The organism is Scandinavium manionii, assembly GCF_024764775.1.
Lineage (GTDB): Bacteria > Pseudomonadota > Gammaproteobacteria > Enterobacterales > Enterobacteriaceae > Scandinavium > Scandinavium manionii.
Map to the genome: position 1 here is coordinate 461,374 of NZ_JALIGC010000040.1, position 445,694 is coordinate 907,067.

Below are 445,694 nucleotides of genomic sequence, written 5' to 3' on the forward strand. Positions count from 1 at the left end.
CCGCCGGGTTGCACACCAGCCAGAGTCAGGGCAAACGTCATGACATCATTCAGCTTGGAGGGGAAAACCTGGCGGAAGGCCTGAACGGCCAGTCGCTGTTCGTGTTTGCCGGGGATCAGAAAGATACCGACGCCATCGAAGCGAATCCGCTGTTGTCGCACCTCTCCGCCGTGCAAAACAAACGGGTGTATGCGCTCGGCACCGAAACGTTCCGCCTCGATTACTACAGCGCGATGCGGGTATTGCAGCGCCTGGAAACGTTGTTTGGCTGATGACCGTGCCCGGTGGCGCTACGCTTACACGGGCCTATAAGACACATTCCGTAGGCCCGGCAAGCTTGCGCCGCCGGGCATATTCCACCGCACTAAACCGTGGCCGTTTCCTGGCGGAAGCGACGCAACTCACCGAGTAACAGCACCAATATCACGCCGACAATCGCTAACGCCCATCCGCTGGCGGATGCCGCTGCTACCGGCGTGAGCATTGCGCCAAACCCGCCTAAAATCGCCGCACCAATGGCATCGCCGGTAACGTTCTGCGCCGTCCACAGGCCGTTAATTCGGCCGAGCATCGCTTCCGGGGTTTGCGTCTGAATCAGGGTGTATTGCAGCAGTGAACTGATGGCGCTCAACCAGCCAAAAAGCGCCAGACACAGCGCGCCCAACGCCCACACTGGCATCAGGCTGAACATCCCAATCGCGACAAACGAGCCCACCGTGGTGAGCAACATGATTTGCCCCGGCTTTTCGCTACGCGCAAGATTGCCGCTGGTTAAGGCGCCAAACGCCGCGCCGAGCGGGATCGCTGCATACAGCAAACCAATCTGTGCCGCCGACATCTGCCAGCTCATCGCCAGCGCCGGATACAGCACGCGCACCGCACTGGCCATGGTCAGAAGAGCGCCGAGCAGCGCGATGCCGCCAATCAGCGGGCTGTTAAACAGGAAACGCAGCCCGGCCATCAGGGATTTCAGCGGATGCTCTCGCGGCTGTGGCGGCGGTGGTAACGGCGGCAAGCGCAGCAATGTCAGGGTAGTGATAAAGGTCCCGAGTGCAGCCAGCAGGTAGTTCCAGGAAAAACCGCCGCTCGCCAGCAGTAGGCCGCCGACCATCGGCGAAATTACCGAGCCCAGACGCACGGTGAGCATCGTAATCGCCCCCGCCTGCATCAGGTTTTCGCGCCCGACAAGCGCAGGTGTCGCCGCCAGCAGCGCGGTCACGCCAATGGAGGCAAACAGGCCGTCCCAGATCCCGAGCAGATAAATCGCCAGCAGCGAAGGCTCCGGCAGTAGCGCGTTCAGCCATAAGCCAACAAAGCCGATGCCGCAGGTGCCACGCGCCAGCAGAATCAGCTTTTTACGTTCGTAACGGTCGGCCAGCACGCCGCCGAGCATCAGGCCGATAAACATCGCCGCGCCGGTGAGCGTCACCGCCAGCCCGACGTGCCAGGTGGAATGGGTCAGCGACTGGATTTGTACCGGCACAGCAACGCCGAGCAGGCCAAGAGAAAGAATGGAGATAAAACGGGCGATAAAGACGGCGCGAAACGCCGGATGAGTCTTGAGCAGGCTGAGATTCAACAGCCAGGATTGTCTTTGCATGACGGGGCCTTCAACGAACTTTCGGTACCATTTCCGGGGCTGCACATGCTAACATAGGCAAATAAGATCGAGAACGATAATTACTATCATTATCACATCATGGACGTTGCTATGTCGTTTTCTCCCGCCGCGCTGCGCACCGTCGCCGTGCCCGGATTACTCATTCTGCTTATCGCCGCCGCCGCGTTCAGCCTACTGATTGGCGCAAAACCGCTGCCGCTGAATGTGGTTTTCGACGCCCTGTCCGGCAGCTGTCACAGCGCCGACTGCACCATTGTTCTCGATGCCCGATTACCGCGCACCCTCGCCGGTCTGTTAGCGGGCGGCGCACTCGGCCTCGCGGGCGCGCTGATGCAAACCCTTACCCGTAACCCCCTGGCCGACCCCGGCATTCTCGGCGTTAACGCCGGAGCCAGCTTTGCGATTGTGCTGGGTGCCGCACTGTTTGGTTTCACGCTGCCGCAGGAACAGCTGCTACTCGCCTTTTGCGGCGCGCTGATTGCCTCACTACTGGTGGCGTTTACCGGCAGCCAGGGCGGCGGCCAGCTTAGCCCGGTGCGTCTGACGCTGGCGGGCGTTGCGCTGGGCGCGGTGCTGGAAGGCCTGTCGAACGGCATCGCGCTGCTCAATCCCGATGTCTACGATCAGCTGCGTTTCTGGCAGGCCGGGTCGCTGGATATTCGCTCCCTCGAAACGTTGAAAGTGGTACTGCTGCCGGTGGGTATCGCCGCCGCCGTGGCGCTCGGTTTAAGCCGTTCACTGAATAGCCTGAGCCTCGGGGCAGACACCGCCACCGCGCTCGGCAATAAAGTGGCGCGCACCCAAATTCTTGGCCTGCTGGTGATAACCGTCCTGAGCGGCAGCGCCACCGCGCTGGTGGGGCCGATTGCCTTTATCGGGTTGATGGTGCCGCATATTTCGCGCTGGCTGGTCGGGGGCGATCATCGCTGGTCGCTGCCGGTCACGCTGCTCGCTACGCCAGCCCTGCTGTTGTTTGCCGATATTATTGGCCGCCTGCTGGTGCCGGGTGAACTGCGCGTGTCGGTGGTCAGCGCCTTTATCGGCGCACCGATGCTTATCTGGCTGGTGCGTCGCCAGCCGTCGCGCGGAGGTGTCGTATGATAGCCCCTGCCCGTCGTCTGGTCGTGAGCGTCGTGTTCCTGACCGTGGCGAGTCTGGCGATTAGCCTCTGGAGCCTGCGCAGCGGCGTGGTCACGCTGGATTTCAGTCAGGTTATCGCCGCCCTGTTCGGCGACGCGCCGCGCAACGTGACGATGGTGGTCACCGAATGGCGTTTGCCACGGGTGCTGATGGCGCTACTGGTCGGCGCAGCGCTGGGCGTCAGCGGCGCAATTTTCCAGTCGCTGATGCGCAACCCGCTTGGCAGCCCGGACGTAATGGGCTTTAACACCGGGGCCTGGAGCGGCGTGCTGGTGGCGATGGTGCTGTTTGGTCAGCATCAGACGGCGATTGTTTTCGCGGCGATGGCGGGCGGGATTGTCACGTCGTTGCTGGTCTGGCTGCTGGCGTGGCGCAACGGCATTGATACTTTCCGGCTGATCATTATCGGCATTGGCATCCGCGCGATGCTGATGGCGTTCAACACCTGGCTGCTGTTGAAGGCCTCTCTGGAAACCGCGCAGTCTGCCGGACTGTGGTTTGCCGGGTCGCTCAACGGCCTGACGTGGGCCAAAATTTTTCCCGCGTCACCTATTCTGCTGGTGATGCTGGTGTTTGCCGCCCTGCTGGTACGCCGGATGCGGCTGCTGGAAATGGGCGACGACAGCGCCTGCGCGCTGGGCGTGCGGGTCGAACGGTCGCGCTTATTGATGATGCTGGTCGCGGTGGTGCTGACCGCGGCCGCCACCGCGCTGGCGGGGCCGATTTCCTTTATTGCGCTGGTGGCCCCGCACATTGCGCGGCGCATCAGCGGCACCGCGCGCTGGGGTTTGACCCAATCGGCGTTGTGCGGCGCGCTGCTGCTAACGCTTGCTGATTTCGGCGCCCAGCGGCTGTTTATGCCTTACCAGCTACCGGTGGGCGTGGTGACCGTCAGCCTCGGCGGCCTGTATCTCATCGCCTTGCTTATTCAGGAGTCTCGTAAAAAATGACAGCTTCCACCGCCCGCCTGCGCGGCGAAGAACTGACGCTGAGCTACGGCAAAAAAGTGATCGCCGAGGGGCTGAACGTCGCCATTCCCGACGGTCATTTCACCGCGATCATTGGCCCCAACGGCTGCGGAAAATCGACCTTGCTGCGCACCCTAAGCCGCCTGATGACCCCGCAGCACGGCCAGGTATTTCTCGACGGCGAACAGATCCAGCGTTTCGCCAGCAAAGAAGTGGCACGGCGCATCGGCCTGCTGGCGCAAAACGCCACCACGCCGGGAGACATTACGGTGCAGGAACTGGTGGCGCGCGGGCGTTATCCGCATCAGCCGCTGTTCACTCGCTGGCGCAAGGAAGATGACGACGCGGTGAACCGTGCGATGCAGGCCACCGGCATGGTTGAGCTGGCGAATCAAAGCGTGGATACGCTGTCGGGCGGCCAGCGTCAGCGGGCATGGATTGCGATGGTGCTGGCGCAGGAAACGGCAATTATGCTACTCGACGAGCCGACGACCTGGCTGGACATCAGTCACCAGATTGATTTACTGGAACTGCTGAGCGAGCTTAACCGTGAGCGCGGATATACCCTGGCGGCAGTGCTGCATGACCTCAATCAGGCGTGTCGCTATGCCACGCATTTGATTGCCCTGCGCGACGGGCAGATTGTCGCCGAGGGCGCGCCGAAAGAGATTGTGACCGCGGAGCTGATTGAGCGGATTTACGGGCTGCGGAGTCTGATTATTGAAGACCCGGTGGCGGGTACGCCGCTGGTGGTGCCATTGGGAAAACGGTAGTCCTTCAACAGGACGCCTCACCCCGGCACTCTCCCCAAAAGGGACAGGGTGGCTGAGCGGCCAGGTGGTGAGATTCAGCTGAATAATATCGCGGTCCGTCATGCATCAAGTCTGTCGGCAAGATCCGGCCAGAGGTTTCATTTTCATCCCTTAAAATAAATGCCGAACTCAAAAACATTATTTCCCTGCCAGACACTCTGAAAATGAATTTGGCGTCAGCATTTGGTTTTTTAATCCATTGAGAAAATGCAGTAACTCGCAGTCAGAATAAAGATTAAACTTGGTCATGATCATGCGCTTATGCGCGCACACAGTTTTCACGTTGAGCTGTAAATCGCTGGCGATCTTTTCCGTATTAAAGCCACGATAAAAATGCGCAGCGACTTTAACTTGCTGGGGCGACAGGGTCCGGTGCAAACAACTCTGACAGTTGCGCCGGATATTTTTATAGGCTGTCTTCGTACTGTTTTCCCAGCCGCGAACGATTAACGCTCTGGTTTTACTGAGGCTTTCTGTTCGATTAATAAACACCATATTATTGACGCATAGCGGCATTTCGCCAATATGTGGCTTGTTTGTCCCTTGGTAAATGCCGATCAATAAACTGGTCGCCTTGCGGTTGCGTAATATCGGATTACAGAGATAGCTCTCTCCCGGCTCAAAATATTTTACGATAATATCCGCGATGGCCACATTCGCTTCGGTCAGTGTCAGAAACTCAACTAACTTGCCTTCTTCGTGCAAAAAAATATTTTCCAGTAAAATCTCCATGCCTTTTTGGTAGGTGGTGTTTTTATCACTCATTACGATTTGCAACATCGCCCCTCTCCCGTTAAATCAAGCGTTATTGATAGGCAAAGGTGATTGTTGCTGTCGCATTGGCGATACCAGGCGTAACAGGCGAGGCAGCCTGATAATAGCGGGCAACAAAAGGAATATTTAACGTCCCGCCAGCACTGATAATGCTGCCTACATTAAAGTAGCTATCAAACGCCACCGGGCTACCATTGTACAGAACCTGAATGCCGACCCCTCCTGCATTCCCTGTACCGCTGGTCAACGCCAGCACGCCATTCGGTTTTGAGAGATAGCCTGCGGAGCTCATGTACGCACTGACATTGGCCGGAGAATCACAGGTGACAGGCACCGTGAAATTCTTATCCCCTGAGGTTGAGCCGATACCGTTAAAGTCAGAGCGCGGCACTTTCGGGAGTGGCACGGGAATAAGGGTACTGACTGCGCAGGAAATAGCCCGATAATTGATGCTCCCGGCATAGGAAACTGAGCTGTCTGGGTCGGTTCCCAGCCCCCAGCCGGTAGCATACATCCCGATACCGAATTTCGTTTGTGCCTGAACCAGTGTTCCCGAGCCAACCGTATTAGAGGTTTTCACCAAGGCTAGCGTCATGTTGATAGAATACGTTTTTGCACTGGTGTTTGAGATATACCCCAGAGGTGTATTTCGAGTGTCGCAAGCCGCCCCTGCTCCCGTAACACGCTGGCCCGCAGAGTTTATCAAGGTGATACCGATGCCGCTTACACCGGTATTATATACCCCTGGCATCCCCACCACCTCAGTCCCCGTCCCATAGTAACAAGTGATGATGGTGCTCCCCTGCGGTACGCCACTGATGTTGGCGCAGTTCCCGGCAAAGCTGAAGTATCGCTCAGTGCCAGGAATAATGTTGCCCACCGGAACGGAGGCATCAACGGCAGTGGAACCTAAGTTTGCGACCCCGGGAACACTCGGGGAACTCACGCACCCTGTGTTCGCCGCGAAGACTGCGGGTGATACCATGCCCAGCCCCGCCAGCAAACCACACAGCAGCAGGAACTTTTTTATTAAAGAGAATATAGACATCACTTTCCTCACTGACATTGACCGCTGAGCGTCTGTACGCCCGCATTATCTGCTGTCTGTTTGTTCAGGGAATAATGCACGGAACACTGTTCTCCGGCCTCATTACCCCACTTCACATGTAACGCCCCACTGTCTGCCAAACCGGTCAGGTAAACCTGTCCGCCATCGCCGACAATAAAGCCTTGCGCGCCTTTCTGCGCCGGGTCAGTCACCATTGCCCCAAATGGAACAGGCGCACCGCCCGCCCGCAGAATCGTCATCAGCGCACGCTGACCGACGCTAGCGCTAAAGCTCGCCCGCACTACCGCGCCGCGCGTAGGGACGACGTTCTGGTTATTAAGTGCGAGATCCACATCGTCAGGAAGCGTTTCGGGGTCGAGCTGCACATGGTTCCGGCGATACGGCGTGGTGTAAGGCACAATGGCATAGCCGCGCCAGTCTGTTTTCACCCCGGTCTGATTGTTCACCCCCACGCCATCGGCACCCGGCGCCTGGACCAGCGCGACGGTTTCGCCCATTGGCTGACCAAACGTCACTCCGTTTTCATGCACCACCACTCCGCCCTGCACGCCATAGTTAATGCGTTGGGTGTTTCTGTCGTAGGCATAGCCGCCAGTCACTTCACCATAGGTGCCACGATAATCGGCGTTCAGATTGCCACTGTTGCCCGTGCCCTGACTGCCATATCCTTCCTGCACGTTCCAGCTGAGATTATTGTCTTCCAGCGCGGTTCCGTTGAGGCCGACGGTCTGGGTCGTATTGCCGTGCTTGCTGGTGTTCAACGTGTAGCTCGCCCAGGTATTGGGCAGGAACAGGCTAAACGGAACGTTAACGTTGAGACTAAAGACCTGATCCCGGTCGTAAACGCGCCCGGTTGTTGAGTTGCTGCCGATCGCTGAGCCATTGCGGGTCATGCCGTTTTCGTTATAGCTGTAGTTCAGGCCGTAACTGATACCGTTCCATGAGTTGTTATATCCGGCGCCAATCGAGCGCAGAGTGCGATCGCTGTTCCAGTAGTCTTCGCTTATCCAGCTCAGGGAGAGCGAGCCCGCGTTTTCGCCAAGAATCTGACTGATAGTGACTTCGCTGCGATTACGGCGACGCTCGGGTATCAGTTGATAGTTGTCATTACCGTCATGATACGTATCCATGACTTCCTGAAGGCTGTAATAGCCACTTGTCGAGTAGCGATAACCCGCGATGGCGAAGTTTGTTCCGGTCTGCACGATGTTTTTGCTGTAACGAACCCGCCACGACTGACCACTTTCTTTTAACTGATCCTGCGCCGTGGACCAGGCCTGGGTAACATCTGTCGATACTGCACCGAAATCCCCCAGGTTCTTGCCCAATCCCAACGCAAGTGATTGATATTTGCTGGCAAACTGTCCGCCGCCATAAGCCGTGAAGCCTGCCGGCAGGCCGTAAATAGCCGTGCCCTGGCTGAAAGGCGTGTTATCCACACTGTGGCTATAGGAACGATATTGCCCGGCGGTGACGCTGTATTTCAGGCGACCTTCACGTTGCAATACCGGCAGTGACGCAAACGGCACGACCATTAATTGTTCGCTGCCATCCGCTTCCTTTATGGTCACGTACAGATCGCCAGAACCGCCTGTCGGGTACATGTCGTTGATTTCAAACGCGCCCGGCGAGACATAACTCTGGTAAATGATGTAGCCGTTCTGGCGGATGATGACCTGGGCGTTGGTTCGGGCGATGCCGCGTACCACTGGCGCGTAACCTTTCTGGCTGTCTGGCAACATGTCATCATCAGAGGCGAGCTGCGCCCCGCGAAACGGCACGCTGTCAAACACGTCTGACGGAGAACTACTGTCACCCATCACCAACTGGCTTTTCAGTGAAATAATGCTGCGCGCGGCATAGGTATAAACCGTATCCCACTTGTCCTGACCATTGCTGTCGCGGCTCCAGGTGGTGTAGTTTCGCAACCGCCATGGACCGAGGTTGATCCCTGGGCGCAGGTTGGCATACTGGCTGTCGTTATCCCGCCCGTTACCGCTTCGGGCATAGTTATTCGCCCCGTTAAAGCTGTAATTGAGCAGAAAAGCCGGGATACCGTTGTCCCATTGCGTTTCGGGTACGACGCCACGCGCACTCTGCGACACCGCCATCTGCGGAATGCTCAGCAACAGTTGCTGGCCACTGAAGCGGAACTCGGCTTTAGCCTGGGGGATCGCCCCGAGCTGAGCGCATTTGGCGTTTTTATCTCCCAGCGCCGGGAATAACGCGGTTTTGACTCCCATCTCATTCAGCTCAGCCACGCTCAGGCATGGCTGCAGGATGTTGTTACCCGAAGCGTCTTTTTGCAGACTGAATTCAACGTCACGCGTATCCTGCAAATCGTTGTTGAGATAGATATCGATGTGATAAATACCCGGCGGCTGGCCCGCTCCGTCTTCAAAAACGGAGAGGTCAGTCATCCCCTGGTGAGGCGCATCCACTTCCAGCAGCGCCGGGTTAAAGACATCACGGGCCAGGGCGCTGAGCGGAAAACTGCCCAGCAGGACAAACTGCCCGGCAATCAGATAGGCCAGCTTGTTTACCCTGAGATCGGGCATGTGCCTGCCCTGTTTTATTGTGCTATTCATCCTTTAACTCCTGCCCGCAGAGCGGTTTCCTGATAAAACATCTATTGCTTTCAGCTGTGTTTTTCTGGAGTCGTTACCTGTTACATTGCGCCTTTGTGTTCCGGGCCGATGGCCCCGTAATCACTGATAATTTTCCAGCTGACGCTGCCGCCACTGACGCCAGCGGGCAGCGCAAACTTCGCCGTGCTTTGCGGCGCGACATAGGTCACGTTTTTCAGCGCTTTGCCCGCCACGCTGATTTGCATAAAGTTCATGTAAAACGGCGTTGGGTTGGTCACCTGTACGCTGTCACCGCTGCGCTGCCAGGTGAGCTGGCTGGCTACGTCTTCAGGGGTCCCTTTCAGACCGGTGGGGCGGAAGATGAGCTTGATACGGTTTTTGACGGCTATTTGCAGCGTGTTCTGGTTGCTGCTGACTTCAGCCGCAGGAATCGCTTTGATATTCATCCAGTACAGCGATTCACGATCGTTGGGCAGATTGCCGCCTGCGCGGACCACTCGCAGCACGTTCTGCTGCCCGCCGTCGAGACGAAACAGCGGCGGGGTCACCATAAAGGGGGCTTTCTCAGCGCCACCAGTGGTGGTATCGACCCAGGACTGCACCAGATAGGGCACTTTGTCCGGGTTAGTGACGCTCAGTGAAGACTCCTTCTTACTTCCGTCATAAATAAGGCGTGTGCCGCCCACGATCACACCCGCCTGAGCCAACGTTGAAATGGCCAACAGTGCAGCCAGTAACGAGCCAGTAAACATTTTCATATCAATATCCTGTCGAGGAGATAAAAAATGGCCGGCACTGTTGCCGCCGGCCTGTTCGCTAATCTCCGGCCCTTGCGGGCAGAGTCTTAGTTGTAAATAACGCTGAAGTTCGCCACACTGTTCGCAGGACCCGCGGTAACGTCAGAAGTCACTGATTTGTAGCGAGCAACGAACGGCAGATTGTTCATAGAGGCGCCAGACTGCAGTGTGTATGCCGCAGATGGCTGAAACAGTGGCAGAACACCATTGGTGTCAGAGAGCTGGATACCGACACCCGTTGCAACACCTGCTTCCTGAGTCAGTTGCAGAAGGCTGTTGTCGCCGTTCAGGGCAGTACCATCAAACTTAATGCTGGCGGTAGAAACGGTGACCGGGCAGTTGGTCAGCTGAATGTCGAAACTGGTAGCAGCAGCGGTGTCGCCGGGGTTCGCAAACTCAGATTTAGCGACCTGACCCAGATTCACCTGCAGTGGGTTTGAGACAGTGTTAATAACATCGCAACCTGCATCGATAATTTCACCGGTGAAATTAACCTGGCCCGCAGCCGCGAATGCGTTAGCCGTAGACAGAACAGCAGTAGCCGCGATAGCCATAGCGATTACATTCTTTTTCATAACGATTTCCTTTTATTTATATGAGTCATGCCAACGAACTCAGGCAATAAGACGCCCATCAAACACCCGAGGGTAATTGAACTTTCCGTTAAACATTTCCTTGCTTCATCAATTGAATTGCACAGTGACCGTTTTATTGACAACAATTAAATCAATCTACAACTGAATACTCTCAGCCAGTCAGGCTTGAACGCCCGGGGAAAACTGACTTACATTCAAAATCAATCTATCTAATCAACTACCAATTCACTGCATGAATCAATTTTCATTAGATCACCTACTAAACGCAAGGTGTTTTTGGGTGTAATTTTACACCGCGACTTTCATTCACTTAATAAAAGTTCTTTACCATAATGCAGCCACTTATTAACGCAGTAAGAATAATCTTAGGCGCGAGCAAGGTGACATAAGTGACTATTAATGAAGGACAAAAAAAACTTTCTTTAGAAAACACAAATATCAGGAATAAAAAACCGACCACTGAAATAGAAAAATTGCTTTATCATCTCACGCCATTTTCTAACAAGATTGAAACAAAAAATCGTCAAACAATTAACTACATGGATGACGAAAAACGAAAGTGTTTTTTGTTGCATAAAGGTAGCGTTTCGCTGTACCGCAGCGTTGATGGGATGGTGCTAAACACAGAGTCCGCGCCTTTTATTTTTGGCGTGAGCACGCAACTAATGGATCCTGAGTATCTTTTTATCCGCACACATGACGTGTCAGAGGTGAGCTGGATGTCGCTGGAAGTTGCTAATCAGGTGATTGCCGATAATAACCTCTGGCGGTCGCTGTCTCAGATGCTGATATATACCGTGACGCGGGTTTACGATCACTGCACCAAAATATCGTCTCTGTCGTCATACGATATTATTCGTTACCAACTCTATGAATTAATGAGCGAACCAGACGCCATTCGCCAGAGCGTAACTATCGCCAACTATGTGCAGAGTCGCTCGTTTTTATCGCGCAGTAGCATCATGAAAATCCTGGCACAGCTCAAAACCGGGGGCTACATCACTACCGACAGAGGGCTGTTGCTGGCAATCCATAACATCCCGTTAAAGTATTAATGTACGCTCAGGCGCTCTGTTGCTAGATTTAAAGCATGAGCGGGCCACTATAAACGTACAGTTATGAAAGAATCTTTCCTGCATGGCATGACAACACCGGCTATGTCTCAGTCCACGCGTGATCTCATCGATGTGCTCACGCCGTATGTCACGTTTGAGGATGTTCCGGCCAATACGCAACTGCCCTTTTCCGTGGAGGGCGTGAACCAGTGTTACATCCTGTTATCTGGCCTCGTAAAAGCGGGCAGAAGCACCGATGACTTCGTTATCTCGTCCATCACCACACCCAATATTTTGGGCATCACCAATAGAATTCCAAATGAATCGGGCCTCTATATTGAAACGGTCACCGAGGCGAGGATAGCCACGTTACCCACCACACGAGCCAATGAAATTATTGCGCAAAATAATGCCTGGGAACTGTTGGCGGGCCACATGACAGTCATCGCCAGCAACCTCTATAAAAAGAGTGTGCTGATAAGCGCCCCCACCACCTACGATGTGATGAAATTTCAGCTCATCGCGCTGATGCAGGAGCCAGCAGACCTGCGAGAATCCCACTCTGCGGCGAAATATATCCTTGAGCGCACACGCCTGTCGCGCAGCACGGTAATGAAAATGCTCTCTCAGCTGAAACTGGGGGGATATATCGAAATGGAAGACGGCGTGCTAAAAGCGGTGCATCGTTTGCCGGAGAAGTATTGAATCCTCTTTCCCTCTCCCCAAAAGGGCGAGGGTCTGAGCGGCTCCGTTCCCACTACTGCGCCACATGGATGCGCTTTTTAATGTCCTTCAAAAACAGCGTGATGGTAAACGTCATCATCACCAGTAGCGACCACGACCCCCATTTCCCGATATGCACTGTTGCCCATGCGCCAAGCTGATTCGGATAGCGCCAGACGCCGAAGAAGGTGCCCATATTCTCCGCCAGCCAGATAAAGAAGCCGATCAGCGCGAAAGCCAGCAGCAGCGGCATTTTATACGGCCGGTCGTAAGGGGTGAAAATCACGGTCGAACGCGCGTACATTCCCAACGCCACGGCGGCGATATACCCACGGTAATCGCCGATAAAATGATGGGTAAAGAAGTTGGCATACAGCGCAAGCGACAACAAAACAGCATGCAGAATGGGCGGATGATGGCGAATTTTCAAATCCAGCAAACGCCAGCACTGAATGAGGTAGCTACCAACCGCCGCGTACATAAATCCACTGAACAACGGCACGCCGACAATTTTGCTCCAGCCCGCCTGAGGGTAACTCCACGATCCAATCGCCGACGAGGTTTTGAAGAGTTCGAGGGCAAAACCCAGTAGGTGAAACAGGGTGATGGCTTTGATTTCATCCAGGCTTTCAAGCCGGGTGAAAAACATGGTGAACTGGATGGCTAAGGCGATGAGCAGTAGCACATCGTAGCGCGAAATCCCCAGCCACCCGTCGCGCGGCACGCAGAATATCGCCACAAAGAATAAGCCCGCGAACAAACAGGCACGCAGTTCCTTGATGCCGAACCACAGAAACTCCAGCCCATAACGCTTCACGCCAGTCAACGACGTGGCGGGTGGTTTCATTAAATAGTGATCGAGTCGATTGAGCACTTCCCTTCACTCCATTACAGAAAGCGCTCATTGTGCCATAAGTGCGACAGAAGCATAGCGGGTAGCGTTATGGCCACCCGCCCTTAAATTACCTCAATACTTCCTTCAGCACCGGGCCGATGGCCTCAAACGCCTGTGGGGAAATGATGTCGACGTGAGCGCAGTTCTGGCGATACACCTCAAGCTCTTTCACCCACGGCCCCCAGGCACGATGCGGGTCCTGGCCCGGCGTCAGCGTTTTTTCGGCGACGAACAGCGTGGCTTTGCCGTCGAACGAAACGCTGTGCGCGGTGGTTAACAGGCGCACCGCATCGGCGTAGTTCCCTTCAATCGCATTGAACAATTCGCCGGACGCCTGCCCCTGTTGCGCCGCCAGAAACGCTTCACGCTCGCGGTTAATTTCCGCCAGCACGGCCGGGTCCAGCCCATTGGCTTCTTTTTCCGACCAGTTCTGCGTTTCCGGCGGCCAGGTATCCAGCAGCCCGAGGAACGCCACCGCTTCGCCGCGCTGACGCAAACGCGCCGCGATGCCGTGCGCCAGCGTGCCGCCGAGCGAGTAGCCGAACAGATAATACGGGCCGTGCGGCTGCTGTTGCAGTAGCGTCGACAGATGGTGCTCGCACAGCGCATCCAGATTTTCCGCGCTGGCCATTGGCCCTTCCGGACGCGGCGATTGAATGCCGGTTATCGACCAGCGCGGGCTCAGCCAGCGGGCCAGCACGCTGAACTGCCAGGCAAAACCGGACGCCGGATGGAAGCACCACAGCGTTGGCCCATGGCTTTCACGCAGCGGTAGAATCGCCTCGTAACCCAGCCGCTGAGCCTGCGCGTCGTTCACCGAATCCAGCAGATGACTGAGTTTACCGACGCTCGAGGCTACCATCACCTGTCCCGGCGTGACCTGACGCACAAAGGTTCGGCTGAGCTGCGCCGCCAGACGCATCGCCAGCAACGAATGGCCGCCAAGCGCGAAGAAATCAGCATCGACGTCGCCAATCTCACAGCACAGCAGCGCGGAAAACGCTTCTGCCACCGCGTGCTCGGTGGCGCTTTCCAGCGCACGCCCTGGCGCTTTTTGCGTCAGTTCCGGCAGCGGCAAGGCTTTGCGGTCGAGTTTGCCGTTAGCGCTCAGTGGTAGCGAGGACAACGGAATAATCGTGATCGGCACCATGTGCGGCGGCAGCGTGTCGCGCAGGCTTTCCAGCAGCACGTCGCACGCCAGCGGCAGCCCGGAATCGGACACCACGTAGCCCACCAGTTGACGCGCATCGCCGCCCACCGCCGCGGCCTGATTCAGCACGCAGGCATGTGCCACAGCCTGTGCCACGCCGGGCAAACTCAGCATCATGCGCTCGATTTCACCGAGCTCTATACGCTGCCCGCGAATTTTGAGCTGATCGTCGCTGCGGCCCAAATATTCCACCGCGCCGTTATCGAGCCAACGCGCCACGTCGCCGGTGCGATACATGCGCTCACCCGGCGCAAACGGGGAGGCGATAAAGCGGCTGGCGGTCAGGTCCGGACGGCCCATGTAGCCCTGCGCCAGCTGAATGCCAGTGAGGTATAAATCCCCCGCCACGCCGAACGGCACCGGGCGCATCTGCGCGTCGAGAATATGCAAACCGGTATTCCACACCGGGAAACCAATCGGCACGCTATTGCCGCTGACCGCCGCCAGTTCAGGGCCAAATGCCGGATACCAGCTGACATCCACCGCCGCTTCCGTCGGGCCGTATAAATTGTGCAGTGGCGCGTGAGTGAGCTGTTCCCATTCGCGGCACAGCGCGGTCGGCAGTGCTTCGCCGCTACAGAAAACCTGTTTCAACGTGCGGCACGACGCCACGTTTTCGTCCGTTAATGAGGCCACGAATGCTGCCAGCATCGACGGGACAAAGTGGGTGGTGGTCACACCGAAATCGGCGAAGAACCGTTGCAGCGCCTGCGGGTCGCGATGCGCGTCCGGCTCGGCCATCACCAGTTTCGCGCCGGTGATAAACGGCCACCAAAATTCCCACACCGAGACGTCAAAACTGCACGGCGTTTTCTGCGCCACTACGTCGGCCGCGGTCAGCGGATAGTTTTCCTGCATCCACAGCAAGCGGTTGACGATCGCCGTTTGCCCGACCATCACTCCTTTCGGGCGGCCGGTCGACCCGGAGGTGAAGATGATATAGGCAGTGTGATCGGGCTGCGACAGCGCCAGCGGTGTCTCGTCCCCCGGTGCCAGCGGCGCGTTGTAGCACAGCGTGTCGATCCCGGAAAAACGGCTGAGCTGATCGTCAGACGTAATCAGCAAAGACGGTTTCGCGTCTTCGAGCATCATGTGCAGACGATCGTCCGGATAGCCGGTGTCGAGCGGCAGCCAGGCCGCGCCCGCTTCGACGATCCCGTGCAGCGCCAGGGTCAAAAAGACCGAACGGGGCAGCGCCACCGCCACGCTGTCGCCGGGTTTCACGCCGCGCTCACGCAGCAGATTCGCCAGGGCGACCACCTGCTGGCGCATTTCGCGATAGCTGAACTGTAATCGCGCATCGGCCAGCGCGGGTGCGTCAGGCGTTTTCGCCGCCTGGACCGCCACCAGCGCGCTGAGCGTGCTTTCCGGCAGCATCATGCCAGTTTCATTAATCTGTTCGAGGCGCTGATATTCGGTGTCCGACACCAAATCCACATCGCCGCAGCGAAGCGCAGGGTTGGCGGAAAACTGCTCCAGCATCGCCAGTAAACGCGCGGTGTGCTGTTGCAGCGTGGCTTCGTCGTAACGTTGCTGATTCGCCAGGACTTCAATCGACAGTCCGCCCTCTTCGTCCGGGAACAACGCCAGTTCAAGATCATTCACCGGTCCGGTGGCGAGCGTGTGCGTGGTGGCGCGAACGCCGTCAATTTCGAGTTGATAATCGAATACTTTGACGTTAAATACCGGGCCAAACAGCGGTTCGTCACCCGCAGCCTTTCCTGCATCACGCACGATTTGTTCGGCATCATAGCGCTGATGGCGACGCATTTTTTTCAGCTGTGCGCCCAGACGATTGGCCAACTCTGACAGGGTTTCTTCCGGTTTGAGGGTGACCGCCAGCGGCAGCACATTCAGCACCGGTCCGGTGGCGGTGAGCGCCGCCGAGCCTAACCGGCGCATGAAAATGTAGCCCGCTGCGTAGTCGTTCCGACCACACAGGCGACCCAACCACAGCGCCGTCAGCGCGAGGGCTAAATCGGTGCGTGGGCTGGTGGTGGCCGCAGATAAACGGCTAAACGCCTGTTTGTCGGCGCTGAGTTTTAAGCGCCAGATGGCGGTGGTCGAGGCGCGACCCGGCAGCGGTGCGGCAGACAGCGAGGCCGGAGACGGTAGCTGCTGGCGCTGTTCAGCCCAGAACGCACCGTCGCGGCTCCAGGCGTCGCTGTCGCGATAGCGCTGATATTCATCGACCACGTCCGCAAAGGGGGTAAACGGTGATTCCGGCGGCGCTTCGCCTTTCAGCAACGCGCGATAAATATGTACGACCTGGCGGGTAATGGCCGGGAAACTGAAGCCATCAACCAGTAAATGGTGATATCGCTGATACCAGTACCAGCGGTTATCGGCCACACGGAATAGCTGGTGACACACCAGCGGGTTGCCGCTGTCGACCCGGGTGTTTTGCGCCAAATCAACCTGCATGTGTGCGAGTGCGGCGGCGTGCGCGTCGGCTTCATGACGTAAATCCTGCACCGCTGAAACACCCGGCGTGAGCGCGTCATCAACCCATTGCCACGGTTCGCCGTTTTCGTCGGTGAAGCGCATACGCAGGGTGTCGGCCTGCGCCAGCCCCAACGTTATGGCCTGCTGTAACAGCGACGCGTCAATCGCGCCGTCGAGTTCAACGTAATGGGCAACGCTCCAGGCATTTGGCAGCGTGGAGAGCTGTTCCGCCATCCAGATCCCCGGCTGGGCCGCAACCAGCGGTAAACGCTCAGTCATGGCGGCCTCCGGCAAAATGGGCAGGGTTCAGCGTGGTCCAGCGCGCTGCCAGCCAGGCGTTACAGACTTCGGCGCTTTGCGGTTCGCAGACGATTTCCCAGCCCGCCGGGAGGGCGCACTGCTGCGGCCAAAGGCTGTACTGCTGGCGGGAATTTTGCAGGATATAAAACTGCCCTTGCGCATCATCGAAAGGGTTACTGATTTGCATACCAAACTCCTGTCGTAAAGCGCGCTTTATGCATCGGCCAGCGGCTGCCAGAGCGCGATCAGCCCTGCAGTAAGCCCGCCACGCCAACACAGCGCATCGTGTCCGCCGTCAACCTGACGCCAGAAAACCGGCTGCTGTTGTAGTTGTTGTAAGAGGGCCTGATTGGCCTCAAAGATGACCGGCTCGCGACGTCCGGCTTCAAGCCAGATCCGCAGGCCCTGCGGTGAAAATTCACCGCGAGAAAGTTTTTCGAGAATGACGCCGCCGTGGCGATCGCCACGTTTCGGCCACCAGTAGGAGCCGGACTGACTCAGCACACAGCCAAAACGCTGCGGCCAGCTGAGCCCGGCGAACATCGCCGCCAGCCCGCCGAAGCTTTGCCCGGCGACCAACGTGCGTTCCGGCTGCTCGCTGAACGGCGCGATGCGCTGAACCTGCGGGAGCAGCTCGGCCTGTAACGCCTGCCAGAAATCGGTGTTGCACGGCAATTCCGCGCTGCGATGGGCGGTGTCGATGGCATCCACCAGCACATACACCGCCGCCGGAAGCTGCCCTTCGCGGGTCAGTCGGGCGAGCGGCGACCACACCGGCATACTTTCAGCCCAGAATTGACCATCAAGCAAAATCGCCAGCGGCCGCGCATGCTGTGACGGTTTTCCGGTGGTGAAAATCCACACCCGGCGGACATTCCCGAGACGCTGGCTGTGCCATTGAATACACACCGGCGGCGTGTACGGTTCGTCGGGGCTGTCCCAGCCTGGCTGTTCAGGGGCGTCGGGCAGTGACAGCGCAGACACCGCATGCCCGCGTCCACCGCGCCAGCTGTGCTTATTACGCGGATCGGCCATCGCCTGCGGCAGCAGTTTTCGCCAGCCTTCGCGCAGCAAAATGCGATCCGGTGCGTTGCCGTTAAACAGCGCTGCATCGAAATCATCGTCGCGTTCAGAAGGAATGAAACAGTAGCTGCCGCGCCAGCTGGCAGGCAGCCGCGTCTGCCACTGCCAGACGTCAGTGCCCGGCAGACGGGACAGCGTCTGCGGCACCGAATTCTGGTGGTGATCGGTCACGCCGGTGATGTAAAGCCACACCCGCTTGAGATTCGAATGCCGCTCGCTACCCGCCGGATCGCGCCAGTAAAACGTGACGTGGCAAAACGCCCCTTCCCGCCGCCATTGTGGCCCGTCAATGCGTTTCCACCAGGCTGCACTCCCTGTCGTTACCGTCTCCGCCACGTTAACCCCGCGCTGTCTGTGGATTATTTTGTTACAGGCTAAAAATTATTGATAATATTATTGATAACTATTTGCATTTGCAATAGCGTATTGACGCGCGTTTTACTTTCCTTCCCCTGCGCTCTGACAGGGGGTTTATTTGATACAGCAGGACGTTGGCTCACAATGAATAACAAACTCAAATCCTTGGCCTTACTGGTCAATCTGGGTATTTACGGGGTGGCATTACCCGTATTCGCAGAAGAGACCGCAAAGGCAAAAACTGCAGACGCTGAAGAAACCATGGTCGTTACCGCGGCGCAGCAGAACCTTCAGGCGCCGGGTGTTTCAACCATTACCGCCGATGAAATCCGTAAACGCCCGCCCGCTCGTGACATTTCCGAAATCATCCGCACCATGCCTGGCGTTAACCTGACCGGTAACTCCACCAGCGGCCAGCGCGGCAACAACCGCCAGATTGATATTCGCGGCATGGGCCCGGAAAACACCCTGATCCTGATTGACGGTAAACCGGTCACCAGCCGGAACTCGATTCGTTTAGGCTGGCGCGGCGAGCGTGATACCCGTGGCGACACCAGTTGGGTTCCACCAGAGATGATTGAGCGTATCGACGTTATTCGTGGCCCGGCTGCGGCGCGCTACGGCAACGGCGCGGCAGGCGGCGTGGTGAACATCATCACCAAAAAAGTGAACAATGAGTGGCACGGCAGCTGGGACACGTTCATGAATCTGCCGGAGCATAAAGATGAAGGCTCCACCAAACGCACTAACTTCAGCCTGACCGGCCCGATGGGCGGCGATTTCAGCTTCCGCCTGAACGGTAACCTGGATAAAACTCAGGCCGACGCCTGGGACATCAACGAAGGCCATCAGTCTGAGCGTACCGAAATTTACCAGAATACCCTGCCCGCCGGGCGTGAAGGGGTGGAAAACAAAGACATCAATGGCGTGCTGCGTTGGGATTTTGCGCCGATGCAGTCGCTGGAACTGCAGGCAGGCTATAGCCGTCAGAACAACCTGTACGCAGGCGATACGCAGAACACCAACACCAATAATTTCGTCAAAGAAAACTACGGTAAAGAGACCAACCGTCTGTACCGTCAAAACTACTCTCTGACCTGGAACGGCGGCTGGGATAACGGCATCACCACCAGCACCTGGGCGCAGTACGAACACACCCGTAACTCACGCAAAGGCGAAGGCCTGGCGGGCGGCACCGAAGGTATCTTCAACTCCGATAAGTTTGTCGATATCGATTTGGACGATGTGCTGCTGCACAGTGAAATCAACCTGCCTGTCGACTTCGTGTTCAACCAGACGCTGACCCTGGGCACCGAATGGAACCAGCAGCGGATGAAGGATATGGCGTCGAATACCCAGACCTTTATGGGCGGCACCATTCCGGGTTACAGCAGCACCAACCGCAGCCCGTATTCACAAGCGGAAATCTTTTCGCTGTTCGCGGAAGACAATATTGAAGTGACCGACACTACGATGTTGACCCCGGCGCTGCGTTTCGATCACCACAGCATTGTCGGCGATAACTGGAGCCCGTCCCTGAACCTGTCGCAAGGACTGTGGGATGATTTCACCCTGAAAATGGGGATCGCCCGCGCCTATAAAGCGCCGAGCCTGTACCAGACCAACCCGAACTACATTCTCTTCAGTAAAGGCCAGGGCTGCTACGCCAGCGCCAGCGGCTGCTACCTGCAAGGGAATGAAGACCTGAAAGCCGAAACCAGTATCAACAAAGAAATTGGTCTGGAATTCAAGCGTGACGGCTGGCTGGCGGGTGCCACCTGGTTCCGCAACGACTATCGCGACAAGATTGAAGCGGGCTATGCGCCGGTGTACACCAACGGTTCCGGAACCGATCTTTACAAGTGGGAGAACGTCCCGAAAGCGGTGGTTGAAGGCCTGGAAGGCACCTTGAACGTCCCGGTGAGCGAGACCGTTAACTGGACCAACAACATCACCTACATGCTGCAAAGTAAAAACAAAGAGACCGGCGATCGTCTGTCTATCATACCGGAATACACCCTCAATTCGACCCTGAGCTGGCAGGTGTATCAGGACTTCTCCGTGCAGTCGACCTTCACCTGGTACGGCAAGCAGCAGCCGAAGAAGTACAACTACAAAGGCCAACCGGCGACCGGTAGCGAGCTGAACGAAGTTAGCCCGTACAGCATTCTTGGCCTGAGCGGCACCTGGGATGCGACCAAATACGTCAGCTTCACCGCGGGTATCGATAACCTGTTCGACAAACGCCACTGGCGCGCGGGCAACGCCCAAACAACCGGCGGCGCGACGGGCTATATGTACGGCGCGGGTGCAGAGACCTATAACGAGTCTGGCCGCACTTACTACATGAGCGTGAATACGCACTTCTGATAACGAGGCCGCCCCTCTCCTGCGGGAGAGGGGTATCACCATGAAAACAGAGCACAGCCCCCTTTCCCTCGACGGTCATACGCTTCATCAGATTGAATTCGACCCCGCGACCTACACCGACGCCGATTTACTGTGGCTGCCCCATCACGCTCAGCTTTTGCCTGCTGGCAAAAAGCGCAAAGCGGAACATCTCGCTGGCAGGCTTGCTGCGCTTTATGCCTTACAGCAACATGGCCTTCGATACATCCCGGCTATCGGCGATAACCGACAACCGCTGTGGCCTAACGGCTGGTACGGGAGCATCAGCCATAGTGGTACGACCGCGCTGGCGGTGGTGTCACGGGAGCCGGTGGGTGTGGATTTAGAAACGGTGTTTAGCGCGGAGGTGTGTGACGAGATTGCTGACAGTATTATTTCGCCCAAAGAACATGCGTTGCTGAAAAATTCTGGGCTTCCTTTCCCGTTGGCGCTGACGCTGGCGTTTAGCACCAAAGAGAGCGTGTATAAGGCGTTAAGTTTCGCGACCAACGACATGCCCGGTTTTACGGCCGCCCACCTTGTGGCAATTAATCGACAACACATCACGGTGCAGTTAACCGCCGCCTTTGCCCCCACGCTGGCGGGGCGAATTTGTCGGGTGGCATGGCTGCAAATCAATAATCAGCTCGTGACCCTACTGGCGAAAACTCTCCAGTCGGCGTAGCTGTTGGCCTTTATCATCAAAATTGCTTTCATCAAGCCAGGCCTGAAGCGCGGTATTAATCGCGGGCCATTCGCCGTCGATGATTGATAGCCAGTCGCTGTCACGGTTTCGGCCTTTGCGCACCATCCGCTGACGAAAACGGCCTTCGAAGGTGAAACCGATGCGTTCTGCCGCCTGGCGTGAGGCGGTGTTCAGGGAATCGCATTTCCATTCCACACGGCGATAACCACAGGCGAAGGCTTCGCGCAGCAGTAGCCAGACCACTTCGGTGCTGATGACGCTGCGCTTCATGCGCAGTGACCAACTAACATGCCCGATTTCCACCGTGCCGTTGGCGCGATCGATTGCCATCAGGCACACCACGCCTGCTGCGCGTTCGCTGCGTAAATCAATGACCGCGAAGGGCACTATCGCGGCGTCATCTACTTTGTCCTGCAGCCAGGCATTTGCCGCCTCAACGGAATCAGGCCGCTCGCTGCCGAGCCACGTCCAGTCGCGGTCATCCGGCGCCAGAGCGAAAGCATCGAACAGATCCGCAGCATGATGCGCGGCATTCAGCGGTTCCAGTCGACAGGTTCGGCCCGTTAACGGTTTACGTTCCAGCAATCCCGCGCCCTGCCAGTCCGGAAGTGGGTCACCCACTAATTGCTCATATTTGTTGATTTCCGCCACGTCGCCTCCCGATGATTATTCATCACGGTTATATCACATGGCATTACGGCTTCGCTGCAAACCCGCCAGCCCCAATCGCCGTTAGTTTCGTCAAACAATACATTTTCCGACGTTATCACCAATAAACACCGAATAATACGGAATCATATTCTACAAATGCGATCAAAATCGGCTTTAGTGGCGTAAAAAAGCGTGTTTCAGTCCGACATTGCCTCTATTATCGCTTAGACACATTCAGCAATGAAATGAAACATCCAGTCGGTCGAGAGAGGATCTATGAATACACTGACAAGGACAAAAAAGGACGGTCAGGAAAGCCGCCTGATGAGCGGGTTTCTCAACGCGATTGAGAAAGCGGGCAACCGCCTGCCGGAACCGGCGCTTATTTTTTTCTACTTTTTACTCGCGGTGATGGGCCTGTCAGCGGTGTTATCGATGGTCGAATTCGATATCGTTAACCCGGTGACGCAGCAAACCGTGCAGATCAACAATCTGCTGTCGGCCGAAGCGCTGACCAGCACGCTCGCCAATATGGTCGCCACGTTCACCGGTTTCGCGCCGCTCGGTATTGTGCTGGTGGCGATGCTGGGGGTTGGCGTGGCGGAAAGCTCTGGCTTTATCAACGTGGCGCTGAAAAAGATGCTGCGCGTGACGCCGAAAAAACTGCTGACGCCGATGCTAATTTTCGTGGCGATGTTCAGCCACGTAGCGGCTGATGCAGGTTACGTGCTGGTGATCCCACTCGGTGCCATTATTTTTATGTCCGCAGGCCGTCACCCGCTGGTGGGTATTGCCGCTGCGTTTTCCGGGGTGTCCGGCGGATTCGCCGCCAATATGGTACCGACCGGCAACGATGCGCTGTTGCAGGGCTTTACCCAGGCCGCCGCCCAGCTGCTCGACAACACTTATACCGTTAATACGTTGTGTAACCTGTTCTTCGGTATCGCTTCGTCGATTGTAATCACGCTGGTTGGCTGGTGGGTCACCGAACGCATCGTCGAACCGCGGGTGAGCAAAATGCCCCTCGACGGCGATTTTAAGCACGACGAAGATATGTCTCACGTCTCCCCCCAGGAAAGCCGGGCGTTTAACATTGCCGGCGTGGTGATGATCCTCGGCCTGGTGGCCCTGGCCGCCGCCGCGTGGCCGCAAAGCTCGATGCTGCGCAGCCCGGATGGCTCGCTGACCGCCTACAGCGCGCCGATCATGAAATCTATCGTGCCGCTGATTTTCCTGATCTTCATTATTCCCGGCATCGTCTTCGGCTTTGCGTCACGCCGCTTTAAAACCGGGAAAGATGTGATTAACTCCATGAATGATTCGATGAGTAAAATGGGCTCATACATGGTGATGGCCTTCTTCTGCGCCATGTTCATCAAAGCCTTTAGCGATTCGAACATCGGCACGCTGGTGGCTCTGGCGGGTGCGGACGGCCTGAAAGCGATGGCGCTGCCGGGCGAAGCAACCATTATCGGCATGATTGTACTGACGGCGGTGGTTAACCTGCTGATTGGTTCCGCGTCGGCAAAATGGGGGCTGCTGTCGCCCATTATGGTGCCAATGCTGATGGCGGTCGGGATTTCCCCGGAGCTGACCCAAGCGGCGTTCCGTATTGGGGATTCCAGCACCAATATCATTACCCCGCTGATGGTGTTCTTCCCGCTGGTGGTGGTGTATTGCCAGCGCTATGTGAAGGGCGCGGGCGTCGGGACGCTGGTGTCGATGATGATGCCGTATTCCATCGCCTTCCTCGTGACCTGGAGCCTGTTCCTGCTGGCGTGGTGGAGCCTCGGTATGCCGCTTGGCGTGGCCGCACCGTACACCTGGTCTGCGGGCTAACGCATATCTCCCCTGCCCGGCGGCGTCCTGCTGTCGGGCAGGTTTTTTGTCATTCCGAATGAGCGTCTCGCTGAACTGATTTTTTGTCGCCTATACTGACAAAAAAACTGCCGGACGTTGCCATGTCATTACCTGACTTTCATGTTTCCGATCCCTACACCCTCGGCATTGAGCTGGAGATGCAGATTGTTAACCCGCCGGGCTTCGACCTGAGCCAGGACTCTTCGGCGCTGATCGCGGAGATTGGCGAGACAGGTTCGGCGGGCGAGGTCAAACACGACATCACCGAGAGCATGCTGGAGATTGCCACTGGCGTGTGCCACGACATTCATCAGGCCAGCAGCCAGTTTTCCACACTTCGCCAGGCGGTGCTGACCGCCGCGTCGGATCAGCATCTGCACATTTGCGGCGGCGGGACCCATCCGTTCCAGAAATGGCAGCGCCAGGAGGTGTGCGATAACGAGCGCTATCTACGCAACCTTGAGCAGTTTGGTTATCTCATTCAGCAGGCGACGGTGTTTGGCCAGCATGTTCACGTCGGCTGTCCCAACGGCGATGACGCCATTTATCTGCTGCATGGTCTGTCGCGTTTCGTGCCGCACCTGATTGCCCTCAGCGCCGCATCGCCCTATTTACAGGGCGCAGACAGCAGATTCGCCTCGTCGCGTCTCAATGTTTTTTCGGCTTTTCCGGACATGGGCCCGATGCCGTGGGTCGCCAACTGGCAGGAGTTTAGAGGATTATTTCGCCGCCTGAGCTATACCAGCCTCATCGACAGCATCAAAGATTTGCACTGGGATATTCGCCCCAGCCCGCATTTTGGCACGGTTGAAGTACGGGTGATGGACACGCCGCTGACCCTGGCGCATGCAGTGAACATCGCGGGGCTGATTCAGGCAATTTCCAGCTGGCTGCTGGAAACGCGGCCGTTCAAACACACGCCGCAGGATTATCTGCTGTATAAATTTAACCGCTTCCAGGCCTGTCGTTACGGGTTGGCGGGCGTGCTAACCGACGTGCATTCGGGGGAGCAGTCGACGATTTCCGATGACCTTCAGCGCCTGCTCGAGAAAGTCGCCCCGTGGGCCGATACGCTACAGGCCAGCAGCGCGATTGACGACCTTGCGCGGAGGGTCCAGCAAGGCTACAGCGAGGCAGACCGGATGCGTGAATTTATCGCCGACGGCGGCTCGTTGATAGCGCTGGTGGAAAAGCACTGCGAAATCTGGGCGGCGTAAGTCAGAAGCGGGCCTGGAGGGTTGCCGTCAGCGGGCGTTTCCCGGACAATGCCCCTTTTAACTGCTGATTAACAACACCATGAAGCATCCGCTTGAATCTCTGGTCACCGCTGGCGGCATTTTGCTGATGGCCTTTTTGTCCTGTTTGCTGCTGCCCGCCCCTTCCCTGGGGCTGACAGTGGCGCAAAAATTAGTGTCCGTTTTCCATCTGATGGACCTCAGCCAGCTGTACACCATTCTGTTCTGCATCTGGTTTTTGGTGCTCGGCGCGCTGGAGTTTTTCCTGCTGCGCTTCGTCTGGCGTCGCTGGTTCTCACTGGCGGACTAACCCGGTAAAATCGCGCATCCCTTCCACCAGCGCTTCGCACCACGCGGCATAATCATGGCCGCTGGACGATGGGTGGAAGCTGACGCGATACCCTTTGTCACGCAGCACCTGCTCAAACTCCCGCGTGTTCGGGTAATTTCCTCCGCCGGGACCGCGGGTTTCAAACCTGCCAGCCTGGAGCCAGAAGCGAATTGAGTAGCGCGGCGCCTGCTGATATTGGCGCGTTAACCAGTCAGTGGCTTCGCCTTTCGGCGCCCACCAGTAGGAACCGGACAGACTCAGCACGTTACCAAACAGGTTCGGATATCGCAGCGCCACCCACGCCGATGCCAGCCCGCCGTAGCTCGACCCCGCCAGCACCGTTTTATCCCGATGCAGACTCAAGCCTTTACGATGCAGCCACGGCAGCAATTCGTGCGCCATAAAATCGGCAAAACGCGGATTCGGCGGCAGCTCTGCCCCGCGGCGGGCGTTATCCAGGGTATCAATAAACACCACGTTGACCGGCGGCAGCACGTGGCGCGCAATCAGGTCGTCGAGCACGTTGGCAAAATGGTAATCGTCCTGATACTGCTTACCGTCAAACAGCAAAAGCGTCCAGCGCGCGGGCTGCGATACGCGTGGGCGATAAATGTTGATCTCGCGCGTGTTGCCGAGAAAGTCGCTGTCAATCTGATGGCGCGTCAACTGCCCGTACTGAATCGGCTTTTTCATGCGCTGTAAGGTGCAATAACGCGTCGGATCCAGCGCCAGCAGCGAATAACGGTTCCAGCGATCGCTGGCAGGATTGAGGCTGTCAGGATTGAACGGATCGGCCTGCGCACTGACCAGGATCGCCCGCTGCTGTTCGTGCGGATTACCCTCTATTTTCGGCACGTCCGGAGCCAGCTGGTATTGCATCAGCGTGTCAGTGGGGACGACATAGCTGCGAAACCAGACGTCAGAATTGCCGAGCCGGAAAAGCGGATCGTGCTCGCCCGCAGGCGATCCGAGCAAGAACACATTCTTATGCGCCCCACGCCATAGAAACGTCACCCGTTTATGCCGCGAATCGACCGGCTCCACCAGCGGCGTGCCCTCAAGCTGGCGCGCCTGCCAGAAGGCTTCGGTCGTTGCGCCGCTTTCAAGCTGTTTCGCCAGGGTTTGCAGTAGCGGGCTGGCAGGGTCCGGTTTGTCGGCGCTGGAAATCGCCGAGGTTTCTTTCATGCGCCACTGGAAATGCCAGCGGTCGCCTTCATTACCCTGCAGCACAAGCGTGGTGGTTTGGTGTGGCGGGAGTGAGAAAAGCAGCGTTTGCGTGCCGTCCGCCGGGCCGCCTTCAATCAACGCACGGATTCGGCGGTTATCGCGGTCGAGTAAACGGGCATCCGTTACGCCGGAAAGCGTCGCCTGCACATAGTTTTCGCCCAGCTCCGGCAACTCAAAACAGACCTCCCCGCTGGCATCAAATTTTCCTTTTTGCTCTCCCTGAACGGAAGGAGACTCGCAGGCCACCGCCGCGGCGGGCATCGTGCTCAGCCCAATCAACAGACCACTCCATGCCATCTTCATTACGTGCTTATTCCTGTAGAAACGGGAAAACAACGTTAATGCAAATGGGAATGGTTTTCAATATCACATAAAGAAAGGGTAATATCCCGCCCGGAAAGCGCATCGTCGCCGGGCAAAAAAAAACCGCGCACTAATGCGCGCGGCTTTGGTTTTCTTTACGCCACGCACCAGGCGGCTGTTTGAAGGTGCGTGTAAACACGCGGGTAAACGTCTGCTGCGAGTCAAAACCGTACTTCAGGCAAATGTCGTACACCCTCTGATCGGTATCGCGTAATTCCTGGGCCGCTAACCGTAGTTTGCGCTCGCGAATATAGCGGCCAAGGCTTTCCCCTTTTTGCTGCATAAACAGGCGCTGCAAATGCCATTTCGAATATCCCGCATGGCGGGCGATATCGTCAATACGCAGCGGCTGATGCAGGTTGTCGTCAATCCACTCGACGATGGTGTCAATAACCTGAGCGGAAATCGTCATACCTTCCTCCCCTTTCTGAACTGTAAGGTGGTTATTCCCACCAGGCACGGAACTGCTGGTCACGGTTGGCAACCCACACCGGCTCACCCTGAACCGGCGTTAGCAGGCGATAATCTTTCCCTTCGCTGGCGATGCTCAGCTGTTTGTACGGGTCATCCCAGGTATGTTTAGCCAGAACAAATCGCCCTGCATGGCCCGGTAATACCGCGCGAGCGTTCAGGTCAATCGCCGCCTGCGCGGTTTCTTCCGGTAGCATGTGAATGTATTTCCAGTCCTGGTCGTACTGGCCATTTTCCATAATGGCTAAATCAACGTGACCAAACTGCTCGCCAATGGCCTTGAAGTGCGGGCCATAGCCGCTGTCACCGCTGTAATAAATATTCTGCTCTGGCGTCACGAACATAAAACTGCCCCATAACGTCTGATTGCGTTTCAGGCCACGGCCGGAGAAATGGCGAGCGGGAAGCACATGCACGGTCAGTTCATCGCTGATGTCGACCTTTTGCTGCCAGTCCGCTTCGGTAATGATCGCGCTGTCCATCCCCCAGTAACGCAAATGCGATCCGACGCCCAGTGGGGTGACGACGCGTTTAATCTTCGGCCTCAGCGCCTTGATGGTGGCGTAATCCAGATGATCGTAATGGTCGTGAGAGATGATAAGCAGATCGATGTCCGGCATCGCGGCGGCGGTCCACGGGTACTCCCCTTCAAACGCTTTATTGAGGAATGAGAACGGCGCGGCGTAGCTGCTGAACACCGGGTCAATCAGGATCCGCTTCCCGGCGAGCTGCAAATACCAGGACGAATGGCCGAGCCAAATCATCACATCCTGCTGCACGGGTAGGCTCGCGAGGGAGGTTTTGACCATTGGCAGCGGCTGCGCGGGCCGAGCGTTCGGACGTTTAGTGGTCAGAAATTCCCAAATTGCACGCGGCATACTTTTCTGCCCGGACCAGCTGGGCGTCGGCTGCTGGTTATGAAACTGACCGTCGTAATAGTGCGCGGAGCTTTCCACAGCATTCAACTGTGCGCCCTGCGGCGCCTTGCCGAAACCGGCATTCAACACGAACGGTAAACTCGCTGCACTGGCAATTAACATAATGACAACCACACTTAAAAGAGGACGCTGCATATCCTGGCCCGAAGACTCGCTCCATCCGGCTGGAGACGATTAGGAGAAAACTTGATCATGAGTGAGTAAGCACTCATTATAGGAAGGTCGCGAAAGTCGTCAAGCCGATTTTCAATTTTTGACATTCAACATTGAAGTGCTGCAAGGGGCATGTTTCAATCGGTGTTTTTTCCAGCCTGAGAGGTAAAGTGTAGTGGCTCGTCCTAAGAGTGAAGACAAAAAACAAGCGTTACTGGAAGCCGCAACGGCCGCCATTGCTCAGCAAGGTATCGCGGCCTCAACGGCCCTGATCGCCCGCAATGCGGGGGTTGCCGAGGGAACGCTGTTTCGTTATTTCGCCACCAAAGACGACCTGCTCAACACCCTTTACCTGCACCTGAAAAGCTCGCTGTGTGAGACGATGCTGACGGGCATTACCGATGCCGTCACGCCGAAAGATTTCACCCGCTGCATCTGGAACAGCTATATTTCCTGGGGCGTACGTAATCCTGTCGGTCATAAAGCGATTCGCCGTATGGCGGTCAGCGAAAAAATCACCGCTGAAACCAAACAGCAGGTCACCGATATGTTCCCGGACCTGCACAAACTGTGTCAGCGTTCAGTGCGCAATATTTTTCTCACCACCGCATATCAGGCCTTTGGCGACGCGCTGTTTTTGTCGCTCGCCGAAACCACCATCGAATTTGCCAGCCATGAACCCGAGCGCGCGAACGATTTAACCGCCCTCGGATTTGAAGCCATGTGGCTGGCGCTGGCCGAAGAAACCACCGCATGAATGGCGACGCGTTAGTCAAACACGCGCACCAGTTTGCGCTGGAACTGCCCTTCACCGAACAAACCTGGCCGTTTGGCCCGGAATACGATGTGTATCGCGTCGGCGGTAAAATATTCATGATTGCCATGACCCTGCGCGGCAAACCGCTTATCAACCTGAAAGCAGACCCGCAGAAAGCCCTACTGCATCAGGAAATTTATAAAAGTATCGAGCCGGGTTATCACATGAACAAAAAGCACTGGATAACCGTTTACGGCGGCGATGACATCAGCCCTGAACTGGTGGAAGACTTAATCACCAACTCCTGGCACAAAGTGGTCGATAAACTGCCGAAGCGCGACCAGAAACGCCTGCGCCCGCAGTGATTTTATGGCGAAAACGATAAGTGTTATCGCATTTTTGACACTTATCATTTGCCGACACTCCCTGTACTCTGCTCCCACTGAATGCGCTTAAGGCGCTGTAATCCTTGAAGGGGAGTCATCATGGACATTATTTCTGTTGCGTTAAAACGCCATTCAACCAAAGCCTTCGACGCAAGCATGAAGCTGAGCGATGAACAAGCCGAAAACCTGAAAACCCTGTTGCAGTACAGCCCTTCCAGCACCAACTCCCAGCCGTGGCACTTTATCGTTGCCAGCACCGAAGAAGGCAAAGCGCGCGTCGCAAAATCTGCCGCCGGTGGTTTCGTGTTCAACGAACGCAAAATGCTGGATGCATCCCACGTGGTGGTGTTCTGCGCCAAAACGGCGATGGACGATGCATGGCTGGAAAAAGTGGTCGATCAGGAAGAAATTGATGGCCGTTTTGCGACCCCGGAAGCAAAAGCAGGCAACCAAAAAGGCCGCCTGTTCTTTGCCGATTTGCACCGCAAAGAGCTAAAAGATGATGCGCACTGGATGCAGAAACAGGTTTACCTGAACGTCGGTAACTTCTTGCTCGGCGTCGCTGCGATGGGCCTCGATGCCGTGCCAATTGAAGGTTTTGATGCGGCGGTGATGGACAAAGAGTTTGGCCTGACCGAAAAAGGCTTCACCAGCGTGGTGGTGGTGCCGGTTGGCCGTCACAGCGTGGAAGATTTCAACGCCGCGCTGCCAAAATCTCGCCTGCCGCAGAGCACGACGTTGACTGAGATTTAAGGCTTCTGCCCGGCCAGCGTGCTGCGACCGGGCGCTTTCAGTAAAGCTGGATTAGCGGTGATTCAACGCCGCAGGCCAACGCGTACCGCGTCAGGGTATCGAGACTGGCGCGGGTGACATTGGCTTCCATTCTCGAGACCGTCGGCGCGCTAACGCCCATGCGCTGCGCGACCTGTGAACGGGTTAAGCCCGCGTGCTCCCGCCATTGGGCCAGCATTTCACGCAATCTTTCCTGACGCATTTCGGCGTCAAATGCCGCCTGAAATCCAGGCTGCGCCAGCATTTCTGCCCGCACGTCATCCCAGTTAATGATTTTCTTGCTCATCCTGCATCTCCTTTAATCGTTTTATCGCCAGCGCCAGTTCCGTCACAGGTGTTTTTTGCGTCTTTTTCACCAATACCCGAAGCAACCAGATCGATTTCCCGTTTCGATAAACGTAGATCCCTCGCGAATGAAAGAATCCCACGGTACGGATTTCAAAAAACCCATGACCCAAAGGTTTTGAGTCAGGTTCTCGCAGTGCGGTTGGGTTTGCCCTCAGCTTGTCCAGTTGACGAAAAAACTGTGCCTGAACGGCCAAAGGAAACGACAAAATTTCTTCACGAACTTCACCGTACATAACTAATGTGAACATCCTGTTCGTTCTCCCGAAGAGATTAGCATATAAGGCAAATTGCATTAAAGGCTAAATGCAACCCATTGCCAGAAACGTAGCGTATCGGACAAAAGTAGTCACAACGGGTGAACAGAACGTGAAACACGCTCGAGAAAAATCGTTAAGACGAGGATTTTTGGGCAGGAAATAAGGTGTTAGTTTTCCCACGACATCTCTTTCCAGAGATTGTCATGGGATTAATGTGACTCAGCCCTGCTGTGCAAACCACGCCAGCGCCCGCTCACCTTCTTCGTCTACCGGTAAATAGACCAGCAAACGCGAACCGTTGCGGGGGGCAGAGTACCAGTACATCTGTTGCAGGCTAAACGCACCGAGTTCAGGGTGGTTAAACCGTTTGATTTGATTCTCGACGCCGCGCACTTCATAGCGCTGATGCCACAGAGCTTCGAATTCCGCCGAGGCCGCGAAGAACCGCGCCAGCTTGTTTTCCCACTCCGCCTCCCCACGATGTTCAGCCATTGCGGCACGAAAATAGGACACAAACATCGGCAGCACATCCGGGTTCGCCAGGCGACTGCGCCAGTTTTCATTGGTGAGATAAAGATAGATGCAGTTGCGGTCTTCTTCCGGGATCGTCGCGTAATCGACGCCCATCATCCGGCAAAAGCTGTCGTTCCACGCCACGATATCAAAACCGGGTGTCTGGATGCTGGCGGGCTGTGGCATCAGACTGTCGAGCATTCGGCGCGTACCGGGGCTGATGCCTTCACATTTCGGCACCTGCAACGATTCCAGCGGAGCCAGTCCGGCCAGCACGAACAGATGGCGCGTTTCCAGCGCGCTGCACTGCAACGCCTGTGCCACCGCCTGCATCACAACCACTGACGGATTCACTTCCCTGCCCTGTTCCAGCCACGTGTACCAGGTCACGCCGACGTCTGCCAGCATCGCCACTTCTTCCCGTCGCAGACCTGGCGTGCGGCGTCTTCCACTGCGCGGCAATCCGAGCCGCTGTGGATCCAGACTTTCTCGCCGTGAACGTAAGAATGCGCCGAGCTGTTTACGGTTGTCGTCATAGCGCGTAGCAACACGTTCAGGCTGTGTAATAAGTGACATGTCACCTCCAGCAGGGTAGTTCCAGTACCAGTATAAGCAAGAACTGGTACCCGTTTATTCATTCAGCGATGCTACGTCTGATCCCTGAATGACGCAATGGAGAATCCCATGAAAACGTCTGCTGTTTCACCCGGTCGCGCCGGTCTGTTGTTGCTCTTAACCGGGCAGATGTTACCGCTGATTGATACGTCCATCACCAACGTGGCGCTGGATTCCATCACCCGTTCGCTGCAAACCAGTCCGACTCAGCTGGAGCTGATTGTCGCGCTGTATGGCGTGGCCTTCGCCGTGTGCCTGGCGATGGGCAGCAAGCTTGGCGATAACTACGGTCGTCGACGTCTGTTTATGTGGGGCGTGGCGCTGTTTGGCCTGGCGTCCCTGCTGTGCGGTATGGCGAATTCGATTCATTCGCTGCTGGCGGCTCGCGTGTTGCAGGGCGCGGGGGCGGCGCTGATCGTGCCGCAAATCCTCGCTACCTTGCATGTCACGCTGAAAGGCTCCGCCCATGCACGGGCGATTAGCCTGTACGGCGGCATCGGCGGAATTGCGTTTATCGTCGGGCAAATGGGCGGCGGCTGGCTGGTGTCGGCGGATTTCTCCGGGCTGGGCTGGCGGAACGCCTTCTTCATTAACGTGCCGATTTGCCTGCTGGTACTGGCCTTTAGTCATCGTTATGTGCCCGAAACCCGCAGCGAAACGCCATCGGGCATCGACTGGCCAGGCACGCTGTATCTGGCGGCGATCCTGTGTTGTCTGCTGTTCCCGATGGCGCTCGGCATGGAGCTACACTGGCCGTGGGCGCTGAAGCTGATGCTGCTGGCTTTGGTACCACTGGTCTGGTTAATGCGCGTCAGCGCGCGGGCAAAAGAGCAGCGCGGGCAAACGTCTCTTCTGCCGCCGCGACTGTTGAAACTGCCGAGCATTCGCTTTGGTGTGCTTATCGCCCTGCTGTTTTTCAGCGCCTGGTCCGGCTTTATGTTTTGTATGGCGCTGACCATGCAGTCGGGTCTCGGCATGGCGCCGTGGCAGTCGGGGAACAGTTTTATCGCGCTCGGTATCGCCTATTTTATTTCTGCACTGTACGCCCCGAAAATGATTGCTCGCTACAGCATGGGACGCATTCTGCTCACCGGGCTGACGGTGCAAATTAGCGGCCTGCTGTTGCTGATGGTTACCTTCTGGTATTTCGGCATGCGCACCCACGCGCTAACGCTGGCCCCGGCGACTGCGCTGGTCGGCTACGGTCAGGCGTTGATTGTGAATAGCTTTTACCGAATTGGTATGCGTGATATCGACGCCCGCGATGCGGGAGCCGGCAGCGCCATTCTCAGCACCTTGCAGCAATCGACGCTGGGCCTCGGGCCTGCGGTGTTGGGCAGCGTATTTCTGGCACTGGCGTCACAGGGCGATTACACCGCCGCCATCGTCGGTTTCCTGGCGCTGGAAGTGGTGATGATGCTGGTCCTCGCCGCGCTGGTGCTGAGCTACCGTCGTCATTTGAATCGCAGCCCGCTACCGTCAATATAATCCCGGCTGATTTGCATCTCATTCTGTCAGCGGTCATTATGCCTTTTCAGATGCCCTAAATAATTCGAGTTGCAGAAAGGCGGCAAACGAATGAATCCCCAGGAGCTTACTTAAGTAAGTGACTGGGGGCGTGAGTGCAGCTAACGCATCTGCAGCTTGAAGTATGACGGGCATAATAGAAAGGAGATGTTATGCAGGAAATTATATTAGCCCTCAAACAGTGGGGCCTTGAGATAAACCACACCACATCACTGATTATTGTATTCGCCATTATTATTCTGACGGCAATAATCCTCCACGTTATATTGCACCGTATCGTTCTGCGCGCCTTTGAAAAACGCGCTCAGGCCAGCCAGCATTTCTGGCTGCAAATTATCACCCAGAATAAACTATTTCACCGGGTGGCGTTTACCCTGCAAGGGATCGTGGTCCAGGTTCAGGCCGCGCTGTGGCTGCAAAAAGGCAGCGACGCGTCCAGCATTCTGATTAACTGCGCCCAGCTGTGGGTGATGCTGTATACGCTGCTGGCCTTTTTCTCGCTGCTCGACGTGCTGCTGAATCTGTCGCAGAAATTCACCTTTTCCTCACAGCTGCCGCTGAAGGGCATTTTCCAGGGTGTCAAACTGGTCAGCGCCATTCTGGTCGGTATTCTGATTATTTCGCTGCTGTTAGGGCAATCGCCAGCCATTCTGATCAGTGGCCTGGGCGCCATGGCCGCGGTGTTAATGCTGGTGTTTAAAGATCCGATCCTCGGATTGGTGGCCGGCATTCAGCTTTCTGCCAACGATATGTTGCGTCTCGGCGACTGGCTGGAGATGCCGAAATACGGCGCGGACGGCGCGGTGACCGATATTGGCCTGACCACGGTGAAAGTGCAGAACTGGGATAACACCATCACCACGATTCCGACCTGGTCGCTGGTGTCTGATTCGTTTAAAAACTGGAGCGGAATGTCAGCGTCTGGCGGGCGTCGAATTAAGCGCAGCATTAATCTCGACACCACCAGCATTCATTTTCTCGATGAGCAGGAACAGCAGCGCCTGATTCAGGCTAAGCTGCTGAAGCCGTATATGGATAGCCGTCACCAGGAAATTAACCAGTGGAATGAACAGCAAGGCGGCGATGAGTCGATCCTCAATCGACGTAAAATGACTAACGTCGGCACCTTCCGTGTTTACCTGAATGAATATCTGCGTAGTCACCCGAGAATACGTAAAGATATGACACTGATGGTGCGCCAGTTAGCACCGGACGCCAACGGTTTACCGCTGGAAATATATGCGTTCACCAACACGGTAGTATGGGCAGAATATGAAGGGATTCAGGCCGATATATTCGACCATATTTTTGCCGTAGTGGAAGAATTTGGTTTGCGCATTCATCAGGCACCGACCGGAAATGATATTCGCGCATTGTCAGCGGCACGCACCTGACAATAAAACACCCGGCGGCGCTGCGCCGCCGGGCAATCTATCAGGCACGTTTTCTCAGCGTTTTAAACGCGATAAACAGGAACACCACCCACACCGGCAACAAAATGGCCGACAGTCGCATACTTTCCATCGTCAGCATCAGGCCGAGGATCATCAGCAAAAACGCGATGCAGATGTAGTTGCTGGCCGGAGCCCACAGTGCGCGGAATTTTGGCTCGCGCCCAATTCGACGCTGGGCGGCACGGAATTTCAGGTGCGCCAGGCAAATCATCACCCAGTTCAGCAGCAACGTCGCCACCACCAGCGCCATCAGCAGGCCGAACGCTTTATGCGGCAGGACGTAGTTCACCAGCACTACCAGCGAGGTTATCGCCCCGGAAAGCAGCAGCGAATTAACCGGCACGCCGCGACGATTCACCCGGGTGAGAAACTTCGGCGCGTTGCCCTGCACCGACAGGCCAAACAGCATTCGGCTATTAGAATAAACGCCGCTGTTATAGACCGATAACGACGCCACCAGAATGACGAAATTCAGCGCCGAGGCCACGATAGTGCTGTCGAGATTATGGAAAATCATCACGAACGGGCTGCTGTCGGAGGTGACATTCACCCAGGGATACAGCGCCAGAAGCACCACCAGCGAACCGATATAGAACAGCAGAATGCGATACACCACCTGGTTCACCGCCTTCGGAATGGTGGTTTCCGGATCGCGCGCTTCGGCGGCGGTTATGCCAATCAGTTCAAGTCCGCCAAAGGAGAACATAATCACCGCCAGCGACATCACCAGGCCATGCCAGCCGGTGGCAAAGAAACCGCCATGTTGCCACAGATTGTCGAAGCTCGCGTGTTCGCCGCCGTGGCCGGTAAACAGCATCCACAGCCCGAAACCAATCATGCCGAGAATGGCGAGCACTTTAATCAGCGCGAACCAGAACTCCGTTTCGCCATACAGGCGCACGTTCACCATGTTTACGGCGTTGATAATAATGAAGAACGCAGCGGCCCAGATCCACGTAGGCACTTCGGGTAGCCAGTACTGCATGTAAATTCCGGCGGCGGTCAGTTCTGCCATGCCAACCAGCACGAACATCACCCAGTAATTCCAGCCGGAGAGGAAGCCGGCGAAGGGTCCCCAGTATTTATACGCGAAGTGGGCAAAGGAGCCTGAAACCGGTTCTTCGACGACCATTTCGCCGAGCTGGCGCATGATCAGAAAAGCGATGATCCCGGCGATAGCGTAGCCGAGGATGACGGCGGGGCCAGCCATTTGAATGGCGGGGCCGATGCCGAGAAACAGACCGGTGCCGATAGCACCGCCGAGGGCGATTAACTGGATATGGCGGTTTTGCAGGCCGCGGTGAAGCGTCGGTTGAGTTTCCGAAGCAGCATCCGTTGGCAATTGGTCGGATGCCGATGACGCGTTTTTCACGTCTTTCCCCTGTAGCGTTTTTTAGAAGGGGCACCTTTTAACACTTCGACAGACGTGTCGCAAGTTTCGTCCCGGCGAGTAGCCCTGCCGGAACGAGGGTCACACTTAGAAATCGTAGCTCATAGAGACCTTCACGGTGCGCGGTTCGCCCTGGAAAACGTACGTGCCGTAGCTCTCCACACCGGACCAGTATTTCTCGTTGGTAACGTTATCTACGCCGACGCGCCAGACCATGTCGTTCTGGTCTGCATTGACGCGCATACGATAGCGCACGCCGAGATCAAGCGTGGTGTAGCTGTCGAGTTTCTTGGTGTTGGCCGCATCCGCGTACTGCGAACCGGTGTGGTTCACTTTCGCCGTCGCGGTCAGGCCATCAACCGGTTTGATGTCATATTCGGCGCCAACCACCGCGTAGAAGCGCGATACGCCAATCGCATCATGGCCGTCGTTGGTGCCGCCTGCGGTTTTGGTCATCTCCGGATCAAGCCAGGTGGTGCTGGCGTTCAGGCGCAGGCCGAGAACCGGCTCGCCAAAGACATTCAGCTCCAGGCCACGGTTACGCTGCTCGCCGTCGAGCACGTATTTGTTATCGCTATTAAGCAATGCCGATGGCTTTTTAATTTCGAACAGCGCCAGTGAACCGCCCACACGCGCGTAATCGATTTTCACGCCGACTTCGTTCTGCTTCGAATGCAGAATGCCCATGCTTTGACCGTAGTTCGACGCGCCTTTCGGGGCGTTGTCGCCCGGCTGCAACGCTTCGGTGTGGTTGGCGTACAGCGAGACCTCTTTCCACGGTTTGTAGACGATGCCGTACGTCGGCGTCCAGCGGCTTTCGGTGTAGCGCGACGTCGGGTCTTCATGGCCGGTAGCGTTACTGTAGTTGCGTACCACCACTTTCTGGTGCCGCGCAGCGGCGGTGAACAGCACCTGGTCGTCGAAGAAGCCGAGAGTGTCACTCAGCAGCCAGCCCTGCGTACGGCTGCGCGAGGTGGTCAGTGGGTCATAATAGTTGCCGCCGAAATACGCATTGTCCGGCTTCGCCACGTCGTGATTGTCATAGATGTTGGTGGTCGGATTGTTGGCCGACATGCGCCAGGCGGTGGCGTCAGAGCGAATCTGCGCCGAGTAGCCGACGTTGACTTTGTGAGAGATTGGACCGGTATCGAAATTACCACGCAGGCCGCCCATGCCGCTCCAGGCGTCGATGATGCGGTTGGTATCGAGACGACCGACGCTGGCCTCGCCGCTTTCGTCAATCAGATTCGGCGCAGAATAGGTGCCGATTTCATGAGAGTGCTGGCCGCCGAATGCGGCGTAGGTCGTCCAGTTACTGGTCAGGTCGTATTCGGCTTTCGCCATACCGAATTCGCTTTCGATATTGCTGTAGCCCCATTTCTGGCTGTAGTTATCGCCGTTGTCCGGTACATCAGGAATGAAATCCACGCCGCTGATGTTGACGCCCATCTCACCACCATGGAAGGTTTTCTTCTGGTAGCCAAGGTCGAGTGAGGTACGCAGACGCTCGCCGCGATAGTCGAGTCCGACGGACGCCAGGGTGGTGCGGCGTTTATCCGCATCGATGGCGGTTTCCCCTTCCCTGTCGACGAGGTTCACGCGCACGCCGAACTGGTTGTCATCGCCAAAGCGACGGCCCAGATCCAGCGTACCGCCGACCTGAGAATCCGAGGTGTAATCCACGCCCACGCTGGCGGTCGGGGTATCTTCCGCACGTTTCGGTTCGAGGTTGATCATCCCGCCGACGCCGGTGCTCGACGCGCCGTTCAGCAGGCCGTTTGCCCCTTTGAAGATTTCTACGCGCTCAAGCATCTGGGTGTCCATCACCTGACGCGGTACCACGCCCGATAAACCGCCCATGGTCATATCGTCGCCGTCCAGCTCAAAGCCGCGGATTTTGTAGGTTTCGGCAAAGTTACCGTAGCCCTGCACCGGCTGCACGCTGGCGTCGTTGCTGACCACATCGGCGATGGTTTTGGCCTGCTGGTCTTTTACCAGTTTTGAGGTGTAGCCGATGACGTTGAACGGTACGTCCATGGCGTTCTGTTCGCCGAGCATCCCCATGCGCCCGCCGTGGGCGATTTGCCCGTCGAGGAACGCCGGAACCAGATCGTCACCCCCGGATTTAAAATCGCTCCCTTCGATGGCCTGCACCACCATAGTTTCTTCTGTTTTTTTGCTGGTGTTGCCTGAAGCGTCCGCCGCAAAGGCGGAGTGTGAAACCGCGCTGATGGCGATAGCCAGCAGCGTTTTACGAAACGCAGTTGTGTTGGTGTTTTGCATAGTTTTTATTAACGAGGCTTAAGTGAAACAAAATGACCCGTTACCGGGCCGGTCTTTTTTATTTGTTCAAAGCAATGCGTACGACGCTGTCGGGTCCAGTGGTTGAATGATCTTTATTGAAGGCTTGCTTGACGGTGACGTACAGCGTCTGACCATCGGCGGAGAGCAGCAGGCTGTTCGGGTTCGGCTTCAAATCCCAGCGTTTTTTCACCGCGTAGGTGGTGGCATCGAGGCTCAGCACTTTGCCGGATTCACGCTGCGAGACATAGATTTCATGGCGTTTCGGGTTGAACACCACGCCGAGTGAATCGCCGATTTCCAGCGTCTTAATCACTTTTCCGCTGTGAATATCCAGCACCAGAGTGGTTTTGGCTTCGGAATTGTCGGTGACAAACAGACGGCCGATGGCGTTATCTTCAGCGATATTCAGCAGCAGCGCCGGTTTGTCTCCCAGAGGCTTCCAGCGCTGTTCGATGCGATTGTTGCGTGGATTGATCACCAGAATTTCACCGCCGCCGTTGGCTGCATAAATGCGCCCGGTATTCGTGGAATAGTGCAGGCCGGTCATCCATTTTCCGGTGTTTTTGATGCGGGTTTTCAGCTTCAGCGTTTTTGCATCAACCACCCAAATCACCGCCGGGTCCGCCACCGCCCCGATGTACAGCGTGTCGTTGTGCAACAGAATCTGGCGCGCGCCGTACGGCAGGCCTTTTTCGTTACGCTCCGGGAACAGCAGACGGGCTTTCACCTTGCCGTCGGCGGTGTTCAGGGCGCTGATACCGCCATCAAGGGAGTTGGTGACGTAGACGGTTTGACCATCGTCAGAAATGGCCATGCCAAAGTTTTTCAAATCGGTGTGGCTGGCGCCAACGGTTTGCAGCGTTTGTGAGTCGAGTTTGTATACCACCCCGCCCTGCACGTCTTTAAACCCTTCCGCACTGGCAACATACAGCGCATCCCCTTTCGGGTTCAGAGCCATTTCATACAGGCCGTCGGCCAGTTCACGTTGAGTCAGATTTTCAGCCGCCTCAGATGCGGTCACTTTTGGGGGGATTGGGGCTACGGGAGCGCTCTGCGAAGCACATCCCGCCAGCGAGAAAGCCAGCGCCATTGCGGTGAGTTGACGTTTCATGAAAAGTTCCCTGCAAAATTAAATAAAAACGAAAATGAGAACTATACGCATTATCTTCATTGTTTCAAGCATAAACATGCAGGGTTTTTGAAGGCAAAAGAAAAGGCCCCAGAAAGGGGCCTTGAGGTAATTCAAGCCATTTCGCCCGACATGCAAGCGCCGCCGGGCAACGTTCATCAGAACTGATAGCTGTAGTTGACGCTCGCAAACCAGAAATACGGATTGTCGATATGGCCAGAGAAGACCTCCGGCGAAGAGACTTTGCCCGACTGCATATGCAGATATTCCACCGCGAGGCCAATATTGCTCGCCGGGGTAATTTGATACTGCGCCCCGCTGGCAAAACGCCATTCGTCGCCGGTTGGCATACTGAGGGACATATTGCCCTGGTCGTGATATGGCGTGCTGTCAAAGGCGACACCACCATTCAGACGCCATTGCTCCGTTGGACGATACTGCACACCAAGCGCGGTATGCCAGGTGTCTTTCAGGCGGCTGTTGTTGTTGACTGTCTGTCCTTCAACGGTGATTTGCGGCGCACCGAACTCACTCCAGTCCTGCCACCCCAAATCGCCCATCACAGACCACTGCTTATTAATATCATGCACCAGGCTCAGCATGATTTGCTGCGGCGCGCGAACCTGCGCGGTCAACGGCAGTTCAAAGTTACCCTGCGGCAGACGCACCTTGCCATCGATATCAAAATCGTAATCCGTTTTGCTGTTCCAGGTAATACCGGCGCGGGTCTGGTCGGTCAACTGCATTAACAGACCGAGACGGTAGCTGGCGGCCCAGTCGTGATCTTTCTGCGTTTTATCATCGCCGTCTACGTTACGCGTCAGGCTGAAAAAACCGTAGTTCGCATTCACCGACGCGCCGACGGAAACACGATCGCTGAGCTTATACGCCAGTGACGGGCTGATGGTCAGCGCCATCATGGTACTCTTTTTGACCAGGCCATCTCCCGCCCAGTCACCGTAATCAATGCCGAGACCAAAGTTGCCATACATGCCTATCCCGGCGTACAGGTTATCGGTCACCTTTTGGCTATAGAATGCGTTGCCGTTAGGCATCACATCCAGCACGTTGCCAGGGCTTTGTCTGTCGTTATCAAGCTGATAATCGATATTCCCGCCCAGCGCCTGTAAACCACCGGTAAACATATGGTCTGGCAAGCGGGTCATCCCCGCCGGGTTGCTGGCGATTGTCGACGCGTCCTGCGCACGCGCGGCCTGCCCGGCACCAGCCAGAGCAGTATCTTCAGTCCCGATTTCATAGAAATAGAGAGCACTAGCATGTGCAAGAGATGTGCAAAGCAATCCAGAGCACACGAGGGCGAGTTTTTTCATTTGCTACCTGCCAAAAAATAAACGTTCTATACCCAGAGGAGGGTATGCATTGTTATTGGTAAAAAAAGCATAGTTACCCACCACGAATTTGCCAGTAACAAACCGACGGTTAACCCCTTCATTTAGAAGGGGCAAAAGAATAGCAAAGGGGGACTTGCTTCTTCAGTAAAAGAACTATTTATAATTAAACGCCGTGACTATTTCAGCATACGATCAAGCTGAGTTTTATCGGCGGCCTGCGCTTTTTCAGCCAGCGGCGGGAACTGAGCCGGCGTGTAGTAGTCGGCCGGCGATGGCAGACGTTCCATACCACGCCCTTTATAGATTTGCAGCTCGCCTAGCGTGGAGAGCTTAATACCGTCAATCACTGCGGGCATGTGCAGCTGATACGGATCTGCATTTTCAAATGGCACCGGGGTCGGGAAGCGATTTTCACTGAGTGAATAATTGCGCTTGAGCACCAGGAATTTGTCCGGCACCCGGCGCTTGCTGTTCCACCAGTCGCCGTCCACTTCCCGGAACATTCTTTCGGTTTGCTCGCGCGTCACCACACCAAGCCCAACCAACGCCTGATGGATTTGCTTGTCCATCGCCTTGTTATAGGCATCAATTGAACCGGCGTTGCCTTGCAGAATCACGTTAATGGCAAGCCGTGCGCCGAGCAGATTGGAGTAGAGGTCTTCCGGCGAAAACGCAGAAATTTCCTCAGAGAAACCGGGCACCGACTGGAAGCCGTACCATTGGGCAATCTCATGCCATTGCGCCAGTTCAAAGGCTATTTTCCCCGCCAGCCACGCCGCCAGGGTGTAGCGCTGCGGCATCGATGCCGGAGGTGTAAAGGCGTTGAGCTGAACACGACGCAGGCCGAGTTCTTCGCTGTAGAAGAATCGCCACTGGCTACCCAGCTTCGGGTAAATCCGCGAGAAAATATAGAAGGTGTTATCGGCGGTATCACGCACGTGGGCGATGTCGATAAACCCGCCGCGATGGGTATATATCAGCCCGCTTTTTTCATCGTTCAGGCCGATCAAATCTTTTACCGCCGCTAGCGCGCTGTCGTTGTAATGATGATGCCCGAGCGTGTCGATGGTCAGCACGTTACCAATCTGATACACCGGGATAGGTACGCCAATTGCGCGCACATTAAGGTCATAGCCAAACGCACAGCACGGGCGCAGCGACTCCGGCGCGACCAGATGGCCGACGACCGGCGATACGCGCCGGGCCTGTTCTACCGGCAGCAGCGTGTCGCTTGCCATCACCGTGCTCGTTACCAACAGAAAACTCAACAACCAGCCCCGCATCAAAACGCCTCCGCAACCTGGAAATAGAAACCGGCACTTTCCCGGCCAAAACCTAAATCAAGCCGGATATTCATCGCAGGCTTCACTTCAAAACGGTACCCCACGCCAACCGATGGCAGCAGCGGGTTATCACCTAAATCTGACGGCGAACTGCCCAGCGCGCCGACACCGGCCCACAGCACATAGCCGTGACGCCAGTTGAGTTTTTGCCGGTACTCGACCTGGCCGCTGACCACGTCGTTATCGCGGTAGCGTCCCTGATAGTAGCCGCGCAGACGGTTATCGTCACCCGCTTCTGACAGCCGGTCCCAGGGCACATCGCCGTGGGTGAAACGTCCCCACAGGTCAAACGCCAGCACGCGTTTATCATCGATCGGATGATAGTAATTGTATTGCAGCTTAGTGGCGGTGAAGTGCGTGTCAGACCCTAAAGACGGGTCGAAATAGCTGTACTCCACGCTGATGTACTGCCCGTGATGCGGCTGGGTGATGGCATCGCGCGAATCGTAGTTCACGCTGACGGTCGCGCCAGAGCTAAGCGGATTGGTCGAGTCGGTGTACTGCGAGAATTTATCGCCTGGCTTGCGATCATCGACGTTGGCGTTCATCGACGAGAAGTCCCAGCCGACGCCGAGATAGAGATTATCCACAATTTGGCGCATCAGCTGTGGATGCACCTGGATTGAGTTATCGTCATATTTCTGCGAACTGCCCTGCGCCGCATCGTAGCCTACGCCCCAGAATTTAGTCGGCACTTTGGCGATACCGCCGTCAACAAACAGACGCCAGCGGTCATCGGTAAAGAAAGTGTAGTTATGCAGCCCAAGGCCCAGCGCACCGCTGGTACTGACGAACCCGGTGAAGGAAATGGATGAGTTTTGAGTCTTTTTGTCGTTGGGATCCATACGATAAATCCCCGCCACTGCCGTGCCGAGTCCGAGCTTCAGTTCCGGGGTATAAAACGGCCCCGGCAGCACGCTCCAGTCGATGCCTTTGCTGGGATCATACTGGTTATCGGCCCCGAGCTTTCCCAGAAAATCATCAATCGACTGCTGACTGATTTCGGCCATGGCCGGTGTCGCCATTCCTGCGCTCACCAGCCCTGCCAGCACTGCTAACCATTTGTTCATCAGAAGCGATATTCACCCGCGACAAAGAAGCTATTACGATCGTTAAAGCCGAACTCGGTCAGGACGTTGAAATTCTGAGTGATTTCGTACTGCGCGCCCAACAGCATATTCCACGGTGACGTCAGGTGCTGTTTCACGTCAAAGCGCCCGTCTTCCACCACGCTATTCAGCTGAGAAGGCAGATTCAGGTCAGAGAGGTTGCCCTTAAATTCCTGCTGAACGTCCTGATACATGCTTCCGACCCACAAACTGAGATGCGACGGCCCGTCCAGGCCCTGAAATTCAAAGCGATAGCCTACACGAGGCGACACGGTAAGCGCAGAAATTTTTCCGTCGAGAATATCAAAACTGGTCTGGGTATAGTTGGTATCGAGGATAGTAAACCAGTTGCCATAGCCACCCGCCAGGGTCACCCCCGCCCCGTAAGTCGTGCCTTCGAAGTTCAGCTTGAAGTCGAGATCCTGCAATGCCCCGCTCTCATAACCGGCGTGTACCGCCTGGGCGATAATGTGATCCCGATTAGGATGGAGGATCGTACCGGGCGCATAGTTGGAGGGATCGGCATCCACGGAGATGTTCGACACCGACGAGCCTTTGGTATGGCCGAGAATGCCGTAGACGTTGAGGAACGGGAACACCCACATGTCCAGGCGCAAGTTTTCAGTTTCGCTGCGCTGACGGGTGTCGCCGATGCCGATGTTGAACATGTCATCCGGGATCGGCATCCCACCCACTTTCAGCCCGGTCAGCGAGATGCTGTCGACGTTGATGTTCTGGCGCATGTTCATATAGCTGACGTTGACCCCGAACGGCAGCGGAATGGAGTACCCGCGCGCACGCGCCTCGTCGCCCCAGATAGGGAACATGCTGTCGCTGGAGGATGAATCCTCGGTGCTGAGCGAACTGTCGCTGCTGCCGCTCGCATCCGTCTGAGGGGGGGTAGCACCACAGGCTGCGCCGGAAATCAGCAGCAGAGGGACCAGAGTTTGACTCCATTTCATCATCATTTTTCTCATTTACGCGTTGCTCCGCCTATAGCCCGGAGCCGACATTAAAATAGACCGCCTGATCTCCCCCGCTAAAGGCGATATCTGCACCGGTATACAGCCCGTATTTTCGGGCAATCAGATAGCGAAAACCTGTTCCCCAGGCCACTTCGCTGGTACTGAACAGATCATTATTATCATTGGCAGCACTGCCCGCGCCGACAAATCCTTGCAGGATCCAGCGCGGCGTAACCTGCCATGCAAGCTGAGTTTGCGCGGTCGCCACGTAATCGCCCTGATAGCGATAACGCGAAATACCCCGCAGATTAATATCCGGTCGCGTCATTGGCGGCAGATGCTGATCGCTGTTGGTCAGCGCCTGATAGTCACCGGCCAGTGCCAGCGTGAGCGTTGGGCTTAACGGCAGAAAATATTTACCATCGAGAGTCAACTGATTGTAGCGATAGTCGCCTCCCAGAAAAGAACTGTAAAATCGGTACTCCGCGCTTAATGACAGCCCTTTGTGAGGATAGAAAAAATTATCTGTGGTGTCATATTCCGCCATCAATCCGACGGCAGACGAGGTACTTTCACTGCCGAACACACGCTGCCAGGCCGCATTGATCAGCTTGTTGTTATCCGCAGAAATTTCGGTGCGAGCATAAATTTGCGTTACCCCGAGAAAGACCGGGGAATCTCCCACGCGAAACTGCAGCCTTTGCAACGCACCGTAGCCTTTAGTATTGGTGTTAATCGCGCGATTTTTGCCAAATCCCAGTACATCACCGCTGTAAATATCGAGGTTGATATTGGCATAACCCGCACCGACCAGATAGCGGATGTGATCGTTATTCCAGGTGTGTCGATGCCCACCGCCCGCAAACCAGGTGCCATTTTCCGTTGCACCGCCGCCAAACGCCGACATGTTTGGCGGAATAAAGCGATCGCCATCCATCGACCCTTTACCGTGTAAAAACAGGCCAAACAGACCGCCGCCGTAGCCAATCGCCGGTTCGGTTATCATCATCGGAATCGGTAAAAAGCCGTAACGGTTATCGCGCAGGTAGTCGCTCATGTCGAACATACCGTCCTGCGGGTCGAACATACTCGCAGCAAAGCTGTGGATGCTGGTGAACAGCAGCCCCAGTGCTGCCAGTCTGCGCCGCATCATGCCTCCGGCCTGCCCGGCGGCGTCGCAGGGGCCGCATACCAGTTCTCTTTCGCCACCATCACCGCGTCTTCCGGCTGCAGCACGAAGTTCGGCGACATAATCTGCACACCAAATTCGTTAAACACGTCCTGAATATTGCTGTGCAGCGCGTTACGCGCCACCGCCAGTGAAGTACCCGGCAGCAGTCGCACCTGAAGTTCGTATGAAATGTACCAGTCCATCAGGCTGAGCTGACGCACCAGCGGCGCCTCGGCATGATCGACGATACCGTCGGTACGACGGGCCGCCAGCTCCAGCATCGCGTGCACCTGCCGCCACGGCGTGTCATAGCCGATGGTTACGCCGGTCGTGAGGTTCACACCGCCGCCAGGGTTTTGCGCGCTGAGGTTGGTAATTTTGCCGCTGACCACTACCGCGTTGGGCACCGTCACAACGTAGTTTTCGCGAGTAATTATTTTGGTGGCCAGCAACCCGATTTCGCTGACCTGGCCTTCATTGTCTGCAATTCGGATAATGTCACCTTTGTGCAATGCGCGGGAGTAGATAAGCACCAGTCCGCTCATGGCATGGTTCATCACCCCCGCAGAGCCGAGCGTCAGCATCAGTCCGAAGAAGACGCTGATCCCTTTGAACGCCAGCGAGTTTGCACCAGGCAGGAAGGGATAGGCGGCTGAGAGAGCGAATAACCAGACCATCACCGAAATCAGTTTGCGCGTGGTGCCAACCGTTTCCGGATGTAAACCAGGGAGCTGCACTTTACCCGCCGCCACCTGGTTAAGTAAAACCTTCAATAATTTAATAATAAACGATGTAATCAGGAAGATAATCAAAACGATAAGCAAGCCGGGCAGCGCTGAGGCAATCGACACCGTGATTTTTTGCAGCGCCCGGTAAGTCCAGTCGCCGAGCGATTCTCCCCAGACACGCGTCCAGGGAAACAGGCTGAATGCCCAGCCGAGCCACAGGTACACCGCCAGCAGCGACACCAGGATCATTAGCAGGCCGTACAGCTTAGATTCAATCGCCCCTAAAAAACGCCGCCAGCTAATGGGAATAATGCCGCGCTTTTCCAGCAACATCATCAGGTTATAGCGCCTTACCCAGCGCCAGGTGCGGTACGCGCCGTAGCATAAAAGTGCTACCGCCAAAGCGCCTGCCACGGTTTTCAGCACCGCCAGCACCAGATATCCGGTGTTGTACTGGTCGCTTAACGCCGAGCGCTGCAGCTCCATACGCGCCAACACCCGCTGGGCAGCCTGATCGAGGGTTAAGTCATCCCCTTCATCCAGATCGGCCTGGCTCAGTAACATTATCGGTTTGCCGTTCATCAGGAACAGGCGCGCGGGCTGGTTATAACGGGTTATGGGTTCGACGGTCAGCGGTTTGCTAACGTCGTCATGGGTGAATGCACGAAGCGTATTGCGAATGCGCAGAACACGCTCTTCCGGCGTGCTGAGGCCAAACTTTGCCTGAAGCATGACAATCGGTTGGTGGAAAATATAGACCGTCCGCGCCCGCTCCTGATCAGTGGGTTGCAGCCGGGGTTCGGCGGCGAATAACGGAAACGCAAGCAACAGCGAAAGCCACGCCAGTAAAACATGCCGCATCCTGTTCATAATCAACACCCGCAGAAGTAAAAATTATCGTTATTATTCAGAGCACAAAAGCAAAAGGCTGGCCTGCTCTGATTTGAGCATAGACCAGCCTTAGGCTAATTCAAGACACCTTAGAAGCGGATTTTCATCCCCACCGAGGCAGACAAGTCTGCATCCACGTTGGTGTTGTCGCCGTTATCCCAGGTTTTGCCTACTTCGGTATATGCCTGTACATCATTGGTGACCGTCCACGTCACACCCACTGCGGCTTCCGTCGCGCTGAACTGCTGGTTAGCCTTGAGGGTGGTCTTGCCGTGACTGTTGGCACCATTGCTGTAGGTCACCGCATCTTCGCCATCAGTCAGCTCTTTCCAGAAGTTCACCCGCACGTACGGTTTCACTTTACCCATGTTGGTATCGTAATCCGCGGTCAGACGTGCACCGAGACGCCCAATCACCGCGCTATCGGCGTCAGTGCTGACATGGGTATCGACGCCATCGTTAAGGGTCACATCATCGAAGTTGCTCCACTGCCACACCAGCTGCGCCTGCGGTTCAAAGGCCCAGTTACTGTCGCCAAGTTGCCATGGTTTGCCCACTTCTACAGAGGCGGTCACGGTGTTGCCATTTGGATGGTAAGTATCGGAACTGCCTTCGCTTTTCAGATCGACTGAATGGTAACCGTACTGCAACACATTATCAACATAGAAACCATTGGTATCGGTCCAGGTGGCATAGCCGCCAATGTAGGAGGAGAACGTTGAGTTGTACGCTGAACCGCCGCCCATACCGGTGTTACCGCTGACCGAACTGTCGAGATCCATAAAGGTGGTGTAGATCCCGGTACGCCATTTGTCGTTCTGCCACAGATCGAGGCCAATTTGCATCCCGTCATACTGCGAATGGCTCTTACTGCTGGTGGCATCATCCAGATGCTGATCGACAGTTTTGGTCAGATAGCGCGCCCAGAAGCGCCCTTCCTGATCTTCCGGCACATCCGCACGCCACGGCTGCTCATCACCCACGCGCTGATGCAGCGTGCCGAGCACGAACAAATCCGCCTGACGAACGATCGATGGCAAGGTATCGAAGCCCGGCACTATCGGGCTGTAACCCGCGCGCAGGAACCAGTCTTCCCCGGCACCGCTCGCATTTCCGGCATACAGCTGATACTGCCACGCTCCGGCGATCAGTTTATCGCGGCCGATGTTAAAGGCGTCTTTGGTCGTTTGTGCGGTGGTGGTCGCCCCATTTTTGGCCTCCACCACCATAATGCCGTCACCGGTGGTCGGTTCACCGAGTTGACTGACATCGATGTCCAGTCGGGTGGTACCGGTCGCGGTACCGCCGTTGATCACCAGTTTGTCCGCCACGCCCGGGCTGTGCTGCTGGGCGGCGATTTTGATCGTGCCGTCCATCCCCACATAGTCGCCGTTGACGGTCAGCGTTGAGCCAACATTACCGCCGCGCAGATTAACGGTCCCCTGGTTCACCAGGTTCGCTACCGTCTGGTTGCGTCCGCCGGTATCCAGGGTCGCGTTCTGGCTGACGATATGCGAGGACTTCGCGCTGAAGCGTGAAGCGCCACCCGCCATCAGGGTGCCGTTTTCCACCAGCGTGTAGCCGCTCCAGTTATTCAGACCGTTCAGATAAGTGGTGCCGCTACCGCGCTGGATGAAGTCACCCGTCCCGGAGATCACACCGTCGAGATCAACCGTGTTATTGCGATTCACCACCAGCGTATCCAGGTTGAGAATATTACCGGCCACGCTGCCTGCACCGCCGCCGTTACCGAGCTGGAGGGTGCCGTTGCGGATGGTGGTCAACCCGCTGTAGCTGCTGTCTTTGGTCAGCGTCAGCGTACCGTCGCCCGCTTTGGTTAAGCCGCCACTGCCACTGACAGCGGAGAGCAGAGAGACATCATTGCCGTTGGTATCAATGGTGCCGCTGTTGTCGCCGACGGTCCACGCACGCGCGGTATCAAACGCCGCGCCGTAGCGGAAGATCCCGCCATTCAGCGTGATACCGGTGTCTGCGGCCCCGAGGTTCTGGTCGCCGCTGACCTGTAACACGCCGCCACTGACGGTGGTACCGCCGCGATAGCTGTTGTTGCCGTTCAGCACCAGGGTGCCGACGTCGGTTTTGTCGATGCCGCCGCTGCCGGTGATTTGCGAATTGATGGTCGCGGTGTAGAGTCTGCCAAGCGCGGTACCGTCGCCGACGCGGATCACCGTATCGGCAGTATTGGTGGTGATCACCCCATCGTTAATCACGTAGCCGTTAGTGGTGAACTGCGCGCCGCTAATGAGTACTTCACCGAGGCTGTTATCGACGGTGACGTTGCCTTTTCTACCGCTGAACACCGCAAACGCGCCATCGCTGAACGGGGCGTTAATCGCACCCGCGGGATCGGTCTGATCGGTAGTCCAGTTATCGTTGCCGCCGCTGTTTTGCCAGACGCCGTCGCCACCGTCAATTTTGCCGTTGTTTTTCAGCCCGCCATTAGGCCCCCCCGTACCATCCCAGAAGTTGAGCACCAGCCCCGAGGTGTTAACGAGGTTGACCTGATTCGCTACGGAGGTTTGTACGTACAGCTGGTTTGCCGCGTCCGGTACGGTACCGAATTGCAGACCGTTGTTGGTGAGATTGCCGCTGTAGTTGATGACGCGATACACGCCGACGTCGAACTTGCCGCCAGGGGTCTGGGCAATGTTGAGTTTGCCGTCGAGAGTCAGATCACCGTTAACCACCAGCAGATCGTTGAGCGGATCGTTGGCATCCGGGACATTCGATTTACCGAACTGGAAATCGAGCTGCGCATTGTTGGCAAGCGTCAGATTGTTCATGGTTAGCACGCCGACGCTGCTCAGGTCTTTGCCCGGCGTCAGGTGGCCGTTATCCGCCACGGTGACATTGGCCCCGAGGGTCCCTTCCCCGCCGAGCGTCGCGTTGCTGGCCACGCTGGTGGCGCCAGTGGCCGCGCTCTGGTCACCGTTAATCAGCAGCGCGCCGTTCATCACCGACGTCGCACCGGTATAGGTGTTGTCAGCGGTGAGCGTCAGAATACCGGTGCCGACTTTTTCCAGCCCGCCACCGACGCCGGAAATCAGGCCGCTGATGGTGTCGTTAAGGTTGAGATTCCCCTCGCTGAGGGTCTTGCTGCCCAGGTTAACGCTACCCTCGCCGGAGAGTGAGCCGATGGAGGTTTTACTATCCGCATCCGCCAGCGTCACATTCGCGCCGCTCTGGTTGGCAATTCGCGCGTTAGCCGCCTGGGCATTGCCGGAAAACGCCACGGTACCGGCGTTGGTGGTGACGCTGGTGCCGCCGTCGGCGCTGCCTGACATCAACAACCGTGAAGTGTTATCGACATTAATGGTCGCGCTGCCTGCATTACTGCTGCCGGTAAAGCTGGCAGTGCCGGCGGTCAGGCCGATGGTGCTCGATTCGGCAGTAGCGCCGCTGTTAAACGCCAGGGTCGAATTATTGACATCAAAGGTGTGTGACTGCGCGCTGGCGTCGTTGTTGAAATTAACCACGGCCTCATCGGTCAACGACACGGTGCTGTCCTGTTTACCGAATGCGCCCGTGGTGTTGGCGTTAACCGTCAGCGTACCGATGCCGTTTTTGCCGGTAATGGTAGTATCACCTTTGTAGGTGTTGGCGGTGTTGAGCACCAACTGGCCCGCGCCGTTTCCGGTGGAGCTATCCACCACTGCCAGCGAACCATCGCCCCCGATCACGCCGGTTGGGGTGAAAGTATGACCGTAGGTGTCGAAGGTGCCGCCCTCATTTTCCCCCAGGAAAATTTTTCGCTGGGTAGTAAAATCATCACCTGACTGGAACGTGGCCCCATTGTTCAGCGTGATGGATGTTCCGGCTAGCCCGAGATTTTCATCACGACTGGCCTGCAGCGTGCCTCCCCATACCTCAACCCCACCCGCAAAGGTATTATCACCGTTGAGGATCAAGCGACCGGCATCGGTTTTAAGCAACCGTAGTGCAGGTTTATCTGGAAGACTCAGGGTATTAGCGACCAGATTGGCATTAATGGTCGTCGTGATATCTGCACCGGAAATTGTGCCCGTATCACTGACATCCCCGACACGGATCACGAAGAAACGACCCGCATCCGTTTCCCCTTCACTGGTGTAGGCGTTGTCCGGTACTAATCCCCCTGCAACCTGGGTCTCGATCATCTCCAATGGGGTAGTCGAATCACCATTAAGAATGTAGTCATCAGCCGTAAACTGCATCCCTGAAGCACGCACAGGACCATTCTCATTCGATAATGTGACGGTCCCGCCTTTGGTCTGGAAGATCGCAAAGGCACCTTCATTCCACGGTTCATTCCCGTTACCATCCTGCTGTGTCCAGTTATTGCTGGTACTTCCTTCATTGGCAAACCAGGTACCGTTCCCCCCATCAACAACTCCATTACCGCTTGTCTCATCACCTGTACCAGTACCGTGATTGTTTCCATCCGGGTCCCCATCCCAGAACTGTAATTTACCCAGAGGCAGGGTATAGCTGAGTACCAGGTTGACTTGATTGCCAATAGAGGTCTGAATGGAATAAAGCTGTTGGGTTGGCGTGGGCAGTGAACCAATCTCCATGGTGTTATTGGTTAATGCCCCGGTGTAATTAAACAAACGATATACGCCAGGCAAGAAGCGACCATCGCTGGTCTGATCAACATTTAAAGTACCGTCCAGCGTCAGGTTACCGTTGACCTGAACCAGGTCATTAAGCGTTCCTCCGGGAGTAAAGGACTCCCCAAGCTGGAAATGGCTGTTGGTATCACTGGCAAGCGTCAGGTTGCCATTAACCGTCAAGACTCCGGTTCCGTTACCCCGGTTATCATCACCTGGTTTCAGGGTCGTACCACCCTGGAAGAGCACATTGCCACCAATCGTGCCGTAGCCGCCAAGCGTGCTGCCCGTGTAAACCGTGGTTAACCCGGCGCCACTCTGCGCACCGTTAATCAGCAACGTACCCTGTTCTACGTCGGTGGTACCTGCGTAGCTGTTGTTTCCGTTCAGACGTGTCAAACCTGTGCCAATCTGGCGGAAATCACCGCTGCCGGAAATCACGCCGCCCAGGGTGACCACGTCAGAATGGTTAACCGTCAGGATGCCGTTGTCGGTGATGTTGGTTTGTTCTGACAGGCTACCCACATCGCCGCCATTACCGAGGCTCAGTTCTGAATCGCCACCAATCAGCGTGTCGCCGGTGTAGGTGTTATCGCCAAGCAGAATGGTGTTGCCGCCGTTGATGCGCTCCATACCACCAGTGCCGGAAATCACACCACTGTAGGTCTGATCGTCGCTACCGTCGAAGGAGATCTTCGCGCCGCTGCCCGCCGTGGCGATATTGTAATTGTGGATAGTCGCCTCACCGTCCACTGTCGCGCTGTCGCCGGTTCGCAGTATTGCACCGTCATTGACGTTGATAACAGGTGCGCCTGACAGCGTGAGATCTTTCGCGACACGCATGTCGGCCCCGGCACCAGTAAGGGTCAGGGTGCTCCAGCCAGTGCCAATATTGGTGCCGGTCGCGAGATCATCCGCCGTCAGTGAGCCAATACTGCCTTTGGTACCTTCAAAGGTCAGCGTGCTGCCGGTGCCGCCTTCACTGAGGATATGGGTGGTATCGGCGATATCCACACTACCGACAGTGGCGCTGTCCAGCCCGCCGTTTCCTTCAAAGGTGACGCCCCCCGTCAGGCTGCCGCCGCTCCAGTTAAACTGGTCGTTACCAGCGCCCATCAGGATTTCACCCTGCGTTTGCTGCCCGGTATCGCTTAAGGTCACGCTGTCGTTACCACTGCCGAGCGCAATCACTTTCGCCGTACTGCTGGCCGCTTTCAGGATGCCGCTGTTGGTCAGGGTGTTATTGGCGCTACCCGTGGCATCAATCACGGTCGCATTCTGGCTCAGGCTGGTGATGGTGCCGCTGTTGGTGATATTACGTGAATCGACGTCACCGCTAAGATCGATAAGCGACTGGCTGTTGCTGGTACTGCTGGAGGTGATGGAACTGGTGTTGGTAAACGCCCCGGTATTTTGCGCCAGGATCGTGCTGCCGGTATCGCTGCTGGTCGCAATGATACCGTTGTTGGTCAGGCTGGCGGCATCAGTCGCTTCAATCGCCGCACCAGCGCCGCTCGCCATGGTGATACTGGTGCCGGAGATAACATTACCGTTAGTCCGCGCGAGGATCCCCCGGCTGCCGTCGCCGTTGCCATTGATGGTGTAGCCGGTGCCGATTGTCAGGTCGCCGGTGGTGTCTGAACCGTCGGCATTCATAAAGGCAAAACCGCCGCCGCTGCCGCTGACATTCAGCACGTTGCCGCTGCCTTCCGCATCAAAGGTCACTGCGGTACGAATCGCCGGGCCGTCGTCGGCATTGATTGTGACATTGGTCAGGTTAATGCTACTGGCGTTGGCATTGTTATTTATCCCCGCACCGCTGTCGGTGATATCAATGGTGGTGTTGCTGGCATTAAAAGAGGATGCGCCGGTGCTGTCGATAAGCACCCCATCAGCTCCCCTGCTGGCGCTGATATGGTTATCTGTCCCGTTGACCGTCAGGGCTGCGCTATCCCCGGTAAGTTGTACCGCCGCCAGGCCTCCATTCGCCGAGACATCCCCCAACTGGTGGACGATAGCGCCAGCCCCCTGGACCCGTACCCCGACATTTTCGCTGCCCTCTAAACCGGAGACGGTAATGGCACCGTTGTTGGTCAGTTCACCGGCGTTCTGAATATCCACCCCGATGTTACCTGTACCTGGCGTAACTGACGTCCCTGCCACACTGACGTCGGAATTGACGATTGCAATACCGCCATCATGCAACAGCACCCCGGTACTGGTGTTGCCATTCAGCGTGAGATCCGCCCCGCTATTGAGGGTCAAATCCCCTTTATGCGAGACGTTGTAGCCAACAATGCCGGTTTGTCCCGCCGCTGACCCGATTTTCGCGGAAGAACTCACTTTGGTGTCAAGCGCATCACCATCTGTGTCAACGCCTGTGAGAGTGTAATTACGCCCATCCACCAGTACGGCAGTGGTGTTATCACCATTCAGATTTATCGCGCCATCGCTGATGGTGCCCACTGCGCCGCCGGTGACTTTCACCCCAACGGCATCCGTGCCGCTGACGTTAATCTGCGCGTTACCGGTAGTCACTTCAGTCACCACCGAGCCGTCCTGCGAGAGGCCATTCGCAAAAACCCCGGTGGAGCCGGTGCCGGCAACGGTCAGATTGTAGTCACCCCCGGTGGTCTCCCCCGTGAACTTCGCCCCGCTATCAACCGCAAACAGAATCGAACGGGCTTGCCCATCATCCGTAATGGTCGGGTTGGCGATATTGATACTTGCCCCCTGTCCCCAGGCGTAGTAGCCAATCTGATCAGTATTTTCAAAGGTTAAGGAGGCAGGTGCGCCGACGTTAATGGTCGAGTTACCACGCGCATGGGCACCAATCGCACCGGTTGCAAGCAGACGCACGGTCGAATCCAGCTGCACCGTCGCCGCTTTGCCATTCAACCCTTCGGCATACACCGCATAGTTACGGTAGGCATACGGATTATCATCGGTGCCCCCCAACTCCCCTTCCGCCCCGACGATAATGGTGCTGTCCTGGGTGGACGTCATTTTGGCATTCGCGCCCTGTGCCAGTACGCGCAGCGCGATATTGTTGTCGCCATCGACCTGAATATTGCCGTTATTGGTGACGACACCGGTATTATCTTTAACGTACATCCCATAGTTGGCGGCAGCTGAGTCGTTGACCAGCTTACCTAACACATTAATCTCACCATTGTTGGTGACCGTCGCACCACCGCCATTGACCAGGATCCCTGCCGCATTGCGGGTATTGTCCATCAGGGTAATTTCCCCGGTGGTATCATTGAGGATAGTGCCGGTGCCCGTGGAGGCAATCGCTGCCGTAAAATCACCACTTCCCACCAGGTTAACCGCGGTGGGAGCTGTCCCATCAATAACCGGGGTGCTGCCCACATACATGGCTCCCTGGTTGGTGAAGTTGGCGGCGTCACCAGTGAGCACGCCATATGCGCCAGCTTTACCATCGGTATTATGACTGTTGCCGACAATCGCTATAGTGCCACCTTCAGCATTAGTCACATTGGCGGTATTCCCGGCGATAATACCGTAGGCGTTATGGGTTGCCGTATCAGTAATGGCAACGTTGATATGGCCGTTGTTGGTGTTAGTGACGGTACTGCTGCCATCGGCAGCGATAGCCGCCGACCCGGCATTATTCACATTCTGATTACTGCCGTCTTTTTCGAGGAACAGCCCGGCGTTCAGTACGCCGTTGTTGGTCGCCGTCGCATCGGTCGCCCGCATCCCTACGGTTGTCGGGCTGCTACCACTGCTGCTCCAGGCGTTAATCGCGCCATTGTTAGTGATAACGGCACCGTTGTCGGCTTGCATCACGGCCGTCGCACCGTCGACCGCCAGGCTCCCAATATCCGTCACCGTGCCTGTGGCATCTTTTCCTGTGGCGTAAATGACCCGCAGGTTACCGGTGCCTATCGTGGCGTTATTGGTATGTGAATCCAGGTCATCCCAGACGTTGTATTCCACATTAATGGTCGTGCTTTCCGCCTGACCCAGCAGATCGGTAATAATGCCGTTGTAGGTCGTTTGCGCCTGTGTGGATGAGGTGATCGGATCGCTACCGTCTACTGACGCCCCGGCCAGCAGCCAGTACTGCACCTGTGATTTACCGGCATACGCCCCCTGACCCACCAGGAAATTGTTGACATCAGCAATATCTGCGGACGAAGTGATATCGAATTCTTTGTTGCCGACCAGCCGAACTTTGCCCAACGGACCGATTTCATACTCCGGCAGAGTCAGTGTGTAGTTATATTGCGTACTTTGTACATTGGTTTGGCTTGACTGGTTGGCGATAACCGCCGCCGGACTGAAGTGGATGTAATTATCCGATTGCCAGTTCGCCGCCCCCGCGTTTCCACTTTCAGCCGCTACAAACGCCAGCGTCGAATTTTTCGCCAGCAGATCAATGGTATTTACGGGGGCTGAAATAAGCGTCGTGCCCGCAGTATCCGCACCGACGTTGATATTGGCCGTGCCACCACCTTCGCTGACGTAGGCAATGCCAAAATCATTGAGGATCCGCACCGAATCGGGATCGTAGACCGGTATCTGCATCTCAGCGACCGGCACATCTGCGGCCGATGTAAATGTAGAAGAGTCATAGACGCTGACCACCTCATAGCTACCGTCCAGGCCCGGCACTTCAACATTCAGTTCCTGATTTTGCTGCGGAACTGCGGGGCTGGGGGAGTAGGTAAAATCGGCGATATTATCGGCCGTAATCGGTGTGGTGACGTTGTTCGAGTCGGTCGCATTTATGGTAATAATGCGGTTACCGGCCCCCGCGGGCAGCGCATCCACCACCGATACGGGATTATTTGTCACGCCATTGTTGGTATAGGTCGGGAAGGTCGGGATACTGCCGCCGATGTTCAGCGTGGTACCTGCAGCAAAATTGGAATCCGCCGTAGTGATGTCAATGCCGTACGCCGTCCCGGTATCTATCACTCGGTCAAAGTTGTAATCCGGTTCCTCTGAAAACGCATAAGTGGGATGATCAGTTGCCCAGTTCACATCATCTGCGAGGGCGGCTACGGGCATCAACCCGGCAACCAGCGCCCCGGAGATCAGAAGTTTTCGCCGTCCAGCGCGTGATGCTTTTCCTCGATGTCCGGCAGTAAATTCTGCAACCGGGATAAATGCGGAGGCAACGTGACTCCAGACAAGACGATAAATTCTGTTCATACGCATTCCATTAAAATCAAGACGTTGAAAAAAAACGAACGAGTGACGGGCTAAAAAGGCAGATCTTACTTTTTGTAAAAGTAGTACAACTTTGGTTATTCAACCTTGTAAGTTATGAAAAAATATATCATTTGGTTACATTTAAGTTAAGTCTTGGTTTTCTAACTGAATCGTCTGGAAAAGGGAAAATGCAGGCCGGGGTTTGAGCAGCAAAGTGTGATCCACTATCATCAAGGATAAGAAAATCGGGAGTCAGGTCATGGATATCAAGCACAGCACCGGAGAAATGGCGATCGCCAGCGTGAAGGGGTATATCTGGTTTTTGTGCCTGAATATAATTTGTTGCCTGTGGCTGGTGCTGAGGGTGTTTGGCGGGGCGTCGATTCCGCTGGATGCGGAGAATTACACCCTGCCGCTGTACGGCATCATCGGCTTTTCGCTGTTCAATGCGCTGGTTACCTGGCGGCTACACGATCGTATCAATGAAGGGCTGTATCAGAAATGCCTGCCCGCCATCGTACTTATCTTCAGTGCCTTCTGGTCGGTTATTTTCTTTCACATGCTGAATGACTTTCAGCAACCGACCATCGCGATGGTCGCACTGGTTATCGTGCTGCTTCCGGCGACCATCACTTTCTACATCTCAGCCAAACTGCTGACCCTGTTTATCGTGCCGATTATCGCCACCGTGATTTTCGGCGGGTTTATCTCGCCGATGGTGTTCACCTTGTTGCAGAGCATTGCAGCGGTGATCATCCTGATTGTGGTGCTTTCGGCGCGCTACATTCTGATCGAATCCTATCAGCGGACTCAGCGCAGCGAGTATGAAAAGAACTTGCTGATCAAGAAGTTGCTCAGACTCGCCAACTACGATACCCTCACCGGCCTGTATAACCGACACAGCCTGGGCGAGTATTTTGCCCGAAGCACCCGTTCGCTTGTGCAGGGCAAAAAATCGCTATTTCTGATTGTGCTGGATATCGATTTTTTCAAGCAATACAACGATCTTTACGGTCACGTTGAAGGTGATAAATGCCTGATTCGGGTCTCGCGCTGCATTGAACAGTCGCTGCGCAAAGACACCGATGCCGCCTTCCGTTTTGGTGGAGAAGAGTTTGTGGTAATGGCGACTTGCGACGGACCGGGCAGCGCACTCAGCATCGCCAAGCGTATCCAGCATGCGCTGGCTGAAGCGCGTATTCCGCACAAAGGCTCGACGGTTTCGCCGCGCGTGACGATGAGTCTGGGTGTAGCGCGATGGCACCCCGGCATGACGATGGAAGCCCTGCTGGAATTTGCCGATAAGCAGCTTTATCAAGCCAAGCGTGACGGGCGAAACCGGATCTGCTGGGAGCGTCAGAAGCGAGAATAACGCTAACATCACTTCATCGCCAAAAATAGGTCGCCGCCATTAATCCCGGTATCTGCAGTTGCCGCGACCTCTTATATCAGTCCTTTTTTATGCATAAAAGCGCGTTAAAATCCCGTTCTATCTGGCGGATTTTGTACATAAAAGTACATAATCGTAATCATTTATTTTTGCATCAAACACAAGTATGCAATTCGTTAACCTTAACTATACTCACATAGACCTTAATGAACGGAGCTCTTCCACATGTTAAAAAATGTCCCTTTCAAGAGGACGATGCTGGCCAGCATGCTGACGCTGGCTTCTGGCGCTGTAACGTCTGCTTACGCAGCGCCTGCGACAGCCTCTCCAAAACAAGATTCTTCTAAACCGAACATCGTTGTCATCTTTGGTGACGATATCGGTTACTGGAACCTGAGTACCTACAACCAGGGTACGATGGGTTATGACACCCCGAACATCGACAGCATTGCTGCTCAGGGTGCAAAATTCACCTCTTACTACGCTGAACAAAGTTCCACCGCGGGTCGTTCTGCGTTCATCACCGGCCAGATGCCATTCCGTACCGGGATGAGTAAAGTCGGTATGCCAGGTGCACCACAGGGTCTGCAAAAAGAAGACCCGACCATTGCTAACATCCTGAAACAGCTGGGCTACGCGACCGGTCAGTTTGGTAAAAACCACCTCGGCGACCGCGATGAGTTCCTGCCTACCGCACACGGTTTCGATGAGTTCCTCGGTAACCTGTACCACCTGAATGCGGAAGAAGAGCCAGAGAACCCGGATTATCCGAAAGACCCGGCCTTCCGTAAAGAATTCGGCCCGCGCGGCGTGATTAAGAGCAGCGCTGATGGCAAAATTGAAGATACCGGTCCACTGACCATTAAGCGTATGGGCACCGTTGACGAAGAAACGTTAGCGGCGAACAACGACTTCATGGAACGTCAGGTTAAGGCTAAAAAGCCATTCTTTACCTGGTTCAACACCACCCGTATGCACAACAAAACCCACCTGAAAGATAAGAGCATTGGGGCCACCGGCCTCGGTACTTATGCTGACGGTATGGTTGAGCATGACAAGATGGTTGGTGAAGTGCTGCAGAAGATTAAAGATCTCGGCATTGAAGATAACACCATCGTTGTTTACACCACCGATAACGGTCCGATGACAGCAACCTGGCCTGACGCAGGCGAAACGCCATTCCGCGGTGAGAAAAACACCGGTTGGGAAGGCGGCTTCCGCGTTCCAGCGATGATCAAATGGCCTGGCCACATCAAACCTGGCACCATCGTAAAAGACATGTTTGCAAGCTACGACTGGTTCCCGACGCTGGTTGCTGCTGCGGGCGATGCCAACATCAAAGATCAGCTGCTGAAGGGTTACAAAACCCCGTCCATCACCTACAAAGTTCATCTGGATGGCTACAACCAGCTCGACTTCCTGCAGGGCAAAGGCGAAGACCAGCGTAAAGAGTTCTTCTACTGGAGTGATGACGGCGATCTGCTGGCGATGCGTTACGGTCGTTGGAAAGCGCACTTCATGATTCAGGAGCACGAAGGTCTGGATCTGTGGCGTTATCCGTTCACCAAGCTGCGTGCACCTCTGATCTTCGATCTGGAAGTGGATCCGCTTGAGAAAGGCGACAAAGGTATGGGCTACCAGAGCTGGTTCTACGACCGCATGTTCCTGATGGGCGGCGCTCAGAAGTACGCGAAACAAATGCTCGCAACCTTCAAAGAGTTCCCACCACGCCAGAAACCAGGCTCATTCACCATCTCTGATGCGTCAGCGATGCTTGAGCAAGGTTCAAACATCAACAAATAATGTTGATATAGTGAGGCATTGAACCTCATGCTCAGAGCGGGTTGCGATTGCAATCCGCTCTGCATTTTGAACTACGATCATTGTGCGCTTTGTCAGTCATTACACCTTAGGGGTTTGCTATGAAGTACAGCACCACACTACCCGTAAAAGCATTACCGTCTGCGGAAAAATATGACGGCAAAGGTCCAGAGTACAAACGCCGTTTCCACGTGATGGCCAAACCCTCCGGCTCCACCTGTAACCTCGACTGCACCTACTGTTTCTACCTGTCTAAAGAACAATTACTCCATCAGGACAGACACACCGGGATGAGCGATGAGGTGCTGGAAAACTTCATTCGTCAGTACATCGACGGACAGGATGGCGAGCAGGTGGTCTTCTCCTGGCAGGGCGGCGAACCGACCCTGATGGGACTCGAATTTTTCGAAAAAGTGGTCGCATTCCAGAAGCAGTACAAAAAACCGGGCCAGCAAATTGAAAACGATTTGCAGACCAACGGCGTACTGATCAACGACAAATGGGCTGCGTTCCTCAAAGAACATAAGTTTCTGGTGGGTATCTCGATTGATGGCCCACGAGAATTGCACGACCGCTATCGCGTCACGCGCAGCGGCAAACCGACCTTCGATAAAGTGATGGAAGGCGTCGATGCGCTCAAGCGCCACGGCGTACCGTTCAACGCGCTGGTGACCGTCAACCGCACCAACGCCCGCTTCCCGCTAGAAGTGTATCGCTTCATGACCCGCGAACTGGGCGCGACCTACGTGCAGTTCAACCCGTGCGTCGAACCCGTCGATTTCAAAAGCACCGCGCCACAATTCTGGCAGGACGATTCCATTCCGATTACCGGCAGCCGTCGCGCCCGCCCGGGTGATTTAGACTCCATCGTCACCGACTGGTCGGTTGATCCCGAAGACTGGGGCACCTTCCTGATTGCGGTGTTCGAAGAGTGGGTCAACAACGACTTAGGCCGCGTGCAGGTGAACCTGTTCGAAACCGCCGTGGCGCAGACCATGGGGATGCCGGCGCAGATTTGCACCGCCTCCGAGTTCTGCGGCAAGGGCCTCGCTATCGAAAAAAATGGCGACATTTTCTCCTGCGACCACTACGTCTACCCGGAATATCAGATAGGCAATATCGAGAACAGCAAACTGGCGCACCTCGCGTTCTCCGAACGCCAGCAGGCTTTTGGCATGGGCAAAAAAGATACCCTGCCGAAATACTGTAAAGAGTGCCCTTACCTCAAACTGTGCTGGGGCGAATGCCCGAAAAACCGTCTGGTGCGGACTCCCGATGGCGAGCTGGGTCTGAACTACCTTTGCCCTGGCATCAAAGCCTTCTTTAACTATGCTGAGCCAATTCTGGTTGGGATCGCCACGCTACTGAAACGTGATTTTGCAGGAGTGAAAAAATGAATAGCAGGGAAAAACTGCTTCAGTTAGAACAACGAATGAACACCCAGGTTCTGGGCCAGGAAGAACTGGTTCGGATGCTGATTATCGCCCTGCTTTGCGACGGGCACGTGCTGCTCGAAGGCCTGCCTGGCCTGGCGAAAACCCGTGCGGTGCGCGAACTGGCGCGCCACGTTGAAGGCGAATTCCGCCGTATTCAGTTCACCCCTGACCTGCTGCCGTCAGACATTACCGGCAGCGAAATTTATCAGCAGAACGCAACCCGCGAAGAGGACCAGTTCCGCTTCCGTCCAGGGCCGGTGTTCGGCAACGTTATTCTTGCCGATGAAATCAACCGTGCGTCTGCCCGCGTGCAGTCGGCGCTGCTCGAAGCGATGGAAGAACGCCACGTGACCGTCGCCGGGAAAACCTGGCCGCTGCCGGGCGTCTTCATGGTGCTCGCCACGCAGAACCCGGTGGATCAGGAAGGGACCTGGCCGCTGCCGGAAGCACAGCTCGACCGCTTCCTGATGAAAGTTCTCGTCGATTACCCGTCGAAAGAGAACGAGCAGAAAGTGATGCAGATGGTTCGCGCCGAACAGCAGGCCAAATATCAGGCCCTGGCAAAAAGCGAAACCGCCCCGCAGGATGAAAATCTGACCCTTTCGCAGCAGGAAATTGCCGCCAGCTGGCAGGAGATTTCTGCCGTGTACGTGGCGCCTGCGATTGAGGAGTACATCGTCAATCTGATTGAAGCGACGCGTTATCCGCAGAACGTTAGTGACACGCTGGCAAGCTACATCCACATCGGCGTCAGCCCACGTGGCTCACTGGCGCTTGACCGCTGTGCCCGCGCGCAGGCGTGGCTCGAAGGCCGCGACGCAGTGCTGCCGGAAGACGTGCGCCGCATCGCGCCGGCGGTTATCCGTCATCGCCTGATGCTGAGCTACCAGGCCAGCGCCGATAACTGCACCGCTGATGACGTGGTGAAAATGCTCCTCGACGCCGTGGTGGCGTAATGGACAGCCGCCTCAGTGTCGACCGTGAGACGCTGCTTGCGCTGGTCAACGACGCACGTCTAATTGCCAACCCGCCGGGGCAAATTCCGCCGGGCGCGCTGGCAGGTGAACGCACCTCAAAACAGCAGGGTCGCGGGCTGAATTTTGACAGTCTGCGCCGCTATCAGCCAGGCGACGACGTGCGTCTGATTGACTGGCAGGCAACGGCCCGCCTTCGTCAGCCGTGGATCAGACTCTACAACGAAGAGCGCGAGCGCCCGGTGTTTTTGCTGGTCGATCAGCGCCTCGATATGTTCTTCGCCACCCGTGGACAAACCAAATCCGTCGCCGCAGCAAAAACCGCCGCACTGCTGGCCTGGCGGAGCTGGCACGATGGCGATCGGGTCGGCAGCCTGGTATTTAACGATACCGACATGGCGCTGCAAAAATGCCGCCCGCCGCGCACCAGTCTGAATACCATCCTTGATACGTTGCAGCACTACAACCAGCTGCTGCCGGAACAGTATCCGACTGAACCCGTCGCCACCGTGACGCTGTCCGATGCGCTTCTGCGCGCCAGCGGAGCTATCCCCAACGGCGCATGGGTGGCGGTGCTCAGCGATTTCCACGATCTGGACCACAACTGCGACGCCCTGCTTGCCGGGCTGCGCCGCCGCTGCGAAGTCAGCGCCTTTGTGGTACTGGATGATTTGCACAAGCGCCTGCCCTCTTCGGGCTCCCTGGCGGCCACCTGGCAAGGTCACGAAGCAGCATTTACGCTCAACTCCGGGTTAAAAGCGGATATTGAGCAAAGCACCACGGCGCGTCTTGCCCGCCAGCAAAGCCGCCTGACGCGGCTCGGCATTCGTGTGAATCATCTGGTGGTCACTCAGGATCTGATTAAGCAGTTACAAAAAGGTATCTGAATGCTCGAGAAAGGATTTTCCGTGCCCGCGCTCTCGCAGCCGGCGCTACCTCCCTCTCCTTCCTGGTTCCCTCTGCCGCCGGGCTGGCTGGCACTGGGTGCCCTGCTGCTCGCGGTTCTCATCGTTTATCTGTTTTTCTACTGTGCCCGCTACCGCCGCAATCGCTGGCGTCGCGAAGCGCTGTCCGTTTTGCCCGCGTCACACAGCGTCGACAGCTGGCTGAATCTGATTAAACAGGTGCTACTGGTTCACCAGCCGCGCGCGACGGTCAGCAACTGGCTGACCGCAGAGGCATTGTTACAGCAGGTTCCCCTTGAAAACGGACTGCGCCTGCAAATGTGTGCCAAATATTGCCAACGAGATAACCGACTTGCGGACGATGATGAATCACGGCTGCGCCATCAATTGGCACAATGGCTGAAGGAGCTGCCTGATGTCTGAGCTATTTTCACGGATTGATTTTGCCTGGCCATGGGCATGGCTGTTAATGCTGTTACCGCTGCTGGGGCGCTATCTGCTATCGCAGGACAACCAGCAAAAAGAGCACGTTCGCGTGCCGTTCTTGCCCAATCTCATCGATGAACTGAAACTCGACAGCCAGCCGGTACGTGACGGTTGGCTACGCGGGGCGATGTTCTGGCTGGTGTGGGCGCTGCTGGTTTGCGCCCTGACCCGTCCGGAATACCTCACGCCGCCGCAGCACATTCAGAAGCCGATGCGCGATATGGTGCTTATCCTCGACGTCTCTGGCTCAATGCAAAAGAACGATGTCGAAGGCGGCATCACGCGTTTGCAGGCGGTTCAGGCGTCGGTGCGTAAATTCGTGGCGGGGCGTAAATCTGACCGCATCGGGATGGTGATTTTTGCCAGCAGCGCCTGGCCGTTCGCACCGGTGAGTGAAGATAAGCAGGCGCTGAATATGCGCATTGATCAGCTCGCCCCGGGGATGATCGGCCAACAAACAGCGATCGGCGATGCCCTCGGCGTGGCGGTGAAAGTGCTCGATTCCGGCACCGATAAAGAGGCCAGCAAACTCGCCATTCTGCTGACCGATGGCAACGATACCGCGTCGCAGCTTTCGCCAGATCTTGCCGCGCAACTGGCGGCCTCGCACCACGTTCAGGTGCATACCATCGCCTTCGGCGACACGCACAGCGTCGGGGAAGATAAAGTCGACCTTCCGCTGTTACAGCAAATCGCCCAAACGACTGGCGGAAAATCGTGGACCGCCGCGAACTCCGGCGCGGCGCTCGACAGCGTCTGGAAAGAGATTGACGCCATCACGCCGGTACAGGTGAAAAGCATCGGCTGGTCGTGGCATCTGCCGCTGTTTGCCTGGCCACTCGGGGCCGCCATGCTGCTGTTGCTGCTGCTGGCTCTGGCGCGATTTATCAGGGAGAAACGGTCATGAGTGACTTCCACTTTATCTACCCGTGGCGTTTGCTGGGGCTGATTGTTGCCGCCCTGCTGGCATTTCTGCCCTTCGCCGGGGCCAGCGCCTGGCAGCGCATCATGGACAAACCGTTCGCGAAAGCGCTGATTATCGGGCGCTCAAAACGCCTGACCCAGGTGCTGCCATGGCTGTTCGCCCTCGGGGTGATTGCCCTCGCTGGGCCGACCTGGCAGCGTGAGTTTCCCGCGGCCCTGACCCCAGAAAGTAACGTGATGGTGGTCATGCAGCAGGACCTGGCGATGTACGCTCAGGACCTGGCGCCGAGCCGCAACGAACGCATGCAAAGCAAAATCAGCAGCCTGATGGATAACGCCCCCGGCGCACGATACGGTCTGGTGGTGTACAGCAATCAGGCATTTGTTACCACACCGTTGACTCAGGACCCGCAGTTCTTCTCGCTGTTCCTGCATGCGCAAAACCCGTCGCTGATGCCGGAAGGTTCGGGTTCTGGCCTGAAGGCCGCCGTTGAGCTGGCGATCAAAAACAGCCCGGCCTCGCCGCGCAGTCTGATTCTGGTGGCGGATACGCTAACGGACGCCGACGTGTCCTACCTCGAAAAGCTCAACGCACCGATTCAGATTTGGGTCCCGGGTACCGCCACGGGTGGCACGCTGCCGGAAAAATACGCCAGCCGCGGTATCGACACCCGACTCAACGTTGAGCGTTTCAGTACGGTGCGCGAGGCCGGTATTCCGGTCACGCTGGTCACCGCCGATGACAGCGATTTGCAGGTGGTACAGAGCCATATTCAGCAGTCCGTCACCCAACAAAACAACGCCCGCAGTGACCTGCACTGGAAAAACAGCGGCTGGTTGCTGGCGATCCCGATGCTGGTGCTGCTGTTCTTCTGGCGTCGCCAGCTGATTTGCATCGCACTGGTGATGCCGATGATGTTCTGGTCTTCCCATAGCGATGCTGCCTGGCTCGACGCGTGGGTCAGCCCGGACGTTCAGGGTCAGCACGCGTTTGAGAAAGGCGACTACCAAAAAGCCGCCGAACACTTCCGCGATCCGCTGTGGCAAGGCATCGCCTGGTACAATGCCGGAAACTTTACTGCCGCTGTGAGCGCATTCCGCCGCGCGCCGCAAACGCCGGAAACGCTGTTATGGACCGGCAACAGCCTTGCACAACAAAAACAGTGGCAGCAGGCGCTCGACACCTACGATCAGGCGCTGAGCCTGCGCCCGGACTGGAAAATGGCGCTGGAAAACCGCGAAAAAGTGTCGCACATCGTCATGCAACTGCGGCTCAAACAGCGCGAGGCTGAGCAGGAGCAAGGGAGCAACCAGGATGATGAAGGGCCGGACAAAGTGCTAAAAGATTTGAAAAAAGGCCAGGGCGTGAAGCAAAAAGACATTGGTGCAATCAAAGGCACTTCGCCGCAGCTTAATCAGTGGTTTGAGAATTTACAGGTGTCACCGTCTGGCCTGCTGGAAAGTCTGTACCGCAACGGAGCCCAGGAGACGACGCCATGAAACGCCTGTTAGCACTGCTGATGGTGGCGATGCTCCCGGCCCATGCGGCAATGGACATCACGCGTGAAATCGTGGCCCCGAAAAGCATTGTGCCGGGCCAGCCGGTGACCGTGGCCGTCACATACTGGACCGACAGCTGGTTTAATCCGCCGCCAGAATGGCCTGAGTTTAAGGTTCAGGAAGGGGTATTACTCAATACGCCGCTGCCAAACCAGTTACTGACTCGCCAACAAAACGGCATCTCCTGGAGCGGCATTCGTCTTGAACGCCAGTTGATGGCATGGGATCAAGGCACACTGCGTCTGCCTGCGGTCGACCTGACCATCACCTCTTCGGGTCAGCCACCGGCGACAGTGCATCTGGAGGCGCTTGAATTGCCAGTCAACTGGCCGAAAGGTGTTGAGCAACCAGACCGCTTTTTACCCGCACGCGGCCTTTCACTGACGCAGACCATCACCCAGTACCATGCCGGAAAAGATAAAACCCTGCGCGCGGGCGATGCGGTCGAACGCGTGGTCACCGTCAAGGCTCAGGACATTTTACCCGCGCAAATTCCGCAGATTCTGTACGCCATTCCTGGCGATGAGAGCCAGCGTCTGACGCCGGTAAATAGTTTTATCAAAAGTGGACGCGGTGATATCGAGGGCGCAATGCGCGTGGAAAAACTGCGCTATATGCCAACCGACTCCGGCACCCTGACGCTGCCGCCGGTAAGACTACGCTGGTGGGATACCGAACACCATCAGTGGCAACTGGCGGAGCTGAAAGGCGAAACGTTGAAGGTCGAAAGCGCCCGCGCCGCAGGCAAAGAATCTGCTCTACGTGGCAGTACCGGCGATACGCCGTGGCATGTCGCCATCGGCCTGCTGGTTCTGCTGATTATCGGCGCAAGCGGCTGGTTTGCACGCCGTCAGCTGCGCCAAAGCGCGAACTGGTTACATCACCGCTGGCTGCGCTTCTGGCAGCCAGTCTCATTGCCTGAACTCGCTCCCGTTGAAAGGAAAAAACGATGAAAAAAACACTTCTGGCCTGCACACTGATGCTGGGTTGCAGCACGCTGGCCCACGCCGACCCGCTTTCCACCTGGAATGACACCGCGGCCAAACAGTCTATCGAACAGTGGGTAGAAAACTCGACGAAACAGGGCAGTGACGCGTTTATTCCTGAAGATCAGCGCTATGTGGTGTTCGACAACGACGGCACGCTGTGGCCGGAAGCGCCGCTGACATTCCAGATCCAGTTTATTATTGACGAAATCAAGCGCCAGGCACCGGAGCATCCGGAATGGAAACAGGATCCGCTCATTAATGCCGTTCTGACCAATGACCTGAAAACCGTGGTCAAAGCGGGAAATAAAGGGCTACTGAAACTGCTGGCGATGACCCACAGCGGCATGACCACTGACGATTTCGACAAACGTGTTTCCAGCTGGCTTGAAACCCATAAAGATGCGCGTTTTGGCTGCCGCTACGACCAGATGGGCTACCAGCCGATGCGCCAGCTGCTCGATTATCTGCGTGAAAATGGCTTCAAAACCTGGATTATCTCCGGCGGTGGTACCGACTTTATGCGCGTGATGTCGCAGAAAATGTATGGCATTCCACCGGAGCAGGTGGTCGGTTCCTTTGCGTTGGGTGAATTCTCTCTGACCGACAACGGCACGCAAATCCGCAAAACCATGAACGGCGCGTTTAACGACGACCAAGCCAATAAGCCAGTGGCTATTCATCTGTTTATGGGGCATCGCCCGGTGGCGGCCTTTGGCAATAGCGATGGTGATTTGCAGATGCTGCAATACACCGCCGCGAACCCGAATTACAAAACGTTCGGTCTACTGGTGCATCACACCGATGCGGCACGTGAGTATGCCTATGACAGCCATCCACCAGCCAGCGGTAAACTGGAAGCCGCTCTGCCCGTCGCGAAAGCCAAAGGCTGGACGGTGGTGGATATGAAGCAGGACTGGAAAACGGTATTTGATCCGGCGATGTGTCCGGCGAAGTGAATCTCTGCGCGCTGATGCCCTCTTTAGACCGGAGGGTTGTTGCGCTCCTTCAGGTTTATCACCTTCCTGATGCCACTAAAACCCGCAGACCTTCAGCAGGGGTGTTCACGTTCCGCGGAAGAAATAGAATCTGCCGAACAAAAGGTGAACGGAACAAACCTCAGCTCCCAAGAGCACCGGGAGCTGAACAACCCGCCGCACTGGAACAAACCTCCGATCCAGCGTATTAACGCACCACTCCTACTCCAGAATCGTCTCACCCACCTTCGTTGGCTTCGAAAACAGCAGCACCAGCGGCAACAGCAGGAAGCATAAAAACATCATCAGGCGGAAATCCTGATAGTACGCCATCACCGTCGCCTGACGGGTGACTTCGTTGTTGATAGCCACCAGCCCGGACATGTTATGCAGGCCATACATACCGTGATGAATATCATGCTGCAGCGCTTTGTTAAACGGATTGATAAACCCGGAGAACACGCTGTGATTACGCTGGCTCTGTTGAGCGAGGTAAGTGGTCACTACCGAAATACCAATACTGCTACCGATATTACGAATCAGTGAGTACAGCGACGTCCCTTCCGTGCGGTATGAAGGTGCCAGCGTTGAAAAGGTGAGCGTCGAGAGCGGCACAAACGTCAGCCCCATGCCGATCCCCTGCACCACGCCGGAACTGATGATTTCCCACTGGCTCATCCACATACTGAACTGCGTCATCTGCCACAGTGAAATCGCCATCACCACCACGCCAAGCGCGATAACGTAACGCAGGTCGACTTTACCAGCGATGCGCCCGACTACCATCATGCTGAACATGGTGCCGAAGCCGCGCGGGGTCATCAGCAGGCCCACGTCGATAACCGGATAGTTCATGAAGTTTTGCAGCAGCGGCGGCATCAGCGCCATGGTGGCCAGCAGGATGGTGCCCATCATAAAGCTGAACAGCAGCCCCACGACAAAGTTCTTATCGCGGAAAATCCCCGGCTCGATAAACGGCTTTTTGGCAGTGAAAATATGCGAGACAAAAAGATAAAACGCCACGCCCGCCAGCACCGCTTCGATGATGATTTCGCCACTCGAGAACCACTCTTTCGACTGGCCCCGATCGAGGAAAAGCTGCAGGCTGCCGATCGCCACGCTCAGTAAGAAGAAGCCCAGCAGGTCAAATTTACGTTTTACATCGAGCGCCGTTTCGCTGACAAAGGTCGAGATCCCAAGCCAGGCCAGCGCGCCAAACGGGATATTGATATAGAACACCCAGCGCCAGCTGTAATATTCAGTGAGCCAGCCGCCGAGCGCCGGGCCAAGAATTGGGCCGACCATCACGCCCATCCCCCACATCGCCATTGCCGAACCGTGCTTCTCTTTCGGCCAGGCATCCAGCATGACCGACTGTGACAGCGGCACCAGGCTTGCGCCAAAAATCCCCTGTAGTAGGCGGAATATCACGATTTGATCGAGAGACTGTGCGGCCCCGCACAGCATTGAGGCCACGGTAAAACCGACTACTGACCACGTGAACAGGCGTTTACGCCCGATTCGTGCGGCAACAAAACCGGTCATCGGCATCGCAATCGCAGCGGCGACGATGTAGGACGTGAGCACCCACGACGTCTGGTCCTGAGTCGCACCCATCGCGCCCTGCATATGCGGCAGGGCCACGTTGGCGATGGTGGTATCCAGCGCCTGCATGATGGTTGCCAGCATCACCGAGAAGGTGATCAACAATCGTCTGTCGGCAGTACGCTTCAGTGGCTGCGGAGCAGCTATCACATCAGACATAACGGACCTCCTCAGGACACGCTGTGGGTACTGGCCTGGGTATCAATTTTGATGGTGGCGCTTAAGCCCGCACGCAGTTGTGGCTGGCTGGCGTCGGTTTCCAGACGGATACGAACCGGCACACGTTGGGTCACTTTTACCCAGTTCCCGGTGGCGTTTTCCGCCGGGATAACCGAATACTCAGCGCCCGTCGCCGGGCTGATGCTGCTCACTTTGCCGTGCCAGGTCACGCCCGGGGCATAGTCGACGCTGATTTCAGCCGTTTCGTTATCACGGATATGGGTTAAATCTTTCTCGGTGAAGTTCGCTTCGACATAGAGATTCTGATCGGAGACCAGCAGCATGGCGGTGGTCCCGCCCTGTACGTATTCCCCGGTCTGCAATACTTTGGTGATATTCCCGGACGACGGCGCATATTCGTTGACGTGAGTCAGGTCATTCTTAGCCGTATTCAGATGCGCCAGCGCTTCTTTATAACGCGGGTGTTTTTCCACCGGCAGAGAAATATCGCCACCGAAACTGTCGACCACTTCCTGCAATTGCTTTTGCAACATGTTCACTTCCAGCGCCATCAACAGGGTTTTCTGGTGCGCAGCGTCAAGTTCCGACGCGGACACGTAACCCGGGCCGCTCAGGCGATGCAAACGCCCTTCTTCACGTTGCGCATAGGCATACTGACTTTTGGATACCGCGATGTTGGCGAGCTTGCTCTGATATTGCGATTTAATGGTATTTAAATCGATAACGGTATTATTCAATTCAGACTTCGCCTGCGCCACCGCTAATTCATAGGGCTTAGGATCGATGCTAAATAATAAGTCGCCTTTATTCACATGCTGATTTTCTTTTACCGCCACGTGTAATACGCGACCGGATACCTCTGCGCCGATAGCGGTTTTATCCGCTTTCACATAAGCATTATCGGTTTCCACATAGCGACCGCCGGTTAAATAAAACCAGCCGCCCGCCGCAACGCCCAAAGTCGGAACGACAAGTAATAAGATAAAACGTAATTTTTTAATATTCATGTGCAGGTCTCATTATTTGAGCGATACCCACGTCGGAAGAGAAACAAAAAGAAACGCAAATGCCCTGCGCGACGGACAGGTTGCATTTAAGTTGAAGTGTTCAGGTATCAGCAGAGTTATTGATGAGATGAATAATACTTAGCTTGCTTATAATGTACTAAGCAAGCTGTGCTATTGGCGGTTTAATTATAAATTTGTGGCGCTTGAGCGCCTTATTTTCAGGCGTCCGGCAAGCGTTAAATGGGTGGCGGCATCTTCCGCATTACAGAGATATTCCACCGCCAGTCTGCCGAGTTCACCATAAGGCAGCTGAATACTTGTGAGTGGAGGGGTCATCTGTTCAGAGATTTTCTGATCGTCGTATCCCGCCACCAGCATCTCCTCCGGTACTTGCACGCCGTGCGTGGAAAGCGCCTGATAACAGCCAATCGCCAGCCAGTCGCTGGCGCAGAAAATGGCGTCCGGACGCACCTCCAGCGCCAGCAGCGCTGCCGTCGCCTGATATGATTCATTGAACTGCCAGTTGGTCTGTTGTACCCATTCCGGCTGCGGCGCGATCCCCGCCTGCGCCAGTGCCGCCTGGTAACCGCCCAGACGCTGGCGTGTGGCCTCCATCCAGCTCTCGCCGGTGATATGCGCGATACGTTTTGCGCCCTGCTGAATCAAGTGACGCGTCATCTGAAACGCATTGGCGTAATCGTCCGGCACGAACGACGGCAGCAACGGGGAATCCGGATCGCGCTGGTTGAGCAGCACAATCGGCAAGCGGGTGCAGTCCTGGAAAGTGGTCATATCAACGATAGTGGTCACCGGCGAGGCAATGATCACGCCTAAGCAGTTGCGCTTTTCGAGCTGGCGAATGATGTTCAGGGCCAGCTCGTTATCGTCGCCATAGTCGTAGACGGTAAGCAGCACTTCGTTACGCCACGCCGCTTCCCGCGCCTGACTGATGGCATCAACAAACGGATCGTAACTTTGCAGCGAACTTATCAGCAGCGCGATCTCTTCCTGATTACGCGGTGAGTGTATAGCGGGCAGGCGGTCGTAGCCGAGCTCACTCGCTACCGCAATCACACGCTGACGTGTGTCATCACTGAGTTTGATATTCCGCGACTGGTTAAGCACCAGTGACACCGTCGCCTGAGATACCCCGGCGGCGCGCGCGATATCGATCATGGTGACTTTATTTTTCCGTTTCATTATCCCTGCCCCACGGCGAAAACAGCTTACATCATACCTGCCCTCGCCTCGATTCGGCAGCTCTGTGTGGGGTGGCTCACGTTTCTTCATCGCAGACAGATCAACTTTGTGACAGCCATCGCTTTTTTATGCGCCGCCAATTGCTCATTCATGCTGCGACTAATATTTATTAGCTAAACATTATCAACTGATGAGGTTCGACATGAAACAGCAATGGACTCCGGCACAAGCGCAGGAATGGTATCAGCAGCAGGGCTGGCTGTGCGGCTTTAACTATCTGCCGTCGAGCGCGGTGAACTGGACCGATATCTGGCAGAAAGAGACCTTTGACGCGCCGACCATTGAGCGAGAACTGGGTTGGGCCGCCGAAGCGGGTTACAACAGCCTGCGCATCAATTTGCCGTTTATCGTCTGGGAGCATGATCGCGACGGGCTGATAGCGCGTATCCATCACTTCCTGGAGATTGCCGACGGTCACGGATTCAGCACCATGCTGACGCTGATGGACGACTGCGGCTTCTCTGGCGATGAACCGTATCTGGGCCAACAAAAAGCCCCGGAGCCAGGTAAGCACAACAGCCAGGCGGCGGCGAGTCCGGGCCGGGCGAAAGTCTGCGATCGCGATGAGTGGCCGAACATTGAACGCTATGTGCGCGATATCGTACGCGAATTCAAGCGCGATAAACGCGTGCTGTTATGGGATCTCTATAACGAGCCGGGCAACCGCGGGATTTTCGCCACCGGCACAGTAGAAGTGCAGTACGACGAGAAGCTGGAAAGCTACGCCCACGAACTGATGCAACGCGCGTTCGAGTGGGCTCGCGATGAAGACCCTCAACAACCGCTGACCGTGTGCGCCTGGCGTCTGCCGCTTCAACCTGAAACGGAAAGCGAGCACTTCTATCAGCATCCGCTGGACCAGACCGCACTGGCGCTCTCCGATGTGGTGAGCTTCCACGCCTATACCAACACTGCGCGGATGGTGGCGATTATTCATCACCTGGAACAGTTGGGTCGCCCGATATTCTGTACCGAATGGCTGGCGCGCCATGTGGGCAGCACTATCGAAGAGCAGTTACCGCTGATGCACGCCGCCAACGTCGCGCCGTATCAATGGGGACTGGTACGTGGCAAAACCCAGACCTGGCTGCCGTGGCCTGTGGTGATGACGAATTCACCTGACTACTGCCGCCTGTGGTTCCACGACGTCTTTGAAGAGAACGGTATTCCTTTCTCAAAAGCGGAGATGGATCTGGTACGTAAGCTGAGCAAAATCGGCTTGCACCCTGCCCGTTAATCACACTCATGATGTTAGCTAACCCGGTGGTTCGCCACCGGGATGAAAGGTACGCACTATGGCAATTACAATGAAAATACCGTCACGCGAGTTGTGGTCCTATTTTGGCTATGGTTTAGGTCAGTGTTTTAGCTTTGGTTTAGTGGGTTCGTTCATTAACTATTTTTATACTGACGTGCTGGGGATTTCCGCCCTCGCCGCCAGTACCATTTTCCTTATCGCCCGCGCCTGGGATGCTATCCACGATCCGCTGTTTGCCAGCATCATGGACACCATCAACAGCCGCTTCGGCAAATTCCGTCACTTTATGCTGATTGCGCCGCTGCTGATAACCGGCGTCACCCTGCTGTCGTTCTATAAAATAGAAGCCGACACCACCACCAAAATTCTCTATGCCGGTGTGACCTATATTCTGTGGGGCACCCTGTATGCGATTTCCGATATTCCATTCTGGTCGATGTCGTCGGTGATGACCAACGACTCCGCCCAGCGTACGCGTGCCGTGACGGCCGCGATGCTCGGCGTTAACGCGGGTATTGCCTGCGCCAATATTTTCTTCCCTAAACTGGCGGCCTTCTTCGCGCAATACAGCAACGACAAAGGCTACTTTATGGCCGCACTGGTGATGATGCTGGTAGGGCTGCCGCTGATGCTTAACGGCTTCCTGCAAATTAAAGAGCGCGTGCCGCCGAGCCCGGAAAAAGTCACGATGCGGGATACCTTCCGCAATTTACGCCAAAATAAACCGCTGTTTATTATCCTGCTGTCATTCTTTTTCTGTGTTTTCCATAACGTGGCCAATGGCATTTATATCTACTTCTTTATTTACAACATGCACGATGCCAGCCTGCAAATGATTATCGGCGTGATGGGGATTGTCGCCGCCGTGGTGTGCCTGGTGGCGCCGATGCTGACCCGCAGGATACAGAAGCGGAAGTTGTTTATGATTTTCTGCGGGCTGGATATCGCGGTGCGGGTGGTAATGTGGTTTGCGGGCTATCAGCATACGGTGCTGCTGTTCCTGCTGCTGGGGCTGAGTACCCTTTTTGTGATGATGACCAATCTCCTGACCTCCTCAATGATTGCCGATACCATCGAATATGCTGAATATCACACCCATAAACGCTGCGCGGCGATTACGTTTTCAGGGCAGACATTTACCGGCAAGATGTCAGTGGCGGTGGGCGGCGGATTGATTGGGCTATTCCTGACGATGATTGGCTACGTGCCGCAGGCTCAAAGCCAGAGCGATGCGGTGCTGAACGGCCTGTTCTTTGGTATCTGTCTGTTACCGGCGATTGGCTCATTGATCCGTCTGGGCTTTATGTCGCGCTTTACCTTCACCGAGGAGAAGCACGCGGAGATTTGTCGCTTGTTGGCAGAACGGCGTCATGCACGTGATGATGAAGCGGAAAAACCGGCGTTGGACCCACGCCCGATTTCAGCGAATTGACTTGAGTAAATGCCCGGCGGCGCAAGCGGAGCGCCGCCGGGCATGAAAACTTACTCGTCGAAGTACCAGTAACCCTGGTTGATAAACGCCGTCAGCTCGGCGATAAACGCCGGGTTTTGCAGCGCATCGCCCAGTTCCTGCTGACCGAGTTCGGTGAAACGGCACAGCGCGTCGGCGGCTTTGGCGTCTACCGTCTTCCAGACTTCGCTGTTAATAAAGAAGTGTCCACCAATATTCAGCACGCGCAGGCCACTTAGACGAACCAGCGTTTCGCCGCCCGTCAGCGCATCCCGCACTTCTTCTTCCGCATACGGCGGTTCTGCCGGGGCGATATCCAGCTCGTGGCGCGGCGTAGAAGCGAAGCGGCCAAACCACTGGGCGAAATCTTCCGGCTGGCTGATAACGTCGATCATCATGTTACGCAGGCGCTCAAGCTCATGCGCCTCTACCTGGCCCGGATGCTCGCGCACGGTCAGTTCAGGGTCGCCGTAGTGCGTGCCACCGAGATCGTTTTCCAGCGCGTAGTCGGCAAAGCTGCTGATCAGGTCGCGGCCGTTCGGCCCACGGAAGCCCACGGAGTAGTTCAGCGTGTTTTCAAATGTGTAACCGTCGTGCGGGAATCCAGGCGGGATATACAGAATATCGCCCGGCTCCATTTCAACGTCGATAATCGCTTCAAACGGATCAACGTGCAGGAGTGCCGGATGCGGACAGAACTGACGCATTGGGATTGCATCGCCCACACGCCAGCGACGGCGGCCCATGCCCTGGATAATGAACACATCGTAGTTATCGATGTGCGGGCCAACGCCGCCGCCCGGCACAGAGAAGGAGATCATCAGGTCGTCCAGACGCCAGTCTGGCAGCACGCGGAACGGACGCACCAACTCCGCCGACGGCGCATGCCAGTGGTTGACGGCCTGTGCCAGCAGTGACCAGCCGGTTTCGCCCAGTCCGTCGAAATCCTCGAACGGACCATGGCTGGCGTCCCATCTACCGTCGGTCTGACGCACCAGACGGCTGTCTACTTCCGGCTCCATTGCAAGGCCTGCCAGCTCATCTGGCGTGATCGTGTCGACAAAGTTTGGGAAGGCATTTTTCAACACAACGGGCTGTTTTTGCCAATATTTCTCTAAAAACTCGGGCCAGTTAAGGTTCAGTTGGTTAACCATACAATCACACCAGTAAGAGGATAAACGGCAGTGATTATGCGAGAAATGGCCAGGTGCGACCTTGTTGAGGGTCAAGGGTTGGCGAAAAAATGAATCATCCCGCATTTTTTAGGGGGATTTAAGAAATCTTTAAGAACTGGTGAGTAAGATAATCCTTAAGCTAATGAACACGGAATACGTCACTATGGAACACTCAACAATGACGAAGAACACCACCCTTGCCCTGCTGCTGCTTGCCCTCCCTGCCCTGCCCGCATTTGCCCAGTCAAACCTGACCGGCTGCGCCGCAAAGAAGGACGACATCCAGCAGCAAATCGACTACGCCAAAACGCACAACAACAGCTACCGCATCGCCGGGCTTGAAAAAGCGTTGTCAGAAGTTAACGCCAACTGCAGCGACGCCTCACTGCGTGCAGATCGTGAAGCCGACGTGCGTAAAAAAGAGCAAAAAGTCGCCGAGCGTGAGCAGGAATTGACCGAGGCAAAAGCAACAGGACGCACGGATAAGATCCAGAAAAAGCAGGAAAAACTGGATGACGCTAAAGAAGAATTGGCCGACGCGAAAGCCGAACTGAATAAATAACGAAACCGCCAGGTGAAGTAATGTGTCCATCTTTCGGGGTTCACTTCATCCGGGCGGTTTTCTTTTGGTTAACGCGTCATGAGAAAATAAGACACTTCCGTGCCTGCCATTTAATATTAAACAACTCCATTCCCAGGCCACTTCTCCATCCATTATATAATCATCGGATAGTATTTGATGTACTGTCAGCGCCGCTGTTTTATCCAGCCTGACACTGTTGAACCCTTTCTGAATATTCTCTCAGTGGCAATCTTTATTTTCTATGCAATGCATTGATTTCCGCTTTCCCTTTGACAGAAGGTACTCACCGCTTTCATTTCCAGGTAAATCGAACGTATGAGTAAAAGTAAGAAAATTTTAAAAAATGCCGAGATAATGAGGATGCTCATTGTCCTGTCCTGCGCGGTGGCACTGATTTCAATGGTGCTGAGCTGGTGGCAAATCTCGACGGTCTCCCAGCACTACATCGCCGCCCGCGATCGCGCCGCGAAATTCAACACCATCAAGTTGATGCTGAATGCCAATCACCTGATGGGCAATGAGCGGGGTTACTCGAACGAGTATTTGCTGGAATCGGCCCAGGACGAGCTTCACGCCAAAACCGCCCTGGCGATGGCACGGGAGAAAACCGATGAATCCCTTAAGCAGCTCATAGCGATTCCCGAACTTTCCGATAAGATCGCAGATGCCGAAGAGGGTTTGAGCATCGCCAGACGCAAAGTCGATGACGTGATGGCGGTTCCAGATAAATCACCGACCGAAGTCTACCGCGCGATGAACGTCCTGCTGGACGCCACCAGTGCTTTTAATAAAATCACTATCTCGGTGTCGATGAATTATGCCAGCAGAGACATTGCGGGCACCGGCTATTTCTATACTCTACTTTCACTCGGGGAGATCAGGGATACGCTGGGCCGGATGGCGACGCCCTATCTGTACTCCTTGCGTTATGACATTCCAATTTCGTCAGCCGATATTACCGCCACCACCAAACGCCAGGCGCGTCTGAACGTATTGTGGTTGATGCTTGGCGGTCTGAAAGAAAATCCGGTGCTGAGCGGTGATTTGCAGCGCGCACGCGATGATTATAATAACAAAACCGAATTTCTGATTAAGTCCGTCGATAATCAGATGACCTATAACGGCCTTAAGCATATCGATGCGGTGAATTTTTCGATTCAATATCGCGAAGGTCTGAGCAGCTTCCAGCTCCTGGAGCAAAAATATCTCGATAATTTGGGCAGCTTTTTCGCAAACCAGACCGAACAATCCTTTTCACGTCTGGTCGAGGTTATCGTCTCTCTGATTACCCTGCTGTGCATCATTATCACCATCTGCATCTTTATTAATTTGCGGGTGCTGAAACCGCTGCTGACGCTGAACGAAACCATCCGCAATGTGATTGATGACAACATCAATAAAAAAGGCACCGACGCAGAAGATGCGGCGGAAATTCAGAATTTGTTCAAATCCATCGATATGTTAGACGGCGTGTTTAAGCAGCAAAAAGCAGAAACCAAAGTGCTGACCCGCAAGATGAATGAAGATCCGCTGACGGGGATTGGCAACCGTCGTTTCTTCAACGAACAGGTCGCTCAGCTTCCGGAACAACTTCCAGAAGGTGCCTCAATCTGGCTGGCGATTATCGACGTCGATCACTTCAAACGCGTCAACGACACCTGGGGTCATCCTTTCGGGGACGAAGTGTTGATTGGCCTGGCGCGCACGCTGCAAAGCAACTGCCGCGCCGGGGACTTTGTCGCCCGCTTCGGCGGTGAAGAGTTCGCGGTGATGTTCAACGCGGATTCAGAGATTAAGGCGCAAAGAATCCTCGCGCGTTTCCAGGAGAATATCCGAGCCATGCGCTTTGTCGCGCCCGATGGCAACCAGGTCGGCATCACCACCAGTTTCGGTGCCGTTCAGGTTGATGATGCCGCTCTCGAAACGCTGCTGGAAAAAGCCGATGCGGCGCTGTACCAGGCGAAATCCGACGGACGCGACCGCGTTTCGTGGGCTTAAGCCTGCTTAAACCTGATAACACCGCCCTGCAAAACCCTGTTCCTGGCGACGACGCTTTCCTCAATCGCCTGCACATTAGCGGTATCTTCAGCCTAAAAAAACGGCTTTCCCGTGAGGGAAAGCCGTTTATCAAAAGGTAATTAAAAAGAAAAGTCAGACGCTTTTTACCGATGAGCAACCGGAATATTGGCCGCTGCGGCAGGAGGGATAATGGCTTTTACACTCTGCAGCGCAGGCGTTGTCGGATGCGCGACTTTGTCTCCATCCTGGCCGAAGAAGTCTTTTAAGGTATCTGAGGCGGTTTTCGTCAGGATCATGATTTCGATACGACGGTTCGCTTCACTCTTCGGGTCGGCTTTATCAAGCAGCATCTGATCTGCCATGGCGTTAACCTGCAAAACCTTCCCATTTGGCATACCCGCATCTTCCAGAATCTGGCGCGCCGCCAGCGCACGATCACCTGACAGATTCCAGTTGTTGTAATGGCCAGCGCGGTACTTCAGTGCATCGGTATGTCCGGTGATGATCATTTTGTTATCCAGCGAATCAAATACCGGCGTCAGCTGGGTCAGCAGCGTTTTAAAATACGGTGAAATCCGGGTGCTGCCGACGGAGTACATCTGGCGATGCTTGTCATCTTTGATAAGCACGCGTAACCCCTGAGGCACAATTTCAATCTCGAGGTTCGCTTCCATCTTTGCCTTCTGAGCAATGTTATAGATGGTCGTCGCCAGTTCCCCTAATTCGTGCGCATTCTTCTGCTTCAACAGAGCGGTGTTTTCCGTGCTTCTGATAGGCATGTTCAGTTGATTATTCATCGCCGTACGTGTGTGCGTATTGGCTTGCGCAATCCTGTTCGCCAACGCCCCGTGGGCGCCCTGGGAATGAATCGGGTGCAGCGTGGCGGAGATGTTGTTGAGCGGGGTCATGCCGCCCCCGTGAAAGATGGACTGGTTGTACAGCGCCGCCACGACCTGCGCGCGCTCTTTTTTACTGACGCTGCCGACAATCCACAGCGTCATAAACAGCGCCATCATCGCAAGGGTAAAGTCCGCGAAAGCCACTTTCCATGCGCCGCCATGGTGGGCCGCATGGCCCTTTTTGACCTGACGGCGGATGATAGTTTTGCCGGGCATCCGCTCCCGACGACCGGGTCTGTTTCTTACACTCATTCCTGCTCCAGCATCGTGTTAACCCAAGAGTCGAGATTGGAGAAGGTCGGCTTCGAGGCCAGATGCAGCAATTTACGACCGGCATCCACCGCCAGCAGCGTGGGTTTGCCCGCCGCCTGCGCGACCAGCACGGTACGCACGCACTCCAGCAGCGAGTGTTCAGCTCGCGCCTGCAGTTCCATGGCGTTGGAAAGGGGGTCCATGATGCAGTAACAGATAAAGACGCCCATGAAGGTTCCCACCAGCGCCGCCGCCACTTTCAGACCAATCAGCGCAATTGAGCCGTCGATGGACTGCATGGTGATGATGATCCCCAGTACCGCCGCACAGATACCAAAACCAGGCATCGCTTCCGCCGTACGCTGTAACGAACGGGATGGCGTAAGCAGGGATTCTTCTGCAGTTTCCAGCTCCTGATCGAGAATGCTTTCCAGCTCGTGGGCGTCAATTTTGCCCATCGCCATCAGGCGGAAGTTATCGGCAATAAACGTCACCAGACGCTGCTGAGTCAGAACCAGCGGGTATTTCTGGAAAATGGTACTTTCCACAGGCTGTTCGATATGCTGATCGAGCGCACGCAGGCCGCCGTTCTGCACGGTTTCCAGCAGCTCATACAGGCACAGCAGCATTTGACGCTGGAACTCCGGTCCCAGTTTCTTTTTGCTGATGACGCCTTTGATCTGGTGGAAAATTTCCTTGAGAACGTGCATTGGGTTACCAATGATCATCGCTCCTGCACCCGCACCAATAATGATGATCATTTCCGCAGGCTGCCAGATAGCGACCAGCTGTCCCCCGGCTTCAAAATACCCACCGAAGACACACACCAGTACGACGAGTAACCCCAATATTTTTTGCATGACACCCTCAATTCCTGTTACTGGCAGCGTTATATCGCTGCCTGTTATTCCTGATTAAAATAGGCGTGGATCTTTTCCATGATCCGCTTATTCATCTGACAAACGCGGGATTCTGTCACCCCTAGTACCAGCGCTATCTCTCTGAGATTCATGCACTTCTGGTAGTACATTGCCAACACCTGCCCTTCGACCTCTGTCAGCTGCGCGAGTGCTTTGCTGAGGAGGTCCTGGGTAATGAACTGATCTTCCAGCCGACGGCCCTGGAACCGATGCTCGTCCTGATCGGTGGACAGCAGTTCGTCCAGGCTGGACATTGTTTCCGCGTTTTCCAGCTGGAGATATTCCTGGTACTCGTTGGCATCAATTCCGTGAGGAGCCAGTTCGCTCCACTCCGGTTCATGCCCTAACTGCTGGCGTAGAGTTCGGATCAAGTCTTTGATGCGATGGTATTTTTGCCGCAGCTGTCGCGGTCGCCAGTCAAGGCTGCGCAGCTCATCGAGGATCGCCCCACGAATGCGCTGGCTGGCATAACCAGCAAAGTTTTCGTCCGGTACGCCAAAACGGCGAATAGCGCTGAGTAAACCCATCAGCGCTATCTGTTCCATATCCTGGCGTTCAATGATGTGACTGCATTGATGCGACAGCTGGCGAACGATTTTCCGCACCAGAGGAAGCCAGGCCATGAGGTGCTGGTTTTCTTCCTGTGGTGTCATTTGGAGCGTTACCTGGAACGCGTGCCCTTCATACTCTTGCTGCATCGTTTACTTCACATTTCTCTACGGCCTGCTGTTACTGGAAAACCGCTTTGGTCACCAGAACATCACAGAATGGGGGGACCATATGGCGGTTTTGCAACTCGCTTTTCAGCGCCTTCGCCAACAAATCGCGGATCTCAGGGACCTTCATATACTGAACATCGTCAAAGCTTTTCTGCGATAAGGTGCTGACGATAATGCTCTGATACAGCGACTCATCGGCACGGACGATGTTCTGCTTATCTTTCTCGTTAACGGCTAGCGCCAGTTCCATCAGCACATAGTGGTGAGCACCGCTGCTGTCGCTGAGGGTCACAACCGTTTCTGGCAGGGAAATGAACGTCAGGTTAGTCGGGTTAACAGGTGCTTCTGCCTGGACAGGGCCAGACGTCATGTGTCCAAACTTGCCCGATTTCACGAGATAATAGCCCGTTGCACCGCCCATAAGGACGACGAGACAAGCACTGATAAGGCTGGCGGCAATAATTTTTTTCATTGTTTTATTTAAACTTTAAGCAGAACGCTTTCGTTCTGGGTCAATTCGGGAGCGTCGTCGAAATCCCTGGATGAAAGAATGGTGACTTCTTCATCCTGACGCTGTTGGTGTTGCTGCTGAGACTGTCCGTCAGGCGAAACCTGGACGTTCACTTGCATGAAGTTTTGCTGGACCAGGTGCTGACGCAGATGATCGGAGAACTGTTGCAGGGTCTTCATGACGTCGGCCTGACTCGCGCCAATGTGCACATTCAGGTTCTGGTTAGCGTCGAGATGAACGACGATCTCCAGTTTTCCCATTGAAGGGGGATCGAGACGAATGGTGGACATCTGCTGCTGGTTATCCAACTGAAACTGGATCCTGTCCTTGAGTATGTTATTCAGCTTCTCGCCCAGATCGTCCATCGAGGTATCGGTGACCGGCGTCGCCAGCACGGGCGACGGTGAATCCGTTCCACTCACTGGACGTGAAGTGAGATCGTTCATCGCGGCAATCGTCGTCAGCGGCGTGTCGTCTGGCTGACGGATGACGTTCACCGCATGTTGGGGTGCCGTCGTTTTCAGCACGGTATGCAGATTTTCATGCAGCGTGGGTCTGTTGGTGGTTGCTGTTGTTGCCGCTGTCGTTCGCTGAGTGCTACCGATGCTATGCAGGTTCTGCGCGGCAAGTTTTGCGAGCGTCGCTTGCTGGGCAGCGGTGCCTTGCGACGCCTGATCACTGTTTTTACTCAGTAGCGCCTGTAATGCCTGCGGCAACACCGGCTCCGATGCGCCTGCGTCATCTACTTCGCTTTTCGCAGACATCATCCCCATCAGCTTCACCAGGGTACGCGCATCCGCGCCCGCAAGCGCGGTGGTTTTCAGCATGGCAGAGCCCGAGCCGGGGGCCTCGGGATCCTTCGTTGCAACGGGAGGCGTTAACAAGGTCGCCATCAGCGCACTGAGATCCTGAGCGATAGCATCATCCTTCTGACTCTCTTCTTTCGCGGGCTGCGTGCGGTGTCGGGACACCACGCCAGATGCCGTGTTTTCGAGAGAAAAATCCCCCGAGGCATCGCTCTGTGTCTGAACAGCGGCCGAAGACTCCGGTTTTTCCAACAGTGCAGAGACTGCCGCTTGTACTGAATTCATGCCTGCTCCGTGAATAAATTGACCATCGAATAAGCCAGAATCCCTTCTTTATTGCTTTGATGCTCCGCCATACGCTCTTTCAACAGCGCGACGCGGGACTCCCGACGCTCAATAATGCTGCTGAACGCGTCATGCAGCATTTTTTTGGTGTGTTGCAACACAAGTTCAGAACGCTCCTGCGCTTCGTACTCGGCAAAGACCGTCATCACTTGCTGACGCAAGCCTGGCATCCGCCGCCAGCGTTGTTGATCGAGCGCGACATTCATCTCATCAATTAAAGCCAGAAGCTGCTTTTGTAACTGTTCACTGGACATCACGGCTTACCCAAGTTTCTTCGACAGACCTTCCCAACCTTCATGCAGGTTGCGCAGGATCTGCACCACCTCTTCCACTTTCTCGATGCTCAGCTCGCTGCTGGCTTCGTAAAGGCGGTACACGCAGTGGTCGTATAAACGGGCCAGATTCTGTACCAGCTCCCCGCCGGTTTCGAACTCCAGTGAGCTGGTCAGCGCATTGAGAATATCGATGCATTTATTGATGCTTTGCGCTTTACGCTCAAAGCGCTTGCCTTCGATATGGCTCTTCGCGCGCTCCAGTTCGTCGAGCAGTCCGGAGTACAACACCAGCACCAGATCGAGCGGTGATGCGGAAGCCGTCCTTGACGCCAAATCCATCTCTTTATATTGCGAATACCCGTCTTGGGAGCCGTACATAATCTTTTTACCCTTTTGTCTGGTCTGTGCCGCGTTAACCGAACGCCGCCATGCTCATTTTCATGCTGTACACTTCAATCATGGTGTTGGTGTACTCGGACAGGTAGCGCTCGTAGTCCTGTTCGTAGGTTTGTTTCAGATCGTCCGTTTGCGAATCGATTTTGTCCTGCTTGTCGTCGAGCGACTGCTGGCGCGTGGTGATGATGCCGTCACTGGAGTTGGTGTAGGTGTCCATCAGGTCATCGAACTGGGCGATCATCCCATCGTCGCCGACAAAGATATTGGTCAGCCCTTCCGGATCTTCTTTCATCGCCTCGTTAAAGGCCGTGGAATCGATGGTCAGATGGCCGTTGGAATCGAGCGTAATGCCGTAATCGACGATTGATTTGCCGTCGTAATCGGCATGCACAATCTGGTTCATCTGGCTGCTGAGTGATTTCAGGCCTGCGTCACCGGCAAATACGCCACCGGAAGAGCCGCCGGAACCGACATCGGTCAAGTCATCGATGGTATCGACCAGGGTGTTGTAGGAATCGACAAACACCTGTACCTGCGCCTGCGATGCCGAGGTATCCTGGGCCACAGTGAGCGTAACCGGCTCATCAGTGGTCACTTCCGAGAAGGTCATGCTGACGCCAGGGATCACATCATCGAAAGTGTTGGTGCTGCTGCTGATCTGCGGGCCATCGGCAGTACCAAGATGGATCACCGCATCCTGTGCAGAACTCAGGGTTTGTCCGGTGGTATCGACCGCCGACTGCAAATCGCTGTTGCCGGAAACCGACACCGAAAACGCGCTGGCCGCCCCGCTCTGGTCGGAGGAAAGCATGATGGTGTTGCCCTCATCCGTTTTCATCAGTGTGGCGGTGACACCCGGGTTTTCATCGGAGTCATTAATGGCATCCACCAGCTCGTTACCGTCGAGATAGCCGTCGCCATCACCGTCGGCTGAGGCCAAATCGATATCCATTGCGGTATCACCCATCGTCAGGGTCACGGTGCCCTGCGCCGGGATCGTGTCATCCGCCATCGCGAAGGAGTCCTGCTGTGTCTGCGCCAGCTGTGAGACATAGAAGGTATAGGTGCCAGGCTGCGCTTCAGAGTTGGCCGAGGCGGTTACGGAATCATTGCTGGGGGTGGCGGTATTGACCACCACGCCGTTTTCCGGATCGTTCAGGCCATCAACGGCGGTTTCAAAGTCGCTGATTGAGGTGGAAAGCGTATCCAGCCCGGCGTTTTGCGCATCGACATCCGCTTGCTGCTTCTGGACCTGGCTTGCCTGGGTGGCCACGTCGGCATAAGCCACTTGTTTCGCAATGGTTCTTGGATTAATCATGATAACTCCATGGGTGGTTTCATTTTAAAGCAATATCCGTGCCAATATTTTTACCTTTATTTTTCAGACGGGTACTGCATAAGGGAAAGAGACCTTCCGTCCAGAGGAAGGGCCTGGAAGCCTTCCATGGTCGAAAAAAAACACCGCCGCTGGCGGTGTTTTTTAATTGACGTTAACTCGCCATGTAAGCCTCGAGGGAGGATTACTGCAGCAGGCTACCGACCATGCTGCTGGTGCTGTTGGCCTGCTTCAGCATGGTGATACCGGTCTGCATCAGGACCTGCTGTTTGGTCATGTTGGACGCTTCAGTCGCGTAATCGGTATCCATGATGTTACCGATTGCCACGTCAGTGTTGTCTTTCATGTTGGTCAGGTTAGCTGCGGTGTCGTTCAGACGGTTGATAGAGGCACCCAGGCTGGACTGGATTTTGCTGATATCAGACTGAGCAGCGGCAATGTTGTCCATTGCAGTATGCGCACCACCGGAAGAGGTCAGTTCGGTACCACCGGAAGCGGTGTTGCTGGCCTGGTCAACGCTGAAAGATTTGCTGACTTGGTCCAGATCGTCAACCAACTGGCCCAACTGCGTGGAGATATCCACGGTGATGGTGTCAGAAGATTCCGCACCCACCTGGAAGGAGACTGCGCTCTGGAACAAACCACTTGCACCGGTGTTGCTGCCACTGGCAGTACCGAACAGGTTAGTACCGCCGTAAGTGGTGTTCTGCAGCATGTCGGACATCTGCTGACCCAGTTCGTCGTACTCGTCCTGCATTGCCTGCAGATCGTCGTCGCTGTAGGTTCCGTTCGCCGCCTGAGTGGAGAGGTCGTTCATACGACCCAGAACGTCATTCATTTCATCGAACATGCCGTCCGCAGTCTGCAGCATCGCGGTTGCATCGCTGATGTTGCGCTGTGCAACTGCATCACCATCAGACTGAGTCTGCAGGCGGTTTGCAATCTGCTTACCCGCAGCATCATCTGCAGAAGAGTTGATGCGGTTACCGGTAGCCAGACGCTCCATGGAAGTTGCCAGGGAAGCGTTAGATTTGTTGATTGCGTTAACTGCAGCCATAGAGGCAACGTTAGTATTGATCGATAACATGATACTGCTCCTTGTTAAAAATTACTTATTCATCATTTCGGTACTCCAGAAATGCGACAGGTTATTCATGAAACTTAATAAAGTTTTTTATTAAATTAGCAAATCACTGTTTTATAACAAAAACCAATTTAATTTATTATTCAAGAATAGTGCCAGACTGTATTTAATCGTCTTCACAACGGCATGTTGAGGTGAAATATTCATCGTTATTTATTTTTAAACAGGACTCTACCGTTAAATATAAGGCAGACGGTTAACCACCTGACGAAAATAATGGATAATAAATGTCCAGCATTGCCGGGAATCGTTCTCTGGCTGCGTAATAGATGTGTGAATGAATCTTCTGTGATGCCAACGTTATCTTCATTATTCCGACTTAACGCGAAGACCCTTCTGCTTGCCGCAGCGTTAATCCCCACGACGACGCTGGGTGCGAAAACATCGAAACACACCACAAGACTTTCCCGCAGCCATAAACATGTGGTTCATCATCACCCTGCGCCAGTCGATACCCTGAGCTACGCCGCGCGTCTGCGAATGCTGAACCGCGCCCGACTGCTGAATCACTATCGGGCAGACCATAAACACCCCACGTCGAAGGAAATCGCCGCATTGGTGACCTCCACCCGTGCCCAACGGGCTGAGAACCGCCGGCAGGTAAAAGCGCATCCGGAATGGTTCCGTGGCCCGTGGAAACTGGGTGACAGCCGCTGGGATGATGTGCAGGAAAGCGAAGGGTTTCTCAGCCACGACCATCTGCATAATATGACCGAGGTGGCTATCCACCGGATGGAAGTCCAGCTAGGTAAGCCGTACGTCTGGGGAGGAACAACGCCCGACACCGGGTTCGACTGTAGCGGGCTGGTGTTTTATGCCTATAACAAAGTGCTGGCAGACAAACTGCCCCGCACGGCTAACCAGATGTACCACTATCGGCGGGCGATAAAAATTGCCGGGGATGATTTACGTCGAGGGGATTTGCTGTTCTTCCATGTGCACAGCCACGGGGAATATGCCGATCATATGGGGGTCTATCTCGGTCACGGTCAGTTCATTCAGTCGCCGCGCACCGGCGAGGCCGTGCAGGTGAGTCAGTTGCAGGACGCCTTCTGGCAGCAACATTTCCTGGGTGCCAGACGTATTCTGACCAATAACACAGTGCTCTAAAGATTCAGCACCAGCAGAACAATGACCAGCAGGGTGGCAAACAGACTGACTAGCACCGCCGCCAGTAACCCTGCAGAGGCCTGTTCGGGCGACTCGGCGACGGCAGGAGGGAACGGATGCCATGTCGGCCCATTCCTTTCATCATTTTTATCGGCAATACTCCGGTCATCTGCCTGCTCTGCTGACACCTCCCTGCCCTGCTGTTTGTCACGCTTAGGCCACCAGAAGGCTTCCCCCTGAACATTGCCGTCCGCTTCCGCGGCCTGATGCCGCTGCTCTGTGGGTAAATTCGCAGGTAAATGCCGATCGTCCGACACCCATTTGAGCAGTCTATGGGTCAGAGAAAGCAGAGACGTTCCAGGTTTTTCTTCACTGGTTTGTTCCGTCATGGCAGAGAAGTGTCGGGTGCTCTCCGTCGGTGGCCGTGGCTTGCTATCCGCATACTGAAAACGGGCTGACATGATTTCCCGTTCTTCATCGACCACCAGCGCCGCCATTAAGCGGGCCGGCGATTCGAATAACCGCCCTGTGACGGGCAACGATGTTTTAATCCGTTCTTCAGCAACAACTTCAGGCAAGGGAATCGACGTCTCCGGGGTCTTATTGCGCAGCTTAGCGATGGGCTTCTGCGGCGTCAGCACCGGCACCTCTGGCCGCGAAGCCCGGGGAACGGCATTTTCAGCCGGGGAATCGGGCACGACGGGTAACGGTTCAGGATTCGTTTTTTGAGGAAGGATTAACGCTTCGGCAGGCGGGGCTATCGGGACAGACTGGGCAGGAATCTCCTGCGGCTGCCCTTCATCCTCGCTCTCAAGATAGGCAAGCGCGGCGTTCAATATCTCTTTTTTGACCAGCGGTGGGGTGGCAGGAGGCGCCGGGACTGCCGGGGCAGAAGCGGGATCCTCCCCTTCTGCCTGTGTGCTGTCTGTCTGAACACTGTCCAGCATCTCACCCAATGCCTGCGGCACCGCTGTGCTCAGATTGTGTAAGGTGAAGCGCAGCAAGGCGATTAGCTCAATGAACCAAGGATTTTAAGTTCAAGCTCATCCGGCACTTCGTTGTAGGACAGCACCTGCAATCCTGGGGCAAACAACCGCGCATAGCGCGCCAGCAGCGGTCGCAGAATCGGCGCCACCAGCAGCACTGGGTTACGCCCGGCCGCTTTCATCTGCTCTTTAATCTGCGGCATATTACTCTGGAACTGGCTGAGCATATTAGGATCGACTGAGACGCTGTCCAGTGCCACTTTCCCGCCCTGCTGAGCCTGATTCACCACACTGGTCAGCAAATTCTCCAGCTCATTATTGAGGGTGTAGACCGCGAGTTCTTTATCCCGTTGCAGACCGGAGGTAATGCTGCGACGCAGCGCCAGACGGACATCCGAGGCTAATAACAGCGGCTCTTTCGTCACCGCACTGCTGGCGACCAGCACCGTGGCGATGGTGACGATATCCCGGAGCGAAACGCCTTCCGTCAGCAGCAGTCGATACACTTTCAACAGCTGACTGTAGTTCAGGGCGGCATTCAGATCCTCTGCCAGCCGCGGCGCCATCGAGGTGAGGCGGTTATGCAACAGCGTAATATCATCATAGTTGAACAGATCCGGAATAAAGTTACGGACCACTTTATTGACATGGGTCGCGATGACACTGGCGCTGTCGACCACCTGATAGCCGAGATTCAGGGCCTTGGCTTTTTGTTCATTCTGGATCCAGGTGACAGGCATGCCGTATGCCGGGTCATGGCCCAGCGCGCCTTCAATTTCGCCATAGACTTCACTGGACGGCAACGCCATCAGCTTATTCGAGGGAATATTCCCCTCTTCAGCCATAATCCCATTGATAAAGATCGCATACTCCGTTGGCTTCAGGCGGAAGTTTTCCCGCACCCGAATTTCAGGGAGCAGCACGCCATTACTGTCAGATATCACCTGCCGAACCCCACGGATACGCTGGGTCAACGGATTGCCTTTCTCTTTATCAATCAATGACACCAGTTTGTAACCGAGACTGAGGCTGATCGGTTCGATAAGCGGAATGGTTTGCCAGCTGACCTGTTGCTCGGCCGTTTCGGTGATCGTTTTGGTCAGGGTTTCAAGATTCTGCGTATCCTCTTCTGCTTCCTGTGGACGTTTGCTCATGCGCCATGCGCCAAATGCCAGCAATCCCGTGAACATCAGGAATGGCAGATGCGGCATACCCGGAACAATGGCCATGATAAACATGATGCCTGCCGCGGTGTACAATACCGACGGCGTTGCCAGCAGTTGCTTACGCACTTCGCTGGCGATATCCCCGGCATCGCTGACACGCGTCACGATGATCGCGGCGGCCGTGGACAGCAGCAACGATGGGATCTGGGCGACGAGGCCGTCACCAATGGTCATCAGCACGTATTGCTGGAAGGCGGCTTCGGCACTCAGATCGTATTTGAAAATACCGATGCAGGTCCCGCCGATCAGGTTGATAGCCAGGATAAGCATCCCGGCTATCGCATCCCCGCGCACAAACTTCGAGGCACCGTCCATCGCACCATAGAAGTCTGCTTCACTGGCGACCTCTTTACGGCGCGTCTGGGCCTGGGTCTGATTGATGAGTCCGGCATTCAGATCGGCGTCAATTGCCATCTGTTTCCCAGGCATCGCATCGAGGGTGAAGCGCGCCGAGACCTCAGAAATACGCTCAGCCCCCTTGGTCACCACGATGAAGTTGATGATCATCAGAATGACAAACACCACAAAACCGACGACAAAGTTTCCGCCGATAACCACCTGACCGAAAGACTCGATCACCTTCCCGGCGGCTCCCGCGCCTTCATGGCCAAACAGCATGACCACACGGGTTGAAGCCACGTTAAGCGACAGGCGTAATAACGTGGTCACCAGCAACACGGTCGGGAACAGGCTAAATTCCAGTGGGCGCCTGGCGGAAATCGCAACCAGCAACACCATGACCGCAAGGACGATGTTGAAGGTGAACAGGATATCCAGCAATGCCGGCGGCAGTGGCAGGATAATCATCGCCAGGATCGAGAGCAATACCAGAGGTATCGCCAGATGTCCTTTGCTTAGATAGGTTAGTAATTGCTTACTTTTAGTCGTCATCCGTTTTCAGAACCTCTTTAGGGATGGAGATATAGCGATTGAGCTGCGGACGCTGCTGCGAACCTGAACGCCAGTTCTTTAATTGCAGGACATAGGTCAAAACGTGGGCAATGGCGCGATAGAGCTGAGACGGTATTTGCTGATTCACCTGGGTGGTGTAATAGACCGAACGGGCCAGCCGCGGAAATTCTACGATTTCAATGTCATGTTCACCCGCCACCTGGCGAATAAACAGCGCCACTTCTTCGGTACCTTTAGCGACCACGAACGGCGCCTGCGCACGATCCTGATCGTATTTTAACGCCACCGCAAAGTGCGTTGGGTTGGTGATCACCACATCGGCATTGGGCACCACTTTGCGGATCTGCCCCATCGCCATCTGACGCTGTAAGCGGCGAATACGGGCTTTAACCTCTGGCTTACCTTCCTGATTTTTATGTTCTTCTTTGACTTCCTGTTTGGTCATTTTCATTTTGTTGGTGAACATTTTCTTCGCCAACGGGACGTCGACGAGCGCGAAGAACACAAACAGGATCACGAAGTTGAGCATGATGCTGTGGTACATCGACAGGCCCTGGCTGACGGCCCGCTGGAATGACATATCCTGCAAGCGTAAGAAGGCCATGAAATTGTTACGCACACTCAGCCAAATCAGCACCAGGACGACCAGTGCCTTCAGCACCATTTTTCCGGTTTCCACCAGATGTTCAGCGGAGAAGAAGCGGCCGATGCCGGTAATAGGGTTAATTTTGCCGAAATCAGGCAGCAGCTTTTGCGGCAAAAGTACGAACCCGCCGGGTACCATCGAGGCCAGGATCGCCGCGGCCGGTATAGGGATCAGGGTGACGCTGAACTTGAGCATGATCAGCAGATTATGCTTAAGGAATTGCGCAATGATCCCGGGCTCGTTGATGTGCGTCCCGTACTGGTGGATGGTAATAAAACACTCGCGGATAAAACTGGCATACAGCGGGAACGAATTGCTGACCACAATGAAAGAAACCAGTAGCGTGGAGGCCAGGCCCATATCTTTCGAACGCGCAATTTGCCCATCCTGACGGGCCTTACGGAGTTTTTGCGCCGAGGGTTTCTCTGACTTTTCTTCGGTGCTGCTCTCAGCCATGCGCCACCTTCAGCTTATCGAGCTGATGCAGCACGTCGTTTACCAGCTGCATATAGTGGTCGGGCACGCTGTACATCAGGGCAGCAAAACAGACCAGTCCCGCCAGCATGTTGATCGGAAAACCGAGCGAATAGAGATTCAGAGAGGGAGAGATGCGGTTCAGCAGGCCGAAACACATTTGCACCACCAGCATGACAAAGGTGGTGGGTAACGCCAGCAGCATGGCGGACGATAACACCCAGGTGAACGCCATTGCCACCGACATCAGGGATTGGGGCGTCAGCGCATTGCCAATCGGCCAGTAGGTGAACCCTTTGTACAAAATGCTGACCAGCAACAGGTGCCCATCCATGATGAAAAACAGCAGGATGGCGAAAATATTGATGAACTCACCGAGCACCGCGACATTGGCCCCGCTGTTGGGATCATTCATGGTGGCCATGCTCATCCCCATGTTAAAGGAGAGGATCTGCCCGGCCATTTGTAAAATCTCAAATACCAGCTGCAACATCATGCCAAACAGCATGCCCCAGATGAACTGTTCCAGGGTCAGCAGCACGGTGGTGACCAGTTGATCGGGGACAGGATGCGGGATCATCGGGGTGATGATCACCGTCAGCGCACCTGACAGCATAATCCTCACGCGGATGGTGAACGCGTGGTTATTGAAGACAGGGCTGAACTGGAAGAAAGTCATGATGCGGACGAACGGAAACCACATCCCCAGGATCAGGTTTGTGAACGGTACGATGTCGGTGTGTGCCATCTTAATGCACCAGCACTGCCGCCTGAGTGAACAAATGCACACAAAGATCGTCGAGGGTGGTAATCATCCACTTGCCGGTAATGCCCAGTACCACCAGGGTGACAATCAAACGCGGCAGAAAGCTGAGCGTTTGTTCATTGATTTGCGTGACGGCCTGGAAAATACTGACACACAGGCCGACCAACAGGCTGGGAACCACCAGCACACAGACCAGCATGATAACCACTTTTATTCCGCTGCCGACAATGTCCGCCGCGACATCGACCGTTAACATGATGCCATTCCCATTGTTATCCCAGCCCAAGGCCGCGGATGCTGGAGGTGAGAGTGCCTACGGTCAGCGACCAGCCATCGATGAGGACGAACAGCATCAGTTTGAAAGGCAGTGAAACGATCAGCGGTGACAGCATCATCATCCCCATCGCCATCAATACGCTGGCAACAATCAGGTCAATCACCAGGAATGGGATGTAAATCATGAAGCCAATCTGGAATGCCGTTTTCAGCTCACTCAGGACATAGGCCGGTATGACAATGGTCAGGTCCTGCGCCGCCGGGTCGCCTTTCACGTCGGCGATCGTCATTATCTGCGCCATCGCCTTTTTATCGGTCTGCGCAAGCATGAAGCGCTTTAACGGCTTCGCCCCGGTCGCCAGCGCTTCAGAGAGCGTTATCTGATCGTTTTCAAACGGCACGACCGCGTGGTCGTAGATGTTGATCCCAATTGGGCGCATCACCAGCATGGTCAATGACAGCGCAATACCAATCAGAATGCGGTTTGGCGGGGATTGCTGTAACCCCATCGCCTGTCTTAACAGGGAGAGCACGATGATAAATCGCGTAAAGCAGGTCATCATCAGCACCAACGTCGGCAGTAAACCGACGAGGGTCATGAGAATAAGCACCTGCAGCTTGACGCTGTACTCCTGCGTGTCACCGTGATTTACGACACTCAACAACGAGATATCTCCCCCCTGCGCAAAGGCATGGGAGGAGATAAACATCAGCGTGAGTCCTGCCAGACAGACAATGAGAGAACGGGATTTCATGGCTTCAGATCATTGATTTCGCGAGAGTTGAATTCCAGTACGCGTAAACCATACTTCTCGTTCACCACCACCACTTCCGCTTTGCCCAGCAGGATATTGTTGACCTTGATATCCAGCGGTTCGCCCGCGAGCTTGTCCAGCTCAATCACGGTGTCGTCATCCATGTTCAGCAAATCCGCCAGCATCACTTCCACGGAAGAGACTTCCAGCGTCAGGGTAACCGGGATGCGCTTGAGCAGAGACATTGAATTCTTCTGCGTGGCTTCCGCCGCTGGGGTTGGGCTGCTTACTGCTTCAGCGGCAGTATCGTTGGTGTTGAGTTCAAAACCTTGTTCGAGTAAATCTTCATGCTCATTCATAGCTATTCTCTGACTTTGTTCCGGCAATATCCGACAGATAGAGTTTGTTTTTGTCCTCTACGAGGAGGGCGCTGAACAGTTCAGCCTTGCCAATGTTCACCGAATAGCGCTCAGGCAGGCCGATCGGCAAAATATCGCCAGGCTTGATGGTGGTCAGTTCTGCGACATTAAGCGAAATCTCAGCAATTTTTACCGTGAGGGTTAATGGCAGCGTATTAATCACCTCGCTCACCACAGCCTGCTTCTTCTCTTTACGCGCACGGGTATCCAGCTGCTCGCTGGAGTTACGAATATCCTGCTGACGTAAGGCATTCAGGACGAAATCGGTATGGGCATCATCAAGGAAGATGTAAAAGCAATTCCCTTCCGCACCATCCAGCGTAAAGGTGATTTTGTACGTCCACTGCGTTTGTACACCCATATTATCTGGGGCAATGGAGAGGGCTAATCCTGAACTGTCTTTGTCAAAAATCATCTCGAGAAGATCGCTCGCCAGACGATTTTTTAGCCGGATTTCTGTTTTGGTTGGGAGACCATGTTCCTCTGATGATTCAGATTCAAGATCCTCCTCAAGCCCATAGAAATTACCCAACAAGGTCAGCAGTAAAGGCCTGTCAATATCAAACGCAAGCTGCCCGACTTCGGAAGTAAAGAGTTCAGCGGTCTTATTGCTGACATCCATTTCACAATCAATGCGCTTCAGTGAGATATAAGAACGATGTTTTTTGAGGAAATAGTTGTTCAGTCGTGAATCGAGCGTATCAAATTTGCTGACAAAAATAGTCTGCAAACGATGGTAAGGACGACCGAGTCGGTTGCCTTCCAGTTTAAAGATGCCCGGTGTCTGACTGTACTTTAACATTGTACGCGTTCTCTGCATTTTTCTCTGTATAGCCCATTATCGGCATCAGTTTGCTGATGAAAACAATTTGCTTTCTTCAATAATAGAAAGGTGAATAGAGCCGCCGCGTCAACGGATAGTGGCACATAAAAAAACAGGACGTGCATTTAACCGTACACGCCTAAAAGTCGCAATGGCATTTTATTATTAATACATAAAATGAACGATTAATATGTTTGTTTGGCACGACTAAAAAGCCACACAAGACCAATGTAAGCAAATGCTTTTAAAGGATAATATTTTTTTGATGCATTAATGTAATCTTTGCCAATGGCACAATGTTAGTATCCACCCTCATTTTTTACCACGCTATATAACCCGACTATTGTCGCTGTACTCATGCTAATAAGAGAGGCATTTATGCTAGATATTATTGCCACTGACAATCGTACTCTGAACGTACTGACACTCGCAAAAAAAGTGGCAGTCTTTAACGTTCCCGTATTGATTCAGGGAGAGACAGGAACAGGGAAAGAATACATTGCAAAATATATTCACGCTAATGCCTTTGCGGAATGTCAGGATGCGCCGTATATCGGAGTGAACTGTGCTGCCATTCCGGAAAACATGTTAGAGTCGACCCTATTTGGTTATGAAAAGGGTGCCTTCACCGGGGCCACTCATACCGTGGCGGGTAAACTTGAATTAGCCAATAAAGGGACGTTATTACTCGATGAAATCGGTGAACTGCCCTTAGCACTTCAGGCAAAACTGCTGCGTGTATTACAAGAAAATAAAGTTGAGCGTCTGGGGGGACACCGCCAGATTGACCTTAACTTTCGCCTGATTGCCTGTACCAATAAAAACCTCGAAGCCGAAGTGGCGGCAGGCCGTTTTCGTGAAGACTTATTCTACCGTCTGAATGTGGTGCATATTGATGTGCCGCCCCTGCGTGAACGCCGGGAAGACATTATCCCGCTGGCGACTCACTTCATTCAGAAATACACCTCGATGCTTGGCCGAAACGTGAAGCTGTCTGAATCGGCGAAACGTTCCCTCGCCACCCACCAGTGGCCGGGCAATGTCCGCGAGCTGGAAAATGCCATTCAGCGCGGCATGATCATGAATCGCGACGGGGTAGTGTATCCCGATATGTTGGGGATCCCGCAAACGGCGCCTGTCAGCCACGCCGAACCCACGCTTTCCGAAACGTCCGTCATCGCTTCCTCTGCCGTGAGCACCGTAACCGCCGGTCAAGGCGATCTGCGTCTGCATGGCCGCTTTGCCCAGTACGAATACATCGCCGATTTGATGCGCACCTACCAGGGCAATAAATCAAAAATCGCCGATTTGCTAGGCATTACGCCGCGCGCCCTGCGCTACCGCCTGGCCTCCATGCGGAAATATGGCATCGAAATTTTCTCTTAAGTTGCACATTCACCTACAAGGACTGTTTTTTAAGGCATGCCATGAATACGTTAACCATTACTCCAGCAAGCACAATGCAGTCGCAGATGCTGCAAGACATGACCCAGATGAGGGCGGTAGCGGATGCTCCCGTCCTTCCTGCATCAAACGTCAGCCTCAGCGAAGGTGTTTCCTCCGTCGCCACGCCGTCTTTCAGCCACATCATGAGCGCCTCGCTGCATCGCGTTGACAGCTATGAACACACTGCGCAGGCACGTCAGACCGCCATTGATATGGGAAAAAGTGACGATCTTGCCGGGGCGATGATTGCCAGCCAGCAGGCATCGTTATCATTTTCCGCCCTTGTCCAGGTGCGCAATAAAGTCGCCTCTGGCATTAACGATCTGATGAGTATGTCCATTTAATCGCCATGAATCAGAATCTCCTCGAAAAAGCGCGTCAATGGCTGGCTGTTGTGATGGCTAAGCTGGACGGCAAAAAGCGTATCGCTCTGTTTGCCGCCGCAGCGGTTGCCGCGACAGCCATTATTTCCGCCATTCTCCTCGGTGGAAACTACGGGTATGTCGCCCTCTATGGCAGTCAACAGAATATCCCCGTCTCCGAGGTTATCTCGGTGCTGGATGAGAGCAAAGCAACCTACCGAATCGATCCCAGCAGCGGACAGATCCTCGTGCCTGAGGATGCGTTATCGCAGATTCGCATGACACTGGCAGCCAAAGGTGTGCAAGCGATCGCCCCTGAAGGCTACAAGCTGATGGATAAGGACGAGGTGCTGGGTGCCAGCCAGTTTGTGCAGAACATCCGCTATAAACGCAGCCTCGAAGGCGAGATGGCCAAGAGCATCATGTCTCTGGACGCAGTACAAACGGCGCGAGTTCATTTGGCGCTGAATGAAGACAGCTCTTTTGTTGTCAGTGAACAACCTAAAAACAGCGCGTCGGTAGTGGTTCGCCTGCATTATGGCAATACGCTGAGTCTGGATCAGGTCAATGCCATTATTCACCTCGTCTCCGGCAGCGTACCCGGTCTGCTCCCGTCTCAGGTCAGCGTGATTGACCAGACCGGCGCCCTGCTGTCGGATGGCGTCAGCGATGGCGAAGGCTCCCGGGCCGTCACCCGTAAAAACGACCAGGTCGTGAAAGATATTCAGACCAAGACCCGCGCGAGCATTGAAAACCTGCTCACCTCGCTGGTGGGTAAAGGCAATTTCCGTGTCAGCGTGATGCCTCAGGTTGATCTCAGCGCCATCGAGGAGACCCAGGAAAATTACGGCGATACGCCGAAAGTCAGCCGTGAAGAGAAAGCGGAAGATAAGAATACTGATCAGTTGGCCATCGGCATTCCAGGCTCGCTGAGCAACCGTCCGCCCATGGCGACCACTCCCCCGCAACAAGGGAGTCGCCAGCCTGCCCAATTGTCACAGCATACGGAAAATAAGAGTGATTACGCTTACGACCGTAACGTGAAGCATATCAAGCATCCAGGCTTTACCGTCACCCGTCTTAACGTGGCAGTGGTCCTGAACCGAAACGCGACTTTTGTTAAAAACTGGCACGCACCGCAGATTCAGCAGGTCACGACCATGCTGAATACCGCAGCCGGCATCGACAGCCAGCGTGGCGACACCCTGACCCTGGAGATGATGAGCTTCGTTCCGCCTTCAGAGAGTGATTATCCGAAGCTGCCATGGTGGCAGGATGGCGACATCCTCAACTGGGCACGTCTGATCGGCTATGGCCTGCTGGCCCTGTTACTGCTGCTGTTCGTCGTCCGTCCGATGATGAAGCGTATGACCGTCGCCCGTGACGAGCGCAAAGCGCTGGCTGCGGCTGAGACGGCTAATCAGGCAGCACTGCAACTTGATGAGAAATCAGACACCCGGAATGCCGCGGCCCAGGTGCGTGAATTCGAACTGCCAAGCCTGCCAGTGGATGAACCTCTCCCGTCGCCAAGCTCTGGGCTTGAAGCAAAACTGGAATACCTGCAGAAACTGGCGATTGAAGATACCGATCGCGTAGCGGAAGTCATCAGACAGTGGATTACAAGTAATGAGCGAATTGAAAACAAGTAAAAACAACCTGTTAGAGCAATCTGCAATCTTGTTACTCTGCCTGGGTGAAGAAGCCGCGGCGACGGTGATGAGCAAACTGACCCGTGAAGAAGTCGTGCGCCTGAGTGAGCATATGGCGCGTCTTTCCGGCGTGAAAATTACCCAGGCTCGGCGGGTCATCAATAACTTCTTCGATGAGTTCAGCGAACAGAGTGGCATCAATGGCGCCTCACGCGCCATGTTGCAGGGGATCCTCAACAAAGCCCTCGGCAGCGAGATAGCCAGCGGTGTCATCAATGGCATTTACGGGGATGAAATTCGCTCCCGTATGGCACGCCTGCAGTGGGTTGAACCGCGCCAGCTGGCGTTGCTGATCGGCGAAGAGCACCTCCAGCTCCAGGCCGTGTTCCTGGCCTTCCTGACCCCGGATATTGCCGCAGAAGTCCTGCTGTATATGACGGAGTCAGTGCGTAATGAAATCCTCTATCGCGTCGCCAAACTGAATGACGTCAATCGCGAAGTGATTGATGAACTCGACCGCTTAATCGAGCGCGGCCTGGCCGTACTTTCTGAGCATGGCTCCAAGGTGAAAGGCATCAAGCAGGCCGCAGATATCGTGAACCGTATCCAGGACGACCAGCAGGTCATTCTGGAGCAGCTGGCCGAACGCGATGGCGAGATCCTTGTCCAGCTGCAGGATGAGATGTATGACTTCTTCATCCTTGGCCGTCAGAGTGAAGATGTACGCCGTAAGCTGCTGGAAGAGATCCCGATCGAAGAGTGGGCTGTGGCGCTGAAAGGCACCGAAGCCCCGCTACGCCGCTCCATTTATGCTGCTATGCCGCGCCGCCAGGTGCAGCAGCTGGAAAGCATTACCGCCCGTCTTGGGCCAGTGCCCATCAGCCGTATTGAGCAGATCCGCCGCGAAATCATGTCCGTGGCGCGTGAACTGGAAGAAGCGGGCGAAATTCAACTGCAGCTGTTCGCAGAACGGACTGAGGAGTAAGCGATATGGCATTAGACACATTGCGCGGCCGCTTCCGTCAGTACCGCTTCCCGCCACTGGATGGCGAAACGGCCCAGCCGCAACCGCAGGATGAGGAGCAGCAGCATCTGGCTCTGGTGGCAGAACACCAGCTTCAGCTTAAGGAAGGCTACCAGGAAGGCTTTAAGCGTGGCCTGGAAGAAGGCCAGAAAGAGGGCCAGGAGCAGGGTCTGCGCCAGGGTACCGAGCAGGGATTCAACGAAGGGATGCGTAAAGGCTATACCGATGGCAGCCTGTCGGCACAGAAAGAGGGCCAGCAGCAATTTGCCCTCGCCGCTAAACCGCTCGACGGCATCGCCCATCAGGTGAATGACTATCTGGGGACTATCCAGCGCAAGCAGCGCGACGATTTGTTGCAGCTGGTTGAAAAGGTCACCCGTCAGGTCATCCGCTGCGAGCTGGCGTTACAGCCCACGCAGTTACTCTCCATCATCGAAGAGGCGCTCTCTGCCCTGCCGTCAGTACCGGAATCGTTGCAGGTAATGCTCAGCAGCGAAGAGTTTGAGCGCATTCAGAATGTGGCCCCGGAAAAGGTCAGCGAATGGGGATTAACCCCTTCTACGACCTTACAGTCTGGCGAATGCCGAATTGTGACTGACACCTCAGAGCTGGATGTCGGCTGCGAACACCGTCTTGAGCAGTGCATGAAAGCGATTAAAGAAACGCTGTCCCCGGAGCAGAAGGATGCATGATTTGCCGGGGGTAGCGGACGCATTACGTTCCATTGACGCTATCCCGCTGGTGCGTCAGTCGGGCCGTCTGGTGCGCGTCAGTGGCATTCTGCTCGAAAGTATCGGTTGCCAGCTGGCCACCGGTCAGCTGTGTCGCATCGAAGGGGCCGAGGGCGAAGTCATTGAAGCGCAGGCAGTGGGCTTTGACCGCGAAGTCACCTACCTGATGCCTTTCAAGTTGCCGGTCGGCCTGATGGCCGGCGCCCGTGTTTTCCCCCTCGATAAAGCCCGTGACGTGATGATCGGCGACAGCTGGCTCGGGCGCATTGTCAATGGCGTGGGTGAACCGATGGACGGCAAAGGCCGTCTCGGGGGGACGGAACTGCTCCCGGCCCAACCGCCTGCGGTTAATCCCCTCACCCGTCAGCCGGTCAGCGAACCGCTGGACGTCGGTGTGCGTGCCATCAATGGATTGCTGACGATTGGCAAAGGCCAACGCGTCGGCCTGATGGCAGGCAGCGGCGTGGGTAAAAGCGTGCTGCTGGGCATGATCACTCGCCAGACCGAAGCGCAAGTCGTGGTGGTCGGATTGATTGGCGAACGTGGCCGTGAAGTGAAAGAGTTTATCGATCACTCGCTCGGCCCTGAAAGCCTGGCAAAATCGATTGTGGTGGCCGCGCCCGCCGATGAATCGCCACTCATGCGTCTGAAAGCCACCGAACTGTGTCACTCCATCGCCGCCTGGTTTCGCGACCAGGGCAAAGATGTGTTGTTGCTGATCGACTCCCTGACCCGTTATGCGATGGCGCAGAGGGAAATCGCCCTCTCGTTGGGTGAGCCGCCGGCCACTAAAGGCTATCCGCCGTCGGCGTTTGGCATGATCCCACGTCTGGTCGAAAGTGCCGGTAACAGCGAAAGCAGTGGGTCAATGACCGCTATCTACACCGTGCTGGCGGAAGGTGACGATCAGCAGGACCCGATCGTCGACTGCGCCCGTGCAGTGCTGGATGGTCACATTGTGCTCACCCGTAAGCTGGCCGAGTCCGGGCACTATCCGGCGATTGATATCGGTCAGTCGATCAGCCGCTGTATGAATCAGGTGACGCCCCGCGAACACCAACTGTCGGCCCGCCAGTTTAAGCAAAACTACGCCAGCTACATGGAAATTAAGCCGTTGATCCCGCTCGGCGGGTATGTCGCCGGTTCCGATGCGACGGTTGATAAAGCCGTGAAGAACTACCCGGCTATTGAACGATTCCTGCGCCAGGATGTGAGCGAACCCGCCGCACTCGCCAGCGTTCAGCAAAGTTTGCAATCCCTCTTCCCTGTCGGGAAAAACGCTAAGGCTAAGACGGCATGAATCAGATGATTGACACCCTCAGGCAACTGCAAAAGCTGCGCGATAAATCGGTACAAGATTTCACCGTTCAGCTCGCCCGGCAGAAGCAGATAGGGGTTGGATTTGAAAACAATATCCGCTCACTGACGATGTTGCTGCAAAAAACGGCCCCTGCCTCCTCAGAGGTGCAGTGTCCGGAAGAGCTGAAAAATATTAATGCCTATAAAGGCAGTCTGCGCCGGGTTCTGGCCTGGCAGGAACAGGAAAAATCACTCGCCCAACTGAAAGAAGATCGTATCCAGAAAGATCTCATCAGCGCAGCCTGTCAGGAAAAAGTGGTCAGCATGACCCTCGACACCCAACGTGAGCATCTGGTACAGGAAGCGAATGTCCGCCAACAAAAGGTGCTGGACGATATGGCCGGCCAGTGTTGGTTACGCCAGCGGGGAGTGAAGTAACGTCATGAAAACCGTGATTACCTTTGGCACGTTTGATCTGTTTCACATCGGGCATCTGAACATTCTGATCCGGGCGCGCCAACTAGGCAATCGACTGGTGGTGGGCGTCTCCTCGGATGCGCTTAATATCCATAAGAAAGGCCGTGCACCGGTATACGATCAGCACGACAGAATGCATATTCTGGAAGAACTTAAGTGCGTCGATGAGGTGTTTCTTGAAGAATCATTGGAGCGCAAAAGCGACTATATCCGAAACTTCAACGCCGATGTGCTGGTGATGGGGGATGACTGGGCTGGCAGCTTCGATAGTCTGTCCTGCCTTTGCGAAGTGATGTACCTGCCACGAACCCCGTCAATATCCACCACGTCGGTTCTGGAAATAGTCAAAAGACAGAAATAGATCGCCCAGAAAATATTTAAATTTAAACTCACGTAACATCCAAAATTAATTTACCTGGCTCCCCACACCGATAATTCCGGGCATTGACAGTCAATACCTGGAAATACCTCCCCTGCCCGCAACATCATGTTACATGTGCACGTCTCCTGAATTATTGTCATCAAAATTACTTTCCTATAAATTCCCTCCACTAATGGACTACTGGCCCTTTGCGCCAAGAACGGAAGCCACAATTCCGGTAAGAACGTATATCTCTGCGCACTTAACGTAAGTGATCGCTTGTTTACTTTTAAATTGGGCCTGCGTTCTGCAGGTAATAGTCAACGATGATTATCATTAACAACTGGAAGATGGATGCTTCCCGCTGTACGCTGGCTCATCAAGGAACGGGAGAAACGTTACGACTGGGCGAATTTCATTTTCTGTTACTTGAAATTCTCATTACGTACCCTGACACCGTATTATCCCGTGAATTTCTGATTGCCGAAGTCTGGAAAAATCGCGTGGTCGGCAGTAATAGTCTCCCAACGGCAATCCATGCCTTGCGTCTGGCATTAGGTGATGACAGCAAACAGAAAGAAATAATACAAACCATACCCAAGAAGGGGTATTTTCTTAATAGCGAATTCATCTCTTATGCGGAAAACGAGAGCCTATCTCAGCCCGTGCCAAATGACGTTGACCTGCTCATAAATGACAATCAAGAGCGCACGTTACCAGAGACAGAGGCCGTGCCTGAAGCCCCGGCCCGCCCGTTAAAAAGCAACAGATTCTCGCTGCGGGGACGCCTAGGGATGTTGCTGGCAATCGTCGTTATGACGGCTACGCTGGGGACTCTCCTTTGGTCGTCCTCCCGTCAGCAGGAAAATAAAGCTGAAGGTACTCAACTGAAATATGTTGAATTCCCTGATGTAACACATATTAAAATTGGCTACCTGTATGAACCCGATACCGATGATACAGGTTCATCCGCGATAGAAAAAAATTGGCATCCTCTCGCCGTAAATCTGGATACGTTATTGGCGAAAAAAAATTCCAGCATGAAGATATATGTTTATCCTTCAATGGATAAACTGAGTCTTGATTTAAGCCTGACCAATCACTGTCATCAAACCTGGCAGGTGATGCTGAGCATTGATAACTGGCAGCATGATATGGATAAACTCAATAACATTATTACTAAGCACGCCAGGAGGACGTTACATGAAATGCCAACATGTGAATAAGGTCTGCGCGTTGTTATTGACCCTGTTACTTGCTGTCCTGATTTTCTCAGGACAATCCATCGCCGGGAATAAAATAGAACACACTGATCTGGTCCATTATGACATGAAGAGTGGTGAGGAGAGTATTTACACGGTTGAGGTGAACGAGTCCCATGATCAGATCAATGCGCTGTTCGCCGAGGTTAGTCCGACCCTAAAATCGTATTCAGAGTTTCACTTTTCGCCGTGTCTTAAGAAAAACCGTCCCGACAGCGTGAAGGGAACGTATCATCTGGATTCGGTAAAGGTTGAGCCGTCCGACGCGCATATGAAGCAGATAGCCTCGTTTTTGCAGTTACAGAACTTAGGTGTTCAGCTCACCGAACTGGCGCCGGGGGAAGATCTGCTACTGATGAAACAAAACAGCATGCTGATCACCCTCAACACCACGGATACCCTCGATATGCTGGCGACCTGCAAGCCACATTCCAAATCAAGATAATAAGTTTCTGACCGTCAGACTGGACAGGCTTGCCTGACCGTTCATCGCTTCTGCCAGGGTCTGATAGTTATGGCTCGCCCGATTGAGCATTTTCGCCAGCGCCTGCGACGCCTGTTCCGCATTCTGGCTCTGCGAGTAACGGGCCATCCCGTCAATCATCTGCCGCGCTTTTTCCTGCTGTGTCGCCAGCTGTTCCCGCGATTGCCCAATACTTTCCAGCGTTTGCTGTAACGTGCTACTCAAACGTGCGCCAGGAGTTTTAAGCGCCTTGAGCAGATTGTCCGTCTGCGTCGGGAGCAAGGTGGTGGTGATGGCCGTGGTGCTGCCGGCGGCAAAACGTTTTCCTCCCCCAATCGCCGACAGCGACTCCTGCAACTGTGCCCAGTTATCTTCGCGCGTGGAGAAATGTGCCTCACCTTTGTCGATGTGGCTCTGGATACCGACCCGGCGCAACGCATTATTCATCGTCGCCCGATACTGACGGGGATCCATCTCTTCATCAACATGCACGGCGGCCAGCAGCTGCTCTTTGTCTTTACTGGCGCTAAACAAGAGCGATTCTTCACCCTGCTGTTGCATCGCGTGACTGATTTGCGGTGCAAGGAAATTGACCCGGGCTTCTCCCTGCAAAACAGGGCGCAATTGGTTATCGACCGTGCCCGCAGAGAGCTGGGAACGTTTCTCCAGCAGTGACTCTAACGCCTGCTTTTGCGTCTTCGCGGCTTCCCCTCCCCGGCGGGATTGATGACGATAGTCCAGCAACTGTTGTTCCAGTTTGCCTAAATAGCTGTCGGCCTCCTGCAAACAGGTAAGCTGGTCGTTAAGCTGAACGCTGTAGCGTTGCGGGCGGGCGCTAATCAACGGCGACGCAGGGTAATCCGTGTTCGCCATCGCGGTCTTCATATTGGTGGGGACAATCTGACTCGCGGGCTGTTGCTTGATGACGCTGCTGCCTAAGGCATCAGCGCTGGAGAGTGAAGAGGTATTAAGACTAACCTGCATGGTGTTTCCGCTCATGGCATCGGCAACACGCGGCTGCCGACAGTTCAAGATTAAATAACGCTGAACAGATTGAGTTCGCTCACTTTAGAGTACGTTTTCATGGTGGCTTCCATCGCCATTTCGAGACCGCTAAAAGTGATGGACGCCGGACCGTAGTCCAGATCACCCAGTTGACCAATCAACGCATCGTTGGTCATGGAGACCGTGCTCTGCGCGTCGTTAAGCATCGAGATGGTGTTTTGCGTTTCGCCCAACGTACCGATAGCAGTGCTGAGAGAGTTCGACACCTGATCCAGCTCGTCGATGGTGCTTTGAATATCGCTCTGCAATTGCGGATCGCTCGGGTCAAGATTCGGGTCCTGCATCTCCTGCGACAGATCGTTCAGATCGTTCAGCAGATCAAGATTTGGCCCGAAAATTTCACCGACGGAGACGTTGGTATCTACTTCAACGCCATTGGAGACAGTCGCGGTACGGTGCTCGGTATTGCCCTGATACACATAGGTATCCGCCGTACCGTCGCCGTCAGTGTCCTGTTCTACAATCGGCGGTTTATCGTTGATGGTGCCGCCAAAGATGTAGTGGCCATCCCCATCCTGATAGTTCAGCGCATTAACCATTGCATCCGTCAACGAGCCAATTTCCTGCCCGATACTGGCCAGAGACTCGCCAGAGTTAGTGCCATTGGAGGCCTGAAGCAGATCGTCACGAATGGAGAGCAAATCGTTGTTTACCCCGTCCAGCACCGATTCCTGCTGGCTCAGACTGGCAGAGACCGCTTCGATATTGCCCTGATACTGCTCAATGGAAGCCTGCTGACGGTTTAACTGGGTGATACGGGTGGACGCAATCGGATCGTCCGACGGTAACAGGATACGTTTCCCGGTCGCCATCTGCGTCATGACGTGCGAAAGCTGTTCGGACATTTGGCTGAAACTGTTGTTCATGGTCACATAGGACTGCTGGGTACTGACTCGCATGATTCTCCCTCCGGGTTAGCTGGTCATCTGCAGGACGGAGTCAAAAAGATCTGCGCCTGTAGAGATAACCTTCAGATTGGCCTGATAAATCTGGGTATAGGTGATCAGATTTACCGCTTCTTCGTCCATGCTGACGCCGCTGACGCTGCTGCGCTGGTTTTGCGCTTCGGTGTAGACGTTGGCAGAGGCTTCGGCTTCGGTCTGGTTCTGACGGCTGTAGATCCCGATGTTACTGATAATCGCGGAACAGGCGTTGCCGACAGTCACTGAGCCAATATTGGCAATATCCAGTGGATCATTCGCGATACCAATCAGGGCTTGCAGGTTGTCGCCATTACCACTCTCATCCGGCGAGCTGGAGAAGGCCAGCTGATCGGGAGTGATATCCGGGTTCACCAGCAAAGGACCGTTCGGATCGGCGGGGTCATAAATAAACAACGGGACACCGGGATCGCCATTCAGGTCATAGCCCTGTGCCAGCTGATCGTTGACTGCCGTAGTGAACTGCTCGGCAATGCTGTTGGTGGTCTCCGTCAACGGATCCAGCACGTCACTTTGATAGTCAAAGAGCGCGCCCAGCGAGCCGCCAGTATCCATGCTCATATCATACGTGGTGCCAGCGAACGTCAGGGTCATCGCCTGAGAGCCGTCGTCGTTGTTGTCCAGCTCAAGCGAAGCAGCATCGGTCCCGCTGACCAGCGGCTGACCATTTTTCAGGTAAACGTTGTAGTTACCTTTATCATCGACGTTAACCTGTACATCCACCATCCCGCTTAAATCTTCCACCATTTGATCGCGTTCGTCATACAGGGCGGAGGCATCCTGCCCTGTGGCTTCGGCCTGGGCAATTTGCTGGTTATAGCTGGCAATCCCGGAGGTGAGGGTGTTGATTTGCGACACCATCGCCTCTTCCTGACTCACCAACTGGCTGCTCTGTGAGTCGATGTAAGACGCGGTGTTATCAAAGCGCATGGCCAGCGCCGCCGATTCACTCAGCACCTGTTCACGCAGCGCCATATCATCCGGGCTGGAAGAGGCCGCGCTGAGGGCAGCGAAGAAGTTATCAAAGCCTGTACTCAGGCTGCTGCTGTCGTCGCTGAGAACCGATTCCAGCTGAGTCAGATAGGTTTGCTGGGTGCTGTAATAGCCATTATCACTGGCGGCGTTCCACACCTGGCTTACCAGGTACTGGTCGGAGACGCGGCGAATACTGTCCACCTGCACCCCATTACCTGGGCTGTTCGCCGAGCCTGAGCTGGCGCCCATCGCACTAATCTCGACCACCTGGCGGGTGTAGCCCGGGGTCATGGCATTCGCGGTGTTCATCGCCGTCGTGTTCAGCTCAATCTGAGCTGCCGATGACCCGCTATACCCAATGTTAATCATATCCATCAGCGTTTCCTTACTGGCTCAGGGCCGGTAAATTCTTTCAATTGTTTGACCTGTTAAGCGGCGCAAACACCGCATAACTTAAGCCGTGACCGCACTTTCTTATTTCTGATGACGAGGAGAGAGCTGCTTAACAAGCATTTCCGCAATGCCAATTCCCTGCTGTTGTGACAGCAGGTTGCTTAGGGTGTCGTCGTAGAACCCCTGCATAGTGCGGACTGAATCGCTGTTAAACGGGTCATCCTTCGAATCAAAAAGTTCGTTGGTCTTACGCATCTCTTTCAACATGTTGCGCAGAAAGATGGCTTCAAACTGCTGTGCAGCTTTATGCAGGTCGTTAGCCTTGATTTTTGGCGCCATCAACGGGTCGCCACCCTCAAGGCCTTTGGTCACAGCCGGTAAAATCTTGTCCATCAGATGACCTCCAGATCGGCATCCAGCGCACCGGCTTCATGCAGCGCCTGCAAAATAGACATCACATCGTCTGGCGAGGCGCCAAGCCCGTTGAGCGCGCTGACCAACGTGCGCAGGCTGGTGGATTCCGGCAGCGTAATCATTTGCGAATGCGGGCGATTCACCGACACATTGCTTTGTGCGGCGTTCACGGTCCGGCCATTAGCAAAGGCATTTGGCTGGCTGACATTACGACTTTCACTGATAGAAACGGTCAGGCTGCCATGGCTGACTGCGGCCGCATGCAGACGCACGCCGTCGCCCATCACCACGGTACCGGTCCGGGAGTTGAAGACCACGCGCGCCCGGACGCGCTCGGCGTTGACCTGAACATCGTCGAGGCGAGACATAAACGCCACGCGCTGTCCGGGATCGGTAGGGGCCAGCACAGAGACGCTGGTTGCGCTTTTGGCTGACGCCACGCCGCCGCCAAAGCTACTGTTGATAGCCATGGCGATACTGTTGGCATCTTTAAAGGAGGGACGCTTCAGGTTGAGGGTGACGGAGTCGCCCATATTGAAATCGCTCGGGATTTCACGCTCGACCGTCGCGCCATTGGGGATAAGCCCCGCGGTTGGCGTATTGACGGTCACGCTGGAACCGCTGTTTCCGGCCGCATTCATGCCGCCGACCACCACGCTGCCCTGGGCCAGCGCGTACACTTCGCCATCGGCGCCGTGCAGCTGCGTCAGCAGCAGCGTGCCGCCGCGCAGGCTTTTGGCATCGCCAATCGAGGAGACGGTGATATCAATTTTCTGACCGCGCGAATACATTGGCGGCAGAGACGCACTGACCGCCACCGCGGCCACGTTTTTCACCTTCGGGTCAATTTTCCCCGGCAGCTGGACACCAAACTGACGCAGCATATTGGTGAGGGTCTGATTGGTGAATTTCACCTGGTTTCGGTCACCCGTGCCATCCAGGCCGACGACCAGGCTATAACCCACCAGCTGGTTATCACGGATACCTTCCACGCTGACCAGAGATTCAAGACTCTGCGCGGAAGCGATCGCTGGCATCAGCAGGCAGCTTGCTGCCACGGCACTGAGGATCCCTTTCATCCAGGGACGATTGCGCTTTTGCATATAACTCTCCGGATTACACTGGGAACAGCGGATGGTTGAAGATTCGGGTCAGCCAGCCCGCCGCGTTGGCATCGCTCAGCGCACCGCGTCCGGCGTAAGAGATTCGCGCGTTGGCAATTCGCTGCGACGAAATCGAGTTATCGTTTTCGATATCATCGGCGCGCACCAGGCCGCTCAGGCGGATGTATTCATCGCCCTGATTGAGGGTCAGCCATTTCTCACCCCGCAGTTCCAGCACGCCATTTGGCAGAACGCGATGGACCGAAACCGTTATTGAGCCTCGCAGGCTGTTCTGCTGGCGCGAGGTGGCGCTGCCATCGAAATCGCGATTGGCATCAATCGAGCCGGATATTTTGTCTTTGGTTTTGCCAAACACCACCGGAGGTGCAATATCGACGGTGTTGCTCTTACCGAACTGGGTGCCCGCTTGTTTGCTCGACTGGGTAGATTCTTCCAGGATCACGGTCAAAATATCGCCCACGCGGTAGGCGCGGCGATCGGCCGTTAACGACCAGTTATAACCCGATTCAAAAACACCCCCTGCCCGGCCTGCGGCAGTGACATCAGTGTCGGTTTTCGGGGGAGCATAAAATTCGTCGTCCTTTTTCACCAGGATGGTCTGGGATTCACATCCGGCAAGCAGTAAGACAGCTGCCATAAGCCACAGGTACTTTTTCACACGTGTTTCACTCACTGTCACGGGGACCACACCTGAGCATGGCCCCCGGCTACTGATACCCTTTTACAGGTTCTGATTGATGTACTGCAGCATGTCATCCGCCGCAGACACCATCTTGGCGTTCATTTCGTAGGCACGCTGGACGGTGATCATCGCCACCATCTCGTTGACGATATCGACGTTTGAGCCTTCCAGCGCATTGTTCTGAATCGTCCCCATGCCATCCTCGCCCGGATCGCCTTCGGTCGGCTGACCGCTGGCCACTGTTTCCAGGTAGAGGTTGTCGCCTTCGGCCTGCAAGCCTGCCGGGTTGGTGAAGTTAACCAACGTCAGCTGACCCAGTACCGTGGCATCACTCTCTCCCGGCAGCAGGGCGGTAATCGTGCCATCCTGACCGACGGCGAAATTCGTTGCCCCTTGTGGGACATCAATTTCCGGCTCCAGTGGCAGACCCTGCGCATTGGTCAGCACGCCATCGGCATTGACTTCCAGCGCACCATCACGGGTGTAGGCGATATCGCCATTGGTCTTTTGCACCTGCAAGAAACCCTGCCCCATGATCGCAATGTTCATCGGGTTGTCGGTGGTTTCGATATTCCCTTCGGTGAAGATCTTCTGGGTGCCCACAATGCGGACACCGCTACCGAACTGGATACCGGTTGGCATCAGGTTATCCTGATCCAGCATCGCACCCGGGGCGCGTTGCGTCTGGTAGAACAAGTCCTGGAACATGACGCGATCGCGCTTAAAGCCATCGGTATTCACGTTGGCAATGTTGTTGGCAATCGCACTCATCTCCGCGTCTTGCGCGGACAGACCCGTTTTACTGATCCATAATGCTGCATTCATAAAGCTACTATCCTGAATTCATAAGGCTGCTCATTAGCCTTCCAATAAACGGTTACCGTAATCACTCAAATCTTCGGCCGCTTTCATCATTTTGATCTGCGACTCGAACTGACGATTGAGGGAGATCGACGCCATCATTTCACCGATCGCCGAAACGTTACTGCTCTCCAGATAACCGCCGCTAACCTTGATGTCTTCGTTAACGGCTGCCGGAACGCCGTTGGCCGTGACTAACATCCCTTCCTGATTTTTAGCCAGATTATTGACCGGGATATCCACCAGCTTCAGACGGTCCACATCCATCGTGCCTTTCACATCGCCATCATCTGGCGTGACGGACAGGGTGCCGTCGCTGCCAAAAGAGGCCATGGCATTCGGCGGCAGGATGATCGGTCCGTTATCGCCAAGCACCGGATGGCCGTTGATCGTCAACTGGCCCTGGTCGTTCTGCTGGATATTGCCGTTACGGGTATAAACTTCGTTGCCAGAGGAATCGAGCACCGCGATATACCCTTTGCCGGAAATCGCGACATCCAGTGGACGGTCCGTTTTTTCCGGGATCCCGGCGCTGTCGTTAATCCCGCTCTGGTTTTCCGCACTCATAAAACGGGTCGCAAAACCCTGCCCCTGCACCTGGTCGGACTGTGATAACGCGATATCGCTGCGAAACCCGCCTGTATTGACGTTGGCGAGGTTGTTGGCGCTTATCTGCTGTTCCATCAACGAATGGGTGGCCCCACTCAGGGCGGTATAAATTAAACGATCCATTTATCTGCCTTACATTGCCTGGAACAGTGCCTGATCGAGCTGCGTATCGGTGGAGATCACTTTGGTATTGGCCTGATAGTTACGCTGCGCGGTCATCAGGTTGACCAGCTCCTGGGTAATGTCGACATTGGACTGCTCCAGAACGCCCGCTTCCAGCGTGCCGGTAGTGCCGGTGCCGGGTACACCGATCAGAGGGGCGCCAGACTGGCTGGTTTCAGTCCAGGAGGTGCCGCTCACTGCTTCCAGACCGGACGTGCTCGGGAATTCTGCCAGTACTACCTGGCCTTCCAGCAGGCGTTCGCCGTTGCTGTAAGTCGCATACACTTTGCCGTCTTCATCGACCTGTACGCCATTCACCTGTGCAGAGGTGTAACCATCGGCATTGTTGGTGGTGACGGAGAAGTCAGCGCCATACTGCGTGCAATCGCTGTAATCGATAGTCATATCAATAGGCGCTGCGCTGTCGGTCGGGAAATTCAGCGAAATCGGTGCCGTCGGGGACGTTAGCTTGCCGGTATTCGGATCAAAGGTCAGCGAGGTGGTCGTGCTTTGCTCTTCACCGTCAAAGGTGTAATGCACATCCCAGGTGTTATCCCCGGTTTTTACGAAGTACTGGTTAACGGTATGTTCGTTGCCCAGCGAGTCGTATACCGTGGTGGTGTAAGTATCGTTGTAGGAATCCATATCCGACGGGTCGAAAGGGTTCACACTGCTGTCGATAGGCTCATCGCTAGCGTTCAGGTTGGCGGTAAAGGACATGGTGGTGGTCGCTTCAGCCGGCAGACTTTCTGTTGAAATCTGCAGATTGGTCACGTTCCCTTCTTCCAGGCTGTTGCTGTCATCCACTGGATAACCCTGCACATAGTTCCCTGACGGGTCGACCAGATAGCCATTTTTGTCGGTTGTGAAGGAACCTGCGCGGGTGTAATACGTGTTGCCTTCCGTGTCCGCGGTCACGAAGAAACCACCGCCGTTGATCGCCAGATCCAGAGAGCTGCCGGTGGAGAGGAACGAACCGCCTTTTGAAATGCTCTGTGCCGTTCCGGCCACGCTGACGCCCATCGCCTGGGTGCCTGCATACATGGCAGAGAACTGAGTGGTGGTAGATTTGTAGCCGACCGTACCGGCGTTAGCGATGTTGTTACTGATGCTGTCCAGCTGCTGATCGACAGCATTCAGGCCAGAAGTGGCAATTTCATAACTCATGGTTTAATTTTTCCTGGTGTTCTGGTAACTCAAATTCAGATAACGTCTTCAGCAGGCGTATCACCGCCATCCGCAGACGAGGAGTCAGGTATGCCGAACTGGCTAATCGCCGTAAACGGCACTTCACCCACGCCGGTGACTTCCAGCAACGGCGTGCTGCCATCCAGCGGAATACGCACGTCTTCCACCTGACCGGACACCTCGATGGGAACTTCTTCTTCCCCGGAATCCGTCACGACAGAGACTTCGTAATCGCCCGGCGGGATGCCATAGTCCGCCGGGTTGAAGTCGAAAGAGACCTGCCCATTGCTTTCGCTGCTGACATCCAGAGGCACCGTATAGTCATCGCCGGCGGCATCGGAAAAGTGCAGGGTCGCGGTGCTGCAGCTATCCGACAGCGTGATACGGCCCTGAATATTCCCTTCGCCAACGCTCATGCTGGTGGTCTGGACCATGATGTCCTCACCAACCATCTTGCCGAGCGCCATCACCTGCAGATTACTCATCAGGATGGCGTTGGTGTTCATTTCCACACACTCCGCCTCACCCATGGTGACCAGCGCCATGGTACCTAGCTGGCTGATATATTCGGTCGGGTCCGTCGGGTCGGTCGGATCCTGGTTTTGGATCTCAGCCACAAACATCGTCAGGAACATATCGGTCGCGTCACTGTTGGTATCGGTAGTGGTTGTCGGCGTGGGCGACACATCGCTGCTGTCCGTTCCACTGGTGCTGCCCGTCGCAGCATCAGCGCCAACCTGATACTGGGGCTCGTCATCGCTGGAAACCGGAGCAGCCGCAGAAACGGCCTGCTGAGTGCTGACCTTGCTGCCTTGATGTTGCAGGTAGGCACGCATCGCTAGTCCATTCATGCGTTCTCTCCGAGCTTAAGCAGGCTCTGCTGCATGCTTTTCACGTTGTTGAGCACGTCAACGTTGGTCTCAAAATCACGGGACGCAGACATCATGTCCGCCATTTGTTCGACGACATTGACGTCCGGATAAAAGACATAGCCATCCTTGTCTGCCAGCGGATGATGCGGCTCATAGCGACGTACTGCGCCACCGCTCTGCAACACATCCTGGACGCGAACGCTGGCCCCATCGATATCGTGACGCTGATGATCGATGAGACTGTTGTTATAAACCGCCGCAAAAACAGGGCTACGGGCTTTATAAACCGCGTCCTCGCTTGTCGCCGGTGACTCTGCGTTCGCCAGGTTACTGGCGACGGTATTCAGACGCACGGTTTGCGCCGTCATGGCAGAGCCTGAAATCTGATAAATATCAGCAAAAGACATACTTACTTCCCTTCTATCGCTGTTTTAAGTCCGCTTATCTGCATGTTCATGAACGCCAGACTGCTCTGGTAATCCATGCTGTTCTGAGAAAAGCGAGCCTGCTCGCTATTGAGATCAACCGTATTGCCATCCTCCGATGGCTGCATCGGCACCCGATATTTGACCGTCGGTGTCGAAACCACGTCTTGTTCACTTGCTCGTTGCATCTCAGCGGCAAAATCAATATCTTTAGATTTAAAATTCGGCGTATCGACGTTTGCCAGATCCGCAGTCAGTAACTCAGTCCTCGCAAGACGCAACTGAACTGCTTGAGCATGTACCCCGAACACCTGCTGAAAACTTATACCCATCGTGTTTGATATCTCGTGAATAACCTTGCCTTTGGTTTATTAGCAATAATCATGCCAATCTCATAAATCGTTAAGAGGTAAGGTTTTTATGTTTTCTCATCGCTCCGGCGGGAAGGTTACTTTCCGCTGTCTGTGCGTCGCGTTCTTCGCATGTCTGTTTGTCGCCCCGGCACAGGCCACCGCGAAAGGTCCACGTGCGCAAATCAATGCCCTGGTCCTCAGCACGGCAGGAAAAGACATTGATAAAATGGCCCAGAAAAAGGGCTGGAAGGACTACCACTACAAGCTGAATGTATTCATTCCTTCCTACGCCGCAACGGAAACGCCTTGTGGGTCGGCGCTCAAAGCCACCCGCTCTGGCGCAGAGCTCGTCTCGGTTAACCGCATCAGCTATGACGTGAGCTGTCCAGGCAGCCAGGGCTGGCATCTCAGCGTGCCCGTGCACGCCGATCTTTATGTCCCGGTAGTGATGGTGAACGGCGTCGTTGAGCGCGGTGAAGTTCTGGATGAGAGCCAACTGGTGTTGAAGAGCTACAACATCAGCAATGCCCATGGCGACCTACTGACCCGCCTTGATCAGGTTCTGGGCCTGACCAGCAAACGGACCCTTAGGCCGGGTAAACCGGTGATCGCGTCACAACTGGAGATGCCGGAACTGGTCAAACGCGACCAAAGCGTGATGCTGCAATCACAGTTGGGTGGGATAACCGCTCAGACGGCAGCGATAGCGATGAAAAATGGCCGCAAAGGCGACACCATCAAAGTCCGTAACGAAAGCAGTCAACGGATCGTTAGCGCTATCGTCATCGATCAAGGGGTTGTGAAAACCCTGAATAGTGAGTGACGGAAATATTTTTTCACTTCTGGGTTAAGTTTTCCTTCCCATCTGTCGCCTGTTTGTTTGTGAAGAGCGAGGCAGACGCCCCCGGATGGTTAACAGGCTTGAGGTCAAAATGAAGATTGCCCCGATGTCAGTAGAGAACACGGCCGCAGCAACGCAGTCAGGTTCCGGAACTAAATCGAAAAAAAACAATGATGTGGCTACGGTTGCTCCCCAGCAATCTGCCGATGAGCTGACTCAAAGCTCGCTGCATTCTGCACAGGTTGCCCTGAACAATTCCCCACAGGATGACGTGGATATGGACAGTGTTACCCAGATGCAGGCCGCGCTAGCTAACGGCAGCTTTACCGTCGATAACGATGAACTCGCAGCCTCAATGCTGAGTTTCTTCAATTAAAGAGAGTTACCTGAAGTGAGTGACAAACTCGTCCTGGTGAAAGCATTACTGCGCGGCATCCGTCTCGATGAAGAGCAATACGGAAGCTTACGCCAACTGCTCGAACAGCAAAGACTGTGCATGATCCGTCGCGACTGCGATGAATTAGAACGCGTTAACCACAAAATAGAACAGCACTACGCTGAGCTGAGCGAACAGTCCAGGGCACGCAGAAATGCCCTCCAGGAGCTGGGATTAACCGCTGACCGGACCGGAATCGAGACCGTTTTTAGCTGGCTGCCCTCCCCGCAAAAAACGGCCGCGATGACCGCCTGGAAGCAGCTGGAAAATCAGGCCAGACGATGCAAATCCTATAATGAAAAAAACGGCGAGTTGCTGATTCGCCAACAGGAATTCGCACAAACCTTTTTGGGTAACAAACCGGATTATCTCTACCATCCCTGATACACCTTCCTGAGGTGGAAGCCACGTTTCCGCCTCTGCCCCAGCTATTTTTAACTCATTGAATAGTAGAACATTAAAACTGGCATGAATATTGCGAGAGGTTTTCTATACCTCAATTCATAATGCCGGTTAGTTGCAGAGAACGTTATGCCACAGATTGATTACCACCAACCCGAATTCGTTCGTCATTACCTGAGCCAGCCCGATGCCAACCCTGAGCAGGTTATCGCCCTGAACTGGTCACAGGAAACTCGCCTGAGTTTACCCCTGGACAGCACCGCCACCTGTGGCGCGCTGCTGCAAAAGCCGGATGCCTTTGTGCTGCACAGCGAGAAGCGCGACGCCAAGAATGCTGCCGACGCGCTGCCAGCCCGTGCACGCCTGCTCAACCAGGTCTCCTTCGATATTTTGACCCTGCATCCTCTGCCTGCGGATATTCGCTTATACGCCCTCGGCATTCTGCTCTCTTTCGCCGAAAAAAGTCCGGGCGAAAGCGACGAGACCCTCGCGCTGCTGGCCACGCTGCCGGAGAAAATGCGTGAGCATTTACAGCAGGGTGCGCTGCAAGCCCAGTTCGCGCAAATGCCGTCCGTGCCAGCCTTGCAGCGTAAGCTGATTTCCGGCCTCGCGGAGCAGGAATTTAACTGGGATCTACTGCCAGAAAGCCAGCGTAAACAGGCACTTCCGCTGCAAATCAGCCTGCTGTCATTACAGGATGCAAACAGCGAAGCGCTGCTGCAACAGCAGCTGACCGACCTGTGGGAAACCACCGCCTCGGCCAGTTTCGACACCCAGCCGTGGATGCTGGAAAACTACTTGCTGTATCGTCTCTATCACGACGTTTTCCCGTGCCACGAACACGATTCTGCCCAGCAGCGTTATCTGCTGCTGAACGCCGATTACTTCATGCTGAAATCCCTTTTCAGCCTGTGGGTGATGGACGGCTCTGTCCTGAGCGAAGAAGAGATTGTTGCGCTGGTCGCGATGTTCGAACAGTGGCGCCACACGCCAGCGGCGCAGGATTACTACCGGCAGCTTCTGGCCTCCCCTGCTGGTGGTGCCCTGCTGAGCGCGTTCTCCCTGCTAGTCCGTTAACTTTCCCCACCGGGGCGGATACGTTACGCCCCGGCGCTGTGAGCTTGATGAAAAACTGAATATGTCATTACCCCCGACCCCGAATAAAAACCCGTTATTGATGGTGAAAACCCTGGATTCCGGGCGTGAACTTCCGTTTGTCAGCGTGGTAACACCCACCTGGAATCGCGCCGCCTTTTTGCCGTATCTGTTATACATGTTCCGCTACCAGGACTATCCGGCCGACCGCCGGGAGTTGGTTATCCTTGATGACTCACCGCAGAGTAATGAGAAGATCATCCATGCGCTGACCCAGGGAAAGCCGGAGGCGTTTAATATTCGCTACGTCCATTCGCCAGAGCGCCTGGATTTAGGGCGCAAGCGCAACATGTTGAACGAGCTGGCGCAGGGGGAATACATCGTCTGTATGGATGACGATGATTACTATCCTCGCGATAAAATCGCCTACACCATCGGCATGATGCAGCGTCACCGGGCGCTGATTTCGGGCTCCGATCAGATTGCCATCTGGTACAGCCACATTAACCGCATCTTTAAAACGCGCTCGTTTGGCGAAAATCACATTCTCAACGGGACGTTCTGTTATCACCGCAACTACCTGAAAAAGCACCGCTATGAGGATGACTGCAACCTGGCGGAAGAAAAAGGCTTCACCAACAACTTCACGGTGAAACCGCTGCAGCTGCCTGCCGAACGCACGATCCTGTGCATATCTCACAGCCAAAACACCTTTGATAAAGATTTTGTCCTCGGCAGTAGCCAGGCTCTGGAAACCACGCTGGATGAGTGGGTCAGTGACCCGATGCTCAAAACCTGGTATCACGGTTTGCATAATGCCGCACACGGGCAAAGCCTCGACTGGCGCCACGTCGATCAGTTTGTGGTTATCAATCTTGATAAGCGTGAAGACCGGTTGCAACACATGCGTAACGAGCTGAGCCTGCTCGGTGTCCCGGCGGAGAAAATCACCCGTATGAGCGCCGTAGAAGACAGACACGGCCAAAGCGGGCGTCGGCAATCGCACCTTCAGGCGTTACAGCTGGCGCAGGAGAAAGGCTGGAAAAACTACCTGCTGCTGGAAGATGACGCCGTCATGCTGAAGCAGGCAAAACACGTTCAGGCACTGAAAAAACTGCTGCATGCCTTACCGGTCCTGCCGTGGGAAGTGATTCTGCTGGGCGCCAGCGTTCAGACCGGCAGCGAGCTGAAGAGCTTTGATAATCTGGTGCGTGCCAGCAGCTGCGATCATATCTGCGCTTATCTGGTGAACAGCCCTTCTTACGCCACGCTGCTGCGTCAAATGCAGGAAGATCTTTCGACCACCCTCGAAGAACAGTGGCAGCCGCTGCTTCGCCAGGGAAAATGGCTCGCCTTTTATCCGAGCATCGCCTACCAGAAACCTGGCCTCAGCGATATTACCGGCGAATACAGCGATATGACTCAGCACTATTTCAGCCGCCTGCCGCGTAATACCGATAGCATGACAAACGCCGCGCCGGTCGAAAAAATGCTCAACCAGACCATCGGCTTTTTCATGGAGTCGGCGTTCCATTATCAGGTGTATAAACCGATACTGGATGTGTTGCTGGCTCAAGGCTATCAGTGCGAGCTATTGATCAACGACCGGACACCAAAAGAATTTATTCACGAGATGCAGGAATGCCTGTCATCGCTGGATACCCCTCAGCTACACGGTAGCCTGTTGTCGAAAGTGGCAGAACGTCGGCAGAAATATGGCTGCCTTGTCAGCCCATACTATTCGCCGGTGATAAACGGCCTGGCCGAGGTTCACGTTCGCGCCATGTACGGCCTGGCAAAAGAGGAATGGAACCACGCCTGGTGGAACACGTTCTATCAGCACATTCTCTGCTACAGCCACCATTCACAGCAGGCGCTGAATATTAACGGCAGCGCAGTGCTCGTCGGTAATCCCCGCTTTGATGCCTGGCACAATCAGCAGTTCGAACAGGAACTCCCGGCGTCGCTCAGAATCGATCCGGCGAAACCAACGCTGCTGTATGCCCCGACCTACGGGGCGCTCAGCTCGATCCCACACTGGGTCGAGAAGCTACATAACCTGAGCCATCAGTACAATGTGATTACCAAGCTGCATCACGGCACGCTGTGCCGCGCGGAAGAAAAAACCTCACTGAGCCTGGTCAAACGGTATTTGAAACGTCATGTCAGCGAACATCAGCACACCCTGGCCCTGTTGGAAAAAGCGGATTTCGTGATAACAGACAACAGCGGCTTTATCTTCGACGCCATTCACGCCGGGAAGCGCACCATCCTGCTGAATTGGGAAGGTATGGACGACCTGTTAAAAGACGGGGCCAGCTATTCCACGGCCCACAGCGCAGATCAAAAGATTCGGGAAATCTTGCCAGGTGCGGGAAATATCGAAACGCTGGTGTCTTTGCTGAAAGAGGAAACGCGCTGGTCTGAGGTGGATAAGGCAATGCAGGAATGTCGGGAATATTATTGCGATGCTTTCCTGGATGGCCAGGCGGCAGCCCGTGCGGCGAAAGTGATAACCAACGCGCTTGAGCAATCATCGATGCCGGGAAATAACACGTTGTTAGCCAGCATCCAGAAGAAATTATTTAGCTAAAAAAAACGCCCTTCAATGCAGATTGAAGGGCGTTATTATTACACGTCGGTTTCGCTATTGTCGTCTACGTCTGGCTCGAAGCTTTCGTCATCCGAATATTTTTCGAGGAACATCTCTTTCGTTATCGGCCGTGAGAATAAATATCCCTGTCCCAGCGACACATTCTCTTTCAGCAGGAATGAAACCTGCTGTAAAGTCTCAATCCCTTCCGCAATCACTTTTATATTATGACGGTGAGCCTCAAGAATAATTTCCCGGGTTTCGTTCAGGCGGCTTTTCGCCATCAAACGGCGGTCCAGCTTAATATAGTCAGCTTGCCATGCATTATTTTTAAGCTCGAGCATTAACAGACTATAAATATCCCCCCAGGCAATCGTAAAACCACTCTCCCGGAGTGCTTTCAGATTAGTAATCATCTGCTGGGTCAGAATGGCATCTTCACCCGTTATCTCCAGAATAATCTGTGGCGGAGAAATGGAGTAACGCGCCGCCTGCGCAATCACCAGCTCAGAATAGTCAGCCCGCAACAACTCCGTTTTAGAGATATTGATGTTATAGAGCCTGTCGTCATCGGTCTCAGGGAAGTAGCGGTTGATGTATTCGAATGACTCGTTGACCAGATAGTGCCCGAGATTAACGATGCCGGTACCATGGCGCTCAAGGCTCGCGATAAACCGGAACGGAAGAATGGTTTCCCGCAGGTATTGCCCGCGAATGAGGATTTCTCCGCCGGTACATTTGAACAACGAGAGATCAAACAGCGGCTGGAACCAGATATCAACAGGGAAAGGTTTTTGATTGTTAGATATTCGCTTGATTATGATGTCAGATATTACTTTTTCGCGGGATTCGTTCATTATATGAGATTTCGCTGCGGGAATATTCTTAGTATTGAAAGATAGTTTGATAATAATGAAATACTAAACTGAACGTCATGGGAGCGCAAGTTTTTAACACAGGGAAAATGTAAGCGAATTAAGGTGGATATATTTCGCTATCGATAACTTTTATTTTAAATAAAGTTTACTGATAACAATCGTTGACATTAAGACGGTCTAAAGAAGAGGAAGGGGAACAATATGCGGTAAGACGTCCCGATAATTCGGGACGTCTGGATAATCAATTACTGTGATGTGTTCTCAAGTGACGCTTTCTTCAGACCTTCATTTACCCAGGCCATAAAGATGAGATAGCCAATCGACAGCAGCGTTGCCCCGATGAACATACCCAGAATACCGTTTGTCGCCATGCCGCCCAGCGCACCGAGCAGCACAACTGGCATTGGGACATCCACGCCACGGCCCAACAGCATTGGCTTAAGCACGTTGTCGACCATACCCGCCACAATCAGTAGCACGGTAAAGACCACATTCATCACGGTTCCGTGGTCGCCTGTCAGCCACATGAGAGCGATTGCCGGTAAGCTCACAAGCAGAACCGGAACCTGTGCAATCCCCAGGATCAGCGCACCAACGAAGAAAATACCCACCGCCGGGATACCGGCCAGCGCCATGATGATGCCCACCAGCAGCGACTGGATCAGCGCCACGCCGATGACGCCCTGCGCAACGGCACGAATCGTTCCGGTGCAGAGTTTGACCAGCTCAACGCCTTTTCTTTCATCGGTGATACGCATGGCAATACGCGTCGCGCTATTCGCCCCGGATGCGCCCACAGCCATCATGATGCCCGCCGCGATAAAGGAAATGATAAATCCGAACACGCCGCCGCCCATACTCGCCAGAACCGCCAGCACCAGTTTGGCCGCGTGGGCAATCTGAGAGTGGTAGTCACTGATGAGGCCCGGTAAATCCTGTGAGGCCTGAGACCATAATGCAAACAGCTTCCCACCGATAACAGGTATAGTGCCGATGCTGGCATTAGGCGGTGGGATAACCAGATGTGTGTGACTGGCTTGCTCAACCAGTGTGGTGGCGCTTTCCCCTAATGAGGTGAGCATGATAATGGTCGGGACGACGATAAGCGCCACGCCGAGTAATACCAGAATGACGGAGGCTAAACCCTGCTTCCCGCCCAGTTTTTTAGCAAAATATTGATGCAGCGGATAAAGCGTAACAGCCAGTATCAGCCCCCACAACATGACGTTGAGGAAGGGGGAGAATACGGTAAAACAGAAAGAAGCCAGGGCCAGGATCAGTCCAAATTTAATGAACATATCCAGAAATCTGGTTACGAGTCTTCTTTCAATGGTAATTAAATCATTGCTTTCCATTATGGGTTCTTCCAGTTGTATTGATATTTATCGCCGCAGGGGCGAGCGAAAAAACGAACTATTATAGAGGAGTGGGGGGTAGCAATAATTGTAGAATATTATCTAAAAATAAATAATCTTTCGTGCGGTGGCAAGGGAAGTTCCCCCGCGTTAAATGGTCCCGGATATAAGAGCAAAGCGCCATCCGGTGAAGCGTATACTCTAAATAATTCACGTTGCAGGAAGACGGCAAACCTGCTCCCCCCGGGAGCTTACTCAGGTAAGTGACTGGGGTGAGCAGGTGTAGCCAACGCACATGCAGCTTGAATTATGACGAGTATAGCGCTTACGTGACCGCAGAAACCTCAAGTTAAGGAGTCTGGCGTATCCTTAATGTGCAGTGACAGCTGCGGCAGCAACCGGATGATCAGAACCTGCAACAACGGCGGTGCGCGCTACAGGGTTCGAGCCGCCAGAGGTCGCTACAGCCATCTCTGCTGGATGGTCAGAAGACATGACTACGGCGCCGCGGGCAACAGGATTTGCACCATTACCGCCAGTTGCAGCAGTCATTGCAACAGGATGATCAGATGATGCCACAGCAGCTGTTCTGGCGACCGGGTGTAAACCAGCAAAAGCAGAGATACTCACGGTTGTAAAAGCTAAAGCCAGAATGATTTTTTTCATAGTATTACCTCTGATAAACAAAATATAAGTGACAGCATGGAACGACAATCGACATCCCAGTCAGAAACCCATACGTCGCAAAACACACGGGGAAATTAATTTCACAGACACTGCCTACCACTCTTATAATGGAATTACAGAGGTTAAAAAAGGCTATTTTCGTTTTTATTTGGACAGCAATAAAAAATTAATTTTAAATTTTCATCATTTTCTCATGCTCATCAAATCATATTTAAAAGCAAGGATAACGATGAAAAGAAGTGTTTTTGCTGTGGCTGACGGACAAGTGACATTCTGCGAGATCTTCGCCGAGCACTGGCCTTACGGTGAGGTTTTTGGGTCTCTCTATTCTGGTTGTTTTATGACCTTTCATTAGCATCTATCGATGGATGATAAATACGATAATTTTTCTCATAATTGAGTCTGCCAGCCATGAGCCTGATTCCTAAGGGTGTAAGCATCCCTGTTAGCGGCATCCCAGACACCGCCCCCGCGCCGGGTATGTACCAACTGTGGCTTATCCCGGAACTCAATCCGTGTACCAACTTTCAACCCGTACACCTACGCCCCGACTCCAGGATGGTCACACTAGTCGGGTTCCACTACTTAGCCATGCCACCCCCACCGGAACACAAGGCAACGTGGGCTAGACTGCCGCTAAGCTCTACCCCGTAATGGTCAAACAGGGCAGGTGATCCGTTTAGGGATCGTGGCGAGATTAGTCAGGCGTGGCGCGGGTTACAAGGGGGGGATATGATGAACGGGCGATTTTTGGGCGTGTTAAAACGCCTGTTTTTAGAGGTTTTCTGTTATTGCTTACGGGGGTAATTAAGAGGTTACGTTATTGTCTACGGAAAGAGAGGAGTGTGTCTAAGTGCTTGATTTCATGGTACGCCCTACAGGATTCGAACCTGTGACCTACGGCTTAGAAGGCCGTTGCTCTATCCAACTGAGCTAAGGGCGCACTGAGAAGGTAAACTTCGCGGTGTTGAACGCCGGGAATTATACGGTCTAAGACCAATGAGTCAATGGGTTTCGCCCTCAAAACCCTCATCTCTGAGGATACCTGCAAAAACAATCACATCAACTGATTAAAGCGTAAACACTGGCTTTAATCTCGCCTTCCTATACGAAATATCCCGCTACGGTTTAAGCAACGCCTGGTACCTTCAGATATTCCTTATAGCAACAATGAAGCACGTCCCCGGACGGAGGGGAAACCGTTGTGACACCCCTATTGCCGACTGTTCTCAGGCAATATTTTTGTGCTTATGCCGATACTCACACAGAGTGCAATGAGCAATTGCCCAACGTGCCGGGAGGGAAACGATGCGTGTGATGCTACGCAGGGAAAGGCGGCGGCGAAATATCATGGAATTTCAGGGGCATTCACTTCCCCTTCCCCATAACGCGCTGGTTGAACGTAACGACCTGATCAACCATACGGCACGCTATTGCGAGTACCACATTCTCGTGACGCGCGACCGCTATCTTGCTACTGGCGTTCGTCACAGCCCTGTTCCCTTATGCCTCTGTCGCATCTTTGACGATATCGACGAGGCGCTGGATGTGGTTCGCCTGACGCACCCGCTTGGTCTGATTATCGATCTCGAAGGCCAGAGTCTGGCCGTCATTACGCTTCTGGATCGCCTGCGGATGTTGCAGCAAAAGTATCCGGCACTGGACATCGTGCTACTCACTCCTGAAGTAGACCCGGGTGCGCAACAGTTTCTTCAGTTGGCCTGTCATTGTCGGGTGTTCAACAAACGCCTGCCGCTGTTTCAGGCCCGCGATGCGCTTCATCTCCAGAGTCAGGCTCAGTCTCTTGTGCCGCGTTTGTTCAAAGCCAAAGAGTGGAGCGTGCTGATGTTGATGTCTGAAGGCTACGCCTTATGCCATATCGCTCGCCTGCAGGTTCGTCCGTATCACAGGATTATCTACCGTGTCGGCTGCGTTTTATCGCTGCTGCGACTAAACCATCGCCACCAGCTGCTGCGCCTGCTTCAGCGCGTGGGGGCCATTCGGGACACGCATTACTCGGGATAACCTGCTGATGTCAGGATGATTTTAAGAAATTACTTAAATTAACGTTAATAAACGGTAATTTTTTAACCAAAAGAAAACAATTACAACTATTCCTAAGAATGTCCACAGGGCGATATTTATCACCATAACAGACACAAATAATGAAATTTATCTCCACATTAAATGAATTAATTTCACCATCGTCGGTGATTTGTTCGAGCATTATGTGAGCTAATCGACAAACCAGCCCCCTTTCCGTACCCGTCTGGCAGGACAAACGACGGGTGAGTGACTCAGGCAAAAAATCCCTAAGCTAAACTCATCGTTTCCTCTAACTCGTTATCCAGTCAGCATTTTTTCCCTTATCGCCACACCCTGCGGCACATCACAATTCGTCATTAATTTAACAACCACATAACAAGCAGTCGCATATTTTGTTTTTTGCTATTACATAAACACTAAGCGTCAACAAATCGATAAACTGCAGAAATTAGGCCCAAAAGAAAATTCCTGGTCAATCCGCTACAGAACATCGTAATTAGTAAAGTTAATTGTCGTAATCTCAGACTTTTTCCTAAAACGTTACACGGTATAATCGGCACCGTTGAGATAAATAACAAAAACAACAACAAGATCATCTATGGATAATATGGTAATAGCGACGATTTTGTCGTAGCTCAAAAAAGGAAGCGCTGATCACAGCAGCCCACAAATAAACAAGCATCAGAAAGAACTGATGCAACCCGCCGTTTTTACGAACGAATGGCCTGCCAGCCAGATATTGCGTTTTCTCTTACCCTGGATGTTAACCTTTAGGGTGCAACCGAGTGTTCCAAAACGAGACAAATGCACGCCGGGGCTGGCAATGAAGTTCTCTCCGAACTCAGCACAACTGAATACATAATCTGAGGAATAGAAAATGAAACCTGCTTCCGTTGTTATTATGGATGAACAACCTATCGTCAGGATGTCGATAGAGGTTCTGTTGCACAAGAATAGCCAGATTCGCGTTGTCCTCAAATCGGGTGATGGCAGAGAAGTCATTGATTATGTACGAAAAAACAAAACAGACCTGGTCATTGTTGATATTGAACTGCCTGGAACAGATGGTTTTTCGCTACTCAAACGGATCCACGACCTCAGCCCGAAAACCAAGGTTTTGTTTTTATCTTCAAAGTCGGAAAATTATTATGCCGGGCGGGCGATTCGCGCGGGCGCCAATGGTTTTGTCAGTAAAAGAAAGGATCATAATGACATCTATAAAGCGGTGGATATGCTGCTGGCAGGCTATTCTTTCTTCCCGGCAGATACTCTTAACTTTCTTAGCAACAATCCGGCAAAGCGTGGAGAATTGAACGAACTTCCGCTTTCAAATCGTGAAGTGACGGTGCTGCGCTATCTGGTCAACGGTCTGACAAATAAAGAAATAGCCGATCAGCTTATGCTCAGTAACAAAACAATCAGCGCGCATAAGTCAAATATTTTCTCCAAACTCGGCGTACATACTATTGTTGAATTGATTGACTACGCAAAATCACACGAGCTGGTTTAAGAGTATGCGCCGTGCCCGATAAAATATAGGGCACGGCATTTTGATATTAATTGTAGTTAATCATGAACGTGGCGTCGGCATCAGCCTTACCGGGCTGCGGATTATCGGCTGTCGCAATATAGTTGGCGTAAAACTGCAACGTTGCGTTGCCCAGTGCATCGACGGCCACTTCGCGGCTCGCCTGCTGTAAAGGCAGACGGCTGCGGTCGGCGTCGCGGATTTCCACCGCCACCCGTGTAGCATTGCTGGTGCCGTTCAGCCCAAGCAGTGTGGGGTCGTCGTCATCAGCTTTTCCGGCAAAGGTTATCGATGCCGACCCCGGCGGGCAGCCAGTCAGGCTCAACGTAAAAGGTATCACCGAGGTGGTGCTTCCGGCGTTGCGAAGCTGTTTGGTGGCCCAGCGCCCCAGCTCGACGGCTTTGTCGCTGTCGCTCGCCTCCACCACGCAGCTGTAATCCACCACGTTACCAAACAGCTCTATGTTCACTGCCCCCAGCGCGTTATCGGCACGCACACTGTGGCTCATCGCCGTTGCGGCCAATACGGCCAGACACATATAGACTGATTTCATCGGCAGGCCCTTAGTCATAATCCACGCGCAAATACCCCCTGGCGGTAAATTTCCCTTCCGCCGGTTTGTTGCCGGTGACGCTGATTGGCCATGCGCGGATCCCCACCTGCGCCTGGGCGCTGGCATCCAGTCGGAACGGGATTTTGCTGTTAATGTTGTTCGGCGTTAGCGGATTACCGCTATTATCGGCGACGATAAAGCCCAAATCCGGGTTATCCGATACCATCGCGTTGCCCTGCGACTTTTCCGCTTCCACGCGCATGGTGAGATACGCCTGCGATTCCACGTTAGTACATTTGATGCCAATGGTTTTCTGCTGCGCCGGGATATTTGCCGGACGGTTTCCGGCACCTGCCTGGCTAAACAACGATGCACCGATATCGCCAAAATCAAATTGCACCACGGTACCGGCATTGATCTCACAGGTTTGCGGCACGTTGATGGTACCGCTGTAACTGATGGTATAGACCGGCGTGGTCAACGGATCAGCGCTGGTTGTGGTCACATAGACGTTAAACATGGTCTGTTTCGGGATAACCACCATGTTGATGAATCGTCGCGTCACCTTCAGGCGGAATACCAGCTTCGAATCATTTACCGGAAACGCTTTTTGCTTAGGCACATTCGGGTGGGAACCCATCTGAATGTCGTTCTGTGGCGGATAAAAGACACCGGCTGAGCTGTCTGTTATCTGCATCGCGCCGTCGAGATAATCATTAAGTTTAAGATACTTAAAGCCATTCTCGGTGCTGACCACCGGGAAGCGGGTGACGTAGCTGCGTTTAGTGGTAGTGCCCGTGGTCCCGCTCGGACAGATGGCATTCACCCCTACCCAGCCGGATTTTTGGCTGAGCGTGACCACTTGCCCGACCTGGTTATTGGCGCTGGTAAAGGTATCGGTCAAATCGTAAAACACGTCTGATGCCACACCGTTCGCGTTGCGGCAAACCGTGGCCATCGCCGAGGTAGACGCCATTGCGCATCCCAGCAGTAAAACGGTGAAGACTTTATTGATCACAGCGAACCTCCGTGAGCGTGATCGCCTGTTGCAGGCTCTTTTCCGGGAGCGAATAGCGAGCGCGACACTGTGCGCCCGGGCCTTCGCCCCACTGAATCAACAGATCACCGCTGAGCGGCAAACCACTTAAGTAGATTTGTCCGTCGTCGCCCACCATGCTGGTGACGCCGCTGGTCGCTTCCCGGACAATGGCCCCAAACGGCACCGGCTGCGCGCCGCGACGCGCGGTGATTAACGCCCTCACACCAATCCGCGTATCGAACGTCGCCCGCACCACTGCGCCTTCGGTTGGTACCACGCTGCTGACGTTGTTTTCGACGTCGGTGCTGTTGCTCATGGTGTTGGTGTCGAGCGCAATGCGGTTGTAGCGATAGACGGTGGCGTACGGCATCACCGCGTAACCGCGCCAGTCGGTTTTGACCCCGGTCTGGTTTTCGATGCTGACGCCGCTCGCACCCGGCGCTTTGATAAGCACGTTGGTATCGCCCAACGGCTGACTGAACGTGACGCCATCGGCGTGCGCCAGAATGCCGCCGGATGCCTGCCAGTTCAGAGAATGCTGGTCGCGGTCATAGTTGTAGGCGCCGCTCAGGGTGCCGTACGTCGCCTGCCAGTTGGCGCTGGCGCTGCCGGTGTAACCCTGGCCGCTGGTGCTGCCCTGCGTCACGCTGTAGCTGAGGTTGTTTCCATCCAGTAAGGTGCCGCTGACGCCGCTCTGCCAGCTATTGTCGCCGTCGCTGTTGCGGCTGGCGGAAACGGTGGCATAGGCGCGGTCAAACGCTGAATTGCGGCGCGCCGCGCCGTTGCTGAACAGGCTGAACGGCACGGAGAGATTAAATGACGCAATCTGATCGGTGCCCGGAATACCAATCGAACGGTTCCACGACATCGACACCGAATAGCTCACCCCGCGCCAGCCGCCGGAATAGCCCACCTGATACCAGGTGTTGGTATCGTCAGAACCCCAGTAGGTTTGTTCACTGCCGGAAAGATACAGCGAGCCGTAATCACCGAGCGATTGCGAAATGTTGGCCTGGAAGCGGCCTTTTTTATTCTGCGTCAGGTTGTGGTAGCTGATGATATCCGGCACGCCGTCATCATCCGTTTCCTTGTCGCTGTACTGATAGCCGCTCATGTTCTTCCACGTCGTATCGTCGAGGGTGAAGAAGCCATTAGTCGAGTAGCGGTAGCCGAGCAGCTGGAAGTTGGTCCCGTAGGTGTTCAGAGATTTGGCGTACAGGAAACGCAGCGATTGCCCGTCGTGGGTGCTGTCGTCCACCAGCCGGCTGTGCGCGTGAGTGATATCCAGCGAGACCGCGCCCCAGTCGCCGAGGTTTTTCCCCAATCCCAGCGCCACGGAGGTGTAGTTTTCCGCCAGCTGCGTGCCGCCGTAAACCGTGTAGCCGTCGTTCAGCCCAGTGACCACCGTGCCCTGCGCGAAGAACGGCGTCTCCTGTTGGTTGTTACCAGAACGGTAATCCCCTGCCACCAGGTCATACTTCCAGCGGCCTTCACGTTGCAGCAAAGGGACCGAAGAATACGGCACGGTATAGCGCTGCTGGCTGCCGTCTTTTTCGTCCACGGTCACCTCCAGGTCACCGCTCGAAGACGTCGGGTTCAAATCGCTGATGGCGAATGCCCCGCTCTGGACATAACTCTGATAAACCACATAGCCGTTCTGGCGAATGGTGATTTTGGCGGGCGTGCGGGCGATGCCGCGCACCGTCGGCGCGAAGCCCTGCATACTGTCGGGGTACATGCTGTCAGACGAATAGAGACGCGCCCCGCGAAAGCCGACGCTGTCGAACACGTCGCTCCCGGTGTTGCTGTCACCCATCACCAGCTCACTTTTCCACGGCACTATCGCACGCTGCACCCAGGTGGCGACATTGCGCCAACGATTTTCTCTTTGGGAATGGTTATCGGAATAGGTCCAGGTGCCACTGTTACGCAGCCGCCACGGGCCGAAGTTAGCGCCGCTGGTCAGGCTCAAAAAGTAGCTGTCATCATCGCTGCCGCGGTTACCGCTAAAACTGTAGTTCGCCAGCAGCGCCGGAATGCCTTCATCCCACTCTTCGGGCGGAATATAGCCGCGCGCACTGTTGAACATCGCCACCTGTGGCAGGCTGATGTTGAGCCTGAGCGCCGCAAAATCGAAGGCGATCTCCGTTCCAGGGATAACGTTTTCCAGCGCCACGCAGGCCTCAGGCGCCTCTTTCGCCAGCGCAGGAAATGCCGCGATGTTGACGCCAAGACGCTTGAGCAGCGCCGGGGTCAGGCACGGGGCTAATCCCCCGGCGGCTGGCTGCGTGCCTTCGGCGGGCGTAAAAGTTAAATCCTGCGAACCAACGAACTCATCGTTGCGCCAGACATCGACCCGATACACCCCGGCGGGCTGCTTGTTGCCTTTTTCGAAGCGCGACAAATCCGCCACGCCCGCCGCATCATCGGACAGGAACGAAGGATTAAAATAGCTTTCCGCCTGTACGCCGGACACAAACGACATGCCGGACAAGGCAAGGGTCAGCAGTTTCAGACGCGGCCAGCGTCTGGAACGTTCGACGTGAGGAAAGATATTCATTACAGATTCACGCGACGAGCCGGAGTAATTGCTCCGTAGTCATTCACGCTCTGCCAGCTCAGCGCGCCCTGCGCACCCGCAGGCAGCGTCACCGTGGCATGGCTTTTTGGCGCAACCATCACGTTGTCGAGCTTCTTGCCACTCATCTGTAAATTGACCAGAGTGATGAAATACGGCGAAGGATTGTTAATGCTGATGGCTGAACCGCTGCGGGTGAACGCCAGTGTTTCGAGAGCCTGCAACGGCTGCGTCTCAAGTTTGTTCGGACGAACGAACAGCTTGATGCGCGACAGGATCGCCAGCTGTAACACGTTGTTGTTTTCGCCGTTGTTTTTATCCATCGACGGGATCGCTTTAACGTTCAGATAAAAAAGCGATTCCCGGTCCGTGGCCAGGGCTGGCCCGGCATAGATGATGCGCAGCGTGTTTTCGCTATTGGGCTCGCTAACGAACAGCGGCGGCGTGATGACGAAGGTTTTTTCTTTCTGACCGCTGGCATTTTCAATCCACGCGTTAATCAGATAACGCTCCTGCTTGTTGCTGTTGCTCAGCGCCAGCGAGGTTTGTTTGGCGTCAGCGGGGTAAATCACTCGGGTCGCGCCCAGCGCGATGCCACCTGCCGCCTGTGCCGGTAGCGCATTCATTAACATCAGAATTGACAACAAAAGTGTTTTTTTAATTAAGCGGATCATAACCCAGTTACCTGTTTTCTTATTTTCTGACAGCGTCTGTTTTTAGGGATAAACAAGGGTAAACCAGACGTCAGTGAGTAAATCCCCTGGTACGAGCGGTAATGAAATAACGCGATAACGCGCGCTGAAATGGAAAGTCATTTCCTCCGCGGTTATCGGTAAATAATTATCGGGCGGTGCGTTTGGAATAATAAGCTGCTGCTGGGTATCAAAGAGCGCCAACCCTAAGCCGCTTTCTCCTGGCCTGCCGCTGGCTTTTGATGAGGCGACAAAGACCTGCGGATCTTCCGCCGGACTCAACCCCTGAAAACTCATGCCCACAAGGTTTGCGACATCGCGACGACACTCCACGAGGCGTAGCGTGAACGGCACGGTAACGGTGGAATAGCTGCCCACTTCGCCGAAGGTATTGCTGCGGTATTGCCCCATTTCCACACGTAAATCCTGGCTCTCAGGGGCCACAACGCAGGCGCTGTTCACCAGTTCACCGCGCAGCTGAACGCGCCCGCCATCGACTACCACCGTGTGCGCGAAAGCCGGTGCAGCCGCGACGAATATCAGTGCCAGCAGTGGTAACGTCCGTATCATGATAGATTCCCGGGAGGTCTAAAAGGGTCCTCATCCTTGAGGCAATGCTCATCCTGAGCGTGACTGAGGCTTACTCGTATTTCATTACGAAGGTAGCGTCAGCGTTAGCCTGGCCCGGCGCGGTGGTGTCCGCCGTTGCTTTGTAACGCGCGGTGAAGCGCAGGGTGTTAGTGCCTTCTACCAGGTTCTGCGCGGTAGAGAACGTTGCGCCGTTTGGAGCCAGCGTCGCGGATGAAGTATCCAGGATTTCAATGCCGACGCCGGTTGCGGTATCGGCGTTGTCACTGGAAGCCACTGCCAGCAGGGTATTGTCTTTCGCATCAACCTGACCGGTAAAGGCTACAGCTGCGGTTGCCGCGACGGTGGGGTCGCAGTCATTCAGCACGATGCTGAATGGGATTTTGGCAGAGGTATCACCGGTTTTAGTGAAAGATGCGGTGCGGTACTGGCCCAGTTTCACTTCCTGATTGGAAGAGTCGGTGCTGACCGCACACGCCGCGTTGACCAGTTCACCTTTAAAATGCACGTTACCGCCGTTAACGGTAGTGGTATCGGCATTGGCCGCGCCAACGAACAGACCCAGCGACGCCACCAGAGACGCAGCAATTTTGCTAACTTTCATGATTTTTCCTTGATGATTTATCTAATTATTTACGGCGAAGAAACTACCCGAAAATAAGTTTCGTCGTTCCTTCAACACTGTCCGAAAATAGGGTTCCCGGCAGTAGTCATAAATTAAACAATTCGTCTGATGCACAATACGTATAAAAGCTGCGATCGCCTTCAGTCACGTCCTATTATTATTTAGGAAATGACCCGGAAAATAATGACGCACAAGAAAAGGCCTAAAAACAACAGGGCTTTTGGGCCGCCGGGCATTGAGCACGCCAGAAAAACGCAAACGGTGACTGACATCCCGCCCGGCTTCTGACAAAATATGTGCATCCCCCCTTGTGACACTGACAGACGGAATCTTCTCTCTGATGGCAGCAAAGATTATTGACGGTAAAACGATTGCGCAGCAGGTACGCTCTGAGGTCGCGGAAAAAGTGAAGGCGAGAATTTCCGCCGGAAAACGCGCCCCTGGATTAGCCGTAGTGCTGGTCGGCAGCAATCCTGCGTCGCAAATTTACGTCGGCAGCAAACGCAAAGCGTGCGAAGAAGTGGGCTTCATTTCCCGCTCTTACGATCTGCCGGAAACCACTCTCGAAGCCGAGCTGCTGGAGCTTATCGATACCCTGAACGCTGATGACACTATCGACGGCATTCTGGTGCAGCTTCCGCTGCCTGCGGGCATTGATAACGTGAAGGTGCTGGAACGCATTGCGCCGGACAAAGACGTGGACGGCTTCCATCCGTATAACGTCGGTCGCCTGTGCCAGCGCGCGCCGCGTCTGCGTCCGTGCACACCGCGCGGGATCGTGACGATGCTTGAGCGTTACAATATCGACACCTACGGGCTGAACGCAGTGATCGTGGGCGCATCCAACATTGTGGGTCGTCCAATGAGCATGGAATTACTGCTCGCGGGCTGTACCACTACCGTCACCCACCGCTTCACCAAAAATCTGCGTCAGCACGTTGAGAACGCCGATTTACTGGTCGTCGCGGTCGGTAAGCCGGGCTTTATTCCTGGCGAGTGGATCAAAGAAGGCGCGATCGTGGTCGACGTCGGCATTAACCGTCTGGAAAGCGGGAAAGTGGTCGGCGATGTGATTTTTGACGATGCCGCCGCGCGCGCGTCGTATATCACCCCCGTGCCGGGTGGCGTTGGCCCAATGACGGTGGCGACGCTAATCCAGAACACGCTGCAAGCGTGTGAAGAATATCATGATGTAAAGGACGTTTAAGAATGGCTACTTTTTCCCTGGGTAAACACCCACACGTTGAACTGTGCGACCTGCTGAAACTGGAAGGCTGGTGTGAAAGCGGCGCGCAGGCAAAACTCACTATCGCCGATGGGCAGGTGAGCGTCGACGGCGCGGTTGAAACCCGTAAACGCTGCAAAATTGTCGCGGGCCAGACGGTGAGTTTCGCCGGTCAGAGCATTACCGTCATCGCCTGATATCAGGTGGTTGCAGACCGGGTTCCCTGCCCGGTCTGGTGCCCGGCGACGCACTGTTTGCCGGGCCTACACAGTGGTTATCCCTTTCCTGTTATCAACTCTAATTATCGATCGACTTCAAAGAATCATCATTTCCTCTGCCTGAATGTAAAATTTAAGTTGCGCACCTCGAATACTTCTTAGACGATAAGTAGAACGTTCTACTAAAACGTTCTACTTACAAAAACAGCACGTAATCAGTGCATCTCAGGGTCTCAGGTCGGGGGAAAACAGCATGGGTCTGTTCTCAGGGTTTGTGAAATCGTTGTCAAAATTATCCATGATTGGTCGTGCGCTGATGCTGCCAATCTCACTGCTGCCTGCGGCCGGTTTGCTGCTTGCGTTCGGTGATAAATTCCATATGCCGTTAATGATGAACGCTGGTGGGGTTATTTTCGATAACCTGCCGATGCTGTTCGCCATCGGTTCTGCGGTCGGGCTCGCGTCCGAATCGGGGATTGCAGCGTTATCCGCAGCGGTGTCGGTGTTTGTCACCAACATCACCATCGGCACCGTGCTGAGCATCACGCCAGAAATGGCCTCTCAGGGCGGGAAATATGCAATGGTCGTCGGCATTCCGACGCTGCAAATGGGCGTCTTTGGCGGCCTGATTTGCGGCGTGCTGGCGGCATGGTGCTACAACCGCTTCCACAAGATGCAGCTGCCGGAATTCCTCGGCTTCTTCTCCGGCAAGCGCTTCGTGGCAATCGCGACGGCGTTTCTGTCGTTCATTATGGGCCTGCTGCTGCCGTATATCTGGTCGCACATTCAGTCTGGCATCGACGCCCTGTCGGTGGTGGTTAACGGTGATAACCAGGCGGCATCGACCTTTATCTTTGGTCTGGTTGAGCGCGCGCTGATCCCGCTCGGCCTGCACCACATCTGGTATCCTTCGTTCTGGTACTCCTTTGGCGATTACACCACTCAGGCAGGCCAGGTGATTCACGGCGACCAGACCATCTGGTTCAAAATGCTGGAAGAAGGTGTGAAATCCTTCAGCAGCGACAGCTACCAGAATGCCGGTAAATTCATGCAGGGCGAGTTCCCGCTGATGCTGTTCGCACTGCCTGCTGCGTGTCTGGCGATGTACCACGAAGCGCATACCGCTAACAAAAAAATCGCAGCGGGGATCTTGTTCTCTGCGGCACTGACCTGTTTCCTGACAGGCATCACCGAGCCGGTTGAATTTACCTTCATCTTTGTGGCGCCAATTCTGTACGTCTTCAACGCCATCATGGCCGGTCTGGCGTACATGACCATGTACCTGATGCACGCCCACATTGCCAAATCGTTCTCCGCCGGGTTCATCGACTATCTGTCATTCGGTATTCTGCCGTCGTTTAACGGCTATCAGACCAACTTCCTCAGCGCGGTGATTATCGGTATCCCGATGGGACTGATTTACTACTTCACCTTCCGTTTCGTGATTCGTCGCTTTGACGTCAAAACGCCGGGCCGTACCAGCGTGACCGCCAATGCAAACGACAAAACCGATACTGAAATCGCGACTGAAATTATCGGCCTGCTGGGTGGTGCGCAGAACATCGATTCCGTCGGTTCCTGCATCACCCGTCTGCGTCTGGAAGTGGCAAAGAGCGATATCGTGGACAAAGATGGCCTCAACGCCGTCGGCGCTCGCGGCGTGGTGTTCATCGGTGATAACGGTATCCAGGTGATTTTTGGTGCCAGAGCGCAATTTATCGCACAAACCATGTCGACGATGATTGGCAAATAAGCGGAAGATGATACGCTGTCGACGTCTCCTGCCCTTGCAGGAGACGTTTTTATCTGTTTGATTGCGGCGAGTTTTTCAGGGAGCAGGTTTGAAAAAAGTCAGCATTATCGATGTGGCGAAACAGGCGGGCGTCTCCGTCTCCACCGTCTCTTTGGTTCTGCGCCAGAAAGGTAAAATTTCCGACGCCACCATTGAGAAAGTTCAGGCCGCCATCGCCCAACTCGGTTACGTGCATAACGTCGCTGCCGCCAACCTGCGCTCCAGTACGTCCAATCTGATTGGCCTTATCCTGCGCGATTTCAGCGACAGTTTTTCCATCAAAGTAATGGCAAGCGTGGTTCAGGAGCTGGAGAAGCAAGGGTTTATGGTATTTCTCGGCCAGCCACAGGACGACCACGCCAGCCTCGAACGTTGCCTGCTGTCGTTCAAACAACAGGGCGTAGCGGGCGTGATTTATCTGGCATCCGACACCAAACGCCCTCATCTGCCTGAGCAAATTCGCGCGTGTCCCTTACCGTTAGTGGTGGTTTCTCAGTCACTGATGGAAGAAAACTGCAATCTGGTGATGCGCGATAACCGCCAGGCGGCGAGCCTCGCGACCCGCTATCTGATTGAACGCGGACACCGCAGCATTGGCTACATCGGCGGCCAGGACGAGTGTCTGATTCGCCAACAGAGGCTGCAAGGTTTTCGCAGTACGCTGGTGCAAAATGGCATGGTGTACAAAGAGGATTCGGCCCCGGCATGCAGCGATGATACACATGCGGCCAGCATCGCCACCCGGCAACTGCTGGAGAAAAACAACACTCTCACCGCCCTGCTGTGCCATTCTCCGGACGCGATGATCGGTTGTATCAACGGCATTCATCAAGTCGGGCGTACTATCGGGAAAGACGTGTTCCTGACCCAGCAGGTGGCGCTGATTGGCTTTGAAGATATGCTGCACATCAATCTCACCTCCCCTTCATTCACCTTTGTCTCCTCCGCCAGTGAAGAAACGGGTCGACAGACCGCAAGTCTGATCATCCGCAAACTTAAAGAACCTGAGTTACAAACGCAGAAAGTCACGCTTTCAGGCCAGCTGATCGCCCGCGAATCAGCATAAAAAAGCCCGGCGGCGCTACGCTTGCACGGGCCCACGTTTTTCATTGTAGGACCGGTCAAGGCTGCGCCCACCGGGCAGTTAAATCAGATGACGTGTTACTTACGACGCCAGGTTGTTCCCTGTGCGCCGTCTTCCAGCACGATACCCATTTCGTTCAAACGGTCACGCGCCGCATCCGCCGCCGCCCAGTCTTTTGACTGACGCGCGTCCAGACGCTGTTTGATCAACGCTTCGATTTCAGCCACTTCGCCGTCATCTGCCTGCGCGCCGCCCTGCAGGAACTCTTCCGGATCCTGTGCTAACAGGCCCAGTACGGCAGAAAGTTTACGCAAATGTGCCGCCATGGCGTTTGCCGCAGCCACATCTTCGCCCTTCAGACGGTTCACTTCACGCGCCATATCGAACAGCACGGAATAGGCTTCCGGGGTGTTGAAATCGTCGTCCATCGCGTCACGGAAACGCGCTTCGAACGCATCGCCGCCCGCTGCATCAACGCTGGCATCGGTGCCACGCAGCGCGGTGTACAGACGTTCAAGCGCAGAGCGTGCCTGCTTGAGGTTATCTTCGCTGTAATTCAGCTGGCTGCGATAGTGGCCGGACATCAGGAAATAACGCACGGTTTCCGCATCGTAATATTTCAGCACGTCACGCACGGTGAAGAAGTTGCCCAGCGATTTGGACATCTTTTCGCGGTCAACCATCACCATGCCGGAGTGCATCCAGGTGTTGACGTACTCGCCGTCGTGCGCACAGGTGGACTGCGCGATTTCATTCTCGTGGTGCGGGAACATCAGGTCAGAGCCACCGCCGTGAATGTCGAAATGGGAACCGAGCTGCTTGCAGTTCATGGCAGAACATTCGATGTGCCAGCCTGGACGCCCGTCGCCCCACGGTGACGGCCAGCTTGGCTCGTCGGCTTTGGACATTTTCCACAGTACGAAGTCCATCGGGTTACGCTTCACGTCAACGACGTCAACACGGGCACCGGCCTGAAGATTGTCGAGATCCTGACGCGACAGCAAGCCGTAGTTTGGATCGCTCGGCACCGAGAACATCACGTCGCCGTTGTCTGCCACGTAGGCATGGCCCCGTTCGATCAGCCGTTCGGTTATTTCCACTATTTCATGAATGTGGTGCGTCGCACGCGGTTCGTTGTCCGGACGCAGGATATTCAGTGCATCAAAATCGTTGTGCATTTCGACGATCATGCGGTCAACCAGCGCCACAAAATCTTCGCCATTTTCATTAGCACGCTTGATGATTTTGTCGTCAATATCGGTGATGTTACGCACGTATTTCAGTTGGTAGCCGAGAAAACGCAGGTAGCGCGCTACCACGTCAAAGGCAACAAACGTACGGCCGTGGCCGATATGACAGAGATCGTAAACGGTAATACCACACACGTACATGCCGACTTCCCCGGCATGAATAGGTTTGAATTCCTCTTTTTGGCGCGTCAGTGTATTAAAGATTTTTAACATTGAAGATTCCATGTAAACGAGTGTGGTCGTAAAGCGGATATTCTACCTGTAATTCGATCCGGAAGCAGCACGCAATGCAAGGTGATCGAACCCGGCGGTTATGCTATAACAACCCCCTATACGTGACCCGCCAGCGGGTATTCGCACCACAATTTCGGAACAGGATGCAAAAATGGTTACTTTCCACACTAATCACGGCGATATCGTAATCAAAACGTTTGATGATAAAGCGCCTGAAACAGTTAAAAACTTCCTGGACTACTGCCGCGAAGGTTTCTACGACAACACCATTTTCCACCGTGTTATCAACGGTTTTATGATTCAGGGCGGCGGCTTTGAGCCGGGCATGAATCAGAAAGAAACCAAAGATCAGATCAAAAACGAAGCGAACAACGGCCTGAAAAACACCCGTGGTACGCTGGCAATGGCCCGTACTCAGGCGCCACACTCTGCTACCGCACAGTTCTTCATTAACGTCGTTGATAACGACTTCCTGAACTTCTCCGGCGAAAACCTGCAAGGCTGGGGTTACTGCGTATTCGCAGAAGTGGCTGAAGGCATGGATGTTGTTGATAAGATCAAAGCCGTGGCAACTGGCCGCAGCGGCATGCACCAGGACGTTCCTAAAGAAGACGTTATCGTGACAAGCGTGACCGTCAGCGAGTAATTCGTGGCGACACTCTTTATTGCGGATTTGCATCTGCACACAGAAGAACCGGCGATCACCGCCGGTTTTCTGCGTTTTTTACGCGGTGAAGCCCGCAGCGCCGACGCGCTGTACATTCTCGGCGATCTGTTTGAAGCCTGGATTGGCGATGACAGCCCTGAACCGCTTAATCGTGAAATAGCAAAAGAAATCAAAGCGCTGGTCGATTCAGGTGTGCCCTGTTTCTTCATCCACGGCAACCGTGACTTTCTGCTTGGCAAGCGTTTTGCCCGTGAGAGCGGTATGACGTTACTGCCCGAAGAACAGTGTCTGGATCTGTATGGCCGAAAGGTATTGATAATGCACGGCGACACGCTGTGCACCGACGATCCCGGGTATCTGGCCTTCCGCGCCAAAGTGCATCAGCCCTGGCTGCAAACGCTGTTTCTGGCCCTGCCGCTGTTTATCCGCCGTCGCATTGCCGCCAAAATGCGCGATGACAGCAAAAACGCCAACAGCCACAAATCGATGGAAATCATGGACGTCAACGCCCACGCGGTGGTCGAGGTGATGGAAAAGCATCAGCTGCAGTGGCTCATACACGGGCACACGCATCGCCCGGCGGTTCACGAACTCACTGCAAACGAGAAACCCGCTTTTCGCGTGGTATTAGGCGCGTGGCACAGCGAAGGATCGATGGTCAAAGTGACCACCAATAACGTCGAATTGATCGCCTTCCCTTTCTGAAGCACCTTATCTCAAGCGAACAAATTAACCACGATCGTCTTTCGGGCCGAGGAAGTAGAAGCCAAACGGCAGTGAGCCAATGATGGTGAACATAATGCTGTAGATGGTGGCCCATGCACCCTGAATGAAGTACATCGACACGCTCCACTGATCCATCGGCAGGTTGTATTGATCTTCAACCCCCTGGAACGTGACTTTGGACACCACCGTTACCGCAATAATGAAAACGATAGCAACGGCGGTCAGAAATTTTTTCCCCTCCGGGGTGCGAAGTATTGCCAGCATACCTTCTCCTCATGAAATGCTGCGCTGCGTAATACGCCTGACGGCGATGCAGTCGATATTTTCTAACAGGTGACTTTACCGTATTTCTCAGCGTTATGGGTCAGATTTACAGGAACAGAAAAATCGGCAGCGCATTCGCCGCTTTCATGACCGCGCAACCGTGTTAAGACTATGCGGTAATGTCCCCTTGACCCAATCAGAAATGTCACCCACCGTATTTTGGGGAGGATATTTCATGGCAAAAGAGATAATTAGCATGAGTCACAAAGAGCTCGATCGGCTCCAGATTATTCGGGAGTCGGTCAGCCGCCACATCACTCAGGACCAGGCTGCGGAGCGAATAGGTATTTCGGTCCGGCAGGTCAAACGTCTTGTTCAACGATACCGGGTTGAAGGCCCTCAGGGGCTGGTTTCACGCCGTCGCGGGAAACGTCCCAGTAATGCTTTCTCGCCTGAGTTTCGCTCACTCGTTATCTCGCTTGTCAGGGATAAATACCCGGATTTTGGGCCAGCGAGAAGCTGCGGGAAATTCACGGGCTGGCGCTGTCCGCTGAGACATTGCGTAAGTGGATGGTTGAGGAGGGACTGTGGCGAGAGCGTCGTCGCAAGATTGCCCGTATTTATCAGCGGCGGCAGCGCCGCCCATGCTATGGGGAGCTGATCCAGATTGATGGCTCTCCGCATGACTGGTTCGAAGCACGGGGGCCACGCTGCACGCTGATCGTCTTTATCGATGATGCGACCAGTGCGTTGATGGCCCTTCGGTTCGCCCCGGCCGAAACCACCCGGGCTTATATGGAAACTCTGCGAGATTATCTCGGCAACCATGGACTCCCTCTCGCCCTGTATTCAGATCGGCACAGTATTTTCCGTGTTAATAAACCGGAAAGGGAAGGTGAGCTGACGCAGTTCACCCGCGCCGTGAAAACGCTTGGCATAGCGCCGATTCACGCGAATACCCCGCAGGCTAAAGGTCGGGTTGAACGGGCTAATCAGACGTTGCAGGACAGGCTGGTTAAAGAGCTGCGACTTCGTCATATCAGTGACATCGAAACGGCTAACGCCTGGCTGCCAGAATTCGTGAAAGCTTACAATGACCGCTTTGCATCCCAGCCCCGGGAAGGCGGTAATGCCCATCGGGAAATTCATCACACTCCGGAAGAACTGAATTACATTCTCTCCTATCAGGCCCGCCGTGTGTTGTCCAGGAATCTGACGTTCCAGTACAAAACCTGCGCGTATCAGATCCGCTCAGAAGGGCAGGGTTACCGACTCAGGCATGCGCTCGTCACGGTTTGTGAGAATTTTCAGGGAGAGATTACGGTGTTGCACGACAGCCGGGAACTTGGCTGTGAGAAATATGTGGATGGGCCTGAGCCCTTACCTCTTGATGACGAGAAGAGTGTTCATGAGCGGGTTGAGAATGCGCGTTTCGACCTGCGTTCGAAGTTCTATGTTAAACCGGCAGCCGACCATCCGTGGAATACACGCAGAACGCAAAGTATGTCCCCTGTTAAACCACCGAAGTTACCCAGAAAGAAGGCTGACAGGGACAAATCAGGATGAATCCGGGCCGGATACATTTACCTGAATAGTCATGCAGTGGGGTAAAATTCTGCCTGTGCGTTTCTGGCGGGTTTTCGGGTGGTTTGTTACCCTTTTTACCGGTTATTCGTCCGAAACGCCCTGAACGCGTTATAGCGGTGCGTACAATTAGACCGTTATGGTAAATCTCATTTGTTATGGCCAATGCCTGCTAAGAGCGAAGAGCGGACTAAACCCAGGGGCTTGACTGGCTTTAATAGGGAGAATAGATTTTCAACCGCGCAAACTGGACGCGACAGGTTGTAGTTTTCCTGGATAGAGCATTGGAGTAAGCCGGTAGAACTGTGACAAACTGGCTTAGGCTGAACGACGCTAAGCATAAATATTGCTCTCCCGGGCCGCAGGAGAGCAACAGGCTCAGGCAATCAATACTGCCCGAATGTCATTCACGTTTGTTAACGTCGGACCGGTTATCACCAGATCATCGAGCGCGTGAAAATAGCTGTAACTGTCATGTATATCAAGATAATTAGCCGCATTCAGGCCGCCCATCTTGCCGCGTGTTAACGTGTCCGGAAATACCAATGCTCCTGCTGCATCTTCCGTTCCGTCGATACCATCACTGTCGCCGGCGATTGCCCATATGCCGCTCTCTCCCTGCAATGCACAGGCCAGACTGAGCGAAAATTCAGTGTTACGCCCCCCCTTTCCGTGCTGGCCATTGCTTACCGTCACGGTGGTTTCACCACCCGACAACAGTACTGCCGGACCGGAAACCGGATGACCATACTGCTTCACGGATTTAGCAATCCCGGCCATTACAATGGCCGCTTCGCGGCTTTCGCCCTCTATCGCATCGCCCAGAATAAGCGGCGTCAGTCCATGTCTGCGCACAGCCAACGCGGCAGCCTGCAAAGCCAACTGCGGCGTGGCAATGAGTTTGACTTCACTGTTCGCTACGCTTTCAACCGGACCTGCCGGCTGGCTTAGCAGGTTATGAACAGGTTCCGGGGTCGGAATACCGTAACGCTGGAGTACCCGAAGCGCATCAAGCGGCGTGCTGTCATCTGCGACAGTAGGGCCTGAAGCAACATCTGCCGGGTTATCGCCCGGCACATCGCTGATAATCAATGACACAATACGAGCCGGTTGTACCATTCTTGCCAGCTTGCCGCCTTTCACCGCGGAGAGATGACGACGTACCAGATTCATCTCTTTGATGTTGGCACCGCTGTGCAGTAGCGCGCGAGTGATGGCCTGCTTATCTTTCAATGTTAAACCTGGAGCGGGTAGCGCCATCAGCGCCGATCCACCACCTGAAATTAGCGCCAGCACCAGGTCATCAGAAGTCAAACCGCGTAGCGCTTCCACAATTAGCATTGCGGCAACTTCGCTCATCGAATCGGATACCGGATGAGCCGCCTCGATGATCCGGATGCGGCCAGTAGGCACAGCGTAACCGTAACGCGTCACCACCACGCCAGAAACATCCACATCCGGCCAGGCTGCATCCACAGCCGCAGCCATCGCCGCCGAGGCTTTACCGGCACCGATCACCACGCAGCGGCCCCGCGGTTTTTCCGGCAGATTAGACAGGATCGCAGGTCCCGCACGAGCGCTGTCGATTGCATGCTGAAAGATATCCTGCAGGATCTCTGCAGCCTGTTCATTTTTCATGATTATACGGTCTCGGCGATATTTGCTCTGGCTTCGATAAATTCCACTACAGCGCGAGTTACGTCCGCGGTACTGGCTGTTCCACCAACATCTGGCGTCAGAATGCCTTTCTCACAAACATATTCGATACTTTCCATAATCAGCGCCGCGGCGTTACGTTCGCCCAGATGTTCAAGCATCTGTACCGCAGTCCAGAAGGTTGCTATCGGGTTAGCAATACCTTTGCCGGTGATATCGAAAGCTGAACCATGGATAGGTTCGAACATGGAAGGGAAGCGGCGTTCCGGATCAATATTGGCGGTCGGCGCTACGCCCAGACTGCCAGCCAACGCGCCGGCCAGATCAGAAAGGATATCGGCGTGCAGATTAGTGGCCACGATGGTATCCAGCGTCTGGGGATGCAGTGTCATGCGGTGTGTCATGGCATCGACTAGCATCTTGTCCCACTGCACATCCGGGAATTCCTGCGCCACTTCGGCGGCAATCTCATCCCACATCACCATTCCGTGACGCTGGGCATTGGATTTGGTCACCACGGTCAGCAGTTTGCGTGGACGAGACTGCGCCAGTCTGAAGGCATAGCGCATAATGCGCGTAACGCCGACGCGGGTGAAGATGGCCACCTCGGTGCCTACTTCTTCCGGTAAGCCACGGTGTGCACGGCCGCCGTTGCCAGAGTATTCCCCCTCGGAGTTTTCACGCACAATGACCCAGTCCAGATCGCCCGGCCCGCGGTTCCGCAGCGGAGAGGTGACACCCGGCAGGATTTTGGTTGGACGCACGTTGGCGTACTGGTCAAAGCCTTGGCAAATGGGCAGGCGCAGACCCCAGAGAGTAATATGGTCAGGCACATCCGGCGCGCCTACTGCGCCGAAATAAATAGCATCAAACGATTTCAGCGTATTCAGCCCTTCTTCCGGCATCATCACGCCATGTATTTTGTAATAGTCCGACCCCCAGTCAAAGGTCTCTACATTAAACTTCAGCTGTGGATCGTGGCGTGTCAGCGCATGCAGTACTTCAACACCTGCAGAAATGACTTCCGGACCGATACCGTCGGCAGGTATGGCGGCAATTTTGTAGTTACGCATAGTTAATTCTCCGGTTAATGAGTATGAGGATGAGTGAGCTCTGCCGTATGCGGCTTGTCTGTCCTGGCTGAAAGAATCAGGACAATGAGGGCAGAAATAGTCAGCAGTCCGGCGACGAAGTACAGTCCCCAGGTGTAGCTACCTGTTTGCTGGCGGATCACGCCAATCATCATCGGGCCAACAAAGCCGCCGAGGTTGCCGATGGAGTTAATCGTGGCAATACCCGCTGCCGCTGCCGGGCCGCTCAGGAACACTGTAGGCATACTCCAGAGAGGCGGTTTCGATGCGCTGATGCCTACGGTGACTAGTGTTAAGGCGACGATCACCGTAAATAGTGTGCTGACGTTACCCGCGTAAATCAGACCGGCTGCCGCCAGCAGGCAGGCACCAATCACATGCCAGCTGCGCTCTTTGGTACGGTCGGAATGCTGTGCCCACAGGATCATGGCGATGACACCGATGACAGCCGGGAAAGCGTTGAGGAAACCAATCTCCAGCGAGGTAGCACCAAAGCTGCGGATGATTTGCGGTGACCAGATGCCAAGTGTGTACAATCCGGCAGATGTACCAAAATAAACCAGCGCGAGTGCCAGTACCCGCTTATCCGCAAGTCCTTTCCATGCGCTGCTGTGGCTTTGTTTTGCAGCCCGAGCCAGTTCCTCGGCCTGCATGGTGTTTTCCAGCCACGCACGCTCTTCGTCAGTCAGCCATTTGGCTTTGGCGGGGCGATCGGTGAGGAAGAAAAGAACCACAATCCCAAGCACCAGTGCTGGCAGGGCTTCCAGCACAAACATCCACTGCCATCCTGCATAGCCGAAGAAACCATGCATCTCGAGCAGGGAGGCTGAAATAGGTGATCCCAGCGCGGTTGAAAGCGGTGCTGCGGCCATAAAGATGGCAGTGACCTGCGCACGTTTCGCCGCCGGGAACCAATAGCTGAGATAAAGAATGATGCCAGGAAAGAAACCCGCTTCCGCTACGCCGAGCAGAAAACGTAGGGTATAGAAACTAGTTGTCCCCTGAACAAAAGCCATGCAGCCAGAGACCATGCCCCAGGTGATCATCACGCGGGCTATCCAGATACGGGCACCAACTTTATGGAGGATTAAGTTTGAAGGGACTTCAAACAGAAAGTAACCGAGAAAGAAAATGCCGGCCCCCAGCCCGAAAACCGTGGGCGAAAATCCCAAATCCTCATTCATGGTCAGGGCGGCAAAGCCAATGTTTACCCGATCGAGAAAAGCGATGAAATACAGCAGCATGATAAAAGGAATAATACGCAAGGTAACCTTGCGCATAACCTTTTTTTCGAGGTCGTTATTCATTTCGGGATGCTCCAATGTCGTGTAGGGTTGTTATCGTTTTGTAATAATCCCAGTATGGAGATATGTGCGGTTTTATCATCAGCACTACTTTATACAAATAATTTATATAATCTGTTTCTGGTGAAAAAATGGATATAAATCAGTTACGTTGTTTTGTGGTGTTAGGTGATGAACTTCACTTTGGCCGGGCAGCCCGTAAACTCGAAATGATGCCTGCGTCACTCAGTCGTTTCATCAAGCTACTGGAGGACGATCTGGCTATAAGGTTGCTGAATCGTTCGACCAGGAACGTGTCGCTGACACCTGAGGGGGCAGAGTTTTTAAATGAGGCCAAGGTCGTCATTGCTGACTTCGATGCGTTGCGGCTGCGGTTTCGAAAACATACACCGTCGCATAAAAGAACATTGCGGATCGGTGCAATTGACAGCGCGGCCAGAGGGTTATTACCAGAATTACTTAATCTTTTCGTGCAGCAGTATCCTGATGCGGATATCCATATTACTGAAGATAAATCTTACAGTCTTATTCCGCGGCTCATTTCTGGGTGGCTGGATATTGTTTTTGTTCGTCCACCAGAACATGTAAACGCAATGCTGACGACGCGGTTTATCGCTAATGAAAGCTGTGTACTCGCTGTACCTGCCCATCACCGGCTGGTCAGTTATGACGAAGTCAGTATTGATGATTTCTTTAATGAACCCGTTATCATGCCGGAAAGACGCACAAGACCTCACAGCCATGATCTGACGATGAATTTCTTCAAAGCTGGCGGCAGATCTCCTGTCATTGCTCAGTATGCTGAGGAGAAACAGACCATCCTGAGTTTAGTCGCCGCCGGACTGGGCATTGCTCTGGTTCCCTCATCCTATAAAAACATGAATGCTGACGGGGTTAAATACCTTGATCTCTCGTCGATGGAACATGTTGAAGGGCTTCCACTGAGTGTGATGTGGCATCAGGGAAATAATAATATTCATGTGAGTTCTCTGCTGGATATACTTTCTGACAACATTGAAGAGCTTACTTATAACCTGTGACTGATTACAGAACGGTGGAGACTGACTATCCATTTGCCCTGCGCATACGTACTGAAATAACCGCCAGGTCGGCGTGGGATTTCATGCGGCTCTTTGATTAGCGAAAGAAAGGGAAGCATCAAAAAGAATCAGGGCGCATAAATTTATGAAACATAAAATACCACGATACTCTCAACGTTCCTCACCGCTCTGCAACCGGTTGATTAACATCCCATAATCTCAATAAAGTCCGCTCATGCATTTAACGGACAAGTTCGAAGTTTCCAGAGCCATCCTAAACGTCCGCTTTTGGCACAGAGCGGACCTTCATCATCTGGCGTTCTGTCCGCGGTCAGTGAACCCAGTCTTTCTGCACCAGACCCGGCATCCGCGCAAACTCTCTCACATTATTGGTCACAAGAATGGCTACAGCCGCTATGGCTTGTTCCCCATTGATTAACACAACATGTTGTTAAAAATATCCGCTTCTGGCTGTGAGTTGCACCCAGAGGCAATTAGGACTTACGGGCGGTTAAATGGCAGTAGGTAACCGGAGAAAAAGTGTTTTCTCCTGGGTAGTTGAGGACATAAATCCATGGTGTAGATAAAACTGTTTTGCTGCATCAGACAGGGCATGCACCATAATGGCCCGGACGCCAATATTCTCCGCAACCCGGCAAATACGTAGTACCGCATCATGCAGTAAATCCGCCCCAAGGCCCTGGCCATGGTAACTCGAATCAAGGGCCAGTCGGGCCAGAATTATGATGGGAAGGGGGTCAGGCATGTTTCGTCTGAGCCCACCGGGTGCAATGGCATGAGTAACACTGCCGGTGGCCAGAGAGTAAAAACCAATCACTTGCGAAGAATCCTCCCGGCATATCACAAACGTTCTGGCGGCGCCAGTCGACTGGTTTTTTAACCCCCGGAGCCTGATCCATTCATCCAGTGCAGCTTCTCCGGAGTGAAACTCTGAAAGAATGTGAGTCGACTTTAGCGGTGCTGGAGCGGTTACTTTTCCCACTGCGGTTTTCTCGCCATGAGCGTATCCAGTGCCGGATTCGCTGTTACGGGTGCATCCAGCATATCGATAAATTCGGCGTACTGTTCATCATCGAGATTAAACATCCGGCGATCAAGGATCACGTTTTCAGCAGCCTGGCAGGCTATGTCTAGTATAAAGTCGGTGCGTGATTTATGGAGAATACCGGCAGCGGTATCGATCAACGCGCGCTGGGCTTCTTTAGCCCGAATGTTAAGCTGAACATCAGATTTCATGATGAGTCCCTGTATAGCAAATGATATACAGAGCTTACACCTGCCGTATAGAGAATGCTATACACATTGGGAGCGAAATTTTTGTGCCCGGACAGCGTTGAAACAATAAACCTATGCCTTAGCCAGAAGTCAGGACATTTGTGTCTTGCAACAAAAAGGCCTTTTCTGCTTTGCGTTGACACATGACCGCGCAACCGTTTTCCTTGGCGTTTTTCCATGCTATTCTCTGTGGCCTTCAAAGCAGTGTGTTCCACACCCACAGGAGTTTTAAGACGCATGTCTTCCCGCAACAATCCGGCGCGAGTCGCCATCGTGATGGGGTCCAAAAGCGACTGGGCTACCATGCAGTTTGCCGCCGAAATCTTTGATTCCCTGAATGTTCCACACCACGTGGAAATCGTCTCTGCCCATCGCACGCCCGACAAACTGTTCAGTTTTGCCGAAACGGCAGAAGACAACGGCTATCAGGTGATTATTGCGGGCGCAGGTGGTGCAGCGCATTTGCCGGGGATGATTGCAGCGAAAACTCTGGTGCCGGTGCTCGGAGTACCCGTTCAGAGCGCGGCCCTGAGCGGCGTGGACAGCCTTTATTCTATCGTTCAGATGCCGCGCGGCATTCCGGTGGGAACCCTGGCGATTGGCAAAGCGGGCGCCGCCAACGCCGCCCTGCTGGCAGCACAAATTCTGGCGACGCACGACCGCGAACTGCATCAGCGCCTGGCCGACTGGCGCAAAGCGCAGACCGACGAGGTTCTGGAGAATCCGGACCCACGGGGTGACGCATGAAACAGGTTTGCGTCCTCGGCAACGGTCAGCTAGGCCGCATGCTGCGCCAGGCCGGTGAACCCATGGGGATCGACGTCTGGCCGGTTGGCCTCGAAGCCGATCCGGAAGCCGTGCCGTTTCAGCAAAGCGTTATCACGGCTGAAATTGAACGCTGGCCGGAAACCGCGTTAACCCGCGAACTGGCGCGTCATCCGGCGTTCGTTAATCGCGACGTCTTTCCGATAATCGCCGACCGCCTGACGCAAAAACAGCTGTTCGACAAGCTGGGTCTCGCCACCGCGCCGTGGCAGCTGCTGGCAGAAAAAACCGAATGGCCCGGCGTGTTTGAGAATCTCGGCGAGTTGGCCATCGTTAAGCGCCGCACCGGCGGCTACGACGGGCGCGGCCAGTGGCGCTTGCGCAGTCATGAAACCGCACAGCTGCCGGACGACTGCTACGGCGAATGCATCGTTGAGCAAGGCATCAATTTCAGCGGCGAAGTGTCGCTGGTCGGCGCCAGAGCGCACGACGGTACGACGGTGTTCTATCCCCTGACCCACAACCTGCATCAGGACGGCATTCTGCGCGTTAGCGTCGCCTTCCCGCAGGCTAATGCCGAGCAGCAGGCGCAGGCCGAAACCATGCTCACGTCGATCATGGATGCGCTGAACTACGTCGGCGTGATGGCGATGGAATGCTTCATCACCCCTGCCGGGCTGCTGATTAACGAGCTGGCCCCGCGCGTGCACAACAGCGGGCACTGGACGCAAAACGGGGCGTCGATCAGCCAGTTCGAGCTGCATCTGCGCGCTATCACTCAGCTGCCGCTGCCCCCGCCGGTCATCAACAGCCCGTCGGTGATGGTCAATCTGATTGGTACGGATATGAACACGGACTGGCTGAAGCTGCCACTGGTGCATCTGCACTGGTATGCGAAAGAGGTGCGTGCGGGCCGGAAGGTTGGCCATTTGAACCTCAATGACAGCGACACCGACCGTTTAAGCGCCACTCTTGAAGCGCTGGTTCCACTGCTGCCACCGGAATATGCCAGCGGAATTACCTGGGCACAATCTCTGTTGCGGTAGTCCTCTTGCCCGGCGGCATTGCGCTGCCGGGCACGTTAACGACAGACTCATTCCAGGCTAATACAGGTTCCCGCCTGCCCGGCCAGTGTCTCCTCAATGCGCGACAGGGCGCCAATCCACGCAGGTTTTCCGAGACGGGTCACGAACCCGCTGACCGCAGCGACTTTTGGTCCCATCGCGCCATCGGCTTTGGCAAACGGGGCCAGCTCCTGCGGCGTGGCCTGGCGGATCGCCCGTTGTTGCGGCGTGCCCCAGTGTTGATACACCGCATCCGCATCAGTCAGGATAACCAACCCGTCGGCCTGAATATGTTCAGCTAACAGCGCCGCCGCCAGGTCTTTGTCAATCACCGCTTCCGCCCCTGCCCCGCTTTCCAGCACTGGCACACCGCCGCCGCCGCTGCAAATCACCACGTGTCCGGCCTGTAACAGCAGCTCGATGGCGTTGATATCCATGATCTGCTGCGGGACCGGCGACGGCACCACGCGGCGCAAATGCTTGCCATCACGCTTCATGGTCCAGTCGTGACGGGCTTCCAGCTGCGTTTGCTGCTCAGGCGCATACACCGGGCCGATAAATTTCTCCGGATCGCTGAATGCCGGGTCATCTTTCGCCACCGCTATGCGTGTCATCACCGTGGTCACCGGCGGCATGTCTGCCTCAGTGCTCAGACGCTGGGACAGCATATAGCCAATCATGCCCTGGCTTTCTGCCACCAGTACATCAAGCGGGTACGGCGTGACGCTCTCCTGATAGGCGAGATTTTGCAGAGCTAACAACCCAACCTGCGGGCCGTTACCGTGCACAATCGCCAGTCGATAGTGCTTTGCCAACCGTGCCAGGGCAGGCACTGCGCTGTCGATATTGCGATACTGATTTTCTACGGTTAGCGCTTCTCCGCGCTGAAGTAATGCATTGCCGCCGAGGGCAACCACCAGAGTTTTCATTGTGTTCCCTTGATAATCTGTTGTGCAGCCCAGAACCCCAGCAACGTATCAGCCCCGGAGGTATGTCCGAGCGCCAACACGGCCGCAATGGCTTCATCCAGGCGTCGTTGACGGCTCAGGGCATGGGCGAAATGCAGCAACGGTGAGGAAAAACAGCCCATCGCCGCAGAGTGCAAGTAATTGACGCTCACGGCAGTCGTCACCTCGTTCAGTGCACTGGACGCGGCAAAAAATGGCGCGGCGCGTGAAAGGTTCAGCGCACCGAAATACCAGGCCGCCAGTAACATCCCGGTCAGCGTATCGTCATGGCTTGGCGTGAGGCCGGGACCTTTGCCCAGCCACACCCGCCAGTCAACCACCTGCCCGTTCAGTGCCACGCCAAAGGCATGCGCAAACTGGCGCAACTCATTGGGCAACGGCTGCATTGATGCCTTCCATAACGGACCAAACAGCCCGGTTTCTGCCGCATGCTGCATCTCGCTGGTCGCTAAACGATACGGCGTAGAGGGCGACACGAGGCGCAGTGAGCAACGCCGTTGCGGCGAGCAAATGACATAACCGCCCAGCATCAGCGAATGCGCATCTGACCCCACCCGGCTAGCCGGGCCGATCGCCTGATGCAACCGATCAAAATCATGGGCGCGTAGCACCCATCCGGCAGGGCTAACCCCACTCCCGATACGATGCAGCGTCAACATCGCCCCGCCGCCACTCTGCAGATTGATACTGCGCCGCCAGATACCTGCCAGCCGCCAGGGCTGCTCGGGATGCGTGGCCTGCAGGCTGCCGATAAGTGGCGCAATAAGACGCATTTAGTTCACGCCCAGCTCATCGGCCAGCGCCAGCAGCGCCTGCTCGAAGCAGCCCAGCGGCGCCCTGACCGTACCCGCGCCAATCTGGCCAATCCCGGCCTCCTTGTGAGCAATCCCGGTATTGATCAACGGAGTGATCCCGGTTTCCACCACTCGCCGGATGTCCAGCCCCAGACAGGCCCCCTGGAAATCCCAGCCGGGGATTTGCAGCTGCATGTTGCGCTCGACGAAGATTTCCGCCATTTCCTCGGAAACTGACTTCGCCGCCTCCATGCCCCCGGCACCGACAAAACGCGTCACCCCCGGGGCCGCAATCATCGCTGCTCCGCCAATACCAAAGGTTTCGGTAATGGCGCTGTCCCCCATATCCGGGTTGGCCTGCTGCTGGCTGAAGCCGGTGAAGAACAACCCCTGCGGCGTATTGACCGGCGCGGTAAACCAACGATCACCCAGCCCGCTAACGCGAATGCCGAATTGATTACCGTTGCGGGTCATGGCGGTCACGATGCTGCCTGCCCGCACCTGCGCGCCAGCGTCCATCGCCGCTTTGCAGTAAGCCATCGCCACGTTGAGGAAGAACTGATCGGTGAGGCTAAGGAAATCGAGGACTTCGGCAATCTGCTGCTTATCATGATTCAGACGGGCAATCTGCGGGGCCAGCACGCGCATCAACAGCGCCGAGGTGGCGATATTGCGCTGATGAAATTCATCACCCATGGTGATGCCCTGCGCCATCATGGCGGTCAGATCGATGCCACGTTCAAAGGTGCCCAGCGCTGCGCTCAGTACCGGCCCCAGCACGTCGCGCATCCAACACAGCCGCTGTTGAACGTCCTCGCCATACGCGCCAAAGCGCATCACTTTGCCGATTCCTTCGTTTAGATTACAAAAAGCGCGGTTGCCGTCGGTAATGTTCTCCACCACCAGCATCGGCATACTGGCGGAGGTGATGCCCCCCATCGGCCCCACTGCGTTGACGTGATGGCAAGGGATAAACGTGACCTGCCCGTTTTCAAGCAACGCCAGCGCACTGTGCTCATTGGCGGCCCAACCTTCAAACAGGCAGGCCCCAATGCAGGCCCCTTTCATCGGGCCGGTCATCTCCTGCCAGCGCATTGGCGGCCCGGCATGCAGCAACGTTTTTCCCTGATTAAGCACAGAGATAAGCGAGGCGGCAGGTTTGACGTCAAGCCAGTGAGGACGCGCCTGACGAATACGTTCGATTACTGCGACATTGGCTTGCGCCACGGATGTAAACATTGGAACCCCTTATTGCAAACGTTCTAATAAACGCGCCAGTTGTTGATTGCCGCCCGCAACGGGCACCCACGAGTAATGCACCACAGGGGTGTCAGCCGCCTGTAAATCCAGAGCAAAACTGCGCAGCCCGGCATTGATCACCGCCACGCCTTCCAGCAGCGCCGCTGTACTTTCTGCGAGGTGGACCGGACGTGGGCGCAGTAATTCCACCGCCAGCAGGGTCGCTTCTGGCAGAGAATTGACTACCGCTACCCCGGCATCTTCCAGAATGGCAATTTGCATCGAACGCACCTGCGGATCGCGCTCGGTGCCGGTGACGGTGACGATAACCTGAAGTGGATGCGCGGCGCTGCGTCCCGCCTGTGCTTTGCCGATGGCCTCCACCAGCGGCCCGGCAGGATCGTCGGTCGCGCCATAGCCGAGCACCACATCGAGCAACAGAACGCTGACGTCCGGTTGCTGTCCCAGGCTGGCGACCAGTTGGTTACGCAGGGACGGGTCGATCATCGGGTGCGGGCGACCCACGGTGTAAAAATCATCGCCCAGATCGATAACCTGATGTCCTTGTGCATCCAGCATCATGCCGTGATGATGCTGCGGGTCAGGTTCGATCCCGAGATGGCTGGCCAGCAGCATTGCGGCTTCTGCAGCCAGGGTGCCGCCGGTGTACAGTCCGCGCAAAACGCCGCCGGCAGCCGGCTCGCAGGTATCTACGCGGCTCGCAACGCGTGAAAGCAAACAGGCCAGCCGGGCTGCCTCATCCAGAGTGGCGGCAAACCAGACGTTTTCATCGTGGGCAACCGGAGAGACATAGCCGAGGAATAGCGCCACCACCGGTTTCCCGCTGGCTTTCATCGCCTGAATGACCCGATGTCGCACGGTTACTGCGGGAGGTTTGGACACAAAGGCCAGTACCTGGCTTGGCGCATCGCTCGCCAACATCTCCAGTGCAGTCAGAGCACTGATGCCCCCGACCTGCTCACTGAGGTCACGCCCACCCAGGCCAATGGCGTGGGTTATTCCTTCTCCGGCGAGGACGATTTGCGACGTGAGCTCCTGGATACCGGTCCCGGAAGCACCGATAACCCCGATGTTTCCCTTGGGCATGACGTTAGCGAAAGCCAGCGGCGTCCCGGCCAAAATCGAGGTGCCACAATCTGGCCCCATCACGAGCAGCCCGCGTTCACGGGCTCGCGTTTTGAGTGCAATTTCATCGTCGAGCGTGACGTTATCGGAAAATATCATCACGTTTTTGCCGCTTTCCAGCGCCTGATGCGCCAGCCCGGCGGCATACTCTCCGGCAATGGAGATCAGCAGTAAATTGGCCTGGGGCAGCTTCTGACAGGCGCTTTCCCAGCGTTTCACCTGGACCAGCGACTGACCGCTCCCCGCTCCCTGAGCCAGGGCTACCAGCGCGGCATCGAGTTGTTCAACAATCTGCTGAGTAACCGTCGTGTCCTCGGCCAGAGTGCGAATCGCCACGCAGATATCATTTGGCGTCGCCTGCTGGAAATCGTCATGCCAAAAACCGGTGGTTTCCAGCAAGGCTTTATTGGCGGGCGTGCCCATCATTACCGACACGTCCTCTACGCTTTCTGATTCGCTTAATTTACGAGAAATAATCATTAAGCTGACCGAATCCTGAAAGCACCCTTTTTTTATAAAGGCATGGATCATAACCACTCCCCAATAATTACGCCGTGCATAAAACACTGGCGCTGTTAATTTAGTTCAAGGCTATACAGCAAAAGAGTAATTAAAGGTGACAGGCATCACACCCCGTTTATTACACGAATTATTTGAACAGTCCCTCGGGTATTACCTGTGTAATTTTAAAAAACCGACTCATTAAAAGCTTCGATAAAAACAAACTGGATTATTAAATTAATTCTAACTATCTGAATTTATCAATCCGGATCACATATTCGATTTATTTTCACGGTATGTTGGCGCTCATTCAGCTCTCCACCGTCGTAAAAAGGAAGACCGATGAAAGTCAGCCGGGAAACACTCTTTCAACTTATTCAGCAGAAGTTGACCAAAGCAGGGCTTAATAGCGACCAAGCCGCCACCGTTGCCGAAGTACTGGTGTTTGCGGATGCGCGGGGTATCCATTCTCATGGCGCCGTCCGCGTGGAGTATTACGCCGAGCGCATTTCCAAAGGCGGCACTAACCGCAAACCGGTCTTCCAGATGGAACAAACCGGCCCCTGCTCTGCCGTGCTTCATGCGGATAACGCGGCTGGTCAGGTTGCCGCCAAGCGGGGGATGCTGCACGCCATCGAACTGGCCCAGGAAAAAGGCGTGGCAGTGGTCGGCATCAGCCGGATGGGCCACAGTGGCGCTATCTCCTATTTCGTGCAGCAAGCTGCCCGGGCGGGGATGATCGGCATTTCGCTGTGCCAGTCCGATCCGATGGTGGTGCCGTTTGGCGGGGCAGAGATTTACTATGGTACCAACCCGCTGGCCTTCGCCGCACCGGGTGAAAACGGCGATATCATGACCTTTGACATGGCGACCACCGTGCAGGCGTGGGGAAAAATTCTTGATGCCCGCTCGCGTCAGGAACCCATCCCCGCGACCTGGGCCGTCGACAGCCACGGGGCCCCTACTACCGATCCGTTTGCCGTCCACGCGCTGCTGCCCGCCGCCGGGCCAAAAGGTTACGGACTGATGATGATGATTGACGTACTGTCCGGTATTTTGCTCGGATTACCGTTCGGCAAACAGGTCAGTTCAATGTATGACGATTTAAGCCACGGACGAAATCTCGGACAATTACATATTGTCATTAACCCAGCCTTTTTCTCCTCGAGTGAATTGTTTCGCCAGCATTTAAGTCAAACCATGAGTGAATTAAATGCCATTCAGCCCGCACCAGGGTTTAACCAGGTGTATTACCCTGGGCAAAATTTAGATCTTTATGAAAAGGAATCAACAACCCATGGCATAGAGATTGTTGATGATATTTATGACTATCTGGTTTCAGACGCGATATATACCCGCTCGTATGAGACGAAAAATCCGTTTGCCCAGTAATAACAGGTTTTAATATATGGATAACGTATTTCGCAAAGCGATAGAAGACACGCTGCCATGGCTTTCAACTTTCGGTGCCGACCCGAGTGGCGGAATAACCCGTTTACTTTATTCGCCGCAGTGGCTGGAGACCCAGCAACAATTCCGGCAGCGGATGGCCGACGATGGGCTGGAAACCCGGTTTGACGCAGTCGGAAACCTGTTCGCCCGCCTGCCGGGCACCCGCTATCCCGATGAGGTGATCCTCAGCGGTTCGCATATTGATAGCGTGGTCAACGGCGGCAATCTCGACGGTCAGTTCGGCGCGCTGGCCGCCTGGCTGGCTATTCGCTGGTTGAAAGAGACCTACGGCTTACCGCTGCGCAGCCTGGAAATGGTGGCGATGGCGGAGGAAGAAGGCAGCCGCTTCCCGTATGTGTTCTGGGGTAGCAAAAACATCATGGGCGAGGCCAACCCCGCCGACGTGCGTGATATCAGCGACGCGCAGGGCATTGGCTTTGTCGAGGCAATGCACGCCTGCGGCTTTGCCCTGCCTGCCGCGACTCTCCCGGCACGCAAGGACATCAAAGCCTTTGTCGAGCTGCATATCGAGCAGGGGCGAACTCTCGAAACCCACCAGCAGGCGATTGGCGTGGTGCATGCAATTGTCGGCCAGCGCCGTTATACGGTCACGCTCTGCGGTGAGTCTAACCACGCGGGCAGCACGCCGATGAGCTATCGCCGCGATACGGTGCACGCTTTTAGCCGCATCTGCAGTGAATCTGTCGCCAAAGCGCGGGCGGAGGGCGATCCGCTGGTACTGACCTTCGGCAAGGTCGAGCCGCAGCCCAATACCGTGAACGTCGTGCCGGGTAAAACGCTTTTTACCATCGACTGCCGTCACACTGACGCCCAGGTGCTACAGCAATTTACCGAGCGCCTTGAAGCGAATATGCGCCAGATTTGCCAGCAGGAAAATGTCGACATCGATATTGACTTGTGGATGGACGAAGCCCCGGTGCCGATGGACGCCAACCTGGTGGCGCAACTTACCGCCCTGTGTAAATCGGAAAACCTCAACTACCGCGTCATGCACAGCGGTGCAGGCCATGATGCGCAAATTTTTGCCCCGCATGTCCCGACCTGCATGATTTTTATCCCCAGCATCGGAGGCATCAGCCATAACCCGGCAGAACGTACTCACATGACCGATCTGGCGGAAGGCGTCAAAACGCTGGCGCTGATGCTTTATCAATTGGCTTATAAGGAACTGTAACAATGGGATATCTGAATAACGTTATCGGCTACCGGGATGATTTACTGGCCAGCCGTTCCATCGTCCGCCATGGTAACTATGCCCTGCTGACGCCAGATGGTCTGGTGAAAAATATCATTCCTGGCTTTGAAGGTTGCGACGTCACGATCCTCTCCACGCCGAAGCTGGGGGCGACCTTCGTTGATTACCTTGTCACTCTGCATCAGGATGGCGGCAACACGACGGGCTTTGGTGGCGAAGGCATCGAAACGTTCCTCTATGTTATCGAGGGCAGCATTAGCGTCGAAGCCGGTGGTGAGCGTTTTGCGCTGACACAGGGTGGCTATCTGTACTGCCCGCCGGATATGCTGATGACCTTTAAAAATCAGCAGGCTGCCGACAGTCAGATATTTCTCTATAAGCGCCGCTATGTTCCGGCTGCGGGTCACGCGCCGTATCGGGTCTGCGGCAATGCCAGCCAGCTGGAGCAAATCCATTATGAGGGCATGGACGACGTCATTCTGCTCGATTTCCTGCCTAAAGAATTGGGCTTTGACATGAACATGCACATCCTGTCGTTTGCACCGGGCGCCAGCCACGGTTATATCGAAACGCATGTGCAGGAACACGGGGCCTACATTCTTTCCGGTCAGGGGGTGTATAACCTCGATAACAACTGGGTGCCGGTGAAAAAAGGCGATTACATCTTTATGGGTGCGTACTCGCTGCAAGCGGGCTATGGCGTTGGGCGTGGGGAAGCCTTCAGCTATATCTATTCGAAAGACTGTAACCGCGACGTGGAAATTTAGTTTAGCTATGTTGGCTTGAGTTTGTTCTGTTTAGCCACGGCAAGCGCCGTGGCTTTTTTTACGCCATCAACTGACCGATCCTGATGGCACAGGCAATGTTTCGCGCACAGTGATAGAGATTGTTTTGGCCATCGGCCAATACCTCGGGCAGCGGTGCAAGGCGCGGTAAAATGCTGAAAACCGCGTCGATACCGTGCTGATGAATCACCTCCACGCCCTCACCTAGCACGCCCGCAATGCCGATCACCGGCACGTTAAACTGCTTCGCCACCCGGGCCACTCCCATCGGGGCTTTACCGCCGACGGTTTGTGAATCGATGCGCCCTTCCCCGGTTAGCACCAGCGTCGCCCCGTCAATTGCCTGCGCCAGACCTACCGCCTCAATCACGATATCAATCCCCGGTTTGAGCTGCGCATTAAGGAACACCACAGCGGCAATGCCCATCCCACCCGCGGCACCGCCGCCCGGGAGCGTGCTTACCTCGACATCGGTCAACGTTTGCAGCACCCCGGCATAGCGGGTCAAACCGCGCTCAAGCGTCTCAACCATACCCGGTGTAGCCCCTTTTTGCGGGCCAAACACCGTGGCCGCCCCGCGCGGGCCAATCAGCGGATTATCCACATCGCAGGCCACTTCTATCCGACACTTTTTCAGCAGCGGATCTAACCCCTGCAGATCAACCCGCTCCACGTGCAACAGGGCCCCGCCGCTGGCTGACAGTTCCTTACCCTGAGCGTCAAAAAAACGTGCGCCCAGCGCCTGCGCCATGCCCATACCGCCGTCTACGGTGGCGCTGCCGCCGATACCCAAAATGATATGCCCGATCCCGGCCCGTAGCGCGTGACGGATAAGCTCCCCGGTGCCGTAGCTAGTCGCTCGCAGCGGGTTTCGCGCGTCAGGCTCCACCAGCATCAACCCGCTGGCCGCGGCCATCTCAATCACCGCCGTTGCGCCATCCCCGGTCACGCCGTAGAACGCCTCAACCGGCGTTCCCTGCGGGCCAGTGACCGTCACCGGGACAGTCAGTCCCGAGGTGGCGGCGACCATCGCCTCAACGGTGCCTTCGCCGCCATCGGCAATCGGTAAACACTGATATTCCGCGTCGGGAAAAATAGCGGAGAAGCCCGCCTGGATTGCTTGTGCGCATTTTTGCGCACTGAGGCTTTCTTTGAATGAATCAGGGGCAATCACAATTTTCATGCTACATCCTTACGGTAGGGAGATTATTTCAGCCGTTGCCACGGAATGAGGTTGTCCATCGCCAGAGCCAGCAAAATGCCGACCAGCAAACCATTACTCAGTAACGGCCGCACGATCAGCGGTACCGCCTGTAAATAGAGCGGCGGCAAGCCCATCAGGAAAATACCGGCGAACAGCGGCAGCGCCAGACGGTAGCAATTGCGTGGGGTCAGGGTCAGTTGTTGACTGAAAGCCAAACTTGAATAGAGCAGCGGCAGATAGGACACCAGCATGACCGCACTGCTGACCGCCAGAGGTAAAGTGCAAAACAGTCGCGTCAGCGGGGGAAATACCGCCACCGCCAGACAACACAGGCTACCGATGACAAAAGCGCGCCGCGTGCTGTCGCCGGTCTGGGTAATCAGCCCAATGGAAGAAACAAACGGAGAGAACGGCACCACACCAAGCGGAACGGTGAGCACGGTCATCGCCCCAGAAACGATAAAACTGCGGGAATACGGCGAAGTGCCTGCTGTTTTCTGCGGATAAAAAACGTCCGTACCGCGTAATGCCCCGTAGGTATTCGAGACGTTAACGATACCCGCCAGCAGTGCGGTCAGGATAATGCCGGGCTTCAATTCACCGCCATGGCCCAGCGGGAAGAACTGCCAGTGTGCGCCCGGGTCGCTGATTGACGGCGCGGAATAGCACAAACGCCAGACGACCCAGCCCACCAGCGTTCCCACCAACAGTGCGTAGCGGGACACCCGAGGCGGCAGCAAAATAATCATCCCGATCACCAGCAACATCACCGCCAGCGCCAGCAGAAAAGGCAGCATCTGCACGCCTTGTGCCACGTGGCCTGCGCCGAACGGCAGCCCAAGCATGCCTTTGAAAAAGATACTTGTGAGCTGCGCGCCGAGCAGCAGCATAAACACAACCATCACCGCCGGGCTGAACCAGCCAGCCAGCCGCTGGCCAAGCCCACTCGCGCCCAATACCAGCGTGAGGATCCCGGAGCAGCCAATCCCCACCGCCAGGCTCCAGGCAATGCTGTCGACCGGTGTGCCGCGCGCGGTTTCCGCGAGGGTGACGGTTAAAATAGTGCCCCACCACAACCCGGTTGGCCCTTCCATGATTGCCCGTTGATGCCCCAGAAAAGCCTGTGCCAGGCAGGCCAACGCGGTGCTGAGAAAAGCGAACTGGATCAGGGTAAACAGGGCGGCATCGGGAAGCTGAAAGGCCGATTGCAGCGTCGGTGGAACCACGACGGTATTGCAGAAAATAAAGAAAAACCACTGGAAACCGGACAGCGCACTATCGCGGCTTAAAGACACATTCATCATCACGTTACCCAGAAAAAAGCATGCCCATCCCAGGGATGGGCATGCATGACCGCGTTATTGCTGGTGTTTAAGAATGAACTGACCTTTCGGCGCGATTGGGAAGCCCGCTTCGATGTCGTAAATCACATCGCCGCGCAGCAGCGTTTTGGTAATACGCGCGCCGATAGTGCGGCCCACGTACGGGCTGACTTTATGACGGTATTCCAGATCCTCATTTTTCAGCACATAGCTGCTATTCGGCTGAATAAACACCAGATCGGCATCTTTGCCTGGGGCAATTCGGCCTTTGTTCTGCAAGCCGAAAATGTCGGCCGCATTGGTGGCCATCAGCTTGCCGAACATCGCCAGCGACATGCCGCGCTTTTGCACCGCTTCGTCAAACATCACGTCCATACAGCTTTGCAGACCGGCAATGCCGCCCCACGCCTGCATGATGTTGCCTGCTTTCATATCCGGCGGGCATGGCGAGTGGTCAGAGACCAGGCAGTCGATTTCACCATTGAACAGTTTGTCCCACATACCTTTCTGATTTTGCGCATCGCGGATAGGCGGCGAGCATTTTGCCAGGGTGCCAATGGCTTCAAACTGATCGGTATCCAGCACGAAGTAATGCGGGCACGATTCGCAGGTCACGTCCTGGCCTTCCTGACGGGCGCGAGTCACTTCCGCCACGCCTTCCGGGCTGCTGACGTGGCACACGTGCAGGCGACAACCGGCAGACTTCGCCAGATACAGGACGCGACGAATGGCTTCCACTTCGGTAAACACCGGACGCGATGCCACATAATCATGGGCGGTCACGCGGCCTTCTTTTTTGGCTTCCTCACCCAGCTCGTCGCAAATCAGCGCGTTTTCGCAATGCACCAGCACCGGCTGCCCAAGCTTCGCCAGCGTCTGCGCGCCTTTATAAAATTGCCAGTCGTTCACATCACGGAAATCGTTGTCGATGCCACGATCGCCGCAGGTGGCGACGAAGCATTTGAAGCCAACCACGCCGACTTCATCGAGTTCGTGCAGACGGTCAAGGTTGTAGGACACCAGCCCGCCAAGCTGCGCGGCGTCAATGGTGAGCTTGCCCGCAGCGGCGTCGAATTTCAGTTCAATACTGGCGCGGTCGACGGTGGCTGGCAGCTGGTTGAGGGGCATTTCAATCATGGTCGTAATGCCGCCCTTCGCCGCCGCACGCGTTCCGGTGGCATAGCCTTCCCAGTGGGAGCGGCCCGGCTCAGAAATGTGGGTATGCGCATCCACCATTCCGGGTGAAACCACTAATCCGCTGGCGTCCATCACCTCTTTGGCCTCGCCCAGATCTTCGCCAAGAGCAACGATTTTGCCGTCTCGGACAGCGATATCAATCACTCGGGCTTCATTTTCCAGAATAACAGTGCCGTTTTTAATAATCAGATCGTAAGACATAATATTCTCCGTGTAGGTACAGTTGTTTTTATTTACGCATTGCCTGGTGCTAGCTTGCTACATGTTGTTTAGGAGCCGGTTCATTCACCACTCGTTTTTTCAATAAGGCGTAAGCGACAAATGCAAATATGACGCCGACAAACCATGAAACGCGGGATAACGGTTCCAGCAGAGGGATGAATTTTCCACCGAGGGATAAAATAACAGCGGCAACGGTGACGGAAAACGCCGTCAGGTTAAAACCGTTATCGTAATATTTATAATCGCCGGCGGAGGTATACAATTCATCAAGATTAATATTCCCACGCATGACCACAAAATAATGGGCCATCATGACACCAATCACCGGACCTAACATGCCGCCGATAATATCGAGGAATAAATAGATGCTGTTCTGATTTTCCATGAGCTTCCACGGGCAAATCAGCAGACTAATAATACTGGCAATCAGTACGCCGTTTTTATACGTCAGTTTGGTCGGAGCAATCGCGGCAATTTGATAGCCTGCCGGAATAATATTCCCGGTGGCGTTAGTCGAAATCGTGGTCATCAGAATAACCAGCACCGCAAAGAATGAGGCAAACAGGCTGTCCCATTTCTGCACAATGTCCAGCACGTTCCAGGTGTCCATACCGTAATGGATACTGGCTCCGGCAATAATGCACACACCGGCCACCGCAAACAGCACGTAGGCCACAACCAACCCCAGCGTTTGTCCCAGCGCATGAGCACGAAACGAGGACGCGTTTTGCGTAAAGTCAGAGGCGCTTACCGCAGGTGCCGCCCAAACCGCCACTACCGCGTTGATCACCACCAGAAACAGGAAACCGCTGTGCTCAGCTTTCTGCACTCCGGTCGGCAAATAATCCAGAATCGGGCCGATACCGGTTAATGAAATCGCCCAGATAGCCATACCGCCAAACACGATATAGATGCAGGGATTAAGGATCGCGGTGAACTTATTCAGCACTTTCCCGCCACCAAAACCGATGCCAACGTTAACCAGCCAGAACAGCAGGAACGCAATCAGCCCCGGTAGAGACAGCCCCAGCAGTGTAAAATCGCCGCCCAGTGTCAGGAACGCCGGCCAAATTTTGCCGAGCAGAATAAGAAATGCCAGCGACCCGGCATAGCACTGCAAACCGAACCACATGATGGCCGCGATACCGCCTCGTAAAATGCCAGGAAATAACGCACCACGAATGCCGTAAGACGCACGCAGGATCATCGCAAACGGCACGCCGTATTTACTGCCTGCTGCACCGTTCATGACCATTACTGCTGCAATAAAAAAGGCGCTAATAATAATTGCCAGCATAATATTCAGCGTCGACAACCCGAGAATAAAAAATCCGCCGACCATTACATAATTAGGGACGTTATGAACCGATCCCATCCATAAGGTAAAATAGTTAAAGCTTTTCCAGTTGCGTTGACTTTCAAGTTTGGGTAAGAGATCGTCACTGTAACCGCGTTTTTGGTAAAGACTTCTTTGCTGTTCCATAATGCCCTCTTTTCACGTATCGGAATAACGCTTTCACGGGTTTAGCTATGCGGAACAAAACGATGAAACTTCCCGCCGTCATAGCGGCGGGTTTAATTTTTATGCAATTTTATGGTTGGCCATTAATTCCAGCGCCTGTACCAGAGCCGAGTGATCCAGCTGGCTGCCACCGTTGGCGGCGCAGGTATTAAACAATTCCTGACAGGTCGCGGTGTTCGGTAAATTTACGCCCAGCGCCCTGGCACTTTGCAGCGCAAGGTTAAGGTCTTTCTGATGTAAGGCGATTTTGAAGCCCGGGTTAAAGGTACGCTTGATCATACGCTCGCCGTGTACTTCGAGGATACGTGAAGCGGCAAAACCGCCCATCAACGCCTGGCGCACACGTACCGGATCGGCCCCGGCCTTCGAGGCAAACAGCAACGCTTCCGATACGGCTTCAATGTTCAGCGCCACGATAATCTGGTTCGCCACTTTACAGGTCTGACCGTCACCGTTGCCGCCCACCAGGGTGATATTTTTCCCCATAATCTCAAAGAGCGGTTTCACCTGGTCAAACACATCCTGATCGCCGCCGACCATAATTGAAAGCGTGCCTTCACGAGCGCCTATTTCGCCCCCCGACACTGGCGCATCAAGATATTCACCGCCGAGTTCATTGACCTGCTTTGCAAAGCGCTTGGTTTCAATCGGTGAAATGGAGCTCATATCGACGAGGATTTTGCCCTTCAGCGACGCTTTTGCACAGCCGTGCTCACCAAACAGTACCTCGTCAACCTGAGGGGTATCAGGCACCATAATAAAGATAATGTCTGACGCTTCCGTCACCTGACGCGCCGTCTCGACATTTTTCGCACCGGTTGCCAGCAGTGCCTCAGCCACCGGACCGATGGTGGTCACGTGGAGTGAATGCCCCGCTTGTGCCAGACGCAGCGCCATCGGCGTGCCCATAATGCCCAATCCAATAAATCCCAGTTTCATGCTATTTCCCTCTTCGTTTTCTGAATTCAGGCAACAGTTATCCCGCCGGATTTACGGTGAAATATACCCGTCATACTTCAAGTTGCATGTGCGTTGGCTACGCCTGCTCACCCCAGTCACTGACTTGAGTAAGCTCCAGGGGATTAATGAGAGACATCCTGTCTCTCACCAGAGGCTAGCCTTTGGCTGGTCAAATTCGTTCCCGACGAATTTGTCACAGAGTTACCGCCTTCCTGCAACTCGAATTATTTAGGGTAAAAACGCTGCCTGACAAAAGACTTATTTTAAATAACGACCCATCCAGCCTATTCCGGCTTCGGTGGTGGTGACGGGCTTATATTCGCACCCGACCCAGCCGTCATAATCAGATTGCGCAATCACCTCAAACAGGTAGTCGTAATTAATTTCCCCGGTTCCCGGTTCACCACGATGTGGGTTATCGGCAATTTGCAAATGACCAATATGCTCAGCCTGCTTTTGCATCGTCAGAGTTAATTCCCCTTCCATACGCTGCATATGATAAATGTCATACTGAATTTTGACGTTGCGACAACCGATATCCTCAATCAACGCCAGCGCCTGCTGCGTGCCGGTCAGATGGAAACCCGGGATATCGAAGGTGTTAATTGGCTCAAGCAGCAACAGCAGGTCTTCTTTTGCCAGCACGTTTGCCGCAAAACGCAGGTTATCCACCAGCGTTGTGTGAACCTGTTCCGGGCTGAACTGTGTAGGGGTTTTGCCTACCAGGCAGTTGATTTTGCGGTTACCTAACGCTTTTGCATAACGCACGGCCGCCAGCACGCCTTCTCGAAACTCCGCTTCGCGCCCGGGAATACAGGCTATTCCGCGTTCCCCGGCGGCCCAGTCACCCGCCGGGAGGTTGTGCAGCGTATGTTCCAGAGAGTTCTGCTTCAGGACCTGCTGGAGCACATCAATGTCGTAGTCATACGGGAACATAAATTCGACGCCGCGAAATCCGCAGGCCGCCGCTTTGGCAAAGCGGTCGAGAAAGTCATATTCCGTAAACAGCATCGAGATATTGGCAGAAAAACGTAACATGGTGCGCCTTCCTTAGTGATATTGCATAAAGCAGGTTTCAGTCGGTGCATCGGCGGCACTGTCAGCCGTGGCTTCAAACTCCGTAACGTTATCCAGTTCACTGCCCATCGAAATATTGGTTACGCGCTCAAGGATAACTTCCACCACTACCGGCACGCGATATTGCGCCATCAGGGCCTTAGCCTGCTCAAACGCCGGGGCCAGATCCTGCGGATTAAACACACGAATGGCTTTACAGCCTAAACCTTCAGCCACCTTCACGTGGTCAACGCCATAGCCGTTTACTTCGCTGGAGTTGATGTTTTCGAACGCCAGCTGGACGCAGTAATCCATATCAAAGGCGCGCTGTGACTGGCGGATAAGGCCCAGATAGGCGTTATTCACCAGCACGTGGATATACGGAATGTTGAACTGCGCGCCGACGGCAAGTTCTTCAATCATGAACTGGAAATCGAAGTCGCCAGAAATCGCCACCACTTCACGTTTCGGATCCGCGATGCAAACGCCGAGGGCCGCCGGAAGTGTCCAGCCTAAAGGTCCCGCCTGGCCACAGTTGATCCAGTGACGGTCTTTAAACACATGCAGCATTTGCGCCGCGGCGATTTGCGACAGGCCGATGGTAGTGACGTAGCACACGTCACGGCTGAAGGCTTTGTTCATCTCTTCGTAGACGCGCTGCGGTTTGACCGGCACGTTGTCAAAATGCGTTTTGCGCAGCAGGGTGCGTTTACGCTGCTGGCAGTCGGCTACCCACGCGCCACGACACGGCAACAGCCCTGCTTTTTGCCGCGCTTCCGCCACCTCAACCAGCAGGGTCAGCGCTGCTTTCGCATCGGAGACAATGCCTAAGTCCGGGCACAGCACGCGCCCAATCTGCGTCGGCTCGATGTCGATATGAATGATTTTGCGCCCTTCGGTGTATTTCTCTACCGAGCCAGTATGGCGATTGGCAAAGCGGTTACCAATGCTCAACACCAGGTCGGAGGCCAACAGCGTGGCGTTTCCGTAGCGGTGTGCCGTTTGCAACCCGACCATTCCGGCCATCAGTTCATGATCGTCTGGAATGCAGCCCCAGCCCATCAGGGTTGGGATCACCGGCACCTGCGTCAGCTCGGCAAAACGCTGTAACAGCGCAGCCGCATCGGCATTAATTACCCCGCCCCCGGCGACAATCACCGGATGCTCGGCCTGCATCAGCATGTCGATGGCTCTTTCAATTTGCGCGCGGGAAGCCGCAGGTTTGTAGACCGCCAGCGGTTCGTACATATCAGGATCAAACTCAATTTCTGCCACTTGCACGTCGTACGGCAGGTCGACCAACACCGGGCCAGGGCGGCCTGAGCGCATCAGGTGAAATGCCTGTTGCAGCACGCGCGGCACCAGCGCCGCTTCGCGCACGGTCACAGCCCATTTGCTCACCGGCTTGGCAATGGATTCGATATCCACTGCCTGAAAATCTTCTTTATGCAGACGGGCACGCGGTGCCTGGCCGGTAATGCACAGAATAGGGATTGAATCTGCCGAAGCTGAATACAGCGCGGTTATCATATCTGTCCCTGCCGGGCCAGACGTTCCCAGGCAGACGCCGATATTCCCTGCCATTGCACGAGTGTAACCCTCCGCCATGTGAGAAGCGCCTTCCACGTGGCGCGCCAGTACGTGACGGATACCGCCATGTTGTCGCATTGCAGAATAAAAAGGGTTAATCGCCGCACCCGGCACACCAAATGCGGTGTCCACACCTTCTTTTTCCAGAACATACATTGCCGCATCCACGGCTCTCATTCTTGCCATTTCCGTTTCACCTTATTTTTTGGAAAAATATTCCAACTTTGTAAATCCACCAAAAAAACCCGCTCCGGCGAGCGGGGTGCGACGCTTATGCTCTGGCTGTTTTCAGGCCAAGCGCAGTACTGATATCCATAGCCGTCTGATGTACCAACTCTCCCTGGCTGGCAAAGCGATCCGGCGTTAAGCGTGAGGCAGGTCCAGAAATAGAGATGGCGGCCACCACGCTGCCTACATCATCGTAAATGGCTGAGGCAATACAGTTCAGCCCAATAACGTGCTCTTCCTGATCGATGCAGTAGCCCCGCAGACGCGCGCCCTCCAGGTCCTTTTGCAACACCGGCAGGTCGATAAGGGTCGTCGGCGTAAAGCGCTGCAAACCCGTTTTCAAAATCGCGTCCATCAACGCCTCTTCACCTATCGGATAGAGCAACGCTTTCCCCGCACCGGATGCGTGAAGCGGCAGACGGCTGCCCAGCGGGGCACACATTCTGACCATCGCCTTACACTCCTGCTGCCCTATCAACACCGCTTCGTTACCGTTGCGGATAGCCACGTTCACCGTTTCCCCTGACATCAGCATCAGACGGCGCATAAACGGCCCGGCGACCGACAGGACGTCACGGTTGTGGATGTAGGCCGTGCCGACGTTAAACACGCCCAGCCCGATATGCCACCAGCCTAACTGATTGTCCTGGTAGACAAAATCTGCGTTTTCCAGCACCTTCAGTAAGCGAAAGGCGGTGGTCAGAGGCAAGTCGAGATTCACCGAAATATCGCTAACTGAAGAACTGCCGCCGCTTTTGGCCAGATACTGCATAATCGCGATGCCTCGCTCCAGGGCCTGCGCCCCTTTTTGCGCGGTCGGTTCTGCCAGGCCTGGCCTGCCGCGCCGTCGTACTTCTGTCATTTTTTCCGTCTTCTCCGCCAGCCTACGTTAAGCATAAGTTCGATATCTTATGCAAGATAACCAGCAGCGTCACGGGATACCTCAACAAATTACCAGCTCGTGCGACGGGACAGAAACCACGTCGCAGTTATCATTCCCACCGCGATCGATGGTCAGAAATTGGGTTTCTTTTTGCCAGGCAAACAGTGGGTGATGCCAGACGTTACGGTGATAATTTACCCCCTGCTGCCCGTTAGTGATAAACGCGCGCAACGTCGTTAAATCAACGTCATCGCCCCCCAGCGCCACGACAATGACAAAGGGTTCGCCGTGCAGAGGCACAAACGCTTGTGTGCCAAGCGGATGGCGCTCCAGCTCCGTGACGATGATGGGAAGCGCGACAGGCTGCGCCTGATTAATGCTGATAAGCGTTCTGTCCTGCTCAAGGATCTCGACGTGTGCCAGATCGTGAAAGCGCTGCACCTGCCCGTTATTGATAAAGAAAAAATCCTGGCCTTCGGTTTCAATCACGTCACCATACTCTGCAAACGCCGCACGACTGAGCGGTTTTACCTCAAGTTTCATCTCGTTTTCCCTTGTGTTCCCGATCCCTTTCGGCTCTGAACTTCTCTCTGCGGCTAATCTAGAACCTTCTCAAATTAACAGCAACCTAAAAGTTGGAATATTTTTCCAAAACAAGACAAAGACCACAATTCATAAATGGTGATTATGAGAAAATACTTATAAATCAGCTCACTATTGGAATGTAATATGTTTGATATTGAAACGCTGCGCACCTTTCTGTGCATTGCTGAAACCGGTAGCTTCTCCAGGGCCGCTGAGCGCCTGTGCAAAACCACGGCAACGATCAGCTATCGAATTAAGTTGCTCGAAGAGAACACCGGCGTCGCCCTCTTCTGCCGGACTACACGCAGTGTTTCGCTGACTCCTGCCGGAGATCACCTACTGGCTCAGGCACGAGAGTGGCTGGGCTGGATAGACGGCATGTCCGGTGAACTCCGGCAAATTAACGACGGCATTGAGCGCCAGGTGAATATCGTGGTCAATAATCTGATGTACAGCCCGCTTGCCGTCTCGCAGCTGCTGGCGTGGCTGGTCGGGCGTTATCCCTTTACCCAGTTTCATTTTTCTCGCCAGATTTACATGGGCGTCTGGGACACGCTGCTGCACGATGATTTTTCACTGGCGATTGGCGTGACCGGCACTGAAGCCCTGTCGGATACCATCGCCGTTGAACCCCTCGGCGAGGTTAAGTGGCTGTTTGTGATGTCTCCCACTCACCCACTTAACCAGTCCGAAGCCCCGCTCACCGAGGCCCTGCTCCGCCGCTATCCAGCGGTCAACATTGCCGACAGCGCGCGTCGGTTGACCAAACGAGTGGCCTGGCGGTTGCCAGGGCAAAAAGAAATTCTGGTGCCCGATATCGAGACGAAAGTAGCCGCGCATATTGCGGGGGTGGGGATCGGTTTTTTACCGTTACCGCTTTGCCAGCCGCTAATCGCACAAGGCCAGCTGGTTAGCCGGGCTATTCCTGCCATGAGAGCCGCCTCGCCACTGAGCCTTGCCTGGCATACCGCCCACAGCGGCAAAGTTGTTGAGGATATCGTTGGCCTGTTTCAACAGCGGCGGCCAGAAATCCGTGGGTTTATGACACCTTTTTGCTAAACGAATGGCGAATATCAAGCTATCCCCCCTCACGTGGCGTAAAATGCCGGGGTGTATCGCTCCAGAGTCTTTAACCATGCCACATACCACCCGACCCGCAGTTAACTTCCGACAAATTCTCGCAGGCAACACGCCCATCATCGATGTGCGCGCCCCGATAGAGTTTCAACAAGGGGCAATGCCAACGGGTATTAATCTCCCGCTGATGAATGACGACGAACGCGCCGCTGTTGGGACCTGCTACAAACGCCACGGGGCAGATGCCGCGCTGAAACTCGGCCACGCACTGGTCGCCGGGGAAAAGCGCCAACAACGTTTAGACACTTGGGTCGACGTGATTCGCCGCCACCCGGATGCCCTGCTGTGCTGCGCGCGTGGCGGTCAGCGATCGCACATTACCCAGCACTGGCTGCGCGAGGCCGGTGTGGATGTACCGCTGATCGCCGGCGGCTATAAATCCTTGCGTCAGACCGCCATCACCGTGACCGCAGATTATGTCGAGCGGCCAATGGTGCTGATTGGCGGCTGCACCGGTAACGGGAAAACCCAGTTGGTACAGGCTCTGGCGTCAGGTATCGATCTCGAAGGGCTCGCCCATCACCGCGGCTCGTCCTTTGGCCGCACGCTTCAGCCGCAGCTTTCACAGGCCAGTTTTGAAAATGAACTGGCCATTGCGCTGTTGCAAAAAGACGCAGCGCGCTGGGTTATTGAAGATGAAGGACACATGATTGGGGCTAACCACTTGCCTGAATGCCTGCGCAATCGGATGGCGCAGTCCTCCATTGCGGTGGTGGAAGATCCGTTTGAGGTCCGGCTGGAGCGCCTTCGGGAAGAGTATTTCACCCGCATGCACCATGATTTTTTGCAGGCGTTTGGCGAAGAGCAAGGCTGGCAGGAATACAGCGACTATCTGCATCAGGGCCTGTTCGCCATCCGCCGCCGTTTAGGATTGCAACGTTTTGCCGAACTGACGGCAAGCCTCGACGAAGCGCTGCTTCAGCAGCAACGCGGCGCATCCACCGAGGTGCATTTCAGCTGGCTTAAACCGTTGTTGGTGGAATATTACGATCCGATGTATCGTTATCAGCTCAGTAAAAAAGCGGGAATGATTGTGTTCCGAGGTAGCTTTGAGGACGTTGCCGCCTGGCTGGCGGCATAACGCATTTTCCCGGTGGCAACGCTCGCTTGGGCCTACAAACCGGTAGGCCCGTGCGAGCGTCGCCACCCGACGGAGTTACACGTTGAACTGACGGAACAGCGCTTTTCCTTTCAGCAGGCGCAATCCTAACCAGCCGCCGCACAGAGAGAGCATTACCCCGCCACTTAGCGGCAGCGTGACCCAAAGTCGCCAGTCAGGCTCCCACGGAAAATCGAAGACTTTCGTCTGCAACACCGCCAGCGCGGTTTCTGCGCCAATAGCCGCCACCATCCCGGATACGAGCCCCAATAAGGCAAACTCAGCCCACAATGTGGTGCGCAGCAATGATTTTCCTGCGCCCAGCGTGCGCCAGACCACCAACTCCTGATGACGCTGTCGCATCCCTACCTGAACCTGCGCTAACAGCAGCAGCACGCCGCAGGCGGTCACCAGCACCACCATCACTTCCAGCGCCCGACTGACCTGCTCCAGCACCTGCCCGACCTGCTTGAGAATAGCGCCGATGTCCAGCAGACTGACGGTCGGAAATTCACGATTTAGCTGAGTCAGCAGCGCGTTGCCATTATCCCAGCGGAAACTGGTGAGCCAGCTTTGCGGCTGCCCGTCCAGCGCCCCGGTCGGGAAAATAAAGAAGAAGTTTGGTCGCAGGCTTTCCCAGTCAACTTTGCGCAGGCTGGTGACTTTCGCGCTGAACGCCTGGGTATCACCAGTAAAGGTCACGTTGTCGCCGAGCCCAATGTTCAGACGCTTCGCCAGGCCTTCCTCAATCGACACTTCCCCCACTTTCGGCGGCCAGCTGCCATCGGTTACCGCATTGTGTTCCAGCGGCTGGCTTTGCCAGGTCAAATTTAGCTCGCGGTTTAACGCTTCGTCTTTATTGCCGTCCGTCGTCTGACCGTTAATGTCCGTCAGACGCGCACGCACGATCGGGTAAAACGCCGACGGAATCACCTGATGTTCGGCCAGGAAGGCCTTCATCGGCCCGACCTGCTCTGGCGCAATATTGATCAGGAAGTAGTTCGGGCTTTCAGGCGGAAGCTGTTGCTGCCAGCGGTCAAGTAAATCGCCGCGCAGCACCATCAGCAACGCCAGCAGCATGAAGGAGAGCGAGAACGCCGCCAGTTGGCTGAGCGTGGACCACGGCTGACGTAACAAGCGGCTTACTGCCAGACGCAGCGCCAGCGATTTCAACGTTACGCGCCGGAGCATGTTCAGGAGAACCCAGCCCACCAGCCCGCAGAGCACGGCCAGCACGACTGCGCCCGCCAGCACCGACCACAGTAGCATTGAACCGCCCATCAGCCAGGCCAGCAGTAGCACAACCACTACCAACATCACCGGAATGTAGAATTTCAGCGGCCAGACGTTCGCCACCGCATCACGACGCAATACGCGCAGCGGCTGGGTCGCCAGCAGCAGACGCCACGGTCGCATTCCCACCAGCAGTGAAATCACCACCATCGCCCCAATGGCCCACAACCACGGCCAGAGGCTGGCGGGTGGCAACGCGGCAGGCAACACGGGTTTGAGTAGCACCATCAGCACGCGTTCAAACAGCATCCCCATTGCGCCACCGGTGACCAGCGACAGCAGCAAGAGCATCGCCCACTGACCGAGGATCAGCTTGCGCAGCTGCGCCCGCCCTGCCCCCAGCGTTTTAAGCACCGCCACCAGATCGTAGCGGCTACGGCAATAATGTCCCATCGCCACCGCTACCGCAGCGACCGCCAGCAGCAGTGTCAGCAGCGCCGACAACAGTAAAAACTGCTGCGAGCGCTCAAGAGATTTGCCGAGTGCACCTTCATCCTGCTCGAGGCCAATCCAGCGCTGATCGGGCTTCAGCTGCGGCAACAACCATTTCTCGTAGGCTTCAATCTGCTGCGGCGTGCCACCAAATTTGTAACGCCAGCTGACACGACTCCCTGGCTGTACAGCTCCGGTTTTTGCCACGTCGGCGATGTTCATCATCAGGCGCGGTGCCATCTGGAACGGGTTGAAGCCGGAATCCGGCTCCTGCACGACTTCGCCGGCAATACGCAGCGTCGCATCGCCGACGTCGATTGTGTCCCCCGTTTTCAGGTTCAGCAGAGCCATCAACCGGGGGGCTAACAGTACGCTACCCACCTGCGGCTTGAGGCCCGGCGGTTGGGTGTCCAGTTGGCCATACATCGGATAAACGTCATCCACCGCTTTCACACTCGCCAGCTGCGGGGTATCACCCGCGAAGGTCATAGTGGCAAAACTGAGCTGCTCACCGACCTGTAGCCCCAATTCGCGGGCTTTATTCAGCCATTCCTCCGGCGCGGTGCGCGCGGTGCGCAGCGTTCTGTCACCCGCCATAAATTCGCGGCTCTGCTGACTCAGCCCTTTGTCCATGCGGTCACTGATATTACCGAGCGCCAGCACACAGGCCACCGCCAGGCTCAGTGCCAGCCAGACAATCAGCAGTGACGGCGAACGCCATTCGCGCCAGAACCAACGGGCAATCATGATTCCTCCTGCAGCTGACCGTTCACCAGCCGCAGGCGTCGATCACAGCGCGCCGCCAGCGCCGGATCGTGCGTCACCAGCACCAGCGTGGTGCCATGCTCCTGATTGAGGGAAAACAGCAAATCGGCAATGCGATCGCCAGTTTGCCGGTCAAGATTGCCTGTGGGTTCATCGGCGAACAGCAAGTCTGGCCGACCGTTAAACGCGCGGGCCAGCGCCACACGCTGTTGTTCACCGCCGGAAAGCTGTGCCGGAAGATGATGCAGACGTTTGCCGAGCCCTAATTGCTCCAGAAGCGCCTTCGCGTGGCTGCGCCCCTGACTGTCGGTTTCACCGCGCAGCAGGGCCGGGAGTTCGACGTTCTCCAGCGCGTTGAGCGTCGGGATCAGCATGAAAGATTGAAACACAAAGCCCACATGACGGGCACGTAGCCCGGCGCGCGCCTCTTCGTCCATCGCGTGCAGAGGTTGCCCAATCAGATTCACTTCCCCGCTGCTGCCGTCGTCCAGCCCGGCGAGGATCGCCAGCAGCGTCGACTTACCGGAACCGGATTCCCCCACTAATGCAATGCTCTGGCCTCGTTTGACAACCAGCTCAACTCCGGTGAGGATGGATAGCTCCTGCTCCCCCTGACCGACGGATTTCTTAAGATGATGAACTTCAAGTATGTTTTCCATATCAAACTTATCTCATTGTTTTATAGATAAAAAATATAAAATAAGACCATCAAGGCAACACTAGAGGGATACCCCATAATAATATCAAGCTCGCTTCAGTATCACCCGACGCGGCTGCTCTGGCATTCTTCCGCACAAAAGGCCACCAGCAAGGGACACAACGAAATCATCAACGTAATTATCCAGCCCATACCACAGGCTTTGCTGCGCTATGCCGTGGTGGGGCTGATAAATATCCAGCATATCAAGCGGGGAAGCATCATCAGGAATCTCGCCACCCGGATAAACCTCAGCAAAATCATCTGGGTCAGTATATCGCCAGTATTCTTCATGAGTAATGCCGGAGCAGGCAAACGTCAGCACGTTCGCCACGCAGGCCGTGTTTACCAGTGAAGTTACTTCCCGGATGATTATCCCCGCAATCATAGGCGGGAGCTGCTCAGTATCGATATCGTTAACAATGGTTGTGGCGTAGAGCCGGTAGCGGTCATCGGTAGCGCAGTAACGATATTTCTCGATAAAGTTAGCAATCAGGCACAGAGAATCAGAAAGTTCCCTCCTGTCCTTCTCTGCACTTCTCCGAAAGGGGATCGCCATTAAGTCGGTGAGGATCTTCAGATAGTATGAATTGAGGCCACAGAATCGCGCGGGAAGCGCTTCTACAGCGTTTTTGATGTATGCCTCGTATTTCTTCTTGCCACTAGCCTTAAGGGTGTTGCGCGCCGCTATGAGATGCTCCCTGACGAACCCCAACCCGCGAAGATATTCGGTAAGCAATTCCGATGGGCGGGAATCACAAAACCCTCTGATGTCATGGGCACGCATACCCAGAGCACTGGAAGGTGACGGGTCAAACTCCACAGGTTCAGAAAACACTCGCGATTCTTCCTGCTGGGCGCGGAATTGTTGCATTGAGGCGGAGAGACGCTGAACAGAAGCGGATGCTCCTATAGAAAGCGTTGTATTGTTCATGTCCGCGGGATTGCTGCTCGGCATGGTAGGTCCTCTGGCGGTGACGGAAAGATATTCACTTTTTAAAGCGATAGATCGTTGTTTTCCCGGCCTTGATGCCTTTCCCTGCCAGCTCAGAAACAATCTGCGAGTAACTCAGGCCGCTATCCCACAGGGATGCGATAAACTCGCCATGCTCAAACTGAGGGCGACCGCAATGGACACCCTCAGCCTTTGCGCGGGAGATACCAGCATCACGGCGTTCGGCAATCAGACTTTTTTCCATCTCAGCAAAACCCGCCATCATATGAAGCATCATCTTCCCTGCTGGAGTGCTGAGGTCGAATCCCTCGCGGAGGCTGACTACCTTCACGCCCTTTGAGTCTAGCGCTTTAACTGTCGTCAGAACATCAACGGCATCGCGTCCGAGTCGGTCAATAGCAACCACCACGAATACATCACCCTTTCGTGCCATTTTCATGGCTTCATCTAGCGCCGGGCGCTTACTCGCGGGAACCGCACCACTAATGCCATCATCATAAAATTCAAAATCCCGCTCAACCTGATAGCCCGCGTCCTGAATTTGGCGACGCTGGTTTTCGATTGTTTGATCGTTCGTTGAAACTCGCAGATATGTGATGAGAGCCATAATTTTTCATTTCGTTCGTAAAGGTAGTTCGCAAACTGTATAGTTCATAAACAGTAAAATCAATCTTTACGAACTAATTAATAGTATGGTTTTCTGCTGTTCGTAAAGGAGTTCCTTTACGAACTCATTCGATCGAAACTAAGGCGGTGCGATGAACACAATGTTTTTACTTATGGCTGAATACGAAACACCAGCAGTGCCACTATCCGAGATCTGTGAAAAGTATCTGGGTATCAAGCCAGCCACAGCAGAGAAAAAGGCGCTACTGGGAGAATTGTTACTACCAACGTTTAGGCTTGCCGAAAGCCAGAAAGCCCCCCGACTTGTTCACTTGCAAGATCTGGCTGAGTTGATTGACCTAAAAAGGAAAGAGGCAAAAGAGCTTCTTAAGTACATAAACAGCTAACCCCTATACCCGTGCTAAGTGCAGGAACTCAATGCCGCCAATATGCATTGGCTCAGTAGCGAGAACGGAAAGAGGGCGTCAATTGCTGCTGTTGCCGGTCGTTTTGCTACCGCTGTAATGTGCCCACTTTTCCGGGTTTATGCCCACATGTGCCCACCTTTGTGCCCACTTATTCAACTCTCATTAACTCCAGAAAAATCCTGCTAAATCATGTTTTAAGTGTTGGGCACATGGGCGCACGAAAAAACCATATACGCATATAGAAAAATTCATGATGACGCGAGCGGGTATTTACTCCTTTATAATATTTTCCCACTGGCGTGCGGATCCATGTGCCCATGTGCCCATGTGTAAACACAGACACCAAACACCATTAAAACCATTGATATATATAGATATTATGCAATTACAGGTGGGCACATTAGTGGGCACGAGTGCTACTATTTTGGGCACAAATTGATTTTTTGTTTGTGCCCACCCTGTATAAATTGCCCAAAAAAGAGCATCAGGCTCAGTGGTGGTGATCCCCACCCTGAAATTTTTTAAAAAAATGAGCAGAAAAAAATATTTTATGAAAACCGCAGTAAAGAAGGTGTAGTACGATGAAATACAGCACTATTCCGTTAAGGCTGCTTTTTGTCGCTTTATGGGGTTACAGAGAGGTAGGGCGCGGGTTTATCGCTTACTGGTGGCGGTATGGCTGTAGTTCTACACCCTCCACTACGGTCTGATATCTGTATTAGCTCAGATTTAGTCTGGCACTGTTACTGCCCGGAGCTTAACCTAAGCTGAAAGGCGGCTCTGTGCCATTAACGGACGCTGATTACTCCGAAAAAATCCTAAGCTAGAAAAGGGCCGCAATCTCAGAAAAATTACGGCCCTTACATAACTACTATTCGTTCAGCCTGTCTCTGGATAAGGTATTCACCTCTGAGATGTGACTTTGAACAACATTATTTATTCGCGATTATCAGTGGCTTTTCGTCACCTGTGGCAGTTTCCATTCATTATCCATGATGGCATCTTTCGGCTGATACATACGGAATAGCAGATAGAAGTTGCCTTCAGGTGCAGGTAACCAATTGACATTCGGGTCGGTCGGTTTTGTGTGGCTCAGTGAGATGGTCAGCCCATTCCCGGGAGGTAAACATGATCTGGCAAAAGTGTAGCGGTATTAGGCGCAGCTATTTAGGGGGGCTTGGTATGAAGAGCTTTGCATCAGGTCCTCTGTGGTTCACAGGAATGCTGCTCTCTATATGGGGCGGGAGTATGGCAATTGTATTCATTGGATTGCAGACATGGCTGCTGCGTAATGCAGGAAATGCCGCACAGCCAGCGTCGGCCATTTACGTTGCAATTTTCAATGCAGCGATTGGCATCGGCGCACTTGCCGGAGGGCAGATATTCGCTGTCGTCGGTCTTCAGAACATGGTCTTGTTGGCGGCTTGTGTCATCATGTGCAGCATCGCTTTTGTATCAAGGCTGAAAAGCCCCGGAAGATAAAGTGAATCCTCGCAACGTGTTCCTCTAAATACCCGCCCCATAAAAAAGGCAGTGCCCCAAAGGACACTGCCTGTTATTCCATCAGAACTACCCTACTCGATTACTTCTTTTTGCCTTTCGCTTTTACGGTGGCATTTTCAATCGTTTTGACGGCTTTGGCCGCAGGCGTCGCTACCTTGGCCCCGGTCGCCTGAACGAACATTTGATAATACTCTTCTGACAGTTTGCGTATCGCTTTACCGATATTGGCATAGTCATATTCATTCAGGTTGGCCAGCGAAACGCGCCATGATGGGTCGGTGGTGCCGAACCCTTTACCTGGCAGCAGGATAACCCCTGTCTCCTCGGCCAGGCGGAACAACGCCTGATTCGGTTTCATCTGGCTTATCATCCACTGGGTAAAATCTTTCCCGTACATTTCTTCAGCCAGCTCTTGCAGGTCCAGCAGGTGGTAATAACGTACCGAGTTGGCGTCATACGGCATTGGCAGACCCAGCTCACGGTAAAGCGCTTCTTTACGACGCAATACGATACGTTTCATTTCAGCTTTATACGCATCCGGCTCATCCATCAGACAGAAGAGCGAGAACAGCGTCATCTGCGCCTGGATTGGCGTTGAAAGCCCGGCGGTGTGGTTCAGGGCGACGGTACGGCTATCCGCCACCAGACGGTCGATAAACTTCAGACTGCGTGGCGTGGTGGTGATGGATGAATAGCGTTTATCCAGCTGCTTCTGTTTGGCTTCTGGCAACGCCGCGATCGCCGCATCAATGATGTTGTTTTCGTGGGTCGCCACAATCCCCATACGCCAGCCCGTTGCGCCGAAGTATTTGGAGAAGGAGTACACCAGGATGGTGTTGTAAGGGCAAATCGCAAACAGCGAAACAAAGTTATCGGCAAAGGTGGCGTAAACATCGTCCGTCAGGATGATCAGGTCTGGACGTTTTTTCACGATTTCGGCGATATAACGCAGCGAATCGTCGTCAATTTTAACCGATGGCGGGTTGCTCGGGTTCACCAGGAAGAAGGCTTTCACCTTCGGATCCAGCAACTTATCCAGCTCTTCGCGCGTGTACTGCCAGTTGTTCGACTGCGGCGCGTCGATATGGATAGTTTTGAGGTTGTAGTCACTCAGCTCAGGGATCTCAATATATGGCGTGAAGATCGGCATGCCGAGCGCAATCGTATCGCCCTCATTGATGACATGGTTCGATTTCAGGCTGGCGAACAGATAGGTCATCGCCGCGGTACCGCCTTCCAGCGCATACATATCGAATTTGCCCACGAAAGGATAATTACCAATCATTTCTTTGTGGATGTACTTGCCGACAATCTCTTCGCTCATCGTCAGCATGCGGTCCGGCACCGGGTAGTTACAGCCCAGAATCGCTTCACACATCTCGTAGATGAAATCGCCCGCATTCAGCCCCATCTGGTCGCGGATATACGACACGGCGGACTCAATAAAACGCACTCCAGGAACCGTTTCATGCTGTTTGGCGAACAGTTCGAAGCGTGCCTCGATCCCTTCGCGCTGAGGGAATCCGCCAACATGTTCCATGTACCGGTAAGAACGTTCGGCTTCGGTCATCGCAAACAGGCCAAACTGGAAGAAGCCATGGCGTGGGGTCGTTGCGAGGAAGTTCGGGTTCCCACGGCCTGCATTTAACATCAACTGATTGCTTTGAACGGCACGCTGCATCAGTGCATCTTTCAGTTCAAAAGGGCTTAATAACGCGAGTTTTTCCGAATCGCTAAAATCCATGTCACTACTCCTTACTGAATCATTAACAGATTAAATTGCCAGCCCGCGGCGCTAGGGGCTGGCGACCATTTTGACGAAACTGCATTAAACCAATGCCACGACCAGCGGCCCCAACAGCGTCAAAAAGACGTTGGCGAGGGCATACGTGATAGCAAAGGGAACGGTTGGGACTGAGTTTTCAGCTTTATCGAGAATTTCACCGAAGGCAGGGTTAGCACTGCGCGTACCACTCAGCGCCCCGGCAAAAATGGCGGTGTTGTTGTAGCGAAGGACATAGCGGCCAAACAACATGGTGAGAATTAACGGCAGGATCGTCACCACGACACCGATAATGAGAAGTTTCAGACCCTGACTCTCGACGGTTTGTACCGCTTGCAGGCCGGAAGAAATCCCCACTACGACCACAAACGCAGCCAGGCCCAGATCTTTCAGGATTTGTACGGCACCAGAAGGCATATAGCCGAACGACTGACGACGAGAACGGAACCAGCCGAACAACAAGCCAGACAGCAATGCGCCGCCGCCACTGCCGAGGGTCAGTGGAATAGAACCGATTTTTGCAGTGAGCATACCGACCAATAGACCGACCACCAGACCTGCCCCCATATAAACGAAGTCTGTCTTGGCACTCGGCACAATGGCATGGCCGACCAGGTCTACTACGCGTTTAACGTCATTCTCCGCGCCAAACACGGTGACCATATCGCCCAACGCCAGCTCAGTTTCCGGCTCCAGCGGCAAAATTTTACCCTGACGCGAAATCTGCGAGACATACACGCCGTGACGCACATCGTGTGCCACTTCCGCCCGAATCTCGCCAAACGCCCTTTTATCGAGCGTCTTGTTGGTGATCACCACATCCCGGCGCTGCATGGTCAATTCCATGCCTTCTTCGTCGTGCATCTCCTTGCCTAATTTATCGGCAACGGAAACCACCGCGTTACGACGCCCCACCACCAGCACGATATCGCCAGGCAGTAACTGCATATCCGGGCTCGGCTCGAGAATTTGTTTGTCGCGCTTAACACGCTCAATGGTGATAGGCACTTCGGTGTTGTTTTCGAGGGCCTGCACGCTGGTCGCGATCCCGGAAGGCAGCTTGAAAATCCTGCCCACTAAATCAGGTGCCGCCGCTTCCTGGCCCGGCCCAAAGACGTTCGCCCCGGCCTGAATCTCGTTCTCGGCCTTCAGAGCATCGTCTTTAATGCTTCGACCCATAAATTTCGGCAGCAAATTCACACACACCAAAATGGCGCCGAAAGACCCGAACACGTAGGTCACGGCGTAGCCAATCGCCACGTTCCCTTGCAGGCGCTGAACCTCATCGGCCCCGAGGCCCAGTTTGGTAATCGCGTCACCCGCCGTACCAATGATTGCCGACTGGGTCAGAGCCCCGGCCGCAACCCCTGCGGCGAGACCTTTATCCAGATCAAACCAGCGCGCCAACAGCACCACGGTCGCCAGGGCGGTAATGGAAAGCACCATCGCGAGAATGATTTCTTTGACGGACTGTTTGCCCAGCGAGCGGAAGAAATCTGGCCCGCTCTCATACCCGACGGCATAAATAAACAGGGCAAACATCACGGATTTCACTTCGGGGTCGATCTGAACCCCGACCTGGCTGACTATGACGGCCACCAGTAACGAGCCTGCTACCCCACCTAACTGAAACTTCCCAAATTTAATCTTGCCGATGTAATACCCGGCAGCAATCGAGAAAAACAGTGCGATCTCGGGAGACTTTTGAAACAAATCGTGCAACCAGTTCATGGGTTAACCTCAGTTACATGGATGAAAAGTCCTGACAGCTATAAGGGCTGGAACGAACTGGCCAGCCCGACAATCAACGGCCCCATCAGTGGGAGCACGACGTTGGAAATTGCGTAGGTGATGGTGTAACCCAGCAGCGGCGTGGAGTTTCCACACGCGTTCTGGATCGCACTCAATGCGGGTGTGCTGCACTGCTGCCCAGCGATGGCACCCAATAACACGGGTGGGCTGAGCTTGAGCAAAAAATGGCCGACTAACAGGGACAGCGAGGCAGGAATGACGGCAATCGCCACCCCAAGCACCGGCAAGGTAAAGCCATATTGTTCAATCAGTGCCAGCGCCTGTGGCCCGGATGACAGGCCAACACCGGCAATGAACCCGGCGAGGCCCAGATCTTTAAGCAGCGACAGCGCATCCGAATTGACCGTATGCAGGTCAGCGCGACGGGCGTGATACCAGCCGAGGATCAGACCGACAACCAGCACGCCGCCACCAGTGCCTGCGGAGAAGGGAATCCCACCAATTTTAAGGGTGAAGCTCCCGAGAATAGTGCCCAGCGCAATCGCCACCCCGGCAATGCCGAGATTGCTGGCCAGTTTGTCCGGCAACATTTTGCCGATAACGCCTAATTGCGGGGCTGACGTGCGACCACCGCCGGTACTTGCGTCGTAAACCTGCAAGATATCGTGTTTCTGCATCAGCGTGCCGGGCAGCGCGGGCAAAGTGGCATCGCCCCGCTGAATGGAGGCGACATGCACCCCTGGAGGTAACGTCAGGGTCTGAAGCGGCTGGTTAAACATCGCGGGTGCAAGGAGGACAACCTTGTAAGTATCAAGCGCAACGCTCAGCGACGTGGTATCGGGCATTTCCCTGCCAAGCATCTTCGAGATATCAATCATTGACCCGCGATAGCCCACCACCAGTACTTCATCGCCACGGCGTAGCTTGAGCCCCGGCGACAATGCCACCTGCCGCCCATGGCGTTGGACGCGGATAATACTGCTTTGCTGTCCCAGTTTTGTCAGGATCGAGGAAACGGTATACCCTGCTCCCCCTTCAACAATGTAAGCGCGCCCGACGACGGCAGGCAGCGCAGAAACCCCTTCGGTTTCAATGCGTCCGCCCATGCTCACCCACAGTTTATCGGCCTCTTTGCGCAAATTAATACGCAGGAGAAGCGGAAACAGTTGGCTGGTAACAATCACGATAGTGATCAGGCCGCAGATATAGGTAATGGAATACGCCGTCACCACATTACCCTGCAATCGAATGATTTCGTGGGCAGGCAGGTCGAGACGCGAAATCGCATCCGTCGCGGTACCCACCACGGCTGACTCGGTCGCGGCCCCGGCCATCATCCCTGCCGCGGTACCGGGGTCCAGCTGCATAACGACAGTAGCGGCCAGCACCAGAGCCAGCACCGCCACCACTTCAATCAGGCAAAAAATGCCCAACTGCAGGCCTCTGGCGTTCAGATTGGCAAAGAACTGTGGGCCGCCGCTGTAACCCAAAGCGAAGATAAACAGCATAAAAAACACATTCTTAATCCCCGACTCTACCGGAATATTCAGCTGTCCAATCAACAAGGCTGCGATGAGGGTGCCGCAGACGCCACCGAGCTGAATTGGCCCAAGGCGTATTTGACCAATCCCATAGCCAAATGTCAGGGCCAGAAAAATCGCCAGTCCTGGAGTCGTCTGCAACGCATGTGTGACGTCGGCGATCAAAGTACCCAACATTCTGTATCCCCGGTCATTGAGTGAAACCTAACGCAACGCATAATGGCCTGGTCATCAGCGATGCCCAATAATCCATTACTTTATTTATCCATAATAAAATCAGGGGAATTACACCCCATTAGAAAATGCCAGCCGAGACCTGATGAAACCTTTTCATCAGAAAGAGAGACTGTTTTTGAAAATATAGCAGATAATTCAACCATCAACAGATCAATGTAGAATGCAGGGGGAGACCAGCACGGTCTCCACATTGACAATATATTTTCTTTGTTATACCTCTGCTTTCGACGGTTTCGCCGTGTAGACAGCCTGCTGGTTATTGCTAAATAGTTAACAACAATGCCTTTTTAATTAATCAGCCGTCCTAAAGATCCATGCCCCCCTAAAAAGGCTGATTATTAACATTTCAGTTTCAACAGTGTTATCACATGTAAAACATTAAAAATTCACCATAAAAATCTGGTTATCTTTACTTCATCGGATGAAATGATAAGGGGTGAAAAGGTCCTTAAACAACCGTTTCATTTCGGATGGCGCAATTTAACCAGTGAAAGCAACCTGCCAGAAATAAGGGGGCGGAGGGGCAGAAGCAACGAAACGGCAGAGTAATAACCATTGCAAATTACAGGGGTAAGCATCCTCTACATTTCATGCATCTTATTTTTGTGGGCAGGGTGAATTCATTATTTGGATATTCCGAAAAGAATCCTTATATAAAGACCGTACGTAAAATCGCCGACGCCGAAGACAAAGATTACATCATTTAAGATGGCGACGCGGTGAACATCCTGTTCAACATGGAAACCATACGTTGGAGTTACGTTGAAGCGTATCCGGAAATGAAATTGTAATACATCGTGGAAATGATGAATCGCCACGGTTAATATCGATTAATTGATGACTTCGACAAGAGGAATGTCCGTAGTTCGCTCAAAGCCGACAGTAAGATTTGATTACGCGCAGCGCGAAGAAGCTGTCAGCTACATCATAGCTAAAATTTGAGCTAATAAAGATAAGCAGCCCCAGGTACTCTGGGGTATTGGCGGTTTTGTTTTCGGTGTTCATATTTTACCTACTTAAATTTGATTACTGCCGCTGCCTGGTGATTACGATCCAAAACCATCAACGCCAGAAACAACGATGAGACGGGTGTTTGTTCTGCCTTCTTTGTGTCCGGTCCGTACCTTGATAAACGTCGTTGCATTGGATTCAATCATCGGCTTGTCGCCACCTGTTACAGCCGCTGGCCATTCATAGCGTCCGGCCTGCCGCAATGCCTCCAGCTTCTTCAGGTAGCTCATGGATGGCATGACGGACTTAATGAATTCCGGACGTAAAAGCCATACGGGGTAAGTTTCGTCGCCATCTTCGCTGATTTTCTTCGTTTCAAAGAATCCAGCGCGATTATCGATATAGCGGCTATCAGCGCCGTCAGTGATGTTTTTAGGGGCAATGTGAGCGCGGTCCTTAACAATGGAAACGTGAAGCGCGTCAATGAATTTGCGGCTATCGCGGTTTCCGGTGCCGTTATGCTCTGTATATGCGTCAATCAGTGCCATAAACGTGGAATTAACATCGTCATCAGTAAATCCGGTTATGTGCTGCGTCAGCATACCGATGGCATACACAGGAGCCAGCTTTGACAGCGCACGAATGACAACGGGATCGGAGGTTTCGCTTTTAAGCCAGTTCATAAAGCTGTTCACCTGCTCTGCTATTTTCTCGCGCAGCACGGTGTTATCGATATTACAGAACTCAGAAAGCACGGCATCGAGTGGCGTACCGTAGTAGCGAGAGGCGTTGGCTTCAAACGCTTCCACGTAGGCGCGGGCATCAGCGTAGCCGTGAAGATCCGTATACGCGATGAATGGAATATCCAGCAGACGTGCGCCAACACCGCCTGATGTATCGCCGCCTTTCGACTCAACAAAGCTCTCGGCAGAAAGTTCACCAGATGAAAGGATCGCAGTTTCAAAACGTGGGGTTCTGATAAATCCATAACCAATAGGTTTACCCTGAATCTTTCCGTTGCCTTCGCTCAGGTCTCGAAATGCCTTGCTGAGCTTCGAACCTTCAGAGCTATCCCCTGTCCCAGCTAACTGCAATTCATCAAGAATAAGAAGCCCGTTGTTCATCGCCGTCGCTATCTGGGTGAGTCCGAAGGCCGTTGCCGACCATCCATACATAGAGCGCTCAGGCTTACCAAGTACACTGGCGGCGCCTTTTAGCGCTGTAGTCTTACCCTGCGTGGTCGTCCCGAATATGTGGACTATCGGCATTTCTGCCTTCGCTTTATCGGTCGCCATCAGATAAAACGGAGCAGCAAGTGCATACAGGATGCAAAAAACCATGATGGGGTTGCCCATTGCCAGTGCTGCTACGTTGTTACGCCAGTCTTCGAGCGCGGTGACGGAAAAAGGGGTTGTATCTTCTGGCAGGGTGAGCATTGCACAATGTGTACTCGCCTTATGTCCGTAGGTTTTCCCGTTTGGCAATGTGTAGTTGTACCGCGGTTTACCGTCCTCATCGGGCAGGCGGTACCAACCGGGAAGCATTGAATAAGTAAATTTAGGAGCGGGCTTCCATGAAAATATGGTAGCGATCATCTCCATTGCTTTCGTGCTCTGGTCTGGCTCGCCACCAATGGTTGACAGCGCAACACGAATAAGTTTAGGAGTTAACTCGCTCTGTTTAATGGTGATACGGTTTCCGGTGTCGCTTCCTATCGTGAGACACGCCTCTCCGTCAATCGTGCCGCGCCCGATAACATCTACCCCCACACAAATCACTGTGCTGATACAGTCAGTAACTCGCTTTTCGTCCTCCTTACCGCGTACAGATGGCTCATGCAGAATATAGACTTTTCGTTGACTGCGATTATCGCAAAGTATCCAGTGGATACATGCATATATAGCTTTAATGCTTACAAGATGCTGCTCGATTGAATCACGCGCCAGGTGCCACTTCTCAAAGTTGTCAGGAACACCCATGCTGAAATCAAAGCCAGCCGGAACTATGGAAGTTCGCTGTTTTCTGGTGTTTATTTCGTGGTATGGGACGTGAATGGTGGCGGCGCTGCTGCTCTTCACGTCCCGCTCTTTTCTGACCTTCGCCAGTTCGCGGTTAAATTCTTCAGCCATTCGCTCGGCTCCCAGCTCTGCCCGCACGTCGTCCCAGTCCTGTTTTTTACGCCCCAAACAGCCCGGAAATACCACCAGCGCACCGGATAACCTTGCGGCTTCGTTGGCTTTGATAATTCCCGTATTGGCCTTTACCTTGCCGTTAGCGTCAACATCGCCGGGAGCGTGGTAGTCGTTATCTGCCGCAATGACAATTTCGAGCGCAGGAAATCTCTCCCTGAAAGCCGTGACGACGCTCAAAAGGTTTGCCGCATACATTGCTGCTATAATGCGAGAAGATGGCACAGCGATAGATAGGCTAAGCGCCGTTGCATATCCTTCAGCAATAATGAAGGTGGTATCTGGCATTTCTGGCGTGTAAACCGGAATAAACATGCCCGATGTTGGCAATCCCTTCATCGGATCCTTGCTGCGACCATCAGGGAAAGGTTTTGCCAGTAATCGTTGCACATTCACCAGCTCGCCATTGATATTGTGAATCTCAGCAAGCCCAGTTCCATCAGCGGTAACGGAAAGACGTTGCGATTCAATCGGAAAGCCTTTACGGGTCAGGTAATGACATTCACCGAGGCGGGCAGAATTTAGCAATTCGCGCATCGTCTTGCGGGATTCTCTAGCCTGTTGCTCTGCTGCCTCCTCCCGTTCGCGGCGTTTTTCTGCTGCGATACGTTCATTTTTTTTGCGTTGTTCATCCATCTGCGCCCGCTCTTCGCTGGTCATGCCCTGTCTGAAGTAACCCCAGCCGCAAGCCTCATCAATTAATTGCGCGGCCTGTTTAATCTGCTGCCCATCTGGTTTACTGTCGCGAGCACAACCACAGCGCATACGTGCTACCAGCTCCAGCAGGTTAAATCCAATTCCAGCCGCTCCACACGTACAGATATACGTCCCGGCATTCTTGCCGTTGTCGTAAATTCTGAAGCTGTCAGATTTGCCGCATATTGGACAGGTGTGCTTTTTAGAACCGTGTGGCTCAGGTATACCCAGTGGGGCGAGCGCATCTCGCCAACCTTCTGCCATGATGCGGGCTTTAGCCTGGCTAAAAGGAGTGTTCGGGGTGGTGTTCTTATTCATGGTGATGACCTCACGCCACCAATCAGCCCATCTGTGGCCGCTGGTGACTTTTTTGATACCGCTATTTTTGTGGCTCTAAATTCTCATGGTGTGGCAAGTTCACCACGGCGGTTTTGGCATCAGCCTTCAGCCACCGACAGCGCCGCCAGCCATGCCATCTCACACCGAAAATGGCTATAACATCACCAGCGACAAGCCCCACCATATTGCCGATGGCGACGGAGTCCGTAAGATGCAAGCTGAGAATATCCCTGCCGTACTTAATGGGGCAGTTCGTATCCACAATTTTCAGCATGATATTGTGTCCGTACTTTCCGAGCGTGACAGGCCTGAGTACGAGCGCTTTTATGGCGTATCGCGGGCGGTCAATCGGGGTTGGTGTGATCAGTGTTGACCGCATATCAATAATCCTCCCCGGCAATGGTTAATTCGGCCTTTCGGACTATAGATTGATTTGGACTATTGATGCTCATTGCGCCCCCTCCGCCACTGCATAGCCGTTAGCTTTGGTTGAGTCGATAAGCCACTGCTTAACTTCATCTTCACGCCATACGCTGATACGTGGCGACAATTTGGCGGGCACAGGGAAGGAACCTTTGCCCATCAGGGCGTAGATGACCTGCTCGCTGCGGAATACGATTGCTTTGACTTCATCTAAGCGGATCCAGTTGAATTTAGGGTTGAATGGTTGCGGGTTCCAGCACTGCGGGGACATAGCCATTATGCGATTCCTCCGTTCTGGATGACACCAGCGAAAGAAAGCACATATTAACGGCTGGCGGATTGACGGGCATCGCGTTCTGTTGCAGCGGTAATATGCAGCATGACAGGGCGAACTGATTTGAGGTTTGCACGCTCAACGGCGGCAAAAATGAAGGTTTTTAGGCGAGCGTGGACACAGACAGCCATGGTGGCGATCTCCTTTTGCAATGATTGTAAATCACCACAAATCGAGACCAATCGATTGGTGGTGAACTGGCAGCAGATTGGTCTTACCGGAGCAAAAGGAACCCGGCGCTTCTTACGAAGCTCCGCCACCAGCCCACCATTGAAGGCGTGCAGGATATTAGACAATAAAAAACACGCTGCGGCGCGTGTGTTATCGCCTTTTGCTTTATCCGGGAGACCAATCCCGACACCTGATTTTGCAGGTGCGGACGAATAATCTTTCAGTTTAGGTAAGGTTGTCAACATTAAATGTCCCTCATTAACTCTTTGTGTGTCAGTGAGGGAACTTTGCCGGGATGCTGAGAGCTTTTGTTTTACCGCTAACGGCAGCAAAATATAATTTGCTGAATTTAATCACTTTTTACGTGAATATTTCTTTTTTATAGGTATCAGTTTCATTATCGCGCTTTCGCTCATGCCGTCTAGCGTCTCAGCCTTTCCGGGCGGCGCGATATCCTTCAATTTATTGATAAACTCTACTTTCGTTGACCACTGACCACCTTCCCACTGTTTAACGAGCCATCTTTCAAGGGATTTTTTTTTGGTGTCTGGTTTAGCTGGATGGTGCCCGCCCTTCGCTTGGTTTTTAATTAGTCCACTTACTGCCCTTCCCTCGCTGAAAAACAAAATTTTGTTGAATGATGCAGATATTGAGCGGCGATTGTTTGAGGGGTGATATTCCCTTTTTTTATCTGGCACATACCTGAAATACATCTGTAACTCCGAAACAGGAACTTCATCACCTTTATCGTTTATCTTGATATTTCCGTCCTTATCAGCCTTCGCCTCAATGTTGTCAATCGCGCTATCAATAGTGCCACGCTGATAAACAAGGAAATCGGCGATAATTTCCCGCAGGCCATCAGCGGGAACGTCTCTAAGTTTTTCTTTTATGGCGCTATGTGATAAATCACACTCCTGATGCGACATATCGATCCAGAATTTAGAACTTGATGGATCTGGCTTGCCATAACGCCTTGACGTGCTTACGCGCGCATAGGCAAATTTATACGCCCTAGCATCACCCGCAGCGTTTTTTGCCAACTGCCATGCGGGAGAAAACCCCTCGATAGAATGTATCTCCGAAACTCTGGATAATTTTTCCTCCTCATCAGCGATTAGCTTTGCCTTCTCCCTCTCATGTATAGATAGTATTTTCTTAGTAACCATGTGAATCACCAGCGTTAACGGAAAGGGAGGTTGCTGCGCGATGCAGTTCGTCGATGTGATCGGCGTACCACTGAAGCATCTCGCGACGGTTGTCGAGGTATTGAGCGTGGTTGTACGTGCTGCGAATGGTGTTTTTGTCAGCGTGGGCTAGCTGCGCTTCAATCCATGCAGTGTTATATCCCTGCTCATGTAGGATCGTACTCATTGTGTGCCTGAATCCGTGCCCTGTAGCCTCATTTCCGTACCCGCAGCGATGTATCAAATTGCCAACAAGACCGGGGGACATCGCCCGCAGCGCATCGCGTTGGTTTGGAAATATCAATCCATGTGGGCCAGTTATAGACCGCATAAACTTCAGAATATCGATGGCCTGCCGGGAGAGCGGGACAATATGCGGCCTATCCCCCTTCATTCGTTCGGCTGGCATTCGCCACAGCGCCGCATCTAAATCGACCTCGTTCCACGCCCCTTCACGGGCTTCGGTTGGTCGCAAACCTGTGAGCATCAGGAGCCTGATTAATGATATGACTATCAGGCTTTCACCAGACGTCGTGAGAACATTCAGGAACGAGCCTATCTCTGAGGCGTCCAACGATGCGAAGTGGCCTTTTTTGTGGCGCTGTAGCGCACCGGTTAAGTCTCTGGCGGGGTTGTATTTGGCCTTACCCGTTATAACAGCAAACGCGAATACCTCCGAACATCTGGAGCGGGCATTGCTTGCTACAGTTTTCGAGCCTTTCGCCTCGATCTTCTTCAGAAGTTTGAGAACATCAGGCGGCTCAATCTTCGCAACGGAACGACCTCCGATAGACGGCAGAATATGGTTATCAAACAGACGTGTTATGTTTTTCGCATAGCTATCAGCCCACCGGGCTATTCTGGATTGATACCATTCGCCGTAAACGTCTCTGAACGAGGAGCCAGAGCGATTTGCTTCGATCTCTTTGGCTTTTTCATCTACAGGGCTAATACCCTGAGCCACTTTCGCGCGAGCGTTTGCCGCCTGAATGCGGGCAGTAGACAGGGTGACGTCTGGATAAACACCTATGGATAATTTTTGTTTTTTTCCGTTCAGGGTGTACCTGAAACGCCACAGCTTAGAGCCATTGGGCTTTATGAGAATTGCCAGACCTCCACCATCAGTGATCGTGTACTCGCGTTCTTTGGGGGTGGCGTTTTTTATGTGGGCATTGGTTAGCAAAGTATGTCCCTCGCATTTTACTTTTTTTCGAGGTTACTACGGAGGGACACTTTATTACACTGTTTTCGTGATACTCTCACAGAGTTAGCAGGAGTTTGTAAAAGCCAAAAAAGTCAGCAAGTAAGGGGGTCTAGCTGTGGTTGCAATCCGTTTTGAGAAGTTACTTAAATCTATCAAGTATGTTTTCCGCTGGCATGTGCCGTTCCTGTTTCTTTTGCTGTTAACCTGCCGCGCCGCATTTGCCGACACGCTGTTAATTCTGGGTGACAGTCTGAGTGCCGGGTATCGCATGGCGGCAACGGCCGCATGGCCCGCGCTCCTTAATGAAAAGTGGCAGCCGAAGACCGAGGTTGTCAACGCCAGTATCAGCGGTGACACATCGCAGCAGGGGCTGGCGCGCCTGCCAACGCTGCTCAAGCAGCACCAGCCGCGCTGGGTGTTGGTCGAACTGGGCGGTAACGATGGCCTGCGCGGGTTTCAGCCTCAACAAACCGAGCAAACCCTGCGAACGGTTATCGAACAAATTAAAGCCGCCAACGCCGAACCACTGTTGATGCAAATTCGTCTGCCTGCGAACTATGGCCGTCGGTATAATGAGGCCTTTAGCGCGATGTATCCGCAGCTTGCCAAAGAGTTCGATATTCCTCTGTTGCCATTTTTCATGGAAGAGGTCTATCTGAAACCGCAATGGATGCAGGATGATGGTATTCACCCCAATCGTGACGCGCAGCCGTTTATAGCGGACTGGATGGCGGCACGCCTGGCTCCCTTAGTTAAACACGACTCCTGAATATCAGGAGTTGTCTTCAGGTAAAGTTATGCAAAAAACGGTCTTAATAACAGGATGTTCCAGCGGAATTGGGCTGGAGAGTGCGCTTGAGCTGAAACGCCAGGGCTTTCGCGTACTGGCCGCGTGTCGCAAGCCGGAAGACGTGGCCCGCATGTCAGGTCAGGGGCTGACGGGAATTATTCTTGATTTGGATTCGCCCGACAGCGTGGACCGCGCCGCCGACGAAATCATCGCCCTGACCGATAATCGCCTGTTCGGCATTTTCAATAATGCCGGCTTCGGCGTGTACGGCCCGCTGAACACCCTGAGCCGTACGCAGCTGGAGCAGCAGTTTTCCACTAACTTCTTCGGCGCACATCAGTTGACCATGCGCCTGCTGCCCGCCATGGAGCCGCACGGCGAAGGGCGAATCGTGATGACGTCCTCGGTGATGGGCCTGATATCCACGCCCGGCCGTGGAGCGTATGCCGCCAGTAAATATGCTCTGGAAGCCTGGTCCGACGCACTACGCATGGAGCTGCGTCACAGCGGCATTAAAGTTAGCCTGATTGAACCCGGCCCGATCCGCACCCGCTTCACTGAAAACGTCAACCAGACCCAGGCTGATAAACCTGTCGAAAACCCGGGTATCGCCGCCCGTTTTACCCTCGGGCCAGAGGCGGTGGTGGAAAAAGTGCGCCATGCTTTCACCAGCGAGAAACCGAAAATGCGCTATCCGGTGACCCTGGTGACGCACGCAGTCATGCTGCTCAAGCGCGTACTGCCGGGCCGAATGATGGACAAAATTTTGCAGGGCTGAGTTGAAGCACCGTCCTCCGCCCCCATCTCAATAAGATATCGACTCATATCGAATAAAGAGAATGACTTATGTCTGCACAGTATATCGTTAACATTACCGAAGCTAACCTGCACCAGACCCTGGAGCAGTCCGCCACCGTTCCCGTCCTGTTCTACTTCTGGTCTCCGCGTAGCCAGCACTGCGAGCAGTTAACCCCGGTGCTGGAAAGCCTCGCTAACCAGTACAACGGTCAGTTCATTCTGGCGAAGCTCGACTGTGACGCCGAGCAGATGATTGCCTCCCAGTTTGGCCTGCGCGCCATTCCGACCGTGTATCTTTTCCAGAATGGCCAGCCTGTCGACGGTTTCCAGGGCCCGCAGCCGGAGGACGTTATCCGTACGCTGCTCGATAAATTCCTGCCACGTGAAGAAGAGCTGAAAGCCCAGCAGGCGATGCTGCTGATGCAGGAAGGCAATCACGCCGACGCGCTGCCGCTACTGAAAGACGCGTGGCAGCTGTCGAATCAGGACAGCCAGATAGGTCTGCTGTTGGCGGAAACACAGATTGCGCTAAACCGTTCAGAAGAGGCAGAAGCAACGCTGAAAACCGTGCCAATGCAGGATCAGGACACCCGCTATCAGGGCCTGGTGGCGCAAATTGAGCTGCTGAAACAGGCGGCCGACACCCCGGAAATCCAGCAACTGCAGCAGCAGGCGGCGGAACATCCGGAAGACGCGGCTCTCGCGTCACAGCTGGCGCTGCAGCTGCATCAGGTTGGGCGCAATGAAGAAGCGCTGGAACTGCTGTTCAGCCATCTGAAGAAAGACCTGGGCGCGGCGGATGGTCAGGCGCGCAAGATGCTGCAGGAAATCCTTGCGGCGCTCGGTACCGGCGATGCGCTGGCGTCGAAATACCGTCGCCTGCTGTACTCCCTGCTGTACTGATATTCCCTCTCCCCGGCGGCGTCCTGTCGCTGGGGCATTATGTACGCTTTCAACACAGAAGAACGTTACCGCAGCCTACTGAATAAAAGTTATACTTCCTGTATCAGCCCTGACATGTAAGTCCCAGGGTTACCCAGCAAAAACAGGAGGTTTTTAATGCTCATCTTTATTCCCGTCTTGATCTTTGTGGCGTTGGTGATTGTCGGCGCAGGCGTCAAGATCGTTCCTCAGGGTTATCAATGGACAGTCGAGCGCTTTGGCCGCTATACCAATACCCTGAATCCAGGTTTAAGTCTGGTGGTACCCTTCATGGACCGTATTGGCCGTAAAATCAATATGATGGAACAGGTGCTGGACATCCCATCCCAGGAAGTTATTTCCAAGGATAACGCCAATGTTTCCATTGATGCGGTTTGTTTTATTCAGGTAATTGATGCCCCGAAAGCGGCGTATGAAGTCAGCAACCTGGAACTGGCTATCATCAACCTGACGATGACCAATATCCGTACCGTGCTGGGCTCGATGGAGCTGGACGAAATGCTCTCCCAGCGTGACAACATCAACACCCGCCTACTGCATATCGTCGATGAAGCTACCAACCCCTGGGGCATCAAAATCACCCGTATCGAAATTCGCGACGTGCGCCCACCGGCTGAACTTATCGACGCTATGAATGCGCAGATGAAAGCCGAACGAACCAAACGTGCGTACATCCTGGAAGCCGAAGGGATCCGTCAGGCGCAGATCGTCAAAGCCGAAGGTGAGAAGCAGTCGAAAATTCTCAAAGCGGAAGGTGAACGTCAGTCAACGTTCCTGCAGGCGGAAGCGCGTGAGCGTTCAGCCGAAGCGGAAGCCCGCGCCACGCAAATGGTATCCGAAGCCATTGCCGCCGGGGATATTCAGGCCGTGAACTACTTCATCGCGCAGAAATATACTGATGCGTTACAGCAGATTGGCTCAGCGAATAACAGCAAAGTGGTAATGATGCCGCTGGATGCCAGCAGCCTGATGGGCTCGATTGCCGGGATTGCTGAACTGGTCAAAGACAGTGCCGGTGAGCGGAAAAAGCCATGATTGACGCCCTTCTCATCCACCCGCACATTTTCTGGCTGAGCCTCGGCGGCGTGCTGCTGGCGGCAGAAATGCTAGGCGGGAATGGCTATCTGCTGTGGAGCGGCGTGGCGGCGATTGTCACCGGCCTGCTGGTCTGGCTGCTGCCGTTTGGCTGGGAGTGGCAAGGGGTGGTGTTTGCGGTGCTGACGCTGCTCGCCGCCTGGCTGTGGTGGCGTTGGCTGTCGAATCGTGTTCGTCAACAGCCGCGCGCCGACAGCCAGCTCAATCAGCGCGGTCAGCAGCTGGTCGGTAAAATCTTCACGCTGGATACGACACTCATCAATGGTCGTGGTCATATGCGCGTCGGCGACAGCTCATGGCCGGTTCTTGCCGAGGACGATCTTCCGGCAGGCACCCGCGTAGAAGTGTTCGCCGTGGAAGGCATTACCTTAAAGGTGCGCCCACACTAGCTACTTTTGCGATGACAGCAGCCGGACAGATTATCAATAATCGGGCAGTCGGCGCTGTCATCTCCTGGACAGGCATCCGCCAGCGCCAGCAGCTGTTCCCGCATACTCTGCAATTCCGTGATGTGCTTTTCGATATCGGCTACTTTCTGCAACGTCCGCGCCTTCACATCAGCGCTGTGACGCCCCGGATCGTTGAACAGATCCACCAGCTCGCCACACTCTTCCAGGTTGAACCCCACCTGACGCGCCTGACGCAGCAGCGTCAGCTCATCCAGATGTTTTTGCGTGTAGCTGCGGTAGCCGTTATCGCTGCGCAACGGCGGGGTGACTAGGCCCTTCTCTTCGTAAAAACGAATCGCTTTGCTGGTTAAACCGGTTCTTTTCGCCACGTCGCTGATATTCACGCCTGCCTCCACTCATAAGTTGTGGGAATAGCTTAACTGCGCCAGAAGGTCCTCGACAAGAGGATCAACACCGGATAAATCTCCAGACGGCCCAGCAGCATCGCCCCGCACAACAGATATTTGGCGGTATTGTCGAGCGTACCGAAGCCCGTCGCGGTCGCGCCAAATCCCAGGCCCATATTATTGATGCAGGCGGCGACGGAGGCAAACGATGTGAGCAGATCGTAGCCCAAGAGATTCAGCGCCCAAATGAATGAACAGGTGCAGAAAATGTATAAAAAGAAGAAACTCCAGACCGATCGCATCACCCTGTCGTTAATCACCGTGTTGCCCACGCGCACGCTCATGATGGCGCGCGGATGTGCCAACTGGTGCACTTCGTGGCGGCTCTGGCGGAACAGGATCAGGAATCGCAGCGCCTTAATCCCGCCACAGGTTGACCCCACACAGCCGCCGAAGAAGCTCGCCGACAACAGTAAAACCACCACGTGCGTGGGCCACGAAGCGTAATCCGCCGTCGCCAGCCCATTATCAGTAATCATTGAGCTGACGAGGAAGAAGGAGTGCACGAACGACGCAGGCAGCGCGTACATTCCTGCCCGCCAGACTTCGAAGGTAATTATCGCGACCACCAACATCACCACGCAGAGGAAAAAGCGCAGCTCGCTGTTGCGGCGAAAAGGCTTAAGACTGCGGCGCGAAAGTGCGACGAAATAAAGGGTAAAGTTCACCGCCGACAGCAGCGAAAACCCGCCCGCCACCAGTTCGATGGCGTAGCTGTTGTAGTAGCCAATACTCTCGCTTTGGGTGGAAAAACCGCCCAGTGAAACGGTCGATAAACCGTGGCACAGCGCATCGAAAAACGGCATTCCGGCAAGGTAAAACGCCAGCGTGCAGGTCATGCCCAGCAGCATGTAGGTGAACCACAGGCTTTTGGAGGTGTCCGCCAGACGCGGCGTCAGGCGCTCTTCTTTAAACGGACCCGGCATTTCTGACTGATACAGCTTCATGCCCCCGATACCCAGCAGCGGCAACACCGCAACCGCCAGGACGATAACGCCTAACCCGCCAATAAAGTTCAACTGTGAACGGTAATAGAGAATCGAACGCGGCAGATGCGTCACGTCACTGAAAATCGATGCCCCGGTGGTGGTTATCCCGGACACGCCCTCAAAAATCGCGTCGGCCAGGGAAATATTAAGCGAATCATCCAGCCACAGCGGCATCGCGCTTATCAGCGAAAACAATAACCAGAACAGAACGATGATGATAAATCCGTCACGGGTTTCGAGCTGGATTTTCGACTGGCGCGTTAGCCCCCAGCCAATCAGCCCGGCGGGGAAGAAAATGGCAAACGTCGACAGAAACGCAAACAGGCTACGCTCCTTATCCACCAGTGCCAGTAGCATGGGCGGAAGCATCGTCAGGCTATACAGCACAACGAGGAAAGCGCAGAGATGGATAACCACTTTAATGCGTGTCGAAATATACATACCAGTGAGAGGACTTAGATTGATCAAGTTGTCGGCAGTATAAGTGATTTGCACAGCAGCATTTTGTTTTACTGGGGTAAATCAGAGATACCCTGTGATTTGACCGGGAATTTATCGTTAACGACGCCTTTTGTAAATCACCCTTGACCTTCCCCTTGATGGAAGGTTTAAGCTTTATCACAGTGATAGAAAGAAACAGTGTCGACGCGGTTTGTCGGCTAATCCATCAGGAGAATGAATATGTCTCAAATTATTGATCTTACGCTGGACGGCCTCACCTGCGGCCACTGCGTCAAACGCGTTAAAGAAGCTCTGGAGCAACGTCCGGACGTCTCTCAGGCAGACGTGACAACCACTGAAGCGCATGTCACCGGTAGTGCCAGTGCGGAACAGTTAATCGATACCATTAAACAGGCCGGATACGGGGCGGAGCTTAGCCACCCAAAGGCTAACCCGCTGACAGAGTCATCAATCCCGTCGGAAGCACTGACAGCGGTCCCTTCAGCGCTTCCGGCAGCCGATGACCTTGATGACAGCCAACAGCTGCTGATCAACGGCATGAGCTGCGCCAGTTGTGTCTCCCGGGTTCAGAACGCGCTTGCTGCCGTTCCGGGCGTCACCCAGGCACGGGTCAATCTGGCGGAACGCACGGCGCTGATAATGGGCAGTGCGGCCGCCACCGATTTAGTGCAGGCGGTGGAAAAAGCGGGCTACGGTGCAGAAGCGATTGAAGATGATGTGAAGCGTCGCGAGCGTCAGCAGGAAACCGCCGTCGCCACCATGAAACGCTTCCGCTGGCAGGCGATTGTCGCGCTGCTGGTCGGTGTTCCGGTGATGGTCTGGGGAATGTTCGGCGACAATATGATGGTCACCGACGCCAATCGATCCCTGTGGCTGATGATTGGTCTGGTGACGCTCGGCGTGATGGTCTTTGCCGGGGGCCACTTCTACACCAGCGCATGGAAAAGCCTCAAGAATCGCACCGCGACCATGGATACGCTGGTCGCCCTCGGTACGGGCGTGGCCTGGCTCTATTCGATGAGCGTGAACTTGTGGCCGCAGTGGTTCCCGATGGAGGCCCGGCATCTTTATTATGAAGCCAGCGCGATGATCATCGGTCTGATTAACCTCGGCCATATGCTCGAAGCTCGTGCTCGCCAGCGTTCCTCTAAAGCGCTGGAAAAACTGCTCGATCTGACCCCGCCGACCGCACGCGTCGTAACGGAAGAGGGTGAGATATCAGTGCCGCTGGCAGACGTACAGCCGGGCATGACGCTGCGTCTGGCCACCGGCGACCGCGTTCCGGTTGATGGTGACATCACTCAGGGTGAAGCGTGGTTTGACGAAGCGATGCTGACCGGCGAACCGGTTCCACAGCAAAAAAGTGACGGCGACAACATTCACGCCGGGACGGTAGTGCAGGATGGGAGCGTACTGTTCCGTGCCAGTGCGGTCGGCAGCCACACCACGCTATCGCGCATTATTCGCATGGTACGCCAGGCCCAAAGCAGCAAACCGGAAATCGGCCAGCTGGCTGACCGCATCTCCGCCGTGTTTGTCCCGACGGTGGTCGCCATTGCGTTACTGAGCGCCGCCATCTGGTATTTCTTCGGCCCGGCGCCGCAGATTGTCTACACCCTGGTGATTGCCACCACGGTGCTGATCATCGCCTGTCCGTGTGCATTGGGGCTGGCAACGCCGATGTCGATTATCGCCGGGGTTGGCCGCGCGGCTGAATATGGCGTACTGGTGCGTGACGCCGATGCGCTGCAGCGAGCAAGCGAGCTGGATACACTGGTGTTCGATAAAACCGGCACCCTGACCGAAGGCAAACCGCAGGTCGTGGCAGTGAAAACCTACGGTGATATTAATGAAGCGCAGGCCCTACGCCTTGCCGCCGCACTTGAACAAGGATCCAGCCACCCGCTGGCTCACGCCATTATTGAAAAAGCCGGTGAAACACAACTGCCACAGATTTCCACGTTCCGTACCCTGCGGGGTCTGGGTGTGAGTGGCGAGGCCGAAGGCCACGCATTGCTGCTGGGGAATCAGGCCCTGCTAAATGAGCAGCAGATTGCTACATCAGATATTGATCCAGAGCTTGAAGCGCAGGCAGCCAAAGGGGCGACGCCGGTACTTCTGGCAGTCGACGGCAAAGTCGCGGCGCTGTTTGCCATTCGTGACCCGCTGCGGGCTGGCAGCGTTGCTGCCCTGAAAAGACTGCACCAGGAAGGCTATCGCCTGGTGATGCTGACGGGCGATAACCCGATTACCGCCCGGGCGATTGCCAAAGAAGCGGGTATCGATGAGGTAATGGCCGGCGTATTACCGGATGGCAAAGCCGAAGCGATTAAAAAATTGCAGGCTGAGGGCCGGAAAGTCGCGATGGTCGGCGACGGTATCAACGACGCCCCGGCGTTGGCGCAAGCGGAAGTGGGTATCGCGATGGGCGGCGGCAGCGACGTTGCCATAGAAACCGCAGCCATCACCCTGATGCGCCATAGCCTGGTCGGCGTGGCGGATGCGCTGGCTATCTCAAAAGCGACGCTGCGTAACATGAAGCAGAACCTGCTGGGGGCATTTATTTACAACTCGCTCGGCATTCCGATTGCCGCCGGGATCCTCTGGCCACTGACCGGTACGCTACTCAACCCGGTGGTCGCGGGGGCGGCGATGGCGCTGTCGTCCATCACCGTGGTCAGTAACGCTAACCGCCTGCTGCGGTTTAAACCGAAAGCGTAACGCCTCATCTGGCCCTTAATTCAGGACGTTAAGGGCCAGATACTGCAGCAACATGATCGTTTTGCCATCCTGAATTTCCCCGCTGCGCACCGCTGCCAGCGCCTTCTCTAGCGACCATTCCAGCACTTCGATATCTTCGCCTTCGGCTTCAATACCCCCGCCCTGCCCGCTTCGGTCCTGTTCGCGATATTCAGCGATAAAGAAATAGAGTTTTTCGGTCACCGAGCCCGGGCTCATGAAGGCCTCAAAGATTTTCTCCGGCTCGGCAATCTGAAAGCCCGTTTCTTCCTGCGCTTCGGCGATGATGCGCTGCTCCGGCGAGGCGTTATCAAGCAAACCCGCAGCTGCCTCAATCAGATAACCATTTTGATCATGCAGATACACCGGCAGGCGGAACTGGCGCGTCAGCACCACCGTTTTTTTATCGCGATTGTAGAGCAAAATAGTGGCGCCGTGGCCCCGGTCATAGGCTTCGCGGCTTTGCTGCTGCCATGTCCCGTCCTGACGGCGTAGTTCGAAGGTGTATTTTTTGAGGGTATACCAGTTGTCCGATAACAGTTGGGTTTCAAGGTAACGTACGTGATCGTTCGCTTTTTGCATGTTTTTCTCTCCGGCTGATGACTTTAAAAACGCTACCATGCATAATCGTGCACAATCAAGAATAATCATGAATGAGGTATGACATGCTCGCCAGCCAACGTAAACAGCAGATCCTGCAGATCCTGACGCGAGAAAAGCAGGTCCATTCCGGTGCGCTGAGTCAGCATTTCGGGATCTCCGAGGACTCCATCCGCCGGGATTTGCGCGAACTGGCGGCCGAGGGTCTGCTGCAGCGCGTGCACGGTGGGGCGCTGCCGATTTCTGATGCCATTGCACCGTTAGAAACGCGCAAAAACGTGCAGTCCGGGAGTAAACAGGCAGTGGCTCAGAAAGCCGTGCAGCTGATCCAGCCCGGCCAGGTTGTGATTCTCGACGGCGGCACCACCACCCACGCGCTGGTGAAACAGTTACCCTTGGATCTGTCGTTCAGCGCCGTGACGCACAGCCCGACAATTGCCGTTGCGCTGGTGGATTTTCCAAAGGTGGAGGTGATTTTGCTCGGCGGTGTTCTGTTCCGGCATTCGGTAGTCACGATGGGAGCGGCCATGCTTGAATCACTCGGTCGAATCAATGCTGACCTGTTTTTTATGGGCGTGACCGGCGTCCATCCGAGTGCGGGTTTCACTACCGGCAATTACGAAGAAGCCTGCGTGAAGCGCGCGCTGGCCGGGCGTGCGGCCGAAACGGTGGTGATGGCGTCGCAGGAAAAGCTGAGCAGCGCGTCGGCGTTCGCCATTGGCGAACTCAGCATGGCGAGTACGCTTATCATGGAACATTCGCTGGATAAGGAGTTGCACACCGCCTGCCAGAAACAGGGGCTGGCGGTGATTTAGGCATTGAGCGCCCAACCCTGACGCGTTAGCATGATCCTTTATCTTCGCGGAGCGCGTATGGGACTGTTTCAACGAATAAAATCTTCACTGTGCGCCCTGTTCCGCGGCCGTTACACCTGGCCCGGCATGGACATCACGCTGGCAGGTGGGCAACAGCTGCACCTGGTCGGCAGCATTCATATGGGCACTCGCGATATGTCGCCGCTCCCCCCGCGGTTGATCAAACTGATTCAGCAGGCCGATGCGCTGATCGTCGAAGCCGATATCACCGGCAGCGAGACGCCGTTTCGTGATCTCCCAGCGTATCCACCGTTGCGTGAGCGTCTGAGTGAAGCCTGTTTTCAGCAGCTGGAAAAGCTGACCGATGAGCTCGGGCTTTCCGTAGCGCTGTTCGACAGCCAGCCGCTGTGGCAAGTAGCGATGGTGCTGCAAGCCACGCAGGCACAAAAGCTGGGTTTACGTCCTGATTACGGGATTGATTATCAGCTGTTAAATACCGCGCGGGAAGCTAACCGTAAGGTCATCGAACTGGAAGGGGCTGAGAGCCAGATAGCGCTACTGCGTGATATGCCTGACAACGGGCTGGCGCTGCTGGAAGATACCCTGACCCACTGGCACACCAATGCACGTTTGCTGCAAGTGATGATTGGCTGGTGGATGGAGCAGCCGCCGGGCGAAACACCGTCGCTGCCGAATACTTTCAGCCACTCGCTGTACGACGTGTTGATGCATCAGCGAAACCTGGCCTGGCGAGAAAAATTGCACACGTTGCCGCCGGGGCGCTATGTGGTTGCCGTCGGGGCACTGCATTTATACGGGGAAGGAAATTTGCCGTCGATGCTGCGATCAACGCGTAAATAAAAAAGTGGCCAATATTTCTATTGGCCCGTCAAAGAGGAATTTCATCGTTATTATTATCCCGAAGTTCGCACTTCGGATCCTCAGATTGTCGCTCAAAGTCAGCATCACTGCCAACACTATTGCGCAAGATAGTACTATTTTTTCGACAATCTTCAGGCGTATGCTGGCCCCAGTTCACCCCGGTTGTAAGAAGGATGGTTATGACTCCCGCCGTTAAGTTACTCGAAAAAAACAAGATCTCTTTCCAGATCCATAGCTACGATCACGATCCAAATGAAACCGACTTTGGCGATGAAGCCGTGCGTAAACTCGGCCTGAATGCGGACCAGGTTTACAAAACACTTTTGGTCGCGATGAATGGCGATATGAAGCATCTGGCCGTCGCCGTGACCCCCGTCGCGACGCAGCTGGATTTGAAAAAAGTCGCTAAAGCATTGGGCGCGAAGAAAGTCGATATGGCCGATCCGATGGTCGCCCAGCGCATCACCGGGTATCTGGTGGGCGGCATTAGCCCGCTGGGGCAGAAGAAACGCCTGCCGACGCTGATTGACGCTCCAGCTCAGACTTTCGAGACGATTTATGTTTCTGGTGGAAGACGCGGGCTGGATATTGAATTAGCGGCGAGCGATTTGGCCAAAATGCTAGATGCGAAATTTGCGGATATTGCGCGACAGGATTAATGCCCCAAGAAGGCGTCGGCCCGGTCAGCTTGCGCCGCCAGACCGACAAAACAGTTCTCTTCAAAGACAACTTACTGCCAGCTCACTTCCCCTTTCGGTTCATAAGCATTCACATCTAGCGGTGAGTTCTGCTCAACATATTGTTTCAGCACTTCGGCATCGATAAACCCGGTATTCACATAGCCAGGTTTGCTGTCGATATGCGGATAACCATCACCGCCAGTGGCGTTAAAACTCAGCGTCGCCATACGGTAGGTTTTGTTCGGGTCAATCGGCTCGCCTTTGATTTTCAGGTCGTTCAGCTGACCGCCTTTCGCCACAAAACTGACGTTTGCAAACTGCGGATATGCCCCTGAATCCGGCTTCATCTGCGCGACCGCCGTCAGATAATCCGTCACGTCTTTGCCAGTCATGTCGACATACACCACCACGTTGCCGAACGGCTGCACTTTCAGCACGTCTTTGTAAGTGATTTTGCCCGCTTCGATGGAATCGCGGATCCCGCCGCCGCTCATTACCGCAAAATCAGCGTTAGTGCGCGCCATTTGCGCCGCCAAAATCAGATGCCCCATATTGGTTTGCACGAAACGCACTTTGCTGCGATCGCCTTCAAGATGGCCATTCACGTCACCCACTTTCACGCCCAGCTGTGCTTTACCTTTATTCTGGAACGGCGTCAGCAGCGAGAGCATCTGCGGGTTTTCCGGGATCTGCGGGGTATAAAGTACGCGCTCACTTTGCCCGTTATCGTAGGTCACCTTTTTCTTCAGGTTGACCGGGATAAGCTGATAATGCACCAGCTTCATCTCGCCATTGCGGAATTCGAAATCTGCGCGGCCCACGTATTTGCCCCATTCATGGGCTTGCACAATCCAGATGCCGTTTTGCTTATCCGGCGCGCACGGTGTGCCCGGCACGTAATCGACCTGCTTTTTATTCTCTGACGCCATGCAGACCGGGTCCTGTGAGTGACCACCCACAATCATCGCTAATGAACCGGCTGGCAGGCTGCGCGCCATTTCCACATCACCTGGTGCGTTCGAGCCATGATTGCCGTTGTCATAGTGGCCCATATGGGTGGCGGCCAGGATGACGTCCGGTTTCTGCGTTTGCTGCAGCTCCTGAATCACCAGCTTCGCTTCTTCAGCCGGATTACGGAATTCGATATCGGTGAAGTTTTCCGGGTTACCAATTTTAGCGGTGTCGTCGGTGGTTAAGCCAATCACCGCAATTTTCAGTCCCTGACGGTTAAACAGCGCCCACGGTTTGAACAGGCGTTCGCCGGTGCTTTTCTGGTAAATATTGGCGGACAGGAATGGGAACTTAGACCATTTTTCCTGCTGACGCAGCACCGACAGCGGATTGTCGAACTCATGATTGCCGACCGCCATCGCGTCGTAGCCGACCAGATTCATACCGCGGAAATCGGGCTCAGCATCCTGCAAATCAGATTCCGGTACGCCGGTGTTGATATCACCGCCCGACAGCAGCAGCACGCTGCCGCCTTCAGCTGCCACTTCTCTCCTAATACCGTCCACCAGCGTCTTTTGCGCCGCCAGGCCGTATTCTCCGTATTCACTGCGCCAGAAATGGCCGTGGTGGTCGTTGGTATGCAGGATGGTGATTTTGTAGGTTTTATCCTGCTCATACGCCTGCACTTGCAGGCTGGTCAGCGACCATGCTGCCAGCATTGCCAGCGCCACACCGCGTTTCAAACATTTCATGACTCTCTCCCTGACTAAATGACAAGTGCAGAAATTACAATGAGTAACAAGCATAGACAAATATGTTTTCAGAATTGAGACTTTCTTCAAACGTCCGACACCGTTATCTTAGTCTGATAATTATTACAGAGTCGATTTTCCCCAACGTCGCAATCAACTACTTAAGTGAAATCTATGGCAATCAGTGAAACCAGTCCGACGCTGTCAGGCCCGTCTGCGCCACCGCAAAAGGCCAGAACCTCCTTTGGCATTCTGGGCGCAATCAGCCTTTCCCATCTGCTAAACGATATGATCCAGTCGCTTATCCTGGCGATTTACCCTCTGCTGCAATCGGAGTTCTCTCTGACCTTCGTGCAGATCGGGATGATAACCCTGACCTTCCAGCTAACCTCTTCGCTATTGCAGCCGGTGGTCGGCTACTGGACCGATAAATACCCGATGCCGTGGTCGCTGCCGATTGGCATGTGCTTTACCCTGAGCGGGCTGGTGCTGCTGGCGATGGCGGGCAGTTTTGAAGCCGTGGTACTTGCGGCGGCGTTGGTCGGGACCGGTTCATCGGTGTTCCATCCGGAATCTTCCCGCGTGGCGCGCATGGCCTCCGGTGGGCGTCATGGCCTGGCGCAGTCTCTGTTCCAGGTCGGTGGCAACTTCGGTAGCTCGCTGGGTCCCTTGCTGGCGGCACTGATTATCGCGCCCTACGGCAAAGGGAACGTGGCGTGGTTCGTGCTTGCCGCGCTGCTGGCGATTGTGGTTCTGGCACAGATCAGCCGCTGGTACGCCGCTCAGCACCGGATAAACAAGGGCAAACCGGTCGCGAAAATTGTTAATCCGCTGCCGCGCAACAAAGTCATACTGGCTGTGAGCGTCCTGTTGCTGCTGATATTCTCGAAATACTTCTATATGGCGAGTATTAGCAGCTATTACACCTTTTATCTGATGCATAAATTCGGATTATCGATCCAGAATGCGCAGTTTCATCTGTTTGCCTTCCTGTTCGCGGTGGCGGCTGGGACCGTGATTGGCGGGCCTGTCGGTGATAAGATCGGACGTAAATACGTAATTTGGGGTTCTATCCTTGGCGTTGCGCCGTTTACGCTAATTTTACCTTACGCAACACTGGAATGGACCGGGATTTTAACGGTGATCATTGGATTTATCCTCGCCTCGGCGTTTTCCGCCATCCTGGTGTACGCTCAGGAGCTGTTACCGGGCAGAATCGGCATGGTTTCTGGGCTATTCTTCGGCTTCGCATTCGGGATGGGTGGCCTTGGGGCCGCAGTTCTGGGGGTGGTTGCCGACCATACCAGCATCGAAGAAGTCTATAAAATCTGTGCTTTCCTGCCATTACTGGGGATGTTGACCATATTCCTGCCTGACAATCGTCATAAAGCCTGATTTTCTGGCCGTCAGATTGAAACTTTGACGGCCATTTCCCTAAGGTTTATCAGTCCTCTCCTCTCATGAGTCCCTTTCTTTTCCCATCTGGGTGCTTTTTACGTCAAATTCCTTTTTTATTATAAATTCAACAATTATTCATAAACAGAATGGTTGAAATTGTCATAAACTATTACTCGGTTTTTTGGCTTTTTTAGGCCAGAAATGGAACCCAGCAGCCACGAAAGGAGACGGAATGCATCACGCGACACCGCTAATCACCACCATTGTAGGGGGGCTCGTCCTCGCCTTTATCTTCGGCATGATCGCCAACAAGCTGCGTATTTCTCCTCTGGTGGGCTATTTATTGGCCGGCGTGCTGTCAGGACCCTTTACCCCCGGCTTCGTGGCCGATACCAAACTTGCCCCTGAACTGGCGGAACTCGGCGTAATTTTGCTGATGTTCGGCGTGGGACTGCATTTCTCGCTGAAGGATTTGATGGCGGTAAAGACCATCGCCATTCCCGGCGCTATTGCACAAATTGCGGTCGCCACGCTGCTGGGTATGGGGCTTTCAGCAGGATTAGGCTGGTCGCTGATGACCGGCATCGTCTTTGGCCTGTGTCTCTCTACCGCCAGTACCGTGGTGCTGCTACGCGCGCTTGAAGAGAGGCAACTGGTCGACAGCCAGCGAGGGCAAATTGCCATTGGCTGGCTGATTGTCGAAGATCTGGTGATGGTGCTGACGCTGGTGATGCTGCCTGCGATTGCCAGCATGACTGAGCAAGGCGACGTGGGCTTCGCTACGCTGGCGCTCGACTTAAGTCTGACCATCGGCAAAGTTATCGCCTTTATCGCCGTGATGCTGCTGGTAGGCCGCCGTCTGGTACCGTGGATTTTAGCTCGCAGCGCTGCCACCGGTTCTCGAGAACTGTTCACCCTGTCGGTGCTGGCACTGGCGCTGGGCATTGCCTTTGGCGCGGTTGAGCTGTTCGACGTCTCCTTCGCCCTCGGCGCATTTTTCGCCGGTATGGTGCTCAACGAATCTGAACTCAGTCATCGCGCCGCGCACGATACACTGCCGCTGCGCGATGCCTTCGCGGTGCTGTTCTTTGTCTCCGTCGGGATGTTGTTCGACCCGATGGTGCTTATCGAGCAGCCGCTGGCGGTACTCGGCACGCTGGCAATTATCGTCTTCGGTAAGTCGGTCGCCGCGTTTGCGCTGGTTCGCCTGTTCGGGCATTCGCAGCGCACCGCCTTAACCATTGCCGCGAGCCTGGCGCAGATCGGTGAATTCGCATTCATTCTTGCCGGCCTCGGTATGGCGCTGGGGCTGCTGCCACAGGCCGGACAGAATCTGGTGCTGGCGGGTGCAATCCTGTCGATTATGCTCAATCCGGTGCTGTTTGCGTTGCTGGAAAAATACCTCGATAAAACCGAAACCCTCGACGAACAGACCCTCGAAGAAGCGATTGAGGATGAAAAGCAGATCCCGGTGGATATCTGTAATCATGCGCTGCTGGTTGGCTTTGGCCGCGTCGGAAGCCTGCTGGGCGAGAAGCTGATGGCCCAGGGCATTCCACTGGTGGTGATTGAAACATCACGTACCCGGGTCGATGAACTGCGCGAGCGCGGCATTCGGGCGGTGCTAGGCAATGCGGCGAGTGAAGAGATTATGAATCTGGCGCATCTTGATTGCGCGCGCTGGCTACTGCTGACGATTCCGAATGGCTACGAGGCGGGCGAGATTGTCGCGTCGGCCAGAGAAAAATGCCCGACCATTGAGATTATTGCCCGCGCGCATTACGACGATGAGGTGGATTACATCACCGAGCGTGGCGCGAACAAAGTAGTGATGGGCGAGCGTGAGATTGCCAATACGATGCTGACGCTGCTGGAGAAACCGGCAGTGGACGAAGCGGTAACGGGATAAGGCCCCGTAGACACGGTCAGCCCACCGGCTGTCTAACGTAAATGCCCGACGGCGCGTTGCTTGTCGGGCCTACACGACCTACATTGCTTACCGATCCCAGTAAGACTCTTCCAGACTGTCTTCCCGCTCCGGTAGCCCCCGCGTCAGACGCGGAGAATGCTGGTTCAGCACCTGATAACTCACGCGATTGGCGTATTTACACACCTGCGCCAGCGAGGAATAAGTCAGCCATGTGAACGCGTGTTTGCTGGAGTTCGGTACGTTGCTGCGGTGGAAATTATTCGCCGTGATGTCATGCAGCAACGCCGCCAGCGCGCCGTCGCCCGCACCATTGGTGTTCATGATTTTCTCCGGACCGCCCATGTACGGGGCGATGTGGGAGTAAATACGCAACGGCTGCTGACAGTCTTTGTGACGCATCGCACGGCTGAATTCATACTGGTTAAATTCGGCAATCGCCCCCGGCAGCAGCGGATGCTGTGTCAGACGCTTTTTCTCTTCTTCGGTGAAGCCCGCCATGTACAGCCCAACCGGGCCTGCGGTGCAGAGCACTAAATCGACCCAATCCAGCGCTTTGTCAGACGCCAGCAGCGGGTCGGCAATGCCGGTCAACGCTTCGGCTTCTTCTTCGTTCATCGCCAGAATCGAGACGTTTTCTTTGAGGAAAGACTGCCACCAGGCAGGATCGTCGGCAATGACGTATTTGGTTCCCAGCGTCAGCACCACCGGCACGTCATGCTTTTTGGCGTATTCCACCGCTTTCATGGTCGCATCACGCATCGGTTCGCCGGGCTTGCAGCGCACCAGATATGAGGTCAGCACCAGCGCCGAAGCGCCCGCAATCACCTCTTCCGGAATGCTTTCTGCGTGCAGCCGGTTCATGTGGCCGGGGCTAATCGCAAAGGTGCGCTCGCCGCTGTCGCTGATAAGCGTGAAACAGCGGCCAATTGGGCCATCTACGCCCTGCAGGTAGTTAAGGTCGGTGCGGCTGGAGGTGTTGCAGAGATAACGATAGGCGTAGCCGCCGATTTCGATGTTGCTGCACATCACGCCGAGCAGGATCGAACGGTCGTCGGCCAGCACCGAGTAGTTGTGCATGGTGTTGCCGATGGTTCCGCCGGCAAACTGATGAGTAATCAAGTCCTTACTCACCAGTTCCTGATAAAGCGCTTCCGCTACATCGTCTTCGATCACCAGCGAATGACCGCTGCTCAGGCCGTAACGGGCGACAAACCCGTCATCCACTTTGGCTTCGATATCCACCAGCGTCTGATCGATACCGACCACCCATGAAGCACTGTTTTCAGTTTCAGGCTGGATCTGCTGCAACAGCGGGTCGCGGGCGTTTACGGGGAAGTAATGTTTGGATTTGCGTTTACCGGGAAATTTCATGGGATGCAGTCAGGTGGCTGTGAATAAGCGGAGAATAGTAGCATATTCTCCGCCCGTTCGCTCTCTGACTGCGGGCCTAGCGGTGGGGAGCGGTCAGATTGACCATCATTTCAATGTGTTCAGCCGAAGCATTTAGCGCAGGAATATATTCATACTTTTTGCCACCGGCTTCCAGGAAGAACTCTTTGTTCTGCACTGCGATTTCTTCCAGGGTTTCCAGACAATCAGCCGAAAAGCCCGGACACATCACTTGCACATGCTGCACACCTTTCTCACCGAGCATTTTCAGCGTGGCGTCAGTGTACGGCGTTAGCCACGGTTCACGGCCAAAACGCGACTGGTAGGTCATCATCACTTTGTCAGGTGAAATGTCGAGGGCCGAAGCCAGCTCGCGGGTGGTATCGCGGCAGCGCTGCGGATAGTCATCGCCTTCGTCAGCGTAGCGCTGCGGAATGCCGTGATAGGAGAGCAGCAGCACGTCCGGCTCACCGTGTTCGGCAAACGAGGCTTTTGCGCTGCTGACCAGCGCCTGGATGTAGTCGTCATCGTCGGCGTAATCACGAATAAACGAGACGCCGGGAATGTAACGTTTGGTAGCTAAAATTCGGGCCAGTTCATCCCACACCGCCGCGACGGTCGAACAGGAATACTGTGGGTACAGCGGCAGGACGACAATGTGATCGACGTTATGGCTCAACAGCTCTTCCACCGCGCTTGCCAGCGATGGCGAGCCGTAGCTCATGCCGAGCACTACCGGCGTGTCCGGTAAGCGCTTAGCCAGCGCCTGCTGCTGCTGACGGCTGTACACCATCAACGGCGAGCCTTCGTCCATCCACACGGACTGATAGAGTTTCGCCACACGCGGTGAGCGCAGCGGCAGAATAACGCCGCGCAAAATCGGCCACCACAGGGCGCGCGGAGTATCGACGACGCGTGAGTCGCTAAGGAACTGGCGCAGATAGCGTTTAACCGCTTGCGGGGTGGGTGCATCGGGCGTGCCGAGGTTAGCTAACAGAATGCCGGTTTTCGTCTGACGCATTGCCGCCTCTTAGTCGTTAAATGGCTGATAATTGTAGCCGAAACGGCGCAGAGAAGTATCTATTGGTGTGAGAGGTAAGATGAGAAATTTTCTCACCCGGGAGCCGGGTGAGAGATCCAACGGATTAACCGAGGATTTTAGCCAGTTCAGCGCGAACGTCAGCCACGGCTTGGGTGCCGTCAACTTTGGCATACTTAGTGTTGCCAGCCTGCGCTTCTTTGGAGTAGTAGCCGATCAGCGGCGCGGTCATCTGATGGTATTCCACCAGGCGCTTACGCACGGTTTCTTCCTGATCGTCTTTACGGGTGGTCAGCTCTTCGCCGGTCACATCATCTTTCCCTTCCACTTTCGGTGGATTGAATTTGATGTGGTAAACGCGGCCAGAAGCGGCGTGTACGCGACGACCGATGATGCGGTCAACGATCAGCTCGTCCGGTACTGCGAACTCCAGCACGTAATCCACGTTGATGCCCGCTTCTTTCATGGCATCAGCCTGCGGAATGGTGCGTGGGAAGCCGTCGAGCAGGAAGCCGTTACGGCAGTCTTCTTGCGCAATGCGCTCTTTCACCAGGGCGATAACCAGTTCATCCGTCACCAGCTTGCCAGCGTCCATGATGTCTTTCGCCTGTTTGCCGAGCTCAGAGCCTGACTTCACTGCGGCACGCAGCATGTCACCGGTGGAGATTTGCGGAATACCGTACTTCTCCATGATGAACTGCGCCTGAGTTCCTTTACCCGCGCCCGGAGCGCCAAGCAGAATAATACGCATCGCGAAAATCCCCTCAAATGTCGTTTCAATTTTCAAAAGCGCTAAACGATACCACCAGACGGCGGCTCGCTCAAGGAAGGCGGGCAGGCTGAAACGGTTAACGGCGGGATTTATTCGGGTCTGGTCAGGATCCCTGTGCTCAAAAAACAAGTAGGCCCGGTAAGCTTTGCGCCACCGGGCATCAAACATCATTGCCCGGCGGCGCGTGGCTTGCCGGGCCTACGCAGAGAATGGTTTATCGATTAAGAAACCAGTAACTGGTTCATTCGTTTGATAAACAGGTTTGGATCTTCCAGCGTGCCGCGCTCGGCAAAGAGCGCCTGATCCAGCAGCAGTTCAACCCACTCGCCAAACTTGCCGTCATCCTGCGTATCAGCCGCACGTTTTACCAGCGTGTGATCCGGATTCAGTTCAAAGATGTACTTCACTTCCGGTACGCTCTGGCCCGCCGCCGCAAACAATTTCGCCATCTGGGTGCTCATCTCGTCGGCTTCGGTGGTGACAATCGCTGGCGTGTCGGTCAGACGGTGGGTCAGACGCACCTCTTTCACGCGCTCGCCCAGCAGGGTTTTCACGCGGTCAACGAACGGCTCCAGCGCTTTTTCCGCTTCTTTGGTGCTGTCATCCACGTCGTCTGTCAGCTTATCCAGCGACTCGTCGGCTTTTGCCACCGACTGGAATGCTTTGCCGTCAAACTCGGTCAGGTAGCTCATCATCCATTCGTCGATGCGATCGGACAACAGCAACACTTCGATGCCTTTCTTACGCAGCAGTTCCAGATGCGGGCTGCTCTTCGCCGCGGCGTAGCTATCAGCGGTGATGTAATAAATCTTCTCCTGCCCTTCTTTCATGCGGGAGACATACTCTTCCAGCGACACGGTCTGCTCGGAAGAATCGGTATGGGTAGACGCGAAGCGCAGCAGTTTGGCGATAGTCTGCTGGTTGGCGTTATCTTCCGCCGGGCCTTCTTTCAGCACCAGGCCGAACTGCTTCCAGAAGGTCTGGTATTTTTCAGCGTCGTCTTTCGCCAGTTTTTCCAGCATCTGCAACGCACGCTTACTCAGCGCAGTACGCAGGTTGCGGGTGACAGTGCTGTCCTGCAGGATTTCTCGGGAAACGTTCAGCGGCAGATCGCTGGAATCAATCAGGCCACGGATAAAGCGCAGGTAGTTCGGCATGAACTGCTCGGCTTCGTCCATGATGAACACGCGCTGCACGTACAGTTTCAGGCCGTGCTTATGGTCACGGTTCCACATATCCCACGGGGCCTGCGCCGGGATGTACAGCAGGCTGGTGTATTCCTGCTTACCTTCCACGCGGTTGTGGCTCCAGGCCAGCGGGTCGGTAAAGTCGTGGGCGATGTGTTTGTAGAATTCGTTGTATTCGTCGTCTTTGATTTCAGACTTGTTGCGCGTCCACAGCGCCTGGGCTTTGTTGATTTTTTCCCATGACACAACGGTTTCGCCGTCAACCTCTTCGGTTTTCTCAATCTCAACCGGCAGTGCGATGTGATCGGAGTATTTGCTGATGATAGAGCGCACACGCCAGTCGTTGAGGAAATCGTCTTCGCCTTCGCGCAGATGCAGGGTGATTTCGGTGCCGCGATCGGCTTTGGTAATGTCGGCCACGGTGTATTCACCTTCGCCTTCGGATTCCCAGAACACGCCGTTCTCGGCGCTGTCGCCTGCCGCACGGGTGCGCACAGTGACTTTATCCGCCACGATGAACGCCGAGTAGAAGCCGACGCCGAACTGACCGATCAGCTGGCTGTCTTTTGCCTGGTCGGAGCCCATGGATTGCAGGAAGGCTTTGGTGCCGGATTTGGCGATGGTACCGAGGTGATCAACCACGTCGTCGCGGTTCATGCCAATACCGTTATCGGCGATAGTCAGGGTGCGTTTTTCCTGATCGAACGAAACGCGCACGCGCAGTTCGCCCTCACCTTCATACAGGGAGGCGTCAGACAACGCGCGAAAACGCAGCTTATCCGCCGCATCGGAGGCGTTAGAAATCAGCTCGCGCAGGAAAATTTCTTTATTGGAGTAGAGCGAGTGGATCATCAGGTGCAGAAGCTGTTTCACTTCTGACTGGAAACCGCGAGTTTCTTGTCCTTTCATCGGAAAATTCCTCAATGCCAATTAAATAGAATAAAAAAGCGTTGAGGGGGAGATGGGGCTGAGGGCGGAACTTTTCAAGCGAGAGAACGCGATTGTCCTCCCGATTGGTTAAAAACGAATCTTGTGGCGGCCGGCAAGGGAGTGCGACAGCGTGGTGCCATCGACCATTTCCAGTTCGCCGCCGACCGGCACGCCGTGCGCGATACGGCTGGCTTCTACGCCATATTGCCCGCAAAGTTCAGCGATGTAGTTGGCGGTCGCCTCCCCTTCCACCGTCGGGTTGGTGGCGAGGATCACCTCTTTCATCTGTTCGCTGCTCAAACGCTCTTCGAGCCTGTCGAGGCCGATGTCATCCGGGCCGATACCGTCGAGTGGTGACAAATGGCCCATCAGCACGAAGTAACGCCCGGAGAACTGCCCGGTTTGTTCGATGGCGTAGATATCCGCTGGACTCTCGACCACACAAAGCTGGCCGTTTTCCTGACGACGCGGGTTCGAGCAAATGTTACACACGTCCTGCTCGGTGAAGGTCCGGCAATCAGCGCAGTGGCCAATTTCAGACATTGCCCGAGTCAGCGCCTGCGCCAGGCGCATTCCACCGCTACGATCGCGTTGTAACAAGGTAAACGCCATGCGTTGGGCAGACTTCGGACCCACGCCTGGCAGGCAGCGGAGGGATTCCATAAGGGCGGTAAGTAAAGGACTGGTTTGCATTGCTCAGACTTCTAAAAAAAGAGTGGGCCATAGCCTAACATTAGCCCCAGCGACGGGTATAGAAAAAGATACGTCTCTGTGCGATCCCTCGCGCAGAGACGATGACTCAGGCGCGCTGCGAATCCAGTGTTTCCTGATTCGTCACCACGTCCTGTGCCTTCTGATAGCTTTCCATCAGCAGAGGATATTCGGTGAACACACCCGACCACAGGTTGGCCCATTCCATTGCATCATCACGGTTCCAGGTGTGCTGAATTTCCGCGGTCACCGCCGCCATATCCAGCGGAACCACACCGGCCTGCACCACTCGCGCGAGGCTGATTTCCTGGGCCATTTTGGAATACGTCCCGGACGCATCAATCACCGCGAAAACTTTAAAGCCGTCTGCCACTGCGCTGATCGCCGGGAAAGCCATGCATACGCTGGTGACGGTCCCGGCGATAATCAGGGTGCTGCGACCGGTCGCTTTCACCGCCGCCACAAACTCCGGGTTATCCCAGGCGTTAATTTCACCTTTACGCGGCACGTACTGCGCGTGCGGCGCATACTTATGGATCTCTGGGATCAGCGGTCCGTTCGGGCCTTGCGGCACGGACGCAGTGGTGATGACCGGGATTTTCGCCAGCGTCGCCATTTTGGCGAGCACCGTGGCGTGGGTGCGCAGCGTGGTCATCGGCATATCGTGGACTAACTGGAACAGGCCGCTCTGGTGGTCGATCAGCAGCAGCACCGCGTCGTTCGGGTCGATCATTGGCTTTTGGCCGTTAAAATTTGCAGGGGTCATGATTGTGTTCTCCATCTGATTGAAAATGAACGGCTACCGGGCTGGTAGCCGTTAACGTTTACTCGGCCTGCTGGCCGAATCGTCCTTGGTTGAAGTCGTCGATAGCCTGGTTGATTTCTTCCCGGGTATTCATCACGAACGGGCCATAGCCCACTACCGGCTCATTCAGCGGTTCGCCGCTAAGCAGCAGCACCGTAGCGTCGTTGTTGGATTCAAGCGTCACGCTTTCGCCTTTCGCATCCAGTACGACCAGTTGCGCTTCCCGCGCAATTTCCTGACCATTCACCTGCACCGTACCTTTCAGCACTACCAGCGCAGTGTTCCAGCCATCAGGCAGCGTCAGCGTGGTCGTGCTATGGGCATTGAGGCGCAAATCAAGAATGCGCATCGGCGAGAAGGTTTTCGCCGGGCCTTTATGGCCGTCCAGTTCACCGGCAATCACCCGCGCCAGACCGGCATTATCCGGCAACGCCACCTGCGGAATATCGCCGTCGGTTATCGACTGATACGCCGCTGGCGTGGATTTATCCTTCGCCGGGAGGTTCACCCACAGCTGGACCATTTCCAGCGTACCGCCCTTCTCACTGAAGGCCGGAGAGTGAAACTCTTCATGCAAAATGCCGCTTCCGGCAGTCATCCACTGCACGTCGCCTGGGCCAATCACCCCACCGCTGCCGGTTGAGTCGCGGTGCGCCACTTCGCCTTTGTAGACAATAGTGACCGTTTCAAAACCGCGGTGCGGATGTACATCTACGCCACGCTGGCCTTTGTTGCTCGGTTTAAAATCTGCCGGGCCCGCGTAATCCATCAACAGGAACGGGCTAAGCTGTTTGGCAAATTTTGCGTAGGAGAACAGGGAACGCACCGGGAACCCATCGCCCACCCAGTGGGACTGCGGGGCTGAGTACACGCCTAAAATTGATTTCATCATTAGCTCCAAAGCGGTTGTTGCGATGTGATCAAGCTTACTCACAAGACAGTGACTGCGGTAGACTGAAAAAACGAACTCAGCGTTCCATAAACAGGACAATGAAAATGCAGGACCTCAACGATCTGTGGTATTTCGTGCAAGTCGTGGATAACGGCGGATTTTCCACGGCCAGTCGAGTGATTGGCATTCCAAAATCACGCCTGAGTCGCCGGATTGCACTGCTCGAAGAGCGGCTGGAAACGCGGCTTATCCAGCGCTCGACGCGCAGTTTCACGGTGACCGAAGCCGGGCAGATTTTCTACCGCCATTGCAAAGCGATGATGATTGAGGCTGAAGCGGCGCAGGAGGCAATTGATTCGCTGCGCGCCGAGCCACGCGGCGTCATTCGTCTGGCCTGCCCGATTACGTTATTACACGTGCACATCGGCGAGATGCTCGCGCAGTTTATGGCGCGTTATCCCCACGTCACAGTGCAACTGGAAGAAACCAACCGTCAGGTGGATGTGCTGAACGAAAACGTTGATATCGCCATTCGCGTACGTCCGCTTCCACTGGAAGACAGCGATCTGGTGATGCGCAAGCTGGCCGACAGAAGTATGTGTCTGGTCGCGAGCCCGGCGCTGGTTGCTCAGTATGGTGCCCCGACATCACCCGCCGATCTTCATCCCTGGCCGAGCCTCGCCTTAAGCAAGCCGCAGCAGGTTTACCGCTGGTGTTTATACGGACCGGATAACCAGGACGTCACCCTGCACCACACGCCGCGGTATATCACCACCGATATGATTGCGCTACGCAGTGCGGCGCTGGCCGGAGTCGGCATTGTGCAGCTACCACGGTTGATGCTGAAAGAGCAGATCGCGGCAGGAACGCTGGTGCCTCTGTTGTCAGAGTGGCGAACGCGACGTGAAATTATTCACGCGGTCTTTCCTTCGCGACGAGGGCAGCTTCCGGCAGTGCGGGCGTTAATTGATTTTCTGGCTGAGAGTTACGCGGGGTTTGACGAGGAGTAGCTAAAAAAGAACACCCTCTCCGGGGAGAGGGTGTGGGATGACATTAGAACGGCATTTTAAAGCCTGGTGGCAGCTGCATTCCTGAGGAAACACCGGCCATTTTCTCTTTCTGGGTTTCTTCGATGCGGCGTGCTGCGTCGTTGAACGCGGCAGCGACCAAATCTTCCAGCATGTCTTTGTCATCTTCGAGCAGACTTGGGTCGATCTCAACGCGACGGCAGTTGTGCGCACCGTTGATGGTGACCTTTACCAGGCCCGCACCAGACTCACCGGTCACTTCCAGTTGAGCGATTTCTTCCTGCGCTTTCTGCATTTTTTCTTGCATCTGCTGGGCCTGTTTCATCAGGTTACCCAGACCGCCTTTTCCACCAAACATAGGCTTATCTCTCAGTCAGTCATGTTAAAGGTAAAACCGTAAGCCGGGCTTACAGTCAAATGGGTCGAATACTGTCTTCATCCAGATCCGCATCGAAGAAACGACGCAGGGTCTGAATGTTGTTATCGGCAACAATCGCCTCGCGTGCCTGCGCGAGCTTTTCTTCATAAATGGCCTGACGCCACTCAAGCGGCGTACGCACCGCGGGATTATCATCTTCAACGATGGTCAGTTCAACCGGCGCGCCGGTTAATTCGCTCATCGCTTCGGTCAGAACCTTGAGCGCCCCACCGTTATTCAGATGACGCTGGGACGGACGCAGGTGCAGGCAAACGCTGTTCCCGCTCTGCTCTTTCCACGCATTCAGCGCGACCTGTTCTACCAGTTTAGGCAATTTAAGCTGACTTACTTCAGCCGCCCAGCCGTCGCGCTCCACGGCTTCAACCGCAAGTTTCGCGGCAAGCTCTGGCGTTTTCTCATGCTCCAGCGCTTTCTTCAGCGCCTTCGGCGTGGCGACCTCTTCCTTCACCACTTCGGTGATGGTGGTCGCCTTCCAGCGGTATGCTTCTTTTTTCTGCGGGCGCTGTTCTTCCAACGCCGTTGAAGATGGGCGCGCCTGCACGCGTTCCGTGACCGAGGCCAGTCTCTCCAGCGCAGCATTGTTCACCGGCCGCGCGCGGGATGCGGCTGCCGGTTCACTCTTTTTTGCTTTGGGTGCTCCCTGAGCGCGTTGCAATTGGCTGCGGGCCGCCAGCACCTGGCTGGTAGAATCCGGTAGCGTTTCGCTTTGATACGCAGGCGCGGCTGTCGCTTGCTGAGGCGCAACCTGTGTCGGGTGCATCACCGCCGTCGGCGCGACGGGGGCAAAAGACTGCGGCTGGGCTTCCGGCTCCGGCAACGGCTGGCGCGGATGGAACGCCAGCGCGCGCAACAGGGTCATTTCGACACCCATACGGCGGTCAGGCGCATACGGCAGCTCTTTGCGGCCGATCAGCAGCGTCTGGTAATACAGTTGAATATCGGCGGGCGGCACGGTTCGCGCCAGCTCGCGCATCCGGTGCTCTACCGGCGCCATGTCGCTGCCCAGCGCCGAGGGCGACAGCTGCACCATCGCAATGCGGTGCAGCAGGCTTTGCATTTCGACCAACAGCGCCTCCCATTCGATACCGCGTGACGCGGCCTCGTGGATAAGCGCCATCACCTGCTCACCGTTGGCACCGACCAGCGCTTCAATCAGTGACAGCGCCTGATCGTCGTCGAGCGTGCCGAGCATGGTGCTTACGCTGGCGGCGGTCAGCTGCCCATCACCGCTGGCAATCGCCTGATCGGTGAGGCTCAGCGCGTCACGCAGGCTGCCATCGGCCGCGCGGGCCAACAGCTGCAAGGCGCGCATTTCGGAAACAATTTTCTCTTCGCCGAGAATATGTTCCAGCTGATGACGAATCTGATCGACGTCGAGCGCCTTCAGATGGAATTGCAGGCAGCGGGAAAGGATAGTCACCGGCAGCTTTTGCGGATCAGTGGTCGCCAGCAGGAATTTTACGTGCGATGGCGGCTCTTCCAGCGTTTTTAACAGCGCATTAAAGCTGTGACGCGAGAGCATGTGCACTTCATCGATCAGATAGACCTTGAAGCGACCGCGGGCCGGCGCGTACTGCACGTTGTCCAGCAGGTCACGGGTATCTTCGACTTTGGTACGCGAGGCGGCATCGATCTCAATCAGATCGACAAAACGGCCCTGCTCGATTTCACGGCAGTTATCACACACGCCGCACGGCGTGGCGGTGATGCCGCTTTCGCAGTTCAGCCCTTTCGCCAGCAGGCGGGCAATAGAGGTTTTCCCTACGCCGCGGGTGCCGGAAAACAGATACGCATGGTGGATACGACCGGACGCCAGGCCGTTCGCCAGTGCGGTCAGCACATGTTCCTGGCCGACGACGTCAGCGAAGGTTTGTGGTCGCCATTTTCGGGCTAAGACCTGATAACTCATTGGCAGGCTCTGCAACGCTGGAAGGTGGAATACAGGAGGGTAATGCTAACATAGACAGGCAAAATCAGCGAGGCTGTGTCTTGCCTTCACTTATCAGTCGTTATCGTTGCTGCCAGTTTGGTCACGGCCAGCGCGCAAAAACCGGAGCGTACACAGAGTACGTGAGGATTTTGAGCACTGCCGGGGCCAAAATGGCAAATAAGATAGACTGATCAATGGCCCGGGAAAGATACCAGGCTGTAGCAGTGGATACCCTGATTTTCCAGGCGCTGTTCGCCGCCCAGATCGAACAGATTGATGATGAACGCGGCGTCAGTGACTTCACCACCCAAACGACGGATCAGCTTCACAGTGGCTTCAATAGTCCCGCCGGTTGCCAGCAGATCGTCGACCACCAGCACTTTGTCACCCGGCTGGATGGCATCAATGTGGATTTCCAGCTGATCGGTGCCGTATTCCAGCTCGTAGCTTTCAGCGATAGTTTCACGTGGCAGTTTGCCCGGTTTACGTACCGGTACAAAGCCTACGCCCAACGCCAGCGCGACCGGAGCACCAAACAGGAAGCCACGCGCCTCGGTACCCACCACTTTGGTGACACCCATGTTTTTAAAACGCTCGGTCAGCAGTTCAATGCTAAGCGCATAGGCTTTCGGGTCTTCCAGCAAACTGGTGACATCGCGGAAAAGAATGCCAGGTTTAGGATAGTCCTGGATGCTTTTGATGCTGTTTTTCAGAAATTCAAGCTGCTGTGCAGTTGCGGTCATAGGTGTATGCCTGATTAAAACGGTATTACTCACAAGGCGCCTTTTCTGCGGTATCAAGTTACACTTGATTAACTTTTAACCCGCTGGGCCCGTGCTCGAAAACGCCAGAATGTACTGGCAGTCAAACAGAAATGCAATAACCATTACCAGCATTATTATTTTTGTTGTTTTGCATCAACCACAGGAATACGCCACAGGAAAATCAGCAGGCAGACGAGGATCCCCAGCAGTAAAAATCGCACCCACAAAATCTTCACCAACCACAGCGAAAATGCGAAGGTCACAAGCGTGACCACGATGGCGCGTGATTTCGCCCCTGGCGGCATCGCTTTATGCAGCTGCCAGTGGCGCAGATAGCCGCCAAACCACGAGCGATACAGCAGCCAGTCGTGAAAGCGCGGGGATGAACGCGCAAAGCACCAGGCCGCCAGCAGGATGAAAGGCGTAGTCGGCAGGAGCGGTAAAAACACGCCCAGGGTGCCAAGGACTACCGCCAGCCAGCCAATGATGTTTAGAATGGTCCGTTTCATAACGGCAAATGTAGCACAGGCCACCGTCCTTTCGAGGGAGAAAACATGAAAACTGACCTGTTACTGCAATCGCTGGATACGCAACTGTCGCGGCTCGAAACCGAGGTCGCCCCGATGGCGTTTCATGCCACTCTTGGCGCCCGCTTCGACCGGCAGCTTTTTCGTACGCGCAGTTCATTCTTACAGGCCTGCGTGGAAGAGGCGCGAGGCAATTTGAAAGCGTTGCACCTGGCAGTTGAAAAGCAGCAGTTTGCGCAGGTGCAGTGGCTGGCGGAACATTTGGTTTCTCAATTGGAAGCCATCGCCCGAGAAAGTGCCGCCTGGCAGCTGCGTGGGTGGGACAATGGTTCCCCGGCGTTGACGCGCTGGCAGCGTAAGCGGCTTCAGCATCAGGAGTTTGAGCGCCGCCTGCTGGAGATGACGCAGCAACGACGCCAGCAGTTAGCGCAGGCCACGACGCTTGCGGATCAGCAACGGCTTACCAGGGAAGTCGAGGCGTTTAGCGCCCGGCTGGCACGCTGTCGCGGCGCGCTGGAGAATATTGAAAACGTACTGGCGCGCATGACGCGCTAACAGGAGAACGCATGTCGCTGGAGAATGCCCCGGACGATGTCAAACTGGCGGTAGATTTGATTATGCTGCTCGAGGAACACGCGATTGCACCGGACGTTGTGCTGCGTGCGCTGGAGATCGTGAAACGGGATTTTGAGCGTAAGGCGCAGGGTGTCCGACATTCACAATGTTAGAACGGTGGTATTGTTCCGTTCACCAAATGTTCAGCAGGTTCCGCAACTCATGCAGAACGTGAACGGGATAAGGGGCGCTTTCGCGCGCCCCTTATCAATCCCCGCGACCCCGCAAAAGAAATCGGTGCTTCGCACTGCCCGGTCTTTCAGCCATCTGCCTGCGGCCGGCTCTACTCGACTTCCTGTCTCGTTTCGCCTCAGCCCGCCATCCCTGGCGGTCTGACCTTGTCATCTGGCCTACAGCCCGGCGATTTCTGGCGGGGACACAACCGGTGTCAGAGGGAACTGAGGGTGTTGACCTTGTGTCCGGCTGAAAATCGCCGGGACGTTTGCGGCTGGCCGGGGCCGCCCGCAGGGATGCGGGCGGAGGGCGCAACTTACAGGGATGTTACCTGCGCCCGACCCGAAAGCCAGACGCAATAAGTCACGGGCACCGCGAAGCGGCGATTTTGATCGCCGGGAGCCGGGATTGCAAAGGGAGCGGCGGCGAGCTCCCTTTGCACGTTCACCGTCAACGGTGTAACAGAAAAGCAGAGGAGCCCTGGTGAACGGAACAATTCCACCGATCCAGCCCCCCCATCACGCACCCGCAGGTGTCGGATCGTCCCCTTTCACTTCGCGCTTCACTTCCGTCACTTGATCACCCATTTTGTTGCTCAGATGAACTTCCAGTTGGTTAAACGCGATGTTAATTCCATTCTCACGACACAGACGGTCGATGGTGCGGTTCAGCTCGTCCACGGTGTAGCTGCGATCGCGTAATTCGCGCACGTACAGACGCAGCTCATGATCCAGCGTGCTCGGGCCGAAAGTAGTGAAGAACACCGACGGCTCCGGATCGTGCATGACTTTCGGATGTTCCATCGCCGCTTGCAGCAGCACTTCTTTGACTTTATCCAGATCAGAGCCGTAGGCCACGCCCAAACGGATCACCACGCGAGTGATGGTATCGCTCAGTGACCAGTTAATCAGACGCTCGGTCACGAAGGCTTTGTTCGGGATGATCACCTCTTTACGGTCAAAGTCGGTGATGGTGGTGGCGCGGATACGGATCTTGCTGACCGACCCCGAAAACGTCCCAATGGTCACTGTATCGCCGATGCGTACCGGGCGTTCGAACAGGATGATCAGGCCTGACACAAAGTTACCGAAAATTTCCTGTAAACCAAAGCCAAGACCGACCGACAGCGCGGCGGCGAGCCATTGCAGTTTGTCCCACGACACGCCGAGCGAGCCGAAGACCGTCATTGCGCCCGCGCCAATAATCACATAATTCAAAATCGTCGTGATGGCGTAAGAGGCCCCCTGGCGCATGTTCAGACGCGAGAGCACCAGCACTTCCAGCAGGCCCGGTAAGTTACGGATCAACGCCCAGGCAACCCCAAAGGAAATCAGCGCAAACAGCAAGCTACCGAGCGTGACGTTACGTAGCACTTCGGCCCCGGCTTCGGTCACGTTGTAATGCCACAACGTGATACTGTCGAGATAGGCGAATACGGTGATTAAGTCTGACCAAATCGCCCAGAACATCACGCCAAACAGTGCGGTCATCACCAGCACAGTAATACGCAACGTCTGCTGGTTAACGTCTTCCAGCGCGATGGTCGGTTCTTCCAGCGGCTCTGCCCCTTCCGCGCCCTCTTTCACAATATGCTGACGACGCGCCAGCGCACGGCGGTAGGCAATTCGGCGAGCGGCAACGCTCAGGCCACGCAGCACGGTCTGGTAAATCAGGTTCCACAGAATGACCAGATAAACGGTTTCAATCCAGCGTCCGGCCAAGCGCAGCGTAGTGTAGAAATACCCGGTGGCAGTCAGCACCATCAGCGCAACCGGCACAATCGCCAGCGTAGTAATGGTTATCAGGCGCAGGCTGTGGGACTCTTTGTCACGCCAGCTGTCACGGCACATCGGCCAGATAAGCACCGTGACCAGCATCAGGTTGAGGAAAATCGCAAACTGGCCGAGCACGTCATCCATCAGGTGCAGCGGCGAGAGCTCCGCTTCAACAGACCAAAAGTGCAGCGGCAGCAGCGCCAGGCTGATACGTACAATCTGGCGACGCCAGTGGCTGGTCAGCTGCGGCTGCATGTTGAAATGCATCACCGCCACGCCGTTTTTCTCAAGCACTTTCCAGCACATGCCAAAAATCAGCCAGAACAACGCCAGTTTTTTACTGAACGCCCACAGCAGGTCGCTGATGTTAAGCTGCATGGTCAGCAGGATCAGACCCATCGCCAGGATTAGCATCACCACCGGCAGGGTGCGGATCAGATCGATAAACAGCGCTTTCGGGGTATTGAGCTGGCTGTCGTTACGCAATTGCCCCACTTCCGAGGCCAGCTTTTGCTGGTAGTTGCGCAGCCATTTCATGCGCCAGCGGATAAGCCCGGCGATCAGTAACAGCGGCAATCCGGCAAGGAAAGCAACGAACACCGATGGCCAGGCTTTTTCCCAGTTGACGGTGACTTTCATTTTGCTGAACTGATCTTTCAGCGCCGACGGAAACGATTTAATCCAATCCCAGTCCATCGGTTTGTTGCTGTTCACCCAGAAAATTTGCTGGGTAAGAATAGAGCGCAGGCTTTTCGATACACTCATCAACTGCTGCTGGTTCACCTGTAGGTTGATAGCCATCATCAGCTGGTTGCCGAGCTGCTTGTTCATCTGGTCGAGTAATTCACGACGCATGTCGACCACCTGGGTCAGCGCATCGGTCACTTCGTCGGTGACGTCAGTGTTGTGGCCCTCTTCCAGCTTCGCCACGAAATCGTCGCTCTGGAACAGCGCATCACGCTGCTGATTCACTTCAAACTGCTCAAGACGCAGGTCCGCAATGCGGTTGGTCATGTCTTCCAGTTCATCCGCCGATGGCAGCGTCTGCTGTTCCTGATAGAGAATACGCGACAGTAGCAGGCTGCCTTTGAGCATCGAAATCTGTTCTTTGATGTTGCGCTCGGACTGCAGCGCGCGGTCGAGCCAGGTTTTGACCCGAATATTTTGCTGCACCAGCTGGTTGCCGGTCTCGGTCGCTTTAATCAAACGTTCGCTAAGCTGATGGTTAACATCCAGTTCCTGTTTGACCAACGGATTCGCCTGAATGCGTTCGGCATCGTCAGGTGAGACCGCTTCTTCCGCCGTTTTTTCGGTCAGGGTCAGACGCTTGCTGTTGACCGCCTCCTGTAGCAGCAGGAGTTGATGCTGAAGACGGTTGCTGTTGGCAGTGACATAATCGCGCTGTTTCTGCAATGTGTCCTGCAGCACGGTGTTGCCGGAGAGGCTTTTACGCTGTTGATCGAGTTCGGCGTTGAGCAACGCCTGCTGCACTAACAGCATGGTTTGTTGACTCGGACGCAGCGCGTCTTCACCCACGGTGGTGCCGTTCAGGCGATTACGAATTTGTTGGAGCTGCTGGGACGCGTTGTACATGGCGTTCTGCACACGTTCGGGCTGCGTTTGCAGAGACACCAGTTGACTGTTGTAGGTGGCGAGATCGTTCTGCGCGTTTTGCAGTTGATCGAGTAATTCAGTGACCCGCGCTTCCAGTTGACGCATCGAAAGCTGATTCAGATTTTTGCGGGTTTCGTCATCGTTGTCGACGTCGGATAGCGCGTTGAGGCTGTCGGTAGCCTGGCGCATTTTGGCCGGGGCCTGGTCTATCTGCTGTTTAAGCTGTGCGGTTTCATCTTTGACGCGGTCAATTTTATCGAGCAATTGCAGGGTGTCCGACAGGTCCTGCTCAACGAGCTTATCCTGCGGAGTGAGTTCTTTTTTCTTACTCAGCGTCGTGAGTTGCTTTTGCACATCAGCCCGATCAGGCAGATCGTTATTGCTTTGCGCGCGCGCCTGCGAAATGCCAAAGGTACCGAAGAAAAAGGTCAGAGCGATGATGAGCGCGGAAAATGATTTTCGCCAGAAATTGTTGTGCAGCATAGTGTCAGCATGAATGAGTTCAGGGCCGGAGACGCCGGGAGCAATAGCCGGCGAAGAATAGCATTTCTCCCGTTCGCCGAATAGCAGTCAGCCTTAGGAAAATTCCGGGTATATTCCCTTTTGCGCATTCATTGCGACGGGCCAGCCCGCAGCGTCGGGCAAAGCTGGTACATTTCCAGCAAAATAGCGATGTAGTCTCGGGCTTCTTTTTTCAGGTCAAAGGTGTCGGGGGAAAATAACCAATTTTCGACAATCCCGGAAATATAGCTGCGCATCAAAATGGCAGCACGTCGGGTGAGTAAATCAGCCGGAAGTTGTCCGGCTAGCGTACATTCCCGTAAGGCCTGTTCTACCCGGTCATAACTTTCAAGGCAAAGGTCGCGCTGAACCTGCTGCACAGTGGCCATTTCGCCAACAAATTCACATTTATGGAAGATTATCTCCATCAATAAGCGCCGACGCTCTACGACCACCGTCGCTTCCAGGATATAGACCAGGATTTCCCTAAGAACTGAAAGTGGATCGCCGGGGAATTTTGCCTGATACTCAGACTCAAGACTGCCGATACTGAATTCATAAAGCTGCCAGATTTCGTTAAATAAATCTGATTTGTTCTTGAAATGCCAGTAAATTGCTCCGCGGGTAACACCAGCCGCTTTTGCAATCTCGGCCAGCGAGGTGGATGATACCCCCCGTTGGGAAAACAACCGCAGGGCCACATCGAGTATGTGATGCCGTGTTTCCAGGGCTTGTTGTTTGGTTTTTCGTGCCATAGGTTGGTGAATTTACAGAGGTTAGATTTACATACATTTGTGAATGTATGTACCATAGCACGACCATAATATAAAGCAGCAATGGGTTTGTGGACATTTGATCCATTGATCAATTTGAAATCGGACACTCGAGGTTTACATATGAACAAAAACAGAGGGTTAACGCCTCTGGCGGTCGTTCTGATGCTTTCAGGCAGCTTAGCGCTTACAGGATGTGACGATAAACAGGCTCAACAAGGAGCGGCGCATACGCCAGAAGTTGGTGTTGTAACGCTCAAAACCGAACCTCTCCAAATCACGACTGAATTACCTGGCCGCACCAGTGCTTTCCGTATCGCAGAAGTTCGTCCTCAGGTGAGTGGCATTATCCTGAAGCGCAACTTTACGGAAGGCGGTGAAATCAAGGCTGGCGAGTCTCTGTATCAGATTGATCCGGCAACCTATCAGGCTGCGTACGACAGTGCAAAAGGCGATCTGGCGAAAGCAGATGCTGCAGCGAAAATCGCTCAGCTGACGGTTAACCGTTATCAGAAACTGGTCGGTACGCAGTACATCAGTAAGCAGGATTACGACACAGCCCTGGCGGATGCACAGCAGGCTAACGCTGCCGTTGTCGCTGCAAAAGCTGCGGTTGAAAGCGCGCGTATCAATCTGGCTTACACCAAAGTGACTTCTCCAATCAGTGGCCGCATTGGCAAATCTTCCGTTACCGAAGGTGCGCTGGTACAGAACGGTCAGGCTGATGCCCTGGCAACCGTGCAGCAGCTTGATCCTATCTATGTGGATGTTACGCAATCCAGTAACGATTTCCTGCGTCTGAAGCAGGAACTGGCGAGCGGCGCGCTGAAGCAAGTTGACGGCAAAGCGAAAGTCGACCTCGTTACTCAGGACGGTATCAAATATTCGCAGAATGGTACCCTGGAATTCTCTGATGTGACCGTAGACCAGACCACCGGTTCTATTACCCTTCGCGCTGTCTTCCCGAATCCTGACCATACCCTGTTACCGGGCATGTTCGTGCGGGCAAAACTGGAAGAAGGGACCAACCCGACGGCGCTGCTGGTACCTCAGCAGGGCGTAACGCGTACCCCACGTGGTGATGCCAGCGTCATGCTGGTCGGTGAAGGCGACAAAGTTGAACTTCGCCAGATTACCGCAACCCAGGCTATCGGCGACAAATGGCTGGTTACAGACGGTCTGAAAACAGGCGATCGCGTCATCATTACCGGTTTACAAAAAGTGAAACCGGGCGCTCAGGTAAAAGCGCAGGAAGTCACTTCTGACGCACAGCAGCAAACTGCAGGTAATGCAGCGTCAGAACAGCCTAAGTCTTAACTTAAACAGGAGACGTTAAGACATGCCTAATTTCTTTATCGATCGCCCCATATTCGCATGGGTGATCGCCATCATTATCATGCTGGCAGGAGGGCTTGCGATCCTCAAATTGCCGATAGCGCAATATCCAACGATTGCGCCACCGGCGATTGCTATCACGGCCGTGTATCCCGGAGCGGATGCTGCGACCGTGCAGAACACCGTGACGCAGGTTATCGAACAGAACATGAACGGTATCGATAACCTGATGTACATGTCGTCAAACGGTGACTCCACGGGTACAGCAACCATTACGCTGACTTTCCAGTCGGGTACCGATCCTGACATCGCTCAGGTTCAGGTGCAGAACAAACTGCAGCTGGCGATGCCGCTTCTGCCGCAGGAAGTTCAGCAGCAGGGCGTGAGCGTTGAGAAAGCGTCAAGTAGCTTCCTGATGGTTGTCGGTGTGATTAACACCGACGGCACCATGACGCAGGACGATATCTCCGACTACGTTGCAGCCAACATGAAGGATCCGATCAGCCGTACTTCCGGCGTCGGTGACGTTCAGCTATTCGGTTCTCAGTACGCGATGCGTATCTGGATGGACCCGAACAAACTGAATAACTTCCAGTTGACTCCGGTTGATGTTATCACCGCTCTGAAAGCACAGAACGCCCAGGTTGCAGCTGGTCAGTTAGGCGGTACTCCGCCGGTGAAAGGCCAGCAGCTGAACGCCTCGATCATCGCCCAGACACGTCTGACGAATACCGATGAGTTCGGCAAAATCTTGCTGAAAGTGAATCCGGACGGTTCGCAGGTTCGCCTGCGTGACGTGGCGAAGATTGAACTCGGCGGCGAAAACTACGATGTTGTCGCGAAGTTTAACGGACAGCCTGCATCAGGTCTGGGGATCAAACTGGCGACCGGCGCGAACGCGCTGAACACCGCCGATGCGATCCGCGCGGAACTGAAACGCATGGAGCCGTTCTTCCCGGCAGGGATGAAAATCGTTTACCCATACGACACCACGCCGTTCGTGAAAATCTCCATTCACGAAGTGGTGAAAACGCTGGTTGAAGCGATAATCCTCGTGTTCCTCGTCATGTATCTGTTCCTGCAGAACTTCCGCGCCACGCTGATCCCAACCATCGCCGTACCGGTGGTACTGTTGGGTACGTTCGCGATTCTGTCTATCTTCGGCTACTCGATAAACACCCTGACGATGTTCGGGATGGTGCTCGCCATCGGCCTGTTGGTAGATGACGCCATCGTGGTGGTCGAGAACGTCGAACGTGTCATGGCCGAGGAAGGACTACCGCCGAAAGAAGCGACCCGTAAATCGATGGGCCAGATCCAGGGCGCGTTGGTGGGTATCGCGATGGTGCTGTCCGCAGTATTCATCCCGATGGCCTTCTTCGGCGGTTCAACCGGTGCGATTTACCGTCAGTTCTCCATCACTATCGTATCGGCGATGGCACTGTCAGTTCTCGTGGCGTTGATTCTGACCCCAGCCCTGTGTGCCACCATGTTGAAGCCTATTCAGAAAGGCGGACACGGCGAGCACAAAGGCTTCTTCGGCTGGTTTAACCGCATGTTCGATAAGAGCACGCATCATTACACCGACAGCGTGGGTAACATCCTGCGCAGCACCGGTCGTTATTTGCTGCTCTATATCATCATCGTGGTGGGCATGGCCTATCTGTTCGTTCGTCTGCCAAGTTCCTTCTTGCCGGATGAAGACCAGGGCGTATTCCTGACCATGGCGCAGCTGCCTGCAGGTGCAACGCAGGAACGTACGCAGAAAGTGCTTGATGAGGTGACGGATTACTACCTCAACAAAGAGAAAGCTAACGTTGAATCTGTGTTCGCGGTTAACGGCTTCGGCTTCGCCGGCCGTGGTCAGAACACCGGTATCGCGTTCGTTTCTCTGAAGGACTGGAGTGAACGTCCGGGTGCGGAAAACAAAGTGGAAGCTATCACTGGCCGTGCCATGGCGCGTTTCTCGCAGATTAAAGATGCGATGGTCTTCGCCTTTAACCTGCCGGCGATTGTGGAACTGGGTACCGCAACCGGTTTTGACTTCCAGCTGATTGACCAGGCGGGTCTGGGTCACGAGAAACTGACACAGGCGCGTAACCAGCTATTCGGTGAAATTGCGAAACACCCTGACATGCTGGTCGGCGTTCGTCCGAACGGCCTGGAAGATACGCCGCAGTTCAAGATAGATATCGATCAGGAAAAAGCGCAGGCGCTCGGTGTGTCCATTAGCGACATCAACACCACGCTGGGAGCCGCCTGGGGCGGTAGCTACGTCAACGACTTCGTCGACCGTGGCCGCGTGAAAAAAGTGTATGTGATGTCCGAAGCGCCATACCGTATGCTGCCGAACGATATTGGCAACTGGTACGTACGTGGCAGCAATGGCCAGATGGTGCCGTTCTCCGCCTTCTCTACCTCGCGCTGGGAATACGGTTCACCGCGTCTGGAACGCTATAACGGTCTGCCTTCGATGGAAATCCTCGGCCAGGCTGCACCGGGTAAGAGTACCGGTGAAGCGATGCTGCTGATGGAACAGCTGGCGGGCAAACTGCCGACCGGCGTGGGCTACGACTGGACGGGGATGTCCTACCAGGAACGTCTGTCCGGTAACCAGGCCCCTGCCCTGTATGCAATTTCACTGATTGTCGTGTTCTTGTGTCTGGCAGCCCTGTATGAGAGCTGGTCGATTCCGTTCTCGGTCATGCTGGTGGTTCCGCTCGGGGTTGTGGGTGCGCTGTTAGCCGCCACCTTCCGTGGGCTGACCAACGACGTATACTTCCAGGTAGGCCTGCTGACAACCATTGGCTTGTCGGCGAAGAACGCGATTCTTATCGTGGAATTCGCCAAAGATCTGATGGAGAAAGAAGGTAAAGGCCTGATTGAATCGACGCTCGAAGCGGTCCGTATGCGTCTGCGTCCGATTCTGATGACCTCCCTGGCGTTTATCCTCGGGGTAATGCCGCTGGTTATCAGTACTGGTGCAGGTTCCGGTGCACAAAACGCCGTAGGTACTGGCGTAATGGGCGGGATGATCACTGCGACCGTTCTGGCTATCTTCTTTGTTCCCGTGTTCTTCGTGGTGGTTCGCCGCCGTTTCAGTAAAAAGAACGAAGATGTAGAACATAGTCATCCGGTAGAACGCCATTAATTAGCGTTTGCTGAAATGAAAAAGGGCCGCTTCTGCGGCCCTTCTTTTTTGTTCCTAAGATTAATCGCACGTATTGCGCAATTGTTTATTTAATGCCAGCAATCATTAGGGATATAATCTTAATAATGTGGATATTTTCTTCAGGCAATATGCCGAAATCCTGCCTTCTTTTCAGATGATAGCGTAGGATTGCTCTTAGTTTGATTGCCTTGCACTTACTGGCTATCCATTAAAACAGGTTTTCATTAAAGATAACCCAATGAAAAATAAGCGTGTCTGCGCCTATTTTACGGTAACAGTCGGACGTCATTGGTAATAGAAATGTCGTGTAATGTGGATGGCGACTCGCGAAATAACGGTAATTGTAATTTTTCGTAATAGCGCGGTGAAATCTTTTTCAGAGTAGATTATAGTTACGGTATCAGGTTCACAGCGTATGTTCCGGGTCAGACAGTAGTATCCATCCCACACGGTGTTTGTTGATTAATCATAAGGGGATGCGTTATGGACGAGTACTCGCCAAAAAGACATGATCTCGCACAGCTTAAATTCCTCTGTGAAACGTTGTATCATGACTGTCTCGCTAACCTTGAAGAAAACCGAGCTGGCTGGGTTAATGACCCTACGTCGGCCCTGAATCTTCAACTTAATGAACTGATCGAGCACATTGCAACCTTCGCACTTAATTACAAAATTAAGTATAACGAAGACAATAAATTGATCGCGCAAATTGATGAATATCTGGACGACACCTTTATGTTGTTCAGTAACTACGGCATTAATGCTGATGATTTGCAGAAATGGCGGAAGTCAGGAAACAGACTCTTCCGTTGCTTTGTCAATCTTAGCCGGACGAACCCTGTAAGTCTTTCTTGTTAAAATTATTACAATCAAAAAGGTGAAGTTATGTCAGATCAACCTTTAACAAAAACTGATTATTTGATGCGACTGCGACGTTGTCAGACGCTTGATACATTGGAACGCGTTATTGAAAAGAATAAATATGAACTCTCAGATAATGAACTGGCTGTTTTTTACTCAGCAGCGGATCATCGTCTCGCAGAACTCACAATGAATAAGCTCTATGATAAAATCCCATCATCAGTGTGGAAATTTATCCGTTAATTAACACAGCTAATGCTCCCCTCCCTCTTATTTCTTTACTGACAACAGTACAGATTACAATGTGATAAAAGTCACACGTCGAGCCAGGGAACGTTCCCCAATGGTGCGACAGCCTATACTGTGACTCTCTGATTAAAAGGAGAATCACATGAGTGAAGAAAAATGTAAAATGATCGCCGGAGAGCTGTATCGTCCGGGTGATGTCACCCTCCGTGCCGACCGTTTACGCGCCAGAAACTCTCTGCATCAATACAATCACTCCTCGCCTGAGGAGAAAGCGCTACGTTCCCGTTTGCTCGGTGAACTGCTCGGGCGGGCCGAAGACGCGTATATTGAGCCCACTTTCCGCTGCGACTACGGCTACAACATTTTCCTCGGCCATAACTTTTACGCTAATTTCGACTGCGTGATGCTGGATGTCTGTCCGATTCGAATTGGCGACAACTGCATGCTCGCCCCCGGCGTACATATTTATACCGCCACCCATCCACTGGATGCCGACGAGCGTAACAGCGGGGCGGAATACGGAAAACCGGTAACGATTGGCAACAGCGTCTGGATTGGCGGCCGGGCTATCATTAATCCGGGGGTCACCATCGGCGATAATGCGGTGATTGCCTCCGGCGCGGTGGTGGTAAAAGATGTCCCGGCCAATGCGGTGGTGGGCGGCAATCCGGCGAAGATAATCAAAATGCTCACCTGACTGTTATGCTTTTCTGTCACTGAACTGTTACTTTTCGCCTGAATTGACGCAACATAAAATAGGGCATCCCCGATTCAGGCATAACAGAAGGCGCAGATGTCCGAAATCCAACAACTGCTCACCCGCACCATCAACGAGCTGAACAGCACCGAGAAGCGAGACAATCGTCCGCGCTTCAGCATCAGCTTTATTCGCCGCTTCCCAGGGCTGTTTATCGCCATGTATCTCGGCTTCCTCGCCACCTGGATTGTGATGTACCGTTCCGAAACGCTGGCGGATTCTCAATGGCTGTTGGTGGTACTGTTCATCGTGATGAATGGATTTTTCTTTTTTGACGTGGCCCCACGCTACCGTTACGAAGATATAGACGTGCTCGATTTCCGCGTCTGCTACAACGGCGAATGGTACAACACCCGTTTCGTACCCGAAGCGCTGATCGACAGCATTATGCAGTCGCCGCGCGTGGCAGAACCGCAGAAAAACCAACTGAAGAAAATGATCGCCACCAAAGGCGAACTGTCGTTCTACGACATCTTTACTCTGACGCGCGCCGAGTCTGCGCAATAAGCTGATTCAGGGTACGGATACCGGCCGTAAACCGCGAAGCGGACGTATTGCCGTACCCCAGCACAAGCCCGGTTTCGCCCTGAGTCGGGTCAAGATAAAAACGGCTCAGCGCCGCCGGGGCCAGCTGGAACTGGCGCGCTAAATCCACCACCTTTCCGTCATCAATCCCGGCGATTTTCACCGTCAGATGCATTCCCCCTTCCCCGGCAGAAATCTGGTGTGGAAACGTCAGCTCCTGTTGAATGGCCGCCCGGAGCTGCGCCTGACGCTTACGGTATAAACGACGCATCGACGCCAGGTGCCGCGCGTAGTGCCCTTCCTCAATGAAATGCGCCAACGTTCGCTGCTCGGCGCGATGCCCACCGCGTAACAACGAATGAATCGCAGGCTGCACCGATTTAGCCAGCGCTTTGGGCATCACCACAAATCCGATACGCAGCGACGGAAACAGCGTTTTGCTGAAAGTCCCGAGATACACCACCGGTGCATTCGGCACCATCCCGAGCATCGCCGGAATCGGCTCGCCGCTGTAGCGAAACTCACTGTCGTAATCATCTTCAATAATCCACGCGTCATGCTGACGGGCGAACTCCAGCCACGCCAGACGTCGCGTGGCGCTCATCAGATTTCCGAGCGGATACTGGTGCGAAGGCGAAGTGAAAATGAATCGCGGCGTGGGCAATGCCACCGAGGTAAAGCACATGCCTTCTTCATCCACCGGCAGGCCATGAATCGGCAATCCGGCGGAAATAAACGCGCTGCGTGCGCCAAAATATCCCGGGTCTTCGAACCACACCGGCTGGCCTCTTTCACTCAGCAGCTGGGTGCACAAATTCAGCCCTTCACGTGCGCCTTCGGTAATCACCACCTGGCTTGCATCGCAATCAATCCCGCGTGACAGCGCCAGATGCCGGGCAATCGCCATCCGCAGCGACCATTCGCCAGCGGAATCACCGTAGCCCAACAGCGTACTGCCTTCATCACGCCATACGCGATCGAGCAGACGGCGCCAAAGCGGCAACGGGAAATAGTTCACCGCAGGCGTGCCCGGTGTAAACGCCAGCACCGGCGAATCCCGACGCGTACCTGCGGGCAGCTGTGCCAGATGCGGTGGCAGGCGGATTACCAAGGGCGGGGTCGTTTCATTCGTCGGGGAATGTGGCAGCGTCGCCACCTGAGAGCCTTGTCGATCACGCAGCAAATAGCCTTCCGTCGCCAGCTGATCCAGCGCGGCATTAATGGTATTACGTGAAAGTTGCAGCTGCTGGGCAATGGCGCGCGAGCCGGGCAAACGGCTCTGCGGCTGCAGCTGCCCGTTCAGAATAGCGTTGCGCAGCGCATGGTAAATCGTCCGCTGCAGCGTTTCACCGTCGCGCAACTGCACGGCCTTCGTCAGCAGCCCATAAAACGCATCATCAGGAATATTCATCGGATCTCCTCGTGGTACCACCAGAAGATACGCCAGTGGCTCTTTCCAGGGAACCATCAGCACCCTATTCTGCGTAAACGCGTCCAAAAAGGAGTCAGTATGAGTCAGAATAATGAGTTTGGTCAGCCGGTTGGGGAAGCTCTCCCGGACTGGCAGCCGCGCCCGCATCCGGGTCGTGAAACCCTGGAAGGCCGTCTGTGCCGACTAGAACCTTTACGGACTGAACATGCCGACGCGCTGTTTGCCGCCTATCAGCTGGCGGAAGACACCCGCGCCTGGACATGGCTGCTGCGCGAGCCGGACACCGATGTGGAAAGCTACCGCGCGTGGGTGCACAGTGTGGTGACCTTACAGGACCCGATTCATTTCGCGGTCATCGATAAACAGAGCGGGCAGCCGGTTGGCACGCTGGCGTTGATGCGCATCGACAGTAAAAATGGCGTCGTTGAAGTGGGCCATGTGCATTTTTCACCGCTGCTGAGCCGCACGCCGATGTCCACCGAAGCGCAATGGCTGCTGATGCGTTACGCGTTCGACACTCTCGGCTATCGCCGATATGAGTGGAAATGTAACAGTCTGAATGAGCCGTCCCGCCGCGCCGCGCTGCGCATGGGCTTTCAGTATGAAGGGCAATTTCGTCAGGCGCTGGTTATCAAAGGGCATAATCGTGACACAGACTGGTTTTCGATTATCGACCAGGAGTGGCCAGAGGTAGATGGCGCGATGCAGAAATGGCTTGCCGCCGATAATTTTAGCGCCGACGGCAAGCAGAGGACTTCCCTGGAAAGTTGGCGACAACCAAAACGTTAACGTCTTTTCTTGCGCCCCTGCACAGCTTTAAAGCGGGGGTTTGTTTTGCAAATGACGTACAATCGCCCTTTGCGTCTTACAATCTGACAATCCGGGTGGCGCTGTTTCGCGCTTTTAAGTGAATTCAGAACCTGCATGTTTAGCCTCGTTTCGCATCAAGAAAGCCGCCAAAACGCTGACGGAAACGCGCCATGCTGCCTTCATTCGAGAAGGTTTTTTGCTTCCCGGTATAGAACGGATGCGACTTAGACGACACTTCAAGGGTGATGTACGGGAAAGTTTCCCCGTCCAGTTCGATTTCCCTGTCGGTTTTAATGGTCGACCCGACTTTGAAGTATTCGTTGGCGCTGGTGTCGTGGAACACCACGGTACGGTAGTGTGGATGGATATCGGTTCTCATAATCAACCTCAATTGTTATAGTATAACATAACAACAAAATACACCCACCCTCTCCCCAGATCAACCCTTCCTATCGCAAGGTTTACTCTTCCAGCGCATGAGTCAGCCAGGCAATCAGGGCCGTATTATCCACCGGCTTCCCCTGATCCACGGTATACACGGGCCCTAACGACATAGGTTGCGCGCAATCTGCCAGGCGCAATAACTCGGGAAGGTACTCTTCACCGGGATGGCCGTTACGCCTGACTCCCAGTCTCTGTGCATAGCGTGCCGCCGCCAAATTTCCGGGGATACTATTCCACACCTCCAGAACCCGGGTAATGCCTGCTTTTTCGAGATAACGGATCAACGATTCCTTCGGCTGGAAGCCAAACCATGCATCAATCAGAAAGACACACTGCTGCGGGCTGGCAGCGACTATCGACCAGATCACCTCATACGCGGCGCAGCCCAAACGGCGATTGAATGGCCTGTCGATATTGTCAAATTGCGCCATAAACGGCTCTTTAATACCGTCGATGGTCAGCACTGGCAGAGCAAAATGTTCTGACAACAGTTGTGCGATGGTGCTCTTCCCTGATGCGGGAACGCCGTTCACAAGTACCACCGTTTTGCCCTGTGTTCGCGTTGTCTGACTCATAATATTGCAATCACCTCTTCTTTCGCTTTTGCCTTGCGCAGTTTTGCCATAACGTCGTCGTCACCAAGCCAATTCACAATGGCGCGAATACCCTCTTCGATATGTGCATTGCTGTCTTTGGCTGCAAACATGATAACGATATCGGCCTTGTCGCTGTCGGCAAAACCTATCGGCTCATCCAGCAGTAGCAGGCTGAAGCTGTTTTTCAGCACCCCGCACTCCGGCCTGGCATGGGGCATAGCGATGCCTTCCTCAAACACGTAATAGGCACCGTGCTCCAGCGTGTTAGCGATTACCGCCTGGTGATAGGACGGCAAAATATAGCCGTTCTCAACCAGCGGCCGGGCGGCCATTTCAATGACCTTTTGCCAGTCTTTTTCACGTACGCCGACCTGGATTGCCTGCGCCTCGATCAATAACTCCTTAATCGCCATAGTGGCTCCTTAAATAGTTCTGCGGATGATATTGCGCAGCTCGTCTATTTTGACAAATAAAGGATCGATATACTGACGGTGTGTTTTACTCTTCGCAAAGACCTGTAACGCCTGGTTATAACGCAGCATTAATGTTTTTTGCGCTTCGCTATTCAGGGGATCTGCCGATAATGTATTTTCCAGAGCCGTTAATTCAGCCGCAAGCTCTCCCGCCTGAATATCATATTTTTCCGTATCTGTATTATACGGCTTAAACACTCTTTTTAGTGATTCAAACATAGCTATCTCCCGCCCTGATGATTGTCGGGCAACCAGGGTTACAGTGAAGAGTAAAGATTAACGCATCCGTTATTTAAACAATGCGATCTTTTCGATTAATACCGCAGCCACCGCATCGTTAGCCGGAATTAAAAATTTTCGCACGCTGTCATTAACTTTGCCTTTGCCAAACGTCTCCTGGCAATGACCGACCCACTGAACGTTCATCTCTGTACCGACGTTCACTTTGTCGATTCCCCCCGCCACGGCACGGCGCATATCCTCATCGCTGACGCCCGTCCCACCGTGCAGTACCAGAGGCGTTCTGGTGACTTCGCTGATGTCCGCCAGGCGCTGATGCTGGATTTTGGCTTTGCCGGTATACAGGCCATGTACGGTGCCCACGGAGACCGCCAGCATATCGACCTGCGTTTCAGCAACAAAGTGCCGGGCATCTTCCGTAGTGGTAAAACAAATATCTTCCGCCGCCACCGCTTTACCGTCTTCCGAACCGCCGATTGCGCCTAACTCTGCTTCAACAGATACATTTCGCAGACGGGCAATTGCGATAACTTTTCGCGTATTGGCGATATTCTCTGCCATTTCCAGATGCGAGCCGTCATACATGACTGAACTGAACCCGGCATCAATTGCCGTGTTAATGGATTCAATATCCGAACAGTGATCAAGATGCAGGCAGGTCGGGATATTCTGGCTTTCAGCTAAAGAACAAACCGAATCAACCAGTAAGCGATAACCTAAATATTCCGCGGTGCCCGTTGAGATCTGAATCATTAGCGGGCTGTTCGTTACTTTGGCGGCTTTAAAATAAGCGGGCAACATTTCCAGACAATGTAAATTAAAGGAACCCACTGCTTTAAAACCGCGTTCTTTTGCTACCTGTAATAAATCTGGGAAGTTATACAGACTCATGCACTTTTTCCTCTTGAGGTTTGGTTGATTTACCATTCACGAACCAGGCGATGAGCGCCACGAACAGGATAAATACGCCAACAAACGTCCAGTTATTCTGGAAGACATGCCCCAGAATCAGGCCGCTGCTGATCACGTCGGAGTCGCTGAAGGTCACGCCGGTAAAGCCGTAGCTTTCCAGCATCGGTACCAGGATTGCCGGCAGGAAGGTAATGAACAGGCCGTGTACCACGCCGCCGATCACTGCCCCTCGCCTGCCCCCCATCGCGTTACCGAAAATGCCTGCGGTACCGCCGGCAAAGAAGTTGGTCAGCAGACCGGGGAGGATCATCGCCAGACCAAACATCGGGAAGACAATCATGCCAATGATTGAACCCGCTGTGGTGGCCAGGAAACCGACGATGACGGCGTTAGGGGCATACGGGAACAGAACCGGGCAATCCAGCGCGGGTTTAGCGTCGGGCACAATGCGCATCGCAATGCCGCGAAATGCGGGAACCAGTTCGTTAAGCAGTAGACGCACGCCGCTGTAAAGCACGAACACCCCGGCAACAAACTGAATCGATTGCATAAATGCGAACATCAGGTAGTTCACGCCGTTAGAATACTGGCTGATGTACTCCGGGCCAGCCGCCAGAGCCGGGATGAGATACATCGGGATCATCACCACGGCCATAGAGAGGTAGGTATCCTGCAGGAATTTGAAATTATCCGGCAGCACCAGGTCTTCAGTGGATTTCGATCCTTTGCCCACCACCTTCGCCACCGCCGCCTGCACCAGATAGCCAATAGTGCAGAAGTGGCCCAGGGCAACATCATCAGAACCCGTGATACGGCGAACCACTGGCTGAGCCAGCGCGGGCATCAACACTGCCATAATCCCGCCGAAAATCCCGCCGGTCAGAATCAACGGTGCCCCTGTCAGCCCCGATTTGTAGCCGATAACCGCACCGATGGTTGCCATCCACAGCAGTGCCTGCCCGGTAAGGAAGATATATTTAAACGGCGTAATGCGGGCAATGATGATGTTGACGATGAAAATGACCATCAGCGTGAGTGCCACTTCGGAACCGAGCTCGCGGTTTGCCAGCCCCGCAATCGCCGCCACGTCGGTGATGTAGCCCTTCATGCCAAAGCCGTGGGTGAAAATATCGTTCAGGAAGGTCAGGGTATCGACAATAATATTGATGCCCGCCATCATGATTAAAAAGCCGAGCAGCGTTTTAAACGTGCCTTCCGCTACTTTGCCCTTCGATTTCTTCTGCAATAAAAGACCGAGCATGGCGATAAAGGCAATCAGAATCGATGCCTGCCCCAGCAGGTCCTTAACAATAAAGTTAATAATGCTATTCATTTTCGAGTACCTTCACATTGCGTTCTTTTAAAAAGGCGACAATTTTCTGCTCGATTTCGTCTTTATCCGTTAAGCGGTGCAGAACGATAACGCGTTTAATTTCCTCTTCACTGGCGTCCGCCGTTAAAATATCGGCAAAGGTTTTTTGCGTGAGAATAATATCGGATTTAAAGGCGCCCGCTTCGGAGACGGTAGTGTGTTCAATCTCAGCAGGGATTTCTAATTTTTTAAGCACCGCCTTCGCCGTCATTTCAATGGCGAAACTGGAACCTAAACCGCAGCCACATACGCATAGAATTTTAAGCATTGATTCACTCCTCAAATAATATCGAGTTGCCTGGCTAATTTATAATGATGCCCTTCGGTGTCGACGAGGCGCTTTTGCATACTGATTAAATCTATTGGGATCGGTTTATTACTCGAATTAATAATGACTGCTTTATTTCTCATGCCTGACCGGATACAGCGCACGACCTCTGTGGCCATTATGGTACCCTGATAAATCTCTTCGCAGGTTGGCTCACCGTTACGCAGGCTATAGCCGATTATTGACTTACGGATCCGCACGCCAATTTTCGGTTCAAGCTGTTTAATCATGGTATCAATCGCCCCCTGAAAGCCGGGGGAGTACTCTTTGGTGTAGCCTTCAGAACAGAGGATCACGACACTGTTTTGCGATTCAAGCCTGGCAGTAATTTTCCCGGCCAGTTCGCTCAGCGTCTGCTGGCATTCAGGGATCAGCGCGAAATCGGCGTTGCTTTTAATGGCCGACTGCAACGTCAGTTCACCACAGTAGCCCCCCAGGAGCTCAACCATAAATACCCGTCCCGGCAATGCCCGCCCTGTATTACGCAGCTTTGCGACCTCTTTAATAATTTGTTCGCAGGCAGTAGAAAAACCAATCGTGTAATCGCTGCCGTAGACGTCATTATCGATGGTCATGCCGACGCCGAAGCAATTAACGCCGTACTCACTAAGGTGGTGAAGAAACTGTAATGAACCATCACCGCCCGCCATAATAAGCACATCAATATGCAGGGCTTTAAGCTGCCTGGCGATGGTTTCATATTCAGAGGCCATCAATTTACGGCTGGTTCTACCCGAAGACATAATCGGAATGGCGGCAACAGAAAAGTCCACTAAATCACGTAGAGAAATAGCCTGATGCGTATTTTTCAATAGACCAGCAATACCACCATTAAATAAGATGATATCTGCCCGCGCGAGTCGTGACACTTGAAATACAAAATTATTTATCCCTGTCACATCTCCGCCACTAATTACCATGCCGATTTTCATGAGCGTCACCCCGTTTAATTTCCTGACAATGATTTTTCCTTTTAACAAGCCCTAAATTTGCAATGAAAGTCACAAATTTGTCATTCCCGTACCCATCACAGGTATTGACAGATGCCTGGAAAGACTCATTTTTGTGAATTTAATCACATTTAATCTTTTATTCACGAGCTGATTAATTGACTTTTATTTCAATAGATTACTGCGCATCTTTTCGTGTTCTGTTTTCGGTTTTTCACACGCGGGGAACGCACGTAAAACGCGCTTTAAAAAATGTGAGTTATCACACAGTTTTTCTGCGTAACTGAATAAAAGAGAGGGATAACGGAGAGATTTGGCGTATTAAAAAGGCGACTCACGCCGCCCTTTAGATCTGAAATCGTATTGGTTTACTGTTGTTCCCGGCCCACCAGCAGCGTGGTCAGCGTAAACGACAGCACTAGCGCAATTACCACGCCCGACAGCGCAAAGACAAAATACGGGCCGATATAGGCCGGTAAACTGAAAATGCTCGACAAAATGTAGCCGTACAGGCGCACACCGAAGAACGCGATAAACGCCGAGGCTACTGAACTGGCGATCGTTGCGGCGATAAAGGCCTTTTTATAGCGCGTCAGCACGCCAAACAGCGCCGGTTCGGTAATGCCGAGCAGCGCGGAAACCGCCGCCGATAGCGTCACCGTACGGTCCTGGCGATCCTTGCTCAAACGCCAGATAGCAAACGTCGCCCCGGCAATCGCCATATTGGCCATAAACATCATCGGCATCAGCATGTCGTAGCCGCGATCGCTGAAGTTTTGCAGGGCAATCGGCGTCATTGCGTGATGCATCCCGGTCAGGATCGCCACGGGACGGATCGCCCCCACCACCAGCCCGGCAAAGCTCGCTGACACGCTGAACAGGCCTTCGATAAACAGCGCCAGCCCTTTACCCAGCCAGATGCCAATCGGACCAATCACCACCAATGCCGCCAGCGCGCCGATAAACAGCGTCAGCGTTGGCGTGAATACCGTTTTCAGCACCTCAGGCATGATGCTGTCGACCCATTTGTGGATGTATTTCAGCGCCAGCACCGAGAAAATTACCGGAATAACGCTCGATGAATAGTTAAACACCGACACCGGGATCGCGTTCATCAGCCACAGCGCGGAAGCCGCATCCGGCTGGTGCGTCGCCAGCGCCTTTGCCGCGTCGATTAAGGTCGGATACATCAGGCAAGCCGCCACCGCGGCCGCGAGGTATTCATTGGTTTTGAAGATTTTCGCTGCGGAAACCGCCAGGAAAAACGGCAGGAAATAGAACACGCCGCTGGCGATAAGGTCGATGACCATCACCGTTTCACTTTTCGGCGACACCACTTTCAGCGCAATTAATCCAGCCAGCAAACCTTTGATCATCCCGGCCCCGGCAATCGCTGGCACAATCGGACCAAACACGCCAGAGACGGTATCCATAAACAGCGACACCAGGCTTTTTCGCCCTTTCGCGTCCGACGCGGCTGGCGCATCACGCTGGCCCAGCGTTTCCTGCAATTGCTCATACCAGCCGTTCACTTTCGGACCAATGATTATCTGGAACTGATCGCTTTGTAATTGGGCGCCCAGCACGCCGGGCAGCTTCTTAATTTCGCTCTGTTCGATTTTGCTATCATCAATTAAATCAAAGCGTAAACGGGTCATGCAGTGCCAGACTTTATTGATATTATCTTGCCCACCGACCAGCTGAATAATCCGGGCGATGGCGTCTCGCGTCCCCATAGTGACTCCTGCGAAGTGTACTTGTTTTGGTTATCCGGATGGTAATCAAGCCCACCACGTAAAACAAACCAATAAAATTTGAAGGCCCTCACACTTCTCGATCTAATTAGCCATCAATGTCGTTTCGAGGCACAATTGGTCTGGTTTTTAATTCAATTAACCCTCTATTTCAGACCAAAATATTTATTCCAGAAAAAGGTTTACCTGCCCCTAAAAATAGGGCGAAGATAAATCATCAATCATGTTCTTTTTCTGTCTCAGACAGGGAGCTTTTTTCCGTGCAACCGACGCTTATTACCGCTATCGACTGCTTCATCACCCGCCCCGACCGCCATAATCTGGTAACGGTGCGCATTACCACTGACAAAGGCGTTACCGGCCTCGGCTGCGCCACATTTCAGCAGCGCCCTCTGGCGGTCAAAACGCTGGTCGATGAATACCTGCGCCCGCTGCTGATGGGCCGCGACGCCAATAATATCGAAGATCTCTGGCAGATGATGAACGTCAACGCCTACTGGCGTAACGGCCCGGCGATGAACAACGCCATGGCCGGGGTTGATATGGCGCTGTGGGATATCAAAGCGCGGCTGGCGAATATGCCGCTGTACCAGCTGCTGGGCGGGAAATCCCGGGATGCGATCGCCGCCTATTCGCACGCCAGCGGTGAAACGCTGGCACAGCTGTACGTCGCTGTCGATGGGTTGCTGGAAAAGGGCTATCGCCACATTCGCTGCCAGCTCGGCTTTTATGGCGGCACCCCGACGGAATTGCATGCGCCGGAAAACCCCTCGTCCGGCGCATGGTTCTGCCAGGACCAGTACATGCGTAACACGGTGGAAATGTTCCGCGCCCTGCGCGAACGCTACGGCCACCGTTTCCATATTCTGCATGACGTCCACGAACGCCTGTTCCCGCAGCAGGCGGTGCAGTTAGCCAAACAGCTTGAACCCTACCAGCCGTACTTTATTGAAGACATTTTGCCGCCTCAGCAAACCCCGTGGCTGGCACAAATTCGTCAGCAGAGCAGCGTTCCGCTGGCGCTGGGCGAGCTGTTCAACAACCCTGCGGAATGGCACGACGTAATTGTGAACCGGCAGATCGATTTTATTCGCTGCCACGTATCTCAGATTGGCGGGATCACCCCGGCGCTGAAGCTGGCGGTGCTGTGTCAGGCCTTTGGCGTGCGGCTGGCGTGGCATGGTCCTGGCGACATGACGCCGATTGGCGTGGCGGTGAATACGCATCTGAATATTCATCTCCACAACGCCGCGATTCAGGAATATATTCCGCGCTCGGCCACCACCGACGCGGTATTCCCCGGCGCACCGGAAGTTAAAGATGGCTACGTATATCCGCCGCAGGCCAACGGCATTGGCGTCGATTTCAACGAAGCGCTGGCCCTCGCGCATCCGGTGGTTTACCGCCCGCATGAATGGACCCAAAGCCGCCTGCCAGACGGCGCGCTGCACACGCCGTAATCAGCCTGGCTGCTGGCGGAATGCGAGGTTATCGCGGTTATGCGGGATCACGTAGGTGCAGGTGTAGTTGATATCGATAATATCGCTGACGGCGTAGACCTGCCCACCCGCCAGAATGCCACGGTTATTGATGAGCATCGCCGGGCTGCCCTTTTTGCAGCCCAATAATTCTGCCTGTTCCCGACTAACGTTTACCGCCCGATACGTCGTGAGCATGTGCGAAATTTGGTAGCCCTTTTCCAGAACATATTGCTGTAACGATCGTTCGATAACCTGCTGATTGAGGTCAGCGAACGTCGTCGACGGCATGCGCGACACCTCGATTTGCACTGGGCTGTCGTCCACATAGCGCAGACGACAAAACTGCCAGATAAAATCATCATCCGTTAGCCCGAATATCTGTTGCTCCTCGCGATTCGGGCGTTTTTTATGCAGGCTTATCATCCGATAACGCATCTGGTCGAAACGCTTTTCGGTAATCGAGTTGTACACCAGCGGATTATTTCGCGCCTGTTCGTTAATCCAGCATCCCGATCCCTGCACAATTCTGACGATGCCAATACTCGCCAGCTTTTCCAGCGCCTGACGTACCGTAAAGCGCGACACGCCGTATTCTTCCGCCAGCTGTCGTTCAGGCGGCAATTTGCGCGGGGCCGCATCACCCTGCTGATAAATTTTGCTGAGCAGATCCTGCGTGACGAACTCATTTTTTTTCATCGCCGCTTCCCAAATTAGTCCTTTGAAAAAAGACAGTTAACCCTATCATTGCATATAATTGGCAGAACATGATGAATTCAGCGCTGAAAGGAAAACAGGCCCATGACAAGTAAAAGAACGATCGGTCTGGTCGTGGGCGTGCTAATCCTCTCGGTCCTGTTACCGGTCACGCTCAGTGTGTGGCTCGCGCATTATCAGGCAGAAAAAGAGTTTAATCATGACCTCAACCAATATGGTGAACGCACCATATTGCGCACGCATCTGGTAGTGGAACAGGCTAAATCGGCACTGCAAGAAATTGACACCTTTCAGGGCCGGATCTGTAGCCCTGAACATCTGCAGGCAATGCGGCGCGCGTCCTATACGCACCGTGATATCCAGGAAGTCTTATCGCTCAATGGCATGAAGCCGGAATGTTCTTCCCTGGAAAGCCACAGCAGCGAAATGCAGTTTCCGCCGACCAACCGCCGGACCCCGGATGGCTATCGCGTTTGGCTGACCAACAGCAACGACTTGGGCATCAATCATGACATGGTGGCACTGGCGAGCCAACGGCATATGGTGATGATTGATCCCGGTTCATTTGTCGACGTTGTGCCCTTCGCGCAATGGACTATCAACACCGTGTTGATTGGCAGCCAGAGCGGCCGCATTGTCGCCCAAAGCGCACCGTTTGACCTGTTGCTATGGCAGCAGGAGCGCCACAAAGGCAACCACACCTTTGAGCACGACGGTATGCTTTACAACCTGCGCGACTACCCGGATATCGGCTTATCGCAGGTGGTCTGGGCTCCTGTTGCGCCGCTGACCGACAAATGGCACCAGCAATTACTGCTGTGGCTGCCGCTCGGCGTGTTAATCAGCGGGCTCGCATCGCTGCTGATTTTGCGCATGGTGCGCAATCTGCAATCGCCCTATCACCGTATGCTCGACGCCATAAATACCCGCAGCCTCGACGTGTATTATCAGCCGATTGTCTCGTTACGCTCGAGCCGGATCGTTGGCGCAGAAGCCCTGGCCCGCTGGCGACAGCCGGACGGCACCTTTTTGTCACCGGAGATTTTCGTTCCGCTGGCTGAACAAACCGGGCTGATTACGCGCCTCACCGGCCTTATCGTCGAGAAAGTATTTGAGGATTTGGGTCCGTGGCTGAAGCAGCATCCGACACAGCACGTCTCAATCAATCTCGATCCGCAGGATTTGATCACCACGCGGCTGCCCGCCCAACTCGCCCAGCAGTTAAACAAATGGAGTTTAACGCCCTCACAGGTGGCGTTAGAGCTCACTGAACGCAGCTTTATCGATTTGAAAAACAGTGCCAGCACCCTGAGCCAGCTGCGTCAGGCAGGATATGCGCTGTACATCGATGATTTCGGCACTGGCTATTCCAGTCTCAGCTATCTGCAAAATCTCGACGTCGACATCATCAAAATCGATAAGTCATTTGTCGATGCACTGGAGTTTAAAAACGTCACCCCGCACATCATTGAAATGGCTAAAGCATTGCAGCTGGCGATGGTGGCAGAAGGGGTGGAAACTGAGTGCCAGCGCCGCTGGCTGGCGGAGCATGGCGTGCAGTTTGGTCAGGGCTGGCTGTTCTGCAAAGCGCTACCGAAGGCGGAATTCATTACCTGGGCGCAGGAAAACCTCGCACAGGAATGAACGATCCTTTTTCACACCGACGGCTCGACAAACGTCACCTGTTCACCAAAGTGTCCTGAATAAAACGGCTGGCGGCACGCCGCACAGCCGTATTCATCATTTACTCATCGAGGATCGGGGCGAAGCCGCCGTAAATCATCCGTTTACCATCAAACGGCATGCTGTCGCCCATCTCTTTCATCCGCGGATCGGCCATCATCTTCGCGTTGGCCGCATCCCGAACCTCTTTCGAGGGGTATTCAATCCAGCTGAAAACCACTTCTTCATTGTCTTCGGCTTTTACCGCCATGCGAAAATCGGTCAGCTTGCCGTCCGGCACATCGTCTGCCCAACATTCCACCACGCGAGTTGCACCAAACTCTTTAAACAGCAGTGCCGCCTTTGCCGCCAGCGCGATATACGCCTCCTTTTTGTCCGCAGGCACGGCAACGACAAAACCATCAACATACTTCATGAGATAACCTCCGAAGTGAACGGTGCGGCCAGCGTGTCTGACCGCATCCGGCGTTGATAAGTTTAGTCGCGACGCCAGCTGAACGCATAACGCAGGCGGCGCGATGGCAGCAGGAATTCTGGCGATACGCTCGGGCTCCATGAATCGTCACCGCCGACGCCCATGTGGAACGCGTCCAGGTTCAGCCAGCAGCCCGCTTCTTCACGCAGTAAATGCTGATGGCTCACCTCATGCAGTTGCTGTTGACTATAGCGGCTCAGGCCAAAATGGAACGCGCCCTGCCAGAGATTATCGCTGTAGCGCAGTTCGCGGGTGTCGCAGCGCAGGCCATTTTCAGTGGGGAAAATATACGGCGTATGCAGTTTTTCAAGCGGTAACGTCCAGCGCCCCTGACGCGCGGCAAGCTTTCTGTCGGGGTAGTTTTCATGCGGTCCAAGGCCCAGCCACGATGCCTCTGGCGCAATGTGGACCAGCTGACAGCACAGGCCGATGCGCGAAGGCTCAGGGATATCGGTCGCCACGGTGACGTCGATTTCTGCGTGTAGTATGCCGTCGTCGTCGACGCGCCAGCACTTATCCGAGATAAACAGCGTTTTCTGCTGATGCTCCCAAACGTGGCGCGTGTGAATCACCACCTCATCGCCCTGCTGGCGGGCTTCACAATGCAGCAGACGGGCATTCATGGCGTACAGCCCGGCGGCCTTCCAGCGTTCAACCCAGGCGTTCGGATCGATGCGCGTGGCTTCGCTGACGCCAATATCGTTATCCAGTGGCGCGCGGGTGAAGTTATCCATCACTGGCGTCAATAATCCCGGCTGCTCGTCACGCCACCACTGGCTCAGGTGTCCGCTTTCCCGGCAAAAAGCCCAGCGCTGGCTACCGTGGGTGACGGTGAAAGCTTTTTCACTCACGGCCAGCTCCGGTGCATAACCCGCAACATGCGGGGCAGGCACGGCGAGCGGCGCGGGCAGCGGCCATTGGTCCCAGGCGCAAAGATGATTGGCCTCAGACCAGGCTGTGGCATCGGTCTGCCACACCTCGACGTTCAGCCAAATTTCACCCTCGCCCGCGGGCAGCGTCATGTCCGAAAGCTCAAGCAACTGGCTGCTCTGCGGCGCCAGATTCAATTCGCATTCGCCTTCGGCCAGACGTTCACCATCGCGCGAAATCCACCAGCATAAACGCTCGTTATCGCTGTGGCGGAACAAGTATTCGCTGCAGATTTCCACACGCAGCGGCGCGAGCGAATGCAGACAGAACTGGAAAAACTGCTGCGCGCGTTTGGCTTCAAACAACGCCGGATGCGGCGTGCGATCCGGGAAAACCAGGCCGTTCATGCAGAACTGGCGATCATTGGGCGTGTCGCCAAAATCTCCCCCGTAGGCCCAAAATGTCTGCCCATCGGAATCGGTTTTACACAGCGCCTGATCGACCCAGTCCCAGACGAATCCGCCCTGTAAACGTGGGAACTCGCGGAACGCCTGCCAGTATTTGGCAAATCCGCCAAAGCTATTGCCCATCGCATGGGCGTATTCACAAAGGATCAGCGGTCGCGATTCTTCCGGCAGACCGATCCATTTTTTCAGCGACCATTTCGGTACCGCCGGGAACAGCTGATCCTGATCGACCCGCGCGTACATCGGGCAGATGATATCGGTCGCGGCGCTATTCGCCCCGCCGCCTTCGTACTGGACCGGACGCGTCGGATCGGTGGTTTTCAGCCAGCGATACAGCGCATCGTGGTTCGCACCGTGCCCGGATTCATTACCGAGTGACCAGATAACGATCGACGGATGGTTGCGATCGCGGCTCACCATGCGCGTCACACGCTCGCTCATCGCCGGTAACCAACGAGGATCGTCCGCCAGACGACTCATCGGCACCATGCCGTGGGTTTCAATATTCGCCTCATCCACCACATACAGTCCGTAGCGGTCGCAGAGTCGGTACCACAGCGGATGGTTGGGATAATGCGAGCAGCGCACGGCGTTAAAGTTATTCTGCTTCATCAGCAAAATATCCTGCCGCATCGTGGCTTCATCCACGGCCTGCCCGGTTTGCGGGTGATGCTCGTGGCGGTTCACGCCGCGGATAAGCAGCGGTTTGCCGTTGAGCGTCAGCAGGCCATCAACGATGGCTACCCGGCGAAAACCAACATCGCAGGCTTCGGTTTCCAGCGCCTGGCCGTCGGCGTTAAACAGGGTGATCGTCAGTCGATAAAGATTCGGGATCTCCGCACTCCACAATTGCGGTTCGTTTACCGGAATGGCCAGCGCTAACCGTTCGGCCCAGTTGCCGCGTTCATCGACAGTGTCGCTGCCCGGCTTTTGCCGTTGGCGGCCAATTTCCTCGCCATCACGCCAGAGCACCGCTTCCACTTCGGTTTCGTTAAACGCCTCACCTTCCAGCACCACGTTAAGCTTGAGCACACCGCGGCTGAAATCCTCGTTCAAATCCGTGACGTGATAATAATCAGCAATCCGCGTCGGGGGCTTATGCAGTAGCGAGACGTCGCGGAAAATGCCGCTCATCCGCCACATGTCCTGATCTTCCAAATAGCTGCCGTCGCACCAGCGCAGCACCATCACCGCCAGCCGGTTGCGTCCGGCCACCAGCACCTCGCTGAGGTCAAATTCCGCAGGCAGGCGACTGTCCTGGGAGTAACCAATCCATACGCCGTTGCACCATAAATGAAACGCAGAGTTCACACCGTCGAACACAATTCTCGTCTGCCCTTTTTGCAGCCAGCTTTCCGGCACCTCAACGTCGCGCGAATAGCAGCCGGTCGGGTTGTCGGCAGGCACCTGCGGCGGGGTGACCGGAATGGGATAGGTGACGTTGGTATAAATCGGCGTATCAAAACCCTGCATCTGCCAGTTCGACGGCACCGGCATGACGACGGCATCGGGCAAATCGCCTTCGAGCCAGACATCCGGCACCGCTTCAGGGGCGCTAAAGAAGCTAAAACGCCACTCACCGTTGAGGGATTTTAGCGAAGCTGAAGCCGCGTCTTGCTGCCCCGCAAGTGGATTGCGCCAGCTGTTCATCGGCGCGTGGGCCGCTAAACGATGCCATTGCGTGACGCCGGGGTTTTCCCAGTCACGACGAGCCAGTTGCAGAGCCAGGGTGGTAGGTGCAGATGTCATCAGATAAACCTCTTTGCGAAGCGCTCACAATTTCAATCAGAATGCACCGATCGGAAAAAAGGGTAAAGGATCCTGTCGACAAGAAGCGAGCACGATCACAAAGCGATTATGGCAGGCCCAATTTATTCGCCAGCGCCGCCAGTTGGTGTAAACGATGGGCCAGATCTTCCGGCGGTTCCTGCTGAGCAGGCGCGGTTGATCCACGCACCACCAGCGTCACCGGCAGCCGGGTCTGGCTGATAACGCCTGCCTCGCGTTCGCCCGTTAGCCAGTCAACGCCCTGCTCGCCCGCTTCGCGAAACGCCTGACGAATGGTGGTCAATGGCGGCGTAAACCATGCGCTGTCGGTGGTGTCATCATAGCCGACGACCGACAGCTGCCCCGGCACCGCAATGCCCTTTTCAGCACAGGCCCGCAGCACGCCGAGCGCCATCTGATCGTTCGCCACCAGTACCGCGTCAGGTTTAGTCGCATTCGCCAATAAACCGTGAGCTTTTTCATACCCCGACTGCGCGCTCCAGTCTCCTCTGGCTACCGCGCATGGCGTCAGCCCGGCCGCTGCAAGCGACTGCTGCCAGCCCGCCAGGCGCGCCCGCGCCGAGACGGATGTTGCAGGCCCTGCCAGTAGCGCGATACGTGAATGCCCCTGTTCAAGAAGATGCGTCACGCCAAGCTGCGCCCCCTGCGAAGGGCTGAACACGAGGCTGTTCACCGCTGCTTGTTCACTGACATCAAGAAATAGCACCGGCAGCGGCGCGGCCAGCTCCCGTAGCCGCTGCGCAACGTCATCTTCCAGCGGAACGTTGATCATCAGGCCATCTACGCGCTGTGCCAGCAGTTCCTGCACCGCCTCCCGGCAGCAGGTTTCCGCATTGTCCGTGACCATCGAAATCAGCACCGCGTAGCCTTGATCATCCGCACGCTGTTTCACCGCTGACGCGATTTGTGACGGCGCATGCAACGCCAGATCGGCGCTGATAAGCCCCAACGTCGGCTGGCGTTTACCCGCCAGAAGCTGCGCGCCACGGTTGGGAACATAGTTGAGTTCAGCCATTGCGCGCTCGACGTTTTCACGCGTGCGCGCCGAGACGTTCGCCGCCTGATTTATCACGCGGGAAACGGTCTGGTAGGAAACGCCCGCCACACGGGCGACATCGTAAAGGGTGGTAGTTTTCATCGTTGTGGCATCCGGGAAGCAATGCCGTCAGTGTAACGGATAATCCCGCCGATGACTGTGAGCGCTTCGTAAATTAGCTCAGGACTTTTTCTTTTTTTAGCACCGGACGTGCGATGGATTCCGTGCGGAACCACGGTAAACAGACCTGGATCAACGGGCCAATCGCCAGCGCATAAACCAGCGTGCCGATCCCCACGCTGCCCCCGAGAAAATAGCCGATAACCAGCACCGTGACTTCAATCGTGGTGCGGATCCCTCGAATCGACCAGCCGGTGCGAGCGTGGATCCCCGTCATCAGTCCATCGCGCGGCCCGGGGCCAAAACCGGCACCGATGTACATTCCGGTCGCCAGCGCATTCAATATCACCGCGATGACCATCATCCCACTTTGTAGCCACAGTGATTCCGGCGTGGGGATCACGACAATCGTGGCATTCGCTGCCAGGCCGAGCACAATCACATTGCTGATAGTCCCGAGTCCCGGACGCTGGCGGATTGGGATCCACAGCAGCAATACCAATGCCCCGGTGAGGATCATTACCGTGCCGATATCCAGTGAAAAGACTTTCCCGACCCCAAGATGAAACACATCCCAGGGATCAGCGCCCAAATTGGCCTGCACAAACATCCCGGTGGAAATACCATACAGGCATAACCCGACGTACAGTTGCAGTAAACGACGCAGCATAACGACCTCATTATTAGTTGCTGAAAAACGCATCATCGTTAAAAATGGACTGATTATTAATGACCAGTTTTATAAAAGTGGACTGCTATGTCTCTTCGTCGTTCCGGTAGTCAGTCGTTGGTAAGCCTGCTGGGTCATTGGCAGGAAACCCCATCCCGCACTCCACTCTGGCGTCAGCTGGCCGAGGCGCTGCGGCTGTTAATTCTCGATGGTCGCCTGGCGCTGGACAGCCGTTTGCCTGGCGAACGCGAGCTTTCGACCGCGCTCGGCGTAAGTCGCACCACGGTTGCCAGCGCGCTGGCCCAGCTGCGTGATGAAGGCTACATAGTCAGCCGTCATGGCAGCGGTTCCCGGGTGATTCTACCGGCGCAGCAGCCCCAGGTTCCGACCAGAATGAACACCGTGCAGGCGCTGGACTTATCCATTGCCGCACTCAACGCCGGGCCAGAAATTCATCAGGCTTATCATCACGCGCTGTCTCTTTTGCCACAGCATTTAGCCAGTACCGGTTACGATCAACAGGGTTTACCGGCACTGCGTGAAACCGTTGCGCAACACTATTGCGCCCGTGGTTTGCTGACGCGCGCTGACGAAATCATGATTGTGAACGGAGCGGTGAGCGGGCTGGCCTTGATTCTGCGGCTGTTGACTGGCCCTGGCGATCGGGTGGTGGTGGATAACCCAACGTATCCGCTGGCGATTGCGGCGATCCAGGGTGCGTCCTGCCGCCCGGTTGGTGTGTCACTGCCCGCAGAAGGCTGGGACGTAGACGGTCTCACCGCCACATTCGCGCAAACGTCACCGCGTCTGGCGTATCTGATGCCTGACTTTCATAACCCGACCGGACGTTGTATGGACGGCCCGACTCGCCAGCGCATCGCCGATCTTTCAGCGCGCACCCGCACCACGCTGGTGATTGATGAAACAATGGTCGATCTCTGGTACAACGCCCCACCACCACCGCCGCTGGCTGCATTCAACCCAGATGCGCCGGTGATAACGCTGGGTTCAACAGGCAAAAGTTTTTGGGGCGGTTTGCGACTCGGGTGGATCCGCGCCTCATCGCGCACGCTTTCTTCGCTGGTACAGGCGCGCGATACGCTGGATTTAGGCTCGCCGTTGCTGGAACAGCTTGCCACCGACTGGCTGCTGGAAAATGCCGACCACCTGCTGCCGCAAAGACGAAAAATGCTCGCCGCCCGTCGGGATATGTGCAGCATGTTAATGGCGGAATATTTCCCTCAATGGCGCTATACACAGCCGGAAGGCGGACTGTCATTCTGGGTGGAATTACCGGATATGCTCTCGACGTTGTTTGCAGCGCGGGCCGAAAGTGTGGGGATTCATTTGTGCACGGGGACGCGATTTGGACTGGCTGGCGCATTCGACCGCTGGCTACGGTTGCCGTTTACGCTGGACGACGAAACGCTACAAATCGCCTTCAAAACCTTGCAACCGGTCTGGAATTCTCTGAACGGTCAGCAGAATAATTTACGAGCAAGAAAAATAATCTACTAAAATAGCGACGCGCTAATAGCAGCTATTAGCGCGTCAAAATAATTCGTCCATGACTCATGAGATGATTTGTGTGTTTCTTATCGCCGAACAGGATCCTGTTTTCAGGTTTCAGTAATATGACATGAAGTTGATGTTTTTATTAATGCTGGCGTGGGATCGGGAAGCCTTTAACTGAGATAATAAAGCTGTCACCGTCTTTTTTAATTTTTGCACCGGTGTCGCACCAGTCGGATGCAATGCGAAAGAACTCATCGCTGCCGACATTCCAGTTCAGGCGCACATGCTTAACATACCCTGAGCGGAGCATTTCACAGGCTTCTCCGTAGTTAGCGGCTGTTGAAAGTTGTTGTTTCATTTTCTCTTCTTCAGAATTTTGCGTATCGCTTTGATTTCTTTAGGAGTAAGAGAGGATGACTCTTCTTCGGTATGCTGACTGTCTACCTCACCTTCGGATACTCCCACCTCTGATGCCGTTTCTAGCGCCAGCTGCAGAAGACGTTGAGTTGCTGCGCTCAAGGTCTCGTTATGGACTTCCGCATAATGACGTAATTGCTCTTTTAAATCGTTTTCAATTTTAACATTCAAAACTGCAGTGGTCATGATCAAACTTCCCGTGCAATAAATTAACATGATTAATACACGAAGATGACAGGCCGATCCACAGATATATTTTACTTATGTTCGAGATACATTATCACCCAAATTTATTATCGGCCTAATATATGACAGTTAAGTGACAGTAATATTTCATTCCTGTGACGGCAACAGCAGGAGAGCAGATAAATGTTTAAGATTCGAGAAATGCACGGGTCACATTGAGAGGGCGTCTCGCTGTCGCTTTCACTTCTCAGACTTTATTGCGCAACGCCCCGTGCATCTTGCGCAATATAGCATAAACTGCAGACAACAAAAAATAGTCCCGTAGTTTATTATCGCCTCTAAAATAATAACCAAGAGGCGAGTCTGATTAGTCAGGCAGATTATTTATCTTCAGTTTGTACCCACCGCGCTCATAATCGATATACTTGTTCCTTTTTAACGAGGAAACAACATTTAGAATACTACTGCGTGATAAGCCGGTACGCTCCTGAATATAGCTAAGAATGTTAACTTGATATTTCCTCTCTGTCGGAAGCTTATCCAGCTCTTGAAGATACTGATGAACCACGGGCGGCGTGCGTTGATTCACAATCTGCATATCGCGATACAACATGAAAGTGGTGTGGTAGGTTGATAACTCTGCGACCGCACGCCATAAACTGAGTCGTTCAATCTCAGGGATCACAAGCGATGCATCTACGCGAATGAGTGTACACGCCGTCTCGGCTCGAATAAGGTTACTGCGGATAGGGCAAAACATTTCAGTAAAACCAAGGACATGGGGCTCATTCGTCGTCCCCAAAAGGAGTCCATCAGATATCCTTAATACTGAGACTTCGCCTTGTATGACCAGATAAATATAAGATTTGTCACGCGTCCCCCAGGCAATTCTTTTTCGTGCAACAATATGTATTGTTTCGCCTAAAGGCGTAAGGGCGTTGATTAAAGTGTCAATTGCATCACCGGGACGTTTTGGTGGGCAAATCACCATATTCCATTCCTCTTTAACTTCAAAATTAGAACTACCAAATAAAAATTGCAGAATAATTATAGAGCGAAGACTATGGTATTACACCCCTATTAAATTAATGAAACGAAAGAAACAGCATTAAATTTAAAATTAAATAAAGACGCTTTCATTTTGCACAAACCCCAAGAAAGCTCTGATAGATGCAACGACCCGTCATATAAAGAGCAGCACGCAACAAGCAATAATATGCTTTATTTCGTTCTCGCGTCAGAGCTGTTGTTTATCCTGGTATTGCATAAGGTACATAGCCAACATCGGCGAACAGAGGCATGACCTGAAGGAATGAAAAAAAATAAAAAAAGGGGGGGGAAATCAGTGAGTTACCCAGAAATGGGTGGGGGCCCTGCCAGCTACATCCCGGCACACACGTCGTCTGCCCTGGCTGCTTCCTTCCGGATCTGACCTGGTGAACAGAGTAGCGTTGCGGGAGAACCAACAGAGCCCCCATTGAGAGCGTTATTCCTAACGCGCTGACGCATTATCCCTGCGCGGCCCGGCAATTGCAACCCACCGCGGTCTGGATGATGGTTTATTGTGCGACTGTACCTTTACTGGGGTCCTGCGGGAACAAGATTTCCATATTGCGAACTTGCTCTCAGCAAAACCTGGGAGAGTGTCCAGACTGTTTTAATGCCATCGGACATCCGTCTTTCTTCTTTTTTAGGGGTCGACAATGATCAAATCACTGCCTTTGACACTCACGCTGCCAATGCCCGCTATCGACGAAGTGACTCTTGCCCATCAGGGCCTCAACTATTTACGCCCCAGCGTGGTGCTGGATTTTATCAGCGTCAGCCCTAACGCTTTGCTGTTTGTCACCCCGGTGGCAGTGCTGTTCGCCTCGCTTGGCGTGGTCGGCCACGTGCCGCTGCGCAGGATACCCGTGGCGGTTTCCGGGCGCGTAACCTATCCCATCAGCACCCAGGTACTCCCGGAATTGCGCGGTAAGCTGATTATCAACACCGCCTCCAGAAAGCTGAAATTCCTCGAAAATCAGGTGGTCAAACCCGATGAGTTTGCGCCGAGTACCTCGCAGGTAATTGGCCTGGCCCTGGAGTTTACCTTCCAGCAGCCCGAGTGATCTCCACCTTCACAAGCTGAAGTGCGTCGCTTATCCTGTGCTTTTCCCAACTGGAAAGCGCTATGGAACCCATTGATTCATTTCCGCACCGGGTGTGGCAAATCGTTGCAGCCATCCCGGAAGGTGCTGTCACGACCTACGGAGACGTCGCGCGGCTGGCGGGTTCGCCTCGCGCGGCGCGTCAGGTGGGTGGCGTTCTGCGCCGTTTACCGGAAGGATCAACCCTGCCATGGCATCGGGTGGTGAATCGCCATGGCAATATTTCCCTGACCGGGCCAGATCTCCAGCGTCAGCGCCAGGCGCTGCTATCGGAAGGCGTTCAGGTATCGGGTAGCGGCAAAATTGATATGCAGAAGTATCGCTGGAATTACTGATCCCTCCCCCGCGAGGAGGAGGGAAGCCGACGTTATGGGATTTGCGTCGGGGCAGGTACGGCGGACGACGGGTTCACTTGAGTCGGTGAAGTCGACGGTACGGTTGTTGCCGCACCACCATCAGTCGCCACCGGCACTGGAGTTTGCTGCACAGGCACCAGTGTCAGGTCAGCTTTGGTGCCACCGTCATTGATAACCGGCTGCACCGTATCGGTAATGAACACCAGTTTATCGTTGATGGTCACTGCCGCACTCAACAGGATCCGCGCGTTTGGCTGAATATCTGCCGGGTTATACGGCAGCACGAAGCTGAACGGTGCCTGTTTCCCTTCCGTACGCGTGACTTTCTGAGAAAGCACTTTCGACGGCGCATCTGCCAGAGAAGCATCCGACAGCGTTACCGTCAGCACCGCATCCGGTGGCAGGGCCACTTTCTGGCGGATCCAGGCGGTACCAGAAACGTTAGGTTGCTGAATGGCAGGTTGTGTAGCCTCAGAGGGGTTCGGGCTTGGTGCCGGTGTCTTGATATCCGCACTTTTTTGAGCACAGGCAGACAGTGCAACCGCAACCGCTAAACCACTTAACATGTGCACGAGTTTCATTATGTTCTCCTTATCATCCATGCACTCACAGGATTAAATCCTGCAAGAGTGAGTGGTTAAAACATTTGTGACGCAGTAAGTGTGGCACAGATCTCAGATATTTGCCTGTAATCGCGCCGTTATTCAGATAATTGCACCCATCGGACCACTTCGAAAACTGCGTTATACTGTGGCTATTCCCGCGCAGCACGCGGTCTTTTTACCTTTGAGGACATTTATGAGTCAGGCTCTCTCTAATCTGCTAACCCTGTTAAATCTGGAAAAAATTGAAGAGGGATTGTTCCGCGGTCAAAGTGAGGATCTGGGCTTACGCCAGGTATTTGGCGGCCAGGTCGTCGGTCAGGCGTTGTATGCCGCTAAAGAAACCGTGCCTGTCGACCGTCTGGTGCATTCGTTCCACAGCTACTTTTTACGCCCAGGTGACAGCCAAAAACCGATTGTGTATGACGTTGAGGTACTGCGCGATGGCAATAGTTTCAGCGCCCGCCGCGTGGCAGCTATCCAGAACGGCAAGCCGATTTTCTATATGACCGCCTCTTTCCAGGCGCCGGAATCGGGCTACGAACATCAAAAGCAGATGCCGCTGGCCCCTGCCCCTGATTCGCTGTCATCCGAAACCGATATTGCCCGCCAGCTGGCGCATCTTCTGCCCCCACAGGTGAAGGAGAAGTTTCTGTGTGATAAACCACTGGAGATCCGTCCGGTCGAGTTCCATAACCCGATGAAGGGCCACGCGGCTGAGCCAAAACGCCAGGTATGGATCCGCGCCAACGGCACGGTGGCCGATGATTTCCGCGTGCATCAATATCTGCTGGGCTATGCATCTGATTTTAACTTCCTGCCGGTTGCCCTTCAGCCGCACGGCGTGGGCTTCCTCGAAAAAGGGATGCAGGTCGCAACGATTGACCATTCCATGTGGTTCCATCGCCCGTTCAATATGAACGAATGGCTGCTGTACAGCGTGGAGAGCACCTCTGCGTCGAGCGCGCGCGGTTTTGTGCGTGGCGAGTTCTATACTCAGGATGGCACCCTGGTTGCCTCTACGGTGCAGGAAGGCGTAATACGTAACCGCAATTAACCCTTTGCCGTAATGCAAAGAAGCCTCCCAATGGGAGGCTTCTTGCGCTCTGGAGATAACTCAATCTGTCGGACGCTGGCAATTATGCGTTATACGCATTCTCGCCGTGGCTGTTGACGTCCAGACCTTCGCGTTCCTGTTCTTCCGGAACACGCAGTCCCACAGTCAGGTCAGCCAGTTTGTAACCGATGAAAGCCACCACGCCAGACCAGACAATCGTCAGACCGATACTTTCCAGCTGTACCAGAACCTGATGGCCCATGGTCACGCCTTCCGCATAGCCGACGCCACCCAGTGAAGTCGATGCGAAGATGCCGGTCAGGATACAACCTACAATCCCGCATACGCCGTGTACACCGAACACATCGCATGGGTCATCCACACGCAGCCAGCGTTTCAGAGCAGTGACGCCCCACAGACCGGCCAGGCCCGCCGCGATACCGACAATCAGGGAACCACCCACGCCGATGTAACCACAGGCAGGAGTGACCGCCACCAGACCGGCGATTGCACCAGAACATGCGCCCAGCAGAGAAGGCTTACCGCGTACCGCCCACTCACCGAAGACCCAGGCCAGAATCGCAGCCGCAGTCGCCACTACGGTGTTCAGGAAAGCGAGTGCCGCAATTTCGTTGGCGGAGCTTGCGGAACCGGCGTTAAAGCCGAACCAGCCCACGTACAGGATAGCCGTGCCGGTGAAGACCATTGGCAGGTTATGCGGTTTGAACGCTTCTTTGCCAAAGCCCACGCGTTTGCCAATCAGGTATGCGCCCACCAGGCCCGCAACTGCGGCGTTGATGTGAACAACAGTACCGCCCGCGAAGTCCAGCGCGCCATGCGTGGCCAGCAAACCGCCGCCCCAGACCATATGCGCAATCGGTACGTAGGAGAAGGTCATCCACACCACCACGAAAATCAGCACTGCGGAGAAGCGAATACGCTCCGCCAGCGAGCCAACAATCAGGCCGACGGTGATACAGGCGAATGAACCCTGGAAGGCCACGTGGATGTACTGATAGAAGGTGCCCATCAGCGCTTTCAGTTCGATGCCTTTCAGCAGCACCCAGTCGAAGCTGCCGAAGAAGTTGCCGCCGGTGCCGAACGCCAGGGTATAGCCGTAAACCACCCACAGCACGCAAACCAGTGCGAAGGTGACGGTGACCTGCGTCAGCATGGAAAGCACGTTTTTGCCACGGATCAGGCCGCCGTAAAACAGCGCAATCCCGGGGATACTCATAAACAGCACCAGCGCGGTGCTGATCATCATAAAGGCGTTGTCAGCTTTATCGGCGACCGCAGGCGCCGCCAGAGCCAGGCCCGGCAACAGTGCCAGTACAGCTGGGGCAATTTTCAGTAGAGTTTTGTTCATTTTCTCGATCCCTATCACTGTGTGCCAGGCGTTACAGAGCCGCTTCGTCGGCTTCGCCAGTACGAATACGAATGACGCGTTGCAACTCGGCGACGAAGATCTTGCCGTCGCCAATCTTGCCGGTGTATGCCGCTTTACTGATCACGTCGATCACCTCATCGAGCTGATCGTCGGCGATCGCCACGTCGATTTTCACCTTCGGCAGAAAATTGACGCTATATTCGGCACCGCGGTAAAGCTCGGCATGGCCTTTCTGACGCCCGAAGCCTTTCACTTCGGTCACGGTCAGCCCCTGAATACCAATGGAAGACAGCGCTTCGCGAACGTCTTCGAGTTTGAATGGTTTAATCACCACGGTAACCAGCTTCATAGATCCCCTCCAGTCAGAATTCGGTAATGGCGGCAGCTAACACCTATGAGGTAAAGCAATCGGCGTGCCAGAAATTAAAACCGGAGATCATCCAGAAGATTCTGGCCTTTTCTGTGGCTGCGTAGAGCAGTGCTGTTCGACTTAACGGAAATGAGAAGCAGGAAGGAAAAACAAAACGCACCATTGCGGTGCAAGGTGAGTTTTGTTTTTGCACCAGCGCGCGCTGGTGTGAGTAAATTGCTTAATCGTGGTGCATCAGGCGATAAGCGTTTCTTCTTCGATACTGGCCGCCAGTTCTTCCCCGGCAAGTTGCAGTTGATACATCTGCCAGTAACGCCCTTTGGCTTCAAGAAGTTGCTGATGCGTGCCCCGCTCCACCGCCTGTCCACGGTGGAGCACCATGATGGTATCGGCCTCAACGATGGTTGAAAGACGGTGGGCGATCACCACCAGCGTCGTACGCTGTCGTACCAGCGCCAGCGCCTGTTGGATCGCCTGCTCGGTGCCGGAATCGATATTTGCGGTGGCTTCATCGAGGATCAAAATTTGCGGGGTATCCACCAGCACGCGGGCCAACGCCAGCAGCTGTTTCTGTCCGACCGACAGATTATTGCCCTGCTCACCGAGTCGGGTGTAAATCCCGTCGCTCAGGGTGCGTGCCAGTTCTGCGAGCTGTACCGTTTCCAACGCCTGCCAAACCTGTTCCTCGCTGATATCACGGCCCAGCGTGACGTTGGCAAAGAACGATTCGGCCAGCACCACCGGGTCCTGCTGCACCATCGCCACGCCCTGACGAATGACGCCGTGGCTCAGCGACGATAGCGGGCGTCCATCGAGGCGAATTTCGCCTTTGCTCAGCGGATAGTAGCCCATCAGCAAGCTGGCGAGCGTACTTTTACCGCTGCCGGTATGCCCGACCAGCGCCACAAAGCTGCGCGTCGGCACGTTAATGTTGATGTCCTGCAGCACCAGACGATCGCCACGGTAGGCGAAAGAGACATCGTCAACGTCGATCGACCCGCTTTGCAGCGGTGCTTCATCTGCGCCGTAGTTCTGACGCGGTTTGTCCATCAGTTCAAACACGCGCTCGCCCGCCACCACCGCCTGCTGCAGCATCGACTGCTGAGTGGTGAGTTCAATTAACGGCTCATTTAAACGCCCGAGGTAGCTGATAAACGCATACAGCACGCCGACTTCAATCGTGCCGGTGCTGCTCAGTCCAAACAGCATCAGCAGGCCGCAGAGGATCAGTGAGGAGAACAGACTCAGCAGCGGACGCAGCAGAAAGCCATCCAGACGCAGAGTCTGCATGCGGGCCATGTAGTGCGAGCGGCTCGCTTCCCCCATCCGTTCGCCAAAACGCGCCTGCTGGCGGAACTGCTGAATAACGCTCATGCCGTTGATGACTTCGTTGAAACCGTCGTTGATGTCCGCCAGATAGGCGCGGACGCGACGCACAATTGGCGTGCTGTAGCGCTGGTAAATCAGCATCACCACGATAACCGCCGGGAAGATGGCGATCGCCACCAGTGCCATGCGCCAGTCGAGGCTGAACATCGCCACTAGCATCGCGCTGATCAGTGCTGCGCTGCGTAGCACCGTAGAAACCACGGTGACGTAAAGATCGCGAATCACTTCGGTGTCATTGGTCACACGTGAAATCAGCTGCCCGACCGGCTGCACGTCAAACTCGCTGAGCGGCTGGCGCAGCGCGGCGTCCATCACGTCGGTCCGTAATTGTTGTACCACGCCGACAGCGGCACGGTTAAACAACAGCGACTGCGCATAGTGCAAGGATGCCGCCAACAGCTGCAGACCTACGTACGATGCGGCAAGACCGATAACAATGCCCCACGGCAGATAGCTTTTCGCCACCATATTATCGATGAAATAACTTATCAGCAGCGGGCCGGTGACTTCCGCGATGGCGGCAATCCACATCATCACCATCCCGATGCCTAACGGCTTGCGCCACGGCGACCCGTAGGCCAGCAGGCGTTTGAGCGTTGGCCAAAGTTGTCCGAAACTACGCATCGGCTTCCTCCTCACGCTGCCCTTCCGGCACGTCGTTGAGCGCCGCCTCCAGCTGTTGATAACGATACATATCGCGGTACCAACCGGACTGAATCGCCAGCTGCTCATGTTCGCCGCGCTGGGCAATATGTCCATGCTGCATGACGATAATCTCACTGGCTTCGGTCAAGGCCGACAGGCGATGCGCACTGATAATCACCGTCCGCCCTTCGCCCCACTGTCGCAGGTTATGCAGGATTTGATGCTCTGTGCGCCCATCGACCGCAGACAGCGCATCGTCGAGGATCAGAATTTCAGCATCCAGCAACAGCGCGCGGGCGATAGAAATACGCTGCTTCTGCCCACCGGACAGCATCACGCCGCGCTCGCCCACTTCCGTTTCATAGCCCTGCGGCAAACGTAAAATGTCTTCATGCACGCTGGCAAGCCGCGCCACATGCTCAATTTCTTCCTGCGTCGCCCCCGGTTTGCCGAGCGCAATATTGCTGCCCACGGTATCGGAGAACAGGAACGGGGTCTGATTGACCACCGCCAGTCGGCTACGCCAGCTGTCGAGCTGCAGTGCCGTCAGAGGCAAATCCTGGAAACGAATGTCGCCCTCAGTGACGTCAAAATGACGCTGTATAAGCGACAACACCGTCGATTTTCCGGCACCGGTTGGGCCGCAGATCCCCAGCATCTGACCAGGCTGCAGGTTGAACTGCACATTATGCAGCGTCGGCTTTTCGGTTTGCGGATAGCAGAACTCGCGGATATTCACCGCCAGCGTGCCGCGATCGGGCGTCAGTATTTGCGTACCGTCGTCCACCACCGGCGCTTCGGAGAGCATGGCGCGGATTCGGGTGTAAGCGGCACTGCCGCGCTCGACAATATTAAACATCCACGCCAGCGCCAGCATTGGCCAAATCATCAGCCCGAGATACATCATGAAGCTGGTCAGCTGGCCGAGCGTCAGAGTGCCGTGCACCACCATCCAGCTGCCGCCGGAAATCGCCAGCAAGTTCGCCATACCGATTGCGATGTAAATCGTCGGATCGAAACGCGCATCCACCCGAGCCACACGCATGTTTTTCGCACCAGTATCTGCCGCATCGGCCGCAAACTGCGCCGACTGACGGTCTTCCAGACCAAAGGCTTTGATCATGCGGATGCTGGTCAGGCTTTCCTGCGTGCGGTCATTCAGACCGGAGAACGCCGCCTGCGCCAGCTTGAAGCGGTTATGCAGCGTGTCGCCGTTACGCTTGATAGCCAGCGCCATGACAGGCATCGGCACCAGCGCCAGCAACGTCAGTTCCCAGCTAATTTGAGTCGACATGACGATCAGCACTGCGCAGCCCATTACCAGCGAATCCACCAGCGTGAGCACGCCTTCACCAGCAGCAAACACCACGCGGTCGACGTCGTTGGTCGCGCGGGCAATCAAATCCCCGGTGCGGTGACGCAGGTAAAATTCAGGATGCTGACGGCTGAGCTGGCGATAATAATCTTCACGCAGTTCAACGGCGAGCTGATAGGACGCGCCGAACAGCAGCACGCGCCAGACGTAGCGCAGCAGATATACCACCACCGCAATCAGCGCCAGCGTCGCTACCCACATCATAATGTGCGTGGTGGTGTAGTGTTGTTGCGTCACGCCATCTACCACGATGCCCACCACCTTCGGCGGGATCAGTTGCAGAATGGCAATAATGATAAGCAGCAGGACCGCGCCAAGATAGCGGCGCCATTCCCGACGGAAATACCAGCTGAGTTGAGCAAATAATCGCACGCAGAATTACCCAGAGCTTATTCAACTGGCAGCGCGGTAGTGTACTTAATCTGTTCCATCGCAAAGCTTGATGTCACGTCAGATAAGCCCGGCACGCTGTTAACCAGTCGTTTGTAAAAGTCGTCGTAGCGTTTCATGTCCGCTACCTGTACCCGCAAGAGATAGTCGTACTCGCCCGCCATGCGCCAGAAGCCAAGCACTTCGGGCATTTGCGTCACCTGTGACACAAAGCGGCTATACCATTCACTGCTGTGATGCTGGGTTTTTATCAGCACGAACGCCGTGAGTCCGAGCCCTAATTTTTCTGCATCCAGCAGCGCCACTCGTGCACGCAAAACGCCTTCGTCTTCGAGGCGTTTCAGGCGTTTCCAGCAGGGCGTGGTGGTCAGATTAACGGCATCGGCGAGCGCCTGCAAAGAGAGGGTACAATCCTCCTGCAGCAGCGCCAGCAGCTTACGGTCAATTTTATCTATCATTAGCGCCCCATGGAGAAAAATATTCTCTCTTAATTGTATTTCAAAGGCTATATAGCAACAATTTTTTCCGTGCTTTCCGTTAAGCTGGGCACAAAATGACAAACAGGACGTAATGATGAACAGCACCTGGGTAAAACACGCCATCAGTGAGATTAACGCCGACTATCAGCGCTCTGCGGACACGCACCTGATTCGCCTGACGCTGCCCGCCTTCCCCGGCATTCAGCTCTACCTGAAAGATGAAAGCACGCACCCGACCGGCAGTCTAAAGCACCGCCTGGCGCGCTCACTTTTTTTATATGGTTTGTGCAACGGCTGGATCAAAGAAGGCACCACGATCATCGAAGCGTCGTCAGGATCGACGGCGGTTTCCGAAGCCTATTTTGCGCGCCTGCTCGGCCTGCCGTTTATCGCCGTGATGCCGTCGTGCACTGCGAAACGCAAAATTGAACAAATCGAATTTTACGGTGGTCGCTGCCACTTTGTGCAAAGCGCCTGCGAAATCTACGAAGCCTCTGAAAAGCTGGCCCGCGAGCTGAATGGTCATTATATGGATCAGTTCACCTACGCCGAGCGCGCCACCGACTGGCGCGGCAATAATAACATCGCCGACAGCATTTTCCGCCAGATGCAGCATGAACCTAACCCGGTTCCAGCCCATATCGTGATGAGTGCAGGCACCGGCGGCACATCGGCTACCATCGGGCGCTATATTCGCTGCCAGGGTTACGACACGCAGCTAACGGTGGTTGACCCGCAGAACTCGGTATTTATGGACTACTGGCAGCAGCGCGATGCAACATTGCGCAGCCCGGTTGGCAGCAAAATTGAAGGGATTGGCCGCCCGCGCGTCGAGCCGTCGTTTATTCCTGACGTGGTCGATAACATGCTACGCGTGCAGGATGCAGCAAGCGTCGTCACCGCGCATTGGCTGGAAACGCAACTGGGCCGCAAAGTGGGGGCTTCAACGGGCACCAATATGTGGGGCGCGTTACAGCTTGCCGCGCAGATGCGCAGCGCGGGTCAGACTGGCTCGATTGTGACCCTGCTGTGTGACAGCGGCGAACGCTATCTCGAAACCTACTATAACCCGCAATGGGTGGCCGCAAATATTGGCGAACTTGCCCCGTCGCAGATTGCGCTGTCGGAGCTTATCGGACAGTAATTAACGACCGCAGAAAAGAAAAAAGCCAGGCATCATACGAAGCCTGGCTCGCCGGAAGGGTCTCGTCATTCGGGGGAATAAGGGAGATGTGGTGTATCCAGCCAATGAGTCAAAAAGTGGGACACCGCCTGATTCTGGCAGTGGCCGATAACCGGTAAGTGCGGTAACGCCGCTTTCAGCTGCGGCATGGCGTTGCCCATAATCAGGCCTTTACCCACCTGCCCCAGCATTTCGCTGTCGTTCATCGCGTCACCAAAGGCCATGCAGTCTGCCATCGTCATGCCGAGATGAGTGCTGAGCGTCGACAGCGCTGCGCCTTTATTGCTGCCGACGGGCAGCACTTCCAGACATTCGAACGCTGAAAACGTCAGATGCGCGCGGGCACCCAACGCCTCATTGAGCTGAATCCGTAAACGGCTGAGATCGTCATGATCGCCGCAGAAACAGATCTTGGTGACATCATGGGCTGGCAGACGTTTGAAATCGCAGAGCTGATAACGGAACCCGCTATAAACGTGCGCCTGTAGCATGTCCGGAATATCTTTGTCCGTCAGCCAACCGCTGTCGTTAAACACATGCATGCTGGCCTGCGTATCCCAGTGGCTGTGCAGAACGAGGTCTGCTACTTCGGGATCGAGATCGCTACGGTGTAACACTTCCCCTTCCAGAGAATGAATGCGCGTACCGTTTCCGGTTATCAAGAAGGCGTCGAGGGAGAAGTTACCAATCAGATGGCGCATTTCGAGGACATGGCGACCGGTGGCAAACGTCAGCGTAATTTCCCGCTCGTGCAGGCGTTTCAGCGTACTCAACGTTTGTTCACCCAGACGATGGTCGGGCATCAACAACGTCCCGTCCATATCAAATGCAGCCAGTCTTGCCATATTCTTCCCCGGAGGTGTGATGAAAGTCTCTTGTGCGAAAGTATCGCCTGAGATATACGGAAGGAATAGTGAATGATTAAATTTTATTGTTCCGGGTTTTCCAGGTGAGCGACGATGCGTCAACTCAACAGACTTAACCAGTTTCAAAGATTGTGGCAGCCCTCTTCCGGCGCGCCGCAGCAAATTACCGTCGCCGAACTGGCGGAACGTTGTTTTTGCAGCGAGCGACATGTGCGTACGCTTTTGCGTCAGGCGCAGGATTCTGGCTGGCTTAGCTGGCAGTCCCAGTCAGGCCGTGGAAAGCGCGGCACGCTGACGTTTCACGTCACACCCGAGACGCTGCGTAATGAGATGATGGAGCAAGCGCTTACGCTCGGCCAACAGCAGAATGCGCTGGAACTGGCACAGCTTGCGGCCCCGGAGTTGCGCGCCCTGCTACATCCGTTTCTCGGTGGCCAGTGGCAGAACAATACTCCGACGCTACGTATTCCCTACTATCGCCCGCTCGAACCGCTGCACCCTGGTTTTCTGCCTGGTCGTGCGGAACAACATCTGGCAGGACAGGTTTTTTCCGGCCTGACTCGCTTTCATCAAAATACCGCCGAGCCGCTCGGCGACCTGGCCCATCACTGGGAAGTGTCGGCCGACGGTTTACGCTGGCACTTTTACATCCGTTCAACGTTGCACTGGCACAATGGCGATCCGGTTGATACCACGCAGCTGCATCGGCGCCTGGAAATGTTACTGGCGCAGCCTGCTCTGCGGACGCTGTTCGCCAGTGTGCAGCGCATCGAAATCACTCACGCGCAGTGCCTGACCTTCACGCTGATCAAGCCAGACTTCTGGCTCGCGCATCGTCTGGCCAGCTATTGCAGCGTGCTGGCGCATCCGGATAACCCAGCCATCGGCACCGGTCCGTTCCAGCTGAAAATTTTCGAACCTGAATTGGTAAGACTAGAAAGCCATAACCGCTACCATCTGACGCACTCGCTGTTGCAGACCATCGAATACTGGATTACACCGCAGCTGTTTGAGCAGGATTTGGGCACCAGCTGTCGTCACCCGGTGCAGCTGGCGATTGGTGAAGCGGACGACCTGAGAAAATTACGGCTGGTGAGCGACAGTATTAGTCTCGGTTTTTGCTACCTGACGCTGCGAAAAAGCGCGGCGCTTACCACGCCACAAGCGCAAAAACTGATTACCCTCATTCACCGGACATCGCTAATGCAGACGCTGCCCCTGGATGAAAACCTGATTACGCCAAGCCATGAACTGCTACCCGGTTGGGAAATTCCGTTGGCAGAAGACTCCGAGTCTGTCACCTTCCCGGCAACATTGACGCTCATCTACCATTTGCCTGTTGAACTTCACACCATGGCCGAACAGCTTCGTCAGGCGCTGGAGAAACGAGGCTGTAAGCTGACGGTTATTTTCCATGATGCCAAAACCTGGGATGGCTGCCCGAATTTATCGCAGGCGGATTTGGTGATGGGCGACAGGCTGATTGGCGACACGCCTGAATACACGCTCGAACAATGGCTGCGCTGCGATCCGCTGTGGCCACATACGCTCAGCCCGGCACAGTATTCCCACCTTCAGGCCACGCTTGACGCGGTTCAGACGCAGAAAAACCCTGAATCGCGCCATGCAGCCCTGCAAAACGTTTTCCATCATTTGATGGATACGGCAGTACTGACGCCGCTGTTTAACTATCAGTACAAAATCAGCGCGCCGCCGGGTGTGAACGGCATTCGTCTCAACGCCCGAGGCTGGTTCGATTTCACCGAGGCCTGGCTGCCCGCCTCTACGGAAACGTAAAGCACGTCTTGTAGCTGGTCGGCATCGCCGCCAAACGCTACCATAGCGTTTTCTTAAATATTGACAGGATTTGCTATGAAACGCGCCGTCGTGGTTTTCAGCGGAGGTCAGGACTCCACCACTTGCCTGGTTCAGGCTTTACAGCAGTATGATGAAGTGCACTGCGTGACGTTTGATTATGGACAGCGCCATCGCGCGGAAATTGACGTCGCACGCGAACTTGCACTGAAGCTTGGTGCTCGTGCGCACAAAGTGCTGGACGTTACCCTGCTGAATGAACTTGCGGTGAGTAGCCTCACCCGCGACAGTATTCCGGTTCCGGACTACGAACCGGAAGCTAACGGCATTCCGAATACCTTCGTGCCGGGCCGCAACATTCTGTTCCTGACCCTGACCGCGATTTATGCTTATCAGGTTAAAGCAGAAGCGGTGATCACCGGGGTGTGCGAAACCGATTTCTCCGGATATCCGGATTGCCGGGATGAGTTCGTAAAAGCGCTCAACCACGCGGTGAACCTCGGTATGGCAAAAGAGATCCGCTTCGAAACGCCGCTGATGTGGATAGATAAAGCAGAAACCTGGGCGCTTGCAGATTACTGGGGCCATCTCGATATGGTTCGCAGCGAAACCCTCACCTGCTATAACGGTATCAAAGGCGATGGCTGTGGCCACTGCGCGGCCTGCACGCTTCGCGCCAACGGCCTGAATCATTATCTGGCCGACAAAACCGGCGTCATGGCGGCATTGAAAGCGAAAACCGGCCTGAAGTAAGTACGTACTCCCCCGGCGGCAATCTGCATGCCGGGGTTCTTTTCTACCATTTCAATTTATTCGACCATTTCTTCCAGATGAGCGCGAAGTTCACCGTCCAGCGGCAATGCTTTTTGTGTTTTCAGATCGATACAAACAAACGTAATCTGCGCATCAGCCACCACTTCCCCTTCAGGCTCCAGCGTCACGACCTGGCTTAACACACCGCTTTTGCCGTTCAGTTGCTGCACCTTACTGGTCACCGTCAGCAGGTCGCCCAGTACCGCGGGACGACGATAATTGATGTTGATATTCACCACGACGAACGCGATATGGTGCTGGCTCATCCATTGAAAGCCCGCGCTGCTTTCCAGCCCATCCCAGCGAGCCTCTTCGAGAAATTCAAGGTAGCGAGCGTTATTAACGTGTTGATAAACATCCAGGTGATATCCACGAACTTTAATTTGGGTCTGCATAGCGCAATAGCCTTTGTTATTTATAGAGTCAGAGGTCGCACACTGGTACGACCTCTTCAGTCTGGCATTTTTTTGCTACTGTGCAAACTCTCCCAGAGGTCAGAGCATCAGATGTGAAAGATTTCTTTCGACAAGCGCACCGCCCATACCTGGCACCTGACGTAAATCGTCAATGGCTTTGAACGGACCGTATTCTTCACGATAGCTGACAATAGCCTGGGCTTTCTTCAACCCTACGCCATTCATCACCCGGGCCAGTTCGTCAGCGCTGGCGGTGTTGATACTGACCTTATCGCCGGCACTTTGGTTTGCTGTGGCTGCCTCGTTGAGTTTTTCAGGGCTCGCAGGGACTGCTGCGGATTTGACATCCACAGGGGGTTTACCTGCCGCCGTGGCAGCCAGAGCGTGAGAACCGATACCTGAAATGGCGAGAGTAAGAACGAGAAGTACTGTTTTGATTCCTGATTTCATGCTGTATCTCCTTGTGTGTTGACAGCGACGTCACGATAACCAGATGGAGAAAACAGTACAAAGGGCAGATTTCAAAATTGGAAAAGGCCGCGAAAGCGGCCTTTAAATATTGCAGTGCGTTACGAAATTCTGCGAGCGTGCTCGACGTTATTGCTGTTGTTCAGCGATGTCGCCCAGCTTGATCTTCGCTTCTTTACGCAGGTTTGCCATCAGTGCTTCGAAAGCCACCTGGGCGTTGTTCTGGGTGATCCCCTGAACCATCGCTTTCTTCTGTGCTTCCGGCATGGTGCCGTCTTTCACTTCGTCCAGCGACAGAATAACAACGTTACCCTGCATATCAGAACCGACACCGTAGCTCGCTTTGCCTTTCTGAGGCAGTGGCAGTGTGAACGCGGTCTGGCTCAGCGGATCCTGACCAGTACGGCTCAGGGTCTTCGCTTCACCAAAGCTCAGGTTCGCCGCTTTCATCGCGTCGTCGCCTTTGCCTGCTTTCAGGTCATTCAGCAGCTTCTCTGCGGTGATGTTCGCCTGCTGCACCGCTTTGGTGTGCTTGACGATGTCCGTCACCTGCGCTTTCACCTCTGCCAGTGGTTTGACCGATTCAGCTTTATGCTCGCTTACGCGCAGCACGAACGCACGGTCGCCATCGACGGTGATGATGTCAGAGTTACTACCCGGGGTGCCATTTTGCCCCACCAGACCGCCCTCAAAGATAGCGTCAGATACCGGTTTGAAATTCAGCTCGGCTGGCAGATTGTCATGGCCAAACCAGCCAGTTTCGACGGCTTTAACGCCAGAAACCTGCTCTGCGCCCGCCAGAGATTCGTTATCGTTGCTCGCCGCATCGCTCACTTTCTGCTGCAGAGCGTAGTAAGCATCCAGCGCTTTTTCCTGCTTCACTTTCGCCGCGATATCATCATGAACATCGGCCAGCGGTTTAACTGTCGCAGGCTGAACGTCATCAAGACGCGCGACCAGGAAGCCGACGGAAGATTTGATAACACCGGACAGCTGACCTTTGTCTTTCAGACCCGCATTTTTCAGCTCGTCCGGCGTGGTAGACGCTTCCAGCCAGCCCATGTCCCCGCCATTTTTGGCAGAGATAATGTCGGTGGATTTCGCTTTTGCCACGTCAGCAAAGTTTGCGCCTTTGGTGATCTCATCCAGCGCGGCTTTTGCATCTGCTTCGGTTTTGGTCTGAATCACGCTGTAGCGTACACGCTGTGGCTGAGTGAATTGATCCTGGTGCTGATCGTAGTAAGCCTGGATGTCGTTGTCAGCTGCCGTTTCCTGCATCGCCGCGGCGTCCAACTTGATGTAGCTGACGCGATACTGCTCCGGCGCAACAAATTCATTCTTGTGCTGCTCGTAGTAGCTGTTGATTTCCTGATCGCTCACCTGCTGCTTCGCCGCCAGGGCATTCACATCAAGCGTTGCTTCGCGCACGACGCGCTGCTGGGAAACCAGAGAAGCCAATTCGTCCGTTTCGCCCGGGAGCATGAACTCAGAACCTACGATGGCGTTGATCAGCTGTTGAGTGACCAGTTGGTTACGCAGCGCCTGCGCGTACTGATCGGTCGTCATGCCCATCTGGCCTACGATACCGCTGAAACGCTGGTTATCGAATTTGCCATTGGCCTGGAACGCCTGAGTCTGGAAAATCGCCTGTTTTACCTGCTCATCGCTGATGCCAAGGTTCAGGTGTTTCGCATACTGGTCGAGAAGGGATTCGTCGATAAGACGGTTGAGCACCTGCTGACGCATGGTCTTCATGTAGTTTTCGTTGGAAGCCAGTTCAGAGAACTGATCGCCCAACTGCTGCTGCATGCGATTTCGCTCGCTGGCAACGGCATTTTCATACTGTGCGCGGCCAATTTCCTGGCCATTCACTTTCGCGGCGTAATCTTTGTTTCCGCCAATCAGGTAGCTGCTCACGCCGGTCAAAATGAACGACACGATAATGATACCGAAAATAATCTTGAGCACGACACTATTGGCTGCCGTACGTAAGGAGTCCATCATGGTGTAACAACGCTCCGCTGTAGGTGACTGTATCCTCGCACAGCATACCATGAGAGCGGCTGCACGTGAGGACGTATTTTGACAAGAAACGAGGGTTATTGTCAGCCCACAACTCGCCTAAAGTCGCATAAAGTCAGGCTGGAGAAACAAAAAAAGGCACATCTGATGATGCGCCCTTGTACTTTGTCACATTCCCTGAACGGGAAAGCGATCAGTTTACCGCGTCTTTCAGTGCTTTACCTGCACGGAAACCTGGCACTTTGGCAGCAGCAATGGTGATCTCTTTACCTGTTTGCGGGTTGCGACCAGTACGGGCAGCACGCTCTTTAACAGCAAAAGTACCAAAACCAACCAGTGCAACGTCATCCCCAGACTGCAGAGACTCGGTAACGGAAGCGATTAAAGCGTCTAACGCACGTCCAGCAGCAGCTTTAGAGATATCCGCACCTGCAGCAATTTTGTCAATCAGTTGAGATTTATTCACTATTCTCTTCCTCTCTTTATAATTTATATCGCACTGGAATCCTTCGCAATGCGACGGCGCAGCAGTTATATCAGGAGTGTCATGCCCTTACAACACCCGTTGTATATGACATACCCAACCAGCAATCTAAATTAGCTATACAAAAAAAGGCTGGCAAGTGCGAAATCACCTGACAGCCCCGTTTTTCTTAGCGCTATTTGCGCGACGTCACTATTTTACGGTCTCTACCTGCATGCCATACGGTGCATTTTGCAGTGCGAGGGCCAGAACTTCTTCAATGCGCTTAACAGGATGGATATCCAGATCGGCGATCACGTTATCAGGAATTTCTTCCAGATCGCGTTTATTTTCATCAGGAATCAGAACTGTCTTAATGCCACCACGGTGGGCTGCCAACAGTTTTTCCTTCAGACCGCCGATAGGCAGAACCTGGCCACGCAGCGTGATTTCACCGGTCATCGCAACATCGGCGCGTACCGGGTTACCGGTCAGACACGACACCAGGGCGGTACACATCGCGATACCTGCACTTGGACCGTCTTTCGGCGTAGCCCCTTCCGGAACGTGAACGTGAATGTCACGTTTTTCGTAGAAGTCGCCATTAATACCCAGCTTCTCTGCACGAGCACGCACCACAGTCAGCGCCGCCTGAATGGATTCCTGCATCACTTCACCGAGCGAGCCGGTATAGGTCAGTTTACCTTTACCTGGAACGCACGCGGTTTCGATGGTCAACAGATCGCCACCCACTTCGGTCCACGCCAGGCCAGTCACCTGACCGACACGGTTTTCGCTGTCGGCGCGGCCAAAGTCAAAGCGCTGCACGCCAAGATAGTCATGCAGGTTTTCACCATTGATATCAATGTGCTTGAGCGTTTTGTCCAGCAGCAGCTGTTTCACCGCTTTACGGCACAGTTTGGAGATTTCACGCTCCAGACTACGCACGCCCGCTTCACGGGTGTAGTAGCGAATGATGCTGACAATCGCACTGTCATCGACCGTAATTTCGCTCGGCTTCAGCGCATTTCGCTCAATCTGCTTCGACAGCAAATGACGTTTCGCGATGTTCAGCTTTTCGTCTTCGGTGTAACCGGACAGACGAATCACTTCCATACGATCCAGCAGTGGAGCCGGAATGTTCATGGAGTTAGAGGTCGCCACAAACATCACATCGCTGAGATCGTAATCGACTTCCAGATAGTGATCGTTGAACGCCACGTTCTGTTCTGGATCAAGGACTTCCAGCAGAGCTGACGCCGGATCACCGCGCATGTCGGACGACATTTTGTCGATTTCATCCAGCAGGAACAGCGGGTTTTTAACGCCCACTTTCGCCATTTTCTGGATAAGTTTACCCGGCATGGAACCGATGTAAGTCCGACGGTGACCGCGAATTTCCGCTTCGTCACGCACGCCGCCCAGCGCCATACGGATGTACTTACGTCCGGTCGCTTTCGCGATGGACTGACCCAGAGACGTTTTACCAACCCCTGGCGGTCCTACCAGACACAAAATTGGGCCTTTGAGTTTGTTCACGCGGCTCTGGACTGCGAGATACTCGAGAATGCGGTCTTTCACGCGTTCCAGGCCGTAATGGTCGGTATCGAGAACCTCCTGCGCCTGACGCAGATCCTTTTTAACTTTGCTGCGTGCGGTCCATGGAACCTGCACCATCCAGTCAATGTAGCCACGAACGACGGTCGCTTCCGCAGACATTGGCGACATCATTTTCAGCTTCTGCAGCTCAGCTTCGGCCTTCTCTTTTGCCTCTTTCGGCATTTTAGAGGCGTCAATTTTACGCTTCAGGGCTTCATTTTCGTCCGGCGCATCGTCCATCTCGCCGAGTTCTTTCTGAATGGCTTTCATTTGCTCGTTCAGATAGTACTCGCGCTGGGATTTCTCCATCTGCTTTTTGACGCGATTGCGAATACGTTTCTCAACCTGCAGCAGATCGATCTCCGACTCCATCATCGCCATCAGGTATTCCAGACGCTCGTTGATGTCGGACATTTCCAGCACGGACTGTTTGTCAGTCAGCTTCAGCGGCATGTGCGCTGCGATGGTGTCCGCCAGACGTGCAGGATCATCGATGCTGTTGAGCGACGTCAGCACTTCTGGTGGGATTTTCTTGTTGAGCTTGATATAGCCTTCGAACTGGCTAATGGCAGTGCGTACCAGCACTTCCTGCTCGCGCTCGTCGATTGCCGGAGACTCGAGGTACTCCGCTTTCGCCGAGAAATGCTCGCCGTCGTCAGACAGCGCGGAAATACGCGCACGCTGCAAGCCTTCAACCAGCACTTTGACGGTACCGTCAGGCAGCTTCAGCATCTGCAAAATAGAGGCCACGGTCCCGACGGTGAAAAGATCGTTTACACCCGGCTCATCCGTTGACGCGTCTTTCTGAGCAACCAGCATGATTTTTTTATCATGGTCCATGGCCGCTTCGAGACAACGGATAGATTTTTCCCGCCCTACAAATAAGGGAATGACCATGTGCGGATAAACCACCACATCGCGCAACGGCAATACGGGGATTTCAATGCGTTCAGAACGCTCAGGATTCATAGAGCTCTCTCTTAGTTTAATGTCCGCCAGGTAGTCAATGGCGCCACTGTGCTTCACGCCACCGTTAACATGTAATCCAGTATATGGGGATGTTTCCCACACATTCAACGGGAGGAATACAGGAAAAGTAAAAGGGGGATAAAATATCCCCCTTTTGGTTAACTGACTGAGTAATTTGGTGAATTATTCGCCAGATGCCTGCTGCGTTTCAGCGGCGCTATAAATCAGCAGCGGCTTGGTTTGACCTTCGATGACGGACTCATCGATAACCACTTTTTCGACGTCTTCCATGGAAGGCAGGTCGTACATGGTATCAAGCAGTGCCGCTTCGACGATTGAACGCAGACCACGGGCACCGGTTTTACGAGCCATCGCTTTACGAGCAATCGCATCCAGCGCTTCATCACGGAATTCCAGATCAACACCTTCAAGACCGAACAGTGCCTGATATTGCTTAGTCAGGGCATTTTTCGGTTCTTTCAGGATCTGAATCAGTGCATCTTCACTCAGCTCGTTGAGCGTCGCGACAACCGGCAGACGGCCGATGAATTCCGGGATAAGACCAAACTTGATCAGATCGCCCGGCTCTACCTGCTCCAGCAGTTCACCTTCGTTCGCTTTTTCGGATTTCGCTTTTACCGTCGCGCCAAAGCCAATACCTGAACCGGTTTCAACGCGGTTAGCGATGACTTTATCCAGACCGGCGAATGCGCCGCCACAGATAAAGAGGATCTTCGACGTATCAACTTGCAGGAATTCCTGCTGCGGATGCTTACGGCCACCCTGCGGCGGAACGGCCGCCACAGTGCCTTCGATAAGCTTCAGCAGAGCCTGCTGTACGCCTTCGCCGGACACGTCACGGGTGATCGACGGGTTATCCGATTTACGGGAAATTTTGTCGATTTCATCGATATAAACGATGCCGCGCTGCGCTTTCTGCACGTCGTAATCGCATTTCTGCAACAGTTTCTGGATGATGTTTTCAACGTCTTCACCCACGTAACCGGCTTCGGTCAGGGTGGTTGCATCAGCCATAGTAAATGGAACGTCCAGCAGGCGTGCGAGCGTTTCCGCGAGCAACGTCTTACCGGAGCCGGTTGGGCCAATCAGCAGAATGTTACTTTTGCCGAGCTCAACGCCGTTGCTGGTATCGCCGTTACGCAAACGCTTGTAGTGGTTGTATACCGCCACAGCCAGCACTTTTTTCGCACGTTCCTGACCGATAACATAATCGTCCAGGTGATGGCGGATTTCATGCGGTGTGGGCAGCGCACTACGTTCACGATGCGGGGCTACCTCTTTGATTTCTTCGCGAATGATGTCGTTACATAAATCAACGCATTCGTCGCAGATATACACGGACGGCCCGGCGATCAGCTTACGCACTTCGTGCTGGCTTTTGCCGCAAAAAGAGCAATACAACAGTTTGCCTGAACCATCTTTGCGTTTATCTGTCATGAGTCCAAACCTCTTTCTAAGTTCTTTGTGCCGCACATGACGACGCAAATGCCAGTCTTAACGGAATGCCGCCCTAAACAGTATAGCGGCACTCGACGCAGTGGCATTATTTACGATGGGTCAAAATGGAGTCGACCAGGCCGTACTCAACTGCTTCAGACGCAGCGAGGAAGCGGTCGCGCTCGGTATCGCGCTCAATCTGCTCAAGAGATTGACCCGTGTGTTGCGCCATAAGTTCATTCATGCGCGCTTTAACTTTCAGGATTTCACGGGCGTGGATTTCAATATCCGTCGCCTGGCCCTGATAGCCGCCCAGCGGCTGGTGAATCATCACGCGGGAGTTCGGCAGGCAGAAACGCTTGCCTTTCGCTCCAGCGGTCAACAAGAATGCACCCATTGAACACGCCTGCCCCATACAAATGGTGCTGACGTCTGGCTTAATGAACTGCATGGTGTCGTAGATGGACATCCCTGCAGTGATGACGCCGCCTGGGGAGTTGATGTACAGGTAAATGTCTTTTTCCGGGTTTTCCGCTTCCAGAAACAGCATCTGCGCTACGATCAGGTTCGCCATGTGGTCTTCCACCTGGCCTGTCAGAAAGATAACGCGCTCCTTGAGCAGACGGGAGTAGATATCAAAAGAACGTTCACCGCGTGAGGTCTGTTCGATGACCATTGGCACCAGGGCCATATGGGGTGCAAAGTTATCTCGTTCGCCACTGTATGACATGTCCGTCTCCTGGATAAAAAGTGAAAATACCTGCTGTACTGATTGTAACCTTGCGGACGGATCATCAGCCAGTCAATCTACTGCTTCCCCTTTTATGGGGGTGATACTGCCCTATTTCAAGCATAACAATATTTTGCTGTAACGCTAACACCGAAACAGCGTTTTGGCACGTATCGTCATCTATTACAGTGATAAAAAAAACCCGCTACCAAAGGCAACGGGTTTTTCGCTCAAACTTTAAACCGTGAAGGCGTTAATTACGCCTGCTGGTTCATCAGTTCGTTGAAAGAAGTCGCTTTTTCAGACACTTTCGCTTTGTTCAGAACGGCTTCGACAGCCTGTTCTTCCAGAGCTACATTGCGCATGTTGTCCATCAGCTCTTTGTTTTTGCTGTAGAACTCGATAACTTCTGTTGGATCTTCGTACGCAGCAGCCATCTCTTCGATCAGAACTTTAACGCGGTCTTCGTCAGCTTTCAGCTCGTGGGTACGAATCACTTCGCCCAGCAGCAGGCCAACAACAACGCGGCGTTTAGCCTGCTCTTCGAACAGCTCGCGTGGCAGCTCCATCGCTTGCTTGGCGTTGCCACCAAAGCGCTGTGCAGCCTGCTGACGCAGTACGTCAATTTCGCTGTCGATCAGGGCAGCAGGAACGTCGATGTCATTGGCGGTAACCAGACCGTCGATTGCCTGAGACTTGATACGGTTTTTAACCGCGCCTTTCAGCTCGCGTTCCATGTTTTTACGTACTTCAGCGCGCAGACCGTCTACGGAACCATCATCAACGCCGAAACGTTTGATGAATTCTGCAGTCAGTTCTGGCAGCTCACGCTCTTCAACTTTCTTCAGGTTGATAGCGAATTTCGCTGCTTTACCCTTCAGGTTTTCTGCGTGGTAATCTTCCGGGAAATTCACGTCGATAGTGAATTCTTCGCCTGCTTTGTGGCCTTTGATACCGTCTTCAAAGCCTGGGATCATACGACCCTGGCCCATTGCCAGCACGAAATCAGTGGCTTTGCCGCCTTCGAATTCTTCGCCGTCAATAGAACCGGAGAAGTCAACGGTAACGCGATCTTCATCGGCTACAGCGCCTTCTTTATCTTTCCAGGTCGCCTGCTGCTTGCGCAGAGTGTCCAGCATGCCGTCAACGTCAGCATCCGTCACTTCTACAACCGGTTTTTCAACTTCGATTGCGTCCAGACCCTGCAGTTCTACTTCTGGGTAAACTTCAAACTCAACAGAGTAAGTGAAGTCTTCACCCAGTTTGTACTCGCCCGGAACGTAAGTCGGGGAGCCTGCTGGATTGATTTTCTCTTTGATGATCGCATCAACGAAGTTGCGGCTCATCAGGTCGCCCAGCACGTCCTGGCGAACAGAGGCGCCATAACGCTGAGCAACAACATTCATCGGTACTTTCCCTTTACGGAAACCGTCGATGCGAACTTTTTTCGCTACGTTGACCAGCTCGCTATTTACAGCTTTTTCGATGCTGTCAGCAGCGATAGTAATCGTTACACGGCGGCCAAGGCCCTGAGTGGTTTCAACTGAAACTTGCATCTTGTTACCTCAAAAAAATCACAGTGCTCGGTCAACTCTGGAAGCACGTATCGATGGCTTCGCAGAACCGGGATGTTCTCTTCAATGCAGAATACAATCCCTGTTGCCAGAATCATCCCGAAGACATTCCGAAAATAAGACGCAGCATTATAGCGGCATCACTGTAGTGAGTCGAGAACGGTAATGCCGCATGGATGCGCCATTTTTCACAGTTTTGAGGTAATTTTGACCCAAAAAATGCGTTGCTCGCTCAAAATTCAAACAAAACAAAACGGCCCGCAGGCCGTTTCTCATTTAATCTGTACGCAACATACTGGAAAAGTTCCGGCAGTTGCAAATGCGAATTTTACGCGATACTGCCCGCGCCGCGACAAGGTGGTGATGCAAAGACAGTATCTTGCAACCCTTCCCACTCTTTCACGGTGTAAGTATGCAACGCCAGCGCATGCACGGTCGTGGATAATTCAGCGGTTAAAGTGCCATAAATCATGCGGTGACGGTTAAGAAAGCGTTCTCCGGCAAAGCGATCGCTGACCAGCACCACTTTAAAGTGACTTTCGGAGCCGGCCGGGACATTGTGGCGATAACTTTCGTCCACCACTTCGAGGAATAAGGGTTCAAACGCTGCCCTTAATTTTTCTTCTATCTGTTCACGTATCATCATGAATTTACTCCTCCGACAACGCTGAGATGCCGCCCTTCCCTTTAAATGTTAGCCGCTTTTACCGTTTCCATTACATCAAGACAACAAAAATTTAGCTTTCGTCTGTATTTTTCAGTCAAACGGATGAACTTTGTGCCCTCCCATAGACGAATAATCGCAAAAAAGAGTGCGAAATCGGGCTTGCGCTCAGAAAACGCTCAACACGATGAATTTACATGCGTTGCCCACTTCCCCTTGCCGTTGGCAATGTTATGATGGCGGGAATTTTTCGCCCGTTGAACAACAGTGACGCTGAGAGTCTTATTTATGTTAAAAAAAATCCTCTTCCCGTTGGTTGCGATGTTTATGCTGGCCGGTTGTGCCAAGCCGCAAACGACTATTGATGTAGCACCAAAAATCACCCTGCCTTCACAGGATCCTAGCCTGATGGGCGTAACTGTCAGCATCAACGGTGCTGACCAGCGTCCGGACCAGGCGCTGGCAAAAGTGACCCGTGATAACCAGCTTGTGACGCTGACCGCTTCCCGCGACCTGCGTTTCCTGCTGCAGGAAGTACTTGAGAAGCAGATGACCGCACGCGGTTATATGATTGGGCCGAACGGTGCCGTCGATCTGCAGATCATCGTCAACAACCTGTATGCTGACGTGTCTCAGGGCAACGTGCGCTACAACATCTCCACCAAAGCTGACATCGCCATCATCGCCACCGCGAAGAACGGTAATAAGATGAACAAAAACTATCGCGCAAGCTATCAGGTTGAAGGTGCTTTCACGGCGAACAACCAGAATATTGCTAACGCGGTTAACAGCGTGCTGACGGATACCATTGCCGATATGGCTCAGGACACCAGCGTCCACGACTTCATCAAACAGAACGCCCGTTAAGTCTTTCTGACCCGGCCCTGCGCCGGGTCAGTTATTTATGACCATGTCCAACCAATACTTACGCATTTTCCAGCAGCCCAAATCAGCGATCCTGTTGATACTCGGCTTCGCCTCCGGTTTACCTCTGGCGCTCACATCTGGCACGCTTCAGGCATGGATGACCGTCGAGAACATCGATCTTAAAACCATCGGTTTCTTCTCTCTTGTCGGCCAGGCCTACGTCTTTAAATTCCTGTGGTCGCCGATGATGGACCGCTACACGCCGCCATTTTTGGGGCGCCGTCGTGGCTGGCTGCTGACCACGCAGATCCTGCTCTTGTTCTCGATTGCGGCGATGGGTTTCCTTGAACCGACGTCACAATTGCGCTGGATGGCGGCTCTTGCGGTGGTGATCGCCTTCTGCTCGGCGTCGCAGGACATCGTTTTCGATGCATGGAAAACCGACGTTCTGTCGCCGGAAGAACGCGGCACCGGGGCAGCAATCAGCGTGCTGGGCTATCGTCTGGCGATGCTGGTATCTGGCGGACTGGCCCTGTGGCTGGCCGATCAGTGGCTCGGCTGGCAGGCCATGTACTGGCTGATGGCGGCGCTGATGATCCCGTGCATTATCGCCACGCTGGTTGCACCTGAACCAAGCGATGTCATTCCTGCGCCAAAAACCCTGGAACAGGCCGTCGCCGAACCGCTGCGTGATTTCTTTGGTCGTAACAATGCCTGGCTGATTCTGCTGCTGATTGTCCTTTATAAGCTTGGCGACGCGTTCGCGATGAGTCTGACCACCACCTTCCTTATACGAGGGGTCGGTTTTGACGCGGGCGAAGTCGGGGTGGTGAATAAAACCCTCGGGCTGTTTGCCACCATCCTCGGCGCGCTGTACGGCGGCGTGCTGATGCAGCGTTTATCCCTGTTCCGCGCTTTGCTGATTTTCGGTATTTTGCAGGGCGCTTCCAATGCCGGTTACTGGCTGTTGTCGATTACGGACAAAAGCATGTTGACCATGGGCACGGCGGTGTTCTTTGAAAACCTGTGCGGCGGGATGGGAACGGCGGCATTCGTCGCACTGTTAATGACGCTGTGCAACAAATCCTTCTCGGCGACGCAGTTCGCGCTGCTCTCTGCCCTTTCTGCGGTGGGTCGCGTGTATGTCGGCCCGATTGCAGGCTGGTTCGTCGAAGCACACGGTTGGCCCACGTTTTATCTGTTCTCCGTATTTGCCGCTATTCCAGGTATTTTGCTGCTGATGTTGTGTCGGCAAACGCTGGAATACACCTGGCGGAGCGAAAGCTTTATGCCGCGAACAGAATTCAAGGGCATCTATTCCATCGCCCTGCGGATCCTCGCCATTGGCTGCCTGATCATCGGCGTCTGGCTGCTGCTGCTTATCATGAACGCGCTTGACCTGACGGCCTTCTCGTTCCTGACAGGCCTGCTGGAAGTGGGTGCGCTGATTGCCATTTGCGGCATCGTGCTGGGCGGTATCCTCGACGCTCTGGCATTACGCAAAACCCACCTCGTCTGACCCGCAAAAACGTATACCCTAAATAATTCGAGTTTCAGGAAGGCGGCAAGTTTGGGAATCCCCAGGAGCTTACTCAAGTAAGTGACTGGGGTGAGCAGACGCGGCCAACGCGCATGCAACTTGAAGTATGACGGGTATAATTGCCGTTGTAGTTACTCTCAGTAATAATAACGGCAACAATTCATTTATTTTTCCCGATTGTTATTTTGTGCGTTATTTAATTTCGGAAATTACTGGCGCTTTTTAAGTTTCGGCATATTTCCTTAACCGATTCAGCTTTCATTCGATTATTTTTTTGTTTTTATGATGTCGTTAAGTTGATAATTAATTGTTAACTTTTTGTGTGTTTTTCACCTTGTTTATGCCTATTGCCAGAGAAACAGATCCAATTCACCTCGTTTCGTTATAAAACTCCGGCAATGCGCTATCCGCCTGGATTTTAGACACAATCAGCAACATCTGTGACAGCCCCGGCAGAACCCAGTAACACCCGAAAGACACTTCTCCAATCATGTTTACAGTAATGTAACCTTCCCGTAAAATGCCCCCACACTTTAAACGCCACCAAATCCCGTGGAATTGAGGTCGTTACATGAGACTCAGGAAATACAATAAAAGCTTGGGATGGTTGTCATTAATCGCCAGCACTGTTTTACTCAGTGGTTGTGATTCTGCGCTACTTGACCCCAAAGGACAGATTGGACTGGAGCAACGTTCGCTGATACTGACGGCATTTGGCCTGATGTTAATCGTCGTCATTCCCGCCGTCTTGATGGCCGTTGGTTTCGCCTGGAAATACCGTGCGAGCAACAAAGATGCGAAGTATAGCCCTAACTGGTCACACTCCAATAAAGTGGAAGCTGTGGTCTGGACGGTGCCTATCCTTATCATCCTGTTCCTCTCCGTGTTGACCTGGAAAACCACTCACGCGCTTGAGCCTAGCAAACCGCTGGCCCATGCCGAGAAGCCAATCACTATCGAAGTGATTTCCATGGACTGGAAATGGTTCTTCATTTACCCGGAGCAGGGCATTGCGACCGTTAACGAAATCGCTTTCCCGGCGAACGTTCCGGTTCAGTTCAAAGTCACCTCCAATTCCGTGATGAACTCGTTCTTTATCCCGCGTCTGGGCAGCCAGATTTATGCGATGGCCGGTATGCAGACAAACCTGCATCTGATTGCAAACGTTGCGGGCACCTACGACGGTATCTCCGCCAGCTACAGTGGCAAGGGCTTCTCTGGTATGAAGTTCAACGCTACTGCAACACCTGATCGCGCTACGTTCGACCAGTGGGTCGCGAAGGTGAAACAGTCTCAGAGCACCATGAACGATATGGACGCTTATGAAAAACTGGCAGCGCCGAGCGAGTACAACAAGGTGGAATACTTCTCCAGCGTGAAACCTGATTTGTTCAAAGACGTTATCAACAAATACATGGGTCACGGTCACATGGACATGAGCCAACCTGCCGGTGAGCATGCCTCACACGAAGGGATGGAAGGCATGGACATGAGTCACGCGGAAACCGCTCATTAAGGGGCCGAGGAAGAAACGATGTTCGGAAAATTGACACTGGATGCAGTGCCCTACCACGAACCCATTATCGTGGTTACGGTGGCTGCAATTATCATCGGTGGTGCGGCCTTACTGGGCCTGATCACTTACTTCGGTAAGTGGACCTACCTGTGGAAAGAGTGGCTGACTTCGGTCGACCACAAAAAACTGGGCGTGATGTACTGCGTCGTCGGTATCGTGATGCTGATTCGTGGCTTCGCGGATGCCATCATGATGCGTAGCCAGCAGGTTCTGGCCTCGGCAGGTGAAGCGGGCTTCTTACCACCTCACCACTACGATCAGATCTTTACCGCCCACGGCGTTATCATGATCTTCTTCGTTGCGATGCCGCTGGTTATCGGCCTGATGAACGTGGTTGTTCCTCTGCAGATCGGCGCACGCGACGTTGCGTTCCCGTTCCTGAATAACCTCAGCTTCTGGTTCACGGTTGTCGGTGTGATTCTGGTTAACCTGTCTCTCGGTGTGGGTGAATTCGCACAGACCGGCTGGCTGGCCTATCCGCCGCTGTCAGGTATTGAGTACAGTCCCGGCGTCGGGGTCGATTACTGGATTTGGGCGCTTCAGCTCTCCGGTATTGGTACTACGCTGACCGGTATCAACTTCTTCGTGACCATTATCAAGATGCGTGCGCCTGGCATGACCATGTTCAAGATGCCGGTATTTACCTGGGCCTCTCTGTGCGCAAACGTCCTGATTATTGCATCATTCCCGATCCTGACCGTCACCATCGCCTTGCTGACCCTCGACCGCTATCTGGGTACCCATTTCTTCACTAACGAAATGGGCGGCAACATGATGATGTACATCAACCTGATCTGGGCATGGGGCCATCCGGAAGTGTACATTCTGGTACTGCCAGTCTTCGGTGTGTTCTCCGAAGTGGTCGCAACCTTCTCGCGTAAGCGTCTGTTTGGTTACACCTCTCTGGTGTGGGCAACCGTGTGTATTACCGTTCTGTCGTTCATTGTTTGGCTGCACCACTTCTTCACCATGGGTGCTGGCGCGAACGTAAACGCCTTCTTCGGTATTGCCACCATGATTATCGCCATCCCTACCGGGGTTAAGATCTTCAACTGGCTGTTCACCATGTACCAGGGTCGTATCGTGTTCCACTCCGCAATGCTGTGGACTATCGGCTTTATCGTGACTTTCTCGGTCGGCGGTATGACCGGTGTTCTGCTGGCGGTGCCGGGCGCGGACTTCGTTCTGCATAACAGCCTGTTCCTTATTGCCCACTTCCATAACGTGATTATCGGTGGTGTGGTGTTCGGTTGCTTCGCAGGGATCACTTACTGGTGGCCGAAAGCGTTCGGTTTCACTCTGAATGAAACCTGGGGCAAGCGCGCATTCTGGTTCTGGATCATCGGTTTCTTCGTGGCATTTATGCCGCTGTACGTGCTGGGCTTCATGGGTATGACCCGTCGCCTGAGCCAGCAGATTGACCCACAGTTCCACCCAATGCTGGTTGTTGCAGCCTGCGGTGCGGCACTGATTGCCTGCGGTATCGCATGCCAGCTGATTCAGTACTACGTGTCTATTCGCGACCGCGAGCAGAACCGTGACTGGACCGGTGACCCATGGGGCGGCCGTACGCTGGAGTGGTCAACTTCCTCTCCTGCACCTTTCTATAACTTTGCACACGTACCGCATATTCATGAGCGTGACGCGTTCTGGGAAATGAAAGAGAAAGGCGAAGCGTATAAGAAACCAGCGGGCTATGAAGAGATTCATATGCCGAAAAACAGCGGTGCAGGCATTGTGATTGCTGCCTTCGCAACGGTGTTTGGCTTTGCCATGATCTGGCATATCTGGTGGATGGCGATCGTTGGCTTCCTCGGCATCATCATCACCTGGATTGTAAAAAGCTTCGACGAGGACGTGGATTACTACGTGCCTGTGGCAGAAATCGAAACACTGGAAAACCAGCATTTCGATGAGATCTCTAAGGCAGGGCTGAAAAATGTCAACTGATACTCTGACTAACGCGCATGCCCACGCGCACGAACATGGGCATCATGATGCAGGACCGATGAAAGTCTTCGGTTTCTGGATCTACCTGATGAGCGACTGCGTTCTGTTCTCTATTCTGTTCGCAACCTATGCGGTGTTGGTTAACAACACCGCCGGTGGCCCGGCAGGTAAAGACATTTTCGAGCTGCCGTTCGTGCTGGTTGAAACTGCCCTGCTGTTGTTCAGCTCCATTACTTATGGCATGGCGGCTATCGCCATGTATAAGAACAACAAAAGCCAGGTTGTTTCCTGGCTGGCGCTGACCTGGCTGTTCGGTGCAGGGTTCATCGCGATGGAAATATATGAATTCCATCACCTGATCATGGAAGGTATGGGCCCGGATCGTAGTGGCTTCCTGTCAGCGTTCTTCGCGCTGGTTGGCACCCACGGTCTGCACGTGACCTCCGGTCTTATCTGGATGGCAGTTCTGATGTTCCAGATTAACCGTCGCGGCCTGACCCCGACCAACCGTACCCGTATCCTGTGCCTGAGCTTGTTCTGGCACTTCCTGGACGTAGTCTGGATCTGCGTGTTCTCTGTAGTCTATCTGATGGGGGCGATGTAATGAGTCATTCAACCGATCATGGCGCTTCCCACGGAAGCGTAAAAACCTACATGACAGGATTTATCCTGTCGATCATCCTGACGCTAATCCCGTTCTGGATGGTGATGAACGGCACCGCATCTCACGCAGTCCTGATTGGCTGCGTACTGGTGGCTGCGGTAGTACAGATTCTGGTGCATCTGGTGTGCTTCCTGCACATGAATTCCAAGTCTGATGAGGGCTGGAATCTGACGGCATTCATCTTTACTGTACTAATCATTGCGATTGTAGTGATAGGTTCAATCTGGATCATGTGGAACCTTAACTACAACATGATGGTTCGATAAGAGCGGCGAGTATGTTTAAGCAATACCTGCAAGTTACAAAACCAGGCATCATCTTCGGTAACCTGATCTCGGTCATCGGCGGCTTCCTGTTGGCTTCTAAAGGCAGCATCGATTACCCGCTGTTTGTCTATACCTTGATTGGCGTGTCGCTGGTCGTTGCGTCCGGTTGTGTGTTTAACAACTACATCGACAGGGATATCGACAGGAAGATGGAACGGACCAAAAATCGGGTGCTGGTCAAAGGCCTGATTTCTCCGAACGTTTCGCTGGTGTATGCCACCTTGTTGGGTGTTGCTGGCTTTATGCTCCTGTGGTTCGGCGCTAACCCGCTGGCCTGCTGGCTTGGCGTGATGGGCTTCGTGGTTTATGTGGGCGTTTACAGCCTGTATATGAAGCGCCATTCCGTCTACGGCACATTGATTGGTTCACTCTCCGGCGCAGCGCCGCCGGTGATTGGCTACTGTGCCGTAACCGGTAACTTTGACAGCGGTGCGGCTATTCTGCTGGCGATTTTCAGCCTGTGGCAGATGCCGCACTCCTACGCCATCGCGATTTTCCGCTTTAAGGATTATCAGGCGGCAAACATTCCGGTCCTGCCGGTTGTTAAGGGGATTTCCGTTGCCAAAAACCACATCACGCTCTACATCATCGCTTTTGCTGTTGCAACGCTGATGCTGACTCTCGGTGGCTACGCTGGATATAAATATCTGATTGTAGCGGCGGCGGTAAGCGTCTGGTGGCTTGGAATGGCGCTGCGTGGGTACAAAGTGGCGGATGACAGAGTCTGGGCACGCAAGTTGTTCGTCTTCTCTATCGTCGCCATCACCTCGCTGTCGGTGATGATGTCAGTCGACTTTATGGTTCCGGATTCGCATTCGGTTCTGGCTTACGTCTGGTAAGCCAACCATCGCGTTAAAAGGGTGCTTCGGCACCCTTTTTTATTGGTTAGATCAACGCGGCACGATGTAATATTTGCTAAACAACCGCTTGTTTACCCTACCCTTCCCCGGCTTTACACTAAGCGCTGCTTTTATACTGAGGTGGAAATGAACGATTTTAAGATGACGCCAGGCGAATTGCGCGCAACCTGGGGTTTAGGGACCGTATTCTCACTGCGTATGCTCGGCATGTTTATGGTTCTGCCCGTTCTGACCACGTACGGCATGGCATTACAGGGTGCCAGCGAAGCGTTGATTGGTATCGCTATCGGAATTTATGGGCTCGCACAGGCAATATTTCAAATCCCATTCGGCCTGCTTTCAGACCGGATTGGTCGTAAGCCGCTGATCGTCGGCGGACTCCTGATTTTCGTCGTCGGCAGTATGATTGCCGCGATGTCGAATTCTATCTGGGGCATCATTCTTGGCCGCGCGCTGCAAGGCTCTGGCGCCATTGCCGCTGCCGTGATGGCATTGCTCTCAGACCTGACCCGCGAACAGAACCGCACCAAAGCGATGGCGTTTATTGGCGTCAGCTTCGGGGTCACTTTTGCCATTGCCATGGTGCTGGGCCCGATCGTTACCCACAAACTTGGCCTGCATGCGCTGTTCTGGATGATTTCCGGACTCGCAACGCTGGGTATTCTGCTGACCATTTGGGTGGTGCCGAACAGCGACAACCACGTCCTCAACCGTGAATCTGGCATGGTGAAAGGCTGCTTCAGCAAGGTGCTGATGGAGCCAAAACTGCTGAAACTGAATTTCGGCATTATGTGCCTGCACATTCTACTGATGTCGACGTTTGTCGCCCTGCCAGGTCAGCTTGAAGCCGCGGGTTTCCCGGCAGCCGAGCACTGGAAAATCTACCTGGTCACCATGCTCGTCTCGTTCGTTTCCGTCATACCGTTTATCATTTATGCCGAAGTGAAACGCCGCATGAAGCGTGTGTTCCTGATTTGCATCGCCCTCATTTTGATTGCTGAGATTGTACTGTGGGGATCGGGCACCTACTTCTGGGAACTGGTCGCCGGGGTTCAGCTGTTCTTCCTCGCCTTCAACCTGATGGAAGCCCTGCTACCGTCGCTTATCAGCAAAGAATCTCCGGCGGGCTACAAAGGTACGGCGATGGGGATTTACTCGACCAGCCAGTTCCTGGGCGTCGCGATTGGCGGCTCATTGGGTGGCTGGCTCGACGGTTTCTTTGATTCGCAAACGGTCTTCCTGATGGGCGCGTTACTCGCCACTGTCTGGCTGCTGGTCGCGATGACCATGCAGGAGCCGCCGTACGTCAGTAGCCTGCGCGTCACCCTTCCGGATGACGTTGATGCCGATGAGGACCTGAAAGCGCGTCTGCTGGCGAAGGACGGCGTGAAAGAAGTATTAGTGATTGCCACCGAACGTTCAGCGTACGTGAAGATCGACAGCAAAGTGACTAACCGTTTTGAGGTTGAACAGACGATCGTAGGGGCATAAAAAAAGCGGGCATCGCCCGCTTTTTGAGTTCAATGAAACCACCTTCACGAAGGTGGTTTTTTATTAGTCGCGGAAATTCTTGAACTGGAAAGGCTGGCCGAGATTGCCGCCGCGCACCAGCGCCATAACCGCCTGCAGATCGTCACGGGCTTTACCCGTCACGCGGATTTCTTCGCCCTGAATTTGCGTCTGCACTTTCAGTTTGCTGTCTTTAATCAGCTTAATGAGCTTCTTTTGCACCGCGCTTTCAATGCCGGTTTTCAGCTTCCCTTCAACGAACCAGGTTTTTCCGCTATGGGTATATTCTTCTGGTACATCAATGGAATTGCCTTCAATGCCGCGCTTGAGCAGCTTGGCACGCAGGATATCCAGCAGCTGATTAACCTGGAAATCAGATTCGCTCAGCACCTTGATGGTCTGGTTTTTTTCATTCAGCTCAATGCTGGCTTCTACACCACGGAAGTCGAAGCGTGACTCCACTTCACGGGCCGCATTATCGACCGCGTTCTTAGCTTCCTGAAGATCAACTTCAGAGACAATATCGAAAGATGGCATGTTTTATTCTCCCTCTCTTTTTGTTGCGATGCATAATACCCGCAAAGTCAGATAACACAACCTGTTATCCCTGCGAGTCAGGGGGTATCGTCGGCGCTATAATAGTAACATAACGCCTGATTCCGCAGCAGGTGAGGAGGAACGATGAAGATTACCGTGCTCGGATGCGGCGCCCTTGGACAATTATGGCTGACCGCGCTGTACCGACAAGGGCATGAGGTCCAGGGCTGGCTGCGCGTTCCCGCTCCCTGGTGCAGTGTGAATCTGCAGGAGACTGACGGGAGCGTCTTCAACGAACTGCTTACCGCCAACGATCCTGAGTTTCTCGCCAGCACTGATTTGCTGCTCGTCACCCTGAAAGCCTGGCAGGTCTCGACAGCGGTGAAAAATCTGGTGGGCATGCTGCCGGCCACCAGCCCTATTTTGCTGATGCATAACGGCATGGGAACGAAAGACGAACTACGAGCGGTAAAGCAACCGCTGCTTCTTGGCATGACCACCCAGGCCGCGCGTCGTGACGGCAACCTGATTATTCACAGCGCAAAGGGCACTACCCACATTGGCCCGGCCAATGCTCAGGGACAGGATTACAACGCCCTCGCCGACACGCTGCACACTGTGCTGCCGGACGTCGCATGGCATAATGACATTACTAACGCCAGCTGGCGTAAGCTGGCAGTGAACTGCGTGATTAACCCGCTCACCGCACTGTACGATTGCCCGAACGGTCAGCTTCGGGACTATCCTGAAGAAGTGGCGCGCATCAGCGCAGAAGTCGCGGCGGTGATGCAGCGCGAAGGACTGCACTCCAGCCCGGAAGATTTGCTGACGCTCATCTGGCAAGTCATCGACAGTACCGCCAGTAATATTTCCTCAATGCTTCAGGACGTCCGCGCCCAGCGCCAGACGGAAATTGACTACATCAGCGGCTACCTGCTGAAACGGGCCCGCGCTCACGGTATCGCCGTGCCGGAAAATGCCCGCCTGTTTGAACAGATTAAACGTAAGGAGAACATGTATGAGCGCATCAGCGCTGGTTTGTCTCGCCCCTGGGAGTGAAGAAATAGAAGCCGTGACCACCATCGACCTACTGGTTCGCGGCGGGATCGAGGTCACCACTGCAAGCGTGGCCAGTGACGGCGAACTGGCTATCACCTGCTCACGCGGTGTAAAACTGCTGGCCGATGCGCCATTGGCCCAGGTGGCTGACGGCGACTTTGACATCATCATTCTGCCCGGCGGCTTAAAAGGCGCCGAGTATTTCCGCGACAGCGCCATTCTGGTGGAGACGGTTAAGCAATTTCACCGCTCAGGCCGGATCGTGGCCGCCATTTGCGCCGCAGCGGGCACAGTTTTGGTTCCGCACGAGATCTTCCCGATCGGCAACATGGCCGGTTTCCCTGGACTGAAAGACACCATTCCGGCCGATCAATGGCAGGATAAACGCGTGGTCTGGGATCCGCGTGTGAACCTGCTCACCAGCCAGGCACCGGGCACCAGCATCGACTTCGGCCTGAAAATCATTGACCTGCTGGTTGGCCGTGAAAAAGCCTATGAAGTGGCTTCCCAACTGGTGTTGCCGGCGGGCATTTATAACTTCTACGAATAACGTCTTAGCGAATTAATCGTCGCCACGCCCGTGGCGGCGCTCACACTTCCAGCATTAAATTACTCCATTCTGTTCAGCGCTTTCATCAATTAGCGCTTATTTTTCAACTCATTAAACGAAAAGTGCGCCATTTCCGCTGCCTTGACACGCCAAATATTCCGTGGAAAACTCAAATCCAACTGGACTATACCAGCTCAAAAAACACCTCCTGACACGCCCCCGGCAGGAGGCATAAAAACCTCATCAAGAGGAGTCGCCCGTGATTACGTTTATTGAGAGCAAGGTCATCCCTGTCCTTATCCGGATTGGTGAAAACAAAATTCTGGTAGCGGTCCGTAACGGGATCGCGCTGACGCTGCCGTTCACCATCACTGGCAGTCTTTTCTTAATCATCGCCAATTTACCGATCCCCGGCTGGAGCGAATGGTTAGGCCCGTGGGCTGACAAAATCAGCGCGCCGGTTGCCGTTACCTTCGGCGCAATCGGCCTGATTTCCGCCGTGGGGATCAGCTACAACCTCGCGAAAGAATATAAGCTGAATGCGATTACCTGCAGCGCCGTCACACTGGTGGTGTTCCTGCTGGCACAGCTCAACGATAAATATCAGCTGAACGTCGACAACCTCGGGGCGGCGGGCCTGTTCTCCGCCATTATTCTGGCGGTGCTGACGGTGCATATCATTCGCTGGTTTATTGGCCGCGAAATTGTCATCAAGCTGCCGGACGGCGTTCCGCCCGCCGTGGCTCAATCTTTTGCGAGCCTGATTCCGGCAGCAGTAGCCATCACGCTGGTGTGGTTTGTCCGGGTCATGCTCGGCTTTGATATCAATGAATTTTTCACCCAGATCCTCAGCCCGCTGGTCAGCGGTCTCGGCTCGCTGCCAGGCATGCTGGTGCTGATTTTCCTGATTTCACTGCTGTGGTGCTGCGGCATTCACGGTGACAACGTGCTGTCCGGCATCACCAGCCCGATCTTCCTGAAATACATCGCCGAAAATACCCAGGCGTATTTAAACCACCAGCCCATTCCACACATCACCGCCGACGGCTTTTACATCGTGTTTATGTGTATCGGCGGCACGGGCGCCACGCTCGGTCTGGTGCTGGCGATGCTGCGCTCCCGCAGCAAACTGTATAAATCGGTAGGCAAATTGTCGCTGCCTTCGGCGGTGTTCTGTATCAACGAACCGGTCATTTTCGGCTGCCCGATTGTCTTCAACCCGCTGCTGATGATCCCGTTCACCCTGACGCCGATGCTGCTGTGTATCTCCACCTACAGCCTGATGTACTTCGACATCATCGGCCGCCCGGTACTGCAAATCCCGTGGACCATGCCGCCTATTCTCGCGGCCTGGTTCGTCACTGGCGGCAATATTCCGGCGGTTATCTGGTCCGTCTGTACCGTGGTCATTTCTGTCGCCATCTACTTCCCGTTCTTCAAACTGCTCGAACGTCAACAGCTGACAAAAGAGCGTCATGAAGAACAGCGCGTAAGCGAATCCGTACTGAACACTGACTCCGCATTGTAAAAAGGATATCTGATGAAAAAGCTCAAAATTGTCACCATCGGCGGTGGCTCAAGCTATACCCCGGAACTGATCGACGGCTTTATCAAACGTTACGATGAACTTCCGGTCACCGATTACTATCTGCTGGACATCGAAGAAGGCAAAGAGAAGCTGGAGATTGTCGGCAAGCTGGCGCAGCGCATGGTGAAAGAAGCCGGGGTTCCGATGAACATTCATCTGTCCCTCGACCGCGCCGAAGCGCTGAAAGACGCCGATTTCGTCACGACCCAGCTGCGCGTCGGTTTTCTCGATGCACGCATCAACGATGAAAAAATCCCGTTGAAATACGGTGTGCTGGGCCAGGAAACCACCGGCCCAGGCGGGTTTATGAAAGCCCAGCGTACGATCCCGGTGCTGCTGGATATCTGCCGGGACATGGAAAAATATTGTCCTGACGCGTGGCTGATTAACTTCACCAACCCGGCTGGGATCGTCACCGAAGCCATCACCCGCCATTCGAACATCAAGAGCATCGGGATTTGCAGCGGCGCCAATAGCATGCTGATGGATATCGCCAAAGCCTATGAGGTCGAAAAGAAGGACGTTTACGCCCGTATCATGGGCCTGAATCACCTGATTTTCGCCGACCAGATTTTCATTAAAGGCGAAGATTACACCGATGATTTCATGGCAAAACTGGCGCAGGGCAGCGCCAGCAACTCGCTGAAAAATATTCCGGACATCGGCTTCTCCTCGCGCTTTGCCAAAGCGTTACACATGTACCCGATTTCCTATCTGAAGTACTTCTTCCTGACCCGTGAAATGGTTGAGGCGGCGCAGAAAGATGCCAGTACCAAAGGCACCCGCGGTGAGCAAACCCGCGAGATTGAGCATCGCCTGTTTGAGCTTTATCAGGATGAGCACCTTTCCCATAAACCGAAAGAGCTGGAAAAACGCGGCGGCGCCTGGTATTCGGATACCGCCTGCTCGATTATCAGTTCGATTTTTAACGACAAAAAAGAGATCCACGTGGTGAATACCGTCAACAACGGCGCGACACCGGATCTGCCGGATCACGTGACGCTAGAAACCAACGCGGTCATCGATCGTCACGGTGCGCACCCGCTGGCGTACGGACGGATACCTGTCAAAATTCGCGGTCTGCTCCAGAGCGTGAAAGCCTATGAAGAACTGACCGTCGAAGCCGCAGTCACCGGTGATTACAGCACTGCGCTAATGGCGCTGACCATTAACCCGCTGGTACCGTCAGCAACACTTGCCGAGAAAATTCTCGATGAATATCTGGAAGTGAATCAGCGCTATTTACCGCAATATCAGGCTAAATGCTAAGGAATCGCCATGAAAACACACATTTCCCCGGACTACTCGCAGCTGTGCCAGGCGGTCGCGCAAAACGTGATTCACTGCGTGAATGCCAAACCCGACGCGCTCATCTGTATCGCGGGCGGTGACACACCGCTGGGCGTCTTTGCCGCACTGGTCGAGGCGCAAAAGCAGGGCCGCGTGGACTTTTCCCGTACGCAGTTTCTCGGGCTGGATGAATGGCTCGGTCTTGGCAAGGCGGACAAAGGCAGCTGCCGCGAAATGGTCTGGCATCATTTCTTCGACAAGTTGACGCTGCGGGATGAGCAAATCTGCTTCTTCGATGGGCTCACCGCCAACCCGCAGACAGAGTGCCAGCGCGTGGATGGCTATATTGAGCAGCATGGGCCCATTGACTGTATCGTGCTCGGTATAGGAATGAATGGGCACATTGGCTTTAACGAGCCGGGCGTTTCACTGGACAACACCTGTCACGTTGTGACGCTGGACGCGATAACACAGGCGGTATCAGTGAAGTATTTCGACACCCCACGCGAGATAAAACAGGGTATTTCACTTGGGCTGAAAACCATTCTGGCGGCGAAAAATATTGTGGTGATGGCAAGTGGTGAGAAGAAAGCGGCCATTGTGGCGCAGACTGTGAATCACCCGGCGAGTCGCGATATTCCGTCGACGCTGGTCAAAACGGTGCCACAGGCGAGTTTGTATGTCGATAACGCGGCAGCCAGCGCACTGTAGCGGACATCTGGCAGGTACTTTCGCGCCTGCTAGCGTTCGATGCGCAGGTTTTTGACCCGGAAGATATCAGCGCGGTTATAGCTGATGGAGTAGTTAAACGCCGTTTTGTCGACAAGGCGCGTCACTTCGGTAATTTTCAGCATCGGCTGGCCGCTGGCAATATTGAGCAGCGGTGCCAGCCCATCGTCAAACAACGCGGCTTCGATAATGGAGTCGGCGTCTTTGATTTTCTTTCCGGTGTACTCTTCGATATAGCCATACAGCGAGCCTTCCTTGAGGATCTCCTCAGGAATGGCGTCGATAACACTTTGCGGGATATTACTGTCTTCCACCAGCACCGGATTGCCGTCGAGCAATCGGATACGACGGATAAACCAGACGTTGTCGCCGGGAGAGATTTCAAGATGCTGCGCCAGGGTGGCATCAGCCTGAATGACATTGAACGCTAACAGCTGACTGCTGACCTTTACTCGCCCCTGAAATTCGCGGGAAAAGCCGAGGATGCTGTCGCTGGTTTCGTTATTCAAAAGGTAGACGTTGGTGGCGCTGTTTTTCAGCACGAACATCCCTTTGCCGTGAATGCGCTCGATAAACCCTTCCTGAACCAGGTTATCCATCGCTTTCTGCACCGTTACGCGGGTCACGCCGTATAGGCCTGCCAGTTCACGCTCGGAGGGAATGCTTTCACCTTTTTTATAGCGTTGATTAAGAATATCGCCCTTAATGCGTTCCTTAATCTCAATATACTTGTGCACCTTTTGCATGCTGACCTCAGACAAATGCCGGATGGCGCGGTGCTTACCAGGCCTACATTTCCACGTAGGCCTGGCAAACAGCATGCCGCTGGGCTGTCACTCTACGGGCGATAGACCTTCACGTTAACAAAGCCCTGCTCGCGCAGATACAGCGCCTGCAGACGGCTCATGACACCGCGATCGCACCACAGCAAATACGTTCTGCTCTGGTCGAGGTCACCAAACTGGGTGCTGAGTTTGTAGAACGGCAGCGACCCCACTTCCACGCCTTCTAGCTTCAGTGGTTTGTCGTCCTGCTCATCGATAGAACGAATATCGAGCACCACGTCGGTGGCGGCAAACTCAGTGACGGTTTCAACTTCAACCACTTCCTGTTGAGTCTGCTGCGCAATCTCGCGAATATCGACGTTGTTGGCTTCCGCCACCACTTTGTCGAGGATCGCGAAATCGAAGTTCTGCTCTTCCGCTTCGATTTTTGCCTTCACCGCTTTCACGGTCGGGCTCTTCGAAATCACGCCGCAGTATTCCGGCATGGTACGGGCAAAATCTTCAGTACCGATTTCACGCGCCAGATCGATGATGTGTTCTTTGTCGTGAGAAATCAGCGGACGCAGAATCAAGGTATCGGACACGTTGTCGATCAGACGCAGGTTGGTCAGGGTCTGGCTGGAGACCTGGCCCAGCGCTTCGCCTGTGACCAGCGCCTGCACGCCGTAGCGTTCAGCAACCTGAGACGCAGCACGCATCATCATACGTTTAAGCACCACGCCCATCTGGCCGTCGTCGACTTTTTCGAGGATTTCGCCCACCACAGGTTCGAAGTTGATCGCCACGAAGCGTACGCGGTGTGAACTGCCGAAGCGGTTCCACAGATAATGCGCCACCTGACGTACGCCGATTTCATGCGCCGCGCCGCCCAGGTTGAAGAAGCAGTAGTGCACGCGACAGCCGCGACGGATCAACATATAGCTGGACACGCCGGAGTCGAAGCCGCCGGAAATCAGCGACAGCACGTCTTCCTGAGTACCAATCGGGAAACCACCGATACCTTCGTAGCGGCCTTTAACCAGCAGCAGACGGTCGTTATCAATTTCCAGATTAACCGTGACATCCGGTTTGGTCAGCTTCACGCGCGCGGTTTCGATGTGCTGATTCAGCCCGCCGCCCACGTAGCGCTCTACCTCAATAGAGGTGAAGTCATGCTTACCACGACGTTTCACGCGCACGCAGAAAGATTTACCTTCCAGCGTTTCGCGCCACAGTGGCAGCGTCTGCTCGAAGATATCGTGCAGTGAAGTGAAAGGCACATCTTCCACTTCCAGAATATGGTGGATGCCGGGAATACGAGTCAGCGCATCGCGAATAATCGGACGCTGATCTTCGTCTTTAGCGCGAACTTCAATGTGATCCCAATGACGAACAACGGCAAGGGTTTCGTCGTACTGCTTGAGTACGTTACGGATATTCCCGGTCAGAATTTTTATAAAGCGCAACCGCACAGATTGGCTTTTGATGGTAATTTCCGGGAACAATTTAATGATAAACTTCATGGCGGCAATGGTTCGTTGGCAAACCCGATTGGGCTTGTGGACAAAAAATACAGCAGCCATGACATCCCGGCTGCATCCAGGCGCGCAAGTATACCACCATCGCGGTCAACCTGCGCGTTACCATTATGCGTTATTTCATATGCCCGAGGACTTCGCTACCATAGGCGGGTCGCGACACAACAAGAGTCAAACATTCACTATGCCAAAGAAAAATGAAGCGCCAGCCACGTTTGAAAGCGCACTGACTGAACTTGAGCAGATTGTTTCCCGTCTCGAAAACGGTGACTTACCGCTGGAAGACGCCCTGAACGAGTTCGAGCGCGGCGTTCAGCTGGCGCGTCAGGGTCAGGTGAAGCTGCAACAGGCGGAGCAGCGGGTACAAATCCTGCTCGCCGATAACGAGGAAGCCCCGCTGACCCCTTTCACGCCGGACGCTGAGTAAACAATGGATTTCTCGCATCAATTACAAGCCTGCGTCGAGCGGGCCAATGAAGCGCTGCGTCAGTTTATTGCTCCGCAGCCCTTTCAGAACACTCCGCTGGTTGAAGCCATGCATTATGGTGCACTCTTGGGGGGTAAACGCCTGCGCCCATTCCTGGTGTACGCCACCGGCGGCATGTTCAACGTGAGTCTTTCCACCCTGGACGCCCCTGCGGCAGCGGTGGAATGCATTCATGCCTATTCGCTGATCCACGACGATCTGCCGGCGATGGACGATGACGATCTGCGTCGCGGCCAACCGACCTGCCACATCAAATACGGTGAAGCCAATGCCATTCTGGCCGGCGACGCCCTACAGACGCTGGCGTTTTCTATACTCAGTGATGCACCGATGCCGGAAGTGTCAGACCGTTTCCGTCTGGCGATGGTGTCAGAGCTGGCTCAGGCCAGCGGCGTGGCGGGGATGTGCGGCGGACAAGCGCTTGATCTGGACGCAGAAGGTAAGCAGGTTGACTTAGACGCACTTGAGCGTATTCATCGCCACAAAACCGGGGCGCTTATCCGCTCTGCCGTTCGCCTGGGTGCGCTGAGCGCTGGTGAGCCGGGCAAAGCGGCCCTGCCGGTGCTGGATAAATACGCCGAAAGCATCGGCCTCGCATTCCAGGTGCAAGATGACATTCTGGATGTGGTAGGGGATACTGCGACCCTTGGCAAACGCCAGGGCGCTGACCAGCAGCTTGGTAAAAGCACCTACCCTGCCCTATTGGGACTTGAGCAAGCCCAACGAAAAGCCCGTGATCTCATTGAAGAAGCCCGCCAGTCATTAACGGTACTGGCCGCGCAGTCTCTGGACACCACGGCACTGGAAGCGCTAGCGAATTACATTATTCAGCGCGATAAATAAACTACATCCTCTAAATAATTCAGGTTGCAGGAAGGCGGCAACGCAGTGAATCCTCAGGAGCTTACACGAGTAAGTGACTGGGGTGAACGAGGAAGCCAACGCCCCGGTAGCCTGAAGAATGAAGAGGAACTTGTGAGTCTCTGATGAGTTTTGATATAGCCAAATACCCGACGCTGGCACTGGTGGAGTCCACTCAGGAATTGCGTCTGTTGCCAAAAGAGAGCCTGCCGAAGCTCTGCGACGAACTGCGTCGCTACCTGCTCGACAGCGTGAGCCGCTCCAGCGGACACTTTGCCTCCGGGCTTGGCACGGTGGAACTCACCGTGGCGCTGCATTACGTCTATAACACCCCGTTCGATCAGCTGATCTGGGACGTGGGTCATCAGGCTTATCCACACAAAATTTTGACCGGCCGTCGTGATCGTATTGGCACCATTCGCCAGAAAGGTGGGCTGCATCCGTTCCCATGGCGCGGTGAAAGCGAGTACGACGTGCTGAGCGTCGGGCACTCGTCTACCTCCATTTCTGCCGGGATCGGCATCGCCGTCGCCGCAGAAAAAGAAGCCAAACAACGTCGCACCGTGTGCGTCATCGGCGACGGCGCGATCACCGCCGGAATGGCGTTCGAAGCGATGAACCATGCGGGCGATATCAAGCCGGATATGCTGGTTGTCCTCAACGACAACGAAATGTCGATTTCCGAGAACGTCGGCGCGCTGAATAACCATCTGGCACAGCTGCTGTCCGGTAAGCTCTATTCGTCGCTGCGTGAAGGCGGCAAGAAAGTCTTCTCAGGCGTCCCGCCGATTAAAGAGCTCCTCAAACGCACTGAAGAGCACATCAAAGGCATGGTGGTTCCGGGCACGCTGTTTGAAGAGCTTGGTTTCAACTATATCGGCCCGCTCGACGGACACGACGTGTTAGGGCTGGTCAGTACACTGAAAAACATGCGCGACCTGAAAGGCCCGCAGTTCCTGCACATCATGACCAAAAAAGGTCGTGGTTATGAGCCAGCTGAAAAAGATCCCATCACCTTCCACGCGGTGCCAAAATTCGATCATACCAGCGGTGTGCTACCGAAAAGCAGCGGTGGCCTGCCGGGTTACTCGAAAATTTTCGGCGACTGGCTGTGCGAAACCGCGGCAAAAGACAACAAACTGATGGCGGTCACCCCGGCCATGCGTGAAGGCTCCGGGATGGTCGCGTTCTCTAAAAAATACCCTGACCAGTATTTTGACGTGGCGATTGCCGAGCAGCATGCGGTGACGTTTGCAGCCGGTCTGGCGATTGGCGGTTATAAGCCGGTGGTGGCGATTTACTCGACCTTCCTGCAACGCGCTTATGATCAGGTCATTCACGACGTCGCAATCCAGAAATTGCCGGTGCTGTTCGCCATTGACCGCGCGGGCATCGTTGGCGCTGATGGTCAAACCCATCAGGGTGCGTTCGACCTCTCCTATCTGCGCTGCATTCCGGAAATGGTCATCATGACCCCGAGCGATGAAAACGAATGCCGCCAGATGCTGTTTACCGGCTATCACTACAACGATGGCCCGAGCGCCGTTCGCTATCCACGCGGCAGCGGTACCGGTGTCGAGCTGGCCCCCCTGGAAAAACTGCCGCTCGGTAAAGGCGTCGTCAAACGCCAGGGCGAGAAAATTGCGATTCTCAATTTTGGTACGCTGCTGGCGGATGCCGCCGTGGTGGCCGAAAATCTCAATGCCACACTGGTCGATATGCGCTTTGTGAAACCGCTGGATGAATCGCTAATTCTGGAGATGGCCGCCCGTCATGAGGTGCTGGTCACGCTGGAAGAAAACGCCATCATGGGCGGTGCGGGCAGCGGTGTAAATGAAGTGCTGATGGCGCACCGCAAACCGGTACCGGTTCTGAATATTGGCCTGCCGGATGTCTTTATCCCGCAGGGAACGCAGGAAGAAGCGCGGGCAGATATCGGCCTCGATGCGGCCGGAATAGAAGCAAAAATCACGGCCTGGCTGGCCTGATCCTTCCCGCCTTTCCGCTCCTGCTATGCTTAACATTATGTTCATCGCAGGAGTGGAAACATGCAATACAATAAATTGGGAACAACCGACCTCAACGTCTCCCGACTGTGCCTTGGCTGTATGACTTTTGGCGAACCTGACCGTGGTAATCACGCCTGGACGCTGCCGGAAGAAAGCAGTCGCCCCATCATTAAACACGCCCTTGAAGGCGGGATTAACTTCTTTGATACCGCCAACAGCTACTCCGACGGCAGCAGCGAAGAGATCGTCGGCCGTGCGCTGCGTGATTTCGCCCGTCGTGAAGAGGTGGTTGTGGCGACCAAGGTTTACCATCAAACGGGGGATTTACCGCAGGGGCTTTCCCGGGCGCAAATCCTGCGCTCTATCGACGACAGCCTGACGCGTTTGGGGATGGATTACGTCGACCTGCTACAAATCCACCGTTGGGATTACAACACGCCGATTGAAGAGACGCTGGAAGCTCTGAACGACGTGGTTAAGAGCGGAAAGGCGCGTTACATCGGCGCGTCATCCATGCATGCGTCACAGTTCGCACAGGCGCTGGAACTGCAAAAACAGTACGGCTGGGCGCGGTTCGTCACCATGCAGGATCATTACAATCTGATTTATCGCGAAGAAGAGCGCGAGATGCTGCCGCTGTGTTATCAGGAAGGCGTGGCGGTTATCCCGTGGAGTCCGCTGGCGCGCGGTCGTCTGACCCGTCCGTGGGGTGAAACCACCGCCCGCGTGGTCTCCGATGAGTTTGGTAAAACGCTCTACAGCACCACCGAAGAGAATGACGCACATATTGCGCAACGGCTGGCGAACATTTCGGATGAGCTGGATGTGACGCGCGCGCAGGTGGCGCTGGCGTGGCTGTTAAGCAAACCCGGCGTGGCGGCACCCATTATCGGTACATCGCGGGAAGAACAGCTCGAAGAGTTACTGCATGCGGTGGATATCACCCTGAAGCCGGAGCAGATTGCCGAACTGGAAACGCCGTATCAGCCCCATCCGGTGGTGGGATTTAAATAGTTGTTCCTGGCGGAGTTCCACTATTTTTTAGTTCAGATGTTTTGTTCCGTTCACCAAATGTTCAGCAGGTTCTACAATCCTTGCAGAACGTGAACGGAACCGTTCCACCGTTTCCGGACGATGTCTCAAATAATCCCAATCGGCCAGTGATGCCCAATCACATACAACAGCCCCGCGGAAATCACCCCAGCCACAATATCGTCGACCATAATCCCCATTCCGCCGTGAACGTTGCGATCGAACCAGCGGATCGGCCACGGCTTCCAGATATCGAAAATACGGAAGATGACAAATCCGGCGGCGACCCACTGCCAGTCGTTGGTGGGAATTGCCATCAGCGTAATCCACATCCCGACAAATTCGTCCCAGACGATACTGCCGTGATCATGCACACCCATGTCTTTCGCCGTGCGGTGACAAATATATACGCCAATGCAGATACTGAGCATCACCGTCAGCGAATAAAGCTGCCACGGCAGGAAGGTCATCAGATACCAGAAAGGAATGGCCGCAATCGAGCCCGCCGTGCCAGGCATTATCGGGCTGAGACCGCTGCCAAAACCGGTCGCCAGCAGATGCCACGGGTTGAGCATACTCAATCGGCTTTTTGCTACGTCTTTACTGCGCAAAATGGTCGTACCCCTTCCAGTCGAGCGTTACCGGTTTGCCGTCACGCTGAAAATGCAGCCCTTCGATGTCGGCGCTAACCTGGCCAATGCAGGTGAAGCCCATGCCGAAATTCCCCAAAGCGACATCCAGCGCGCCGCGATTAAGCTCCGGCACGGTGAAGCACAGTTCGTAGTCTTCGCCGCCAGAAAGCGCCCAACGCAGCGCCTGTTCGGGCTCAACGTGACGCTTCATCGCGTCAGAATACGGCAGCAGATCGAGGTCTACCCGTGCGCCGCAGCCGCTGGCGTTGAGAATATGCCCGAGATCGGAAATCAGCCCGTCGGAAATATCGATGGCCGAATGCGCCAGATTACGCAGCGCCTGACCGCTCAGAATACGCGGCGTCGGATTCAGATGACGCTTAACCAGATAATCCGCGTCTTCTTTGTTATCCACCTGCAGATGGTCCTGCAAAATCGCCAGCCCGGCAGCGCTGTCGCCCGGCGTACCGGTGACGTAAATCCAGTCACCCGGTTTTGCGCCAGAACGCTTCAACGCCCGGCCTTCCGGCACTAAGCCGTGAATACCCAACGTCATCGACAGCGGCCCTTTAGTGGTGTCGCCGCCAATCAGTTGCATATCGTAATAATTAAGTTGTTCAAACAGGCTGTCGCTAAACGCTTCAAGCCAGGCGTCGTTCACTGACGGCAGCGTTAATGCCAGCGTCAACCACGCAGGATCAGCTCCCATCGCAGCGAGATCGCTGAGATTCACCGCCAGCGCTTTATGGGCTAAATCGGCAGGATTGATATCCGGAAGGAAATGAATGCCCGACACCAAAGTGTCAGTACTGATCGCGAGAGTTTGTTTTTCAGGAATATTGAGCAGTGCGCAGTCGTCACCGATTCCGGTTTCAACATCAAGACGGGAACTTCTTACACGATCAAAATAACGGGCAATCAGGGAGAATTCGCCACATGCCATACGTTATGCCTCGGCAGAGAAAAGAGAAGGCCGGAGAGAACGTGAAACCGCTTTCTCCGGCCTGCAGATTACTTTTTGCGGGGACGAATTGCCGGAGCTGCTTTATCCAGCACGCCGTTAACGAACTTATGGCTGTCTTCGGCACCGAAGGTTTTTGCCAGTTCAATAGCTTCGTTGATGGCCACTTTGTACGGCACATCATCACGCTTCGCCAGCTCAAACAGCGCGATGCGCAGCACGGCTTTCTCTACCTGACCCAGTTCATCCAGCAGACGGGACAGATACGGTTTCATCAGGCCGTCGAGATACGCGCTGTTGGTCGCCACTCCGGTCAGCAGTTCACGGAAGTACACGACGTCGACGTCTTTCACGTCCTGTTCCGCCAGGAACTGATATTCAACATCAGAGATGTCGTTTTTAGACAACTGCCAGGAGTAAAGCGCCTGGACAGCACACTCACGGGCGCGGCGACGAGCAGCAGGTTTCACGGAATTCCCCTTACAAAAAAATCAGGCCTTGATAGCCTTCAATACATTGATCATTTCAAGCGCGGTCAATGCAGCTTCTGCACCTTTGTTACCGGCCTTGGTGCCAGCACGTTCGATGGCTTGTTCGATGCTTTCGGTGGTCAGAACCCCAAAAGCGACCGGGATTTCGCTGTCGTGCGCAACCTGCGCCAGACCATTGCTTGCTCCACCGGCCACGTATTCAAAGTGAGCAGTACCGCCACGGATAACAGTGCCGAGCGCGATCACTGCGTCGTATTTACCGGTTTTCGCCAGTGCACCGGCTGCCAGCGGCAGTTCGTATGCGCCAGGAACCCAAACGACGGTGATGTTCTCATCTTTCATCTGACCAATACGCTTCAGGGCGTCAATCGCACCTTCCAGCAGGCTGTCATTGATGAAGTTATTGAAACGCGCAATAGTGATGGCAACGCGAGCGTCCGGGGCAGCAACGTTAGCTTCGATAATGTTCATACATTTCCTTTTGGGATTCGACTTACCCCGAGGGGGGCGGATTTTATCATAATTATTCGCGTACGGCTTCCCTATTTAGGGCTGCTTCACGCGGGTATTAAATGCAAACAGAGATCCGGGCCGACCGGGCGTATCTCGCTGAAACTAAATTGGGGGGCGTCGGCCAGTTTCTCAAGCCCTGGCAGCACACATAAACCGCGCGCATCACTGCCTAACAGTTTAGGCGCAACGTAGACAATCAGCTCATCAACCAGACCTGCCTGCAACAATGCGCCGGCAAACGTTGGGCCAGCTTCCACCCATAGACTGTTAATTTGCTGTTTACCCAATTGCATCATCAGCAGAACTAAATCCAGATGACCGTTATGTTCTGGCACGTTCAGGTTGCGCACATTGTCCGGCCATTCACGGGTATCGTCTTTGCAGCGCGCAAACAGGATCTCGCCCGGTTGCTGCACGATGCGGTGTTCCGGCGTCACGCGGTTCTGACGGTCGATAACAATGCGCAGCGGCTGACGCAGATTTTCCTGCGGATAATGCGCCTGCACATCGGCACTCAGTTCTTCCCAACGCACGGTGAGTGCAGGATCGTCGGCCAGCACCGTGGCATCGGTGGTCAAAATGGCGTGGCTTTCCGCACGAAGACGCTGCACATCGCGGCGCGCCTGCGGCGAGGTAATCCATTGGCTTTCACCGCTGGCCATCGCCGTGCGGCCATCCAGCGACGCGCCGAGCTTCAGCCGTATATACGGGAAACCGGTACGCATCCGCTTAAGGAAACCCTTATTCAGCGCTTCCGCTTCGCTCATCATCAGCCCGTGGCTAACGATAATGCCTTCCTGCTGCAAACGGTACAGCCCGCGCCCCGCAACCTGCGGATTAGGATCCTGCATCGCGGCAACCACGCGGCTGACGCCCGCGGTAATGAGTGCCTCACAGCACGGCGGCGTACGGCCATGGTGACTGCATGGTTCGAGGGTAACATATGCCGTTGCCCCTTTCGCTTTCTCGCCCGCCATGCGCAGGGCGTGGACTTCGGCGTGCGGTTCACCCGCGCGATAGTGCGCGCCTTCGCCGACGATTTCCCCGTCTTTCACGATGACGCAGCCAACGCGTGGATTCGGATGCGTCGTGAAGCGCCCCTGATTCGCCAGCTTCAGCGCACGGGCCATGTACATTTCGTCAAGCATCGATCAGTCCTGTAAACGGGCGATCTCTTCGCCAAATTCTTTGATGTCTTCGAAACTGCGATAGACCGAAGCAAAGCGGATATAGGCCACTTTATCGAGCTTTTTCAGCTGTTCCATTACCAGATTACCGATTTGCTTGCTCGGCACTTCACGTTCGCCGGTGGCACGCAGCTGCGATTTAATGTGGTTAACAGCCATTTCGACATCATCAGAGCTGACCGGGCGCTTTTCCAGCGCTTTTTGTAAGCCGCTGCGCAGTTTGTCTTCGTTAAACGGTTCGCGGACGTCGTTACTTTTCACCACCCGCGGCATCACCAGTTCGGCCACTTCGAAGGTTGTAAAACGTTCATTACACACCAGGCACTGACGGCGACGGCGCACTGAAGAACCTTCTCCTACCAGACGGGAGTCGATCACTTTGGTATCTACGGCTAAACAAAATGGGCAATGCATGGCGCGTCCTGACGAAGATAAATAACATATTCCTATTTTACCACGACCCACCCCACGGCGTCATTTTGAGACAATCCCCCGATGGCTTCCAGGACGATACTGCTACCATTGACTTCAGACAGAACCTCGAAAGGACACCTAACGATGACACGACGTTTAGTACGAATTCTGGCGCTGGGCAGCCTGTTTACCCTTAGCGCCTGCGCACAGCAGCACGAAGTACATCAGATGCAGCAGAGCGTCACCGCGCTCAATAAAGATATGACCAAGCTGAATCAGGAAACCGTGAAGATAACCCAGCAAAACACCCTGAATGCGAAATCCGCAAGCGGTGTGTATCTGTTACCGGGGTCGAATACGCCAGCCCGCCTGGAAAGCCAGATTGGTACGCTGAGAATGTCGCTGATTAACATCGCGCAAAACGCCGACGGTATGCGCGCCACGCTGCGTATTCAGGGCGAATCCAACGATCCGCTTCCCGCGTTCAGCGGCACCGTCGAATGGGGCCTGATTCAGGGCACAACTGACAACTATCAGGAAGTGAATGTTAAAAACCAGCTGATCAACGCTCCTGCCAGCGTCCTCGCACCGAGCGATGTGGATATTCCACTTCAGCTCAGTGGCACGGATCCTAAGCAGCCCGTTTTCGTGCGCATTCACGATATTCAGCCCGCCAGCGTTCAGTAATTTCTTAACACCGGATAGCGACGGTTATCCGGTTTTCATCCCCCTTTTTCATCACCCTTCAACATGCACCGCAATCTTTGCTGTTTTTCAGAAATCCCTGGAAACATTTGAGAGAATCCGTACAATCCCCGCCGATAATGTACGCAAACGTGAACGCAATCGATTACGTACTTGAGAAAACTGTGAAACACCACATATTTTTGTGAGCAATGATTCTTATAATAGGCCTCGCAGAAAACAGTTACATTTAGAAACGCCCAAGCGGTTCTTTTCACTCCCCGAAAGGGATTTCAACAAGTGGCATCATGATGAAAAAAACATTACTTGCAGCCGGTGCAGTGCTCGCGCTTTCTTCGACTTTCACGGCAAACGCAGCCGAAACGACCAAACCAGAGTATGTCTCTGACTGGTGGCATCAGAGCGTCAACGTGGTAGGTAGCTACCACACCCGCTTTGGGCCGAAAATAAATAATGACGTTTACCTGGAATATGAAGCGTTCGCCAAGAAAGATTGGTTCGACTTCTACGGCTATATCGATATCCCAAAAACCTTCGGTGCGGGTAACGGTAACGACAAAGGCATTTGGGATGACGGTTCTCGCATGTTCATGGAGATTGAACCGCGCTTCTCTATCGACAAGCTGACTGGCACCAGCCTGGCTTTCGGTCCGTTTAAAGAATGGTACTTCGCCAACAACTATATCTACGATATGGGTGCGCACGGTGACGATGCAAGTAAGCAGAACACCTGGTATATGGGTCTGGGTACCGATATCGACACCGGTCTGCCAATGAGCCTGTCCCTGAACGTGTATGCTAAATACCAGTGGCAGAACTACGGTGCCGCGAACGAAAATGAGTGGGACGGCTACCGCTTCAAGGTCAAATACTTCGTACCGATTACTACCCTGTGGGGCGGTAACCTGAGCTACATCGGTTTCACCAACTTTGACTGGGGTTCAGACCTGGGTGACGAAGACTTCCGTGACCTGAACGGCAAGAAAGCGCGTACCAATAACTCCATCGCCTCCAGCCACATTCTGGCGCTGAACTACGATCACTGGCACTACTCGGTGGTTGCACGTTACTGGCACAACGGCGGTCAGTGGAACGATGATGCAAGCCTGAACTTCGGTGACGGTAACTTCAACGTCCGCTCTACCGGTTGGGGTGGCTACCTGGTTGTCGGGTATAACTTCTGATAATCAGCGTTAAGCGATAAAGCCCGGCGGCGCAGGCTTGCCGGGCATTTGAAGATTCATGGCTTACACGACAACGCACTTGTAGGGTCCAGCAACCACGGCCGCAAATATCCCACGGTATTTGATAACGGCAATACCCACTCGGGTAAACGAATCCCGACCTCTTTTTCAATAAAAGCCCGTCTCGCCTGCACCCTCGCCCACAGCTGCGGATATTCCGCCGCCAATTGCTGACGCAACGATTCATCCGCCAGCGCCACCGTGTCTTCGATGCTTGCCCCTGCATATCCCGCCCGGGAAGGAATAATATCGATTTGCAGCAGCATGCCGCTGGCAAGTGGAATGTCAGAGCCCGCAGACACCGGCGAACACAGCCATTCTTCATCCGCCACAAGATGCCCCGGATTAAGATGCCAGTGATATTCAGACTTCGGCAGCACATCTTCAATCAGCTGGTACAACTCACCGCCGGTCATGCCCGGACGAATGTTTTCCAGCCACGCGACCACCGCGCGGAAATACGGAATCGCGACGACATCCAGATAATCGCTAACCGCATCCGGCAACTGCCCGGCATTTTCGACCACGTAGGCCGCACGACTGCTGAGCCCACCTTTAAAACTGGTGGTCAACGAAAATTTATCCCCCAGTTGCACCGTTTTATCACCCGGATAAAGATTCGCATGGGCGAAACGATCGCCAGTGGCAGCGATGGACACCACGTTGTGCGGCTGGCCATCGGCGGCGAGCAGGCTGGCAATCTCCTTTTCCGTTTTGCCCGGTGCGACCGCATTCAGCGCCCGAAGTATCGCCGTTGAAGCCAGATTGGCCCCGTATTCATAATGCGCTAACTCATTGGCATTATTGATAACCCGAGCGCCATACGCCGGGGAAATAAACACGCCGGTGGCATTGCGCAGTTCTGCCCTGGGCGCAGCCTCACGGACTGCATCAACGATAAACGACGGGATATCGAACAGCTGCCGCGTGTTGTCGTTTATGCCAGTGAACAGCTTCCAGCCCGCCAGACCCAGTGTTTTATCCCCGATAATACCGGCATGTTGCAGAACCTCGTGCAGGGGCTGAACCGTGTCCATTGGCTGATTCGGCAGAGAGAACCACGGCGCATGCAGCACGTGGTTTTTCAGCCGCGCGTGCGGCGCCAGCTTGAGGTTTTCGTTGCCGAGAACCAGCCCCGCCTCGCCATCCTGATGCAACACCAGCAGCGCCTCTTCAAAGCGCGGAATAAAGCCAGTGAGATATTCAAAGTTTCCGCCGTGCTCTTTGTCGGCGTAAACAATCAGCGTGTCTAACCCCTGTTGGCGCATCCGGTCCAGCACGCGCGCTTTACGCCCGGCAAGCGTGGCGTCATTTAGGGTAACGGAAGGCAGATTCGTCCAGCACGGTGGCTGAGGCATGGGCTGCAGTGAAACGAGGGGCGCAGTGGTCATTTCTGTAGTGTCCTTTAAACAGAGATTATCTGTTCACCCTACCGGAAACGCGGATTTTTGACATAAAAAAATCCCGGCCATTTGACCGGGATTCGATTTTGCAGTGCAGAACTTACGGCAGAATATTAGGCTGATCGGCGCCTTCTTTTTCCACTTTCTGCTGCAGCAGGTGCTCGCGACGCATCCCGAGTTTCAGCGCCAGCGCAGATGCTACGTAGATGGACGATGCCGTACCGATGGATACACCGATAAGCATGGTCAGCGAGAAGCCTTTCAGCATCGCACCACCGAACAGGAACAGCATCAGGATAACCATCAAGGTGGTACCGGATGTGATCAACGTACGGTGCAGCGTCTGGGTCAGGGACACGTTAAAGATTTCGTAAGGCGTACCGCGACGAATTTTGCGGAAGTTTTCACGAATACGGTCCGATACCACGATGCTGTCGTTCAGCGAGTAGCCGATAACCGACATCAGTGACGCAACGATGGTCAAATCGACTTCAATCTGGAACAGCGACAGAATGCCCATGGTGATCACCACGTCGTGCGCCAGCGAGATAACCACACCCGCCGCCAGACGCCACTCGAAGCGGAATCCGACGTACACGAGGATAGAGATAAGCGCCACCAGCAGCGCCATTGCGCCGTTAGTTGCCAGGTCAGCGCCGACGCTTGGCCCCACAAACTCAATACGCTTAACAGCAGCATGTTGGTTAGTGGTTTCGTTAATCACGCTCAACACCTTGCTGCCCAACTCCTGACCGCCAGTTTCCCCTTTGGCCGGTGGCATACGCACCATGATGTCGCGGCTGCTGCCGAAGTTCTGCAGCAGTGGATCGGCAAAGCCTGCTTTTTCCAGCGCGTCACGCATCTGGTCCATATCGGCCGGTTGTTCGAGGCTGATTTCAATGACAGTACCGCCAGTGAAATCCAGACCCCAGTTAAAACCACGGACGCCGATAATGATGATGGAAGCCACCAGCAGCAGGCCAGAGATGCCAAAGGCCCAGTAGTCCCAGCGCATAAAGTCATGGACTTTACGGCCGTGGTTCAATTGTTCAACAGTATATTCCTGTGCCACAACGCACTCCTCAGATAGACAGCTTGTTGATGCGTTTGCCGCCGTACAACAGGTTTACGATGGCACGGGTGCCGACGATCGCGGTAAACATGGAAGTCGCCACACCGATACCGGTCGTGATAGCGAAGCCTTTAATAGCGCCAGTACCGACCGCGTACAGGATGATAACTTTGATAAGCGTGGTAACGTTCGCATCGAAAATCGAGCTAAACGCGCCGCGATAACCTTCGTCAATCGCCTGCTGAATGGAACGTCCGTTGCTGATTTCTTCCTTAATACGTTCGTTAATCAATACGTTGGCGTCGACCGCCACCGCAAGGGTTAACACGATACCCGCAATCCCCGGCATGGTCAGCGTGGCCCCCGGCAGCAGCGACATGATACCGACAATCATTACCAGGTTCATAATCAGCGCGGAAGTCGCGATCAAGCCAAACTTCTTATAGAAGAAGATCATGAAGATGATAGAGATAGCCAGACCCGCCAGACACGCTTCCAGACCTTGCTGAATATTCTGCATACCCAGAGTTGGACCGATGGTGCGTTCTTCAACAATCTGAATCGGAGCAATCAGCGCACCGGCACGCAGCAGCAGCGAGAGTTGACGCGCTTCGTTAGGGTTGCTGATACCGGTAATACGGAAGCTGTTACCGAGGCGGGACTGGATGTTGGCGATGTTAATCACCTCTTCCTCTTTCACCAGAACGGCACGGCCTTTCGCGTCTTTCTTACCGCTGTCTTTGTACTCCACGAACAGGGTGGCCATCGGTTTACCGATGTTATCCTTGGTGAAGTTAGACATGATGTTGCCACCTGCGCTATCGAGCGAGATGTTAACCTGCGGCTGATTGTATTCATCCTGGTTCGATGTGGAATCGGTGATGTGGTCACCGGTCAAGATAACGCGCTTGTACAGCACAACCGGCTGGCCTTCACGGGTATCTTTCACTTCGGAATCGCCCGGTACGCGGCCAGTAGTGGCTGCGGACTGATCGACAGTGGTATTCACCAGACGGAATTCCAGGGTTGCGGTTGCGCCAAGAATTTCTTTCGCACGCGCCGTGTCCTGAATACCTGGCAGTTCAACCACGATACGGTCAGCCCCCTGACGCTGAACCAGAGGTTCGGCTACGCCAAGCTGGTTAACACGGTTACGCAGGATGTTGATGTTCTGCTGAACGGCATACTCGCGCGCTTCATTAAGACGCGCATCGGTCATCACCGCACGCAGCTGATTGCTGCCCTGCTTAGAGATAACCAGGTCGCGATGGCGCGGAGCCAGATAATCAATTGCCTGAGTGCGCGCCGCGTCGTCGCGGAACGTAATGCTCAAGCCATAGTTATCTTCTTTACGAACGGTAGTGTAAGCGATGCCTTTTTCACGCAGGTCACTGCGCAGGCCATCAATGTTTTGTTCCTGCAATTTACCGAGCGCGGTATCCATATCCACTTCCATCAGGAAGTGCACGCCGCCACGCAGATCAAGACCGAGTTTCATCGGCTCTGCGGAAATCGACGCTAACCAGCGCGGGGTTGCCGGAGCAAGGTTTAACGCCACGACGTACTTGTCACCCAGCACGCTCATCAACGCTTCACGCGCGCGCAGCTGGATGTCAGTGGAGTCGAAGCGAGCAAGAATTGCGCCCTCTTCCAGTGCCACAGACTTAGCGGTAATTTTTTCTTCTTTTAAGGTGTTCTGGACCTGGATCAGCGTTTGCTCACTGGCGGCGACGCCGCGCGCGCCAGTGATTTGAACAGCCGGATCCTCACCATACAGGTTGGGAAGTGCGTAAAGCAGGCCGACGATAAACACGACGACCAGCATAATGTACTTCCACAAAGGATAACGGTTTAACACGGCAGTTCCCTTTGGGAAAACAGTAGATTACAGCGCCTTCATGGTGCCTTTCGGCAGAACGGCAGCTACGAAGTCACGTTTGATAACCACTTCAGTGGTGTCGTTCAGCGCGATAGCAATGTAGCCAGCTTCAGCTACTTTGGTTACGCGACCAACCAGACCACCGTTAGTCAGCACTTCATCACCTTTCGCGATGGAGTCCATCAGCTTTTTATGATCTTTGGTGCGCTTCTGCTGTGGGCGCAGGATCATGAAATAGAAAATCAGACCGAACACAACCAGCATCAGGATCAGAGACACTGGGCTGCTTTGTCCAGGTGCACCAGAAGCGGCTACCGCATCAGAAATAAAAAAGCTCATTGAATTTCCCTCATTATTAAAATTAATCAACGTTCAACGGTGGAACATCTCGACCCTGACGTTGGTAAAACTCCGTCACAAAGCTCTCTAATTTACCCTCTTCGATAGCCTTGCGTAAACCAGCCATTAAGCGCTGATAGTAGCGAAGATTATGGATGGTATTGAGACGCGCGCCCAAAATCTCATTGCAACGGTCAAGATGATGCAAATAAGCGCGTGAATAATGGCGACAGGTGTAGCAATCACACTCAGCGTCGAGCGTGCTGGTGTCGCTTTTATGCTTCGCATTACGAATTTTCACCACGCCATCGGTCACAAACAGGTGCCCGTTTCGGGCATTACGCGTTGGCATCACGCAGTCGAACATGTCGATACCGCGACGCACGCCTTCAACCAGATCTTCCGGTTTGCCCACACCCATCAGGTATCGTGGTTTGTCTGCCGGGATTTGCGGACACACATGTTCCAGAATGCGGTGCATGTCTTCCTTCGGCTCACCGACAGCCAGGCCGCCGACAGCGTAGCCATCAAAGCCAATCTCCACCAGACCTTTGACCGAGATATCACGTAAATCTTCGTAAACGCTGCCCTGAATAATGCCGAACAGTGCGTTCTTATTATTCAGAGAATCAAAGCGGTCACGGCTACGTTTTGCCCAGCGCAGGGACATTTCCATTGAGCGCTTGGCATAATCCCAGTCCGCCGGGTACGGCGTACATTCGTCGAAGATCATCACGATGTCGGAACCGAGATCGTTCTGAATCTCCATGGATTTTTCCGGATCGAGGAAAATCGGATCGCCGTTGATCGGGTTACGGAAGTGAACGCCCGCTTCGGTTATCTTGCGGATATCGCCCAGGCTGAAGACCTGGAAGCCGCCGGAATCGGTAAGGATCGGCCCTTTCCACTGCATGAAGTCGTGCAGATCGCCGTGCAGCTTCATGATCTCCTGACCAGGACGCAGCCACAGGTGGAAGGTGTTGCCAAGAATGATTTGCGCGCCGGTTTCTTCAACTTCTTCCGGCGTCATCCCTTTTACGGTGCCGTAAGTGCCGACGGGCATAAATGCAGGCGTTTCGACAACGCCACGTTCGAAGACCAGGCGGCCGCGGCGTGCGCGTCCGTCGGTAGTATCCAGTTCAAATTTCATTGTTGCTCCTGCGTCAGAAAGACAGTCTGACGTATAAAACCCTGCGCCGCGGAATTATTCCCCAACACGTTCTTGAATAGCCGACGGATTGTACGTGATGTACATGGCATCCCCGTAGCTAAAAAAGCGATATTTTTGTTCTACCGCAGACTTGTAGGCGTTCATCGTGTTTTGATAACCGGCAAAAGCCGACACCAGCATGATGAGGGTTGACTCCGGCAGGTGGAAATTGGTCACCAGCGCATCAATCACTTTGTACTGATAGCCAGGATAGATAAAGATTTGCGTATCGCCGAAGAACGGCTCAATCAGGTCCGTTTTCGCCACCTGCGCTGCGCTCTCCAGAGAACGCACAGACGTCGTGCCCACCGCGACCACTTTGCTGCCGCGCGCTTTCGCTGCCAGCACCGCATCGACAACATCCTGCGGCACTTCCGCATATTCAGAGTGCATGATGTGATCTTCAATGGTGTCGACCCGCACCGGCTGGAAAGTTCCCGCGCCGACGTGCAGCGTCACGAACGCCATCTCGATGCCTTTCTCACGCAGTTTCGCCAACAGCGGCTCGTCAAAGTGCAGGCCCGCCGTCGGGGCCGCAACGGCGCCTGGCTTCTGGCTGTAGACGGTCTGATACAGCTCGCGGTCTGCGTCTTCGTCCGGACGGTCGATATAGGGCGGCAGCGGCATGTGGCCGATGGCGTTGAGAATATCCAGCACTGGACGTTCATCGTTAAACTGCACTTCGAACAACGCATCGTGACGCGCCACCATGGTGGCATTAATGCTTTCATCGTCGCCGAGCAGCAGCTCCGCGCCCGGCTTCGGTGCTTTTGAGGCGCGAATATGTGCCAGAATACGTTTATCATCGAGCATACGCTCAACCAGCACTTCAATCTTGCCGCCGCTGGCTTTACGGCCAAACAGGCGCGCCGGGATCACGCGGGTATTGTTAAAGACCAGCAGGTCTCCAGGGTTGAGCTTAGCGAGCAGATCGGTGAAAGTACCGTGCGTCAGCGCGCCCGTTGGCCCATCCAGTGACAGCAAGCGGCAGCCACTGCGCTCCGGCTGTGGGTAGTGAGCAATCAGGGATTCGGGCAGTTCAAAAGAAAAATCGGCGACGCGCATGACGGTAACTCGAGACATAATAAAGAGGCGGGTAGTCTAGTGGCAGGCTGCTTTGGCTGCAACCTGTAAGCCTTAAATACGGATAACGCATACCATGAATTTTCTGGCCCACCTGCACCTCGCACACCTCGCCGACAGTTCCTTGCCCGGTAATTTGCTGGCCGATTTTGTGCGTGGCAACCCGGATGACACCTACGAATCGGCGATTGTCAGCGGCATTCATATGCACCGCCGGGTCGATGTGCTGACTGATAATCTGCCGGAAGTGAAAAGCGCGAAAGCGTGGTTCCGCCCCGAAACCCGCCGCGTGGCGCCGATTACGCTCGACGTGATGTGGGATCATTTCCTCTCCCGCGATTGGGCCAAACTGTCGCCGGAAATCTCTCTGCCGGATTTCGTGCGCTACGCACAAACTCAGGTCACACAAATTCTGCCGGAATCACCGCCGCGTTTCGTTAATCTGAATGATTATTTATGGTCCGAGCATTGGCTGGAACGTTATGCCGACATGAATTTTATACAAAATGTGCTGAACGGGATGGCTAATCGCCGCCCGCGACTCGATGCCCTGCGCGATTCCTGGCTGGATTTAGACGCGCATTACTCACAGTTAGAAGACACATTTTGGACGTTTTACCCACGGATGATGGCGCAGGCCAAGGCGCGAGAGCTATAAAACTTGCGCTTTATCACAGAATCGCTAAGCTGAAACAGTTGTTCATATTATAATTGATAGGTAAAACCTTTCTCAACGATTGTCAGCTTCTCATTGAGTCACCCGCTTCCTCTCCCTATACTGGCCCGCGTTGCGTTCCATTAACCTTATAAATGTAGAGGAGAACCTCATGGTTCTGGTAACTCGTCCTGCTCCTGATTTTACTGCCGCAGCTGTACTGGGTAACGGCGAAATCGTTGATAACTTCAACTTCAAACAGCACACCAACGGTAAAGCGACCGTTCTGTTCTTCTGGCCGATGGACTTCACCTTCGTATGCCCGTCTGAACTGATCGCGTTCGACAAGCGTTACGAAGAATTCCAGAAACGTGGCGTAGAAGTGGTTGGCGTTTCTTTTGACTCTGAGTTTGTCCATAACGCATGGCGCAACACCCCTGTCGACAAAGGCGGCATCGGTGAAGTGAAATACGCGATGGTTGCGGACATCAAACGTGAAATCCAGCAGGCTTACGGTATCGAACATCCGGACGCTGGCGTTGCTCTGCGTGGTTCTTTCCTGATCGACGCTAACGGCATCGTACGTCACCAGGTTGTGAACGATCTGCCACTGGGTCGTAACATCGACGAAATGCTGCGCATGGTTGACGCGCTGCAATTCCACGAAGAGCACGGCGAAGTGTGCCCAGCTCAGTGGGAAAAAGGGAAAGAAGGCATGAACGCGTCTCCAGCAGGCGTGGCTAAGTACCTGACTGAAAACGTCACCAGCCTGTAATCGGCTCGTTTCGTCAAAAAGCCTGCTGAAATAGCAGGCTTTTTTGTTTTTCGTGCCCCATCCTGGGACGTGTTAATGACCAAACCACACACTGGCAGAAATGGCCGGTAGTGACAGCACATCATCATGCAGCGTGCCTTTGCCCTCTTTCAGCTGCCACTCTTTCACCGCCAGTAACGGGGTCGCTTCCAGCACCACTTCGCACGGTTCGCCGCGATTAATCGCCACCAGCACCCGCTGCTGCTTCAGCACCCGAACAAACACCACTACGTTGTCTTCGGCGTAAATCACCTGACAGCCGCCGTGGCGCAGGGCCTGCGTCCGGTGACGTAGTTTGGTCATGCGCTGATACAACGCCAGCAAGGCACCGTCCTGCTGCGCTTTGTCCCACGGGAACGGCTTGCGGCAGAACGGATCGTTGTTGCCGTCCAGCCCCACTTCGTCGCCATAATAGATACAGGGCACCCCCGGCCAGGTGAACAGCCACACCACTGCCAGCGGCAAGCGTGCCACGTCCTTACCGAGCAGCGATTTAAAGCGCGCGGTATCGTGGCTGTCGAGCTGATTAAACATCCGCAGCTGCTGCTGATGCGACAGGCTGGCGCGGTAGTTATCCATCCACGCCATACAGGTTTGGGCGTCGATCATCTGCGGATCGTAGGAAATATCGGTGTTGGCGAGGAAGCCCCACAGTGGGAAAGTGAAGCCGCGATAGTTCATCGCCGCGTCTTCCGCATCGGCCTGCAGCCACTGCCGCGCATCGCCAAAATGTTCGCCGAGCACATAGGCTTCGGGCTGGGTCTCTTTCGCCGCTTTGGTGATGCCCGCGATGTGCTGCAAATTGTTCCGCGCCCCGCCCGCTTCGCCTAGCATATGCACCACATCAAGCCGCCAGCCGTCCATGCTCCACGGGGCTTTCAGCCAGTGGCGGACGATGCTGTCTTCACCGCGATACACTTCATTAATCAGCGTTTCCGAGCTGAAATCCAGCTTCGGCAGGCTGGCGTAACCAAGCCAGTCCAGCGCCTGCCCTTCGTCAGAAAAACTGTACCAATCGCGCCAGTGAGAAGACGGATTGTGGCACGCGCCGTCGGTACCGTGATTGTGTCGGTCGAACCAGGCATGCGAATCGCCGCTGTGGTTAAACACGCCGTCGAGGATCAGACGCATTCCCTCCCGGCGCGTATTGTGCCGCAGACGCAGCAACGCCTGATCGCCGCCAAACTGCGGATCCACGTGACGATAATCTTCGGTGTCATATTTATGCACGCTGGGCGCGACAAATACCGGATTGAGGTATAGCGCGGTAACACCAAGCTTTTTGAGGTACGGCAGCTTTTCGCTGATCCCATCCAGATCGCCGCCGTAAAACGTCGATCCGCCCGCCTCCGCCGTTAACGGTTCGTCCCAGTCGCACAGGACGATTTCGCGCCCGGCTGCGTGATGGTAATAAACGTTATCCTGTTCGGCATTGCGCGGTTCTGTACGGGCAAAGCGATCGGGGAAAATCTGATAGAACACCTGATCGGCAACCCACTGCGGGCCGTTATCCGGCACATCGACTGCAAACTGCTCCAGACGCGCCGGAGGAAAGCGACTAAAACCCTGCGGCGTAAACCAGCGCTGGCGGTTTTCCCACAGCAGTTTAAAGCTGTAGCGGCGGCGCGACTGCCCGTTGCTTAAATCGATTTCCGCACGCCAGGCGATAACGCCGGGATGGGGTTCGCTGCGCAGACGATGCATCGGCAGCGCAATTTCCTCATTGTCTTCTTCTGCCCGAAGCGTGACCCGCAGCGGCGCCATTTCACCACTCAGCCACAGCGTAATCACCAGTCGGTCCTGCTGCTGTTTCAGGAACGGTGCAACAGGAAGATGCCATGCCTTCAACATCGTCATTCCCCTTTGTTCAAAATGCGTTCACCTTGCCACAGTCAGGCTGCGTCCGACTCATCACTATGACGTTTATTGGGGGAGGATGCCGGAGGATGAGGGCGAAGAGTAGCGGAATTTTCCGGCAACGCGGGCGTGAAAATGAAGCGAAAGGAAGGCTCCTTCTTTACAGATATTTACGATACACTGTTTGTTACTCAGTTGTTATCAAAGAGACGCGCAGTGCCTAATTTTGATTTGCAGGACCTGTATGCCTTCACGGCATTATGCGAACACGGCAGCTTTCGCTTTGCTGCCGAAGCCATCTGCATCTCACAATCAGCGCTCAGCCGCCGCATCGAAAAACTCGAATCGGCCCTCGGCGTGCGCCTGTTTGACCGCACTACCCGCCGTGTCACCCTGACCCAGGTCGGCAGAACTTTCGCCCCTCGGGCCCGGCAACTGCTGAGCGATTTTGAAGACGCGTTAAGCGGCATTAGCGACCCGATGCTTTACGGCAGCGGCGTGGTCACCGTAGCCTGCATCCCTTCTGCTGCCTACTATTTCATGCCAAAAGTGATCGCTCACTTTCGCAGTCGTTTTGCCAAAGCACGCATCAAACTGGTGGATACCAGCGCCGGGAATGTGTATGCCGCCGTCCACAATCGACAGGCTGATTTTGGCCTGAGCTTTCTCTCGAGCGAAGAATCAGACCTGACGTTTATGCCGTTGGTGGACGAAACTTACCGGCTCGTGTGTCGCCAGGACCATCCGTTCGCGCAGCTTCCCTCCCTGAGCTGGCAGGACTTTTTTAACGCCGATTACATCTGGCTGAGCAAATCATCCGGAAACCGCCATTTACTCGATCAGGCATTAGGCGACATCACTGTTCGCCGCCCTGCGGTGTGTGAAACGCGCCACGTCACCACCATGATTGGCATGGTCGAAGCCGGGCTTGGCGTTGCCGCCGTGCCATCCATGGCATTTCCTGAAGGCGGTCACCCGCTGCTGGTGCAAAAAACGCTGATTGAGCCGGTTATCAAGCGCCAGGTCGGGCTTATCAAGAAAGCGGGATCCACGCTGTCGCCGCTGGCAAGCGAACTGGAAACGATAATCACCGGCTTGTTTCACCCTTAGCGGTTAACGGATCCAGCCCCGTTTCGCGGACGACTGCCTGCGCATTTGGCGAGGCTAAATAGCGCAATAGCTGACGGGCGTGATCCTCATGTTGAGCGCCATCAACCACGGCCCCTGAAAAGCGCGTTACGTACTGGACGGGCTCTGGAATGCGCCCGACAAACTCGGCGCCTTTTTCCGGCAGCAGTTCGCTCACTTGCTGCAATCCGACGGCATAGTCTCCTTTTGCTACCACCGAGGCGACCGGCGTTTTCTCAATCATTTTCGCCTTCGACTTCACCTCATCGCTAATGCCCAACTGGCTGAATAATTTAGACTGTACGTAGCGTCCGCTGGCGCTGTCGGAATAAGCGATAGATTTGGCGTTCAACAGCGTGGCCTTTAGTGTCGCCACGGTGCTGATATCCGGTGCCGTCTCGCCCGCACGCACCACCAGGCCAATCCGCGAATCGGCTAACTCTGTCCGGCTGCCAGCGGCTATTTTTCCATCCTGTTGCAGTTTATCCAGCGCATAACCAACCATAATCACCGCATCCGCAGGCTGCCCCGCAGCCAGTCGGTGCGGAATGGCCTCGGCGGAATTACCCATCGACGGACCATGAACGATGCGGATCGTGTCGCCGGTTTTTGCCTCATATTGCGGTGCCAGTTTATCGAGTGCCGCAGAAAACCCGCCGGAGATCATCACCGTGATTTCGTCGGCCTGCGCCCCGAGGCTGATATTCCCTGCAACGGTAATCGCTATCCAGAGTGTCAGACGTTTCATCGCGCAGCTCCGTGGTGGAATGATTTAGGGGAATGCGTGACCTGCTCAGACGCACGATGGTAGAGATACAGCGTGGCGAGCAGTGCACAGATTGCGGCGAAGCTCATCCAGTAACCGGGCGCGGCTTTATCGCCAGTGAAGTGAATCAGCGCAGTCGATACCGCAGGCGTGAAGCCGCCAAAAATGGCGGTCGCCAGGCTATACGCCAGTGAGAATCCGGCCACGCGCACTTCAGCAGGCATGATTTCGGTCAGCGCCGGGATCATCGCCCCGTTATAGAGGCCATAAATAAATGACAGCCACAGCAGCACCGCCAGCATCATACCGAAACTCGGAGCATGCGCGAGGATCGAGAGCACCGGCCAGCTGGTGAAAATCGCCAGCAGTGTCATCGCAATCAGCACCGGTTTACGGCCAAAGCGGTCAGAAATAGCCCCGCCAATCGGCAGCCAGATGAAGTTTGAAATCGCCACCAACAGCGTCACCAGCAGGCTGTCGGAAGAGCTCAGCAGCAGGACTTTTTTACCAAACGTTGGCGCATAGACGGTGATCAGATAGAACGCAGTGGTCGTCATCGCCACCATCAACATCCCCGCCACCACCACGCGCCAGTTCAGCAGCAGGGTTTTCATCGCCTCGTTTAGTGGCAGATGCTCTTTGCGCGAGGCATAGGCTTCCGTTTCCGCCAGCTGGCGACGGAGAACAAAAATAAAGGGCACAATCAGGCAGCCGACGACAAACGGAATGCGCCACCCCCAGTCATGCAGCGCCCCGGCGTCCATAAATTCGTTGAGCATAAACCCGAGCGAGGCTGCCACCATAATCGACACCTGCTGACTGCCTGACTGCCAGCTGGTGTAGAAGCCTTTGCGACCCGGGGTGGCGATTTCAGCCAGATACACCGAGACACCGCCCAGCTCTGCGCCCGCAGAAAAGCCCTGCAACAGACGGCCGCATAGCACCAGGAACGGCGCCCACAGGCCAATCGTCTGATAACCCGGGATCAGCACAATCATAAAGGTGCCCGCCGCCATGATAGACAGCGTGACGATAAGCCCTTTGCGGCGACCGACTTTATCAATCCAGGCCCCGAGCACCACGGCGCCAATGGGGCGCATCAAGAACCCGGCTCCGAACACGGCAAAGGTCATCATTAACGATGCGAATTCGCTTTCAGCAGGGAAAAATGTGTGGGCAATGTAGGTGGCGTAAAAGCCGAACAGGAAGAAGTCGAACTGTTCCAGAAAGTTTCCCGACGTGACGCGCAAAATCGCCATAGCCTTTGCGCGGAACGACGCGTTGTCAGCAGAATAAGGCATCTCGCCCTCCGTAGTTAACATGAAAGCTAACACATTTAACTTTTCATCAACCTTGAGAGTGCGTGATTTCAGAGGGCAAAATAAGTGCATTTACTGCATTGATTCATGAGCCTCACGCATGAATCCAGCGTCACGTCAGCCTGGCGGCGGCGGCGGGCCAATTCAGGAGGATCCGGGTTGGTCAGCCAGGATGTCTGTTCCGTGAACAGTGCCACATTTATCAGTCATGTCATCTCATCTCATCTCACTGAATATAGAAATGACGAAGTTTACGCGGAGTTCCGGCAGAAAAGGCAATCTGCCTATATAGTTAACATTATGAGCGATAAGGAATATTGCTGGTCACATCCGTATCTGACATAACAAATCTGGGTGAATGTATGCGTACAACGCTGTTATCAGTATTGATCGTTGCTCTTGGAAGTTTCTCCAGCGCAACGTTTGGAAAAGCAGGCACCGTAAAAACGAATAGCGAAAAATCCGACGATGATCCTACCCGAGTAACAACACAGGTGGGGGTGTCCTGGTCCGATGATTATGATTTTGATGACAGCGATGTAACGTTTTCTGGATCTCTTGCGCTGGATGACGCCCGTAAAATCAACGCCAGGATCAACAGTGATGCGTCTGAGTGGCGGGTCGGGGGTTCATGGTTATTTCCGATTGGTATTTTTAATTTCAATATCGGCAAGAATGATTTCTCTAACGGCGCATCACAGACCAACTACTCGATCGGCACATTCCTGCCTCTGAGTTATTTCGGTATTGAACCTGCCGGTTTTCAGATCTTCCCCATGGCAGGTTATACCTATAATACGGGTGATGCAGTAGAGTGCAGTCGTCGGGCACAGGATGCCTGTTCACAAGAGGGATTTAATGGCTCACCTTCGCCTGAGAATGGTTTCGCCCCTACGGATATCTCCGGTAGCAGCGGTTATCTGGGTGCTTTTGTGCTTAAACCGTTGTCCACTCAGTGGCGACTGATGGCGTTTATGGCAGGCTCTTATGGTTCGAAGAACGATGCCGGAGACAATTATTCTGGTTATTTTGGCGGGATAGGCGCGGGCTATTCGATCAACACTCATCACTCGTTCAGGGCTATGACCTATATCCAGGATAACAATACCTATATCGCCGATCCCGATAAACGCTTTTTGTTAGCCTATAAATACCAGTTCTGAGGCGAGGCAAACCCAGCGGCGAATGCCGCCGGGCCTGACATTATTGCGCGCTGGACAGTTGACGGTCGCGACGCGTTTTGAACTGCCAGCCAATCAGCAGCAGCACAATCCACGCGAATCCAACGTACAGCGAAATGCGGGTGTCCGGATGCCAGCCAATCAGCATGATGATAAACACCAGGAACAGCAGGCCGACGATCGTGGTGAACACGCCGCCAGGGACTTTAAACTTCAGGTCCTTCAGCTCTTCCGGCGACAGACGACGGCGGAACGCAATTTGTGACAGCAGGATCATTATCCACACCCAGACGGTGGCGAACGTTGCCAGGGAGGCAATCACCAGGAACACATTTTCCGGCATGATATAGTTCAGATACACCGCCAGCAGCAGCGCGACGGTCATGACCGCCACCGTCACCCACGGCACGCCGTTACGCGAGGTTTTAGCGAACACCTTCGGCGCACTGCCCTGCTCCGCCATGCCGTGCAGCATACGGCCCACACCAAAGACATCAGAGTTAATCGCCGACAGCGACGCGGTCAGCACCACGAAGTTCAGGATGCCTGCGGCAAACGTAATCCCCATGTGCTGGAAGGTCATCACGAACGGGCTACCGCTGGTGCCGACCTGGTTCCATGGGTAAATCGACATGATCACAAACAGCGTGCCCACATAGAACACCAGGATACGCATCGGCACGGAGTTAATCGCACGCGGAATGGAGGTCTGCGGGTCTTTCGCTTCACCGGCGGTGATGCCGATGATTTCAATCCCGCCGTAGGCGAACATCACCATTTGCAGTGACATCACCATACCGAGCCAGCCATGACTGAAGAATCCGCCGTTGCTCCACAGATTGTGGATGCCGGTTGGCTGCCCGCCGTTGCCTATCCCCCAAATGATGATGCCGAAACCGGCGACGATCATTACGATAATGGTGGCGACTTTAAAGAACGAGAACCAGAATTCCAGCTCGCCAAAGACCTTCACGCTCATCAGGTTGATGGAGCAAATCAGCAACACGACGCTCAGCACCCAAATCCAGTGCGGTACCGCCGGGAACCAGACGCCCATGTAAATGCCGAACGCGGTGACGTCAGCGATGGCCACGATCAGGATTTCAAAACAGTAGGTCCAGCCGGTGATGTAACCCGCGAGCGGGCCTAAGTTGTCCTGCGCATAGCGAGAAAACGAGCTGGCAGACGGGTTGTGCACCGACATTTCGCCAAGTGCGCGCATGATGATGTAAGCGGCAACGCCGCCAATAAGATACGCCAGCAGCACGCTGGGACCGGCCATTTTGATGGCGTCTGCCGAGCCATAAAAAAGACCAGTACCAATTGCCGATCCGAGCGCCATAAAGCGGATGTGACGGGCGGTTAGCCCACGCTTTAGCTTGTTGTTGGTTTCCATAAATTCCACTGCCTGTACAAAAAACAAAACCACGGAGCCAATGGCCCCGTGGTTAATTTCAATCCTCGCCCGCTAATTAATGCGCGCTGGAGGTCACCTGACGGCCTGCTGCGCGATCCCATCCCATTGCCAGAACGGCGGCAACGATAGTCGGCATCAGCCAGGCCAGACCTTGCTGAGCCAGCGGCAAATGCGCGGTCCAGGCTGGCAGAATATCGGCGAATGCAGAGGCTTTAACACCGTCCAGCAGACCGAACACCAGGCTGATAAACATCGCCGGGGCAATCACGCGGGACGAATTATGCCACCAACCGCGGGTAAAACTTAATACCACCAGTGCGATACATGGCGGATAAATCGCTGTCAGCACCGGAACCGAAATCTGAATCAAGTGGCTGAGGCCCAGATTGGACACCACCATCGAGAACAGACCGAGGATAAAGACCAGTGAACGATAAGACAGCGGCAGGTACTGAGAGAAGAACTCGGCACACGCTGTGGTCAGGCCAACCGCCGTTACCATGCAGGCGATGAAAATCAACGCTGCCAGCAGGAAGCTGCCTGCCCCACCAAAGGTGTGCTGAACGTATGCGTGCAGGATAGCGGCGCCGTTGGCGTTCTGATCGACCAGCGTCGCGCTGTCTGAACCCAGACGGAACAGCGCCAGGTACAGCAGCGTCAGGCCGACGCCCGCCATCAGGCCCGCCCAGACGGTGTAACGAGTCAGCAAACGCGCTTCGGTCACACCGCGAGAACGTGCGGCGTTAACGATAACGATGCCGAATACCATTGCGCCAAGGGTATCCATGGTCAGGTAGCCGTTGACGAAACCGTTGGAGAACGGCGCGGTCTGGTAGGCATCCAGCGCATGGCTAATGGAGCCTGCCGGCCACATCAGGGCAGCCACGGACAGCACCACCAGGGCGATAATTTTCAGCGGTGCCAGGAAGTTACCCACCGTATCGAGCAGTTTGCCCGGATACAGTGAAACCAGAATGACCAGCGCGAAATAGATAATGCTGTAGATAAGCAGCGGCAGTGCGCCGTCACCCGTCAGCGGCGCGATGCCTACTTCGAAAGAAACGGTTGCGGTACGCGGCGTGGCGAACAGCGGCCCGACGGCGAGATAACACACCACTGCCAGCAGAATACCGGCCACTTTACCGATTGGCGTGCTGAGACTGTCAACGCCACCGCCGACCTTCGCCAATGCAACGATAGTCAGAACCGGCAGGCCAACGCCCGTAATCAGGAAACCAAAGGCCGCCGTCCAGACGTGTTCGCCAGCCTGCAAACCCACCATAGGAGGGAAAATAATGTTGCCTGCGCCAACGAACAACGCAAAGGTCATAAAGCCCAGGGCGATGATATCGCGAGATTTTAACTGATGGGTCATAAACTCTTTACTGCCTGTGGATGTGGTGTTGAAAGTAAAAGCGTCGATTTATTCCAGTGGAACAGAACAACGGCAAGAGCGAACAAAGCAGTGGGAAATACTCCCGATAATCACGCACGAAGAATTGTTATTGGGTTTAGCGCGCGAAAGCAGTCAGACCGCGACTGCATTGGGGGCAATTTAAACGCTTATAACGTTTTAAAGCAACAAGGGATCGCAAAACCAGAGGATTATAGCAATATCGAGTTTCGAGTTAGCATGATTGACCAGATATTAGAAAAACCTCTGGCTAATCATGCGAACAAAAAAGCAACAGGCGTTTGATAATTATCCACCGCTTGGTTAACTGGAAAGCAAAAAAACCGGCTTGCGCCGGTCTTTGTCAATCTTTCCTGACACCCGAATCATCAGACGCTTTTTTTGGCAATCAAACGTTCCGGCAGTAAGAAACTGAAGCGGGTGTTTTTACCCGGCGTGCTTTCGATATCAAGGCGACTTTCGTGATGATTTACCGCATGTTTCACGATTGCCAGCCCCAGACCACTGCCGCCGGTTTGCCGCGAGCGGGCTTTATCGACGCGGTAGAAGCGTTCCGTCAGGCGCGGAATATGCTCCGGCGCGATGCCAGGACCGTTATCTTCCACGCTGAACAATACGCCGTGCGGCTCGCGCTGCCAGCGCACGGTGATTTCAGTGCCTTCCGGCGTATGATTCACCGCGTTATACACCAGATTCGACATCGCACTGCGCAACTGCTCCTCGCTGCCAAGCACCTGCAGTGAATCCTCAATGTCGAAATGCAGAATGTGCTTCTTATGGCTGAGAGTCTGCGCCTCGCGCTCAATCACCCTGAGCATCATTGGCACGTCGATAGTTTCATTCAATGCCGCCAGCGGAGCCGCCTCGATGCGTGACAGCGTAAGCAGTTGGCGCACCAGGCCTTCCATACGCTGGGTTTGCTCACGCATGGTGTGCAGCGCTTTTTCACGCGGCGCGCCTTCCAGCGCTTGCTCCTGCATCATCTCCAGATAGCCCTGCAGCACCGTCAACGGCGTGCGTAATTCATGGCTGACGTTGGCGAAGAAATTGCGGCGGGCGCCTTCCAGCTGGTGCATCTGAGTAACGTCACGTGCCACCAGCAGCAGCTGTTTTTCACTGTAGGGCATGACGCGAATTTCCAGATGTCGCCCGGTGTTGAGCACCAGGTTGAGCGGCCGGGTGAAATCGCGAGATTTGAGATAGCGGGAAAATTCAGGGTAGCGCAGCAGGTTAAGGATGTTCTGACCGTTATCGTCCGGCCAGCGTAGATTCAGCAGCTGCTGGGCCAGGCCGTTACACCAGAACATGGCCCCTTCTTCGGTGGTCAGCACCACCGCATCAGGCAGCGATTCAGCGCCACTACGAAAGCGTTTGATCAGGCTCCCCAGCTCACGACGGCGCTTTTTATTACGCATCTGCATCTGGTGCAGCCCATACAGCAGCGGCTCCCAGCTGCCTTTGCCCGGCGGTGGCGTCATGCTGCGGTCAACCCATAGCCACCATGAAAGTTGCAGTAAATTCCAGAAATGCCAGATAAGTAGCCCGGTCACCGCCGCCAGTAAGAACCATGGCAAATACCCGAATAGCGCCCCCAGAATGAGGGCCGGAATACAACAGAGGATCAGCTCAAAAACCAGCCTTTTCCATGACAGCCGTTCAAGCACGGGTCACACTCCAGTCAATTGTCAGAAACGGGCGGAGAAACGATAACCCGTGCCGCGAACGGTTTGTACCATTCTGTCGTGACCACTGTGTTCCAGCGCTTTACGCAGACGACGAATGTGAACATCCACCGTCCGGTCTTCTACATACACATTCGTTCCCCAGACGTTATTCAGCAGCTGTTCGCGGCTGTATACGCGCTCCGGATGAGTCATAAAGAAGTGCAGCAGTTTAAACTCGGTCGGCCCCATGTCCAGCGGGTTTTCACCGGTCATGACGCGGTGGGAAGAAGGGTCAAGGCTCAGGCCCTGCATTTCGATAACCTCTTCTACCGCCATCGGCGAGATACGGCGCATGACAGCTTTGATACGGGCCACCAGCTCTTTCGGGGAGAAAGGCTTGGTGATGTAATCGTCGGCGCCGGTTTCCAGGCCCCGCACGCGATCTTCTTCTTCGCCACGCGCGGTCAGCATCACCACAGGAATATCGCGCGTTAACGCTTCACGCTTGAGGTGTTTGATAAACTGAATGCCCGAGCCACCTGGCAGCATCCAGTCGAGCAAGACTAAATCAGGCCACGGTTCGTTCAGTTGGTTTACAGCACTGTCATAATCGTCTGCTTCTACAGGCTGAAAGCCATTTTGCTCCAGGACGAAGCACACCATTTCGCGAATTGGGGCTTCATCTTCAACGACCAGAATACGTCTCGCCATTATAAATCCTGTGTTATTAGTCATGTGCCTGTAAGCGGCGTCTTATTCGGCGTAAGTATGCGTCAGATTTATGACAGATTTATGATAGAGCCTTTTCACATTATTACACTGAATGACTGCGGTCATCGCCCTGTTATCCCTAAATGTTTTTACCCGTCATATTTCCAGCTGCCTCTTCATTGGCTGCGCTTGCCCCCCCAGTCACATAGTTATCTATGCTCCAGGGGGGAAGCAAGCTTGCCGCTTCGATGCAACTCGAATTATTTAGGGTATATAATGACGGCCTCGCTTTTCAGCCACGGGCCCACTATGCGCATCCTACACACCTCCGACTGGCACCTCGGCCAGAATTTCTACAGTAAAAGCCGTGCCGCTGAGCACGATGCTTTTCTCGACTGGCTGCTGGAAACCGCACAGGCGAACGAGGTGGATGCCATTATCGTGGCCGGTGATATCTTCGACACCGGTTCACCGCCGAGCTACGCGCGCGAACTCTACAACCGTTTCGTGGTGAAATTGCAGCAAACCGGCTGTCATCTGGTGGTGCTGGCGGGGAACCATGATTCCGTCGCCACGCTCAACGAATCCCGCGATATTCTCGCGTTCCTGAACACCACCGTGGTCGCCGGAAGCGGGATGGCCCCTTGCGTGCTCAACCATCGCGATGGAACCCCTGGGGCGATTTTCTGCCCGGTGCCGTTTCTGCGTCCACGCGATGTCATCGTCAGCCAGGCCGGTTCCTCCGCCGGGGAAAAGCAGCAACATTTATTACAGGCCATCACTGATTACTATCAGCAGCAATATCAGCAGGCTTGCGAACTACGTGGCGATCGCCCGCTGCCAATCATCGCCAGTGGCCATCTGACTACCGTCGGCGCCAGTAAAAGTGACGCGGTACGTGACATTTATATCGGCACGCTCGACGCCTTCCCGGCGCAGAACTTCCCGCCGGTGGACTACATTGCCCTCGGCCACATCCATCGGGCGCAAAAAATTGGCGGCAGCGAGCACATTCGCTACTGCGGCTCGCCGATTTCCCTGAGTTTCGATGAAACAGGCAAAGCGAAAACCGTCAATCTGGTGAGTTTTAACGATGGAAAACTGGCGGAAGTGACGCCGCTGGAGGTGCCCGTGACGCAGCAGTTGGCGGTGCTGAAAGGCGATTTCGCCAGCATCAGCGAGCAACTGACGCAGTGGCGCGATGGCGATGCCCCCTCGCCGGTGTGGCTCGATATCGAAATCACCAGCGACGAATATCTGCACGACATCCAGCGAAAAATTCAGGCCCTGACCGACGAGCTACCGGTTGAAGTGCTACTGGTGCGCCGCAGTCGCGAACAGCGCGAGCGCATTATGGCCAGCGAACATCGCGAAACGCTAAGCGAACTGAAAGTCGAAGAGGTTTTTGCGCGCCGCCTGGCGCTGGAAGCACTGGAAGAACCGCAGCAACAGCGCCTGCATCAGCTGTTTAACGAAACGGTGCACGCGCTTTCCGGGGAGGAACAGCCATGAAAATTTTGAGTCTGCGGCTGAAAAACCTCAACTCGCTGAAGGGCGAGTGGAAAATTGATTTCACCGCCGAGCCTTTCGCCAGCAACGGTCTGTTTGCCATTACCGGCCCGACCGGTGCGGGTAAAACCACCCTCCTCGACGCCATCTGTCTGGCGTTGTACCACAAAACGCCGCGTCTCAGCACCTTGTCACAATCACAAAACGATTTGATGACCCGCGATACCGCCGAATGTCTGGCGGAAGTGGAATTCGAGGTGAAAGGCGTGGCCTACCGCGCCTTCTGGAGCCAGAACCGCGCGCGCAATCAGCCCGATGGCAACCTGCAAGCCCCACGCGTGGAGCTGGCCCGCTGCGACGACGGTAAAATACTGGCCGAAAAAGTCAAAGACAAGCTGGATCTGACTGCCTCGCTGACCGGGCTGGATTATGGCCGCTTCACCCGCTCAATGATGCTTTCTCAAGGCCAGTTCGCCGCGTTCCTCAACGCCGAACCGAAAGAGCGCGCCGAACTGCTGGAGGAGCTGACCGGCACTGAGATTTACGGCCAGATTTCCGCGATGGTGTTTGAAAAGCATAAAGAAGCCAAAACCGAACTGGAGAAGCGCCAGGCTCAGGCTTCGGGCATGATTTTGCTGAATGACGAGCAGCAGCAGGCGTTGCAGCAACGTTTGCAGGCACTTACTGACGACGAAAAACAGCAGCAGAATGAACAGCTTCGGGTCCAGATTTGGCAGCAGTGGCTGACACGCGAAACAGAGCTGCACGCCGCAGAGCAGCGCACGCAAGCCTCGCTGAGTGCCGCGCAGCAGGCGCTGACTACCGCTCAGCCGCAGCTTTCTACGCTCGCCCAGTCGTTACCCGCCGACAGACTGCGCCCGATGTGGGGTCGTCTGCAGGACAGCCAGACGACACTGACGCAAACGCACCAGCAAACCGAAGAAGTAAATACTCGCTTACAGAACCAACTGGCGCTGCGCGGGCGCTTGCGCCTCAGCGCCGAACGCCAGCAACAACAATGGCTGGTGAGCCAGAAAACCCTGAATGAATGGCTGGCGGCGAATGAACGCTATCGCCACTGGCAGCGCGAACTGACCGGCTGGCGTGCGGCGTTTACCCAGCAAACGCGCGATGCGGCCCAGTTGCAAACCCTGAGCCAGCGAGAAACTGAATTCACGCGCCAGCTTAACGCTCTGCCGACCACGTCCCTCACCCTCGATGAAACTGCGGTGGCAACGGCGCTGGAACAACACGGTGCCGCGCGCCCGCTTCGCCAGCAGCTGAACGCGCTACAAAGCCGTTTTCAGCCACTGCAAAAGCGCCGTCAACAACTGCAACCGCTGCTGGTTCAGCGCCAGCAGGAACAGGAAAAAGGCGAAGCCGAGCTTGCCCGCCGTCGCCAGCAGTACAAAGAAAAACTGCAGCAGTTCAATGACGTCAAGACCCTGTGCGAGCAGGAAAAAATCATTGCCAAACTCACCGATGAACGCGCCCGTTTGCAGCCCGGCGCACCGTGCCCGCTGTGCGGTTCGGCGGAACATCCGGCAGTGGCGGAATATCAGGCATTAAAGCCAGGTGTCAACGAAGCCCGTCGCGATGCGCTTGAAAAAGAGGTCAAACAGATTGGCGAATCCGGGGCCAGCCTGAAAGGCGAACTCGATGCGCTGGTGAAACAAATTCAGGCTGAGCAACGCGAGCTGCAGTCCATCGCTGAGCAGGAGCAAGCACTCACCTCTCAATGGCAATCGACCGTCGATGGTTTGCAGATCTCTCTGACCCCTGACGATGATATCGGTGGCTGGCTGAGCGAGCAGGAAAACTACGAACAACAGCTTTATCAGCACAGCCAGCGATTGAACATAGCGCGTCAGATGCGCGACCTGAAAAATCAGCGCAGCGCCCTGGAGCAGGAAATCGCCGATCGCCAGCTGACGCTGGGTGAAGCGCTGAACGGCTTTAGCCTGACGCTTCCCGCGCACGGCGAAGAAAACGTCTGGCTGGCAGCCCGCGAGACCGAAAGTCAGCAATGGCAGACACAGAGCGAACAGCAGCAGTCCATCGAGCAAAAACTGGGACAGCTTCAGCCCTTGCTCGACACCCTGCCTACGGCTGCGCCGCAGGAAGATGTTGCCTCGATGGCGCTGGACGGCTGGCAGCAGCTGCATCACGACTGCGTGTCGCTGCAAAGCCAGTGGCACACGCTGCAACAACAGGAGAGTCAGGCGCGCGAACGCCTGACTCTGGCGCAAAAAGAGTTTGAAGCCGCGCTGGAAGGCAGCCAGTTTGCCAACCAGGACGCTTTCCTGGCCGCGCTGCTGGATGACGATACGCGCCAAAAACTGGAGCAGCTGAAACAGCAGCTCGAAAACCAGTTGCAGCAACAGCAGGCGCTGGCGTCGCAGGCTCAGAACGATCGGGTTCAGCACCAGCAGCAGCGTCCGGACGATTTACCGGAAACGCAGGATCGCGATCAAGTGCCAACGTTGCTGGCCCAACTGGCGCAGCGGTTACGCGAAAACAGCGCGGCACAGGGGGAAATCCGCCAGCAGCTGAAACAGGATGCGGACAATCGACAGCAGCAGCAGGCACTGATGGCGCAGATCAACGCCGCCGCGCAAACCCTGGAAGACTGGGGCTGCCTGAATACGCTGATTGGCTCCAAAGAGGGCGACAAATTCCGTAAATTCGCGCAGGGGCTGACGCTCGACAATTTAGTGTGGCTGGCCAACGAGCAGATGAGCCGCCTGCATGGGCGTTATCTGTTGAAACGCAAAGCCAGCGAAGCGCTGGAACTGGAAGTGATGGACACCTGGCAGGCCGACGCGGTGCGCGACACCCGCACGCTTTCCGGCGGAGAGAGCTTCCTCGTCAGCCTCGCGCTGGCGCTGGCGCTGTCCGATTTGGTCAGTCATAAAACGCGCATTGATTCGCTGTTCCTCGACGAAGGTTTCGGCACGCTCGACAGTGAAACGCTGGATACCGCGCTGGACGCGCTCGACGCGCTGAACGCCAGTGGTAAGGTTATCGGCGTGATAAGCCATGTGGAAGCGATGAAGGAGCGGATCCCGGTGCAGATTAAAGTGAAGAAAATTAATGGACTGGGATACAGCAGGCTGGATAAAATTTTTTCCGTAGAGTAATGACGTAGCAGTTTCGTCAATATAGACAGAAGAATAAGCCCTTGGTTTAGCCCCGCTTTTACCTCAAGCTGGGCTTTACTACGCGGCCTGATGTTCCGGGCACATTCCCTCGCAACGAGTCAGTATGAAAAAAGTCATTTTATCTTTAGCACTGGGCACGTTCGGCCTGGGCATGGCTGAGTTTGGTATCATGGGCGTGCTGACGGAACTTGCCGGCAACGTAGGAATTTCTATCCCCATGGCCGGGCATATGATCTCCTGGTATGCGTTCGGCGTGGTGCTGGGGGCGCCGGTTATCGCCCTGTTTTCCAACCGTTTTTCCCTTAAACATATCCTGATTTTTCTGCTGGCCCTTTGCCTGGTCGGTAATGCGATGTTCACCCTGTCGTCCTCTTACTGGATGCTCGCGGCAGGCCGACTGGTCTCCGGTTTTCCTCACGGTGCCTTCTTTGGCGTGGGCGCTATTATATTGTCAAAACTCGCCAGCCCCGGAAAAGTGACGTCTGCCGTCGCGGGGATGATCAGTGGAATGACCGTCGCGAACCTGCTCGGTGTGCCGCTTGGCACCTGGCTTAGCCAGGAATTTAGCTGGCGCTACACCTTTTTATTGATAGCCATGTTTAATATCGCGGTGATGGCCGCGGTGACCTGTTGGGTGCCCAATATTACGGATAACGCCAGAACCAAATTGCGTAATCAGTTTCACTTTTTGAAATCACCCGCCCCCTGGTTTATTTTCGCTGCGACTCTCTTTGGCAATGCCGGTGTCTTCGCATGGTTTAGCTATATCAAGCCGTTCATGATGACGGTCGCCGGTTTTTCCGAAGGGAAAATGACGGTGATTATGATGCTGGCGGGGCTGGGAATGGTCTCGGGCAATCTGTTGAGTGGTCGCTTATCCGGAAAATTCTCTCCGCTCAGCATCGCCATTGTGACGGATTTGGTTATTGCGCTTTCGCTGGGCCTGCTGTTTTTGTTTGGCGGTGGCCAATTCGCGTCGCTTAGTCTGACATTTATCTGCTGTATGGGGCTTTTTGCACTCTCCGCACCGTTGCAAATTTTGCTGCTGCAAAATGCGAAAGGAGGCGAAATGCTGGGTGCGGCCGGGGGACAAATGGCCTTTAATCTGGGGAGCGCAGTCGGCGCTTACTGTGGCGGATTGATGCTGACCGCGGGTTTTGCCTACAACTATGTGGCGCTCCCCGCGGCCCTTCTGTCATTTTTCGCGATGTTTTCGTTGCTGCTGTATGCTCGCTTGAAACACAGGCCTGTGCCTGCATTCTCCTCAATCTGAATTCTGCCCTGTTGACCAGGGCAGCCTGATTTAGAGCGGCCACAACCATGCGGCACCACGTACGCCACTGGAATCGCCGTGCACCGCCTTGCGGATCGGCGTTTCACACTCCCCGCCAAAGACAAAATTCTTCACCAGCCCCGGCACCGTTTTATACAGGCGCTCGACGTTACTCATTCCTCCACCGAGCACAATCACGTCCGGATCCAGAATATTCACCACGTGAGCCAGAGATTTCGCCAGCCGCAGTTCATAGCGACTTAGCGCCAGTTCTGCCACCGCATCCTGTTCTTCAACCAGACGCATGATTTCACTGCCTTTTAACGGCTGCCCGCTCAGACGATGATAATCCGTCGCAAAACCGGTGCCGGAGATAAAGGTTTCAATGCACCCCTGTTTTCCGCAGTAGCACGGCACTTCCGCGCGGTAACGCAGTTCGTCTTCGTCCATCCACGGCAGTGGATTGTGCCCCCACTCGCCCGCCGTGCCGTTACCACCAATGTGTGCCCTGCCGCCGAGCGCGACGCCCGCACCGCAGCCTGTGCCAATAATCACCGCAAAAACGGTTTGCGCACCCGCTGCGGCACCGTCGATGGCTTCTGACACCGCCAGGCAGTTGGCATCGTTCGCCAGTCGCACTTCGCGATTAAGCCGCTTACCCAGGTCTTTATCGAAAGGCTGCCCGTTGAGCCAGGTAGAATTGGCGTTTTTCACCACCCCGGTATACGGCGAAATGGAGCCTGGAATGCCCATGCCAACGGTGCCGGTCTGCCCGGTTTCCTTCTCTGCCAGCCCGACCAGCGTGGCAATGGTTTCAATCGTCTGCTGGTAGTCATCGCGCGGCGTCGGCAGACGATGACGATACAGTTGCTCGCCCTGGTCACTGAGTGCAATGACCTCTGTTTTAGTACCACCCAAGTCTATTCCTATTCGCACAGAAGCCTCCCCGGTGCCTGATTAACAATGCAAGCATAGTGACAATTCGCTATCATGCCCGCTGAATTTAACGACAAAGCCGTGGAAATTATCATGCTGTGGTTCAAAAATTTAATGGTTTACCGTCTTAGCCGCGACATTACGTTGCGCGCAGATGAGATGGAGAAACAGTTAGCCTCGCTGGCATTTACCCCTTGCGGCAGCCAGGATATGGCAAAAACCGGTTGGGTACCGCCGATGGGATCGCACAGTGATGCTTTCACGCATGAGGCCAATGGCCAGATCCTGGTCTGTGCCCGTAAGGAAGAGAAGATCCTGCCATCGTCGGTAGTGAAACAGTCTCTGGAAGCGAAGATCCTCAAGCTCGAAGCCGATCAGGGCCGTAAGCTCAAGAAAACCGAAAAAGATTCCCTGAAAGATGAAGTGCTGCACTCGCTACTGCCTCGCGCTTTCAGTCGTTTCAGCCAGACAATGCTGTGGATCGATACCGTCAACGGATTGATCATGGTCGATTGTGCCAGTGCGAAAAAAGGTGAAGACACCCTCGCACTGCTGCGTAAAACCCTCGGCTCGCTGCCGGTGGTTCCGCTGGCGCTGGAAAATCCAATTGAGCTGACGCTGACCGAGTGGGTTCGCTCCGGCAACGTGGCACAGGGCTTCCAGCTGCTTGATGAAGCGGAACTGAAAGCGATCCTCGAAGACGGTGGCGTCATCCGCGCGAAAAAGCAGGATCTGGTCAGCGACGAAATCGCAGTACACATTGAAGCCGGGAAAGTGGTGACCAAACTGGCTCTCGACTGGCAGCAACGCATTCAGTTTATGATCTGCGACGATGCGTCGATTAAACGCCTGAAGTTCTGCGATGAACTGCGCGATCAGAATGAAGACATTGAGCGCGAGAATTACGATCAGCGTTTCGATGCCGACTTTATCCTGATGACCGGAGAGTTGGCTGCGCTGGTGGCGAATCTGGTGGAAGGCCTGGGCGGCGAAGCTCAGCGTTAAGTAAGAGCCTTCCTGCGCAAACAGGAAGGCTTAATTTTACAGGTAGCGCTTAAAGGTAGCGGCACAGATAGGATGTAGGTTCTGCAACCTGCAGATGAAATTCGCTGTGACCCGGCACGTTAAATACCTGCCCGGCAGTATAGGTTTTCCACTCCGTTTCACCCGGCAGCAGAACGTGTAGCGCCCCGCTCACGACGGTCATTTCTTCAGGCTCAGCCGTCCCAAAGGTATATTCCCCTTCCGCCATGACGCCTACGCTCGCGCGACCAGTACTGCTACTTGTAAAACCGATGGACTTCACTTTCCCGGAAAAGTACTCATTGCTTTGAAGCATAAACAGACCCTTATTCGTTTCGTCATTGTGTACAAACCCAATATAGGGGGCGTGACAGCGAACTGTCACGCAAATAGTGAGATTAAACCAAGAGTTCCGACACAAGCCTTACGACCAGCACGTTCGACAGCAGAACCGGAACATCCAGCGCTTTTTGCAGCAGGTCACGGTGTTTCTGATTAAAGCCCAGGCAGTCGAGCATTAGCACGTCCGCGCCCTCGCTCAGCAGTTGCTTTCCGGCGGCAATCAGCTCGTCTTCGGTTCCATGAATGGGATTCGCCAGCGCATAGCACGGCTTATTCTGTAAGGTCTGCCATTTGATACGTTGGTTTTTCATCAACTCCGGGATCGGTACGATGACTCCCATCTGATGACCGTCGACGATGGAACTCACCAACGGAGGAATGATGCGCTGTGGTTCAATAAGAATCGCGTTCCGAGCCACCAGTCCACTAATTGGCGCAGTGCTCATGAACAAAATGACATCGTAGTTTTGGTTATCCAGCACTTCAACGACGGACTGTAAATCACGCTCGACTTTCTTACGTGAGAGCTCCGCCAGCTGGTTATCATTCAGGAGAGTGATAAGAACCTCTTCTCCTGGCTCTGCGGTATATTCTTCCATGACCGCTTCTCGGGTCATTTTTCCCACCAAACTGACATGGGTAATTTGATCTTCCCTGATGTGCTCTGTTAATAACGGCAACACCTCACGCATCGGAACAACACCGACGGTCAGGATTGCCAAAGTCGCACTCATGTTATTTACCTTTTATCACGACAATCACAGCTTCGACACAGGCTTACTGCTGAAGAATAGCCCCCTAAATGGCTAAAAAACAACCGTTCAGAAGCGTAGCAGCTCCCTTCTGCGGGCGTTTGTAAAGATTCCAGATGGCGCCAATGCACTCCAGTAATTTCTGGAGCTTAACTTTTTATTAACATTAATTTTAGCTAAAAAGTGTGATTTACGCCCGCTTATCACAGGCGTTGCGCAACTAAGGCTGAATTAGGACTTATCGGGATCTTCGTAACGCCGTTTGGCGTCGACGGCTTCCGCCTCGGTGGGATGTTCGCTGATCAGCGAATCGGGTTTTGGGTGGTCAGCACGCAGCTGATACCAGGTCACTGACTGGCCCGGATCGCCCTTCTCGACGGCGACAACACGGGCTTCACGTGGATATGGGGGATTTGACGGCATAGCTCTTCCTCTTTCGGTTCAGAGCGTTAAGTATAGGCGTTAGCCAGCGGTTGCCGAATTTACCGCCACGGTGGTGGGATGAACGGAGGCGATTGCCGCCAAAATTTGCGCCACGACGTCATTAGGTTCACAGGCGGCGTCCACCGTGAAATGCGCCGTTTCGCGGTACAGCGCATCACGCTGGGCCAGAATTTCACGCACTTCTTCGCTGATAGGTTTGCCGGTCAGCGTTGGACGCTGAGATTCTTCCGGACAAGCTTCCAGGCGCCCGGCGAGTACCGTAACTGGCGCTTTCAGATAGATAACGATCCCGTTGTCGCGCAGAAACTCACGATTAACCTGTGCCAGAATGACACCGCCGCCGGTGGCAATAACGGATTGCGCCGCAGTGACAGATTGCAGCGTTTGGGTCTCAAGCGCGCGAAACGCGGGCCAGCCTTCTTTCGCCACTATATCGGCAATGCTCTGTTGCGCACGCTCCTGGAGGGTAACGTCGGTATCGATGAAATCAAAATGACAGGCCCCGGCGAGCTTCTGCCCGACCGTGGTTTTACCGCAACCGCGGGCGCCAATAAGAAAAATAGGCTGTGTTATCACTGAAAATCCCCCTGGTACTGCGGTGTGGCAAGGCGTACTGGTGAGCCGGTGATAATATCACCAAACTAGTACGCAAGTAAGTGTAAAATAATAATTACACCATCACTCTAAATCCCGACGTCTTGGCTATTATTATTGGCTATTGGGCAGAATGAGAGTGTAAAGAAATAGTGTCATTTAGTGTTGCGGCAACCTTACATGAAAGGGCGACAGTTTGACAACCCCTGTCCGGCTGCAAAAGGTAACACATTTATGCATAGGTTTACGTACCGTATATTTACAGTGCAAATGTTTCAGACACACTAAGCACTGTACCGTTCGTCTTATCGAGGAGTGATCCATGCAATCTGAAGAACTACGGCTGATCGACGGACTCTTTTCGCGTCTGCAACAGGCCGAAGCGCAAAGTGCGCCGCGCGATGCTACCGCCGAGAACGTTATTGCGCAACATGTTCAGGCTCAGCCTGCCGCTCCGTACTATATGGCACAGACTATCCTGATTCAGGAAGCCGCCATTAAGCAGCTGAACGAACGTATTCAGGCGCTGGAGAGCAATGTTGCTCAGCTTCAGTCAACGAAACAAAACAGCGGTGGATTCCTTGCCGGGCTGTTTGGCGGCGGTCAGTCGCAGCCACACGTGAGTGACCCGATTCCCGGCGCGCAAAATTATGCCCGTTCTGCGCCGCCACAGGCCGGTTACGCGCCCCCGCAGGCTCAGAATTATGCTCAGGGTCGCAGCGGTGGCGGCTTTATGGGCGGCGCCCTGCAAACCGCCGCGGGCGTTGCAGGTGGCGTCGTCCTCGGCAATATGCTGATGAACATGTTCTCCGGCACGCATCCGCAGGAGATTGTGAACATCATTGAGGAACCACAGACCCCGGCGGCGGATGACCTGAATCAGGCCAGCGACGCACAGTTTCTGCCGGATGATGGCACCGACAACACCGCCAACAGCGGAAGCGACGACTGGAGCAATGTTGATTTCAATAACGATGATTTCAGTAACGACGACTTTGGCGGCGATGACGATAGCTGGACTTAATTCTGTCCGCGCTGAACCGCCAGTAGCCATTTGTCGAGTTCAGCGGCAAACTGCTGGCGGTCACGCTGAGACAACGTGTCCGGGCCGCCAGTCTGGATCCCGCTGGAGCGCAGCGTATCCATGAAATCACGCATCGTCAGACGCTCGCGAATGGTGGCATCGCTGTAACGCTCACCGCGCGGATTCAGCGCCGCGCCGCCTTTGGCCAGCACTTCCGCCGCCAGAGGAATGTCGGCGGTAATCACCAAATCACCCGGCTGGCACTGACGCACAATTTCGTTATCCGCCACGTCAAAACCGGCCGGAACACGCATCGAACGGATAAACCGCGAAGGCGGTACGCGCAGATTCTGGTTAGCCACCAGCGTGACCGGCGTTTGTGTTCTGTCCGCCGCGCGGAACAGGATCTCTTTAATCACATTCGGACACGCATCCGCATCCACCCAAATCGCCATACTCACTCCTGAATAAAATAACCGGGGTATTGTCGCCTGCTTTCTTCTTCGGGCATAGTCACAAGATGTTAAGCTAATACGCATTATCAGAAAAACGCTGAGAGAGAGACAGAATGGACAAAAAAATCGGTTTCATCGGCTGCGGTAATATGGGTAAGGCCATTCTTGGTGGCCTGATCGCCAGCGGCCAGGTACAGCCTACTCAGATTTGGGTTTACACGCCATCACCAGAAAAAGTCGCCGCCCTTCACAATCAGTACGGCATTAACGCTGCCGAAAGCGCCCAGGAAGTCGCCCACGTGGCGGACATCGTCTTCGGTGCCGTGAAGCCGGGCATTATGACCAAAGTGCTGAGCGACGTGACGTCCAGCTTCAATAAAGACACCGTGGTGGTTTCCATTGCCGCGGGCGTTACTCTCGATCAGCTCGCGCAGGCACTGGGCCATGACCGCAAAATTGTTCGCGCCATGCCAAATACTCCTTCACTGGTGAATGCGGGCATGACGTCCATTACGCCAAATGCGCTGGTGACCAGCGAAGACGTCGCCGATGTGGTATCGATTTTCCGCTGCTTCGGTGAAGCCGAAGTCATTGCAGAGCCGATGATCCACCCGGTCGTCGGCGTCAGCGGTTCTGCACCAGCCTATGTCTTTATGTTTATTGAAGCGATGGCTGATGCTGCCGTGCTGGGCGGTATGCCGCGCGCGCAGGCCTATAAATTCGCCGCGCAGGCGGTGATGGGCTCAGCCAAAATGGTGCTGGAAACCGGCATGCATCCGGGCGCACTGAAAGATATGGTGTGCTCCCCAGGCGGTACCACCATTGAAGCGGTCCGCGTGCTAGAGGAAAAAGGTTTCCGTTCAGCGGTTATCGAAGCGATGGTTAGCTGCATGGAAAAATCAGAAAAGCTCAGTAAGTCCTGACAATAACGGGTGAACCGCACTGGCGATTCACCCGTTTTTTACATCCGCATTAGCCGGTTTTCTTCAGACACGCACTCATGAATTTATTACGATCGTCACCTTTCAGCGATTGCTGAGTCGCCGTGGAATTACATTCCCGCATTTTCTGCTGCTGCGGCGTCAGGCTTTTCTCTGCCGGTTTTGAACTGCTGTTTTTCAGACAGTCGCTCATATAGGTTTTTCGGGCATCGCCTTTCAGCGTTTTCGACGTGGCCTGCTGGTTGCAAGTCGTCATTCGCTGTTGTTGCGGGGTCGTCGTTTTTTCTGCTGCTCCCACCGTTGTGAGAAACACCAGACCGAACAGTAGGGTAACCAGTAATGTTATTTTCATTGCACCATCCTTCTATGAGGGGATCTTAGTAAGTCTGGTCGCTGAAGCGAAAAAAACCACTTTAGAGGCAGAAAAATAGCGCAGAGGGATAAGGAAATACTGATGGGTAAAATAATGCATAGCGACGACTACTGATGAGCCGACGCTGTACAATACGGCATGCGCCTTAATTACGCGGATGCCGTAATAGCTTTTTTATATATTGATGCAGTAATTCGGCATCGTGTGCGGGAACCTCAAGCTCTGGTTTTGCTTCATCCAGGGCAGATTCAATATCGGTGATTAACGCCTGTTGCTCCGGCTGTCGCATATGGCGTAAGAGCGCAGTGACGACTATTTCCAGCGCTTCTACCTGAACCACTAACTCCTTTGATTCTTCTTCCTTTTCCGCAAGCTTTACCAACAATTCTGCAATCAGATTTTTCATGGCGAGACTTCCTTATGATAATGCCTGAGACGGTAGCACCGATGATCCGTAATGCATAGCCAGTATAAGAATTATTCTATAAATCCCCAATTATGCAAATTGAATTATTAGCGAAACGTTTCTCTCCTCGGTTTATCCCACCAAAATTAAGGGGGATAGAATAAATAATATCCTACCCCCTGAGAGTTATTCGTTTAATTCACCGCAATACGCTGGCGGCGGCGCAACATAATGGCGAGTTGAATAAGGTTTATCAGCACAACTATCGCCGTGGCAACAAAGACCCAGCGGAAGCCGGCCATTGCCGACACCGATGCACCGATCAGCGGGCCGACCACGTTGCCTAAATACATAAACGACTGGTTATATCCGAAGATGCGGCCGGTGACCTGATCGCTGGAATATTTAAGCAGCAGCGTCTGTACGGCGGGTAACATCGCGCCGTCGGCAAAGCCGAGCAGGAAACGCAGCGCGCCGAGCTGGAATGGCGTGGTGACAAATGACATCGCGAAGAACATCACTACCGCACAGAATAGCGTGGCCAGTAATATGCGATGCGCCCCAATGCGGTCACCGAGTTTGCCAAGCCGGGGAGCAGAAATCAGCGCAGAAATTCCCGGCACGGCGGCAATCATCCCGGCCAAAAACGCGATGTTATTACTTTGCGGCTCCATCGATTTGATAAACAGCGCCAGAATCGGGCCAATCGAGCCGTTACAGAGCTGGATAACCAGAGTGGTGAAAAACAGGCTGATAACCAGGCCTGGATAGGTGAGTGAAGCAAACACCGCTTTGCCGCTGAGCCGGTCCGCTTTGCTGACTACCGGGCGTGCACCCTCTTTAATCAGGAACAGCGTCACCAAAAAACTCACCGTCAACAAAATGGCGGTGATGAAAAACACCGCGCGCAGGCCAACATGATCGGCCAGAAAACCGCCGAGCAGTGGTCCGCCAATCACGCCGCTGATTTGTGCAGTCGACAGCGTGCTTAACGCCCAGCCGCTGCGCTCACGCGGCACTTGGGAGGCTACCAGCGCCATTGCATTCGGTATGTAACCTGACGTCAATCCCATGATGGCGCGCAGAATAAACAGCTGCCAGACGTTGGTGGCAAAAGCCTGCAGCAGGATCGCAATCGCCATTCCGAGAGAGGCACGCAGCAGCATCAGTTTGCGCCCTTTACGGTCCGCGAGGCTGCCCCACATTGGCGAGACAATAGCGGACACCAGGAACGTGACGCTAAAGGTCAGCCCGGACCACATCGACAGGGCTTCGTGCGACGTCACCCCAAGCTGGGAGACGTACAGCGGTAAAAAAGGCAGGATTTGACTGATGGCGAGACCGGTGAAGAAACAGCCAAACCAGACGGAAATAAGATTAACCTTCCAGGATTCCATAACTACGCGTTTTCATTCGTTTTCGGGGTGTATTGCCCAGCATAGCAAGTGCGTCGTCTGCTTGTATGGCGCGAGATGCGCTGTAAAAGAGTTTAGTATTTTATTTTTCCAATAGGTAATTGTGTGATAAATATCACGAAAAAAAACCCTAATCACAGTGCGTTATGCTCATCGACAGAGGCCATAACCGCGCATTCCAAGATGAAAATGGTTGGAATGGGCGGCGTTATAATCCGGGCCCAGACCATTGCCGTAATACTGACAACTGGCAGACAGCAGCGCGCGCAAGTAAGGCTGCGTCGCTGGCACCTTCCAGCCTTTGAGTACCGTGATTCGCCGACCATCGGCCAGACGAAATCCGCTGATATCCAGCGCGTCGGCGGTGGCGTGCTCACTCAACCGGGCGTTTTCCCGATGATAAATATTGCGACAGGCAAAGCTGCCCAGATGGTCAATCTGTCGCAGTTCACTACCGAACATCTGCTGGGCGAGCGGTTTCGCCTGCTGCTGAACGAACAGTGCGCTGCTGAGCGCCAGCGGACAGCTCGCCACAAAGCGCTGACTCAGTCTGACGTCACCAAAATTCGCCACGCTGACCGCATTATGCAACGGGCATGGCCCAGCGCTGTCGGCCAGCGATTTCGTGCTAATCCAACCACGCTGATTGGCCTGCGCCAATAGCAACGGACACAGATCTGCCGGCAAGCGTTTGAGCTTAAACTGCGTGATGCGTCCCGGCGGATCGTCAAGTGATAGCGGCGCAAACGGATTGAAATGCGGCGGCAAAAAGCGGTATCCCAGATAGCCTGCCGTCACCATAATCAGAAGCCCAACGATCCCTTTCCCTCTCATTATTTCTCCCGACGCTGAAAACTAAGATTATGGCAGAAGCCCCAGGAATCACGTGCTATGGTATCGGCTTTGTATTTTCTGTAGATGGATGTAGAAATGGCTAAGTTGCGGGTTGGTGTGGTCTTTGGCGGTAAATCGGCGGAGCATGAAGTCTCTTTGCAGTCGGCAAAGAACATTGTCGAAGCGATGGATAAAACGCGTTTTGAGGTGGTGTTGCTGGGCATTGATAAGCAGGGTGAATGGCATATCAACGACGCCAGTAGTTATCTGCTGAATGCGCAGGATCCAGCCCGAATCGCTCTGCGCCCTTCCGACATTACGCTGGCCCAGATCCCCGGTAAAGCCTCAGAGCAGCTGATCAACGCCGGAACTGGCCAGCCGCTGCCATCCATTGATGTTATTTTCCCGATTGTTCACGGCACGCTCGGTGAAGACGGATCCCTCCAAGGGATGCTGCGCATGGCGAACTTGCCCTTTGTCGGCTCCGATGTGTTGAGCTCCGCCGCCTGTATGGATAAAGACGTTACCAAGCGCCTGCTGCGCGATGCTGGACTGGCGATCGCGCCATTCGTGACGCTGACCCGTTCCAACCGTAATAAATTCAGTTTTGCCGATATGAAAGAAAAACTGGGTCTGCCGATGTTTGTGAAACCGGCTAACCAGGGTTCTTCCGTAGGCGTCAGCAAAGTAAAAAGCGAAGAGCAGTATCAGCAAGCCGTCGCGCTGGCGTTCGAGTTCGACAACAAAGTCGTGGTTGAAACCGGCATTAACGGGCGTGAAATTGAATGTGCGGTACTCGGCAATGACGAACCACAGGCCAGCACCTGCGGTGAAATTGTGCTGAACAGCGAGTTCTATGCCTACGACACCAAATATATTGATGACGTCGGTGCAAAAGTGGTGGTACCTGCAGCTATCGATCCGGCGGTGAACGAAAAGATCCGCCAGACAGCGATTGAAGCGTATCAGGCACTGGGCTGCAGCGGCATGGCGCGTGTGGATGTGTTCCTGACGGCGGAAAATGAAGTCGTCATTAATGAAATCAACACACTGCCTGGCTTCACCAACATCAGCATGTATCCGAAGCTTTGGCAGGCGAGCGGCCTGGATTACACCAGCCTGATTACTCGCCTGATTGAACTGGCGCTGGAGCGTCATCAGGCCAATGCGGCGCTGAAGACCACCATGAACGGATAGTTTTCATTCGGTCGGGCGGCATTTACGCTGCCCGGATCATGCCCCGGATTGCTCTTCTTCTTGCGCAGGACGACGGCGAATAATAAACCCCGCCAGCCAGAAACTGATAACCCAGGTCACCATTCCAACGGCATAAGTTTGCCAACCCTTCGCTTCAAAGCCCAACAGCCCGACCACACCGTTGAGTATAAAAATCAGGCCGATGGCAAACGCATAGTAGTGCCAGTCGCGGCGGATTTTATCAGGCAGTTTCATAACGACTCCGCAAAAGAAAAAAGTATACTCGCACATTCCCAGGCCGCCGTCTGCGCGGCACTTAGCAAATATTTAACATCCCTTCCGTTTAACTTAAGGCACATCTTTGTGACTCAGCCAGAAAAACCCAAAAATAAGAGCATTCCCGGACTGAAATTACCACGAATCTGATATTGACAATCACCTTCTACTGTCAGAATTACCGGAACCAAGCTGGTATCGGCCAGCAGAATAAACGCCTGACTCCGTCAGTGCGAAAGAAGTATCAGGAGGTCGTTATGGCTGAGTTCACCTTACCCAGAGCAATCATTGCCGGGAAAAAAAAGGAATCCTCCACACCAGGTAATATCGCGTACGCGCTGTTCGTCCTGTTCTGTTTCTGGGCGGGCGCGCAACTGCTAAATATGTTGGCGCATGCGCCTGGCGTGTTCGAGCATCTGATGCAAATTCAGGACAGCGGTCGCCCTCATGTCGAAATCGGGTTTGCCGTTGGGACGTTGTTTGGACTGGTTCCTTTCCTGGTAGGCAGCGCCATCCTTGGCGTGGTCGCCCTCATCATGCGCTGGCGTCGTTATTTCTGACCCAACGCCATACAGCTGGCCCGACGGTCATCCACGCGTTTTGCAAACCATGCGGTTGTAAGATTACGGGTGATTTTCGGGCTCTCAAGTTGGATCCCTGGCAGCATTTCACGCGCTAGCGTCTTTCCGGTTTTCGCTTCTGCGAGCTTATACACGCCGCGATACAACGCCGTTTCTTCAAAATCCTGGCTGTCGCCTTTTTGCAACTGCTGACGGATTTCGCTGTTACTCATCGACAGCTTCGAGGCCAGCTTCTGCACGGCAAGTTCTGTTTTCCCCGCGTCATCGCTGTCATACCGAATCAAATCGCCATCCAGCGCCAGCTTCACGCCGCTGGCTTTACTGACCGCATTCTGGAACGCAGCATTGCGGCTCGCGTACCAGCCAGCATTGAAATCGGCAAAACGGTAGAGCGGCGCGGAATAGCTGGCCGGATAATTCAGCAGATGATAAGTACCAAACCACAGGCCACCGCGCAGCGAGAAGACTTCCTGACGCACGGTGCCGTCCATTTTCCATGGATATCCGCTGTCATGGGCTTCGGCGAAGGCGATACTCACCTGCATCGGGCCACCGGTATGTACCGGATTCAACGAGCCGAACAGCGTTTGTCCCATCGGCACCATGCCAATAAAGTCGTCAAATATGGCGCTAAGCTGCTTTTCAGTTTTCACCGTATCAAGCCGCTCGCTGTAGGTTTTCCCATTCGGTGACGTGATTTTTAGCGCCGTATGCACTAAAAAAAGCGGCACGTGCACCTTCTGCGCCCGGCGGTCGATTTCCTGCCAGGCGATTTTGCTCAAACCCGACACGGCAGGATCGGCCTGATAGTTTGACTCTTGCTGTGCGACCGCCAGCACCGAACAGACATTTTCCTCCGTCGGTGCCAGCTTTTGGCTTTCAAAGGCTTTGGCGATGCTTTGCGCCCAGGCCTCCCGGTCTTTCACACTGGCTGGCATTTTCTGCCGAACTACAGCGGCAACATCCACCGGTTTTTCACCTTCTTTCAGCACCGGTTTCTGGCTGGTACAGCCCGCCAGAATAAGGCCAGCGAGCAGTCCCAATGAGGGTGAAATCTTGCGTATTGCGGCAACCGCCATCGTGCATCCCTGTGTTAGCTAAATGATTGAGTCACTTCCTGCTCTGGCATGTTATCCAGCTCACGCTCGAAACTGCGCAGACGTTTGTAGATAGACATCAGTTCCACCAGCGTGGTCCAGGAGCTGATCAAGTACTGGAACGAACCGCGAACCTGACCGAAAACGTTGGTTATCTGCGTCATTAATCCCAGCGTAATCGTACCGGCAACAATCGACGGGAACAGTAAAAACAGGCCGAAAACATTGTCTACCTGCAGGTAAAGAATTCGCGCGATGTTGAAGTACATGTAGTGAAAATAGAGACGGAAATAGTTGTGACGCACAGCGCTGAACAGTTCGCGAACCGTCGGCGGCGTGGCGCGCGACGCATCATCTTCACCATAAACCAGTTCTTTACGGTAGGCCGCTTCAACGCGCTGGTTTTTGAAATTCAGCCCCGGAAGTTTGATACCGACCACGGCTAACAGGCCAGTGCCCATCAACGACCAGACAATTGCGGCGATCACCAGACCGTACGGCAAATGGCCGACAATCGGCAGGTCTGGCACGTGCGCCGACAGCGTCACCAGCACCGGCAGGAAGGCAATCAGGGTCATGATGGCGTTGATAAAGCTAACGCCCATATCTTCAAGGGTCGACGCAAAGCGCATGGTGTCTTCCTGCACACGCTGTGCAGCACCTTCGATATGACGCAGTCGCTGCCAGTTGTCCATGTAGTATTCGTTCATTGCGGAACGCCAGCGGAAGACGTAGTGGCTGACGAAAAAGTTATTCATCACCCCAATCACCACGGCGATCAGCGCAATGCCGAGGAACACCCCGACTTCATGGTAAAACTGACCGATGCTCACTTTATGTGGTGCGGAAAGCGCAGTCTGGATGAGATCGTAGAACGGCGCATACCAGGCGTTGACCGCCACCCCCACTTCGACCAGGAACCAGGTCACGAAGATTATCAGAGAAGTGCCGAGAATCGACCAGTACTGCCAGCGGTGCGGGCTGTAAAGACACCAGAACAGCGCAAAGACCAGCACACAAACCAGGTAGTAGGCATAGAACACGAGGTAGTCGAGAGACCAAAAACGCGCCGCGCTGATCGGGATATCACCGGAAGCGCCGACAATATGAAGCAACCATTTACCCCCACCTACCTGCCAGAATATGACGGTGATGAGTGCCCAAATTGCCGCCGAGAGAAAAAAGGGTCCCGGCTTAGGGAAAAAAGACTTAAACATACATGCTCTCCTGCTAACTTCTTATCGTTTTAAGGTTGCTGTGTTCTACGAAAAATCGCCGCGCCATCACCGCGACAAAAGGTGAAGCTGGGTTGACCGTGATTGAGACCGATGAGAAAACGCTTAGTTCGTATGCCATTGCGTAACAATTGTTTCGACGGGTTTCACGCTGACCGGGTTTCCGGGCACCGTGAGCGTGCGCCAGACATCGTTGTAGTGCGCGATAAGCGTTGCGGCTTCAGCAGCCGAGCGGTTGGCAGTGGTATGTGCATCTTCGGCAACGGTGATTTGATAGCCTTTGCTGGCGCCGACTTTCAGCGTTGTATCCACACAGTAATCCGTGGCGCAGCCGCACATCACAAAAGCGGTGATGTCGTTTTCTGCCAGCACACGTTCCAGCTCGGTTTTATAAAAAGCATCACAGGCCGTTTTGGTGACGTAAAGTGCTCCACTCGGCTGCTCGAGATCTGGCAATAATGCAAAGCCGTGACTCCCCTCTTCCAGACCACCTTCTTCGATGTGCTGAATAAAGATGACGCGGTCAGCGGCGCGAATCAGACGGTTCACCAGCGAGACGCATTCCTGTTGCTCACGACGCGGCGTTTCGAAGACACCGTTTTGCATATCGACCACCATGACAACGTGTTTATCCGACATCATTTTCTCCGTAACAGGTTGTGAACATTGAGACTATCATACGCGTGAGTTCACAAAAGCGCGTAGAGGCTTGCACAAAAACCGCCATATTTACCCGTCGTTACGTTTTTCTTGCGCAATTCCGGCGTAAAGGCGCTTTGCAAGTGGCCGTTTAATAGTATAAATACGCATTATCTTTCCATTTCAATTCATGGATGCCTTCCTTGAAACGTAGTCTGCTATTTCTTGCGGCGCTGTGTGCTGCTTCGCTGCCTGTGGCTCAGGCCGCACAAACTTCTCCGGACCCGGTTTTTGCCTCAGATATTGTCGACCGATACGCCAATCATATCTATTTCGGTAGCGGCGCGACGGGCATGGCACTGGTGGTTATTGATGGCAACCAGCGCGTGTTTCGCAGCTTCGGAGAGACTCGGCCAGGAAGCAACGTCCATCCGCAGCTGGATTCTGTGATCCGCATTGCCTCATTGAGCAAATTGATGACCAGTGAAATGCTGGTGAAGCTGCTCGATCAGGGTGTGGTGAAGCTTAATGATCCACTGAGTAAATATGCTCCGCCGGGCGCAAACGTGCCTACATATCAAGGGAAACCGATTACGCTGGTGAATCTGGCGACGCATACCAGCAGCCTGCCGCGCGAACAGCCCGGTGGTGCAGCGCATCGTCCTGTTTTTGTCTGGCCAACGCATAATCAGCGCTGGAACTGGCTCAGTACCGCGACACTGAAAACCGCGCCGGGAACCCAAGCAGCTTATTCAAATCTGGCATTTGATCTTCTGGCCGATGCATTGAGCGCAGCCGCAGGTAAACCGTATCCGCAGCTTTTTGAAGAGCAAATCACTCGCCCATTGGGGATGAAAGACACTACGTTTACTCCCTCACCGGATCAGTGCCAGCGCTTGATGGTTGCCGAAAAAGGGGCCAGCCCATGCGATAACACGCTGGCGGCCATTGGCAGCGGCGGGGTGTATTCCACGCCAGGGGATATGATGCGCTGGATGCAGCAATTCTTGTCTTCTGATTTTTATACCCGTAACCAACAGGCTGACCGGATGCAAACGCTTATCTATCAGCGTAGCCAGTTAACCCGAGTGATCGGTATGGACGTGCCGGGAAAAGCCACGGCTTTGGGCATGGGCTGGGTCTATATGGCCCCGAAAAATGGCCGTCCGGGCATTATTCAGAAAACAGGTGGTGGTGGCGGATTCATTACCTATATGGCCATGATCCCGCAACATAACGTCGGCGCGTTCGTGGTCGTAACCCGTTCCCCATTGACTCGCTTTGTGAATATGAGTGATGGCGTTAACGATCTGGTCGCAGAGCTGAGTGGCAATAAGCCGCTGGTTGTTCCCGCTTCCTGATCGTCAATACTCAAGGGGCAAGCGGTGTATGGAAACCAGCTTGCCCTTATTCATTTCGATATAGTTTCCGGCGCGCAGCGCAGCAAGGACTTCTGCAATCACTGAGCGGGAAATATGGGTCCGCTGCTGGATATAGTTCATTACGCCTATCCTGGCCCGCAAAGCATCATCCCAACCCGACATCACCTGCAAGGTTGCCCTGATCTGGCTGTAGGAGTTTTTGCCAATCAGTTGAACATCGCGTGCCTCCTGCGCTCTGACAATCCAGCTTACCCAATGAAACGCTTCACGCCAAAGTTGATGCTGATCCAATAATTGCCGGCATTGCGAAGCTTCCAGCTGATAAGCCTCACAGTGGGTCAACGCGGTGAGTTGGTAACTTTCTGTTCGGGCATCTAACAGCCCGGCCAGGCCAAGAATAATAGGTGAAGGACTGATAGCAACCAGAATATCTTCCTGGGCTCGCTCGATTTTACACGTCCCCTGACGAAAGACGGTCACAACCGAGGCATTGCAATTCAGGCTCAACGTATCCTGTGGAGAAAGGATGAAGGTTGAAGCATTAGGGGAAAAGAGCTGATCAAGTGCGTTAAATGCGGACAACGGTTTTACAGCTAACATGCGAGTGTCACATCCTGTGTCAATGCCATGTTAATGATAAAAAAAGCAGGGAACAATGTTCCCTGCTTTGATTTATTACCAGGTGTATTTCACGCCGACGTTTGCTGCCCAATTCTGGTCAACGTCACCGCCGCCCAGATAGTTAGCATCGGTATACGCGCTGAACTTCTTGGTAAAGTTGAACTGCGCACCAGCGCCTACACGTACCGCAGAGCCTTTAACGCCGTTATCGATATCGTCACCGTTAACGTTCGCATCATTGTCAGCATCGTCATAGACATAGGCGAGTTTGAAGTACGGTGTCAGGGCCTGATCTTCGCTATAAGTGAAGGTGTAGCCCGTATCGATACCCAGTTCGTAACGCATGCTGTCATAAGACTGACCATCCATACGCATATCGTTGCTCAGACGATAATCGTCGCCAGACTGGAACAGACCTGAAATTGCGCCATACGGAGTCACATAACCCGCTGCGTCATATTTCCAGTCGTAACCCAGTTTCAGACCAAAGCCCCAGGCATCCGTTGAGGTGTCGCCATCAACATACTCACCATTGCTCATAGTTGCAGTCAGGTCGTTGTCAAAACGGCTATAGCTCATGTTGCCATCGAGGAACACGTTGTTGTCCCAGCGAGCAGAAGAGTAAATATAAGCAGACTGGCTATCCTGATCAACCTGACCAGATTTGTCGCTCATATCGCCCTTGGCGAAGCTTGCTGCAGCACCGACGGTCCAGTTAGCGTAGTTACCATCAATCTGAGTATCCAGGCCCACCATGATGCCATTAACATCCTGGTCGTAACTGAGGGTGCCGTTGTCTCCGTCAAAGTTACCGCCGAAGTAGCTCACCCACACACCACCGTCATCAACCAAACCGTGACGAGCATTGCTCAGACGAGTACCCAGAGTATCCTGTTGCAGGTTCCAGATATTGGTGTTTGCAGACGGAATGCTCAACGCCATGTTGGCGTAGTCGGTCAGCTCACGCTGTTCCAGAACGACCGTGTTGCCTTGTTGCTGAGCCTGATAGGTGTAAGCACCCAGGTCAGCTTTGTTGGCAGCTGAGAAGGTCGCGGTGCTGTCCTTATCGTTAATATAGATAAGTTCTTTGTTTTTGTATTGAGACTCTGAACCCGCGCCAGTCGCATCATTAATGCGAACTTTGTAGTTACCGGTTGCAGCATCAACACCGTCACTCGCATCATCAACACTGAACTCTTCATCACCATTATTGGTATTGCCGTTACCATTAACAGTCAGGTGACCATCAGAGTTCATGGCGATAACGCCATAACCGTAGGTCGCATCAGAGGTATTAGTGGTATTGGTATGACCGTTAACCAGATCGGCATTTAACACATAGTCATTGCTATTGATGTTAAAGACGCCGCCATTGGTCAGTTCTACAGTGTCGGTAGTCAGCGAGCGCGCATCGAAATCGTCGCCAGCGATGCTGAATTCACCGCCGTTTGAAACGGTAAGGGTATTCGCATACAACTGCGCGGTTTCATCCGACAGTTCAACGGTACTATAAGTATCAACGGTCAAATGGTCAGTCGCGACAGTACCATCTGTGCTGAGGTTCATCGCTGAACCATTAGTCAGCGTAATCGTATCCGCTACCAGGCCAGACCCATCAGCAACCTGAACAAGTGAACCATTGTTCGCGGTCAGGGTATCAACCTGAGAACCATTGACGGTATCCCACTCTGAACCGTTATTCAGCGCTACGTTAAACACACCGCTCTGGAAAGTCTGGTCGTCAACAACATTGCCCCAATTATCATACGTCGAATTGGGTTCAAGACTATTAACGGCTACGTCATACATAGAGGCTGGTGCAATCGCGTCATAACTGAAAATTGCATCACCGACCCATTTGCTGCCGTTATCCAGCGTAATGTTCAGTTCATCAACGTTCAGGCTATCGTCAGTCCAGCCGCCATTGGTATCCAGCACGCCATCATCCGAAGAGTCATGGCCATACGGGTAGAAGTTCGCGTTGAAAGTGCTGTCAAACACAACGTCGCCCATCAGCGTAGAATTGCTGAAGTTTACGTTGTTTTTCATTGAGTAATCGGAAGCCGAGTTATCAACGAAGGAGAGTGCTACGTCATTCGCACCGCCATTACCGGTATAATCACTTGGCTCTTCGGAATTACCATACCAGCCGTTATCTTCCAGTGGTGTATAAGCACCAGAAGTGACGGTAGAATCGGTCACAACAATGTTGTTATCCCATGTGTGAGATTCAGTGGTGTAATCAGCATTAGTGGTGTCGCCTTGCGACAGAGCGATACCGGCAACATGCGAGTTATCACTGATGTTGATGTTACTTTCAACATTCAACGTCACCGCTGTGCCCAGATCCGCAAAGCCCAGGCGATGATCTTCGGTTGTCGCTTTGTCGCCATCCAGATAGGAATCAGTGAAGTAGAAATACTCGTAATCATCGTCAATCGTAGAATTGGCAACATTCAGAGTAAAGACATCACCATCATTCCATTTATAGTCAACTGGCGTGCCGTTAGTCCAGCCGTAAGTGTAGGCATCAGCACCACCATCACCGTTACTGCCGAAGACCTGCCCGGAAGTAATCATGCCGTGAATAGTAGAGTTGGAAATATTCAGCGTATTAGCGGTACCATCTGCATAATCATTATTCAGATAATAAGTAGAAATAACGCCATTTACGACATCACCGTTGAAGTTCTGATCGAAGGTGCCGTCTGCTGCGTTATTATAGATATAACCATTGTAACCAACGTAATTGATATTATCTGCGTTAGTCCAGTCACCCCAGCTAAAAGCTGTGTCTGAGTCATCGTGGTAAGTGAATGTATCGTAGGTTTCTGCATTTGCCTGAGAAGCGATTGCCAAAGTGCAGGCTAATGCTATTTGTGATAGCGCAATTTTATTTTTCCATGGGTGCATCAGTCATCCCTCCTCAGGGATAAAGTCATGTTAATCCGTCAACGAGCATTTCAAAAAACTAAGATTATCTTGCGGGAAGCATTATGCGATGCGTTGATAAAAAGGTTCAATTGTTCTTTGGGTAAAGTATGATTCCAGACAAATATAATAATTCTTTGAATTTTATGAGATGGAAAGCCAGTATCCATGAGGCCTACAGACAACACCTGCTTAAATCAGGATAAAAGACAAACACATTCAAATAACGCACTCACATTAAACAACCAAAAACTAAAATATATAAAAACAGCCAAAACATAATCCGAGAATATATATACAATACTTATTGATTATTAAATTAAATAATCAAACCTAATAACTGGCAGATTTATCTTCTAAGGGCCGAAAAGGCGAAGTAACCACTGTTGAAGAGGCCGTTAATGGCCATTTTAGCCGATCAGCCCCTCTTTAATTCGGTTACAATGAATGCATGTTCCATTAACATCAGGCCTATCATGACAGATTTGATCACTCGCCCTCGCCGCCTGCGCAAATCCGCTGCGCTGCGCGCAATGTTTGAAGAGACATCACTGACCCTTAACGATCTGGTGCTGCCTATCTTTGTTGAAGAAGAAATTGACGATTACAAGGCTATCGAAGCGATGCCTGGCGTGATGCGTATCCCGGAAAAGCACCTTGCCCGTGAGATTGAACGCATTGCTAACGCCGGTATCCGCTCCGTGATGACCTTTGGGATCTCTCACCATACCGATGCCACCGGCAGCGATGCGTGGAAAGAAGATGGCCTGGTGGCGCGCATGTCACGCATTTGCAAACAAAGCGTGCCTGAAATGATTGTGATGTCGGACACCTGTTTCTGCGAATACACCTCACACGGCCACTGCGGCGTGCTGTGCGATCACGGTGTCGATAACGACCAGACGCTGGCAAATCTCGGGAAGCAAGCCGTGGTTGCTGCCGCTGCTGGCGCTGATTTCATTGCCCCGTCTGCGGCAATGGATGGTCAGGTTCAGGCGATTCGCCAGGCGCTGGACGCCGCCGGATTCACTGATACCGCGATCATGTCTTATTCCACTAAGTTCGCCTCGTCGTTCTACGGCCCGTTCCGTGAAGCTGCCGGAACCGCGCTGAAAGGCGACCGTAAGACCTATCAGATGAATCCGCTGAACCGCCGCGAAGCGATTCGCGAATCGCTGCTCGACGAAGCCCAGGGCGCTGATTGCCTGATGGTGAAACCTGCCGGTGCCTATCTGGATATAATCCGTGATATCCGCGAGCGCACAGAGCTGCCAATTGGCGCCTATCAGGTCAGCGGCGAATACGCGATGATTAAGTTTGCCGCTCAGGCAGGTGCAATTGATGAAGAGAAAGTGGTGCTCGAAAGCCTTGGCGCAATCAAACGCGCAGGCGCAGACCTGATTTTCAGCTACTTCGCCCTGGATTTAGCCGAGAAAAAAATCCTGCGTTAATGCTTGTGCCGTCGTATCGACGGATGCCCTCTCCCGCAGGAGAGGGCAAAAGCGAAGTCGCCAGCCCTTAGCCCGGCGATGCGAAATCCCGATTTCACGCATATTCAGAAAACAAGCCCATCAGCCTGCCCGATAGAACGGCTTATCCCCCAGGATGGTCGCACGGTGCATGATACGCCGCTGCGGCAGATAATCGGCATTGGCGTAATGCTGCGTCACCCGATTGTCCCACATTGCCACATCCCCTTCTTGCCAGCGCCAGCGCACCTGAAATTCCGGTCTGGTGATGTGAGCAAACAGAAATCCCAGCAGCGTTTCGCTCTCTTTCTCGCTGACATCCACAATACGCGTGGTAAAACCTTCATTCACAAACAGCGCCTGCTTGCCGGTCACCGGATGCGTGCGCACTACCGGGTGCAACAGCGGCGGATTTTTTGCCACCGCGCTCAGCCAGCGCTGATGCTCGTCTTCCGTTTTAAGATGCTTCCATTCCGGGAACGATTTACGGAAATCATGCTCCGCCTGTAGGCCATTGAGCAGCGTTTTAAGCGGGGCAGACAGCGCTTCATAAGCCGCAATCCCGCTGGCCCACAGAGTATCTCCACCGGTTTCGGGAAGCTGTTTTGCCGCCAGAATCGCCCCGGCAGGCGGCGTCTCAATGAAAGTCACATCGGTGTGCCAGTTATCATTATCCGGCGGATTATCGTTATGCGTATCGAGGACGATAATCTCCTCCACACCCTCGGCGTGTGGATAAACCGGGTGAATGTGCAGATCGCCAAAACGGTGCGCCAGACTGCGCTGCTGCTGCGGTGTGACCGGCTGCTCGCGCAGAAAAATAACCTGATGACGCAGCAACGCGTGGTACAACTGTTCAAACTGGTTATCGCTTAGAGGACGGGTCAAATCCAGCCCGGAAACCTGTGCGCCAATATACGGCCCTAACGGGCGAATGCTCAGACGTTCACTCATGCAATTTCTCCATGCCACGGCGTCAGGCGGCGTTGTAGCGCCCGTAGGCCCAGCTCTAATACGAAAGCGATAACGGCAATCACCGCGATCCCGGCCAGCACCACATCGGTGGCCAGAAATTCCCCGGCGGACTGCACCATAAACCCTAAACCTCGCGTGGCGGCGATGAGTTCAGCCGCAACCAGCGTCGACCAGCCCACGCCAAGCCCAATGCGCAGCCCAGTCAGGATCTCCGGCAGCGCACCGGGCAAAATCACAAACCACAAAATCTGCACCCGGCTGGCACCCAGCGACTGCGCTGCTCTCACCCGCACCTGCTGAGCACTTTTCACACCCGCCATCGCCGACATCGCCACCGGGGCGAAAATCGCCAGATAGATGAGCAGGATTTTCGACGTCTCGCCGATACCAAACCAGATAACCATCAGTGGCAAATAGGCCAGGGGTGGGATCGGGCGATACAGCTCAATCAGCGGGTCGAGAATACCGCGTACCGTTGGACTCAGGCCCATCGCAATGCCGACCGGAATACCAATAATCGCCGCTGCGAGCAGTGCAATCAGAATGCGCGTCAGGCTCGCCGACAGATGCTGCCACAGTGTGGCGTCCATAAAGCCCTGCGGCCCGGCGACAGAAATCAGTTTTTGCAGTACCTGCCCCGGCGGAGGCAGAAACAGCGGAGCGATCAGTTGTAACGCCGTCACCGCCCACCACAGTGCCAGCAAAATCGCCAGCGTCGACAGGCTCAACGTCAGTTGACGCGACAGTGGCCAGCGCCAGTTCAGCGCCAGGCGGCGCGGTTTATCGTTCGCCACAATACTCATGAGAATGCCTCCCGATGTTCAAACACACGGCCCAGCACGTATTCGCGCCGTTCGATAAACTCCGGACTGGATTTAATGCTGCGGCAGGTTTCCCCGGCGACAAACCGGCGGGCAAAATCGAGCGACAGTCGTTCCGTCACCCTACCCGGCCCGGCCGACAGCAGCACCAAATCCGTCGCCATAAACACCGCTTCTTCAATGTCATGGGTAATCAGCAGCACCTGCTTGCCGGTTTCATGCCACAGACGCAGCAGCAAGGTCTGCATCTGCTCGCGGGTAAACGCATCCAGCGCCCCGAACGGCTCATCAAGCAGCAGTAACTGTGGGTCAGCCGCCAGCGCCCGGGCGATTCCTACTCGCTGGCGCTGGCCGCCGGAAAGCTGCCAGATAAACCTTTTTTCTGCGCCTTGCAGACCTACTTTTTTCAGCAACTGGCGGGCAATTTCATGTCGTGCCGGTTTGTTCATTCCTGTCAGCTGCAGGCCGAACGCCACGTTATCCTGCACGTTTCGCCACGGCAGTAACCCTTCGTTCTGGAACACCACACCGCGCTCGGCCCCCGGTCCGTTGACCGGCACGCCGTTCAGGGTGATGCTGCCAGACTGATACGGCAGGAAACCGGCTACCAAATTCAGCAGCGTGGTCTTGCCACAGCCTGACGGGCCGAGCACCACCAGCAGTTCACCGCGATCGACGCTCAATGAAATGTCGTCGAGCACCGGTTTTCCGCCGTAGTTCGCACTGAGATGGGAGAGTTGCAGCATAGTGACCTCCGTTATTTCACAAATTTATCGGTCACGTACTGGCTGTAATCCGCCGCAACGGCGGGCACTTTGCCCTGCGCCTTCAGGAACTGAGCCGTGTCGACAATCGCTTTGTTTACCGGGCCGTTAAGCTGCTGCGCCTGCTGGGGAGCCGTCAGATAGGTATTGCCTTGCACCAGCCCCGGCACGTCCGCCTCCGGTACGCCGCTCAGCTTCGACAGCTTATTGAGGTTATCTGGCTGTTTGAGCCAGACGTAGGGGTTATCGATATATTGCTTCTGGGCCGCAATAGCACTGCGGGCAAAGGCTTTCACTACATCAGGATGCTGCTCGGCGAAATCTTTACGCACCACCCATACATCCAGCGTCGGTGAGCCCCACTGGCCTACCTGGGAAGAATCCGTCAGCACCGTGCCATCTTTTTCCAGCGCGTTCACCGCAGGCGCCCAAACATAGGCCCCGTCAATATCTCCACGCTGCCAGGCGGCGACGATGGCCGGCGGTTGCAGGTTCACAATCTGTACCTGATTCGGTTTGATGCCCCAGTGTTTCAGCGCAGCCAGCAGGCTGTAGTGGGTGGTTGAGATAAACGGCACGGCGATGCGTTTGCCGATCAAGTCTTGCGGTTTGCTGATGCCTTTTTTCACCACCAGCGCTTCAGAATTTCCGAGCTGCGAGGCAAGAAGGAACACTTCAATCGGCACTTGCTGGCTGGCGGCAACCGCCAGCGGGCTGGAGCCGATATTACCAATCTGCACATCGCCTGAAGCCAGGGCTCGAACTACACTCGCTCCGCTGTCGAACTTCCGCCAGTCGACGGTCGCCCCGCTCTCTTTTGCAAAAGTGTCGTCCGCTTGCGCAACTTTGGCTGGTTCAGCGGATGTCTGATACGCGACGGTGACATTCACTGCCTGCGCCTGGAAAGTGAGGAAGGCCAATGCGGCCAATAATGAAAGATGCGATGCGCGTGCCATGGTGTCTGCTCCCCTTGTTGTCATGGGCGCAGTATTTCCGGCAGTGGGGATTTGATAAAGGAATTAAAAATTCTGGCTAATGCCAATCTGTTTTTAGAAAAAAAGTGGCAAAGCTTAGTCACAAAACGTCGCCTTCATCGCACCAGCGTCAGTTTCCCACGGCGGCGTGAAAGCTGCGGATGCGGTGTGGATATCAGAAAAAGAAACGGTCGCCAGGCCATGATGCTCTCCTTCAGGGCTTTCTTTCAGCATGCCCTGACATCACCTGACGCACCCTCAACCAAAAGCCTGAATGCGTAACGAATATTCACCCTTTCGCCTCAGTGTCGCCTGAATGTTCCGGCAGGCGTTTTTACTCTCTCTTCACTCTAATTTATTTTTACACAAGAAAATCACCCGTTTTTATATTTCACTGCACAACAATCGCCACGACTAAATAATTTATTTTTGAACTGCCCGTGATTTGTACAACTGAATTTTTTGTGGTCTTCTGTACCCTGAAGGATATTTCCCCTCTCTGCCATCCCTTATTCGGTTATTTTGCTGGAGTTTTTATCATGACCCTGGACTATGTTGCCCTGGCAATACTGGCTGCGGTAATTCTCATTCTGTTTTACGGGATTATCGTTATCCATGATATCCCTTATGAAATTGCGAAAGAACGTAACCATCCCCACCAGGATGCTATCCATTACGCTGGCTGGGTGAGTCTGTTTACGCTCCACGCGCTGTGGCCGTTCCTATGGATCTGGGCCACGCTCTGGCGTGAAGACCGGGGCTGGGGCATGCATAAAATCAGCGAAGAACAACACGACATGCAGTCTCAGATGACCCATCTGACGCTTCAGGTGGACAGGTTAACAAGCGAACTTAACGCGATTAAAAACGCCGTTTCTGACAGTCCCGCCGTTGTTGTGACGAAGGAGGATAAATAATGGAAACGTTATTACTACTTACCTATGCGGCCCTGTGCGTCGTTATTTTTAAAGTTTTCCATATTCCACTGAATAAGTGGACCGTGCCTACGGCCGTACTCGGCGGTATTGTTTTCATTACCCTCATCATCCTGGTCATGAATTATAACTTCCCGTTCAGCGACGTCGGTAAACAAGCCTTCCAGACCGTTCCTATCGTGACGCAGAATCGCGGCAGAGTCATTGATGTGCCGGTAAAAGCGAACGTCATGCTGAAGAAAGGCGACATCCTTTTCCGCACGGACCCAACGCCGTTCCAGGCAAAAGTTGACGATCTGCGCGCGCAGGTCAAAGAGGCCAGCCAGAACGCGCTTTCCCTCGATGCCGGGCTGAGCCAGGCTCAGGCCGATCTCGCAAAAGCCATTGCCGATCGCGACAAAGCACAGCGCGAGTACGCCCGCTATAACGAGGGTCATGCCAAAGGCGCGTTCTCCGATCAGATGGTCGATACCCGCCGCCAGACATACAAAGCGACAGAAGCGGCTGTGACCGCCGCTCAGGCACAAGTTGAAGAAGCAAAAAACAATCTCAATTCCGTGGTGAACGGCCAGAACACCAAAGTCGCCTCGCTGTTAGCCCAGCTACGTAAAGCCGAATTTAAGCTGGAGAATACCGTGGTACGTGCGCCTGCTGCGGGCTATGTCAGTACCGTCGGTCTGCGTGAAGGGACTATGTCCACCGCACTGGGCCTCGCGCCAGTGATGACCTTCGTGCCAGTAGATGCTGATGCACAGAAGACCTACGTGGCCGCCTTCCGCCAGAACTCGGTTCAGCGCCTGCAACCGGGTTATAAAGCTGAGCTGATGTTCCCGTCAATTCCGGGCACCGTCTTCACGGGCGAAGTGGTTGAAGTGCTGCCTGCCATTGGTGAAAGCCAGTTCCAGGGCCAGGGCCGACTGCTGACCACCGCCGATTTGGCTAATCAGGGTCGCATCATGGTGAAAGTCAAAGCTACCGATCCGCGACTAGATGACTACAAACTGCCGATGGGTACCCAGGTTGAAGTCGCGGTCTATTCCGATCACTTCAAAGAGCTGTCACTGATTCGTAAGATTTTGATCCGCATGAGCAGTTGGGAAAACTACGTCTTCCTCGATCATTAATGCCCTCCGTCTCCCGCTCCTGGCGGGAGACGTTTTTGCCGCTTATTTTCAGCTAAGTTAAGCATTTTTTCTTCTCGCTAATATGTTGTCAGGCCTTTTCTCTCGCTCCACGGCGCAGCCGGATAGGTTTTGTCTTTCAACAAGTTAACCTTTACGCGCACCTCAGCGCACTGCAGAACATCACCCTGGCGCTGAAAGCGGTACATCGGCTCGGTGAGGCTGACGCCACTGCACGCGCCCGCGCATTGCTTGCCAGAGTCGGACTCGCTGAGAAAGCGGATCATTATCCCTCACAGCTCTCAGGCGGCCAGCAGCAGCGCGTCGCCATCGCCCGGGCACTGGCCTCCGATCCGCAAATTATCCTCTTTGATGAACCCACATCGGCCCTCGATCCCGAAACCATTGGCGAAGTGCTGCAGGTGATGACGGGGGGATCGTTGCCCGGGACGGTTACGGTGACGCTGGCATTAGCCTGGTTTACCAGCGCCGCGGTAATGCATTCGGTGTTGGCAGGCCTGCAAGCCTTGCCTTCCGGTCAGTACGAAGCGCCACAAACGCAGGGGTTTAGCGAGAGTCAGGCATTGTGGTTCATCCTGCTGCCGCAGGCGCTGCGCAATGTGATGCCCTCTCTGCCTGGCATCCTGATTGCCCTGCTGAAGGACACCTCACTGGCGTTTATCGTCAACGTCCCGGAACTGACCACGGTAGCCGGACAGGTCAATAACCGGGTGCAGATTTACCCGATGGCGCTGTTCATTTTCATCGCGGTCATCTACTACCTGCTGTACTGTAGTTTAGGCCTGTTAACACGCCGTTTTCAGCGTCAGGCCGTCTGAACGGGCAAGCCGCATATCCGGTCGCGCCCGCTGTTTTTTGCTTCATACAGCGCCGCATCGGCTTCCGCTAACACCTCGCCTAACTCACGCTGCCAGCCTGAGGCCACGCCAAAACTAACCGTTATCGTGAAAGGTTCCCCTTTCGGCCCTTCGAAGCGCAGTTGACGAATTTCGTTCTGAATACGGGTGGTGTAGCCGGTCACGTCTTCGTGGCCCGGTGTGCGAAAGACTACCGCAAACTCCTCGCCGCCCAGACGTCCGATAACATCCCCTGGTCGACTGAATTTCTTCAGCGTGGTCGCCAGCGCCACCAGCACTTTGTCGCCGGTGGGGTGTCCCCAGGTATCGTTGATCGACTTGAAGTGATCGACATCCATCATAATAAGCCATGCCGGATGCTCATGCGTGGCTTGCGCCATCAGATTTCCCGCCAATTCGTCGAACGCCCGGCGGTTAAACAGGTGGGTCAGCGGGTCCTCCTCCGACTGGCGCTGTAAGCGTTTACTCAGGATGGTCTGTTCGCGCAGTCGAGCGCCCAGCGTGCCGAGGGAGGAAAACAGCTCCTGTACCTCTTCGGCGGTGCTTTCGTCCATCAGCGCTTCCTGATGCTTCCCGGCGATTATCCCGCTCGCTATCTGGTTGAGGCGTAAAATCGGCTGAAGCACCCGGGAGCGAATATAGAAAATGAGTCCTGCCGTCAGCGCGCAGAGCATGATCAGGATAATGACAATCAGCACCAGATGCAGCAATGCCTGGTGTTCAGCGTGGACGTAGTGCTTATTCACCCCGGTCAGATAGGTGTTCAGCAGCTCATCAAACGCATTCAGGCTTTCGTGATAGCGCACCGCAAACTTTTCGGCATCCACGCTATAAGGCTGATTTTTCACGCTTTCCGACTTGAGCTTATTCAGCAATGCCACACCCTGCGATTCAAATTTCTGACGCACATTATCCAGGCGCTGCGTAAAACCAGGAAGATAGTTGGCTTCTTCGCCCTGGGTACGCAACAGCCACCACAGCACGTCGATACGCTCCATGCCCCGGCTCAGCGCTTCCATATTGCTGAGCGGAATCGGCGTATGGGTGGCGAGCGGGATTAGCACTTGCGAGCCTAATCGCCCGGTCGCATCACGTAATTCCCCCAGTGCCTGCGCGCGCAAAATCGGCCCTAGCGCTTTGGGCTCGAGCAGCAGAAATGATGAAGTATGCTGGAACAGCGCTGAGTGATAAAAATCAGTCGCTTCGACCATTGCGCTGATCGAACGCTGCGCTTCCCGCGGGTCGCTCAGCTCCTGATTTCGATATGTATCGACGCTCACACGCGAATTATCGAGCTGTTCGATGGTCGCCATCAGTAGCGCCGGGGAAAGTAAGTTTTGTGGGATCCGCTCCAGATTGCGATCGGTTATCCGGCGGCTGTCATCAAGGGATTTCCAGGCCTGCGCTTTTCGCTCCATTGGGCTAAGGACCAGTTCATTGGCATAAGCGCGCTCGCTCGCCAGATCGTTGGAAACCTGTAATACATGGTAGAAATCATTGAACTGGATAACATCATTACGGGCGCTGTGCCATGCGTTCCAGGAACCGGACAGCAACCACCAGGACAAGATTGACGTCAGCACAATGCTGGCGATAGCCGAACCCCAGAGATAACGCAAAACGTTGGAAGGCGATGATGCTTTTTTGATTCTTTTCATTAGGCAATCAGGCCATAAAATTCAGTAAATGACAGCGGGTTACGCTTAGTCTACCGCAGCCTGGGGGGATCCGGACAGTTTGGTGCGCGATTTTTCGGCGATTTCCACGATATTCTGCTGATGGCCCTGTCCACCACCTTACGAAAGTAAGCCGCCAGACGTCTCCCTGCCTCGGTATTGATGCATTTCCCTCATGACGGCAATCGCGATTTAAGAATAATCCTGCGTCCAGTGCCGTCTATGCTTAATGTTTAAAAAACCAACAAATCCGTTCGTATCTGATTCTGAATCCACGCATTGTGAATACCGGAGGCCTGGCATGAGCAACCAAGGCGAGATACCTGAAAATAACCATCCTGGTCAATCTCAACACCCTGATTTTAGTCTGTCGCGCCGGACGCTTTTAAAGGTCGGTGCGGCCACCGCGGCCACGGCAGCTGTTCCACCCGGCACGGCCCTGGCCCAGCCCACGCGTGCGGTAACGCCTGCGCCTGAAATCCTACCACTCACCCTGAAAGTGAACGGTAAAAACCACCAGCTTGACGTTGATACGCGCACCACGCTGCTGGATGCGCTGCGCGAAAACCTGCACCTCACCGGCACCAAAAAAGGCTGCGACCACGGGCAATGCGGGGCGTGTACGGTGCTGGTCGACGGTCGCAGGCTCAACGCTTGCCTGACGCTGGCGGTGATGCATCAGGATGCCGAAATCACCACCATCGAAGGCCTCGGTACGCCTGACAACCTGCATCCGATGCAGGCGGCGTTTATCAAACACGATGGCTACCAGTGCGGCTACTGCACGCCGGGGCAAATCTGCTCGTCGGTAGCGGTGCTGAAAGAAATAGAAGCAGGAGTCCCAAGCCACGTCACGCTGGATTTAGTGTCGTCACCCGACATAACGGATGAGGAAATTCGCGAACGCATGAGCGGCAATCTCTGTCGCTGTGGCGCGTACTCTAACATTCTGACCGCTATCAAAGACGCCGCCGGGGAGCTGAAATCATGAAGGCTTTCACCTATGAACGCGTGAAAACGCCCGCCGAGGCGGCGGCCAGCGCCCGACGTTCGAGCGGATCGAAATTTATCGCCGGGGGAACCAATCTGCTCGATTTGATGAAGCTGGAGATCGAGACCCCGGTACACCTTATCGACGTCAACGGTCTGGCTCTGAATCACATCGATGCCACCGACGAGGGCGGATTGCGCATCGGTGCGCTGGTACGCAACACCGATTTAGCCGCTGACCCGCGGGTCCGTCGGGATTACGCAGTTCTGGCCAGATCGCTGCTGGCGGGCGCGTCCGGCCAATTGCGCAATCAGGCCACAACGGCAGGCAACCTGCTGCAACGCACCCGCTGCCCTTATTTTTACGATGTCAATCAGCCCTGCAACAAGCGCCTGCCCGGCAGCGGCTGTGCGGCACTTGAAGGCTTTAGCCGTCAGCACGCGGTCGTGGGTGCCAGTGAAGCCTGTATCGCCACACACCCCAGCGATATGGCGGTGGCGATGCGCTTGCTGGACGCGATTGTGGAGACCGTCGATCCGGACGGACACGAACGCAAAATCCCAATCGCTGATTTTTATCGTGCACCGGGCAATACCCCGCATCATGAAACGGTCCTGACACCGGGAGAGCTGATCGTCGCGGTGACACTCCCTGCGCCGCCTGGCGGTACGCATATCTACCGTAAAGTGCGCGACCGCGCCTCTTATGCGTTTGCGCTAGTGTCGGTGGCTGCCGTGGTGCTGCCCGATGGCAGCGGGCGCGTGGCGTTCGGTGGCGTGGCGCATAAACCCTGGCGACAAGCTGAAGCTGACGCGCAAATCCCGCACGGGGCGCAGGCGGTGTATGACCAGCTTTTTAGCCACGCGCACCCCACGCCTGAAAATGCATTCAAGCTGACGCTGGCGAAGCGTACGCTCGCCTCCGCGCTGACCGAAGCGAGGGCCCGGACATGAAATTTGATAAACCCGCAGGCCAAAACCCGATTGATAACCTTACCGTTGTCGGGCAGCCCCACGACCGAATTGATGGCCCGCTAAAAACGACCGGCAGCGCGCACTACGCCTACGAATGGCATGATGTGGCTGATAACGTGGCGTATGGCTATATCGTCGGCGCGGCGATTGCCAAAGGGCGAATCACCTCCATGGATATCGAGGCGGCGAAAACCGCGCCCGGCGTACTGACCGTGGTGATCTCAGGCAACGCCGGACCGCTCGGTAAAGGGAGTAAAAACACCGCCATGCTGCTCGGCGGCCCGGAGATTGAACACTATCATCAGGCTGTGGCGCTGGTGGTCGCCGAGACGTTTGAGCAGGCGCGCGCGGCGGCAGCGCTGGTGAACGTGGAATATCGTCGGGATGCCGGAGCCTATTCGTTGGCGGACGAAAAACTCTCCGCGACTGCGCCGAAAGGCGAGGAGGACAAAAACGTCGGCGACTTTGATGCCGCCTGGTCAACGGCGGCGGTAAAACTGGACGCCACCTACACCACGCCCAATCAGAGCCATATGGCGATGGAGCCGCACGCCTCTATGGCGGTATGGGAAGGCGACAAGCTGACCGTCTGGACCTCAAATCAAATGATCAACTGGTGCCACATCGACCTGGCGAAAACCCTGAAGATGCCGATGGAAAATGTGCGGATAATCTCTCCGTATATCGGCGGTGGATTTGGCGGGAAGCTGTTTCTGCGAAGCGATGCCCTGCTGGCGGCGCTTGGCGCTCGGGCAATAAAACGCCCGGTGAAAGTCATGTTGCCGAGACCCGTCATTCCCAATAATACGACGCACCGCCCGGCGACCATTCAGCATATTCAGATTGGTTGCGACAGCAACGGTAAAATCACCGCCATCGCCCATGAAAGTTGCTCCGGAAATCTTTCCGGCGGCGCGCCCGAAACTGCCGTTCAGCAGACAGAACTGCTCTACGCCGGGGCGAATCGCCATACGGCTTTACGACTGGCGAAACTTAATCTGCCGGAAGGCAACGCCATGCGTGCTCCCGGTGAAGCGCCAGGACTGATGGCGCTGGAAATCGCGATGGACGAACTGGCCGAAAAAGCCGGTATCGACCCGGTGGAGTTTCGCATCCTGAATGACACCCAGGTCGACCCGGCTAATCCTGAGCGGCGTTTCTCACGCCGCCAGTTGGTGGAGTGCCTGCGCACCGGTGCAGAACACTTCGGCTGGAAACAACGCAACGCGACGCCCGCTCAGGTTCGCGACGGACGCTGGCTGGTCGGCATGGGCGTAGCGGCAGGTTTTCGAAACAATCTGCTGACCAAATCCGGCGCGCGCGTGCATCTGGATGGCAACGGCAACGTGACGGTTGAAACGGACATGACCGACATCGGCACCGGCAGCTACACCATTATCGCCCAGACGGCGGCGGAGATGCTCGGCGTGCCGATGGCAAAAATTGACGTCCGGCTGGGTGATTCCCGCTTCCCGATCTCCGCCGGTTCCGGTGGGCAATGGGGGGCCAACACCTCGACGGCAGGGGTGTATGCCGCCTGCGTGAAGCTGCGTGAAGCCATCGCCAGCAAACTCGGTTTTAATGCGACCCAGGCGCATTTCGCCCACGAAGAAATCATCGCGGGCGACAGGCATATCAAACTCAGCGAGGCGGCGTCAGACGGGACATTAACCGCCGAAGACACCATCGAATTTGGCTCCCTCGACAAGCAGTATCAGCAATCGACGTTTGCCGGGCATTTTGTCGAAGTGGGCGTGGATGCCGCGACCGGAGAAGTCCGGGTCCGGCGAATGCTGGCAGTATGCGCGGCAGGACGCATTCTTAACCCGAAAACCGCGCGCAGCCAGGTGATTGGCGCGATGACCATGGGCCTCGGCGGAGCGTTGATGGAAGAGCTGGCGGTCGATACGCGACTGGGCTATTTCGTCAATCACGATATGGCGGGCTATGAAGTGCCCGTTCACGCCGACGTGCCGGAGCAAGAAGTGATTTTCCTTGAGGACACCGATCCGATTTCATCCCCGATGAAAGCCAAAGGGGTCGGCGAACTCGGGTTGTGCGGGGTCAGCGCGGCGATCGCCAACGCCGTATATAACGCCACCGGCGTGCGGGTGCGCGATTACCCGGTCACGCTGGATAAGTATCTCAGCGCCCTGCCAGACGTAGTGTAAGGAGACGCGATGGGACAGAACGCGATATGCATCGCCCCTACTGATACGCCGCGGGTTACGCCTGAACAGGCGTTTCTGACCGATGACAGCCGGGAGATTTTACGCTTTGCGCTCGAGACATTAACGGCCGGAATGGGCGCGGCGCTGGTGACACTGGTGGCGATTCGTGGCGGCGCGGCACGCTCGCTGGGCGCACAAATGGCGGTGCGCGACGACGGCTTATACTGCGGCTTTGTCTCCGGTGGCTGCGTGGAGGCCGCCGTGGCTTACGAGGCGATGTCGGTCATTGCCTCGGGCCAGGACCGCGAGGTGCGCTACGGCGAAGGCTCACCTTATTTCGATATCGTTCTGCCCTGCGGCGGCGGTATCACGCTCAGCATTCATCGGCTGCGCTCTGCGCAACCGCTGCTGGCGGTGCTTAACCAACTGGAACTACGCCAGCCTGCCGGGCTGCGCTATTCGCCTCAGTCAAAGACGCTGCAAAGTATCGCCTCGCCGCCCAAAACAGGCTGGCAGGGTGACGTCTTCGATACCGTTTACCGCCCCGGTGTGCGGGTGATTGTGTTTGGTCGCTCCATTGAGGCGCAGACCACCGCCGCACTGGCACAGGCCGCCGGTTACGACGTCCACACCTGTACCGCTCTCGACGCTGATATCGACAGAATGATCGATGCCGACACCGCGATGCTGCTGCTGTGGCACGACCTACACCACGAGCTGCCGGTTTTACAGGCTGCCCTTCGCGGCAGGCCGTTTTATATCGGTGCGCTGGGCAGCCATCGGACACATTGTCAGCGCAGCCAATCGCTGAGGGAACGTGGCTGGAGCGAAGGCGATATCGCGCGGATCAAAGCCCCGATCGGCATCTTTCCCAAAGCCCGCGATGCGCGATCGCTGGCGCTTTCGGTGCTGGCAGACGTGGCGGCGGCCCGCCTGCAAACCGGGGAACCGTGATGCTCTTCCCCGTGGTGATCATTCTGGCCGCCGGGCGCGGCGAACGTTTCCGGGCGAGCGGCGCCACAACGCATAAACTCGACGCTATCCTGCACGGCCAAACCGTGTTAACGCATGTGATTCAGGCGGTAAAGGACGCAGGGCTGGCGTGGCATTTGGTCAGGCCGGAAGGCGGCACGCGTGGCATGGGCGAATCCATTGCATTAGGCGTCCGCGCCACGTCACACGCCGCAGGCTGGTTGATTCTTCCCGGCGATTTACCACTGATTCAGCCCGATTCACTGCGGCGCATCGCCGAAGGGTTACGCGAAAAACCGATGGTGGTGCCGCACTATCGCCAGCAGCAAGGGCATCCGGTGGCATTCAGCCATGACTTTCTGTCGCAGCTGGCGGCCCTGACGGGCGATTCCGGCGCGAAAGAAATTGTTCGTAGCGCCCGGCTTCACCATCAGGTCCTGGATCTGGCCTTACAGGACGCTGGGATTAGGCACGACATCGACACGCTGGCGGATTTAGCGGCGGTACAGCAGGTGCTTAACCTGCGTCAATGACGAAGAACAACAGACTGAAACGTCGCTCAAATTCCCGTTATCCCAAGCCCCTCCGCCGTGCCGTCGACTACAGTTAATCTTATCAATCATTTGTAGAACAACTTACCTTATGAGTTTTTCGCTAAGGACTCACTTGTTCACGCGGCTGCGGCTGCTGATTTCAATCGCTGCGGGCGTTATCTGTTATTTCGCCCTTCCCGTTTCGGCAGGTACGCTGCAACGCATATTGATCGGCTGGAACGTTGTGGCCTGGCTGTACCTGATATTCATCTGGTTTCAGATGTTGCGGACCGACGTGAAAGATATTCCGCGTATCGCCAAAATTCAGGATCAAAGCGCTGCGCTGGTGTTGGGTATGGTTATCGTCGCATGTATGGCCAGCATCGTGGCGATTCTGAGCGAACTCTCTTCCCTGCACTCGCTTTCCGGCACGCCGCGTATTCTGCATCTTGTCCTGACGGCAACGACGCTGATTGTCTCTTGGGCATTGCTGCCAAGCTCATTCGCGATGCATTATGCACACCATCATTACCTCCATCGCGGCAAGGGGGTTTCGCCGATGATCTTCCCGGAAAAGCCCAAAGATCCCGGTTACTGGGATTTTCTCTATTTTGCTTTTACGATTGCCGTTGCGTCACAAACCGCGGATGTTGCGACGGGCACCACCGAGATGCGCCAGATTACGCTCCTGCAGTCCGTCATCTCATTTGTCTTTAATCTGGCGATTTTAGGATTATCGGTCAACGTCGGCGCCGGATTGCTGAGCTGAATCTTAATTGATGAGAAATTCTAATTAACCCTAGCGTATTACACCCTCTAATCAAATAAATCACCCTGCGCTATTCTTTGCCCACACAACCGCGAAGGATAACGTCATGCAATCTGTAAAACTGAACAACGGCATTGAAATGCCCCTGCTGGGCTTTGGTGTATTTCAGATGACGGATGCCGCCGAATGCGAGCGCGCCGTAGTTGAGGCCATCGAAACCGGCTATCGACTGATTGATACCGCCGCCTCTTATCAGAATGAAACTCAGGTCGGCAATGCATTGAAACAGAGCGGTATCGCGCGCGATGAACTGTTTGTCACCACCAAACTGTGGCTGCAGGACACACATTACGAAGGCGCTAAAGCCCAGTTCGAACGCTCACTCAATCGCCTGCAGCTGGACTACGTCGACCTGTATCTGATTCACCAACCTTATGGCGACGTGCACGGCGCATGGCGCGCGATGGAAGAGCTGCATCAGGCCGGGAAAATCCGCGCCATTGGCGTGAGCAACTTCCACCCGGACCGTCTGGCCGACCTTACTGCATTTAATAACGTGATTCCGGCGGTTAACCAAATTGAAGTGAACCCGTTCAACCAACAGCTGCACGCGGTACCGTGGATGCAAACTCACGGGATCCAGCCTGAAGCATGGGCGCCGTTTGCCGAAGGGAAAAACGGCCTGTTCCAGCATCCGGTGTTGACCACCGTCGGTGCGAAATACGGCAAAAGCGTCGGCCAGATTGTCCTGCGTTGGATCTTCCAGCGCGGCATTGTGTCGCTGGCGAAAACGGTGCGTAAAGCGCGAATGGAAGAAAACATCAATATTCTCAACTTCGAACTGAGTCAGGAAGAAATGCTGCAAATCACCGCCCTCGACAGCGCCACCAGTGCATTCTTCTCGCATCGCGATCCGGCGATGGTGCAGTGGCTGACCGGTCGTAAACTCGACGTGTAATGAGGAATTGTTAATGCAAAAACGTTATCTGGGTAAATCTGGCCTTGAAGTCTCAGCGCTGGGTCTGGGCTGTATGGGTCTCAGACACGGTTATGGTCCACCCGGATGTGCCGATTAAAGACGTCGCAGGCGTGGTAAAAGAGCTGATTGTGGAAGGGAAAGTGAAACACGTCGGCCTGTCCGAAGCGGGCGCGCAAACTATTCGCCGGGAACATGCCGTGCAGCTCGTTGGGCAAAGGCTTCCTGACCGGGGCCATCAAATCCGGTACCACTTTCGGTGCGGATGATTTCCACAGCAAAGTGCCGCATTTTGCCGCCGAGGCCATTGAAAATTGTCGGTGACCGTTATCCGGCCGCACTTCAGGCTCGCGTAGGTCGTTAAAGTTCTGGCTGGCTTGTCACTGTTGGCAAGCCAGCTATTCCGAATAGCGCAGCGCGTCGATCATCAGCGCAAATGCCGGAGGATGCTGTTTGCGACTCGGGTAATACAAATAATATCCCGGGAACGACGGGCACCATTCCTGCAACACCTGAACCAGCTCGCCGGATTCAACCTGTGCCTGAATCGCATCTTCAGGAATGCAGGCAAGTCCAAACCCGGACAGCACCGCGTCGATGCGTTCCGGCAACAGATTAAACGTTAGCTGTCCGTCCACTCTGACCCGCAGCGGCTTCCCTTCCCGCTCGAACTCCCAGTGATAAAGCCCCCCGGCAGTCGGCAAACGCATGTTGATACACTGATGATGCTGTAGCTCATGCGGCGTTTTCGGGGCCGGGTTTTCCGCGAAATAGGCCGCTGAGCCCACCACCGCCATCCGCATATCCGGGGCAATCCGTACCGCAACCATATCTTTGTCCACGCTTTCACCCAGACGAATGCCCGCATCAAAGCGCCCTTCCACGATATCGACAAAGCCGTTATCCACCACCAGCTCAACCTTAATCTCCGGATATTCACGCAGAAACGGTTTCAGCTTTGGCCACAGCACGCTGCGTGCTGAATGCTCTCCGGCGGAAATACGGATATTACCAGAGGCGCTCCCGTTCATTTGAATGAGCGTGGACAGCTCCTGCTCGAGGTCAGCAATGCGCGGTTCGAGGCAGGCGATAATCCGCTCGCCCGCTTCTGTCGGCGCCACGCTGCGGGTGGTTCGGGTCAGCAGTCGGATGTTCAGCCGCTCCTCCAGCGCCTTAATGGCATGGCTCAGTGCCGACTGCGAAACCCCCAGCTTACCGGCGGCTTTGGTAAAACTTCGCTCTCTGGCCACCACCAGAAAGATCTGCAATTCATTGAAGTTTTCTTTAAGCATGAGCTTATTCCTTTTTGAACACGACGACGGGAGTGGACCAACAAGGGAGAGTAACAGCTAGCGCCTGCGATTGCTTCCAGGGAAACGTGCAGCCACCCAGTGAGGGTTCGCGGCAATTAAATGCATGCCTGATATTTGCGGAACGTAATTATTACAGATATTTGGATTCGGACTTATTACATCAAGAACAATCCCATTTACATCAATACAACCTGCTCAGGTCGGTGTATATTAACTGCCCAGAGAAATTTTGCGTAATTCCGGGCCGATGAGCGAGACGTTCTGAATCAATCTCAGCGCCTGAAGGACGAGTTAAAGCATATAAAGGAATGACATGTACGGGTTAGTTTTGATTATCTCATTTGCCACTGGCGCGACTCAAAGCAACGTTATCGGGGCCTACAGCAGCCTGGCGCAGTGTGAGGCGGCATCGCAATCCCACCCTTCTGACACACATTGCGCTTACATCGATCCAGATAAGGGCCTGCTCGCAGTCAAACCCAAAAACAACGATGCCACGCAGTCCTGGCACCAATATCGCGCGTCAAATCGGTCCGAAGTACTTATGCCCCCTGACGCGCTGCCTGCCTAATAGAAAGCCCCTTCCAATTCCTGATGATATATCGATAACACTATTCAGAAATGTGTAGGGGTTATTAATCAATGGTGATTCACTTTTCTATTTTTGCAGTTGGTAAAGCGACTCTTTTTTGTTATAGGTATGTTAACAACACAATACAAAAGGCTCAGTGAATGAGAACACAAAAGAAATGTATGGGGTATGTCGCTATCGTCGTCGATGATTATGATCGCGCCATCGACTACTACACAAACAAGCTCGGCTTTACGCTTGTGGAAGATACTCCCCAGCCCGGTAAACGCTGGGTTGTCGTCACACCTAACCCGGAAAGTGACTGCAATTTGCTACTTGCCAGAGCATCGAACGACAGACAGAAAAACTTCATCGGTGATCAATGTGGTGGGCGGGTTTTCCTCTTCCTTCAAACAGATGATTTCTGGCGCGATTACAACGCGATGAAAGATGCTGGTGTGCATTTCTGCGAAGAGCCACGACAGGAAGAATACGGAACAGTAGTTGTGTTTGAAGATCTTTACGGGAACCGCTGGGATTTGTATCAGAACGCATAATCATAGGGGGCTAGCCTCCTTTCTTAGAAGCCCGTTGGTATTATTTGTCCTTAGACGCTAGCCATTCATCATGAGAAATGCTGAACATAAGGCTTGCTGACAGGTTCTCAACGTCTTCGATTTTTTCTAAAAACCTCAGACCGGCTTTTTCAAGAACTCTCCTTGAAGCAAGGTGGTTATCTCGAACTACACCGACAATTTCTTGCAGGCCGATTTCATCAAATCCGTAACGTATAGCCCTTTTGGAAAGTTCAGTTGCATACCCTTTCCCCCATGCGTCCGGCTCAAATCTGTACCCTAAGGTATTAGTTACCTTCCCGTTAAATTCACTGACAAAAACCCCACCAAAGCCGATGATGTGCTCAGGCTTCTCCTTTTTCATTATTGCCCAATCATTAAACCCGTATGCTTCTGTCTTGATAATACGTCTTTCGAGAGATTGCCTTGATTGCTCAATGTCGAGGTGTGGGCCAGCAGGATTAAAAGTCTGTGTTCTGGGGTCGCCAGAAACTTACGGGCGTGAATCTTGCGGTTGTTGCGCTTTGTCGCGGCGCTTTTGGGCGCGTTTGACATGTTCTCACCTCGATTTGCTAATTTTCTATACTGATCAAGATACTGGAGGCTATCCAAAATTGAGGAACAATGACAAATACAAAACCTTTGGGTAATACTCGACCTTTACGTGCCGTGATGGGCACATAAGAGAAAGGGAGCGTAGCGACTTCGTTAGAAGATCTGCGGCTGTCAGATTGTCTCTCTATCTTCCTGTTATCAGGTGATCGTTATACTCTGGTGAACGCTACCGTGACAGAGCCGGATTCATTCCCGATCCGGTTAGTCTTCCCATCATTTCGCCTGTTAATCCATTCAGCTATACACCACTCAAAGCCAGGGCTTACGAATGAGTTGCTTCTGAACTTTCGGTTTTCTGGTGCTTCACAGCACGGATCACCCACAGCCCCCGCACGAAGGGGAGAAGATAGAGATTCGTTATCATGTTGTGTGGGCCTGGCTGCCCTGTTAGCGCGATTCAGTTTTACAAAGCAAGTGACGCTGTTCATGCAAGGTTAACATGCTTCTACAGGGTGGACGCTTCGCACACCTGCCCATGCAATATATACGGATAACCGCCCATACATTACACAGGCGTTTAAACGTGTTAAGACGGGATCAAAAGTGACGGGGGAAATTACGTAAGCCTTTGATTTTATTGAATGGTGCCGATAATAGGAGTCGAACCTACGACCTTCGCATTACGAATGCGACGTTATTATATTTTCACCCCTTTAAAAACCCACCCTTAAAACAATAAATCAATTATAAAACATTAAGTTATAAAAAACACCTGTTGATAAAAATTGACAGATGTTGATGTTCATTCCCCCATTTTACTTACACTAGCCGTTACATTATGGTGATGTAACCTTTCTCATTTGGAGCCCCAGAATGGCACTTCCAAGACAAAAACTCACCTTCGAGCGCATTCGAAAATTTGCTTTAACTGAAGGGAAAAACCAAGCATTTCTTTGGGATGCGGATGTAACAACTCTGGCATGCCGGGCAACTCGCGGAACAAAAGCTTTTGTGTTCCAAAGCGTATATGCGGGAAAAACCCTTCGCATGACCATTGGCAACATTAACGATTGGAGGATTGATGATGCCAGGGCCGAAGCCAGGCGGCTGCAAACATTAATCGATACAGGGATAGATCCGCGTATAGCTAAGGCAGAAAAAATTGCTGCCGTAGAATCACAGCAGGCTGAATCTCGTAAAACGAAGGTAACCTTCACAAGCGCTTGGGAAGATTACCTTGAAGAATTGAGAACCGGAATCAGCGCAAAAACTAAACGCCCATATTCGACTCGATACATTGCCGATCACATTAACTTGTCCAGCCGTGGAGGCGAAAGTAAAAAAAGAGGCCGGGGCCCAACCTCGGCTGGACCATTGGCTAGCTTACTCGACCTACCGTTATCGGAACTAACACCAGAGAACATTGCCGCATGGCTAAGTACAGAGAGACAAAATCGGCCTACCGTCACTGCTCATGCCTACCGTCTGTTGCGTGCATTTATCAAATGGGCTAATTACCAGAAAAAATATCAGGGAATAATCCATGGCGATATTGCACAAGATCATAACGTGAGAAAAGTGGTTCCAGTATCAGCGAGTAAAGCGGGAGATTGCTTACAAAAAGAACAGTTAAAAATCTGGTTCAGTGCCGTACGTAGCCTCAATAATCCCATTGCATCGGCCTATCTCCAGGTACTTTTGCTCACCGGTGCACGGCGTGAAGAAATTGCGTCACTTCGGTGGTCTAACGTAGATTTCAAATGGTCAAGCATGAGGATTAAAGACAAGATCGAAGGCGAACGTATCATCCCTCTCACTCCTTATGTTTCTGAGCTGTTAAGTGCGCTAGCGCAATTCCCAAATTCTGACGTAAATAAGGAGGGTTGGGTTTTCAGAAGTAACAGCAAAAGTGGCAAAATTATTGAACCGCGTTCAGCACACAACAGAGCGTTAGCTCGAGCTGAGTTACCACATATCAGCCTTCACGGCTTACGCCGTAGTTTTGGCACTCTTGCTGAATGGGTTGAAGTGCCAACAGGTATTGTTGCTCAAATTATGGGACACAAACCAAGTGCACTGGCGGAAAAACACTACCGCCGTCGTCCGTTAGATCTGTTGCGCAAATGGCATGAAAAAATTGAGAGGTGGATCTTACAGCAAGCAAATATTGTAAAAAAATAACCGTTGATATGCGTTGATTTCATTTAATATCAATAGATTACAGAACAAGACCCATCGTTGACATAAGTGTATTTTAAGGTTTAAATTCCATCGTCCACTTTAAAATCAGGAGATAAAGCATTATGTCTAATTCTTTGATGAGTTCTGCGCAAACTAGCTCAAAGGCTCGAATAGTACGGGTCGTGGGTAAGATCAAAGTTGTTCGTTCTAGTAAGCAGCGACAAACCTGTGCTGAGTCCATATTTCAGGAAAGACAGGTGAACATCAGGATTCGAGCTGCTCTTGGACACCTCAATGAAAAAAACTCTTTATACAAAAAAAACAATCGACATAAAACTTTGGGCGTTTTTTTTGCACGTATCATCTCGCACAAAAATCAGGCCGAAAACTCGCAAGGTAATGCGTCTAAATCAACTAAAAGTACCTCATCCGGCTCAAGCGAAGGTAGTGACCCTGACCCTGAAGCTTATTCAAGCTTGGCTTTTTCGTTTTCTTTTTGGTCCTTTCTTTCCCTTTTAATTTCATTACTTTTTGTATATGCCTGCATCTCAATCATTGAGGTGGTAGCATGAGCATATATGAGCAATCCAGAACATCTCTATCTGAGCTTGTTTCCACAAGTGAGTTAGCACATCTATTAAACCTTAAAGCCCAAACAATTCGAAAATGGCTTTGCCAAGACAAGCTGCCTAATGGTTTACCACGCCCAAAGAAAATTAACAGCCGACATTATTGGTTACGCAAGGACATTGATAGGTTCCTATTAACCTTCTCAGTATATTGTAATTAACAGCAGCATCAAAATCATAACTCCCCAGCTATTCTAAAGAATAGCTGGCTTAATTAACAGAAACCATCCATCAATAACAGAGAATAAATCACCACCGTTTATCACATTTTACATTAACGAAAGTCAAGGATACATATGAAAAAACGCATCACTTTCAGCGCAAACAAAAAATCAACTATTGATGCAATTGACGACTATAGCAATGCAAAGGGATACTCTAGATCTGAGGTGATATCATTTTTGTTAAACGCCACAGTCCCCGCCTTAAATAAAATAACATCGCAATATCATATAGCTCAAACTTTGGAGTCAACATTAGGCTGTATTTTTGAAGAGAAGGAATCCTTAACAGCACGTAGTGAGCCGAAATTAACCTACGAAGAGTTTTTTTACTCTGTATGGAACACTCACATTCGACACAGGAACGAGGTTGTCGATCAAGATTTTTATGCGCACAAAATACCTCATGATAAGATGGGTAAGAGCGAAAAAAAATTAATTCATGAAAAGCTCTCATACATTATAAAAAGTTTTAATGTGAAAAAAGCAATTTTTATTTACACAGATCGGCGCGTGAACCACAAACATCTCATTGCAGGAGGGTTATCCAATATCATACTGATAAAGGAAACAGTCTACGATGGTTGTTTTTTTGATTTGAGCAGCATTGTGATTATGCCAATCTTTGAACTTATTACATTTGGAGTTGAAGCAGTATTGAAAAGAAATAAAATCCCCCCTAAACAATCATGCTATTGCTGGATACCAATTTATTACACAAATGATCTAGCGGTAATAGTTCCGGTAATTTCCGAAGGCGATACACCTCAAAAGGCGATGAAAGGAGGAGATGCCATCATTATTAACCCCTTTAACGGTGAAGTAAACCATACATTCTGATACCAATGTTAAGCATAACCACTTAGTTTGCATACATCTCGACAGTATGGAGTTAGTGCCTAATAGCTAGATGAGGGCAAAAGATGCCTACTAACAAAACAAAATCAAAGAAAATGCAGGGAAGACCTGAAGGAAGTAAATATTCCCAGCTAGTTCAGAATGAGAAGGCTAAGCATTACTCTCAATCCAAGGTGGCAAAGATCTTAGGAATAAGCATCTCCACGGTAAAAAGACACTGGGATAATGGTATCTTTGGGTGATTATAATTGCAGAGTTACTTTTTAAGTATTTTACTGCATGGGTAATGGGTCGATAACAAATTTTATTGTTGGAAAGGTATTATATAGCAATGATTACTATCAACAGTTAATCAACATAACTAACTACAGACATTCATCTGTGTCTTATCATATTACTCTATACGGCTTTAGAAAACCGTAGAGCTAAGTACAAGGGTATACATATGGAATTATATCATGGTTCCCATGGTGAGCATGTGCTCGCTTATAGAAAGCATATTGAGCGAGTCGTTAATGATGCGGTCAGTGAATTCCCTAGAACAATGGCATTACGTGTTGATGCCCATTACCCCCCTATTTTAGATAGAGGTGATACGGTTTGCTGCTTTCCTAATCTGGAGCCTGGCGCGATATCACGTTTCCGAAATGCGTTAAATGCCATACTGGAGGCCAATGAGAAAGCTAGAGCAGTCCCCGGTAAAAGAATATATCCAAACCGTATTCGTCATGTTTGGGTGCGGGAGTTTTCTGATGAGGGTAAATGTCACTTTCATCTTGGTCTTTTTTTTAATAAAGATGCCTATTATCACTTGGGAGATTATGAAACTGAAAGTAATCTACGAAAGATGATTGTAAGGGCATGGTACAGTGCACTGGGGTTGGAACTGGATGATTATCCCGGATTAGTTCATTATCCTGAAAATTGTCGCTATATATTAGATGTCAATGATTTTAGATTTGAAGAAGAATACAACAACCTACTGAACCGTTTGGATTATCTAGCAAAGCTCGATACTAAAGTATTTGGTGATGGTGACCGTAATTTCGGCTGTAGTCGAGGTTGATTTATTTTTTACAACAATGGTCTTTCTTATGGATGGAAAGGCCTGGTTGTAGTGGTCAACAAAAACTGGCCACGACTTTAGAGTTTTTTCAGAACAATCTTTCTGATTCATTCGGCGTCAAACCACCATTATATTGATGAGGTTTGAGCTGGCTGCAATATCCTGTGATGTAATTCGTTATTGCCGTGCTGGCTTCGCTAAAATTCACGTAGCCGTTATCCGGTACCCACTCTGTTTTCAGGCTTCTGAAGAACCGTTCCATTGGGCTGTTATCCCAGCAATTCCCCCGGCGACTCAGGCTTTGCTTTATCTGACACATCCACAGTAATGGCCTGAAATTCCTGATGGTTTATTGGCTGCCTTGGTCCGAGTGATACAGTAAATTAGCCGGCTTTCCTCGCGCTTCCCAGGCCATGGACAGCGCTTTAGCTGTCAATGCAGAATCCGGGAAAAATGACATCGCCCAGCCAACCGGTTTACGGGAAAACAAATCGAGTACTACAGCCACATGACAGCAGAGTTAACTCAGTAACGAATGGTTGCAGATGGAGCTGCCGGACAGATCGCCGTAAGGCGGCCGGTTTCGGCCCTCAGGCGCAAACCCATTCAGCCCCTCCGGGGGCTTTTTTGTGTCTGTCGCCCAGCGACATATTCCGCAGCGGATTCAACATAACGTCCTATGTGGCGTAGCTTATGGGTATTCGCATTCACCCATTCCCATTTTACTTGACTACCTTTTCGCAAATTATTTGGTCGTTTTCTACAAAACACTGGGATTAAGCAACCCTAATTGACGGGCAGCTTTGAGCGAGGATCGGACGTAAAACAACTGTAAAAAAACTATTTAACTCAGGCAGACATATCAAGGTTCAGTGAAAATGTCTAATCACTGGCTCGTTAGAGATGTCCATATGTTGAAAAGGCCGCTGCGAAAATACCTCCCGCAGCGGCCTCTTTAGCATAACGTCATTGTGCACATCATTTTTAATTATGGGTTTAACTCAAATTGTTCCCCATTTATTAATTTTCGCAATAAATCCAGTGCCTCAGATGAGTATTTTCCGACACCACTTTTTCCAGATTTAATGAAAACATGATAATTGTTGTCTGATGCTTTAATGTTGAAGTCGGTTAGCTTTCTTAATTTCTCAAATTCTTGATTAACATAGTGCCACGATCCCATATCGAGAATCCTTGCCAGATCAGACATTGTATATGGGAAACTAGCATTTAGTGCCTGCCCATTATTGAGTTCAGCGATACCATACATTTTTGCTAATGCATCATCATGTTCTGCAATATCGCGGAACATCTCAAAATCGTATGGAAGCTCTTGTTTAACAAGGGATTCTGATGCGAATGTGTACGTTCTGGCTAGAAATGCACGCACCAGTTTTGGATTAACACTAATTTCCGGTGTATTAGATGATAACGCATCAAAAATCCAACCAAAATCATTTGCGTATATCACCTTGATTCGAATGCTTTTATTCTCACCAACACCGATTAGCAATTCCTTCTGATGAGAACCAGTGGCCTCGCAGTCCTTACTGAAGGAGACAAGATAAATATTTGGAATCAATGCATTATTGGGAGCGATGATTTCATCTATATCAGAGAGAATTGCCTTTATGTTTTCATCATTGATGCTGTACCCAAAGAAAAACAAAGGGTGTTCAGCAAAATATGTTAGCAACTTAGCACTAATATATTTCTTACGTTTATAGAAATCAACATAATCTTCATTTGTAATAACAATACTTTCAACTTCATGACTGCTACCATGAATTTTCATGATTTCGCCATAAGATGAATAATTCACTTTAACAACGTTATGACCAACTATTGCCTGATAATTGTCAAATATTTTTTCTAATGTGTCGTCATAATTTGTTGTAATTATTGCATGAGGTTTTACTTTCCTTAATTTCTGAACTTCCTCTGTATATTCCATGTTCGAGAAATCAACGGAGTTTGATAATTCATTCAGAATGGATGCAATTTCATGCTTAATATAAATATCTTTTGGAGTCGTTCCTTCAAAGTATGTCTCTGGATAGCGATCCTTGCCATCATCCCAAGCCCATTCAGCATAGAAGTCACAAAAATCGCTAGCAATCAATGGCTTGTTATCACCCTTTGTTTGGCTGTAGTAACCATAAGGGCGTTTGATCAAGGGGCAGATTTCCGCTAGTTGCTTCAGTAGACCTTCCCAGTCAGGCGCTTTTATATATCGTTGTGAAATACCTGCACCCATGAATAAAATGGGTTGGACTTGTAAGCTTTCAAGGCAAGATTTAACATCTTCGATTATTTCTTCTTGATATTCCGTAAAGTCCATATAGTTACCTCAGGGATAGGTGATTGCTATGTGATGCACCGCGAAGCGGTAAGGGGCTTTATGACACCCGAACTTTACCCCGGTTTCACGGCGTTTCCTTTGTATATAATATCATTGAAGTTATTTGCGTTTCTCAGAAATCTTCTTAGGATGTGATTGCAATAGCTGCAACACAGCGCACACATCGCGGCTGATCAGTGAGTATGAAGTGGTTTACTTAATTTGGCCGCCTGAATAGAGAGACAAAATGTCTGCTTTTGGCACAGACCTGCCTGTGAAAAGATCCTGGGGCTGCGTTGAACGGGATATCGACGTTATTCTCCCGTTGACTTAATTGACTGCGCCAATTCAGGACTCCGTTTAGGAAACGGAAAATATTGTAAGTTATGATGGTTTTCTGTACTGACTGATTGCAATCAGGCGAAAAGGTCAATACTTCCCTTCAGCCAGCTTTCTATTGTTTCGCCAAATATTTCCGCATCAGTGCATTTTGTAGTGTCACGCCACGACAGACAGGAAAACCCCGTTCCACTACATGAAAGCCGTGCCGTAGAAAGAACTCTTCCGCAGCCTTACTCACATTTGAAGTAAGTTCACCCATTCCAAGTTGTCTAGCTTCTTCATGAATGCAATTCATCAGTAGTGTCCCTACTCCCTGTCTCGGGTAGGTTCCCGAGACAAAGAAATGGTCAATGTACCCATTCGGCTGAACATCTGCATATCCAGCTATTTCCCCATCCACTTCAACAACAAAGGGGCGCAGCTCCTTCATGTAATTGGCCCATTGTTCCGGGTCGATATCTGGTGGAGCCCAGGCCTCTATTTGTTCATGTGTGTAGTAGTGTGATGCGATGGTATGTACAGAAGATAAAAAGACCCTGAATAACGCAATTTCATCCCCATTAGTGAACCTTCTGATTTTCATAAAACCTCGTTAGTCGTAACGCGTTCTGCCTGCCGGTAAAGGGTCTGGATGCTACATACTTGAGAGCAACTATAGCCTGTGGCATCTGCTGTTTCCCGGATATTCAGTTTTTTAACCTGTCGGTAGTACAGCACTTTCTGGTGCCTAATGGTTTTAACAGCAAGCGATCTGTTTTTAGTCTGAGTATCTGCATACGTTCATCTCCTTACTCAGAAGGAGTACGGTTTTATCGTAGTTACTCAGGCACCACTCATGCTTTTTGATAACCGCCGGTGGGATCTTCTCTATATCTTTGACGGTACCAAATCCCATTGACCCGTAAAAACCTTCAAGCTCAGCAAAAGGTAAACAGTAAAGAACTGACAGACCTGAGTTCTTAATTAGGAAATCTACCACCTTACGGGCGATCCCCAGACCCTCATTGCCGGGAAAAACATAAATTCCCCCAAGCTCGCCGCTTTCTGTATCGATTGTTACAACTCTACCTTGACCAACAATATTATCGCCATCAGTCGCCAATACGATTAGTTCCCCTGCAAGTGACGGAACAAAATCAATCTCAGTATAGCGCTCGTTAACGATGGCGAGATCAGCGTTGGTGGCGATTCTTAAAGAAATTTGCATCATTCTCCCTACATCTCTTTATCTGTATTTTTCAGCTTTTGATTTTCAACCATAATACTTGGTGTAAATATCAAACAATAACGGTCAAGAAACATATTAGATATAGCCTAAATGTTTGAATATTTTCTGATAGATTTCACGCACCACTTTGCTTTTATTTTCGTGATATTGTTGAATATCTAAGCTACAACCTTTAATTGCATCTAATTTAACGTCAGCATATAGCTGGCAGTCCTTCTTTGACTGTCGCAACCAATCTCGAAAAAGCACATGTCGGATTGTTTCAGGAGTGTCTTGAGTGAAAACATGAAGGTTAACTCTGGGATTATCGTAATGAAAAAGACGATGTCCATGGAAGCGAGGCTCACGCACAATTAGTTTATACCCAAGACTCTCAAGTGCTAATACATAAGTTTTTTCATCTGTAGCATCAGCAACTGTCAAATCAATATCAATAACGGGTTTGGCAGCCAGACCAGGTACCGCCGTAGAACCTATATGATCAATTCTTAGTAAATTCGAACCTAATTTATTTTTAATAGTGGATGCTAACGATGAATATATTTCCGGCCACAGGGGATCATAAGCAACGACCGCAACATTCTCAATCGGCGGTACGCCATTAACAAAATAACTATCCTGAGGATCAATGACATAATGCTGCATTATTTCTTTTGGGCTAACCATAAACCAACACCTATCGACCATACAAATTATGAACAATAGCGTACAGGAGATGGGTTTGGATGTCTCTCAAACGTCCGCTCTTGGCACAGAACGGCCTATCAGCATAGTAAAAATATTCAGATATATATCATCATCCTGAACGCACCACCATAACGGCGAACCCACAACGGATTCGCCGTTTTTGTTTTCTTTATTTCAGGAGATGCCATGAGAAATCAAGCAGGCCTGCAGCCCCTGCAGAACTCACTTACGGGATTACCGCAATGGGCCTCAGAGCGAGTCATGCAGCAAATACGTCAGCTTACAAACCATGAGCCGGTCATCGGCATTATGGGCAAAACTGGTGCCGGTAAATCATCCCTCTGCAATGCCCTGTTTCAGGGCGAAGTTTCACCCGTTAGTGATGTGACAGCCGGTACCCGTGAGCCCTTGCGCTTCCGTCTGAAGGTTGGTGAGCGGAGCATGTTACTGGTGGATTTACCAGGTGTTGGTGAAAGCAAGGTGCGAGATACAGAGTATGCGGCACTCTACCACCAGCAGTTACCGAAGCTTGACCTGGTGCTGTGGCTGATTAAAGCTGATGACCGAGCACAGGCTGTTGATGAGCAGTTTTACCATCAGGTTATTGGTGAGCAGTACCGTCACAGAGTACTTTTCGTTATCAGTCAGGCTGACAAGATTGAACCAACGGATACCCTCGGTAGCGGGTTATCAACTGCTCAGAAACGTAGCATCAGTCGTAAAATCGTTGCCCTTCATGAGCTGTTCCAGCCCGTTCATCCGGTCTGTGCGGTATCGGTGCGCACGAAGTGGGGACTCAGGGTTATGGCAGAGCGTATGGTCCGCAGCCTGCCGCGTGAGGCCAGCAGTCCGGTAGTGGCGCAACTGCAGCGCCCCTTTCGTACTGAACAGGTAAAGGAGAAAGCGCGCAGTGATTTTGGTGAAACGGTCGGTGCCGCGCTGGATATAGTGTGCAACGTACCCCTTATTCCCGCCCCGGTACGCACGGTGATACGTGCCGTGCGTGACACGGTGGTCTCTGTGGCCCGCGCCGTATGGGATTTTTTCTTCTGAGTTTCCTTTTCTTACTTCCTGCCGTTAATCCAGATATCTGAGGTGTTATATGTCCCGTTTAGCTTCCCGCTTTGGTGCGGCGAACCTCGTTCGTCGTGACCGCCCGCTGACTGATGATGAGCTCATGCGCTTTGTGCCCAGCGTGTTCAGTCAGGAAAAACATGAATCACGCAGCGCACGTTATACCTATATCCCGACCATTACCCTGCTGGACAGCCTGCGGCGTGAAGGCTTTCAGCCATTCTTTGCCTGCCAGACGCGTGTACGTGACCCGGAGCGCCGCGAGCACACCAAACATATGTTACGCCTGCGTCGTGCCGGGCAAATCACCGGTAAACAGGTGCCGGAAATAATTCTGCTGAATTCGCACGATGGCACCAGCTCGTACCAGATGCTGCCGGGGCTGTTTCGCCAGGTTTGCCAGAACGGGCTGATTTGTGGTGAGACCTTTGGCGAGGTACGGGTTCCGCATAAAGGAGACGTGGTGAGTCAGGTGATAGAAGGGGCGTATGAGGTGCTGGGGATTTTTGACCGGGTGGAGGAAAAGCGCGATGCCATGCAGTCGCTGATGCTGCCACCTCCGGCCCGTCAGGCACTGGCAAAAGCCGCTCTCACTTATCGCTTTGGCGAGGACCACCATCCGGTAACCGAAGCTCAGGTTCTCACTCCCCGCCGTTACGAAGATTACAGCGATGACCTGTGGACTACCTATCAACGTCTGCAGGAAAACCTGATAAAAGGCGGACTCAGTGGCCGTAATGTTAAAGGCGGGCGGACGCACACCCGTGCCGTACGTGGCATTGACGGGGATGTGAAGCTTAACCGGGCACTGTGGGTGATGGCGGAAACATTGCTTACACAACTGCAGTAGTCATTACCTTTGTTGCCATGTTGTTAATATCGGACACCACCTGTCCGCATTGCAACGTACTGACAGATCTCACTCCCTCGAAGATGACCTGTAACCCCCACCACATCTGACTTTTGCAGAAATGAAAAATAGTTTCTGCAGTGTCCATACCCTGTCCGCCCCCCTCTTTAAAGTATTCACATCATTTTCAGTCAGTTAACTTTCACGGAGAACCATTCATGACACAGGCAGAACGCCGCCATGACCGGCTGGCTGTCAGGCTGTCACTGATAATCAGCCGTCTGGTGGCGGGGGAGACGCTGAGCGTACGCAAACTTGCCGCTGAGTTTGGCGTGTCAGTGCGCACACTGCGGCGGGATTTTCGTGAGCGGCTGATGTATCTGGACCTGGAATATCAGTCCGGCTACTGCCGCTTACGTACTGCTGGCAGTGAGATGCAGATGGTGCCAGATGTGCTTATCTTTGCCCACCGGAGCGGGCTGGCCGGGCTTTTTCCTGGCCTTGACCGCCGCCTGGTGAACGCACTGCTGATGTGTGACGAGTCTCCCTGCGTGATATCGCCCGCCAATCCGCTCCCTTCACCGTCTGGCTCATTGTCTTTCTGGCGGTTGATTCAGGCTATTACCGGGCGCAGGCGGGTGATGCTGATTGCGGATGGACAGCGCTGTGAGCGACTGGCTCCCTGTCGGTTGCTCATCCACCAGCAGGCCTGGTACCTGGTGGGTGAGCACGGCGGACATATCGCCGTATTCACCCTAGATGAAATCCATCTGGTTCAGCCCCTGCAGGAGACGTTCCGCCGTAATGACAGTCTGTGCCGCCTGGCTGAAGACCCGGTGTTCATTCAGGCCTTGCCCCATTTTCGCTTTATCCAGCAGTCACTGCTTGCGTTTGTTCCGGCTGACAACTCACCGGAATAGCACAGGCTTTGTTATCAACCCGGCAACAGGGAGGAGCCCTATGCCCGTTATTGCCATTATCGCCATTGTTGTCATCGTCATCATTCTCAACAAAACCGGGGTGTCCGACAGCCTCACGGCCCTGACACTTGGCACCGTTGCTGCACTGCTGACGGGCGGTGGCGCAGCCGGTGCCGCCAGTGTTGCGCTGACGCCGTTCATCGGTGTTCCGGTAGGTATTTTCGTAGGGATTTATGTCTTTGCCAAAGTCGTTCGTCTGATTTCAGGAAAAAAATAATGAAACGTAAAACACTCCCTCTGCTGGCACTGGTTGCCACCACCCTGTTGCTGAGCGCCTGCGATGACAGGAGTGATGACCTGAAAGCCATCAGCAAATTCAAGGACCTCACGCCTCCGCGCTTCAGTGACGTGGTCAGCCGCCAGGATGATGTCAGTGAGGAATGGGCACAGATTGGCTTCTCCACCGGTCTCACCCTGCAGGTCTTACGTACCCGCCAGTCGCCGGAAGGTTGCGAGGGCGGCAGTTACTACTACCTGGTGGATATGGAGGAAAAAACCGTGCAGCCGCTGATGAATGCGCTGTGTATTGCCGACAACATCAAACTGGAATACCACGAGGTCACGGACCCGCATACGAAGGAAAAATACTTCGAATACTCCCATGACGGCAAACTGATGGGACGGCTGCTGATACCGTCAAATCCTGATAATCAGGAATAAAAACAAAGATAAAGGAGACAGGAATGAACACACATTCACTCAGCCGGTTTGCGCTGGCAGGCGTACTGTTCGCGAGCTTTAATGCTTCTGCGGTTCCCGGACTCTGGCAGCAGGGTTACGGCCAGGGCAATGCGGAATACAGCGTGACGGATGCCAGCGGGAAGATGTTTACCATCAACTGCACGGGCAATTCGGACCAGAACGGTATCTACCAGCACTCGGTTTTTCTTACCCTGGCAGGGGACAAAACGGTCAGTTCGGATGATGACAGGACCGACATCACGGTGGTGATGGACCATCAGCAATACGCCATTCCGTCCAGCCTGGGCTGGCGTAACGGGGATAACGCCTGGTACAGTTTCATCATGAATATCCGTAAGGCCTCGCAGTTCGAGGTCTACGTCAATGACCGCAAAGCGGGTACCTTCAGTGCTGACCTGAAGAATGCCGCGAAGGTCCTGCCCACGCCCGGAGACTGCGGTAACGACTGATAGCCGTACCTTCCCCAGCAAACCCACCCCGGCAGCCTGATGGCTGCCGGGGTTTTCTTTTATCAGGAGCCTGAAATGTTCCAGTCAGTGTTACTGCCACCGGGTCCTTTCACCCGGGCACAGGCGGAAGCTGTCACGGCAACGTACCGCAATATCACCATTGAAGATGACCAGCACAGCCATTTTCGCCTGGTCGTTCGTGACCGCGAAGGCCGGATGGCCTGGCGGGCATGGAATTTTGAACCGGACGCCGGAGCCGGGCTTAACCCGTATATCCGACAGTACGGCCTTCTGAAGGAGACATCAGCACATTAATTTCTCACGCAAAACCCGTGAGCACGCAGCACGCACATTAATTATTTCCCATCACGCCAGCCAGACACGCTGGCGTTTTTATTCCCGGAGAACACCATGAATATGCACACCTTTACCCCAGCTAACGAGCCACAGCTAATTCTCACCGCCACGCCAGTACCCGATGAACAACGCATCGGCTTCTGGCCGCAACACTTCGGCACCATTCCGCAGTGGATAACACTGGAACCTCGCATCTTCGCCTGGATGGACCGTTTCTGCGAAGACTACCGCGGCGGTATCTGGCATTTCCACACACTCAGCAACGGTGGCGCGTTTATGGCCCCCGAAGCTGACATTGATGAGAAATGGAGGCTGCTCAACAACATGAATGGCAATGGCGCAGAAATGAGTACGGAAGCCGCAGGCATTGCCGTGTGTCTGATTGAGTACAGCCATCACGCCTGTCGTACGGAGTGCGATGCCATGACAGAGCATTATAACCGACTGCGTGATTACGCTCTGCAGCACCCTGAATCCCATGCGATCCTTACCATCATTGATTAAGGAGTTTTGTCATGGAGAAACAACTGACTCTCTTTACACCGGAACTGCCATTGACCTCACTGCGCACCATCAAACGAGCCCTGAGTCTGCTTGACCAGCACCTGCGCGAACCGGGTGTGGCGTTTACTTCCACGCAGGCTGCTCGCGACTGGCTCAGGCTGAAGATGGGAACCTTTGAGCGGGAAGAGTTCCGGGTGCTGTATCTGGACAACCAGAATCAGCTTATTACCCATGAGACGCTCTTCACCGGCACGATTAACCGCACTGAAGTCCATCCTCGGGAAGTGGTTAAGCGCGCCCTGTATTTCAATGCCGCAGCGGTGATACTGGTGCATAACCATCCCTCCGGCAAGACGACGCCCAGCCAGGCTGATAAAGCTCTCACGCAGCGGTTGGTACAGGTACTTCAGTTGGTGGATATCCGTGTCCCTGACCACCTGATTGTCGGCGGCAGGCAAATCTATTCGTTCGCGGAACACGGTCTACTGTGAGGTATTAAATGAAAATTATTAGTAAACGCCGGGCAATGACGATATACCGCCAGCATCCTGAGTCCCGAATCTTTCGCTACTGCACCGGCAAATACCAGTGGCACGGTAGCGTCTGTCATTACACAGGCAGGGACGTTCCGGATATCACAGGAGTCCTGGCTGTGTATGCCGAACGCCGCCAGGACCGCAACGGGGCCTTATGCCTGCCTGATGAGCATCACCCTGAACTGACAATAGTGGAGAACTGTAATGAGCAACATCACTTGGGGCCTGCAGCGCGATATCACGCCGCGCCTGGGAACACGTCTGGTGCATGAGGGCAACCGGCTGCACTACCTGGCTGACCGGGCCAGTCTCACCGGTAAGTTCAGTGAAGCCGAATATCTTAAGCTGGATGTGGCATTTTCGCATTTTATCAGCAAGATGGAATCCATGCTGACCACTGGTGAAATGAATCCTCGCCACGCCCACTGCGTCACCCTGTACCACAACGGTTTTACTTGCGAAGCCGATACTCTTGGCAGTTGCGGCTATGTATACGTCGCTGTTTATTCCACTCAAAGCTAACAAATTTCACGAGAACAAACATGAAAACTCTACCTGCTACAATTTCGCGGGCGGCGAAGCCCTGTCTGTCGCCGGTGGCTGTCTGGCAAATGTTACTGACACGCCTGCTGGAACAGCACTATGGCCTGACACTGAACGACACGCCGTTCAGTGATGAAACTATTATTAAGGAACATATTGATGCTGGGATTACCCTGGCCGATGCGGTCAACTTCCTAGTAGATAAGTACGAACTGGTTCGTATTGATCGCAGAGGGTTGAGTTGGCAGGAGCAATCACCCTATATTCGGGCTGTAGATATCCTGCGAGCTCGACAGGCAACGGGGTTGTGGCGACGCGGCATAATTTTTCGACACGCTGAATCTTGCGTGCCGCTTTCCTGATTTACATTCCCAAACTTACTTCCTCTTTTACTCATTGCATAATGCGCCTGCCACTTCCGGCAGGCGTGTTTAGCTTTTACGGACAAAATACATGCAAACAGAAGCTGAAGTCTTAACTGACCACAATGAGCTAATTTGTTCGACCAGTATTGAATGCATTGTTACTGGTCGTGAGACCGCACTTAAGGAGATTGAAGCTCTGTGCCTTCAGCTTGACGAAGTCTCCCAACTGACTTCCATGATTGGAAGCAATACTGCGGATCACTGGGCAATACGACAGGCCCATTTCTTCAACTGCTGGCTGATGCGATCTGTGGACAAAGGGACAAAGCGATGCCGGTTGAATTACGGAATGTTGATTCTGATGGATGCCGAATTCCGCACTCAGTGGGCGAAGCATTTCTGGGAATGTTACCAGCAAGATAAACGCTATACGCATAATGGATAGCGTCTGAAAGAGATGATAAACTGTACAATTATACAGTGAGGATAAAATGGCAAGAGATTCGGTTTTGGCGATGAAATTCAATGCACTTGATACACTTATTGAGTCAGTTGATGCCCAGCGAGTAAAGGTAAACAGCCAATTAGATGAAGCCACTCGTGGTCAAAAAGGCCAATTTATGACGCCAGCAGCCGCTGCTCGAATTTTGGCCAGTAAGTTTTGCGATTTGAATGGTGAGTTAAGCATCCTCGACGCTGGTGCTGGTGTGGGTTCTTTAACTACGGCGTTGGTTGAAAGAGCTTTGAGAGATTTTTCGCCAAATTCTATTCATGCTAATGCATGGGAACTTGAAAACGTTCTTGTTGAAGAATTAAAGGGTTCTTTGAAATTATGTGAACAAGCTGCTATTGAATCAGGTGTTACATGGCATTCAAACCTTAATTGTGTTGATTTTATTAGTCATGCTGTAAGTTTAATACACAAAAAAAATAGCGGACAAAAAACAGCTTCATTTAATAAAGCTATTTTGAACCCTCCTTATTTAAAAATTTCCGCATCAAGTGAAGAGCGTAAGCTTTTGCGTAGTGTCGGCGTAGAAACTGGAAATTTATATTCGTGCTTTGTAGCATTAGCTTTAATGCTCTTAGATGATAAGGGAGAATTAGTCGCGATTACTCCACGTAGTTTCTGTAATGGCCCATACTTTAATGATTTTCGTAGAGTTCTACTTGATGGAAATAATTTAAATAAGCTACATGTATTTGAAAGCCGGACAAGCGCATTCAAAGGAGATAAAGTTCTTCAAGAAAACGTAATATTTCATATCATAAAAGGTGATGTACAAGGCTCAGTAGAAATTATATCAAGCACTTGCGCCAATGATCCAGACCCTATTATTCGCATGGCTAGTTTTGATGAAGTAGTTAACCCCAATAACCCTGACCACTTTATTCACATTATTACAAGTGATGAGCAAGCTGATATCGCTAGCCGTATTGGAGGGATGCCCTGTTCACTGCAAGATCTTGGTATTGGGGTGAGCACAGGTAAAGTCGTTGATTTTAGAACAAAACCTAATCTTCGCCATAATCCAGAAAAATATACTGTTCCACTCATATACCCAATGCATTTCAATAATGGATTGATTGAATATCCTGTAGAAAGCAAGAAAAAGCCCAATGCCATCGTTCTAAATGAAGAAACAGAAAAATTGATGGTTCCGAACGGAACATACATTTTAATTAAGCGTTTGACTTCAAAAGAAGAAAAGCGTCGCATCGTAGCTGGGTTATATACGGAAAATGTAGCAGATGTATCAGTCGTTGGATTTGAGAATAAAACAAACTACTTTCATGCAAATGGCAAACCTTTGGACATGGATTTGGCTAAAGGGCTATGGGCTTATTTGAATAGCCACGTTGTTGACCAATATTTTCGCCAATTTAACGGTCACACCCAAGTTAATGCTACTGATTTATATACTCTTCGCTACCCAAGCCATGAGCAATTAGTTAGTATGGGAAAAAAAATTCAACAGTTTGATCAAGATTTTTTTGATACACTTGTCGCGCAATTATAAATAATTGCGAAGAAAGTCGGGTATTATTACTCGACTTTCTTAAGTCTGTTTATTGATGAATTTGGATATTTCTGGACGGATCTTCTAATATCCACATGTATGAGTTACCGGCAAGATTTTTCAAGGCTGATTGACGTTCCGCAGCTTTTTTCCATGTAGGGTAAGTCGTAGTAAAACCAATACTATCTTTTCCGTTTCTTATAGCAAATGCTTGCAAGCTCCGCATTTTATGGATATCTACTTCGCCGTCACTTGTAACAGCTTCTATAACCCAAAGGCTATTGTTTAGACGATTCCATAACAACACATCGGGCATAGAGTCGTGAATAGTAATTGTAATACCTGCATCTGCTAGCACACTTTCCTGTTCTGGTGTAACGCGGTCACCGTCGCCATCATCAACATAGATAACTTGATAGCCTGGCAGAAAACGGGTGGCGTATACCTCATGGCTTGCACGAATCAATCGGGAATGAGCGCTTACAATAGAATTAGCGGTTGCCTGAGCTTGGGCCGCTTGTAATGCAAGCCGCTCACGTTGTGCGTCAACTTGTGCCCAACCTAATGCAAGTTCCTGCCATTGATCCTCAGGGGCCTGAAGAATAACCATAAAGTCAGTTGAAAGACGATAAGCTGAATTTGAGGATTTTGCTATTGGATGGCCTGGTTTAAACTCTCCATCAGCGGAATCAAGGTACACTTTTTCAATTGCACCAATTTCCCAAAGTGGTTTCAGCCAGTAGTCACGTCCTTCACGATCTAGTTTAAGATTACCGCCGCGCTGAAGAATACCAACATGAGTACCTATATGCGCCACAGAAGCACCATCACAGAACCTATAACCATTACGAGCCGCTTTCTTGTACCAGCTAGGCTCATCGCATAAGAGAGAGTATACAACATCAACCATGTTATCTGTACGTCTATCTATTATTGCCAAAACATCAGTTACTCTTTGTTTAGTTACACCTTGATAGCTATCAGGAACAACATTCCGCCCTTCTTTTTGAGCTTCTAAACGGCGAGAAATCGCATCATCCTCAATCCCCATGATATTTACTCCCTATAAAAACTAAAGAAGCCACATGCTACAGACTTGCTAAGCCGTGCATCTATCACAAAAAATCGTTCTGACCACCAGCAAACATCTTCTCATCAACGCGGAAGATCGACAAGAACGGGCCAACCCGATATTCCAAGTATCTATTGTTGATTTATATTGAAGGAAATTACTTACACATGCAGTTACACGGTAAAGGTGAGTGATGTAAAGATGAGTTATTTCTATCGTAACTACTTGATTTTATGGTGCCGATAATAGGAGTCGAACCTACGACCTTCGCATTACGAATGCGCTGCTCTACCAACTGAGCTATATCGGCACTGAGTGATGCAAAACACAGGGGATGTGCTTCGGGATGAAAGGTTAAAACTCTGCGGGTGATGCGTCAATGGCCTTGAGAATCAAATGCCTATTTTTGCATCACCCGAGTTCAATTAAGCACGGATAGTGTCGTCGCCGAAGCCGATCCACTTGTAGGTAGTCAATGCCTCGAGGCCCATCGGGCCGCGCGCGTGCAGTTTCTGCGTGCTGACGGCCACTTCTGCGCCGAGGCCAAACTGAGCGCCGTCGGTGAAGCGCGTTGAGGCGTTCACATACACCGCCGAGGAGTCGACTTCGTTGATGAAGCGGTCCGCGTTGCGCAGAGTACGGGTCAGAATCGCATCGGAGTGCTGCGTCCCATGCAGGCGAATATGTGCAATGGCATCGTCCAGGTCATCAACCAGTTTCACGTTCAAATCCAGCGACAGATATTCATCGTCATACTGCTGAACCTGCACCGGAACCACACTCGCCGGGCCTTTTTGCAACGTTGTAAGCGCGTCAGCATCGGCATGAAGCGTCACGCCACTCTCCGCCATCTGTTGGCTTAAAGCAGGTAAGAACGTGTCGGCAATGGTGCGATTCACCAGCAGCGTTTCCACGGTATTACAAGTGCTCGGACGTTGGGTTTTGGCGTTGACGATAATCTTCAGCGCCGGGGCAAATTCAGCAGAATCATCCACGTAGATATGGCACACGCCAATCCCTCCGGTGATTACCGGAATGGTCGACTGCTCGCGACACAGCTTGTGCAGGCCCGCACCGCCGCGTGGAATAAGCATGTCGATGTATTTGTCCATGCGCAGCATTTCATTGACCAGCGCGCGATCCGGACTTTCAATCGCTTGCACCGCTCCCGCAGGTATTCCGCACTCTTCCAGCGCCTGCTGGATAACGTTCACCGTCGCGGCATTGGTGCGCCAGGTTTCTTTCCCACCGCGCAGGATAGCGGCGTTACCGGTTTTCAGGCACAGCGTCGCCACATCGACCGTGACGTTCGGACGGGCTTCATAAATCACGCCCACAACGCCCAACGGCACGCGGCGACGTTCGATACGCAGGCCGCTGTCGAGCAGCCCGCCGTCGATCACCTGCCCAACCGGGTCGGCGAGTTTGCACACCTGACGCACATCGTCGGCGATGCTTTTCAGGCGAGCGGGATTCAGCGCCAGACGGTCAAGCAGCGCTTCGCTCAGTCCATTGGTGCGCGCTTCTTCAAGATCCTGCGCGTTGGCGCTGAGGATGCTGTCGGTTTGCGCTTCCAGATAATCAGCAATCTTTTCCAGAACCTGATTTTTCTCACGTCCGGACAGCTGCGCCATTTTGTACGAGGCCGCTTTGGCCGCTATGCCCATTTGTTCCAGCATGGAAGGCTCCTTAACGGGTAATCATGTCGTCGCGATGCACGGCAACCGGGCCGTACTCGTAACCGAGAATGGCGTCGATTTGCTGAGAGTGATGTCCGGCAATCCGACGCAGCGCGTCGCTGTTGTAGCGAGTAACGCCGTGAGCGATATCGCGACCGTCGAGCGCACGAATACGGATCACTTCACCACGGGAGAAGTTACCTGTCACGCTTTTAATTCCTTTTGGAAGTAATGAACTTCCTCTTTCCAGAATTGCGGAAACAGCGCCTTCATCCACGGTGATTTCCCCGGCGGGTGGTGCGCCAAAGATCCAGCGTTTACGAGTTTCGAGCGGTGAGGTCTGGGCGTGGAAACGGGTGCCGACGGCGACTCCTGCCATCACGTCGCCAATCACGCCCGAGCGGCTGCCTGCGGCGATAATGGTGTCGATTCCGGCGCGACAGGCGACGTCAGCGGCCTGCAGTTTAGTGCCCATTCCGCCGGTGCCGAGGCCAGAAACGCTGTCGCCGGCAATCGAGCGCAGCGCGTCATCAATACCGTGTACGTCCTGAATCAGTTCTGCCTGCGGATTGGTGCGCGGGTCAGCGGTGAACAGCCCTTGCTGGTCGGTCAATAGCAGCAGTTTGTCGGCTCCGGCAAGGATTGCCGCCAGCGCAGACAGGTTGTCGTTGTCGCCCACTTTAATTTCAGCGGTAGCGACGGCGTCATTCTCGTTGATAACCGGCACGATGTGGTTATCGAGCAGCGCACGCAGCGTGTCACGGGCGTTGAGGAAACGTTCTCTGTCTTCCATGTCCGCACGGGTCAGTAACATCTGTCCGACGTGAATTCCGTAAATCGAGAAAAGCTGTTCCCAGAGCTGGATCAGACGGCTTTGGCCGACCGCGGCCAGCAGCTGTTTAGAGGCGATTGTGGCAGGCAGTTCCGGGTAGCCGAGGTGTTCACGCCCGGCGGCAATCGCCCCTGACGTTACAATCACAATCCGATGTCCTGCGGCATGCAGCTGCGCGCACTGGCGCACTAATTCCACGATATGGGCGCGATTAAGGCGGCGCGACCCCCCGGTTAAAACACTGGTACCCAGTTTGATGACCAGCGTCTGGCTGTCACTCATGATTCTCTGCCATTCAATGTGTACGAAAAGGACGTTGTAACAGGACTCAGGCCGCTTGCCAACTCCCTGAGCGGGTTGCAAGGCACTTTGTTGCGCGGGATCAGGAAGCGTAGCGGCAGATAATGGCACTTTTATGACAGAAACACTCAAACACAATTATTTAAAACTATTCTTACTTTGTCATAAAACTTTCATTTCCCCGCGTTACAACCCTTCCTGTTTTTTAATCGGGCGAGTTCCCAAATTTAAGCGCGTATATTAATCAGGGTTGAAAATGAAAAAGACCACACTGGCATTGATGGTACTGGGCGTAATGTCTTCCACAGCAGCACAGGCCGCAGAAATTTATAATAAAGACGGTAATAAACTGGATCTTTATGGTCGCGTTAAAGCTGAACATTATATGAGTGACAACGACACGGTAGACGGCGACCAGTCTTATATTCGTTTGGGCTTTAAAGGTCAGACTCAAATTAACGACCAACTTACCGGCTTTGGCCAGTGGGAATATCAGGTTGCAGCGAACAAAGTGGAAGGTGACCCGGCAACCACCAAAACGCGTCTGGCCTTTGCTGGTCTGAAAGCCGGTGATATCGGTTCTTTCGACTACGGTCGTAACTACGGCGTCCTGTATAACGTCGCGGCGTATACCGATATGATCCCAGAGTTCGGTGATGACTCCTTTGTCAAAACCGATAACTTCATGACCGGTCGTGCGAATGGTCTGGCGACCTACCGTAACAACAACTTCTTCGGTCTGGTTGATGGCCTGAAACTGGCTCTGCAGTATCAGGGCAAGAACGAGAACGATGGCCGTGCTGCCAGTAAAGCTAACGGTGACGGCTTCGGTACGTCCCTGAGCTATGACTTCGGCGATTCCGGTTTCACCCTCGGTGCCGCCTACTCTAACTCCAACCGTACCCTGACTCAGCAGGACAGTACCTTCGGTAAAGGTACCGACGCTGAAGCCTGGACCACCGGCTTTAAATACGATGCCAACAGCGTGTACCTGGCGGCTATTTATGCCGAAACTCGCAACATGACCCCAATTTCCGGCACAGCGTCAATCGGCGGCGTGGATACTAAAGTCAGCGGTTTCGCGAATAAAAACCAGGCATTAGAACTCGTTGCACAATATCAGTTCGATTTCGGTCTGCGCCCATCCATTGGTTATGTCCAGTCTAAAGGCAAGGATATTGAAGGCGTAGGCGATGCGGATCTGGTGAAATATATCGACGTGGCAGCCACCTATTACTTCAACAAAAACATGTCAGCGTTTGTTGATTATAAAATCAACCAACTGAGCGATGATAATAAACTCGCACTGAATAACGACGACGTGGTTGCGCTGGGTCTGGTGTACCAGTTCTAATCTTCCAAAATTAAAAGGCCCCTTCAACAGTGAGGGGCCTTTTTTATTTCTTCTGCGAAATGACTTATGCCGACAATCTCACCGGCTGTTCCACATCTTCCGCAGGCTCGAGCGCCAGGTCGAACGTTTTTAGCAAGTCGCGCGCTCGGGCGTGGAAATCACGCAGAGTCTGTTCCAGTCTGTCGGTGACTTCAGTGTCTTTGATGGCCGTTGCCTGCCAGTTGCCGTGTTTATCGAACAGGCCAAACTGATAGCTGTAAGTGAAACGCTTTTCCTGCGCTTCCATTTCCAGCCACCAGCCCCAAAACTCACGGACTTCCGGGGCCGGTTTGACATTGACGCATACGGCCAGGCAATCGAAAAAGAAGCGATTATCCTCACACTGCTCTGCCCGAATGTACGGGCCAAGGGCGGTGAATTTCTTGATCAGTTTACTCTTCGGGTGTCCACTCGGTAACGTCATTGCTGTCTCCTTTAGTGATGCAACTGTTTTACCAAATCAATAGAATTTAGCAATCTATTAACCAATTCTATGATTGATCCAGGTGGCAATTTCTTTCAATGCTTTGTCAAAATTGCGATAAACCGGTTTAAACGGGATCTGCATCAACTTGCCATCGGCAGATGACGAGGTGATTAAACGCGACTCTTCTTCCGGGCTGAACGGGTCGTTTTGCCAGTAGCCTGACAGCATCGGCGTTGGGCATCGACGACCCAGCAACCCCTGTATTTTCAGTGAGTAACGATTGAGTTCTACGCGCAGCGCATCGTCGGAGGCATCGTGCATACCCAACCGTGAGGCCAGCACATCGAGATACATTTCTGGTACATTTTCCTGGCGCTGCGGGTCACTGAGCAGGTGATGGACCACCGGTCCGAGACAGGCCACCGCTTTCAGACGGGGTGATTCCAGATACGCCAGGCGCACCGCCACGTTGGCCCCGAAGCGGAAACCAAACGCCGCCACGCGGGTGTGATCGACCCAGGGAATATTCGGCAGCGATTTCAGAACCTGCTGGTGCAGGAAGCTGGAATCCTGGGTCAGCTTCCATTTGGACGAGAAGCCTATCGAGGGCATGTCCAGCGTCAACATTGCAATCCCCAGCGGCGCTAAGTATTTTTCAAACAGGCTGTAGTTGTCGCTTTGTAGCGCATCCAGCCCGCCGCACATCAGCACCGTCGGGAACGGGCCTTCGCCAGGTGGCATGTGCAGGAAGCCCGTGACCGGAGAACCGCCGGGGATTTTAAACTCCAGCTCACGCAGAGAGCCCGGCAAACGCTGGGCAGCTTCTTCATAGGCCCGATTCGCCAGCGCCTGCGCCTGTTCGGCGAGGTCATCGCCTTTCAGATGCGGGTAAGCGGCGATGCTGTAGAGATTAGAGGCATGCAGCCAGTGGCGACCACTTAACGCGTCATCCTGCTCCTGACACGCTTTCTGCTGCCAGAGCATCGCCTGTTTCGACCATTCGTAAATCCAGTTGCCGCCGCGATAGCCAACCACCGTGTCATACAGGTTGTCGTCGGTACGCTCTGAGGGACTCATCACGATGCGCGCCTGCACGTCGAGTATTTCCTGCGGCGAGACGCCACGCCAGATCCACATCAGGCGGTTCACCATCCGGTACCAGTGAGGAACGTTTTTTCCGTCCAGCGCGGATTGCACCGCAGAATCGGCGCCATGATGGAAGCGACGCACCAGCGTCGAGGTTTCAGGGTGCTTGAAACGCGGTTTGAAGAGGACTTCGCTGAGATTGGCTTCTGGCATCGCATAGACTCCATGAATACGACATGACGTCTATTGTACCTCGCCGGGCGCCAAAAAGAACAACGCCCGGTATACCGGGCGTTGAAAAGAACAGTAAATCAGATATCCGAGGATTTCAGTTCACAGGAAGGCTATGGATATTTAGCGGCCGGAAATAGGCGGTACAAACACCACGCCCATATCCCAAGGCTGTTCAATCCAGGTATCCTGCGGAATATCGATCACGTAGTCATCAACCAGCGGCTGACCAGCCGGCTTAGCGAAGATAGTGACGAAATGTGCTTTCGGGTACATTTCACGGATAGCCACTGCGGTGCCGCCGGTGTCGACCAGATCGTCAATCACGATAAAGCCTTCGCCATCGCCTTCCGCACGTTTGAGGACTTTCAGCTCACGCTGGTTGTCGTGGTCGTAGCTGGAAATGCAGACGGTGTCCACATGACGAATACCCAGTTCACGGGCCAGCAGAGCGCCTGGTACCAGACCTCCACGGCTAACGGCAATAATGCCTTTCCACTGCTCGGAGGGCATCAGGCGCGCGGCCAGTTTGCGTGCATGGATCTGCAACATGTCCCAGGTAACGATGTATTTTTCGCTCATGTGATTGTATCCCAGCCTATAAAGCGGCTTAAAAAATGTTCGGGGTGATTCCAGGTTGCGCGAGATTATAGAGATCTGACGCACTAAAAACCAGTGTTTAACGGCCTCGCCGGGAGTTTTTACGCGCTACGTACTACCAGAGAAGGAAGAAAGTGGTATTCTCAACGGCATCTCGCAAGTCAGGTCACATGCCTGTTTGTCATTGCTAACCCATTACCTGTAAGCCACTTTTGCAGGAAGCCGTAAGGAGACTTACCGTGTCTGAACTGTCTCAATTATCCCCTCAACCACTGTGGGATATTTTTGCCAAAATCTGCTCCATTCCGCACCCTTCTTATCATGAAGAACAGCTCGCCGAACACATCATGGGCTGGGCGAAGGAAAAAGGTCTGCACGCAGAACGCGATCAGGTAGGTAATATCCTGATTCGTAAACCTGCCACGGCGGGCATGGAAAACCGTAAAGCGGTTGTGATGCAGGCGCACCTCGATATGGTGCCGCAGAAAAACAACGACACCGTGCATGACTTCACCAAAGATCCGATTCAGCCGTACATCGACGGCGAGTGGATTAAAGCGCGCGGCACCACGCTGGGCGCAGATAACGGTATCGGTATGGCGTCTGCGCTGGCCGTTCTGGCTGACGACAGCGTTGAACATGGCCCGCTGGAAGTGCTGCTGACCATGACTGAAGAAGCAGGCATGGATGGCGCCTTTGGCCTTCAGGCTAACTGGCTGCAGGCGGATATCCTGATCAACACCGACTCCGAAGAAGAAGGTGAGATCTACATGGGTTGCGCGGGCGGCATCGATTTCATCACCACCCTGCCACTGGCTCGCGAAGCGATCCCTGCAGGCTTCCAGAGCTTTAAGCTGACGCTAAAAGGCTTGAAAGGCGGCCACTCTGGCGGCGATATCCATCTGGGTCTCGGCAACGCCAACAAATTGCTGGCACGCTTCCTGGCAGGCCATGCGGCTGAGCTGGACCTGCGCCTGGTTGATTTCAACGGCGGCACCCTGCGTAACGCTATCCCGCGTGAAGCCTTCGCAACCGTAGCCGTTCCGGCTGACAAAGCGCAGACCCTGAAAGCGCTGGCCGATGAGTTCCTGGCGATTCTGAAAAATGAACTGGCTGCAAAAGAGAAGAACCTGACCGTGGTTCTGGAAGCGGTCACTGCGGACAAAAACGCCCTGAGCGAAAAATCCCGCGACAGCTTTATTCAGCTGCTGAATGCGACCCCGAACGGCGTTATCCGTAACTCCGACGTGGCGAAAGGCGTGGTTGAAACTTCCCTGAACGTGGGCGTGGTCTCCATGCACGACGACAACGTGGAAATCATCTGCCTGATTCGTTCCCTGATCGACAGCGGCAAAGACTACGTGGTCAGCATGCTGGAATCTCTGGGTAAAATGGCCGGCGCACAGACGGCACCGAAAGGCGGCTACCCAGGCTGGCAGCCGGATGCAAACTCGCCGGTTATGCACCTGGTGCGTGAAACCTATCAGCGTCTGTTCGACAAAACGCCTAACATCCAGGTTATCCACGCGGGTCTGGAATGTGGTCTGTTCAAAAAACCGTACCCGAACATGGATATGGTTTCTATTGGGCCGACCATCACCGGACCACACTCCCCGGATGAGCAGGTTCACATTGAAAGCGTGGGCCAGTACTGGACCCTGCTGACCGAACTGCTGAAAGCGATTCCAGCGAAGTAAGCCGTAGTGGGTGCCCGGCGGCGCAAGCTTGCCGGGCCTACAGCTGAATTAAGTAGGCCCGGTTAGCTTGCGCCACCGGGCAAAAAAAGCGTCCTTCGGGAAGCTTTTTTTATGGGTTCAGGAAACTACAATCCCAGAACCAGCTGCCGCTCAAGCTGTGGATCCAGCAGCGTCACGTGCAGGCCCACCAGCCGGACGCCCCTTTCACCGCGCCGCTCATGCCAGGTTTTATACGCCGTGGCAATCAAATCATCCTGATTTAACTTCGGCCAGACGTGCTCCTGCGTCGTCTGCTGAAAATCATTAAATTTGAGTTTTACCCCCTGACGCGCAATCAGCAGGTCAGGTTTCACCTTCGCCAGCCGACGCTCCAGTTCAGGGTAAAGCTGGCCGGTGATTATCGCCTCGCAGTCGGCCCATTCATGAATGTCCTCGGCCAGCGTGCGCTCCACACCTATCGATTTGCGCAGACGTTCACTGTTGACGTCACGCTCATCAATGCCATTGCTGCGCTCCCACAACACCCGACCAAATTTGCCAAAGCGCTTGAGCAGTGTCGCCAGGTCGGCGTGCTGCACGTCCTCACAGGTTCGCAGCCCCATGCCTTCGAGTTTCGATGCCGAGACTTTCCCCACGCCGGGAATTTTGGCAAGAGAGAGCGTTTTGAGAAATGCAGGCACTTCATCAGGCGTAATCACATACTGGCCGTTGGGCTTGTTAAGATCCGAGGCGATTTTGGCGAGAAATTTTACCGGGGCGACACCCGCCGAGGCGGTGAGATTCAGCTCACGATGAATGGTCTGGCGTATTTCCTGCGCCATCAGCGTGGCCGAGCCCTGGCAGTGCAGGCTATCGGTGACGTCGAGGTACGCTTCATCGAGAGAAAGCGGTTCAATCAGTGAAGTGTATCGCGAGAAAATCTCACGAATATGCACCGAAGCTTCTTTGTAGGCATCAAAGCGACCAGGCAACAGCGTCAGGTGCGGGCAGAGTTTGAGTGCCATTCCGGTTGGCATTGCGCTGCGTACGCCAAAGGTACGCGCGGGATAGTTAGCGGTGCTTATCACGCCGCGGCGTTCACGGCTGCCGCCAATGGCGATGGGAATATCGCGCAGGGCTGGATTATCCCGCATCTCTACCGCGGCAAAAAAGCAGTCCATATCGACATGGATAATTTTGCGCATACTCAGCCCTCACCAATCACTGGTTAAGTATACAGTAAATTTATCAGAAATGAGAAGAGTGGGGTTTTGTAGGCCGGGTAAGTAAAGCGCCACCCGGCCTATTTTTGCCCGGCGACGCTGCGTCTGCCGGGCCTACTTCACGGACTAAAGGATGCGGTTTTGCTGGCGCTGGGCCTCGCGGGCGAGACGTTTTTTACGCGCGTCGCATGGCTCAGGGCAATCGCAGACTTTCTCCAGCCCTAGCGACGAGATGCCGCCACAGCTGCCCTGAATGCTTTTACGCTTCACCAGATAGCCGAGTGACATGCCGAGGACCACCAGCAGAAACACGGCAAACGTTGCCAGAAATACCGTTAACATCATTAGCCTCCAAAATCATCAAGCATGATGTTTTCATCTTCCACGCCCAGATCTTTCAGCATGCGGATAACCGCCGCGTTCATTACCGGAGGCCCACACATGTAGAACTCACAGTCTTCCGGCGCCGCATGATGCTTGAGGTAGTTCTCATACAGCACGTTGTGGATGAACCCGGTGTGTCCCTTCCAGTTATCTTCCGGCTGCGGATCGGAAAGCGCCACGTGGAAGGTAAAGTTCGGGTTTTCCCGCGCCAGCTGTTCAAACTCATCGTCGTAGAACATTTCGCGCAGTGAACGCGCCCCGTACCAGAAGCTGATTTTACGCTTGCTACTAAGACGCTTGAGCTGATCGAAGATGTGCGAACGCATTGGCGCCATACCCGCACCACCGCCGATAAACACCATTTCCGCGTCGGTGTCTTTGGCGAAGAACTCACCAAACGGCCCGGAAATCGTCACTTTATCACCCGCTTTCAGCGACCAGATGTAAGAGGACATGATGCCCGGCGGCACGTCCGGCGCGGAAGGCGGCGGCGTGGCGATACGCACGTTGAGCATAATAATGCCCTTCTCGTCCGGGTAGTTCGCCATGGAATATGCGCGCAGCGTCGGCTCGTTCACGTCGGAAACGTAGCGGAACAGATTGAATTTGTCCCAGTCGCCGCGGTACTCGTCCGGCACGTCAAAATCGGCATACGCCACTTTGTGCGACGGGCACTCAATCTGAATATAACCGCCCGCGCGGAATGGCACGCTTTCGCCTTCAGGGATCGCCAGCTTCAGCTCTTTGATGAACGTCGCTTTGTTATCGTTGGAGATAACCTCGCACTCCCATTTTTTCACCCCAAAGATTTCTTCCGGCAGCTCGATTCTCATGTCCTGACGAACTGCAACCTGGCACGCCAGGCGACAGCCCTCTTTCGCTTCACGCTTGCTGATGTGCGAAAGCTCGGTCGGCAGAATATCGCCGCCGCCCTCTTTCACCGTTACCCGGCACTGGCCGCAGGAGCCACCGCCGCCGCAGGCTGAAGAGACAAATATGCCGTTGTTGGACAGCGTATTCAGCAGCTTATCGCCAGCAGGCGTGCGGATTTGTTTGTCGGCTTCGTTGTTGATCTCAATGACCACATCGCCGGAGTTCACCAGCTTCGCGCGCGCCGCCAGGATCAGCAGCGACAGCACCAGCACAATTAGCGTGAACATCACTACGCCAAGAATAATTTCCATTACTTACGCCCTTATAGCTGCACGCCGGAGAATGACATAAAGCCCAGTGCCATCAGTCCGGTGGTGATAAAGGTGATCCCTAAGCCGCGCAGTCCTGCGGGCACGTTGGCGTATTTCATCTTCTCGCGAATACCGGCCATCGCGACGATCGCCAGCATCCAGCCGATGCCGGAGCCGAAACCGTAGACGATAGATTCAGGGAAGTTATAGTCGCGCTGCACCATGAACGAGACGCCGCCAAAGATCGCACAGTTCACAGCGATCAGCGGCAGGAAGATCCCCAGCGCGTTGTAGAGCGACGGGAAATACTTATCGAGGATCATCTCGAGGATCTGCACCAGCGCCGCAATGACCCCGATAAAGGTGATGAAGTTGAGGAAGCTAAGATCAACGCCCTCCACCAGCGCACCGTCGCGCAGAACCAGGTTATAGATAAGGTTGTTCACCGGCACGGAAATACCGAGAACGACGGTAACCGCCACGCCCAGGCCAAACGCCGTAGAGACTTTCTTCGACACCGCAAGGAACGTACACATGCCGAGGAAGAAGGCCAGCGCCATGTTCTCAACGAACACTGCGCGAACAAAAAGACTAATGTAATGAGCCATAATCGGTTACTCCTTCTCCTGCTGTTCCGGCTTCCAGCTACGCAGCGCCCAGATAAGCAGACCGATAATGAAAAATGCGCTTGGTGCGAGCAGGAACAGGCCATTTGGCTGATACCAGCCGCCGTTCTGCACGGTTTGCAGCACGGTGATACCGAACAGCTTGCCGCTGCCGATAAGCTCACGCAGGAAACCGACGATCATCAGGATGGCGCCATAACCAAGCCCGTTACCGATGCCGTCCATGAAGCTCGCCAGCGGTGGCGATTTCATGGCGTACGCTTCGGCACGACCCATCACGATACAGTTGGTGATGATGAGACCCACGAACACCGACAGCTGTTTGGAGACTTCATACGCATACGCGCGCAGCAGCTGATCGACCACGATAACCAGCGAGGCGATAATCGCCATCTGCACAATGATGCGCACGCTGTTCGGGATGTGGTGGCGGATCATCGAGATAAACATGCTGGAAAACGCCGTTACCATCGTCACCGCGAGGGTCATCACGAATGCGGTTTCCAGTTTAGTGGTCACCGCCAGTGCCGAGCAAACGCCCAGGACCTGCAACGCAATCGGGTTGTTGGCGATAACCGGCCCCACCAGCACCCGTTTTACTTCTTTCATATCACCGAGCTCAGCCATTGTTCAGGCCTCCTTCACGCATCTGTTTCAGGAACGGGCCAAAGCCCTGCTCGCCCATCCAGAAATCAAAACTGTGCTGGACGCCATTTGATGTCAGCGTGGCGCCAGAAAGCCCGTCAACCGCATATTCGTCCCCCTGACGCGCACCGCCCTTCACCACTTTCAGAGCAGGCATGCCGTCGTCATTCAGCACTTTTTTGCCGATGAACTGCTGACGCCAGTTAGGGTTTTCGACTTCACCGCCGAGCCCCGGGGTTTCCCCCTGATCGTAGTAGGTGATGCCTTTCACAGTGCGTCCGTCGGTATCGAGGGCCACAAAGGCGTACATCATCGACCACAGCCCGTTGCCGTAAATTGGCAGAACGACTTCCTGAATTTTTTTCTGCTCGTCTTTCACCAGGTAGATTTCGACCACGTTACTGCGGCGTTTGATACCCGCCGGATCTTCACTGGAATCCAGCTGCGTGCTCTGCGCCGGATCTTTCAATGCCAGCCCCTGGTTAAACGATGCCGGATCTTTGTCGAGCAAAGTGCCGCTTTTCAAATCCAGCAGACGCGGGGTGATGCGTTCCGCGAAAATGGAGGCCACTTCATCCTGCTTCATTTCCGGCTGCATCAGCCCGGCGACCGCCAGAATGTTGCGCTGTTTATCCAGCGCGCGCTGTTCTTGCTGGCGAGGCTTCAGCCCCACCGCTGAGCCGGCTACGATAATCGAGCAGACCAGGCAAAGCACCAGCACCACCAGCAGCGTTTTGCCGATGCTATCGTTACTTTTCACTTCAGCCACGCGACTTCCTCCGCTTGATATTGGCCTGCACCACCAGGTAATCGAACAGCGGCGCAAAGAGGTTGGCAAACAGAATTGCCAGCATCATCCCTTCCGGATAGGCCGGGTTTACAACGCGGATCAGCACACACATCGCGCCAATCAGTGCGCCGTAGCACCACTTCCCTTTATCGGTAAACGACGCCGACACCGGGTCGGTCGCCATGAACATCATGCCGAAAGCAAAACCGCCGAGCACCAGATGCCAGTACCACGGCATGGAGAACATCGGGTTTGTGGCTGAGCCAATCAGGTTGAACAGCGTGGAAACGACAATCATGCCGAGCAGCACGCCCGCCACGATGCGCCAGGAGGCAACGCGACCGAAGATAATGATGGCCCCGCCGATCAGGATCATCAGCGTAGAAACTTCACCGATTGAGCCAGGCAGTTTGCCGAGGAACGCGTCCATCCAGGTTACCGGCTGACCGCTGGTGAGATTCATCAACGCTTCACCGCCGTGGCTCGCCCACTGAGACAGTGGCGTTGCGCCAGAGAAGCCGTCAGCCGCGGTCCATACCAGGTCGCCGGAGATTTGCGCCGGGTAGGCGAAGAACAGGAATGCACGCCCCGCCAGCGCCGGGTTAAGGAAGTTACGTCCGGTGCCACCGAAAATTTCTTTCCCGATAACCACGCCAAAACTGATGCCCAGCGCGGCCTGCCACAACGGCAGCGACGGCGGAACAATCAGCGCGAACAGAATGGAGGTAACAAAGAAGCCTTCGTTGATTTCATGCTTACGCACAATGGAGAACAGCACTTCCCAGAAGCCGCCGACGATAAACACCGTCATGTAAATCGGCAGGAAGAACACCGCGCCCAGCCCCATCATGCTCAGCCAGCCTGCGTCAGGCGCAAAGCTCACGCCGAGCCACTGTGCCACATGGTAGTGCCAGTTTCCGGCAATCACCTGTTGCAGCTGCTCCGGGCCATACATTTTATGCAGCGCCGGAATAGTTTGCAGACCGACGTTGTACATGCCCCAGAACATTGCCGGGAACACCGCCAGCCAGACCAGAATCATCATACGCTTGAGGTCGATGGCATCGCGGACGTGAGACGCCCCTTTTGTCACCAGCCCCGGCGTGTAGAAAATGGTGGCCGCGGCTTCATACAGCGGATAGTACTTTTCCAGCTTGCCGCCGTGGGTAAAGTGCGGCTCAATTTTTTCCAGCAGATTTTTCAAACCCATCATTTATCCTTCCTGCTCAATGCGGGTTAAGACGTCACGCAACACCGGGCCGTATTCGTATTTTGCCGGGCAAACGTAGGTGCAGAGCGCCAGGTCTTCTTCGTCGAGTTCCAGACAACCCAATGCCTGCGCGCTGTCGGTATCCCCGGCGAGAAGATCGCGCAGCAGGTGCGTCGGCAGAATATCCAGCGGCATGACGCGCTCGTAGTTGCCAATAGGCACCATCGCACGCTCGCCGCCGTTGGTATCGGTTGAGAAATCAAACAGTTTGCGCTTGAGGAAATGGCCGAGGGTGGTACGGGTAATCGAGAATTTATCTTTGCCTGGCATGACCCAGCCAAAAAGTTCTTTCTCGCGCCCTTCTTTCACCACGCTGACCTGCAAGTGATAGCGACCGAGGAACGCGTATGGCCCCAGCGCGTGGGTGCCGCTGAGCACCGAACCGGAAATCACGCGGTTTTCACCGTCAGCCAGTTCACCGACCAGCAGCTGGTCAAGGCTTGCGCCGAGCAGCGTTTTCACCAGACGTGGTGTGTTGACCTGCGGCCCGGCGATGGAAATCACCCGCTCACTCCACAATTCGCCTTCGACAAACAGTTTGCCGATGGCAATGACGTCCTGATAGCTCAGGTGCCAGACCTGCTTATTCAGGCTCACCGGCTCGAGGAAGTGGATATGCGTGCCCGGCAAACCCGCCGGATGCGGGCCGCTAAATTCGTTGAACGTCACCTGACCCACAGGATGGCCGCCCAGCTTGCCGCCGCTTGCCTGACAGACGTGAACTTTGCCGTCGGTGAGACGCGACAGCACCGTCAGCCCGGCGTTAAAGGCTTCGCGATGTGCATAGATTATCGGCTGCGGATCGGCCGCCAGCGGATTGGTGTCGATGGCGGTGACGAAAATCGCCGCCGGAGCGCTGCCCGCAGCCGGGATTTTACTGAATGGGCGGGTGCGCAGACTGGTCCACAATCCCGATTCCAGCAGCTGCTGCTGAACGGCTTCTCTTTTCAGCGTGGCAAGGTCTGCCACTTCAAACTGCGGGAAGCTGACGGCATCATCGCCGTCAATATCGATAACCACCGATTGCAGCACGCGACGTTCGCCGCGATGAATGGCGCTGATGACGCCACTGGCCGGGGCAGTAAAGCGCACTCCGGGGTTCTTTTTATCTTCAAACAGCACTTGCCCTTTGAGAACCCGGGAGCCTTCCTGGACGGCCATAGAGGGGCGCATGCCAATATATTCTTCGCCCAACACGGCCACGCGCGATACGGCCGCGCTTTCGGCAATGTGCTGTGACGGTGCGCCAGCGATGGGCAAATTAAGCCCTTTTGTGATTTTAATCATGTCGTTAGCAGGTATCCGTAATCGTTACTACTAAACCCAGCGTAGAGAAAAACAAGAAAGGAAAAACCGATGCCAGAGAGTTCTGCTGACGGCAGTACGATGAGAGTAAAGCATCCTTTCTTAACCTGGTCGTGAAACGCGGCAAGTTTACAGGATATGAGGTCAGAACGCAGCTTTTACGGGGTATACAGGTTGGTATTTGCGAGCGAATGCGCAAAGTTCTGACTGCTATTGCAGCAAAAAACAGGTATAACGCTAAAGTAATTTGTAAACCCTAATCGCCGGACTTGCGAAAAACTTTGGTGATGCTAATGTGAGCGCACCAATTCGAGACAATTCTGATTTCGGGTTCTATTTCGGGCCTCCCGGCCTGTCTCTACCGTTTTATCAAGGAACATGTAGTATGCGCAAAATCGCATTGTTACTTGCGATGCTGTTGATCCCGTGCGTTTCGTTTGCCGGTTTGCTTAGCAGTAATAGCTCGACCACCCCGGTCAGCAAAGAATATAAACAGCAATTAATGGGATCTCCGGTTTATATCCAGATCTTCAAAGAAGAGCGTACTCTTGATCTTTACGTAAAGATGGGTGAGGCGTATCAGCTGCTCGACAGCTACAAAATCTGCAACTATTCCGGTGGCCTGGGTCCGAAACAGCGCCAAGGCGATTTTAAATCCCCGGAAGGTTTCTACAACGTCTCCCGCAGCCAGCTCAAGCCCGATAGCCGTTTCTATAAAGCCATTAATATTGGCTTCCCGAACGACTACGATCGCGCACATGGTTATGAAGGGAAATACCTGATGATCCACGGTGCCTGTGTGTCGATTGGCTGCTACGCCATGACCGATACCGGCATTGATGAGATTTTCCAGTTCGTGACCGGTGCGCTGGTGTTTGGCCAGTCAAGCGTGCAGGTCAGCATCTATCCATTCCGCATGACCGATGCGAACATGGAACGCCACAAGTTCTCTTATTACAAAGACTTCTGGTCGCAGCTGAAGCCGGGTTATGACTACTTCGAGCAGACTCACAAGCCGCCGATGGTGACGGTACAGAGTGGTCGCTACGTGGTCAGCAAGCCATTGAGCCACGAGATTCGTTCGCAGCTGGCGTCAAACTACGCGGTCTCCGAGACAAAATAACGCCCACTCACCTGGCATAATCTTGTGCCAGGTTTCATTGCCGGTCAGCGGCTGAGTGGCAATCACGGTGACCACATCGTTCGGTGTGGTCTCTCGCTGAAAATCAATTTCCACATCCTGATCCAGTAACGTTGCCACGCCAAACGGCGCGCGGCGTGTTATCCAGTACAGATTGGTCGAGCAAAACGCCATCACATAGCGTCCGTCCGACAACAGCATGTTAAACACCCCTTTCTCCCGCAGCTCAGACGCCAATGACGCGATGTACTTAAACACCCCATTCATATTGCCGGGCGTGCGCGGATAGCGGCTGGTCAGTTTGTGCAACAGCCAGCAAAAGGCTTTTTCGCTGTCGGTTTCACCTACCGGGCGGAATTGTCCGGTCTCAAGGGATTTATAGCCCGTGAGCTGGCCGTTATGGGCGTAAGTCCAGTTGCGGCCCCACAGTTCGCGGGTAAACGGATGGGTGTTTTCGAGCGCCACTTCACCGCGGTTAGCCTGGCGAATATGGGCAATCACTGAACAGGATTTGATCGGGTAATCCTGCACCAGTTTGGCTATGGGCGACTGAAAGCTCGGTTGCGGATCTTTGAATGTGCGACAGCCTTTGCCTTCATAGAAGGTAATTCCCCAGCCATCTTTATGCGGCCCGGTGCCGCCCCCGCGCTGAACCAGCCCGGTAAAACTAAAGCAGATATCGGTTGGCACATTGGCGCTCATCCCGAGCAGTTCGCACATCGTTCACCTCACATATAAAACGGGGGCCAGGCCCCCGCTACCACTTATGCTTTTACCATCTCTTTTTCGATCAGCATAATCAGGATATGGATAACCTTAATATGGATTTCCTGAATGCGGTCGGCGTAACCAAAGTGCGGCACGCGAATTTCAACGTCAGCAGAGCCGTCCATTTTGCCGCCGTCTTTGCCGGTCAGGGTGATGACTTTCATGCCCTGTGCGCGCGCAGCTTCAATCGCTTTAATCACGTTACCAGAGTTGCCGGAGGTGGAAATCCCGAACAGTACGTCACCGGCACGGCCGACGGATTCAACATAACGAGAGAACACATATTCGTAGCCGAAATCATTGCTGACGCAGGAGAGATGGCTGACGTCTGAAATGGCAATCGCCGGGTAGCCCGGACGGTTTTCACGGTAGCGACCGGTCAGCTCTTCCGCGAAGTGCATTGCGTCACAATGGGAGCCGCCGTTACCGCAGGAGAGTACTTTCCCGCCCGCTTTAAAGCTGTCTGCGAGCAGCACTGCCGCGCGTTGAATCGCATGGATGTTCGCTTCATCGGCCAGGAAATTGGCCAGAGTTTCCGCTGCTTCATTCAGTTCGTTACGAATAAGATCCTGGTACATGAGGAGTGTCCTTCCGCTTTAATGATTAACCTCAGCAGTGTAACGGATAGCGGATGCAGCGAGAAGCATTCAGCTCAGTTATCCCCGGTGCTTTTGATTATCCGTGCCACTGAAAACGGCAACAGTGTGAGCCATGTTGTAATTATTTTGTAAACACATTGATAAAAGAAATGACATCCACTACAACCAATACATCACAAGTGGTCAGACCTCCTACAAGCAAGGGAGCATTTCTTTATGATGATTTTGAGTATTATTGCCACCGTTATCCTGCTCGGCGTGCTCTTCTATCACCGGGTTAATCTGCTGTTGAGCAGCCTCATTCTGCTGGTCTGGACCGGGGCGCTGGCGGCTTCTAGCCTGTGGAACATCTGGCTGCTGGTTCCTCTGGCAATCATCCTGGTGCCGTTTAACCTGCGTCCAATGCGTAAAGCGATGATCTCCGCGCCGGTGTTCCGCACCTTCAGCAAAGTGATGCCGCCGATGTCGCGCACCGAGAAAGAAGCGATCGACGCGGGCACCACCTGGTGGGAAGGCGATCTGTTCCAGGGCAATCCGGACTGGAAAAAACTACACAACTACCCGCAGCCGCAGCTGACCGCGGAAGAACAGGCGTTTATCGACGGCCCGGTGGAAGAAGCCTGCCGTATGGCGAACGACTTCGAGATCACCCACGAACTGGCGGATCTGCCGCCGGAACTGTGGGCGTATCTGAAAGAGCATCGCTTCTTCGCGATGATCATTAAGAAAGAGTATGGCGGTCTCGAATTCTCTGCGTATGCGCAGTCTCGCGTGCTGCAAAAGCTGTCCGGCGTCTCCGGGATCCTGGCGATCACCGTCGGCGTGCCGAACTCCCTCGGCCCGGGCGAGCTGTTGCAGCATTACGGCACCGACGAGCAGAAAAATCATTACCTGCCGCGTCTGGCGCGTGGTCAGGAAATCCCGTGTTTCGCACTGACCAGCCCGGAAGCCGGTTCTGATGCGGGCGCCATTCCGGATACCGGCGTGGTGTGCATGGGCGAATGGCAGGGTGAGCAGGTGCTCGGGATGCGCCTCACCTGGAACAAACGCTACATCACCCTCGCGCCGATTGCGACCGTGCTCGGTCTGGCATTCAAACTTTCTGACCCGGACAAACTGCTGGGCGGCGAGGAAGATTTAGGCATTACCTGTGCGCTGATCCCAACCGGTACGCCGGGCGTGGAAATTGGCCGTCGTCACTTCCCGCTCAACGTGCCGTTCCAGAATGGTCCGACCCGCGGTCAGGATATTTTCGTGCCGATTGATTTCATCATCGGCGGGCCAAAAATGGCCGGTCAGGGCTGGCGTATGCTGGTGGAATGTCTGTCTGTGGGTCGCGGCATCACCCTGCCGTCAAACTCCACGGGCGGCGTGAAATCCGTGGCGATGGCGACCGGGGCTTACGCGCACATCCGCCGCCAGTTCAAAATCTCTATCGGTAAAATGGAAGGGATCGAAGAACCACTGGCGCGTATCGCAGGAAACGCGTACGTGATGGACGCTGCAGCGTCGCTTATCACCTACGGGATTATGCTCGGTGAAAAACCGGCGGTGCTGTCGGCGATTGTGAAATATCACTGTACCCACCGTGGTCAGCAGTCAATTATTGATGCGATGGATATCACCGGCGGTAAAGGCATTATGCTCGGCGAAGGCAACTTCCTCGCCCGTGCTTATCAGGGTGCACCCATTGCGATCACCGTGGAAGGCGCTAACATTCTGACGCGCAGCATGATGATCTTCGGCCAGGGCGCGATCCGCTGCCATCCGTACGTGCTCGAAGAGATGGCCGCCGCACAGAATAAAGATCTTAACGCCTTCGACCAGCTGCTGTTTAAACACATCGGCCACGTGGGCAGCAACAAAGTGCGCAGCTTCTGGCTGGGTCTGACTCGCGGTCTGACCAGCAGCACGCCGACACACGATGCGACCCGTCGTTACTATCAGCATCTGAACCGCCTGAGTGCCAACCTGGCGCTGCTGTCTGACGTATCAATGGCGGTACTCGGCGGCAGTCTGAAGCGCCGCGAGCGTATCTCCGCCCGTCTGGGGGATGTGCTGAGCCAGTTGTATCTGGCCTCTGCGGTGCTGAAACGCTATGACGACGAAGGCCGTAACGAAGCGGATCTGCCGCTGGTTCATTGGGGCGTTCAGGACGCGCTGCATCAGGCTGAACAGGCGATGGATGACCTGCTGCGTAACTTCCCGAACGGCTTTGTGGCAGGCGTAATGCGCTTCGTCATCTTCCCGACCGGTCGTCACTACGTCGCACCGTCAGATAAGCTGGATCACGCCGTGGCGAAAATCCTGCAAGTGCCAAGCGCGACCCGTTCACGTATCGGCCGCGGTCAGTACCTGACGCCCAGCGAGCACAACCCGGTTGGCCTGCTGGAACAAGCGCTACTGGACGTCATGGCCGCCGATCCGATCCATCAGCGTATTTGCAAAGAGATTGGCAAAAACCTGCCATTCACCCGTCTCGATGAGCTGGCCCGGAACGCGCTTGCCAAAGGGCTGATTGACCAGGATGAAGCGGATATTCTGACCAAAGCCGAAGAAAGCCGTCTGCGCAGTATTAACGTTGATGATTTCGAACCGGATGCGCTGGCGACCAGGCCGGTAAAGCTGCCGGAGAAAGTCCGCAAGATTGAGGCCGCATAACCCTTATCCCTTTCGATTGTAAGCCGGGTAAGCGCAGCGCCACCCGGCACCAGGTCATCATCCTAAAAGCGGAGACTCTTCTCCGCTTTTTACATTGAAATGTTACGCACTCTCGCCTGTCCCTGATAAGGTAGATCAGTGACTCGTAAGCCAATAATCGGGAGTTTCTGACAGTGCCCAATCTGAAAGTAACAGTATTACAACAACCCTTGGTGTGGATGGACGGCCCCGCTAACCTGCGTCATTTCGATCGTCAGTTGGAAGCGATTCACGGGCGCGATGTGATTGTGCTGCCAGAGATGTTCACCACCGGCTTTGCGATGGAAGCGGCCACCCAGTCGTTGCCGGAAGAAAAAGTTGTCGCGTGGATGCATGAAAAAGCGCAGCAAACGGACGCCCTCATTGCAGGCAGCGCCGCGCTGCAAACCGCTCGTGGCCCGGTGAACCGCTTTTTGCTGGTTGAGCCTGAAGGCCAGGTGCATCGCTATGATAAGCGTCATCTGTTCCGCATGGCGGATGAACATCATCATTATGAGGCGGGCCACGAGCGCCTGGTGTTCGAATGGCGCGGCTGGCGCATTCTGCCGCTGGTGTGTTACGACCTGCGTTTCCCGGTATGGTCGCGCAACCGCAACGATTACGATCTGGCGCTGTATGTCGCCAACTGGCCTGCGCCACGTTCTCTGCACTGGCAGGCACTGTTAACCGCTCGCGCCATTGAGAACCAGGCTTACGTCATCGGCTGTAACCGCGTCGGCACCGACGGCAACGGGCATCACTATCGCGGCGACAGCCGGGTTATCAACCCGCAGGGCGAAATCATCGCCAGCGCCGAGCCGCATCAGGCAACGCAGATTAATGCCGAACTGTCGCTCTCGGCCTTACAGGAATACCGCGAAAAATTCCCGGCCTGGCAAGATGCCGATGGCTTCACGATTGGCTGATTAACCCTTCTGCTTTCCCCCTCCTTTAGCGCTTCTTTCACCGAAGCGCTAAAAAAAAAACCATATCCGTGCAGTAGCTCCAGATTTGAGACAAAGATTAGGCTGCTAACTTGCTGATCGACCTCGTTGTTAACTAGCTTTGGAGATGGCGTGTTTATTTTTTATACCCACCTCTACAGCGAGTTAATAATGAGGACAGAATGAAAAAGCTGACGTTAAGTCTTATTACCTTAGCGCTGGCGAGCGTTGCTAACGCCGCGCTTGCCGATACCCTGCGTATGGAATGTCCGATCTCCCCTGGCGGTAAGGAATACTGCAACTACGTCAAAGACCGTTTCGAGAAACAGACCAACAACAAGCTGGAATTTATCGAATTCCCGGCGGCGTCGGATGAAAAGCTGGCCCTGCTCCAGCAGCTTTTTGCCGCGAAAGATGAAAAAGCGGTGGACCTCTTCCAGTCCGACACCATTTGGGTCGGCCTGCTGGATAAGCAAACGCTCGATTTAACCGATGCCGTTGCCGATATGAAAGGCGATTTCTTCCCTGGCCCGTGGGCGAACGACACCGTTAACGGCAAAGTGAAAGCCATTCCGGCTTATCTCGATACCGGGGTGCTCTATTACCGCAAAGACCTGCTCGAAAAATACAACGAACAGCCGCCAAAAACCTGGGCTGATTTAACGCGTATCGCCACCAAAATTCAGGCGGAAGAACGCAAGGCAGGACATAAAAACTTCTGGGGGATGATCTTCCAGGGAAAATCGTATGAGGGCCTGACTTGTAACGCGCTGGAGTGGGTTGATTCCTACGGCGGCGGCACGTTCATCGATGAAAAAGGGAACGTGACCATCAATAATCCGAAGGCGGCTGCCGCACTGGATATGGTCGCGGGCTGGATTGGCAAAATCACGCCGAAAGGCGCTCTGGGCTACAAAGAGGAAGAGTCGCGCGCAGTGTTCCAGAACGGAGATGCGCTGTTTATGCGTAACTGGCCTTATGCGTATTTGCTCTCGCAGGGCGCAGACAGCCCGCTGAAAGGTAAAGTCGGCGTCGCGCCGCTACCTGCCGGGCCGGACGGTAAATCGGCTAATGCGCTGGGCGGCTGGCAGTGGTCGATTAACGGCAACACCAAAAACAAAGAGGCGGCGATTGCGCTGCTGAAAATCCTCACTGACGCCGATTCGCAGAAAATGCAGCTGAAATACCTCGGCTTCGCCCCGACGCGTTCGGCGCTGTATGATGACAAAGCGGTCCTGGAAACCGCGCCGCATCTGACGATGTTCAAAGAGATCTTCGCCAATGCGGTGCCGCGTCCGGCGACAGCGACCAAAAGTCAGTATCCGCGCGTCTCTAACGCCATCTTTAACGTGACCTTCAAGGTGCTCAACGGTGGCAGCGACGGCAAAACCGCCGTGGCCGACCTGCAAAAACGCCTTGAGCGCGTGAAAGGGAAGGACTGGCATTAATTGGCTCGTCTCGGCTATCAACAGCGGCGCCGCCGTATCGCGTGGATACTGGTGGCGCCCGCGCTGATTCTCCTTGCGCTGGCGGCGGGTTGGCCGCTGGCGCGTACCTTCTTTTTCAGTTTTACCAACGCGATGCTCGACAACCCGAGCGACTATCAGATGGTCGGGCTGGCAAACTATTACTTCAATCACGACGGCCAAAGCAGCGGCGTGCTGGTGGACCCGCTGTGGTGGCAGGCGGTCGGCAACACGCTGTGGTTTACGCTGGTTTCCGTCAGCCTCGAATTGCTGCTCGGAATGCTGCTGGCGCTACTAATGAACGAAAAATTTCGCGGTCAGGGTTTGGTGCGTACCGCCATTCTGGTGCCGTGGGCGATCCCGACGATTGTCAGCGCCAAAATGTGGGGCTGGATGTTCCACGATCAGTACGGCGTGGTGAACTCCCTGCTGGCCAAAGTCTTTGGCTACCAGGCGCATCTGGCGTGGATCGCCGAGCCGTCGCTGTCGATGTGGGCGGTGGTGATCGCCGATGTCTGGAAGACTACGCCGTTTATGGCGCTGATGCTGCTGGCGGCGCTACAGCTGATCCCTGGCGATCTGTATGAGGCCGCTCGCGTTGACGGGGCCAGCGCCTGGCAACGCTTTAAGCGCATTACGCTGCCGCTGATCCTCCCCGCGATGATCGTGGCGCTTATCTTCCGTGTAATGGACGCGATGCGCATTTTCGACCTGATTTTCGTGCTGACGTCCAACAGCGAAGCGACGATGTCGATTTCCGGTTACGCCCGCGAGCAAATCATCTCGTATCAGGATATGGGCGTCGGCTCTGCGGCGTCAGTGCTGGTGTTCATGATGGTGGCGGGCATTGCAGCCTGCTTTATCCGCGTCTCGAAGCTTAACGAGAAGGAGAAGCGGTGATGAAAACCACCCGTCGTCAGCGCAAATTCGGCCACCAACTGGTGATTTATTGTGGTGCAACCGTCGCCGTACTGTTTTGCGTTTTTCCGTTTTATTACGCCATTCTGACCTCACTGCGCACCGGGCAGGAACTTTTTCTACCCGCCTATTTGCCGAACGGCTTTCACTGGCACAACTACGTGGTGGCACTAGTGGATAACGGTATCGCCCGCAGCCTGCTGAACTCGGTGCTGGTGGCGACGATTACCGTCGGCATCTGTCTACTGGTGTCGATTACCGCGTCGTTCGCCCTCGCGCGGGTGCCGTTTCGCGGACGTAAATTCCTGCTGTTTACCATTCTCTGCGTGTCGATGTTCCCGCAGGTGGCGGTGCTGACCGGGATGTTCGAATTGGTGCGTTTTCTGGGGCTGTACGACTCCCTCGGCGCACTGGTGCTCTCGTACACCACATTTTCGCTACCGTTCACCGTCTGGGTGCTGACCACGTTTATGAAGTCAATTCCGGTGGAGTTGGAAGAAGCGGCGATTGTCGACGGGGCGAAAACCTGGACTATTATCCGCCGGGTGTTTGCCCCGATTCTGGCGCCTGCGCTGGTCACTACCGGGCTGCTGGCGTTTATCGGCGCATGGAACGAATTCATGTTTGCACTGACGTTCATTATTTCCGGCGACAAGCGTACCGTGCCGGTGGCTATCAGCATGTTCAGCGGCGCGTCGACCTTTGAACTGCCGTGGGGCAGTATTATGGCGGCCTCGGTGGTGGTGACGCTGCCGATTATTGTGCTGGTGCTCATCTTCCAGAAACGCATTGTCAGCGGGCTGACCAGCGGAGCGATTAAGGGATAACTATGGGGCAACTGGTACTCGATAAAATATCTAAACGCTACGGCACCTCCTCGGAGGTGATTAAGCCCCTGGATTTGACCGTTAACGACGGCGAGTTTGTGGTGGTCGTAGGGCCGTCGGGCTGCGGCAAATCCACGCTGTTAAGGATGGTCGCCGGGCTGGAGGAAATCAGCGACGGCGAAATGCGCATCGACGGCGTATGCGTCAACGACGATTCGCCGTCTGAGCGCGGCATCGGAATGGTGTTCCAGTCCTACGCACTGTATCCACATATGACGGTGTACCAGAATATGGCCTTCGCGCTGGAAATGGCGAAGCTGCCGCCGACGGAAATCGACAAAAAGGTGCAGGCCAGCGCGCGCATTTTGCAGCTGGAGCAACTGCTCGACCGACGGCCGAAAGATCTCTCTGGCGGTCAGCGCCAGCGCGTGGCGATTGGCCGGGCGATTGTGCGTGAGCCGAGCCTGTTTTTGTTCGATGAACCGCTTTCCAACCTCGACGCCTCGCTGCGCGTACAGATGCGCATGGAAATTGCCGCGCTGCATAAACGCATCAACGCCACGATTTTGTACGTCACCCATGACCAGGTGGAAGCGATGACGCTGGCCGACCGCATCGTGGTGCTTAATCAGGGGCAGATTGAGCAAGTCGGTTCCCCGCTTGAGCTGTACGATCATCCCGCCAACCTGTTCGTCGCGCAGTTTATTGGGTCACCTAAAATGAATCTGATTGCGGGCACGATCGCAGAAACGGGCGAGCAGGAGACGGTTGTGGATCTGGAAAACCGACAACGCATTGTGCTGCCGGTGAATACGCTTGATGGGAAAGTCGGCAACAGCGTATGGCTGGGGATCCGCCCGGAGCACGTCCAGCTTATTGATTTAGCCGTGGCCGACGTGGAAGGCGAAGTGCTGTTTGTCGAGCAGATGGGCAACGAAACGTTGCTGTACGTTAATAGCGGCTATGGCAGCGAGCCGTTGGTTATCCGCCTGACGTCGCGGCTGGAGATCACGCCCGATCAGCGGGTTGGGCTGCGTTTGCCAACGGAGAGTTGCTATTTGTTTGAAGCGGATGGGCGGGCTTTCACGCGAATTTAAAAGGAGATCCCAGTGGAAAAAAAAGCATGGCACAACGCGGTGGTGTACCAAATCTACCCGCGCAGCTTTATGGACAGCGACGGTGACGGCATCGGCGACATTCCCGGCATCATCAGCAAACTCGATTACCTCCACCAGCTCGGCATCAACCTGATTTGGCTCTCGCCGGTCTACCGCTCGCCAATGGACGACAACGGCTACGACATCTCCGATTACGAAGATATTGCCGCCGAATTTGGCACCCTGGCGGACATGGACGCCCTGATTGCACAAGCCAAACAGCGCGGCATTCACATCCTGATGGATTTAGTCGTCAACCACACCTCCGACGAACATCCGTGGTTTCTTGAAGCGCTGAAATCGAAGGATAACCCGTACCGTGATTTCTATATCTGGCGCCAACCAGCGTCAGACGGCGGGCCCCCGAATAATTTCCGCTCCTATTTTGGCGGCAGCGGCTGGGCCTTTGACGAAGCCAGCGGCGAATATTTCCTGCATCAATTTTCTAAACGCCAGCCGGACCTCAACTGGGAAAACCCGCGCGTACACGAAGAGGTCCACGCCATGATGAACCGCTGGCTGGCGAAAGGCATCGGCGGTTTTCGCATGGACGTTATCGACCTCATCGGCAAAGAAGTCGATGCACAAATCATGGCCAACGGCAAAAATCTGCATGCGCTGATCCGCCAGATGAACCGCGCCACCTTCGGCAACGGCGATTACGTTACCGTCGGTGAAGCCTGGAGCGCTTCCCCCGCAGACGCCCTGCTGTACAGCGGCGCTGAACGTGAAGAACTGTCGATGGTGTTCCAGTTCGACCACATCAAACAGTTCTGGGATGAGCACGCCGGGAAATGGCGCAGCAAGCCGTTTGCGCTGGCCAGTTTCAAAGCGGTTATCGACAAATGGCAAACCGCGCTGGCCGATGACGGCTGGAACTCGCTGTTCTGGAGCAACCACGATTTACCCCGCGCGGTGTCGAAATTTGGCGACGAAGGCGAATTCCGCGAAGCCTCTGCCAAAATGCTAGCCACCGCCCTGCACTGCCTCAAAGGCACGCCATATATCTATCAGGGCGAAGAAATCGGTATGACCAATGTGCGTTTCAGCGACATCAACGATTACCGCGATATCGAAAGCCTGAATTTGTACCACGAACGGCTGGCAGACGGCGTCAGCCATGAAGAGATGATGCTGGGCATTCATGCCAATGGGCGCGACAACGCCCGCACGCCGATGCAGTGGGACGCCAGCCCCAATGCTGGTTTCACCAGCGGCACGCCGTGGATTGCAGTCAACCCGAACTATCCGGAGATAAACGTCGCGGCGGCCCTTGAACAGCCGGACTCGATCCTCTGGCATTACCAGAAGCTGATTGCCCTGCGCAAGCAGTATCCGGTGCTGGTTTACGGCGATTACCAGCCGGTGATGGCTGACCACCCGCAGGTATTTGCGTGGCTGCGCACGCTCGGCGACGAGCGGCTGCTGGTTATCAACAATTTCTCCGCCGAGCATCTCACCCTGGAGATTCCCGAGGCGATGCAACACTGGCACGGCGAGTGCCTTTCCAGCAACTACGCGCCGCGTGACCAACTGGCGGTGAGTCTTGAGCTGCAACCTTATGAATCTTTTGCGTTACGAATCGGGAGGTAAACGATGGCGAACTGGTGGAAAGAGGCGGTGGCCTACCAGATTTATCCACGCAGTTTTAAGGACAGCAACGGGGACGGCATCGGCGACCTGAATGGCATCACCGAGAAACTCGATTATCTGAAAGATCTTGGCATCGATCTGATCTGGATCTGCCCGATGTACACTTCACCGAATGATGATAACGGCTATGACATCAGCAATTATCAGGAGATCATGGCCGAATTTGGCACGATGGCCGATTTCGACCATCTGCTCGAACAGGTTCACCTGCGCGGCATGCGCCTGATTATCGACCTCGTGGTCAACCACACTTCCGACGAACATCCGTGGTTCCTTGAATCCCGCTCATCTCGCGATAACCCCAAACGCGACTGGTACACCTGGCGCGACGGCAAAAACGGTGCGGAGCCCAATAACTGGGAAGGAATTTTTAAAGGTTCGGCCTGGGAATATGACGCGAAAACGGAGCAGTATTATCTGCACCTGTTTACCCGTCGCCAGCCAGATTTGAACTGGGAAAACCACGACGTGCGCCGGGCGGTATACGACATGATGCACTGGTGGCTGGAGAAAGGGATCGACGGTTTTCGTATCGACGCGATTTGCCATATGAAAAAAGAACCGACACTTGCCGATGTGCCGAACCCGGACAAATTGCGCTATGTGCCGTCGATGAAAAGCCATCTGAACTACGACGGGCTGCTCGACTACGTCGACGACATGAGCCAGAAGGTGTTTCAGCATTACGACATTGTGACCGTCGGCGAAGTGAATGGCCTGGACTCTGAACACGCCGAGGAGTGGGTCGGCGAGCACCGCAACCGTCTGAACATGGTATTCCAGTTCGAACACGTTCGTCTGTGGGATCCGGAAGCCGGTTTGCGCCCAGAGCCTTCGGTACTGAAGACGATATTCACCGGCTGGCAGGCGGCGCTGGAAGGCAAAGGCTGGAATGCGCTGTACGTCGAAAACCACGATTTAACGCGCATTACTTCGCGCTGGGGCGACACCCAACATTACTGGCGGGAAAGCGCGACCTGCATTGCCGCGCTCTATTTTCTGATGCAGGGTACGCCGTTTATCTATCAGGGCCAGGAAATCGGTATGACCAACACCCGCTTCAGTGGGCTGGCCGATTTTGACGATGTCTCGGCGAAAAACATGTGGCGCGAAATGGCGGCGCTCGGTAAAAGCGAGGAGGAAATTATTGCGTTCCTTACCCACACCGGGCGCGATAATTCCCGCACGCCGATGCAGTGGAGCCACTCCCCCAACGCCGGTTTCAGCGAGGCGAAGCCGTGGTTTCACGTTAATGCCAACTACGAAATCATCAACGTCGCCAGCCAGCGGCAGGACCCGGATTCAGTACTCAACTTTTATCGCGCGTTAATCAGCCTGCGTAAGAAAGAACGCTCGCTTATCTACGGGCGTTATCAGCTGGAACTGGCGGATCACCCACAGATTTACGCTTATCGTCGCGAATTGGGCGATGAAACGTTTCTGGTGCTGTGTAATCTGTCATCGAAATCGGCCCGCTGGCCTGAAGCAGAATTACAGCTTAAAGGCGCGACGCGCGTGCTGGGGAATTATGCGGAGATTGATGAGCCTTACCGACTTCATCGTTGGGAGACGCGCATTTATAAGCTGTAGTTGAGCGGGAAAACGATTGAGGGTGGCTTTGCCACCCTCTTTCTTTATTCAGATAACGTTGTGACGGTCGCCCGCGGGTGCTTGCAGCATATCATCCTGAGTAATCGTAATCGCACTCAGCAATTCGCCTTCGCGGGTCTTTTGAATAAACTTCATTGACCAGCCATGTTCAAACAACGGGCCGGTGTGAACATCTGCTTTCAGTTTCTGAATAAGATTCTGTTTTTCTACGGCTTTAATTTTTGACTTTTGACCATCACTAATGTGGCGAATATCAGCCTGAGAAACATCGAGCAACGTGAGTTCATAAATCGCGACCTTATCCCGCTCATTCATACTGGCGCTGTCCAGTCGGGTGTTTTTATGAATCTGATGATTAACCGACGTTAAGTTTAACTGTTTAATCTCTTCGCGAAGATGATTCAGCGCGACCGCATACACTTTATTTTCCTGCGCAACATGCTTGCTCTCAACCTTATAATGCTGTGCAGAAAACCAGGCAATACCACCAGCAATAAATGCCATAGCCATAATGAGTACGGATTTGGAAGTTAATTTTTTCGTCATGGTATTATGCTGCCCGAAATATTACAGACTCATGAGATACATCCCCTGATATGCTCCGCAGTATGACGTTGTAAAAATCGATGTCAACGCCATCCTCGACTCATTTATGAAATGATATCTCATATGAGACCTTTCTCCCTCCAGGAAATATCATCAGCAAGAACATGCACCACGCTTCGTTATAGCGGATACTTGAGTATGGAATATCTACTATGACATATGGTTTCATTATCCAATTTTACTTTTAGCTCAATTTCAGTAAGCTTAGACGGGTAGAAGTATTCTGTTATACTGTCCGATGAAACACGCTACCTGCGTAATTAAACAGTCAGAATTATGGGAGAGGGGATGAAAAAGGAAAACAGCAATAACCTCTATAGTACTGATGAATTTAATGCATTCATGGATTTCGTAAAATCGCATGGAGTACAAATTCGATACAGTAAAGGCCAATCATTAAATCTAGAGAAAGCAGAAGTCGGCTTTGTACTTTCCGGACTGCTCGGCATTTATTATAAAGGTACAGGAAAATTCATCGACCATGCTTTTTACGGTATGCCAGCGATGGAAGATGATAAAATCATGTCAACGCAGCCGTTTTATTGCCGTACCGAAAGCGATGTGATTATTGCGAAAATCCCTATTCATAAAATATTTGAAATCAGTCATCCCGATCAAGTGTATCGCGGTGTTGTTTTCTCGGCGTTGATTTACTCTCTCATTGATAAGCTCGCCAATATCTATGACATCAGGCATGGCGGCAATGGCTACAAAGTGGTGAAAGAGTTAATTGAACTTTACCTCAATGAAATGCATATCACCCAGGGCCTGGCTAACTACATATTAAAACGCACTAATTTATCGAACAGTTATGTCTTTAAGATCCTGGCTACATTAAAGAAAAATGGATACATCGAAATAAAAAATGCACGCCTAACAAAAATACTCAAGCCATTACCCAATAAGATTTAATACCTTCATAAATTTTAATAGCTGATTTTATTTTTTATTCACCTAATTATTCAGGGGGATTGCCCCTGCCTATCTACACGCCAGGGTTTTTATTTATGATCAAGAAAAATGCGTTATTATATCTTTTCGCCAGTGCGGTTTGCTTTTCAAGCCTGGGCTATGCCGCTGATAAAGATGGCCCGTCGGCTGAAGAAATGGAAAAAATTGCAAAAATGACGGCCAACCCAATTGGTGCCGCCTGGATGTTCTGGACGCAATATGACAACACCACGTTTAGAGGCGACAAATTCAACGGCACGGTATCCCGAACCACTATTCAGCCCGTAATGTCCTTTCCATTAAAGTTTGGTCAACAAGACTGGAACTTCCTCGTCAGACCGGTGTTTCAGTTCTATAACACCCCTAATTTGGGCGATGTTTCAATTCACGGGGATGGGGCGATGTTTGCCCACGGCAGGAGCAGCGGCATGGGCGATACCGGTCTGTTGACCCTTGTTGGCCCGAACCGGGAAGATGGTTTTGTCTGGGGCGTCGGTGCGACGCAGCTCTTTGACACGGCGGAGAATGACTTCCAGGGCCAGGGCCGTTATCAGGTGGGCCCGGCGTTATTATTAGCAAAATTGGCTCCGCATCCTGGCGGCACTAACCTCGGATTATTGGCCCAGCACTGGTGGTCTGCGGATAATAAAACTAACCGGAAAGATACCAACCATACCGATATTCAGTATTTCATTAACTATCGTTTGAGCGGTACCGAATTGATCGGGATGAGTCCCGATATCACCATTGACTGGAAGAAAAAACAGGGCGACCGTTTAACGCTTCCGATAGGTTTAGGTTATTCCAACGTCGTTAAATTAGGCAAACTCCCGGTACGTTTTGCCGCTGAGCTGCAATATTCTGTTATATCGCCTGACGATATCGGTTCACGCTGGAACCTTAAATTTATGTTTATTCCGGTCTTGCCGAGCCCATTCCTTTAAGGGGGTTTAGTGGGTGTTTGTGAATACGTTTCACCCTCACCCCGAACTGCCCCCCCCAGGAGAGGGTGCGCTCACGACCCCCGATAGGTCGACCAGCCCCACGGGGCAATCAGAAACGGCAAATGATAGTGGTCTCCGCTACGCGGCAAGGTAACGTCAATTTGTGCCGACGGATATAACGTCTCCCGCCCGGTTTGCGCAAACCACTGCCCAATATCCGCCGTCAGTCGATAGCGCCCTGGGGCTAAATCGCCTTCGGACATCGAACCAATGCGCCCGTCAGCATTGGTTTCTGCCTCCTTCAACAACTGCCAGCCGCTTTCCGTTTGCTGTTCCAGGCGAATCATCACGCCCGCCGCCGGTTTTCCCAGCGACGTATCCAGGATGTGAGTCGAAATATGGCTCATCGGGCAAACACTCCTTCCAGCCGAAGTTGGGTAATTTGTCGCAGCTGCCGCAGCGCCTCCTGCACTTCATCAGCCTCGGTATTTTTCAGTCGTTGTTGCAGAATCGAGAGAATTTCGTCCCCGCTGCGCCCTTTGGCGCGGATCAGGAACACGCGACCAAACCGTGCTTCATAGTCGGCATTCCCTTGCTCCAGGGCCTGTGCCAGCGCCGCATCATGACTATTGACGGCAGACTGCTCCTGGCGTGAAAACGCCGATTCCGCTGAAATGCCTTTCGGTTTATCACCAATGCGCGGGTGCGCTTCCAGAGCAATGTCCAGTTCCGGTAACCGCCAGCATTCGCTCAGCGCGATAGCGGTTTCCAGCACGCTTTCAACGCTCGAAAAAGGCCGCGCCGCCGCCAACGCATGTTGCCATTCCGGCAGCGCGACGCAGGCTGCAATCATCGCTGCCGCCTGTTCCGGGCTGGCGGCATTGAACTGCATCAATGGATCCGGCTGCACAATTTCCTGTACCGCCAGGCTGAACGCCTGCAACGCCACCGCGACGTCACTTGCCTCGACGGATTCCGCAGGGTGATGACTGATGCCTCCCGCGCAGCGCACAAACAGCATCGCCACCGGCCAGCGTTCGGCCAGCGCCATCGAATCATGTCCGGCTCCGCTCGGCAGCGTTAGCGCTCTGCCCTGCACTTTTTCGCAGGCACGCATCAGCATGTCCTGCAGCGCAGGATCGCACGGCGTGGCGGGCGTGGTGTAAAAAATATCATGGGAGAATATCAGGCCGCGCTGCTGGGCAATCTGCTGCGCTTTTTCCAGTAGCTTAACCAGCAACGCTTCGCGCGTTTCCTCGGAGGGACTGCGAATATCGAGGCTCAGCGAGACGCTGCCGGGAATGACGTTCACCGCACCCGGCTGGCAATTCAGCGTGCCGACTGTCGCCACCAGCGTCGGGTCGCTCGCCCGGGTCAGCTGTTCAACAGCCATCATCCATTCGGCGGCCCCGGCCAGTGCATCACGACGCAGATTCATTGGCACCGTTCCGGCGTGCCCGGCTTCACCGTCGAAACGACAGTTCAGGCGACGCGCACCGTTGATGGCGGTCACCACGCCCAGCGCTAAATTTGCACCCTCCAGCACTGGTCCCTGCTCGATATGCAGCTCCAGGCTTGCGCTAAATTCTTGCGGTAAACGCGCTGCGTGGGCGATTCGCGATGGGTCCAGCCCGGCGTTAACCATTGCCTGTGCCACGCTAATGCCCTGCGCATCGCAACAATCCAGCCATTCCGGCGACCAGGTGCCGGTCAGCCCACGACTGCCGAGCAGCGTGATGCCAAAACGAGTGCCCTCTTCGTCGCCGAAACCGACGATTTCAATCGCCTGCTCCGCACGCACCTGATGCTGGTTCAGCCACGCCACGACCTCAATGGCCGTCAGCACCCCGAGCATGCCGTCGTAGCGCCCGGCGTTGCGCACCGTATCCAGGTGCGAACCAAGCAGCAGCGCGGGCGCGCCTTCCTGTTGCGCTTCGTAGCGCCCGCAAATATTACCCACCGCATCCTGCCAGGTGGTCATGCCCGCCTCGGCCATCCACTGCGCGACGCGCGCGTTAGCCTGTAAATGTTCAGGTGAGAGGTACACCCGGGTGAGTTCCCCAGGGGCGGCACTGATTTCAGCCAGCTGATCGCTTCGCGCCATTACGCGCGCTGCCGCCAGCCGGGCTTCTTCGGGCGTCATTGGCATCACGTTCTTTTGCATCAATCACCCCTCGTAGATGTCCCAGGCCGCCTGCATCGCAGCCCCCTGAGTAGTAGCGAAGCCCAGACGGTTCAGCACAGCTTCCAGCGCAGTCAGGGTCTGCAATACACAATCTTTACGCGCGTTGTAGCCCATGGTGCCGATACGCCAGATTTTGCCCGCCAGCGGACCAAACGAGGTGCCAATTTCGATGTGAAAATCGTTGAGCAGGCGCTGGCGCACTTCTTCGCCGTGCACGCCTGCAGGAATCACCACCCCGATTACGTTGTTCATTTTGTGGGAGATATCGCCGAACACCTCGAGCCCCATGCCCTGAATGCCATTCAGCATTGCGCGGCCGTGCAGTTCGTGGCGGGCGATCAGCGCGTCCATCCCCTCTTCCAGCATAATCCGCGCGCACTCCCGGGCGGCGAACAGCATACTGGTGGCTTCGGTGTGGTGGTTCAGGCGCTCCGGGCCCCAGTAGTCCATTACCATGCCGAGATCGAAATAGTTCGACCAAATCATTTCGTCTTCGCCATCCTGATGCAGATCGGTGCGGATCCCCTGCTCCACGCATTTTCGCGCGCGGATCGTCACTTCCATTTCGGCGCTGAGCGTGATCGGCGAACTGCCCGATGGGCCGCCGAGGCATTTCTGTAACCCGGCGGAGACCGCGTCCAGCCCCCAGGCATCGGTTTCAAGCACGTTGCCGCCGAGCGACGCGGTGGCATCGGTGTAAAACAGCACCCCGTGGCGACGGCAAATTTCACCCAGATTTTCCAGCGGTTGCAGCATGGTGGTGGAGGTGTCGCCCTGCACCGTCAGCAACAGACGCGGTTTGACGCGTTTGATCTCATCTTCAATGCGATCGGCGCTGAACACCTCGCCCCATGGCACTTCAATGGTATGGACTTCGGCCCGACAGCGGCGGGCAATTTCACACAACAGATGGCCGAAGCGGCCAAACACCGGGACCAGCACTTTATCGCCTGGACGAATGGCCGACAGCAGAATCGCCTCGATTCCGGCGCGGGACGTCCCGTCCACCAGCATCGTCCAGCGATTTTCGGTGCGGAACACGCCGCGATACAGCGCCATCACTTCATTCATGTAGTCAGTCATCACCGGATCGTACTGGCCGATCAGCTGGCTGGACATGGCGCGCAGCACGCGCGGATCGGCGTTGATCGGCCCCGGTCCCATCAGCAGGCGGTGAGGAGGATTAATGGGCGTAAATGGCTGAACCTCAAACATGGACACATCCTTTGGTCTGGAAACCGGTTATTGAAACGAATGATTCTTTAATATCGTTTTTGCAACGAATGTGCCAGCGCATTTTTTCCACTTAGCACGTGACTCAGGCTCATTATTCCGCACCGCATTGATTCAAAACGGCACCCAGTGCAGGTGCAATTGCACCAACACAGGGCGTTTAACGCTGTTCCAGTTCATCGAGGGAGTGATAAAGATCGGCGATGCGATGAATGCGCTGCCGTCCGTCGCTGAGCGTGCTGTGCAGTAAGGCGTTGGCGAGTAAGTTCACCAGGCTCATGGCGCTGCTGTAGCTGTCAAATGCCGAGACGCTGTCCAGCGGGGCCGCAAAATGCCAGCGGCAGCGGGCGCGGATCCCGACAGCCTGCGGTTCGCTCAGCACCAGTACCTGCGCCTGTTGGGCCTGCAACGCCTCGAGCAGCGGGCGGATCACCCGTGGACGGCGACGAAATGCCACCACAATAACCAAATCATCCGGGGTGATATCCACCACTTCTTCCGCCAGTGTCTGACCGGGCTGCGGCATTAGCCAGACGTTGCCGCGGCTTTGCATCAGCTGTTGGCGCAGATGCAGCGCCACCGGGCTGCTGTTACGCAGGCCGACGATAAACACACGCTTCGCAGCGCTGAGGGCAGCGACCACTTCGGCGAACAGGTCGGCATCCAGCGCATTGACCCATTGGGTGAGATTCGCCATTTCCTGTTTATAGTGACGCGCCAGCAGCGTGTTACCCTGCACCGCATCACGATCGCCGGTGAGCGGCATCCCGCTCTGGCGCAGGGTTCGCAGCTCGTCGCGCATGTCTTTGAAGCGCTCATAACCCAGATGCCGGAACAGGCGACTGACGGTGGCCTTGGATACCCCGCTGAGGCGAGCCAGCTCGGCACTGTTGTAGCTCACCAAATCGTCAAAGTGATCCATGATGAACGACGCCACGCGCTGTTCCTGTGGAGAAAGTTCGTTGTAACACGCCCTCAGGCGCTCATCCAGCTGCTGCATATCTCGTCTCCTGCAACTTTCGTTTCAACTCAGGCTGACACAGCAAAAGCTCACTCGTCAATCTGGAACGTTTTTTGCCTGATGAGGAAGAAGAGCGTCCACGGAGAAACATTATGCAAAGTAATCTGGCCCCCGGTGCCATGGCGGTAACCCCTCATCATCTCGCCAGCGAATCGGCGCTTTCAGTGCTGCGTCACGGTGGCGATGCCATTGAAGCGATGGTGGCGGCGGCGGCGACCATTGCCGTGGTGTATCCCCACATGAACGGCATTGGCGGCGACGGTTTCTGGCTGATTGTTCCGCCCGGCGGCGAGCCGATTGCCATTGACGCCAGCGGGGCCTCCGGGACGCAGGCGACGCTGGCGTATTACGACGGTCATGCCAGCATCCCACATCGCGGTGCGAAAGCCGCGCTGACCGTGCCGGGCACCGTGAGCGGCTGGGATGAAGCACTGAACGTTTCCGCAGGACTTGGCGGCGGGCAGCTTCCGCTTTCACGTCTGCTTGCGGATGCAATTCGCTATGCCGCCGACGGCATTCCGGTGACCCGTTCACAGGTAAGCGCTACGCAGAGTAAATATCATGAGCTTTCCGGCGTGCCAGGCTTTGCAGGGACCTTTTTACAGCACGGCGAAGTGCCCGCGGCAGGCAGCCGTTTCTGCCAGCCGCGCCTCGCCCGCACCTTAACGCGGCTGGCGAATGACGGGCTAGACAGCTTTTATCGCGGGCCGCTGGCGCAGCTGATGGCGGAAGAGTTTCAGGCCACCGGGTGTCCGCTGACGGCACAGGATCTCGCCGGACATCGCGCTCGCCGTCGCGTGCCGTTGAAGCTCAGCCACCAGCTGGGCGATATTTTCAATATGACGCCGCCGACCCAGGGACTGGTGTCGCTGGCGATCCTCGGTATTACCGATCACCTCGACATGGCCAACGCTGACGAGGTTCAGACCATCCACCGCATCGTAGAAGCCACTAAACAGGCGTTCAGCCTGCGCGATAAATACATCACCGACCCGCGCCATGTGACGCTGCCAGTGCAAAGCCTGCTGGAAACCGCCCCGTTGCAGGAGATGGCGACCAGCATTGACGATAATCACGCCGCGCCGTGGGGCAAAGGCAAAGGCCCGGGCGATACCGTCTGGCTCGGTGTTATCGACGGCAACGGGCTGGCAGTGTCGTTTATTCAGAGCATTTATCACGAGTTTGGCAGCGGCGTGGTGCTACCCGAAAGCGGCATTCTGTTGCAAAACCGTGGCGCGGCGTTCAGCCTCGACCCAGATCACCTGCTGGCGCTGGCGCCGGGCAAACAGCCTTTCCACACACTCAACCCGGCGGCGGCGCGTCTGAAAGACGGTCGCACGATGGTGTACGGCACCATGGGCGGCGACGGTCAGCCGCAAACTCAGGCGGCGATTTTCACTCGTCATGTGATTCAGGGTATGCCGTTGCAGGAAGCGGTTGCCGCTCCGCGCTGGCTACTGGGCCGCACCTGGGGCCAGTCGACGGATTCGCTCAAGCTGGAGGGCCGTTTCAGCGAGACCACTTTCAGCGCGCTGCGGGAAAAAGGGCACGACGTGGAATGGCTGCCGGGCATGAGTGAAGCGATGGGCCACGCCGGAGCGATTGTCCGTCATCCCAACGGCATGCTGGAAGGGGCATACGATCCGCGCAGCAACGGCAGCGCAGCAGGATTCTAAGGAGCGATGATGAACGAGAATACGTTTAACTGGCCTGAATATATTCTGCTGATGGAACAGCTGTTGGCGGTGCCGCTGGATGCGCCGCGCCGGACAGAGCTGGCGGTCCAGCTTAGCCGGATTGCCTCGATGGCCGAGCCGCTGATGGCGTTTGAGCTGCCGCTCCGCCAGGACGGTGCAGGAGTGTATCAACTATGACACTGAGCATTCGGGACATTCAGCAAGGCTTACGCTACCGCCAGTTCAGCGCGGTGGAACTGGCGCAGCAGACGCTGGTCCGCATTGAGCGGGATAACCCGCAGGTGAACGCCTTCACCAAAGTCACGGCAGAACGCATGCTGCGCGAAGCCGCTGATATTGACGTGCGCTTGCGTCAGGGAGAGGCCCTCCCGCCACTCGCGGGCGTGCCGTTTGCGGTGAAAAATTTATTTGATATCGAAGGCGTGACCACGCTCGCAGGGGCACAACTGTTCAGCGAAATGCCGCCTGCAACAGCTGATGCGTTTGCCGTGCAGCAGTTGCGGCGGGCAGGCGCGACGCTTGCGGGGGCGCTGAATATGGACGCCTACGCCTACGGCTTTACGACGGAAAACAGCCATTACGGCCCGACCCGTAACCCGCGAGATTTGAACCGCATTGCGGGTGGATCTTCGGGGGGATCAGCCGCGGCAGTGGCCGCAAAGCTGGTGAACTTTACGCTCGGCACCGACACCAACGGCTCGATCCGCGTGCCCGCCTCGCTGTGCGGCGTTCTGGGCCTGAAGCCGACGTTTGGCCGTTTGTCGCGATCCGGCAGCCATCCATTTGTCGCCAGCCTCGATCACATCGGCCCGCTGGCGCGCTTTACCGACGATCTGGCCCACGTTTATGATGCCTTGCAGGGCCACGATCCGGACGATAAATGGCAGTCCTCCCGGGATGTTTCGCCCGTTTCATCAATGCTGTCACAGACAACAAATCTGCGCTGCGCCGTGCTGGGCGGCTGGTTTGATGAAGGGAGCGACTGTAGCGCTCGCGATGCGGTAGCCCGCGTGGCACACGCGCTTGGCGCAAATGAAAAACTGGAGTTGCCGAACGTGGCGCTGGCCCGTTCCGCCGCTTTTTTGCTGTCTGCAGCGGAAGGCGGCAACCACTATTTACCCGCGCTACGCAATGATGCAGAACGCTTTGAGCCTAACTCCCGTGAACGCCTGCTGGCGGGCGCGATGACGCCGTCGGCCTGGTACACCCAGGCGCAGCGCTTCCGGGCATGGTTTCGCGATACGACGCTACCGCTGTTTAATGATTTTGATCTGCTGATCGCCCCGGCGACGCCGTGCAGCGCGACGCTGATTGGCGACACCACAATGCGCATTAACGGCATCGAACTGCCGATCAAAGCCAGCATGGGTATGCTGACGCAGCCGATTTCGTTTCTGGGTTTACCGGTGGTCAGCGTGCCGCTCAAAACCCACAGCGGTTTGCCCATCGGTGTGCAGATTATTGGCGCGCCGTGGCAGGAAGCGCAGTGTTTGCAAGCCGCCTGGCAGCTTGAACAAGCCGGTATTCTTTATCAACAGGAAGACATATGACGCCCGAAAACATTGACCGCCCGGCGGTGCTGAACGACGTGACCAGCGCATTTTATCGTTATGAAAAAGCCTTAACCAGCAATGACATTGCGGTGCTGGATGAACTGTTTTGGGATGATGGACGTACGGTGCGCTACGGCGCGACGGAGAATTTGTATGGAATCGCGGAGATCCGTGATTTCCGTAATTCTCGGCCTTCAAAGGGGTTAGATCGGCTGCTGCACCATACGACGATCACCACGTACGGCGAGGACATGGCGGTGGCAAGTACCGAGTTTACCCGTGAGAACAGCGAGCGCGTCGGCCGCCAGATGCAGACCTGGGTGAAATTCCCCTGCGGCTGGCGCATCGTAGCGGCGCATGTGAGTTTGATGGGGTGATTTTTTTGCCAGTGCATTTTTCTTTCACCCTCTCCAGGGGGAGAGGGTCAGGGTGAGGGCGCCACGATATATCAGGCGATACCGTTGAACGGGTGCGTTTTCACCCAGTGTTCGGCGATATCCTGACGGCGACAAATCCACACATCATCGTGGCTCTGCACATAATCCAGAAAACGCTGCAGCGCGCGAAAACGTCCTGGTCTGCCTAACAGGCGGCAGTGCATGCCAATCGACATCATTTTGGGTGACGTCTCTCCTTCTTCATATAGCACATCAAAACTGTCTTTCAGATAGGTGTAAAACTGCTCGGCGGTGTTGAAACCCTGGGCGGTGGCGAAGCGCATGTCGTTGGCGTCCAGGGTGTAGGGCACAATCAGATGCGGTTTGCTGTCGACCGTGGTCCAGAACGGCAGATCATCGCCGTAATAATCGCTGTCGTAGAGAAAACCGCCCTGCTCTGCCACCAGCTGGCGGGTGTTCGGGCTGTCACGCCCGGTGTACCAGCCGAGCGGCTTTTGGCCAAACAGCGCGTCGAGAATTTCGACCGCCTGCTGCATGTGCTGGCGTTCGGTCTGAATATCAAGATTCTGGTAGTGTATCCAACGCCATCCGTGGCTGACCACGTCGTAGTCTGCGGCTTTTATGGCGTCAACGATGGCCGGGTTACGCGCCAGGGCCATCGCCACACCGAACACCGTCAGCGGTAAACCGCGCTTTTGAAATTCCTGATGAATGCGCCAGAATCCGGCACGAGAGCCGTATTCGTAGAGGGAATCCATCGACATATGTTTGTCGGGGAAGCTGGGCGCACCAATGATGTCAGAGAGAAACTGCTCGGAACCACTGTCGCCGTGCAGGATGTGGTTTTCACCGCCCTCTTCAAAATTGAGTACAAACTGGACGGCGATGCGCGCGCCGCCTGGCCACTGTGCATGCGGCGGTTGGCCGGCGTAGCCCGCCATGTCACGAGGGTAGTTTTCGGTAAAATGCCAGACGCGCTTATCCGTTGCTGATTGCATACTGATTCGACCTCTTTCTCAGATGGCCGTCGTCGTTAGCTCAAGATATCGAAGCCTCCGCTCAACGGCTTTTTATTGGGGTACGCGAGATCGCCGTATTTACTGGTGCCAAGACCCAGCGCCACAAGCGATTCCACCATTTTCACGGCCGCAGTTACGCCATCAATCACCGGGATGCCCAGCTCCTGCGTCAGCTCGCGGGCAAGGTTCGCCATGCCGCCGCAGCCAAGGACAATCGCCCCGCTGCCGTCTTCGCGTTTTGCCTGAATACAACGCTCGCGTACTTTCATCTGAGCAAGACCCGTGCCATCTTCCAGCGCCAGCACCGGTAAATCGATGGCGTGTAGCGCCGCGCAGTGATGTTCGAAACCATACTGCTGCAATAAATGACGGGCGATGATCACCGTGCGCGGCAGCGTGGTGACGATGGAAAAGCGTGTGGCCACCAGCGTCGCCATGTGCATCGCCGCTTCGGCAATGCCCACCACCGGCCCGCTGGCCAGTTCACGCGCCGCGAGTAATCCCGGATCGCCAAAGCAGGCAATCACATGCCCCTGTGCGCCCTGCGCTTTGCCGTGTTTGATCTGCTCCAGCACGCCAATCGCCGCGATGGCTTCATCAAAATGGCCTTCAATCGACTCCACGCCCTGAGTCGGACAGGTCGCAAGAATGGTGGTGCCCGGAGCCGCGACGCTGCGGGCCGCTTCGCCAATGGTGTGCGTCATGGCGGCGCTGGTGTTGGGATTGATCACTTGAATCAAATGTTGCATCGAACGACGTCCTCTTGTTGTTTTGCCCTGTCGTGTAGCACCACGCCTGGGCAGTAAAATGGTTATCCGCACTGTAATAATGCACATCCTGTGCCCGCACAGCCACGTTTGTGTGTGTTATCGCCCTTTCACGCTCTGTATTTCTTGATAACAGAATCTGGCCCGATTAATGCAACAAAAGTTTCAGACATTCCGTCAGCATCTGTTTTTTAAAGGAGCAGATTTCATGCCAAATCAGAAACCAGAGTACAAATCGAGCTACAGCCCAAGACTGACCAACAACGATCTGGCGCCAACTCAGCAACAGAGTTGGTCGTGGTACAACATATTTTCGTTCTGGATGTCCGATGTGCATAGCATGGGCGGCTATGTGGTGGCCGCAAGCTTCTTTACCCTCGGCTTAGCCAGCTGGCAGGTACTGCTTTGCCTGTTGGCGGGTATTTGTATCGTGCAATTGTGCGCCAACCTGGTGGCGAAACCCAGCCAAATGGCGGGCGTGCCGTACGCCGTGATTAGCCGTCAGGCGTTTGGCGTGTTCGGCGCCAATATTCCGGCAGTGATCCGCGGCCTGATTGCCTTTGCGTGGTACGGCATCCAGACCTACCTGGCGGCCAACGCGCTGATGCTGGTCGGCCTGAAGTTTTGGCCTTCTCTGGCCTCGTTGACTACCGACCATTTCCTCGGACTGTCGCATTTGGGCTGGCTCTGTTTTGGCATTATGTGGGTGCTGCAGGCGCTGGTGTTCTGGCACGGTATGAGCGCCATTAAGCGCTTTATCGATATCGCCGGTCCGGCCGTGTATATCGTGATGATGGCGCTGGCGGGCTGGATTTTGTATCAGACCGGGCTGGACGGCATTTCCTTTACGCTTGCCAGCAAACAGCTGAGTGCCGGAGAGCAAACCTGGCAGATGATCACTGCCACAGCACTGGTTGTTTCCTATTTTTCCGGCCCGCTGCTGAACTTTGGCGACTTCTCGCGTTACGGCAAAAGTATGCAGGAAATTCGTCGCGGCAACCGCTGGGGGCTACCGTTCAACTTCCTGCTGTTCTCGATTGTGACGGTGATTATTGTTTCCGGCTCGCAGTCGCTGTTTGGCCGCATGATTACCGATCCGATTGAAACCGTGAGCCACGTCGGCAACAGCGTGGCGATGGCCATTGGCCTGCTGACGATGATCACCGCGACCATTGGGATCAATATCGTGGCGAACTTTGTCTCGCCTGCGTTCGACTTCTCGAACTGTTCTCCGCAGAAAATCAGCTTCCGCACCGGAGGGATGATTGCCGCCGTGGGCTCTGTGCTGCTGACGCCATGGAATCTGTTCCAGTCGCCGGAGCTGATTCACTATACGCTCGACGTGCTGGGCGCATTTATCGGCCCGCTGTTCGGGATCCTGCTGGCAGATTTTTATCTGATTAAGCGCGGAAAAGTGGTGGTCGACGATTTATTTACCGTCTCCCCTGCTGGCCGTTACTGGTACAAAAATGGCTTTAACCCCAAAGCGATTGCCGCGCTTGCCCCGTCGGTGGCGGTTGGGCTTATCATTAGCTTTATCCCGGCCCTGCATGAAGTGGCTAACTTCAGCTGGTTTATCGGCGCGTTCCTGAGCGCAGGCTGCTATCGCTGGATTGCGCGCCACGATAAAGAAGGTGTGAGCCAGGCCTTCAGCGGCGTGGAGATTGCCAAAGAGTAAGTTTCGCGGGCCTGAATGCCTGAGGATTCGGGCCCGTAAATTGATCCCCCGACAGACACGGACAGCAATAATTAAGGTAGGATGCCCAACATAAATGACGGGTTATCAATAAGGAACGCTATGACCATCCCTTCACTTTCCCCCGCTGAGGCCAGAACGCTTCTGGCACAGGGCGCGGCCCTGATAGACATTCGCGAACCGGATGAATACGCTCGCGAAAATATTGCCGAAGCGCATTTACTCTCGCTTTCCGCTATCGAAAATGGCGACCGGCTTGGGCCTTTCGAAGACTACGATACGGTGATTTTCTATTGTCAGTCTGGCACGCGCACCGCGCAGAATGCACAAAAGCTGGCGCAGGCGGTGGCCCCGGCGAAAGTGTTTATTCTTGAAGGGGGCCTGAACGGCTGGAAGAAAACGGGTGAAGCAGTCCTGAAGGATAAGTCTCAGCCGCTGCCCATGATGCGGCAGGTGCAAATCGTAGCGGGTACGCTGATTCTGGTTGGCGTGATTCTGGGCTACAGCGTTCATCAGGCATTCTTCCTGCTTTCCGGTTTTGTCGGCGCGGGTTTGCTGTTTGCTGGCATCAGCGGATTTTGCGGGATGGCGCGTTTGCTGGGCGTGATGCCCTGGAACCGCCGCTAGAATTGATTTCCCCTGTCAGGTGCATCATGCCAGGGGAAGCATTTGCCGTTGAGAACGACAGAAACGACGAAGGCCTGAATCATTGCTGATTCAGGCCTTCTGAATAGTGGCGGAACGGACGGGACTCGAACCCGCGACCCCCTGCGTGACAGGCAGGTATTCTAACCGACTGAACTACCGCTCCACTGTTCCCTTGGGAACGAGGCGAATATTACGGATTCCCCGATCCTGCGTCAACGCTTTTTCTTAAGTTTTGAATCAGTTGCTGCAAAAATCGCCCACATGCTGCTTTTCAGCACGTGTTTACGGGTTTCAGGCGCGCCAGAGACAGCTTCCGCCTTTCTTTTGCACCAGGTCGAGGCGCGATTCGTGGGCCGCTAACTCTTCTTCACTGGCGGAAATCACGCGTAATGCGCTGGCTCCACGCGCAATGCGCTGAATTCCAGAGTCATTACCCTGCTGCTGGTTGTCCCCTTCCATCGCAAACTTCATCGACGTTTGTCCGCCAGTCATCAGCAAATAGACGTCGGCCAGAATCTGGCTATCGAGCAATGCGCCGTGTAGCGTACGTTTACTGTTGTCTATTTCATAGCGCGAGCACAACGCATCGAGACTGTTACGCTTGCCGGGGAACATTTTACGCGCCAGCGCGAGGCTGTCGGTGACTTTGCAGAAAGTGTTGGTCCTGGCAATGCCACGGTTGAGTTTGGCAAACTCGTAGTCCATAAAGCCGATATCGAACGATGCGTTATGGATGACCAACTCTGCGCCCTGAATGTATTCGATAAACTCGTCGGCAATGTCGGCGAAGGTGGGTTTGTCGAGCAGGAACTCATCGGCAATCCCGTGAACGCCGAATGCTTCCGGATCGACCAGGCGGTCAGGTTTGAGATAAACGTGGAAGTTGTTACCCGTTAAACGACGGTTGATCACCTCGACCGCACCGATTTCAATGATCTTGTGCCCTTCGTAATGCGCACCGATCTGGTTCATACCAGTGGTTTCCGTATCGAGGACGATCTGTCGGGTAATTGCAGTGCTCATATCGTTCATTTATGTCAGACTTACCGTTTTCGTGTCGATTTCAATTAAAGGAAGTCTACCAGAGATGCTTAAACAGGTAGAAATTTTCACCGATGGTTCTTGCCTCGGTAACCCAGGCCCTGGCGGCTACGGCGCAATTTTACGCTTTCGTCAGCATGAGAAAACCTTTAATGAAGGTTATTACCTGACTACCAACAACCGTATGGAGTTGATGGCCGCCATTGTGGCACTTGAAGCGCTGAAAGAGCATTGTGAAATCACCCTCAGCACCGACAGCCAGTACGTTCGCCAGGGGATTACCCAGTGGATCCACAACTGGAAAAAACGCGGCTGGAAAACGGCAGACAAAAAGCCGGTGAAGAATGTCGACCTCTGGCAGCGTCTCGACGCCGCGCTCAGCCAGCATAAAATTCAGTGGGAATGGGTAAAAGGTCATTCTGGCCATCCAGAAAACGAACGCTGTGATGAACTTGCCCGCGCAGCAGCTATGAGCCCGACGCAGGCAGATACAGGTTACAAACCGGAAAGTTAATCTTGCGGTTTCCGATACTGGCGCGTGGCGCCGACCGTCTGACGCATCGGGTTCCTGGATTTGCTTTGCCGCGCTGGGTTGAGCGTCAGCGGCACCGTTCTTTTACGTGCAACAATCACCTGTAAACAGCCTAATGCGGGCACATGCGTGCTCAGGATCCGCCCGCCCTGGCGGGTCCAGGGCAATACCTGAAAGCGGCTCTGATGCAGCACTTCAAAATTGAGTACTCCCAACCAGTCGAGCTGACGCATCAGGCTAAACATCCGGCTATTATAAGGCATGCGGTTGCGCAGAACCGGCACCATCTTACGTAACCCCATCAGACTGACCGGGTTGAATGCCGTCAATATGAGCCAGCCGTCATCAATCAAAACACGATCGGCTTCTCGCAGCAAACTGTGCGGGTCCTGACACCAGGGCAAAGTGTGCGCCAGTAAACAGGCATCAACCGACTTTTCGGCAAACGGTAAATGTAGCGGGTCGGCCTTCACCTGCATCGGGTCACCATCGAGCGATACGTTGACCTGATGGGAGATTGCGCACGCATCGGTATTGATTTCCGCGCTCAAATTGCCGATTTTAAGCAGATGAAACCCATAAAGTTTCGCCATCCACGGCTTTAACTGTTGTTCCAGCGCTTCACGATAGTATTCACCCCAGGGCATTTCCGCCCAGTGGTTTGGCGCCGTAACTGTCAGAGGTATCCTTGCCGGTTTCATCACAACCTTCCGCAACATTATGAGAGGTAATCAATGAATCTTAACAGTATTCCCGCATTTCAGGACAACTACATCTGGGTGCTGAGTCAGGACGATGGCAAGTGTTTGATTGTCGACCCTGGCGAAGCGGCGCCAATCCTTGCTGCGATTGCTGAAAACAATTGGCAGCCGCAGGCCATTTTATTGACTCATCACCACCACGATCACGTTGGCGGTGTGAAAGAACTGACGCAAAAATTCCCGGGACTTGTGGTGTATGGTCCGCAAGAGACACAAGATAAAGGGGCCACCCATATCGTTAAAGAAGGTGATACGGTCGATGTTTTGGGATGCGAATTTTCTGTAATTGCGACTCCAGGGCATACCTTAGGCCACGTGTGTTTCTTTAGCGACCCTTACCTTTTTTCTGGCGACACGCTGTTTTCCGGGGGATGTGGACGCCTCTTTGAAGGCTCTCCAGAGCAGATGTATCAGTCACTTCAGAAATTACAGGCACTTCCAGACCATACAGTGGTGTGTTGCGCCCATGAATATACATTAGCAAATGTTAAGTTTGCATTGAGTGTTCTACCCCATGATCGGGCGATAAACGAATACTATAAAGAAGTGAATGAGTTACGTGCAAAAAAGCAAAAAACACTACCCGTAATTCTGAAAAATGAGCGTCGAAGTAATGTATTCCTGAGGACAGATGACCATGATTTAATTGAAGAAATTTCCAAAGAAACAAATTTGCAACAACCTGAGCAGCGTTTTGCATGGTTAAGGTCAAAGAAAGATAACTTCTAAGTACCCAGGGTTGCCTTTTAATTTTTTCGCCGTTATGATTGCTCGTCTTTTAAGCAACTATTGACCACACACATGAAGGCACGAGCGATATTACTCGCCTCTGTCCTGCTAGTGGGTTGCCAGGCCAATCGAGATGGTAACGTACAACAGCATGCACAGAGCCTTTCTGCGGCTAGTCAAGGGGAAGCAGGGAAGTTTGCAAGTCAAGCGCGATGGATGGACGATGGAACATTTTATGCGCAGGATCAGGACTTGTGGGCTTCTATTGGCGGCGAGCTAAAGATGGGAATTCCGGATAATGGCCGGATTCGCGAACAGAGACAAAAGTATTTACGTAATAAGAGCTATCTCCACGATGTAACTTTACGGGCAGAGCCGTATATGTACTGGATAGCAGGGCAAGTTAAGAAACGTAACATGCCTATGGAACTGGTACTACTACCCATAGTGGAGAGCGCTTTTGACCCCCATGCAACGTCTGGCGCCAATGCCGCAGGCATCTGGCAGATCATTCCGAGCACAGGACGCAATTATGGTTTAAAACAGACCCGCGCATATGACGCGCGTCGCGATGTTGTTGCTTCTACTACGGCAGCACTCGATATGATGCAGCGTCTGAATAAGATGTTTGACGGCGACTGGTTGTTAACGGTCGCAGCGTATAACAGCGGCGAAGGTCGTGTGATGAAGGCAATGAAAGCGAACAAATCGCGGGGCAAACCTACCGATTTCTGGTCGCTGTCATTACCTCAGGAAACGAAGATTTACGTGCCTAAGATGCTGGCCTTGAGCGATATTCTCAAGAACAGCAAACGCTATGGCGTTCAGCTGCCGACGGCAGATGAAAGTCGTGCACTGGCTCGCGTTCGACTGGATAGCCCTGTTGATGTGAAGCAAGTGGCGGATATGGCCGGTATTTCAGTCACCAAGCTGAAGGCGTTTAATGCGGGCGTTAAGGGTTCTACCCTTGGAGCCAGCGGACCAAAGTATGTGATGGTTCCGCAAAAGCATGCCGACCAGTTACGTGAGTCTCTGGCCTCTGGCGATATCGCCGCGGTTCAGCCGACTCTGGTGGCCGATAATTCACCGATGACCAGCCGTAGCTATAGGGTACGTTCAGGTGACACCCTTTCGGGTATTGCGGCACGCCTTGGCGTGACATCGAAAGATCTGCAGCAGTGGAATTCACTGCGCGGCGCGCACCTTAAAGTGGGTCAGAACCTGACTGTAGGCGCAGGTAGCAGTGCATCTCGTCTCGCGAAAAACAGCGATAGCATTACATATCGCGTTCGCAAAGGAGATTCGCTGTCGAGTATCGCTAAGCGTCACGGCGTGAACATCAATGATGTTGTGCGCTGGAACGATGATACCGACAACCTGAAGCCGGGTGATCAGCTGACGCTATTTGTTAAAAACAGCGACAGACCCGATTCCTGATAAACCAGTCCAGAAAAAAAGCACCGATTCCCTCGGTGCTTTTTTATTTATGCGGCTTTATGCGCCTCGGCCATGATGGTGTCGCTGGTAAACGACCCCTCCTCCTGCAGCTCAAAATACTCCTTCACTTCCTGAGACGCACTTTCCTGATACAGACGAATAGCGGCACACAAAGCCTCTGGCGTCCGCATGCGCGCTACCCAGGAGCTGTATTCCAGCGGTAAACGGTCTGTAATCAAGCTATCGGTAATCAGCCCGGCCTCGTTGATCATTGAGAACCACTCCCCGCTCGAGTAATTACGCACATGTGAGGTGTCACGCAATGCTTCAACGGTCTGCAACCAGACGTCTCTCAACGGATGGCCGGGAGACATGATGTCCATGATGATGAATACGCCACCCGGCTTCAGTACGCGTTTGATTTCGCGCATCGCCTGCCCCACGTCATGCCAGTGATGCGCGGAATAACGGCTGATCACCACATCGTAAGAGGCGTCGTCAAAGGGCAAAATTTCCGCATAACCCTGTGACGTCGTGATGTTGTTCAGTCCTTTGTCCTTCGCCGCCTGTTTCACCACTTCGAGCATTTGTGCTGACAAGTCGTAAGCCGTTACCTGTGCAACGTGCGCGGCGGCGACGAAACTCGCATGCCCTGCCCCACAGCCGAGATCCAGCACTTTTGCCTGCGGGAATGCGCTCAGTCGCTCGCCCAGACGCTGCAAATCACGCCCTGTTGAATGTACCGCGCTGGTTAAATAGGCACTTGCCTGGGAGCCAAACTGTTTATCGACATTGTTGTGGTGAGATTGCGTTGTCATTGTATTGTCCTTCGGTTGATTGAATGATGAAAGGGCAGCACCTTACGTGCACAGGCCTGCCCCACGGCAGACCTGACTTACCTTTATCGCTCAGGTTTACCGGGACTGAATTCCACTAGTAGCGGATTGTGATCGGATGCGCGAGTCACCAGAACGGAGGCTTCATGTACATTCAGACCACGGTAGAACACAAAATCGAGAGGGCGACCGAACGCACGGCGGCGCTGATCGTCGGTGAAGCGGACTTCCCGCAGTGACATTTCACGCGCAAAGCGATAAAGCGCATTCATTCGCGGACGGCTCCAGGCATTAAAATCGCCTGCCATAATAATAGGCCCGCTGTGATGAGCAATTTGATCGCCAATCGGTAAAAGCTGTTTACTGTAGACGTCGACACCCAGACTGAAATTGACCGCGTGAATATTGACGACCATCAGCAGACGAGAGTCCGGTAACGGATAGACCGTGACCAGCGCCGACTTTGCCAGGCGCAGAATGGGCTCACGTTCACGTAACGGGCAGCAGTAAACCGGATGGGCCGACGATAACGTCATCACGCCAGAAGGATGCTGCGGCAAAACAAAGGCAGGCACCTGATCGGCGGCCAGATAATGGGTGGTGGCAAAACGCACCAGTTCAGGCGTCGTTTGAGCTTCCTGGAGCAAGACCAGATGGGCATCTTTACCAAAATTTTTCAGCACCGATAACCATTCGGCGCGCTGCTGCTTAAAAATATTCCACACCAGAACGCGAATTTTTGCTTCGCTACTCAGCGGTTCACCGGCGGGCAATGCCTTACCAATAGTCGCGAACGAACCGGGAGGTAAGATCCTCTCGGCCGGTTGTCCGGCAACATAACGCATGGCATAGGTATTTTTTCGCACTTTAGTTTTAGGGCCTCAATAACAGAAAAACCACGCTGACATCACAGTGTGGTTCTTCTGTTATAGGGACTTTTGCTCACAGTTTCAACGCTATTTTCCAGAAAGATACGCCACAGACTGTAAGCAAATAAGGACTATGTTCGCGGGGCAAGCGCCACTTTTGCAGGTTTATCGAGACGTCCGCTGAGCCCGATTAACAGGAAAGCGGCAAATACGATAACCGCGCCGATCCATGGTGTCTGTGCCAGGCCGTAATGCTCTACGGTTTGACCACCAATGATCGATCCCAGTGCAATGCCCACGTTAAAGGCCGCAATGTTCAGACCAGAGGCGACATCAACTGCGGTAGGTGTGTACAGTTCAGCTTTCTGTACGACGTACACCTGCAGGCCAGGAACGTTGCCGAAGGCAAAAATCCCCATAACTAATACCGTGGCAAGTGCTGCATATTGCATCGAAGCCGTGAACTGGATCACCAACAGCAGGATCATCAACGCGGCGAAGATGATTTTTAGCGCCGGAACTGCGCCATGTTTATCGGCAAGTTTACCGCCCCAAATATTGCCAATAGCAACCGAAACACCGTAGCCCAACAGGATCCAGCTTACTGCGTTTGGTGAAAAACCGGCCAGGTTTTGCATCATTGGTGCAAGGAAGGTAAAGGCGGTGAAGACGCCACCATAACCCAGAGCAGTTATCGCATAGATAATTAGTAAGCGAGGATGAGTCAGCACCTGCAATTGTTCGCGAAGCGTTGCGGTCGCACGCTGCGGAATATTTTTAGGCACCAGAATAAAACTGCTGATTAAGGCGATAACCCCCAGCAACGAGACGGCCAGGAAAGTTTCACGCCAGCCGAAATGCTGGCCAATAACCGTCCCCAATGGCACACCCGTTACCAGAGCTACGGTCAGCCCACCAAACATAATGGCGATGGCCGAAGCGGCTTTTTCTTTCGGCACCAGGCTGGTTGCGATGGTTGACCCAATGGAGAAGAACACGCCATGCGCCAGACCCGTCAGCAAACGCGCCAGCACCAGCGTACCGTAACCCGGTGCCTGCCAGGCCAGCAGATTACCTGCGGTAAACACCACCATCAACGCCAGCAGCAACTGCTTGCGTGGCATCCGGCCTGTGAGTGCGGTGAGGACCGGTGCACCAATCGCCACGCCAAGGGCGTAGATAGACACCAACAGTCCCGCAGAGGGTAAAGAAACAGAAAGTTGTTCAGCAATCGTCGGGACCAGGCCGACTATGACAAACTCCGTTGTGCCAATTGCAAAGGCACTGATCGTCAGGGCAAGTAGCGCCAGTGGCATAATTTACTCCGTATCATCAGGATTAAGATGACACGAAGTATGCGCCAGTGTTTAAATAACAAAAATGATCAAAATATCAATAGAATTTTGCAGGTGGTGCAACAATGAGAGCAACATCCGAAGAAATTGCCATCTTTGTTGCGGTGGTAGAAAGCGGCAGCTTTAGCCGTGCTGCAGAGCAGCTTGGCCAGGCGAATTCAGCTGTCAGCCGCGCCGTCAAAAAGCTGGAGTCAAAACTGGGCGTCAGCTTGTTGAATCGCACTACGCGTCAGCTGAGCCTGACTGAAGAAGGTGAGCGCTATTTCCGCCGTATGCAGGGTGTTTTGCAGGAGATGGCCGCTGCCGAAAATGAATTAATGGAAGCGCGACATACACCACGTGGATTGTTGCGTATTGATGCGGCAACGCCCGTGATTCTCCATTATCTGATGCCGCTGATTAAGCCTTTTCGCGAGCGTTACCCTGAAATCACGTTATCTCTGGTCTCTTCGGAAACATTCATCAATCTCATTGAGCGTAAGGTTGATGTGGCGATCCGTGCTGGAACCTTAACAGACTCCAGCCTGCGTGCGCGGCCTCTGTTTACCAGTTACCGGAAAATCATCGCTTCACCGGATTACGTGGAGCGTTTCGGAAAACCGGAAACGGTGGAAGAGCTGAAGCAACATCAGTGTCTCGGATTCACCGAGCCTACGTCACTCAATACCTGGCCAATTTCCTGCTGTGATGGGCAGTTGCACGAGGTAACGTCAGAGATATCGTCTAACAGTGGCGAAACGCTGAAACAGCTTTGCCTAAGCGGCAATGGTATCGCCTGCCTGTCGGATTATATGGTGGATAACGAGATTGCAAGAGGGGAATTTGTAGAGCTGATGGCCGATAAAAAACTGCCGGTGGAGATGCCGTTTAGCGCCGTCTACTACAGTGACCGGGCGGTCAGCACACGTATTCGGGCGTTCATTGATTTTCTGAGCGAGCACGAAGCTCAGCGTAAAAAGTAAATTGGGGGCAATGATGCCCCCATTTTGATTAATCCCAGTTCGGCGCCAGACCTTCTGGGCTCACCAGACGATCGTTGCATTCCAGGGTAGCAATCGCCGCTCTGTCAGCATCATCCAGCTTGAGATCTTGTGCCAGCAGGTTGCTCGCCAGGTTCTCACGTTTAGTTGATGACGGGATCACAGCATAGCCTTCTCCCATCGCCCACGCCAGAATCACCTGCGCAGGTGTCGCACCGTGTTTGTCTGCAATCCCCTGAATAACTTCATCTTTCAGCGCTTTGCCATAAGCCAGCGTCATGTACGAAGTGATGTGAATGCCCTGTTTTTTGGCCCACTCAACAACGTTTCGGTTTTGCAGATACGGTGAGAGCTCAATCTGATTGGTGGCAATATTTTCTGCCCCAACCGCTGCAATCGCTTTTTCCATCAGTGGGATGGTGAAGTTAGAAATACCAATCTCACGCGTCAGTCCACTTTTCTTAGCTTCCAGTAGCGCCTGTATAAACTCTTCAACAGAAACAGCATCTTGTGGTGATGGCCAGTGGATCAAAGTTAGATCCACGTAATCCGTACGAAGCTTTCTCAGACTTTCTTTGAGGCTTGGGATCAGCGCATCTTTGCTCAGATTTTCAGTCCAGACCTTAGTCGTGATAAACAATTCGCTTCGTGAAACACCGCTTTCAGCGATCGCCTGACCAACTGCAGCCTCATTATCATAAATCTGGGCGGTATCGACAGCGCGATAACCGAGCTCGAGAGCCGTTTTTACTGATGCGATAACTACGTCGTCTTTAAGACGGAATGTACCTAAACCAAATACAGGGATTGTCATAACTTCCTCATGAATTACTTTATGTGTGCTTTCAGAGGATTATCGCGGGTGCGGATGAGAAGAAAAAGAGTCAAAACCGCAGAGGATTTTTGCGATTATGGCAATAATGGATGGGTTTAGACAAAAGAAAAAGCCCTGAGCATCTACTCAGGGCTTTTAATAAGTGGCGGAACGGACGGGACTCGAACCCGCGACCCCCTGCGTGACAGGCAGGTATTCTAACCGACTGAACTACCGCTCCACCGAATTTCTTTACAACAACCGGTTTTATGCCCCGGTCTGACTTGCTAATTTGATGCCTGGCAGTTCCCTACTCTCGCATGGGGAGACCCCACACTACCATCGGCGCTACGGCGTTTCACTTCTGAGTTCGGCATGGGGTCAGGTGGGACCACCGCGCTGTTGCCGCCAGGCAAATTCTGTTTCCGGAACGCTTAAAAGCACCCCAGCTAATCTGTTATCAAGCTAAAAATTTCGTCTCTTCGCCAAAACATCTTCGGCGTTGTAAGGTTAAGCCTCACGGTTCATTAGTATCGGTTAGCTCAACGTATCGCTACGCTTACACACCCGACCTATCAACGTCGTAGTCTTCAACGTTCCTTCAGGACTCTCAAGGAGTCAGGGAGAACTCATCTCGGGGCAAGTTTCGTGCTTAGATGCTTTCAGCACTTATCTTTTCCGCATTTAGCTACCGGGCAATGCCATTGGCATGACAACCCGAACACCAGTGATGCGTCCACTCCGGTCCTCTCGTACTAGGAGCAGCCCCCCTCAATTCTCCAGCGCCCACGGCAGATAGGGACCGAACTGTCTCACGACGTTCTAAACCCAGCTCGCGTACCACTTTAAATGGCGAACAGCCATACCCTTGGGACCTACTTCAGCCCCAGGATGTGATGAGCCGACATCGAGGTGCCAAACACCGCCGTCGATATGAACTCTTGGGCGGTATCAGCCTGTTATCCCCGGAGTACCTTTTATCCGTTGAGCGATGGCCCTTCCATTCAGAACCACCGGATCACTATGACCTGCTTTCGCACCTGCTCGAGCCGTCACTCTCGCAGTCAAGCTAGCTTATGCCATTGCACTAACCTCCTGATGTCCGACCAGGATTAGCTAACCTTCGTGCTCCTCCGTTACTCTTTGGGAGGAGACCGCCCCAGTCAAACTACCCACCAGACACTGTCCGCAACCCGGATCACGGGTCTACGTTAGAACACCAGCCATTAAAGGGTGGTATTTCAAGGTTGGCTCCACAAGAACTGGCGTCCTCGCTTCAAAGCCTCCCACCTATCCTACACATCAAGGACCAGTGTTCAGTGTCAAGCTATAGTAAAGGTTCACGGGGTCTTTCCGTCTTGCCGCGGGTACACTGCATCTTCACAGCGAGTTCAATTTCACTGAGTCTCGGGTGGAGACAGCCTGGCCATCATTACGCCATTCGTGCAGGTCGGAACTTACCCGACAAGGAATTTCGCTACCTTAGGACCGTTATAGTTACGGCCGCCGTTTACCGGGGCTTCGATCAAGAGCTTCTCCACAAGGGATAACCCCATCAATTAACCTTCCGGCACCGGGCAGGCGTCACACCGTATACGTCCACTTTCGTGTTTGCACAGTGCTGTGTTTTTAATAAACAGTTGCAGCCAGCTGGTATCTTCGACTGATTTCAGCTCCATCCGCAGGGACTTCACCTACATATCAGCGTGCCTTCTCCCGAAGTTACGGCACCATTTTGCCTAGTTCCTTCACCCGAGTTCTCTCAAGCGCCTTGGTATTCTCTACCTGACCACCTGTGTCGGTTTGGGGTACGATTTCGTGTTACCTGATGCTTAGAGGCTTTTCCTGGAAGCAGGGCATCTGTTACTTCAGTACCGTAGTACCTCGTCATCACACCTCAGCGTTAACAAGAGTCCGGATTTACCTAAACTCTCCGCCTACATGCTTAAACCGGGACAACCGTCGCCCGGATAACATAGCCTTCTCCGTCCCCCCTTCGCAGTAACACCAAGTACAGGAATATTAACCTGTTTCC

413 protein-coding genes, 4 tRNA genes, 2 rRNA genes, 1 other RNA gene, 8 pseudogenes and 1 other annotated feature (1 of these 429 running past the window's edge) are annotated in these 445,694 nt (G+C 54.2%); of the genes and pseudogenes, 183 read left to right on the forward strand and 245 right to left on the reverse strand.

The annotated features are described in order from the left end of the window. Window positions 1-272, forward strand: the 3' end of a protein-coding gene (gene fepB, locus MUU51_RS19975) for a Fe2+-enterobactin ABC transporter substrate-binding protein (protein WP_159774351.1). The gene continues 688 nt to the left of window position 1, outside the view; 272 of the gene's 960 nt are visible here — the last part of the coding sequence; the start codon falls outside the window, past its left edge; its stop codon occupies window positions 270-272. A 92-nt stretch (window positions 273-364) separates the two neighbouring features. Here the strand turns inward: fepB and entS are convergent, their stop codons facing one another. After that, window positions 365-1,600: an enterobactin transporter EntS gene (gene entS, locus MUU51_RS19980; RefSeq protein ID WP_258968436.1), complete on the reverse strand. Its 1,236-nt coding sequence runs from the start codon at window positions 1,598-1,600 to the stop codon at window positions 365-367. Window positions 1,601-1,711: 111 nt separating this feature from the next. Between entS and fepD the strand changes: the two genes are divergently transcribed. From fepD to fepC, 3 genes are read left to right on the forward strand one after another with little or no spacing between them, the layout of a single operon-like run. Beyond that, a complete protein-coding gene (fepD, locus tag MUU51_RS19985) occupies window positions 1,712-2,722 on the forward strand; it encodes a Fe(3+)-siderophore ABC transporter permease (protein WP_258968437.1) in 1,011 nt (336 codons plus the stop codon). Next, entirely contained in the window at window positions 2,719-3,711 is a 993-nt protein-coding gene (gene fepG / locus MUU51_RS19990) for an iron-enterobactin ABC transporter permease (protein ID WP_159774357.1), read from the forward strand. Before fepD ends, fepG begins: the two co-directional genes overlap by 4 nt. After that, a complete protein-coding gene (gene fepC, locus MUU51_RS19995) occupies window positions 3,708-4,502 on the forward strand; it encodes an iron-enterobactin ABC transporter ATP-binding protein (protein ID WP_159774359.1) in 795 nt (264 codons plus the stop codon). Before fepG ends, fepC begins: the two co-directional genes overlap by 4 nt. Before the next feature lie 177 nt (window positions 4,503-4,679). Here fepC and MUU51_RS20000 read toward each other — a convergent pair whose 3' ends face one another. The 5 genes from MUU51_RS20000 to MUU51_RS20020 form a co-directional block, all read right to left on the reverse strand. Continuing rightward, the gene (locus MUU51_RS20000) at window positions 4,680-5,321 is read right to left on the reverse strand and encodes a LuxR C-terminal-related transcriptional regulator (RefSeq protein WP_258968438.1); all 642 of its coding nucleotides are present in this window, start codon (window positions 5,319-5,321) and stop codon (window positions 4,680-4,682) included. A gap of 25 nt (window positions 5,322-5,346) precedes the next feature. Further along, window positions 5,347-6,363 carry a fimbrial protein gene (locus MUU51_RS20005; RefSeq protein ID WP_258968439.1) on the reverse strand — a complete coding sequence of 339 codons (1,017 nt, stop codon included), beginning with the start codon at window positions 6,361-6,363 and terminating at the stop codon, window positions 5,347-5,349. Between the two features lie 8 nt (window positions 6,364-6,371). Next, a complete protein-coding gene (locus MUU51_RS20010; RefSeq protein WP_258968440.1) occupies window positions 6,372-8,972 on the reverse strand; it encodes a fimbria/pilus outer membrane usher protein in 2,601 nt (866 codons plus the stop codon). A gap of 80 nt (window positions 8,973-9,052) precedes the next feature. Beyond that, on the reverse strand, window positions 9,053-9,730 hold the full coding sequence (locus MUU51_RS20015) for a fimbrial biogenesis chaperone (protein WP_159774367.1): 678 nt from the start codon (window positions 9,728-9,730) through the stop codon (window positions 9,053-9,055). An 86-nt stretch (window positions 9,731-9,816) separates the two neighbouring features. Beyond that, window positions 9,817-10,344 carry a fimbrial protein gene (locus tag MUU51_RS20020; protein ID WP_258968441.1) on the reverse strand — a complete coding sequence of 176 codons (528 nt, stop codon included), beginning with the start codon at window positions 10,342-10,344 and terminating at the stop codon, window positions 9,817-9,819. Window positions 10,345-10,760: 416 nt separating this feature from the next. On the opposite strand from MUU51_RS20020, the gene MUU51_RS20025 reads away from it, so the two are divergent. Together MUU51_RS20025 and MUU51_RS20030 are read left to right on the forward strand one after the other, a co-directional pair. Next, window positions 10,761-11,420 carry a winged helix-turn-helix transcriptional regulator gene (locus MUU51_RS20025; protein ID WP_374684797.1) on the forward strand — a complete coding sequence of 220 codons (660 nt, stop codon included), beginning with the start codon at window positions 10,761-10,763 and terminating at the stop codon, window positions 11,418-11,420. 63 nt (window positions 11,421-11,483) lie between these two features. Further along, window positions 11,484-12,125, forward strand: coding sequence for a winged helix-turn-helix transcriptional regulator (locus tag MUU51_RS20030; protein WP_258968443.1), 642 nt, complete (start codon window positions 11,484-11,486; stop codon window positions 12,123-12,125). A 52-nt stretch (window positions 12,126-12,177) separates the two neighbouring features. Here the strand turns inward: MUU51_RS20030 and MUU51_RS20035 are convergent, their stop codons facing one another. The 4 genes from MUU51_RS20035 to fes all read right to left on the reverse strand — a co-directional run bounded on the left by MUU51_RS20035 (window position 12,178) and on the right by fes (window position 18,412). Then, window positions 12,178-13,017, reverse strand: coding sequence for a DUF817 domain-containing protein (locus tag MUU51_RS20035; protein WP_258968444.1), 840 nt, complete (start codon window positions 13,015-13,017; stop codon window positions 12,178-12,180). Window positions 13,018-13,105: 88 nt separating this feature from the next. Beyond that, entirely contained in the window at window positions 13,106-16,972 is a 3,867-nt protein-coding gene (entF, locus tag MUU51_RS20040) for an enterobactin non-ribosomal peptide synthetase EntF (protein WP_258968445.1), read from the reverse strand. Then, window positions 16,965-17,180 carry an MbtH family protein gene (locus MUU51_RS20045; protein ID WP_110511116.1) on the reverse strand — a complete coding sequence of 72 codons (216 nt, stop codon included), beginning with the start codon at window positions 17,178-17,180 and terminating at the stop codon, window positions 16,965-16,967. The genes entF and MUU51_RS20045 overlap by 8 nt, the downstream gene beginning before the upstream one ends. Window positions 17,181-17,206: 26 nt before the next feature. Further along, complete coding sequence (gene fes, locus MUU51_RS20050; protein ID WP_258968446.1) at window positions 17,207-18,412, reverse strand: enterochelin esterase; 1,206 nt, start codon at window positions 18,410-18,412, stop codon at window positions 17,207-17,209. A gap of 165 nt (window positions 18,413-18,577) precedes the next feature. Between fes and MUU51_RS20055 the strand changes: the two genes are divergently transcribed. Further along, a complete protein-coding gene (locus MUU51_RS20055; protein ID WP_258968447.1) occupies window positions 18,578-20,803 on the forward strand; it encodes a TonB-dependent siderophore receptor in 2,226 nt (741 codons plus the stop codon). 40 nt (window positions 20,804-20,843) lie between these two features. Beyond that, complete coding sequence (gene entD / locus MUU51_RS20060; protein WP_258968448.1) at window positions 20,844-21,506, forward strand: enterobactin synthase subunit EntD; 663 nt, start codon at window positions 20,844-20,846, stop codon at window positions 21,504-21,506. Here entD and MUU51_RS20065 read toward each other — a convergent pair. Then, window positions 21,477-22,178, reverse strand: coding sequence for a GNAT family N-acetyltransferase (locus MUU51_RS20065; protein ID WP_258968449.1), 702 nt, complete (start codon window positions 22,176-22,178; stop codon window positions 21,477-21,479). The two genes, entD and MUU51_RS20065, sit on opposite strands and share 30 nt — an antisense overlap. 276 nt (window positions 22,179-22,454) lie before the next feature. On the opposite strand from MUU51_RS20065, the gene MUU51_RS20070 reads away from it, so the two are divergent. The 3 genes from MUU51_RS20070 (at window position 22,455) to MUU51_RS20080 (ending at window position 25,583) form a co-directional block, all read left to right on the forward strand. Then, window positions 22,455-24,017 carry an AbgT family transporter gene (locus tag MUU51_RS20070; protein ID WP_159774386.1) on the forward strand — a complete coding sequence of 521 codons (1,563 nt, stop codon included), beginning with the start codon at window positions 22,455-22,457 and terminating at the stop codon, window positions 24,015-24,017. A gap of 122 nt (window positions 24,018-24,139) precedes the next feature. Beyond that, window positions 24,140-25,255: a YbdK family carboxylate-amine ligase gene (locus MUU51_RS20075; RefSeq protein WP_159774388.1), complete on the forward strand. Its 1,116-nt coding sequence runs from the start codon at window positions 24,140-24,142 to the stop codon at window positions 25,253-25,255. A 79-nt stretch (window positions 25,256-25,334) separates the two neighbouring features. Continuing rightward, window positions 25,335-25,583: a DUF1158 domain-containing protein gene (locus MUU51_RS20080; protein WP_110511124.1), complete on the forward strand. Its 249-nt coding sequence runs from the start codon at window positions 25,335-25,337 to the stop codon at window positions 25,581-25,583. On the opposite strand, the gene MUU51_RS20085 is transcribed toward MUU51_RS20080, so the two are convergent. From MUU51_RS20085 to MUU51_RS20095, 3 genes are all read right to left on the reverse strand, one after another. Next, on the reverse strand, window positions 25,569-27,134 hold the full coding sequence (locus MUU51_RS20085) for an alpha/beta hydrolase (RefSeq protein WP_258968450.1): 1,566 nt from the start codon (window positions 27,132-27,134) through the stop codon (window positions 25,569-25,571). The two genes, MUU51_RS20080 and MUU51_RS20085, sit on opposite strands and share 15 nt — an antisense overlap. A gap of 130 nt (window positions 27,135-27,264) precedes the next feature. Next, window positions 27,265-27,606, reverse strand: coding sequence for a RamA family antibiotic efflux transcriptional regulator (locus tag MUU51_RS20090; protein WP_159774392.1), 342 nt, complete (start codon window positions 27,604-27,606; stop codon window positions 27,265-27,267). Window positions 27,607-27,637: 31 nt separating this feature from the next. After that, the gene (locus MUU51_RS20095) at window positions 27,638-28,738 is read right to left on the reverse strand and encodes an MBL fold metallo-hydrolase (RefSeq protein ID WP_258968451.1); all 1,101 of its coding nucleotides are present in this window, start codon (window positions 28,736-28,738) and stop codon (window positions 27,638-27,640) included. A 193-nt stretch (window positions 28,739-28,931) separates the two neighbouring features. Here MUU51_RS20095 and MUU51_RS20100 point away from each other — a divergent pair, with 193 nt between their 5' ends. The 3 genes from MUU51_RS20100 to nfsB all read left to right on the forward strand — a co-directional run bounded on the left by MUU51_RS20100 (window position 28,932) and on the right by nfsB (window position 30,652). After that, window positions 28,932-29,513: a TetR/AcrR family transcriptional regulator gene (locus MUU51_RS20100; RefSeq protein ID WP_159774396.1), complete on the forward strand. Its 582-nt coding sequence runs from the start codon at window positions 28,932-28,934 to the stop codon at window positions 29,511-29,513. Next, window positions 29,510-29,878, forward strand: coding sequence for an MmcQ/YjbR family DNA-binding protein (locus tag MUU51_RS20105; RefSeq protein WP_258968452.1), 369 nt, complete (start codon window positions 29,510-29,512; stop codon window positions 29,876-29,878). Before MUU51_RS20100 ends, MUU51_RS20105 begins: the two co-directional genes overlap by 4 nt. Before the next feature lie 120 nt (window positions 29,879-29,998). Continuing rightward, window positions 29,999-30,652, forward strand: a complete 654-nt coding sequence (gene nfsB, locus MUU51_RS20110; RefSeq protein WP_159774400.1) for an oxygen-insensitive NAD(P)H nitroreductase — start codon at window positions 29,999-30,001, stop codon at window positions 30,650-30,652. 37 nt (window positions 30,653-30,689) lie between these two features. On the opposite strand, the gene MUU51_RS20115 is transcribed toward nfsB, so the two are convergent. From MUU51_RS20115 to MUU51_RS20125, 3 genes are all read right to left on the reverse strand, one after another. Beyond that, a complete protein-coding gene (locus tag MUU51_RS20115) occupies window positions 30,690-30,977 on the reverse strand; it encodes a helix-turn-helix domain-containing protein (protein WP_159774402.1) in 288 nt (95 codons plus the stop codon). Then, window positions 30,958-31,287, reverse strand: a complete 330-nt coding sequence (locus MUU51_RS20120) for a type II toxin-antitoxin system RelE/ParE family toxin (RefSeq protein WP_258968453.1) — start codon at window positions 31,285-31,287, stop codon at window positions 30,958-30,960. The genes MUU51_RS20115 and MUU51_RS20120 overlap by 20 nt, the downstream gene beginning before the upstream one ends. A gap of 228 nt (window positions 31,288-31,515) precedes the next feature. Continuing rightward, entirely contained in the window at window positions 31,516-32,385 is an 870-nt protein-coding gene (locus MUU51_RS20125) for a helix-turn-helix transcriptional regulator (RefSeq protein ID WP_159774406.1), read from the reverse strand. Window positions 32,386-32,493: 108 nt separating this feature from the next. On the opposite strand from MUU51_RS20125, the gene MUU51_RS20130 reads away from it, so the two are divergent. Then, window positions 32,494-33,912 (forward strand): MFS transporter, encoded by a 1,419-nt coding sequence (locus MUU51_RS20130; protein ID WP_258968454.1) that lies wholly within the window; start codon window positions 32,494-32,496, stop codon window positions 33,910-33,912. A 191-nt stretch (window positions 33,913-34,103) separates the two neighbouring features. Beyond that, the gene (locus tag MUU51_RS20135; protein WP_159774410.1) at window positions 34,104-35,345 is read left to right on the forward strand and encodes a mechanosensitive ion channel family protein; all 1,242 of its coding nucleotides are present in this window, start codon (window positions 34,104-34,106) and stop codon (window positions 35,343-35,345) included. 40 nt (window positions 35,346-35,385) lie between these two features. Here the strand turns inward: MUU51_RS20135 and pheP are convergent, their stop codons facing one another. From pheP to MUU51_RS20185, 10 genes are all read right to left on the reverse strand, one after another. Next, a complete protein-coding gene (pheP, locus tag MUU51_RS20140) occupies window positions 35,386-36,777 on the reverse strand; it encodes a phenylalanine transporter (RefSeq protein WP_258968455.1) in 1,392 nt (463 codons plus the stop codon). 105 nt (window positions 36,778-36,882) lie between these two features. Further along, window positions 36,883-39,078, reverse strand: coding sequence for a TonB-dependent receptor (locus MUU51_RS20145; protein WP_258968456.1), 2,196 nt, complete (start codon window positions 39,076-39,078; stop codon window positions 36,883-36,885). 58 nt (window positions 39,079-39,136) lie between these two features. Then, the gene (locus MUU51_RS20150) at window positions 39,137-40,210 is read right to left on the reverse strand and encodes a YncE family protein (protein ID WP_258968457.1); all 1,074 of its coding nucleotides are present in this window, start codon (window positions 40,208-40,210) and stop codon (window positions 39,137-39,139) included. 176 nt (window positions 40,211-40,386) lie between these two features. Then, window positions 40,387-41,559, reverse strand: a complete 1,173-nt coding sequence (locus tag MUU51_RS20155) for an OmpP1/FadL family transporter (RefSeq protein ID WP_159774418.1) — start codon at window positions 41,557-41,559, stop codon at window positions 40,387-40,389. A 197-nt stretch (window positions 41,560-41,756) separates the two neighbouring features. Next, window positions 41,757-42,863, reverse strand: a complete 1,107-nt coding sequence (locus tag MUU51_RS20160; RefSeq protein WP_159774445.1) for a DUF4056 domain-containing protein — start codon at window positions 42,861-42,863, stop codon at window positions 41,757-41,759. Beyond that, the gene (locus MUU51_RS20165; RefSeq protein WP_159774420.1) at window positions 42,863-43,993 is read right to left on the reverse strand and encodes a BamA/TamA family outer membrane protein; all 1,131 of its coding nucleotides are present in this window, start codon (window positions 43,991-43,993) and stop codon (window positions 42,863-42,865) included. The genes MUU51_RS20160 and MUU51_RS20165 overlap by 1 nt, the downstream gene beginning before the upstream one ends. Next, window positions 43,993-44,994 carry a porin family protein gene (locus tag MUU51_RS20170; RefSeq protein ID WP_258968621.1) on the reverse strand — a complete coding sequence of 334 codons (1,002 nt, stop codon included), beginning with the start codon at window positions 44,992-44,994 and terminating at the stop codon, window positions 43,993-43,995. The genes MUU51_RS20165 and MUU51_RS20170 overlap by 1 nt, the downstream gene beginning before the upstream one ends. A 31-nt stretch (window positions 44,995-45,025) precedes the next feature. Next, window positions 45,026-46,147, reverse strand: a complete 1,122-nt coding sequence (locus MUU51_RS20175) for a BamA/TamA family outer membrane protein (protein ID WP_159774449.1) — start codon at window positions 46,145-46,147, stop codon at window positions 45,026-45,028. Next, complete coding sequence (locus MUU51_RS20180; RefSeq protein ID WP_258968622.1) at window positions 46,147-47,757, reverse strand: mechanosensitive ion channel family protein; 1,611 nt, start codon at window positions 47,755-47,757, stop codon at window positions 46,147-46,149. The genes MUU51_RS20175 and MUU51_RS20180 overlap by 1 nt, the downstream gene beginning before the upstream one ends. A gap of 119 nt (window positions 47,758-47,876) precedes the next feature. Then, window positions 47,877-57,581: an autotransporter-associated beta strand repeat-containing protein gene (locus MUU51_RS20185; RefSeq protein ID WP_258968458.1), complete on the reverse strand. Its 9,705-nt coding sequence runs from the start codon at window positions 57,579-57,581 to the stop codon at window positions 47,877-47,879. 259 nt (window positions 57,582-57,840) lie between these two features. Between MUU51_RS20185 and MUU51_RS20190 the strand changes: the two genes are divergently transcribed. The 10 genes from MUU51_RS20190 (at window position 57,841) to MUU51_RS20235 (ending at window position 69,022) form a co-directional block, all read left to right on the forward strand. Then, complete coding sequence (locus tag MUU51_RS20190; protein ID WP_258968459.1) at window positions 57,841-58,953, forward strand: GGDEF domain-containing protein; 1,113 nt, start codon at window positions 57,841-57,843, stop codon at window positions 58,951-58,953. Window positions 58,954-59,196: 243 nt separating this feature from the next. After that, a complete protein-coding gene (locus tag MUU51_RS20195; protein ID WP_258968460.1) occupies window positions 59,197-60,774 on the forward strand; it encodes an arylsulfatase in 1,578 nt (525 codons plus the stop codon). A gap of 119 nt (window positions 60,775-60,893) precedes the next feature. Beyond that, window positions 60,894-62,189, forward strand: a complete 1,296-nt coding sequence (locus tag MUU51_RS20200) for an anaerobic sulfatase maturase (RefSeq protein WP_159773158.1) — start codon at window positions 60,894-60,896, stop codon at window positions 62,187-62,189. After that, entirely contained in the window at window positions 62,186-63,184 is a 999-nt protein-coding gene (locus MUU51_RS20205; RefSeq protein ID WP_159773156.1) for an AAA family ATPase, read from the forward strand. Before MUU51_RS20200 ends, MUU51_RS20205 begins: the two co-directional genes overlap by 4 nt. Continuing rightward, window positions 63,184-64,089 carry a DUF58 domain-containing protein gene (locus MUU51_RS20210; RefSeq protein WP_159773154.1) on the forward strand — a complete coding sequence of 302 codons (906 nt, stop codon included), beginning with the start codon at window positions 63,184-63,186 and terminating at the stop codon, window positions 64,087-64,089. The genes MUU51_RS20205 and MUU51_RS20210 overlap by 1 nt, the downstream gene beginning before the upstream one ends. Beyond that, window positions 64,090-64,530: a DUF4381 family protein gene (locus MUU51_RS20215; protein ID WP_159773152.1), complete on the forward strand. Its 441-nt coding sequence runs from the start codon at window positions 64,090-64,092 to the stop codon at window positions 64,528-64,530. Continuing rightward, a complete protein-coding gene (locus tag MUU51_RS20220; protein WP_159773150.1) occupies window positions 64,523-65,500 on the forward strand; it encodes a VWA domain-containing protein in 978 nt (325 codons plus the stop codon). The genes MUU51_RS20215 and MUU51_RS20220 overlap by 8 nt, the downstream gene beginning before the upstream one ends. Further along, complete coding sequence (locus MUU51_RS20225) at window positions 65,497-67,017, forward strand: tetratricopeptide repeat protein (protein ID WP_258968461.1); 1,521 nt, start codon at window positions 65,497-65,499, stop codon at window positions 67,015-67,017. The genes MUU51_RS20220 and MUU51_RS20225 overlap by 4 nt, the downstream gene beginning before the upstream one ends. Next, window positions 67,014-68,030, forward strand: a complete 1,017-nt coding sequence (locus tag MUU51_RS20230) for an oxygen tolerance domain protein (protein WP_258968462.1) — start codon at window positions 67,014-67,016, stop codon at window positions 68,028-68,030. The genes MUU51_RS20225 and MUU51_RS20230 overlap by 4 nt, the downstream gene beginning before the upstream one ends. Then, on the forward strand, window positions 68,027-69,022 hold the full coding sequence (locus MUU51_RS20235; RefSeq protein ID WP_159773144.1) for an HAD family hydrolase: 996 nt from the start codon (window positions 68,027-68,029) through the stop codon (window positions 69,020-69,022). The genes MUU51_RS20230 and MUU51_RS20235 overlap by 4 nt, the downstream gene beginning before the upstream one ends. A gap of 240 nt (window positions 69,023-69,262) precedes the next feature. Here MUU51_RS20235 and MUU51_RS20240 read toward each other — a convergent pair whose 3' ends face one another. The 3 genes from MUU51_RS20240 to MUU51_RS20250 form a co-directional block, all read right to left on the reverse strand. Then, window positions 69,263-70,804 (reverse strand): DHA2 family efflux MFS transporter permease subunit, encoded by a 1,542-nt coding sequence (locus tag MUU51_RS20240; protein ID WP_159773142.1) that lies wholly within the window; start codon window positions 70,802-70,804, stop codon window positions 69,263-69,265. An 11-nt stretch (window positions 70,805-70,815) separates the two neighbouring features. Continuing rightward, window positions 70,816-71,832, reverse strand: a complete 1,017-nt coding sequence (locus tag MUU51_RS20245) for an HlyD family secretion protein (protein WP_159773140.1) — start codon at window positions 71,830-71,832, stop codon at window positions 70,816-70,818. A gap of 186 nt (window positions 71,833-72,018) precedes the next feature. Next, the gene (locus MUU51_RS20250) at window positions 72,019-73,032 is read right to left on the reverse strand and encodes a LacI family DNA-binding transcriptional regulator (protein WP_159773138.1); all 1,014 of its coding nucleotides are present in this window, start codon (window positions 73,030-73,032) and stop codon (window positions 72,019-72,021) included. A gap of 202 nt (window positions 73,033-73,234) precedes the next feature. On the opposite strand from MUU51_RS20250, the gene MUU51_RS20255 reads away from it, so the two are divergent. Both MUU51_RS20255 and MUU51_RS20260 read left to right on the forward strand, forming a co-directional pair. Next, window positions 73,235-74,329 (forward strand): cellulase family glycosylhydrolase, encoded by a 1,095-nt coding sequence (locus MUU51_RS20255; protein ID WP_159773136.1) that lies wholly within the window; start codon window positions 73,235-73,237, stop codon window positions 74,327-74,329. Window positions 74,330-74,387: 58 nt separating this feature from the next. Continuing rightward, window positions 74,388-75,782, forward strand: a complete 1,395-nt coding sequence (locus MUU51_RS20260) for an MFS transporter (RefSeq protein WP_159773134.1) — start codon at window positions 74,388-74,390, stop codon at window positions 75,780-75,782. A 50-nt stretch (window positions 75,783-75,832) separates the two neighbouring features. Here MUU51_RS20260 and MUU51_RS20265 read toward each other — a convergent pair whose 3' ends face one another. Then, window positions 75,833-76,954: a ribosomal protein uL16 3-hydroxylase gene (locus tag MUU51_RS20265; protein WP_258968463.1), complete on the reverse strand. Its 1,122-nt coding sequence runs from the start codon at window positions 76,952-76,954 to the stop codon at window positions 75,833-75,835. 199 nt (window positions 76,955-77,153) lie between these two features. Between MUU51_RS20265 and MUU51_RS20270 the strand changes: the two genes are divergently transcribed. Together MUU51_RS20270 and MUU51_RS20275 are read left to right on the forward strand one after the other, a co-directional pair. Further along, the gene (locus MUU51_RS20270; RefSeq protein ID WP_258968464.1) at window positions 77,154-77,537 is read left to right on the forward strand and encodes a DUF1090 domain-containing protein; all 384 of its coding nucleotides are present in this window, start codon (window positions 77,154-77,156) and stop codon (window positions 77,535-77,537) included. A gap of 381 nt (window positions 77,538-77,918) precedes the next feature. Next, entirely contained in the window at window positions 77,919-79,556 is a 1,638-nt protein-coding gene (locus MUU51_RS20275) for a GGDEF domain-containing protein (protein ID WP_258968465.1), read from the forward strand. Between the two features lie 164 nt (window positions 79,557-79,720). Here the strand turns inward: MUU51_RS20275 and lafU are convergent, their stop codons facing one another. The 9 genes from lafU to lafA form a co-directional block, all read right to left on the reverse strand. After that, a complete protein-coding gene (lafU, locus tag MUU51_RS20280; RefSeq protein WP_258968466.1) occupies window positions 79,721-80,728 on the reverse strand; it encodes a putative lateral flagellar export/assembly protein LafU in 1,008 nt (335 codons plus the stop codon). Beyond that, window positions 80,725-81,588, reverse strand: a complete 864-nt coding sequence (motA, locus tag MUU51_RS20285; protein ID WP_159773111.1) for a flagellar motor stator protein MotA — start codon at window positions 81,586-81,588, stop codon at window positions 80,725-80,727. The genes lafU and motA overlap by 4 nt, the downstream gene beginning before the upstream one ends. Window positions 81,589-81,632: 44 nt before the next feature. Then, window positions 81,633-82,346: a FliA/WhiG family RNA polymerase sigma factor gene (locus MUU51_RS20290; protein WP_258968467.1), complete on the reverse strand. Its 714-nt coding sequence runs from the start codon at window positions 82,344-82,346 to the stop codon at window positions 81,633-81,635. Window positions 82,347-82,377: 31 nt separating this feature from the next. Then, window positions 82,378-82,839 carry a flagellar basal body-associated FliL family protein gene (locus MUU51_RS20295; protein ID WP_258968468.1) on the reverse strand — a complete coding sequence of 154 codons (462 nt, stop codon included), beginning with the start codon at window positions 82,837-82,839 and terminating at the stop codon, window positions 82,378-82,380. A gap of 8 nt (window positions 82,840-82,847) precedes the next feature. Continuing rightward, window positions 82,848-83,969: a flagellar hook-length control protein FliK gene (locus MUU51_RS20300; RefSeq protein WP_258968469.1), complete on the reverse strand. Its 1,122-nt coding sequence runs from the start codon at window positions 83,967-83,969 to the stop codon at window positions 82,848-82,850. Next, entirely contained in the window at window positions 83,966-84,283 is a 318-nt protein-coding gene (locus MUU51_RS20305; RefSeq protein WP_159773099.1) for a flagellar protein FliT, read from the reverse strand. The genes MUU51_RS20300 and MUU51_RS20305 overlap by 4 nt, the downstream gene beginning before the upstream one ends. Window positions 84,284-84,289: 6 nt before the next feature. After that, window positions 84,290-84,682 carry a flagellar export chaperone FliS gene (gene fliS, locus MUU51_RS20310; protein ID WP_258968470.1) on the reverse strand — a complete coding sequence of 131 codons (393 nt, stop codon included), beginning with the start codon at window positions 84,680-84,682 and terminating at the stop codon, window positions 84,290-84,292. A 34-nt stretch (window positions 84,683-84,716) separates the two neighbouring features. Further along, a complete protein-coding gene (gene fliD, locus MUU51_RS20315) occupies window positions 84,717-86,018 on the reverse strand; it encodes a flagellar filament capping protein FliD (protein WP_258968471.1) in 1,302 nt (433 codons plus the stop codon). Between the two features lie 202 nt (window positions 86,019-86,220). Continuing rightward, complete coding sequence (gene lafA, locus MUU51_RS20320) at window positions 86,221-87,123, reverse strand: lateral flagellin LafA (RefSeq protein ID WP_258968472.1); 903 nt, start codon at window positions 87,121-87,123, stop codon at window positions 86,221-86,223. Window positions 87,124-87,471: 348 nt separating this feature from the next. On the opposite strand from lafA, the gene MUU51_RS20325 reads away from it, so the two are divergent. Continuing rightward, window positions 87,472-88,290 (forward strand): C40 family peptidase, encoded by an 819-nt coding sequence (locus MUU51_RS20325; RefSeq protein ID WP_258968473.1) that lies wholly within the window; start codon window positions 87,472-87,474, stop codon window positions 88,288-88,290. Here MUU51_RS20325 and MUU51_RS20330 read toward each other — a convergent pair. The 8 genes from MUU51_RS20330 to MUU51_RS20365 are packed head-to-tail and all read right to left on the reverse strand — an operon-like array spanning window position 88,287 to window position 95,552. Continuing rightward, window positions 88,287-89,294 carry a hypothetical protein gene (locus MUU51_RS20330; RefSeq protein WP_258968474.1) on the reverse strand — a complete coding sequence of 336 codons (1,008 nt, stop codon included), beginning with the start codon at window positions 89,292-89,294 and terminating at the stop codon, window positions 88,287-88,289. The two genes, MUU51_RS20325 and MUU51_RS20330, sit on opposite strands and share 4 nt — an antisense overlap. Window positions 89,295-89,299: 5 nt before the next feature. Then, the gene (locus MUU51_RS20335) at window positions 89,300-91,393 is read right to left on the reverse strand and encodes a flagellar biosynthesis protein FlhA (protein ID WP_159773081.1); all 2,094 of its coding nucleotides are present in this window, start codon (window positions 91,391-91,393) and stop codon (window positions 89,300-89,302) included. Further along, window positions 91,383-92,516, reverse strand: coding sequence for a flagellar type III secretion system protein FlhB (gene flhB / locus MUU51_RS20340; RefSeq protein ID WP_159773078.1), 1,134 nt, complete (start codon window positions 92,514-92,516; stop codon window positions 91,383-91,385). The genes MUU51_RS20335 and flhB overlap by 11 nt, the downstream gene beginning before the upstream one ends. Then, window positions 92,509-93,282, reverse strand: coding sequence for a flagellar biosynthetic protein FliR (fliR, locus tag MUU51_RS20345; protein WP_159773075.1), 774 nt, complete (start codon window positions 93,280-93,282; stop codon window positions 92,509-92,511). The genes flhB and fliR overlap by 8 nt, the downstream gene beginning before the upstream one ends. A 1-nt stretch (window position 93,283) precedes the next feature. Further along, a complete protein-coding gene (locus tag MUU51_RS20350; protein ID WP_159754879.1) occupies window positions 93,284-93,556 on the reverse strand; it encodes a flagellar biosynthetic protein FliQ in 273 nt (90 codons plus the stop codon). Between the two features lie 16 nt (window positions 93,557-93,572). Continuing rightward, window positions 93,573-94,286: a flagellar type III secretion system pore protein FliP gene (gene fliP / locus MUU51_RS20355; RefSeq protein ID WP_374684535.1), complete on the reverse strand. Its 714-nt coding sequence runs from the start codon at window positions 94,284-94,286 to the stop codon at window positions 93,573-93,575. Window positions 94,287-94,327: 41 nt separating this feature from the next. Continuing rightward, on the reverse strand, window positions 94,328-94,690 hold the full coding sequence (locus MUU51_RS20360; protein WP_159773051.1) for a FliM/FliN family flagellar motor switch protein: 363 nt from the start codon (window positions 94,688-94,690) through the stop codon (window positions 94,328-94,330). Continuing rightward, window positions 94,683-95,552, reverse strand: a complete 870-nt coding sequence (locus MUU51_RS20365; RefSeq protein ID WP_159773048.1) for a FliM/FliN family flagellar motor switch protein — start codon at window positions 95,550-95,552, stop codon at window positions 94,683-94,685. Before MUU51_RS20365 ends, MUU51_RS20360 begins: the two co-directional genes overlap by 8 nt. 399 nt (window positions 95,553-95,951) lie before the next feature. On the opposite strand from MUU51_RS20365, the gene MUU51_RS20370 reads away from it, so the two are divergent. From MUU51_RS20370 to MUU51_RS20415, 10 genes are all read left to right on the forward strand, one after another. Further along, window positions 95,952-96,959, forward strand: a complete 1,008-nt coding sequence (locus MUU51_RS20370; RefSeq protein WP_159773045.1) for a sigma-54 interaction domain-containing protein — start codon at window positions 95,952-95,954, stop codon at window positions 96,957-96,959. Between the two features lie 41 nt (window positions 96,960-97,000). Beyond that, a complete protein-coding gene (gene fliE, locus MUU51_RS20375) occupies window positions 97,001-97,363 on the forward strand; it encodes a flagellar hook-basal body complex protein FliE (RefSeq protein ID WP_159773042.1) in 363 nt (120 codons plus the stop codon). A gap of 5 nt (window positions 97,364-97,368) precedes the next feature. Beyond that, window positions 97,369-99,030 carry a flagellar basal-body MS-ring/collar protein FliF gene (fliF, locus tag MUU51_RS20380; protein WP_374684796.1) on the forward strand — a complete coding sequence of 554 codons (1,662 nt, stop codon included), beginning with the start codon at window positions 97,369-97,371 and terminating at the stop codon, window positions 99,028-99,030. After that, window positions 99,008-100,015: a FliG C-terminal domain-containing protein gene (locus MUU51_RS20385; RefSeq protein WP_159773036.1), complete on the forward strand. Its 1,008-nt coding sequence runs from the start codon at window positions 99,008-99,010 to the stop codon at window positions 100,013-100,015. Before fliF ends, MUU51_RS20385 begins: the two co-directional genes overlap by 23 nt. A gap of 5 nt (window positions 100,016-100,020) precedes the next feature. Beyond that, on the forward strand, window positions 100,021-100,746 hold the full coding sequence (fliH, locus tag MUU51_RS20390) for a flagellar assembly protein FliH (RefSeq protein ID WP_159773033.1): 726 nt from the start codon (window positions 100,021-100,023) through the stop codon (window positions 100,744-100,746). Further along, complete coding sequence (gene fliI / locus MUU51_RS20395) at window positions 100,739-102,085, forward strand: flagellar protein export ATPase FliI (protein WP_258968475.1); 1,347 nt, start codon at window positions 100,739-100,741, stop codon at window positions 102,083-102,085. The genes fliH and fliI overlap by 8 nt, the downstream gene beginning before the upstream one ends. Beyond that, window positions 102,082-102,522 (forward strand): flagellar FliJ family protein, encoded by a 441-nt coding sequence (locus MUU51_RS20400; RefSeq protein WP_258968476.1) that lies wholly within the window; start codon window positions 102,082-102,084, stop codon window positions 102,520-102,522. The genes fliI and MUU51_RS20400 overlap by 4 nt, the downstream gene beginning before the upstream one ends. Window positions 102,523-102,526: 4 nt before the next feature. Continuing rightward, window positions 102,527-102,922, forward strand: a complete 396-nt coding sequence (locus MUU51_RS20405) for an FAD synthase family protein (protein ID WP_159773024.1) — start codon at window positions 102,527-102,529, stop codon at window positions 102,920-102,922. A 326-nt stretch (window positions 102,923-103,248) separates the two neighbouring features. Further along, entirely contained in the window at window positions 103,249-104,148 is a 900-nt protein-coding gene (locus MUU51_RS20410; protein WP_159773021.1) for a transcriptional regulator, read from the forward strand. Then, the gene (locus MUU51_RS20415; protein WP_159773018.1) at window positions 104,126-104,629 is read left to right on the forward strand and encodes a hypothetical protein; all 504 of its coding nucleotides are present in this window, start codon (window positions 104,126-104,128) and stop codon (window positions 104,627-104,629) included. The genes MUU51_RS20410 and MUU51_RS20415 overlap by 23 nt, the downstream gene beginning before the upstream one ends. Here the strand turns inward: MUU51_RS20415 and MUU51_RS20420 are convergent. From MUU51_RS20420 to flgB, 12 genes are all read right to left on the reverse strand, one after another. Next, entirely contained in the window at window positions 104,621-105,631 is a 1,011-nt protein-coding gene (locus MUU51_RS20420; RefSeq protein ID WP_159773015.1) for a flagellar hook-associated protein, read from the reverse strand. The genes MUU51_RS20415 and MUU51_RS20420 overlap by 9 nt on opposite strands. Before the next feature lie 50 nt (window positions 105,632-105,681). Further along, window positions 105,682-106,611, reverse strand: a complete 930-nt coding sequence (flgL, locus tag MUU51_RS20425; protein WP_159773012.1) for a flagellar hook-associated protein FlgL — start codon at window positions 106,609-106,611, stop codon at window positions 105,682-105,684. Window positions 106,612-106,626: 15 nt separating this feature from the next. Then, the gene (gene flgK / locus MUU51_RS20430) at window positions 106,627-108,003 is read right to left on the reverse strand and encodes a flagellar hook-associated protein FlgK (protein ID WP_159773009.1); all 1,377 of its coding nucleotides are present in this window, start codon (window positions 108,001-108,003) and stop codon (window positions 106,627-106,629) included. A 99-nt stretch (window positions 108,004-108,102) separates the two neighbouring features. Beyond that, window positions 108,103-108,414 carry a rod-binding protein gene (locus tag MUU51_RS20435; RefSeq protein WP_159773006.1) on the reverse strand — a complete coding sequence of 104 codons (312 nt, stop codon included), beginning with the start codon at window positions 108,412-108,414 and terminating at the stop codon, window positions 108,103-108,105. After that, complete coding sequence (locus tag MUU51_RS20440) at window positions 108,414-109,514, reverse strand: flagellar basal body P-ring protein FlgI (RefSeq protein WP_374684577.1); 1,101 nt, start codon at window positions 109,512-109,514, stop codon at window positions 108,414-108,416. Before MUU51_RS20440 ends, MUU51_RS20435 begins: the two co-directional genes overlap by 1 nt. 37 nt (window positions 109,515-109,551) lie before the next feature. Next, window positions 109,552-110,217: a flagellar basal body L-ring protein FlgH gene (gene flgH, locus MUU51_RS20445; RefSeq protein ID WP_258968624.1), complete on the reverse strand. Its 666-nt coding sequence runs from the start codon at window positions 110,215-110,217 to the stop codon at window positions 109,552-109,554. 63 nt (window positions 110,218-110,280) lie between these two features. After that, window positions 110,281-111,066 carry a flagellar basal-body rod protein FlgG gene (flgG, locus tag MUU51_RS20450; RefSeq protein ID WP_159773000.1) on the reverse strand — a complete coding sequence of 262 codons (786 nt, stop codon included), beginning with the start codon at window positions 111,064-111,066 and terminating at the stop codon, window positions 110,281-110,283. A 33-nt stretch (window positions 111,067-111,099) separates the two neighbouring features. Continuing rightward, window positions 111,100-111,834, reverse strand: a complete 735-nt coding sequence (locus MUU51_RS20455; protein ID WP_159772997.1) for a flagellar basal body rod protein FlgF — start codon at window positions 111,832-111,834, stop codon at window positions 111,100-111,102. Between the two features lie 9 nt (window positions 111,835-111,843). Beyond that, entirely contained in the window at window positions 111,844-113,040 is a 1,197-nt protein-coding gene (flgE, locus tag MUU51_RS20460) for a flagellar hook protein FlgE (protein ID WP_159772994.1), read from the reverse strand. A gap of 35 nt (window positions 113,041-113,075) precedes the next feature. Further along, window positions 113,076-113,912, reverse strand: a complete 837-nt coding sequence (locus tag MUU51_RS20465; RefSeq protein WP_159772991.1) for a flagellar hook capping FlgD N-terminal domain-containing protein — start codon at window positions 113,910-113,912, stop codon at window positions 113,076-113,078. After that, window positions 113,909-114,340, reverse strand: a complete 432-nt coding sequence (flgC, locus tag MUU51_RS20470) for a flagellar basal body rod protein FlgC (RefSeq protein ID WP_159772988.1) — start codon at window positions 114,338-114,340, stop codon at window positions 113,909-113,911. Before flgC ends, MUU51_RS20465 begins: the two co-directional genes overlap by 4 nt. Window positions 114,341-114,342: 2 nt before the next feature. Further along, a complete protein-coding gene (gene flgB, locus MUU51_RS20475; protein ID WP_159772985.1) occupies window positions 114,343-114,690 on the reverse strand; it encodes a flagellar basal body rod protein FlgB in 348 nt (115 codons plus the stop codon). Between the two features lie 88 nt (window positions 114,691-114,778). On the opposite strand from flgB, the gene flgA reads away from it, so the two are divergent. From flgA to MUU51_RS20500, 5 genes are all read left to right on the forward strand, one after another. Then, entirely contained in the window at window positions 114,779-115,534 is a 756-nt protein-coding gene (gene flgA / locus MUU51_RS20480; RefSeq protein ID WP_258968477.1) for a flagellar basal body P-ring formation chaperone FlgA, read from the forward strand. 109 nt (window positions 115,535-115,643) lie between these two features. Then, on the forward strand, window positions 115,644-115,928 hold the full coding sequence (gene flgM, locus MUU51_RS20485; RefSeq protein ID WP_258968478.1) for a flagellar biosynthesis anti-sigma factor FlgM: 285 nt from the start codon (window positions 115,644-115,646) through the stop codon (window positions 115,926-115,928). A 15-nt stretch (window positions 115,929-115,943) separates the two neighbouring features. Next, entirely contained in the window at window positions 115,944-116,372 is a 429-nt protein-coding gene (locus MUU51_RS20490; protein ID WP_159772976.1) for a flagella synthesis protein FlgN, read from the forward strand. Window positions 116,373-116,519: 147 nt separating this feature from the next. Beyond that, window positions 116,520-117,467, forward strand: coding sequence for a lysine-N-methylase (locus MUU51_RS20495; RefSeq protein WP_258968479.1), 948 nt, complete (start codon window positions 116,520-116,522; stop codon window positions 117,465-117,467). 61 nt (window positions 117,468-117,528) lie between these two features. Next, window positions 117,529-120,078, forward strand: a complete 2,550-nt coding sequence (locus tag MUU51_RS20500; RefSeq protein ID WP_258968480.1) for a glycosyltransferase — start codon at window positions 117,529-117,531, stop codon at window positions 120,076-120,078. Window positions 120,079-120,116: 38 nt separating this feature from the next. Here MUU51_RS20500 and MUU51_RS20505 read toward each other — a convergent pair whose 3' ends face one another. The 4 genes from MUU51_RS20505 to MUU51_RS20520 form a co-directional block, all read right to left on the reverse strand. Next, the gene (locus MUU51_RS20505) at window positions 120,117-120,935 is read right to left on the reverse strand and encodes an EAL domain-containing protein (RefSeq protein ID WP_258968481.1); all 819 of its coding nucleotides are present in this window, start codon (window positions 120,933-120,935) and stop codon (window positions 120,117-120,119) included. A gap of 266 nt (window positions 120,936-121,201) precedes the next feature. After that, window positions 121,202-122,311 (reverse strand): AI-2E family transporter, encoded by a 1,110-nt coding sequence (locus MUU51_RS20510; protein ID WP_309582925.1) that lies wholly within the window; start codon window positions 122,309-122,311, stop codon window positions 121,202-121,204. A 369-nt stretch (window positions 122,312-122,680) separates the two neighbouring features. Further along, a complete protein-coding gene (locus tag MUU51_RS20515; RefSeq protein WP_159772961.1) occupies window positions 122,681-122,977 on the reverse strand; it encodes a hypothetical protein in 297 nt (98 codons plus the stop codon). 887 nt (window positions 122,978-123,864) lie between these two features. Beyond that, window positions 123,865-123,941: transfer RNA gene (locus tag MUU51_RS20520), tRNA-Arg, on the reverse strand. A gap of 407 nt (window positions 123,942-124,348) precedes the next feature. Here MUU51_RS20520 and MUU51_RS20525 point away from each other — a divergent pair. Further along, a complete protein-coding gene (locus MUU51_RS20525; RefSeq protein ID WP_258968483.1) occupies window positions 124,349-125,023 on the forward strand; it encodes a hypothetical protein in 675 nt (224 codons plus the stop codon). An 898-nt stretch (window positions 125,024-125,921) separates the two neighbouring features. After that, on the forward strand, window positions 125,922-126,554 hold the full coding sequence (gene fimZ / locus MUU51_RS20530) for a fimbria biosynthesis transcriptional regulator FimZ (protein ID WP_159772955.1): 633 nt from the start codon (window positions 125,922-125,924) through the stop codon (window positions 126,552-126,554). A gap of 46 nt (window positions 126,555-126,600) precedes the next feature. Here the strand turns inward: fimZ and sfmF are convergent, their stop codons facing one another. The 6 genes from sfmF to fimA all read right to left on the reverse strand — a co-directional run bounded on the left by sfmF (window position 126,601) and on the right by fimA (window position 132,626). Next, window positions 126,601-127,110 carry a fimbria assembly protein gene (gene sfmF / locus MUU51_RS20535; RefSeq protein WP_159773189.1) on the reverse strand — a complete coding sequence of 170 codons (510 nt, stop codon included), beginning with the start codon at window positions 127,108-127,110 and terminating at the stop codon, window positions 126,601-126,603. A 25-nt stretch (window positions 127,111-127,135) separates the two neighbouring features. After that, window positions 127,136-128,101, reverse strand: a complete 966-nt coding sequence (gene fimH / locus MUU51_RS20540) for a type 1 fimbria D-mannose specific adhesin FimH (RefSeq protein WP_258968625.1) — start codon at window positions 128,099-128,101, stop codon at window positions 127,136-127,138. A gap of 31 nt (window positions 128,102-128,132) precedes the next feature. Next, complete coding sequence (locus tag MUU51_RS20545; RefSeq protein WP_258968626.1) at window positions 128,133-130,649, reverse strand: fimbrial biogenesis usher protein; 2,517 nt, start codon at window positions 130,647-130,649, stop codon at window positions 128,133-128,135. Between the two features lie 74 nt (window positions 130,650-130,723). Further along, window positions 130,724-131,416 (reverse strand): type 1 fimbria chaperone FimC, encoded by a 693-nt coding sequence (fimC, locus tag MUU51_RS20550; RefSeq protein WP_258968484.1) that lies wholly within the window; start codon window positions 131,414-131,416, stop codon window positions 130,724-130,726. Between the two features lie 42 nt (window positions 131,417-131,458). After that, window positions 131,459-132,004 (reverse strand): type 1 fimbrial protein subunit FimI, encoded by a 546-nt coding sequence (gene fimI / locus MUU51_RS20555; RefSeq protein WP_258968485.1) that lies wholly within the window; start codon window positions 132,002-132,004, stop codon window positions 131,459-131,461. 70 nt (window positions 132,005-132,074) lie between these two features. Beyond that, a complete protein-coding gene (gene fimA, locus MUU51_RS20560) occupies window positions 132,075-132,626 on the reverse strand; it encodes a type 1 fimbrial major subunit FimA (protein ID WP_159772943.1) in 552 nt (183 codons plus the stop codon). A gap of 361 nt (window positions 132,627-132,987) precedes the next feature. Between fimA and folD the strand changes: the two genes are divergently transcribed. The 4 genes from folD (at window position 132,988) to malI (ending at window position 136,948) form a co-directional block, all read left to right on the forward strand. Further along, window positions 132,988-133,854, forward strand: coding sequence for a bifunctional methylenetetrahydrofolate dehydrogenase/methenyltetrahydrofolate cyclohydrolase FolD (gene folD / locus MUU51_RS20565; protein ID WP_125355407.1), 867 nt, complete (start codon window positions 132,988-132,990; stop codon window positions 133,852-133,854). Between the two features lie 2 nt (window positions 133,855-133,856). Next, the gene (gene ybcJ, locus MUU51_RS20570; protein WP_159772940.1) at window positions 133,857-134,069 is read left to right on the forward strand and encodes a ribosome-associated protein YbcJ; all 213 of its coding nucleotides are present in this window, start codon (window positions 133,857-133,859) and stop codon (window positions 134,067-134,069) included. Window positions 134,070-134,343: 274 nt separating this feature from the next. Next, the gene (locus tag MUU51_RS20575; RefSeq protein WP_159772937.1) at window positions 134,344-135,843 is read left to right on the forward strand and encodes a PTS transporter subunit EIIC; all 1,500 of its coding nucleotides are present in this window, start codon (window positions 134,344-134,346) and stop codon (window positions 135,841-135,843) included. Window positions 135,844-135,931: 88 nt separating this feature from the next. Beyond that, window positions 135,932-136,948: a Mal regulon transcriptional regulator MalI gene (gene malI / locus MUU51_RS20580; protein ID WP_258968486.1), complete on the forward strand. Its 1,017-nt coding sequence runs from the start codon at window positions 135,932-135,934 to the stop codon at window positions 136,946-136,948. A gap of 95 nt (window positions 136,949-137,043) precedes the next feature. Here malI and cysS read toward each other — a convergent pair whose 3' ends face one another. After that, window positions 137,044-138,429, reverse strand: a complete 1,386-nt coding sequence (gene cysS, locus MUU51_RS20585; RefSeq protein WP_258968487.1) for a cysteine--tRNA ligase — start codon at window positions 138,427-138,429, stop codon at window positions 137,044-137,046. A gap of 172 nt (window positions 138,430-138,601) precedes the next feature. Between cysS and ppiB the strand changes: the two genes are divergently transcribed. Beyond that, on the forward strand, window positions 138,602-139,096 hold the full coding sequence (gene ppiB / locus MUU51_RS20590; protein ID WP_110511279.1) for a peptidylprolyl isomerase B: 495 nt from the start codon (window positions 138,602-138,604) through the stop codon (window positions 139,094-139,096). A 3-nt stretch (window positions 139,097-139,099) separates the two neighbouring features. Beyond that, window positions 139,100-139,822: a UDP-2,3-diacylglucosamine diphosphatase gene (lpxH, locus tag MUU51_RS20595; protein WP_258968488.1), complete on the forward strand. Its 723-nt coding sequence runs from the start codon at window positions 139,100-139,102 to the stop codon at window positions 139,820-139,822. 24 nt (window positions 139,823-139,846) lie between these two features. Here lpxH and MUU51_RS20600 read toward each other — a convergent pair whose 3' ends face one another. After that, the gene (locus MUU51_RS20600) at window positions 139,847-140,107 is read right to left on the reverse strand and encodes a DUF2534 family protein (protein ID WP_159752595.1); all 261 of its coding nucleotides are present in this window, start codon (window positions 140,105-140,107) and stop codon (window positions 139,847-139,849) included. A 235-nt stretch (window positions 140,108-140,342) separates the two neighbouring features. Here MUU51_RS20600 and MUU51_RS20605 point away from each other — a divergent pair. After that, window positions 140,343-141,673, forward strand: a pseudogene (locus tag MUU51_RS20605) (ISNCY family transposase). A gap of 396 nt (window positions 141,674-142,069) precedes the next feature. Here MUU51_RS20605 and MUU51_RS20610 read toward each other — a convergent pair. Genes MUU51_RS20610 through MUU51_RS20620 form a run of 3 tightly spaced genes read right to left on the reverse strand, consistent with a single transcriptional unit; the run spans window position 142,070 to window position 145,745 of the window. Continuing rightward, window positions 142,070-143,329 carry a glycerate kinase type-2 family protein gene (locus tag MUU51_RS20610; protein ID WP_258968489.1) on the reverse strand — a complete coding sequence of 420 codons (1,260 nt, stop codon included), beginning with the start codon at window positions 143,327-143,329 and terminating at the stop codon, window positions 142,070-142,072. A 2-nt stretch (window positions 143,330-143,331) separates the two neighbouring features. After that, complete coding sequence (locus MUU51_RS20615) at window positions 143,332-144,420, reverse strand: tartrate dehydrogenase (protein WP_159772916.1); 1,089 nt, start codon at window positions 144,418-144,420, stop codon at window positions 143,332-143,334. A gap of 14 nt (window positions 144,421-144,434) precedes the next feature. Then, window positions 144,435-145,745: an MFS transporter gene (locus MUU51_RS20620; protein ID WP_258968490.1), complete on the reverse strand. Its 1,311-nt coding sequence runs from the start codon at window positions 145,743-145,745 to the stop codon at window positions 144,435-144,437. A 128-nt stretch (window positions 145,746-145,873) separates the two neighbouring features. On the opposite strand from MUU51_RS20620, the gene MUU51_RS20625 reads away from it, so the two are divergent. Further along, window positions 145,874-146,782, forward strand: coding sequence for a LysR family transcriptional regulator (locus tag MUU51_RS20625; RefSeq protein ID WP_159772909.1), 909 nt, complete (start codon window positions 145,874-145,876; stop codon window positions 146,780-146,782). A 331-nt stretch (window positions 146,783-147,113) separates the two neighbouring features. On the opposite strand, the pseudogene MUU51_RS20630 reads toward MUU51_RS20625, so the two are convergent. The 3 genes and pseudogenes from MUU51_RS20630 to MUU51_RS20640 form a co-directional block, all read right to left on the reverse strand. Beyond that, window positions 147,114-147,203: pseudogene (locus tag MUU51_RS20630) on the reverse strand (VapC toxin family PIN domain ribonuclease); the annotation flags it as partial. A 90-nt stretch (window positions 147,204-147,293) separates the two neighbouring features. Further along, on the reverse strand, window positions 147,294-147,785 hold the full coding sequence (locus MUU51_RS20635) for a GNAT family N-acetyltransferase (protein WP_258968491.1): 492 nt from the start codon (window positions 147,783-147,785) through the stop codon (window positions 147,294-147,296). Next, on the reverse strand, window positions 147,773-148,039 hold the full coding sequence (locus tag MUU51_RS20640) for a type II toxin-antitoxin system TacA family antitoxin (protein ID WP_125355910.1): 267 nt from the start codon (window positions 148,037-148,039) through the stop codon (window positions 147,773-147,775). The genes MUU51_RS20635 and MUU51_RS20640 overlap by 13 nt, the downstream gene beginning before the upstream one ends. A gap of 276 nt (window positions 148,040-148,315) precedes the next feature. Between MUU51_RS20640 and purE the strand changes: the two genes are divergently transcribed. Both purE and purK read left to right on the forward strand, forming a co-directional pair. Beyond that, window positions 148,316-148,825: a 5-(carboxyamino)imidazole ribonucleotide mutase gene (purE, locus tag MUU51_RS20645; protein ID WP_125353507.1), complete on the forward strand. Its 510-nt coding sequence runs from the start codon at window positions 148,316-148,318 to the stop codon at window positions 148,823-148,825. Further along, on the forward strand, window positions 148,822-149,889 hold the full coding sequence (gene purK, locus MUU51_RS20650) for a 5-(carboxyamino)imidazole ribonucleotide synthase (RefSeq protein ID WP_159772904.1): 1,068 nt from the start codon (window positions 148,822-148,824) through the stop codon (window positions 149,887-149,889). Before purE ends, purK begins: the two co-directional genes overlap by 4 nt. Window positions 149,890-149,936: 47 nt before the next feature. Here purK and MUU51_RS20655 read toward each other — a convergent pair whose 3' ends face one another. From MUU51_RS20655 to MUU51_RS20670, 4 genes are read right to left on the reverse strand one after another with little or no spacing between them, the layout of a single operon-like run. Next, window positions 149,937-150,836 (reverse strand): carbamate kinase, encoded by a 900-nt coding sequence (locus tag MUU51_RS20655; RefSeq protein WP_258968492.1) that lies wholly within the window; start codon window positions 150,834-150,836, stop codon window positions 149,937-149,939. Next, window positions 150,833-151,648 (reverse strand): oxamate carbamoyltransferase subunit AllH family protein, encoded by an 816-nt coding sequence (locus MUU51_RS20660; RefSeq protein WP_258968493.1) that lies wholly within the window; start codon window positions 151,646-151,648, stop codon window positions 150,833-150,835. The genes MUU51_RS20655 and MUU51_RS20660 overlap by 4 nt, the downstream gene beginning before the upstream one ends. Then, entirely contained in the window at window positions 151,649-152,908 is a 1,260-nt protein-coding gene (locus tag MUU51_RS20665) for a YlbE family protein (protein ID WP_159772895.1), read from the reverse strand. 9 nt (window positions 152,909-152,917) lie between these two features. After that, window positions 152,918-154,585, reverse strand: a complete 1,668-nt coding sequence (locus MUU51_RS20670; protein ID WP_258968494.1) for an acyl-CoA synthetase FdrA — start codon at window positions 154,583-154,585, stop codon at window positions 152,918-152,920. Window positions 154,586-154,897: 312 nt separating this feature from the next. On the opposite strand from MUU51_RS20670, the gene allD reads away from it, so the two are divergent. The 3 genes from allD to allE are packed head-to-tail and all read left to right on the forward strand — an operon-like array spanning window position 154,898 to window position 157,990. After that, window positions 154,898-155,947: an ureidoglycolate dehydrogenase gene (allD, locus tag MUU51_RS20675; RefSeq protein ID WP_258968495.1), complete on the forward strand. Its 1,050-nt coding sequence runs from the start codon at window positions 154,898-154,900 to the stop codon at window positions 155,945-155,947. A 16-nt stretch (window positions 155,948-155,963) separates the two neighbouring features. After that, window positions 155,964-157,202 carry an allantoate deiminase gene (gene allC, locus MUU51_RS20680; RefSeq protein WP_258968496.1) on the forward strand — a complete coding sequence of 413 codons (1,239 nt, stop codon included), beginning with the start codon at window positions 155,964-155,966 and terminating at the stop codon, window positions 157,200-157,202. A gap of 2 nt (window positions 157,203-157,204) precedes the next feature. Next, window positions 157,205-157,990, forward strand: a complete 786-nt coding sequence (gene allE, locus MUU51_RS20685) for a (S)-ureidoglycine aminohydrolase (protein WP_258968497.1) — start codon at window positions 157,205-157,207, stop codon at window positions 157,988-157,990. A gap of 58 nt (window positions 157,991-158,048) precedes the next feature. Here allE and glxK read toward each other — a convergent pair whose 3' ends face one another. The 9 genes from glxK to allA all read right to left on the reverse strand — a co-directional run bounded on the left by glxK (window position 158,049) and on the right by allA (window position 168,735). Next, window positions 158,049-159,191, reverse strand: a complete 1,143-nt coding sequence (gene glxK, locus MUU51_RS20690) for a glycerate 3-kinase (RefSeq protein ID WP_159772879.1) — start codon at window positions 159,189-159,191, stop codon at window positions 158,049-158,051. Window positions 159,192-159,214: 23 nt separating this feature from the next. Next, on the reverse strand, window positions 159,215-160,516 hold the full coding sequence (locus MUU51_RS20695) for a uracil/xanthine transporter (RefSeq protein WP_159772876.1): 1,302 nt from the start codon (window positions 160,514-160,516) through the stop codon (window positions 159,215-159,217). A 54-nt stretch (window positions 160,517-160,570) separates the two neighbouring features. Further along, window positions 160,571-161,932, reverse strand: coding sequence for an allantoinase AllB (gene allB, locus MUU51_RS20700; protein ID WP_258968498.1), 1,362 nt, complete (start codon window positions 161,930-161,932; stop codon window positions 160,571-160,573). Between the two features lie 49 nt (window positions 161,933-161,981). Continuing rightward, the gene (locus MUU51_RS20705) at window positions 161,982-163,436 is read right to left on the reverse strand and encodes an allantoin transporter (RefSeq protein WP_258968499.1); all 1,455 of its coding nucleotides are present in this window, start codon (window positions 163,434-163,436) and stop codon (window positions 161,982-161,984) included. Between the two features lie 99 nt (window positions 163,437-163,535). After that, window positions 163,536-164,414 carry a 2-hydroxy-3-oxopropionate reductase gene (glxR, locus tag MUU51_RS20710; protein ID WP_258968500.1) on the reverse strand — a complete coding sequence of 293 codons (879 nt, stop codon included), beginning with the start codon at window positions 164,412-164,414 and terminating at the stop codon, window positions 163,536-163,538. A 279-nt stretch (window positions 164,415-164,693) separates the two neighbouring features. Next, the gene (hyi, locus tag MUU51_RS20715; protein WP_159772864.1) at window positions 164,694-165,473 is read right to left on the reverse strand and encodes a hydroxypyruvate isomerase; all 780 of its coding nucleotides are present in this window, start codon (window positions 165,471-165,473) and stop codon (window positions 164,694-164,696) included. Window positions 165,474-165,485: 12 nt separating this feature from the next. Next, window positions 165,486-167,267 (reverse strand): glyoxylate carboligase, encoded by a 1,782-nt coding sequence (gene gcl / locus MUU51_RS20720; RefSeq protein WP_258968501.1) that lies wholly within the window; start codon window positions 167,265-167,267, stop codon window positions 165,486-165,488. An 85-nt stretch (window positions 167,268-167,352) separates the two neighbouring features. Next, on the reverse strand, window positions 167,353-168,171 hold the full coding sequence (allR, locus tag MUU51_RS20725; protein ID WP_159772858.1) for an HTH-type transcriptional repressor AllR: 819 nt from the start codon (window positions 168,169-168,171) through the stop codon (window positions 167,353-167,355). A gap of 81 nt (window positions 168,172-168,252) precedes the next feature. Then, window positions 168,253-168,735 (reverse strand): ureidoglycolate lyase, encoded by a 483-nt coding sequence (gene allA, locus MUU51_RS20730; protein WP_159772855.1) that lies wholly within the window; start codon window positions 168,733-168,735, stop codon window positions 168,253-168,255. Window positions 168,736-168,921: 186 nt separating this feature from the next. On the opposite strand from allA, the gene allS reads away from it, so the two are divergent. Both allS and mnmH read left to right on the forward strand, forming a co-directional pair. Next, window positions 168,922-169,836 (forward strand): HTH-type transcriptional activator AllS, encoded by a 915-nt coding sequence (gene allS, locus MUU51_RS20735; protein WP_258968502.1) that lies wholly within the window; start codon window positions 168,922-168,924, stop codon window positions 169,834-169,836. A 76-nt stretch (window positions 169,837-169,912) separates the two neighbouring features. Continuing rightward, window positions 169,913-170,995 carry a tRNA 2-selenouridine(34) synthase MnmH gene (mnmH, locus tag MUU51_RS20740; RefSeq protein WP_258968503.1) on the forward strand — a complete coding sequence of 361 codons (1,083 nt, stop codon included), beginning with the start codon at window positions 169,913-169,915 and terminating at the stop codon, window positions 170,993-170,995. 75 nt (window positions 170,996-171,070) lie between these two features. On the opposite strand, the gene ybbP is transcribed toward mnmH, so the two are convergent. The 4 genes from ybbP to MUU51_RS20760 all read right to left on the reverse strand — a co-directional run bounded on the left by ybbP (window position 171,071) and on the right by MUU51_RS20760 (window position 175,762). Beyond that, window positions 171,071-173,485: a putative ABC transporter permease subunit YbbP gene (ybbP, locus tag MUU51_RS20745; RefSeq protein WP_258968504.1), complete on the reverse strand. Its 2,415-nt coding sequence runs from the start codon at window positions 173,483-173,485 to the stop codon at window positions 171,071-171,073. Then, window positions 173,482-174,162 carry a putative ABC transporter ATP-binding protein YbbA gene (gene ybbA, locus MUU51_RS20750; RefSeq protein WP_258968505.1) on the reverse strand — a complete coding sequence of 227 codons (681 nt, stop codon included), beginning with the start codon at window positions 174,160-174,162 and terminating at the stop codon, window positions 173,482-173,484. The genes ybbP and ybbA overlap by 4 nt, the downstream gene beginning before the upstream one ends. A gap of 84 nt (window positions 174,163-174,246) precedes the next feature. After that, a complete protein-coding gene (locus MUU51_RS20755) occupies window positions 174,247-175,158 on the reverse strand; it encodes a hypothetical protein (RefSeq protein WP_258968506.1) in 912 nt (303 codons plus the stop codon). Window positions 175,159-175,189: 31 nt separating this feature from the next. Further along, window positions 175,190-175,762 (reverse strand): recombinase family protein, encoded by a 573-nt coding sequence (locus tag MUU51_RS20760; protein WP_258968507.1) that lies wholly within the window; start codon window positions 175,760-175,762, stop codon window positions 175,190-175,192. Window positions 175,763-175,913: 151 nt separating this feature from the next. Between MUU51_RS20760 and MUU51_RS20765 the strand changes: the two genes are divergently transcribed. After that, a complete protein-coding gene (locus MUU51_RS20765) occupies window positions 175,914-176,168 on the forward strand; it encodes a pyocin activator PrtN family protein (protein WP_258968508.1) in 255 nt (84 codons plus the stop codon). A gap of 970 nt (window positions 176,169-177,138) precedes the next feature. Here MUU51_RS20765 and MUU51_RS20770 read toward each other — a convergent pair. After that, window positions 177,139-177,297, reverse strand: a complete 159-nt coding sequence (locus MUU51_RS20770) for a DUF1214 domain-containing protein (RefSeq protein ID WP_309574241.1) — start codon at window positions 177,295-177,297, stop codon at window positions 177,139-177,141. Between the two features lie 20 nt (window positions 177,298-177,317). On the opposite strand from MUU51_RS20770, the gene MUU51_RS20775 reads away from it, so the two are divergent. Beyond that, entirely contained in the window at window positions 177,318-177,671 is a 354-nt protein-coding gene (locus MUU51_RS20775; protein ID WP_374684574.1) for an MFS transporter, read from the forward strand. Between the two features lie 100 nt (window positions 177,672-177,771). Here the strand turns inward: MUU51_RS20775 and MUU51_RS20780 are convergent, their stop codons facing one another. The 9 genes from MUU51_RS20780 to MUU51_RS20820 all read right to left on the reverse strand — a co-directional run bounded on the left by MUU51_RS20780 (window position 177,772) and on the right by MUU51_RS20820 (window position 190,478). After that, the gene (locus MUU51_RS20780) at window positions 177,772-179,436 is read right to left on the reverse strand and encodes a bifunctional aspartate transaminase/aspartate 4-decarboxylase (RefSeq protein ID WP_258968509.1); all 1,665 of its coding nucleotides are present in this window, start codon (window positions 179,434-179,436) and stop codon (window positions 177,772-177,774) included. Window positions 179,437-179,520: 84 nt separating this feature from the next. Next, window positions 179,521-181,206, reverse strand: coding sequence for an aspartate-alanine antiporter (aspT, locus tag MUU51_RS20785; protein ID WP_258968510.1), 1,686 nt, complete (start codon window positions 181,204-181,206; stop codon window positions 179,521-179,523). Window positions 181,207-181,244: 38 nt separating this feature from the next. Then, a complete protein-coding gene (locus MUU51_RS20790) occupies window positions 181,245-182,945 on the reverse strand; it encodes an aspartate-alanine antiporter-like transporter (protein ID WP_258968511.1) in 1,701 nt (566 codons plus the stop codon). Window positions 182,946-184,051: 1,106 nt separating this feature from the next. Continuing rightward, window positions 184,052-187,159: a DUF927 domain-containing protein gene (locus MUU51_RS20795; RefSeq protein ID WP_258968512.1), complete on the reverse strand. Its 3,108-nt coding sequence runs from the start codon at window positions 187,157-187,159 to the stop codon at window positions 184,052-184,054. A gap of 61 nt (window positions 187,160-187,220) precedes the next feature. Continuing rightward, complete coding sequence (locus tag MUU51_RS20800; protein ID WP_258968513.1) at window positions 187,221-187,454, reverse strand: hypothetical protein; 234 nt, start codon at window positions 187,452-187,454, stop codon at window positions 187,221-187,223. Window positions 187,455-187,628: 174 nt separating this feature from the next. Next, window positions 187,629-187,880: a helix-turn-helix transcriptional regulator gene (locus MUU51_RS20805; RefSeq protein WP_258968514.1), complete on the reverse strand. Its 252-nt coding sequence runs from the start codon at window positions 187,878-187,880 to the stop codon at window positions 187,629-187,631. Between the two features lie 47 nt (window positions 187,881-187,927). After that, window positions 187,928-188,353 (reverse strand): host cell division inhibitor Icd-like protein, encoded by a 426-nt coding sequence (locus tag MUU51_RS20810; protein ID WP_258968515.1) that lies wholly within the window; start codon window positions 188,351-188,353, stop codon window positions 187,928-187,930. Window positions 188,354-188,461: 108 nt separating this feature from the next. After that, window positions 188,462-189,277, reverse strand: a complete 816-nt coding sequence (locus tag MUU51_RS20815; protein WP_258968516.1) for a hypothetical protein — start codon at window positions 189,275-189,277, stop codon at window positions 188,462-188,464. Further along, a complete protein-coding gene (locus tag MUU51_RS20820; RefSeq protein ID WP_258968517.1) occupies window positions 189,267-190,478 on the reverse strand; it encodes a tyrosine-type recombinase/integrase in 1,212 nt (403 codons plus the stop codon). Before MUU51_RS20820 ends, MUU51_RS20815 begins: the two co-directional genes overlap by 11 nt. A 145-nt stretch (window positions 190,479-190,623) precedes the next feature. Between MUU51_RS20820 and tesA the strand changes: the two genes are divergently transcribed. The 5 genes from tesA (at window position 190,624) to MUU51_RS20845 (ending at window position 194,513) form a co-directional block, all read left to right on the forward strand. Then, the gene (gene tesA, locus MUU51_RS20825; protein ID WP_258968628.1) at window positions 190,624-191,268 is read left to right on the forward strand and encodes a multifunctional acyl-CoA thioesterase I/protease I/lysophospholipase L1; all 645 of its coding nucleotides are present in this window, start codon (window positions 190,624-190,626) and stop codon (window positions 191,266-191,268) included. A 28-nt stretch (window positions 191,269-191,296) separates the two neighbouring features. Continuing rightward, window positions 191,297-192,067 (forward strand): SDR family oxidoreductase, encoded by a 771-nt coding sequence (locus MUU51_RS20830; protein ID WP_258968518.1) that lies wholly within the window; start codon window positions 191,297-191,299, stop codon window positions 192,065-192,067. Window positions 192,068-192,135: 68 nt separating this feature from the next. Next, on the forward strand, window positions 192,136-192,990 hold the full coding sequence (locus tag MUU51_RS20835) for a co-chaperone YbbN (protein ID WP_159772837.1): 855 nt from the start codon (window positions 192,136-192,138) through the stop codon (window positions 192,988-192,990). Between the two features lie 156 nt (window positions 192,991-193,146). Next, window positions 193,147-194,064 carry an SPFH domain-containing protein gene (locus MUU51_RS20840; protein ID WP_159772835.1) on the forward strand — a complete coding sequence of 306 codons (918 nt, stop codon included), beginning with the start codon at window positions 193,147-193,149 and terminating at the stop codon, window positions 194,062-194,064. Then, window positions 194,061-194,513 (forward strand): NfeD family protein, encoded by a 453-nt coding sequence (locus tag MUU51_RS20845; RefSeq protein WP_159772833.1) that lies wholly within the window; start codon window positions 194,061-194,063, stop codon window positions 194,511-194,513. The genes MUU51_RS20840 and MUU51_RS20845 overlap by 4 nt, the downstream gene beginning before the upstream one ends. Here MUU51_RS20845 and cueR read toward each other — a convergent pair. Together cueR and MUU51_RS20855 are read right to left on the reverse strand one after the other, a co-directional pair. Beyond that, window positions 194,510-194,917, reverse strand: coding sequence for a Cu(I)-responsive transcriptional regulator (gene cueR, locus MUU51_RS20850; RefSeq protein WP_159772831.1), 408 nt, complete (start codon window positions 194,915-194,917; stop codon window positions 194,510-194,512). The genes MUU51_RS20845 and cueR overlap by 4 nt on opposite strands. Window positions 194,918-194,949: 32 nt before the next feature. Then, a complete protein-coding gene (locus MUU51_RS20855) occupies window positions 194,950-196,410 on the reverse strand; it encodes a TrkH family potassium uptake protein (RefSeq protein ID WP_258968519.1) in 1,461 nt (486 codons plus the stop codon). 240 nt (window positions 196,411-196,650) lie between these two features. Between MUU51_RS20855 and copA the strand changes: the two genes are divergently transcribed. Then, window positions 196,651-199,152 (forward strand): copper-exporting P-type ATPase CopA, encoded by a 2,502-nt coding sequence (copA, locus tag MUU51_RS20860; RefSeq protein ID WP_258968520.1) that lies wholly within the window; start codon window positions 196,651-196,653, stop codon window positions 199,150-199,152. A gap of 15 nt (window positions 199,153-199,167) precedes the next feature. On the opposite strand, the gene MUU51_RS20865 is transcribed toward copA, so the two are convergent. Then, window positions 199,168-199,752, reverse strand: coding sequence for an NUDIX hydrolase (locus MUU51_RS20865; RefSeq protein WP_258968521.1), 585 nt, complete (start codon window positions 199,750-199,752; stop codon window positions 199,168-199,170). Between the two features lie 83 nt (window positions 199,753-199,835). Between MUU51_RS20865 and MUU51_RS20870 the strand changes: the two genes are divergently transcribed. The 3 genes from MUU51_RS20870 (at window position 199,836) to ybaK (ending at window position 202,126) form a co-directional block, all read left to right on the forward strand. Then, window positions 199,836-200,585, forward strand: coding sequence for a DeoR/GlpR family DNA-binding transcription regulator (locus MUU51_RS20870; protein WP_258968522.1), 750 nt, complete (start codon window positions 199,836-199,838; stop codon window positions 200,583-200,585). Between the two features lie 57 nt (window positions 200,586-200,642). After that, window positions 200,643-201,446 (forward strand): TraB/GumN family protein, encoded by an 804-nt coding sequence (locus MUU51_RS20875; protein WP_258968523.1) that lies wholly within the window; start codon window positions 200,643-200,645, stop codon window positions 201,444-201,446. 200 nt (window positions 201,447-201,646) lie between these two features. Further along, window positions 201,647-202,126, forward strand: coding sequence for a Cys-tRNA(Pro)/Cys-tRNA(Cys) deacylase YbaK (gene ybaK, locus MUU51_RS20880; protein WP_258968524.1), 480 nt, complete (start codon window positions 201,647-201,649; stop codon window positions 202,124-202,126). A gap of 71 nt (window positions 202,127-202,197) precedes the next feature. Here ybaK and ushA read toward each other — a convergent pair whose 3' ends face one another. After that, entirely contained in the window at window positions 202,198-203,850 is a 1,653-nt protein-coding gene (gene ushA / locus MUU51_RS20885) for a bifunctional UDP-sugar hydrolase/5'-nucleotidase UshA (RefSeq protein WP_159772814.1), read from the reverse strand. 174 nt (window positions 203,851-204,024) lie between these two features. Here ushA and MUU51_RS20890 point away from each other — a divergent pair, with 174 nt between their 5' ends. Then, window positions 204,025-205,245, forward strand: coding sequence for an MFS transporter (locus MUU51_RS20890; protein ID WP_159772811.1), 1,221 nt, complete (start codon window positions 204,025-204,027; stop codon window positions 205,243-205,245). Window positions 205,246-205,480: 235 nt separating this feature from the next. Beyond that, window positions 205,481-207,157: a YbaL family putative K(+) efflux transporter gene (gene ybaL / locus MUU51_RS20895; RefSeq protein ID WP_159772808.1), complete on the forward strand. Its 1,677-nt coding sequence runs from the start codon at window positions 205,481-205,483 to the stop codon at window positions 207,155-207,157. Window positions 207,158-207,244: 87 nt separating this feature from the next. Here ybaL and MUU51_RS20900 read toward each other — a convergent pair whose 3' ends face one another. The 7 genes from MUU51_RS20900 to MUU51_RS20930 all read right to left on the reverse strand — a co-directional run bounded on the left by MUU51_RS20900 (window position 207,245) and on the right by MUU51_RS20930 (window position 214,900). Beyond that, complete coding sequence (locus MUU51_RS20900; protein WP_258968525.1) at window positions 207,245-208,549, reverse strand: inosine/guanosine kinase; 1,305 nt, start codon at window positions 208,547-208,549, stop codon at window positions 207,245-207,247. A gap of 76 nt (window positions 208,550-208,625) precedes the next feature. Beyond that, a complete protein-coding gene (gene hemH, locus MUU51_RS20905) occupies window positions 208,626-209,588 on the reverse strand; it encodes a ferrochelatase (RefSeq protein WP_258968526.1) in 963 nt (320 codons plus the stop codon). 124 nt (window positions 209,589-209,712) lie between these two features. Continuing rightward, window positions 209,713-210,357: an adenylate kinase gene (gene adk, locus MUU51_RS20910; RefSeq protein ID WP_110511746.1), complete on the reverse strand. Its 645-nt coding sequence runs from the start codon at window positions 210,355-210,357 to the stop codon at window positions 209,713-209,715. Window positions 210,358-210,599: 242 nt separating this feature from the next. Further along, window positions 210,600-212,474 (reverse strand): molecular chaperone HtpG, encoded by a 1,875-nt coding sequence (htpG, locus tag MUU51_RS20915; RefSeq protein ID WP_258968527.1) that lies wholly within the window; start codon window positions 212,472-212,474, stop codon window positions 210,600-210,602. Between the two features lie 108 nt (window positions 212,475-212,582). Next, window positions 212,583-213,188 carry a recombination mediator RecR gene (gene recR, locus MUU51_RS20920; RefSeq protein ID WP_110511713.1) on the reverse strand — a complete coding sequence of 202 codons (606 nt, stop codon included), beginning with the start codon at window positions 213,186-213,188 and terminating at the stop codon, window positions 212,583-212,585. 106 nt (window positions 213,189-213,294) lie between these two features. Then, window positions 213,295-213,975, reverse strand: coding sequence for an isochorismatase family protein (locus MUU51_RS20925; protein ID WP_159753489.1), 681 nt, complete (start codon window positions 213,973-213,975; stop codon window positions 213,295-213,297). Between the two features lie 55 nt (window positions 213,976-214,030). After that, complete coding sequence (locus MUU51_RS20930) at window positions 214,031-214,900, reverse strand: pirin family protein (protein ID WP_159773180.1); 870 nt, start codon at window positions 214,898-214,900, stop codon at window positions 214,031-214,033. Window positions 214,901-215,001: 101 nt separating this feature from the next. Between MUU51_RS20930 and MUU51_RS20935 the strand changes: the two genes are divergently transcribed. Next, entirely contained in the window at window positions 215,002-215,913 is a 912-nt protein-coding gene (locus MUU51_RS20935) for a LysR family transcriptional regulator (protein WP_258968528.1), read from the forward strand. Between the two features lie 43 nt (window positions 215,914-215,956). Here the strand turns inward: MUU51_RS20935 and MUU51_RS20940 are convergent, their stop codons facing one another. The 4 genes from MUU51_RS20940 to MUU51_RS20955 all read right to left on the reverse strand — a co-directional run bounded on the left by MUU51_RS20940 (window position 215,957) and on the right by MUU51_RS20955 (window position 219,573). Beyond that, window positions 215,957-216,289, reverse strand: coding sequence for a YbaB/EbfC family nucleoid-associated protein (locus MUU51_RS20940; RefSeq protein WP_110511710.1), 333 nt, complete (start codon window positions 216,287-216,289; stop codon window positions 215,957-215,959). Window positions 216,290-216,344: 55 nt separating this feature from the next. Further along, window positions 216,345-218,279: a DNA polymerase III subunit gamma/tau gene (dnaX, locus tag MUU51_RS20945; RefSeq protein ID WP_159772793.1), complete on the reverse strand. Its 1,935-nt coding sequence runs from the start codon at window positions 218,277-218,279 to the stop codon at window positions 216,345-216,347. Further along, window positions 216,951-217,015: a sequence feature (DnaX frameshifting element), on the reverse strand. Its footprint overlaps the gene before it by 65 nt. 212 nt (window positions 218,280-218,491) lie before the next feature. Then, window positions 218,492-219,043, reverse strand: coding sequence for an adenine phosphoribosyltransferase (gene apt, locus MUU51_RS20950; RefSeq protein WP_159772790.1), 552 nt, complete (start codon window positions 219,041-219,043; stop codon window positions 218,492-218,494). Window positions 219,044-219,198: 155 nt separating this feature from the next. Next, window positions 219,199-219,573, reverse strand: a complete 375-nt coding sequence (locus tag MUU51_RS20955) for a DUF454 family protein (protein ID WP_159772787.1) — start codon at window positions 219,571-219,573, stop codon at window positions 219,199-219,201. A 45-nt stretch (window positions 219,574-219,618) separates the two neighbouring features. Between MUU51_RS20955 and priC the strand changes: the two genes are divergently transcribed. Together priC and rsmS are read left to right on the forward strand one after the other, a co-directional pair. Further along, entirely contained in the window at window positions 219,619-220,146 is a 528-nt protein-coding gene (gene priC / locus MUU51_RS20960; protein WP_159772783.1) for a primosomal replication protein N'', read from the forward strand. Between the two features lie 11 nt (window positions 220,147-220,157). Next, on the forward strand, window positions 220,158-220,319 hold the full coding sequence (gene rsmS, locus MUU51_RS20965) for a pleiotropic regulatory protein RsmS (protein ID WP_159772780.1): 162 nt from the start codon (window positions 220,158-220,160) through the stop codon (window positions 220,317-220,319). A gap of 579 nt (window positions 220,320-220,898) precedes the next feature. On the opposite strand, the gene mscK is transcribed toward rsmS, so the two are convergent. Both mscK and acrR read right to left on the reverse strand, forming a co-directional pair. Then, window positions 220,899-224,252, reverse strand: a complete 3,354-nt coding sequence (gene mscK / locus MUU51_RS20970) for a mechanosensitive channel MscK (protein WP_258968529.1) — start codon at window positions 224,250-224,252, stop codon at window positions 220,899-220,901. A 128-nt stretch (window positions 224,253-224,380) separates the two neighbouring features. Next, window positions 224,381-225,025 carry a multidrug efflux transporter transcriptional repressor AcrR gene (gene acrR / locus MUU51_RS20975; protein ID WP_159772774.1) on the reverse strand — a complete coding sequence of 215 codons (645 nt, stop codon included), beginning with the start codon at window positions 225,023-225,025 and terminating at the stop codon, window positions 224,381-224,383. A 141-nt stretch (window positions 225,026-225,166) separates the two neighbouring features. Here acrR and acrA point away from each other — a divergent pair, with 141 nt between their 5' ends. From acrA to MUU51_RS21005, 6 genes are all read left to right on the forward strand, one after another. Beyond that, window positions 225,167-226,360: a multidrug efflux RND transporter periplasmic adaptor subunit AcrA gene (gene acrA / locus MUU51_RS20980; RefSeq protein WP_258968530.1), complete on the forward strand. Its 1,194-nt coding sequence runs from the start codon at window positions 225,167-225,169 to the stop codon at window positions 226,358-226,360. 22 nt (window positions 226,361-226,382) lie between these two features. Continuing rightward, the gene (gene acrB, locus MUU51_RS20985) at window positions 226,383-229,529 is read left to right on the forward strand and encodes a multidrug efflux RND transporter permease subunit AcrB (RefSeq protein WP_258968531.1); all 3,147 of its coding nucleotides are present in this window, start codon (window positions 226,383-226,385) and stop codon (window positions 229,527-229,529) included. Between the two features lie 504 nt (window positions 229,530-230,033). Then, window positions 230,034-230,408, forward strand: coding sequence for an Hha toxicity modulator TomB (gene tomB, locus MUU51_RS20990; RefSeq protein WP_110511699.1), 375 nt, complete (start codon window positions 230,034-230,036; stop codon window positions 230,406-230,408). Window positions 230,409-230,435: 27 nt separating this feature from the next. Beyond that, window positions 230,436-230,654 carry a hemolysin expression-modulating protein Hha gene (gene hha / locus MUU51_RS20995; RefSeq protein WP_125355557.1) on the forward strand — a complete coding sequence of 73 codons (219 nt, stop codon included), beginning with the start codon at window positions 230,436-230,438 and terminating at the stop codon, window positions 230,652-230,654. A 148-nt stretch (window positions 230,655-230,802) separates the two neighbouring features. Then, window positions 230,803-231,357: a maltose O-acetyltransferase gene (gene maa / locus MUU51_RS21000; protein ID WP_159772765.1), complete on the forward strand. Its 555-nt coding sequence runs from the start codon at window positions 230,803-230,805 to the stop codon at window positions 231,355-231,357. Window positions 231,358-231,453: 96 nt separating this feature from the next. Continuing rightward, the gene (locus MUU51_RS21005; RefSeq protein ID WP_159772762.1) at window positions 231,454-231,924 is read left to right on the forward strand and encodes a YlaC family protein; all 471 of its coding nucleotides are present in this window, start codon (window positions 231,454-231,456) and stop codon (window positions 231,922-231,924) included. Here the strand turns inward: MUU51_RS21005 and pdxR are convergent. After that, window positions 231,893-233,353, reverse strand: coding sequence for a MocR-like pyridoxine biosynthesis transcription factor PdxR (gene pdxR, locus MUU51_RS21010; protein ID WP_258968532.1), 1,461 nt, complete (start codon window positions 233,351-233,353; stop codon window positions 231,893-231,895). The two genes, MUU51_RS21005 and pdxR, sit on opposite strands and share 32 nt — an antisense overlap. A 99-nt stretch (window positions 233,354-233,452) precedes the next feature. Here pdxR and MUU51_RS21015 point away from each other — a divergent pair, with 99 nt between their 5' ends. Further along, a complete protein-coding gene (locus MUU51_RS21015; RefSeq protein WP_159772756.1) occupies window positions 233,453-234,163 on the forward strand; it encodes a GNAT family N-acetyltransferase in 711 nt (236 codons plus the stop codon). Here MUU51_RS21015 and ykgO read toward each other — a convergent pair. The 10 genes from ykgO to MUU51_RS21065 form a co-directional block, all read right to left on the reverse strand. Next, window positions 234,160-234,300: a type B 50S ribosomal protein L36 gene (ykgO, locus tag MUU51_RS21020; protein WP_097161539.1), complete on the reverse strand. Its 141-nt coding sequence runs from the start codon at window positions 234,298-234,300 to the stop codon at window positions 234,160-234,162. The two genes, MUU51_RS21015 and ykgO, sit on opposite strands and share 4 nt — an antisense overlap. A 2-nt stretch (window positions 234,301-234,302) precedes the next feature. Next, complete coding sequence (locus MUU51_RS21025) at window positions 234,303-234,563, reverse strand: type B 50S ribosomal protein L31 (RefSeq protein ID WP_159772753.1); 261 nt, start codon at window positions 234,561-234,563, stop codon at window positions 234,303-234,305. 82 nt (window positions 234,564-234,645) lie between these two features. Next, the gene (locus MUU51_RS21030; RefSeq protein WP_159772750.1) at window positions 234,646-235,203 is read right to left on the reverse strand and encodes a P-loop nucleotide/nucleoside kinase family protein; all 558 of its coding nucleotides are present in this window, start codon (window positions 235,201-235,203) and stop codon (window positions 234,646-234,648) included. Continuing rightward, window positions 235,200-235,637: a PTS sugar transporter subunit IIA gene (locus MUU51_RS21035; RefSeq protein ID WP_159772747.1), complete on the reverse strand. Its 438-nt coding sequence runs from the start codon at window positions 235,635-235,637 to the stop codon at window positions 235,200-235,202. Before MUU51_RS21035 ends, MUU51_RS21030 begins: the two co-directional genes overlap by 4 nt. A gap of 9 nt (window positions 235,638-235,646) precedes the next feature. Beyond that, window positions 235,647-235,916: a hypothetical protein gene (locus MUU51_RS21040; RefSeq protein WP_258968533.1), complete on the reverse strand. Its 270-nt coding sequence runs from the start codon at window positions 235,914-235,916 to the stop codon at window positions 235,647-235,649. 69 nt (window positions 235,917-235,985) lie between these two features. Beyond that, a complete protein-coding gene (locus MUU51_RS21045; protein WP_258968534.1) occupies window positions 235,986-236,828 on the reverse strand; it encodes a class II fructose-bisphosphate aldolase in 843 nt (280 codons plus the stop codon). Beyond that, window positions 236,815-238,182, reverse strand: a complete 1,368-nt coding sequence (locus MUU51_RS21050; protein ID WP_159772738.1) for a PTS sugar transporter subunit IIC — start codon at window positions 238,180-238,182, stop codon at window positions 236,815-236,817. The genes MUU51_RS21045 and MUU51_RS21050 overlap by 14 nt, the downstream gene beginning before the upstream one ends. After that, on the reverse strand, window positions 238,175-238,489 hold the full coding sequence (locus tag MUU51_RS21055) for a PTS sugar transporter subunit IIB (RefSeq protein WP_159772735.1): 315 nt from the start codon (window positions 238,487-238,489) through the stop codon (window positions 238,175-238,177). The genes MUU51_RS21050 and MUU51_RS21055 overlap by 8 nt, the downstream gene beginning before the upstream one ends. An 11-nt stretch (window positions 238,490-238,500) precedes the next feature. Beyond that, the gene (locus MUU51_RS21060) at window positions 238,501-239,481 is read right to left on the reverse strand and encodes a 6-phosphofructokinase (RefSeq protein ID WP_258968535.1); all 981 of its coding nucleotides are present in this window, start codon (window positions 239,479-239,481) and stop codon (window positions 238,501-238,503) included. A 386-nt stretch (window positions 239,482-239,867) separates the two neighbouring features. Next, window positions 239,868-241,235, reverse strand: coding sequence for a PTS transporter subunit EIIC (locus tag MUU51_RS21065; RefSeq protein ID WP_159772729.1), 1,368 nt, complete (start codon window positions 241,233-241,235; stop codon window positions 239,868-239,870). A 278-nt stretch (window positions 241,236-241,513) separates the two neighbouring features. Here MUU51_RS21065 and MUU51_RS21070 point away from each other — a divergent pair, with 278 nt between their 5' ends. Further along, window positions 241,514-242,713, forward strand: coding sequence for an enolase C-terminal domain-like protein (locus tag MUU51_RS21070; protein WP_258968536.1), 1,200 nt, complete (start codon window positions 241,514-241,516; stop codon window positions 242,711-242,713). Here the strand turns inward: MUU51_RS21070 and MUU51_RS21075 are convergent, their stop codons facing one another. After that, window positions 242,714-243,430, reverse strand: a complete 717-nt coding sequence (locus tag MUU51_RS21075; RefSeq protein ID WP_159772723.1) for a GntR family transcriptional regulator — start codon at window positions 243,428-243,430, stop codon at window positions 242,714-242,716. Window positions 243,431-243,532: 102 nt separating this feature from the next. Between MUU51_RS21075 and pdeB the strand changes: the two genes are divergently transcribed. After that, window positions 243,533-245,092: a cyclic di-3',5'-guanosine monophosphate phosphodiesterase PdeB gene (pdeB, locus tag MUU51_RS21080; protein ID WP_258968537.1), complete on the forward strand. Its 1,560-nt coding sequence runs from the start codon at window positions 243,533-243,535 to the stop codon at window positions 245,090-245,092. Between the two features lie 100 nt (window positions 245,093-245,192). Here pdeB and MUU51_RS21085 read toward each other — a convergent pair whose 3' ends face one another. From MUU51_RS21085 to yczE, 4 genes are all read right to left on the reverse strand, one after another. Beyond that, the gene (locus tag MUU51_RS21085; protein WP_258968538.1) at window positions 245,193-245,546 is read right to left on the reverse strand and encodes a DUF1428 domain-containing protein; all 354 of its coding nucleotides are present in this window, start codon (window positions 245,544-245,546) and stop codon (window positions 245,193-245,195) included. 62 nt (window positions 245,547-245,608) lie between these two features. After that, window positions 245,609-248,692 carry a beta-galactosidase gene (locus MUU51_RS21090; protein ID WP_258968539.1) on the reverse strand — a complete coding sequence of 1,028 codons (3,084 nt, stop codon included), beginning with the start codon at window positions 248,690-248,692 and terminating at the stop codon, window positions 245,609-245,611. Between the two features lie 106 nt (window positions 248,693-248,798). Then, the gene (locus tag MUU51_RS21095) at window positions 248,799-249,869 is read right to left on the reverse strand and encodes a LacI family DNA-binding transcriptional regulator (protein ID WP_258968540.1); all 1,071 of its coding nucleotides are present in this window, start codon (window positions 249,867-249,869) and stop codon (window positions 248,799-248,801) included. A 73-nt stretch (window positions 249,870-249,942) separates the two neighbouring features. Then, complete coding sequence (gene yczE, locus MUU51_RS21100; RefSeq protein ID WP_258968541.1) at window positions 249,943-250,557, reverse strand: membrane protein YczE; 615 nt, start codon at window positions 250,555-250,557, stop codon at window positions 249,943-249,945. An 87-nt stretch (window positions 250,558-250,644) separates the two neighbouring features. On the opposite strand from yczE, the gene yczR reads away from it, so the two are divergent. Beyond that, window positions 250,645-252,075, forward strand: coding sequence for a MocR-like transcription factor YczR (gene yczR / locus MUU51_RS21105; protein WP_258968542.1), 1,431 nt, complete (start codon window positions 250,645-250,647; stop codon window positions 252,073-252,075). A 139-nt stretch (window positions 252,076-252,214) separates the two neighbouring features. Here yczR and MUU51_RS21110 read toward each other — a convergent pair whose 3' ends face one another. From MUU51_RS21110 to ffs, 4 genes are all read right to left on the reverse strand, one after another. Continuing rightward, window positions 252,215-252,430 carry a hypothetical protein gene (locus MUU51_RS21110; protein ID WP_125355527.1) on the reverse strand — a complete coding sequence of 72 codons (216 nt, stop codon included), beginning with the start codon at window positions 252,428-252,430 and terminating at the stop codon, window positions 252,215-252,217. Continuing rightward, the gene (locus MUU51_RS21115; RefSeq protein WP_159772702.1) at window positions 252,427-252,675 is read right to left on the reverse strand and encodes a hypothetical protein; all 249 of its coding nucleotides are present in this window, start codon (window positions 252,673-252,675) and stop codon (window positions 252,427-252,429) included. The genes MUU51_RS21110 and MUU51_RS21115 overlap by 4 nt, the downstream gene beginning before the upstream one ends. Before the next feature lie 367 nt (window positions 252,676-253,042). Beyond that, entirely contained in the window at window positions 253,043-253,666 is a 624-nt protein-coding gene (locus MUU51_RS21120) for a helix-turn-helix domain-containing protein (protein WP_159772699.1), read from the reverse strand. Window positions 253,667-254,046: 380 nt separating this feature from the next. Beyond that, an RNA gene (gene ffs / locus MUU51_RS21125) (signal recognition particle sRNA small type) lies at window positions 254,047-254,143 on the reverse strand. 235 nt (window positions 254,144-254,378) lie between these two features. Between ffs and MUU51_RS21130 the strand changes: the two genes are divergently transcribed. Continuing rightward, window positions 254,379-254,786 (forward strand): dTDP-glucose pyrophosphorylase, encoded by a 408-nt coding sequence (locus MUU51_RS21130; RefSeq protein ID WP_159772696.1) that lies wholly within the window; start codon window positions 254,379-254,381, stop codon window positions 254,784-254,786. Between the two features lie 62 nt (window positions 254,787-254,848). Next, window positions 254,849-255,160: an MGMT family protein gene (locus tag MUU51_RS21135; protein ID WP_159772693.1), complete on the forward strand. Its 312-nt coding sequence runs from the start codon at window positions 254,849-254,851 to the stop codon at window positions 255,158-255,160. A 32-nt stretch (window positions 255,161-255,192) separates the two neighbouring features. On the opposite strand, the gene MUU51_RS21140 is transcribed toward MUU51_RS21135, so the two are convergent. Next, window positions 255,193-255,762: a YbaY family lipoprotein gene (locus tag MUU51_RS21140; protein ID WP_159772690.1), complete on the reverse strand. Its 570-nt coding sequence runs from the start codon at window positions 255,760-255,762 to the stop codon at window positions 255,193-255,195. A 217-nt stretch (window positions 255,763-255,979) separates the two neighbouring features. Here MUU51_RS21140 and tesB point away from each other — a divergent pair, with 217 nt between their 5' ends. Beyond that, window positions 255,980-256,840 (forward strand): acyl-CoA thioesterase II, encoded by an 861-nt coding sequence (tesB, locus tag MUU51_RS21145; protein WP_258968543.1) that lies wholly within the window; start codon window positions 255,980-255,982, stop codon window positions 256,838-256,840. Window positions 256,841-256,922: 82 nt separating this feature from the next. On the opposite strand, the gene amtB is transcribed toward tesB, so the two are convergent. From amtB to MUU51_RS21170, 5 genes are all read right to left on the reverse strand, one after another. Then, window positions 256,923-258,209: an ammonium transporter AmtB gene (gene amtB / locus MUU51_RS21150; RefSeq protein WP_159772684.1), complete on the reverse strand. Its 1,287-nt coding sequence runs from the start codon at window positions 258,207-258,209 to the stop codon at window positions 256,923-256,925. Between the two features lie 31 nt (window positions 258,210-258,240). After that, window positions 258,241-258,579 (reverse strand): P-II family nitrogen regulator, encoded by a 339-nt coding sequence (gene glnK / locus MUU51_RS21155; RefSeq protein WP_002891893.1) that lies wholly within the window; start codon window positions 258,577-258,579, stop codon window positions 258,241-258,243. Between the two features lie 255 nt (window positions 258,580-258,834). Next, window positions 258,835-260,613: a SmdB family multidrug efflux ABC transporter permease/ATP-binding protein gene (locus tag MUU51_RS21160; RefSeq protein ID WP_258968544.1), complete on the reverse strand. Its 1,779-nt coding sequence runs from the start codon at window positions 260,611-260,613 to the stop codon at window positions 258,835-258,837. Continuing rightward, the gene (locus tag MUU51_RS21165) at window positions 260,606-262,381 is read right to left on the reverse strand and encodes a SmdA family multidrug ABC transporter permease/ATP-binding protein (protein WP_258968545.1); all 1,776 of its coding nucleotides are present in this window, start codon (window positions 262,379-262,381) and stop codon (window positions 260,606-260,608) included. The genes MUU51_RS21160 and MUU51_RS21165 overlap by 8 nt, the downstream gene beginning before the upstream one ends. A gap of 17 nt (window positions 262,382-262,398) precedes the next feature. Continuing rightward, window positions 262,399-262,857 (reverse strand): Lrp/AsnC family transcriptional regulator, encoded by a 459-nt coding sequence (locus MUU51_RS21170; RefSeq protein WP_168927202.1) that lies wholly within the window; start codon window positions 262,855-262,857, stop codon window positions 262,399-262,401. 112 nt (window positions 262,858-262,969) lie between these two features. On the opposite strand from MUU51_RS21170, the gene MUU51_RS21175 reads away from it, so the two are divergent. After that, a complete protein-coding gene (locus tag MUU51_RS21175; RefSeq protein WP_235033649.1) occupies window positions 262,970-264,022 on the forward strand; it encodes a PLP-dependent cysteine synthase family protein in 1,053 nt (350 codons plus the stop codon). A 65-nt stretch (window positions 264,023-264,087) separates the two neighbouring features. Here MUU51_RS21175 and cof read toward each other — a convergent pair whose 3' ends face one another. Continuing rightward, complete coding sequence (gene cof / locus MUU51_RS21180; protein WP_258968546.1) at window positions 264,088-264,906, reverse strand: HMP-PP phosphatase; 819 nt, start codon at window positions 264,904-264,906, stop codon at window positions 264,088-264,090. Between the two features lie 114 nt (window positions 264,907-265,020). Here cof and MUU51_RS21185 point away from each other — a divergent pair, with 114 nt between their 5' ends. Both MUU51_RS21185 and queC read left to right on the forward strand, forming a co-directional pair. Continuing rightward, the gene (locus tag MUU51_RS21185) at window positions 265,021-266,724 is read left to right on the forward strand and encodes an SgrR family transcriptional regulator (RefSeq protein ID WP_159772669.1); all 1,704 of its coding nucleotides are present in this window, start codon (window positions 265,021-265,023) and stop codon (window positions 266,722-266,724) included. A gap of 75 nt (window positions 266,725-266,799) precedes the next feature. Next, complete coding sequence (gene queC / locus MUU51_RS21190) at window positions 266,800-267,495, forward strand: 7-cyano-7-deazaguanine synthase QueC (RefSeq protein WP_159772666.1); 696 nt, start codon at window positions 266,800-266,802, stop codon at window positions 267,493-267,495. Window positions 267,496-267,551: 56 nt separating this feature from the next. Here queC and MUU51_RS21195 read toward each other — a convergent pair whose 3' ends face one another. From MUU51_RS21195 to bolA, 9 genes are all read right to left on the reverse strand, one after another. Further along, a complete protein-coding gene (locus MUU51_RS21195) occupies window positions 267,552-267,950 on the reverse strand; it encodes a YbgC/FadM family acyl-CoA thioesterase (protein WP_110511668.1) in 399 nt (132 codons plus the stop codon). 99 nt (window positions 267,951-268,049) lie between these two features. After that, window positions 268,050-268,421, reverse strand: coding sequence for a helix-hairpin-helix domain-containing protein (locus MUU51_RS21200; protein ID WP_258968547.1), 372 nt, complete (start codon window positions 268,419-268,421; stop codon window positions 268,050-268,052). Between the two features lie 147 nt (window positions 268,422-268,568). Then, complete coding sequence (ppiD, locus tag MUU51_RS21205; RefSeq protein WP_258968548.1) at window positions 268,569-270,443, reverse strand: peptidylprolyl isomerase; 1,875 nt, start codon at window positions 270,441-270,443, stop codon at window positions 268,569-268,571. Between the two features lie 211 nt (window positions 270,444-270,654). Continuing rightward, window positions 270,655-270,927: a nucleoid-associated protein HU-beta gene (gene hupB, locus MUU51_RS21210; RefSeq protein ID WP_010428111.1), complete on the reverse strand. Its 273-nt coding sequence runs from the start codon at window positions 270,925-270,927 to the stop codon at window positions 270,655-270,657. Between the two features lie 210 nt (window positions 270,928-271,137). Then, window positions 271,138-273,492, reverse strand: coding sequence for an endopeptidase La (lon, locus tag MUU51_RS21215; RefSeq protein ID WP_110511665.1), 2,355 nt, complete (start codon window positions 273,490-273,492; stop codon window positions 271,138-271,140). 183 nt (window positions 273,493-273,675) lie between these two features. Beyond that, window positions 273,676-274,950, reverse strand: a complete 1,275-nt coding sequence (gene clpX / locus MUU51_RS21220) for an ATP-dependent protease ATP-binding subunit ClpX (protein WP_110511664.1) — start codon at window positions 274,948-274,950, stop codon at window positions 273,676-273,678. Between the two features lie 106 nt (window positions 274,951-275,056). Then, window positions 275,057-275,680 (reverse strand): ATP-dependent Clp endopeptidase proteolytic subunit ClpP, encoded by a 624-nt coding sequence (gene clpP, locus MUU51_RS21225; protein WP_110511663.1) that lies wholly within the window; start codon window positions 275,678-275,680, stop codon window positions 275,057-275,059. A 257-nt stretch (window positions 275,681-275,937) separates the two neighbouring features. Next, a complete protein-coding gene (tig, locus tag MUU51_RS21230) occupies window positions 275,938-277,236 on the reverse strand; it encodes a trigger factor (RefSeq protein ID WP_159772657.1) in 1,299 nt (432 codons plus the stop codon). A 346-nt stretch (window positions 277,237-277,582) separates the two neighbouring features. Continuing rightward, on the reverse strand, window positions 277,583-277,900 hold the full coding sequence (bolA, locus tag MUU51_RS21235) for a transcriptional regulator BolA (protein WP_110511661.1): 318 nt from the start codon (window positions 277,898-277,900) through the stop codon (window positions 277,583-277,585). Window positions 277,901-278,206: 306 nt separating this feature from the next. Here bolA and MUU51_RS21240 point away from each other — a divergent pair, with 306 nt between their 5' ends. From MUU51_RS21240 to MUU51_RS21275, 8 genes are all read left to right on the forward strand, one after another. After that, on the forward strand, window positions 278,207-278,785 hold the full coding sequence (locus MUU51_RS21240; protein ID WP_159772654.1) for a lipoprotein: 579 nt from the start codon (window positions 278,207-278,209) through the stop codon (window positions 278,783-278,785). Window positions 278,786-278,828: 43 nt separating this feature from the next. Then, window positions 278,829-280,304, forward strand: a complete 1,476-nt coding sequence (gene ampG / locus MUU51_RS21245) for a muropeptide MFS transporter AmpG (RefSeq protein ID WP_258968629.1) — start codon at window positions 278,829-278,831, stop codon at window positions 280,302-280,304. A 592-nt stretch (window positions 280,305-280,896) separates the two neighbouring features. Beyond that, window positions 280,897-281,841: a cytochrome o ubiquinol oxidase subunit II gene (gene cyoA, locus MUU51_RS21250; RefSeq protein WP_159772651.1), complete on the forward strand. Its 945-nt coding sequence runs from the start codon at window positions 280,897-280,899 to the stop codon at window positions 281,839-281,841. 18 nt (window positions 281,842-281,859) lie between these two features. After that, window positions 281,860-283,851: a cytochrome o ubiquinol oxidase subunit I gene (gene cyoB, locus MUU51_RS21255; protein ID WP_159772648.1), complete on the forward strand. Its 1,992-nt coding sequence runs from the start codon at window positions 281,860-281,862 to the stop codon at window positions 283,849-283,851. After that, window positions 283,841-284,455: a cytochrome o ubiquinol oxidase subunit III gene (locus tag MUU51_RS21260; RefSeq protein WP_110511656.1), complete on the forward strand. Its 615-nt coding sequence runs from the start codon at window positions 283,841-283,843 to the stop codon at window positions 284,453-284,455. The genes cyoB and MUU51_RS21260 overlap by 11 nt, the downstream gene beginning before the upstream one ends. After that, window positions 284,455-284,781 (forward strand): cytochrome o ubiquinol oxidase subunit IV, encoded by a 327-nt coding sequence (locus MUU51_RS21265; protein WP_110511655.1) that lies wholly within the window; start codon window positions 284,455-284,457, stop codon window positions 284,779-284,781. Before MUU51_RS21260 ends, MUU51_RS21265 begins: the two co-directional genes overlap by 1 nt. An 11-nt stretch (window positions 284,782-284,792) precedes the next feature. Then, the gene (cyoE, locus tag MUU51_RS21270) at window positions 284,793-285,680 is read left to right on the forward strand and encodes a heme o synthase (protein WP_125355070.1); all 888 of its coding nucleotides are present in this window, start codon (window positions 284,793-284,795) and stop codon (window positions 285,678-285,680) included. A gap of 147 nt (window positions 285,681-285,827) precedes the next feature. Beyond that, complete coding sequence (locus MUU51_RS21275; protein ID WP_258968549.1) at window positions 285,828-287,192, forward strand: MFS transporter; 1,365 nt, start codon at window positions 285,828-285,830, stop codon at window positions 287,190-287,192. Window positions 287,193-287,255: 63 nt separating this feature from the next. Here the strand turns inward: MUU51_RS21275 and MUU51_RS21280 are convergent, their stop codons facing one another. Continuing rightward, the gene (locus MUU51_RS21280; protein ID WP_125355068.1) at window positions 287,256-287,747 is read right to left on the reverse strand and encodes a YajQ family cyclic di-GMP-binding protein; all 492 of its coding nucleotides are present in this window, start codon (window positions 287,745-287,747) and stop codon (window positions 287,256-287,258) included. Window positions 287,748-287,891: 144 nt separating this feature from the next. Here MUU51_RS21280 and panE point away from each other — a divergent pair, with 144 nt between their 5' ends. The 5 genes from panE to MUU51_RS21305 all read left to right on the forward strand — a co-directional run bounded on the left by panE (window position 287,892) and on the right by MUU51_RS21305 (window position 292,945). Continuing rightward, entirely contained in the window at window positions 287,892-288,806 is a 915-nt protein-coding gene (gene panE, locus MUU51_RS21285) for a 2-dehydropantoate 2-reductase (RefSeq protein WP_159772639.1), read from the forward strand. Continuing rightward, entirely contained in the window at window positions 288,766-289,356 is a 591-nt protein-coding gene (yajL, locus tag MUU51_RS21290) for a protein deglycase YajL (protein ID WP_159772636.1), read from the forward strand. The genes panE and yajL overlap by 41 nt, the downstream gene beginning before the upstream one ends. A 259-nt stretch (window positions 289,357-289,615) precedes the next feature. Then, on the forward strand, window positions 289,616-290,884 hold the full coding sequence (locus MUU51_RS21295; protein WP_159772633.1) for a PTS sugar transporter subunit IIC: 1,269 nt from the start codon (window positions 289,616-289,618) through the stop codon (window positions 290,882-290,884). A gap of 12 nt (window positions 290,885-290,896) precedes the next feature. Continuing rightward, a complete protein-coding gene (locus tag MUU51_RS21300; protein ID WP_258968550.1) occupies window positions 290,897-292,213 on the forward strand; it encodes a 6-phospho-beta-glucosidase in 1,317 nt (438 codons plus the stop codon). A 9-nt stretch (window positions 292,214-292,222) separates the two neighbouring features. Next, a complete protein-coding gene (locus MUU51_RS21305; RefSeq protein WP_159772627.1) occupies window positions 292,223-292,945 on the forward strand; it encodes a glucosamine-6-phosphate deaminase in 723 nt (240 codons plus the stop codon). Between the two features lie 29 nt (window positions 292,946-292,974). Here the strand turns inward: MUU51_RS21305 and MUU51_RS21310 are convergent, their stop codons facing one another. Both MUU51_RS21310 and thiI read right to left on the reverse strand, forming a co-directional pair. After that, window positions 292,975-293,709: a GntR family transcriptional regulator gene (locus MUU51_RS21310; RefSeq protein WP_159772624.1), complete on the reverse strand. Its 735-nt coding sequence runs from the start codon at window positions 293,707-293,709 to the stop codon at window positions 292,975-292,977. A 92-nt stretch (window positions 293,710-293,801) separates the two neighbouring features. After that, on the reverse strand, window positions 293,802-295,250 hold the full coding sequence (thiI, locus tag MUU51_RS21315; protein ID WP_258968630.1) for a tRNA uracil 4-sulfurtransferase ThiI: 1,449 nt from the start codon (window positions 295,248-295,250) through the stop codon (window positions 293,802-293,804). Window positions 295,251-295,449: 199 nt separating this feature from the next. On the opposite strand from thiI, the gene xseB reads away from it, so the two are divergent. The 4 genes from xseB (at window position 295,450) to MUU51_RS21335 (ending at window position 299,636) form a co-directional block, all read left to right on the forward strand. Beyond that, entirely contained in the window at window positions 295,450-295,692 is a 243-nt protein-coding gene (xseB, locus tag MUU51_RS21320; protein ID WP_097161484.1) for an exodeoxyribonuclease VII small subunit, read from the forward strand. A 3-nt stretch (window positions 295,693-295,695) separates the two neighbouring features. Beyond that, window positions 295,696-296,595, forward strand: coding sequence for a (2E,6E)-farnesyl diphosphate synthase (ispA, locus tag MUU51_RS21325; RefSeq protein ID WP_159772618.1), 900 nt, complete (start codon window positions 295,696-295,698; stop codon window positions 296,593-296,595). 143 nt (window positions 296,596-296,738) lie between these two features. Beyond that, complete coding sequence (gene dxs / locus MUU51_RS21330; protein ID WP_159772615.1) at window positions 296,739-298,601, forward strand: 1-deoxy-D-xylulose-5-phosphate synthase; 1,863 nt, start codon at window positions 296,739-296,741, stop codon at window positions 298,599-298,601. A gap of 60 nt (window positions 298,602-298,661) precedes the next feature. Further along, window positions 298,662-299,636, forward strand: a complete 975-nt coding sequence (locus MUU51_RS21335; RefSeq protein WP_258968551.1) for an aldo/keto reductase — start codon at window positions 298,662-298,664, stop codon at window positions 299,634-299,636. Window positions 299,637-299,761: 125 nt separating this feature from the next. Here the strand turns inward: MUU51_RS21335 and pgpA are convergent, their stop codons facing one another. From pgpA to nrdR, 6 genes are all read right to left on the reverse strand, one after another. Then, window positions 299,762-300,265, reverse strand: a complete 504-nt coding sequence (gene pgpA / locus MUU51_RS21340; RefSeq protein ID WP_258968552.1) for a phosphatidylglycerophosphatase A — start codon at window positions 300,263-300,265, stop codon at window positions 299,762-299,764. Then, window positions 300,255-301,229: a thiamine-phosphate kinase gene (thiL, locus tag MUU51_RS21345; RefSeq protein WP_159772606.1), complete on the reverse strand. Its 975-nt coding sequence runs from the start codon at window positions 301,227-301,229 to the stop codon at window positions 300,255-300,257. The genes pgpA and thiL overlap by 11 nt, the downstream gene beginning before the upstream one ends. 68 nt (window positions 301,230-301,297) lie before the next feature. Next, window positions 301,298-301,717, reverse strand: a complete 420-nt coding sequence (gene nusB / locus MUU51_RS21350) for a transcription antitermination factor NusB (protein WP_159772603.1) — start codon at window positions 301,715-301,717, stop codon at window positions 301,298-301,300. A 21-nt stretch (window positions 301,718-301,738) separates the two neighbouring features. Continuing rightward, complete coding sequence (gene ribH / locus MUU51_RS21355) at window positions 301,739-302,209, reverse strand: 6,7-dimethyl-8-ribityllumazine synthase (RefSeq protein WP_159752357.1); 471 nt, start codon at window positions 302,207-302,209, stop codon at window positions 301,739-301,741. Window positions 302,210-302,295: 86 nt separating this feature from the next. Further along, window positions 302,296-303,399 carry a bifunctional diaminohydroxyphosphoribosylaminopyrimidine deaminase/5-amino-6-(5-phosphoribosylamino)uracil reductase RibD gene (gene ribD, locus MUU51_RS21360; protein ID WP_258968553.1) on the reverse strand — a complete coding sequence of 368 codons (1,104 nt, stop codon included), beginning with the start codon at window positions 303,397-303,399 and terminating at the stop codon, window positions 302,296-302,298. A gap of 3 nt (window positions 303,400-303,402) precedes the next feature. Further along, window positions 303,403-303,852 (reverse strand): transcriptional regulator NrdR, encoded by a 450-nt coding sequence (gene nrdR, locus MUU51_RS21365; protein WP_110511511.1) that lies wholly within the window; start codon window positions 303,850-303,852, stop codon window positions 303,403-303,405. Window positions 303,853-303,996: 144 nt separating this feature from the next. On the opposite strand from nrdR, the gene MUU51_RS21370 reads away from it, so the two are divergent. Next, the gene (locus MUU51_RS21370; protein WP_258968554.1) at window positions 303,997-304,539 is read left to right on the forward strand and encodes a SadB/YajI family lipoprotein; all 543 of its coding nucleotides are present in this window, start codon (window positions 303,997-303,999) and stop codon (window positions 304,537-304,539) included. A 308-nt stretch (window positions 304,540-304,847) separates the two neighbouring features. Beyond that, window positions 304,848-305,741: a nucleoside-specific channel-forming protein Tsx gene (locus tag MUU51_RS21375; RefSeq protein ID WP_258968631.1), complete on the forward strand. Its 894-nt coding sequence runs from the start codon at window positions 304,848-304,850 to the stop codon at window positions 305,739-305,741. A gap of 56 nt (window positions 305,742-305,797) precedes the next feature. On the opposite strand, the gene MUU51_RS21380 is transcribed toward MUU51_RS21375, so the two are convergent. The 6 genes from MUU51_RS21380 to queA form a co-directional block, all read right to left on the reverse strand. After that, window positions 305,798-307,192 carry a M24 family metallopeptidase gene (locus tag MUU51_RS21380; RefSeq protein WP_258968555.1) on the reverse strand — a complete coding sequence of 465 codons (1,395 nt, stop codon included), beginning with the start codon at window positions 307,190-307,192 and terminating at the stop codon, window positions 305,798-305,800. A 112-nt stretch (window positions 307,193-307,304) separates the two neighbouring features. Further along, window positions 307,305-308,276: a protein translocase subunit SecF gene (secF, locus tag MUU51_RS21385; protein ID WP_159772591.1), complete on the reverse strand. Its 972-nt coding sequence runs from the start codon at window positions 308,274-308,276 to the stop codon at window positions 307,305-307,307. A 10-nt stretch (window positions 308,277-308,286) separates the two neighbouring features. After that, window positions 308,287-310,134: a protein translocase subunit SecD gene (gene secD, locus MUU51_RS21390; RefSeq protein WP_159772588.1), complete on the reverse strand. Its 1,848-nt coding sequence runs from the start codon at window positions 310,132-310,134 to the stop codon at window positions 308,287-308,289. Window positions 310,135-310,161: 27 nt separating this feature from the next. Next, the gene (gene yajC / locus MUU51_RS21395) at window positions 310,162-310,494 is read right to left on the reverse strand and encodes a preprotein translocase subunit YajC (protein WP_110511516.1); all 333 of its coding nucleotides are present in this window, start codon (window positions 310,492-310,494) and stop codon (window positions 310,162-310,164) included. Between the two features lie 22 nt (window positions 310,495-310,516). After that, window positions 310,517-311,644 (reverse strand): tRNA guanosine(34) transglycosylase Tgt, encoded by a 1,128-nt coding sequence (tgt, locus tag MUU51_RS21400; RefSeq protein WP_110511517.1) that lies wholly within the window; start codon window positions 311,642-311,644, stop codon window positions 310,517-310,519. A 54-nt stretch (window positions 311,645-311,698) separates the two neighbouring features. Next, window positions 311,699-312,769 carry a tRNA preQ1(34) S-adenosylmethionine ribosyltransferase-isomerase QueA gene (gene queA, locus MUU51_RS21405; RefSeq protein ID WP_159772585.1) on the reverse strand — a complete coding sequence of 357 codons (1,071 nt, stop codon included), beginning with the start codon at window positions 312,767-312,769 and terminating at the stop codon, window positions 311,699-311,701. A gap of 94 nt (window positions 312,770-312,863) precedes the next feature. Here queA and acpH point away from each other — a divergent pair, with 94 nt between their 5' ends. Both acpH and MUU51_RS21415 read left to right on the forward strand, forming a co-directional pair. Next, window positions 312,864-313,445 (forward strand): ACP phosphodiesterase, encoded by a 582-nt coding sequence (gene acpH, locus MUU51_RS21410; RefSeq protein ID WP_159772582.1) that lies wholly within the window; start codon window positions 312,864-312,866, stop codon window positions 313,443-313,445. A 169-nt stretch (window positions 313,446-313,614) separates the two neighbouring features. Then, on the forward strand, window positions 313,615-314,217 hold the full coding sequence (locus MUU51_RS21415; RefSeq protein WP_110511520.1) for a peroxiredoxin C: 603 nt from the start codon (window positions 313,615-313,617) through the stop codon (window positions 314,215-314,217). A 72-nt stretch (window positions 314,218-314,289) separates the two neighbouring features. Here MUU51_RS21415 and malZ read toward each other — a convergent pair whose 3' ends face one another. Further along, window positions 314,290-316,107, reverse strand: a complete 1,818-nt coding sequence (gene malZ, locus MUU51_RS21420) for a maltodextrin glucosidase (protein WP_258968556.1) — start codon at window positions 316,105-316,107, stop codon at window positions 314,290-314,292. Between the two features lie 222 nt (window positions 316,108-316,329). Here malZ and MUU51_RS21425 point away from each other — a divergent pair, with 222 nt between their 5' ends. Continuing rightward, a complete protein-coding gene (locus MUU51_RS21425) occupies window positions 316,330-317,223 on the forward strand; it encodes a LysR family transcriptional regulator (RefSeq protein ID WP_159772576.1) in 894 nt (297 codons plus the stop codon). Here the strand turns inward: MUU51_RS21425 and MUU51_RS21430 are convergent. Then, entirely contained in the window at window positions 317,201-317,989 is a 789-nt protein-coding gene (locus MUU51_RS21430) for a substrate-binding domain-containing protein (protein ID WP_159772573.1), read from the reverse strand. The genes MUU51_RS21425 and MUU51_RS21430 overlap by 23 nt on opposite strands. Next, complete coding sequence (locus tag MUU51_RS21435) at window positions 317,986-319,308, reverse strand: MFS transporter (RefSeq protein WP_159772570.1); 1,323 nt, start codon at window positions 319,306-319,308, stop codon at window positions 317,986-317,988. Before MUU51_RS21435 ends, MUU51_RS21430 begins: the two co-directional genes overlap by 4 nt. A gap of 380 nt (window positions 319,309-319,688) precedes the next feature. On the opposite strand from MUU51_RS21435, the gene MUU51_RS21440 reads away from it, so the two are divergent. Then, window positions 319,689-320,489: a hypothetical protein gene (locus tag MUU51_RS21440; protein WP_258968557.1), complete on the forward strand. Its 801-nt coding sequence runs from the start codon at window positions 319,689-319,691 to the stop codon at window positions 320,487-320,489. A gap of 40 nt (window positions 320,490-320,529) precedes the next feature. Here MUU51_RS21440 and proY read toward each other — a convergent pair whose 3' ends face one another. Continuing rightward, entirely contained in the window at window positions 320,530-321,903 is a 1,374-nt protein-coding gene (proY, locus tag MUU51_RS21445) for a proline-specific permease ProY (RefSeq protein ID WP_159772567.1), read from the reverse strand. A 76-nt stretch (window positions 321,904-321,979) separates the two neighbouring features. Continuing rightward, a complete protein-coding gene (gene brnQ, locus MUU51_RS21450; RefSeq protein WP_159772564.1) occupies window positions 321,980-323,299 on the reverse strand; it encodes a branched-chain amino acid transporter carrier protein BrnQ in 1,320 nt (439 codons plus the stop codon). On the opposite strand from brnQ, the gene MUU51_RS21455 reads away from it, so the two are divergent. Next, window positions 323,291-323,623: a hypothetical protein gene (locus MUU51_RS21455; protein ID WP_159772561.1), complete on the forward strand. Its 333-nt coding sequence runs from the start codon at window positions 323,291-323,293 to the stop codon at window positions 323,621-323,623. The genes brnQ and MUU51_RS21455 overlap by 9 nt on opposite strands. An 83-nt stretch (window positions 323,624-323,706) precedes the next feature. Here the strand turns inward: MUU51_RS21455 and phoR are convergent, their stop codons facing one another. Together phoR and phoB are read right to left on the reverse strand one after the other, a co-directional pair. After that, window positions 323,707-325,002 carry a phosphate regulon sensor histidine kinase PhoR gene (phoR, locus tag MUU51_RS21460; RefSeq protein ID WP_159772558.1) on the reverse strand — a complete coding sequence of 432 codons (1,296 nt, stop codon included), beginning with the start codon at window positions 325,000-325,002 and terminating at the stop codon, window positions 323,707-323,709. 21 nt (window positions 325,003-325,023) lie between these two features. Beyond that, window positions 325,024-325,713 (reverse strand): phosphate response regulator transcription factor PhoB, encoded by a 690-nt coding sequence (gene phoB / locus MUU51_RS21465; protein WP_159772555.1) that lies wholly within the window; start codon window positions 325,711-325,713, stop codon window positions 325,024-325,026. Between the two features lie 309 nt (window positions 325,714-326,022). Between phoB and sbcD the strand changes: the two genes are divergently transcribed. From sbcD to araJ, 3 genes are all read left to right on the forward strand, one after another. Then, entirely contained in the window at window positions 326,023-327,225 is a 1,203-nt protein-coding gene (sbcD, locus tag MUU51_RS21470) for an exonuclease subunit SbcD (protein WP_258968558.1), read from the forward strand. Then, window positions 327,222-330,362 carry an exonuclease subunit SbcC gene (gene sbcC, locus MUU51_RS21475; RefSeq protein ID WP_258968559.1) on the forward strand — a complete coding sequence of 1,047 codons (3,141 nt, stop codon included), beginning with the start codon at window positions 327,222-327,224 and terminating at the stop codon, window positions 330,360-330,362. Before sbcD ends, sbcC begins: the two co-directional genes overlap by 4 nt. A 124-nt stretch (window positions 330,363-330,486) precedes the next feature. Then, window positions 330,487-331,656: an MFS transporter AraJ gene (gene araJ, locus MUU51_RS21480; RefSeq protein ID WP_159772547.1), complete on the forward strand. Its 1,170-nt coding sequence runs from the start codon at window positions 330,487-330,489 to the stop codon at window positions 331,654-331,656. A 30-nt stretch (window positions 331,657-331,686) separates the two neighbouring features. Here araJ and mak read toward each other — a convergent pair whose 3' ends face one another. Next, window positions 331,687-332,592: a fructokinase gene (mak, locus tag MUU51_RS21485; RefSeq protein WP_159772544.1), complete on the reverse strand. Its 906-nt coding sequence runs from the start codon at window positions 332,590-332,592 to the stop codon at window positions 331,687-331,689. Window positions 332,593-332,685: 93 nt separating this feature from the next. Between mak and rdgC the strand changes: the two genes are divergently transcribed. Next, window positions 332,686-333,597, forward strand: coding sequence for a recombination-associated protein RdgC (gene rdgC, locus MUU51_RS21490; RefSeq protein ID WP_159772541.1), 912 nt, complete (start codon window positions 332,686-332,688; stop codon window positions 333,595-333,597). 49 nt (window positions 333,598-333,646) lie between these two features. On the opposite strand, the gene ppnP is transcribed toward rdgC, so the two are convergent. The 4 genes from ppnP to aroL form a co-directional block, all read right to left on the reverse strand. Beyond that, window positions 333,647-333,931, reverse strand: a complete 285-nt coding sequence (gene ppnP, locus MUU51_RS21495) for a pyrimidine/purine nucleoside phosphorylase (protein WP_110511635.1) — start codon at window positions 333,929-333,931, stop codon at window positions 333,647-333,649. 82 nt (window positions 333,932-334,013) lie between these two features. Next, complete coding sequence (locus MUU51_RS21500; protein WP_159772538.1) at window positions 334,014-334,691, reverse strand: AroM family protein; 678 nt, start codon at window positions 334,689-334,691, stop codon at window positions 334,014-334,016. Window positions 334,692-334,940: 249 nt separating this feature from the next. After that, a complete protein-coding gene (yaiA, locus tag MUU51_RS21505) occupies window positions 334,941-335,132 on the reverse strand; it encodes a protein YaiA (protein ID WP_159752307.1) in 192 nt (63 codons plus the stop codon). Window positions 335,133-335,171: 39 nt separating this feature from the next. After that, window positions 335,172-335,726, reverse strand: coding sequence for a shikimate kinase AroL (gene aroL, locus MUU51_RS21510; protein WP_159773172.1), 555 nt, complete (start codon window positions 335,724-335,726; stop codon window positions 335,172-335,174). A gap of 343 nt (window positions 335,727-336,069) precedes the next feature. Between aroL and MUU51_RS21515 the strand changes: the two genes are divergently transcribed. Then, window positions 336,070-336,771, forward strand: coding sequence for a DUF2076 domain-containing protein (locus MUU51_RS21515; protein WP_258968560.1), 702 nt, complete (start codon window positions 336,070-336,072; stop codon window positions 336,769-336,771). Here MUU51_RS21515 and MUU51_RS21520 read toward each other — a convergent pair. Further along, window positions 336,768-337,226: a YaiI/YqxD family protein gene (locus MUU51_RS21520; RefSeq protein WP_159752303.1), complete on the reverse strand. Its 459-nt coding sequence runs from the start codon at window positions 337,224-337,226 to the stop codon at window positions 336,768-336,770. The genes MUU51_RS21515 and MUU51_RS21520 overlap by 4 nt on opposite strands. Window positions 337,227-337,339: 113 nt before the next feature. Here MUU51_RS21520 and proC point away from each other — a divergent pair, with 113 nt between their 5' ends. Continuing rightward, window positions 337,340-338,149 carry a pyrroline-5-carboxylate reductase gene (gene proC, locus MUU51_RS21525; protein WP_159772529.1) on the forward strand — a complete coding sequence of 270 codons (810 nt, stop codon included), beginning with the start codon at window positions 337,340-337,342 and terminating at the stop codon, window positions 338,147-338,149. 49 nt (window positions 338,150-338,198) lie between these two features. Here proC and psiF read toward each other — a convergent pair whose 3' ends face one another. The 4 genes from psiF to MUU51_RS21545 form a co-directional block, all read right to left on the reverse strand. Beyond that, a complete protein-coding gene (psiF, locus tag MUU51_RS21530; protein WP_159772526.1) occupies window positions 338,199-338,519 on the reverse strand; it encodes a phosphate starvation-inducible protein PsiF in 321 nt (106 codons plus the stop codon). Between the two features lie 166 nt (window positions 338,520-338,685). Continuing rightward, on the reverse strand, window positions 338,686-338,946 hold the full coding sequence (iraP, locus tag MUU51_RS21535) for an anti-adapter protein IraP (RefSeq protein ID WP_125355326.1): 261 nt from the start codon (window positions 338,944-338,946) through the stop codon (window positions 338,686-338,688). A 194-nt stretch (window positions 338,947-339,140) separates the two neighbouring features. Next, complete coding sequence (locus tag MUU51_RS21540) at window positions 339,141-340,343, reverse strand: multidrug efflux MFS transporter (RefSeq protein ID WP_159772522.1); 1,203 nt, start codon at window positions 340,341-340,343, stop codon at window positions 339,141-339,143. Between the two features lie 168 nt (window positions 340,344-340,511). Next, window positions 340,512-341,195 (reverse strand): extensin-like domain-containing protein, encoded by a 684-nt coding sequence (locus tag MUU51_RS21545; protein ID WP_258968561.1) that lies wholly within the window; start codon window positions 341,193-341,195, stop codon window positions 340,512-340,514. Between the two features lie 96 nt (window positions 341,196-341,291). On the opposite strand from MUU51_RS21545, the gene ddlA reads away from it, so the two are divergent. Next, window positions 341,292-342,392, forward strand: coding sequence for a D-alanine--D-alanine ligase (ddlA, locus tag MUU51_RS21550; protein ID WP_258968562.1), 1,101 nt, complete (start codon window positions 341,292-341,294; stop codon window positions 342,390-342,392). A 36-nt stretch (window positions 342,393-342,428) separates the two neighbouring features. Here the strand turns inward: ddlA and MUU51_RS21555 are convergent, their stop codons facing one another. Then, window positions 342,429-342,647: a DUF2754 domain-containing protein gene (locus MUU51_RS21555; RefSeq protein ID WP_159772516.1), complete on the reverse strand. Its 219-nt coding sequence runs from the start codon at window positions 342,645-342,647 to the stop codon at window positions 342,429-342,431. A 278-nt stretch (window positions 342,648-342,925) separates the two neighbouring features. Between MUU51_RS21555 and MUU51_RS21560 the strand changes: the two genes are divergently transcribed. Beyond that, window positions 342,926-343,228, forward strand: a complete 303-nt coding sequence (locus MUU51_RS21560) for a DUF2755 family protein (protein ID WP_159772513.1) — start codon at window positions 342,926-342,928, stop codon at window positions 343,226-343,228. On the opposite strand, the gene MUU51_RS21565 is transcribed toward MUU51_RS21560, so the two are convergent. The 3 genes from MUU51_RS21565 to MUU51_RS21575 form a co-directional block, all read right to left on the reverse strand. Then, window positions 343,219-344,328: a DUF1615 domain-containing protein gene (locus tag MUU51_RS21565; protein ID WP_258968563.1), complete on the reverse strand. Its 1,110-nt coding sequence runs from the start codon at window positions 344,326-344,328 to the stop codon at window positions 343,219-343,221. The two genes, MUU51_RS21560 and MUU51_RS21565, sit on opposite strands and share 10 nt — an antisense overlap. A 14-nt stretch (window positions 344,329-344,342) precedes the next feature. Next, window positions 344,343-345,563 carry a peptide antibiotic transporter SbmA gene (gene sbmA / locus MUU51_RS21570; RefSeq protein WP_258968564.1) on the reverse strand — a complete coding sequence of 407 codons (1,221 nt, stop codon included), beginning with the start codon at window positions 345,561-345,563 and terminating at the stop codon, window positions 344,343-344,345. A 123-nt stretch (window positions 345,564-345,686) separates the two neighbouring features. Beyond that, a complete protein-coding gene (locus MUU51_RS21575; protein WP_258968565.1) occupies window positions 345,687-346,220 on the reverse strand; it encodes an isochorismatase family protein in 534 nt (177 codons plus the stop codon). Window positions 346,221-346,423: 203 nt separating this feature from the next. Here MUU51_RS21575 and ampH point away from each other — a divergent pair, with 203 nt between their 5' ends. Next, window positions 346,424-347,581: a D-alanyl-D-alanine-carboxypeptidase/endopeptidase AmpH gene (ampH, locus tag MUU51_RS21580; RefSeq protein ID WP_159772505.1), complete on the forward strand. Its 1,158-nt coding sequence runs from the start codon at window positions 346,424-346,426 to the stop codon at window positions 347,579-347,581. Between the two features lie 3 nt (window positions 347,582-347,584). Here the strand turns inward: ampH and MUU51_RS21585 are convergent, their stop codons facing one another. Further along, window positions 347,585-348,202: a helix-turn-helix domain-containing protein gene (locus MUU51_RS21585; RefSeq protein WP_159772502.1), complete on the reverse strand. Its 618-nt coding sequence runs from the start codon at window positions 348,200-348,202 to the stop codon at window positions 347,585-347,587. 75 nt (window positions 348,203-348,277) lie between these two features. Next, entirely contained in the window at window positions 348,278-351,136 is a 2,859-nt protein-coding gene (locus tag MUU51_RS21590; RefSeq protein WP_258968566.1) for an autotransporter YaiT-related protein, read from the reverse strand. Between the two features lie 494 nt (window positions 351,137-351,630). Between MUU51_RS21590 and hemB the strand changes: the two genes are divergently transcribed. After that, window positions 351,631-352,605, forward strand: coding sequence for a porphobilinogen synthase (gene hemB / locus MUU51_RS21595; protein ID WP_159772496.1), 975 nt, complete (start codon window positions 351,631-351,633; stop codon window positions 352,603-352,605). A 120-nt stretch (window positions 352,606-352,725) separates the two neighbouring features. On the opposite strand, the gene tauD is transcribed toward hemB, so the two are convergent. The 5 genes from tauD to MUU51_RS21620 form a co-directional block, all read right to left on the reverse strand. Further along, complete coding sequence (gene tauD / locus MUU51_RS21600) at window positions 352,726-353,577, reverse strand: taurine dioxygenase (RefSeq protein ID WP_258968567.1); 852 nt, start codon at window positions 353,575-353,577, stop codon at window positions 352,726-352,728. Continuing rightward, entirely contained in the window at window positions 353,574-354,401 is an 828-nt protein-coding gene (tauC, locus tag MUU51_RS21605; protein ID WP_159772490.1) for a taurine ABC transporter permease TauC, read from the reverse strand. Before tauC ends, tauD begins: the two co-directional genes overlap by 4 nt. After that, window positions 354,398-355,165, reverse strand: a complete 768-nt coding sequence (tauB, locus tag MUU51_RS21610; RefSeq protein WP_258968568.1) for a taurine ABC transporter ATP-binding subunit — start codon at window positions 355,163-355,165, stop codon at window positions 354,398-354,400. The genes tauC and tauB overlap by 4 nt, the downstream gene beginning before the upstream one ends. 11 nt (window positions 355,166-355,176) lie before the next feature. After that, on the reverse strand, window positions 355,177-356,139 hold the full coding sequence (gene tauA / locus MUU51_RS21615) for a taurine ABC transporter substrate-binding protein (protein ID WP_258968569.1): 963 nt from the start codon (window positions 356,137-356,139) through the stop codon (window positions 355,177-355,179). 114 nt (window positions 356,140-356,253) lie between these two features. Then, entirely contained in the window at window positions 356,254-356,391 is a 138-nt protein-coding gene (locus tag MUU51_RS21620) for a hypothetical protein (protein WP_159772482.1), read from the reverse strand. A 305-nt stretch (window positions 356,392-356,696) separates the two neighbouring features. Between MUU51_RS21620 and MUU51_RS21625 the strand changes: the two genes are divergently transcribed. The 3 genes from MUU51_RS21625 to MUU51_RS22135 all read left to right on the forward strand — a co-directional run bounded on the left by MUU51_RS21625 (window position 356,697) and on the right by MUU51_RS22135 (window position 359,052). Next, window positions 356,697-357,074 carry a DUF3302 domain-containing protein gene (locus MUU51_RS21625; protein ID WP_159772479.1) on the forward strand — a complete coding sequence of 126 codons (378 nt, stop codon included), beginning with the start codon at window positions 356,697-356,699 and terminating at the stop codon, window positions 357,072-357,074. Further along, window positions 357,074-358,216, forward strand: a complete 1,143-nt coding sequence (locus tag MUU51_RS21630; RefSeq protein WP_258968570.1) for an HlyD family secretion protein — start codon at window positions 357,074-357,076, stop codon at window positions 358,214-358,216. Before MUU51_RS21625 ends, MUU51_RS21630 begins: the two co-directional genes overlap by 1 nt. Window positions 358,217-358,338: 122 nt before the next feature. Then, window positions 358,339-359,052: an ATP-binding cassette domain-containing protein gene (locus MUU51_RS22135; RefSeq protein WP_309582926.1), complete on the forward strand. Its 714-nt coding sequence runs from the start codon at window positions 358,339-358,341 to the stop codon at window positions 359,050-359,052. Here MUU51_RS22135 and MUU51_RS21645 read toward each other — a convergent pair. Then, a complete protein-coding gene (locus MUU51_RS21645; RefSeq protein ID WP_258968571.1) occupies window positions 359,040-360,749 on the reverse strand; it encodes a GGDEF domain-containing protein in 1,710 nt (569 codons plus the stop codon). The genes MUU51_RS22135 and MUU51_RS21645 overlap by 13 nt on opposite strands. A gap of 319 nt (window positions 360,750-361,068) precedes the next feature. On the opposite strand from MUU51_RS21645, the gene paoA reads away from it, so the two are divergent. The 8 genes and pseudogenes from paoA to MUU51_RS21685 all read left to right on the forward strand — a co-directional run. Continuing rightward, window positions 361,069-361,758: an aldehyde dehydrogenase iron-sulfur subunit PaoA gene (gene paoA, locus MUU51_RS21650; protein WP_159772471.1), complete on the forward strand. Its 690-nt coding sequence runs from the start codon at window positions 361,069-361,071 to the stop codon at window positions 361,756-361,758. Next, complete coding sequence (locus MUU51_RS21655; protein WP_258968572.1) at window positions 361,755-362,711, forward strand: FAD binding domain-containing protein; 957 nt, start codon at window positions 361,755-361,757, stop codon at window positions 362,709-362,711. Before paoA ends, MUU51_RS21655 begins: the two co-directional genes overlap by 4 nt. Continuing rightward, the gene (gene paoC / locus MUU51_RS21660; RefSeq protein WP_258968573.1) at window positions 362,708-364,903 is read left to right on the forward strand and encodes an aldehyde oxidoreductase molybdenum-binding subunit PaoC; all 2,196 of its coding nucleotides are present in this window, start codon (window positions 362,708-362,710) and stop codon (window positions 364,901-364,903) included. The genes MUU51_RS21655 and paoC overlap by 4 nt, the downstream gene beginning before the upstream one ends. Window positions 364,904-364,912: 9 nt before the next feature. Further along, entirely contained in the window at window positions 364,913-365,857 is a 945-nt protein-coding gene (locus MUU51_RS21665; RefSeq protein ID WP_258968574.1) for an XdhC family protein, read from the forward strand. Beyond that, window positions 365,857-366,408 (forward strand): nucleotidyltransferase family protein, encoded by a 552-nt coding sequence (locus MUU51_RS21670; protein WP_159772459.1) that lies wholly within the window; start codon window positions 365,857-365,859, stop codon window positions 366,406-366,408. The genes MUU51_RS21665 and MUU51_RS21670 overlap by 1 nt, the downstream gene beginning before the upstream one ends. Window positions 366,409-366,517: 109 nt before the next feature. Further along, on the forward strand, window positions 366,518-367,177 hold the full coding sequence (locus MUU51_RS21675; protein WP_258968575.1) for a DUF1345 domain-containing protein: 660 nt from the start codon (window positions 366,518-366,520) through the stop codon (window positions 367,175-367,177). Between the two features lie 106 nt (window positions 367,178-367,283). Then, window positions 367,284-368,135 (forward strand): aldo/keto reductase, encoded by an 852-nt coding sequence (locus tag MUU51_RS21680; protein WP_159772454.1) that lies wholly within the window; start codon window positions 367,284-367,286, stop codon window positions 368,133-368,135. A 13-nt stretch (window positions 368,136-368,148) separates the two neighbouring features. Then, window positions 368,149-368,465: pseudogene (locus MUU51_RS21685) on the forward strand (hypothetical protein); the annotation flags it as partial. Window positions 368,466-368,551: 86 nt separating this feature from the next. Here MUU51_RS21685 and MUU51_RS21690 read toward each other — a convergent pair. Further along, complete coding sequence (locus MUU51_RS21690; RefSeq protein ID WP_258968576.1) at window positions 368,552-369,445, reverse strand: LysR family transcriptional regulator; 894 nt, start codon at window positions 369,443-369,445, stop codon at window positions 368,552-368,554. A gap of 753 nt (window positions 369,446-370,198) precedes the next feature. Here MUU51_RS21690 and MUU51_RS21695 point away from each other — a divergent pair. After that, complete coding sequence (locus MUU51_RS21695; protein ID WP_258968577.1) at window positions 370,199-370,594, forward strand: VOC family protein; 396 nt, start codon at window positions 370,199-370,201, stop codon at window positions 370,592-370,594. Between the two features lie 40 nt (window positions 370,595-370,634). Here the strand turns inward: MUU51_RS21695 and MUU51_RS21700 are convergent, their stop codons facing one another. Continuing rightward, the gene (locus MUU51_RS21700; RefSeq protein ID WP_159773166.1) at window positions 370,635-371,051 is read right to left on the reverse strand and encodes a GNAT family N-acetyltransferase; all 417 of its coding nucleotides are present in this window, start codon (window positions 371,049-371,051) and stop codon (window positions 370,635-370,637) included. Continuing rightward, complete coding sequence (locus tag MUU51_RS21705; protein ID WP_258968578.1) at window positions 370,976-371,167, reverse strand: hypothetical protein; 192 nt, start codon at window positions 371,165-371,167, stop codon at window positions 370,976-370,978. The genes MUU51_RS21700 and MUU51_RS21705 overlap by 76 nt, the downstream gene beginning before the upstream one ends. Window positions 371,168-372,025: 858 nt before the next feature. On the opposite strand from MUU51_RS21705, the pseudogene MUU51_RS21710 reads away from it, so the two are divergent. The 5 genes and pseudogenes from MUU51_RS21710 (at window position 372,026) to MUU51_RS21730 (ending at window position 376,122) form a co-directional block, all read left to right on the forward strand. Next, window positions 372,026-373,365: pseudogene (locus MUU51_RS21710) on the forward strand (tyrosine-type recombinase/integrase). A 105-nt stretch (window positions 373,366-373,470) separates the two neighbouring features. Next, window positions 373,471-373,920 (forward strand): hypothetical protein, encoded by a 450-nt coding sequence (locus tag MUU51_RS21715; RefSeq protein ID WP_258968579.1) that lies wholly within the window; start codon window positions 373,471-373,473, stop codon window positions 373,918-373,920. After that, complete coding sequence (locus MUU51_RS21720; RefSeq protein WP_003847740.1) at window positions 373,917-374,138, forward strand: helix-turn-helix domain-containing protein; 222 nt, start codon at window positions 373,917-373,919, stop codon at window positions 374,136-374,138. The genes MUU51_RS21715 and MUU51_RS21720 overlap by 4 nt, the downstream gene beginning before the upstream one ends. A gap of 135 nt (window positions 374,139-374,273) precedes the next feature. After that, a complete protein-coding gene (locus MUU51_RS21725; RefSeq protein ID WP_258968580.1) occupies window positions 374,274-375,038 on the forward strand; it encodes a YagM family protein in 765 nt (254 codons plus the stop codon). Window positions 375,039-375,501: 463 nt separating this feature from the next. Beyond that, window positions 375,502-376,122 carry an inovirus Gp2 family protein gene (locus MUU51_RS21730; RefSeq protein ID WP_258968581.1) on the forward strand — a complete coding sequence of 207 codons (621 nt, stop codon included), beginning with the start codon at window positions 375,502-375,504 and terminating at the stop codon, window positions 376,120-376,122. A gap of 88 nt (window positions 376,123-376,210) precedes the next feature. Here the strand turns inward: MUU51_RS21730 and MUU51_RS21735 are convergent. The 5 genes and pseudogenes from MUU51_RS21735 to MUU51_RS21755 form a co-directional block, all read right to left on the reverse strand. Then, a pseudogene (locus MUU51_RS21735) lies at window positions 376,211-376,633 on the reverse strand (DDE-type integrase/transposase/recombinase); the annotation flags it as partial. 477 nt (window positions 376,634-377,110) lie between these two features. After that, window positions 377,111-378,463: an SIR2 family NAD-dependent protein deacylase gene (locus tag MUU51_RS21740; RefSeq protein ID WP_057620998.1), complete on the reverse strand. Its 1,353-nt coding sequence runs from the start codon at window positions 378,461-378,463 to the stop codon at window positions 377,111-377,113. Between the two features lie 454 nt (window positions 378,464-378,917). After that, a complete protein-coding gene (locus MUU51_RS21745) occupies window positions 378,918-379,388 on the reverse strand; it encodes a GNAT family N-acetyltransferase (protein WP_258968582.1) in 471 nt (156 codons plus the stop codon). Between the two features lie 174 nt (window positions 379,389-379,562). After that, window positions 379,563-380,015 carry a GNAT family N-acetyltransferase gene (locus tag MUU51_RS21750; RefSeq protein WP_258968583.1) on the reverse strand — a complete coding sequence of 151 codons (453 nt, stop codon included), beginning with the start codon at window positions 380,013-380,015 and terminating at the stop codon, window positions 379,563-379,565. A gap of 93 nt (window positions 380,016-380,108) precedes the next feature. After that, complete coding sequence (locus MUU51_RS21755; protein ID WP_056780970.1) at window positions 380,109-380,699, reverse strand: GrpB family protein; 591 nt, start codon at window positions 380,697-380,699, stop codon at window positions 380,109-380,111. 207 nt (window positions 380,700-380,906) lie between these two features. Here MUU51_RS21755 and MUU51_RS21760 point away from each other — a divergent pair, with 207 nt between their 5' ends. The 14 genes and pseudogenes from MUU51_RS21760 to MUU51_RS21825 all read left to right on the forward strand — a co-directional run bounded on the left by MUU51_RS21760 (window position 380,907) and on the right by MUU51_RS21825 (window position 389,101). Beyond that, window positions 380,907-381,773 carry a GTPase family protein gene (locus tag MUU51_RS21760; RefSeq protein ID WP_258968584.1) on the forward strand — a complete coding sequence of 289 codons (867 nt, stop codon included), beginning with the start codon at window positions 380,907-380,909 and terminating at the stop codon, window positions 381,771-381,773. Window positions 381,774-381,822: 49 nt separating this feature from the next. After that, window positions 381,823-382,644 (forward strand): DUF932 domain-containing protein, encoded by an 822-nt coding sequence (locus tag MUU51_RS21765; protein WP_258968585.1) that lies wholly within the window; start codon window positions 381,823-381,825, stop codon window positions 382,642-382,644. Window positions 382,645-382,862: 218 nt separating this feature from the next. Continuing rightward, window positions 382,863-383,564 (forward strand): DeoR family transcriptional regulator, encoded by a 702-nt coding sequence (locus MUU51_RS21770; protein WP_258968586.1) that lies wholly within the window; start codon window positions 382,863-382,865, stop codon window positions 383,562-383,564. 40 nt (window positions 383,565-383,604) lie between these two features. Further along, window positions 383,605-383,841, forward strand: coding sequence for a protein YpjK (ypjK, locus tag MUU51_RS21775; protein WP_057107659.1), 237 nt, complete (start codon window positions 383,605-383,607; stop codon window positions 383,839-383,841). Beyond that, entirely contained in the window at window positions 383,841-384,284 is a 444-nt protein-coding gene (locus MUU51_RS21780) for a YfjS/YafY family lipoprotein (RefSeq protein ID WP_258968587.1), read from the forward strand. The genes ypjK and MUU51_RS21780 overlap by 1 nt, the downstream gene beginning before the upstream one ends. Before the next feature lie 23 nt (window positions 384,285-384,307). Next, window positions 384,308-384,775, forward strand: a complete 468-nt coding sequence (locus MUU51_RS21785) for a YfjT/YkfB family phage-associated protein (RefSeq protein ID WP_258968588.1) — start codon at window positions 384,308-384,310, stop codon at window positions 384,773-384,775. 75 nt (window positions 384,776-384,850) lie between these two features. Then, window positions 384,851-385,090, forward strand: a complete 240-nt coding sequence (locus tag MUU51_RS21790; protein WP_137397159.1) for a DUF905 domain-containing protein — start codon at window positions 384,851-384,853, stop codon at window positions 385,088-385,090. A 96-nt stretch (window positions 385,091-385,186) separates the two neighbouring features. After that, window positions 385,187-385,636, forward strand: a complete 450-nt coding sequence (locus MUU51_RS21795) for an antirestriction protein (protein WP_258968589.1) — start codon at window positions 385,187-385,189, stop codon at window positions 385,634-385,636. A gap of 11 nt (window positions 385,637-385,647) precedes the next feature. Further along, window positions 385,648-386,127, forward strand: coding sequence for a RadC family protein (gene radC, locus MUU51_RS21800; RefSeq protein ID WP_258968590.1), 480 nt, complete (start codon window positions 385,648-385,650; stop codon window positions 386,125-386,127). Window positions 386,128-386,135: 8 nt separating this feature from the next. After that, window positions 386,136-386,358: pseudogene (locus MUU51_RS21805) on the forward strand (DUF987 domain-containing protein). A gap of 18 nt (window positions 386,359-386,376) precedes the next feature. Continuing rightward, window positions 386,377-386,694 (forward strand): type IV toxin-antitoxin system YeeU family antitoxin, encoded by a 318-nt coding sequence (locus tag MUU51_RS21810; protein ID WP_258968591.1) that lies wholly within the window; start codon window positions 386,377-386,379, stop codon window positions 386,692-386,694. 20 nt (window positions 386,695-386,714) lie between these two features. Further along, window positions 386,715-387,077, forward strand: coding sequence for a TA system toxin CbtA family protein (locus tag MUU51_RS21815; RefSeq protein WP_258968592.1), 363 nt, complete (start codon window positions 386,715-386,717; stop codon window positions 387,075-387,077). Between the two features lie 91 nt (window positions 387,078-387,168). Further along, window positions 387,169-387,486 (forward strand): annotated as a pseudogene (locus MUU51_RS21820) (DUF4942 domain-containing protein); the annotation flags it as partial. Window positions 387,487-387,571: 85 nt separating this feature from the next. Further along, complete coding sequence (locus tag MUU51_RS21825; RefSeq protein ID WP_258968594.1) at window positions 387,572-389,101, forward strand: Eco57I restriction-modification methylase domain-containing protein; 1,530 nt, start codon at window positions 387,572-387,574, stop codon at window positions 389,099-389,101. Between the two features lie 49 nt (window positions 389,102-389,150). Here the strand turns inward: MUU51_RS21825 and MUU51_RS21830 are convergent, their stop codons facing one another. The 4 genes from MUU51_RS21830 to proB form a co-directional block, all read right to left on the reverse strand. Next, the gene (locus tag MUU51_RS21830) at window positions 389,151-390,152 is read right to left on the reverse strand and encodes a BsuBI/PstI family type II restriction endonuclease (RefSeq protein ID WP_258968595.1); all 1,002 of its coding nucleotides are present in this window, start codon (window positions 390,150-390,152) and stop codon (window positions 389,151-389,153) included. Between the two features lie 255 nt (window positions 390,153-390,407). After that, window positions 390,408-390,483: transfer RNA gene (locus tag MUU51_RS21835), tRNA-Thr, on the reverse strand. A 115-nt stretch (window positions 390,484-390,598) separates the two neighbouring features. Beyond that, a complete protein-coding gene (gene proA / locus MUU51_RS21840; protein ID WP_159775979.1) occupies window positions 390,599-391,852 on the reverse strand; it encodes a glutamate-5-semialdehyde dehydrogenase in 1,254 nt (417 codons plus the stop codon). Between the two features lie 10 nt (window positions 391,853-391,862). Continuing rightward, window positions 391,863-392,966, reverse strand: a complete 1,104-nt coding sequence (gene proB, locus MUU51_RS21845) for a glutamate 5-kinase (protein WP_159775977.1) — start codon at window positions 392,964-392,966, stop codon at window positions 391,863-391,865. Window positions 392,967-393,240: 274 nt separating this feature from the next. Between proB and MUU51_RS21850 the strand changes: the two genes are divergently transcribed. Beyond that, a complete protein-coding gene (locus MUU51_RS21850; RefSeq protein WP_159775975.1) occupies window positions 393,241-394,338 on the forward strand; it encodes a porin in 1,098 nt (365 codons plus the stop codon). Between the two features lie 64 nt (window positions 394,339-394,402). Here the strand turns inward: MUU51_RS21850 and crl are convergent, their stop codons facing one another. The 3 genes from crl to gpt form a co-directional block, all read right to left on the reverse strand. Next, complete coding sequence (gene crl, locus MUU51_RS21855; RefSeq protein WP_110511587.1) at window positions 394,403-394,801, reverse strand: sigma factor-binding protein Crl; 399 nt, start codon at window positions 394,799-394,801, stop codon at window positions 394,403-394,405. A gap of 57 nt (window positions 394,802-394,858) precedes the next feature. After that, complete coding sequence (frsA, locus tag MUU51_RS21860) at window positions 394,859-396,103, reverse strand: esterase FrsA (RefSeq protein ID WP_159775973.1); 1,245 nt, start codon at window positions 396,101-396,103, stop codon at window positions 394,859-394,861. A gap of 141 nt (window positions 396,104-396,244) precedes the next feature. Next, window positions 396,245-396,703 (reverse strand): xanthine phosphoribosyltransferase, encoded by a 459-nt coding sequence (gpt, locus tag MUU51_RS21865; protein WP_106995995.1) that lies wholly within the window; start codon window positions 396,701-396,703, stop codon window positions 396,245-396,247. Between the two features lie 257 nt (window positions 396,704-396,960). On the opposite strand from gpt, the gene pepD reads away from it, so the two are divergent. Continuing rightward, window positions 396,961-398,418: a cytosol nonspecific dipeptidase gene (gene pepD, locus MUU51_RS21870; RefSeq protein ID WP_159775971.1), complete on the forward strand. Its 1,458-nt coding sequence runs from the start codon at window positions 396,961-396,963 to the stop codon at window positions 398,416-398,418. 125 nt (window positions 398,419-398,543) lie between these two features. Here pepD and dinB read toward each other — a convergent pair whose 3' ends face one another. The 8 genes from dinB to MUU51_RS21910 form a co-directional block, all read right to left on the reverse strand. Beyond that, on the reverse strand, window positions 398,544-399,602 hold the full coding sequence (dinB, locus tag MUU51_RS21875; RefSeq protein WP_159775968.1) for a DNA polymerase IV: 1,059 nt from the start codon (window positions 399,600-399,602) through the stop codon (window positions 398,544-398,546). 144 nt (window positions 399,603-399,746) lie between these two features. After that, entirely contained in the window at window positions 399,747-399,962 is a 216-nt protein-coding gene (nqrM, locus tag MUU51_RS21880) for a (Na+)-NQR maturation NqrM (protein WP_185153721.1), read from the reverse strand. A 2-nt stretch (window positions 399,963-399,964) separates the two neighbouring features. Further along, on the reverse strand, window positions 399,965-401,188 hold the full coding sequence (gene nqrF, locus MUU51_RS21885) for an NADH:ubiquinone reductase (Na(+)-transporting) subunit F (protein WP_258968596.1): 1,224 nt from the start codon (window positions 401,186-401,188) through the stop codon (window positions 399,965-399,967). An 11-nt stretch (window positions 401,189-401,199) separates the two neighbouring features. Beyond that, a complete protein-coding gene (gene nqrE, locus MUU51_RS21890) occupies window positions 401,200-401,796 on the reverse strand; it encodes an NADH:ubiquinone reductase (Na(+)-transporting) subunit E (protein ID WP_110511594.1) in 597 nt (198 codons plus the stop codon). A 6-nt stretch (window positions 401,797-401,802) separates the two neighbouring features. Further along, window positions 401,803-402,441, reverse strand: a complete 639-nt coding sequence (locus MUU51_RS21895; protein ID WP_110511595.1) for an NADH:ubiquinone reductase (Na(+)-transporting) subunit D — start codon at window positions 402,439-402,441, stop codon at window positions 401,803-401,805. After that, window positions 402,434-403,228 carry a Na(+)-translocating NADH-quinone reductase subunit C gene (locus MUU51_RS21900; protein WP_159775964.1) on the reverse strand — a complete coding sequence of 265 codons (795 nt, stop codon included), beginning with the start codon at window positions 403,226-403,228 and terminating at the stop codon, window positions 402,434-402,436. The genes MUU51_RS21895 and MUU51_RS21900 overlap by 8 nt, the downstream gene beginning before the upstream one ends. After that, window positions 403,221-404,459: an NADH:ubiquinone reductase (Na(+)-transporting) subunit B gene (locus tag MUU51_RS21905; RefSeq protein ID WP_159776005.1), complete on the reverse strand. Its 1,239-nt coding sequence runs from the start codon at window positions 404,457-404,459 to the stop codon at window positions 403,221-403,223. The genes MUU51_RS21900 and MUU51_RS21905 overlap by 8 nt, the downstream gene beginning before the upstream one ends. Window positions 404,460-404,462: 3 nt before the next feature. Continuing rightward, on the reverse strand, window positions 404,463-405,806 hold the full coding sequence (locus tag MUU51_RS21910) for a Na(+)-translocating NADH-quinone reductase subunit A (RefSeq protein ID WP_258968597.1): 1,344 nt from the start codon (window positions 405,804-405,806) through the stop codon (window positions 404,463-404,465). A 403-nt stretch (window positions 405,807-406,209) separates the two neighbouring features. On the opposite strand from MUU51_RS21910, the gene dpaA reads away from it, so the two are divergent. Next, window positions 406,210-406,947 carry a peptidoglycan meso-diaminopimelic acid protein amidase gene (dpaA, locus tag MUU51_RS21915; RefSeq protein WP_159775960.1) on the forward strand — a complete coding sequence of 246 codons (738 nt, stop codon included), beginning with the start codon at window positions 406,210-406,212 and terminating at the stop codon, window positions 406,945-406,947. On the opposite strand, the gene MUU51_RS21920 is transcribed toward dpaA, so the two are convergent. Both MUU51_RS21920 and lpcA read right to left on the reverse strand, forming a co-directional pair. Beyond that, window positions 406,918-407,685: a class II glutamine amidotransferase gene (locus tag MUU51_RS21920; protein WP_159775957.1), complete on the reverse strand. Its 768-nt coding sequence runs from the start codon at window positions 407,683-407,685 to the stop codon at window positions 406,918-406,920. The two genes, dpaA and MUU51_RS21920, sit on opposite strands and share 30 nt — an antisense overlap. A 44-nt stretch (window positions 407,686-407,729) precedes the next feature. Further along, window positions 407,730-408,311 (reverse strand): D-sedoheptulose 7-phosphate isomerase, encoded by a 582-nt coding sequence (gene lpcA, locus MUU51_RS21925; RefSeq protein WP_110511600.1) that lies wholly within the window; start codon window positions 408,309-408,311, stop codon window positions 407,730-407,732. A gap of 237 nt (window positions 408,312-408,548) precedes the next feature. Here lpcA and fadE point away from each other — a divergent pair, with 237 nt between their 5' ends. The 8 genes from fadE to MUU51_RS21965 all read left to right on the forward strand — a co-directional run bounded on the left by fadE (window position 408,549) and on the right by MUU51_RS21965 (window position 419,566). Then, window positions 408,549-410,993, forward strand: a complete 2,445-nt coding sequence (fadE, locus tag MUU51_RS21930; protein ID WP_258968598.1) for an acyl-CoA dehydrogenase FadE — start codon at window positions 408,549-408,551, stop codon at window positions 410,991-410,993. Between the two features lie 173 nt (window positions 410,994-411,166). Beyond that, window positions 411,167-411,937 (forward strand): amidohydrolase, encoded by a 771-nt coding sequence (locus tag MUU51_RS21935; protein WP_258968599.1) that lies wholly within the window; start codon window positions 411,167-411,169, stop codon window positions 411,935-411,937. Between the two features lie 200 nt (window positions 411,938-412,137). Then, window positions 412,138-413,403, forward strand: a complete 1,266-nt coding sequence (locus MUU51_RS21940; RefSeq protein WP_159775951.1) for an ABC transporter substrate-binding protein — start codon at window positions 412,138-412,140, stop codon at window positions 413,401-413,403. After that, a complete protein-coding gene (locus MUU51_RS21945; protein ID WP_258968600.1) occupies window positions 413,404-414,321 on the forward strand; it encodes a carbohydrate ABC transporter permease in 918 nt (305 codons plus the stop codon). Next, on the forward strand, window positions 414,321-415,166 hold the full coding sequence (locus MUU51_RS21950) for a carbohydrate ABC transporter permease (protein ID WP_159776001.1): 846 nt from the start codon (window positions 414,321-414,323) through the stop codon (window positions 415,164-415,166). The genes MUU51_RS21945 and MUU51_RS21950 overlap by 1 nt, the downstream gene beginning before the upstream one ends. Before the next feature lie 2 nt (window positions 415,167-415,168). Then, window positions 415,169-416,263: an ABC transporter ATP-binding protein gene (locus MUU51_RS21955; protein WP_159775949.1), complete on the forward strand. Its 1,095-nt coding sequence runs from the start codon at window positions 415,169-415,171 to the stop codon at window positions 416,261-416,263. Between the two features lie 12 nt (window positions 416,264-416,275). Next, window positions 416,276-417,916: a glycoside hydrolase family 13 protein gene (locus MUU51_RS21960; protein ID WP_258968601.1), complete on the forward strand. Its 1,641-nt coding sequence runs from the start codon at window positions 416,276-416,278 to the stop codon at window positions 417,914-417,916. Between the two features lie 3 nt (window positions 417,917-417,919). Continuing rightward, window positions 417,920-419,566 (forward strand): glycoside hydrolase family 13 protein, encoded by a 1,647-nt coding sequence (locus tag MUU51_RS21965; protein WP_159775945.1) that lies wholly within the window; start codon window positions 417,920-417,922, stop codon window positions 419,564-419,566. A 48-nt stretch (window positions 419,567-419,614) separates the two neighbouring features. Here the strand turns inward: MUU51_RS21965 and MUU51_RS21970 are convergent, their stop codons facing one another. Next, the gene (locus tag MUU51_RS21970; RefSeq protein WP_159775943.1) at window positions 419,615-420,133 is read right to left on the reverse strand and encodes a hypothetical protein; all 519 of its coding nucleotides are present in this window, start codon (window positions 420,131-420,133) and stop codon (window positions 419,615-419,617) included. A 348-nt stretch (window positions 420,134-420,481) separates the two neighbouring features. On the opposite strand from MUU51_RS21970, the gene MUU51_RS21975 reads away from it, so the two are divergent. After that, window positions 420,482-421,105 (forward strand): helix-turn-helix domain-containing protein, encoded by a 624-nt coding sequence (locus MUU51_RS21975; protein ID WP_258968602.1) that lies wholly within the window; start codon window positions 420,482-420,484, stop codon window positions 421,103-421,105. Between the two features lie 95 nt (window positions 421,106-421,200). Then, window positions 421,201-422,088, forward strand: a complete 888-nt coding sequence (locus tag MUU51_RS21980; RefSeq protein WP_159775939.1) for a hypothetical protein — start codon at window positions 421,201-421,203, stop codon at window positions 422,086-422,088. Between the two features lie 71 nt (window positions 422,089-422,159). Here the strand turns inward: MUU51_RS21980 and uraH are convergent, their stop codons facing one another. The 5 genes and pseudogenes from uraH to MUU51_RS22005 form a co-directional block, all read right to left on the reverse strand. Then, entirely contained in the window at window positions 422,160-422,495 is a 336-nt protein-coding gene (gene uraH, locus MUU51_RS21985; protein WP_159775937.1) for a hydroxyisourate hydrolase, read from the reverse strand. After that, window positions 422,492-422,980 (reverse strand): 2-oxo-4-hydroxy-4-carboxy-5-ureidoimidazoline decarboxylase, encoded by a 489-nt coding sequence (gene uraD, locus MUU51_RS21990; RefSeq protein WP_258968632.1) that lies wholly within the window; start codon window positions 422,978-422,980, stop codon window positions 422,492-422,494. Before uraD ends, uraH begins: the two co-directional genes overlap by 4 nt. Before the next feature lie 18 nt (window positions 422,981-422,998). Continuing rightward, a pseudogene (gene hpxK, locus MUU51_RS21995) lies at window positions 422,999-424,237 on the reverse strand (allantoate amidohydrolase); the annotation flags it as partial. Window positions 424,238-424,255: 18 nt separating this feature from the next. Next, window positions 424,256-425,488, reverse strand: coding sequence for a pyridoxal-phosphate-dependent aminotransferase family protein (gene pucG, locus MUU51_RS22000; protein ID WP_159775933.1), 1,233 nt, complete (start codon window positions 425,486-425,488; stop codon window positions 424,256-424,258). Between the two features lie 178 nt (window positions 425,489-425,666). Next, on the reverse strand, window positions 425,667-426,506 hold the full coding sequence (locus MUU51_RS22005; protein ID WP_258968603.1) for a MurR/RpiR family transcriptional regulator: 840 nt from the start codon (window positions 426,504-426,506) through the stop codon (window positions 425,667-425,669). A gap of 110 nt (window positions 426,507-426,616) precedes the next feature. Between MUU51_RS22005 and MUU51_RS22010 the strand changes: the two genes are divergently transcribed. From MUU51_RS22010 to hpxZ, 4 genes are read left to right on the forward strand one after another with little or no spacing between them, the layout of a single operon-like run. Further along, window positions 426,617-428,203 carry a gamma-glutamyltransferase family protein gene (locus MUU51_RS22010; protein WP_258968633.1) on the forward strand — a complete coding sequence of 529 codons (1,587 nt, stop codon included), beginning with the start codon at window positions 426,617-426,619 and terminating at the stop codon, window positions 428,201-428,203. A gap of 9 nt (window positions 428,204-428,212) precedes the next feature. Next, on the forward strand, window positions 428,213-428,401 hold the full coding sequence (gene hpxX / locus MUU51_RS22015) for an oxalurate catabolism protein HpxX (protein WP_159775929.1): 189 nt from the start codon (window positions 428,213-428,215) through the stop codon (window positions 428,399-428,401). Next, window positions 428,398-429,774, forward strand: a complete 1,377-nt coding sequence (locus MUU51_RS22020; RefSeq protein ID WP_258968604.1) for an AtzE family amidohydrolase — start codon at window positions 428,398-428,400, stop codon at window positions 429,772-429,774. The genes hpxX and MUU51_RS22020 overlap by 4 nt, the downstream gene beginning before the upstream one ends. After that, entirely contained in the window at window positions 429,771-430,154 is a 384-nt protein-coding gene (gene hpxZ, locus MUU51_RS22025; RefSeq protein ID WP_258968605.1) for an oxalurate catabolism protein HpxZ, read from the forward strand. The genes MUU51_RS22020 and hpxZ overlap by 4 nt, the downstream gene beginning before the upstream one ends. Window positions 430,155-430,225: 71 nt before the next feature. On the opposite strand, the gene puuE is transcribed toward hpxZ, so the two are convergent. Next, window positions 430,226-431,173 carry an allantoinase PuuE gene (gene puuE / locus MUU51_RS22030; protein WP_258968606.1) on the reverse strand — a complete coding sequence of 316 codons (948 nt, stop codon included), beginning with the start codon at window positions 431,171-431,173 and terminating at the stop codon, window positions 430,226-430,228. Window positions 431,174-431,208: 35 nt separating this feature from the next. After that, complete coding sequence (hpxA, locus tag MUU51_RS22035) at window positions 431,209-431,943, reverse strand: allantoin racemase (protein WP_258968607.1); 735 nt, start codon at window positions 431,941-431,943, stop codon at window positions 431,209-431,211. A 226-nt stretch (window positions 431,944-432,169) separates the two neighbouring features. On the opposite strand from hpxA, the gene MUU51_RS22040 reads away from it, so the two are divergent. Next, window positions 432,170-433,639, forward strand: a complete 1,470-nt coding sequence (locus tag MUU51_RS22040) for an NCS1 family nucleobase:cation symporter-1 (RefSeq protein WP_258968608.1) — start codon at window positions 432,170-432,172, stop codon at window positions 433,637-433,639. A 120-nt stretch (window positions 433,640-433,759) separates the two neighbouring features. After that, a complete protein-coding gene (locus MUU51_RS22045) occupies window positions 433,760-434,284 on the forward strand; it encodes a rhodanese family protein (protein ID WP_258968609.1) in 525 nt (174 codons plus the stop codon). A 107-nt stretch (window positions 434,285-434,391) separates the two neighbouring features. On the opposite strand, the gene MUU51_RS22050 is transcribed toward MUU51_RS22045, so the two are convergent. After that, a tRNA-Asp gene (locus tag MUU51_RS22050) sits at window positions 434,392-434,468 on the reverse strand. Between the two features lie 128 nt (window positions 434,469-434,596). After that, window positions 434,597-435,328 (reverse strand): DNA polymerase III subunit epsilon, encoded by a 732-nt coding sequence (gene dnaQ / locus MUU51_RS22055; protein ID WP_258968610.1) that lies wholly within the window; start codon window positions 435,326-435,328, stop codon window positions 434,597-434,599. 64 nt (window positions 435,329-435,392) lie between these two features. On the opposite strand from dnaQ, the gene rnhA reads away from it, so the two are divergent. After that, window positions 435,393-435,860 carry a ribonuclease HI gene (rnhA, locus tag MUU51_RS22060; RefSeq protein WP_509908851.1) on the forward strand — a complete coding sequence of 156 codons (468 nt, stop codon included), beginning with the start codon at window positions 435,393-435,395 and terminating at the stop codon, window positions 435,858-435,860. Here the strand turns inward: rnhA and MUU51_RS22065 are convergent. Then, the gene (locus MUU51_RS22065) at window positions 435,857-436,579 is read right to left on the reverse strand and encodes a class I SAM-dependent methyltransferase (protein WP_159775890.1); all 723 of its coding nucleotides are present in this window, start codon (window positions 436,577-436,579) and stop codon (window positions 435,857-435,859) included. The two genes, rnhA and MUU51_RS22065, sit on opposite strands and share 4 nt — an antisense overlap. Window positions 436,580-436,612: 33 nt before the next feature. Between MUU51_RS22065 and gloB the strand changes: the two genes are divergently transcribed. Together gloB and mltD are read left to right on the forward strand one after the other, a co-directional pair. Next, the gene (gene gloB, locus MUU51_RS22070; protein WP_159775888.1) at window positions 436,613-437,368 is read left to right on the forward strand and encodes a hydroxyacylglutathione hydrolase; all 756 of its coding nucleotides are present in this window, start codon (window positions 436,613-436,615) and stop codon (window positions 437,366-437,368) included. A gap of 72 nt (window positions 437,369-437,440) precedes the next feature. Then, window positions 437,441-438,805 (forward strand): murein transglycosylase D, encoded by a 1,365-nt coding sequence (mltD, locus tag MUU51_RS22075; RefSeq protein ID WP_159775886.1) that lies wholly within the window; start codon window positions 437,441-437,443, stop codon window positions 438,803-438,805. A 47-nt stretch (window positions 438,806-438,852) separates the two neighbouring features. Here mltD and MUU51_RS22080 read toward each other — a convergent pair whose 3' ends face one another. The 3 genes from MUU51_RS22080 to MUU51_RS22090 all read right to left on the reverse strand — a co-directional run bounded on the left by MUU51_RS22080 (window position 438,853) and on the right by MUU51_RS22090 (window position 441,826). After that, window positions 438,853-439,623, reverse strand: a complete 771-nt coding sequence (locus tag MUU51_RS22080) for a class I SAM-dependent methyltransferase (protein WP_258968611.1) — start codon at window positions 439,621-439,623, stop codon at window positions 438,853-438,855. Window positions 439,624-439,706: 83 nt separating this feature from the next. After that, the gene (locus MUU51_RS22085; RefSeq protein WP_159775882.1) at window positions 439,707-440,507 is read right to left on the reverse strand and encodes an endonuclease/exonuclease/phosphatase family protein; all 801 of its coding nucleotides are present in this window, start codon (window positions 440,505-440,507) and stop codon (window positions 439,707-439,709) included. Window positions 440,508-440,641: 134 nt separating this feature from the next. Continuing rightward, window positions 440,642-441,826: an MFS transporter gene (locus tag MUU51_RS22090; protein WP_258968612.1), complete on the reverse strand. Its 1,185-nt coding sequence runs from the start codon at window positions 441,824-441,826 to the stop codon at window positions 440,642-440,644. Window positions 441,827-441,930: 104 nt separating this feature from the next. On the opposite strand from MUU51_RS22090, the gene yafC reads away from it, so the two are divergent. Next, window positions 441,931-442,827 carry a DNA-binding transcriptional regulator YafC gene (yafC, locus tag MUU51_RS22095; protein WP_159775878.1) on the forward strand — a complete coding sequence of 299 codons (897 nt, stop codon included), beginning with the start codon at window positions 441,931-441,933 and terminating at the stop codon, window positions 442,825-442,827. Window positions 442,828-442,855: 28 nt separating this feature from the next. On the opposite strand, the gene dkgB is transcribed toward yafC, so the two are convergent. The 4 genes from dkgB to MUU51_RS22115 form a co-directional block, all read right to left on the reverse strand. Beyond that, window positions 442,856-443,659, reverse strand: coding sequence for a 2,5-didehydrogluconate reductase DkgB (dkgB, locus tag MUU51_RS22100; protein ID WP_258968613.1), 804 nt, complete (start codon window positions 443,657-443,659; stop codon window positions 442,856-442,858). 164 nt (window positions 443,660-443,823) lie between these two features. Further along, a tRNA-Asp gene (locus MUU51_RS22105) sits at window positions 443,824-443,900 on the reverse strand. A 56-nt stretch (window positions 443,901-443,956) separates the two neighbouring features. Further along, window positions 443,957-444,072: ribosomal RNA gene (gene rrf / locus MUU51_RS22110) — 5S ribosomal RNA — on the reverse strand. 93 nt (window positions 444,073-444,165) lie between these two features. Next, window positions 444,166-445,694 (reverse strand): 23S ribosomal RNA (locus MUU51_RS22115); the annotation flags it as partial.

Excerpts from the sequence above, each read along its gene's own strand:
- ppiB (WP_110511279.1), top strand. The coding sequence starts at position 138,602 with ATGGTTACTTTCCACACTAATCACGGCGATATCGTAATCAAAACGTTT.
- MUU51_RS20265 (WP_258968463.1), bottom strand. The coding sequence starts at position 76,954 with ATGGTTAACCAACTGAACCTTAACTGGCCCGAGTTTTTAGAGAAATAT.
- cysS (WP_258968487.1), bottom strand. The coding sequence starts at position 138,429 with ATGTTAAAAATCTTTAATACACTGACGCGCCAAAAAGAGGAATTCAAA.
- tauA (WP_258968569.1), bottom strand. The coding sequence starts at position 356,139 with ATGGCACGCGCATCGCATCTTTCATTATTGGCCGCATTGGCCTTCCTC.
- MUU51_RS20295 (WP_258968468.1), bottom strand. The coding sequence starts at position 82,839 with ATGAAAAAAATTATTGCCGCCAGCCTTATCAGTGCTTGTCTCGTCGTC.
- allC (WP_258968496.1), top strand. The coding sequence starts at position 155,964 with ATGGATAACGTATTTCGCAAAGCGATAGAAGACACGCTGCCATGGCTT.
- ybaK (WP_258968524.1), top strand. The coding sequence starts at position 201,647 with ATGACTCCCGCCGTTAAGTTACTCGAAAAAAACAAGATCTCTTTCCAG.
- MUU51_RS20070 (WP_159774386.1), top strand. The coding sequence starts at position 22,455 with ATGAATACACTGACAAGGACAAAAAAGGACGGTCAGGAAAGCCGCCTG.
- MUU51_RS22020 (WP_258968604.1), top strand. The coding sequence starts at position 428,398 with ATGACACTGAGCATTCGGGACATTCAGCAAGGCTTACGCTACCGCCAG.
- rdgC (WP_159772541.1), top strand. The coding sequence starts at position 332,686 with ATGCTGTGGTTCAAAAATTTAATGGTTTACCGTCTTAGCCGCGACATT.
- fliP (WP_374684535.1), bottom strand. The coding sequence starts at position 94,286 with ATGTTTATCTCCTCCCATGCCTTTGCGCAGGGGGGAGATATCTCGTTG.
- MUU51_RS21545 (WP_258968561.1), bottom strand. The coding sequence starts at position 341,195 with ATGAGAGGGAAAGGGATCGTTGGGCTTCTGATTATGGTGACGGCAGGC.
- MUU51_RS20775 (WP_374684574.1), top strand. The coding sequence starts at position 177,318 with ATGATCTGGCAAAAGTGTAGCGGTATTAGGCGCAGCTATTTAGGGGGG.
- cyoE (WP_125355070.1), top strand. The coding sequence starts at position 284,793 with ATGTTTAAGCAATACCTGCAAGTTACAAAACCAGGCATCATCTTCGGT.
- hemH (WP_258968526.1), bottom strand. The coding sequence starts at position 209,588 with ATGCGTCAGACGAAAACCGGCATTCTGTTAGCTAACCTCGGCACGCCC.
- MUU51_RS20780 (WP_258968509.1), bottom strand. The coding sequence starts at position 179,436 with ATGGATTTTAGCGATTCGGAAAAACTCGCGTTATTAAGCCCTTTTGAA.
- MUU51_RS21825 (WP_258968594.1), top strand. The coding sequence starts at position 387,572 with ATGGCAAGAGATTCGGTTTTGGCGATGAAATTCAATGCACTTGATACA.
- MUU51_RS21380 (WP_258968555.1), bottom strand. The coding sequence starts at position 307,192 with ATGACCACTGCGCCCCTCGTTTCACTGCAGCCCATGCCTCAGCCACCG.
- MUU51_RS22080 (WP_258968611.1), bottom strand. The coding sequence starts at position 439,623 with ATGACAACGCAATCTCACCACAACAATGTCGATAAACAGTTTGGCTCC.
- MUU51_RS20810 (WP_258968515.1), bottom strand. The coding sequence starts at position 188,353 with ATGTTGACAACCTTACCTAAACTGAAAGATTATTCGTCCGCACCTGCA.
- MUU51_RS21440 (WP_258968557.1), top strand. The coding sequence starts at position 319,689 with ATGCGTACAACGCTGTTATCAGTATTGATCGTTGCTCTTGGAAGTTTC.
- hpxX (WP_159775929.1), top strand. The coding sequence starts at position 428,213 with ATGAACGAGAATACGTTTAACTGGCCTGAATATATTCTGCTGATGGAA.
- MUU51_RS20225 (WP_258968461.1), top strand. The coding sequence starts at position 65,497 with ATGAGTGACTTCCACTTTATCTACCCGTGGCGTTTGCTGGGGCTGATT.
- MUU51_RS20270 (WP_258968464.1), top strand. The coding sequence starts at position 77,154 with ATGACGAAGAACACCACCCTTGCCCTGCTGCTGCTTGCCCTCCCTGCC.
- paoC (WP_258968573.1), top strand. The coding sequence starts at position 362,708 with ATGAAATTTGATAAACCCGCAGGCCAAAACCCGATTGATAACCTTACC.
- MUU51_RS21260 (WP_110511656.1), top strand. The coding sequence starts at position 283,841 with ATGTCAACTGATACTCTGACTAACGCGCATGCCCACGCGCACGAACAT.
- MUU51_RS21435 (WP_159772570.1), bottom strand. The coding sequence starts at position 319,308 with ATGCCTTATTCTGCTGACAACGCGTCGTTCCGCGCAAAGGCTATGGCG.
- MUU51_RS20275 (WP_258968465.1), top strand. The coding sequence starts at position 77,919 with ATGCTCATTGTCCTGTCCTGCGCGGTGGCACTGATTTCAATGGTGCTG.
- acrR (WP_159772774.1), bottom strand. The coding sequence starts at position 225,025 with ATGGCACGAAAAACCAAACAACAAGCCCTGGAAACACGGCATCACATA.
- MUU51_RS20625 (WP_159772909.1), top strand. The coding sequence starts at position 145,874 with ATGGATATAAATCAGTTACGTTGTTTTGTGGTGTTAGGTGATGAACTT.
- MUU51_RS20760 (WP_258968507.1), bottom strand. The coding sequence starts at position 175,762 with ATGGCTCTCATCACATATCTGCGAGTTTCAACGAACGATCAAACAATC.
- sbcC (WP_258968559.1), top strand. The coding sequence starts at position 327,222 with ATGAAAATTTTGAGTCTGCGGCTGAAAAACCTCAACTCGCTGAAGGGC.
- MUU51_RS20440 (WP_374684577.1), bottom strand. The coding sequence starts at position 109,514 with ATGAAAGGGATCCTCAGTGCCGTGGCAGCAAGCTGCCTGCTGATGCCA.
- MUU51_RS20180 (WP_258968622.1), bottom strand. The coding sequence starts at position 47,757 with ATGCGGCATGTTTTACTGGCGTGGCTTTCGCTGTTGCTTGCGTTTCCG.
- proB (WP_159775977.1), bottom strand. The coding sequence starts at position 392,966 with ATGAGTGACAGCCAGACGCTGGTCATCAAACTGGGTACCAGTGTTTTA.
- ybbA (WP_258968505.1), bottom strand. The coding sequence starts at position 174,162 with ATGGAAAACATACTTGAAGTTCATCATCTTAAGAAATCCGTCGGTCAG.
- lon (WP_110511665.1), bottom strand. The coding sequence starts at position 273,492 with ATGAATCCTGAGCGTTCTGAACGCATTGAAATCCCCGTATTGCCGTTG.
- MUU51_RS20415 (WP_159773018.1), top strand. The coding sequence starts at position 104,126 with ATGAAATGCCAACATGTGAATAAGGTCTGCGCGTTGTTATTGACCCTG.
- MUU51_RS20400 (WP_258968476.1), top strand. The coding sequence starts at position 102,082 with ATGAATCAGATGATTGACACCCTCAGGCAACTGCAAAAGCTGCGCGAT.
- priC (WP_159772783.1), top strand. The coding sequence starts at position 219,619 with ATGAAAACTGACCTGTTACTGCAATCGCTGGATACGCAACTGTCGCGG.
- MUU51_RS21725 (WP_258968580.1), top strand. The coding sequence starts at position 374,274 with ATGAAAAAACGCATCACTTTCAGCGCAAACAAAAAATCAACTATTGAT.
- MUU51_RS21810 (WP_258968591.1), top strand. The coding sequence starts at position 386,377 with ATGAGCAACATCACTTGGGGCCTGCAGCGCGATATCACGCCGCGCCTG.
- MUU51_RS21910 (WP_258968597.1), bottom strand. The coding sequence starts at position 405,806 with ATGATTAAAATCACAAAAGGGCTTAATTTGCCCATCGCTGGCGCACCG.
- MUU51_RS21850 (WP_159775975.1), top strand. The coding sequence starts at position 393,241 with ATGAAAAAGACCACACTGGCATTGATGGTACTGGGCGTAATGTCTTCC.
- MUU51_RS20170 (WP_258968621.1), bottom strand. The coding sequence starts at position 44,994 with ATGAAATGGAGTCAAACTCTGGTCCCTCTGCTGCTGATTTCCGGCGCA.
- MUU51_RS21790 (WP_137397159.1), top strand. The coding sequence starts at position 384,851 with ATGTTCCAGTCAGTGTTACTGCCACCGGGTCCTTTCACCCGGGCACAG.
- MUU51_RS20165 (WP_159774420.1), bottom strand. The coding sequence starts at position 43,993 with ATGAACAAATGGTTAGCAGTGCTGGCAGGGCTGGTGAGCGCAGGAATG.
- MUU51_RS21895 (WP_110511595.1), bottom strand. The coding sequence starts at position 402,441 with ATGGCTGAGCTCGGTGATATGAAAGAAGTAAAACGGGTGCTGGTGGGG.
- allB (WP_258968498.1), bottom strand. The coding sequence starts at position 161,932 with ATGTCTTACGATCTGATTATTAAAAACGGCACTGTTATTCTGGAAAAT.
- MUU51_RS20495 (WP_258968479.1), top strand. The coding sequence starts at position 116,520 with ATGCCACAGATTGATTACCACCAACCCGAATTCGTTCGTCATTACCTG.
- ddlA (WP_258968562.1), top strand. The coding sequence starts at position 341,292 with ATGGCTAAGTTGCGGGTTGGTGTGGTCTTTGGCGGTAAATCGGCGGAG.
- proA (WP_159775979.1), bottom strand. The coding sequence starts at position 391,852 with ATGCTGGAACAAATGGGCATAGCGGCCAAAGCGGCCTCGTACAAAATG.
- fliR (WP_159773075.1), bottom strand. The coding sequence starts at position 93,282 with ATGGCACACACCGACATCGTACCGTTCACAAACCTGATCCTGGGGATG.
- yczE (WP_258968541.1), bottom strand. The coding sequence starts at position 250,557 with ATGCTGCGTCGTTTACTGCAACTGTACGTCGGGTTATGCCTGTATGGT.
- brnQ (WP_159772564.1), bottom strand. The coding sequence starts at position 323,299 with ATGACCCATCAGTTAAAATCTCGCGATATCATCGCCCTGGGCTTTATG.
- ampG (WP_258968629.1), top strand. The coding sequence starts at position 278,829 with ATGTCCAACCAATACTTACGCATTTTCCAGCAGCCCAAATCAGCGATC.
- lafA (WP_258968472.1), bottom strand. The coding sequence starts at position 87,123 with ATGTTATCGATCAATACTAACGTTGCCTCTATGGCTGCAGTTAACGCA.
- mscK (WP_258968529.1), bottom strand. The coding sequence starts at position 224,252 with ATGCTGCACAACAATTTCTGGCGAAAATCATTTTCCGCGCTCATCATC.
- MUU51_RS20660 (WP_258968493.1), bottom strand. The coding sequence starts at position 151,648 with ATGCGTCTTATTGCGCCACTTATCGGCAGCCTGCAGGCCACGCATCCC.
- MUU51_RS21075 (WP_159772723.1), bottom strand. The coding sequence starts at position 243,430 with ATGAAAAAAAATGAGTTCGTCACGCAGGATCTGCTCAGCAAAATTTAT.
- MUU51_RS20875 (WP_258968523.1), top strand. The coding sequence starts at position 200,643 with ATGGGACTGTTTCAACGAATAAAATCTTCACTGTGCGCCCTGTTCCGC.
- MUU51_RS21625 (WP_159772479.1), top strand. The coding sequence starts at position 356,697 with ATGACCCTGGACTATGTTGCCCTGGCAATACTGGCTGCGGTAATTCTC.
- nqrF (WP_258968596.1), bottom strand. The coding sequence starts at position 401,188 with ATGGAAATTATTCTTGGCGTAGTGATGTTCACGCTAATTGTGCTGGTG.
- allA (WP_159772855.1), bottom strand. The coding sequence starts at position 168,735 with ATGAAACTTGAGGTAAAACCGCTCAGTCGTGCGGCGTTTGCAGAGTAT.
- glxR (WP_258968500.1), bottom strand. The coding sequence starts at position 164,414 with ATGAAACTGGGATTTATTGGATTGGGCATTATGGGCACGCCGATGGCG.
- MUU51_RS21575 (WP_258968565.1), bottom strand. The coding sequence starts at position 346,220 with ATGTCGGATAAACACGTTGTCATGGTGGTCGATATGCAAAACGGTGTC.
- uraH (WP_159775937.1), bottom strand. The coding sequence starts at position 422,495 with ATGAGCCATATTTCGACTCACATCCTGGATACGTCGCTGGGAAAACCG.
- recR (WP_110511713.1), bottom strand. The coding sequence starts at position 213,188 with ATGCAAACCAGTCCTTTACTTACCGCCCTTATGGAATCCCTCCGCTGC.
- MUU51_RS21965 (WP_159775945.1), top strand. The coding sequence starts at position 417,920 with ATGGCGAACTGGTGGAAAGAGGCGGTGGCCTACCAGATTTATCCACGC.
- MUU51_RS20705 (WP_258968499.1), bottom strand. The coding sequence starts at position 163,436 with ATGGAACAGCAAAGAAGTCTTTACCAAAAACGCGGTTACAGTGACGAT.
- dnaQ (WP_258968610.1), bottom strand. The coding sequence starts at position 435,328 with ATGAGCACTGCAATTACCCGACAGATCGTCCTCGATACGGAAACCACT.
- MUU51_RS21745 (WP_258968582.1), bottom strand. The coding sequence starts at position 379,388 with ATGAAAATCAGAAGGTTCACTAATGGGGATGAAATTGCGTTATTCAGG.
- MUU51_RS21795 (WP_258968589.1), top strand. The coding sequence starts at position 385,187 with ATGAATATGCACACCTTTACCCCAGCTAACGAGCCACAGCTAATTCTC.
- clpX (WP_110511664.1), bottom strand. The coding sequence starts at position 274,950 with ATGACAGATAAACGCAAAGATGGTTCAGGCAAACTGTTGTATTGCTCT.
- nrdR (WP_110511511.1), bottom strand. The coding sequence starts at position 303,852 with ATGCATTGCCCATTTTGTTTAGCCGTAGATACCAAAGTGATCGACTCC.
- gcl (WP_258968501.1), bottom strand. The coding sequence starts at position 167,267 with ATGGCAAGAATGAGAGCCGTGGATGCGGCAATGTATGTTCTGGAAAAA.
- MUU51_RS21540 (WP_159772522.1), bottom strand. The coding sequence starts at position 340,343 with ATGGAATCCTGGAAGGTTAATCTTATTTCCGTCTGGTTTGGCTGTTTC.
- MUU51_RS20005 (WP_258968439.1), bottom strand. The coding sequence starts at position 6,363 with ATGTCTATATTCTCTTTAATAAAAAAGTTCCTGCTGCTGTGTGGTTTG.
- MUU51_RS21590 (WP_258968566.1), bottom strand. The coding sequence starts at position 351,136 with ATGCACCCATGGAAAAATAAAATTGCGCTATCACAAATAGCATTAGCC.
- MUU51_RS20610 (WP_258968489.1), bottom strand. The coding sequence starts at position 143,329 with ATGAAAAATGAACAGGCTGCAGAGATCCTGCAGGATATCTTTCAGCAT.
- ykgO (WP_097161539.1), bottom strand. The coding sequence starts at position 234,300 with ATGCAGGTTCTGAATTCACTTAAAAGCGCGAAACAGCGCCACCCGGAT.
- MUU51_RS20640 (WP_125355910.1), bottom strand. The coding sequence starts at position 148,039 with ATGAAATCTGATGTTCAGCTTAACATTCGGGCTAAAGAAGCCCAGCGC.
- MUU51_RS21040 (WP_258968533.1), bottom strand. The coding sequence starts at position 235,916 with ATGTTTGAATCACTAAAAAGAGTGTTTAAGCCGTATAATACAGATACG.
- MUU51_RS21940 (WP_159775951.1), top strand. The coding sequence starts at position 412,138 with ATGAAAAAGCTGACGTTAAGTCTTATTACCTTAGCGCTGGCGAGCGTT.
- MUU51_RS21585 (WP_159772502.1), bottom strand. The coding sequence starts at position 348,202 with ATGTTAGCTGTAAAACCGTTGTCCGCATTTAACGCACTTGATCAGCTC.
- MUU51_RS21110 (WP_125355527.1), bottom strand. The coding sequence starts at position 252,430 with ATGAAACAACAACTTTCAACAGCCGCTAACTACGGAGAAGCCTGTGAA.
- MUU51_RS20160 (WP_159774445.1), bottom strand. The coding sequence starts at position 42,863 with ATGCGGGGCTGGTTGTTGAGTTTTCTGTTGGTAACGAGCACGGTGATG.
- fadE (WP_258968598.1), top strand. The coding sequence starts at position 408,549 with ATGATGATTTTGAGTATTATTGCCACCGTTATCCTGCTCGGCGTGCTC.
- yczR (WP_258968542.1), top strand. The coding sequence starts at position 250,645 with ATGTCTCTTCGTCGTTCCGGTAGTCAGTCGTTGGTAAGCCTGCTGGGT.
- MUU51_RS21955 (WP_159775949.1), top strand. The coding sequence starts at position 415,169 with ATGGGGCAACTGGTACTCGATAAAATATCTAAACGCTACGGCACCTCC.
- MUU51_RS20230 (WP_258968462.1), top strand. The coding sequence starts at position 67,014 with ATGAAACGCCTGTTAGCACTGCTGATGGTGGCGATGCTCCCGGCCCAT.
- MUU51_RS20940 (WP_110511710.1), bottom strand. The coding sequence starts at position 216,289 with ATGTTTGGTGGAAAAGGCGGTCTGGGTAACCTGATGAAACAGGCCCAG.
- tgt (WP_110511517.1), bottom strand. The coding sequence starts at position 311,644 with ATGAAATTTGAACTGGATACTACCGACGGACGCGCACGCCGCGGCCGC.
- MUU51_RS21620 (WP_159772482.1), bottom strand. The coding sequence starts at position 356,391 with ATGCTGAAAGAAAGCCCTGAAGGAGAGCATCATGGCCTGGCGACCGTT.
- fepD (WP_258968437.1), top strand. The coding sequence starts at position 1,712 with ATGTCGTTTTCTCCCGCCGCGCTGCGCACCGTCGCCGTGCCCGGATTA.
- tig (WP_159772657.1), bottom strand. The coding sequence starts at position 277,236 with ATGCAAGTTTCAGTTGAAACCACTCAGGGCCTTGGCCGCCGTGTAACG.
- queC (WP_159772666.1), top strand. The coding sequence starts at position 266,800 with ATGAAACGCGCCGTCGTGGTTTTCAGCGGAGGTCAGGACTCCACCACT.
- fimA (WP_159772943.1), bottom strand. The coding sequence starts at position 132,626 with ATGAAAGTTAGCAAAATTGCTGCGTCTCTGGTGGCGTCGCTGGGTCTG.
- mltD (WP_159775886.1), top strand. The coding sequence starts at position 437,441 with ATGAAGGCACGAGCGATATTACTCGCCTCTGTCCTGCTAGTGGGTTGC.
- yajC (WP_110511516.1), bottom strand. The coding sequence starts at position 310,494 with ATGAGCTTTTTTATTTCTGATGCGGTAGCCGCTTCTGGTGCACCTGGA.
- MUU51_RS21060 (WP_258968535.1), bottom strand. The coding sequence starts at position 239,481 with ATGAAAATCGGCATGGTAATTAGTGGCGGAGATGTGACAGGGATAAAT.
- MUU51_RS21630 (WP_258968570.1), top strand. The coding sequence starts at position 357,074 with ATGGAAACGTTATTACTACTTACCTATGCGGCCCTGTGCGTCGTTATT.
- MUU51_RS20935 (WP_258968528.1), top strand. The coding sequence starts at position 215,002 with ATGAAAATGCAGGACCTCAACGATCTGTGGTATTTCGTGCAAGTCGTG.
- MUU51_RS21025 (WP_159772753.1), bottom strand. The coding sequence starts at position 234,563 with ATGAGAACCGATATCCATCCACACTACCGTACCGTGGTGTTCCACGAC.
- MUU51_RS20620 (WP_258968490.1), bottom strand. The coding sequence starts at position 145,745 with ATGAATAACGACCTCGAAAAAAAGGTTATGCGCAAGGTTACCTTGCGT.
- MUU51_RS21135 (WP_159772693.1), top strand. The coding sequence starts at position 254,849 with ATGGAACCCATTGATTCATTTCCGCACCGGGTGTGGCAAATCGTTGCA.
- MUU51_RS20835 (WP_159772837.1), top strand. The coding sequence starts at position 192,136 with ATGTCTGCACAGTATATCGTTAACATTACCGAAGCTAACCTGCACCAG.
- ybcJ (WP_159772940.1), top strand. The coding sequence starts at position 133,857 with ATGGCTACTTTTTCCCTGGGTAAACACCCACACGTTGAACTGTGCGAC.
- MUU51_RS20665 (WP_159772895.1), bottom strand. The coding sequence starts at position 152,908 with ATGTTTACATCCGTGGCGCAAGCCAATGTCGCAGTAATCGAACGTATT.
- MUU51_RS20155 (WP_159774418.1), bottom strand. The coding sequence starts at position 41,559 with ATGAAAAAACTCGCCCTCGTGTGCTCTGGATTGCTTTGCACATCTCTT.
- MUU51_RS20695 (WP_159772876.1), bottom strand. The coding sequence starts at position 160,516 with ATGATGAATGTGTCTTTAAGCCGCGATAGTGCGCTGTCCGGTTTCCAG.
- MUU51_RS21765 (WP_258968585.1), top strand. The coding sequence starts at position 381,823 with ATGTCCCGTTTAGCTTCCCGCTTTGGTGCGGCGAACCTCGTTCGTCGT.
- MUU51_RS20190 (WP_258968459.1), top strand. The coding sequence starts at position 57,841 with ATGGATATCAAGCACAGCACCGGAGAAATGGCGATCGCCAGCGTGAAG.
- fliE (WP_159773042.1), top strand. The coding sequence starts at position 97,001 with ATGAATACGTTAACCATTACTCCAGCAAGCACAATGCAGTCGCAGATG.
- MUU51_RS20215 (WP_159773152.1), top strand. The coding sequence starts at position 64,090 with ATGCTCGAGAAAGGATTTTCCGTGCCCGCGCTCTCGCAGCCGGCGCTA.
- MUU51_RS21310 (WP_159772624.1), bottom strand. The coding sequence starts at position 293,709 with ATGCAAAAGGTGCACAAGTATATTGAGATTAAGGAACGCATTAAGGGC.
- MUU51_RS22045 (WP_258968609.1), top strand. The coding sequence starts at position 433,760 with ATGACCATCCCTTCACTTTCCCCCGCTGAGGCCAGAACGCTTCTGGCA.
- araJ (WP_159772547.1), top strand. The coding sequence starts at position 330,487 with ATGAAAAAAGTCATTTTATCTTTAGCACTGGGCACGTTCGGCCTGGGC.
- fimH (WP_258968625.1), bottom strand. The coding sequence starts at position 128,101 with ATGGCGTCTACCTCGGCGATGGCCACGGTTTGCCGCAACGCGAACGGT.
- dinB (WP_159775968.1), bottom strand. The coding sequence starts at position 399,602 with ATGCGCAAAATTATCCATGTCGATATGGACTGCTTTTTTGCCGCGGTA.
- aspT (WP_258968510.1), bottom strand. The coding sequence starts at position 181,206 with ATGAACTGGTTGCACGATTTGTTTCAAAAGTCTCCCGAGATCGCACTG.
- MUU51_RS20130 (WP_258968454.1), top strand. The coding sequence starts at position 32,494 with ATGAAAACGTCTGCTGTTTCACCCGGTCGCGCCGGTCTGTTGTTGCTC.
- MUU51_RS21130 (WP_159772696.1), top strand. The coding sequence starts at position 254,379 with ATGATCAAATCACTGCCTTTGACACTCACGCTGCCAATGCCCGCTATC.
- MUU51_RS20505 (WP_258968481.1), bottom strand. The coding sequence starts at position 120,935 with ATGAACGAATCCCGCGAAAAAGTAATATCTGACATCATAATCAAGCGA.
- MUU51_RS21035 (WP_159772747.1), bottom strand. The coding sequence starts at position 235,637 with ATGGCGATTAAGGAGTTATTGATCGAGGCGCAGGCAATCCAGGTCGGC.
- MUU51_RS20085 (WP_258968450.1), bottom strand. The coding sequence starts at position 27,134 with ATGAAGATGGCATGGAGTGGTCTGTTGATTGGGCTGAGCACGATGCCC.
- entF (WP_258968445.1), bottom strand. The coding sequence starts at position 16,972 with ATGACTGAGCGTTTACCGCTGGTTGCGGCCCAGCCGGGGATCTGGATG.
- MUU51_RS21970 (WP_159775943.1), bottom strand. The coding sequence starts at position 420,133 with ATGACGAAAAAATTAACTTCCAAATCCGTACTCATTATGGCTATGGCA.
- ushA (WP_159772814.1), bottom strand. The coding sequence starts at position 203,850 with ATGAAATGTTTGAAACGCGGTGTGGCGCTGGCAATGCTGGCAGCATGG.
- MUU51_RS20890 (WP_159772811.1), top strand. The coding sequence starts at position 204,025 with ATGGCAATCAGTGAAACCAGTCCGACGCTGTCAGGCCCGTCTGCGCCA.
- MUU51_RS21195 (WP_110511668.1), bottom strand. The coding sequence starts at position 267,950 with ATGCAGACCCAAATTAAAGTTCGTGGATATCACCTGGATGTTTATCAA.
- MUU51_RS21515 (WP_258968560.1), top strand. The coding sequence starts at position 336,070 with ATGCAATCTGAAGAACTACGGCTGATCGACGGACTCTTTTCGCGTCTG.
- MUU51_RS20385 (WP_159773036.1), top strand. The coding sequence starts at position 99,008 with ATGAGCGAATTGAAAACAAGTAAAAACAACCTGTTAGAGCAATCTGCA.
- MUU51_RS21830 (WP_258968595.1), bottom strand. The coding sequence starts at position 390,152 with ATGGGGATTGAGGATGATGCGATTTCTCGCCGTTTAGAAGCTCAAAAA.
- hyi (WP_159772864.1), bottom strand. The coding sequence starts at position 165,473 with ATGTTACGTTTTTCTGCCAATATCTCGATGCTGTTTACGGAATATGAC.
- dxs (WP_159772615.1), top strand. The coding sequence starts at position 296,739 with ATGAGTTTTGATATAGCCAAATACCCGACGCTGGCACTGGTGGAGTCC.
- MUU51_RS22040 (WP_258968608.1), top strand. The coding sequence starts at position 432,170 with ATGCCAAATCAGAAACCAGAGTACAAATCGAGCTACAGCCCAAGACTG.
- MUU51_RS20250 (WP_159773138.1), bottom strand. The coding sequence starts at position 73,032 with ATGAAACGGAAAAATAAAGTCACCATGATCGATATCGCGCGCGCCGCC.
- MUU51_RS22005 (WP_258968603.1), bottom strand. The coding sequence starts at position 426,506 with ATGCAGCAGCTGGATGAGCGCCTGAGGGCGTGTTACAACGAACTTTCT.
- MUU51_RS20010 (WP_258968440.1), bottom strand. The coding sequence starts at position 8,972 with ATGAATAGCACAATAAAACAGGGCAGGCACATGCCCGATCTCAGGGTA.
- tauD (WP_258968567.1), bottom strand. The coding sequence starts at position 353,577 with ATGAGTGAACGTCTGAGCATTCGCCCGTTAGGGCCGTATATTGGCGCA.
- ypjK (WP_057107659.1), top strand. The coding sequence starts at position 383,605 with ATGCCCGTTATTGCCATTATCGCCATTGTTGTCATCGTCATCATTCTC.
- MUU51_RS20325 (WP_258968473.1), top strand. The coding sequence starts at position 87,472 with ATGCCAACGTTATCTTCATTATTCCGACTTAACGCGAAGACCCTTCTG.
- MUU51_RS20795 (WP_258968512.1), bottom strand. The coding sequence starts at position 187,159 with ATGAATAAGAACACCACCCCGAACACTCCTTTTAGCCAGGCTAAAGCC.
- tauC (WP_159772490.1), bottom strand. The coding sequence starts at position 354,401 with ATGAGTATTGTGGCGAACGATAAACCGCGCCGCCTGGCGCTGAACTGG.
- MUU51_RS21815 (WP_258968592.1), top strand. The coding sequence starts at position 386,715 with ATGAAAACTCTACCTGCTACAATTTCGCGGGCGGCGAAGCCCTGTCTG.
- MUU51_RS20030 (WP_258968443.1), top strand. The coding sequence starts at position 11,484 with ATGAAAGAATCTTTCCTGCATGGCATGACAACACCGGCTATGTCTCAG.
- flhB (WP_159773078.1), bottom strand. The coding sequence starts at position 92,516 with ATGGCTGAGAGCAGCACCGAAGAAAAGTCAGAGAAACCCTCGGCGCAA.
- yafC (WP_159775878.1), top strand. The coding sequence starts at position 441,931 with ATGAGAGCAACATCCGAAGAAATTGCCATCTTTGTTGCGGTGGTAGAA.
- uraD (WP_258968632.1), bottom strand. The coding sequence starts at position 422,980 with ATGCAGTTCAATGCCGCCAGCCCGGAACAGGCGGCAGCGATGATTGCA.
- MUU51_RS20845 (WP_159772833.1), top strand. The coding sequence starts at position 194,061 with ATGATTGACGCCCTTCTCATCCACCCGCACATTTTCTGGCTGAGCCTC.
- MUU51_RS21305 (WP_159772627.1), top strand. The coding sequence starts at position 292,223 with ATGAAAACACACATTTCCCCGGACTACTCGCAGCTGTGCCAGGCGGTC.
- glnK (WP_002891893.1), bottom strand. The coding sequence starts at position 258,579 with ATGAAGCTGGTTACCGTGGTGATTAAACCATTCAAACTCGAAGACGTT.
- htpG (WP_258968527.1), bottom strand. The coding sequence starts at position 212,474 with ATGAAAGGACAAGAAACTCGCGGTTTCCAGTCAGAAGTGAAACAGCTT.
- MUU51_RS20105 (WP_258968452.1), top strand. The coding sequence starts at position 29,510 with ATGAATGGCGACGCGTTAGTCAAACACGCGCACCAGTTTGCGCTGGAA.
- copA (WP_258968520.1), top strand. The coding sequence starts at position 196,651 with ATGTCTCAAATTATTGATCTTACGCTGGACGGCCTCACCTGCGGCCAC.
- flgL (WP_159773012.1), bottom strand. The coding sequence starts at position 106,611 with ATGCGAGTCAGTACCCAGCAGTCCTATGTGACCATGAACAACAGTTTC.
- phoB (WP_159772555.1), bottom strand. The coding sequence starts at position 325,713 with ATGGCGAGACGTATTCTGGTCGTTGAAGATGAAGCCCCAATTCGCGAA.
- ppiD (WP_258968548.1), bottom strand. The coding sequence starts at position 270,443 with ATGATGGACTCCTTACGTACGGCAGCCAATAGTGTCGTGCTCAAGATT.
- sbcD (WP_258968558.1), top strand. The coding sequence starts at position 326,023 with ATGCGCATCCTACACACCTCCGACTGGCACCTCGGCCAGAATTTCTAC.
- sfmF (WP_159773189.1), bottom strand. The coding sequence starts at position 127,110 with ATGTGTCTGGCCGTATTGGCCGCAACGGCGATGAGCCACAGTGTGCGT.
- MUU51_RS20405 (WP_159773024.1), top strand. The coding sequence starts at position 102,527 with ATGAAAACCGTGATTACCTTTGGCACGTTTGATCTGTTTCACATCGGG.
- ppnP (WP_110511635.1), bottom strand. The coding sequence starts at position 333,931 with ATGCTTCAAAGCAATGAGTACTTTTCCGGGAAAGTGAAGTCCATCGGT.
- apt (WP_159772790.1), bottom strand. The coding sequence starts at position 219,043 with ATGACCGCAACTGCACAGCAGCTTGAATTTCTGAAAAACAGCATCAAA.
- MUU51_RS20020 (WP_258968441.1), bottom strand. The coding sequence starts at position 10,344 with ATGAAAAAGAATGTAATCGCTATGGCTATCGCGGCTACTGCTGTTCTG.
- MUU51_RS21670 (WP_159772459.1), top strand. The coding sequence starts at position 365,857 with ATGCTCTTCCCCGTGGTGATCATTCTGGCCGCCGGGCGCGGCGAACGT.
- MUU51_RS21120 (WP_159772699.1), bottom strand. The coding sequence starts at position 253,666 with ATGGTGATTTGCCCACCAAAACGTCCCGGTGATGCAATTGACACTTTA.
- MUU51_RS20420 (WP_159773015.1), bottom strand. The coding sequence starts at position 105,631 with ATGCAGGTTAGTCTTAATACCTCTTCACTCTCCAGCGCTGATGCCTTA.
- MUU51_RS21140 (WP_159772690.1), bottom strand. The coding sequence starts at position 255,762 with ATGAAACTCGTGCACATGTTAAGTGGTTTAGCGGTTGCGGTTGCACTG.
- MUU51_RS20755 (WP_258968506.1), bottom strand. The coding sequence starts at position 175,158 with ATGCCGAGCAGCAATCCCGCGGACATGAACAATACAACGCTTTCTATA.
- MUU51_RS21430 (WP_159772573.1), bottom strand. The coding sequence starts at position 317,989 with ATGAAACGTCTGACACTCTGGATAGCGATTACCGTTGCAGGGAATATC.
- MUU51_RS20055 (WP_258968447.1), top strand. The coding sequence starts at position 18,578 with ATGAATAACAAACTCAAATCCTTGGCCTTACTGGTCAATCTGGGTATT.
- hha (WP_125355557.1), top strand. The coding sequence starts at position 230,436 with ATGTCAGATCAACCTTTAACAAAAACTGATTATTTGATGCGACTGCGA.
- MUU51_RS20210 (WP_159773154.1), top strand. The coding sequence starts at position 63,184 with ATGGACAGCCGCCTCAGTGTCGACCGTGAGACGCTGCTTGCGCTGGTC.
- cof (WP_258968546.1), bottom strand. The coding sequence starts at position 264,906 with ATGGCAAGACTGGCTGCATTTGATATGGACGGGACGTTGTTGATGCCC.
- MUU51_RS21415 (WP_110511520.1), top strand. The coding sequence starts at position 313,615 with ATGGTTCTGGTAACTCGTCCTGCTCCTGATTTTACTGCCGCAGCTGTA.
- MUU51_RS21680 (WP_159772454.1), top strand. The coding sequence starts at position 367,284 with ATGCAATCTGTAAAACTGAACAACGGCATTGAAATGCCCCTGCTGGGC.
- dkgB (WP_258968613.1), bottom strand. The coding sequence starts at position 443,659 with ATGACAATCCCTGTATTTGGTTTAGGTACATTCCGTCTTAAAGACGAC.
- MUU51_RS20000 (WP_258968438.1), bottom strand. The coding sequence starts at position 5,321 with ATGTTGCAAATCGTAATGAGTGATAAAAACACCACCTACCAAAAAGGC.
- queA (WP_159772585.1), bottom strand. The coding sequence starts at position 312,769 with ATGCGCGTCGCCGATTTTTCTTTTGAACTGCCCGAATCCCTGATTGCT.
- MUU51_RS20290 (WP_258968467.1), bottom strand. The coding sequence starts at position 82,346 with ATGCAGCAAGAGTATGAAGGGCACGCGTTCCAGGTAACGCTCCAAATG.
- MUU51_RS21085 (WP_258968538.1), bottom strand. The coding sequence starts at position 245,546 with ATGAAGTATGTTGATGGTTTTGTCGTTGCCGTGCCTGCGGACAAAAAG.
- MUU51_RS20075 (WP_159774388.1), top strand. The coding sequence starts at position 24,140 with ATGTCATTACCTGACTTTCATGTTTCCGATCCCTACACCCTCGGCATT.
- MUU51_RS20115 (WP_159774402.1), bottom strand. The coding sequence starts at position 30,977 with ATGAGCAAGAAAATCATTAACTGGGATGACGTGCGGGCAGAAATGCTG.
- MUU51_RS20815 (WP_258968516.1), bottom strand. The coding sequence starts at position 189,277 with ATGGTTACTAAGAAAATACTATCTATACATGAGAGGGAGAAGGCAAAG.
- MUU51_RS21755 (WP_056780970.1), bottom strand. The coding sequence starts at position 380,699 with ATGGTTAGCCCAAAAGAAATAATGCAGCATTATGTCATTGATCCTCAG.
- gloB (WP_159775888.1), top strand. The coding sequence starts at position 436,613 with ATGAATCTTAACAGTATTCCCGCATTTCAGGACAACTACATCTGGGTG.
- sbmA (WP_258968564.1), bottom strand. The coding sequence starts at position 345,563 with ATGTTTAAGTCTTTTTTCCCTAAGCCGGGACCCTTTTTTCTCTCGGCG.
- MUU51_RS21500 (WP_159772538.1), bottom strand. The coding sequence starts at position 334,691 with ATGAGTGCGACTTTGGCAATCCTGACCGTCGGTGTTGTTCCGATGCGT.
- MUU51_RS21565 (WP_258968563.1), bottom strand. The coding sequence starts at position 344,328 with ATGGCGGTTGCCGCAATACGCAAGATTTCACCCTCATTGGGACTGCTC.
- MUU51_RS20045 (WP_110511116.1), bottom strand. The coding sequence starts at position 17,180 with ATGCAAATCAGTAACCCTTTCGATGATGCGCAAGGGCAGTTTTATATC.
- MUU51_RS20615 (WP_159772916.1), bottom strand. The coding sequence starts at position 144,420 with ATGCGTAACTACAAAATTGCCGCCATACCTGCCGACGGTATCGGTCCG.
- MUU51_RS20255 (WP_159773136.1), top strand. The coding sequence starts at position 73,235 with ATGAAACAGCAATGGACTCCGGCACAAGCGCAGGAATGGTATCAGCAG.
- MUU51_RS20195 (WP_258968460.1), top strand. The coding sequence starts at position 59,197 with ATGTTAAAAAATGTCCCTTTCAAGAGGACGATGCTGGCCAGCATGCTG.
- MUU51_RS21370 (WP_258968554.1), top strand. The coding sequence starts at position 303,997 with ATGACACGACGTTTAGTACGAATTCTGGCGCTGGGCAGCCTGTTTACC.
- motA (WP_159773111.1), bottom strand. The coding sequence starts at position 81,588 with ATGCAAAAAATATTGGGGTTACTCGTCGTACTGGTGTGTGTCTTCGGT.
- ispA (WP_159772618.1), top strand. The coding sequence starts at position 295,696 with ATGGATTTCTCGCATCAATTACAAGCCTGCGTCGAGCGGGCCAATGAA.
- MUU51_RS20410 (WP_159773021.1), top strand. The coding sequence starts at position 103,249 with ATGATTATCATTAACAACTGGAAGATGGATGCTTCCCGCTGTACGCTG.
- MUU51_RS21275 (WP_258968549.1), top strand. The coding sequence starts at position 285,828 with ATGAACGATTTTAAGATGACGCCAGGCGAATTGCGCGCAACCTGGGGT.
- MUU51_RS20790 (WP_258968511.1), bottom strand. The coding sequence starts at position 182,945 with ATGTTGGGTACTTTGATCGCCGACGTCACACATGCGTTGCAGACGACT.
- MUU51_RS20865 (WP_258968521.1), bottom strand. The coding sequence starts at position 199,752 with ATGCAAAAAGCGAACGATCACGTACGTTACCTTGAAACCCAACTGTTA.
- MUU51_RS20455 (WP_159772997.1), bottom strand. The coding sequence starts at position 111,834 with ATGGATCGTTTAATTTATACCGCCCTGAGTGGGGCCACCCATTCGTTG.
- MUU51_RS21665 (WP_258968574.1), top strand. The coding sequence starts at position 364,913 with ATGGGACAGAACGCGATATGCATCGCCCCTACTGATACGCCGCGGGTT.
- MUU51_RS20205 (WP_159773156.1), top strand. The coding sequence starts at position 62,186 with ATGAATAGCAGGGAAAAACTGCTTCAGTTAGAACAACGAATGAACACC.
- MUU51_RS20090 (WP_159774392.1), bottom strand. The coding sequence starts at position 27,606 with ATGACGATTTCCGCTCAGGTTATTGACACCATCGTCGAGTGGATTGAC.
- MUU51_RS21065 (WP_159772729.1), bottom strand. The coding sequence starts at position 241,235 with ATGGGGACGCGAGACGCCATCGCCCGGATTATTCAGCTGGTCGGTGGG.
- MUU51_RS21675 (WP_258968575.1), top strand. The coding sequence starts at position 366,518 with ATGAGTTTTTCGCTAAGGACTCACTTGTTCACGCGGCTGCGGCTGCTG.
- MUU51_RS20305 (WP_159773099.1), bottom strand. The coding sequence starts at position 84,283 with ATGTCCAGTGAACAGTTACAAAAGCAGCTTCTGGCTTTAATTGATGAG.
- pucG (WP_159775933.1), bottom strand. The coding sequence starts at position 425,488 with ATGTTTGAGGTTCAGCCATTTACGCCCATTAATCCTCCTCACCGCCTG.
- MUU51_RS21185 (WP_159772669.1), top strand. The coding sequence starts at position 265,021 with ATGCGTCAACTCAACAGACTTAACCAGTTTCAAAGATTGTGGCAGCCC.
- allE (WP_258968497.1), top strand. The coding sequence starts at position 157,205 with ATGGGATATCTGAATAACGTTATCGGCTACCGGGATGATTTACTGGCC.
- fimC (WP_258968484.1), bottom strand. The coding sequence starts at position 131,416 with ATGATCCGCTTAATTAAAAAAACACTTTTGTTGTCAATTCTGATGTTA.
- MUU51_RS20575 (WP_159772937.1), top strand. The coding sequence starts at position 134,344 with ATGGGTCTGTTCTCAGGGTTTGTGAAATCGTTGTCAAAATTATCCATG.
- amtB (WP_159772684.1), bottom strand. The coding sequence starts at position 258,209 with ATGAACAAAACTCTACTGAAAATTGCCCCAGCTGTACTGGCACTGTTG.
- thiL (WP_159772606.1), bottom strand. The coding sequence starts at position 301,229 with ATGGCATGTGGCGAATTCTCCCTGATTGCCCGTTATTTTGATCGTGTA.
- flgK (WP_159773009.1), bottom strand. The coding sequence starts at position 108,003 with ATGGATATGATTAACATTGGGTATAGCGGGTCATCGGCAGCTCAGATT.
- MUU51_RS21655 (WP_258968572.1), top strand. The coding sequence starts at position 361,755 with ATGAAGGCTTTCACCTATGAACGCGTGAAAACGCCCGCCGAGGCGGCG.
- purE (WP_125353507.1), top strand. The coding sequence starts at position 148,316 with ATGTCTTCCCGCAACAATCCGGCGCGAGTCGCCATCGTGATGGGGTCC.
- fimI (WP_258968485.1), bottom strand. The coding sequence starts at position 132,004 with ATGATACGGACGTTACCACTGCTGGCACTGATATTCGTCGCGGCTGCA.
- bolA (WP_110511661.1), bottom strand. The coding sequence starts at position 277,900 with ATGATGATACGTGAACAGATAGAAGAAAAATTAAGGGCAGCGTTTGAA.
- clpP (WP_110511663.1), bottom strand. The coding sequence starts at position 275,680 with ATGTCATACAGTGGCGAACGAGATAACTTTGCACCCCATATGGCCCTG.
- iraP (WP_125355326.1), bottom strand. The coding sequence starts at position 338,946 with ATGAAAAATCTGATTGCAGAATTGTTGGTAAAGCTTGCGGAAAAGGAA.
- fliD (WP_258968471.1), bottom strand. The coding sequence starts at position 86,018 with ATGATTAATCCAAGAACCATTGCGAAACAAGTGGCTTATGCCGACGTG.
- MUU51_RS21920 (WP_159775957.1), bottom strand. The coding sequence starts at position 407,685 with ATGTGCGAACTGCTCGGGATGAGCGCCAATGTGCCAACCGATATCTGC.
- allR (WP_159772858.1), bottom strand. The coding sequence starts at position 168,171 with ATGACAGAAGTACGACGGCGCGGCAGGCCAGGCCTGGCAGAACCGACC.
- fepG (WP_159774357.1), top strand. The coding sequence starts at position 2,719 with ATGATAGCCCCTGCCCGTCGTCTGGTCGTGAGCGTCGTGTTCCTGACC.
- MUU51_RS21905 (WP_159776005.1), bottom strand. The coding sequence starts at position 404,459 with ATGGGTTTGAAAAATCTGCTGGAAAAAATTGAGCCGCACTTTACCCAC.
- rsmS (WP_159772780.1), top strand. The coding sequence starts at position 220,158 with ATGTCGCTGGAGAATGCCCCGGACGATGTCAAACTGGCGGTAGATTTG.
- MUU51_RS20955 (WP_159772787.1), bottom strand. The coding sequence starts at position 219,573 with ATGAAACGGACCATTCTAAACATCATTGGCTGGCTGGCGGTAGTCCTT.
- MUU51_RS20240 (WP_159773142.1), bottom strand. The coding sequence starts at position 70,804 with ATGTCTGATGTGATAGCTGCTCCGCAGCCACTGAAGCGTACTGCCGAC.
- MUU51_RS20840 (WP_159772835.1), top strand. The coding sequence starts at position 193,147 with ATGCTCATCTTTATTCCCGTCTTGATCTTTGTGGCGTTGGTGATTGTC.
- tauB (WP_258968568.1), bottom strand. The coding sequence starts at position 355,165 with ATGCTGCAACTCTCCCATCTCAGTGCGAACTACGGCGGAAAACCGGTG.
- hpxA (WP_258968607.1), bottom strand. The coding sequence starts at position 431,943 with ATGCAACATTTGATTCAAGTGATCAATCCCAACACCAGCGCCGCCATG.
- tesB (WP_258968543.1), top strand. The coding sequence starts at position 255,980 with ATGAGTCAGGCTCTCTCTAATCTGCTAACCCTGTTAAATCTGGAAAAA.
- MUU51_RS20855 (WP_258968519.1), bottom strand. The coding sequence starts at position 196,410 with ATGTATATTTCGACACGCATTAAAGTGGTTATCCATCTCTGCGCTTTC.
- MUU51_RS20500 (WP_258968480.1), top strand. The coding sequence starts at position 117,529 with ATGTCATTACCCCCGACCCCGAATAAAAACCCGTTATTGATGGTGAAA.
- hpxZ (WP_258968605.1), top strand. The coding sequence starts at position 429,771 with ATGACGCCCGAAAACATTGACCGCCCGGCGGTGCTGAACGACGTGACC.
- frsA (WP_159775973.1), bottom strand. The coding sequence starts at position 396,103 with ATGCCAGAAGCCAATCTCAGCGAAGTCCTCTTCAAACCGCGTTTCAAG.
- gpt (WP_106995995.1), bottom strand. The coding sequence starts at position 396,703 with ATGAGCGAAAAATACATCGTTACCTGGGACATGTTGCAGATCCATGCA.
- MUU51_RS21780 (WP_258968587.1), top strand. The coding sequence starts at position 383,841 with ATGAAACGTAAAACACTCCCTCTGCTGGCACTGGTTGCCACCACCCTG.
- flgG (WP_159773000.1), bottom strand. The coding sequence starts at position 111,066 with ATGAATGCAGCATTATGGATCAGTAAAACGGGTCTGTCCGCGCAAGAC.
- MUU51_RS20260 (WP_159773134.1), top strand. The coding sequence starts at position 74,388 with ATGGCAATTACAATGAAAATACCGTCACGCGAGTTGTGGTCCTATTTT.
- MUU51_RS20335 (WP_159773081.1), bottom strand. The coding sequence starts at position 91,393 with ATGACGACTAAAAGTAAGCAATTACTAACCTATCTAAGCAAAGGACAT.
- cyoA (WP_159772651.1), top strand. The coding sequence starts at position 280,897 with ATGAGACTCAGGAAATACAATAAAAGCTTGGGATGGTTGTCATTAATC.
- flgE (WP_159772994.1), bottom strand. The coding sequence starts at position 113,040 with ATGAGTTATGAAATTGCCACTTCTGGCCTGAATGCTGTCGATCAGCAG.
- MUU51_RS21520 (WP_159752303.1), bottom strand. The coding sequence starts at position 337,226 with ATGGCGATTTGGGTGGATGCGGATGCGTGTCCGAATGTGATTAAAGAG.
- MUU51_RS21560 (WP_159772513.1), top strand. The coding sequence starts at position 342,926 with ATGGCTGAGTTCACCTTACCCAGAGCAATCATTGCCGGGAAAAAAAAG.
- MUU51_RS21095 (WP_258968540.1), bottom strand. The coding sequence starts at position 249,869 with ATGAAAACTACCACCCTTTACGATGTCGCCCGTGTGGCGGGCGTTTCC.
- MUU51_RS20185 (WP_258968458.1), bottom strand. The coding sequence starts at position 57,581 with ATGAACAGAATTTATCGTCTTGTCTGGAGTCACGTTGCCTCCGCATTT.
- MUU51_RS20765 (WP_258968508.1), top strand. The coding sequence starts at position 175,914 with ATGAACACAATGTTTTTACTTATGGCTGAATACGAAACACCAGCAGTG.
- MUU51_RS21950 (WP_159776001.1), top strand. The coding sequence starts at position 414,321 with ATGAAAACCACCCGTCGTCAGCGCAAATTCGGCCACCAACTGGTGATT.
- malZ (WP_258968556.1), bottom strand. The coding sequence starts at position 316,107 with ATGTTGAAGGCATGGCATCTTCCTGTTGCACCGTTCCTGAAACAGCAG.
- pdxR (WP_258968532.1), bottom strand. The coding sequence starts at position 233,353 with ATGAATATTCCTGATGATGCGTTTTATGGGCTGCTGACGAAGGCCGTG.
- MUU51_RS21690 (WP_258968576.1), bottom strand. The coding sequence starts at position 369,445 with ATGCTTAAAGAAAACTTCAATGAATTGCAGATCTTTCTGGTGGTGGCC.
- MUU51_RS21265 (WP_110511655.1), top strand. The coding sequence starts at position 284,455 with ATGAGTCATTCAACCGATCATGGCGCTTCCCACGGAAGCGTAAAAACC.
- dpaA (WP_159775960.1), top strand. The coding sequence starts at position 406,210 with ATGCGCAAAATCGCATTGTTACTTGCGATGCTGTTGATCCCGTGCGTT.
- allD (WP_258968495.1), top strand. The coding sequence starts at position 154,898 with ATGAAAGTCAGCCGGGAAACACTCTTTCAACTTATTCAGCAGAAGTTG.
- pdeB (WP_258968537.1), top strand. The coding sequence starts at position 243,533 with ATGACAAGTAAAAGAACGATCGGTCTGGTCGTGGGCGTGCTAATCCTC.
- adk (WP_110511746.1), bottom strand. The coding sequence starts at position 210,357 with ATGCGTATTATTCTGCTTGGCGCTCCGGGCGCGGGTAAAGGAACTCAG.
- ribD (WP_258968553.1), bottom strand. The coding sequence starts at position 303,399 with ATGCTTGACGAAATGTACATGGCCCGTGCGCTGAAGCTGGCGAATCAG.
- MUU51_RS20805 (WP_258968514.1), bottom strand. The coding sequence starts at position 187,880 with ATGGCTATGTCCCCGCAGTGCTGGAACCCGCAACCATTCAACCCTAAA.
- MUU51_RS20125 (WP_159774406.1), bottom strand. The coding sequence starts at position 32,385 with ATGTCACTTATTACACAGCCTGAACGTGTTGCTACGCGCTATGACGAC.
- fimZ (WP_159772955.1), top strand. The coding sequence starts at position 125,922 with ATGAAACCTGCTTCCGTTGTTATTATGGATGAACAACCTATCGTCAGG.
- xseB (WP_097161484.1), top strand. The coding sequence starts at position 295,450 with ATGCCAAAGAAAAATGAAGCGCCAGCCACGTTTGAAAGCGCACTGACT.
- MUU51_RS22090 (WP_258968612.1), bottom strand. The coding sequence starts at position 441,826 with ATGCCACTGGCGCTACTTGCCCTGACGATCAGTGCCTTTGCAATTGGC.
- fliF (WP_374684796.1), top strand. The coding sequence starts at position 97,369 with ATGAATCAGAATCTCCTCGAAAAAGCGCGTCAATGGCTGGCTGTTGTG.
- MUU51_RS20235 (WP_159773144.1), top strand. The coding sequence starts at position 68,027 with ATGAAAAAAACACTTCTGGCCTGCACACTGATGCTGGGTTGCAGCACG.
- MUU51_RS21280 (WP_125355068.1), bottom strand. The coding sequence starts at position 287,747 with ATGCCATCTTTCGATATTGTCTCTGAAGTTGATCTTCAGGAAGCTAAG.
- MUU51_RS20220 (WP_159773150.1), top strand. The coding sequence starts at position 64,523 with ATGTCTGAGCTATTTTCACGGATTGATTTTGCCTGGCCATGGGCATGG.
- dnaX (WP_159772793.1), bottom strand. The coding sequence starts at position 218,279 with ATGAGTTATCAGGTCTTAGCCCGAAAATGGCGACCACAAACCTTCGCT.
- acrA (WP_258968530.1), top strand. The coding sequence starts at position 225,167 with ATGAACAAAAACAGAGGGTTAACGCCTCTGGCGGTCGTTCTGATGCTT.
- entS (WP_258968436.1), bottom strand. The coding sequence starts at position 1,600 with ATGCAAAGACAATCCTGGCTGTTGAATCTCAGCCTGCTCAAGACTCAT.
- MUU51_RS20300 (WP_258968469.1), bottom strand. The coding sequence starts at position 83,969 with ATGAATTCAGTACAAGCGGCAGTCTCTGCACTGTTGGAAAAACCGGAG.
- psiF (WP_159772526.1), bottom strand. The coding sequence starts at position 338,519 with ATGAAAATAACATTACTGGTTACCCTACTGTTCGGTCTGGTGTTTCTC.
- MUU51_RS21160 (WP_258968544.1), bottom strand. The coding sequence starts at position 260,613 with ATGCGTAGTTTCGGACAACTTTGGCCAACGCTCAAACGCCTGCTGGCC.
- thiI (WP_258968630.1), bottom strand. The coding sequence starts at position 295,250 with ATGAAGTTTATCATTAAATTGTTCCCGGAAATTACCATCAAAAGCCAA.
- MUU51_RS20655 (WP_258968492.1), bottom strand. The coding sequence starts at position 150,836 with ATGAAAACTCTGGTGGTTGCCCTCGGCGGCAATGCATTACTTCAGCGC.
- fliI (WP_258968475.1), top strand. The coding sequence starts at position 100,739 with ATGCATGATTTGCCGGGGGTAGCGGACGCATTACGTTCCATTGACGCT.
- MUU51_RS20510 (WP_309582925.1), bottom strand. The coding sequence starts at position 122,311 with ATGGAAAGCAATGATTTAATTACCATTGAAAGAAGACTCGTAACCAGA.
- MUU51_RS21760 (WP_258968584.1), top strand. The coding sequence starts at position 380,907 with ATGAGAAATCAAGCAGGCCTGCAGCCCCTGCAGAACTCACTTACGGGA.
- MUU51_RS21705 (WP_258968578.1), bottom strand. The coding sequence starts at position 371,167 with ATGTCAAACGCGCCCAAAAGCGCCGCGACAAAGCGCAACAACCGCAAG.
- fliS (WP_258968470.1), bottom strand. The coding sequence starts at position 84,682 with ATGTACGGCTCCCAAGACGGGTATTCGCAATATAAAGAGATGGATTTG.
- MUU51_RS20350 (WP_159754879.1), bottom strand. The coding sequence starts at position 93,556 with ATGTTAACGGTCGATGTCGCGGCGGACATTGTCGGCAGCGGAATAAAA.
- fliH (WP_159773033.1), top strand. The coding sequence starts at position 100,021 with ATGGCATTAGACACATTGCGCGGCCGCTTCCGTCAGTACCGCTTCCCG.
- MUU51_RS21055 (WP_159772735.1), bottom strand. The coding sequence starts at position 238,489 with ATGCTTAAAATTCTATGCGTATGTGGCTGCGGTTTAGGTTCCAGTTTC.
- MUU51_RS20245 (WP_159773140.1), bottom strand. The coding sequence starts at position 71,832 with ATGAATATTAAAAAATTACGTTTTATCTTATTACTTGTCGTTCCGACT.
- crl (WP_110511587.1), bottom strand. The coding sequence starts at position 394,801 with ATGACGTTACCGAGTGGACACCCGAAGAGTAAACTGATCAAGAAATTC.
- MUU51_RS20435 (WP_159773006.1), bottom strand. The coding sequence starts at position 108,414 with ATGGACAAGATTTTACCGGCTGTGACCAAAGGCCTTGAGGGTGGCGAC.
- MUU51_RS21090 (WP_258968539.1), bottom strand. The coding sequence starts at position 248,692 with ATGACATCTGCACCTACCACCCTGGCTCTGCAACTGGCTCGTCGTGAC.
- flgC (WP_159772988.1), bottom strand. The coding sequence starts at position 114,340 with ATGTCTTTTGCTGATATTTATCAGATTTCAGGCTCTGCCATGACGGCG.
- ribH (WP_159752357.1), bottom strand. The coding sequence starts at position 302,209 with ATGAACATTATCGAAGCTAACGTTGCTGCCCCGGACGCTCGCGTTGCC.
- MUU51_RS21050 (WP_159772738.1), bottom strand. The coding sequence starts at position 238,182 with ATGAATAGCATTATTAACTTTATTGTTAAGGACCTGCTGGGGCAGGCA.
- MUU51_RS21115 (WP_159772702.1), bottom strand. The coding sequence starts at position 252,675 with ATGACCACTGCAGTTTTGAATGTTAAAATTGAAAACGATTTAAAAGAG.
- lafU (WP_258968466.1), bottom strand. The coding sequence starts at position 80,728 with ATGAGTGTAAGAAACAGACCCGGTCGTCGGGAGCGGATGCCCGGCAAA.
- radC (WP_258968590.1), top strand. The coding sequence starts at position 385,648 with ATGGAGAAACAACTGACTCTCTTTACACCGGAACTGCCATTGACCTCA.
- acpH (WP_159772582.1), top strand. The coding sequence starts at position 312,864 with ATGAATTTTCTGGCCCACCTGCACCTCGCACACCTCGCCGACAGTTCC.
- MUU51_RS20465 (WP_159772991.1), bottom strand. The coding sequence starts at position 113,912 with ATGAATGGACTAGCGATGCGTGCCTACCTGCAACATCAAGGCAGCAAG.
- MUU51_RS21175 (WP_235033649.1), top strand. The coding sequence starts at position 262,970 with ATGATGAACAGCACCTGGGTAAAACACGCCATCAGTGAGATTAACGCC.
- MUU51_RS22065 (WP_159775890.1), bottom strand. The coding sequence starts at position 436,579 with ATGAAACCGGCAAGGATACCTCTGACAGTTACGGCGCCAAACCACTGG.
- nfsB (WP_159774400.1), top strand. The coding sequence starts at position 29,999 with ATGGACATTATTTCTGTTGCGTTAAAACGCCATTCAACCAAAGCCTTC.
- yaiA (WP_159752307.1), bottom strand. The coding sequence starts at position 335,132 with ATGCCGTCAAATCCCCCATATCCACGTGAAGCCCGTGTTGTCGCCGTC.
- rnhA (WP_509908851.1), top strand. The coding sequence starts at position 435,393 with ATGCTTAAACAGGTAGAAATTTTCACCGATGGTTCTTGCCTCGGTAAC.
- MUU51_RS20930 (WP_159773180.1), bottom strand. The coding sequence starts at position 214,900 with ATGAAATCAATTTTAGGCGTGTACTCAGCCCCGCAGTCCCACTGGGTG.
- flgB (WP_159772985.1), bottom strand. The coding sequence starts at position 114,690 with ATGGGTATAAGTTTTCAGCAGGTGTTCGGGGTACATGCTCAAGCAGTT.
- cyoB (WP_159772648.1), top strand. The coding sequence starts at position 281,860 with ATGTTCGGAAAATTGACACTGGATGCAGTGCCCTACCACGAACCCATT.
- nqrM (WP_185153721.1), bottom strand. The coding sequence starts at position 399,962 with ATGTTAACGGTATTTCTGGCAACGTTTGCCGTGTTTCTGCTGGTGGTC.
- MUU51_RS20515 (WP_159772961.1), bottom strand. The coding sequence starts at position 122,977 with ATGAAAAAAATCATTCTGGCTTTAGCTTTTACAACCGTGAGTATCTCT.
- entD (WP_258968448.1), top strand. The coding sequence starts at position 20,844 with ATGAAAACAGAGCACAGCCCCCTTTCCCTCGACGGTCATACGCTTCAT.
- MUU51_RS21045 (WP_258968534.1), bottom strand. The coding sequence starts at position 236,828 with ATGAGTCTGTATAACTTCCCAGATTTATTACAGGTAGCAAAAGAACGC.
- MUU51_RS20145 (WP_258968456.1), bottom strand. The coding sequence starts at position 39,078 with ATGCAAAACACCAACACAACTGCGTTTCGTAAAACGCTGCTGGCTATC.
- MUU51_RS20800 (WP_258968513.1), bottom strand. The coding sequence starts at position 187,454 with ATGCTGAAAATTGTGGATACGAACTGCCCCATTAAGTACGGCAGGGAT.
- MUU51_RS20360 (WP_159773051.1), bottom strand. The coding sequence starts at position 94,690 with ATGAATGAGCATGAAGATTTACTCGAACAAGGTTTTGAACTCAACACC.
- tomB (WP_110511699.1), top strand. The coding sequence starts at position 230,034 with ATGGACGAGTACTCGCCAAAAAGACATGATCTCGCACAGCTTAAATTC.
- flgM (WP_258968478.1), top strand. The coding sequence starts at position 115,644 with ATGAAGATTGCCCCGATGTCAGTAGAGAACACGGCCGCAGCAACGCAG.
- MUU51_RS20870 (WP_258968522.1), top strand. The coding sequence starts at position 199,836 with ATGCTCGCCAGCCAACGTAAACAGCAGATCCTGCAGATCCTGACGCGA.
- MUU51_RS20175 (WP_159774449.1), bottom strand. The coding sequence starts at position 46,147 with ATGCGGCGCAGACTGGCAGCACTGGGGCTGCTGTTCACCAGCATCCAC.
- MUU51_RS21005 (WP_159772762.1), top strand. The coding sequence starts at position 231,454 with ATGTCCGAAATCCAACAACTGCTCACCCGCACCATCAACGAGCTGAAC.
- mnmH (WP_258968503.1), top strand. The coding sequence starts at position 169,913 with ATGCCACATACCACCCGACCCGCAGTTAACTTCCGACAAATTCTCGCA.
- MUU51_RS21740 (WP_057620998.1), bottom strand. The coding sequence starts at position 378,463 with ATGGACTTTACGGAATATCAAGAAGAAATAATCGAAGATGTTAAATCT.
- MUU51_RS21555 (WP_159772516.1), bottom strand. The coding sequence starts at position 342,647 with ATGAAACTGCCTGATAAAATCCGCCGCGACTGGCACTACTATGCGTTT.
- MUU51_RS20200 (WP_159773158.1), top strand. The coding sequence starts at position 60,894 with ATGAAGTACAGCACCACACTACCCGTAAAAGCATTACCGTCTGCGGAA.
- proC (WP_159772529.1), top strand. The coding sequence starts at position 337,340 with ATGGACAAAAAAATCGGTTTCATCGGCTGCGGTAATATGGGTAAGGCC.
- MUU51_RS20095 (WP_258968451.1), bottom strand. The coding sequence starts at position 28,738 with ATGCAGCGTCCTCTTTTAAGTGTGGTTGTCATTATGTTAATTGCCAGT.
- allS (WP_258968502.1), top strand. The coding sequence starts at position 168,922 with ATGTTTGATATTGAAACGCTGCGCACCTTTCTGTGCATTGCTGAAACC.
- nqrE (WP_110511594.1), bottom strand. The coding sequence starts at position 401,796 with ATGGCTCATTACATTAGTCTTTTTGTTCGCGCAGTGTTCGTTGAGAAC.
- MUU51_RS21170 (WP_168927202.1), bottom strand. The coding sequence starts at position 262,857 with ATGATAGATAAAATTGACCGTAAGCTGCTGGCGCTGCTGCAGGAGGAT.
- purK (WP_159772904.1), top strand. The coding sequence starts at position 148,822 with ATGAAACAGGTTTGCGTCCTCGGCAACGGTCAGCTAGGCCGCATGCTG.
- MUU51_RS21645 (WP_258968571.1), bottom strand. The coding sequence starts at position 360,749 with ATGAAAAGAATCAAAAAAGCATCATCGCCTTCCAACGTTTTGCGTTAT.
- MUU51_RS21300 (WP_258968550.1), top strand. The coding sequence starts at position 290,897 with ATGAAAAAGCTCAAAATTGTCACCATCGGCGGTGGCTCAAGCTATACC.
- MUU51_RS21695 (WP_258968577.1), top strand. The coding sequence starts at position 370,199 with ATGAGAACACAAAAGAAATGTATGGGGTATGTCGCTATCGTCGTCGAT.
- MUU51_RS20135 (WP_159774410.1), top strand. The coding sequence starts at position 34,104 with ATGCAGGAAATTATATTAGCCCTCAAACAGTGGGGCCTTGAGATAAAC.
- MUU51_RS20545 (WP_258968626.1), bottom strand. The coding sequence starts at position 130,649 with ATGTCGTTTGTGTCCGGCGTACAGGCGGAAAGCTATTTTAATCCTTCG.
- glxK (WP_159772879.1), bottom strand. The coding sequence starts at position 159,191 with ATGAAAATTGTGATTGCCCCTGATTCATTCAAAGAAAGCCTCAGTGCG.
- MUU51_RS21785 (WP_258968588.1), top strand. The coding sequence starts at position 384,308 with ATGAACACACATTCACTCAGCCGGTTTGCGCTGGCAGGCGTACTGTTC.
- MUU51_RS20670 (WP_258968494.1), bottom strand. The coding sequence starts at position 154,585 with ATGATCCATGCCTTTATAAAAAAAGGGTGCTTTCAGGATTCGGTCAGC.
- MUU51_RS21240 (WP_159772654.1), top strand. The coding sequence starts at position 278,207 with ATGTTAAAAAAAATCCTCTTCCCGTTGGTTGCGATGTTTATGCTGGCC.
- flgA (WP_258968477.1), top strand. The coding sequence starts at position 114,779 with ATGTTTTCTCATCGCTCCGGCGGGAAGGTTACTTTCCGCTGTCTGTGC.
- MUU51_RS21030 (WP_159772750.1), bottom strand. The coding sequence starts at position 235,203 with ATGAGTCAGACAACGCGAACACAGGGCAAAACGGTGGTACTTGTGAAC.
- proY (WP_159772567.1), bottom strand. The coding sequence starts at position 321,903 with ATGGAAACCAACAACAAGCTAAAGCGTGGGCTAACCGCCCGTCACATC.
- fepC (WP_159774359.1), top strand. The coding sequence starts at position 3,708 with ATGACAGCTTCCACCGCCCGCCTGCGCGGCGAAGAACTGACGCTGAGC.
- hemB (WP_159772496.1), top strand. The coding sequence starts at position 351,631 with ATGACAGATTTGATCACTCGCCCTCGCCGCCTGCGCAAATCCGCTGCG.
- MUU51_RS20080 (WP_110511124.1), top strand. The coding sequence starts at position 25,335 with ATGAAGCATCCGCTTGAATCTCTGGTCACCGCTGGCGGCATTTTGCTG.
- MUU51_RS20370 (WP_159773045.1), top strand. The coding sequence starts at position 95,952 with ATGCTAGATATTATTGCCACTGACAATCGTACTCTGAACGTACTGACA.
- MUU51_RS21715 (WP_258968579.1), top strand. The coding sequence starts at position 373,471 with ATGTCTAATTCTTTGATGAGTTCTGCGCAAACTAGCTCAAAGGCTCGA.
- maa (WP_159772765.1), top strand. The coding sequence starts at position 230,803 with ATGAGTGAAGAAAAATGTAAAATGATCGCCGGAGAGCTGTATCGTCCG.
- MUU51_RS21975 (WP_258968602.1), top strand. The coding sequence starts at position 420,482 with ATGAAAAAGGAAAACAGCAATAACCTCTATAGTACTGATGAATTTAAT.
- MUU51_RS21375 (WP_258968631.1), top strand. The coding sequence starts at position 304,848 with ATGAAAAAAACATTACTTGCAGCCGGTGCAGTGCTCGCGCTTTCTTCG.
- MUU51_RS20150 (WP_258968457.1), bottom strand. The coding sequence starts at position 40,210 with ATGAAACGTCAACTCACCGCAATGGCGCTGGCTTTCTCGCTGGCGGGA.
- MUU51_RS21750 (WP_258968583.1), bottom strand. The coding sequence starts at position 380,015 with ATGATGCAAATTTCTTTAAGAATCGCCACCAACGCTGATCTCGCCATC.
- MUU51_RS20600 (WP_159752595.1), bottom strand. The coding sequence starts at position 140,107 with ATGCTGGCAATACTTCGCACCCCGGAGGGGAAAAAATTTCTGACCGCC.
- folD (WP_125355407.1), top strand. The coding sequence starts at position 132,988 with ATGGCAGCAAAGATTATTGACGGTAAAACGATTGCGCAGCAGGTACGC.
- MUU51_RS20365 (WP_159773048.1), bottom strand. The coding sequence starts at position 95,552 with ATGTTAAAGTACAGTCAGACACCGGGCATCTTTAAACTGGAAGGCAAC.
- ybbP (WP_258968504.1), bottom strand. The coding sequence starts at position 173,485 with ATGATTGCCCGTTGGTTCTGGCGCGAATGGCGTTCGCCGTCACTGCTG.
- MUU51_RS21980 (WP_159775939.1), top strand. The coding sequence starts at position 421,201 with ATGATCAAGAAAAATGCGTTATTATATCTTTTCGCCAGTGCGGTTTGC.
- yajL (WP_159772636.1), top strand. The coding sequence starts at position 288,766 with ATGAGCGCATCAGCGCTGGTTTGTCTCGCCCCTGGGAGTGAAGAAATA.
- ybaL (WP_159772808.1), top strand. The coding sequence starts at position 205,481 with ATGCATCACGCGACACCGCTAATCACCACCATTGTAGGGGGGCTCGTC.
- MUU51_RS20120 (WP_258968453.1), bottom strand. The coding sequence starts at position 31,287 with ATGTTCACATTAGTTATGTACGGTGAAGTTCGTGAAGAAATTTTGTCG.
- MUU51_RS20830 (WP_258968518.1), top strand. The coding sequence starts at position 191,297 with ATGCAAAAAACGGTCTTAATAACAGGATGTTCCAGCGGAATTGGGCTG.
- acrB (WP_258968531.1), top strand. The coding sequence starts at position 226,383 with ATGCCTAATTTCTTTATCGATCGCCCCATATTCGCATGGGTGATCGCC.
- paoA (WP_159772471.1), top strand. The coding sequence starts at position 361,069 with ATGAGCAACCAAGGCGAGATACCTGAAAATAACCATCCTGGTCAATCT.
- MUU51_RS21720 (WP_003847740.1), top strand. The coding sequence starts at position 373,917 with ATGAGCATATATGAGCAATCCAGAACATCTCTATCTGAGCTTGTTTCC.
- MUU51_RS21335 (WP_258968551.1), top strand. The coding sequence starts at position 298,662 with ATGCAATACAATAAATTGGGAACAACCGACCTCAACGTCTCCCGACTG.
- MUU51_RS21730 (WP_258968581.1), top strand. The coding sequence starts at position 375,502 with ATGGAATTATATCATGGTTCCCATGGTGAGCATGTGCTCGCTTATAGA.
- MUU51_RS21200 (WP_258968547.1), bottom strand. The coding sequence starts at position 268,421 with ATGAAATCAGGAATCAAAACAGTACTTCTCGTTCTTACTCTCGCCATT.
- MUU51_RS21770 (WP_258968586.1), top strand. The coding sequence starts at position 382,863 with ATGACACAGGCAGAACGCCGCCATGACCGGCTGGCTGTCAGGCTGTCA.
- puuE (WP_258968606.1), bottom strand. The coding sequence starts at position 431,173 with ATGCAATCAGCAACGGATAAGCGCGTCTGGCATTTTACCGAAAACTAC.
- lpcA (WP_110511600.1), bottom strand. The coding sequence starts at position 408,311 with ATGTACCAGGATCTTATTCGTAACGAACTGAATGAAGCAGCGGAAACT.
- panE (WP_159772639.1), top strand. The coding sequence starts at position 287,892 with ATGAAGATTACCGTGCTCGGATGCGGCGCCCTTGGACAATTATGGCTG.
- MUU51_RS21455 (WP_159772561.1), top strand. The coding sequence starts at position 323,291 with ATGGGTCATAAACTCTTTACTGCCTGTGGATGTGGTGTTGAAAGTAAA.
- MUU51_RS20900 (WP_258968525.1), bottom strand. The coding sequence starts at position 208,549 with ATGAAATTTCCCGGTAAACGCAAATCCAAACATTACTTCCCCGTAAAC.
- MUU51_RS20525 (WP_258968483.1), top strand. The coding sequence starts at position 124,349 with ATGGAATTTCAGGGGCATTCACTTCCCCTTCCCCATAACGCGCTGGTT.
- MUU51_RS21015 (WP_159772756.1), top strand. The coding sequence starts at position 233,453 with ATGAGTCAGAATAATGAGTTTGGTCAGCCGGTTGGGGAAGCTCTCCCG.
- MUU51_RS20015 (WP_159774367.1), bottom strand. The coding sequence starts at position 9,730 with ATGAAAATGTTTACTGGCTCGTTACTGGCTGCACTGTTGGCCATTTCA.